The organism is Alcanivorax sp. (assembly GCF_019431375.1).
In the GTDB taxonomy this organism is placed as follows: Bacteria; Pseudomonadota; Gammaproteobacteria; order Pseudomonadales; family Alcanivoracaceae; genus Alcanivorax; species Alcanivorax jadensis_A.
In genome coordinates this window covers 1208189-1662411 of the sequence record NZ_CP080267.1, presented here as the reverse complement: position 1 = coordinate 1662411, position 454223 = coordinate 1208189, and the positions used below count along the sequence as shown (strand labels likewise).

Sequence of the window (454223 nt, the reverse complement as noted above, 5' to 3'; positions counted from 1 at the left end):
CTGGGCTGCAGGTACTGGCCGATGGTCAGCATGTCCACATCGTGGGCGCGCAGGTCCTGGATGGTGCTGATGACCTGCTCGTAGGTCTCGCCCAGGCCCACCATGATGCCGCTCTTGGTGCTCACGTCCGGGCGGCGAGCCTTGTAACGCTGCAGCAGATCAAGCGAATGCTGGTAGCGGGCGCCGGGGCGAATGTGTTTGTAGAGCTCCGGGACGGTTTCGATATTGTGGTTAAACACGTCCGGTGCGGTCTCCACCAGGATATCCACGGCGGTGTCCAGGCAGGGGCGGAAATCCGGGGTGAGAATCTCGATCTTTGTCTGCGGGGTGCGAGCACGGACCTGGCGGATGCACTCGGCAAAGTGCTCGGCGCCACCGTCGGCCAGGTCATCCCTGTCCACGGAGGTAATCACCACATACTTGAGCCCCAGGTTGTCCACGGATTCTGCCAGATGCAGAGGCTCTTCCGGGTCGAGCGAGTTGGGTCGGCCGAAGCCCACATCACAGAAGGCGCAACGGCGGGTACAGATGTCGCCCATGATCATGAAAGTGGCGGTGCCACCGCCGAAACATTCCGGCAGGTTGGGGCAGGCCGCTTCCTCGCAGACGGTGTGCAACTTCTGCTCGCGCAGCATCGACTTGATGCGCTGAATTTCGCCGTTGGCGGGGACCCGCACGCGGATCCAGTCCGGTTTTCGCTGGTAACCGGTCTCTTCATTGACCATGGGAATGGTGCGTACCTTGTCCGCGCCACGCAGCTTGTCGCCGATCTGAACCTTGCGCTTGGCCTGTGCCTGCTCGCTCATGGGGTGTCCGTTACTGTCAGGGTGCCGGGCTGTGGTGGGCCGGCGGAAATTCGGAAGTGTCATTGTACCAGTCGGGCAAGGGGGCTGTCCGTGGCGTCAGGCCCAGACGTTTGGCTAATAACGTCACCAGCTGCTGCTCCATGGTCTGGCGATCCAGCACCACGCCCTGTTCGCTGAGGGTGGTCATGGGCTGGCCCACATGGCCGCAGGGGTTGATGCGCTGCCAGGGCGACAGGTCCATGTCCCGGTTGATGGCCAGCCCGTGGTAACTGGCCCCCCGGCGGATGCGCAGGCCCAGGGAGGCGATCTTGGCGCCATTTACATAGACACCAGGGGCGTCGTCCCGGTTCGCGGCGTCGATGCCATGGCTGGCCAGAAAATCGATGATGCCCTGTTCGATGGCGGTCACCAGGCCACGGCTACCGAGCCCCAGGCGTTTGATGTCCAGCATCAGGTAGATCACGGTCTGCCCGGGCCCGTGGTAGGTCACCTGTCCGCCCCGGTCGCTATTGACCACCGGGATATCCCCGGCATTGAGCACGTGCTCGGGCTTGCCGGCCTGGCCCAGGGTGAACACCGGTGGGTGTTCCAGCACCCAGAACTCGTCGGCCGTGTCGGCGGTGCGGCCATCGGTAAGCGTGCGCATGGCCTGCCAGCAGGGGGTGTAATCCACCCGGGGGAAATAGCGAATCAAGGCGTCGTTCATGGGGGGAGTATAAAGGCAGCTACAAGCTACAAGCTACAAGCTACAAGCTACAAGCTACAAGCTACAAGCTACAAGCTACAAGCTACAAGCTACAAGCTACAAGCTACAAGCTACAAGCTACAAGCTACAAGCTACAAGCTACAAGCTACAAGCTACAAGCTACAAGCTACAAGCTACAAGCTACAAGCTACAAGCTACAAGCTACAAGCTACACTGGTTGGATAGGCAAAGGTTGGAAAGTTCCCGGGACTTACTCATTTCGACGAAGCCGCGTAGGAGCTTGCCTGCAAGCGAACCGTGTTTGCGCGGAAATCGCCCGCAGGGCGATCAGTAATCTCAGAGCTCGACAGGTTTCAGACAGAATGGCGGACTTTGATCTTTGCCGCCTCGCTACGCTCGGTTCGCCTGCAAGCAGGCTCCTACAAAAAAACGCGGGCAGGGCGCTATGTGATTAGCATGGCCCAGACCGCGTTGCAGCTTGAAGCTTGTCGCTTGCAGCTGAAATAAAAAAAGCCCGGCAAAGCCGGGCTTAAGGCAGACCCCTTACGGGGTAACAACGATCGAACCAGAATAACTAGCCTAGATCAGGCGATTCCCTGTCCTCTGGTTTACCAGATGCAGATTCAGTTCCTGAACGCTGATGCCGAACTCGATACCGTCCTGGTCTTCTTCGAGGAGTTTGATGGTTTCAAAGGCATCAAAATGAACGGGGGTGCCATGCACGCTTTGCTGGATATGCGGGCTGCGCGGCATGGTCGGAATAATGTCCGCAGAATTGGGCATGGTGGCGGTATGAACAACCTGAGAGGTGTGAGTCGGTAGATCAACAGCGACCAGAATAAGCAAGCAACTGCACAAGCACAGTAAGGTCAGCATTCTCATTTTTGTGATCCCGTTACGTTCTTCTTATAAGAGTGACGATACGGGCACGCAGGTGCCAAACCAATGGTGGCTTGGTGAGGCTTGCGTGTCGGGCTGTGACCGAGGGTTAAATTGTGTAATGGCGAGGGTCTGAAGGCCACAGCTGTTGTCACAAGGAGCCACTAGCCAGCGGGCTCCTCTCGTGGCACTTCATCCTTCAGCGTCGGTAATTGTCAGAGCGACATCTTCACGTGGGGGCACTCATTGAGAGCCTTGTAGATCGCTTCCACCTGCTCACGGTTTCGCATGGTTACCTGGGCGGTGAAGGAGACAAAGTTGCCTTTGCTGCTGGGCTTGCGCGCCAGATGTTTGTCGGCGTCAAAATCCTCAAGATGGATCTCGAGAATCTCGATCAAGACGGTTTCCAGCGGCGAGTCCGCCAGGCCCATGACCTTGAGCTGCATGTCGTGGGGAAATTCCCAGAGGTGTTCCTGAATCGCCATTGGTTACTCCTGCTGCAGGCCGCACAGGCGGCGTTTGAAATCCACATAGTGGCGGGCCACTGTTTTCCACATGGGGCCAGGCTTGCCATCGCCAACCGCTGCCTCGTTCAGTTGCGTGATCGGTACCACTTCCCGGGTTGAGCTGGTGATCCAGACCTCATCTGCTTGACGCAGTTCTGCCTCGGTGATTTCCCTTTCCGCGAAGGGCAGGCCATGTTGTCCACATAATTCTACTATCAGGTCGCGGGTGATACCGCCCAAAATGGCATGATTTTTTGGTGGGGTAACGATCACACCGTCGCTCACGATAAAGACATTGCTGGCGGAGCCTTCGGTGACGAAACCATCGCGCAGCAGAATGGCTTCCATGGCGCCGTCCGACACGGCCTGTTGGCGCAGTAGGCTGTTGGGCAACAGCGAGATGGATTTGATGTCGCAGCGGGCCCAGCGGGTGTCATCCCGGGTGATGGCCTTGCTGCCGCTGGCGGTGTCCGGGCTGTCGGCGGCGGGCACGGCAATGGGACTGGTCATCATGAAAACGGTGGGGGCAACCGGTGGCTCGGGAAAGGCATGATCCCGTTTGGTCGCGGCGCCACGAGTGATCTGTAGATAAACCGACAGGTTGCCGCCGCCATTGCGCTCAATCAGCTCTTCACACAGACCCTGCCATTGCTGACGGTTGTGGGGATTGCGGATTTCAACTTCCCGCAAGGAGCGTTCCAGGCGTTCCAGGTGTTCGTCAAAACGAAACAGCACGCTGTTGTAGGCCGGGACCACTTCGTAAATGCCGTCCGCGAACAGAAACCCCCGATCCATAGGGGAGATCCGTGCCTCTTCCAGGGCCATGAAAGCGCCATTGAGATAGACCTGGGACATGTCGTTTCCTTTGACGAGCCTGACGCCTGACGCCACCGGCGGGGCGTCAAACGTCTAGCGGCAGGAGCTTAAAACAACCCCTTGAAGAACAGCAGAACATGATGCCAGAGCTTGGTAAAGAGGCCGGCTTCTTCGATGTTCTCCAGGGCAACCAGCGGCTTCTCCATCAGCACTTCATTGTTCTGGCGTACTGTCACGGTGCCGTATTGCTGACCTTGCCCGATCGGGGCTTTCAGTTGCGGATTTACCGTGATTTCCGCTTTCAGGCTTTCATGGCTGTCGCGGGGAATGGTCAGTACCAGGTCTTCGGCCAGACCCAGGCGCAGTTGTTTGCTCTCGCCCATCCAGACATCCACGGTGTCGAGGATGTCACCGGCACTGTAGGCCTTATAGGTTTCAAAGAAGCGGAAACCGTAGGTGAGCAGTTTCTGGGATTCCCGTGCGCGGGCGGACTCGGAATCGGTGCCCATGACCACGGTAATCAGCCGCATGCCGTCTTTCTTGGCGGAAGACACCAGGCAATAACCGGCTTCCTCGGTATGGCCGGTTTTCAGGCCGTCCACGCTGGGGTCACGCCACAGCAGCAAGTTACGGTTCTGCTGGGTGATGCCGTTGTAGGTATATTCCTTTTCCGCGTAGATGTCGTAGTGCTCGGGAAAGTCGCGAGTAATGGCGCGGGCCAGAAGCGCCATGTCACGGGCAGTGGTGTAATGGTTTTCAGCAGGCCAGCCGGTGGAATTAACGAAGTGGCTGTCATTCATGCCCAGACGGCGGGCATGCTGATTCATCAGGTCGGCAAAGGCATCTTCGGAGCCGGCGATGAATTCCGCCATGGCCACACTGGCATCGTTGCCGGACTGGATAATAATGCCGCGCAGCAGCTCGCCCACGGACACCCGGGTGCCTTCGCGGACAAACATCCGGGAGCCACCCATTTTCCAGGCCTGTACGCTGATCGGCGCCATATCCTGTTCGGAAATATTGCCTTTCTGCAATTCTGCCTCGGCGATATAGGCGGTCATCATCTTGGTGAGACTGGCCGGAGGCAAGCGCTGGTCGGCGTTATGTTCGACGATGATATTGCCACTGGCCGCATCCATCAGCAGATAGCCGCGAGCGTCAATCTGTGGGGGGCGGGGCACACTGCTAGCCTGGGCCTGCAGTGCAATCAGGGAGCCAATAGTGGCAAACACGATAAAGAGGATGGAGCGGAACGACTGGGGGTGCATGAGTTTCCTGCCTGTTGTGTCCTTGTCTGCCTGAAAATTCAGGAATCAGTGCGTCGAGGGGCGGCCCAAGTGTCTTTGACAGAGAAAGGGCAAAAAATTCCCTGACATCACCGGATGGCTGCATTCTAGAGGAGCGCAACCGGGCTGTTAACCGGAGGAACGGCTTAGATTGCCCTGACTTTATCAGGGCGTCACGGGTACAGGGCGGTCGAAACCGGCATCGGCCATGGTTTGGCGGACCTGTTGGCGCTGCTCATCATCGGCGTAGGGGCCGATCCAGACCCGGTGCAGATTGCCGGAGGAGCGAATTTCACTGCCCAGACCCAGTCGTTCAAGCAGGGTCTGCTGCATGCGCTCGGCAGCGGTTCGGTCCTGAAAGGCGCCGGCCTGCAAGAATAATCGTGTGTTGGTGGCGACGTTTGGTGGCGGGCTGTCCACGGCGGCGCGAACGGCGGTGGGCACCTTGCTGACAGGCACATTGGGTGCCGGGGTGGCACTGATGGCTTCTACTCTGACCCTGCCAGTACCGGCCTGCTCAATGCCAAGACGGACTGCTGCCGCCCAGGACAGATCAATAATGCGGTCTTCATGGAAGGGGCCCCGGTCATTGACGCGGACCACCAGGCTTTTGCCGTTATCCAGGTTGGTGACCCTGGCGTAGGTGGGCAGAGGCAGGCTGCGATGGGCAGCGGTAAAGCGGTACATATCGAAGGATTCACCGCTGGAGGTGCGGTGGCCGTGAAACTTCTGACCGTACCAGGAGGCAAGGCCTTCGGCGCGATACCCCTCGGCACTGGGCAGCACCCGATAGGATTTCCCCCAGACACTGTAGGTATCCGGGTTGCCGTAGCGGCTGCGAGGCTCGTCTTTGGGCACGGGTTCAGGCAGTTGCGATATATCGCGGCGTTCTTTGGGTGGGGTGTCCTGGTCCATGCTGTAACGGTCGGAACCCGGTGCGCCATTATGCGATGGCGTGCCGGATGGGCCCGGTGCCGTGGCGCAGGCACCGAGAAAGACGGTTGCCAGTGTTGTCACGGCTAGCCGTTTCATTCCTCGCTCTCCAGGGCTGCAGCAATGTCTCGTGACAGTTGTAGCACGGCCATGGCATACAGGCGACTGTGATTATAGCGGGTGATTACGTAGAAGTTGTCGGTGGCGAGCCAGAACTCGGTACCGTGGATACCCTCCAGGTCCAGCAGAGCAGTGCGCGTGTCCCCCGGCAGGTCAAAACAGTATTCGCTGGTAATGCCGTCGCCGTTGCAGCTTATTGCCGTGGCGCCTGCTTTGCTGGCCTGATCCAGGGTAAAGGACGGTTTATAGCCTTTTTGGGCCAGTGGCTGATAGCCGTTGCCTTCCACGCGGGCGCGCGCGGCTACCGGCAGATTTGGCTGCCAGCGATGTTCATGGAAATAGTTGGCCACGGAGCCGATGGCATCCACCGGGTTGTTGACCAGGTCAGTCACGCCGTCGTTGTCGAAGTCCACCGCATAGGCTTGATAGCTGGTGGGGATGAACTGTCCATAACCCATGGCGCCGGCATAGGAGCCGGTAATGGTGTTGGCGTCGATATGGGCCTCTTGTTCCAGCTCGAAGAGGGCCTTCAGCTGCTTGCGGAAGAAGCTGGCCCGGGGCGGATAATCAAAACCCAGGGTGGCCAGGGCGTCCACCACCCGGTAGGTGCCCATGTGCTGACCATAGCGGGTTTCCACCCCGATGATGGCGAGAATGATTTCCCGGGGGACACCGTAGGTCTGTTCGGCCCGGGCCAGGGTGTCGGCATGCTCACGGGCAAATTCTACCGCTTTCTGTACCCGGCTCTCTTGCAGAAAGATTTTCTGATAGGTGGCCCAGGTGTGGGTTTTTTCTGCCGGGCGGGCAATGGATTCCAGAATTTTGGGCTGACATTCGGCACTGCCCAGCACCTGGCGAATACGCGCTTCATCGCCGCCTTCGGCCACCAGCTCGCGGATCATGGCCTTGGCCTGGTCGCGTTGCAGATAATCATTGTTTTCCGGGCAGGTGTGTTCCGCCAGGACCGGCAGGGATGTGACTGTCAGTGCTGCGGCCAGAATGGCTTGGTAGGAACGACGCAAAGGGGGATCTCCTGTTCTCATTATTCCCATAGACCGTGTCGGAGCGATTTGGTGCCCGGCTGGATGAAAAAGGCGAGAAGCGAGTTAGGAGTTGAAAGGAGCGAAGAGCACAACACCGTCTTTTTCAGGGTTTTCGCTCCTCATAACACGCTCCTTGCTGCTAGTAACTCATCAACCGCCGATGGGTATGAATCGACATCAGCATGCCAAAACTGGCCAGCAAAGTGACGATGGACGTGCCGCCGTAACTGATAAGGGGTAACGGTACACCCACCACTGGCAAGAGTCCGGACACCATTCCGATGTTTACAAAGATATAAATAAAAAATGTCATCGTCAGGCTGGAGGCGAGCAGGCGAGAAAACGTTTCCTGTGCCTGCCAACTAATGAAAAAACCTCGCCCTACAATGACAAGGTAGATCATCAGAAGAACACTGACCCCCAGCAGGCCGAATTCTTCACTCAGCACCGCCAGGATGAAATCCGTGGAGGATTCCGGCAGGAAGTCCAGGCGCGACTGGGTGCCATCCAGCCAGCCCTTGCCATCCACGCCGCCGGAACCAATGGCGGTTTTCGACTGGATAATGTTCCAGCCGGTTCCCCGTGGGTCCGCTTCCGGGTTAAGGAAAGTGTCTACCCGGTTGCGCTGGTAGTCGTGCATGACGAAGAAATACATCAGCGGTGCGGCGGTCACCACCAGAATCACCGCCACAGCAATCAACCGCCAGGACAACCCGGCCATGAACAGTACCACCAGCCCGCTGGCAGCAATCAGGATGGCGGTGCCCAGGTCTGGCTGCATGCCAATCAGGGCTGCGGGAATCCCCAGCAGCGCCAGGGCAACCAGTACATCCATCAATTTGGGAGGCAGGGTACGTTCACTGAAATACCAGGCCACCATGGCCGGTACCGCCAGTTTCATGGCTTCGGCGGGCTGGAAGCGGCCGATGCCTGGAATACTGAGCCAGCGCTGGGCGCCCTTGGCTTCCGTGCCGGCGATCAATACCAGAACCAGCAGGGCCAGACCGCCGGTATAGAGGAAGGGGGCCCAGAATCGGTAGCTACGCGGCGGGATCTGGGCCAGCAGGAACAGGGCGGTGAGCCCGGCGCCAAAACGGACACACTGGCGGACTATTGTCTCCATGTTTTCGCCGCCGGCGCTGTAGAGAACGGCCAAGCCGCCCAGCATCAGTACTGCCAGCCCCGCCAGCAGGGGGGCGTCCAGATGTAGCCGCATGGCCAGCCCTGGAGACAGGGTGGCCCCGGTCTGGCCGGGCATCTGGCGGAGGTATTCACGCTGGCTCATGGGTTCACCTCGGCAGGAGGGGCGGGGTTTTCTTCAAAAACCGGCGGGACGTCCAGTTCCCCGTTTTCGTTCAGCAGCCAGGCATCCATGACCTGACGTGCCACCGGCCCGGCGGTGGAGCCGCCATGCCTGCCATTTTCCACCAGCACGCCCACGGCGATGGCGGGTTGCTCCGCGGGGGCGAACGATACCATCAGGGCATGATCCAGCATTCGCTCTGCCAGTTCATCCTCGTTGTAGGTCTCATCCTGCCCGACCGAGAACACCTGGGCGGTGCCGGATTTGGCAGCAATGGCATATTGGGCATCCACGGCCATCACTCTGGCGGTGCCTCTTGGACCGGTGACTGCCACCATGGCGTCGGTCATCTTTTCCCAGTTGCTCTCGTCGTTGAGAGTGATTTCGGTGCGTTCTACCGGCTGTTTATGCCCGGCCAGAGTAGGAACCACCTTCTTGCCGTGGCTGGCAGTGATGGCGGTGGCGGTGGCGAGTTGCAGTGGTGTTGCCAGCACAAACCCCTGGCCGATACTGGCGTTGATGGTATCACCATGGAACCAGGGACGATTGCGGTAGGCTCGCTTCCACTCCTTGGAGGGCATGATGCCGCTGGATTCGTTATACAGGTCGATGCCTGTAGGGGCCCCCAGGGAAAACTGCGTCATGTATTCGTGCATGCGGGAAATGCCCAGCTTGAAACCCATGTCGTAGAAATAGGTGTCGCAGGATTGCACCACTGCTTTGTGCAGATCCACCCGGCCATGGCCCCAGCGTTTCCAGTCCCGGTAGCGGTGTGGGTCGTTTTCCAACTGGTAATAGCCGGGGTCCGAGATAGTGCGCTGCCAGTTGGTAACGCCAGCATCCAGCCCTGCGATGCCCAGCATGGGTTTGATGGTGGAGCCCGGTGGGTAGCGGCCCTGCAGGGCTCGATTGAAAAGCGGGTTGTCGGGGTCGCTTTGGTAGGCGGAATAATCCTTATAGGAAATGCCGGTAACGAACAGGTTGGGGTCGAACCCGGGCCGGCTGACAAAAGCCAGTACGCTGCCATCGCGGGGATCGATGGCGACTACCGCGCCACGCCGCTCGCCCAGCGCTTCGTAGGCGGCTTTCTGCACTCGCATGGACAGGCGCAGGCGCAGGTCTTCGCCGGGCACCGGCGGCTGTTCTTCGAGTATCCGCAGAATGCGACCGCGGGCATTGGTTTCCACCTGGCGATAACCGACCTGCCCGTGGAGCTGGTCTTCGTAGAAGCGTTCAATACCTGAGCGACCGTAGAAGTGAGTCCCGGCGTAGTCACGCTGCTCGTCCAGGGTCATGGCTTCCAGGTCCTGGGCGTTGATGCGGTTCACGTAGCCCAATACGTGGGAGAACAGAATGCCATGGGGGTAGTGGCGAATGGGGTCGGCGGAGATACGGATGCCGGGCAGGCGATGCTGGTTGACGGCTAGTCTGGCGATTTCCTCTTCGCTGAGTCGACCACGCAGTGGCACCGGTTCCCAGGGGCGGCGGGCGGTCAGGCGGCGCTTCTGAAAGCGCTCCAGATCACCCGTGTCCAGCTCGATCAATTTTCCCAGTTCGCCAATGAGCTGGTCCAGATCACCCGCCTGTTCAATGATCAGTTCCAGTGAAAAGTCGGGGCGGTTTTCGGCCAGAATGACGCCGTCCCGGTCGGTGATCAGCCCCCGTGGGGGGGAAACGGCGAGGGTCTGTACCCGGTTATTGTCACTCAGGGTGGTATAGCGACTATGCTGAATAACCTGCAGCCAGACCATCCGGCTGATCAGGATCAGGGTCAGCAGCAACACCAGTAACACAGCCACGACCAGGCGCACACTAAAGATGCGCTGTTCATGGTGGTGGTCTTTCAGTGTTAATGGTCGGCGCATGATGGCGTCTGCGTCAGGGGGCGAAGGTCAGCGATGATAGGGGTGCCCGGTGAGCAGCGTCCAGCCCCGGTATAGCTGTTCGGCCAGTAAAACCCGTACCAGCGGATGGGGCAGGGTCAGGGTCGACAGGCTCCAGCGCTCGTGGGCGCTGGCGGATAATGTCGGGCAGAGTCCATCCGGCCCCCCTACCAAAAGCACCAGATCCTGGCCCAAATCTTTCAGCTCGCCCAGTTTACGGCTGAGCGCGGGAGTGTCCAGCGCTCGCCCGTTAACCTCCAGTGCCACGATTTTGGCGCCAGGGTACTTTTCCAGGCGTTTGCGGATGGCGTCAGCTTCGCTGCGAACCTGGCTAGCGGTGTCACCCTTGCTCCGTTTGGGCAGGGGGATTTCTTCCAATTCCAGGCGCATGTCCGGGGGCATGCGCTTCTGGTATTCGGCGAAACCCTCGGTGACCCAGGCGGGCATGCGGGTGCCCACCGCCAGCAGGAAAAGACGCATTATTCTTTGTTTTCGCGGTCCGGGTGATGCTGGGGATTACGCCACAGACGTTCCAGATCGTAGAACTCACGGGTGGCGGGTAGCATCAGGTGTACGATCACATCGCCCAGATCCACCAGGATCCACTCGCCGGTGTCCTGGCCTTCACTGCCCAGGGGATCGTGGCCAGCTTTCTTGGCCGCTTCCACCACGTTGTCGGCCAGGGCCTTCACATGGCGGTTGGAGGTGCCGCTGGCGATGACCATGTTATCGGCCACACTGGTGAGTTCACGCACGTCCAGCTGGGTAATGTTCTGGGCTTTGACTTCTTCCAGTGCGTCAATAACCAGTTGCAATAGCGGGGTGTCAGCGCTCATGAGGCCTCGTGTCTGATTCGGGGGAAGAGGATTTGGCCACATTATACAGATGGTGGCGATGAATATGGGCAACAACTGCCGGGTCCAGGGCTGGGCAGTCACCTTTTTCCGCCAGCGCCTGACGAATGGCGGTGGCGGACACCCCCAGAAACGGCCGCTGCAGCATCAGTCTCAGGCCGGCGGGCTGTCGGGCGATGCTGCCGGCATCCGATTCCGGGAAGGTGCTGAGTACCACATCCGCGGCCAGCGGGCTTTCCGGGCGAGGGACCACCGCCAGATGACACAGGGCCGCATAGTCCTGCCAGCGATGCCAGTGATGCAGGTTGGCAAAGCTGTCGGCGCCGATCATGAAGACCAGCGGGCGATGACCGATCTGTTCACGGTAGTGTTGCAGGGTCAGCAGGCTGTAGCTGGGGCCGGATTGTTTCAGTTCCCAGTCATCCGGAATCAGGCAGGGGTGGTCGGCACAGGCCAGTTCCAGCATGGCCAGGCGCTGTGCGCCATCGGCCAGGGGCTGAGGGCGGTGCGGTGGCACCGCGTTGGGGAGCAGATGCACAGGGGCATCGCCGAGCACCCGTGACACCGACCGGGCCGCACTGATGTGGGCCTGGTGAACAGGGTCAAAGGTGCCGCCGAACAGCACCAGCGGTGTGTTGTTGCGAGCAGTGCCCACTACTGGCGAATGTGGCCGTCGCCCAGCACCACCCACTTCTGGCTGGTCAGGCCTTCCAGTCCCACCGGCCCACGGGCGTGGATCTTGTCCGTGGAGATACCGATTTCCGCACCCAGCCCGTATTCGAAACCGTCGGCGAAACGGGTGGAGGCATTCACCATCACCGAGCTGGAATCCACCTCGGTGAGGAACTGCCGCGCCCGGGTGTAGTTTTCGGTGACGATGGCCTCGGTGTGGCCGGAGCTGTAACGGTTGATATGGGCAATTGCCTCATCCAGATCCTTGACCAGCTTTACCGCCAGAATCGGCGCCAGGTATTCCTCGCTCCAGTCGCTCTCGGTGGCTTCCTGGATACCCTCGACAATGCTGCGAACTTGCTCACAACCGCGCAGCTCAACACCGGCGTCACGGTATTTGGCCGCCAGTTCGGGCAAAACCTGCTGGGCAATGGCGTTGGCCACCAGCAGGGTCTCGGTGGTGTTGCAAGTGCCGTAACGCTGGGTCTTGGCGTTGTAAGCCACCTTGATGGCCTTGGCGATATCCGCCTGGTCATCGATGTAGGTGTGGCAGTTGCCATCCAGATGCTTGATCACCGGTACCCGCGCCTCATTGCTGATGCGCTCGATCAGGCCCTTGCCGCCTCGCGGTACGATCACGTCCACATACTCGGGGTGGGTGATCAGCTCGCCCACGGCGGCACGGTCGGTGGTTTCCACCACCTGCACAGCGGTGTCCGGCAGGCCGGCTTCGCGCAGGCCTACACGGATGCATTCGGCGATGGCCTGGTTGGCGTTGATGGCTTCGGAGCCGCCGCGCAGGATGGCCGCATTGCCGGATTTCAGGCACAGGGCCGCCGCATCAATGGTCACGTTGGGGCGGGACTCGTAAATAATGCCGATGACACCCAGCGGTACCCGCATCTTGCCCACCTGAATGCCCGACGGGCGATAGGCCAGGTCGGTGATCACACCCACCGGATCAGCCAGACCAATGATCTGTTCCAGGCCTTCCACCATGGCATCGAAACGGGCCGGGGTAAGTTCCAGGCGGTCGAGCAGGGCGGCATCCAGGCCGTTACTGCGACCGTTGTCCAGATCCTGCTGGTTGGCTTGCAGTACCGCATTGCGGTGGCTGCGCAGGGCGCTGGCGATGGCGGCCAGGGCCTTGTCCTTGTCACCGGAGCTGGCCCGGGCCATGGCGCGGGAGGCCGCACGGGCCTGCTCGCCAAGACGTTGCATGTATTGCTGGATATCCATAGTTCTCAAAACTGAAAGTGGTTAAAGAGCCTGCTTGCGGTCTACACACCGCTGCGCCGGAGGCCATTTTTCCGTCAGGTTGTGGCGCCGGAGATGCAGTGTAGCCCTTCTACATCAATCACCGGCAACGCAGGCTGGCGGAAAAATGCTCCCGGCCCTTCGGGTTGCGCTGCAAATCACGCCAGGCGGTGTTGCGGCCCTTGAACTTGGCCCACCGCGCCCTGCGGTCCGCGCCTTGCCTGGCGCCATTTTCAGCGGCAACGCAGTGGCGTGTAGACCACAAGCAGGCTCTGAAAGGGGGATTATAACGACAACCGGTCCTTTACGCTTGCACACAAATGGTGAAGAATTGAAAACCTTTGCTACACAAGTGTCCTAAATTATTGATTTTGTGGTACGAATGTACCGTTTGTGTGGCGCAAAACGGACTGCCTCATCCTGCCGGGTAAGGGGTAGCCGATACAACAAGAAAAAACTTGAACGGAGCCAGACACTTATGGCCATTCGCTATCAGGAATATACCCGCTCCGCTATAAAAGCCGCCCCGTTTCAGCTCTGGGTAGGTCAGTGGCGTATTGATTACCTGGCGTTCTCGCATCCGGACAATGCCCACAAACCGCCGTTGCTGGTGGTGGGGGGGGCCTTCCAGAATTTTACCTCCTACAAATATTGTGTCGAACGCATCTACCAGGATTTTCCGGTGGTGTTGGTGGACCTGCCGTCCCTGGGCAACAACACCCAGATCGCGCCGGACCTGAGCATGGAGGATCTGGCAGATCTGCTGTACGAATTCACCTGCCAGTCCGGCCTGGAAGAAGTGCACCTGATGGGACTGTCGCTGGGCTCCGCCGTGGCCAGCACCTTCGCCTACAAGTATCCCCAGGCCACCGACAAGCTGATTGTGGCCGGCATCGTCACCCGGCCGCGCAAAAGCTGGCGCATGCTGGTGGAAGAATCCGTGCGGGTACTTGAGCAAGGCCGCATGGATGAGTTCAGTCAGGCGGTGGTGCTCTATCTGGTCAACTACGACAAGATGAAGGAAACCGGCATCACCCCCACTGCCCGCAAGCTGTTTTACCGGCAGATGAAGCGGCTTTCCGATAACGAGCGCGAGCGCTACAAGATCAATGGCCGCCGGCTGTTGTCCGTGGAGGGGCTGCTGGGGTACCCGGAATGCGATACCCTGGTCACTACTGGTGAGTTCGATAGCTTCACCCTGCCCTGGGAAAACGCCTCGTTTGCCGAAAAATGCCCCAATGCCCAGTTCACCCTGATCAAGGGCGCGGATCACCTGCCGCAGCTGGAAAAACGGGAAGTGTCCCTGGACCTGTTCTCCACCTTCCTGCGAGGCGAGTCACTGGAAACCGTGGAGGGCATCCGTCGTTTCGGCAAGGGTGAGTACCACCGTATGGAGCGCCGTCGTGCCGAGCGCCTGGTGCCATGCAACAATCACGGCCACGTTACCAGCGAATCCCGGGTGGGCGACCGCTTTCGTTTCAACAAGCCGGTGCAGGTGGTGGACATCAACTTCTTCGGTTGCCTGATCAAACTCAGCGAGCCCGGTTTCTCCATCGCCGACCACGCCCGTGATTGCACCCTCTACATGGAAAGCCCGGAACTGAAACTGGAGCTGCTGGTATTCGATTACGATGATGCCGGTTATCTGCGCTGCCTGTTCAAGCACGGCAACATCCAGGCGGCGGAGCGTTTCACCGAGCTGCTGAAAAACAGCGAGTATTTCCTGCGCCAGGATAACGAGGGGAATGTGCATCGGATTTATGGATAAGCGGGAAGCAGTTAACAGTTAACAGTTAATAGTGAACAGTTAACTGCGAAAAGAGAGAAACAAAACGAAAGAGGCCGCACCCATGATTTGGGCGCGGCCTCTTTGCTGTCGGCCATGAGAAAACAACTCGCGAGCTGTTAACTGTTCACTATTAACTATTCACTGCCCCTTACCGTTCCTTCCATGATCCTCACCATTGGATTACCCCGCGTCTTCGGTATCGGCAATTTGCCGTAGTAGTCCGCCGGGTTATGGATTGCGAGGCTTTGAAAGCCAAGACGATGAAAGTGATCCACGGCTTCCATATCGGAGTGGAAATGGAAACCCACCTGGCTTCGGGACACAGTGCCCAGCATACCGCCCAGTACCTTCAGGGTGCGGTAGAAGGGCATGCCCTTGTAGAGCGGGTAGTTATCGGTGAGGTAGGTGCCTTGGGGGAATGCTTTCAGGGCGCTGGCCAGTTTGCGCCAGAAGTCGGAAATCACTGTCAGCGGGAAGTAGTTCACCAGCCCTTCGGTAATCACCACCACCGGTTTGCTCTGGTCCAGTTGGCCCAGCACATGATCCAGGCTGAGTTCGCCGTCTTCGGCGAAGATGTTGATAGGCTGGACCCGGTGGCGTTCGCTGATTACGCCGTGTTCTTCCAGTAGTTGCTGTTTGCGCCGTGCCATGTCCGGCAGGTCGGTTTCGATATAGGTGAGCTGCGGATATTGCTGGCAGAAACGGTGTCCCCGGGGCGACAGGCCGCAGGCGATTTCCACTACCTGGGTCACGCCGTCGTCGATCAGTTGATGCAGTCGATGGTCGATCAGGTGGTGGCGCTGCAGCAGGAAGGTGCGGATATTGCCGCCGACCACGTGTCGGCCCACGTACTCGAAGGGGGCCAGGGCGCCGTACAGAAAGGCTCCGCCCCTGGTTCGGAAGAAGGGTGCGGAGATGCCGTCGCGGGTCCATACATGGCCGGTGTAGAGGGCGGTAAAGCTGATCGATGAAGTATCCCGGGGTTCACTCATTATTGTTCTGGCTGGTTGTGGCAGAGGCCTGACAGGCTAGCAGAATTCCGCCATTGAGTGATGGCAATTTGTGCCAAATTGCCGGTGGTGTCAGGGTTCAAAGCACCATGGGCGATGCTACTGTATCGCGCTTCTCCCTGCCGCAGAGGGTTTCTACCAACGTCAGAGCGAATTCCAGAGCGGTGCCCGGGCCGCGGCTGGTCAGGCACTGGCCATCGTGGACCACCCTTTCTTCCATTCTACTTTTATCCGGCAGGGCGTCAGTGAAGGCCGGGTGGCCGGTTGCCGCGACGCCATCGAGCAGGCCGTGTGGGGCCAGAGCCACCGCGGGGGCGGCGCAGATGGCGCCGTAAAGACGGCCGCTGTCTCGCTGGCCGTGAAGTTTATCGATCAACTTTTCGCTGTCGGCCAGGGCCTTGGCGCCGGGCATGCCACCGGGTAACACGATCAGATCGAAGTCCTGTGCCATCACATCGTCAATCAAGGCGTCGGCCCGGATACGGGTACCACGGGCGGCCACAATGTCAGGCGTGCCGGTAACGCTGGCCACGGTGACTTCCACGCCCGCACGACGCAGCACGTCGATCAGGGTGACGGTTTCGATGTCTTCGCTGCCATCAGCGATGGGGATCAGGGCGGTTGGCATAACAGCTCCAGATATAGCTACAAGCTACAAGCTACAAGCTACAAGCTACAAGCTACAAGCTACAAGCTACAAGCTACAAGCTACAAGCTACAAGCTACAAGCTACAAGCTACAAGCTACGCTGGTGGGATAAGGAAAGACTGGAAAGTTCCTCGTAGTCCGCAATTTCTACGGAGCCGCTGTGGGAACGGAGCGTAGCAGAGTAACGCACGTCGTTCCGTGCGGCCCGAAGGGTGAGCGGAGCGAATAACCCATGCTTGTCCCCCAGGGGATCTACGACATGCGAACCGCGCTTGCGCGGAAATCGACCGGAGAGCGATCAGAAATCTCAGAGCTCGACAGCTTCCAGAAAGAACGGCGGATAGACTTTGGCCTCTCTTGCTTCGCTACGCTCGGTTCGCCATACAAGCATAGCTCCTACAGGAAGGCTCACTGGCCAAGGCTCGGATCGCGCCGCGAGCGACGCTCCTACGCCGACTTTCGGGGCACGGTGCTATTGGTTGGCACTACTTCCCTGTCTTGTGTTGCCGTTTTTTTTCCGCTATTCACTGCTTTTCATCGTTCCATGCTACGCGGTAGCGGATGCCCTGCAAGGCGCAAGGCTAACGAGGTGATGTACTGCCAGGGGTCGCCTTTGGCCATGCCCTTCACGCACTGGTCGGCGCGGATGGCGCTGGCCTGGGCAGCTTTCAGGTGTTGCGGGTTCAAGCGCTGTGCCTGGGCTTGCATGGTGCGTACCCGCTGGGGGGGCAGACGGGGTGGTGGGCCGCCGCTGAGCATGCCGTCGAGGATGCGGATGTCGCGGCTCAGGGCCCATAGCAACACTGGCGGCTCCACACCCTCGGCGCGCAGGGTCTGAATGATATGCAGCACACGCTGGGCATTGCCCTGGGCGGTGGCTTCGGTGAGATCGAAGGGCGAGTAGCGGCTGGAGTCGCCCACGGCCTGTTGCACGTCTTCCGGGCCTACCTGGCCGTCTTCCACCAGCAGGGTGAGCTTGTCCACTTCCTGGGCGGCGGCCAGCAGGTTACCTTCGCTGCGTTCGATCAGCAGGGCCAGGGCATCTTCTGTTGCGCTGAGTCCACGACTGGCCAGGCGGTCCTGCAGCCAGTTGCGCAGGCCGGCGCCTTCCACCGGCCAGACTTCGATGACCGCCCCCACTTCGTCCAGGGTTTTCACCCAGGCGCTGTTCCAGTCCTTGCGGCGGTCCAGTTTTGAACAGCGGATCAGCAGCAGGGTGTCATCGCCGGGGTTGGCCAGTATGTCGCGCAAGATCTGGCTGCCGGCCTTGTCCGGGCGCTTGTCGTTGAGCACCAGTTCGAGAATCCGGCGGCCGCCGAACAGACTCATGCTCTGGGATTCATTGAGCAGGGCATTCCAGTCGATGCCGGTGTCGGAGGAGAAGCGGTGACGTTCGTCAAAGCCCTGATCGCGGGCGGCGCGGCGCAGGTCGTCAAGCAGCTCGCCCTGTTGCAGCGGCTCATCGCCGGCCACCAGATAGGCGGGCAACAGGCGATCCGCAAGGTGTTTGCCAAGCTGCTCCGGGCGCAGACGCATCAGTAGGTCTCCCAGCCCTCGGAGGCTGCGGCGATCTGGTTGATCAGCCGGTAGGCCATGTCCAGAAACAGGTCGTCACGGACCAGTTGCTCCTCGTCGGAGGAGGCGGTGGCGTTTTCCGGGTACCAGGGCAGGTTGCGCAAGGTCATCATGCGCGATGGCGTGGTCAGCAGGGCGCCGGTTTTGCGGTCCTTGATGTGCCAGCGCAGGGTGTAGCGCAGTTCGATTTCCGCCTGGCGACCCTGGGCGTCCACGGCGGAAGTGCGCCGCATCCAGTCTTCATCATCGATGACCAGAATGTAGGGTGCCTCGTTGTGGACCAGTACGCCCTGGTCTTCCAGCTCGTCTTCCAGGGTGTAGCGCAGTTCCGTGGAGCCGCCGGTTACCGTCAGGGTTTCCATGGACGGTGTGCTGGTGGTGCCGCGCAGTTGCCAGCCGCAGGCACTGAGGACAAGCCCCAGAACCAGCAGCAGGGTCAGACGGGATGTGGCGCGCAAGCTGGATGTCATAACCGCCTCTCAGTTGGCAACGATGTTGACCAGTTTACCCGGTACCACGATTACCTTGCGGATGGTTTTACCGTCGGTGAACTTCTGCACATTGGGCTCGGCCTTGGCCAGGCTTTCCACGGTGTCCTTGTCGGCGTTGGCCGGCACCTCGAGTTTGGCGCGCACCTTGCCGTTTACCTGTACCACCAGCTCGATGCTGTCTTTTACCAGGGCGCTTTCGTCCACGGCTGGCCAGGCGGCGTTGAGTACTGCTTCATCGTGACCCAGGGCCTGCCACAGGGCATGACTGGCGTGCGGTGTGATGGGCGCCAACACCAGTACGGCGGCTTCCAGGGCTTCGTGCTTCACGGCCGCGTCGCCATCAAACTTGCTGACGTCATTGATCAGTTCCATCACCGCGGCGATGGCGGTGTTGAAGGTGTGACGGCGGCCGAAGTCGTCGCTGACCTTCTGGATGGTTTCGTGGGTCTTGCGGCGCAGGGCCTTGCCGGAATCATTCAGGGAGGCTACGTCCAGACGGCCGGGCAAGCCACCTTCAACGTGTTCGGCCACCAGGCGCCACAGGCGCTTGAGGAAACGGAAGGCGCCTTCCACACCGGAGTCGTTCCACTCCAGGGACTGCTCCGGCGGTGCCGCAAACATCATGAACAGGCGCACGGTATCGGCACCGTATTCCTCGATCATTTCCTGCGGGTCCACGGTATTGCCCTTGGACTTGGACATCTTGGCGCCGTCTTTGAGCACCATGCCCTGACAGAGCAGTTGCTTGAAGGGCTCGTCGGATTCCACCAGGCCGGTGTCGCGCAGCAGTTTGTGGAAGAAGCGCGAGTAGAGCAGGTGCAGGATGGCGTGTTCAATGCCGCCCACGTATTGATCCACGGGCAACCAGTAGTTGGCGGCCGCCGGGTCCAGCATGGCCTGGTCGTTCTGCGGGCAGCAGTAACGGGCGTAGTACCAGCTCGATTCCATGAAGGTGTCGAAGGTGTCGGTTTCGCGCAGGGCGGGTTGACCATTGAAAGTGGTTTTGGCCCACTCCGGGTCGGCCTTGATAGGGCTTTTCACGCCGTCCATCTCTACCTCGGTGGGCAGCACCACCGGCAGTTGATCTTCCGGGGTCGGGTGCAGCTCGCCATCCTCGGTTTCCACCATGGGAATGGGGGCACCCCAGTAACGCTGACGAGACACGCCCCAGTCGCGCAGGCGGTAATTGACCTTCTTCTCGCCCAGGTTGCGCTCACTGAGCCAGGCAGCGATAGCGTCGAAAGCCTCGGCGGAGGTCTTGCCGGTGAATTCCCCGGAGTTCACCAGTTTGCCTTTTTCGGTGAAGGCTTCGTTGTCCAGATCGATGGTTTCGCCATTGGCAGGCTCGATCACCTGGTTGATGGGCAGACCGTATTTCCTGGCAAATTCGTAATCGCGCTGGTCATGTGCGGGCACCGCCATGACCGCACCGGTGCCGTAGCTCATCAGCACAAAGTTGGCGACCCAGACCGGGACTGGCTCGCCGCTGATCGGGTGGGTGGCGGTGAGGCCGGTGTAGATGCCTTTCTTTTCCATGGTGGCCATATCGGCTTCGGCCACCTTGTTGTGCAAGCACTCTTCCACAAAGTCCGCCACTTCGTGGTTGGCGGCCGCGGCTTTCTTCGCCAGAGGATGGGCGGCCGCCACGGCCACGTAGCTCACGCCCATGAGAGTGTCCGGGCGGGTGGTGTAGACGCGCAGCGGCGCTTCGCCCTGAATGGCGAATTCCATTTCCACGCCTTCCGAGCGGCCGATCCAGTTGCGCTGCATGGTCTTGACCTGTTCCGGCCAGCCATCCAGTTGGTCCAGATCTTTCAGCAATTCATCGGCGTAGTCGGTGATCTTGATGAACCACTGGGGGATCTCTTTCTGTTCCACCAGGGCGCCGGAGCGCCAGCCGCGGCCATCAATCACCTGCTCGTTGGCCAGTACGGTCTGATCAATCGGGTCCCAGTTCACTGTGGACATCTTGCGGTACACCAGACCTTTCTCGTAAAGCTTGGTGAAGAACCATTGTTCCCAGCGATAGTATTCCGGGGTACAGGTTGCCAGCTCACGGTCCCAGTCGTAGCCGAAGCCCAGGCGCTGCAGTTGCCCGCGCATGTAGTCGATGTTCTCGAAGGTCCACTTGGCCGGCGCCACCTTGTTTTTGATGGCAGCGTTCTCGGCGGGCAGGCCGAAGGCGTCCCAGCCCATGGGCTGTAGCACGTTCTTGCCCAGCATGCGCTGGTAGCGACTGATCACATCGCCGATGCTGTAATTGCGCACATGGCCCATGTGCAGTCGCCCGGACGGGTAGGGGAACATGCTCAGGCAATAGAATTTTTCCTTGCCGGCCTCTTCGGTGACCTTGAAGCTTTGGTTATCCTCCCAATACTGCTGGGCTTGGGCTTCGACTTGATCGGGGCGATACTGTGCGTCCATCGGCTCTCTACTGATCAAAAAAACTTACGGGAACATCGCGGTTGCGAAGGGGACATAGGATACATGAGCTCAGCCCGGATTTCTCACTGGTCTGCACCCGTAAAGTGTTGGCTGAATAATCACCGCAAGCGGGAGTGCCGATGGCGTTGACCTACCTGGTGCTGCTGGTGCTGGTAGGGGGAACCCTGCCGGCAGTGGTCCGCAGCCTGTTGCCGCCCCTGCCGCGACGCAATACCGGTATTACTCCCCAGGCGGTGGTGGTGCTGGGTGCCGGGCGGAGACAGCGTGATGGTCAGTTTTCCCTGACCACCCGTGGCCTGCGGCGGTTGCAGCTGGCGGCGGAACTGGCCCATGAGCATGGTTTGCCGTTGGTGGTCAGTGGTGGCATCAGCGGAACGCCCCATGGCGACAACGAACCCAGCGAAGCCCAATTGATGGCCGAGCTGGTGCGCCGCCGCTGGCCGACCATGGTGGTGCTGGAGGAAGGGGAAAGCCGTAATACCTGGGAAAATGCGGTGTACAGCGGCGAGCTGCTGGGTCAGCGCGGCATCGACGAGATTATTCTGGTCAGTGATCGGGCCCATCTGCCCCGGGCCCTGCTGTGTTTTCAGAGCCAGGGGGTGCTGGCCCAGGCGGCCTGGCGCAAGCGGCTGCCAAAGCAGGAATGGGTGCCCTCCGCCGGGGCGTTATCCATGGTGCCGGAGATCTGGTACGAGTGGCTGGCGCTGGTGTGGTATCACTTGCGGTATCTCTAAAGGCGCCGGCCCCCGGACGGACACTCCTTGTGGCAAACGATGCTCGCATCGACGCCCACAAAACATAGACCGTCGGACGTTTTATGTCAGGCGTCTGATTCTTCCTCCTGCAAACTTTCCGGCGCCAGAATTTCCATGGCCTGGTAATGGCTCAGATACACCCTGCCGGTGAGCACCTTCTGAAAGTCGGTCTTTATCAGCACGTCCATCACCGGCCCCTTCACATTGGACAGGTTCAGGGTCACACCGGCGTCTCTCAATCGTTCGTTCAGGCTTTCCAGACTTTCCACGGCGCTGGCATCCAGGTGGTTGATGCCGGAACAGTGCAGCACCACATGCTGGATTTGCGGATGGGCCTGGGCCTCGTCGTAGATGCGGTCTTCCAGGGTGCGGGCATTGCCGAAATAGAGCGATTCGTCCACCCGGATGGACAGCACCGACTCGGTGAGCTGAACGCTATGACGGTCCATGTTGCGAAAATGATGGGTGCCGGGAATCCGGCCCAGTTCGGCCACGTGGGGCTGACTGGTGCGCCACAGGAACAGGGCCACGGATAGCACCACCCCCAGCAATAACCCACTCTGTACATTGATCAGCAGCACTCCGGCGAGAGTGGCCGCCATGGCCAGGGCATCCGGGCGGCTGAATGCCCACAGGTGTTTCAGTTCCGCCAGATTGATCAGTGGCAGGATGCCGACCACGATGATGGCGGCCAGGGATGCCAGTGGCAGGAATTGGAACCAGCCGGTGAAAAACAGCGCCACCAGCGCGATGCCGATACCGGTCAGCAGGCCGGCCATGGGCGTGCGCGCCCCGGCTTCGTAATTCACTGTGGTGCGAGAAAAGCTGCCGGTCACGGCGAACGCGCCGGACAGGCCGCTGCCGATGTTGGCCAGCCCCAGCCCCATCAGTTCCCGGTTGGCATCCACCCGCTCGCGACGTTTGGCGGCCAGGGCCTGGGCCAGGGAAATGGATTCCACAAAACCGATCAATGCCAGTAGCGCTGCCGGGGTAATCAGGTTTTGCCAGTGTTCGCGGCCAAGCCCGGGCAGGGTGAAATGGGGCAGCCCTGCGGGGATCGCCCCGACCACGGCAAGGCCACGACTATCCAGCGACAGGGATACGGTGAGCAGGGTAGTGACTAGCACAGCCAGAATCGGCCCGCACTTGCTGATAAAGGCCACCAGCCAGCCGGGCAGTCGGGTGCCCTTGAGGGGTGCGGCCAGATATTTCGGGATCAGCAGGCAGACAATGGCGATCAGGCTGATGCCCAGTGTCAGCCAGTGAGTCTGCGGCAGGTGTTGTCCCAGTGTCTGCGCCAGGCTCAACAGCTCCTCCCCGGAGGCATCGATGCGCAACAGGTGCTTGAGCTGGCTGGCAGCGATGAGAATGGCGCAGCCGCTGATGAAACCGGTAATCACAGGGTGGCTGAGCAGGTTGGTGAGCCAGCCCAGCCGCAATATGGCCATGGCCACCAGAAACAGCCCGGACAGCAGCCCCATGCCGATGGCCGCCTGGATAAACAGTTGCGGGTCGCCCTGGGCCAGGGTGCCGGCGGCGGAGGCGGTAATCAGGGATGTGAGGGCGGCGGGGCCTACGGACAGGGTGCGGCTGGTACCGAACAGGGCGTAGAGAACCAGTGGCAGGATGCTGGCATAAAGGCCGGTTTGCGGCGGCATGCCGGCGAGCATGGCGTAGGCCAGCCCCTGGGGGACCAGCAAGATGGTGACAATGATGGCGGCCAGCATATCGCCGGCCGCCTGCTCGCGGTTGTAGGTGGCGAGCCAGTCACTGGCCGGCAGCCAGCGGAACCGGCGGCCGGCATCTGCCACGGCTACTGGCCCCGACGCTGGTCAAGCCGGCCGGCAAGCTGGCTCAGGTCATAGCCGGCCTGTTCAGCGGTGGCCAGGATACTGGCGTTGTCCTGTTCGTCGGCCTGGGTCAGGGCCCACAGGGTGGTACAGCGGGTGCCGGTGCGGCAGAAGGCCAGCACCGGTTGCTCTGCCAGGGAAACGATGGCGTCAAAACCGTCGATGTCCACATCGGTGATGTTATTGCCGACTACCGGTTGGTGGGCATACTCGAGACCGGCGGCCTCAGCGGCGGCGGCCAGCTCGGCGCTGGAGGGCTGGTCTTCGCTTTCGCCATCGGGGCGGTTGTTGATGACGGTCTTGAACCCGGCTTTGGCCAGTTCGGCCATGTCTTCAGGGAGCAGTTGCGGGGCCACTGACAGACTTTCGGTAAGGCGATTGATGGTAGCCATGAAAACTCCTTGCGAATGAACGCTCAGCTTAACCTTGTCAGACAGGGCTGCAAGGGGGAGCGGGATTTTCCTCGATGCTTTCCGGGGCCAGAGTGCGTATGGCCTGATACTGGGTGAGAAAGATCTGGCCAGTCAGTGATGCTGGCAGGGTGGTGTTCTGCAGCTGGTCCATGACCGGCCCCTTGATTTCGGAAAGATGCAGCTTGATGCCGGCATCATCCAGACGCTGGTTCAGGCTCAACAAACTGTCCACGGCACTGGCATCCAGGTGATTGATGGCGGTGCCCATCAGCACCACGTGTTCTGTTTGCGGACGCAGCAGGGCAGCATCGTAGATCCGGTCTTCCAGGCCCCGGGCATTGGCAAAATACAGGGATTCATCGATGCGCATGCTCAGTACCCGGGGAGAAACGCGCACCCGGTGTCGCTGCACGTTCCGGAAATGCTCGGTGCCGGGCAGCAGCCCCACTTCGGCCACATGGGGCTGATTGGTTCGCCACAGATACAGGGCCAGGGAGGTGATTACCCCGGCCAGCACCCCGGCTTCCACCCCCCATCCCAGTACCCCCACCATGGTGATGGCCATGGCAATGAAGTCCAGCCGGGAGAAATGCCAGGTGTGTTTGATGGCCGGCAGGTCTACCAGAGACAGCACTGCCACCACGATGGTGGCGGCCAGGGTGGCTTTGGGCAGATAGGTGAAGGCGCCGGTCAGGAACAGGGCGGTGAGGGCAATGCCGATGGCGGTGAATACACCAGCCATGGGCGTGCGGGCCCCGGCATCGAAGTTCACCACGGAGCGAGAGAAGCCCCCGGTCACCGGGAAGCCGCCGCTGAAGGCACTGGCCAGATTGGCGCCACCCAGCCCCATCAGTTCCTGATTGGCGTTGATCCGTTGGCGCCGTTTGGCTGCCAGGGTCTGGGCCACCGAAATGGATTCCACAAAGCCGATCAGGCTGATCAGCAGGGCAGGCAGCCATAGTGCCTGCCAGAGTCCGGCGTCAAAGATCGGGAGCGACAGCGATGGCAGGCCTTCGGGAATGTGGCCGACAATGGCCATGCCGCCGCTGTCCAGGTCCAGCATTGCCACGGCCAGGGTGGAGGCCAGTACGGCGATTACGGGCCCTGCCTTACTGACCAGATCGGACCAGAAGGCATTGAAGTGAAGTTTCTGCAGCAGGGGTTTGAGCGCCTTGCGCACCCAGAATAAAAACACCGTGACCAGCGTGCCGAGTATCACAGTGGGCCAGTGGGTGTCAGGAAAATGCTGTGCCAGGGACTGGCCAATCTCGATCAGGTTATGGCCCGAGAGAGGGATGCCCAGCAGGTGCTTGAGCTGGCTGGCAGCAATCAGCAGGCCGGAGGCAGTGATAAAGCCGCTGACCACCGGGTGTGATAGCAGGTTGGCAATCCAGCCCAGTCTCAGCAGCGCCATCACCAGCAGAATGATACCGGACAGAAAGGCCAGGATGATGGTGGCCGCCAGGTATTGCTGGCTGCCAGCCGAGGCCACCTGGCTGGCCGCAGCAACGGTCATCAGTGAGGCCACTGCCACCGGGCCCACCGCCAGAGTACGACTGGAGCCCAGCAGCGCATAGGCCACCAGTGGCAGAATACTGGCGTACAGGCCCACTTCGGGTGGCAGCCCAGCGAGCATGGCGTAGGCCAGGCTCTGGGGAATCAGCATGATGGTGACGATCACCGCTGCCACGCCATCCCGGGCAGCGGTGTCGCGGTTGTAGTGGGGCAGCCACTGGGCGGCGCCCAACCAGGCGGGCAGTTTCATCTTGCCATCCCTTGTTGTGTCACGGGTCAGAGTTTGCCTGGCCTGGCCAGCCATTCATGACCCTTGAGCATCAGTTCGAAGTAGATCTTTGGCATGGCATGCCGTTTCAGCCACCACATACTCTTGCGCGGTACTGTGGGGTCGAGCGGGAAGCTGGGTTGCAGTTTGCCCTGATAGCCAAATTCGGCCAGCACAACCTTGCCTTTTTCCACGGTCAGCGGGCAGGCGCCATAGCCTTCATAACGGGCGGTTGGCGCACGATTCTCCAATATTGCGCAGAGGTTCTCCGCCACAACCGGAGCCTGCTTGCGCACGGCGGCAGCAGTCTTGGCGTTGCTGGTGCCGCAGGCATCGCCCAGGCTGAAGATATTGGCAAAGCGAGGGTGTTGCAGGGTGGTTTCGTCCGCAGCAACCCAGCCCGCCTCGTTGGCCAGCTCGCTGTCACGCACAAACTGTGGGGCCCGTTGTGGCGGCACCACATGCAGCATGTCGAAGGGTTCAGTGTGGTCGGCGCTGATGCCATCGCCATTGGTGCGCCGGAAGGTGGCTTCCCGGGCCGGGCCATCCACGGCGATCAGGGTGCTGCTGAAATTCAGGTTGGCGTTATAGCGTTTCACATATTCCATCAGGGGCGGCACAAAATCCGCCACACCAAACAGTACGGCGCCGGCATTGTGGAACTGCACATCAATGTTGCCCAGGGTGCCGGTGCCTTCCCAGTGATGGCAGGACAGGTACATGGCCTTCTGCGGCGCGCCGGCACACTTGATGGGCATGGGCGGCTGGGTGAACAGGGCCCGGCCCCGCGTCAGGTTCTGCACACATTGCCAGGTGTAGGGGGCCAGCTCGAAGAGGTAGTTGCTGGTCACGCCGTTCTTACCAAGAGTCGCTTCCAGCCCCTCAATGGCGCCCAGATTCAGCTCCAGGCCCGGTGCCACCACCAGAAACTGGTAGTTCAGGAACTGGCCGTCTTCCAGGGCTACCCGGTTGTGTTCCGGCTGCATGTGGGTGACGCGGGTGCGTAACCACTTGGCACCGTTGGGAATCAATTTGCCGGTGGCTTTGCAGGTGTTGGCCGGGTTGAAACAACCGCCACCCACCAGGGTCCAGGCGGGCTGATAGAAATGCCTGTCGTTGGGTTCCACGATGGCCACGGACAAGTGCGGCTTGCGTTTGAGAATGCTGGCCGCTGCGGCAATGCCGGCGGCGCCACCGCCAATCACTACCACGTCCCACAGAGTCGGTGTCATGGGCATCGCCTCTTACAGTGCGTTCAGCGGGATTTTCAGGTAGCTCACGCCATTGTCTTCCTCGGGAGGAAGGTGGCCGGCGCGCATATTGATCTGTACCGAAGGCAGAATCAGCCGGGGCATGTCCAGGGTGGCGTCGCGGCGTTCGCGCATGCGGACAAACTCGTCCTCGGAAATGCCTTCGTGCACGTGGATATTGTCGCGGCGCTGGTCGCCCACGGTGGTTTCCCACTGGAACTCGCTGCGGCTGTCCGGCAGGTAGTCGTGGCAGAGGAACATGCGGGTGTCGTCTGGCAGGGCCAGCAGTTTCTGAACGGACTGGTAGAGGGTGCGGGCATCACCGCCGGGGAAGTCACAGCGGGCGGTGCCATAGTCCGGCATGAACAGGGTGTCGCCCACAAAGACGGCATCGCCGATCACATGGCTCATGCAGGCCGGGGTATGGCCGGGGGTGTGAATGGCCCGCGCTTCGAGGTTGCCGACCTGGTAGGTCTCGCCATCGGTAAACAGGTGGTCGAACTGGCGGCCGTCCCGGGCGAACTCGGTACCGGCGTTGAAGATCTTGCCGAAGGTGTCCTGCACGGTACGAATGTGTTCGCCAATGGCCAGCTTGCCGCCCACCTGTTGCTGAATCCAGGGTGCGGCGGAAAGGTGATCCGCATGCACATGGGTTTCCAGCAGCCAGTCCACGGTGAGGTTTTCCTGTTTGACGTACGCCACGATCTGGCTGGCGCTGTCGTGGCTGGTGCGCCCGGCGTTAGGGGCGTAGTCCAGCACCGAGTCCACAATGGCGCAGTGCCGGGTTTCCGGGTCCGTCACCACATAGCTGACGGTGTTGGTGTCGTTGTCGAAAAAGGCTTTAACGATTGGGCGAGACATGGGCGTTCCCTCCTGTCACTGGGCAGCATTCATGCACAGTTATAGAAGGGAATCAGGGCAAAGTCAAATTTGGAATAAGCTTATATTGTATTGTTATATGTCGAACTGCTGCTTCTTCCTTTTCAGCATGGCGGGCAGTAACAGCATTACCGAAAGCGCCAGCCAGGGCCAGACGCCAAGGGCCATGAACGGCGTGATACCGGTGCGTGGCTGATACTGGCTGTACAGCACATCGCGCTCGAATTGGGGTAGGGCGTCTACCACCTGGCCACGGTGGTCGATGACGGCGGTGACGCCATTGTTGGTGCCGCGCAGCAGCCAGCGGCCGGTTTCCAGGGCACGCAACCGGGCCATCTGGAAATGCTGGACCGGGCCGGCGGAGGTGCCGAACCAGGCGTCGTTGCTGATGGTCACCAGCACATCCGCATCATGGCTGCGGCTGGCCACCAGTTGCGGATAGAGAATCTCGTAGCAGATAAAGGGGGCCACGGTATGGCCCAGCACCGTCAGGTTTGGCTGACTCGGATCACCCGGTGTGAAGCCGGACATGGGCAGATCGAAGAAGGGGATCAGGCCGCGAATCAGTGACTGCATGGGTACGTATTCGCCAAAGGGCACCAGTTTCTGCTTGTGGTAGACCCGCTCGTGGCTGTCGTCACTGTCACGCAGGGGAATGGCGGCAATGCTGTTGTGGTAGGTGATACCGGCATCACTCACGGTGCGCCAGGGAATGCCGGTGATCAGGGCGCCGTCACGGTCTGCCAGTTGCTGACCTTCGTCCTCGATAAAATCGGTGATGGTCTGGTAGAACTCGGTCATGGCCGATTCCGGCCACAGCACCAGGGTGTCGGCGGGGATGTCCCGGGTCAGTTCGTGGTAGATGCGACGGGTCTCGCCGCGCATGGCAATCTGCCACTTCAGATCCTGGGGGATATTGCCCTGCACCAGCGCCACCTTTTGCTGCGGGCCGTTGGCATGGGTGAACGTCAGCAAGTGACCGGCAGCGGCGGTGATCAGCACCAGCACCGACAGGCCGGCGGCTACCCAGCGGAGTGTGCCGGGCTGGCGCAGCTGGATCAGGGTGGCGCTGAGCAACACCGTGGCAAGGGTCAGCAGCCAGACGCCGCCGATGGGGGCCAGGCTGGCCAGCGGCGTGTCAATCAATGCATAGCCGGCATACAGCCAGGGAAAACCAGTCAGGAACCAGCCACGCAGCCAGTCCAGCAGCAGCCAGATACCGGCAAACACCAGTGCCGAACGCCCCAGGCGCCAGCTCAGGGAAAACGTCAGCCCATAGAACAACGCCAGAAAGGCAGCGAAAATCGCCGTAAAGGGAATCGCCATCCACAACGGCATGAAGCCATAGTCGTGCATGGACACATGCACCCAGGACACGCCGAAACCGAACATGCCCAGGCCGTAGAGCCAGCCGCGCAGGAAGGCTTCCTTGCCGGAGCTGGCCTGTTGCTGGCACCAGAAGCCGGCGGCCACGCTGACGAACAGCAGTGGCCACAGGTCATAGGGAGCGAAGGCAAGGGGGAACAGCAGGCCGGCGATCAGGGCCAGCAGACGGTGGCGCATGGAATTCCTCGTTTCATGGTGGCGAGCAGGCCGTCCGGCTGATACGGCTAGAGTCGCTGCAAAAATACGAATAAAGTATCAATCATAACCAATAAACAACCCCGCTCTGTCAGTCGATGGATACGGGGTGCCGGTGGTGGGCAGCCATGGTTGCTGTGCCACCTTGTGAATGCTTGGGGGCATCATAGTGAATCGCTATTGCAAGTACCATCCGGGGACGGAGGCGCTATGGTATTGCAGTCATGATGGATTGCATCTGTGTCAGCAATGTGTGGAGGGTCGGGACGACAGCCTGACAGAAGCACGCTGTCTGCTCTGTAACCAGGAACTGGAAAGTAGTGAGCAGGGGCAGAGCGGGCCGCTGTGGCGGCAACTGGATCGTTACCTGCGTTACCCGTTTTCCCCGGTGTTGTTACCGGTATTGCTGCTGTGGGCGTTATTGGCGGCGCTGGTACCGCCCCTGCCGGTGATGGTCCCGGTGGCACTGCTGGGCGGGCTGCCGGCCTGGGGCTTTGCCCGGGCGGTGATGGCTCTGCGCAGTCATCCCGGTAAAGCCCGCAAAATCGCCGTGCCGGGCTGGGATTGCCTGTCTGATATAGCCGGCTGGAAGGCAGCGTTGCTGCAGGCAGTGCCGGCCCTGCTGGTGATGGTTCCCGCCGGCTTTGTGCTGGTGATGGTATCGGTGCCGGCGGGCTTGCTGATCGGGGCCCTGGGCCTGTTGCTGGTGCCGGCCTTCTGGCTGGCCATCCAGGTACAGGGGGCGGAGCCCGGTTCCTATGCGGCAGCACTGACCTATGTGTTGTCGGTGCCCCGGGATTATCTGATAGCCGCGTTGCTGGCGTCCCTGGGCTGGTTACTGGGAGTGGCGCTGGTGGCTGTGGCGGTGGATGTGATGCCTTTGCCGCTAGCCCAGGGGGTGGCCGGAGCCCTGGCGGCGCTCTGGTGGCTGGCATTAGCTTGCCTGTGCGGGGATATCCTGGCCCGTCATGGGCGTCTGTGGGGGCTGGATCAGGGCGGCAGGAAAGTGACCACACCGCTGGAAGAGCGGCGCCAGTGGCTGCAACTCTGTGCCGGGCGTTTCGACAAGGTGCTGTTGAGCACGGCCAAAACCCTGAAGAACAAGAAAGCCACGCTGCTGGACTGGCAACGTCATGACCGCCTGCTGGCCATCACCGGCAGGGACGATGAGCGTCGCACTGCTGCGCCGGCCTATATGGAAAAGCTGGTGGTGTCTGGAGCCTGGCCCGAGGCGTTGGCGTTGCTGGCCCACCAGCGAGAGGCAGAACCCGCCTGGTTGCCCGCATCACCCTCCCTGCGTCTGGCGCTGGCCCGCGGTATCCATGAACGGGAGCCCAAGGTGGCAGTGGGGCTGCTCAAGGATCTGCACGATCGGCACCCGGATTTCAGCGAGTTGGGCGAGGCGTATCTGTTACTGGCGAAGATTCTTGCCGAGCAATTCGGGCTGGCCGGCAAGGCGGAGCAGTATCTGCGTTTTGTGGAAAGCCAGTGTCGGGATGCGAAGCTGCGCAAGCAGGTGGCGGACTACCGGGCGGCGTGGGGGTAGGGCTACGAGCTACGAGCTACGAGCTACGAGCTACGAGCTACGAGCTACGAGCTACGAGCTACGAGCTACGAGCTACGAGCTACGAGCTACGAGCTACGAGCTACGAGCTACGAGCTACGAGCTACGAGCTACGAGCTACGAGCTACGAGCTACGAGCTACGAGCTACGAGCTACGAGCTACGAGCTACGAGCTACGAGCTACGAGCTACGCTCGATTGGATAGGAAAGGTCTGGAAAGTTCCCAGGGCCTCGTCATTTCTTACGAAGCAGCTGTAGGAACGGAGCGTAGCGGAGTAACGCACGTAGTTCCGTGCGGCCCGAAGGGTGAGCGAAGCGAATAATACCTCTTGAGGTGCGAACCGCGCTTGCGCGGAAATCGTCCGTAGGACGATCAGGAATCCCAAGGCTCGACAGGTTCCAGAAAGCATGGTGGTCAGGCCCAGATCTTTGTGGCCTCGCTACGCGCGGTTCGCGGCTCGAGCGCCGCTCCTACATCAATTCCCTAATCCTTTGGCAAGGCCAGAATCGCGCCGCCAGCGTCGCTTCTACGCGGGTTCGAAGTCAATAGGGGCCCAGCCCGCGTTGCAGCTTGTGGCTTGAGGCTTGCAGCTACACCTCAAGCGCCTTGGCCCGGTGTCCCAAACCTTCCCGATGTAACGCCTCGCGCAGGGCCTGCAACACGGGTTTGCGGGTGTCGTGGTGGTCCAGGCTGGCAGCCAGTGACTCTGCCTGGCTGAAGTCGCCTGCACGGGTCAGGGTGGCGACCAGTGGCCAGCCGATGTCGGCTGGTAACTCCGCCCCCTGTTGCTGGCGGAACTGTTGCCAGCAAACGGCAATCTGTTGCGGCTGTCCTTTCTCGGCGGCGGGGTGCGCAAACAGGCGGTGGGCGATGTGGACCCAGTCGTTGGGGTTCTGGCTCATACGGTGGGCGCTGAACAGACCGGTAAGGGCATCAAAGTGATCCGGTTGTTGCTCCAGCACTTGCTGGAAGGCGTCACAGGCGGCGTCAGCCTGCAGACGGCCCAGGGCATCCCAGCCTCGTTGCAGGGCCTGTTGGAGCTGTGGATCCGGGATGCTGGTGACGATGTCTTGAGACGGTTCCGCCGGGCCCATGATCTGCACCAGCAGAATGCCACCAGCAAGTGCCAGCACGCCGGCGGCCAGATTGGCCATGGCTGGCTGGCTTTGCCAGGCCAGTAATCCGAGTAGTGTCAGCGGGATCGCCGCCAGGGCCGGGGTGGGCAGGGGAATCCCTATCCACGCTTTGCCGGGTAACCAGACAGACAAGGTGGTGCGCCAGCCCTGCAGGCCGAGGAAGGCGCCGTACCAGACCATCAGCGCAGCGGTGGCGCCATGGAACGGCATTTGCCCTGGCCGCGCCAGCAGCAGGTAGCCGCCCCCGGCCAGCAGGCTGCCCAACAGCCAGAGTGTCAGTACCCGGCCATGGCTCAGCTGACGTTCCAGCTGCGGGGCCAGAGGTGCCAGCAGAAGCAGTGCGAGGACGGTCAGCCACAGGGAGCCACCGGTCAGGGGTGCGGTAAAGAAACGGGCCGGGCGCGGGTGACTGTCGGCCAGCCCCCAGCGGTACAGGTTACTGGTGGCAAGCTGTTGAGGCGCTTGTTGGCGCAGTGCTTTCCACTGTTCTATCTGGGCCGGGGACCAAAAGTCCCGGGCGCGCTGCTCGCTGTCCTTGACGAAGGCGGGGGATAGCAGCGCGGCGCTGTAGGCGTGGACATCGCCGCTGGCGAGTTGCTGCTCCAGCTGGCCAGCCCGTTGGCCGTGCCCGTTGAAGCGCAGCCAGGACAGGTAGTTATTCCATTCCAGGGTTTTCAGGCCGCTGTTGGCATACCAGCTCAATGCCGGTTGGGGCGCCTGTGCCGGATTGAGCAGGGCACCCACTAGCAGGGCAAGGGCAATCACTGCCATTACCCAGGGGGCCTTTAGCAGGGTTTCGATGGTGTCAGCTTTCGACCTCTGTGGCTGTGGCATCCTGGTTTTCCCCCGGCGGTGTGACCCGCAGCAATCTTATTGTTCTGCCGTCGGCGCTGAGCACGGTGAAGAGATAGCCATCCAGTTCCACACTTTCATCGCGGCCGGGCAAGCGGCCGAATTTCTGCATCACCAGTCCGCCGATGGTGTCGAATTCCTCGTCGCTGAACTGGCAGTGGAAGTGTTCGTTGAAATCGTCGATAGGCGTCAACGCCTTGACCGTGTACTCGTGGTCGTCCAGGTCCTTGATCAGGTAGTCCTCTTCTTCCACGTCGTGTTCGTCCTCGATTTCACCGACGATCTGTTCCAGTACATCTTCAATGGTCACCAGCCCGGCCACGCCGCCATATTCATTGACCACAATGGCCATGTGATTACGGCTGATACGGAATTCGCGCAGCAGTGAGTCCAGCCGTTTGGACTCGGGAACCACCATAGCAGAGCGGATATGATCCTTGATGGCGAAACGTTCCATGCGGGCCGGTTCGAGGATTAACGGTAGCAGATCCTTGGCCAGCAGGATGCCGATCACTTCATCCGGGTCGTCGCCGAGCACCGGGAAACGGGAGTGGGCGCAGTCGATGATGGTGGGCAGGAAATCCCGTGGGTCGGAGCTGGCCTTGATGCTGACCATCTGGGAGCGGGGAATCATGATCTCGCGCACCTGCATGTCCGCCACACAGACCGCGCCTTCGATAATCCCCAGGGTATCCCCGTCAATAATGTGGGAGTCGCGCATGGAGCGCATCAGGTCCAGCAGTTCGCTCCGGTCTCCGGGTGTGGAGGAGAAAAACTGGCCGACACGCTCCAACCAACTTCGGCTGGTACCATTATCCGAATAGTCGTCCGACATCAGGGGTGAAACTCCGTATTGTTCTCAAGGTGGTAAGGGTCGGCAAAACCCTGTTCATTCAGGGCGCGGATTTCCATGGCTTCCATGATCTGCGCGTCCTCGTCATCAATATGATCGTATCCCAGCAGATGCAGCACACCGTGGGTAACCATGTGGGCCCAGTGGGCCTCCAGGGTCTTGTTTTGTTCCATGGCCTCCCGGCGTACCACAGGGGCACAGAGGATAATGTCGCCGAGCAGGGGCTCCATGGCATCTTCGGGAAGGCCTTCTGGCATTTCAAAGGGGAAGGACAGCACATTGGTGGGCTTGTCCTTGTCGCGGTATTCCCGGTTGAGGGTGCGGATTTCGTCTTCGTCGACGATGCGCAGGGTGATGTCGCCCACCACGCCGCCGGCTGCCTGGACAGCATGGCGTACCCAGTCACATAGCCGGGATTCGTCGGGGGCGTCCGGGGCGTCGCTGGCCCACTGGATATCAACGCTGGGTGTCGGTATCCCGTTCATGGCGGTCGTAGGCCTCTACAATACGTTGTACCAGCGGGTGGCGAACCACGTCGCGGCTGTCGAATCGGGTCACGCCGATCCCTTTTACCCCGTCCAGCACTTCCAGGGTATTCACCAGGCCGGAGCGCTGGTGGCGGGGCAGATCCACCTGGGTCACGTCCCCGGTAATGACGGCGCGGGTCCCGAAACCGATGCGGGTGAGGAACATCTTCATCTGTTCCGGGGTGGTGTTCTGGGCTTCATCGAGAATCACGAAACTGTTGTTCAGAGTGCGCCCGCGCATGTAGGCCAGCGGGGCCACTTCGATCACCATCCGGTCCATCAGCTTGGCCACGGTTTCGAAGCCGAGCATTTCATAGAGGGCGTCATAGAGAGGGCGCAGATAAGGGTCGATTTTTTCCGCCAGGTCCCCGGGCAGAAATCCCAGTTTTTCACCGGCTTCCACCGCCGGGCGGACCAGCAGGATGCGCTGTATTTCGGCTTTTTCAAGTGCGTCCACCGCGCAGGCCACCGCCAGCCAGGTCTTGCCGGTGCCGGCAGGGCCGATGCCGAAATTGATATCGTATTTGCGTACCTGTTTTACGTACTCACGCTGGTGGGCACCGCGGGGCTTGATGCGTACCCGCTTGGTGCGTATCACCACCTCGTCACTGGGAAAGGCCACGGTGTTGCCAGTGTTTTTTCCAGCGGCATGATCGGCCACGTTGGACTGCTGCAGATGCAGGTGCACCATTTCAGGCGTCAGCTCGGTGCCATCACTGGTCTGCTCGTACAACTCGTTGAGAATTGCTCCGGCGGCTTCCACCGATGTGGCGGGCCCGGCCAGATGAAACTGGTTACCACGATTGTGGATATCCACATGTAGGCGCTGGGCAATCTGCTTGATGTGCTCGTCCAGGTGGCCGCAGAGACTGGCCAGGCGACGGGAATCGTTGGGTTCGAGGCTGATGTGCTGGGAAGCGAGTGGTGTGTCCAAGATGGAAAACGTGGCCCCTTGGGCTGTTGCAGAGAGTTTCAGAATACCCCGAAGCGTGTTGCCGGGGAAGAAAAATCACCTGCGCAGCCTAGCCCCGTAGGGTGGCGGGCCGCAAGCGTTGATATCAGGGTGTCGGACAACCGGTCTGCGTAGCCGGCCCTCTGATTCAGTACATTTAAAGCGATAATCATTACGCTTTGTTACATCCATCTCCGTGTGGGGGCGGTATCAGAAACAGGACCCGGTTGTCCTGACTGACCGGCACCAAGCCGGTATCGCTATCCAAGGAGAGATAACATGAATGTGAATGGCAAAGGTTTACTGTGGCTGTCGCCACTGGCCGTTGCGATAACGCTGGCAGCCTGTGGGGGAAATAACAGCGACCGTTCCCGCATCAATGTACCCGGAGTGGCTAAGGGCCCGTCATTGCTGGTGATGCACAATGGTGCTGCTAACGCCGGTCAAATAGACCGCCTGGATGCGCGCCTGGAAGTGCAAGGCACTTTCAACGCAGATGCCAATGAAGGCATTGCGCTGGATCTGTTGGGCAATCTCTACGCCGCCAACGACAGTAGCGGGGCGCCCAGCACCCTGCAGGTACTGCACCAACTGGCAGAGCGGACCGACGGCTCTGCTGCTGTCGATACGCTGGATCGCAGTGTGCCGGCTCTGGGCTCAATGACTCTGAAAGGGATCGCCATTGCCCATCAGGCTGGCCTTGTCATGGCCGCCAATATTGGTGGTAACAGTGTTGAGGTGTTTGGCACCGCAGCCGGAAGCAATGCCACGCCTCTTGCCAGTACCGCCCTGTCGGGAAATACCTGGGATCTTGCCTATGATGAAGCGGCGGATCGGCTTTTCCTGGCCATGACCAATGGCTCCGTGATCGTGGTGGATGACTACGTGGCTGGCGGCTTCATGGCGACCCCGGCTCGGGTGATTACGCCTGATACCGCGGGCGCCGTGTCCAACCTGCATGGTATCGCCTACCAGGCTGACTCGGACACCCTGGTGGTCAGTGATGTGGGTGATGCTGCCGTGGCGGATGATGGCCAACTGTATGTGATCGAGAATGCGTCTACTGCCAATGGCACGGTGACGCCTGCACGGACCCTGGCCGGCCCGTCGACCAAGCTGGGCAACCCGGTGGACCTGGTGCTGGAGGGCAACACGGTCTTCATCGCGGAGAAATCCAACGATGCGATTCTGGTTTACCGCAACGTGTTTTCCGGCGGCTCCGGGAATATTGCGCCGAACAAGGTGGTCGACAGCATCAAGCCGGAATCCCTGGCCATTATTCTTGAACCGGAACAGCAACCGGATCTGTCCGATATCGATAGCACTGGCACGACCTTCACCGGCGTTGCCGTCACCAGCAATCCGCCCACTGCCCCCGGCGACCCGGATGTGGTGGTACTGGACCTGGATCTGGGCGCCATGCAGCGCGGCTTTTTCACAACTCAGGACCGCGAAAGCCTGGCATTCAACCAGATGGGTGATGCCTACATTACCTACGATTCCGGCCTGGCTGTGATCAACCGTCTGGCCACAGATCGCGATGGCGAGACATTCTCGCTCAGCCGTGATCGGCTGATTGAAGGCGCCGGCACCGGCCTGATGGCACCGAAAGGTTTTGATGTGGTGGACTCGCTGGGCTGGGTGCTGGTCACCGATAATGGTAACCCGTCCGTGCGGGTCTTCGGCGCCCAGGCGGGCGGCGATGCAGCCCCCTTGTTTACCACCAGCCTGACCGTGGCGCCCTGGGATCTGGATTATGACCCGGATGCGGACCGCCTCTATGTGGCACTCACCGACGGCACGGTTGCTGTGTTTGAAAGTTACAGCACGGTACGCGGCAGCGCCGGACCTGACCGGGTGATTACCCCTGCCGAAGGTGGCGTGGCGTTTGCCGCCCCGACCAATCTGCACGGCATTGTGCACGTGGCAGAAACCGATCAGCTGATCCTGTCCGATGTGGGTAGCGGCGCTAATCCTACTGACGGCAAGCTGTATGTGTTGGATAACGGTTCAACCGCTGACGGCATCACCGATGTCACCGTGAAAATCGATAACGGCGACAACAATGCGGTGGGCAATACCCAGCTGGGTAATCCGGTGGATATTGCTTTCGATGGCGAGCATCTCTATGTGGCGGAGAAATCCCAGGGCATGGTGCTGCGCTTTGACAATATCCTTGATTCTGCCGGTGGTGACGTAACGCCGTCGCAGACCTGGATGCAGTCGTCGCCGGAATCGGTATCGCTGATTGCGGATTATCTTGGACGCGCTCCGCAATAGCCCGGACCGGGCCGCTGCAGCGGCCCGGATTCTCCGCGTCTTGACACATCCTTCTCGCGTTGTGGTGAATCATCTTCATCTCGCTGTTCGCTTGGGATGCAAGCTCATGGATGATTCGCGTGCTGATCTGGAAGAGGGCAACACCCTGCTGCGTGCCAGTGCACGGGGAGACCGGCAGGCCTTCCATCAGCTCTATCTCAACGAAGCACCTCGCATGCTGGCGTTGGCCCGTGGTTTTACCGGTGAGTTATCGCTGGCTGAGGATGCCTTGCAAGATACCTTCGTTCAGGTCTGGAACAACGCCCGACGCTTTCAGAGTGAGCGTGGCAGTGCCCGGACCTGGCTGTTCGCATTACTGCGATACCGATTGCTCGATCAACAGCAGCGTTCTCGTCGGGAGAGTGCTGAACCCTTGCCCGGCGATAACTGGCCGGAACCGGGGCCCTCACCGGAGCAGTGCGCGGTCAACGATGATCAGCGCCGCGCCATTGTCGGGTGTTTGCAGGATCTGCAGATGGAGCGTCGCCGGCCCATCCTGATGGCCTTTTATCTGGGGCTGACCTATGAGCAGATTGCCGAAACCCTGGCCGTTCCCCTGGGGACCATTAAAAGCCGGGTCCGCTCCGGGCTGAAAGGGCTGCAGGAGTGCCTGCGACTATGATTCCTGAGGATTCCGACGCGCAGCATCTGTTGATTGCCGAACACGTTCTCGGTCTGCATGGTCGTGAGCAGGCGGCAGAGATTGAGCGCTGGCTGGAGCAGGACGAAGACGCCACCCGGCTGGCCAGCCATTGGCGGGAGCACTGGCTGGGGGCGGTGGAGCTGCTGGATCCGGTGCCGCTTCCGCCGCGGTTATGGCGGCGAATTTCCCGGCGCATCGGCGCGGATGCCACCGGTTGGTGGGCTGGTTGGCAGGGGCTCTGGCAAAGCCTTTCGCTGTGGCGAATGGTCAGTGCTGCCCTGCTGGTGGCGCTGGTATTGCTGCTGGGGCCGTTACGTGTGCCGGCGCCGGTTTATACCGTAGTGTTGCAGGCGCCTGGCGAGGCCGCCAGTCCGGGCTGGCGGGTTACCGTTTCTGCCAAAGGTGACTTGCAGCTGACGCCGCTGGAAGATGGCGACTACCCGGCGGACCGCAGTGTCCAGTTCTGGACCCTGGCGGACCCGGCACTTGGGCCTCGTTCCCTGGGCCTGGTGCAACCCGGCGAGCCGCTGGTGGTGCCGGCCAACCGCGTGGGCGGAGTGGAAAGTGGTCAGTTGTTCGAGTTGACTCTGGAACCGCCCGGCGGCTCTCCCGGCGACCGGCCCACCGGGCCGATCCTGTTTATCGGTCGCGCCGTGGCGCTTTAACCACGTGCTTCAGCCCGGGTTGCGCGGATCACTGCCGAGCAGGGAGTTGCTGTAGGCCTGCTCGATGGTGATATCCACGAATTTACCGATCAGATCGGTGTCATCGCTGCGGAAGTTCACCACCCGGTTGTTCTCCGTGCGGCCCTTGAGCTGGCCCGGGTCTTTCTTGGAGAAACCGTCCACCAGAATTCGCTGGGTGCTACCCACCATCTTGCGGGAAATGTCCTGCACATTCTGGGTGATGCGTTGCTGCAGAATGGCCAGCCGCTGCTTCTTCACTTCCATGGGCACATCATCGGGCAGGTCTGCCGCCGGGGTGCCGGGGCGGGCGCTGTAGATGAAGCTGAAGGACATGTCGAAGCCAATATCGTGGATCAGGTTCATGGTGTCTTCGAAGTCCCGGTCGGTCTCCCCGGGGAAGCCGATGATGAAATCGGAGCTGAACGAGATGTCCGGGCGGATGCGCTTGAGCTTGCGCAACTTGCTCTTGTATTCCAGCACCATATGGTTGCGCTTCATCATGGCAAGAATACGGTCCGAGCCGGATTGCACCGGCAGATGCAGGTGATTGACCAGTTCCGGTACGTCTTCATAGACCTGGATCAGCGCATCGGAAAACTCCACCGGGTGGCTGGTGGTGTAGCGGATGCGGTCGATGCCGTCGATGTCGCGGATCAGCCGGATCAGGTCGGCCAGATCCAGGGTGTCGCCATCGGCGCCAACGCCCCGGTAGGCATTCACGTTCTGGCCCAGCAGGTTGACCTCGCGCACCCCCATTTCCGCCAGGTGCTCGATTTCCTTGAGCACCGGCTGCACCGGGCGGCTCACTTCCTCGCCGCGGGTGTAGGGCACCACGCAGAAGGTGCAGTATTTGGAGCAGCCTTCCATGATGGACACGAAGGCGCTGGGACCATCCACGCTAGGTTCCGGCAGGTTGTCGAACTTTTCCACTTCCGGAAAGGTCACATCGATGGCCAGTTTCCGGGTGGTGGCGGCCTGGGTAATCAGGCCGGGCAGGCGATGCAGGGTCTGCGGGCCGAACACCACGTCCACATAGGGGGCCCGGTCACGGATGGCGTCGCCTTCCTGACTGGCCACGCAGCCGCCTACCGCGATCACCATGTCCGGTTTGGCGTCCTTGAGCTTTTTCCAGCGACCCAGCTGGTGAAACACCTTTTCCTGGGCTTTTTCGCGGATCGAGCAGGTGTTGAGCAGTAATACGTCTGCTTCTTCCGGATTGTCGGTGGGCTCCAGGCCGTGGCTGGATTCGAGTAGGTCCACCATGCGGGAGGAATCGTACTCGTTCATCTGGCAGCCGTGGGTCTGAATGAAAAGCTTGCGTGCCAAGGGGCACCTCCATCATTGGGTCGTAGTAAGCCGCTTTGGCTTGCCTAACCCTCGAATAGCGTCAAAATGGGCGCGGATTATACCAACCGGAGAGATCATGCGAAAACTGCCGTACATCCTGCCTTTGCTGCTGACCCTTCTGGTGGTCGGCTGTGGCAAGCAGGAAAGTGACTTGCCTGTGAATACCAGGCTGGGGGGTGAGTTTACACTGACTGACCAGAACGGCGAGCCTTTCAGTCACTCACAGCTCAAAGGCAAGGTGTCGATCCTGTTTTTCGGCTACACCCATTGTCCGGATATCTGCCCGGCGGTTTTGGCCCGGGTGGCTCAGGTGTACCGGAAACTGGAAGAAGCAGGTGAAGCGGATCAGGTGCAACCGGTTTTTATCACCTTCGATCCGGAGCGTGACACGGCGGATCACCTGAAGAAATACCTGCCCTGGTTCAAGGCGGACATCATCGGCCTGACCGGCAGCCTGGAGGAAATCCGCCAGGTGGCAGAGCAGTACGGGGTGGTGTTCATCAAGGATCAGCAGGAACAGGATTACCTGTTCACCCACAGTGACTATATCTATCTGCTGGACGACCAGGGCCGGGTGCGCAAGCTGTATCCGGCGGACTTCACCATTGACGAGGTGGTAGCCGATGCCAAAACGCTCCTTTAAATCCCTGCTGGTGGTCGCTGTGCTGGCCTTTGCCATGCCCGCCCATGCGGAACTGACCTTTGCCGATCCCTGGCTGCGCGCGGTACCGCCGGTATCGCCGACCATGGCGGGTTATGTGACCCTGAACAATAGCGGCGATGAGGCAGTGACCATCACCGGCGTCAGCACCTCGGCCGCCGGCCATACCATGCTGCATGATGTGGAAAGCGCCGCTGACGGCAGCCGCAGGATGGTGCACCTGCATCATCTGGAAATCCCGGCCAGGGGCAGTGTCCCGCTGGCACCGGGGGGCAGGCACCTGATGCTGATGAAACTTGCTGAGGTTCCGGCTCCTGGCGAGACCGTGGAGATCTGCTTCCACCTGAAGGGCGGAGAAGATGCCTGTACAGGATTTCCGGTAAAACGGGCGTCCCAAACTGACGGTTGAACCCGGTTCCTTTTTGCGGATAATGCCATGCTTTATTCGTAGTCGTAGCGTAGCAATAACGACTATAAAAGCGTGGGGGATCTATGAAAAAGGCATTATCCGTAATGTTGGGCGCTTCCCTGAGTGCAAGCCCGGTGTGGGCCCAGACTCCGGAAAGTGATGTCCAGCAGACGCTGCGCGATTATGAGCAGCGCCTGGAGCAGCTGGAAAAACAGCAATTCACCAATACGCTGAACGATGCCGGTGACCGGATCCGCATCAACGGGTTTCTCTCCGCCGGCATGTCCCGGGCAGAGGTGGACACTACCTCTGGCTCTGCCAGCTATATCGATGGCGCCAGCGACAAGTGGAGCCACGATTCCCTGACCCGCGCCGGCGTACAGTTCAATGCCAAACTCAGCGACCGGGCGGAAGCCGTGGTGCAGCTGTTTGCTTCCGGTGATGACGAATTCAATGCGGAATTGCAGTGGGCCTATCTGGATTACCAGGTCAGTGACTCTGTCAGCGTCAAAGCCGGGCGCATCGTGGCGCCGTTCTACATGCACTCCCAGTACATCGATGTGGGCTACGCTTACCCGTGGGCCAGCCTGCCGGCGGAGGTATATCAGCTGGCGCCGGTGAAAACCATGGAAGCGATAGAAGCTTCCTGGCGTTTTACCACCGGGCCGGTTTCGCACCGTCTTTCCGGGTTCTGGGGTTCCAGTACCGTGGATGGGGGTGAGCGTGTGGCCAATGCCCAGTTTCAGGCGGATGATCTGAGCGGCCTGAATTTTACCAGCCACTGGCGCAACTGGACGGCGAGAGCCGCCTATAGTGCTGCGGATGTGTCTGTCAGCCAGGATGATCTGGCAGCAGCCGGGATACCGCCCATTTTGGGGCTGTCATTTGATGGGGTGTACACCTATTTTGCCGGCGTGGGCCTGCAATACGATGACGGCAACTGGTTCTTCTCCGCAGAAAAGGCGCGACTGGATTTCGGTAACTGGTACCCCAGCAGCGAAAGCGGTTATGTCACCCTCGGCAAGTATCTGGGCAAGTGGATGCCCATGGTGACCTGGGCAGAAGTGACTCCCCGTGATCTGGATAACAGCCTTCCTGCTGCCCTGAATAACAGTCTGGCGGAGCAACAAAAAAGCTGGACCGGCGGGCTGCGCTATTCCCTCAGCGACTCCATCGCGCTGAAAGGGGAAGTCAGCTATTACTACGATTTTTCCGACAGTGACGTGACCACCTCCGGCTTCTTTGTGACCGACGGTGGCGAGCTTGAGGATGATCATGCCACGGTGGTTCGTCTCAGTGCGGATCTGGTTTTTTAAGGGGGAATGACCATGAAAAAAATAATGTTCTCATTGCTCCTGATGCTGGCGTCCGCCGCCCAGGCAGAACCGGTAGTGGTGGTGTCCGCCAGCAGCAGTCTTGATGCACTCACCCAGGATGAAGTGCGACAGATCTTCAATGGGCAAACCCGTCGGGTCTCCGGTATCTCGGTGAAGCCGCTGGATTTGCCGTCTCGGGGCAGTGCCCGGGATGACTTTTACCAGCAGGTGCTGGGCAAGAGTGCCGAGCAGATGAAAAGCTACTGGGCGCGGATGATCTTTACCGGCCGTGGCATGCCACCCCGGGAGGTCTCCAGTGACCAGGAGATGATCATGCTGGTGGGCAGTAATCGAAACTTTGTCGGTTATCTGGATGCATCACGGGTGACCCCGGACCTGAAAGTGGTCTATCGACCCTGATTCTGTTGTTCACAAACCCCTTGCCCGCCTCCTCGGCGGGTTTTTTTTGAGCGTAAACTTCCGCGGTTTTGCAAAACGTAGGGTGCCACTGAGCCTGGGGCGAACTGCACCATCTTTCCTACCTGTGTTTGAGACTTCGCCTCTACTGGGTTTTGCCAACACCCCATAGACTGCGTCAATGCGCCATTTACTGATCATCTACTTGTTTCTTGTTCCTTTGGTCCTGCCGGCGGATTGCCGAAACCTGGCTCCGGCTCAAGGTGTGCCCGCCCCACAAGCGGATGAATGGACCCTGGCGACGCTGAATCTATGGCGGCTTCGCGATACCCGTAAAGACAGCCGTCTGGATGAGCCGCTTTCTTCTGCTGTGCTGAACAGGCGAATACAGGCGCTGGCAGATTTCATCGCCGGGCCTTTGCAGGCGCCCCATATGCTGGCGGTACAGGAAGTGGAGAATCGCGAGCTGCTGGAAAAGTTGACAGCCCGCCTGGCCCGTAAGGGCCACCACTACCGCGTGGTACTAAAAGAGGGCAATGATCCTTCCGGTATGGATGTGGGACTGCTCTATCGGCCGCCGGTGCGGATTGCGTCAGTGAGTCGTCTGTTTGCGGAGCAGGGCTTTCACGGTCACACACTGTTTTCCCGTCCACCCCTGCGCGTGACGCTGCAAGATCCCCGGCAATGGCAGTTGGTGATTGTGCACCTGCGTAGTGCGCGGGGTCTGCACAAGCCACAGGTCCATGAGAAACGACAGAGTCAGGCTGCTCTGCTGGCTAACTGGGTGGGCGAGCAGGACGGGCCGCTGGTAATGGCCGGGGACTTCAATACCACCTGGGATGCCGGCCGTTTTTCTGCCAGCTACGAACGTTTCGCTGAATCCGGGTTATTCAATCTGTGGCAGCGTCTGCCGGAGCCGGAACGCTACAGCTTTCGTCACCGCTGTCGACCACAGGCGCTGGACCATATCTGGGTGTCAGCGGATTTGAAAATGTCCGTCAGCAGAGTAGCGGCAAGCCGCGGCAATGCGGGCCGTTATGACAGCCTCTATGGCAGCCAGGGGGTGGCGCCGGTATCGGATCATGATGCGCTGGTAGTGTACTTTTCTGCAAAGAAATAACGACAGGTTGGCGTGTTGCGTGGAGCGAGGGGGATGTTGCGTGGAAGGTAAAAAGACGCCGCGGGGTTGCTTGCGTGTTTGCGAGGACCAGGGAGAGCCCCGCGGCGTTAAACAGTGGGCGGCGTAAGCCGCCCGTTTTCTTGGTGCTTAAAGCGCGAACTCGTAAGAAACGCTCATGACCAGATCGTCGTCGTAGGTATTGTCTTCTTCCTGATCCACGATCTTGGACAGGGTGAAGGTGAACTGATCGGTAACGGCGTAGCCCAGATCCACGTGAGTGTAGTCGCTGTCATCCGCTTCAAAGTCGTAGAAGCCTACGGTGGCGGAGTACTTGTCGTAGCCGTAACCCACAGCGAAGTAGTCGCTTTCGTAATCTTCGTCGCCGCCCTTACCTGAGTTGCCTACACCGATGAAGGCGTCAGCGCTCAGGCCGGCAAAGCCTACACCCAGGTGTACTTCCTGGAAGTCAGCGCCAGATGCAGGATTGTCACCTGCGGTGCCGCCAGCGGTGTAGTTATAGTCGATGTAGCTGATGTCGTAGCTCAGACCTTCGATCTCGCCACCAAAACCGGCGTACAGGTCGTACTCGGTGTCGTCAGTTTCAGAAGATGCCCAGGCACCAGCGTAGAGGCCGGAAGTGTGGGAGTAGTCAACGCTACCGTATACCGCAGCACCGTCGGTCAGCTGCTGACCACGCCACAAGTACTGGCTGGAAGCACCCAGGGTACCGCTGACTTCTGCTGCAGCGATGGCCGGAGCCAGGCTGGCAGCCACGATGGAAGCGGCCAAAACGGTTTTCTTCAGACCAAATACGTTTTTCATGTGCAACCCTCTTAACAAGTCTAATTTGTTCAAGTGTGCGTTGGTGACGCACCGCCTGTTCGGCTCACATGAGTTATAGCAGAGAATGTGCCAACTATTTTTTATCTTTTAAAAACAGAGGTTTGTATTTTTGGGCGAGGAATATTGAGGAATTGTTAAAGTGGAAGGCGAGGATGCGGTGCGCAAACTTGGTGCTGCGCACCGCATTGGTGCGTTAATTATGGGCACTGCCAGTCAACCAGCACGGCATCCACACTGGAACCGTCTGCATCCGTCAGGGACAAGCCGCATTGCCCTTTCTCGTGAACAAAGTGTGCCCGGTAGTCGCTACCGGCTTGTGGGTCGAATTGCAGCGCGACCTTGCAGCGATCCCGTGTGTTGTCGGCATTACGGCGGTTATAGGTGACGCCGATCCGGGTTGCCGGGGTAGCCGGGATGGCGGTGGTGACTTCCGGGCTTTTTTTCATGGTTTCCAGTAGATCATTCAGGGCGTCGCCACCGAAGGGCGTTTGTGAAATAGCGTATTCGGTGGACTTGAATCCTTTGCCGGGTACGCAAACCACCGGCTGGGCGGCGGTGTTGTTGCTGGTAAAGGTGACCTGGGCAGTCTCCTCGCCCTCTGGCGGCTGGTAGTTCAGGTGCTGGCAGCCGGCCAGCAAGGCAAGGGGGGCAAGAAACAGGGCTTTCATGGTGTGTCCTTATCGAAGCGTTTGGCAAAGTGTAAGTCAGCCGGGCGGCGGACCCAATGGGCTTTTCTGTTGCAAGGTCGGGGCCATGAATGGATGGCTGGCTCACAGATATATTGAAAAGCGCTTGCAGGCAAGCTCCTACAAAAGGTCAGCGGTTAGTCGGCGTCCCCAAACCAGTGGGCAATCGCCTGCCGGGTCAGTTCTGGTTTTTCCCGGGTAGTGGGTAGCCAGTTGCCGGCGTTGGCGGTCATGGCAGTGAGGAATTCGAACAGGGGAAGGTGCTGGCGCAGTACCCGATGATGGCGATGGCCGATCACCGGGTTGAAGTATCCGAAGAAATCCAACATCTGTCGGGGGTTCTTGCGCACCCACAGCCAGGAGCCCATTTCCAGGGTAAAGGGCAGGAAGGTGTGTTGCGGTGCCCGATCCTGGGCATCGTCGTAGAGGTAATCCCACAGGTCGCCGTGGGTGGTGTAGTTCACCGACTGCGGCTCGATCAGGTAGGGGTGATGGTGAGGGTAGGTGTCCTCGAAATGCTGCTTGATCCGGAATACCTCGCCGATATGGGGAATGGGGCGATGGCTGCGGGCGTAGCAGCACCAGATGCGGTCGCGTCGGCCAAAGCCGCTGTGGCAGTCCAGGCTTATGGAGAACGGCGCCGGCATCAGTTTTTCCCGCACTACACGAACCACTGCCTGGGCTTCCGGCTCCATGGGGGCGCCACTTTTGCCCCGATACCAGGGCAGATGTCGGCTGATGCGGTGGCCGCCCACCAGGAACGGCACTCGGCCCATGGCATCAATAGGAGCGTTACGCATCAGGTCCACCCCATTGGGGTTGCTGCGGGTACGCTTCCAGATACCGCCCGGGTTGATCATGGGCATGAATACCAGCCGCACCTGCTCCAGCCGCCGGTGGAGCTGATCGTCCCACTGCAAACGATGAATGAGACTGTGCAGCCAGGACATCAGCACCTGACTGCCGATTCGCTCCACGCCATGGACTCCGCCAAAAAAACCGATAACCGGCACGCCAGGAGAGGTGCTGCCCATTTCGATCACCCGCACCGGCAATGACAGCTCTCCCATGGGCACTTCATGGACCGTGGACACACGCAGGTGACGTTCACCATGACGAATCAGTGCATCCAGATGCAGAAGTTCGGGCAGATGGCGTTGCAGCAGGTAAAGCTTGTCTTCCATAGGCGGGGGCGGGGACAGGCAAAGAGGAGGTGACCCTAACGTACGGGTGTGACGGGGAGATGACGGATGGCCCAGCTACCAGGTAAAACCAATCTGTTCTTGACGACGCCGTGCCGGATTACACGCTCATTAGCTAGAAGCTAGAAGCTAGAAGCTAGAAGCTAGAAGCTTCACCAAACCGTGACCCCGCTGTCAGCGAACTGTCACGGCGGGTTCCTAGTGTGGCTCCAGGATAGTCCTGCAACGGATAAGAGCCTGTGGCTGTGCCCATGACAATGCCTCTTGATTCTGCTTGCTCACTGCGAACCGGGGATCTGCTGTTGTTTTCCGGCCGTGGTTTTACCAGTGAGGTGATCCGGGTCTTTACCCGCAGCCCCTGGAGTCATATCGGCATGGTGGTGCACCTGCCCGGCAATCCCGACCCTCTGGTTCTCGAATCCACCACCCTCAGTGAATCGTCAGATGTGACCCTGGGGTGTCCGGTGGCCGGTGTGGCGCTGGTGCCGCTGGTGGACAAGCTGCGAGATTACCCAGGCACTGTGGCGTTGCGTCGGCGGCATGGCCCGCCGTTGAGCGACCGGCAGCAGCAACTGCTGGCGCGAATGGTGAAACGCCTGCTCCATCGCCCCTACAAGAACTATGTGCTGTGCAATGCGCTGGACGTGCTCACCGGTTTTACCCGCAAGCCGGATCAGCGTGGCTGGTTCTGTTCAGAGCTGGTGGCTGAGTTGTATCGGCGGCTGGGTTGGCTGCCCCGCCAGACCCGTGCCAGCACCCTGGTGCCGGGGCACTTCGGTTCCCGCCATATGCGCCTGCAACACGGCAAGCTGGGCGCAGTGGAATTTCTCAAGAGCGGGCCGCAAGCAACAGCCATCCGTGCCCGGGTCAGTGTTACAGCCAGCGGCGAACTCGCTGTCGATAGGCCTGCCATTGCTCTCCGAACTGCTGGGCGTGAAACGTCTCTTCCGCGGCAATCACATGCTGCTGGATAACCCAGACAACCGGTACCAGCATGATCAGCATGCCTGGGCTGTGCTGGTTCAGTGCCATGGCCAGGTACAGGGCAGTAAAGCCCAGGTAGATGGGGTTGCGGCTCAGCCGGAACACGCCCTGGGTAAGCAGCTTGCTGGCCGGGCGATGGGGAACCAGGGTGGTGCGTGCCAGGCGTAACTGGATGGCCGCAGCCAGAACCAGGGCGGTGCCGATCACGGCCAGGGCCAGTATCACCCAGCGGTCGCCGGGAAACGCCGGGGCGGGCAGGGTAAGGGCCTGATCGATGCCATAGCCCATCAGCAGGCCACCAAGGTACAGGGCCGGTGGCGGCATCATCACTTGCGGGTGCTCAAGGGGCATGGCGATAACCTGTATTCAGACAATGGAGAAAACCAAATCAGTGCGAATTCTAAACCCTATGCCAACCGTCCGCCCGTCTGACGGAAAACTTTACGAGGTTTGCTATTGATCATTTTGAAAAAGCTGGGTTATGGTAATTCCATTCCCGCCATTGCGGGAGTGATCGCGATCAAAAGCTGTTACAGCTGCTGCAACTGAACCGCCAAAAGGCTTAAACCAACGGCGGCAGGCGCAGGCGTCACTCTCGCTTTCTCAGACTAAGAGCCAGATCTGACGTCTCAGCCAAATGCTGCCCACGATGCAACCGTCACAGGGGATACGCATGGAAGAGCGCGCGGCCAGACTTCACACCCTCTCCATCAACCACGCAAGCGCCAACCAGAACGATTCAACCCTCGAACAAGAACAGCAAAAAACCTACGTCATCGATACCAATGTGTTGATCCACGACCCGAATTCGTTACTCAATTTCGAGGAACATCGGGTGGTGATCCCCATGACGGTGCTGGAGGAACTGGACAAGCTGAAGAGCGGCAGCAAATCCCATACGGCGGCGGATTGTCGTGCGGCCATTCGCCAGATCGACCGGGTGCTGGGTAGCGCCACGCCGGCGCAGGTGGAAGCGGGTATCCCCATTCCCCGAGGGCCGGAGACGGTCACCCAGGGCACGCTGACGGTGTTGATGTCGACGTCCGGCGAGCTGAATGCCCCCTTGCCCAATGACCTGAACGACAATCGCATCATCAATGATGTGGTGGCCATGCAGTCCAGGCAGCCGGAGCGTCGTTTCATTCTGGTCACCAAGGATATCAACATGCGCCTCAAGGCGCGGGCCTGCGGCATCGAATCGGAGGATTATCACAACGATCAGCTGGTCACGGACATCAAGCAGCTGACCCGAGGCTATTTCGAAGTGCCCGGTTCCTTCTGGGATCAGGTGACCCAGGTGGAAACCGAGCAGGTGGGGGCTGATACCCTGCACCATCTGTCCCACGGCTTGCTGGTCAGCGAAATTCTGGGTGAAGAGGTTTATCCCAACCAGTACATCATCGATGACCAGGGCTTCGTCGGGCGGGTGCTGGATGTGGACAACGGCGTGGTGACCTTGCGTCACTACAAGGCCGACAGTCTGCTCGATCAGGAAGTCTGGGGGCTGCGCCCGAAGAACCTGCAGCAGGCCATGGCGCTGCAACTGTTAATGGACCCGGATGTGCATCTGGTGACGCTCACCGGCGCGGCCGGTTCCGGCAAGACCATCCTGGCACTGGCCGCCGCAATCGAAATGACGGTGGAACAGAAGCGCTACAACAAGATCATTGCCACCCGCTCCACACCGCCTCTGGCGGAAGAGCATGGCTTCCTGCCCGGCACCGAAGAGGAAAAAATGGACCCTTGGCTGGGGGCCATCAACGATAATATAGAGGCGTTGCACCTGAACGATGAAAACCCCTCCGGCAGTATTCAATACGTGAAGGAAAAGGCCAATATCCAGTTCAAGGCCATGAACTATATCCGCGGCCGTAGTTTTCAGAAATCCCTGATCCTGATCGATGAAAGCCAGAACCTGACCCCCCACCAGATGAAGGCGATCATCACCCGGGCCGGGGAAGGCTCCAAGGTGGTGTGCCTGGGCAACCTGGCCCAGATCGACACACCTTACCTGTCACCCACCAGCTCTGGTCTGACCTACATGACCGAACGCTTCAAACGGTTCGTTCATGGTGGTTCGGTGCAGTTGAACGGAGTGCCGAGATCGTTGCTGGCGGAATACGCGGAGTCGTTCCTCTAGTTAACAGTTAATAGTGAACAGTTAACAGCGAGAGCTCGCGTTAGATTTTTTCTTTTCTCCAACGAAAGAGGCCGCGTCCAGACTCTGGGCGCGGCCTCTCAGGTTTTAAACTCCACCAAAGCAGGGTCGCGTAGCTGTTAACTATTCACTGTTAACTGTTCACTATCTTTTTGCACGCTTCCGACTGATAAAAGTCATCCAGCACCCATTGAATAAACGGTTCCAGCACGCCCTGTTCAATGAGGACGGTAGCGCCGCGGGCCAGGGCGGGGGCGGTGATTTCACGAACTTGCTCTTCGCTGATCTTCATGCCGTCCAGCAGGGTTTGCAGGGGCATGTCGCTGAGGGATTGAACGGCGGCGTGGATACCCACGCTGACCAGTCGGCGGGTGTAATCCAGGCGGGCGGTTTCGTCGCCGATGGCACAGCTCTGGCTGACCACTTCATCAATGGTGCCGGCCGGCACCAGCTTCAAATAGTCGGCAGGTTTCAGGGGCGCCACGCGCTGGTAGCCGTCCCGGGCCAGTTGTTCGATGCGGTCATTGGTGAGTTGTTTATTGAGCCACTGTTCGCCGGTTTTCAGGGTGACGCGGATATTCTTTCTCAAATAATCGCGGATGGATTCTTCCATGCCGCCCATGGCCTTGCCCACCATGCTCTTGCGGCCCATTTTCATCACGCTGCTGACGCCGGGCAGTTTGGCCAGGGCGTTCTCTTCCAGCAGAAAATTCTTGATGCCGGTGTAGAGCATTTCGCTGACCATTTCGCTGACCAGCGGGTGGTTCATGGCGGCGTGGACGGCTTTCTCGCGCAGGGTCTGCAGCTTCAGTACCTGCTCCAGGATCGCCTCGAAATGGTCCTCGCTGAGCAGCTCGCCCACGGTGGCCGGATCCTTTTCGGCGGCTTCCCAGACCGCCTTGCTCACGTCGCTGACCACACCCTGCAGCCCTTGGGCGCTGAGCGCCTGTTGCAGCCATTGGTCCACGACGGTGGTCAGGGAATCACTGTCTACCAGTTTACCCAGGGGGACAACGCCCAGGCTGACGCTGGCCTGAGCCATCAGGGCCTGCCAGTGCTCCTCGTTTTGCAGTTGTGCACAAAGGTGTGCCTGGTGCGCATCGCGCAGGGCGGAGATCAGTTGAGCGGATGACATGGTAGTAAAGCCTCTTTTTATTGATTCAGAACAATACCCCTGGTCGCAATCGGCCTTTCAATAGTGCCGGTGCGGTGGCCATGTGAGGGTTTCTGGTCGCTGACTCTATCTTGCTGGAAGAAAGGGGTACTGTATGCAACTGCGAGGACAAGGAAAAGCGGCGCTGCTGCTAACCGGGATGTTGATGGCCGGGCCTGTCATGGCCCATAAAGCGGGGGACGTGATTGTGCGTCTGGGGGGACTCAAGGTTGAGCCGGATGCCAGCAGTGAGACCTTCAATCCGGCCCTGCCGGCAGTGGGGGGGCTTGGTGTGGACGTGGATGACGACACCCAAGTGGGCCTGACGCTGGCCTATATGGTGACCGACTCCATTGGTGTTGAGCTGGTGGGTGCGACTCCCTTTACCCACGACATCCTCCTGGAGACCGGGGGCGGTGATATTGCCATTGGGGAAACCAGCCACCTGCCGCCGACGCTGCTGGCGCAATACTATGCGCCACAAGTCGGGCCGATGCGGGCTTATGTTGGTGCGGGTTTGAACTACACGCTGTTTTTTGACGACAGCATTGATGATTCTGTGGTGAGCCCGCTATTGGCCGGTGCCGATGCCGATGTGAAGCTGAGTAACTCCATGGGCTTTGCCTGGGAGGTGGGGGCCGACTTTGCGCTCGACGAAAACTGGTTGTTCAACGTCAGCGTCTGGAACATCGATATTGATACCGAGGCACGGCTGTATGTGAATGATGCCCGCGTGGACAAGATCGATGTGGAAATCGATCCGTGGGTCTACATGGTGGGGTTGGGCTACCGGTTCTGAGGGTGAAACCGTCCGTTCTTTAGGAGTCTGCCTGAAGGGCAAAAGGCTCGGCTGCAGGCAGCTTCCAACAAAAAGCTGATGAAACCGGGCGAAGGAAAAACTCGTGACGATGGCCACGGCACAGTTATGCGGGTCATCGTCAGGAGGTCAGGCCATTTCTTCCAGCAGTTCCGGGAAGCGCTGGCGCAGGACTTCATAGCCACCGTCCAGGCTGACCACGTCACTGAATCCCTGTTCGTTCAACCAGTCGGCGGCGCCCTGGCTGCTGTTGCCGTGGTAGCAGTAGATCACCAGCGGCTTTTCCGGAGCGGTATTGGCCAGGAATGGTTCCACGTTGGCCTGGGTCAGGTGGACGGCACCGCGTAAATGGCCAGCAGCAAAGCTGGCCGGGTCGCGAATGTCCACGAACAGGGCATCGCCTTGCTCGAAACGGGTTTTGCCCTCATCCGGGCTGATGCGTTTTGCCATTGTCTGCGTCCTTTTCGGCGAGCAGGTCCGACGGCGGATACTCGCATTCCAGTTTCATGCCGATGGCATTTTCCAGTTCCGGCAGCAGGAAGGCATCATCTTCACAGGCGAAGCTGATGGACATGCCGCTGGCGCCGGCCCGGCCGGTACGGCCGATACGGTGCACGTAGTCTTCCGGGTCTTCCGGCAGGTTGTAGTTGACCACGTGGGACACGCCGTCGATATGGATGCCGCGGCCTGCCACGTCGGTGGCGATCAGCACCTGCAGATCACCGGCGCGAAACCGTTCCAGGGTCTTCATGCGCTGGGTCTGGGGCACGTCACCGGAGATCAGTGATACCTTCAGGCCTTTCTTGTGCAGGCGGTCACTGACCCGACGGGTAATATCCCGGCGGTTGGCGAACACGATCACCTTGTCCATGTTCATGCCGGTGATCAGGTTGTAGAGCAGGGTGAACTTGTCATCGGCATTGGTGATGTAGACCTTCTGCTCCACGGTGTCGGTGGTCACCTGGGTGGGCTCGATTTCCACCACTTCGGCGTCTTCGGTCCAGCGGCGGGCCAGGTTCATCACATCCTCGCTGAAAGTGGCGGAGAACAGCTGGGTCTGCCGGTATCGGGTTTTCGGGGTCATGCCGACGATACGTTTCACATCGGGGATAAAGCCCATATCCAGCATGCGATCCGCTTCATCCAGTACCAGGAATTCCACCCGGTCCAGCCACAGGTCGCGGCGCTTGGCGAAATCCAGCAGGCGACCGGGAGTGGCCACCAGAATGTCGATCAACTCGTTCTGCAGGCGTTCCTGCTGACGGTTGAAGTTCATGCCGCCAACCACGCTCATCACCTGCAGGTCGGTGTACTTGGCCAGCGCTCTGGCGTCCTTCTCGATCTGCATGGCCAGTTCCCGGGTGGGGGCCACGATCAGGGCACGGGGCTCGCCCGCGTAGCGTTTTACCTGGATCGGGTGGCGCAACAGGTCGTTGATCACGGTGATCAGGAAGGCGGCAGTCTTGCCGGTACCGGTCTGGGCCCGGCCAATGGCGTCGGCGCCGGCCAGGGTGTGCTCCAGGACTTCTGCCTGGATGGGGGTGCAGTACTGGAAGCCCTGGTCGGCGATGCCGCGCATCAGGTTCAGGTCCAGATCGAAATCGTGGAAGCGGGTTTCGCCGTCTTTTTCCGGCACCGGGAACTGATCCAGGGTCCAGGTGCTTGTGTTGTCTTTTTGCATGTATTCGCTCAGTCTGAATGCAAGAGTATGTGCCGATATTGGCACTGGCGGCACACAGCCGCGGGCGGTAATCAGTCCACCCGTTCCTGCTGAAAACGGGGTATTGTAGAAAAAATAGCCAGCGCTGTCAGAGGATGTTTGCTATGGGCTTGCTTCGCGGCGTTATTGTAGTGTTTTGGGTGGCGGTAGGGTTAGCCATTTTCCTGGATCTGCCATCCCCGTTTGATCGCTTGCTGTTGGGGGCCGGTCTGGTGGTGGCGGTATTGCATGCCCTGGAGTGTGTCGGCTTCATGGTGTGGATTCGTCGGCGCGGCCTGTTTCACTGGCGCGATGCCCTGATGATCATGATTTTCGGGGTGGCCTATCTCAAGCCGAGGATGCGCACTATTCGGCGCACTATATAGCCCGATAGCCCGGCTAAGCCCCAAACACCAGCAGCCGGTTGTTGGCGGGCATCTCATGGTCGGCCAGCAGGCGTCGTTGCTGGCGGGCAAACTGTTCCACTACCCACTCCTGATCGCGAATGCCGCGATTGTCGTCCACATCCTTTAACCACTGATCAAATTGACGGTTGGAGTCACTGGTGTACTGGCCGTCGTAGTTGAAGGGGCCATAGACCAGAAATTTGCCCCGATCAGTCAGGTGTCGACAGCCCTCCCGGATACAGATTTCCACCAATGACGCGGCCATGATGTGGAAGGTGTTGGCGGTAAACAGGTAATCGAAAGGGCCGGCGGGCCATTGAGCGGCCACATCCAGCTCTATCGGTGGCAGTGCCCGGCTGCCCGGATCACTCTGCCATTGCCTTATATGGGGCAGGTTGGCGGCCATATCGGAAGGCTGCCAGTGCAGATGGGGAAGGCGCCCCGATAACCAGGCCGCATGCTGGCCGGTGCCGGCGCCGATCTCCAGCAAGGTGCCCGGCACCTGGCAGTGCTGTTGCAGCACGGCCAGGATTGGCACCTTGTTATTTTCGGCGGCCTGGGAATAGGGACGTTCTTGCAAGGATGCTTACTTCTTGTTCATGTACTTCTGACCCATGGCAACCAGCTTCTGGTAGCTGGTGGGCAACAGGCGTTGCATGGTGTCCACGGCAACCGCATCAGAGCCAATCAGCACCCGGCGCTTGTTACCGCGCACGCCCTTGAGGATGGTGCTGGCGGCTTCTTCCGGAGTGGTGCGGAACAGTTTCTCGAAATCCTGGATGGCCTTTTCCTTGTCGCCACCGGTAATACGCTCAACACTTTTGTCCATGCGTGCGGCCTTGGCAATGTTGGTCTTGATGCCACCGGGGTGCACAGAGGTACAGGAAACCGGGCTGTTTTCCATTTCCAACTCGATGCGGAGGGACTCGGTGAAGCCGCGCACGGCAAACTTGGCCGCATTGTAGGCGGACTGGGTGGGGATGCCCACCAAACCGAAAATGGAAGAAATATTGATGATGTGACCTTCGCCGGCCTGCTTCAGGTAGGGCAGAAATGCCTTGGTGCCGTATACCACTCCCCAGAAGTTGATGTTCATCAGCCACTCGAAATCGTCGTAGTTCATGTCTTCAACGGTGGCGCCAAGGGCAACACCGGCATTGTTGAAGATCATGTTGGCATAACCGAAATGATTCACTACGTCATCGGCAAAATCATAAAACGCCTGACGATCGGCCACGTCCAGTTTGCGGGTCATCAGCCGGTCTTCACCGAGCCCCAGCAGATCGGCGGTTTCCTTCAGGCCGGCTTCATTGATGTCGGACAGAGCCAGCTTGGCGCCGGCGGACGCCAGTTCCTGGGCCAGGGCACGGCCAATGCCAGAACCGGCACCGGTGATAACGGCAACTTTGTCTTTAAAATTCTTCATGATGACTCCTGTATCCGCTAATTCAGTTGCAAGTTGAAAGTTCAAAGTTTCAAGGCGCGGGTCAGAGCTTTTCAGTTGGCACTGCTGGCGCCTGCGCTTTTCAACGTTGAACTTTCAACTTGCAACTCGATTTGGCGACCGAGTGTAGACACTTTGTCACTGCAGAATGGGCCAATCTTGTCGAACAAGGAAGTCCCTCCGTGACGGTGGCGCCGCCGGGTCGCGGCGCTGAGGATAACCGGCTCAGAGGCTGGGCTGGGGGCAGGCTTCGCCGAGGGGGGCGGCAATGGCTGCCTGGCTCTGGTGCATCAACTGTACCAGCTCCGCCTCGCTGGAGCCCACCGAGGCGATAGCGGGGTGCAGGGTGATCTGGGCATGCTGTCCTGGGCGCAGTCGGGCGGTCCCCGGTGGCAATATCTCGAAGGTACCGGTGAGAGTGACGGGGAGCACAGGCAGTTGCAGATCCTGAGCCATTTTGAAGGCCCCTTTCTTGAACGGCTTGAGCTGCCCGCTGCGGCTGCGGGTGCCCTCCGGGAAGAACAGCACGCTGGCACCGTTGGCCAGGCGGGTGCGGGCCTGGTTGAGGCTGGCAATGGCGGCCTGGGTGTCGGAGCGGTTGATGAAGATATGGCCGAGCTTTTCGCAGCAGATTCCGATCACCGGCATCTGCCGCAGTTCATGTTTCATGACCCAGCGGAAGTCCACCCCCAGATAACCATAGAGCACAAAAATGTCGAACTGGCTGAGGTGGTTGGCGACGATCACATAGCTCTGGCCGGGCTGCAGGTGTTCGCGGCCATGCACATCCACGCGCACGCCGCTGTAGAGCAGACACAGTCTGGCCCAGGGTACGGCTGTGAGGCGGGCGACCTGATCAGCAGGCAGGAAGGGAACCAGCAGCAGACAGACTGCTCCCAGCAGCAGGGTGGTGACCGCGACCAGCGGGACAAAGACAAGCCAGCTATAAAGGAAGAAAAACAACCGCATGGCGAGGAGCTCTCCGTACCTGTTCAGGTGTTTCCCTTATGGTAATGGAGAGCTGGCCGAAAATGACAGACTGATAATTACTTTGTTACGTTTTGATTTTTTGTGCTGTTTGCTACCGCCGCCGGACGACCGGGGCCATGCAGATCCAGATAATCATAGTAGTGATTCTGGTATTCCGGTTTGCTGACGATGCGGCGCAAGCGCTCCAGAGTGAAGTAGGGGGCATCACGCAGCAGGATGTTGGGGATCCAGGCGGGGATATAGCCGCCGGGGTCGAGAATCAGCTCGTAGGTCATTTCCACTTCCTGGTCGCCCAGGCGCCGGAAGCCCAGCTTGCCGGTCATCTCCGGGAAGCGGATATACTCATTATTGGGGGGCAGGGCATCAGGGCGGTTGATCAGATCCACCATCACCGATTCTTCGTCTTCAGTCAGAGTCTGGGTGACCTTGGCACGCAAAACGGCTTCCCGGTCCGCCAGTGGCCAGGGTAGCTGGGTGGTAAAGCGCAGGGAGCGATCCAGCGGACTGACCCGGTTGAATTCTTCCGCACTATCCACAAAGTGCAACCACTTCGGGTAGGAAGGATAATCATTGAGCAAGGCGACCAGAGAGTATTCGTCGACGAGCGTAAAACGGGTCACGCCGCGGAAGGTCTTCAACCGGGATTCATCCCGATGCTTCATGTACACCTGGATATCGTTACGATCGCTGACCAGTTTCCAGTCTTCGAGGTCGTTGCTGTCGGCAGCCCAGGTGAAAGAGGCAACAAAGAGCGCCAGAAAGAGAACAATGAGTCTGTTCATAGAAAAAGAGGGATCCTTGCATACCTGTTATTGGAATCGAGTGCGGCGGCATTATGCCATTATTGAGATACCGCTGAACATATTTTGACCGTTGCCGGATCTTTCTGCTGCCCGCTTCGGATGATCGGTTGTCATTGGGCACTTCGGTGGCAGGCAATTTTATGCGGTTTTGCTAGACTTGCCTGCCGCAGGTCGGTGGTCCCCGGTTACCGGCACAATAACAATAGTTTTCTGGCCAGCTAACTATGCTTAAACGTGCATTTCATCTATTTGTTGGGGCTGCATTGGTAGCGGGATATTTTGCCGCTTCCCCCCCCCACCTTTGGAAGCCCGGCCCATCCATGGTCGTGGAGCCACGGGGAAAGGCGCCGGATAACGTGCAATGGCGCAGTGCTTTTGTGTCGGATGGGGACACGCCGATGGTTCATGCCGCTTCCATGCTGGAGCTGCCGGACGGTACCCTGCGGGCCTTCTGGTTTGCCGGCAGCCGCGAAGGCGCGGCGGATGTGGCTATTCATTCCTCATTGTTCGATCCACAGTCCGGTAGTTGGTCCAATGAACAACCAGTCATTACCCGGCAACAGATAGCGGATGGTTGGGGGCGCCATGTTCGCAAGCTCGGCAACGTGGTTCCGGTGCTCGATGATGATGGCCGTATGCGCCTGTTCGTGGTGGCAGTCAGTTTTGGCGGCTGGGCGGGTAGCCGAGTGGTGGTGCTGGAGTCGTTTGATCAGGGTGAAAACTGGCGCTTTGACAAGGTGCTGGTCACTACTCCCTTTCTGAATATCAGTACCCTGGTAAAAACGGCCCCTATTCATTACAGCGATGGCACCATCGGTCTGCCGGTCTATCACGAAATGGTCGGCAAGTTCGGTGAAATATTGCGGCTGGACAAGGACAACCAGATTCTCGGCAAGGCGCGTATAGGTCATGGGCGCAAGGCGATCCAGCCACTGGTGCTGGTAGACAGTTCTTCTCATGCGGTGACCTTCTTGCGCAATGAGAACGAGCCCAACAATGGCTTTCTCTATCAGTCAGAAAGCCACGACGGGGGCTGGCAGTGGGATGAGCTTGAGTATTCTTCCCTCGAAAATCCCAGTGCAGCCTTGAGCGGTCTGGCCATGGGAGAAGGCCACTGGCTGGTAGCCGCCAACTGCAACCGTATCGAGCGCGATGATCTGTGTATCCGCGAAACCCGTGATGGCGGCAATAACTGGCAGGAGCGCTGGACCTTTCACGACCGGGAACGCTGGCGCGGTGAAGAAATGACTGAGCAGGAATTCAGCGCCCTGATCAATCCGGAGCTCAATAGTGATGTGCCGCCGGAAGATCCCGCCCGGCTGCTGGAGCGAGCCCGCCACAACAAATGCGATGGCCGCCTGGGCTGTGAGTTCCAGTACGACTATCCCTACATGGTTCGCGCTCGCAATGGTGACTTGCACATGGTGTACACCTGGAACAAAACCGCGATTCGCCACGTCTGGCTGAAAGCAGATGCGGGCAAGAAAGATACCAAGGAGCCGGGTAATGACGCTTGATATTATGGTCTGCGCTCTGGTGCTGGTGGCGGTACAACTGCGTATCAGCGCCTCGCTGCTATCCGTGCGCGGGCGGATCATCCTGTCCGTGGTGGTGTTCGTCTGGTCGGTGCTGCCGTTCCCCTGGGGGCTGGCGCCGTGGGTGATCAGCTACCTGGCCGGTTTCAGCATTACCTCGGGTCTGCTGGCGATGCTGGCCATCCAGCATCGCATTGCCGGCCATTACTGGCTGCCCCTGAAACAGCTGCGGGGTGCCTGCCTGATGCTGGTGCTGATGGCGCTGTGGTTCTACCCGATGAGCCTGGGCTCCAGTTATGCCGACCCCTATGCTCTGGGCTTTGGCAATTTCGGGTTCAGTACCGCACTGCTACTTTTGGGCATGCTGGCCTGGGTGCTGCGTGCCTACGCGACCTGCATGATTTTGGCGACCGCGCAGTTGGCGTTTGGTGCCGATCTGCTGGCCAGTGACAATCTGTGGGATTACCTGATCGATCCCTGGCTGGTGCTCTGGGCGGCCGGTTGGCTGATCCGTGATCGCTTGCTGCAGGCGCGAGCCATGCCTGCACCCGCGTCGTCAGCAGTGAACAATCAGTCTTCGGCACCTGCCGACAAGGCTGATGGCCTCTCCGCTGGCCAGTAACTGGCGGCCAGATAGCCCACCACAAACATCAGCAGATTGCCGATCAGGCCGGTGTAGTAGAGATCAAAGGGGGCGCTGAGCGCCTCCGGCAACATTCCCTTGTTGGTCAGGATCGTCCAGCCGGTGAACACCAGGGTGCAGGCAATCCCGCACCAGGCTGCTCTGGTGTCCCCCCGTTTGCTGAAAAAGCCCAGCAGGTACAGCCCCAGCATGCCGCCACCCAGCAGTGACACCAGAATCGTCGAGGTGTCCTGCAGGGTTTTGGTGTCCGCCTGATTCAGCCACAGGGCCCCGGCAATCATCAGACCGGTAACGACCACGGCGATGGCCCAGGCCACTTTCAGATAATGCCTATCGTTTTGACCTGGGTGAAAGTGGCGCCGGTACAGGTCCACCACGCTCACCGTGGTCACCGAGTTGATGCTGGAATCCAGCGAGCTCATGGCCGCCGCCAGGGCGGCGGCAATCACCAGCCCGGCCACGCCGGCGGGCAGGTAGTTAGTGATGAAATAGGGCATCAGGGTTTCTGCACGAGCTTCACCGCTGAGAATGGCGCCGGCCTGCACATCCGGGTAGACCTGAAAGAACACCCACAGGGCGGTGCCCAGGAACATGTAGAAAGCCCAGATCGGCAGGGCGGTGAACAGGTACACCCACAGACCCTTGCGGGCTTCGGCGGTGGATTGGGAGGCACAGTAGCGTTGCACGGTATTCTGGTTGCTGGAGTATTCAGTGAGCCAGTTGGTCAGACCGATCAGCAACATCATGGTGGCGGTTTTTTCGCTCAGCGACAGCGACCAGGAGGTCTCGCCGGGGGCGCCGTTTTCCCAGGGAGCCAGGGCAAATTTGCCTGCCTTGCCAGCCTGATCAAACACCTGTCCGAGCCCACCGGGCAGGGCATCCAGGATCACCCACAGGCACAGCAGTCCGCCGAGCAGCAGCACCACAGTCTGCAATACATCGGTCCAGATAACGGCATCGATACCGCCAATGACCGTGTACAGGCCTACAAAGAGGCCGCCCAGAATGATGGCGGTGGTGGGTGTCAGATCGGTGACTTGCTGAATCAGCAAAGACAACAGCCACAGGATCATGGCCAGACGCACTACCTGCGCCACCAGAAAGGCAACCGCGCCATAGACACGGATCGAAGGCCCGTAGCGTTGTTCCAGAAATTCGTAGGCGCTGGTCATGTTGCCGCGCCGGAAATAGGGCAGAAAGACGAAGGCTGCCACCAGCATGGCCGGCAACAGGGCCAGGTTGGGCAGGTAGCGAAGCCAGTCGGTCTTGAAGGCGTCGGCCGGGTAGGCCAGAAAGGTGATGGAGCTGATGGAGGTGCCTACCAGAGACAGCCCGATGACCCAGCCGCGAAAGCGGCGGCCACCCACAAAATATTCCTCGGTACTGGTGTTGCGTCGGGAAAAATAGATGCCGATGCCCAGCACTACACACAGATAGCCCGCCAGGACCACCCAGTCAGCCGTTGCCAATGTCATTATTGTTCTCTCGATACAGGCAACCGGCGACAGGCCACACGCCGGGTAGCGGGTGGCCTGTCGCGAGCAGCGTTATTGTTCGATATAAACGTTATCGGCCTGTTCACCACGGTCGGACATGCGGGTATCAAAACTGACCCGGGTGCCGGTGCGCAGGCTGCGACGGCCGCCATTCTGGACCGCTTTGAAATGCACAAACAGTTCCTCGCCGCTGTCGGTGAGGATAAAGCCAAAGCCCTTGTTGGGGTTGAACCATTTCACTTCGCCGCGTTGCTGGCCGTTACCGCCCAGAGGCAGTTTGGCCGGTATCAGTTTACCCAGTGGCAACAGCGGCAGCAGGTAGGCCAGTACCGGCAGCCACAGCCACCACTGATCGGCAAACACTACGCTGCCATGGCTGGCTACCAGGCCGGCAAGGTAGAAAAACACCGCCACATGCAGGGGCAGGCGCTGGCCGCCGCCAAGCAGGCAGACCAGATTTACCACTGCAGCCAGCAGCAGGCCCAGGCCGGTTTGCTGGCTGTGGATATTGGAAATTTTCACCACGGCGAGATTCTCGTGGAGGGTGACCAGTGCCATTTCCGGAGCAAACAGCAGCCAGGCGCCGGGAATGGCTAATAACAGGGCTGCAACCACATAAAAAACGGTCAGGGGTTTAGAGACATTCATGAAATTGACGTTACCTTGTTGAGCTATGAGTGATAAAAGTAGCTGATTCTGGCCGTAACGCCGCTGTTCCGCGGAGAATATGCGGTCACAATGGGTAGCGTCGGGCCTGAAACAGTCTCTGTAAACCGCCGGAAAACGAGGCGGTATTGCACGGTGTCACTGTTTGCGACGAGATCCCAGCCGTCGGCACAGGTTGTTGAACCGTACAATTCGCGCATTGTACCCAAGCCGGCGACGAAACTCATGCGGCATGCTCATTTGGAGTCACAGTGTCTGTTTATCCGTTCCTCAGTGATGCCTTTTTCGATGCCTTGCAGGGCTGTGGCGCCGTTACCCCTAAAACCGGCTGGCAGCCTTGCCACCTGGAAACCGCTGCCGGCTGGGTGCCGCTATACGCGCGCAGCCATTCCCGGGGCGAGTACGTGTTTGATTACAGCTGGGCTGAGGCCTATCACCGCCACGGCCTGGATTACTACCCGAAACTGGTTACCTCGATCCCCTTTACGCCGGTCACAGGACCGCGCTGGCGGGGCGAGATCTCCGCAGATTCACTCTGGGCTGGAGTGCAGGAAAGGCTGAGGGAGCAGCAGGCCAGTGGCTGGCACCTGCTGTTTCCCGACGCGGCCTGCCGGGAACAGTTGCAGGAGCTGCCGCTGGTATCCCGGCAGGCCTGCCATTTTCGCTGGGTAAACCGGGACTATCGGGATTTCGATGATTTTCTTGGCCAGTTCCAGTCCCGCAAGCGCAAGAACCTGCGCAAAGAGCGCCGCCGGGTCCAGGAGCAGGGACTGACCATCACCCGTCATCAGGGGGGGCAGATCAGCGCCAGCGATTGGGCCTTCTTCTACCAGTGCTATGCCAGCACCTACCTGAAGCGAGGCCAGTTGCCTTACCTGAACGAGGCCTTCTTCTCCGCCGTGGGCGAGCGGCTGGCGGATCAGCTGATGCTGGTGCTGGCCCGGGATGGAGATCGGCCGGTGGCTGCCGCATTATATTTTTTCGATGCGGATTGTCTCTACGGACGCTACTGGGGCTGCCTGGAGGAGCGGGACGGCCTGCATTTCGAGCTTTGCTATTACCAGGGCATCGAATTTGCCATCGAGCGGCAGCTGACGGCGTTTGACCCGGGCGTGCAAGGGGAGCACAAGATCCTGCGTGGCTTCGAGCCGGTGATTACCTGGTCCATGCACCACCTGCGCGAACCGGCTTTTCACAACGCCATTGCGGATTTTTGCCGGGAAGAAGCGGCACATGTGCAGCGTTATCGGGAAGAGGCCTGCAGCCTGCTGCCGTTCCGACGGGATGGATGATTAGCTACGAGCTACGAGCTACGAGCTACGAGCTACGAGCTACGAGCTACGAGCTACGAGCTACGAGCTACGAGCTACGAGCTACGAGCTACGAGCTACGAGCTACGAGCTACGAGCTACGAGCTACGAGCTACGAGCTACGAGCTACGAGCTACGAGCTACGAGCTACGAGCTACGAGCTACGAGCTACGAGCTACGAGCTACGCTGGTTGGATAGGGAAGGTCTGGAAAGTTCCTCGTGCTTCGTCATTTCGACGAAGCCGCTGTAGGAGCTATGCTTGTCCCCCAGGGGATCTGCGACATGCGAACCGCGCTTGCGCGGAAATCGACCGCAGGGCGATCAGGATTCTCAGCGCTCGACAGGTCTATCCAAATCTACCGCCCTGATGCCATCCCAAACCTATTCGCCATGCGAGCATGGCTCCAACGGGCTGGGTGGCATGGAAAGAATCACGCCGCCAGCGCCGCTCCTACGGCAAGCTGGATACCGTGCTGGTATTTCCGCCCTGCGCTTGCATCCTTGGCATCAGGCCGCGACTTGCTGCTCGCGCTGGTAGTACAACGCCATGGTGACCAGGTCGCAGAGATCGGCGTTAGGGTGGTCCGGGGATTTCGGACCCAGGTTGGCGGTGACATCTTCCAAGTCGCTGCTTTCCGGGTCGTTCAGGTCCGCCAGAAATTCCCAGGCGTGGCCATGGTGGTCCACCAGAGTGCCGGTATAAATCCCGTCGTCAAAACGGCAGACGCTGGAAAAGACCGTGCTGTTGATATTGAACCCCTGGGCTTTCACCCAAGCGGTGAGGGCTGGGTCCAGGCTGCCGTCTCTGAGTTGCGTGGTAGTGCTGGCGACGGCATCCCAGGCATTGCGGGTGCTGGCTTTGTTCGGTTCCATGGCATTTCCCTCGGCCTTGCTCTTGAATCGTCCCTGAAAATTCACTGCTTATCACACCGCCAGCGACCAGTGGCTGAATCCTGACGATGACTGCATTTTGCCTGCAATCTCAGGCAAGCACAGAGGTGATTTGCTGCAAGGAGCGTAGGAAATATCGTACAAATGAACGATATTCATTTTTTTGAAGTGCGCATTTATCGCCTTTGATTGTCCGCAAAAAGCGGCGGTAGCGGACACTCCATCAAGGCTGCCATGGCGCGCAGCATCTCGGCTTCGCTTACCTGTACCTTGCCATCAGTTAGTACCAAGTCCGCCAGCCCGTCGATTACCGGGCCTTTGAGCAGGGGGGAGAGGTCGGCAAGCCGGTCCAGCGCTTGCCCCAGCCGCTGACTGCTGCACTGGGACAGTGGCAACAAGGTACGGGCCTCGGGCAGCAGCCCATGACTGGCTTGCCGGAACAAAGCCCGGGCTTGCTCGTCGCGAGCGCCGCTGGCCCAGGTCATCACCGAGAATGCCAGTTGCAGCTCGCCGGCCACTGCGCGGAAGCGGTGGAAACGGGTATGGCGATTGCGCCTGGCGTGGTCGTCGAGCTGTTGTCGGGCCAGGGCCACCAGTGCCCACTCGAACAGGGTGGTGCGCTGGTCTGCCCGGGTCAGCAGGGCCAGTCGTTCCAGAATCCCCTTGCGCTGGGCGGAAGGTTGTCCCTTCAGGGTGGGTAGTGCCAGATCGATGACAGGCAGACGCAGGCGGCTGCCCAGGTCGGATAATTGTTGGCTTAGTGGCAGCAGGGCGTGCAGGTGCTCACTCATACCGGCGCTCTGCAGCAGACTTTGCGGGTCGCTGTCGGAGCTACTCAGGATCAGGGCGTACAGAGTCAGTTCTGCCTGGCGGGGATTGTGGAGCTGCTTGTGCAGATCTGCGGGAATGGCTTCCAGCAGCGAGCGGGCATAGCCCACATCCGCCTCACTGACTGTACCCACCCGGCTTGACGGTGTCGGGCTGGAGCCGGCCGAGTCACCGCTGCTGGCATCCCTGCCGCCACTGAACGCAGCCACACCTTCCGGTACGGAAGCCGTGGGAAGCACATCCGATTGACCGGCACTTCGCGCCCGTGTGCGGGCCCGGGCCACCCAGTCGTTGCCCAGGGCGCCGAGGCGCTCGTCCAGCGGCGGGTGGGTGGCGAGCAGGTTGCGGAAGCGAAAGCCCAGGGTTTCCCCGAAGCACATGTGGCTCATGTCTTCGGCATGCACGGAATCCAGATGGGAGCCATCGCCGTTACGGATCTTGATCAGGGCCCCGGCCAGTCCGGCCGGGTTACGGGTGAACTGCACCGCCGAGGCATCGGCCAGCAGTTCTCGCTGTCGGGAAATGGCTGCCTTGATCAGTCGTCCGAAGAACAACCCCAGATAACCCACCACTACCAGCGCCAGGCCGACCAGCACCAGGCTGTTACCCTTGCGATTGGAAGAGCTTCGCCGGGAGGAGCCGCGCAGCATGAATTCGCCGATCTTGCCCAATGCCAGAATACCCGCCAGCACGGCAATCAGGCGCAGGTTCAGGCGCATGTCGGCATTGAAGATATGGCTGAATTCGTGGGCAATGACGCCCTGCAGTTCGTCCCGGTCGAGTTTCTTCAGGGTGCCGTGGGTCACCACCAGCACGGTTTCGGACGGGCGAAAGCCGGCGACAAAGGCGTTAATGGCCTCTTCTTTGTCCAGCACATAAAGCTGTGGGGCGGGGATGCCGGAGGCAATGCTCATTTCCTCCACCACATTGATCAGCTTTTTTTCGTCGCTGTGGCGGGTGTCCGGGTCAATCGGGCGAGCGCCGAGCATGGCGGCCAGGCCTTTGCCGCCGCGGCGTAATTGCCAGGTCTTGAACAGGCAGCCGCACAGCATCACCAGCAGGGTGAACAGGCTGATCCCCAGCGTCATGGGGTGCGTGAGCCACTGGCTGGGCGGAAGCTGCACGTCCATCCAGGCAAATGCCAGCAGTAGTGCCAGATTCACACAGACCAGAATGGCAACAACGGCCAGAAAAAAATACAGGACCAGTAGCCCGGTCTTGCGGCGGGCCCGCTCCTGATGCTGAAAGAAATCCATGGTCGTCGACTTAGAAGGTGACTTTCACCGCCTGGCGGGCTTCCTCGGTTTCGATTTTCAGCAGCTGGGCTTCCTTGAAACTGCCGAACAGGCCGCCAATGAAATTCTGCGGAAACTGTTCGCGGTAGGTGTTGTAGTTCATCACCGCATCATTGAACGCCTGGCGGGCAAAGCCGATACGGTTTTCCGTGCTGCTCAGTTCTTCCATCAACTGGGCCATGGTGTCGTTCGCTTTCAGGTCAGGGTAGTTTTCGCTGAGAGCAAAGAAGTTGGCCAGAGAACCGGATAGCAGGGACTCTGCCTTGCCCAGGTTGCTTACCGCGCCACCATCGTCGGGATGTTCCGCTGCCGCTTTTTTAGCGCTCACCGCCTGGTTACGCGCCTCGATCACCTGGGTCAGGGTGTCCTTCTCGTGGCTCATGTAGGCCTTGGCGGTTTCCACCAGATTGGGGATCAGGTCATGGCGGCGCTGCAGCTGCACATCAATCTGCGCAAAGCCGTTCTTGAAACGGTTCTTCAGGGCAATCAGGCGGTTGTAGACGGCAATGATGTAGATGATAACGGCGACGATAACGCCGATAAAAATAAGAGTCCCCATGACGATAGCCTTCCCCATGCAATTTTATTGTGGCTATAAACTACTGCAAAACTCGTAGAGGGGAAAGAAGGGTCTACGAAGCCGCTGTAGGAACGGAGCGTAGCGGAGTTCCTACAGCGGGTGTTGTTGCGGGGCGGTTCAGTATTTGATGCCCCATTTGCGATACAGAAATCCCATGATCCAGGCCGGGCCGATCATCAGGTACTGGATGTCCTCGAAGAAGGAGGGTTTCTTGCCTTCCACCTTGTGTCCCCAGAACTGGCCGATCCAGGCGACTACAAACAGAACCAGGGATACCCAGAAAACGCTGGCACCACTAGCCGCTATCAATGACAGGACAAACAGGCAGGCCAGACTGAAAATCAGCATGCCCAGAGCAATGGGACGGGAAAGACGGGCGTAGTAGAGCGTGACGCCAATCAGGGTGAGGAAGGCCCAGAAGCCGGCAAAGAAGGGGGCGGGAATGGCCCACAGGAAACCCACGATGCTGAAGAAGATCACCGGTACACAGACAAAGTGTACTTTCTTGTTGGTGGGGTTCTGGTGGCTTTCACCGTAGGCGTCCAGCCACTCATCCATGCTGCGCGTTGTCATGATGTCCTCCCGGTTTATCGTTATACAGCCAGTATAACGCCAACAGGTGGGCGGGATGCGAGGGGCAATTGATAGTGGATAGTTGAGAATTGATAACGGCGCGGATGGGCTGCTCAGGAGCCTGAAAGCAAAGAGGCCGCGCCCAGACATTGAGCGCGGCCTCCTGCGTTGGAGAATCTCAAAATCTGGCTCGCGCCAGTTATCAATTATCCACTCTCAATTATCAATTTGTCTTTTTACGCCCCCAGCCAACCGGCCACGGTCTGCGGTGTCACCGGCAGGTAGTGGTCGACCAGCAGTGCGGTAAACAGCGCAAACAGATAGGTAATGGAATAGCCAAAGGTTTTCATCGGCAGCTTGGGGTCGGTGGAAAACCGCAGCCGTACCGCGTGATACAGAAACACCAGCCCCAGAATCAGGGCGCTGAGCAGGTAAATCAGGTCACTCATGCCAGTCAGGTAGGGTAGCAGGGTGCAGATAAACAACAGGATGGTGTAATACAGCACTGACTCCCGGGTGAACGGGATGCCGTGGGTCACTGGCAGCATGGGGATATCTGCCTTGGCATACTCATCACGACGGTGAATGGCCAGTGCCCAGAAGTGTGGCGGCGTCCAGACGAAGATGATCAGCACCAGCAGCCAGGCGTAGGGATGCACCTCGCCGGTGACAGCGACCCAGCCCAGCAACGGCGGGATAGCGCCAGCGATACCGCCAATCACGATGTTTTGCGGCGTGGCCCGTTTCAGATAGAGCGTATAAATGAAAGCGTAGCCGACAAAGCCGAACAGGGTCAGCCAGGCGGTGATCGGGTTGACCAGGAAATACAGCATGATCATGGAGGCCGCCGCCAGTAGTACGGCGAAGGCAATGGCGGCTTTGGGGCTCAGCTTGCCGGCCACCAGTGGGCGCTTCTCGGTGCGCTTCATGATCGCATCGATTTTCTGGTCCATGATCTGGTTGATGGCCGCGGACGACATCATCGCCAGGGACAGCCCCAGGAATGCGGGAATAAAGATGTGCATGGGCACCATGCCAGCGGGCTCGGTGGCCAGAAACATGCCGGCCACGGCGGTCACCATCAGCAGCATGACAACCCCGGGTTTGGTCAGGGCCAGGTAGTCGCGCCAGGTGGCGGTTTGGCTCATGGTCACGCTCCTTGCGCTTTGGGTAGTGTGGACGGCGACGGTTGGCGCAGACCACATTTCACATTGATGGCGCGGATAAACAGTACCAGGCTGGCCAGTAGCAGTACGGCCACAAAATTATGGGCCACGGCCACGTCGAGGGGCACGGCAAACATCACATTACTCAGGCCCAGAGCAATTTGCACCACCAGCAAACCGAAGATCACCAGGGCGAAATTGCGGAAGAATACGCTGCGTGCACGAATCAGAATCTTGGCCACCAGCGCCAGTACCAGCAGTGTCACCAGCAGGGCTCCGAAGCGATGCATCACATGGATAGTGGTGCGGGCGTCGTTATCCAGCACGCCATATTCGTAGTCTGGTTTGTCGTGCTCGTGGCCCCAGAAAATAAAAGCCTCGTCGAAATCCAGGCGATCCTGCCAGCCTTCTTCACACACCGGCAGTTCGGTGCAGGCCACCGCCGCATAGTTGCTGGCGGTCCACCCGCCCAGGGCGATCTGCAGGATCACCGCCACCAGGGTGATGGAGGCAATCGGCTTGAGCATGCGCACGTCGCAATCATTGAGAAAGCTGGGCCAGCGGTACAGGCGGGCGGTGAGCAGCACCAGCAAGGTAAAGGTGGTAAAGCCGCCCAGCAGATGCAGCATGACAATGGTGGGCTGGAGGCCCATGGTCACCGTCCATTTGCCAAGAATGCCCTGGAAAATCACCAGCGCTACCAGAAACAGGGGTAGCTTGAGGGGCTGTTTTTCCTGTTTGCGGTTGATAAAGGAGAGGGCAGCAATGATCAGAATGACCAGCCCCAGGGTGGAGGCAAAATAGCGATGGACCATTTCCGGTACGGTCTTGTGCGCTTCGCGCAGGCTGCCTGGCATGGTCTCATTCGTGGTGTTGACATGATCGATGGCCTTGCGAACGTCCAGGTGGCCATAGCAGCCGGGCCAGTCGGGGCAACCCAGGCCTGCGTCGGAAAGGCGGGTCCAGGCCCCCAGAATAATCACTACAGCCACCATGAAGACGGCCAGTAAAGCGAGTCGGCGCAGCCAGATTTGTGAAGGAGTAAGCGCTTGCATAGATAGCGTTCCGTTAACCGATCAGAGACCCTTTCAGGGTGCGTTTGAGATCGACGCGGATGTTTTCCGCCTCTTCCAGGGTGGCATCCATGTTCTCGTGCGTGGGATAACGCATGAAGATCTGGCCGTCCGGGCTGACCAGGAAAATATCGCCAATCGGTTCGCCGGTGGTGCTTTCATACACCGGCGCCAGGGCGTTATTCACGGTTTGCGGTTCGGCATAGATCGATACCATGCCTTTCACGTTGTTGTTCAGGAATTCGTTGAGGGCGTCGCCCGCCGGAGCGGTATGCAAGATTACCCTTCGCACCCGGTCTACGTCTGCGCCGAGCGTCTGGCGTACCTGGCGCATCTGGTAATACAGGCCGTTTTTGCAGCGGGTATTACACTCTCTGCCAGCCACATAAAGGAGGGTCCACAGGCCGGCCATGTCGTCACCAGTATAGCCGTCGCCGTTTTCATCGACGGCTTTCAGGGTGGCCATGTCGATATGGGGAATCAGCAGCTGGCCCTTGTTTTCCCGGGGCAGTTCCCAGGGATCGATCAGGAAGCGGCCCGCCAGAAAGAACAGGACAAAAGGAGCAACGATCGCCGCCAGGGTGGCAATATTTTTGGTCCGTGGAGACATTAGGTGTCCTCTCGGGTTCTGCGCCGGTTGCGCACGGCGGCGGCAACATATATCAGCAGGGCGGCCAATGCCAGTGCAAACCACTGCAACGCATAAGCCTTGTGTTTGTCCGGGCCCATCGGGGCGATGTCCTGCCAGGGGCGTGGCAAGGGAGGTTGGCCGCCCAGAGCCAGATCCGGGCGCACCCGGATTTCGAAGGGCGCCAATTCTACCCCAAGTCTTTCGCCAATGGCGTCAAAATCCACTTTCTGTACCCGCAATGGCCACTGATTGTCGGGCAATGGGGCGTTCTGAAGCACAAATGTCTCCCGGGAGGGGCGGTACACCGTCCCTTCCACGCTAATTATCCCGCTGATGGTGGGGATCTCCGGCAACTGTTCCCGACGAGCTCCACGAGGCATCCAGCCCCGATTGATCAGTACCCAATGACCTTCAAGGGTTTGCAGCGGTGTCAGCAGGTGGTAGCCGGCCACGCCGTTACGGATACGGTTATCCAGCAGCACATTGTGGCCGTTATCCAGGTGGCCTGAGAGTGCTGCCTGGCGGTGCAAGGGGGCAGGATCGGCCAGCAGGGCGGAGAGGTCCGCAGCGGGTTGTCGGGCCTTTTCTTCCTGCGTAGCCAGCCATAGCCGCTTTTCCTCTGCCCGTTCCAGCTGCCACCAGCTCAGCCGCAGGCAAATGGCGACTACCGCCAGGGTGGCCAGAAAGGCGATCCAGGACAGAACCGGGCGCCGGTCCTTGTTGTTTGACATGATCTTTGCTCTCGCGGTTGCAGCATCCCTGTTGTGGGCGGCAACCAGAATATTGCGTGCACTGGCCGGGGTGGCCATTACAATGGCGGCACATTGTACATAGTAAAGCCTGCTTGCCGCCAAGCGCGGGTCAAGACCAGGGGCACTTGAGACGGAGTAAGCGTATGTGGTGGGTGAAGCTGATTGTCATCGTGCTGTTGATTGCGGCCGTAGTTTCGCTGGGGCGGGCCTTGTTCTCCCTGGTCAAGGACGATGGCAAGTCCGGCAAGACCATGCGTGCCCTGGCCTGGCGGGTCGGCTTTTCGGCGGTGATTTTCCTGTTCATTCTGCTGAGCATGATGATGGGCTGGATTCAGCCCCATGATGTGAATCCCACCAAGCGTTACGGCCAGCCCATCGAACAGACCGCACCGGTCGAATAATCCCTTCTATAAATAGAGGGGGTTGCTTGTAAAAGTCAGGTAAAAGCGTGCTCCAGCCACGAACTTCTGCCGCTTGCCGGCCTCTGACCTGCTGAACATGAGGTGAAGGGTCAGCGAAGGGATGGCCAGGGAGCAGGATGCGCTTCACCTCTCCCCCCGAATTGTCTGGAGGCTGCGTTATGGAATGGATGACCCGAGTTATGGTGGTTCTTTTCGTGCGGCTGCTGGCCCGCGCCGAGCAGGTGGCGCTGAATACTGGCGAGCCGCTGCGGGATTCGTTGAAATCCCGGGTTTGAGCCCGACCGCCATTTTTTTATCCGGCGATGGAACCTTTCTCGCCATCGCTGGACAAATCAGTTAAGCAAGACACGTTTTCTCCTCTTGTAACATCAGGCAACCCTCAGGGCGTTCAGCGAGACTGGCGCCCTTCTTTTTTGCCTGTTGTTTGTGGAGAGCACAGAGCTACTTCTTTGGTGCCGGTCCGGGGGGCATGGGAAAGGCGGTAATGTTGCCGCCGCTGGATTCCATGATCTTGCCGACCCCTTCCTTTTCCACCTCGTCGATGCGGATGACCGCATGCAGGGGAATAAAGGAACGCATCACGTCGTTGAATTCCCGCTTCAGCTTTTCCTCCCCCGGGTCTACCACCAGGCTGGCCCTTTCCCCGAACAGAAACTCCTCGACCTCGACAAACCCGTACAAGTCGCTTTGGTATATCTGCGAGGCATAGATCTCGTACACATGCCCCTGATTGTGGAATATCACCCGGTAGATTTGACGTCGTTTTGACATGGATGTGATACAAGCTGTGTGTGGTAAAGGGGAGCGGAGTCTAGCACGATGAGGAGGGCTCGTATCTGCCTGAAAGGCTTGATAAACCCTACCTTTCGGCTGGACTTTGCGGATGCGAATGACTAGAGTTGGCGCCCATATATGCAGTGGGGCAATTTGCCGCACCTGTGGCAATCTGGTGAAATCGACGGTGCTGATTTCTAGCCATTTGATTTTATTGGATTTTGCCACCCGTACGATCCCTATTGGTGGCCGCCCCCTTGGTCGCTGAGGTCTGCGGGACAAGGCGTTGGCTGCGGCTCCACGGCATCATCCTGAAACTTCGCTTTCCAGGTGCCGGTGACGGCAAAGAACAAGCGTGCCCTACGAGGCCATGCTGGGGAAAACAGGGAGCAAACGCATGCAGTCAACTCTGTTCCACCGCGCGGCGGTTGGTCTGACGTCACTGATGATCAGTGGTATGACCTTCGCCAGCGACTGGACCGAACGTTCCGAACTCGACCTGCGACCAGGGGTGACCCAGGTTAGTCAGGATATTCAAGATCTTCACACCACCGTGCTCTGGATTGTGACCGTCATCGGTCTGCTGGTGTTCGGCTTGATCGTGTACTCCATGATCCGCCACCGCCGCGCCAAGAACCCCAATCCGGCCACCTTCCACGAAAATGTCTTCCTGGAAGTCCTCTGGACTGTGATCCCCTTCGTGATTCTGATCGCCATGGCGGTGCCCGCCACCCGCGTTCTGGTTCAGATCGATGACAGCGCCGAGTCCGAGCTGACGGTCAAGGTTACCGGCTACCGCTGGAAGTGGAGCTACGAGTACCTGACCTACGAAGATGACAACGACATCGGTGTCTCTTTCTTCTCCAACCTGGCCACGCCGCCGGAGCAGTACAACAACCCGGTTCTGGCCGGCGGTCTGTTCCCCTATGGCACCGCGAAAGAGCTGGTTGGCAAAGAAGCTCCCGAAAAAGACCACAATTACCAGCTGGAAGTGGATAACAAGCTGGTCATCCCGTCAGGTCAGAAAGTCCGCTTCCTGGTGACCTCTGATGACGTGATCCACTCTTTCTGGATCCCGGATTTCGGTGGCAAGAAAGACGCTATCCCTGGCTTCGTCAATGAAATGTGGGCGAAAGTGCCGGAAGGCAAGGAAGGCACCTACTACGGTCAGTGTGCTGAACTGTGCGGCAAGAACCATGCCTTCATGCCGATCGCGGTGGAAGTGGTTAGCCAGGACGAGTTCAAGACCTGGATCGCTGAAGAGAAAGAAAAAGCGGCTTCCGGCCCGGATCTGACGCCGTTCACCGGCCTGGATCAGGCCATGGACGAAGGCAAGCAGGTTTATGCCAGCGCCTGTGCACTGTGTCACGGTGCCAATGGCGAGGGCGGCATTGGTCTGCCGTTTGCAGGTACCGACTTCGCAACCAAGCCGGAGCACCTGAACGAACATATCGATGTGCTGGTTAATGGCCGTGCTGCCATGCCCGCATTCAAGGCTCAGTTGACCCCGCGCCAGATTGCGGCGGTGGTCACCTACGAGCGTAACGCTTTCGGCAACGACACCGGCGATCTGATCCAGCCCGCCGACGTTAACGACCACGAATAAGGGAGGGGATAGCAATGTCTACTGCAGCTGCAACCCATGATGATCACCACGATCATCACCACGCCCCGACCGGCCTGAAACGTTGGCTGTTCAGCACCAACCACAAAGATATCGGTACTCTGTACCTGTGGTTCAGCTTTGCCATGTTCCTCGCTGGCGGCTTCATGGCCATGGTGATCCGTGCCGAGCTGCTTGAGCCCGGCATGCAGTTTGTCGATCCGGAATTCTTCAACCAGATGACCACCGTGCACGGTCTGGTCATGGTGTTTGGTGCGGTGATGCCCGCCACGGTTGGCCTGGCCAACTGGATGATTCCGCTGATGATCGGCGCGCCGGATATGGCGCTGCCGCGGATGAATAACTGGTCCTTCTGGATCCTGCCCTTCGCCTTCGCGATCCTGATCGGTTCCGTGATCATGAGTGCGTTCGGCGATGGCAACCCCAGCGCGCCGAACTTCGGCTGGACCTTCTACGCACCGCTGTCCACCAAATATGGCCCGGATTCCACGGACCTGTTCATCCTGTCCGTTCACATGATGGGTATCTCTTCCATTATGGGTGCCATCAACGTGGTCGTTACCGTCTTCAACATGCGTGCCCCGGGCATGACCCTGATGAAGATGCCGCTGTTCGTCTGGACCTGGCTGATCACCGCCTTCCTGCTGATCGCGGTCATCCCGGTACTGGCCGGTGCGGTTACCATGATGCTCACTGACCGTCACTTCGGCACCAGCTTCTTTGATGCTGCCGGCGGCGGTGACCCGGTACTGTTCCAGCACGTGTTCTGGTTCTTCGGGCATCCCGAGGTGTACATCATGATCCTGCCGAGCTTCGGTATCGTGTCAGCGATCATCCCGGCCTTTGCCCGCAAGCCGCTGTTCGGTTACGCCTCCATGGTGTACGCCACCGCGTCCATTGCGTTGCTGTCCTTCGTGGTATGGGCTCACCACATGTTCACCGTGGGCATGCCGCTGGCCGGCACCCTGTTCTTCATGTACATGACCATGCTGATCTCCGTACCCACGGGTGTGAAGGTGTTCAACTGGGTGGCCACCATGTGGCGCGGCTCCATGAGCTTCGAGCTGCCGATGAAGTGGGCCATCGCCTTCGTGGTGCTGTTTACCTGTGGCGGTCTGTCCGGCCTGATGCTGGCGATCACTCCGGTGGACTTCCAGTACCATGACACCTACTTCGTTGTGGCTCACTTCCACTACGTGCTGGTGACCGGCGCCATCTTCTCCATCTTCGCTGCTGCCTACTACTGGCTGCCGAAGTGGTCCGGCGTGATGCCCAACAAGACCCTGGGTGAGCTGCACTTCTGGAACTCCCTGATTTCCGCCAACCTGCTGTTCTTCCCCATGCACTTCGTGGGTCTGGCCGGCATGCCGCGTCGTTACGCTGACTACGCGCTGCAGTTTGCGGACTACAACTTCTGGATTTCCATTGGTGGCTTCTGGTTCGGTCTGTCCCAGCTGTTGTTCCTGGCGGTGGCTGTGCTGTGCGCCATGAAGAAAGGCGAAAAAGCAGCGGCCAAGCCGTGGGATGGGGCCGAAGGTCTGGAATGGGAAGTGCCGTCTCCGGCGCCGTTCCACACCTACGACACCCCGCCGGTGGTCAAGTAAGTCCCGATAACGGACAGGAGCGGCACCATGAGCGAAAAACAGCTCAGCGTGGAAGAACGCAACAAGCGTACGCTGAAGAAGCTGTTGATCTGGGCAGTGGCCATGTTTGGCTTCGCCTTCCTCATGGTGCCGTTCTATAACGTTATCTGTGACATCACCGGTCTCAACGGCAAGACATCCAGTACGGCCGCCACCGAAGCTCCCGAACAAGTGGTGGCGGATCGTACCGTGACAGTGGAATTCATTACCCAGAAAGGCGACGGTATCAGCGGTGAATTCACCTCTGAGACCAAGCGGGTCAAGGTGCATCCGGGGGAGATTACCCTGGTACATTTTTACGCCACCAACCCGGGCTCAACGGACATGATTACCCAGAGCATCCCCTCCGTAACGCCGGGGGAAGCTGCGCGCTACCTGCACAAGACCCAGTGCTTCTGCTTCGACCAGCAGACCCTGGCCGCCGGAGAGCGCAAGGACATGCCGATGATTTTCTATCTGGACCCGGAAATTCCGCGTCACATAAACCAATTCACTCTGTCCTATACGATCTTCGATGTGACAGAGCGGGTCGCCGGTAAAAACAACAGCGTGGCTGTGAACTGATAACAGCCGGTTGTAGAGGAGATTTTCGAATGGCTACTGACAAGTATTACGTTCCCGAGAGCAGCCCCTGGCCGCTAACCGCGTCCATTGGCCTGTTCATGACCGCCATTGGCGGTGCCAAGTTCATCCAGCAGAGCACCATGGATACCATGGAGCCGAATTTCTTCGGCAAGCCGCTGTTCTTCATTGGCCTGACATGGTTGCTGCTGGTGATTGCCGCCTGGTGGCGCGATACCATCAAGGAATCCGTGGGCGGTCTGCACAGCAATCAGCTGGGCGGTTCCTACCGTCAGGGCATGCTGTGGTTCATTTTTTCCGAGGTGATGTTCTTTGCCGCCTTCTTCGGCGCCATGTTCTACACCCGCTGGTTGATTATCCCGTGGCTGTCCGGGGAAGGCTCCAACGCCATGACCCACGAGCTGCTGTGGCCGGGTTTCCAGGCCATGTGGCCGCTGACTGTCACCCCTGACGGCACCACCACCACGCCCATGGGCGCCTGGGGTCTGCCGGCCATCAACACCGCCATCCTGCTGGTCAGCTCCATCACCCTGACCATTGCTCACCATGCCCTGCTGGAAAACCAGCGCGGCAAGCTGATCATTTTCCAGGCCATCACCGTGGTGCTGGGTGCTATCTTCCTGGGCCTGCAGGGTCTGGAATATGTGCACGCCTACGACATGGGTCTGACCTTGGATGCGGGTATCTACGGCAGCCTGTTCTTCCTGCTCACCGGCTTCCACGGTGCCCACGTGACCATCGGTACCATCTTCCTGTTGATCACCCTGATCCGCGTGATCAAGGGTCACTTCAGCCCGGATAACTGCTTTGCCTGGGAAGCGGGTGCCTGGTACTGGCACTTCGTGGACGTGGTATGGCTGTTCCTGTTTGTGACCGTTTACTGGTTGTAAGCAGCCCGCAGCACGCTACACGCTGAAGGCAATAAAAAAGCCGTGCTCCGAAAGGGGCGCGGCTTTTTTTTGAGTTTCAAGTTGCAAGCTTCAAGCGACAAGGTGCGGTCGATGCAGCGCCAACATCAGAAGCCGTGCCCGCGTTTCCGGTCTCGGCGCTGGGCCCAAGCCTTGGAAAGGCACAGGCTTTCTTTCACGTTGCGACTTGAAACTTGTCTCTTGCAGCTCAACGAATCCCGAACACATCAATGATGGTCTGGGTGGCATCCATGATTCTCACCACCTCATTGTCGATGACCACATCGGTGACCCCATCAATACGGCGGATATCGTCGTACACCGGCAGGCGCTGTCCTTGGTAGTAGAGGTTGTCGGGTAGCGTGCGGCCAACCTGGAGTTTCTTCTGCCAGCCCGGAGGAAGCTGGCCGCCGCGGGCCACTTTCTTTTGCAGACCTGGCGGCAGGGACTGGTAATCCCTGTTGCTCAGATGGCGGCGCAGAGCGTCACGTTCACGGTCGCTATAGCGATAGTCGCGGTAATCCCGGTGGCGGTCATCACGGCGGTATTCCCGCTCGTGGTTTTCCTGTTGCTGCCCCGCCGGGCCTTTCCCCTTGCCGGCCCAGGCGGGTGGTTGCGCAAGGCTGGCGAGGGGCAAGCTCAGTGCGGTGCCCAGCAGTAACAGCTTGGGTAGTGTCGTTATTTTCATCACAATTCCTCACTTATACGACAGGCTTCTTTCTATCAGACAACAACATGCGGCTTTTTACTGTGACAGGCGTTGTTTGAAGCGTAAAACGTCGTAACACGGGGCGTCTGCGAGTTATGGCTGTAGTGAAAGGAGAGGTGCAAGAAAACGCACTTTTGGGGAGGGGGGGCGAACGGTAGGCGTATCGTTTTACTGCAGGATCGTCACCCCCGTAGTCGCCTTGCTCGCAAGGCGACTACGGGGGTGACGATCCTGCAGTGGTGAGGATCAGGCCTGAAGCACCTTGCTCAGCCATTGCCCAATATCCCGAATCTGCTCCAGGCAGACCATATGCTCCATGGGGTAGGTGAGGTACTCCGGTGCGTAACCCAGGCTGGTCAGGGTGTCTACTGCCCGGCGGCCGAGAACTTCCGGCACCATGGGATCCTGGCTGCCGTGGCAGACCAATACCGGCAGGGATGCATTGGCGGTAGAGGGGGTGACCGGCATGGCCATATAGGTAGACAGGGTCAGCAGCCCGGCCAGCTGTTGCGGGTATCGCAGCGCGGCCTGATAGGCCACGGCGCCACCCTGGGAGAAGCCGGCGATGACGATCCGGTGGGCGGGAATACCACGCTGAATCTCCCGTTCGATCAGGGCATCCACGGCATCCGCAGATGCCAGCACCCCGGCCTCGTCCACCTTGCGGTCGATATCCATGGCGAGAATGTCGTACCAGGCAGGCATCACCATGCCACCGTTGACGGTGACGGGAATCTCGGGTGCATGGGGGAACACAAAGCGCACATCCAGCCCGGCAGGCAATTGCAGCTCGGGTACGATGGGCTCGAAATCATGGCCGCTGGCGCCCAGGCCATGCAGCCAGATCACGGTAGCCGTGGCGTCACCTGCCGGCTCGATTTCCACACACTTCAACAGTTCGCTCATGCTTTGTCCTTGTCGTTTCCCTCGCCGGCAAGGCGAGAGGGGTCATGGGGGCAGGGCTGGACCTTTTGGCCCTTCGCCTTGCGAGCAAGGCTCCAACGGCCAGGTTTGTGATGGCGTCCTTTATGCACCGCCGGCCACAATCACGCGCACCGCTTCCAGCTGGCAGCGGGCTTCGCCGAGCACTTTTTCCAAGGCTTCAGTCTGGGCTTCCAGGGCCTGGATTTCCTCGTCGCGCACCGCCGGATTCTTGGCTTGTAGCGCCTTCAGTCGAGCGATTTCATGGCCCTGTTCCTGGCGCATTTTTTCCAGTGCCTGGTCGATGGTGCCACGGGCTTCTTCGGCGGCGCGGGCTTCATCAGCCTTGAGCAGTTTGTCCAGCAGCGGTTTCTGGCTCCCAACGATCTTGCGGCTCAGCGGCTTGTCCATCTTGTGGCATTGCTGGCTCAGGCCCTCGTGGCTGATCGCCTGGCTGATGTTCTTGCCGTTGGCATCCAACAGATGACGGATCACCGTGGTAGGCAGGAAGCGGTCCGCCTGCAGGTACTTGGGCGCCACTGCGTCGATGGTGTAGATGGCCTCGATCAGCATGGTGCCGGCATTGATCTTGGGGTTTTTCAGCAGGCTCACGGCGGCCTTGCCGCGGTGTTCGGTGAGCAGCATTTCCAGGCTGCCGGTGACCATGGGGTGTTCCCAGGTGAGGAACTGCATGTCATCCCGGGCCAGGGCGGTGGCCCGGTCGTCAGTCATGGTCACGCCTTCCTCCGGCAGACCCGGGAAGGCATCGCGCATGTGCGGGCCGGGCTTAAGGATCACCGCGGTATCGGAGTGGTCTTCCTGATCCACGCCGTAGCGATCGAACACCCGCTGCATGAAGGGCAGGGGGCTGTCCTTGTCGCTGTCGGCGAGGGCCTGTTTCAGCTGTTCTGCCCGCTCGCTGTCGAAGGAGCTCAGCTCCAGCAGCCGGTCACGACCGGTTTCCATCAGGGTATGCAGCTCATCGGCAATGGTACGGGTTTCCGCAACCAGGGCATCAATGGCGGTGTATTCCGGGTCGCCGCACAGCAGCGGTTCCAGGGCATCGCGGCTGCGCAGGTAGATGTCGTGGCCAGCCGGGTTGGTGTGCTCAAAGGCATTCATGCCTTCGTGGTACCAGCGGAACAGGACTTCCTGGGCGTGGGCCTCGAAGTAGGGCACATGGATCTGGATGTCCTCGGTCTGGCCGATACGGTCCAGGCGACCGATGCGCTGTTCCAGCAGGTCGGGGTTCAGCGGCAGGTCCAGCAGCACCAGATGATGGGCAAACTGGAAATTACGGCCTTCGGAGCCGATCTCCGAACAGATCAGTGCCTGGGCGCCATCCACATCATCGGCGAAGAAGGCGGCAGCCCGGTCCCGCTCGATCAGGTCCATATCCTCATGGAACATGGCCACGTTCATGCCCAGCTTGTAGTTACAGTGGGCATGCAGATCGGTGGCAGTATGGCGGTTGGCGCAGATCACCAGCACCTTTTCCTTGCGGTGCTGCTTGAAGAACTGTTCCAGCCAGTTCACCCGTGGGTCCAGGGTGCACCAGCGGTCATCGTGGAACAGGGTTTCCGGGTGCAGGTGGCCTTCCCGCTCTTCGTCGCTGTCGTAGTGGTACTCCTCCGGCAGTGGCAGCGGAATACCATGCACGTGGCGAGCCGGGAAGCCGGCAATATTGTGGCGGGTGTTACGGAACATAACCCGGCCTGGGCCGGAGCGGTCCAGCAGTTCGGCCAGGATGGCCTCGCGCTGGTCTTCGCTGATGGTCATGTCCGGCAGCAGGCGGGCAGCTTCGGCTTTCAGGTCCGCAGACCAATCGGTTTCGTCATGGAGCTTGCCGGCCAGGCTGGCGATTTCCTGGTAGTGAGACTGTTCCTCGCGGAAGGCGTCCAGGCTCGGGTAGCGATCCGGGTCCAGCAGGCGCAGGCGCGCATAGTGGCTTTCCAGGCCGAGCTGTTCTGGAGTAGCGGTGAGCAGCAGCAGGCCACGGGCCTGGCGGGCAATGGTCTCCACCCGCTGGTAGTCGTCGCTAGGAGCATCCGGCGCCCATTCCAGATGGTGGGCTTCATCTACCACCAGCAGATCCCAGTCGGCAGCCGCCAGCTGGTCGATATCGCACTCGGCGAGAAAATCGGTGCTGCAAAGGATCAGCTGTTCACTGAGGAAGGGGTTGTCCCAGGTTTGCTCTTGCGTATCGGCGGCTGCTTCGTCGTTTCCGCTTTCCGCGGACGCTTTTTCCTCTTCAATAATCTGCGCCAGCATGTCCTTGATGCTGGTTTGCGGCTGCAAGGCATTAAGCCGCTCCGCATCGAAAATGGAAAAGTGCAGGTTGAAACGGCGCACCATTTCCACAAACCACTGGTGCACCAGCGGCGAGGGCACCACCACCAGCACTCGCTTGGCGCGGCCACTGAGTAATTGCTGGTGGAGAATCAGGCCGGCTTCGATGGTCTTGCCCAGGCCCACTTCGTCGGCCAATAGAACACGGGGGGCAAAGCGATTGGCCACTTGGTCGGCGATGTAAAGCTGGTGGCCAATCAGGTCCATGCGCGGGCCACGCAGCCCCTTGATGGTGGACTGCTGTTGCTGGCAGTGAGCGTTCAGCGCATCCACGCGCAGTTCAAACCAGCGGTTGGAGGACAGCTGGTTGGACAGCAGCCGGTCCATGGCCGTGGTCAGGCGCAGTTTGTGGCCCAGATGGGTTTCCGGCACCGGCTGTATATCTTCCGGCTGGCCCAGCGGGTGGGCCATGTAGACCTTGAGGCCGTTGAGCTCGTTGACCTCGGTCACCACCAGCTCCAGCTCGTCGGCGGTGCGGATGGTGTCGCCGGTGCTGAAGATGACCCGCGACAGGGGCGCATTGTTGATGGCGTAGGTGCGTTCCTCTTCTACCGCCGGGTAGCCCACGGTGACCAGTCGGTAATCCAATTCCTTGATGATGCCGAGGCCCAGTTCGGTTTCGGATTCGCTCAGCCAGCGCTGGCCGGGGGTAAAATCAGTCATTATCACTGCCGGTTGATTCTCGGGGGGCGAATTATACGGGTTTGCGCCTGCCCCTTCGATGGGGTTATTGAATCTGCTTGCGAAACCAGCGGCGGGTGGCGTCATCGGCGGGGAAAAAGTGCTCGATACGTAGCTCTTCCATCACCACATCCAGGGCCGTGCCGAAGCTGGCGAGGGTGGAGAAACTGCGCAGGCGCTGGCCGGCCAGGGCGATCTCCAGGGCCAGCATGGGCTCGCTGTGGTCCCCCGGCGGCACCTTGTGGAGCAGGGAATCCACATCCGCCAGTTCACCCAGGCGTTCCAGCAGGCGGGCAAGGCCCGGATCCGGGCGAGCCTGATGGTCCCGATGGAGACGTCGCAACAGAAAGCTCGCCACTTCTTCCCAGTTGACCAGGAACGGCCGGTAACCCTGGGGGTGAAACACCAGCTCCACCACATTGGCAGTCTGCGGGAAGGGACCACGCTCCTGCATCATCATGGCCATCAGCTGTTGCTGGGCCTGATTGGCCATCAACACATTCCAGTGGGCATCCAGCACCACGGCAGGGAAAGGGTTGTGATTGACCAGCATGACCTCCAGCGCCTGGCGCACCGGAGCCATGGATTCGCTGTCCAGATCGGTTTCGCTGAAGGCCGGGGCATAACCGGCGGACAGCAGCAGCCGATTGGTGTCCCGGCAGCTCAACTCCAGCTCCATGGCCAGACGTTTGAGCATCTGCGAGCTGGCCTGACTACGGCCGGTTTCGATAAAACTCAGATGGCGGCTGGAGACGTCCGCACGCAGGGCCAGATCCAGCTGGCTCAGGCGCCGTGTCTTGCGGAGTTCAGCGAGTATCTGTCCGGTTTGCATGGGCTCTCCTGGAGCGGGGTTGTCCGAGTTTCGGGTAAGCATGAAAGAGGGTGGCAGGCTTCACCATTACCTTTGAGGTAATTGTTCCTCTTCCCTGATCAGCGGACTCTGACCTGAATCTATCCTAACCAACCCGGAGGTGCATCATGCCCTGGACGTCTCTCAAAACTGCCCTGCTGTTCAATGCCGTCTTTTCTGCTGTCTGTGGAGGGCTGCTGTTGCTGTTCCCCAGCGCGGTGGCAGCCCTGATGGGTGATTTCAACCCGCTGATCCTGATGGTGCTGGGCGCTGGCCTGATGCTGTTTGCCGTCGATGTGGCCTGGGTGGCCACCCGCAATCCAATCTCCCAGCTGTTGGCGAAAATGATTACCACGGCGGATGTCGCCTGGGTGCTGGCCACGCCGGTGGTCATGATCGTGGCGGCTCCCTGGCTGTCCGTCTGGGGGCAGGTGTTGCTGCTGGATGTGGCCTTGCTGGTGGCGTTCTGTGCGCTGTGCCAGTGGCGCGGGCTGCAACGTCAACAACTGGCCTGAGCCGTTGCCGGGGCCAGGCAAGGGCTCCGGCTTCTTTGCCAAGGAAGAGACATCTCTCGCCATGGGCTGTTGACGCGTGGAACGAAAAATTACGCTATCCTCGGTGGATCATTGCGACGATGTACTGTGGTCATGGGCGATATTCTGCCGTTCAAGAAACCGGAAAAGAAAACCCCGCGCAAAGGCATGTGCCAGCATGGCTTTCATAAATGGGTGGTGTGCAAGGACAAGCAGTTCGATGTGAAGCAGGGAAAGCTGGTGACGGTGTACCGCTGCGAACGCTGCGGCAAACAGAAAGTGAAGGCCCACTAGCTGCGTGTTGAGGAGCCCGTTTCACGCTGAACATGCAACGGGCTCTTCAACAGCCTGCAAGGACACTCCATGCTGAAAATGAAAACACAGTGCGAGACCTGCCAGCGGCCCTTGCCGGCCCGGGCAGAAGCGTACATCTGTTCCTACGAATGCACTTACTGCGTGGATTGCTGCACTGTCCATGGCAGCCGTTGCCCCAATTGCCAGGGGGAACTGGTGCGCCGTCCCCGTCGCCAGGAGGCCAGCAATGAAGGCGGCTGAATCCGTCTCCCTTTCCGCCGGTGCGGGTTATTCGCTTCCCCTGCAATGGTTTGCCGCCGAGTCTCCCTCGGCCACGGTGGTGATGATGGCGGCGCTGGGTATGGGGGCGCGGTTCTATCAGCCGCTGGCCGTGGCCTTGCAGGAGAAGGGCATCAATGTGGCTTTGCTGGAGCAGCGTGGCCATGGTGACAGCGCCTGGCGGGCATCACGCCGTTGTGACTGGGGTTTTCGCGAACCGCTGGTGGATGAAATTCCCGCCACACTGGAATGGCTGAAGACAATCGCGCCAACCCAGCCGGTTTACCTGATGGGGCATTCCCTGGGCGGGCATTACGCCGCCATGGCGGCGGGGTTGTATCCGACGCAGGTGGACGGGGTGATCCTGGCGGCTTGCGGCAGCCCCTGGGTAGGCGGCTTCAGCGGCAAAATCGCGCGACAGCTAAAATTGCTCTGCAAGCTGATTCCCCCGGCCTGTGCGTTGCTGGGCTATTACCCCGGCAAACAGCTGGGCTTCGGCGGTCGGGAAGCCCGTACCCTGATGACAGACTGGCTGGCCGTGGCCAAGACCAACCGTTATCAGGCCAGTGGCCTGAGCGAGGATCTGGATAGTGGCATCGCCGCCTACACCGGTCCGGTGTTGTGCCTGCGCATGCAGGATGATGCCTTCGCGCCCCGGGAATCGGTGCACGCGGTCAGTGACAAATTCATTCAGGCCGAGGTGGAACATCGCGTCTTCAATGCCCAGGTGCTGGGCGACCAGGCGGACCACTTCCGCTGGGCGCGCAAACCTGAAGCGGTTGTGCAGAGCATAGTGACCTGGCTGGATCATCTCTGAAAATAGTAATGCCAGGGCCTTGCGGGAGGGCCCCTCTCCCTGGAAGGGAGAGGGGGAGAGGCTCCAGGGCTGGCTTATCGCTCCAGCCTGGTTCCTGCCGAAGGCAGGATGACGTTCTGTCGGTTCAGTCCAGCACCATCATCGCCTGGCCCGCATTAATCTGCTGGCCTTCCTGGCGGGTGATGGCAATCACCTTGCCGCTTTGCGGGGCACAGATTTCGATTTCCATCTTCATGGATTCCAGCACCACCACCACATCGCCTTCCTTCACGTTATCGCCTTCGGCCACGTTCAGTTTCCAGATGCTGCCGGCTACCGGAGACTCCACCGGCGTGCCGGCAATGGGGTCGGCACTATTGTCCGCATCCAGATCCTGCTCGGACTGGAAGTTGATCTGGCCGCTGGCCACCCAGCGTTGCAGTTCTTCATCGAAGGCCAAGTTACGGGTGTCAGTGAAGGTGGTGATGTCCTGCTGGTTGTCATCCAGAAACTGCTGGTACTCCTTCTGGCTGAAGGTGGTCTCTTCGGTGCGGATCGGGTACTGGCCCTTGGGAAAATCCCGGCGAATCTGATTGAGCTCCTCGTGGCTCACTTCATAGAAACGAATCTGATCGAAGAAGCGCAGCAGCCAGGGCTGATCAAACGCCTCTGTTTGCCGGTAACGGTTCCACATCTGCAGGGTGCGGCCGACAAACTGGTAACCGCCGGGGCCTTCCATGCCATACACGCACAGGTAGGCACCGCCAATGCCCACGGAGTTTTCTGCGGTCCAGGTGCGGGCCGGGTTGTACTTGGTGGTCACCAGGCGATGGCGGGGGTCGTAAGGCGTCGCCACCGGTGCGCCCAGGTACACATCGCCCAGGCCCATCACCACATAGCGGGCAGTGAACAGAATCTTCTTAACCTCGTCGATGCTGTCGAGTCCGTTGATGCGGCGAATGAATTCCAGATTGGACGGACACCAGGGCGCATCCTTGCGCACCGACTGCATGTATTTTTCGATGGCCTGATGGCAGGCCTGGTCATCCCAGCTCAACGGGATATGCACGATGCGCGATGGCACTTCCAGATCGTCCTGCTGTTGCAGGGCGTGTTCCGCCTGGGCCAGTGTTTCCAGCAGCTCTGTGCGGGGCAGTTGCTGAGGATCGAAATGAATCTGCAAGGAGCGAATGCCCGGAGTCAGTTCGATGACGCCATCCAGCTGCTGTTCCTGCAGCCACAACATCAGCGCATGGGCCCGGAATCGCAGGCGCAAGTCCAGCACCAGCGGGCCGTATTCCACCAGCAGGTAACGGTCGCCGGCGGCCCGGTAAACGACTTCCATGCCGGCGTCGCTTTCGCTCAGGCGGTTGAGAATCGGGGTGGTAATCGGGGCCGGACTGACCTGTTGTTCCGGTGCGCTCAGGGCGGCCACACAAGCGTCCTGTTCTGCGGCAAGCGCATCCGCATCGGTCAGGCTGATGGCTGCAAAGCGCAGGGTGTCGCCGGCCTTCAGCTGACCCAGTTTCCAGCGGTCCGCCAGGATCACCGTGGCCGGGCAGACAAAGCCGCCCAGGGAGGGGCCGTCCGGGCCCAGAATCACCGGCATGTCGCCGGTGAAATCCACCGTACCCACGGCGTAGGCGTTGTCATGGATATTGGACGGGTGCATGCCGGCCTCGCCGCCGTCGCTGCGTGCCCAGCCGGGTTTGGGGCCGACCAGGCGCACGCCGGTACGGCTGGAGTTGTAGTGCACCTGCCAGTCCGTGCTGAAGAACATGGCCATGTCGTTGTCGGTAAAGAAATCCGGCGCACCGTGGGGGCCGTAGATCACTCGCAGGGTCCACTGGTTGTTCAGCGATGGTTTCAGATTCTCCGGCACCACAAGATCGCTGTTGGCGCCGTTGTCGGGGGAGAAATGCAGCACATCCCCGGTGCGCAGGGCGCGGCCACCATGGCCACCGAACTGACCCAGGGTAAAGGTGCTGCGCGATCCCAGATACGGCGTGCACTGAATGCCGCCGGCAATGGCCAGGTAGGCACGGGCCCCCTCGCCGACGACCTTGCCAAGCTTCAGGATCTGGCCCGGCTGTATGGCAATGGCGGTATAACCGGGAACCGGATTGCCATCCAGGGTCGCCTGCATGTCCGCGCCGGTGAGGGCGATGCGGGTGGCCTGATTGAATTTCAGGGTAGGGCCGTTGAGGGTGAACTCCAGCCCGGCGGCGTTCTCCTCATTACCCAGCAGGCGATTGCCCAGACGAAAACTCAGGGCATCAAAAGGGCCGGACGGCGGTACGCCCACCGGCCAGTAACCACTGCGCCCGGGGTAATCCTGCACGGTGGTCAGGGTGCCGCCGGCCAGTACATCCAGGGTGAACGGCTGGTAGCGAAAGTCATTGAGATAGCGGGTGGTCATCTGGCCGTCGGCAAATACCGGGTCGGCAAGAATACTGCGCAGATAATCGCGATTGCTTTCGATGCCTTCGATGCAGGTAGTTGCCAGTGTATTGTGCAGGGCGGCCAGCGCTGCGTCGCGGCTGGCTTGGTGAACAATCACCTTGGCCAGCATGGGGTCGAACAGAGGCGAGACGGTGAGCCCGGCTTCGATCCAGTGATCAATACGCAGGGCCTGGCCGTCGGCCTGGGGAAAGGTGACGGCGGTAAGCAGGCCGGCGCTGGGCTGGAAATCCTTGTTGGGATCTTCCGCGTACAGCCGTGCCTGAATGGCGTGGCCACAGACGGTCAGGTTGGCGGCCAGGCTGTCCAGCGGGGGTAACTCACCGGCGGCCAGTTTCAGCATCCACTCCACCAGGTCCACGCCGTAAACCTGTTCGGTAACGCCGTGCTCTACCTGCAGGCGGGTATTCACTTCCAGAAAATAAAAGGCGTTGCTGTCCTGGTCGAGAATGAATTCCACGGTGCCGGCGTTACGATAACTGACCGCTTCCATCAGTGCCTTGGCAGTGGCCTGCAGTTCGCTGCGAACCGTGTCGGGCAAGTTGGGTGCGGGGGTTTCTTCCAGCACTTTCTGGTGACGGCGCTGGGCGGAGCAATCGCGCTCGCCGAGGGTGACTGCGTGACCCTGTCCATCACCGAAAACCTGCACCTCGATATGGCGGGCGCGGGCGATATATTTTTCGATAAAAACGCCATCGTTGGAAAAATTATTGGCGCTTAATCGGCGCACCGTATCCCAGGCCTTGTCCAGGCTGGCGGCGTTTTCACAGATCTGCATGCCGATGCCGCCACCGCCGGCGGTGCTTTTCAGCATCACCGGATAGCCGATCTGTTCAGCGGCCTGTAGCGCCGTGTTTTTGTCCTTGAGCAGATCGGTGCCGGGCAGTAAGGGCACACCGGTGTTTTCCGCCAGAGCACGGGCAGTATGCTTCAGGCCGAAGGTGTCCATTTGTTGTGGCGTCGGGCCGATAAAGGCAATGCCACGGGCTTCGCAGCCCTGCACAAACTCCGGGTTTTCACTGAGAAACCCGTAGCCGGGATGCACCGCCTCGATGCCGTGCTGTTCCATCAGGGCAAACAGGGCATCCTGATTCAGATAGGTCTCGCGGGCACTGCCTTCACCCAGACAGTAGGCCTCGTCGGCCTGGGTCACATGGAGGGAATCCCGGTCCGCTTCCGCGTAGACGGCCACGGCGGTAACGCCGAGTTTTTTCAGGGTGGCAATAACACGGGTGGCAATGGCGCCGCGGTTGGCAATCAACACTTTGTTGAACATGGCGATGTCTCTTTGACGGCTGACGGGTCGTCCCGTCATGGCATTCTCTGGCCGCCGGGGTCGTCCCCGGGGAAGTGCGGATAAATCAGTGGTCCCAGATCAGCACTTCAATGGGTGTGGGGTTGTAACCGTTGCAGGGATTGTTGAGTTGCGGGCAATTGGAAATCAGCATCACTACATCCATGCAGGCGGTCAGCTCCACATATTTTCCCGGGGCGGAAATGCCATCCTCGAAGGTGAGGCCGCCGTCGGCGGTGACCGGCACATTCATGAAGAAGTTGATGTTGTGGGTGATGTCCCGTTTGCCCAGGTCAAACTCCGGGTGCTGGTTAACGGCCAGCATCCAGCTGTCCCGGCAGGCGTGCATGCAGCGCTTTTCCAGGTCGTAGCGCACGGTGTTGCTTTCCGTGGCGCAGGCGCCGCCCAGGGTGTCGTGGCGGCCACAGGTATCGGCCACGATCTCCAGCAGCGGGTTGATGCGGTTGGACATCAGCACGGTACCGGCGGTGAGATAGACGTTGCCCTGCTCGCGAATGGTGTCCATGGCGCTGTAGCGTTCCGCCGGGTCGGCGGCGCTGTAGAACAGGGTATCGGCGGCCTGATTACCTTGCAGATCCAGCAGGCGAATGGTCTGGCCCTTTTTTACCCTGTGGATGAAGTAATCCCCGGCGGCGACCACTTCACGGAAGCTGGCCTGTTCCGGTTGTCGGTGGCTTTCTTTGATCATGGTTCTTTCCTTCGCGCCTCAAGCGGCGCTCCTACAAAAAATAATTAAAGGCCCAGGTGGTACAGGCGATTGTTCTCGAAGGCGCGGGCGTTTTCCGGGCGGTAGTTCTTGCAATAGTCATCGCCGGTTACCGGATCGGCCTGGATCATCTCGATCTGCACCGGCCGCATCGGATAGTCTGCCGCCGGGTTCAGCGGATGCGGGCAGGTGTGCAGGATCACCAGGGTGTCCATCTCGAAGCGCAGGGTGACGCTGGCACCGGCGCGGGAGGCGCTGGCATCAAAGATCAGATTGCCGTCATCGTCGGTCATGACTTTGGAAAAAAGATTCAGGTTGGCGGCCAGGTCCCGTTCGCCCAGGCCGTACTTGGCCAGCTCGGTAAGAAAGCTGTGCTCGCCGCTCAGGGTCCACTGGTTGTGATGATCCTGATAGGTTCTGACCGGGTATTTTTTCTGCAGCTTTTTTTCGCTGAGCGTGCCGCAGACGGTGTCGTGCCAGCCGAAATCGTCGTCGACGATTGAGGCGAACACCCGGCCCATATCCGAGTACAGGCAGTTGCCCCGGGTCAGCTTGAAGGTGTGCTGACCTTTCAGGGTATCCGGGGCGTTGTAGCGTTCCAGCAGGTCTTCCGGGTTGTACATCAGCAGGGAAAGGTTGGCGCCACCTTCCACGTCGGTAAATCGCAGTTGCATGCCACGGCGCACCCGCATCGACCAGTGGGCGCTGCCGGGCAGGGTGGTGGTGTAAAGACTGTCGCTCATCAGGCGCTCCTTACAGGATGTCATGGAGAGCGCGGCTGGTATCACCCACGCTTCGATTAATGTTTGTCAGTGTGCCGCTTTCGCAGTCACCCACCGGCAGGTCGTAGGTCACCCGGGCGCCATAGGCACCGGGAGCCTGAGGGTCCAGACGGGGCTTGTCGAATACCCACAGCCGGGTGCCCAGATAGAAGCCTTCGGTAATGTCATGGGTGATCATGAACACGGTGAGTCGCTGTTCCTTCCACAGCGACAGCACCAGCTTGTGCATGTCGGCACGAATACCCGGGTCCAGGGCGCCGAAGGGTTCATCCAGCAGCAGGATGCGCGGTTTCTTGATCAACGCCTGGGCCAGGGCCAGCCGTTGTTGCATGCCGCCCGACAGCTCGTGGGGGTATTTATCCACGGCATGGCTTAGGCCCACGTTTTCCAGCATGGCCAGGGCGTCTTTTTGCAATTGCTTGCGGCGTTTGCCGAAGCTGATGCCCAGCCAGCGGCTGTGCTGCAGTTCGCCGCCCAGCATCACGTTTTCCAGGGCGGTCAGGTGGCTGAGTACCGAGTAACGCTGGAACACGATGCCGCGGCTGTCGTCCGGTTCGCCGGGCAGGGGCTTGCCATCCAGCAGTAGCTCGCCACGGCTGGCTTGCTCGGTGCCCAGCAGCAGTTTCAGGAAGGAGGTCTTGCCGCAGCCGGAGGCGCCGACAATGGTGACGAATTCGCCTTCTTCCACGGTGGCGTTGAGCCGTTCCAGCACCACCTGGTCGCCGTATTCCTTCCACAGGTTTTTCATTTCAATAATTGCCATCGTTATCTCTCCGTTAATGGCCCTGTTGATGGAACCAGGGGTAGCGCCATTGCGAATAACGGCGCAGCAGGAAGTCGATGGCGAAGGCCAGCAGGGTGATCCACACCACATAGGGCAGAATCACATCCATGGCCAGATAGCGCCGCACCAGGAAGATGCGATAGCCCAGCCCTTCGGTGGCGGCGATGGCCTCGGCGGCGATCAGGAACAGCCAGGCCGGACCCAGTGACAACCGCACGGTACCGATCAATCGCGGCATCAGTTGCGGCCATACCAGGCGGGTAATGATCTGCCAGGTATTGGCACCCAGGGTCTGCAGCTTGATGATCTGCTCGTCAGGAATTTCCAGCGCCCGTTGCTGCAGGTCACGAATCAGAAAGGGCGTAATGCCGATGATGATCAGCATCACCTTGGCCAGTTCTCCCAGGCCGAAAATAATGAACAGCACCGGCAGGATCGCCATGGGCGGTACCAGTGACAGGCCGGTCACCAGCGGTGACAGGGTCGAGCGGATATAGGGAATGGTGCCGTTGCCGATCCCCACCACCAGGGCAACCAGGGCGCTGATGACCACGCCGATGCCCAGCCGTTGCAGACTGGCCAGGGTGTCGTTGAGCAGCAGGTAGTCGCCACTGCGCTTGCTGGGTTCGAATGCCATACGCTGTATCGCATCCACAAAACTGCCCAGCTCTGGCAGCAATTTGTCGTTGGGGTTTTCCGTCAGGCGCGCATCGGAGGCCACCATATAGACAATCAGCAGCAGCACGAAAGGCAGCAGGCCCAGTGCCCAGGTACCGACACGTCCCGGTTGACGGTTGATCAGTTTTTTCATGGCAGTTCCCGGTGATGTCTGAAGCGTCAGACGTCCGGCATCAGACGTCTGACGTTGTTTGCCCTACAGCTTCCCTTCGGCTGCCATGGCCATGTAATCCGGGATAAAGCGCAGCTTCACGTTGCTGTCGCTGCCATAGATGCCCGCCGGGGTTTCGATACCCACAAAACCGGCGTCCGGGGCGCCTTCGCCCAGTAGCCCATGCTGGAAGGAAAATTCCGCCACTTTCTGCATGGTGTCTTTCAGCTCCGGGCTGTTGACGAAGGCCACGGCCTCGGCGGGCTGATAGAACATGCGGGTGGAATCCAGTTGCGCTTCATAGCCGGCCAGGTCGGTGCCGGAGGCGTTGGCCATGAAGGTGCGGGCGGCCTTGCCGGCCTCATCATCGGCGGACATGGTGGCCATGATCTCGTACCAGGCACCGGTCAGTGCCTTGCCGAAATCCGGGTTGGCTTCCAGGGTGTCGGTGTTGACCACCATCAGGTCGATGATTTCACCGGGGATTTGTGCGGAGTCGAATACCTTGTGGCTATCCGGCATGGCGGTGATTTCGCTGAGCAGCGGGTTCCAGGTGGCAACGGCAGTGACGCCCTTGGTGGTAAAGGCAGAGACCAGATCCGCATCTGAGGTATTCACCACGGTCAGGTCGCGCTCAGTCAGCCCCACGGTTTCCAGTGCCCGCGCCAGCAGGTAGTGGGAAACGGACAGTTCCACCAGGTTCACCTGCTGACCCTTGATGTCAGCCAGCTTGTCGGTGCCCTTGAGAACCACGCCGTCGTTACCGTTGGAGAAGTCACCCACGATCAGGGCGGTGGAATCCACCCCGCCAGCGGCGGGAATGGTCAGCGCATCCATGTTGGTCATGGCGCAGCCGTCGTATGCACCGGCGGTGTACTGGTTGATGGATTCCACGTAGTCGTTGATCTGTACCACGTCGATTTCGATGTCGTACTTGGCGGCCCACTTGTCGACGATTTTTTGTTGGGCACCGTAATCCCACGGCATCCAGCCCACATAAATGGACCAGCAGATGCTGAAGGAATCTTTGGCCAGTGCGGTGACCGGCATCAGGGATGTGAACAGGGCAAGTGCTGCAACGGCAGCGGTCTTTCGTACGGAAAGGGTCATCTCGGACCTCCTTGGCTACGGACGATGAGGAATCCAATGACAACGTGGTCATCGTGTCCTCCCGGGCTTTTGTCCCGCCGTGTAACCTTCAGCCGCATGTGCTGCGGAACGACTGCAAGAAGGTCGACTGCTCTCGGACCAGGCATCGGCTGCGCGCTGTCTGTCGGCGCAGGCGACCGGAACCCTAGCGGTCTATTGGTGCAAATTGTGTTGAGTGCTTAATGGCAACGTGGCCATTCGATTCCTCTCCCTGAGACAAAGCAAAGGGGATGCCAAGTGGCGATAGCAAGGAAAATCAGGAGGTTGGCGCGGAGGAAAAACGAATCGGGGAGAAAGGTGGGCAGTGACAGGGCATCGCGTTCTGCAATGCCCCCAACTGGTGCGGTTATTTGGCGTGGGGCTTATGCTCGATGAAATCCACCAGCGCCTTCCAGCTCACCTGGTCCGCATGGGCATCGTAGCCCACCGGCATGTCGAAGCGTTCCGCCACCGCATCCGCTTTCGGATTGGTGAAGCTGTGCTTGACGCCGGGGAAGCTGAGTAGCTGGAAGTCGGCGCCGGCCTCGGTCATTTCCTTCACGAAGCCGATGACTTGCTCGGCGGGAATCATCGGGTCGGCCTGGCCGGTGGCGGCGAGAATGCGCGCCTTGATGTCACCCTGCTTGGCGGGGGTGTCGGTGCCCAGGGTGCCATGGAAGCTGGCCACGCCGGCCAGGTCGGTGCCCATGCGTGCCTGGTTCAGTACCACGCCACCGCCGAAGCAGTAGCCGATGGCGAACAGACGGCCAGCTTCCACCTGTTGTTGTTTCAGCATCATCTTGCGGGCGGCTTCAAAGCGGGCGTTCATTTTTTCCGGCTCGGCCATGGCGGATTTCATGAAGGCTTCTGCATCCTTGGGGTGGGTGGCCACTTTGCCGGTGCCGTACATGTCCACGGCCAGGGCGGTATAACCGGCCCGGGCCAGCATGCGGGCCCGGTCGCGGGCGTAATCGTTCAGGCCCCACCATTCGTGGATCACGATCACACCGGGTCCGGGCTTTTTCTGCTTGTCATTCAGATACATGACGCCGGTGCCCAGGTCGTCGGGCAGGGTGACCTGGGTTTCAATGATGTCGCTGAACGCGGTCTGACTCATCATAAACAGGGATACCAGCAGCAGAAGCCGTTTCATTGCAGATCCTTCTTGGCAGTTTGAATTATTTGTCGTGCCACACCCAGCGCAGCGGTTCGCCGAAATCATCATAAATCAGCTTGCGGGTGGGGCGGTGGTTGAGACGTTGGCGGCGCGGTTTGTGCTTGCGCGCGTCGATGGTGGCGGCCACCTGGCTCAGGTCGGTGCGCTGGGGCTGGCGTGGGCCATTGAACAGCACAGTCTGGTGCCCTTTCCCGTGCACCGGGTCGGTACCACTGACGCCACGGGGGATCTCCTTGATCTCTCCGCCCTTGGACAGATAGCGCTCCATATCGCGCTCAAGCTGATGGCGTTGCTGTTCTTTGCTGCTGCGAACCTTCACGGGACTCACCGCCGGGTAATAATGGGTGACCGTTCACAATATCAGCCTCTGCCGGGAGCATCTACCTCCTCACAGCGGCTTACTGACCAAGCGCCTCACGGATGGCGGCTTCCAGCTCGCCGCCTCGCGGCTCCGCGGATGCCGGAAAATGGCGTACCCCGGAGCCGTCCGCGGGTATCAGGTACTTGTTGAAGTTCCAGCCCGGTGCCTGGCTGGCGGCGCTCAGGGCCCGGAATACCGGGTTGGCGTTGTCGCCTTTTACCGCACTGGTGGCGGCCATGGGGAAGGTAACACCGTAATTCACATAACAGACTTCCGCGGTGTCAGATTCGCTATCCAGCTCCTGGCGGAAATCATCCGATGGGAAGCCAATCACGATCAGGCCCTGCTCCCGGTAGGTCTGATAAAGCGCTTCCAGATCTTTGAACTGCGGGGTGTAGCCACACTGGCTGGCGGTGTTCACCACCAGCGTCAGCCTGTTGCGGGTCAGGGCACAGAGATCCAGGGTCTGCTGGGAATGCAGTTTCCTGACGGTGGTATCCAGGGCGTCGGCACAGCCATCTGCTGCCTGCACCGCGGGTGTCAGTAAAAAAGCTAACAATAGCCCCAGATAGCGCGCCATGATGATCTCTCCATGAAATTGTCTGCACAGGATTCACGAAAGCCGGTCAAGATGGCGCGAAGGGGGTCACATTATCGAGCAACCAGTGCCGGGGTATCGAAGTGCACCTGTTTCAGACCATGGCGCATGAAGGTGCGGATATTGGCGTGGTCGGTGCCCTCCGGGTTCCCCAGGACATCGTGGCGAAAGAAATGCCCGAAGCAGGCCAGAGTCTGCTCATCGGAGAGGTTGTTGAGTTTGGCGAAGGCAAAGATTTTGCAGGACCCTTCATTGGTGCCTGCTTCATTCACCACCAGATCATCACCGCTGCCATTGGTAAAGCGGGCAGGGGTGTAGTCATAGTGCTCGGCGATGACCTCTTGAACCTGCTCGAAGGCAACGGCATCGGGAACCAGTTTCAGAGCAAACAGCAGAGTTTGAAGGGAATTGCTCATGGGCAGTCCTGTTCCGGTCAGAGAAAGGCGCAAAGGGTAGCGGCATCATCGGGACAGGGGAAGGGGGGCATGGTTACCCGTTGGAGCTTTGTTCACAAAGCGAAGAGGTTCCCAAACCACTTTGGGAATTCGCCTTGCCAGCAAGGCTCCAACGGTGGGTGCTGCCCCGTTCTTCTTTCAGACAGGTGGTTACTGCAATGCGGGGTCTTTCGGCAGCACCATGCCGGTGCCTTGCAGCGGGTTACAGTTCTTCAGCACCACCTTGCCTTCCAGCATATTGCCCCGGGAGTATTCACGGAAAATGCATTCGTTGGTGTTCGGGTCGTAATTTTCAATCCACAGATTATCGCCCTTCCAGGTGGCGCTGATGTGGTACTGCTCTTCCGGTACCTTGATGTTCATGGTGCCGCCAAAGCGTTTCACAAAAATCTGTTCCAGCCAGAAGTAGTAGGCCAGGGTAGCCACCAACCAGATCACGGCGGCAATAATCAGCGCCGGCTTCCATTTTCCCAGACGCACGCCGATACCGAACAGGGCACCGATGACAAGTACGGCAACGAGAAACCAGTAAAGGTAGGTAATCATTTTTTCATCTCCTGGGAGCCTCTGGATAACACCTTGCGTACTCAGCGTGGCCTGAAGGGTGCAGCTGTTGTGTTTTGTCGCGACGGACAGGGTGGGCTCCTTTCCTAGCGACAAAGCGCAGCAGATGTGCCCTTCAGGCCTCGCCCTCCGGGGCTTCCAGGCTGGCTCACACTCGTTGTTGCACTTTCTCGACAGGCAACCAGCATGTCTTCAAAAGTGCGCCTAGATTGTGAGCCAGCCTGAAAGCCTGAGCATGCAAGGTGTTATTCAGAGGCTCCCTTGTCTTGATCGTCTCTGGCATCATAGCAACCTGTTCAAGGTCAGGTGTAAAACCATGCAAGAGTGGTGGGTGTATATGCTGCGCTGTGCGGACCGGACGCTTTACACCGGCATCAGCACCGAGCCGGCCCGACGCCTTTACGAGCACAACCACAGCCCCAAGGGGGCACGTTACACCCGTGCCCGCCGGCCGGTACAGCTGGTGTTGCTGGTGCCCGCCGGAGATCGGGCCTCGGCATCACGGCTGGAAGCTCGCCTCAAGCGGTTGACCCGTGGTGAAAAACAGCAGTTACTGGCGAACCTGCGCGACGATAAGCGCAAGGGACCGCTGTCATTCTGGATTGAAGGAGCAGAGAACCATGACACTTTGGCGTAGCCTTTTTCTGGTCATGCTGGCCGGCTGGCTCAGCGGCTGTGGCATCAACAATATTCCTACCTACGATGAGCAGGTCAAAGCGGCCTGGTCGCAGGTGGAAAATCAGTATCAGCGCCGGGCCGATCTGATCCCCAACCTGGTTAATACCGTGAAGGGCTATGCCAGTCACGAGAAGGAAGTGCTGGTGGACGTGACCCAGGCCCGTGCCAAGGTGGGCTCCATCCAGGTGGATGGCAACATGCTCGATAATCCGGAAAAGCTGAAACAGTTCGAGCAGGCCCAGCGCCAGCTCGGCTCTGCCCTGCAACGCTTGATGGTGGTGGCGGAACGCTACCCGGACTTGAAGGCCAACCAGAATTTCCTGGCGTTGCAGTCGCAGCTGGAAGGCACCGAGAACCGTATCAGCGTGGCACGCCGTGACTACATTGCCGCCGTGCAGCAGTACAATACCGAAATCCGTACTTTCCCCGGGCGGCTGTGGCACAGCTTCCTCTACAGCGACATGGAAATGCGTGAAACCTACGAAGCCACCGCGGAAGATGCGGATCAGGCGCCGGCCGTGAACTTTAACTGATGCGGTTATTCACGCTCCTTGTGCTGCTGTTGGCGTCGCCCTTGTGGGCGGCGCCGGAATTTCCCGAACTCACCGGCCGGGTGGTGGACAACGCCAACCTGATGACCGCCGCCCAGCGCCAGAGCCTTACCCAGGCACTGGCCTCGGCGGAACAGAACACCTCCAACCAGGTGGTCGTGGTAACCCTGCCGGATCTGCAAGGTTACGAGATCGCCGATTACGGTTACCAACTGGGCCGCCATTGGGGCATTGGCAGCAAGGAATCCGATAACGGTGTTCTGCTGATCGTGGCTCCCAAGGATCGCAAGGTCCGCATCGAAGTGGGTTATGGCCTGGAAGGGGTACTCACCGATGCGCTCTCCAGTGTCATCATCCAGCAGGAAATCCTGCCCGCCTTCCGCCAGGGCCAGTTCTATGGCGGTATCCAGGCCGGTGTCACCGCCATTCAGTCGGCCATCAAGGGCGAATATGAAGGCAAACGCCAGCCCCTCGACAAACCCAGTGGCCTCAAGGCCCTGCTGATCCTGATCGGCATGGTGGTAGTCACCTTCCTGCTGTCCTTCGGGGGCGGTGGCGGCCGGGGTGGCCGTCGTGGCGGCATGTTCCTGCCGGTGCCCATGGGCGGTTTTGGCGGCGGTGGTGGTTTCGGTGGCGGCGGCTTCGGCGGCGGCGGTGGTGGATTCGGAGGCGGCGGCGCCTCAGGAGGTTGGTAATGTTGCTGGATAAAAACGCACAGGAAACCCTTTCCCGGACCATCGGTGAACAGGAAAAACGCACCGACGCGGAGCTGGTCACAGTACTGGCCCGCCAGGCAGATGATTACCGCTACGTGACCTTGTTGTGGGCGGCACTACTCTCCCTGCTGGTGCCGGTAGCCCTGCTGTTCCTGCCGGTCTGGCTGACTCCCTTTGAAGCCCTGCTGCTGCAATGGGGCGTGCTGCTGGTTCTGGCGGTACTGTTCCGGCTCAAGCCGATGCAGTTCCGGGTAGTACCGCGTCGCCTGCAACGGATGCGCGCCGCCGGCCTGGCCCGGCAGGCGTTTCTGGAGCAGGGCCTGCACCGCACCCGTGGCGGCACCGGCCTGCTGATCTTCGTCAGCGAGGCGGAACATTACGTGGAAATCCTGGCGGACCAGGGCATTGCCCGCCATGTGGACGACAGCGAGTGGCAGACCATCGTGGATGCCTTCATCGCCCGGGTGAAAGCCGGCCGGGTGGCAGAAGGCTTCCAGGAATGCGTGGCCGCCTGCGGCGACAAGCTGGCTACTCACGTACCTGCCACGGAACAAAAAAATGAGCTACCCAATCACCTGATCATGCTCTGACCGACGAATGGTTAACCCCTTCATTTTCTTGATAAAAAGCCTGCCATGTGCAGGCTTTTTTACTGTGAAATCAGGCGCTTGACCGACTTCGCATTTTCTTGAATATGAGCAAACAGGGTTATTGCACCCGGTAACGGCTTCCGGTAACAAGGTAAAGCAAACGTAAAATGTACAAATAAAAAATACCGATACACCCCGAGAAAAGGGTGGACGGTCGTCACCTCAAAGCAGGGTCGCCATGGGCCTTGATGTAGCTGCTTTGACACAGCGAGGAGAGAGACGATGAGACTGTTTCGCGAAAAGAGCGCTGCTGCCATCCCCCCGGTGTTGATCACCGAATCCAACGACGTGGAGCGCCTCAAAGCCATCGCCCGCAACACCGCCGCCTTCGACCTGGGGGTCCAGGACGTGGAGTGGGAAAATGATCTTCCCGACGATCACGGCTGCATGCGCCTGAAACTCAGCGGCGACTATTACTTCGTGATCCGTCCCTGAGAGCATTGTCGATCTTGCGGCATACCCCGGTGTCTGCAACCGGAGAGCAGTAAACCTTCACCGGCGAATACCCTGCGCCTGCAGTGGCATTTGCCCTTCTGGCATTCCTCTTGGTCCGTGCTAAAGTCGAACCTGAATCATTTTTGATCGCAGGGAGCGACACATGAAAACCCTTTTGCTTGCCGGCGCAACTTTCGGCGCCATCGCTTTTTCTTCTTCTGTTTTTGCCTCTCACAGCGTCTATGGCGTCCTCAAAGGCGGCTGGACCGACCTGGATGACCGGGATATTCCCTCCGAAGTGGATACCACCGATTACACCTTCTCGTTGTTGGGCGGCATCAGCTTCCCCATCGCCCGCGATACCTTCTCCGTCGGCGTGGAAGGCGGTGCTGTTTGGCTGGGTGACTACGGCGATGACAACGAAGTCGACATCTCCGGCATCGAAGCCGTCGCCATCGGCAAGGCCCGCATCGCCACCGGCACCGACCTGTTCCTGCGCGCCGGTGCCCTGCGCTGGGACGCCGAATTCGATCACGGCAGCGACGAAGACGGCACCGACGGCTTCTGGGGTGCCGGCTTCACCTACGGCCTCGACAACCTGAAATTCCGCGGCAGCGTGGACCGCTATTCACTGGATGATGTGGATGTGGAGGCGTATACGCTGGGGCTGGAGTATCGGTTTAACTGAAAGCGGGAACGGCTTTCCTCCCTAAAATGAGAAAAGATGAGGCTGACGTTTTGTCAAGTTCCCTTTTAAATCTGGTACCTAATGAGGACTCGCTAATAGGAGTCATAGTCATGGCTTAAGTCTCGTTCACTAGCGCCAGTCCAGAGTGGCTCTAGCCTTGACTGACCCATCATCGTATTCAATGAGTACATTTCCAGACAGCGATTGAGAAGTAACTGGTAGGCAATTTTTGTCTTTTGGGGATGGTGCTGGGTGCGGCAACGCCAAGAATGAGGAGGGAAGGGCAATTGTGAGTACCAAGATGACAAGCTTGAGTCGCCAAACGGGCTTTGCATTCTTTCGGCAGAACTGATTTTCGGGGAATTCACTTGTCCCCGTAGGCTTTATCCGAGGTGTTGCTTGAATCAAGTGAGGTTTCATATCTGGATCTCTTTGGTTGCGTTTCATGCATCAGTAACCTCCCTAAGTCTCCTTGCCTTACTCATGTTGTAATTCTTGAGTAACTTATCTCTTATTTCTAAATGCTATTAAAATAAATCTATTAGATCAATAAGTAATTGATCTTTATTTGATCAGTCGTGATGTTGCCCTTTAGAGGTGGTCTCCTTGGCTGGGTTAAATCTCGGGTTCATTGACTGGATTGTCTGCTAGTAGCTCCAAGTCAGGCGATAGTAGAGCTATGAGTGATAATCATGGGGATATGCATGGAAAGCTGCGGACTTCCTTAACGATTGGCTTCATCGTTGGCGCTAGGGTATCGGCTGATAAGGTAAAGTCATGTTTGGGTCCATGGGGCGGAGTAAGGCTGGAGGAAAGTCATGCTATTACTCATATATGAGTAAATTTATGTATTTATGTTGATAGTTACTCATATATAAGTAATTATATGTCCATGGAAACCATTCCCCAGATAGGCCAGAACCTCCGCCTGGCGCGCCGCAAGTCATATCCCGATGACACCCTGGAGGACTTTGCCCTGCGCATTGGTGTGAGCAGGGCCACGCTGCAGCGGATGGAGAAGGGAGATCTCAGTGTGTCTCTGGGCAAATACTTCCAGGCGGCAACGTTGCTGGGCCTGGATGCGCCTTTCCATACCTTGCTGAAGCCAAAGCAGAGTCTGTTCGATGATTAGGCAGCGCTATGACCTGTACCTGAATACCCGGCAGACCGGCATCGTCCATGCCGCTGACGTGGTGCTGGTGGAGGAATCGGGTTTCCTGACCCGGGTGGGTTTCAGGTACCGGCCTGACTATCTGGGCGAGGCCTCGGCGTTCCCCATCGACCCGGTTCAGCTTCCCCTGCAAAGTCTCCCCGTTGAATTCGAATGCCACAGAGGGGCAAGCCCTGCCTTTCTGGACGACTACCTGCCGGATAACTGGGGCCGCAAGATTCTGGTGCAGCTGGCGCTTTTCAGAGACAAGGAAAAGCTCAATGCCTACAGCGTCATCGATACGCTGGCGATGCTGGGTAGCAGCCGCATTGGCGCCATATCACTGGTTAGACAGGGCGAGGCACCGCACTTTGATTCGGGCTACGCCATTGAGCAGCTGGGTGCTGCGGAGCAGGCGGCCCAGCAGATTGATCAGATAGATCTGGGTGGTGTCGATCTTGATGAAATGAGCCTGCTTTACCTGGCCAATGCGGGTACCGGCGTGGGCGGCGCCCGCCCGAAAGCCCTGTTGTTTGATGACGGGGGGCAGTACCTGGCCAAATTCAATCGCATCACCCATGACAGCTATAACAATGCCCGGGTAGAGCTTGCCTGCTTGAAGATGGCCCGTGCAGCGGGCATCCGGATGCATGACGGCAAGATCATTGAAGGGATCAACGGCCGTGAAGTGTTGTTGCTGGACCGTTTTGACATTGATGGCCCGGCGAGAAAGCACCTGATTACCGTCAATGGCCTTCTCAAGGAACCTGCCTCGCAGATGGACCTGGGCCAGGCGTTCCGTTACGACCATGTCAGCGACCTGATAAAGAAATATTCCTGCCAGGTGGAAGAGGACCTGATACAGCTGCTCAAGCTCATGCTCTTCAACCGGGCCATCAACAATACCGATGATCACGAGCGCAACTTCAGCCTGATGCACAGCGAGCAAGGCTATCACCTGGCGCCGGCCTATGATCTGGTGCCAAGCCTGACCACCAACATACACCACGCCGCCAGCTACCAGTATCAGGCCTACCCGCCTACGCCTACCGAGGCGCTGAGAGAGGGGCGAATTTTTAAATTACCTCGCAGCAAGGTGGAGAAGGCGGTGCGAGAGGTGATTGGTGCTGTTGAGCTGTGGAGAGAGTTCGCCACAGCTGTGGGGGTTGCTGATGAGGATATTGAGAAGGTATCTCGAGTGATCAAGGTCTAGGCTTGGGAAATAGGTAATTTATGGGAGTCCCTTGCCGTAGCTTTGGGACACTGGGTAAGACCTGACTCCAGATTCTTGGGAGTATCGGTTTAACTGATTGGCTGGCGACACACAGTTTTGTGGATGCGGGTTGCTTATTTGGGGGCGAGGTTAGATCTGACCCCAATTTTCCTTCCGATGATTGTCTGCAGTTGATGTTTATTAAGGTTGTCAATCGCTTACGTTCTTATGATTATGAAAATTGACTGGCTGGTTGCTTCATAGGCAAAATTAAGGTTTGGTTGTTTGGAATAATTAGTGGAGGTTCTGTGGGGGCTTACGTCGAGCATGTTTTTTCTGGGGGCTTTCTTCTTGACGAAGGAAGATTAAGGAAAATTTCAGATTTGATCGAAAATAGGAGTGGAGAAGGTTCCTTAATTTTTAAGGTTTACCGCGGGGATTCTTTTTCGTATGAAACTAATATTTCCGTATGAATTGATGACGTTGTTAACGAAGATAATGAAGATTGGCGCGCAATTAAAAGGCTGGACTTGAGGCTGGTTGAAAATCATGACTTGGATTTTGATTTGAGCTTTTCTGATCAAGGCGTCTCTATTTTTATTACCGGGCCAGTTAGGGTTGCTGTTTTTGGATCGTTTTCTCTGATGTTAAAGAATATATGAGCAGCGATGTTATTATTCGTGCACCTATGCGTGATAAAACGGCTATGAATATTTCTGTTTTTATGATGCTGCTGGTCATGGTTGTTATTATATATTCTACATATTCAGCATGAGATCGAGTCTATGCGCCGTTTCGCAGGGATTCGGCTCTTGTATCCTGATGAGATCCTGAACTTCCGGCACCTGCTGGAGCAGCACATCTTGGCAAGAAGCTGGCGGTTGGCACGACTGGCCTCAGGGTTCGGGAAGGCAGCATCGTTGTGCGACGATTATCGAAATGCCCAGCTCGACGAAGAACAAAGGTAAGGCTCGTGATCCGGAGATTTGCCATCATCGCACTTTGGCATGAAATATATTGGCGTCGAAAACAAAGCGATGACCTGACGGCATCAGACCAGCTTTTGCCAAAAACGTGTCTGGGGAGACGCGGGATGATGATCGCTTTATCGCTGAGCGTCCTGGTTCCACGATGTCGAAGGTATCATTAGCCAGCGTACGTGCTGGAACATCCCTTCCGAGGGATCAAAGGCATGTTCGGTTACGTTCGCTACCGGGGTCTGGCGAAAATACCAACCGGCTTGTTGAATTTCTTGCTGCCCTTTCCGTCAAATCAGGCGAAAAAATGAACTTCATGGCAGAAGCCTGTTGAATTTGATGGCAGAAGCCTGTCATTTTGGAGATAGAAAGAAAAAATATGAAGATAGAATTGCCTTGGTTAGCCGAATTTTTTGGGGGTGCGGTGTTGCCTTTGCTGTGAGTATATTCGCCGGTTTTTTTGTTTGGAATATGACCAAATAATAAAATTTGATATGTTGAGTTGCATCCATTGCCAACCATTTTCTGTTTCTTCGAGTGTCGTTGTCTTGAAGCTTTTTTCGCCAGTGATGACGCTCGTTACTTTTTTGCTCTAATATTGAAATAAATCAAAGAGAGGACTTGGGGGTATGGACTATAATCTTGCGGGCTCGATCCTTTGGCGAATATTTGGCAAGCTGCCAGGCTGGTTTATTGCTTGGTACTTCAATGATGAGAGGCTTGCCAATTTAATAAGAATTCAGCCTGTTCCTGTTTCTTCATCAACACGGGTGGGGTTGCATGAGCATCCTACGTGTGAAGTCTCGCTTCAGATAATCAATTTTTCTCCATTTAAAGTAACTCTAAAAGACATGGAGCTCTACTACGTCAACCATTGGGCCAGAGTCTTGCTACCCTTTAATCGCACCGTTGATCTCAAATCAGGTGATTTCACACAGATGCACATTTCGGGCGATATTCCGGAAGGTAAAGCTGATTCAATCGCTAGATCGGTAGACGATCATCGCTCTGAGCTGGTGTTAAATTGCGAGTTTAACTGCAAGGTTCGCCATTTTAGGAAAGGGCCAATCGTTATTCATGCGGTACCTACAGAGATATTTAACTACCAGAATAGACGTGACCACTTGCTGCGATTAGAAAAAGAGGCTGCAGAAGCCAAAGAAAAAGCGCAGGAAGAGTCTGCCCAGCAGAATCAAGCATAGGCTGGTCTATCTAAGGCGGTGGTCAACTTGTAGGCAACCACAAAAAAAGGGTTAGAGATCGCTCTCTAACCCTTTTTTCTTGTTTGGTAGCAAGGGGCGGACTTGAACCGCCGACCCCAGCATTATGAGTGCTGTGCTCTAACCAGCTGAGCTACCTTGCCATTTGAGGTCGCGAATTTTCCGCGAGGGAGGGGTGGGTGTCAAGCACTGGGTGCGTGGGTGGGCAATGTTTGATCAGTTGTTGGCAGGGAAGGGGGATATCTGCCATAGTTGCAACTCAAATGAAAATGATTCTTAATTGTGTGCTGTTAATACTTGACCAAATTGCTCAGGATTACTACGCTTCACGTCAAATACACGCAATAAGGGTGTGGATATGCGTTTGACAACAAAAGGTCGCTACGCGGTTACCGCGATGCTGGATCTGGCATTGCATGCGGCCACCGGACCCGTGTCGCTGGCGGATATCTCCGATCGCCAGGGCATATCCATCTCTTATCTGGAGCAGTTGTTCGCCAAGTTGCGCCGTAACGGCCTGGTGAACAGCGTGCGCGGGCCGGGCGGGGGCTATCAGCTCAGCCGGGCCAGCGAGGATATTGACGTTGCTGCTGTGATCGCGGCGGTGGACGAGTCCGTGGATGCCACCCGCTGTGGCGGCCATGGGGACTGCCAGGAGGGCGATACCTGCCTGACGCATCACCTGTGGTGTGATCTGTCAGATCAGATCCAGGCATTCCTCAGCGGCATTTCTCTGGGCGAGCTGGTGGCCCGCCAGGAAGTGAAGCAGGTGGCCCAGCGCCAGGATCGTCAACATCAGCGCCTGTCCGTCAGTAGCGTATAAACGTGAATTCGGGCCTCCGCGCTGAGGTCGCCGATTCAGGTTACAATTCACGCCTTTCTCTCTAAGCCAACGCCAATCGCCACAAGCCTGTAGCCATGAGCCAAGCCGTTTACCTCGACTACGCGGCAACCACCCCGGTAGACCCGGCGGTGGTTGATGTGATGGTCCGTCATCTCGGTCCCGAAGGGACGTTTGCCAACCCGGCCTCACGCAGCCATCTGTATGGCTGGTTGGCGGAAGAGGCGGTGGAATCCGCCCGCCGTCAGGTGGCGGATCTGCTGCAGGCGGACCCACGGGAGATTGTCTGGACCAGCGGTGCCACCGAGGCCAACAACCTGGTCATCAAAGGTGTGATTGAAGCCCGTGGCGGCGGCCACGTGATTACCAGCGCCACCGAGCATAAGGCGGTGCTGGATGCCTGTGGCTGGCTGGAAAAGCAGGGCCACCCGGTGACCTACCTGAAACCCGCCGCCGATGGCCGCATCGACCCGCAGAGCGTGGCCGAGGCGCTCCGTGAGGACACCGTGCTGGTGAGTGTGATGCACGCCAACAACGAGACCGGGGTGATCAACGATATCGCTGCTATCGGCGCCCTGTGTCGCGACAAGGGCGTGCTGTTCCATACCGATGCGGCCCAGAGTGTGGGCAAGCTGGATCTGAATGTGCAGGCCATGCCGGTGGATATGGTGTCCGTGTGTGCCCACAAGATTTACGGCCCCAAGGGGATCGGTGCCCTGTACGTGCGCCGTTCGCCGGATGTGAAGGTGGCAGCCCAGATCCATGGTGGCGGCCACGAGCGCGGCATGCGTTCCGGCACACTGCCCACTCACCAGATCGTCGGTATGGGCGAAGCCTTCGCTCTGGCGGCACGGGTGCGTGATGAAGAAGGGCCGCGCATTGCCGGGCTGCGCGATCGCCTGTGGCAGGGCATCAGTCAGCTGGAGGGGGTAAGTATCAACGGTGACGGTGCGCCGCGCCTGCCCGGGCATCTGAATGTGGCTTTCGCCGGGGTGGATGGCGAGATGTTGCTCACCGCCCTGAATCAGGCGGCAGTGTCTTCCGGTTCCGCCTGTACCTCTGCGTCCCTGGAGCCGTCCTATGTGCTCAAGGCCATGGGTGTGGCGGATGAGCTGGCCCATGGTTCCATTCGTTTCTCGGTGGGGCGCTTTACTTCGGAGTCGGATATCGATCGAGTGATCGAAAATGTGACCGAGGTCATCCAGCGACTGCGAAACGTCGCCAGTTGACCAAACCGGCGGCCTGTTTCATGGCCTGAGCGGTTTTCAGTGGGTTGAGAGCTCCCTGCTATGGTGGATACACACCTGAATGGGAGGGGGCTCCATGCACGGCGTTATTATTTCCAACCTGAAAAAATACGTGGAAGAAAAACTGGGCGAGGCTGCCTGGGACACTCTGCGCGACAAGGCCGGGCTGACCGGCAAGGCCTTTATTCCTATCAGCATGTACCCGGACAGTGATCTGGATGATCTTCTGGCGGCGGCGGTGGAGGTCACCGGTCAGAGCCGCGACGAGATTCTCAAGGATTTCGGTGCCTGGGTGATCCCGCCCCTGATGAAAATGTACCGCTCCTTTATCCCCGAGGACTGGGATGCGGTGACCTTCCTGAAAAACATCGACGACCGGATTCACGAGCGGGTGGTGCGCATGAAGGATGCCAGCGCCAGGCCGCCGCATATCAATGTGTCGGAAATTTCTCCGGGGCTGCTGGAGGTGGAGTATCAGTCGCACCGGGATATGAGTTACCTGGCGCTGGGCTGCGTCTATGGTGTAGCCGATTACTATGGCCAGAAAGCGGCGCTGATGGAGGAGAAGCGGGTGGTGGGCACCCACAGGACCTTCATCATGCGTATCTCCGCCGGTGAGCGGGCGCAGCGGGATGCGGTCTGAGCGGCATGCGCCGTTGCCTCATTATCCGTTGGAGCCTTGCTTGCTAGGCGAAGGCGGTCCTTTCTTTCATCGCCCTTAGGCTTTCCCGCCAGGGGGATAAATCGCGCAAAAACAGAAAAATGTGACCGGTTATGTCACCTGACTGTGAGCAGGTAAACATGCCTCGAGCCAGTGGTGGCGTGGGCTGGTTGGACGGTCGTGCATGCGGCACAGCTCTTGCTGGTATCAGGGTATAGCCGGCGCAGGAGCAGTGACATGCATGGCGTGATCGTGACCAATTTCAAGCGGTACCTGGATGAATTCATCGGCACTGACGCCTGGGGGGAGGTAGTCTCCACGGCCGGTTTGCAGGGCAAGACCTACCTGCCGGTGGCGCTGTATCCGGATGAGGAAATGGAGGCACTGCTGCGGGCGGCAGAGTCAGCCACCGGTCTGCGCCGGGATGATCTGCTGGCGGATTTCGGTGAGTGGGTGATTGGCCCGCTGATTGATATGTACCAGGCCATGATTCCCACGGGCTGGGACGCCATGACGTTCCTGATGAACATGCAACAGATCCACGAACGTATTCTGCGACTCAAGGACCCGGCGGCCACGGCGCCGAATATTGTGGTCCACAAGCGCGGCGACGACACCCTGGAAATCCACTATCACTCCCACCGCAATATGTCCGCCATGATTCAGGGCTCAGTGAAGGGGGTGGCTGCCTATTTCAATGAAACCGCCAGCCTGCTCGGTTCAGAAGCGGGAGAGGGCGGGGAGCAGCGGTTTGTGTTCCATATCCAGCCGAACAAGACGGAAGCCAGGGAGGCGGTATAAGGCGGACGTGGTGTTGTCCCGTCTTCTCGGACGACAAGTTCCAGAACCAGGCCAAAAGTGATTAACCACAGAGGGCACAGAGTTCACTGAGGATAAACCTCCTTTCCCTGTGCCCTCTATGGTGAAAATGCTTTTTGTGGAGCGGAGGCTAGGCGGTCAGTGCCTGGGCCTGTTGTTTGATCTTGCCGACCATGGCGCGCAGGCCGTTGCCGCGGGTAGGGCTAAGGTGGTTGAGCAGGTCGATGCGGTCGAAAAAGGCATCCATGTCGTAATCGTGGATAGCCTGTGGAGACTGGCGGTTCAGGGCGGACAGCACGATGGCGGCCAGGCCCTTGACGATCAGGGCATCGGAATCCACTGCCAGGTAGAGAGTATCCGCGTCGCTGTCGTAATCGGTTTCCAGCCATACCTGGCTCTGACAGCCGCGCACGAAACGGTCTTCGGTCTTCAGGTCATCGGGCAGGCCCGGCAGTTGCTTGCCCAGGTCGATGATATAGCGATAGCGCTCTTCCCAGTCATCCAGGAATTCCAGGTCTTCACTGATGTCCTCGGCAGTAATCTTTTCGCCAAGGGTGATGCTGCGGATATCGAACACGTCGCTTTCACTCCGAAATAGCTTCTAGCTGCTAACTACGAGCTAACCCGGTTTTCCTGGCAGCTAGAAGCTCGCAGCTAGCAGCTGCTTTAAAACATTCCCAGCTCGAGCTGAGCCTCTTCACTCATCATATCGCGGCTCCAGGGTGGATCGAAAACCAGTGCCACTTCCACCTTGTCTACGTTGGGAACCTTGCCCAGCCGGTCTTCCACGTCGCCCACCAGTACCGGGCCCATGCCGCAGTTGGGGGCGGTGAGGGTCATGCGGACCTGCACCACATTCTCGCCGTCACGCTGGATTACATCGCAACCGTAGACCAGCCCCAGCTCCTTGATGCTGACCGGAATTTCCGGGTCGAAGATGGTCTGCAGGGTGTTGTCCAGATCGTCCTGGCGCACGCTGCCATCCTCGTTGGCGGGGGCAAAGTCCAGCTTCAGGGGTTCCTGGCCGATGGCGTCCGCGTCGGTGCCGTCAATGCGCGCCATGTTGCCATTGATGGTCACCGTGTAGGTGCCGCCAAGAGCCTGGCGCAAATTCACGAAGCTGTTCTTGGGGATAGTGATGCGGGTGCCGTCCGGCACCTTGCGGGCCGGCACGTCACGCTGAACGACGACGGTTCTCTGTTCTTGCGCCAACTCAGACCTCGTCTACGGTAAAGCTCTCACCGCAACCGCATTCGCCGGTGGCGTTGGGGTTGCGGAACTTGAACAGACTGTTGACGCCCTCGGTGACGTAGTCGATGACCAGGCCGTTGAGCATGGGCAGCCACTTTTCCGGCACGTACAGGTTCACGCCGTCGATCTCGAACAGCTTGTCGCCGTCTTCGGGTTCTTCCACAAAGTCCAGGGTGTACATGAACCCGGAGCAGCCGGATTCGTCCAGATCCAGACGGATGCCGGCGGCATTGGCCCGCTGGATCTCCCGCAGGGCCTGTTGGTTGGCAGCCTCGGTCAGGTTGAGAGTGACCTGGCCGGGTTGGAATGTCTGAACTGTCATGAAATTACCTACCTTGCATTAGCGCATGGTTGATATTGCCGCAGGAGCGTCGCTTGAGACGCGAATCGTGCTTGGCACGGCCTGTCACAAGCAGGGTTCGCGTCTCAAGCGACGCTCCTGCGGTGAGGTGTGTGCCGGGCTCAGAGAAAGGTCTTCACCTTCTCTAGCGCCTCGAACAGGCGATCCACCTCATCAAGGGTATTATAAATCGAGAACGAGGCCCTGACTGTGCCCGGAATGCCCAGAGTGTCCATCAGCGGCATGGTGCAGTGATGGCCGGTACGCACCGCCACGCCCTGTTTATCCAGCAGCATGCCCACATCCGCCGGGTGAGCGCCTTCCAGCAGGAAGGACAGCACACTGACCTTACTGGCGGCGGTGCCGATGATTTTCAAGCCATCGAAAGCCTCTGCCTGTTTGGTGGCGTGGACCAAGAGAGAATCTTCATGGGCTTGCAGTGCCTCGCGGTCCTGCTGATTGAACCAGTCAATGGCAGCGGCCAGGCCGATAGCGCCGGCAATGTTGGGAGTGCCGGCTTCGAATTTGTAGGGCAACTGGTTCCAGGTGCTCTTTTCGAAGCTCACCGTTTCGATCATTTCGCCACCCGTCTGGTAGGGCGGCATGGCTTCCAGCAGTTCGCGGCGGCCGTAGAGCACGCCGATGCCGGTGGGGCCGAACAGCTTGTGGCCGGAGAAGGCATAGAAATCCACGTCCAGGGCCTGCACGTCCACGGGGAAGTGGGCCACAGCCTGGGCGCCGTCAATCAGGGTAATGGCACCCACTTCGCGGGCTTTGGCCACCATCTCCTGCACCGGGTTCAGGGTGCCCAGAGCATTGCTGGCATGGCCGATGGCGAAGATTTTGGTGCGCTCGGTGAGCAGCTGGTCGAAGGCGTCCTGATCCAGGCTGCAATCCTCGCGCAGCGGGATCACTTTCAAGGTGGCGCCAGTGGCCAGGCAGGCCTGCTGCCAGGGCACGATATTGGCGTGGTGCTCGCTGGTGCTGATCAGCACCTCGTCGCCAGGCTGCAGGCGCTCGCGGCCGATGCAGTGGGCGACGATGTTGATGGACTCGGTGGTGCCCTTGGTCCACAGGATTTCGTCGCGGCTGGCGTTCAGAAAGCGGGCCACGGTTTCGCGGGCGCCCTCGAACTGGCCGGTGGCCAGGTCGCTGAGATGATGAGCGCCGCGGTGCACATTGGAGTTCACCGTGCGGTAGTAGTGCTCCAGCACGTTCAGCACCGCGTCCGGTTTCTGGGTGGTGGCACCGTTATCCAGATACACCAGCGGCTTGCCGTTGACCTGTTGATCCAGGATCGGGAACTGCGCGCGAAGGGCTGCCACATCAAACGTCATTACGCGGCGTCTCCTGCCGGGCTGGCATGGGTCAGCTCCGCTTCCAGCCAGGGCTGTGCCCACTCGGTCACTGCTGCGTCGGGCAGTGCCATCAGCAATTCGTTAACGAAACCCAGGCTCAGCATGCGCTTGGCTTCGCTGGCCGGAATGCCGCGCGATTGCAGGTAGAACTGCTGGCCGGCGTCGAGCTGGCCGACGGTGGTGCCGTGGGCACATTTCACGTCGTCGTTGTAGATTTCCAGCTCCGGCTTGGTATTGATCTCGGCACCGGGGTTGAGCAACAGGTTCTTGTTGGACAGCTCCGCATTGGTGCCGCTGGCGCCGGGATGAATGTGGATGCGGCCATTGAAGACCGCCTTGCCACTTTCACCGGCCAGGCCTCTGAAGTTCTGATCGGACTGGCAGTTGGGCACGGCGTGTTCCACGCACAGCTGGTTGTCCACGTGGCTCTTGTCGCGGACCACGAAGATGCCTTTCATGTTCAGTTCGGCACCACTCTTGCTGACCAGGGCACGCACGTCGTTGCGGCGCAGACGGTTGCCGGTCATCAGCTGGTAGCTGTCCACTTTGCTGATGCCCTGCTGGTCAATGATCAGGGTGCCGATGTGCAGGGTATTGGCTTGTTCGCCCTGCAACCGATAGTGGGTCAGGGTGGCGTTGTCGGCAGCGATCAGCGCGGTGACCGCATTGGTCAGGGCCTGGCCTTCGGCGTGATAGTGCTCGATCACGGTGGCTTCGGCGCCCGCATTGAGCTTGACGATCACCCGGGGGTTGCAGTGGGCAGGCGCGTCGCTGGCGGACTGGATCTGCACGTGGATCGGCTGCTCGATACGGGTATTGGCGGCCACTTCCAGCACCACCGGTTGCCCGCATACCGCACCGTTATAGGTGGCAAAGGGGGTCTGCAGGCCGTTTACCTCAGGCGCGTCGTGATGCAGATTGACGCCGGTGGGCAGGGTACTGCCCTGCAGCTGGCCATTATTGATGGTGACCACAAACTCGCTCAGTGCCGGCAGGGGCTGGCTGATCTTGCCATTGGCAACCGCGTTCAGGTGGCCATCGGCCAGGGCCTGCAGCGAGGTGTACTTCCAGCGTTCGGTCTTGCGTTCCGGGAAGCTGGCAGCCTCCAGGTTGGTCAGCGCATCGCCGTCACTACCGTGGCGGCGGGCGTTGGCCAGGGCCTGGGTTTTCAGGTCAATGGCGAGGTCGCTTGCAGAGAGTGTCATGCGGACTCCTCTTCTCCTGTGAGCCAGCCGTAGCCTTTCTTCTCCAGCTCCAGGGCCAGTTCCTTGCCGCCGGACTTGATGATCTGGCCGTTGGACAGTACGTGCACAAAGTCCGGCACGATGTAGTCCAGCAGGCGCTGGTAGTGAGTCACCAGTACGATGCCGCGCTCCGGGCTGCGCAGGGAGTTAACCCCCTTGGCCACGGTTTGCAGGGCATCAATGTCGAGCCCGGAGTCGGTTTCGTCGAGCAGCGCCAGTTTCGGTTCCATCAGCAGCATCTGCATGATTTCATTGCGCTTTTTCTCACCGCCAGAGAAGCCTTCGTTAACGCCACGCTTGAGGAAGCTGGCATCCAGATTCACCTGTTTGCAGGCGGCACGGGCCTGACGCAGCAGAGTGACGGAATCCCACTCTTCCTTGCCTTGGGCGCTGCGTACGGATTCCAGCGCGGCCTTGAGAAATTCCATGTTGGAGACGCCGGGGATTTCCACCGGGTACTGGAAGGCCAGGAACAGGCCTGCCTGGGCGCGTTCTTCGGGCTCCAGGTCTGCCAGGCTCTTGCCTTCGAACAGGGCCTCACCACCGGTGATTTCGTAGTTGTCACGGCCGGCCAGGACGTTGGCCAGGGTGGATTTGCCGGAGCCATTGGGGCCCATGATGGCGTGCACCTCGCCCGGGTTCACGGTCAGGTTGAGGCCCTTGAGAATCGGTTTGTCCGCCACGGTGGCGTGCAGATCACGAATTTCCAGCATGTTTTGATGCGCCTTTCGGTTGGGCTGGGTACCAGCCCCGGTTAATCAGGGTGTTGTAGGAGCTATGCTTGCATGGCGAAGGGGTCGCGATGGTTCGCCATGCGAGCATGGCTCCTACAATGTCATTTTCAGGGAAGGGTCTTAGCCCACAGCCCCTTCCAGGCTCACTTCCAGCAACTTGCCTGCTTCCACGGCGAACTCCATGGGCAGCTCCTTGAACACCTCTTTACAGAAGCCGTTCACGATCATGGAGACAGCCTTCTCCGGGTCGATGCCGCGCTGGCGGCACAGGAACATCTGGTCGTCACTCACCTTGGAGGTGGTGGCCTCGTGCTCAATGGTGGCCGAGGGGTTTTTCGACTCGATGTACGGGAAGGTGTGCGCGCCGCAGGTGTCGCCCAGCAGCAGTGAGTCGCACTGGGTGAAGTTGCGGGCGTTTTCTGCCCGTGGGCTGATCCGTACCAGGCCTCGGTAGCTGTTGCTGCTGCGCCCGGCGGAGATGCCCTTGGAAATAATGGTGCTCTTGGTGTTCTTGCCCAGGTGGATCATCTTGGTGCCGGTGTCCGCCTGCTGCATGTGGCGGGTCAGGGCCACGGAGTAGAACTCACCGATGCTGTTGTCACCACGCAGGATCACGGACGGATACTTCCAGGTAATGGCGGAGCCGGTTTCCACCTGGGTCCAGCTGATCTTGCTGTTGTCGTGAGCCACGCCGCGCTTGGTAACGAAGTTGTAGATGCCACCTTTGCCGTTTTCGTCGCCCGGGTACCAGTTCTGCACCGTGGAGTACTTGATCTCGGCGCCGGGCAGGGCGACCAGCTCCACCACGGCCGCATGCAGCTGGTTCTCGTCCCGCTGGGGCGCGGTGCAGCCTTCCAGGTAGCTCACGTAGCTGCCTTCGTCGGCGATAATCAGGGTGCGCTCGAACTGGCCGGTGTTGGCCTCGTTGATACGGAAATAGGTGGACAGCTCCATGGGGCAACGCACGCCCTTGGGAATGTAGACGAAGGAGCCATCGGAAAACACCGCGCTGTTCAGGGCGGCATAGAAGTTATCGCCTTGGGGAACCACGGAACCCAGATACTTCTGGATCAGTTCCGGGTGGTTCTGGATCGCCTCGGAAATGGAGCAGAAGATCACCCCGGCTTCCCACAGCTTCTCTTTAAAGGTGGTAAACACGGAGGAGGAGTCGAACACCACATCCACGGCGACGCCGGCCAGCATTTCCTGCTCGTGCAGGGGAATGCCCAGTTTTTCATAGGTGGCGAGCAGCTCCGGGTCCACCTCATCCAGGCTCTTCGGGGCGTCATCCAGGCTCTTGGGCTTGGAGTAGTAGGACACCTTGTTAAAGTCGATGGGGTCGTGGTGCAGGTGGGCCCAGCCCGGGGAGGGCATTTCCTGCCACTTGCGGTAGCTGTCCAGGCGCCATTCGAGCATCCATTCCGGCTCTTCCTTCTTGGCGGACAGGAAACGGATGACTTCCTCGCTCAGCCCGGGGGGCAGGGTTTCGGTGTCCACCGTGGTGGTGAAACCGGCCTCGTAGTTGGAGCGAATCAGTTTGTCCAGTTCAGCTTGGCTCATAGGTCAGGGCCTGATGTTGAATACCAGAGTAATTTAGTCAGGTATTATACGCCATTCGTGGGCGCTGTCGACCATCGGCCGGGTAGGGGCGGGCTTTCGACCGGCTCCCGGTGGCGGCAGGGCGGCAGGCCCGTGGCGGGGGCGGCAACGGTATCATAATTCACCCTGCTTGCGTATAATCCGCCGGTTCCAAAGGGGTGGCAGTGGCCTTTGCGTCCGCAAGGTGCCGGATTGCCCCTTCTCTGCCTGGGGGAGCTTGTTTCGGGTTCCCGGGGACCATTTAACGTAAATTCTGGAGTGAACTGACTGATGGCTGTTGAGCGCACCCTCTCTATCATCAAGCCTGATGCCGTGGCCAAGAACGTAATTGGCGACATCGTATCCCGTTTCGAGAAGGCTGACCTGAAAGTGGTTGCCATGAAAATGGTACACCTGAGCGACGAACAGGCCGGTGGTTTCTACGCCGAGCACAAAGAACGTCCCTTCTTCAAGGATCTGGTGTCCTTCATGACCAGCGGTCCGGTGATCGTGCAGGTTCTGGAAGGCGAAGATGCCGTAACCAAGAACCGTGACCTGATGGGCGCTACCAACCCGAAGGATGCGGAAGCTGGAACCATTCGTGCCGATTTCGCTCAGACCATTGACGAGAACGCGGTACACGGCTCTGACTCCACCGAGTCCGCTGCCCGTGAAGTGGCTTACTTCTTCGCCGACGAAGAACTCTGCCCGCGCACCCGCTAATATAGCGAGTGGGCACCCCCAGCCACGGCCTCTGGCCGTGGCTGGCGTTTAAAGGAAACCCGGTTTCCTACTGGAGAATGCTATGACAACCCAACAGAAGGTCAATCTGCTCGGTCTTTCCCGTCCGCAAATGGAAGAATTCTTCCTGGAAATGGGCGAGAAGAAGTTCCGTGCCCAGCAGGTACTCAAGTGGATTCACCACCATCAGGCGGATTCCTTCGAGCAAATGACCGATGTGGGCAAGGCATTGCGCCAGAAACTGTCCGAGGTGGCGGAAATCCGTGGCCCGGATGTGGCTCATGAAAGCATCAGCCGTGACGGTACCCGCAAGTGGGTGTTCGAACTGAGCGGTGGTGGTTCTGTGGAAACCGTTTTTATCCCTGATGGTCGCCGCGGCACCCTGTGCGTGTCGTCCCAGGTGGGCTGTGCCGTGGATTGCAGCTTCTGCTCCACCGGCAAGCAGGGTTTCCAGCGCGACATGACCAGCGCCGAGATTATCGGCCAGGTATGGCAGGCCAGCCGTGCCTTTGGTCCCCGTCGCAATCTTGGCGAACACCCCATCACCAACGTGGTGATGATGGGCATGGGCGAACCCATGCTCAATTATGACAATGTGCTCACCGCCATGCGCATCATGAAAGATGACCTGGGTTACGGTATCGGCAAGAAGCGCATTACCCTGTCCACCTCCGGCCATATTCCGAGGATGGACCAGCTCAGCCAGGATCTGGATGTGTCGCTGGCAGTCAGCCTGCACGCACCCAATGACGAGCTGCGCAATGAATTGGTGCCGCTGAATCGCAAGTACCCGCTGAAAGAATTGATGGCGGCCTGCAAGCGTTACAGCGACAACATCACCCACCGTCACAACACCATTACCATGGAATATGTGATGCTGCGTGATGTGAATGACAAACCGGAACACGCCCGTCAGCTGGTCAAGCTGCTTAACGGCATCCCGGTGAAGGTCAACCTGATCCCGTTCAATCCTTTTCCCCATGCCGGTTATGAACGGTCACGGAAAAGCGATATTCTGGAATTTCATAAGTACCTGAATGACAATGGATTGCTGACGACCGTAAGGACAACGCGCGGTGATGATATTGATGCCGCCTGTGGTCAGCTGGTGGGGCAGGTGCAAGATCGGACCCGGCGCAGTGAGCGCTGGAAGCAATCCATTTTTCATCGCTCCGAACAAACCGATAACAACACAGCGCAAGCGCAATGAGACGTTTTTTTCGGGTTTTTCCGGGTCTGCTGATCGCGGGCCTGTTGGCCACCGGGTGTGTGACGGTGGAATCGGGGCAACGGGAAGTGAACGTGGATAATGCAGTGACCAGCCGTGTGGCTGCTGGTCTGCAGTATCTGCAGCAGGGCGACCCTTCCGAGGCCCGTCGTCATTTCTCACGGGCTTTGGCTCACAACGACGACAGCGCGGTGGCCCACAATGCCATGGCGCTGCTTTACAAGTATGAAAATGACCCGGAGCGGGAAGAATTTCATTACCGTAAGTCACTCAAGGCAGATAGTAACTACGCTCCGGCACTGAACAATTACGGCACCATGTTGTACAGCCGTGGTGATTATCAGGGCGCACTGGAAAAATTCAAACGTGCCGCCAATGATCCCTCCTATCAGGGCCGTGGCAGTGCTTGGGCCAATATGGGGCGTTGTTACCGTGAGCTGGGCGATGAAGAGGCGGCGAAGAAGGCTTTTATCAAAGCCATTCGCCTTGATAGCCGCGCGGTTACCCCGAACCTGGAACTGGCTGAGCTCTATTACAAGGAAGAGCGCATGCGCATGGGCTGGGATTACTACCAGCAATACCTGCAGCGTAGCGGCCGGCAAAGTGCCCGGTCATTGTGGCTCGGCATCCGTCTGGCCAACGATTTGGGCTACGAAGATCAGCAGTCCAGCTATGAGCTGGCACTGGAAAATATTTATCGCCGCTCAGCGGAATACCGCGAGTGGCAGAATTGGAAAGCCTCTCAGGAGAGCGGGAAATGAGCGATAACATGGTCGTGTTACCGGGTGAACGTTGTCGCAAAGCCCGTGAGGCACTGGGTTGGACCCCTGCCGAAGCGGCGAAGCGGATGCACCTTTCCCAGAGCTACCTGGTAGCTCTGGAAGCGGATGACTACGAGCGTCTGCCCGAAGCGACCTTCGTAAAGGGTTACCTGAAAAACTACGCCAAGCTGCTGGGCCTGCCGGCCGATGAAATTGCCAATACCTTCCAGCAGATGGTTAACGATGATGCCTTTGACAAGCCGCTGGATCTGCCCAAAATGGCGCCGCCACCGTCCGTGTGGCGCAAGCCGTTGCTGGCGGTGGTGGCACTGCTGGTTGTGGTGGCTTTGCTGATCTGGCTGTGGCCGGAAGAGAAGGCGCTGGCGCCGCTGTCGTCCGGCATGAATACGCCTGAAGAGTCGGCATCCGTGCAGGGTGATGAAGAGGTCGGAGAGGAAGCTGGCCCTTTTTCCGCTCAGCCGGAACAGCTGCCACAGCAGACCGGTGATGAACTGTCTTCCCAGCCGCTTGACGATGCGGCTAACGACACCCAGCCTGAAAAGAGTGAGCCAGCGTCAGACATCGACAGTGATGAAGGCGCAGAGAGCGTAGATAGCAGCGACGAGCCGGCACCGAACATGTTGGCCGAAAACGGTCTGGATCGCCTGCTGATGGCCTTTTCCGGCAACTGCTGGATCAGCGTCAAGGACGCCGCCGGACGCACCTTGCGTCAGGGGGAGCAGCCGGCAGGCACCTCTCTGCAGCTGGACGGCAAAGCGCCATTCAGCCTTACCCTGGGCGATGCGGGTGCCGTCGATGAACTGATCCTCAATGGTGAGGCTGTCACCTTGCCGACGAATTCCCCCGGTACAGTTGTGCGAGTCTCCATTCCCTGATTCGCGAGGGTAGAAACACCATGGAACCGGAAGTCAAAATCCAGCGCCGCAAGACCCGTCAAATCTTTGTCGGTAATGTCCCCGTGGGCGGCGATGCCCCCATCTCCGTACAAAGCATGACCAACACCGAAACCTGCGACGTGGACGCCACGGTTGGCCAGATCCGCCGCTTGCAGGATGCCGGTGTGGATATCGTGCGGGTATCGGTGCCCAGCATGGATGCCGCCGAAGCGTTCGGAAAAATTCGCCAGCAGGTGGACGTGCCACTGGTGGCGGATATTCACTACGATTACAAGATTGCCCTAGCCGTGGCAGAGCGGGGCGTGGATTGCCTGCGTATCAACCCGGGCAATATCGGCCGCGAAGACCGTATCAAGGCCGTGATCCAGTGCGCCAAGGACAAGGGCATTCCCATACGGATTGGTGTCAACGCCGGCTCCCTGGAAAAGGAATTGCAGCGTAAATACGGCGAGCCCACCTCCGATGCGCTGGTGGAATCCGCCATGCGCCATGCGGAGATTCTTGATCGCTACGATTTTCAGGACTTCAAGGTGAGCGTGAAGGCGTCCAACGTCTTCATGACCCTGCAGGCCTACCGCAAGCTGTCTGCCCAGCTGGAACAGCCCCTGCACCTGGGTGTCACCGAAGCGGGCACGTTCCGTTCCGGCACGGTGAAATCCGCCGTGGCGCTGGGTGCGCTGCTGATGGAAGGCATCGGCGATACCATCCGCATTTCCCTGGCCGCCGATCCGGTGGAGGAAGTGCGTGTGGGCTTCGATATCCTGAAAAGCCTGAACCTGCGCAAGAAAGGCGTGAACATCATCGCCTGTCCAAGCTGTTCCCGGCAGAACTTCGACGTGATCAAGACCGTCAACGAACTGGAAGCGCGCCTGGAAGATATCAATGAGTCCGTGGACCTGGCCGTCATCGGCTGTCTGGTAAACGGTCCCGGCGAAGCCCGGGAAGCGGATGTGGGACTCACCGGCGGCACGCCCAATAACCTGTCCTACGAGGACGGCAAGAAGAGCCACCACGTGACCGCGGACAATCTGGTCGACGAACTGGAGCGCATGGTACGGGCCAAGGTAAAGAAACAGCGCGACGACGAAGCCAAAGGCATTATTGCCAGAAGTGAATGACAGGTCGGACGTCGGAAGTCTGGCGTCAGACGCCTGAAACCCCGCAGGTTTCGCGTCCGACGTCCGGCATCAGACGTCCGACTTTTTTACCAAGGAATTTTCGTGAGCAAGAAGATTACCTCCATCCGCGGGATGAACGACATCCTGCCGGAACAGACCGGTCTCTGGCAGTGGCTGGAAGACAGGGTGCGCATCGTGCTGGCCAGCTACGGCTATCAGGAAATCCGCATGCCCGTGGTCGAGCAGACCGATCTGTTCAAGCGCAGCATCGGTGAAGTCACTGACATCGTCGAAAAAGAGATGTACACCTTCGAGGACCGCAACGGCGACAGCCTGACCCTGCGCCCGGAGGGCACTGCCAGCTGCGTGCGCGCCTGCGAACAGCACGGCCTGCTGTACAACCAGACCCAACGGCTCTGGTACACCGGCCCCATGTTCCGTCACGAACGCCCCCAGGCTGGCCGTTACCGTCAGTTTCACCAGATCGGCGTGGAAGTGTTCGGCATCACCGGTCCGGATATCGATGCGGAAGTGATCCTGCTCACCGCCCGTCTCTGGAAAGCCCTGGGCCTGGCCGACAAGGTCACCCTGGAGCTGAATTCCCTGGGCGACAGTGAAGATCGGGCCCGTTACCGCGATGCCCTGGTGGATTACCTGAAGGCGCATTTCGAACGTCTGGACGAGGACTCACAGAAACGCCTCGAGCGCAGCCCCCTGCGGGTGCTGGACAGCAAGGACCCAGGTACGCGAGAAGTGCTCAAGGAGGCGCCGCAGCTGGCGGATTACCTCAATGACGACGCCCGCGAGCACTTTGACGGCCTGAAAGCCTTGCTCGATGCCAACGGCATTGCTTATAAAGTGAACCCCTATCTGGTGCGTGGCCTGGACTACTACGGCAAGACCGTGTTCGAGTGGACCACCGAGGCGCTGGGTGCCCAGGGAACCGTCTGTGCCGGTGGTCGCTACGATGGTCTGGTGGAACAGCTGGGTGGCAAACCGACCCCCGGGGTGGGCTTTGCCATGGGCGTGGAAAGACTGATTCTGCTGATCGAGCAGGAAAAGCCGGAACTGTCAGCCACCGTGGACGTCTATGTGATGGCCATGGGTGATGTGCTGGCGCCGACCATGGCACTGGCAGAGCAGTTGCGTGATGTCTTGCCCGGTCGTGGTATCCAGCTCCATTGTGGCGGCGGCAGTTTCAAGAGCCAGATGAAAAAGGCGGACCGCAGCGGTGCCGCGGTGGCACTGATCATCGGTGAAGACGAACTGGCCAGCGGTGTGGTCACGGTGAAACCGTTACGCGGGCAGGCCGAACAGAAACAGGTCGCCCAGGGCGATGTCACCAACGCGCTGATATCATTTCTGGAATAAAAGGACAGCTACAAGTTTCAAGCTGCAAGGCGCGATCGCAGGTGGCAGCTAGTTGCAACCATGTTGCCCGCGATCTGAGTATGAGCGCGGCTGTGACGGAAAATGAATGGCACGGCATTGATCGCGTTGCAGCTTGAGGCTTGTAGCTTGCTATCCCCGGCGTTGATTTGTGCGCCGGAACAAACGAAATACACAAACGCCGGGAAGCACACTTCCGGGTTATAAAAGTCAGCCACCGTGGACGTCTATGTGATGGCCATGGGTGATGTGCTGGCGCCGACCATGGCACTGGCAGAGCAGTTGCGTGATGTCTTGCCCGGTCGTGGCATCCAGCTCCATTGTGGCGGCGGCAGTTTCAAGAGTCAGATGAAAAAGGCGGACCGCAGCGGCGCCGCGGTGGCCCTGATCATCGGTGAAGACGAACTGGCCAATAACAGCGTGACTGTAAAACCGCTACGCGGCCAGGGCGAACAGCAGCTGGTGGCACAGGCGCAGGTAGCCGAAACGATTAAACAGCTGGAAGCCACAAGCTGACAGCAGCAAGGAAAACCGGAAGCCTTCGTCATGCAAGCATGACGTCCCACAACCTCCATTAAGGTATGGGTGTGAGAACGGAGCGCCGCGCATTAACTGCCCGAAGGGGGAGCGCAGCGAATCTGCTATGTTCGCATAGCGAAAAGACATGTGAGCGCGGGCACGGCCCGGCAGGCAGCAGCAGCTTTGCTCGCGCCTTGCGGCTTGAAGCTTGCGGCTCGCAACTGAAATAACAAAGGAGAGCAGGGTGGTCGATTACATCCGCGACGAAGAAGAACAGGTTGAACGCATCAAGGCCTGGTGGCAGGAAAACGGAACTGCCGCAGTCATTACGGTGGTGCTGGCAGTGGCGGCGCTGATTGGCTGGCGTCAATGGCAGGGCCACCAGGGTGAGCAGGCGGCTGAGGCCTCGGCGGAATACCAGGTCATGGTGGAAGCCCTGTCCGCCAATCCCATGGATGCGGCGGTGGTCAACGACAAGGCCGATCTGCTGATTGAGGAGCACTCCGGCAGTGCCTACGCGGATTACGCTCGCCTGGACAGGTATTTGCCGGCGACGTATTCGGCAATGTGTATGCGGTCAGCCGCGACAAGGGCAAGCGGCAATGGCGGGTGAAAACCGAAGACCGTATTGCCGGTGGTTTTTATGCCGGCTATGGCATGGTGCTCTACGGTACCCGCGAGGGTATGGCCGTGGCCCTGTCCATGGAAACCGGCGATACCCTGTGGCGCACCCGGCTTTCCGGTGAAGCCCTGGCAATTCCCGCCAGTGACGGCAATGTCGCCGTCTTCCAGACCCAGGACGGCCATGTGACTGCCCTGGATGTGGAAAGCGGCGAACAGCTGTGGGACTACGAGACCCCGGTGCCAACTCTGACCCTGCGTGGTCTGGCACAGCCTACCCTGGCAAACGGCAAGGCCTACGCCGGTTTTGCCAATGCCAAGCTGGCGGCGCTGGATCTGGAAAATGGTGTCCCTGTCTGGGAGCAGCGTATTGCCGAGCCTACCGGTCGCTCTGAACTGGACCGTTTGGTGGATGTGGACAGCAACCTGATTGTGGAAGGTGGCGGTGTGTTCGCGGTGACCTTCCAGGGCAAGGCGGCAGTGGTGGACCAGGAAAACGGTCGCCCCTACTGGGAAAAGGAACTGTCCAGCGCCCAGATCATCAGTGCCAGCAACGGCAGCCTGTTCGTGGCTGACGACAAAGGTGTGGTGCGCGCCCTGGATATGCGCAGTGGTACCGTTCTGTGGAAGCAGGACAAGCTCTATGGTCGCCGTCTTACCGGTACCGCAGTACAGGGCAACCACGTGGTAACTGGCGACTTTGAAGGCTACTTGCACTGGCTGGATGTGGACGATGGCAGCATCGTTGCCCGCAAACGCCACGACCGGGATGGTTTTGCCGGTACCGCAGTGAGCTACGATGGTGTCCTCTATGTGCTCAGCTACGATGGCAAACTGGCCGCTTACCAGCTGAAAGAACGTTAATCTTTACGAAGGGAGCGGTCGAGTGGCCGCTCCTTGCGCGTCTTCCCCCTGTTTTCCTGATTTTCTTCTCTCCGCCTCTATCACCGAATTGCGTTACCATAGCGCCCAGACATCCTTGCAGAGACAACTATGAAACCGGTCATCGCCCTGGTGGGGCGGCCCAATGTGGGCAAATCCACCCTGTTTAACCGACTTACCCGTACCCGTGATGCCCTGGTAGCGGATTACCCGGGGCTGACCCGTGACCGCAAGTACGGTGACGGCAGGCTTGGGGACTACCTGTACACCGTCGTGGATACCGGCGGGATCGGGGAAAACGACGATGGCATCGACGCGCCGATGACAGAGCAATCGCTGACGGCGGTGGGTGAGGCGGACCTGGTATTGTTCATGGTGGATGGCCGCGCCGGTCTGACCGCTGCCGACGAGCAGATCGCCATGGAGCTACGCAAGCTGCCCAAGCCCACTTACCTGGTGGTGAACAAGACCGATGGCATCGACCCGGACACCGCCATGGCGGATTTCTATGCCCTGGGTCTCAATGAGGTGCTGCCGATCGCGGCTGCCCATGGCCGTGGTGTGCGCAGCATGATCGAAACCGTACTGGCGGCCTTTCCGGATCTGGAGCCCTATTACGATGAACAGGGCGAACCGGTGGATACCAGTGATGGCAGCATTCGTGTGGCCGTGCTGGGTCGCCCCAATGTAGGCAAATCCACCCTGATCAACCGCATGCTGGGGGAAGAGCGTGTGGTGGTCTTCGATCACGCCGGCACCACCCGGGATTCCATCGAGATCCCCTTCGAGCGCATGGACAAGGCTTATACCCTGATTGATACCGCCGGGGTACGTCGCCGTGGCAAGGTCGCGGAAATGGTGGAAAAATTCTCCGTGATCAAGGCGCTGCAGGCGGTGGACGCAGCCCAGGTGGTGGTGCTGGTGATCGATGCCCGTGAAGGCATCACCGATCAGGATCTGCACCTGCTGGGCTATGTGCTCGACAGTGGCCGCGCCCTGATGATCGCAGTGAACAAGTGGGATGGTCTGGATGCGGACCACAAGGAGCGGGTGCGCGTGGAACTGGGGCGCCGCCTGGAATTCGCCCCCTGGGTGAAGATCAAGTTCATTTCCGCGCTACATGGCACCGGCGTGGGCGACTTGTGGGGCATGATCGAAAAAGCCTGGGATTCTGCCTTTATCAAGGTGGGCACCAACGAGATGACGCGGATCATGGAAAGCATTACCGCCGGCCACCCGCCGCCGCGTAATGGCCGTTTCCGCGCCAAGCTTCGTTACGCCCACCTGGGCGGCAACAATCCGCCAACCATTATCTTGCATGGCAACCGTACTGAATCGTTGCCGATCAGCTACAAGCGCTTTCTGGAAAACCGTTTCCGGGAAGTATTGAAACTGGACGGTACGCCCATCCGGCTGGAATTCAAATCCGGTTCCAATCCCTTTGAAGGGCGCAAGAACGTACTCACGGATCGCCAGGTGCACAAGCGCAAGCGAATGATTAAACGCTTCAAGAAGTAACCCCGCTATACGGGGGAGGGGGTCACATCAAACGTCGGGGATCGTGGGGCAGACACTGGGGGCAAGGTTTGCTGGGGCTGGTCTGTGCCCAGGGCGTGCAGGCCATGGAGCCGATGATGCCGCTGGCCGATGAGCCGGCTATGGTGCTCACCCCCGCCCGGGTCAGCCAGCCGCAGTCTGAAGCCCCTGCCAGTGTCACCGTCATCGACCGTAACCTGATCGAAGCCAGCGGCGCCCGGGAGCTCTACGAGGTATTGCGACTGGTGCCGGGCATGTCCGCGGTCAAAGTGGACGGCAACGTGCCTACAGTGGCCTACCACGGTACCCAGGCCCGGGACTCGCGCCGCATGCTGGTGTTGCTCGATGGCCGCAGCCAGTACCAGCCCGGCCTGGCGCGGGTGAACTGGAATGACATGCCGGTGGATATCCGCGATGTGGAGCGCATCGAAGTCACCCGTGGCCCGGCCGCCGCCGCCTATGGCGCCAACGCCTTTACCGCCGTGATCAACATCATTACCCGCGACCCCCGCGATATCAGCAAGCACACCCTGGCGGTGCAGGGGGGTAATAACGCCATTCGCGACGGCTATGCCTCGGCGGCCGGGCGCACGGACGGCGGTGCCTGGCGGGCGTCCCTGTCCCGGCGTGCCGACAACGGCTACGACGAACCCTTTGAAGGACGCCGGCTGAATGACGCCAAACGCATCGAAACCCTCAATGGCGAATGGGTTCGCGAGCTTGATTTCCGCAATACCCTGATCATGCAGGCCGGCGGCAGCCAGAGCCGCCTGGAGCGGCAGCAGGAAGGCGGGGTGCAGGATATCGGCGCCTACCAGCAGGACCCGGTACAAAGCGGCCAGCGCGCCTTTGCCTCCTTGCAATGGCAGCACGCCTTCAATCAACATCACCAATTGCAAATCACCAGCTATGGCCAGTACACCCGGGATGTGACCGATTTTTCGGTCTGCTACCGGGATCCGCTGACGGGGGAGTTTGGCCCTGGCGGCGGGGTGCTGTTTTCCCGGGAACTGCGCGAGCTGTATCTGGAAAATGGCCGGGATGTGGACGCCACCTTTGCGGCGGCGCAAAGCGATCCGGATTTTGCCAATCGTTACGCCACCCTGCAGTCTGCCAATGCCCCTTTCTGTGCCGCCAGTGCGCTGGATATCGAGGAAGAACGGTATGACCTGGAAATCCAGGACACCCTGCAAATGGGTGACCGGGTGCGGCTGGTCAGTGGCCTCAACCTGCGCCATGACCGGGTCAGCTCCGACAGCTATCTGTCCGGCACCTATGACAATGTCAGCTATCGCGCCTTCGGTAATCTGGCGGTGGATCTGCTGCGCCCGGTGACCCTGAACCTGGGGGGGTACTGGGAGCGTGACAGCATCTCCGGCCAGCATTTCAGTCCTCGCCTGGGTCTCAACTGGCGGGCTGCACCGGGGCACAGTTTCCGCTATGTGTTCTCCAAAGCCCTGCGCACCCCGGATATCTACGAGGACCAGGCGCGCACCAATATCCGCGCCCGGGAGCTGTCGCCCCCCTTTTCCAGCAATACCGAAGCCCTGTTGGGTTGGTCGCCAGCCTATTTCTTTATCACCCAGGCCAGCCCCGGCACTCTCAAGCCGGAGCGTATCCGTTCCTGGGAGCTGGGCTACTACGGGCAGTTCTCCGGCCTGGAGCTGGATGTGCGCTATTTCCAGGAGGAGCTCACCGACCTGCTCAGCCATGCCCTCAACCCCTTCGAGTTCGAGCCTAATAACGAGGGTGAAGTGGATCATCAGGGCACCGAAGCCCAGCTGAGCTGGCGGCCGGGTGTGGACCATTTGCTGCGTCTCACCGGTGCGCACATCCATACCCGGGTCAACAAGAAGACCGAAGGGCGCCTGGCGGCCCGGGACAGCGCCAGCGCCCTGTGGGCCTGGCAACTGAGCCGCCATTGGGGCTGGTCCACTGCCTATTACCTGGCCAACGACTACAACGACAATGTCTTCGAGCGACTGGACCTGCAGGTGCGTTTTCGGCACCAGGTGGGCGACACGGAGCTGGAATGGAAGGGTGTGGTGCAGCATGCTCTGAACAAGGAGCCGGTGGTCTTCGAGGAAAACCGTTATCAGGAAGACCGTTTCTGGTTGGGGCTGGCGGTGAGGATATAGAGGAATGAAACGGCAAGGACGCCTCATCCTGTTGTTATGGCTGGCTTGGCTGGCGGCGCCCCTCTGTGCCCAGACCCCGCTACCGGTGTATGTGCTTGCCGATGACGGCCCCTTCCGTGACAGTTTTATTCAGGCGCTGGATGCCGCCACCATGCCACCCATTACCCGGGTGGCCGATCCGCAACAGGCAGAGCTGCTGATCGCCGTCGGTGATCAGGCGTTCCAGCGTGCCCGGAAGCTGGACAAGCCATTACTGGGTGTCTATGTGAGCCGCTCGGCGGTGGCCCTGGCCCAGCGAAAGCGTTGCCAGTGCCAGGGTATCTGGGCCGGGGTGGCATTGAATGATCAGCTGGCAATGCTGGAGACCATGATGCCCCTGGCGCGCCGGGTGGGGGTGATTGTCGGCCCGCAAAGTGCCTGGACCTCAGGCATGGTTCAGGATTATCAGGGGCGGTTGGGGCTGACCCTGCTGCCGGTGTCGTCGGTGGAGGAACTGGGGGATCGGTTGCGTGAGCGTCTGGCTGAGTTCGACGCCCTGCTATTGCCGGTGGATGGCCAGCTGTTTGGTCCGGGTACAGCCAAGCTGGTGCTGCTGACCAGTTACCGACTGCGTCGGCCGGTGTTCGGCCCGGACCAGGCCTATGTACAGGCTGGCAGTGTGGCCAGCCTGTACGCCAGCGGTGCGGACCTGGTGGCCGAGACCCTGGTGCATCTGCAATTCTTTCATAACAGCAAGCGTCTGCGTCGCTCCGGCTTTGTCCATACGCCGACGGTTGCTGTCAACGAACATGTGGCCAACAGCTTCGATATGGTGTTTCACGACATCTACTCCCTTCGTGATGCTCTGGAGGTCTCTCCATGAGAAAAGGGGCCATGAAAAAGGGGGCCGGCATCCGCAAGCAGCTGCAGCTTCTCGGGCTGGTGCCGGCCCTGATCATGCTGCTGTTGTTGCTGGTGGCGCTCACCTGGCAGCGCTTCGAGGATGCGGATCGGGATTTGCGAGAACTGGGCAGCTATCTGGCCCAGCAGATCGCCTCCTCGTCGGAATACGGGGTGCTGGCGGGCAACTATGGTGATCTGCGCCGCCAGGCGCGTCTGGCCATGCAGCAGGCGGATCTGCAGTACGTGGTGTTCCACGACAGTGACGGCCAGGTGCTCCTCTATGAAGGACGGGGCCTGCGACAGGATCATAGCGATGTGCTGGAGTTTCATTCCGGTATCTATCGCCAGCCGGTGTCCGACAGCGGTCCCTTGAAGGGGGAGACTACAGACAGTCAGCCTGAACGGATCGGTGAGGTGGTGCTGGGTATGTCCAGTTCCCGGCTACTGGCGCGGCAGAAGGAAATCCTGCTGGCCAGCCTGCTTCCTGCCCTGTTCGCGATTATCATCGGCCTGTGGATCGCCCACTACCTGGCCCGCCAGATCGCCTCCCCGCTGGGTTATCTGTCCGGTCTGCTGCGCACCCTGCGCAATGGTGACTACCGGGTGCGTGGCAGTAGCTATCTGCGTGGTGAACTGGCGGAGCTGCAGGATGATATCAATGAGTTGGCCAGCAGCCTGGAAGGCGCGCACCGGGAGCAGCAGAGCGCCATCGACAAGCTGCGCCTTGCCCATCGTCAGGCGCAGACTGCCAGCCAGGCCAAGAGTGATTTTCTGGCCATGATGAGCCACGAGTTGCGTACCCCCATGAATGGCGTGCTGGGCATGCTGCAATTACTGGAAGAAACCCCGCAGAGCGAAGAACAGCACGAGTACACCCTGGCCGCGCTGGAATCCACCGGGCACCTGCTGGACGTGATCAACGATATTCTGGATTTTTCCCGTATCGAAGCCGGCCGCATGGATCTGGACCCGGTATTCTTCGAGCTGTTGCCGCTGCTGGAAAACTGCGTGGCCACCTTCCGTTACCTGGCGGAAAGCAAGGGCCTGTATCTGCAGCTGGAAAACGTCGATGCGCTGGCCGGCAAAATGGTACGCAGCGACCCCACCCGGTTACGCCAGGTACTCAACAACCTGATTTCCAATGCGGTGAAATTCACCCAGGAAGGGGGCGTGACCCTGGCGATCACCACCGCCCAGGTCCGCGATGACTGGCTCGACCTGACCCTGTCAGTGAGCGATACCGGCATCGGTATTCCCCGGCACCGGCAAAGCGATCTGTTCAAGGCCTTCTCGCAGATCGATTCGTCCACCTCCCGGCGCTTCGGCGGTACTGGCCTTGGGCTGGCCATCGCTCGGCGGCTCAGCGAAATGCTGGGTGGCACTCTGACGGTGAGCAGTGACGAAGGCGGCGGTAGCACCTTTACCCTGTCACTGCGCCTGCTCTATCGCAGCCAGGCCCCGGCCCCGCTGGCGGTACCGGCGGATGAAGAAGACCGTGTCGGCGGTCTGCTGTTCGGCCTGGTGCTGCTGGTGGAGGATAACGAGGTGAACCTGTTGGTGGCACGGCGGCTTCTTGAGCACATGGGGGTAACCGTGGTGACCGCCACCAACGGGCGCGAAGCCCTGGAAAAAGTGCGTCAGCGGGATTTCGACTGCATCCTCATGGATGTACAGATGCCAGTGATGGATGGTCTGGAAGCTACCCGGGAATTGCGCCAGTGGGAACGTGAGCGGGGGCGGGCGCCGATTCCGGTGATAGCCCTCACCGCCAACGCCATGGACGAAGAGCGCGACCGCTGTATGGTGGCGGGCATGAACGCCCACCTGGCTAAACCCTTCCGGCGCCAGCAGCTTACTCGGGTGCTGAGTCCGTATCTGACGCCTGAACACGCTCAACACGGGCGCTGACTTCGCCGTCCGCCAGGCGGGTGGTGAGGGTATCGCCGGCCTGTATCTGGCTGACCGAACGCACGGCTTCCTCACCCTTGAACGTAATGCTGTAACCGCGCCCCAGGGTTTCCAGGGGGCTGGCGGTGTGCAGCCGCTTGCCCAGATTGCCCAGCTGTACCTGCTGTTGCTGGATAAGACGCAGCAAGGGTTGAGGCAGGCGTTTTTCCAGGGTCTGTAGCCGTTGCTGGCGGTCTGTCAGCAACCGTTGCGGGGACTGCCGGGCCAGCCGCTGCTGACTGGGGCGCAGCCGGCTCTGCAGTAAGGCCAGCCGTTGCTGCATGTGCCGCTGCAGACGCCCCTGCAATTCATCCAGCCGCTGGCTGCTCTGTTCCAGGGAATGGCGCGGCGAGCGCAGTCGCTGGCTCAGATGGCGCAGGCGCTCTTGGGGGGCGCGCAGCTGCTGGGCCATCACCCAGCGCAGACGTCGATGCAGGCCGCCGAGGCGTTGGGTGACCACCGACAGGTCCGGGCTTACCAGCTCGGCGGCGGCGGACGGGGTCGGTGCGCGCATATCTGCGGCAAAGTCGGTCAGGCCGGTGTCCACCTCGTGGCCCACGGCGGAGACAATGGGGATCGGACAGGCCGCTACTGCCCGGGTCAGGGCTTCGTCGTTGAAGGCCCACAGGTCCTCCAGGGAACCGCCGCCGCGACCGATGATCAGCACGTCACACTCGTCCCGGCGAATCGCCAGATCCAGTGCCTGACAAAGTTGCCCCGGAGCATCGTCACCCTGCACCGCCGCCGGGTAGATCACCACCGGAATGGACGGGCAGCGGCGTTTGAGTACCTGCAGGATGTCGCGGATGGCAGCACCGCTGGGGGAGGTGATCACGCCAATCTGGCCAGGCCAGGCGGGCAGGGCGCGTTTGTGTTCCTGGGCGAACAGGCCTTCCGCCTGCAGCTGGGCCTTGAGCGCCTCGAACTGGGCCTTGAGCGCCCCCTGGCCCGCCGGCTCCATGTGTTCCACCACGATCTGGAAATTGCCGCGGGGCACGTAGAGGGTGACCTTGGCGCGCACCAGCACCTGCTGGCCATTTTGGGGATTAAAATCCAGCAGCCGGTTGCGATTTCGAAACATGGCCCCATTAATCTGGGCACGCGAGTCTTTCAGGCTGAAGTACCAGTGGCCGGAAGCCGGGCGGGAAAAGTTGGACAGCTCGCCCTGCAGCCAGATCAGCGGGAAGGAGCCTTCCAGCAGACCCTGGGCTTCCAGGTTCAATCGGCTGATGGACAGCGGTTCGGCGCGGGATGAAAAGGTCATCGCGGGAGGGTAGCGATTTTCCTCCGACCTTGCCAGCGCTCTGATTGTGTACCACGGTGGGTTTGACGTATAATTGCCCGCTTAATTTCCGGGGGTGGCCCAGGGAGTCTCTGGATAGCCCCTTGCGTACTCAGTCTTTCAGGCTGGCTCACAATCTAGGCGCACTTTTGAAGGCAGGCTGGTTGCCTGTCGAGAAAGTGCAACAACGAGTGTGGGCCAGCCTGGAAGACCCGAAGGGCGAGGCCTGAAACGCACATCTGCTGCGCTTTGGCTCTTGAAAAGGGAACCACCCTTCCCGTCGAGCCAAAGCACAACAGCTGCACGCTTCAGGCCACGCTGAGCACGCAAGGGGCTATTCAGAGACTCCCACTGCCGCCTTAACCGGCGGCACCCGGTCCTCCTCCTTAACTCCGGGTGCGCCCGACAGAACCCCAATCAGCGGTTCTGACCGGGAACCCTCTCACTTCCTACGGTGCAATATGCTCAGAATCGTGCAAGAAGCATTGACGTTCGACGACGTTCTGCTTGTACCCGCCCATTCCAATGTGCTGCCAAAGGATGTGTCCCTGAAATCGAAACTGACCCGGGACATCGCCCTCAATATTCCGCTGGTGTCCGCAGCCATGGATACGGTCACCGAGCACCGCCTGGCCATTACCATGGCCCAGGAAGGGGGCATCGGTATTCTCCATAAAAGCATGGAAATTGCCGATCAGGCCCGTAACGTGCGGATGGTAAAGAAATACGAATCCGGCGTCGTGAAAGATCCGATCACCGTCAGCCCGGACACCACCGTTGCCGAGCTAATGCGTATCACCGAAGCCAACAAGATCTCCGGTGTGCCGGTGGTGGAAGGCAATCTGGTGGTGGGCATCGTGACCAGCCGCGACACCCGCTTCATCACCAATTACGACCAGTGCGTGAAGGACATCATGACCGGCAAGGACCGGCTGGTGACCGTGCAGGAAGGCGCCGGCGCCGATGAAGTCCAGGCCCTGCTGCACAAGCATCGCATCGAAAAAGTGGTGGTGGTGAACGCCAGCGGTGAGCTGCGCGGCATGATCACCGTGAAAGATATCGAGAAAGCGGCCAAGTACCCCAACGCCTGCAAGGATTCTCAGGGTCGTCTGCGGGTCGGCGCTGCCGTTGGCACCGGTGCCGGCACCGACGAGCGCGTGGCCGCGCTGGTAGAAGCCGGTGTGGACGTGATCGTGGTAGACACCGCCCACGGCCATTCCCAGGGCGTGATCGACCGGGTGGCCTGGGTGAAGAAACACTTCCCGGAAGTGCAGGTGATCGGTGGCAACATCGCCACTGCCGCCGCCGCCAAGGACCTGGTTGCTGCCGGTGCGGATGCCGTGAAAGTGGGTATCGGCCCGGGCTCCATCTGCACCACCCGCATCGTGGCGGGCATCGGCGTACCGCAGATTACTGCCATCTCCGATGTGGCCGAAGCGCTGAAGGGCACCGATGTACCGTTGATTGCTGACGGTGGTATCCGTTTCTCCGGTGATATTTCCAAGGCGGTTGCCGCCGGTGCCAGTGCCATCATGATTGGTTCCCTGCTGGCCGGCACCGAAGAAGCGCCGGGTGATGTGGAGCTGTTCCAGGGCAGCTACTACAAGGCCTACCGTGGCATGGGCTCCATGGGTGCCATGTCCGGCTCCACCGGTTCCTCCGACCGCTACTTCCAGGATGCCGCCGCCGGCATCGAGAAGCTGGTACCGGAAGGTATCGAAGGCCGGGTACCCTACAAGGGCCCCATGAGCGCCATCGTTCACCAGCTGATGGGCGGCCTGCGTGCCTCCATGGGCTACACCGGCTGTGCCACTATCGAAGAGATGCGCACCAAGCCGGAATTCGTGAAAGTCACCAACGCGGGCATGAAAGAATCCCACGTGCACGATGTGACGATCACCAAAGAGGCGCCGAACTACCCGGTGGGGTAATTCGGGGCCTGTCGTGACTTTAAAGGGGTCGGGCGTCTGAAGTCGGACGTCTGATGCCAGAACCGGTCGGAGACATCTCCGGCCGTTTTGCTTTTAAAGCGTCCGACGTCAGACATCCGACGTCAGACCCGTAACCAACAAGGTCCGGCGCCAGCCGTCGGCAACCACCGCGGGATAGAACCCCATGCAAGACATCCATGCCCAGCGCATCCTGATTCTGGACTTCGGTTCCCAATACACCCAGCTGATCGCCCGCCGGGTGCGGGAAATCGGCGTGTACTGCGAGATCCGTGCCTTCGACATGACCGCCGAGGAGATCCGTGAGTTTGCGCCCAAGGGCATCATCCTGTCCGGTGGCCCCGAATCCGTGACCGCGGCGGAAACGCCCCGTGCCCCCGATGCGGTGTTCGAGGCGGGCATTCCGGTGCTGGGTATCTGCTACGGCATGCAGACCATGGCCGAGCAGCTGGGTGGCAAGGTGATTGCCGGTGAAAAGCACGAATTTGGCTACGCCCGGGTGGAAAAGGCAGAAAAAGAACCGCCTGCTGGACGGCATCGTCGACCACGAAGAGCAGGGCAAGGAATACCTGGATGTGTGGATGAGCCACGGTGACCGTGTCGGTGAAATGCCGGCCGGTTTTGTGACCACCGCCACCACCGGCAGCTGCCCCATTGCCGGCATGGCCAACGACGAAAAGCGCTTCTATGGCATCCAGTTCCACCCGGAAGTGACCCACACCCTGCAGGGTGGTCGTCTGCTGGAGCGGTTCGTACGCGAACTGTGCGACTGTGAAGCCCTGTGGACCCCGAGCAACATCATCAACGATGCCATCGACACCATCCGCGAGCAGGTCGGCACCGACGAGGTGATCCTGGGCCTGTCCGGCGGGGTGGATTCCTCCGTGGTGGCGGCGCTGCTGCACAAGGCTATCGGCGACCAGCTCACCTGTGTGTTCGTGGACAATGGCCTGCTGCGTCACCAGGAAGGTGACCAGGTCATGGAAATGTTTGCCGACAACATGGGCGTGAAAGTGATCCGCGTGGACGCGGAAGACAACTTCCTGGGCAAGCTGGCCGGCGAAGCGGACCCGGAGAAGAAGCGCAAGATCATCGGCAACACCTTCATCGACATCTTCGATGAACAGGCCAGCAAGCTGAAGAATGCCAACTGGCTGGCCCAGGGCACCATCTACCCGGACGTGATCGAATCCGCCGCCAGCAAGACCGGTGGCGCCCATGTGATCAAGAGCCACCACAACGTGGGCGGCCTGCCGGAAGACATGAAGCTCAAGCTGGTCGAGCCCCTGCGCGAACTGTTCAAGGACGAAGTGCGCAAGATCGGCCTGGAGCTGGGTCTGCCCTATGACATGGTCTACCGCCACCCCTTCCCGGGGCCGGGCCTGGGCGTGCGCATCCTTGGCGAAGTGAAGAAAGAATACGCTGACACTCTGCGTCTGGCGGACCATATCTTCATCGAAGAGCTGCGCGCCGCTGGCCTCTACCACAAGACCAGCCAGGCGTTTGCCGTGTTCCTGCCGGTCAAGTCCGTGGGCGTGGTAGGCGATGCTCGCCGCTATGAATACGTGGTGGCCCTGCGTGCCGTGGAAACCATCGACTTCATGACCGCCCGCTGGGCGCACCTGCCCTATGATTTCCTGGAGCTGGTCTCCAGCCGCATCATCAACGAGATCCCGGGCATCAGCCGGGTGACCTACGACATCTCGTCCAAACCCCCGGCCACCATCGAGTGGGAATAAGCGATGCAGAATAAAAAAAGGCGGCCAAATGGCCGCCTTTTTTTATATCTCTGCCGTGGTGCAAGTTGGCTGAAACCATCTCGAGCAAGGTACAAGCTTTGACGACAGTGGGGGGGGCTGGAAGGCCCCCCGCATTTCCATCAGCGAGACAGGTGAACTGTCGCGGGCTGCGATAGTGCGCCGATAAGGTCCTTCACTTGATAGACGAAGGTATCGGTTTTGATGCTGGGGTGGTTCGGAAGGTATTTAACGCTCCCATCACTGAATACCTGAACTGAACCACTCTGCGGGGAGGATATAATCTCCAGTGAGTTTGTATCCAGATTGCCGTCCGGATCATAGTCATTGTTCAGAGGGTTGAAGGTGACACCATGTTTATGGCTGAACTGGATGAGGTCATCATTGGCCACCGGTGCTGAATTGTTCTGTTCAACACTAACCTGAATGCTGTCCTGATCCTTGAAGCCCAGGTCATCAGTCACGACCAACGTCACGGTAGCTTCAATAGTTTCCCCCCCTGCCACATCAGGAGTCACAAGCTGTGCCTGCGGCTGGTTTGCATTGATCAGGGTCATGCCCGGGTGATCGACACTCCATTGGTAGGTAACAATCCTGCCATCATCCGTGGAGTTTCCGCCTTCCAGGCTGAGGGTCTGGTTGGGAGCGGCAAGGATATATCCGTACCTGCCTCAGCAGAGGGAACACTGGGGTGCCGGGCATTGATGGACAGACGGCCGGTGAGGGGAGGGTTGGTTTCGCTTTCACAATACTGGGTGAAATCAGCCATGAAGCGTTCCACACTCTCCGCTTGCTGGACAATGTCGAGCACGGTAAAGGAGCCGCTGAGCGTGTTGCAGCCACGCCCGTCACCGCCGATGTCGAGCCCTGCCACAATGGTGTCCTGAAATGGAAAACGTTCTGCCGGGTCATAGTGCCCATTTGTAAGCGGTGCATCATAGGGGGCGGCAAAGTCTGCCCGCCAGAAGCTGCCGGTATCAATATTGGCACTGACGCCATTATCGTAATTGATGCTGGCCGTAATGGCATTGAAGGCATCGTCAAAATACCAATCCTTGCCCTGACCAATGTAGTCGCCGGCCTCACTGTGAAGTTCCAGGAATGTCAGTGGTGCGCTCTTGCTGACAAGAGGGAGTGTTACCTCTTTTTCATCCGTGAGCCCCTGGCCATCAACCACGGTCAGGAGCAGGGTAATTTCGGTGCCTGACAGGGGGAGCTCCGGTACCGTGAAGGTGGGTGTCATTGAGGACGGGTTGTTCAATGTAATAGGCGTGCCGGAGGTCTGTTCCCACTGCCCTGAGATGATCGAGCTATTGCTTGAGAAGGACTTGTTGCCGTTCAGAGTAACCTCCTCTCCCTCCAGTAGGTGGCGCAATGGGCTGTCGATCACAGCAACAGGATACGGGAGCGGGGCGGCCAAACCGCTGTTCATTCGGATACTACCGGTTAGCGGTGCGCTGTTGTTGCCGCAGTATTGAACAAAGTCCAGGGCGACAACCGGCGTCGCTGCATTCAGATCCAGTTCGTGAATAAAGAAGTCTCCCTTGATGGTATTGCATCCTCTTCCATCCATGGATACGGAAATGCCGGGACGCTTGGGGCTGTTGAATGGGTCGCGTTGTGCGTTGAGGTAATGCTGGGCGAGCATTGCTTCGCCGTCGGGGGGGACAAAACTCAGCCGCACATAGTGATCGGGAGAGTCATAATCGAGGTTCAGTTCCCCGTTGCTCGTTGTCAGACTGATATCGCCAGTGCTCTCCGTGAAGGTGTAAGTATTGCCGCCGCCAATGTAGTCGCCAGATTCGCTATCCAGAAAAATCGTGTTTGCAGCATTGGCAAACAATGGTGAGCAAAGCAGAGGTAATATCCCAAGATAGTGTTTTTCATGATGATCCCGCAGAGTTGTTATAGTCAGATAGGTCGCTTGACCTCTACGACAGTGTAAAGACTCCGTCAGCCTTTCTGTTGAGAGTGATTTCTTAACTCTTTGTAAGCTTTTTCTTAGTAGGGCAAAGGTGTGAAACGGTGGCGGGTGAATTGCGTGCCGAGAAAGTTATGGCACTGATCAGAGCGGGTTAAGTAGAGGGCTGCACAGCCTGGCGATGAGGACACCCTAGAGAATCCTGGACACGCACGCCCCTCCAGGAGAGAAGCCCGCAAGCACCGTTTGTGCGTGTCGCCTGATTAGTCCTGCGTGTGGTGGAAATTATCGGCTTGATGGTCGTTTCTTTATGGTCTTCCAGGCCCGTTGCCGGCATCGGGAAGCCTAAGAGCAAATCCGCATCAGGTGCGTAATCAGATCCACCTGTCTGCTGAAGTTGTTCTTCTGCAGCAGTGATTTGATGTTGGTGCGAATGGTGCTGATGGCCAATTCCATTTGCTCGGCAGTTTCGGCGGTGTTGGCCCCCTTGAGCAGGCACAGGCAGACGCGGGCCTCGGCTTCGGTGGCGCTGATGACCTTGCGAATTTCGGCAATGCTGGGGGTGCGGAAGACGTTGGGGTCGAAAATTTCCACCAGGACATTGCTGTTGTTGCTTTGCCGGTTGTGTACCGGGGTGATCGAGATCCGCAGGGGCAGGGCATCAGTTTGCAGGTAAAGGGTGTCGCTGTCGTCCAGGGCGCCGGTCTTGCCGGTAATGAACAGCATCAGCTGGGTGTAGAAATCCTTGCCGAACTGTTGATCCCTGAACGCGATTTCCCGGCTGTCCGGATTGATGGTGAATACCTTGTAGCGTTTGCCGATCTCCACAAAGGCCGGGCTGGCACTGACCAGGAGCGAAACCGGCGAGAAGACGGCAACCGGCTGTTTCAATACGGCGATGCTGCTTTGCAGGTCCTTGAAGCTCTGCTCCGAGCGATGCAGTCGCTCGTACAAATCGAGGGCAATTTCGGCGTGTTTCTTCAGTCGCGAGAGCAGCGCCATTTCCTGCTTGCTGAACACCCGGCTGTCTTTGTGGCGATTGAATACCAGCACCACGTGCTGCTGGTATTTGTTGGTGAACGCGATGGTGGCGCTGTCGATAATGCCGGCGGCGCGTATCCAGGTGCGGGAGAAGGTGGACATATCTGCGAGAAAATCGTTCTCCGGGTCACCATCAGCGTAGCTGAACAGGGCGTTGGGGCCCGTTTCCAGTGCCCGGGCGATGGCCTTGTCCTTGAACACCAGGCCGGTCTTGAGCATCAGGGGCACGACACCGGGCGGATAGCCCACGGCCCAGCCATACAGCCCTTTCAGGTGGGGCTCTTTCTGTATCACGGCCAGGCAACAGCTGACCAGGTTAAAGGTGTCGCGGATGTTGCGCAGAAAGAGGTCGAAGCCGTCCTTGTGTTCAACACAGCTGTAAAGGCTGGTGACCAGACTATCCAGGATATCTGCCTGGGTGTCGTCCGGTTCGAGCTGGTCGGCACTGGATTGGCCGTTTTCTGCCCGCGCCAGATGGGTCAGTTGGCTTCGATCGGCTGCTGACATTCCCTTGTACCTTCCCCCGGGCAGAGCGTATTGCCCATGAAATTGTTAACTGGTTCAAATATAGCGAATAGGGGGAGGCCGATCCAATGACCCCTGGAGCGGGTGGCGTGGTGCTGGCGGCCCATTTTGGGGCGGGTGGCGCGGCAAGGAGCGTCCATGGGAAATGCCGCGCCACAGGGCGTTCGGCAGGATTCACTGCTTGAAAAGTGTCCAGATTTGCTTAAAATACGCTCCCTTGCCGGAATTCAGGCCCTGTTTGTACAGTTGCCTGGAGTGAGAGCAGTCTCTCAGCCGGCCAGAATTCATTCCGTTTCAGTCAGTTGCGCGCACGCCGGCCGCTGGGGTCGGGGTTGTTGTGCCCGTTGTGGTGGCATACAATGCGCGCCTATTTACTGAGGCGGTGAGGCATCCTGCCTCGTTTTCGATAACAGATTGGAGGTTCACGACATTAAGCGTGGAGGCAAAGGCCGCGAGCAGCGCGCCAATATAAATCAGCAAATCCAGGCAACCGACGTTCGGTTGATTGATGTAGACGGTGAGCAGGTCGGTATCGTGACCCTGCAGGAAGCGCTGGAGAAGGCCACCGCAAAACAGCTGGATCTGGTGGAAATCTCCCCTGGTGCGGAACCGCCGGTTTGTCGAATCATGGATTACGGCAAGCATCTGTTCGAAGCCAAACAGAAGGCCAAGGAAGGGCGCAAGAAACAGCGTCAGACCCAGGTCAAGGAAATCAAATTCCGTCCCGGCACCGACATTGGTGACTATGAGGTGAAACTGCGTAACCTCATTCGTTTCCTCGAGGCCGGCGACAAAGCGAAAATCACCGTCCGTTTCCGCGGCCGGGAGATGGCTCACCAGGAACTGGGCCGGGAGCTTCTCGCACGTATCGAGAAGGACCTGGAAGAGTACGGTTCTGTTGAGCAACGTCCGAACATGGAAGGGCGCCAGATGATCATGGTGCTCAGCCCGGGCAAAAGAAGAAGCAGTCCTGATCGACTGTTTAATTAATTCACCAACTTGAGAAGGTACCATGCCTAAAATCAAGACAAATCGTGGGGCTGCCAAGCGTTTCAAAAAAACCGCCTCCGGTTTCAAGCGCAAGCAGGCATTCAAAAACCACATCCTGACCAAGAAGTCTTCCAAGACTATCCGTCAGCTGCGTCCGAAAACCGAGGTACATGATTCTGATGTAGCTCTGGTTAAACGCATGATGCCCTACGCATAACTGATACGGTTTTTGGAGACTGAAAAATGGCACGAGTAAAGCGTGGTGTGCAGGCCCGTCGCCGGCACAAGAAAATTCTCAAGCAGGCTAAAGGCTACTACGGTGCCCGCAGCCGTGTATTCCGTGTAGCGGTACAGGCCGTTACCAAAGCCGGTCAGTACGCTTACCGCGACCGTAAGGTTCGCAAGCGTCAGTTCCGTCGTCTGTGGATCGTCCGTATCAACGCCGCTGCGCGTCTGAACGGCCTGTCCTACAGCCGCATGATCGATGGTCTGAAGAAAGCATCCATCGAAGTAGACCGTAAAGTACTGGCGGACATCGCTGTCCGCGATCAGGCAACCTTTAGCGCTTTGGCCGAAAAAGCCAAAGCGAGTCTCACCGCCTGATTACTGTTCTGTCTCTGACAGAGCAGCATACTCAACGGGGGAAGAGCTCGCGCTCTTCCCCCGTTTTTGTTTGAAAAACGAGTAGCTACGAGCTGTGAGCTACTAGCTGCTACGCGGCATGGGATCGCAGCCAGACGAGAAAGCTTTCCCCGCGACCAAGTGTTTATGGCGCGGGTTCGAAGCTTTTCGATTGGCACGAATCGGGAACCGCGTAGCAGCTAGCAGCTAGAAGCTCGCAGCTGATTAAAGACTGCGGAGTCTTCAATGGAAAATCTCAACGCCCTGGTTGACGCTGCCCTGGCAGACGTGGAGCAGGCTGGCGATATCCGGGCCCTGGACGATGTCCGGGTGAAGTACCTGGGCAAGAAAGGTGAGATCAGCGCCCTGATGAAGGGCCTTGGCAAGCTGAGCGCGGAAGAGCGCCCCAAGGCCGGTGCGGTGATCAACGAAGGCAAACAGAAAGTGCAGGATGCCATCGCCACCCGCAAGCATGCCATGGAAGAAGCAGCCCTGGCCGAGCAGCTGGCCAGCGAAACCGTGGACGTGACCCTGCCGGGCCGCGGCGAACTGCCCGGTAACCTGCACCCGGTCACCCGCATGCGTCGCCGCATTGAGGATTTCTTCCTGCGTCTGGGGTTTGATATTTCCGAAGGCCCGGAAGTGGAAGACGACTTCCACAACTTCGAAGCCCTGAATATTCCGTCCCACCACCCGGCACGGGCCATGCACGACACCTTCTATTTCGGTGACGGCCGCCTGCTGCGTACCCACACCTCGCCGGTGCAGGTACGGGTGATGGAGCAGGGCAAGCCGCCGTTCCGCATCATTGCGCCGGGCCGTGTGTATCGTTGCGACTCCGACCTGACCCATACCCCCATGTTCCACCAGGTAGAAGGTCTGCTGGTGGACAAGGATGTGACCTTTGCCGACCTGCGCGGCACCGTGGCGGAATTCCTCAAGTTCGTATTCGAAGTGGAAGATCTGCCGGTGCGTTTCCGCCCCAGCTACTTCCCGTTCACCGAGCCCAGCGCCGAAGTGGATGTGGGCTGCGTCAGCTGTGGCGGCGAAGGCTGCCGGGTGTGTTCCCATACCGGCTGGCTGGAAGTCATGGGCTGCGGCATGGTGCACCCGAAGGTGCTGGAGCACGGCGGCGTGGACGCCAGTGAATACAGTGGTTTTGCCTTCGGCATGGGCGTCGAGCGTCTCACCATGCTGCGCTACGGCGTCAACGACCTGCGGATGTTCTTCGAAAACGACACCCGCTTCCTGTCCCAGTTCGGTTAAGGCGTTTCTGTACCAATACGCCGCCGTTGGAGCCTTGTTCACAAGGCGACTTTCCCCGGCGGCCACACAGAAACTCCCATGATTTAAAGGAATTCGACAATGCGTTTTAACGAAGCCTGGTTGCGGGAATGGGTCAACCCCGCCATCGATACCGACACCCTGGTGAAGCAACTGACCATGGCCGGCCTGGAAGTGGACGCGGTGGAACCGGCTGCCCCGGCCTTCACCGGTGTGGTGGTGGGGCAGGTGGAAAGCTGCGAACCGCACCCGGATGCGGACAAGCTCAGCGTCTGTCAGGTCACCAACGGCAAAGACACCGTGCAGGTAGTCTGCGGCGCATCCAACGTGCGCACTGGCCTGAAAATTCCCTTTGCCCAGGTGGGCGCGGTATTGCCCGGCGACTTCAAGATCAAAAAAGCCAAACTGCGCGGCCAGGAATCCAACGGCATGCTCTGCGGCGCCTCCGAGCTGGGCCTGGAAGATCTCATCGATGGCCTGATGGAGCTGCCGGAAGACGCCCCGGTGGGCACCGACTTCCGCGACTACCTGCAGCTTAACGATGCGGTCATCGAAGTGGACCTGACCCCCAACCGCGCCGACTGCCTGAGCGTGCGCGGCATCGCCCGGGAAGTGGGGGTGATGAACCAGAGCCCGCTGGCCAACATGAACATCGGCAAGGTGGCCCCGGCCATCGATGACACCCTTTCCGTGACCCTGGCGGACAGCGAAGGCTGCCCCCGCTACCTGGGCCGTGTCATCAAGGGCGTCAACGTGAACGCCGCCAGCCCCCTGTGGCTGATCGAGCGCCTGCGTCGCGCCGGCCTGCGCACCATCGACCCCATCGTCGACGTGACCAACTACGTGTTGCTGGAGCTGGGCCAGCCCCTGCATGCCTTCGATCTCGCCAAACTCAACGGCGGCATCACCGTGCGCAAGGCGAAAGCCGACGAAAAACTGCTGACCCTGGACGACCAGGAGCTGACCCTGCGCGGCGACACCCTGGTGATCGCCGACGATAGCGAGGCTCTGGCCCTGGCCGGTGTCATGGGCGGCAAGCCGTCCTCCGTCACCCCCGACACCCAGGACATCTTCCTGGAATGCGCCTTCTTCGCGCCCCTGGCCATCGCCGGCAAGGCCCGCTCCTACGGCCTGCACACGGATTCCTCCCACCGCTTCGAGCGGGGCGTGGACCCGCAGCTGCAGAACGACGCCATCGAACGGGCCACCGCCCTGATCCTGGAGATCGCCGGCGGCCAGCCGGGCCCGGTCAGCGAAGCGGTAGACGAAGGCAAGCTGCCACGCCAGGCGGAAATCGCCCTGCGCGCCGACCGCATCGAAGGCCTGCTGGGCATGGGCCTGCCCGCCGAACAGGTGGAGGACATCCTCAGCCGCCTGGGCATGGAAGTGTCCACCCAGGAAAGCGGCAAGGAATGGATGGTGCTGGCCCCCAGCTGGCGCTTCGACATGGCCATCGAAGCGGACCTGATCGAAGAACTGGCGCGCATCTATGGCTATGAAAAGCTGCCCAGCCGGGTGCCTGCCGGTTCCCCTTCTGGCGAGCCGGTGGCCGAGCAAACCGTCAACCAGCGCCGCCTGGGCGACGCCCTGATCGATCGTGGCTACCTGGAAGCGATCACTTACACCTTCGTGGAGCCGGGCCTGCTCAAGCAGGTGGAGCCACGGGTGGAGCCGCTGCCGCTGCTCAACCCCATCTCCACGGATCTGGGCGTCATGCGCACCACCTTGCTGGCAGGCCTGTTCAGCACCGCCCGCCACAACCTGAACCGCCAGGCCGACCGCCTGCGCCTGTTCGAAACCGGCCTGCGCTTCGTACCGACCGAGCAGGGTCTGGAGCAGACCCCCATGATCGCCGGCCTGCTTTACGGCAGCGCCCAGCCGCAGAATTGGGAAGGCAAGCGCCCGGTGGACTTCTTCGACCTGAAAGGCGATGTGGAAGCCCTGCTGACCCTGTCCGACGCCGAGGCATTCCGCTTCGAGCCCGGCGAGCATCCGGCCCTGCACCCGGGCCAGACCGCCGCCCTCAAGCGTGATGGCGAAGTAGTCGGCTACCTGGGCCGTATCCATCCGCGCCTGGCCGCCGATCTGGACCTGCCGGCCCAGCTTTACGCCTTCGAACTGGCCCTGGCCCCACTGCTGGACGGTGTCTTGCCGAAATTTGCCGGCGTCTCCGACCAGCCACGCATGCGCCGCGACCTGGCCTTCGTGGTGGAAGACAGCGTGCCAGCCGGTGAATTGGTCGAGGCGGTCCGCAATGCCTGTGACGAACGTCTCACCGGGGTTCGGATTTTTGATATATATCAAGGTGATAGCATCGGCAAAAATCGCAAAAGCCTTGCTTTGGGCTTGACCTTCCAGGACCGTTCACGCACTCTTAAGGATCAAGAGGTAAACGACCTGGTGGATGCCGTAGTATCCCAGTTAAAACAACAGTTTAACGCCGCCTTAAGGGACTGATTAAGGAAGGGTTAGGGAGCTATTGATGGGAGCGCTGACCAAAGCGGACATGGCCGAGCGTTTGTTCGAAGAGCTTGGCCTGAACAAACGTGAAGCGAAAGAAATGGTGGAGATGTTCTTCGAAGAAATCCGCCATTCGCTGGAAAACAACGTGCCCGTCAAGCTCTCCGGCTTCGGCAATTTCGATCTCAGGGACAAGAGTGAACGGCCAGGACGCAACCCGAAAACCGGTGAGGAAATTCCCATCACCGCCCGCCGGGTTGTCACCTTCCGTCCAGGACAAAAATTAAAACAACGGGTTGAGGACTATGCTGGAACCAAGTCATAACGACGAATTGCCGGCGATTCCAGGGAAGCGTTATTTCACCATCGGTGAAGTCAGCGACCTGTGTGACGTAAAGCCGCACGTACTGCGCTACTGGGAGCAGGAATTCCCCCAGCTCAAGCCGGTCAAGCGCCGTGGCAACCGTCGCTATTATCAGCGCCAGGACGTGCTGATGATCCGCCAGATCCGCAGCCTGCTCTACGATCAGGGCTTCACCATCGGCGGTGCCCGCCAGCAGCTCACCGGCGGCGCCAACGCCGAACAGGCCACCCAGTACCACCAGCTCATCAAACAGATGATCGTGGAGATGGAAGAGGTTCTCGACGTCCTCAAAGCCTCCTGATCCGGCACCAACCGTTCCCCGCCATCCCCGATGGCGAAAAAGCCCCGGCAGCCCAGCTCCCGGGGCTTTTTCATGCTCGCGAGTCGCCGTTGGAGCCCATGCTCGCATGGCGAAGAGCCAACAGCCTTCCGCCAGCCCTACAGCAAACACCCATCCACCCGAACGAATCCCCCATCCCCATAGGCGCGGATACGAGGTCTCTGTCGGCACGGCATAAGCCCGCGTTGTAGCTTGCAGCTTGAAGCTTGTATCCCCCATCGCTCAAACCCTGACCAAACAGCACCTTACCTGTTCCATCCCCCCACCAAATCCGCTATGATTGCCGCCGCTTTGGTAGCTCTGCCTGCCAAGCACATCTCGGGGCGTAGCGCAGCCTGGTAGCGCACTTGCATGGGGTGCAAGGGGTCGGAGGTTCGAATCCTCCCGTCCCGACCAAATTACAATCCCACGGGCTCCCAACCCGTCCCAAAGGCCCTGTTCTGCAGGGCCTTTTTCGTTATAGTGTGTTTCATGCGGTTTCACTTCATCCCGCCGCATACCCCCAAAACGGGGGGTATTTATGGGGGTACCAGTTAACTCCCCCGGATTGATACCCCCAATCAGGGAGACGACGCGCTAATGCCTCTCACTGCGACCGCAGTCCGCCAAGCCTTACCCAAGGCTAAAGCCTACAAGCTGTCAGACAGCCACGGCTTGTTCCTGCTCGTGAATCCCAAGGGTGCCAAGTACTGGCGCTATAAGTATCGCTATGGCGGCAAAGAGAAGACGCTGGCGCTTGGTGTATTCCCTGAGGTGTCGCTGAAGGATGCCCGGGTGGCTCATCAAGAGGCGAGGGCCAAGCTGGACAAAGGGCTGGACCCTGGCCAAGAGCGCCGGATCGAAAAGCTCACTCGTAACCTGGCTGCAGCTGATAGTTTTGAGGCTGTGGCGTTGGAGTGGTTCGACAAGGTCATGCCGGACAAGTCCGAGAGCTACCGGGTCCGGACCCGCCGGATCCTTGAGAAAGACCTTTTCCCTGTACTTGGCCAGAGGCCGGTTGGGGCAATCAAGCCGCCGGAGATGCTGGCGGCCCTGCGCCGAATCGAGGCTCGTGGCGCCAACGACATTGCCCATCGTGCCAAACAAACAGCCGGTCAGGTTTTCCGCTATGCAGTGGCTACAGGCAGAGCAGAACGTGACCCCAGTGCAGACCTGAAAGGCGCCCTGGCCTCTCGCAATAAGAAGCACCATGCGGCGATTACCGACCCCGCGGCAGTTGGCAAGCTAATGGTCGCCATCGATGGTTTTGCCGGCACTCCCATCGTCAAAACTGCTCTTCAGCTATCGGCCTTGCTGTTCCAGCGCCCAGGTGAGATCCGGGCCATGGAGTGGGCCGAAATCAATTGGGAGCAGGCCCGCTGGGAGATCCCTGCCGAGAAAATGAAGATGAGGACTCCCCATGTTGTACCTTTGTGCCGGCAAGCCCTGGAGCTGCTGGAAGAACTTCATCTGCTGACTGGCCGGGGGCGGTATGTTTTCCCCAGTGCCCGGGGCGCAAGCAGATGCATTTCCGAAAACACTGTCCGCATTGCTCTCCGCACAATGGGATATGACAAAGAGACGATGACTGCCCACGGCTTCCGGGCAATGGCCAGAACCATCCTGGATGAAGTGCTGGGTTGCCGGGTGGACTGGATCGAGCATCAGTTGGCGCATGCCGTCAAGGATGCGAACGGCCGAGCCTACAACCGAACCGCTCACCTCGAGGGCCGGGCCAAGATGATGCAGCAGTGGGCGGATTATCTGGACCAGCTGAGAGCCCAGTCAGGGGCGTATAACATCGTGAACATTAGGAAGGCTTAAGAGTTCGACGGAAACCGAGTTTCGCCAGTCTAGGGTAGCTCCCGAAAGGCCGGAAACCCCACCGGCTTGGCTGGTGAATCAAATGGGGGTCATACGGGGTATGACTAGGTATGAACATCGATGATTTTCTTGAGCTCCCTTACTTTGGTGTCATGCATCTTCCGATTCGTGAATCCGCAGTTCTTGTTGCTGTTCAAATGTACTTCGATGGAGAGATAGAGAGCGAAGAGTCTGACAGGCTAGTTGTAGTGGTCAACTAATCCCGGACAGTGATTTAGGTTTTTCTTCTGCCACCGCAGGGGCGATTCCGCCGTTGTAGCTGTGTGGCCTGTGGTGATTGTAGTAACCCATCAGATAGTCACCGATATCTTTCTTTGCTTCAGGCAAGTTGCGGTAGCCCATTGTCGGCACCCATTCTGACTTCAGGCTACGGAACAGCCTTTCCATTGGCGCATTATCCCAGCAGTTGCCCCGCCGGCTCATGCTTTGCTGCATCCGATAGCGCCACAACCGCTGCCGGAACATGCGACTGGCATATTGGCTGCCCTGATCCGAGTGGAACATGACTTTCTCAGGCTGACCTCGTTGCTCCCAGGCATGATCCAGGGCCTTCACCACCAGATCTGCATCCGGGTGGCTGGAGATGGCCCAGCCCACAACTCGCCGGGCGTAGAGATCCAGCACGACAGCCAGGTAACTCCAGCCTTTCCCCGTCCAGATATAGGTGATATCTCCACACCACACCTGATTCGGGGCTGCCACCGTAAACTCTCGATCCAGATGGTTCGGTATATCGGGCCGCTCTACTGTCGCCTGCTTGTAAGCATGAGGCCCGGGCTGCTTGCAGACCAGCCCGAGTTCACGCATAAGACTGCGTACCTTGAAACGGCCAATTTCCTCCCCCTGCTCATTGAGGAGCCCTTGTATCGTACGGCTTCCCGCCGAGCTGCGACTCTGATTGAATAAGCAGTTCACTTTGGCTTTCAAGGCTACCCTCTCCGCATCAATACGACGGCACCGCTTACGGTGTTCGTAGTAACAGGAACGATGCACATTAAACGCTGAACAGACCAATTCCACAGGCTCTTGCTCACTTAATTGGTCAATCAGCGCGTACGATTCCAGTCGTCCGACATCAAGAGAGCAGTAGCCTTTTTTAGAATGTTCTTCTCCCGTTCCAGGCGCTCACACCGAGCCTCAAGCTCCTGTATCCGGCGCTGTTCCGGGGTAAGAGCCTTGCCTTTGGGGGTAACACCTTGGCGTTCAGCCTCAAGCTGCTTGACCCAGCGCCGCAGCGCGCTCTCAACTACACCAAGCGATGTGCTGGCTTGGGGAACAGTGTAGCCTTGATCCAACACCAAGCTGGCGGCTTCCTGCTTGAACTCAGGAGTAAAGGAACGTCGTTTTCTGGTCATCTGACACCTCGATTAAGGTGGTAACTTTACCACCTACGTTGGTGTCCGGATTCATTAGACCACTACAAGTTGAGCAAGCTGAATCGAAAGGGAAAGATCCGTTTGAGGGCTATTGGTATTCCCAAGAGTGGCTGCTTGCCCTGCATAAGGAGATTCAGCCTATCGTCCAATCACTCAAAATCTTCATAGACAAAGGGCTGATAAAAGCATCCAAAGAGGTGCGCTGCATGGAAGGCGAGCTGATTGCGCAAGATACGTGGCTCGATTTCGAGGAACTCGAAAAGTGGGCAGAATTGACCAATACAACGCTGCAAGGCGATCTCACTGCGGATTATTACCTGGACAATCAAACGAACGCAGCTATAAACATTGAGTATCTGATAAGAGGGGAGATTCTGAAGGGGAGAGCTCCAGCTGAATACAGCAAGGACTGGTCAGAGATGGACCGGGAGGAGCTGCAGGAGTCGTGTGAAAAGCTATCAGTAGAAGTGGTTCGGTTACTGGAGAGCGCTGCTAAGCATGGCCCAGGACGAAGGGAGAGGGACGGTGAGGTAGGAACAAGAAGGAAAAATAATTATTTAAAGGTGATCTATGCATTGCTTGAGTTACTTTCAGAAAACAATCTCATAACTCTTGATAAGCCCTATAAAGCGGGCGGGCAGATTGAGGCGAAGTTGCGAGAACTCGAAGTCTCAAAGTACCCAAAAGAGCAGGCTATTAGATCTGTAATCATCGAGGCAATGAAGATGGGGGATCTTAATTAAGGTTCTTCGATCCTAACTACTACGCGAATTTGCCACTTCCGGAAGAACCGTCAATATAGTTAGAAGCGTTTCATACAAAGCGAGATGAATCGCCACCAGTTCTCTAGACACTTCCCTGCCGTTCTTGGTGACGCTTTTCATACTCTACCGGTGACAGCTTTTCATTAGAACCATGGCGTCGACGGTTGTTATAGAACATCTCGATATAATCAAAAATATCTGCCCGGGCCGCGTCCCGACTGCTGTAAATCTTTCGCTTTATTCTCTCCCGCTTCAACAGCTGGAAGAAGCTCTCAGCAACAGCATTGTCGTGGCAGTTACCGCGCCGACTCATACTCCCCTCCAGCTCATGCGCCTTCAGAAACGAGTCCCAGTCGTGGCTGGTGTATTGGCTTCCTTGGTCGGAGTGAACAACCACCTTGCCCTCAGGCTTGCGACGCCAGACCGCCATCAGCAGCGCATCCAGCGCCAGTTCCTTGGTTATCCTGGATTGCATTGACCAACCGATCACCCGTCTTGAGAACAGATCTAGAACAACCGCCAGATACAGCCAGCCTTCATGTGTGCGGATATAGGTAATATCCGTTACCCAGCTCTCGTTCGGGGCTTGCGGATTGAACTGGCGCTGAAGGATATTCGGTGTCACCTTGTGCAGCTCCCCAGCCCTATGGCGTGGTTTACGATACCCCACCTGCGCTCGTATTCCTGCGTGGCGCATCAGGCGGTGGACTCGATTGGGCCCGCATCGCTCGCCATTCTCGCGCAGATCGGTATGACACTTCCGGTAGCCATACACGGCCCCGGATTCCAGCCAGAACTGCTTGATCAGCCCGGACAGGCGCTCGTCCTCGATTGCACGAGCTGAACGAGGCTGTCTCTGCCAGGCGTAAAAGCCACTGGGGTGAACGTCCAACAGAGAACACAGTGAGCGGATTGGCCACCGCTCGCTGTGCTCCTGAATGAGGCGTACCTCAATCGGACTGACTGGCGAAGTACGCCGCGGCTTTTTTTAGGATGTCTCGCTCTTCGGTAACGCGCTTGAGCTCTTTCTGGAGCCGGCGAATCTCGGCTTGGTCATCTGCATTGGCCTGATGCTGCTCGGAATCCGGGCCAAACTTCCTGATCCAGGCGTACAGGCTATGGGTGGTGACGCCGAGTCGGTCAGCCACTTGGGCCACACTGTGACCACGATCCGTCACCTGGCGAACCGCCTCAATCTTGAATTCTTCGGGATAGCGTTTGCTACTCATAGATACCTCTCTGATTGCCATTTTGGATGGCTGAAAGGTGTCTAGCAAACTGGTGGCGATTCAGTTCTACCGCTTGGAAGCTATCATTGAGTACCTGAGCGAGGATGACGGGGTCTGAGGCAGTGGCACCATCGCTTGTTGAGTGTTCGGTGGTATAGTGATTCCCAAGGAGGGAGCCATGGATTGGATTACTTCATCATTTCTTCAGGGTTATGTGTGGCTTGCATCTGCCCCTGTATTTATTCAAGTCGCGGTTGGTGTGTTTGCTGCCTTTGCCGTCAGAGCCGTGATTCGAGTCAGTCTTTACTCATCAAAGGCCAATGAAATGCGCCATAACGCCCATCTCGCAGGAGCTATGGCCAACGGCGTAGATGCCATATTCTTTGAGCTGCAGAGGATCAAAGAGATAATGGAACAGCAGGACTCACTCGCCGATGATGTGGCGGCAATACGCGACGACATTTCCCGAATAGATAGCGACATCTCCAGCATCGAATCTGTAGTTAATCCCAGCAGAAACTCTGATTTTTTCGACCCAATGGGCTGATGCGGACACAATCAACGACTGCGTCCCGTGTCCGGCATCCTCTGTAACTCCGGGGGCGCACTCAGGCCTTTGCTTGTCTGGGTTTCTATATTTCGCTCCGCACTAGCTGAGTAATCTGCACCCTCCGACCGCGATCCGCTGAATACCAGTTTGGACTAGTCCATACCTTTGGTTGATGCGGTTGTCTCGGCATTTAATTGATAGAAGAAACCCCTGGAAGACCGCAGACACCCGCTGAAGAACACAGAACTTCTCTGGTGACCCCCAACCACCCTGGGGCGATAGTGAATCCAAGAACATTCACCGGAGACAGCCCTCGTGAGCTACCTCACCAAGTCCGAGAAACGCTTCGTTAACCAGCTGGCGCACGCCCATGCCCAGATCTACGAAATCCATGCCCGCAGCAACATGAAAGCCCGCCTGTTGGAGCTGAAAGCCCAGGGTTTGGTTGGTGAATCGGCACTTGAAGAACTGCAGAAGATGGCTCCTCGAATGCGGTCCCCGGTCACCGAGTTTTCGGAGCAGTAACGCACACGCATGCGTGGGCCCTGAAGATTTTCTGACAGTCATTACGCGCGTAGAGGCAATCAGCAGGAGAGACAGCATGATTGAAGTACAGCACCCCACCTTGGGCACCCTCGAATTCCCTGATGGAACCAGCCAGGAAACGATGAAGAAGGCCATCCGGAAAGCCGAGCAGAAACAGCCGCGTACGTCTGGCCTGTCCACGGCCGGCCCTGTCGCCCAAAAAGAGGAGCAGACCATGGATGTGGAACTGCCTAATGGGCGAATGATTCAGGGCGTCCAGGTGGGGACGCCCAAGGAAGCCATCAAGCAGAAAGCCATCGCGGCCGGCATCGCCACAGAGCAGGACTTCGGTGGGCAGAGCGGTGGTTCTGGACTGCCCACTGCAAGGCCAGCCTATCCAGACGCTGACGGCGCTGATGCCGGTCAGGGCCAGCTGCAGAGGTTGAAGCAAGCGGAAAACGCATTGGTGAAGGCTGATGCCGCTGGGGATGTCGAAGGCGCCCGGACGTTGGCTGCTGAGGTACGGCGCCTCCGTGCAGAGCTGCAAACCACTGGTGATGGTCTCCCGCTGGCTGACAGCCAGCAGCAGGCTGTAGAGCGGATCCAGGCAAGCCCGGATAAAGGCGGGTTCGTGAGCTTCGTCACCGGCAATGACCGCACTGTCCCGGGTATCCCGGAAATTGATGCAGACCAGGTATTTGGTGGCCCCTTCTTGGGCGACCATCGTGGCGAGAATTTCCGCACCTCGACGGGAACGCTTCTGACCTTTGATGATGAGGCCAAAAAGAACATTTGGGATGAGCAGCTTGCCTCCGCTGGTGTGGAGCATCGGTGGGAGCAGGATCCATTTGGTAATGCGGTCTTGGTCTACAGAGACCCGGAAGGGCAGGAACGCATGGGTTACCTGAACAAGCCGGGGGCCAGCTTAAGTGATGCGGCTACCACAGCCGCTCAGGTTGGCAGCTATTTGGGAGCTGGCAGGCTAGCAAGGGGGGTGCCATGGGTTGGCCAGAAAATCGCTCAGGCCGGTGGTGTGGGGCGCTCTCTGATGGCGGGCAGTGGGGCTGCAGCTCAGTCCACCCTTTCTGATATGGGGGCGAACACAGTAGGCGCGGACATTTCAGGCCGGGACATGGCAAGGAATGCGGCATTTGCTGGCGGTGCAGGCGCCGTGCTCCAGCCTGTAGGTGAGTTGGCAGGGGCAGGATTACAGCGCGGAGCTCATGCGGTGGGGGAGCTTTTCAAAAGGATCTCGGGGAACGGTCCTGAGGCTGTTCTTGCTACGAAAGATCTGGTGATGCAAAACGCCGGTGAATACAGGTCTATGCTTGAGAATGCGGCTCCAGAGTTCTGGACCACTGTTCATCAGCAGGCCAAGGCGGCCAAGTCTCCGGAGGAAGCTTTTCAGGTAGCCATCGGGGAGGCTTTCCGGGAGCAGATCCCTGGATTCTCGCCACTTCGACCGCACGTGACCGGGCAGCCATCTGACTTTGCAGAGCTGGATAAAGTGAGCCGAGGTGGATATGGCGGGCAGCCACAGGACGAACTGCGGGTTATCCAGAAGGATAACGAAGCGGCGCTGGCCGACCGGGCCCGGACCATCAGGGAGGAGGTCACCGGCCAAGGGCTGGATAGCGTGGGAGATGCAGGCTATCAGGTTCGAGCAGACCTAAAGGATGCTTACGACCAGTCAAAAGGTGTTGTTGATGAGGCTTATAGCCGAGCTGCAGGGTATGCCGGTACGTTCCGGGCGGAAGGGATGGAGAGCCTACCGGGGCGACTGACTCAGGCCTTGGAAACCTCCAGTCACAAGCTCCCCGGGCGAGACCTAATGCGGGAGAACTATCCGGCGACTGCGGAGATGCTGGGAGCAGTGGAAACCCTCCGAGGCGGTGATGTCCCCATCCAGCAGTATGAGCAAATGCGCCGGTACCTGCAGGGCCAATGGCGGGGCGCCAAGAGTAGTGACCGGGCGGCAGCGGCCACCATCCTGCGGGAATTTGATACCTGGGCTGACGACATGCTGGACCAAGCCATGTATGCCGGTGATGAGGCAGCTATGGAGTCCCTCAAGGGGGCCCGGGCGGCCAACCGTCAGCACATGGCGAAGTTTGGTATCAACGATACCTACAAGGATGGGCGACAAATTAAGGACCGGGCTGGCAAGGTCATCAGTGACATCATCCATGAGGATCTGTCTCCGGTGGCTGTTATCAATCATCTGGCAGGTTCAACGAAGCTGGGGAACAAAAAGGATGCGCTGGCGGTGCTTGGTCGACTCAACAAGGCGGTAGGCCGAGACTCGCAAGCCTGGGCAGCATTGCAGGAGGCCGGACTTTTGCGATTGTTCTATGACGATGCCGGGCGGTTGCGAAATACCGGTCAGGTTCTCAAGGGCTGGGACCAAATGTATCAGGGCGATGGCAGGGTTTGGGCAATGAGGCTTTACGGATCTTCAAGCATGAACCAGCTGGATCAGCTGATGAAACTCATGCGTCGCACCCAGAGAGATAGTAGGGACTATGTGCCATCAGGGCCTGCCATTGACCGGCTGACCGATACCATCACCCGGATGGCTGGGCGTCTCGGGATCACTGCAAAGCTGCCCATTGTGGGCGGTTTCGTTGCGGATGTTGTCGATGGACTCCGGAGGTCGGGTGCTGACCGCCGGTTGGCGACTGAGGGACAGGAGGCGATTCATCCGCCGGCGTTGCGCTACATGCCGGAGGTCAATTTCTCCAGAGCAGTAGGGGCGGGTGTTGCTGGCTCAGGGGCGGCAGGAGCCAGGTCGGCTACCAACTGAGTGGGAGCCAGATAAGGTGACCCAGAGCGACCACAAGAAAGATCCCGCCAATCACCGGCAGGAAGATGTAACCCACGATGGCCACTGGCCAAGACAACAGATTGGCCCACCACTTCACTATCTTGTGCTCATGAGTGCCCGGCTCGGCCTTCGACAGGACGAGCTGGGCTAGTATCCAGGCAATGAAAATCAGCACCATCAGCATGGTGAGAAAGCCTGCAAGCCAGAGGTAGGGGGAGATTTCGGTCATCTGCACTGCCGATTTTGGGAACCGGAAAGGCTATGGGGCGTCGTCTATTTTCTTGTGAGTCCCAACGATTCTGAGTATGGCTATTTCGTCAACCACTTCAAAGCTTAGTTTATGGCTGTGATTTGGAGTGATGTGAACGGTGTAAATGTTTGGGTTTTTGTAGCCATTCAGTTTTTCAAAATTCCACTTTTTGGGAATCGGGTCAAGAAGGAGGCCCTTAAGGGCCTCCCCAACCTTCTCCTGGATATTCTTTGGAAGTTTTTTGAAGCTGCGCTCGAACGATTTTCTTGAAGGGTCAATCTTGGAAATCTTAATCATTCATTAACTTCCCCAGTGCTGCATCAATCTCAGCCGGGGAAGAAATCAGGTTTTCTTCTTTTACAACGTGCTGTTCAGCATCAGCGTTGTGCTCAAGGAGGGCCCAACGCAGGTCTTCGATGGTGTTCGTGACGTGTATACAGGCTTCAATTACTTCATCATAAGCTTCGATTACGCCGTCATGGTCAAGGAGATTGCTGTCTTCATCTGCGCAGCGGCGTTTACGTTTAAGAGTCCTAAGCAATTTTTTATTGTTGTCGAGGTACTTCTCGAGGTTCTCAGAAGTTTCATCGACACTCTCAATGATGAAATCAGATTCAATTGTATTGATTTCATCAAGGAATAAGGTTGCTTCTCTCGCATCGTTGAGCATGCGAGATTTCATTATGCTGAGGGTCTCGATAGTTTTATCGATAGCCTTCAGGAAGTGCAATGAACGTGCACGTGTGTGCTCGCCCACCAAGTACTGGCCAAAGCAAAGTACGCTACTTGCTGTTTCTGACATGTGCTCCCCTCTCCCCAGCACCCCGGTATACCTTATGTGGTGATTGGTACACCGCCAAGCTGCTATTGCGCGCAGTATAACACCAACATAGTTATTGCAAACTGACCGTAGAGACAGTCCAGGATGCCGTTTGGAAGAAGCTGTATCGTGCAATGGATAAGTGTAAGAGGTTGAAAATTAAGGGGGTTTATCTGATTTGGCTGACTTGGGGCTGTCTGTTGATGGTGTCATTTTGGGCCATAGTTTCCAGCTCTTACATTTAAAGACAAAGAATTTGAAGGAAACTGTCAATGTGGCGCTGACTGTAGAATGTGATTGGTCGAAGGCAGCGAATCTGCACCAAGAAATCGAATTGGGTGCAGAATTCAAGTGGTTTTACTAACTATGGACTGGATATGAAAATAGTGACTTTTATTGCGGGGCTGCTGCTGTCAGGCATTTTGAGCGCGTCTCCAGTTGCTCAGTGCTTCAGCCCAAAAGGTTACACCTACTACCCTGAAATTGGTCATATCGGACAGGATAGTGCAGGGTGGAAAGAGGACCAGATTTCGCAGGGTAAGGTCACCCTTGTTAAAGACGCGGACGGGAAGTTCGATATTCTCTTCATCGATGCGTCAGAGACAATAACGTCATCTAGGGCAGATGGCGGCACCGTCGCCATGGTAAGCCGCGGGAAGGGCTCTGCTTCCTTTGTCGTTCTTTACCCTGGAAAGACGGTCGAGACCTATACATTCGTGGAAACCACATCTGGGGCGCTTGATTTCATGATGACGACCAGTAGGTCTGGGGATAATGTTGTCTTCACCAAAGCAACAGTGATGGTGGGAAATTGCAGCTATATCAATTTTGAAGAACTATAAAACTACTGAAGAGAAGAAAGATGAACAAAGGCTATATAATTATTGCGGCCTTAACCGCTGCTTCGTGCTCTAGCGGCCCGGAGAAGGTGGTTCTAGATAATGGTGCGCATTTTTATGACGTTGAGACTCCGGCCCAATTGTTATCGATTAAGCCGAATTTTGGTTGTGCAGCTGAGTCAGATATAAAGTTTGATGGAGCCGGATTCGCTATCTGCAGTACGAGAAAAGGGGTCAATGTAGAGTTGGATTGCCCGGCCGGCACTGCCTGCAGTCACACCTCATACGGTTTTGAAGGCGGCAGGCTTTCTTATGTTACTCACACCATTAATGAGGCCGACTGGGTGGGGCTGTCTTCAGTGAGCGCAGAAGCATTTGGGGATCCAAAGACGAAGGAGCAAAAATTTAAGGCCGGGGAGTTCACCGCTGCTGTTGTTATATCTGAGCAAGAGTGGAAGCTTGATGGCTTCGCCTATTCCCTAACAGTAATAACGAACCATGATAATCAGGGGTGGGTAGAGAGCGAGAGTTATATTTCAAGTATTAGTTGGTAGCGGGTGACTATGAGTCGGGCGCTCTTAGAGGAACTCGAGGCCCTCTGAGTCTTTCTGTTCCACTGGATCGACAATGCCGCAGTACTCTTTGACGGACACCGCACAGATCCTTCCCCCGGAGCCCATCCGGTAACTGATGCCGTGCCTGTCCAGCCACCGCTTGAGCGGGGCCCGGGTATTGAAGCCGGTGTCTTCAAGCAGCTCTTCCTCGGTGATTATCTCGGGGTTCACTTTGCTTTTCCCTCTGTCTCGAGAAAGTCGAGATTGGGCTTTGGCCTCGCTTCCTCCTTTTCTAGTGCTGCCCAGTTCATGGTCGGCTGTTCATTCGGCTCCGCGGTGTCGATAGAGATGCCTGCCCGCTGGAAATACAGCAATCGAGGTACAGACAGGCCCCCACCTGCTTTGTACTTTGCCTGGATCTGGTAGGCCTCCATGAGCCACCTAGCCTGCGCTGATGTCCTGCTGTAACCAGTGATTTCCTCCAGCTTTTCTTGAGTGAGGGTGATGGGGGCTCTCATGGTGGATTCCTTTTCTGGACCTTAACAATTCTTAACCAGCGACAGCCTACCACCGGAAGGTTTCGAGACAGCTACGTGCAGGTATCCGCGCGCGAGGGCTGCGGCCTTGACGTTTTGCGACCAATACGCGCGTGAGGCAGGTAGGGAAAAGTAGGGGTGAAGATTTTTCCACAGTCACTACGCGCGTAGAGGGTGCGAACCAGGCTGCGAACTTCGCTCCCGGGGGTGTTGAAGAATGTTGAAGCCTGGAGCGAGTCTGCTTGCATGTTGACAAATGTTGACATCGGGAGCACCGGAACCTGAAAAAACCTGAAATCTTGATCCGTATCTTGGTTAATGTATACGTCTTGTCTACTGGTCAAAACTTGACATCGCCGGAAGGTTTTTCCGGGGTCACTACGCGCGAGGAGTTCGCCAGCGTTTGAAAAGGTATCAAGATTAATCAAAGCGGCCTGGCTGCCGAACACTAAGGTTAGCTGGCGCCTTGCTGATAAATGCTGAAATGCCGACCGGCTGATCCAATCGGATGCAGTGAGGCACTGTACGATGCATCGTACAAACTGGTCCTGCAGGGGTGGGCCGGCCAAATTGCCCTCCGAGCGGCCCTTGAGATGATTGGGCCAGCCGAGATGAGGCGCCGCCAGATGGATGGAATCGCTCCGATGAGCGGTCCAGCTGGAGCAAATTGGGGGTATTTATGGGGGTATATTGGTTATTGGTATTGAGGATAATCAATGTATTTCAACTGTTTACCTGTGGAATGTGAGTCCTCCCGTCCCAATCGAGATACAGAAGAGCCCGGCTGGCAACAGCCGGGCTTTTTTGTGCCTGAAATAAACGCTAGGTCTAACTGTAAGAGCGTCGCTCGCGGCGCGATCTCATTCCTCCTCAACCATTCCTGTCATGCGCAAATCCCGACAATCTAAGGAAGGTCTGAATAACTCGCTTTTTTCGCCTTTACGATGATCAACAGGCTTCTGCCATCAAATTCAGGCCACAATTCACTCTTGAGTGTTCATTTTTTCGCCTGATTGCCGCACTTTAGCGGCAATCAGGCGCACTGCCCCTAGGGCAGCAGCACCCGTTTCACCCTCAACAGGTTGTGCAGCCCCGCCAGGAGATAGAGCCGGTTGGTATTTTTCGCCAGACCCCGGTAGCGAACCTTGCTGTAACCGAACATGCCTTTGATCACTCGGAAGGGATGTTCCACTTTGGCACGTACGCTGGCTTTGATGGTTTCGCATTCCAGCGCAACCTTCGACATCGTGGAGCGCTTACCAGGACGCTCAGCGATAAACCAATCCACTTTACGGTTCTTGTGCTCTTCGCGTTTCTCGATACCGCAATAACCCGCGTCTCCCCAGACACGTTTCTCTTTGCCATGCAAAAGCTGGTCTGATGCCGTCAGGTCATGCTCATTCGCGGCGGTAGTGGCAAGGCTATGAATCAGACCCACCGTGCATCATCGACGCCAATATGGCACTTCATGCCAAAGTGCCATTGATTGCCTTTCTTGGTCTGGTGCATCTCCGGATCACGAGCCTTACCTTTGTTCTTCGTCGAGCTGGGCGCTTCGATAATCGTCGCATCAACGATGCTGCCTTCCCGAACCATCAGGCCATGTCGTGCCAACTGACGGTTGATCTTCTTGAACAGCTTCTTGCCAAGAGTGTGCTGCTCCAGCAGGTGCCGGAAGTTCAGGATCGTTGTCTCATCAGGAACCCGAGAGAGCCGAATCCCTGCGAAACGGCGCATAGACTCGATCTCATACAAGGCATCTTCCATCGCCGGATCACTCAGGTTGTAGATGATCTGCATGACATGAATGCGCAGCATGCTGGAGAGCGGATACGGCGGCCGGCCAGTGCTACCGGAGGCGTAATAGACCGCAATCGTGGACTCCAGCGCCTTCCAGGGTAGCAACTGATCCAACTTCTCAAGGAACACTTCCCGCCGGGTCTTGCGCTTCTTGTGTTCATATTCGGCTTCGGCAAAAGTCAGCTGGCTCATGGCATTCCCGGAAAGTGGCTGATAGAAAGCCCTGATTATGGCAAAGTCGGGGAGTTTTTCAGAGGTTCCCTAAGTCAGCCAGATACGAAAAAACGGGTAAGAGAATCTGGTAGCGTTTATGTCTTGTGATATGGTTCTCACATAAGAATGAACAGCTTTCAGGTAGGGAATACCTGGGCAAAGAAGAAGGGGAGCTTGATGCCGGATTGTCCATTTTGTTCCATGCCAGACGCGTTGGAAGATGGCACAGAAATGAATAACGAATTGGCCTATGTCCGAGAGGACAAATTTCCCGTTTCGCCAGGTCATTTGCTGGTCATTCCGAAAAGACATAGCAACGATTGGTTCAGCCTGACGGATCAGGAGCAGGCCGCCATTACCCATCTGATCAATCAGGCCAAAACCTACCTGGATGAGCGCTATGCACCGGCGGGATACAACATCGGTATGAACTGCGGCGAAGCCGCAGGCCAGACCGTCCCGCATATGCACTGCCATCTGATTCCTCGCTATGACGGCGATGTGGATGACCCTAGAGGAGGTGTGCGGTGGGTCAAAGCGGACAGGGCGGATTACTGGAGGCAGCCATGAGTCCTCAACAGTATCTGGATCAACTCAGCAGCCTGCGCATGGACCGCACCAAAGATCGGCCCCGGCCCCACAAGGTATGCCTGCTGCTGGCAGTGCTGGATCTGATTCGGGCAGGAGCCCTGAAAGGCAACCGCATTCACTTTGATGATGCCCTGCGGCAGGCATTCACCAAACGCTTCGCTCAGCTCAAACAGGATAATGACCGCGACAACCCGGAGTTTCCGTACTTCTATCTGCAATCATCCGGCTTCTGGCATCACAAGCCAGCCCTCGGTAAGGAAGACGAGTACCAGCGGCGGTTAAAAGACCATAAGGCCCCAGGCCCACGGGCAACCTCGCAGCTGATTGACTATGCCTACCTGGATACGCCGCTATTTCGCATGTTCTGTGATCCTGGCCTGCAGCCGCAAATCGAAGCGGCGTTGTTTGCCAACCTACAGAATCGTCGCAAGCACTTTTCCCATTGGGCCGATTCAATAGGTAAAAGTGAACGGACGATCAAGAGCTACGCCGGGGCACTCAACAATACCCTGCCGAAGTTGCTGCAAGGCGAGGGCGAGCTGATCGAATCATTCTTTGATGTCGGGTCGGTGGAGCTATACCAGCGGCTCAGCAAGCGCATCCAAAGCCAGCCCGCTTTTCAGGTGAAAGATGATACTGGTCACGGGATGTACAGTGCGGCCCTGCGCCTGTACGGCCAGTTTCTGAAAGACGTGACGGATTATGAGTTAACCAACGATCTGGCCGATTTGGATAACGATGCCACCCTGTCAGAAACCGAACGCAGTACGCTGCGCACCACTCGTCTCGGTCACGGCAAGTTCAGGGAAGGTCTAGTAGGCTACTGGCGCGGCTGCGCCGTCACCCAATACCCGGATGTGCGCTTGCTGATTGCTTCCCATATCAAGCCATGGAAAGAGGCAGATAACAGAGAGCGGTTAGATCCATTTAATGGTTTGTTGCTGGTGCCTAATCTGGATAAAGTTTTCGACAGGCAGTTCATTAGTTTTGATGAGAGTGGTCGGATTTTGATCTCCAGCCACCTCGAGAATCCTGCAAGGCTGGGAATCCACAAGAATATGATCATAAAGCTGGATGACAGCCATCAGCAATACTTGGCTCATCACAGAGAATGCTATCGGGAAAAAATGGCTGGTAGAGGCTGATTGCATGCTTGCCTGGCCAGTCGAAAGAGATTGAGGAATAGATATGCAAGACGTAATTGCAAAGCTACGCCAATTTCGAGACGAAAGGGATTGGAAGCAATTTCATAACCCAAAAGATTTGTCTTTGGCTCTGAGTATTGAGGCTTCAGAGTTACTGGAAGTTTTTCTCTGGAAATCATCCGAAGATGCGGATGTTGGGAAAGTAAAGGAAGAGCTGGCAGATGTGTTGGCCTATGCCTTTCTGCTGGCAGATAGCTATGGCCTGGACATCAGCGAGATCGTGCTGGAAAAAATCAGGAAGAATGAGCTGAAATACCCTGTCGACAAGGCGAAAGGTACAGCCAAAAAGTATACAGATCTATGAGTCACGACCCCCTTGTCGATATAAAACGCTACCCTTTCAGCGGAAAATCTTTGGATGATCTGCGTAGCAATGCATTTGCTGTGGGTGGGTGGCCTCTGGTTTATGTTCTTAGTGATGAGAAAAAATTGCATGCTTACATTGGAGAGACAACGGATGCGCTATCCAGAATGGGCACGCATCTAAAGCATGATGAGAAAAAACTGCTTACGGCTGTCCATTTAATAACCAGTGAATACTTCAATAAATCAGCGACACTGGATGTTGAGTCGTTGCTGATAAAGTACATGGCTGCAGATGGGAAATACTCCCTTCTCAATGGTAATCTGGGGTTGTCCGATCATAACTATTATCAGAGAGATGATCTTTACGAGCGGGTTTTCCGGGACGTCTGGGATGCACTGATCTCTTGTGGCGTGGCGTCGAAAACGCTGAACCATATAGATAACTCCGATGTGTTCAAGTATTCACCTTATAAATCTCTCTCCTTTGATCAGCGCCAGGGTTTGCTTACCATTCTGTATGAGTTGATTAACCCTGAAGTCAGGAATGTTGTTATTGAGGGCGGAGCGGGAACAGGGAAGTCGGTTCTGGCAATATTCCTGTTTAAATTACTGAGCAAGGGCGACGGACAGATTGATCTTCGCGACTTTGCTGATGATGAAGCTGAGATACAGTCTCTTGTCGATGACTTTAAGAAGAATAATCCCGATCCCAGTATGGCTCTTGTTGTTCCGATGACATCTTTCAGGACGACCTTGAAGAAGGCTTTCAAACATGTCTCTGGTTTAAGTCCCAAGATGGTGATTAGTCCTGCTGAACTTACCAAACAGTATTACGATATTGTTCTGGTCGATGAATCGCATCGATTGAGGAAAAGAAAGAATCTGGGTGCATATTTTGGCACTTTTGATAAAAGCTGTGAGGCACTGGGTATGGATAAGCATACCTGCAGTGAGGTGGACTGGGTTTGTCGGCAGTCTGATAAGGCGGTTTTTTTCTACGATAAGGGGCAGTCTATCAAGCCGTCAGACGCTGATTTTTCTGTCTTTGATAGCCTCAAAGCTGATAAGGGGTCGGTAACCCACAAGCTGCTTTCCCAATTCAGGGTCAAAGCAGGTCAGCCTTATGTTGAATTCATTGATGCCTTGCTTAACTGCCGCCTTGATAGTGGTGAGCGATTTTCCGATAAGAATTACGAATTCGAACTCTTTGATTCTTTAGGTGACATGGTCGATGTGATCAAGGAGAAGGAGATTCAGATAGGGCTTTCTAGGCTCGTCGCAGGTTATTCATGGCCATGGGCTTCAAAGAAAGACAATGAAGCATTTGATATTGAAATTGATGGTTTAAGCCTTCGCTGGAATAGCACCAACACTGATTGGATTAACAGAAAAGATTCATACATGGAGGTTGGTTGTATCCATACCACACAAGGTTATGACCTGAACTACGCAGGCATAATCTTTGGTAAAGAGATTCGATACGACAAGGTGAATGAATCAATTGTTATTGATAAAGCCAATTATTTTGATCGTACTGGCGGTCAAGGAATCAAGGACCCAGAAGAGCTGAAACAATATATTATCAATATCTATAGAACGATGATGCTTAGAGGGATAAGGGGCACATTTGTTTATGCATGTGATCCCGATCTTCAGGAGTATTTAAAGCGATTTATTCCCATGCATTCCGGGAAGGTTGTCGCTCAGGATGGTAATGTCGAATCGCTTGTTCCCTATGAAAATGCTGTGCCATTAGTTGATCTTCAGGCTGCTGCTGGTGGATTCAGTGACCTACAGAATGTCCAACATGAAAGTTTGGTGCCTGTGCCGGATGGAGTGATCCTGAAAGAGGGGATGTTCGCCTGCCGAGTCATGGGGGAATCCATGAACCGTGTTATTCCGAATGGAGCCCTCTGCTTGTTTCGGCAAGACCAGGGCGGATCGCGTAATGGTAAGACTGTACTGGTTGAGTGTATTGATAGCGTTGATGCAGAGACTGGATCAAGGTACACCATCAAGGTATACGAAAGCTTCAAGCTAGAAGATGAGAAAGGTTGGAGGCACTCACGGATTGAATTAAGCCCCAACTCTGACGATGAAGACTTTAATTCAATTATATTAAATGATGATGAGGCCTTGAGTTACAGAGTTGTAGGAGAGTTCGTTTGCGTTATTGGATGAGAGAGATAAGAAGCCAGCGTTATTTATAAAAGTTCCTGATTAATAAAGGAGTCAGCTCTCAGGTGACTGAAATGTAGTATGGTGGTCTATTTTTCCTATAATTTCAGTATGTTAACTGGTCAAAGGTGCTTAATGTCTTCTCCCTCACTGGAAGCAAAAAAAGCCTATTTTGCCAAGGTTCGGCGGGCCAACTACGCGGCCAGCTTGCGCCTGGAAGGCTTCACCGTGAAGGACGGTGATGTGAGATTCACGTCGCGCAAAGCAGCAGTCCTTGCCCACAGCCGTCCGGTTAAAGCGAAAGCCTGAAATGGATAAATACGGGGTCGTCCAGAATGGATATTGTTACCCCGAGAGTGATGCCCTGAAAACCGCCTGAACATCGAAGACGACGAAGCATTGTCTGATGTCGAGCGGGCAATTACTTCCGTTGCACTGGTGTGTGATTGCTCGGGGCTAGCAATTATCTTCGACAAGTGTATTGGTGACCCAGTCTCTTACTGATTTCCCTGATGCCCCTTCGCCTTATACGCCGCCTTCCTGGCCTTCTTCTTCGCTTCCTTCTCCTCTTCTTTCAGTCTGCGAATCTCCGCCACCTTCACATGCTCCTTCTCCGCCATGGCCGGGGTTTCCAGGGTGAGCTGGCCGAGTCTGCCGCCGCGGTATTCGCTGATCAGCAGGGTGGCGGCGCGGTCGAAGTCCACGTGGCCGCCGCTGCCCAGGCAGCCCCGTTGTTTGCCGATGGTTTCCAGGAAGGGCACGCCTTCTTCGGGCAGGTCATCGAGTTTGAAGCGTTCTTTCATCTGTTGCGGGTAGGCCTGCATGAAGTATTCGGCGGCGAACAGGGCTACGTCGTCTTCCTGCATGGCGGTGGCCTTGATGGCGCCGGAGAGAGCCAGGCGGTAGCCGCTGTTACGGTTCTCGATTTTCGGCCAGAGGATGCCGGGGGAATCAATGAGGATCAGGCCGCCGCCCAGTTCGATGCGCTGCTGGCGCTGGGTCACCGCCGGTTCGTTGCCGGCCCTGGCCACCTGGCGGCCGGCCAGGGTGTTGATAAAGGTGGATTTGCCCACGTTGGGGATACCGGTGATCAGGGCGGTGATGGTGGTGGCCCGGTCACGTTTTTTGTTGACCATCTGCTGGCAGGTTTCTGCCAGTTTGCGGATGGATTCCGGTTTGTGGGTGGTGATGGCCAGGGCGCGGACGGTGGGGTCTTTTTGCAGGTGGTCCAGCCATTGCTGGGTGATGGCCGGGTCGGCCAGGTCGCTTTTGCTGAGCAGTTTCAGGCAGGGCTTGTCGGCACGGAAATTCTCGATCACTGGGTTGGCGCTGCTGTAGGGCAGGCGGGCGTCGACGATTTCGATGATCAGATCCACCTTGGGCAGGATCTCGCGGATCTCGCGGGTGGCCTTGTTCATGTGGCCGGGGAACCAGTTGATGCTCATAAGCGGGTGTTGCCTGTCTGCATGGAATATCGGCGCATTATAGCTGAGTTGGTTCGTGGGAGCTTGAGGAGGGAGTGGCGCTTTGACGCTTTGCGCCAGGGGCGTGATACGAATCGTCATTAGTGTCTCATTTTGTCTCCCGTACACTGGGTCCACTGAGTCTGATAACAGCGGAGTACGGTATGGATCTGCGGGTGCCGGAGCAGGAAAAGGCGTTTCGGGATGAGGTGCGCACCTTTCTGGAGGAGAGCCTGACCCCGGACATTCGGGAGGCGGGCAGGATGGTGACCTCAGTGTTTGCGCCGGTGAAGGAAGCCATGGCCTGGCAGCGCATTCTCAACGACAAGGGCTGGGCGGCGCCGCACTGGCCGAAGGAATTCGGCGGCACTGGCTGGAGCGTGACCCAGCGGGCCATCTTCGCGGAGGAGCTGGTCCGAGCCGAGACGCCGCCGCTGGTGCCCATGGGCCTGCACATGTGCGGCCCCTGTCTGATCGGCTGCGGCACCGAGGAGCAGCAGAAGGAGTACCTGCCGAAGATTCTCAGCGGCGAGCACTTCTGGTGCCAGGGCTATTCCGAGCCGGGCGCCGGTTCCGATCTGGCCTCCCTGAAGACCTTTGCCGAGAAGGATGGCGACGACTACATCCTCAACGGCACCAAGATCTGGACCACCTACGCCCATTACGCCAACAAGATGTTCGCGCTGGTGCGCACCAATCGCGATGGCAAACCCCAGCAGGGCATTACCTTCCTGCTGCTGGACATGGACCTGCCGGGCATCACCATCGAGCCCATTGTCGGCTTGGATGAAGTGCCGGAGCAGTGCCAGGTGTTCTTCGACAATGTGCGGGTGCCGCAGAAGAACCGGGTGGGCGAAGAAAACGATGGCTGGACCGTGGCCAAGTACCTGCTCACCTTCGAACGTGGTGGCCAGGAATATGCCCCGGGCCTGAACGTGATGCTGGAAAAGATTCGCCTGATGGCCGAGAAGCAGCAGACCGCCTTTGGCCCGCTGAACCAGGACCCGGTGTGGCAGTACAAGTTTGCGGCGCTGGAAGCGGATGTGCTGGCGCTGGAATTCACCGAGATGCGCATCAAGTCCGCCCTGTCTGCTGGCAAGGACCCGGGTGCCCTGTCGTCCATGACCATGATCCTCGGCACCGAATTGCTGCAGAAAGTCACCGAGCTGCGCATTGAAACCCTGGGTAGCCAGAGCGTGATCTGGCAGCCCCAGGCCCTGGTGCCCGGTGAGGAACAGCCGGTGATCGGGCCGGAGTATGCACTCACTGCCATGCCCCATTATCTGAACTCGCGGGCCTGTTCCATCTATGGCGGCTCCAACGAGGTGCAGCGCGGAATGATCGCCAAGGCGGTGTTGGGGTTGTAAACGGTAGGGGTGAGACCCCGCCCGGGAATGGAGAACAACGATGCATTTTCAGTTGAGTGAAGAACAGCAAATGCTGGCGGATAGCGCCAAGCGGTTTGTGCGCGACAACAGTGATGTGGAAAAACATCGCCAAAATAAAAAGCTGATGCCACTGGATACGGCCACCTGGCAGCAGTTTGCGGATCTGGGCTGGCTGGCGGTGCCGTTCGAGGAAGCGCACGGCGGCCTGGGCATGGGCCCGCTGGAAACCATGGTGCTGCTGGAAGCCCTGGGCGAGGGCCTGATCATGGCACCTTACATTGCCACCGTGGTGCTGGGCGGCGGTTTTCTGCGGCACGCCAGCGCGGCCCAGCAGGCGGAAACCATTCCGGCCTTGCTGGAAGGCAAGCTGCAGGTAGCCTTTGCCGCGGAAGAGTACGAGCGGGTGTTCACCCTGGAAAACACCGCCATGGCCGCCGACGTGACAGGCAGTGAGGTGATACTGAATGGCACCAAGAGCTGCGTGATGAACGGCGACCAGGCGGACCTGCTGGTAGTGCTGGCACGCACTGGCGGCCAGCCCGGTGATCAGGATGGCCTCAGCCTGTTTCTGGTGGATGCCAATGCGCCAGGCGTGGAGCGGGTGGCCCACCGCACCGTGGACGGTCGCCAGGGCGCGGAGATCCGCTTCAATCAGGTGAAAGTATCCGAGGCGGCCCGCATCGGTGAACTGAACGGCGGCTATGCCATCGCCCGGGATGTGCTTCATGAAGGCCTGCTGGCCCTGTCGGCGGAATCCGTGGGCAGCCTGTCCGTGCTGCTCAACGAGACCGTGGAATACAGCAAGACCCGCAAGCAGTTCGGTATGCCCATCGGCAAGTTCCAGGTGCTGCAGTTCCGCATGGCGGACATGTTCATCGCCATGGAGCAGACCCGCTCGCTATTGCTGGCCGCCACTCTGAAAACCGTGGAAGGCCATGATGACGCGGCCAAGGCCGTCCATGCCATGAAGGCCCAGCTGGGCCGGGCCGGACGCAAGATCGCCCAGGAAGCGATCCAGATTCACGGCGGCATGGGCATGACCGACGAGCTGGGCGTGGGCCACTATGTGAAACGGGTGACCGGCGTGGATGGCCTGTTCGGCAATGCAGACGTGCACTTGATGGCAATCGCCCGGTCGGCGTAAGTGGATTTTGACCACAGAGGTCACAGAGGTCACAGAGAACACTGAGAAAAGCGGTTTCTTCTGCCGCCAGCTCTAGCCGTGTTGTAGGAGCTTGCCTGCAAGCGAACCGGGCAAACCGCTATTCGCAGACCGGCGCCCCCAGCAAAGACAAGCCTGTTCATCCTCAGTGAACTCTGTGCCCTCTGTGGTAAGAAAAGGATTTTGCACACACCCTTTACGGAGCAACCGAGGCCGAGGAATTTGCCGACCACGGTGGCCATGCGGTATAAGCCATGGAAACTACCGGGACACACTGGGAGTCTGAATGTCACGCAAAACGGCCGCGTCGAAAACCCTGCTGAAAAACCTGCAGGTGCCGGAAGGGGACAAGACTTATGAAAAGGTGCTCGATGCCGGCCTGGCGTTGTTCGTGGAATTCGGCCTGCGCCGCACCACCATGGAAGACGTGGCCACCCGCGCCGGTATTGGCCGGGCCACGGCCTATCGCCGCTTTGCGGACAAGGACCAGCTGATCCAGGTGGTGATCCTGCGTGAGTGCCAGCGGGAGCTGGCCAGGATCGAGGAAGAACTGGCGCAGATCGATAACGGCGTGGAACGGGTGCTGGAATCCTTTGTGCTGGCGACCACCCGGGCTCACCACCACCCGCTGCTGCAGCGGTTGCTCACCTCCGAGCCGGAAACCATCCTGCCCATTCTCACCCAGCGTCTGTGGCAGATGATGGGCTTCTTCCGGATGTATATGGCCGGCATGCTGGACCAGGAGCAGGACAAGGGCGCCATTCGCAAGCAGTCCTCCGAGGCCCTGGCCGAGCTGATGCTGCGCCTGACCCAGTCCATGGTGCTGTCCCCGGACGGGCTGATGAACCCGGCCAACGAGGCCGGGGTGCGCCAGTGGGCCAATGCCTACCTGCGCCCGCTGCTGACTCCCTGAGATTTTTTCTGGCCGCGACCCGACGGCAATGCGTCGACCGGCGCGTTGCTTGCCCGGTGACAGACGAGGTGACGCCGGGATACTTGAGGGGTAAGTGGTTGCCAGCGCCCGGCCAAGCCACCACTATCGAACCATTGTTGCTGCGCCGGTTCTAACCGTTATGGTGCGATTTTTCCCGCCTGTTTTTCGAGGCCTTGGTGTTGCGTTGCTACTGTTGCTGGTTGTGGCACTGGTGGCGGCGGGCTGGCTGTATAGCCAGGGGCTGCGTGTGGGCAAGCCGGGCTGGGACGACGGCCTGACCCTGGCCCATTGGCGCTGGCAGCCGGACGATTGTGCGCCGCTGGCCGGTGACGATCTGGTGCTGCGCGATCTGTTCCCTCTCACCGTCCACACGCGCACGGTCACTGTCACCGCCTGTGATAGTGGGGCGGACGATGACGGTTTTGTGATGCCGGAATCGTTGCCGTGGACGCCCCCTTTTGTGCTTTCCGTTGAGACGCTGCAGCTACCCGAGACCGGTGGGGTGGTGCCGCCGACGTTGCAGGTAAACGCCAGGCAACAACAACAACACTGGTCCCTTCAGGTGGAGAGCCCACAAAGCCTGCTGCAGGCGGAGTATGCCCGCGATGACGGGCTGTGGTCGTTGCAAGGCAACGGCGCACTGAATGAGTGGCTGGCGGATTGGCAGGGCTCCTGGCAGCTCGATGGCGAGGGCGTGTGGCAGGGACAAGCTGCGGGCTCCCTGAATGCCACCCTGCAGGACGCGGGTCTGCAATCTCAGCCGCAAAAAGCCGATCTGGCGATGACGGCCCGTTTTACCGGTGAGGAGTGGCAGGCGGACATGAGTCTGACCGAGCCGTTGGCGCTCGATGGGCAGTGGCAGCTGGCAATCCCGGAACCGTTATCGTTGCAAGGGCAGGGCATTGCCCCGTCGCAAGTTCGGGGACAGTTGCAACTGCAAGGACCGCCAGGGCAGGTCCATGTTTCCGCCAGCAGTGATGACAGCACCGTAGAGCAGGGGGCCGGACGGGTGGTGCTTGAGGGGCCTGAGCTGGATGGTCAGCTGGAGTTTAAGTGGCAGGATCGAATGCTGACCCTGGCGCCGGCAACCCTGGCGTTACCGGAACAGCTCTCTGCGCAATGGAAAGTGCCTCTGCAGGTACCCATGACGCTGGACGGCGCCACAGATCTGCCGTTGCTGGTTGGCTATGAAGACCTGCGCCTGAAGGTCAACCCGAGCCGGATCCAGTGGCAGGGCAAACACTGGCAGTGGCAGGGCGCGCTGGCACTGCAGGGCCAATGGCAAGGCTACCGGCTGGATGGCCACTGGCAGGGCCAGGCCGCCAGCGATGGGCTGCAGGGAAAACCGATTAGCCTCAACGCCCGTCACGGTGACGATCATCTGGCCTTTCGGTTGCCCCTGAAAACTCTGCAACGGGCTCCCTACGGCGGCAAGGCCACGGTGAAAGGTCAGTATGCCGGCTACCCGCTCGATGGCAGCCTGTCGTTCCGGCAGGCGGAGAGCGGCTGGCAGGGCACGCTGTCTGCCACGTCCTCCATTCCTGACTATGACCGGGGCGGCGATGTCTCCCTGCAGGTGCCATGGCGCCTGCAAGACAGTGCCGTGGTGCTGGCGGATGGCAGCCAACTGTCCGTCAGCGAAGGGCTGATAGACCAGGTGCTGCTGCGCCCGATCACGGTGACCGCCAGAGGCCCGGTTACGGTGAATAGCGCCGGTGCCCATGGCCACGTGCATGTGCGCAGTGGCGGCTTGCTGGCGGCGCGCTGGCGGTTGCCGGTGGTGGCAGGCAGCGCCCGCCTGACCGGCAAAACCGCCACGGCACGACTGACCATTGCCGATTGGCAAAGCGAGCTGACGGCGCAAGCCTCCCTGGCAGGGGAAGTGCCCCTTGGCAGTTTTCACATCGATAGCCCGTTGATCCCGGCTATGGGCCAGGGCCTGGCGATGACGCCACAGGCGGGCACGCTCACCGGTAAGGGTAGCTGGCAATGGCGTGACACGCTGTCTGCCGAGGGCACAATTCGCCTGGCCGATGCGGAGGCGGACTGGGGCAGCGTCACGGCCCGGGGGATTCAGGGAGCCCTGGAAGGGCACTATCGTGATGGCACGGTGTCTCTCAAGAGTGTTGGTCCCGTGACCGCGGACACCCTGGATATCGGTACCCCGATTACCGACCTGTCCCTGCAGATTGAGAGCGATCTCCGCCAATGGCAGTTCACTGATATCCGCGCGGCGTTACTGGGTGGTTTCCTGCGTTCGCCGGCGCTGGACTGGCCGTCACCCCGGCCCCAGCCGGTGGTGATCACCCGCATTGATCTGGAGCAGGTGGCAGCCTTGCAGAACCCGCCGGCGGTCTTTCTGGATGGGCGGGTTGGTGGCTATGTGCCCCTGCAACTGGGCACGGATTTTTTGGTGGTGGAAGGAGCGCGGCTGGCCAATGAGGAAACCCTGTCCCTGCGCATCCCGCCATCATCCAGTGTGCAATCCATGGCCAGCGCCAATCAGGCCGTGAAACTGGCACTGGAAAGCCTCAGCGTGCTGACCATTCCGGATTTCCAGGCCCGCATGAACATGGACCGGGAAGGCTGGCTGGAAGCGGCGGTGACCATCAAGGGTGTGAATCCGCAGAGAAATAATCTGCCGGTGGTGTTTAACTACACCCATCGGGAAAACATGCTGGTGCTGATGCGCAGCCTGCGTATTGGCGATGACATCACCGAGAAACTGCGCACGGAGAGAGCACAATGAAAACACTCGCGCCGGGTTTGTTGCTGGTGGCGGTAACCTTGTCCGCCTGCACGCCGACGGTGGCCTTGAAAGCCCCGGAGGAGCCTATCACCATCAATCTGAACGTGAAGATCGACCATGAAATCCGCCTCAAGGTGGAAAAGGATATCGATCAGTTGTTCAGTGAAGACAGCGACCTGTTCTAGGAGTAGGGACAATGAAGATTGTAAAAACCATGATTGCCACCCTGACCCTGCTGTTGAGCATGGCGGCGTTCGCACTGGATCTGGATGCAGCGAAAAGCCAGGGCATGGTGGGTGAACAACCGGACGGTTATCTGGGCGTGGTCAAGGCCACACCGGCAGCGGTAGAGCTGGTGGCGGATATCAACCAGAAACGCCGCGCGGCCTACGAACGTATTGCCAAAGAAAACGGCATTACCCTGGATCAGGTGGCGCGACTGGCCGGCCAGAAAGCCATCGATAAAACCGATGCCGGGGACTATGTCAGAACCCCGGACGGCCAGTGGGTAACCAAGTAGTGATGTGGTCCACGTAGGGTGGATTACGCCGGCGGCTAATACACCCTGCGGAAGATGGCGGGCACAGGCTTCGTTGTCCTGAGTTAATGAATAATAATAATTTTATAAAAATAAATTTCTATAAGAGGAGCATTGGAGCTCTCGTTCCAAGTGATAGTTATTACTTATTGTTATGTAAACCCTTGGTCTGAGAGTGGTTAAATTTCGGTAAATTTGTGCGTGTCAGTACTGCTTCATGGCTGCTTGTTCTTCGCCCTGGTGGTTAAATCCCCGCCATAACTGGGTAACAGGAAAGGATCTCTGCCATGAAAACTATTTTGCGCGTTACTGCGGCTATTCCGCTGTTTATTTCCCCCCTTGTCTTGGCCGGAGAAAATGTTCCGGATCGTTATGGCTATATCGGTGGCCATGCCAGCTATTACACCTTTTATGATAATGATGTGATCGGTAACGGGACCGACGGTCTGGATGACGTGCCGTTCTACGGTGGTCAACTGGGCTGGCGTTTTCATCCCAACTGGTCTGTCCAGGGTTGGTATGACGAAGTGGAAGGCGATGCGGAAAGCAAATACGATTCCGGCCGTCGCCTGGACATGACCAACTATTTCGTCAGTGGCCGTTATCACTTCAACGATACCGGTATTCTCGGGTTTGAACCCTACGCGGGTATCAACGTGGGCGAGCAGTACATCGAGAGCCTCAATAATCCCAACAGCGACAAGAATGATGAGCTGATGACCGGTGTCGAGCTGGGTGTTCAGCGCGCATTCTTCAAGCATGTGATTCTGGATCTGGGTACCCGTCAGGCGTACAGCACTGATCGCGAGTACTGGGAAGGTCAGGTCTATGCGGGTATCAATCTGGCATTCGGTATCAGCAATGACAGCGATGACAGCGCTGAAGACGAAGTGGTGGAGTCCGCACCGGCGCAAGTCGTTACCGGTGACAGCGATGGCGATGGTGTCAACGACGACCGGGATCGTTGCCCGAACACCGCCTCCGGCGCGGTAGTGGATGCGGATGGCTGCCAGGTCTATGAAACCCTGGAGCAGCGTCAGACTTCAGTGATCTACTTCGGCTTCGACCGCGATACCATTCAGGGTCAATTCTCTGATGAGATCCGTGGTGTGGCAGAGCGCCTGAACGGTGGTGAGCAAGGCCATATTCGTGTGGAAGGCCATGCGGATAGCACCGGCCCGGCAGACTATAACCAGGGCCTGTCCGAGCGTCGTGCGCAGTCCGTGAAGGACCGTTTGATGAAGGACTACAAGGTCAGCGGTGATCGCATCAGCACCGAAGGTTTCGGCGAGAGCCGCCCGGTGGCGGACAATAGCACCCGCGAGGGCCGCGCCAAGAACCGTCGTGCGGAAATCATTGTGGAAACCGAAGAGAAGAAAGCGCAGTTCAAGTAACGGCGTGATTCGAGCGACAAAAAACGGGATGCTTCGGCATCCCGTTTTTTTTGGGGGGCATTGGTGAAGGCTACTGCCAACTTTTCTTCCAAACGCTCTGTTCGTAGGAGCTATGCTCGCATGGCGAACCGCGAAGCGGGGGGCTGATAACATCAGGCGTCGCTAATGCCTTTGGCGAAATCGGGAGACTATGCACCGTTTTTTTCCTCGCCTGGGCTCGGTTCGCATGTCGTAGATCCCCTGGGGGGAGCATGGCTCCTACATTAGCCGCTCTGCCAACCCCGACGCGCGCCAGGTCCGTTTCTTGACGGCGCTGTCCAGCACTGCCGGTTTGCCGAATTCCAGCAGAGTGAAACGGTCCCGGGCGCGGGTGACGGCGGTGTAGATCAGTTCCCGGGTAAGTAGCGGGTGGGGGGCGTCCGGTAGCACCAGCAGGGTGTGTCTGAATTCCGAGCCCTGGGATTTATGCACAGTCATGGCATAGACGGTTTCTACCCCGTCCAGGCGACTGGGCAGTACCCACTTGATGCGACCGTCTGGTAACTGGAACGCCACTCGCAGCAGTAACTCCGGTTTATCATTTCTCTCTTCCAGCAGGGGCAGCGTCAGTCCCACATCCCCGTTCATCAAGCCCAGCTGATAGTCGTTGCGGGTCATCATCACCGGCCGGCCCGGGTACCATTCCCGTTCCGGGGCCAGGTCCTGCTGTTGCAGGTGGCGGGTGATGCGCAGGTTCAGCTGTTCCACCCCAAACGGTCCGCTGCGCAAACCGCTGAGCAGTTGCTGGTGGGTGAGTTGCTTGAGCAGGCCGGCGGCCCAGCCATCGAAGTCCTGCCGTTGCGCTGGTGGTGTTGCCACCGTCTGAAAGAGCGCACGCAAACCCTGGTGGTCGCCGCTGCCGTTCAGCAGCAGGGTTTCCAGTTGCTGGCCGTCGCTGCGCAGGGGGTGGCGATGCAGGCTGTCGCCATATTGTTGAAAGGCCTTGCGTACTTGCGGCAGGTTTTCTTCGTTGACGGCCCGCGCCAGTTCGCCGATGCCGGGGCTGTCCTTGGAGCGCCAGTTGGTGCGCAGCATGGCGGTCTGCTGGGCCAGGGCGTTGCCGGGGGTCTGTTCGGTTTCCCGGTAGTCGCTGATGTCGGCGCCGCAGGTGTCCCTGACGAAATCGATGGTACCTTGTTGATAACGCCCCTGGTGGGCATGGCGACACAAGTCACCCATCACCGCGCCAGCTTCCACGCTGGCCAGCTGGTCCTTGTCGCCCAGCAGGATCAGCCGGGTGTGGGGGCTCAGGGCCTCAAGCAGGCTGGCCATCATGTCCATGTCGATCATGCTGGCTTCGTCCACCACCACCAGATCCGCGTGCAGCGGATTGTCAGCATGGTGGCGGAAGTGACGACTGTCCGGGCGAGTACCGAGCAGTCGGTGCAGGGTGGTCACGTCCGTGGGGATGGCGTCGCGTACTGCAGATTCCACGTCCAGTTGTTGCACCTGCTCGCCGATGGATTCGGTGAGCCGTGCCGCCGCCTTGCCGGTGGGGGCAGCGAGGCGAATACGCAGGCGCTGGTTGTCTGCCATGGCCAGGCTTTGCAGCAGCCCCAGCAGGCGCACCACGGTGGTGGTTTTACCGGTACCGGGGCCGCCGGTGATGATGCCGATGCCGCTGCGGCTGGCCAGGGCGCAAGCCACCTGTTGCCAATCGGTTTGGTCGCCGGCACTCGGGAATAATCGGGCCAGGGCGTCGCGCAGACGCTCGGCGGGCAACGGGCTGACCGTGGCCAGTCGCTGGTCGATGGCCTCGGCCACAGCCACTTCCCGGGCCCAGTTACGGCGCAGGTAAAGGCGGCTGCCATCCAGCACCAGCGGCGTGCTGCCGTTCTGGCTCACCAGCGGACTCTGTTGCAGATCATGCAGCCAGTCGTCCGGCTTGCCGGGCAGCAGAGTGACCAGTTCCGGTGGCGGGCTGGTGCCCCACAGCTGAGTGGCCAGTTCCCGGTTTTTCAGATCCAGACATAGATGGCCGCTGGCTTGTTGATTGCTGGTGAAAGCAGCGAGCAGCAGCACTTCGTAGCTTGCCTGCGGGCATTGCTGGTTGAGGAAACGGGCAATGGCCACATCCAGATCGCGCAGCAAATTGTTATCACGCAGCAGAATCAGTGCGTCTTCCCAGGTGAGGGCGGAGAACAGGTCAGTTTGCATGGGGAGCCCTCCGGGAAGAGCAGCTACGAGCTACTAGCTGCGAGCTGCTAGATGAAAACCTGAGGAAACAGGGGCCATACAACAAAGCGTGTTGCAGTGATTCAGCAATGTTGTTTCGCGAGCACGAGCTACTCCCTAAAGATTGCCTATCTCGCGTCTCGTAGCTAGTCTCTCGCAGCTCGTAGCTCATATCTTTCCCCCAAACATCTCATCCAGCGCTTCAATCAACCCCGTCTCCGGCCGATCAAACACCGTGCCTGCCGCCGGCCCCTGCAAACCACGTAAAAATACATACACGGCGCCGCCCAGGTGCTGGTCAGGATCGTAATCCTGCAGGCGGCTTTTCAGCAGGCGGTGCAGGGCCAGCAGGTAGAGCACGTATTGCACTTCGTAGCGCTTTTCCAGCACCGCGTCGGTCATGGCGTCCAGGGTGTAGGCGCTGTCATCCACGCCCAGCCAGTTGGATTTGTAGTCGAGCACGTAGTACTTGCCGTCGTGTTCGAACACCAGATCGATAAAGCCCTTGAGCATGCCGTTGAGGATATCCGCTTCCAGTCGCGGGCGCGGGTGTGTGGGGTGGATGTGCTGGCGGATCAGGGTGTCCATCTCGGCCACTTTCACCTGGTGGGCGGGGAACACAAATTCCAGTTCCGGCACATAGGTATGCAGGGCATTCAGGGCGATGTCGCTGTTCGCCACCGGTAGCGGTGTAGTGACCGCCTGCTTCCACCAGTGGCGGATCACCGCGAAATGATCCTGCCAGCCGCGCGCCTGCAGTTTTTCTTCCACGCTGGTTTCAAACTCGATGGGGTCAGCCAGGGTCTGTTCGAAGCGCTGGTTGGCCGCCTGTTCGAGTACATCGTGAAGCAGGGTGCCCGGTGCGGCACCACGGGGGAAGGCGTGGATGGTATCCGCTAACGGTTCCGCATCATCGACGAGGGTGTCGTCCTGCTGCTCGGCCAGTTGATCGCCGCGCGGGTCGGCCGGGGCCAGGGTTTCCTGTACCTGTTTGAGGGCACTGTAACTGGCAATCCACCAGGGTTGCCGTTGTCGTGCCGCAGGAATCAGCGGCGTGCGCAAGGTCCGCGTTTCCGCTTTGGGTTGATAGCATTCCGGGTTGCTGTCCGGCGCGTTGATAATGGTGACCGCATCATGGGCTACCGGTGCCAGCGCGGTACGCAGGCCGTCGTTGGCCACGCCGTTACCGAACAGCAAACGGCCGATGGCGCTTTTCTCCAGTTGATTCTGTTTGCCACGGCCCTTGATGTAGGGCGCGATCCCCAGAGTGCAGGTGTGGCAGGCACGCGTCAGGGCCACGTAGAGCAGGCGCATGTCTTCGGCGAGTCGTTCGTGGTCCGCCTTGTTTTCCACCGTGTCGTCCGGTTCCAGCGACACATTGAGATGATCGTTTTCATGGTAGCGCAGCGGCGGCTTGTTCTTGTCCGCCGGGCGGAAGCTGCAGATAAAGGGCAGATACACCAGCGGGTATTCCAGGCCCTTGGATTTGTGGATGGTGATCACTTTGACCCGGTCGTCGTCGCTTTCCAGTCGCAGGATGCTTTCCTTGCTACTGCTACGGCCTTCCTCAACGGTGTCTTCGAGATAACGAATCAGTGATTGCTCGCCATCCAGCTGGGTGGCGGCCTGCTGCAACAGTTCTGCCAGATGCAGCAGGTTGGTCAGGGCCCGTTCGCCGTCCAGGCTCTGGCTTAGCCGGGCGGGCACATGAAAATCCATCAGCAGGCTGCGCAGCATGGGCAGCACGCCCTGGCTCTGCCATTGCTGGCGATAGCCGTGAAACTGCTCCACGGTTTCTTCCCAGCGCACTTCATCCTGATTGAGGGCATCCAGTTCCGCGTAGGCCAGATCCAGCACTGCGCAGGCCAGGGCGCTGCGTACCCGGGTGTCAGATTCCGGGGTGGCGCAGGCGTGCAGGATCAGCAGCAAGTCATGGGCTTCCGGCTGGGCAAATACAGAATCCTGATCGGACAGATAAACGCTGCGTACCTGCCGCTCCATCAGTGCATCGCGGATGGCTTTGGCTTCAGTGCGATCGCGTACCAGGATGGCAATGTCGTTGGGATGCAGGGGCCGGAAGCTGTCGCCTTTCTGGAAGCCGGTGACACCTTTTACGGCACCGTTAAGCAGATGGGCAATTTCACTGGCACAGCGTGCGGCCTGCTCATCGCGGTACTGGCCGGCGCTGACCGGTTTTTCCCGCTCGTCCACCCACAGGGTAATGCCGGATTTTTCGTTGTTGTCGACCAGCAGAACGTCCTTGCGGCCGTTGGCTTGTACCGCTTCAAAGGGAATGGCGTTGTCCATCATGAACACATCACCAAAGGTATTCTGGCTGTAGCTGAACAGATGGTTCACCGCGCTGACCATGGCGTCGGCGCTGCGGAAGTTTTTATCCAGAGTGTAGTGGTTGCCTGCGGTGGCCCGGCGGGCTTTCAGATAGGTAAAGACGTCGGCACCGCGGAACGCATAGATGGCCTGCTTGGGGTCGCCGATCATGAACCAGCCAGTGCCTTCCTGCCCTTCATAAAGCGCGGAAAAAATGCCGTATTGGGTCGGGTCGGTATCCTGGAATTCGTCGATCAATGCCACCGGGAACTGGTCGCGGATAACCTGGGCCAGGCGTTCGCCGTTGCTGCCTTTCAAGGCATCGTGCAGGCGGCTGAGCATGTCGTCGAAGCCCATGGTGGCAGTCTGGCGACGGACCTGATCCACGCGCCGGTCGATCCAGGCGGCGGCATGGGCGAGCAGGTCGGTGCGGGGCAGTTGCGTGTTCGCCCGGCCTTCCATGACCGCATCCAGTTGCTGGCAGAAGGCAAAGTCCGGGCGGTGCTCCTGGCCGGCCTTGGTGAGTTTCATGCCCGCATGGGAAAACTTCGCCAGGGTGTCGTAGGCCTTGTCGTTGAGCCGTTCGCCGTTGGCGTAGCGCTGCAGGGTCTGCAACATGCCGGGCAGGCTGGTGGTGCGGTAGCTGTTGCCGTTGAGCCACTTGTTGTCGCGGGCAGCGCGCACCCATTCGAGAAAGTCCGGCAGTTCGGCGGCCAGTTGCTGGCGGGCTTGTTGATCCTTGTCCGCCTGCGGGCCAGTTTGCGTGAGCCAGTGTGTGATGCTTTGCGGTAGCTCCTCCGGGTCGGCTTCTTTCAAAACGAGCAGGGGGCGGCAGGCCTCCAGCAGGGCGTCCGGGTTGCCCAGGTTGTCGCTTTGCAGGGCATTGGCGGCGCTCACCGGGAATTCGGCAATCACCGAACGCCAGTAATCCCGCGCCGCCATTTGTTGTTCGTCGCTGGCGTCTTCCTGCAATTCCAGGCTGAACAGGCTACCGGAATCGAAGGCGTGCTGTTTGAGCATGCGGTTACAAAAGCCGTGGATGGTGTAGATGGCGGCTTCGTCCATCCACTGGGCGGCGGCATCCAGGCGCTGGGCACAGCGGGCGCGGTCGTCCGAGTCGCTATAGTCGTTGAGCAATTCGGCCAGCACCGGGTCGTCGGCTTCTGCAGCGGCATCGGCAAAGATGCGCGCGGCATCGGCCAGGCGATCGCGGATCCGTTCGCGCAGTTCTTCCGTGGCCGCTTCGGTGAAGGTCACCACCAGAATTTCCGGCGGCAACAGCGGGCGCGAAAAAGCATTCTCTTCGCCGTGGCCAAGTACCAGACGCAGGTAGAGAGCGGCCAGGGTAAACGTCTTGCCGGTGCCAGCACTGGCCTCGATCAGCCGGGTGCCGTGCAGTGGGAAGGTAATCGGGAGCGGACGTTCAGTGCTCATACGTCGTCTCCTGGCTCTTGCCACTGTGCATGTTGATAGAGCGGGGCATAGAGTTGCTCGGTCCAATAGGCAAAGGCGCTGTGGTCACCATGGCGGACAGCCAACATAGTGTCGAAGTCGGCCCAGGCCCGGGCAATGGCCGGTTCCTTGTCCTGTTCGCCGGTGTGCATGAATCCGGATTCGAACACCTTGCGTGCCTCGTTGTCGCCGTTGTCTTTTTCTTCCCCTTTCAACCAGGCAAAGGCGGTGGCGCAGGCGATGGGCAGCGGTTCGCACAGGGCCTGCTGCCAGGCATGGCCCAGTTGGTCCAGGCAGAACTGGGCGTCGCTGCGGTTCAGGTGGGGCAGGGTGACGCGGCCATCCTGGCCCTGGATATGGGTGGTCAGCGGATGCCCGGCGGCGCAGGCGGCCAGGTGCAGGGTCCAGTCCCGGGTGAGTTTGTCGAAGCGTTCCTTGAGCTTGCCGGTGTGCAGCACTAGCCGCTGGGCATTGGCGGCGGAGCCACGCAGGTCGGTAAGCCAGTCTTCGATCTGCAGCGGGCCGGCATTCAGGCGGATTTCCTGTTGGGGTTGCGGTGCGCCGCTCTCGGCCAGCAGGGCAAAGTAGTGTTCCAGTGGCTGCGACAGGGGCATCAGCAGGCTGTCGCGGCTGCCTTCGTCAAAGGGCGCCAGGGGCAGGTCGCCGCTGCCGGCCAGGCGATCCAGGGTGTGCGCCATGGCGTCGCCGGCATGCTCCGGGCCGGCGCGCAGTGCTTCGTTGAGCAACTGGTCCTGTAGCTGGAAACGTTGCAGGCCATCGAAGGCGAAGGGTTCGCTGTCGTCCAGGACCTGGCGTTGCTGTTTCAGGCGGGCCTTCAGCCGTTGCTCGAAAAAATGTGCCACCGGTTGCTTGAGAAAGCGACCCAGGGCGGCGCAAGTAATCGGTTCGTCGGTATCCAGTGGCGGCAGGGGCTGGGCGTTGCTGACAGCGGGAGCCTGGCCATCGTGGAGGGCGCGCCATTCGTTGGCGTAAGTGTGTAGCGAATCGCTGTCGTTGGCCGCCCCCTGGTCGGTGTGGAAGAAGTAGCGGGCGCTGAACGGTTGCAGCGGATGGGCCACGGTGAGGGCATCCACCGGTTCGCCCTGGTCGGTATGCCAGCGCTGGTTGATATGGTCGCGCAGTTGCGCCACCAGCACCGAGGGCGGGCGTTCGCTGTTGTCGCGTACGTTGCGGCCGGTCCAGCTGATGTAGAGGCTGTCGCGGGCGCTGAGCAGGGCTTCCAGAAACAGGTAGCGGTCGTCGTCCCGGCGGGAACGATCCCCCGGGCGATAGTTACCCCATTGCCGCATCAGATCGAAATCCATGGGCTGCTGCTGGCGCGGGTAGTCGCCGTCCTTCATGCCCAGCAGGCAGACATGGCGGAAGGGAATGGCGCGCATGGGCATCAGGGTGCAGAAGTTGATGCGCCCGGCCATGAACCGTTGCGACAGGCTTTCCGCATTCAGGGCATCGAGCAGGGGGCGGCGGGCCACGGTGAGTGGCAGGGGGCTGTCGAAGTCGGCTTCGGCGCAGGCGGCCAGCCAGTCATTGAGGGCGTCGCGCAGGCCCGCATCCAGGGTCTGGTCGGTTTCGTCCACCGGGGCGAACAGGTCGTCCAGCAGTTGAGTAAAGCGCTGTTGCCACTCCCGGGCGCTGGCGTCCTGACGGGACTGTTGCCAGTGGTGTTCGAGGGTATCGAGCAGGCGCGACAGGCGCCCGGCCAGCTCCGCGCCCAGGCCGGCCACTTCGTCCAGGGGTTCGATGCCCATCCAGGCCGGGCCGTCGCCGAGCAGGTAGCCGGCCAGCATCCGTTTCAGGCCGAAGGCCCAGCTGTTCTGTTCGAAGCCGGGCACCTCCAGGGTGGTGCGCTGCTGGCTGTTCAGGCCCCAGCGAATGCGGGCCTGGTCGATCCAGCGGGCCAGTTGCGACAGGTCGCTTTCGTCGATGCCGAAGCGTTCGCGCACGGCCGGCACATCCAGCAGATCGAGTATGTCGGTGGCGGTGAAGCGCCACTGGGGCAGGTGCAGCAGGGATTCCACCGCCTGGGCCAGAGGGGATGCGGCCCCGGCACTGCGGTCGCTGAGGGTGTAGGGCAGATAGCGGGGATCGTCCCGGTCCAGTCGGCCGAACACCGCATCAATGTGCGGCGCATAGGCTTCGATGTCCGGCACCATCACAATCACGTCGCGGGGCTGCAGGCTCGGGTCGTTGCTGAAACGGTCCAGCAGTTCATCCTGGAGAATTTCCACTTCCCGTTGGGCGCTGTGGCCGATGCGGAAATGTAGAGAACTGTCAATTTCCAGGGGCGGACGCTGGTCCGGTGCCGGCAGGGGTTCCAGATCGAGAATGTCCTGCTGCAGGTGTTGCAACAGGGTTTGCGGGTCGCAATTTTCAAACAGATCGATCTGGTTCTGGAAGGCGCTGCGATAACTGTCCGGATCGTCGTGATCGTAGAGCAGGCCGATAAAGTCCCGGCCCTGTTTGCCCCAGGCGGCCAGCAGCGGGTTAACGCGGTTTTCCGGCAGGGCGGTCAGGTGGCGTTTACGGTTGTCCAGCTGGCGTCGCAGCAGTTGTTTGTCTTCGACGATATCTGCCCAGTAATGCTGGCAGGGGTTCTGTACCAGCATCAGGATCTGGCAGTGCTGGCTGAGCGCGGCCAACGCTTCCAGAGCCTGCTGGGGCAGGGCGCTGATGCCGAAGATGATCAAGCGGCGGGGCAGGCCCGGCGGTGGCATGCCCTGTTCCTGGTGTTGAGTCAGTGCGGCCATGAAATCCCGGTGGATGGCGCTGCGGCTGAGGCCCTGCTTGCTGTCATTCATGTCTGCCAGCAGAGCGCGCCACAGATGTGCCTGCCATAACTGGCTGGTGGGGAAATCATCAAAGGCGTCGCGATCCTGGGCCTTGCGCAGACGGTCGTTGCCGCTTTCCCAGTCCGCCAGCCAGTCTGCCCGATACACCTGATAGGCATCGAACAGATCCGCCAGTCGCTCGGCCAGCTGATGGCGTTTGCGGCCATCCACATCGTCGGCGAGAAAGTGCCGCAATGGGCCGAAGTGGTCGTTATTCAGCAAGGTAGGCAGCAGACGGTAGAGCCGCCATAGCAAGCGGGATTTATCGAAGGGGGAGGTGCGCGGCACCTGGCTTTCGCCGAGTACGGTGCGATAGGCGCTCCACAAAAAACGGGCGGGCATCTGGAACTGGAAGCCGGCGCTGATGCCCAGGGCATCCGCCAATTGCAATTTCAGCCACTGGGCCATGCCGTTGGATTGCACCAGGAAGGTTTCCGTTTCCAGCGGTGATAGCGGCTCACGCTGCAGCCAATCGGCCACCAGCTCGGTGAGGGTTTCCAGACGGTTGCCGTGCAGCACCATCAGCCCGTTTTGCATGGACATTCCTTGGGGATAATTGCCAAGGAGTAAGCCTAAGGGAGTCGGGCAGATGGAGGAAGGGTTAAGACGTCAGACGTCGCTTCTTACATCACACTCAACCACCATTGCGGCCGTTGCGACACCTTCTCCGGCGCCGGGTTCTGATGCACGGTGCGTGCGCCGTTTTCATCGCTGTTGTTGTCACTGAACAGCACCTGAACAAGCAGGGGTAACAACAGCAACACAAGTAGCCATTTTCTGGACATGCGGTCTCTCCCTGTGGTGATACCGACAGAGTAGGTAGACAGCGCAAGGCATTACAGATATAAAAAAACAATATTGAAGCGGTACAGATGGTAAGGATTGTAATCTGTACTGCTTGTTGTGCTAAAAACTGTACCGGACTCCCTCCCATGACCTTGTATCAAAGCCTGGCGGATCGCCTGCAGACCCTGATTCGTGATCAGGTTTACCCGGTAGGTAGCCGTCTTCCCGGCGTGCGGGTGCTGGCGGAGCAGCAGCAGGTGAGCGTATCCACGGCGGTGAATGCCTGTCGGGAGCTGGAGCAACGTGGTGTGCTGGAAGCCCGTCCGCGATCCGGGTATTACGTGCGCCAGCCGCCGGTGGTGCGCGAGGCTCCCCGGGTGACGACGGCAAGCCGGCGACCGCGCCGGATTACCGGTCAGGAGCGGGTGCTGCAGGTACTGCAGAATGTGAATAACCCTTCGGTAGTGAACCTGGGGGCGGCGGTGCCAGCGCCAGAATATATGCCAGTGGCAACCATGGAGAGGATGTTTCACAGCGTGCTGCGTGAGGAGCGACGTCGCTGTGTGGGTTATGCCTTTCCGCCTGGCGCCCCGGAATTGTGTACCCAGATTGCCCGAAGGCTGGCGGGATTGCAGTGCGAGGTCAGCCCGGAAGATGTGCTGGTTACCAATAGCTGCCAGGAATCCGTGGCCATTGCGCTCAAGCTGACAACCCAACCCGGTGACACCGTGGCGATTGAGTCGCCCACCTATTATGGCCTGTTGCAGGTGATCGATTCGCTGGGACTGAAGGCATTGGAAATCCCTACGGATCCGGTGGATGGCATTTCCCTGGAAGCCCTCACCCTGGCGCTGGACCGCTGGAAAGTCTCGGCCTGTGTGGTGGTGTCGAATTTTTCCAATCCGCTCGGGGTGCGGCTATCCGACGCACGCAAACAGGCACTGCTGACACTGTTGTCAAAGCACAAAGTGCCGCTAGTGGAAGATGACATCTACGGGGATCTGCCGCTAAGTGGACCCCGCCCCCGGCCAGTGAAAAGCTGGGATCGCCAGGGGCTGGTGTATTACTGCTCGTCCTCTTCGAAAACCCTCTCAGCGGGTTTGCGAGTAGGGTGGCTGGTGACGCCGGAGCACCATCGTGAAAAGGCCCAGTATCTGCAATTCATCAATACGGTATCGGTAGCCACGCCATCGCAGCTGGTATTGGCCCGTTATCTGGAACGTGGTCATTACGACCGGTTCCTGCGCCAGCTGTGTGGTGAGCACGCCCGGGGTGTGGCAAGAATGACCGAGCGGGTAACACAGCTTTTTCCACAACAGACCCGGGTAAGTCGGCCTGCGGGTGGGTTTGTGTTGTGGGTGGAGTTGCCGGGGGAGGTGGATACCACCGAACTGATGGAAAAAGCACTGGAAGCCGGGGTGAGTTTTGCTCCCGGCTCGCTGTTTTCCGCCTCCGGAAAGTTCGCCAACTGTCTGCGGCTGAATTGCGCTGTGAAGTGGGACAATCGGGTGGAGCAGGCGCTGGTGACCTTGTCGCGGTTGTTGTAGCGGCCGAATGGAAGGTTACTTTTAGCTACGAGCTACGAGCTACGAGCTACGAGCTACGAGCTACGAGAAGCTAAAACCGATTTTGCATTTCGCTTTTTTCAACTCGCAACTCGCAACTCGCAACCAAGGTTTTTATGCCCTCGGCGATGTCGCTTGGGCTTGGGTTACATCATCACCGAGCCGAGCACTTCGCGCTTGTCGTCCTGCACTTTGATGACCTGATCGCCTTGCTTGATCAGGGTGTAGCTTTCCTGAGCGGCGACCACGTTGATGGAGCCGTCTGCGTGGTAGGTCAGTTCGGCTTCATTGCCCAGCCCGTCGGTCACGGTCTCCGTTGTGCCGGCGACCTTGGCGCCTTGCTTGCTGATCGGGTTGGTGCCGGTCCAGAACTCGATGGAGTTGAAAATGATGATGTCGCCGAGCAGCGACAGGCCGTAAACCGGTACCCACCAGAACACAAAAGAGATGCCCTGGTTGACGAATTTGTTGTTGGTGGCGGTGGCATTCCAGTCCTGGACGGTATCGAACAGGGCGTTCTGACCAAGACAACCGGTCAGCAGAGCGGCAGCAGATGCACTGGCGAGAATTTTCTTCATCGGACTCTCCTTGGGTTGGGTGCGTTCATTATTGCCGTCATTCAGCGCTAAGGGGAAGCAGTGAATAGTTAACAATGAACAGTTAACAGTTTGCGACACTGACCTTCCTGTTTTGCAACGCAAGAGGCCGCGCTCGATGTCCGGGCGCGGCCTCTTACGTTTACAACAGCACGACACTTCAACCGCGTCGCTGTTAACTGTTCATTGTTAACTATTCACTGATCGTTACTCGCTTTCCATTTCTGCCAGCTCGTCCTCGAAGAAGAATTTCTCTTCGCCGAAGGCGGGTTCCAGATGGTTGAGCCAGGTGGCCTCTTCGTTGTACTTGGCGAAGAAGGGGCGCTGTACCCAGTCATGGTTACGACCCTGGATGAAGCGCAGGGCGAACACTTTCTCGCCGTTGATTTCGGTCACGCCCTGGATTTCCACCTTGCCCGGGTGGCTGGACATACTCGGGCCACGGGCGGTACGGGCGATACCGGATACCTGCTTCATGGCATCACGGTAGATCTGCCAGGCCTTGGCCAGCGGCACTTCAAAGTAACGACGGGCACCGGTGTCCCGCTCCACAAACATGTAGTAGGGGATGATGCCCAGCTCTACCTGGGTCTGCCAGAGGCGAGCCCAGTCGTCGGCATTGTCGTTGATGTGTGCCAGCAGTGGGCCCTGGGCGCGGATCACGGCGCCGGTGGCGCGTACCCGGCGTACGGCTTCCCGGGCGATGTCCGTTTCCAGTTCCTGCCAGTGGTTGTAGTGAGCCATCAGTGCCAAGTGCTTGCCGCTGGCCTGCACTTCCCGGAACAGGTCCAGCAGGTCCTGGGCATCGTCGTCTGACACCACACGCTGTGGCCAGAAGGTCAGCGCCTTGGAACCGATGCGGATAGTGCGGATCTGGTCCAGTTCCAGCAGCGGTTCGATGTGGGCGCGCAGGTTCTTGGTCTTCATTACCAGCGGGTCGCCGCCGGTGATCAGCACATCGGTGATTTCCGGGTGCGCCTGGATATACTTCTTGAGCTGGCCGGCTTCCTTGGTGGCGATTTTCAGATCGTTGTCACCAATGAACTGGGCCCAGCGGAAGCAGAAGGTGCAGTAGCTGTGACACACCTGCCCCTGGCTGGGGAAGAACAGCACGGTCTCGTTGTACTTGTGCTGGACGCCATCGATCTTCTCGCCGTCCACTTCCGGCATGTTGTGTTCCATCTGCCCAGCGGGATGCGGGTTCAGGGCGTCACGGACTTCGGCGATGGCGGCCTTGATCTCGGCCTTGTCGCCGCCGCGCATGGCTTCGGCCACCTTGTCGAAGTGTTCCGGAGCCAGCATGCCTTTCTGCGGGAAGGTGAGCTGGTAGATGGGATCGTTGGGCACCTTGTCCCAGTCGATCAGTTCGTCGATAACGTATTCGTTGACCCGGAATGGCAGCACATTGGCAACGACTTCCATGGCAAAGCGGGTCTCGTCGTCCAGGCGTTTGAGTGGCTCGATCTTGTCGAGCTGGCGCGCGGTGAATACCTTGAAACGGCGCGGCTCTTCAAACTGCTCAAACTGCGGTTCCGTGCTCTGATGCAGCGGAATGACGGCATTGGTTTCGGGCATGGTATCGCTCCTCATCATGCGCCGGCATGACGATGGAATCGCCAACACCGGTACACTGGTTGCCTACACCAGCAGGATTTGTATTCGGTACTACAGATGGCCAGCGGCAGCTGGCGCTGAGTTGGGCTATGCCCACTAACGTGCGCCGATCGTGTTCGACGCTGAGGACCCGGGACCCACGTCTCCCAGCCTTGTCGGGGAGGACGTGCAGCGCTTGGCGGCTGCGGCTGTCCCAAAAGAGGGCGTATTTTAGTGACTTGGCCCGCAAAGCGCAAAACCGCTGATCTGACTGGTTTTTTTGCCGGAAACGGGGCGTTGGGGGATATGCTATGTTGACTCAATATTGCCAGCCTGGGGGCATGTGGGCCCGGAAGGCTGGGGGTGGGCACGGAGCTGAAAACCTTTGGATCTGACATTCTGGAAAAGCCGTTTCGATCAGGGGCTGGCGGTGCTGGAGCCGTTCTGGCCCTATCTGGCTGCTGCCATCAGCCTTTTCCTGGCGATTTACGTCACCGCCCATGTGGCACAGAACAAGCGCGATGCCCGGGCCGCCGCTGCCTGGACCGGCCTGGTGTGGCTGGTGCCGGTGGTGGGGGCGGTGTTGTATTTCATGTTGGGGGTGAACCGCATCCGGCGTCGCGCCCGACAGCTTACCGGTGGGCTGATCGATAGTGATGATGGCTGGCGGGTGGCCGCTGAGGCGGTGCCCACGGTGCCGCATCTACAGGTGCTCAGCCGGCTGGTGGGACGTCTTACCCATTTGCCGCTCACCGACGGTAACGAGCTGGCACTGCTGGACGCGCCGCAGGCCTATCAGGCCATGCTGGACGCCATTAACGGTGCCAGTGAGAGCATCTACCTGGTGACCTATATTTTCGGCAATGATGCTGCCGGTAAACCGCTGGTGGATGCCCTGGCCGCGGCGGTCAAACGGGGCGTCAAGGTGAGGGTGCTGATTGATGGCATGGGCGCTCATTATTCCCTGCCGTCAGTGGTCTGGCGTCTGCGCCGTAGCGGGGTGCCGGTGCAGCGCTTTCTGTACTCCCTGGCACCCTGGCGCATGCCCTATATCAACCTGCGCAACCACCGCAAGATCATGATCGTGGATCGCTCCCTGGGCTTTACCGGGGGTATGAATATCCGCGCCGGCTATCTACACAAACCGGCTCGCACCACGGATCTGCATGCCCGGCTTGAGGGCCCGGTGGTTGGTCAGCTGTTGCGAAGCTTCGCCGCCGACTGGGTCTTTACCTGCGGAGAAGTGCTGGAGACCAGCTATCGTGGCCCTGCCCAGGTGGGCGATGTTCAGGCGCGGGGTATCAGCGCCGGCCCGGATGCGGATTTTGATAAACGCCGGCTTACCCTGCTGGCGGCCATCGGTAGTGCCGAGCACCGTATCCGCATTGTCACCCCCTATTTCGTGCCGGACCTGACCCTGATGGCGTCCCTGCAGATGGCCATTTTGAAGGGGGTGCAGGTGCAGATCGTGATTCCCCGCAAGAGCAACCTGCGCATGGTGAACTGGGCGAGTCTGCATGCCCTGCGCTGGCTGGTGGGTGAGGGCGCCGAGCTCTATCTGTCGCCGCCGCCATTTGATCACAGCAAGGTGATGACGGTGGATCAGCACTGGCTGATGCTCGGTTCCGGTAACTGGGATGCCCGCAGCCTGCGCCTGAATTTCGAATTTGATCTGGAGTGTTACAGCGCGACCCTCACGACCCGGGTGGATAAAATGCTGGATCGCCATATCCTGCTGTCTACCCGCATGGAGTCGGATCATTTCCGCGACATGGCGCCCTGGCGCCGTTTGCGTAATGCCCTGGCGCATCTGATGGAGCCCTATCTTTGATCTGAACCGGTGACGTCATTTGCCACCATGACGTACCAGTCAGCGGGGATTCGAGCGCATCGACTGTGCGGCAGGTCGCATTTTCAGGCTGTCTCTGTCACATTTTTTTCCGTCAGTCAGGTCTGGCGCTGTCAGGCAGGTTATAAAGTGATCACTCGCCGTGCTGTCTCAGGTGCGGCGTTGGGGATGCGTCAGGAAAACAGAATGATAATAAAACGGTTTTTACTCGGCCTGATCCTGCTGGGCGGATCAGCCATGTCCGTGGCCGACTCGTCAAAATGGGTACTGGTCACCGACCGGGATGATATCCAGGTCTATCGCCAGGATGATGACAGCTCACGCTTGAAAACCTTCCGTGGCGTGGGCGTGGTACCGGTGACGGACTTCAATGCCATTGGTGCCCTGATGGACGATTACGACGCGGTCGCCTCTTTCATGCACATGGTCTCTGAAATTCGTGACCTGCACCGGGCCTCTCCCTATCAGCGTGACGTCTATGTCACTACGCGTTTGCCATGGCCGGTGAAAGATCGGGATGCGCCTTTGCGTGTGACTTTCTACCAGGAGCCGGGCAGCTACGATCTGGTGATGCCGTTTTCCCTGAATCCGCCGGTATTTCCCGAGCAGCCTGACTATGTGCGCATGCCACAGATGGAAGGCTATTACCGGTTCGAGCCCTTGTCGCCGGGGGAGGTGAAGGTAACCATTGAAGTGATACTGGACCCGGGCGGTGCGGTGCCGGCCTGGCTGGCCAATATCATACTGCGGGATATCCCGTATTTTTCACTGCGGCGGTTGCGCCGGGTGGTGAACCAGCCCCGTTTCCAGGGGATTTCCCACGGCTACTACCAGACTCCGGAGAGCTGGCAGAAGCCGCAGAAACAGGAAGTGGCTAACGCTGCTTCAAAGGAGACCCCGGCCCCATCAGTGCCCAGATAATCAGGCCGATCAGCGGAACCACCAATACCAGCACTACCCACAGCACCTTGTGCAAGGTTTCGGCGCTGGACTGGATGATCATTACGATGGCGTAGATCGCCACGGCCAGTTGCAATAGTCCCAGGAGTTTCATCAGCAAGATCCTTCTTGTACCCGAATGGAATCTTCAATCTAGAGTAGCCAATCCATCGGGTAAATCACTGATATGTAAAAGAAGGTTGATGGTACCGTCAGGGAGCGGCGGCTGTGCCGGGGCATCTTGCCGGTGAGGGGATGGAAAAAGGGCAAGTTGGCGCCCCGAACAGGAGTCGAACCTGTGACCTAGCGCTTAGGAGGCGCTTGCTCTATCCAACTGAGCTACCGGGGCTTTGAAGAGGGACAATTGTAAGGACTTTTAGTCGCGACGCCAGTTTCCATCATGCAAGTGGCTAATCTTCAGGCGATTCAGGTGGCGAGATTTTTGTGGGAAATTCAGTTTGCTGAATGAATGGGGCTGCCAGTTTCCTGCCACTGCCTGAGGAGAACCACCGCTTTAAGCTCCCTTCTTCATTCCGCAGGCTGAATTTCCCACAAAAACCATGCTGCTTCTGTCTTTATTCCTTTGGCTACAGCGTTGAAGCAAAAAATAGTCCTGATACTTGCTTAACGACCACAGGCCGCCACCGTCTAGCTAGTAGCTTGCAACTTTCACGTAACCTTTGCGACAAGCCTGCATCCAATTGCTAGCATTGAAGAAATTGAAACAGGTGATGTATGCAGGATACCCACGATTTACTGGTGCGCAGCAGCACCGACTTCCCGTCTTTGCGGCGCCATGCCACATCCATATTGCAGGTGAACCTGGGTTATCTGTGCAATCTCAGTTGTGTTCACTGTCATGTGAATGCGGGTCCCACACGCACCGAATTGATGGACCGGGAAACTGTGGACATGGTGCTGGAGGTGATTCGGCTACGTGATATCCGGGTGCTGGATCTCACCGGCGGTGCGCCGGAGATGAACCCCCATTTCCGTTATCTGGTTGAGCAGGCCCGGGCCATGGATGTGGAAGTGATCGATCGCTGCAATCTCACCATTCTGCTGGAGCCGGGTTACGAAGATTTGCCGCAGTTTCTGGCGGATAACCGGGTGCATGTGGTGGCATCACTGCCCTGTTACCTGGAAGAAAATGTGAACGCGCAGCGCGGCAAGGGTGTGTATCAGGGCAGTATCGAGGCCATTCGCCGGCTTAATGCCCAGGGCTATGGCAGTGACGGGCTGTTGCTGGATCTGGTCTACAACCCCACCGGCCCGTCCCTGCCGCCACCCCAGGCGGTGCTGGAGGCAGACTACAAGCGTGAGCTGGATGAACGCTTCGGGCTGCGTTTCAACAGTCTGCTGACCATCACCAATATGCCTATCAGCCGCTTCGGCGCCGTGCTGCTGGCCCACAACCAGTTCAACGATTATATGCAGTTGCTGCGCGATAACTTCAACCGCGACACCCTGCCGGCAGTGATGTGCCGGGCCACGGTGAGCGTGGATTACCAGGGTTACCTGTACGACTGCGACTTCAATCAGATGCTGGATATGCCCCTGGGACACCACGAAGGTCACCCGCATCTGTCCGGGCTGCTGGATCACGATCTGGAAGGCGAGCCGATCTATGTGGCGGACCATTGTTTCGGCTGTACCGCTGGTGCTGGCAGCAGCTGCAGTGGTGCCCTGGGATGAGCGATGTCAGGGTCAGTGTGATCGTGCCGGTGCGTAATGAAGCCGGCAATCTGGCCGATACCCTGGCCATGCTCCGCCTTGCCCTGCGCGACGGTGATGAACTGGTGGTGGTTGATGGTGGCAGTACTGATAGCAGTGTGGACATTGCCCGTGAGCTGGCGGACCAGTTGATTCTCTGTGCTCCGGGTCGGGCCAGGCAGATGAACGCCGGTGCCCGCCAGGCCAATGGTCACTGGCTGTGGTTTGTCCATGCGGATACCCAGCTGGACTGTACACACCGTCAGCAACTGTCGCGTTTGCCGGCCGATGCCCGATGGGGGCGTTTTGATGTGCGTTTGAGTGGCCGGCGTCTCCTCTACCGGGTGATCAGCGCCATGATCAATTTGCGTTCGCGGGTTTCCGCTATTGCCACCGGTGATCAGGGCATCTTTGTTCGCCGTGATATCTTTTACGCACTGGGCGGCTACCCCGAGCAGCCACTGATGGAAGATATCGCCCTGAGCCGGTTGTTGAAGAAGACGCAGGGACGCCCCCGTTGCCTGCGTCCGGCACTGATCACCAGCAGCCGGCGTTGGGAAACCGGGGGTGCCTGGCCCACCATCTGGCTGATGTGGTCGCTGCGCTACCGTTATTGGCGAGGTGCTCCGGCTGAGGAATTGTACCGGGACTATTATGGCGAGCACTGACAGCCCGTTGCAGCCGTTGCTGATTGTCTTTGCCCGGGCATTGCAGGCTGGCAAGGTAAAGACCCGATTGATTCCCCACTTTGGTGAAGAGGGTGCCCTGCGTCTCTACCGTTTCCTGCTGACCCGCACCATTGCCGCTGCCTGTCGCTTTCCGGGGCGAGTGGAACTCTGGCTGGATCAGCCGGACAGGGAGCTGCAGAGCCTGGCAGAGCGCAATGGCTGGTCCTGCCACCGGCAACAGGGTGAAGACCTGGGGGAAAAAATGGCGCTCGCCCTGCATGCGGGCCTGTCGCAGGCGGACCGGGTCTTGTTGGTTGGCAGTGACTGTGCGGTACTGGACCAGGATTACTTTGAGCAGGCGTTGCGGGCGCTCAACTCTGCGCCGGTGGTATTCGGCCCCAGCGAAGATGGGGGTTATGTGCTGGTGGGCAGCTCCCGGCAAAGCTTGTGGTGCCGCCGGCGCTTTCAGGGTGTCCGTTTTGGCGGTGAGCATGCCCTGGCGGATAGCGCCGCCTGTTTTCTCGGGGAACGGGTGGCCCGGTTACCGGCCCTGTGGGACGTGGATACCCGTGATGACGTGTTACGCGCCCAGAGCTGTGGTTTATTGCCCGTGATACAGGGAGCCCTTGAATGACAGCGTGCACGTTTCAGAATCGCTCTGACACGCAAGGTATTATTGAGGTTTTCTACTAAATTTTTCTGGATTTTCGAGGCATTCCACATAAGATTTCATGATTAATCGTTAGGGTTACCTCCCGTAAAGGAAGACGGAGCCGGTATGCAAGATTCAGCGATTCTCGACCACGAGGTCGTTTCAGAGCTACAGGATGTGATGGGCCAGGATTTCCAGATGCTGGTCGATTCCTTTCATCGTGACGGAGCGCAACGTCTAGCGGCTCTGCAGTCCGCTTACGCATCCGGTGACCAGGAAAGCCTGCGCCGCCAGGCCCACAGCTTCAAGGGCAGTAGCGGCAACCTGGGGGCCGTGCGCGTGTTCGATTTGTGCATGCAGTTGGAAAGTCTGGCCCGGGAAGGGGAGCTGGGGCAGGTTCCTGACTTGCTGACACGGCTCGGCGATGCCTTCGACCAGGCCTGTGAGGCCCTGCGCCAGATCTGATCTGTCCCCGCTTTTTCCGAATTTCAGGCAAAAAAAACCCTCTTCCGAATATGGGGGTGGAAGAGGGGGGTTGTGAGCGCTATTGCTAGCGCCTTGGGGGGATACTGGTTGAAGTTTTTCGGGCCTGATTTCCCGTCACTTCATGGAGACAATGCTAACCGTAAGCGCCTGTTGGTGCTGTAAAAACGGGTGAGAAAATGTAAAAACATGGGCGCGTTTTGACGTCCCCATGTTGCGCTTGCCTGGCGGTTGTTCCTGAATCGGCGTCAGCGTGGAGCTGGCTTGTAAGAGATCTCTTACACGGCTGTAGGAAAAAGCAGTCTCTTTCTGTTGATTTTGGCTACTTTTAAGCTGGGGTTTATAGATAAGCTTTTGATTCAAATGGCTTTTATTTTTGGCGGGTGGTTTTCAGGCAGAGTTTTAATATTTATTTTACCCAAACGGCCGAAAGCCGTTGATATAGTGGATTCGTGTTCAGGGATATGGGCACAGGGATAAGCAAGGACAGCACACAAGGAAGTTGCGGTGAGCGCAAAAGGGTCAGGATGACTCGACGCAAAAAAGGGCGGCAGGATGCCGCCCTTTTTCTTTGTCTGCGAAAAGGTAATGCCTGGCTGGCAGGCTTACCGGGTCCGCCGGGAAGGCCTTAGCCTTCCCACTCACGAACCAGCTTCTCGCGCTTGTTGGGCACACCGTCCCACTCTTCCGCGTCGTCCGGTGCATCTTTCATTTCGGTAATGTTCGGCCACTTCTCGGCCAGTTCCGCATTGATTTCCAGGAATTCCTGCTCACCTTCCGGCAACTCATCCTCGGAGAAAATGGCGTTAACCGGGCACTCCGGCTCACACAATGCACAGTCGATGCACTCGTCCGGGTGGATAACCAGGAAATTGGGGCCTTCGTAGAAACAGTCTACCGGGCATACTTCTACACAATCGGTGTGCTTGCAGTTAATGCAGTTCTCACCTACTACGAACGTCATAGCCTGTCCTCGCCAGGTGTCTTGATCTTTGTACAGCGCCAGCCTGCAGATTATAGCAGTGTAGGGCCTGTCTCGCTTGGGGTGGCGCTAGTCTAGCGACATGACCAAGGGCAGGCAAACAAAGCCTTGATATAAGGTAATAACTCACAGTGGCCGGAGAAGACAAGATCGTTATCTGCACGGCACCGTTGGCGCTTTGCTTGCAAAGCGAAGGTGTCGGGAGACGCTAAAATCAGTGCTTTCGCCTTGCGAGCAAGGCTCCAACGGTGGGGCGTGGGGGCCGTGGGAGCCAGCCAGTTGGCCATGATTCCCGGATTCGGGCTTCTAACTGGCCGGCGTTCCCACAGCAGGGCTGATTAAACCAGCCCCTTCAGCTTGTAGAGCGCCTCCAGGGCCTGCTTCGGGGTCAGGTCGTCCGGGTCCAGCTCGGCCAGTGCCTGCTCCGCCGCACTGGGCTCGGCAAACAGGCTGGCCTGGGCCGGTGCGGGGGACGGTGTGGCTGCCGGGGCCGGTGCCTCTGCGGCTGCCAGCGGCTTGCCCGCCTCCAGCTCGCGGAGTTTCTCCCCGGCCTGATGGATCACGCTCTGGGGCACCCCGGCCAGCTGCGCCACCTGTAGCCCGTAACTGCGGCTGGCCGGTCCTTCCTGCACCCGGTGCAGGAAGACGATGCGATTGTCGTGCTCGCTGGCGGTCAGGTGGGCGTTGTAGATGCCAGGCAGTTGCTGCGGCAGCTGGGTCAGCTCGAAGTAGTGGGTGGCGAACAGGGTAAAGGCTTTCAGGTTGCGGGCCAGATGTTCCGCCGCCGCCCAGGCCAGGCTCAGGCCGTCGAAGGTGCTGGTGCCGCGGCCGATCTCGTCCATCAACACCAGGCTGTGGGCGGTGGCGTTGTTGAGAATGTTGGCGGTTTCCGACATTTCCACCATAAAGGTGGAGCGGCCACCGGCCAGATCATCGGAGGAGCCGATGCGGGTAAAGATCCGGTCCAGGCTGCCGATGCGGGCGCTGGCCGCGGGCACGCAGCTACCCAGGTGAGCCAGCAGGGCGATCAGCGCGGTCTGGCGCATATAGGTGGACTTACCACCCATGTTCGGGCCGGTGATGATCACCATACGGCGGGCGTCGTCCAGGTGCAGGCTGTTGGGCACGAAGGCATCGTCCAGCACCTGCTCCACCACCGGGTGGCGGCCATCGACGATCTCGATGATGGCTTCTTCGTCCACTAGTTGCGGGCGCACCCAGTTCAGCGCCTCGGCGCGCTCGGCCAGGGCGGCCAGCACATCCAGCTCGGCCACGGCAGCGGCGCAGCGCTGCAGCGGGTGCAGGTCGGCAGCCACCTTTTCCAGCAGCTCTTCGTAGAGCCGTTTCTCCAGCGTCAGTGCCTTGCTGGAGGCAGACAGGGCCTTGTCCTCGAATTCCTTCAGCTCCGGCGTAATGAAACGCTCGGCATTCTTGAGGGTCTGGCGGCGCTGGTAATCCACCGGCGCATCGTCCGCTTCCCGGCGAGACAGTTCGATGTAGTAGCCGTGGACCTTGTTGTACTTCACCCGCAGGGTAGAAAACCCGGTACGCTCGCGTTCGCGGGTTTCGATATCCACCAGTACCTGGCCGGCGTTCTCGCTGATGGAACGCAGCTCATCCAGTTCGTCGCTGTAACCGGGGGCAATCACCCCGCCATCGCGAATCAGCATGGGCGGATTCTCGATGACGGCCTGGCCGAGAAGTGCTACCTGTTCCGGAAACTGGCCGATGCGTTCGATCAGTTCATAAAAGGCATCGGCGGCGGGCAGAGTGCCGATCAGGGCCGGCATGGCCTTCAGGCTGGCATGCAGCCGGGTGAGATCCCGGGGGCGGGCCGAGCGCAGGGCCACCCGGCCGAGAATCCGTTCCATGTCGCCGATGTCGTTGAGCACATCGCGGGTCGACTCGAAACACCAGCTTTGGCGCAACGCTTCGATCTGGTCCTGGCGCTGGGTCAGTGTGGTGCGGTTGCGCAGGGGCTGGTGCACCCAGCGCTTGAGCTGGCGGGCGCCCATGGCGGTCTTGGTGCTGTCCAGCACCCAGGCCAGAGTGTGCTGCTCCTGGCCATCCAGGGTTTCGGTCAATTCAAGGTTGCGACGGGTAGCGGCATCCATGGCCACGGTGTCATCGAAGCTTTCCACCACCAGCCCCGTCACATGGGGCAATTCACCGCGCTGGGTTTCCTTGGCATAACCGAGCAGGGCGCCCGCGGCGGCCACGGCCACCGGAGTCGGTTCGCCAAAGCCGGCCAGATCCTGTACCTGAAACTGCTGGCACAATTGGCGGCGGGCGGATTCCTCGTCGAACTCCCAGTCAGGACGCCGGCGGCTGCCCGCCTTGTCCGCCCAGCGTCCGGGCAACGCCTTGTCTTCACTGTAAAGGAGTTCAGCGGGCGACCAGCGCTCCAGCAGCGCCTGCAGTTGTTCGCTGCCTTCCACCTGGGTCACCACAAAACGGCCGGCGGCCACATCCAGGCTGGCGCAGCCATACTGGTTCTTGTCTTCATAAACAGCGCACAGCAGATTGTCACGACGTTCTTCCAGCAGCGCTTCGTCGCTGACCGTGCCGGGCGTCACAATGCGCACCACCTTGCGTTCCACCGGCCCCTTGGCCAGCGCCGGGTCGCCAATCTGTTCGGCAATGGCCACGGACTCACCCAGCTTCACCAGCCGCGCCAGATAGTTCTCAGCGGCATGGTAGGGAATTCCTGCCATGGGAATCGGCTTGCCGGCACTCTGTCCGCGCTGGGTCAGGGTAATGTCCAGCAGCCGTGCGGCCTTCTGGGCATCACCGAAAAACAGCTCGTAGAAATCCCCCATGCGGTAGAACACCAGCTGATCCGGGTGTTCGGCCTTGATCGCCAGGTATTGCTGCATCATTGGCGTATGTTGGCTCAGGTCCGCGCTCACGCTTCCTCCGGGGGTATCTATGACTCAGATGAAAGAGGGCATGATATAGGGAACGGGACAAGGAATCATGGGTTGAATGGCTGCTCGACATTAGCCATGCCAAGCGGTCAGAAGGCGGAAAAAAATGGTGTATCGCCGTCGCATTCCAGGATGGAACCTGTGCCAGCGCCTCGCAATGCGAGACGCTGGTAGATGGATCAGTGAGCGACAATGCCCTGATTGGTGCCCGTGGTCAGGCTGATGGAGCGCCCGTCACTCAGCCAGAGTGTGGCGGGACCATCGGAGGTGAGTTCGTATTCGAATTGCCCGGACAGGCAGGTGGCAGTCACATCCAGCGTGCCCTGGTGAAGATTCTCCAATGATCCGGTCAGAACGGGGTTGGCGGGTAGGGATTCGGTTGGGCTCAGCCCTCGATGGCTGCCTACCCAGGGCAGCACTTCGGTGCCGCCTTCCAGCACGACTTTCTCCACGTCAAACTGCTGTATGCCGCAGGCATGGCTAGTGAGATCCACTTGCACGGCTTCCTGGCTTCTCCCGGCTAGGTCCATGAGCCAGTAGGCGCGATCATGCCGAATGCCATATTCCGGGTAGAAGTTCGCGGGTTCAAAGCGGTAACGCACGGTGGCCGGGTTACCCTGCAGGGAACGATCAGTAATGTACCGGGCTTCCTTGCTCCACTGATCGATCAGGATATATGTCAGGTGTTCGGCGACGGGGTGGAGGTAGAACTGATAGGGCATCTCGCCTTTCAAGAGCTGCTCTTCCAGCCCCAGCGCGGTGGTGACATGCACGATTTCATCGGCGCCGCCATACACATGGGCGAAGGGGATGTGCTGCAGATTTCCCACGTAATCATAGACATTATCCACAGCGCCGATGGTTGACGCTTCCTGTGCTTCGTGGATCGGGGTCAACGCCAGTGTCAGTTGGTCCTCGAGACTGACAATATCGCCGACGATGGGAATGTCGTTGACCAGGCTGTCGAGGAGACTGCCAACCACGGGAATCGCGCCGTCGTTGATCAGTTCATGGGTCAACGGCAGGTTTAGCACGCTGCCGGTAAAACCGACCCAGTTGACGCCGGCAGCGTAATCCTGGGGATAGAGCGATGCCAGTCGCATGGCTCCATAGCCGCCCATGGAATAGCCACTGATCACTCGCTTGGTGGTATCAATGGGATAATGACGTTCCACGTCTTTCTGTACGTCGCGCACATCTCTTTCCGAAATATCAGAAAAGAAGCCGCGCGGGCCTCGGCCAAGCGGGGCAGCCAGGATGCGATTCTGATCTTCGGCAAAGGCGGTCTGGAAGTTTGGCTGATTGATCTGACTCGCATGATTAGCCTCACAACCATGCAGGACCATCTGCAGGCCGTAGGGTCCCTCTCCCTCCGGCACATAGAAACCGTAGGGTTGATAACGCCCCAGATAGTGGAAGTACTGCTCACAGGGAATATTGGTATCTCCGTGACGGCCGGGAATGCCGTGCATGGATACGCCTTCACCGGGGGGAAGCGTGTACTCGGAGGTATAGACCCGTTGCTGGAAACCTTTGACGTCAGCCGGGGGTTGATTGACGCGATTCTCCAAGTCGGCCCGTTCCACGGTGTGGCCAAATTCGGAAATATCGCCATTCGCCAGGACCCTGGCCTGGATGTCTTCCCAGAAGTTCCCGCCATCCGGGAGGATCTGTTCTGGTAGCGCACCGGCACGGGCCAATTCGTGGGGGCCGCGGAAGGCCACATTCATGACCGTGCCGTTGGCCTGGGCAACCACCGCCTGAAGTCGCCAGGTGGGGCTGTCAGGCACAGGAATGCTGCCCGACAGGGTGTTGTTGACCGGATCACCCTGTTCGAAACGATAGAGCGTATCCCAGCCATCACTGCGAATACCCAGGTTGTCCCAGTCGCCGCCGCCGGTGGCGCGGTCGTTATCCGTATCCATGGCCAGTAGCGCGATGGCATCGTCGCTGCCATAAAGGGTATTGAGCTCGAAGGTAACGTTGAGTGCATCGCCATCCAGCTTGAGCGTCAATTTGGCCAGGTCCGCCGTATTTTCCAGTCCGCTTGGGTAACGTTGGTCGCCTGCTGTAGGGGAGAGCAGCCCGGGTGTGGTCGCTTGAGGGTTACCGAACCCGCCTGCGCGGCTCAGCAGGTTGACCAGATCAATGCCGTTGCTGGGAGAAATGCCGATCAAGCCGGTATCGGCACCGTAATCATCGTAGATATAGTCACGGTAAATCAGGGCACCGTCGCAGAGTTCCACGGTGCCTGCCACCCAGCTGTCCCGCTCACAGGACAGCGGTGCCACGGGCTGTGTGGGGCTTGGTATTTCACTGGCTGGTGGAGTATCCGGCGTGTTGCTCGCCGTGGGGGCAGGCGGTGAGCTGCTGCCACCACCGCCACAACCTGCTGTCAGCAAAAACGCTGTGAGGAGTGTGAATCCTTTCGGGTAACTCATGATTATTATCCTTTTTGCTTGAATGTCGGTTAGACCCTGAGGCTCCTTAACTCACGCTCCGTCCCTCATTGAATTTGTATAGGATCCAGGAGGTAAAGCGGGGAGGGAGAATGCGAAAAAATGTAACCATGCGGTTAATGCCAGGCAGGGCCTGTCGTTTTTTCTTTTCAATAGCATGAATGGCACAGAGGGCGACCCTGTCAGCGTCCATGGCAAAGGCATCAATACGATCGCTGATAGAGCCCTTGGTCTGGTTTTCCGTCGTGAGCCCCATGGTGTTGTAAATTTTCGTGCGGGTAATGCCCGGGCAAAGTGCGCCTACATGGATGTTGTGTGGAGCGAGCTCGTGGGCGAGGGCGTGGGTAAAGGCCAGGACATACTGTTTGCTGGCGGTATAGGCGGCCAGTTGTGGAACGGGAACAAAGGCACCAATGGAGGCCACGTTGAGAATATGTCCCGGTTGCTGACGGGCGATCAGTGAGCGGGAAAACACGCTGCACAGTTCGGTGAGTGCCTGGATATTGAGATCCAATACATTGCGCACTTTGCGGGTATCCAGATCCTTGTGATTACCCAAGAGGCCGGATCCGGCATTATTTACCAGAATGTCGGGGAAGAATGACCTTTCTTGCAGCGTCTGCATCAAGCCTTCCACCGCGCCGTCGGCGGTTAAATCAACGGCAATGCCGGTCAGTTTGCCCGGACCGGTTGGCAAGTCCTGTTCCAGTTCGCTAATTTCCTGTGGCAACAGGGTCGCCACGATGACATGGGCACCACGCTCGACCATGAGCCGGGTGATTTCCTTACCGATGCCGCTGCCACCTCCAGTGATCAATGCAGTGTGATTGTTCCAATCCATAAATTGTCCTAATGAGTTGACGTCAGCGGGGTTGCGACAGGGTGCTTTCCCGGTAGCGGCTGGGCGTTTGTCCTGTCTGTTTCTTGAACCAGCGAATGAATGACTGGCTTTCGGTGTAGCCCAGTGCTAGGGCGATGTCTTCGATGGTTCGATTGCTTTCTGACAGCGCATCAATCGCCTGGGTAAGAAGAACCTGGTCGTGCAAGGTGCGGTAGTTGATGTGTTCTCTGGCCAGTTGCCGGTGCAGATGGCGGCTGCTGATACCGAGCGCTTGCGCCAGGTTCTGCTTGGAAGCGCGTTTCGACAGGAGCAACGACTTCATCGTCTGATAGGCGACGTAGTAAAAACCCTTATCGACCTGTGCGGCTTCCAGTGACTGGGCATGCCGCTCCAGGGAATGCATCAGATCGGGGTCGGCGCTGCTGAAGGGGTGCGTCAAGGCTCTGGGGTCGAGAGCCAGGGCATTCTGGTTCTGGTTATAGCGAACCCGGCAGCCGAAATATGATTCGATTTCTTCTCTCGCTCCCTGTGTGGATGGGGCATCATGTTCGAATTGAACCTCAAGCAGCCATGGGTAGTCGGTGGGTTTGAGCAATGCCTTGGTGCTATGCAGTACAGCGAGCATGAATTCCGTGGCATGTCGCTGGAAGGTGGGATTCAGGGTGTTGGCGGACCAGCACCACAGGCTGCGCCCCGGCTCTTGCAGAAGTCGGGTTTTTCCCAGACCGCTAATGAGATGCTCGTAACGAATACAGACAAGTATGAAATTCTGAAGATTCTGGCAGGCCTGGCGAATGTAGCCGACCACGCCAAACCCCTCCGGTTTGACTCTCTGGCCAAGATGGAAACCGAACAGTTCATCACCGGTTTCATCCAGGCAATGTCCGAGCAGTTTTTCCAGCACCAGGGCGGGCACGTCTTTTTGCTCTTCCAGCAAGGTGTCGGCCCGGTACCCCTCTCGTAGCAGCAGGCTGTCCAGATCCAGCCCCATGGCTGGCAGGTTCAGGGACAAATGCCTGAGAAGAGCGACGTTGACAGGCAGCAGCGAGTAAATGGGAGGGGCATCAGTCATGGGGAAAGAATGGGGCAGTGCCCCCTTGTCATTGTTGTTAGCACCGTGCGACAGCGACACGGTTGTCCAAAATATAGTCAGTCTCCATCAGGATAGCAGGGGCCAAAGTGGCCCCCGAATAAACATTTCAGGCCCTGCGGGCCAACAGAAACAAAAATGAAACGTTTCTAGTGACTATTTTTGCGCATTACCACCACGGTTTCCTGAATGGCCACCAGAACCAGGATCAGGGTGGTGGCCACTGCGACCGCCACAGGCGGTACATGGAAAGCGGCAACACAAAGAATGGCGAGAAGCCCCAGCCCAATGTAATGGGAAAGCGGGTGGCCGTTGAACACCAGCCATTTGAACAGGATGTTGGCAATCAGATAGAGCGCCGTACCGCCAATCATGGCGACCATGGTGCCGATGCTGGTGTGCCCATGGGGGTGAGCGAGAACGAACTCGTCCGCGACGGCAACCAGGATAATGGCGATGATCAGGAGCAGGTGCACATAGGTGTAAATGACACGACCCAGATGCCCACTGTTATCACTGTGGGAAATGACATCGCTGGCACGTTCAGCGCTGAGGCTGAAATATAACCACCACATGGCCACGGTGGTCACAAAGGCACTGACAAAAGCGGTAATGGTGGCGCTGTCCCACTGAGTCCCGGCAAAGGTATTACCCGTCACCAGCAGGGATTCGCCCAGCGCAATGATCAACAGCAGCCCGCAGCGCTCTGCCATGTGCGCACCGGAAATGTCCCATTCCTTGCTGTCTGAGCGCCCCAGGCCCGGGACGGCGAAAGACACGGAGGCGGACAGGTATTCAATGGCGATGGCCAGCCCCCACAGAAGGGTGCGAAGGGTGTCATCCTGGAAGGCGCCAATGAGCCAGAATACGCCGGATACGGCGAACCAGACCGTCATGCGGATAAAGCCGCGGTGCAGGTCCGGGCGGTGCTTGCGACTGCACATGCAGATAAAGACCGTCCGGCCAATCTGCATGGTCACGTAACACACGGCAAAGAGTAGACCATGCTTGCCAAAGGCCTCGGGTATCGAGATGGAAAGCCCCATGCCCAGTAGCATCAGCGCGAACAGCATGAGACGAACCGGCACCGTTTCCGGATCAAGCCAGTTGGTCACCCAGGTGGTAAATACCCAGACCCACCAGACCGCCAAAATGACCAGCATGCCCTGGAGTACCCCGTAAGGGGTGAAATGGGCAATCAGCAAATGGGCACTTTGTGTAATGGCATAAACAAAGACCAGATCAAAAAACAGCTCGGAAAAAGAGACCTTGTGCTCTGCATGACTGCCTTTGGGTCTGAAAAGCCCGAGGCGCGCGGTTTCCATGTCCACTCCTGTGGCTATCGGGGGGGAAAGAAAAAGGCCCCGCGAAGCGGGGCCGGCGGGCTTACTTCCCTTCGGTGAGGGTGAAGTAGCTGGTCATCAGATTACGGTAATCCGGAATGTGGTTGGAGAACAGGGTTCCCAGCCCTTCGATGTCATTGCGCCAGTCACGGTGCAGCTCACAGGCGGTGCCGAACCAGGTCATCAGCTGGGCGCCGGCTTCGGTCATGCGTGTCCAGGCCGCATCACGGGTCATGGGATTAAAGGTGCCGGATGCATCGGTCACGATGAAGACTTCAAAATCTTCTTCCAGTGCGGACAGGGCAGGGAAGGCCACGCAGACCTCGGTCACTACACCAGCGATGATCAGCTGCTTCTTGCCGGTGGCTTTGACAGCGTTGACGAAGTCTTCGTTGTCCCAGGCATTGATCTGGCCCGGACGTGCGATGTACGGCGCATCGGGGAAGATTTCTTTCAGTTCGGGGACCAGCGGGCCATTGGGGCCATCTTCGAAGCTGGTGGTCAGAATAGTAGGCAGGTTGAAGTACTTGGCCAGATCGGCCAGTGCCAGCACATTGTTCTTGAACTTGTCCGGGTCAATGTCCCGAACCAGTGACAGAAGGCCGGCCTGGTGGTCGACCAGAAGAACGGCAGCGTCGTCTTTGCGAAGGCGATTGTATTGCTTGCCCATGGTGAGTCTCCTTGGTGAAAGAGGGCTTTCATGCCCCGGTTAATGTCGCCAATTCATATGGCGGGAAATCATTTACGATCTATTTTTCCGAAGGTGCCGCTATTGAAATCGCGGACAGCGTCGCGAATTTCCTGTTGTGTATTCATCACAAAGGGTCCGTAGCCGACGATGGGCTCTGCAATGGGCTCGCCACTGAGGATGATGAGTATGCGGGCCGGCCCGTTGGCCTCCAGACAAAGGTGCTGTCCCTTGGGAGAGCAGGGCCATCTGGGCATCACGCATTACGGTGTTGCGATTGATTTCAACGGTCCCTTTGAGCACCACAACCGCGCTATGCCAGCCTTCCGGTACTTCCAGTTCGGCGATGCCGTTGCTGTTCAGTGCCAGGTCCCAGACATGCATGGGAGTAAAGGTGTTGGCGGGTCCGGTTTGTGACTGATAATCCCCGGCTATCACCCGGAGCGTGCCGGCCTTGTTGGGCAGCTGGACAGCAGGGATGCTTTGATCCGTGATGGCCTGATAGCGTGGCGGCGTCATCTTGTCTTGTCCCGCGCGGGCAGATTGACCCATAACTGAACCATTTCCAGTTCTCCGCCAGACTCGGTAAAAGCGTGAGAGTGGAATTCTTCATGGAGGATGCCGGCACCAGCGGTCATCCACTGGACATCGCCCGGGCCTATGATGCCGCCTTCGCCGGTGGAATCCTGGTGGGCAACCTCGCCCTTGTAGACGATGGTCACCGTCTCGAAGCCCCGATGCGGGTGCTGGCCGACGCCCCGGGGTTTGCTGGCTGGCGGGAAATGGGCCGGACCGGCATAGTCGAGCAGCAGGAACGGGCTCAGCTGTTTTCCATGGCTGTCGTAGGAAAACAGCGAGCGAACCGGGAAACCGTCGCCCACCCAGTGGGGGTTGGGCGCGGAGTAGATGCCAAGAATCTGTTTCATGATTTAGCAAGTATCATCAGGATTTTCTAGATGGTATTGCTGGGACATTGGGCTGTGTAGTAGGCAAAAAAGTCTTATAGTGTTCCATCAGTGAGACAATAGCGTTCGAATATGCAAAACCTTAATGACCTCTACTACTTCGCCCAGTCGGTCACCCATGGTGGTTTCGCCCCGGCCAGTCGCGCCATTGGTGTGCCCAAATCCAAACTCAGTCGTCGAGTAGCGGCGCTGGAAGAACGGCTCGGGGTGCGATTGATCAACCGATCGACCCGGCGCTTTTCCATTACCGAGATTGGCGAAACCTTCTACGAGCATTGCAAGGCCATGCTGGTGGAAGCGGAAGCGGCACAGGAAGCGATTGACAGTGTGCAGTCCGAGCCGCGCGGGGTCATTCGGATGACCTGCCCGATCACATTGCTGCACGTGCATATCGGCGCCTTTCTGGCAGATTTCATGGCTCGCTATCCAAAGATCACCATCTCTCTGGAAGCCACCAACCGTCGGGTTGATGTTCTTAATGAAGGGATAGATGTGGCGGTACGGGTTCGTCCGCCACCGCTGGAGGTAAAGGATCTGGAGTTGAAAGTGCTTTCTGATCGCGGACTGGCTCTGGTAGCCAGTCCTGCCCTGATCGAAAAGCATGGCACCCCGGCAGCCCCGGCAGATTTGCATGATTGGCCCAGTCTCAGTCTGACCACCACACAGACGGAGCATCGCTGGGTGCTGAATGGACCGGACGACAGCAAGGCAATTATTCACCATCAACCCAAACTGGTGACAGACGACATGATTGCCCTGAGACGGGTAGCCATGGCCGGTGTCGGGGCTGTGCAGCTACCGGTTCTGACGGTGCAGGAGCAGCTAGAGAGTGGAGAGCTGGTTCATCTGCTGCCGGATTGGCAACCTCATCGGGATATTATTCATGTGGTTTACCCTTGCCGCAGGGGCATGCTCCCGGCAGTGCGTACCCTGATAGATGAACTGGAAAATTACTACATCTCCTTTGACGAGGAATGAACGCCTCGTTATTCGACACTTTCCGTGCAGGTGTCTTTTCTTGTTGTGCCGAGCATTGGGGCAAGAAAACGGCCTGCCGATCTGGAGTCATGGCATGACCCGCATCGCAGTCTTCGCCGACGTTCAGAACATCTATTACACCACCCGCCAGGCCTATGGCCGCCAATTCAATTACCGCGGTCTCTGGAAACAGCTTTCTGAGCAAGGTGAAATTGTTCATGCCATTGCCTATGCCACCCATCGTGGTGATGACGGACAGACCAAATTCCAGGATGCCCTCAAGCACATTGGTTTCACCGTAAAGCTCAAGCCCTATATCCAGCGCAGCGATGGTTCCAGCAAGGGCGACTGGGATGTGGGCATTGCCGTGGATGTGATGACTCTGGCGCCGCAGGTGGACACCGTGGTGTTGCTATCCGGTGATGGTGATTTTGATGTGCTGCTGGAGCGCATCAACGTTGCCCCCGGTGTGCGAACAGAGGTTTACGGGGTGGAATCGCTGACGGCGCGTTCCCTGATCGACAGCGCCTCGGCGTATCACCCGATCGGCGACGACCTTCTGTTGTAGGGAGGCATCTTGCTGGCGCGTGTATTCTGTTGAGATGAGGGGCGGCGAGCCGGGCTGAATGGTACTGATCTTCAGCGGTGGCAGGTACCGTTGAAGCTTCGCTTTGCGAGCAAAGCTCCAACGGCGCTTCTGAGAATTTGCCTGTCATTACCGGTGGTGCCGCGTTATGCCTTGTTTTAGCGTGCGGCGTCCAGGGCCTGGCTGATGTCTGCCAGGATATCGTCAATGTGCTCGATACCGATGGACAGGCGCACCATTTCGCGGCTGACGCCGGCGTTGGCCAGTTCCTTGTCATCCAGCTGACGATGGGTCGTGGAGGCCGGGTGACAGGCCAGCGAACGGGCATCGCCGATGTTCACCAGTCGCAGGATCAGTTGCAGCGCATCAATGAATTTGGCGCCGGCTTCCTGCCCGCCCTCAATGCCGAAGCTGAGAATCCCGGACGCGCGACCATTCATGTATTTTTGCGCCAGTTCATTGTCCGGGCTTTCCGGCAGACCTGCGTAGTTCACCCAGTTGACCTGGGGGTGGTCGCGCAGGAACTCGGCAACTTTCTGGGCGTTTTCGCAGTGGCGATCCATGCGCAGCGGCAGGGTTTCGATACCCTGCAGAATCAGGAAGGTATTGAACGGGCTCAGGGCCGCGCCGGTGTTGCGTAATGGTGCCACCCGGGCACGGCCGATGAAGGCCGCTTCACCGAGGGCTTCGGTGTAGACCACACCGTGGTAGGACGGATCGGGTTCGTTCAGTACCCGAAAACGCTCTTTGTGTTTGGTCCAGGGGAATTTCCCGGAATCCACAATCACCCCTGCAACGGAGTTGCCGTGCCCGCCCATATATTTGGTCAACGAGTGGACCACGATATCCGCACCGTGCTCGATGGGCCGCCACAGGTAGGGCGTGGCCACGGTATTGTCGACGATAAGTGGTACGCCGGCCTGATGGGCCACTTCGGCCAGGCGTTCAATGTCGACAATATTGCCGGCGGGGTTGCCCACAGATTCGCAAAAGACGGCCTTGGTGTTGTCATCAATGGATGCGGCAAGCGCATCGAAATCATCATGGCTGACAAAGCGTGCTTCAATGCCGCGGCGCGGCAGGCTGTGCGCAAAGAAGTTGTAGGTGCCACCGTAGAGTTTGCTGGTGGTGACGATGTTGTCGCCGACTTCGGTAATGGTTTCCAGCGCATACTCGATGGCGGCCATGCCGGAGGCCACCGCCAGGGCGCCGACGCCCCCTTCCATGGCTGCGACCCGTTCTTCCAGCACCGCATTGGTGGGGTTCATGATGCGGGTATAAATATTCCCGGGCACCTTCAGGTCAAACAGATCCGCACCGTGCTGGGTGTTGTCGAAGGCATAGGACGTGGTCTGGTAGATCGGCGTCACCACCGCCTTGGTGGTGGGGTCCACCTGAAAGCCGGCACGCACGGCAAGGGTTTCCATCTTCATGAGCAGTCCTTGTGTTGTTGTATGAGTGAGTCAGTGTCAGAGCGTATCAAACTGTGGTCTGGTTATCCGGCGTTATGTCCGGCTTACTGACAGCAGCTGTAACCGCAAAAAATGTCCCTGGTGAGGCCAACGTATCTCGTCACCCACCTTCAGGCCCAGCAGGGCCGCTCCGGCTGGGGTAAGAATGGAAATGGCGTCGCTGACGATCTGTGTCTCGTGGGGCAGGGTCAGTACCCGTTCGTGTTCCTTGCCGCTGGCTTCATTGCGAAACCGCAAGCGGCTGCCCAGGGTTACCACGTCTTCCGGCATGGCATCAGCCTCAACAAACTGGGCGCGGGCCAGTTCATTGTAGAGATAATCGATCTGATCCGAGTCGCCCTTGAAGTTATCCAGCACGGCAAAAAGGCGATCACGGTCGGCGGTGCTGACGGTGATCGGGGGTAGCGTATTCATGGTGTTCTCCTGACGGTGTTAATGGTGTGTTTGCCGGGGGCGCCGAACCCCCGGTTTCCGTCGGGTGTTCGGCGTCAGGAGAGAAAGGCAGGGGTGCTCGCAACCAGGGCGAAAGCGCTGGCAGTGCGGGACGGGGTCGGGCCGTCGGAGGCATCAATTACTGTGCGAACCGGGTTCATGGTGCGAGATTAGCAGAGCCGGATATTTTGTCCAGTGTTCTCCAGGCCCCGGGATGGTTGGCGTCGAATAAGTAAACGGCTGTGCCTTGGCCAATAACCAAAAGCAACGAATCTCATAATGCTGTTTTGTCTTGAATATGGATGATTTGGCTATTGGCAGATTTCTCCCGCAGGATGAACCTTGCCTGTGGCACATAACAATAAGGAGATCGGGATGGCGCGAAAATTATCCATTATGGATTCCGGCTGGCTGATGATGGAAACCCGCGAGACGCCCATGCATGTGGGGGGGCTGGCCCTGTTCGCGGTGCCGGAGGATGCCCCTAGCGACTACATGGAAAGCGTCTATCGCTACATGGTTGAGGTGGATGGGGTGTGCCGGCCCTTCAGTCAGAAGATCCAGTCCCGCCTGCCGGGTCGGCTGGATGCGACCTGGGTGGACGACAAGAATTTTGATATCGATTACCACGTGCGCCATTCGGCGCTGCCGCGTCCGGGGCGGGTGCGGGAGTTGCTGGCGCTGGTGTCGCGCCTGCATGCCCAACGTCTGGATCCGAGTCGGCCCCTGTGGGAGAGCTATCTGATCGAAGGGTTGGAAGGCAACCGCTTCGCCCTTTACACCAAGATGCACCATTCTATGGTGGATGGCATGGCCGGTATGCATCTGATGCAGTCGCGCTTTGCCTCCAGTGCCGATGAGCGTCTGCCGGCACCCTGGTCCGGGGAGTGGGACAGCCGTAAAAAGCCGCGTAAGAAAAACGTGGCCGTGGCCGCCAAGGCGGGTGTGCTGGATGGCATGGGCAGTGTGCGCCGGGGTGCCGGGCAACTGGTGGATCTGCTGCGTTTGCCCAAAGAAAGCAACGTGAAAACCATCTACCGGGCTCCGAAGACAGTCCTGAATCGTCGCGTCACTGGCGCCCGCCGATTTGCCGCCCAGTCCTGGTCGCTGCCGCGTATCAAGGCTGCCGCAAAAAAGCACAACGGCACCGTCAACGACATTTTTCTGGCCATGTGTGGTGGCGCCATGCGTCGTTACCTGGAATCGCTGGATGCCTTGCCCGCGGAGCCGCTGGTGGCTCAGGTGCCGGTGTCACTGCGTAGCGCTGACCAGGCCGAAGGCGGCGGCAATGCCATCACCACAGTGCAGGTGAGCCTGGCCACCCACATTGCCAGCCCGCTGGGGCGGCTGGTTGCCATTCAGGAATCCATGCAGGCGGTGAAAACCCGTCTGGGTGAAATGCAGAAGGCGGATATCGACGTCTATACGGTGATGACCAATATGCCTCTCTCGCTGGGGCAGGTGACGGGCCTGTCGGGCAGGGTCAGCCCCATGTTCAATCTGGTGATCTCCAATGTGCCGGGGCCGAAGGAAACCCTGTATTTCAACGGCGCGGAGTTGCTGGCCTCTTACCCGGTGTCCCTTGTGCTGCACGGTTACGCGCTGAATATCACCGTGGTGAGCTACAAGGACAGCCTGGAATTCGGGGTCATCGGTTGTCGCGATACCCTGCCGCACATCCAGCGTTTCCTGGATTATTTCGAGGCCTCGCTGGCAGAGCTGGAATAACGCGCCTTGGGCGGTGCGGGCGGGCAGTGGTATCTTGCGGGTTCGCTGGCAGGATATTCCCGGAGACACCGTGCATCACGACGACATTGCCCAGGCCGCGCGGCAACTGGCAGAGCAGCTGATACAGCAGTCCATCATGGTGGTCACCGCTGAGTCTTGCACCGGTGGTGGCATTGCCCAGACGCTGACAGCCATTGCCGGTTCTTCCCGCTGGTTCGAGCGGGGCTTTGTAACGTACTCCAATGAGGCCAAGCAGGACATGCTCGGGGTGCAGGCCGCGACGCTGGAGCGCACCGGTGCAGTCAGTGAAGACACGGCGCTGGAGATGGCGCTCGGTGCGCTTCGTCATTCCCGTGGGCAGGTAAGCATGGCGGTGACCGGCATCGCCGGCCCGGATGGTGGCACCCCGGACAAGCCGGTGGGTACGGTCTGGATTGGCTGGGGGCAGCCGAATGGGCATGCCGACGCGCAATGTTTCCATTTTCCGGGTGACCGGAATGCCGTCCGTCAGCAGACTATCCTGGAAGCCATTCGGGGCTTGAATGCGCGCCTGAAGTCGCCACAATCGTTTTCATCCACCGGGCATTGAACGCCTGGTACATCTTGCACGCCTTCCTTGCCAGGCATCGCCGATGCTTCCTGCAAGGGGCCAGGCATGGAAAATCAACGGTTTACCGCACTGATGACGTTGATACCGCATTAGCCTGCAAGCAGCCCCGGCTGGCGGGGTTGCAATGAGCCGCAATAGCTGTTCATAATACTGTCCATATTGTCAGTGCTGACTAAAAGGTCAGATCCGACAAGGCACAATACGGTCGCCGTCAATGAATGACGCACCAGTTAACGGAGAGGGGTCACATGAGCGATAAAGGTAAGGCGCTGTCTGCGGCGCTGTCACAGATCGAGCGTCAATTCGGCAAGGGTTCCGTCATGCGCATGGGCGATCGCAAGCGCGAGCGCATGCCGTCCATTTCCACCGGCTCTCTGGGACTGGACATCGCTCTGGGGATTGGCGGTCTGCCGAAAGGGCGTATCGTGGAAATCTACGGGCCGGAATCCTCCGGTAAAACCACCCTGACTCTCAGTGTGATTGCCCAGGCGCAGAAAAAAGGCGCCACCTGTGCCTTTGTGGATGCAGAGCACGCGCTGGACCCGGATTACGCGGAAAAACTGGGCGTCAATGTGGATGACCTGATCGTGTCCCAGCCGGACACCGGCGAGCAGGCGCTGGAAATCACCGACATGCTGGTACGTTCCGGCGCCGTGGATGTGGTGATCGTGGATTCCGTGGCGGCCCTGGTGCCCAAGGCGGAAATCGAAGGTGAAATGGGCGATGCCCATGTGGGTCTGCAGGCTCGTCTGATGAGTCAGGCCCTGCGCAAGATCACCGGTAACGTGAAAAATGCCAATACTCTGGTGGTGTTCATCAACCAGATCCGTATGAAGATCGGTGTGATGTTCGGTAACCCGGAAACTACCACCGGCGGTAATGCCCTCAAGTTCTACTCCTCCGTGCGCCTGGATATTCGTCGCATCGGGGCAGTGAAACAGGGGGATGAAGTCACCGGTAACGAAACCCGGGTCAAGGTGGTGAAGAACAAGGTATCACCGCCGTTCCGTCAGGCCGAGTTCCAGATTCTTTACGGCCAGGGGATCAACCAGCTGGGCGAAGTCCTGGACCTGGGTGTGCAGCAGGGGCTGGTGGATAAATCCGGTGCCTGGTATGCCTACAAGGGCGACAAGATCGGCCAGGGCAAACAGAACGCCTGTGATTTCCTGCGGGAGAACCCGGCCATCGCCGAGGAAATCGAGCAGGAAATCCGTGCCCGCCTGCTGCCTGATCCCAGTGAGGCTCCGGCTGCCAAGGAAGAGGAAGCTGAAGTCGGTAATGAGTGAACCGCTCACTGAATCCGAACTGCGCCAGCGGGCTGTCAGCCTGCTGGCGCGTCGGGATCATGCCCGCCGCGAGCTGGAAACCAAGCTGCGCAGCAAGGTGGGTGAGCATCCGGCGCTTAACACCGTGATGGCCTGGTGTGAAGAACATGGCTTTATCGATGACCGGCGCTTTGCCGGTTTTTTTGTGCGCTCCCGGATTGAGCGAGGGCAGGGTGCATTGCGAATCCGCCAGGAGCTGCAACTCAAGGGCGTGGACAATGAACTGATTGCCCAGGCTCTGGAGGAGGCAGAGGTGGACTGGTTCGCCCTGGCCCGGGACGTGCGGGCCCGGCGCTTTCGTCAGTACCCGGGCAAGGATCAGAAAGAAAAGGCCCGCCAGCTCCGGTTCCTGCAACAGCGGGGTTTCGATGCTGAGCAGAGCTTTGCTGCACTGGATGGCTCACCGGACGACGAGTTGTAGTTCGTTCCCTCGCACTCCCATCATTACTTTTCATACCTTTACCCCGTTGGAGCTTTGCTCGCAAAGCGAAGATTTCAGCAGGCACTTGGATTCATTCGCCCCTTCGCCTTGCGAGCAAAGCTCCAACGGGGCCGGGTTGTGGTCCAAGGAGCTGGCCACACGATCATTTGTCTCTTGGTTTGAATCCTGTTCAAGGCGTATCCTTCGCTTTTCGGCTTGTGTGAGACCTCCCATGGAATACCTGTCTGATCCCTGGCTGGCGGCGGCCATGCTGGGTGCCGGTGTATTGGCCGGCTTTATCAACACCCTGGCCGGTGGTGGAGGTCTGCTGATCCTGCCGCTGCTGATGCTCAGCGGCATGAGTGCGGCGCTGGCCAATGGCACCATGCGGGTGGGGGTGCTGATTCAGAGCGTGGAGGCAGTGCGCCAGTTCAACAAGCGCGGCACCATGCCGTTCAAGCCGCTGCCGGCAATACTGGTGCCCTGTTTGCTGGGTACGTTGGTGGGTACCCTGGCAGCCTCCTATTTGCCGGAATCCATCCTCAAACCCGTATTGCTGACCACCCTGGTGGTGGTGGCCCTGATCATGGTGTTCAAACCCAATCAGTTGTCGCCGGCAGCGGATGAAGTGCCACTGCAACCCAACGACTCCGTGGCCGGCTGGCTGGGGCTGTTCTTCTGTGGTGCCTATGGTGGCTTTGTGCAGGCGGGGGTGGGCTTTGTACTGATCGCCGTGCTGGTGGGCCAGCTTCGCTATGACATGCTGCGCGGCAACGCCCTGAAACTGGCCATTACCGGCAGCTTCACCGTGCTGGCCCTGGGCATTTTCGTGGCCCGGGATCAGGTAGCCTGGCTACCCGGCCTGCTGGTAGCCGCCGGCACGCTGCTGGGCGTACGCCTGGGCGTGGGCTTCGCCCACCGGGTCTCGCCGAGAGTGCTCAAGCGCATTCTGCTGGTGATGGTGCTGGCGGTATGTCTGGCGGCGGCGATCAAGGGCTAGAGACGAGCTACGAGCTGCTAGCTTCTAGCTGTTAGATTAAAGAAGAAGCTCCTTTTGGTTTGGGTTTTTCTCGCAGCTAGAAGCTAGTAGCTCGCAGCTTACTGAACCATCGCAACCGGGCCTTGGGGGCGGTATACTCGGCGCTCTCTGACAGCCAGCCGATAATGTTTCTCCTATGAAGAGTGCTGAACTACGCCAGGCCTTCCTGGACTACTTTGCCAGCCAGGGACACACCAAGGTGCCGTCCTCCTCGCTGGTGCCCCACAATGATCCCACCCTGCTGTTTACCAACGCGGGGATGAACCAGTTCAAGGATGTGTTTCTGGGCCGTGAGTCCCGGGATTACACCCGTGCTACCAGTTCCCAGCGCTGCGTGCGTGCCGGGGGCAAGCACAACGACCTGGAGAACGTGGGTTACACGGCGCGGCATCACACCTTCTTCGAGATGCTGGGCAACTTCAGCTTCGGCGACTACTTCAAGCGCGAAGCCATCAAGTTTGCCTGGGAATTCCTTACCGGCACCCTGGGGCTGCCGGAAGAGCGCCTGTGGGTCACCGTGCATGTCTCCGATGACGAAGCGGCGGATATCTGGCTGAAGGAAATGGGCGTCAGCGCCGAGCGTTTCTCCCGTCTGGACGAAGACAACTTCTGGCAGATGGGCGATACCGGGCCCTGTGGCCCCTGTTCGGAAATCTTCTATGACCACGGGGCAGACGTGCCTGGTGGCCCGCCGGGTTCCGAGAATGACGATCTGGATCGTTACATCGAGATCTGGAACCTGGTGTTCATGCAGTACGACCGTCAGCAGGACGGCGAGTTGAAGCCACTGCCCAAGCCCAGCGTGGATACCGGCATGGGCCTGGAGCGCATTGCGGCGGTCCTGCAGGGCGTGCATTCCAACTACGAGATCGACCTGTTCCAGGCCCTGCTGCAGGCGGCGGCAAAAGCCACCGGTTGTCAGGACCTGGAAGAGAAATCCCTGCGGGTGATTGCCGACCACATCCGTTCGGCCAGCTTCCTGATCTGCGACGGGGTGATCCCGTCCAACGAAGGTCGTGGCTATGTGCTGCGCCGCATCATTCGCCGGGCTCTGCGTCATGGCCACAAGCTGGGCCAGGACAAGCCGTTCTTCTCCACCCTGGTGGGCGCGCTGGCGGAACAGATGGGCGATGCCTATCCGGAGCTGGTCCGCGAACAGGCCCGTATCGAGAAGGCGCTGCTGGCAGAAGAAGAGCAGTTTGGCCGCACCCTGGCCGCTGGCATGAAGGTGCTGGAAGCGGCCATTACCGAGCTGGACGGCAAGGAACTGCCCGGCGAGGTGCTGTTCACTCTCTATGACACCCATGGTTTCCCGCCGGATCTCACCGCCGATGTGGCCCGCGAGCGGGAGCTGACGGTGGACATGGCCGGTTTTGAAAAAGCCATGGAAGCCCAGCGTGAGCGTGCCCGTGGTGCCGGTAGTTTTGCCAATGATTACAGCGACCGTCTCAATATCGAGGCGGTGACCGATTTCTCCGGTTACGAAAAACTGGCGGACGACGACAAGATCGTCGGCCTGTTCAAGGACGGCGAAGCGGTGGACGCCCTCCAGGCCGGTGAAGAAGGCATGGTGGTACTGGCCAGCACGCCATTCTATGCGGAATCCGGTGGCCAGGTGGGCGACAGTGGTTTCCTGGTGCAGGGCGACAACCGTTTCGCGGTGTCCGATACCAAGAAGCGCCAGGCGGCCCATGTGCACCTGGGCAAGGTGGAAAGCGGCAACCTGAAGGTGGGCGATACCGTGTCCGCCTACGTGGATGTGGAGCGTCGTCGCGCCATCATGCGAAATCACTCCGCCACCCACCTGATGCACGCAGCCCTGCGCGACGTGCTCGGTGAGCATGTGCAGCAGAAGGGCTCGCTGGTGGCCGCGGACTATCTGCGCTTTGACTTCTCCCATGGTGAAGCGGTGAGCGAAGCCCAGCGCGAACAGATTGAGATTTTGGTGAACCGCCAGATTCTGGCCAACACCCCGGTGACCACCGAATTGATGGATATCGAAGCCGCCCGGGAAGCCGGCGCCATGGCCCTGTTCGGCGAAAAGTACGATGATCAGGTGCGCGTGTTGAGCATGGGCAGTGACGGTTTCTCCAAGGAGCTGTGCGGTGGCACCCACGTGAGCCGCACCGGCGATATCGGGTTGTTCCGTATTACCCTGGAAGCCTCCGCTGCGGCCGGTGTGCGGCGCATCGAAGCGGTCACCGGTGAGCATGCCCTGGCCGTGATGCGTCAGCAGGAGCGGGCGCTCAGCGAGATTGCCGCGACGGTGAAAAGTACCCCGGACAACGCCGCCGAGCGGGTGCGCAGCCAGGCGCAGAAAGTGCGCGAGCTGGAAAAGGAAATCGAACGCCTCAAGCAAAAGCTGGCCAGCGGTGCCGGCAGCGACCTCACCGATGAGGTGCAGGAAATTGCCGGCGTGAAAGTGCTGGCGACCCAGCTGGACGGTGCCGATGGCAAGACCCTGCGGGTCACCATGGACAAGCTGAAAGACAAGCTGGGCTCGGCGATTATCCTGCTGTCCGCCGTGGATGGCGATAAAGTGGCTCTGGTGGCGGGTGTCACCAAGGACCTCACCGGCCGCTTCAAGGCCGGTGATCTGCTCAAGCATGTGGCCGAGCAGGTGGACGGTCGCGGCGGTGGCCGCCCGGACATGGCCCAGGGCGGGGGTAACAACCCTGCAGCCCTGCCGGCGGCCCTGGAAAGCGTGAAAAACTGGGTGTCCGAACAGGGGGCGTAAGCTGCGGTCAAGACCACGGCTCAGCCCTCAACATGAAATCCCGGCGCGTTTCTGCTAAGGTTACGCGCTCTTTTTTGCAGATAAAGCGACTTTATGGCCCTTATAGTGCAGAAATACGGCGGTACCTCAGTGGGTACGGTCGAACGCATTCAAGCCGTCGCCGAGAAGGTGGCAGGCTTTCATAAACGGGGCGACCAGGTGGTCGTGGTGGTGTCCGCCATGAGCGGCGAAACCAACCGCCTGATCGAGCTGGCCAAAGGTGTCAGTGATAACCCTTCACCCCGCGAGATGGATGTGCTGGTGTCCACCGGCGAGCAGGTCACCATTGCCCTGTTGTCCATGGCGTTGCAGAAGCAGGGCATCAATGCCCGCTCCTACACCGGCAGCCAGATTCCCCTGCGCACCGACAGTGTCCATTCCAAGGCCCGTATCGAAGAGATCGACGACAAGAAAGTGCGCGCCGATCTGAATGGCGGCAGCGTTGTGGTGGTGGCCGGGTTCCAGGGTGTGGATGCCGACGGCAACATTACCACTCTCGGCCGTGGCGGCTCCGACACCACCGCCGTGGCGCTGGCCGCCGCATTGCAGGCCGACGAGTGCCAGATCTATACCGACGTGGACGGCGTCTACACCACCGACCCCCGTGTGGTGGATAACGCCCGTCGCCTGGACAGCATTACCTTCGAGGAAATGCTGGAAATGGCCAGTCAGGGCTCCAAGGTCCTGCAGATCCGCTCTGTGGAATTCGCCGGCAAATACAATGTGCCGCTGCGTGTCTTGTCCAGCTTCCAGGATGGTCCTGGAACTCTCATTACCGTCGACGACGAGGTTGATATGGAAAAGCCGGTAATCTCCGGAATTGCCTTTACCCGTGATGAAGCCAAAATCATCGTGCGTGGCGCCCCGGATACCCCGGGCATTGCCTACAAGATCCTCGGCCCGGTGAGTGCAGAGAACATCGAAGTGGACATGATCGTGCAGAATGTGGGCAAGGACGGCGCCGCCGACTTTACCTTCACCGTGCACCGCAACGATTTCGCCCGTGCCCAGGAAGCCCTGCGCAAGGCCTCCGACGAGCTGGGCAACCCGGAAATCATTGGCGATGACAAGATCGCCAAGGTGTCCCTGGTGGGTGTGGGCATGCGTTCCCACGCAGGTGTAGCATCCAAGATGTTTGAAACCCTGGCCAACGAAGGGGTCAACATCGAGATGATTTCCACCTCCGAAATCAAGGTGTCCGTGGTGATTGCCGAGAAATACCTGGAGCTGGCGGTACGTGCTCTGCACTCCGCCTTTGAGCTGGATCAGCCTTCAAGCTGATCCACATACTATCAGGTATGTGCAGGGCGACGACCGGTTGGTCGAGCGCCCTTCACGGCGAGACTTACGAAACCGCTTCAGGCATACTACCGCCCCCCGTGCCAGGGGTGGGTAAATGGTCCCGCACCAAGGAGTCGTCAAGGACGGCAACCCGAGAGCCTCAGGTACGGCATGCGCTCACGGAAATTGAAGGACCCCAGGAGGGATCATTATGTTAATTCTTACGCGTCGAGTTGGTGAGACCCTGATGGTAGGTGATGAAGTCACCGTGACTGTTCTGGGTGTAAAAGGTAACCAGGTTCGCATCGGTGTGAATGCGCCGAAAGAGGTTGCTGTGCATCGGGAAGAAATCTACCAGCGGATTCAGCACGAAAAATCACCAGACGGTGAGTCTGCCTGATTTTTGGGCTGTATTTTCTCCGCAAAATCGTTATGATGCGCGGCGAGTTTGGAAACAGGCCAGCAAGAGCCCGAATTCCAGACTGACAGTTTGACCGCATTCCGGAGAGGTGGGTGAGTGGCTGAAACCAGTTCCCTGCTAAGGAACCATACGGGTTACCGTATCGCGGGTTCGAATCCCGCCCTCTCCGCCATATATTCGAAACGCCCCGCACTGCGGGGCGTTTTTCGTTGGAGCCTTGCTCGCAAGGCGAAGCCTCTCCGGTTTCCTCACTCGTGACGCCTCACTGATTAAGGCTCCTACGCAAAAAGCACGCTAACGAGATCCGCTCATACCCACTGGCAAACATTTTCAACCCGCCCGACCCGGCAGTTGCGCTACACTATCCCCCCGAAAAAATTCCGACAAGGTGACGCCATGACTGACACCCTGACCATCGCCCGCCCCGACGACTGGCATCTTCATTTCCGCGACGGCGATCTGCTTGCCGAGACGGTGCCCGCCACGGCGAACGTGTTTGGCCGTGCCATTGTCATGCCCAACCTGACGCCACCGGTGAATACCGTGGCCCAGGCGGACGAGTACCGGCAGCGGATTCTGGCCCAGGTGCCGGCGGGCGTTGCCTTCGAGCCGTTGATGGTGTTGTACCTGACCGATACCACGCCGGTGGAAGAGGTGGAGCGAGCCGCCAAGAGTGACTTCGTGCATGCCTTCAAGCTGTATCCGGCTGGCGCCACCACCAATTCCGACAGCGGCGTTACCGATCCGGGCAAGATTACCCATCTCTACGCGGCCATGGAAAAGCACGATGTGCCGCTGCTGGTCCACGGTGAAGTCACCGATGCGGACATTGATATCTTCGACCGCGAAAAAGTCTTTATTGACCGTTACCTCAATGATATCCGTCGCCAGTTTCCCGGCCTGCGCATTGTCTTCGAGCATGTGACCACGTCAGAAGGCGTTCACTTTGTGCGCGAGGCCAGCGAGCTGACCGCGGCTACCGTGACGCCGCAACACCTGCTGATGAACCGCAACGATCTGCTGGTGGGTGGTGTGCGGCCACACAACTATTGCCTGCCCATTCTCAAGCGACGTCAGCATCAGCAAAGCATCCAGCAGGCGGTGCTGGAAGGCCATGGCCGCTTCTTCCTTGGCACCGATTCCGCCCCGCATCCACGCAACAAGAAAGAAGCGGCCTGTGGCTGTGCTGGCTGCTATTCCGCCCGGGCGGCGCTGCCGTTGTATGCCAGCTTTCTGGAGCAGCACAACGCCCTGGACAAGCTGGAAGGTTTTGCCAGCCACTTCGGCGCGGATTTCTACCGGTTGCCCCGCCATACCGACACCGTGACCCTGGTGCGCAAACCCTGGTCTGTGCCTGAGGTGATTGATGCGGCGGGGGAGGCCATGGTGCCGTTCTACGCCGGCCAGCAACTGCCCTGGTCCCTGGGCTGATTGATGGAACGCTTGCCGGTTGTTGTCCTGAGCGGATTTCTGGGCAGCGGCAAGACCACGATGCTCAACCGCTGGCTCAGCGAGCGTCAGGACCTGGCGGTGATCATCAATGAGCTGGGCGATATTGGTATCGACCAGCACCTCACCGGCCCCGGGCGGGTGCCGGTGACTCTGCTGTCCGGTGGTTGCCTCTGCTGTGTGATACAGGGCTCCCTGTCGAGCACTCTGCGCAACCTTTTCATGGCCCGCAAAAATGGTGAGCTACCAGCGTTTTCTACGCTGCTGCTGGAAACCACCGGCGCTGCCGATCCGTTCGGTGTCACCGCTCCGCTGGAGCAGGATCCCTGGCTGAAGAAACGCTTCTTCTGCCAATCAGTGCTGACCGTGGTGGATGCTGTGGCTGGCGTCCGTAGCCTGGAACGTCACCCGGAGTGGCTGGAACAGATCCACGCCGCCGATGCCCTGTTGTTGTCGAAAACGGAGCAATGCCAGCCGCAAGACCTGGCGGCCTTGAAGGTGCAACTGGCAGCGCTTAACCCCACCGCGCGCATCTACCCGGAACCGGCCCCGGTGGACCTGCTGGCACAGTCCTTTCCCCGTCGTTGCCGGGTCACCGGCAGTTTTGCGCCGGCCCCATCGAGTAGCTCGCTGCTGTCGCCACAGCGACCGGTTCCCCCTCCATCCCGTCATCAGCTTTACAGTGCCTCCCTGCGCTGGGATGGCCTGCTGTCCTGGCCCCTGTGGCAGGCTGCCCTCAAACAACTTGCCGAGCAATGCGGTGATGCCCTGATCCGGGTAAAAGGCCTGCTGCGCGTGGAAGGGCTCGATGGCCCCTTGCTAGTGCAATGGGTGGAAGGACAGGAGCCGGAGTTGGCCCCCCTCAACCAATGGCCCGACCAGGATAGTCAAACCCGCCTGGTGCTGATCGTCCGTCATCCCCAGGCTGACTTTGCGCAACAACAACTGGCACACTGGGAAACCTTGCTGACACAGCTCGCTCCTGAATAGGATCCGACATGGGCTATGTTTATCTTGCCGTGGCCATCCTTGCCGAAGTGGTGGCGACCAGCGCATTGAATGCCTCCCAGGGTTTCTCCCGGTTGTGGCCCTCCGTGGTCACCGTGGTGGGCTACAGCATCGCTTTCTATGCGCTATCGTTGACCTTGCGCACCATTCCCATGGGCATAGCCTATGCGGTGTGGGCCGGTGTCGGTATTGTATTGATTGCGCTGGTAGGTGCGCTGTTTTTCCGTCAGCAGCCAGACCTGCCTGCGATGGTGGGCATGGCGTTCATTGTGGTCGGCGTGGTGCTGGTGACGTTCGTGTCACAGACCAGCGGACACTGAACCAACGAGACAAGGAGTTCCCGTGACAGAGCGGATGCAGAGTGCCGAACAGGCCGTGGATTATGTGATCAAGCAGACCGGTGGCGAAATCCGCCTGGCCATGCCACTGGGGCTGGGCAAGCCAAACCGTTTTGTGAATGCCCTCTATGCACGGGTGGAAAGGGATCCCTCCCTGACTCTTGATATCTATACCGCCTTGTCACTGGGTAAGCCCGGTGCCGGCAGTGATCTGGAAAAGCGTTTTCTCAATCCCTTCGCCGACCGCCTGTTCGGCGATTATGAAGAGCTGGCCTATCTGAAACCCCAGAAGCGTAGCGCTTTGCCGGACAATATCCGCGTGTTCGAATTCTTTGTGCAGCCGGGTAGCATGTTGGGCAGTGACAGTGCCCAGCAGCATTACATCAGCAGCAACTACACTCATGTGGCCCGGGATCTCAACGCCCGCAATATCAATGTGGTGGCGCAGATGTTGGCGCACCGGGAAGAGGACGGCAGCGATCGCTACAGCTTCTCCTGTAACCCTGAGGTAACCCTGGATCTGATGCCCCTGCTCAAGGCGCGTCGGGATGCCGGCGAAACCATTGTCTCGGTGGGGCAGGTGCATCGGGATCTGCCCTTTATGGAAAACGATGCCCGAGTGGACGACTGGCTGGCGGACATGGATATCCTGCTGGATGACGCCCAGGGTCACACCCGCCTGTTCAGCACCCCCAACATGCCGGTGAATATCCAGGATCACTTTGTCGGCCTGCACGCCAGCACTCTGGTGAAGGATGGCGGTACCCTGCAGATCGGGATCGGTGCCCTGGGCGATGCGCTGGTGCATCATTTGCGCTTGCGCGAGCTGGATAACGACCTTTACCAATCCCTGCTCAAGGCCTGGTCCTTGCCGAAAAGTCATCAGCAACTGGTGGAAAAGGAAGGCGGCACAAGCGCCTTCCGCGAAGGTCTGTACGGCTGCAGCGAGATGATGACCCATGGCCTTCTGACGCTGATTGATGATGGTATTATTCGCCGCCCGGTGTATGACTGGGCGCCCTTGCAACAGCTGGAAATGCACAACCCTGCCAAGCCCGGTCTGGCCCTGCTGGATGCCCTGCGCGAGCAGGATGCCATTCGGCGCCGTCTCAATCACGACCACTTGCGTCAGCTGAAGCGCTTCGGGATTTTCCGTAGTGACGTGGAAAAACACGGCGATGAGCTGGTGTTGCCCAACAATATCCGCGTGGTCAACGATCTGGACGACCGCGCCACAAGAGAAGCTCTCAAGGCGGTGTTCGGTGATGAACTGGCTGGTGGCGTGGTCATGCATGGTGGCTTTTTCCTGGGTCCCCAGGCGTTTTATGAGCGCCTTCGCGAGCTGGATGCACCGAGCCGGGCGGCCATCAACATGACCCACATCAGCTTCATCAATCATCTCTACGGTGATGAAACCCTCAAGCGTCTGCAGCGCCAGGATGCCCGTTTTGTGAATACCGCTTTCACCGTGACCTTGTTGGGGGCTGCCGTTGCCGACCAGGTAGAAGATGGCCGGGTGCTCAGTGGGGTGGGCGGGCAGTACAACTTTGTCAGCCAGGCCCATGAACTGGAAGGGGCCCGTTCCATCCTGATGGTCCGCGCCTGGCGCGAGCGCGGTGGCGAGGCCATGAGCAATGTGGTGTTCCGCTATGGTCATAACACCATTCCCCGCCATCTGCGCGATGTGGTGGTGACGGAATACGGGGTGGCCGATCTGCGCGGCAAGACCGATGAGGAGGTGGTGATGGCCATGCTCAATGTGGCCGACAGTCGTTTCCAGATCGAACTGATGGAGGAGGCCCAGGCCGCCGGCAAACTCCGCAAGGATTACCGGATCCCCGAACCCTACCGCCGTAATAATCCTGAGCATCTTCACGAGATCGCTGAGCGCCATGGTGACAAGGCGTTCCCTACCTTCCCGCTGGGCTGTGACTTCAACGAGGTGGAGCAGCGGTTGCTCAAGGCGCTGACCTGGCTAAAGGAAAAAGTCAGCCAGAAGGAATACCTGAAGTTGGGACGCAAGGCGCTGTTTGAGGAGGGCAGCGAAAGCGATTTCGCTGCGGAGCTGGAGCGGATGGCGTTGAGAGATCCGCATGGTATTCGAGCGCATCTCTATCAGCGACTGCTGCTGACGGCGCTGGAGGCTACCCGCTGAGAGACGGCGCCAGCCCCACGACATAATCCGCCATGAGTCGCGAGGACACGGTGGGGTGGCACCGGGTCCTCGCAGCTCAGGTCTTTAGGCGCTTTGTTTTTCCTGCTCCCGATCCGTTTTCCTGGATCGGGGCTTGGCTGTCTTGCCAGAGCTGACGGACAGGGCCCGCCAGAAGGGGATGCGTCGGGTTACAGCCACCATTTCGTCCACGCTGTCACTGATGCCGGACAAGCGGTCCACAGTGTCCCGCAGCCCCACCAGCTCATCCACATGCTCGGACATCTTGAATACCACCATGTAGAATTCAAGCAGGGCGCGTAGAACGGATGCCAGCACCAGAAAAGTCAGTGGTGCCGCGAAAAAGAAATAGAACAATCCGCGCCAGGTAGACGCCATGAATGCCTCTACGCAGACGTAGATCAGGCCGCAGGCAATGGCAACCAGAGCAATGCCATAAACCCCGGGCAGGACCTGGATGATCATGTATTTGTCGAACTTGAAGTTGAACAGTTCGCGCCAATATTGCACTACCCAGAAGAAGGCTCGGCGCATGCGAGTGCCGAATTTTTCGGGAATTTTTTCCGGCGTTTTCTGTTCGTTGTTATCTACCATTTTGCGTACTGCTCCTCGACAAAACCGTATTGCCCGTCGATGGCGAGAGAGCGTCCGTCCCTGAGTCGGAGCTCGCCATCGAAGCGACCAAAAAGCTGGTTGAAATTGCTGGCAAACAGGCCCAGATTCATCCGTTCGCGATGATTGCCATTGGGGGTGAAACGAAGCATGACCTGCCCGCACTGACTGCGCAGGGTCCAGGGTTGCATCAGATCATCCCGGTTGTATTCAAAGATCACCCCGTCGGTGGGGATCATCTGGTCATCCACCCACAGGCAGTTTTCTGAAAATGTGGTTTCGTTGACGCCGCAGGACAGATTCAATCCCACCCGTGTGTTGCCGACCAGGGCGGAAAGGCACGCCCAGTTCCAGAATGTCTCGCGGCGCATATAACCCGCGGAAAAATCGTGATGGCCACAGGCGTTCAGCCCGGCCAGATCCTGCTGGCTGCTGTCCTGTTGCAGGGTACCGGTGACGGTACGGCCGGCGACCTTGTTGGCGTAGACCCAGCCATTGACGCCAGTGCGGGTACACAACGACATGGGCTGATAATCCGGGCCCTCGTCCATGCGGACATCCAGTGTCAGGTCCTTCAGGTTCACCGTCAGGGTCTTGCTCAGGGAGCCACCCTGATCCTGATAGCCCATCCGGATATCCACGCCACGGCGCTGAAAGCGGCTTTCACCCTGCCGTGGTGAGGTGGACATGGTCAGCTCGCGGCCCAGCGGCGAGCGCCAAGTATATTCCCGTAAGCGCCCAGTGCGAGGTTCAAAGATGTAAAAAAACGCCATTCCCAGGTAGGCGGTGTGCGCCAGGGCACAGCCGGCCAGCAGTTCCTGGCTGATAACACCGAAATACTGGAACTGCTTGTAGTGAAAATGCCGGGCATAGCGCGGCGCTGGCTGCCCCATGGGAGTGCGATAGTCCGCCTGGCGACCGTTGATGGTTGCGACGGTTTCGGGAAACACGCCAAGGGCGACCTGGCCCTGGTTGTCTACCAGCGCCGAGGGTTGAGACTGAAAGTTCATGTGTTTGGCCAGCTGACAGGAACAATGAAACCCGGGGTATCACGGTGGCACTGGGTCACCATGAGGGGGCGTTGACGGCTTTCAACATAGTCAATCAGGGTGGGCGTCGCAATCAAAGTGGTACTTTTGTCCGACATGAACGGGCAGGGCCAGTAGGGCCGCTCAACAATTGACCATTCGCCGTCGTCCAGCGTGTTGCTGGGCAGCCACCAGCCCCGTTCGTGGCCGGGGTGGGGCTGCACGCCAGTGGCCGGGGTATGCTGCCGGTAGAACAGCCGCCCGCGGCTCAGCAGGGCGCTGCCATCCGGTTGCCAGCCCTGCTCGGCAAGTTGCGCGCGCACTTCCGGCATGGTGGAGCGCGGCAGTTGCTGATCGAACAGATGGCGGGCCTTGCGGTCCAGAGTGTCGTGACTGTTGGGGCCGAACCAGGCCTGGGCGGTGCCCAGGTAAAACTTCAGCGCCAGCTCCCAGTGCCAGAGCCTTCCTTCCAAGTGATCAAGCACCAGTAAATCCAGCTCGCCCAGGGTGCGACCCTGGTGGCGAAACGGCAGATTGCTGGCGACCCGCTCCAGATTATTGCTGGCATCCACCAGGGCCGAGACCCATTGCTCGAACATCAGCCCCAGGCGTCGTGCTGGCGTATGAGCCTGCAGACGCACTGCGGCGCGTTCCGGTAAGTCCGGGTCGAGTTGGTATTCGCGTTTTAGCAGCTCACCGGCATCCCGGCAGGGAGAGGGGCATGGCAAAAGGGGCGGGGCCTCCACCAGCCAGCGCAGCAGGCCAGCCGGTGTGGGTGAGGCCGTTGTGGTCATGCTGAAGTGGATAGAATCTCGCGTTTGTTTAATGCGGATTTTACCTCGTCAGCCCAGTGCAGCCAGGCCTGCTGATCCAGGATGCCCCGGCGCAGGGTCAGATAGGTAAACAGATCCTTGTCGCGGCCCTGTTCGTCCAGTTTCCTGGCCAAGGCCTCGAAGGTGTCCAGGCGTTCACGGCGCAGGTCCGCCTGGTCGTCCAGCTCGCGCAGGATCGACGACGAATCCGACAGGGCACCACCTGCAATTTTCACCATAAAGGCGTCGCGGATGCGCGGTGGGGCGGCAGGTTTACGAAGCCATCGAATCAACTCGTCGCGGCCTTCTTCCGTGATGCGGTACAGTTTCTTGTCCGGCTTGCCATCCTGGGGGATATGGCGAAATTTCACCATATTCTGGTCATTGAGTTTTCCCAGCTCCAGGTAAATCTGCTGATGGGTGGCGTTCCATACCAGCCCGATGCTGTTAGCAAATTCGCGAGCGAGGTCGTAACCGCTGGCTTCCTGATCTTGAAGCAGGACAAGTATGGCATGGCGCAAAGACACGGCTCACTCCTCGTTTTATTATGTGACGTAATACTATTTTGATAGTAGAGAGCTGTGTTATTGCTGCGCAATCCGTTGAATAAGTAGTTTTGTAAAAACTTGGTGAACTTACACCACAGTCCAAGTGCAATGTAAGTAATTGTTATCAAAAGGGATGCAGTCTGTAGGCCAAGGAGGCCAGAAAGGAAAAGATTGTTTCTGTCAGTCTTGTACGAGCGGGCCAAAGGGGATGACCCGAAAGCCTGGTCAGAATTGACAGGATTTCGGGTCGGACTGGTCAGGCGGAACGGCGAGGAAGCGGCACCAGCTGGCTTGCCTGAAACTCCGCGGACGCCTTGAGCTGTTCCGCGTTCAGTTTGGGCACCAGATTGTTGATCAGGCTGCGCGATGCCTTGCGAGTGGTTTCCACGCCCATGCTGGCCAGCTTGCGCAGTACCGGGCCGAATTGCAGCAGGGCCATTGGGCGCTCGAAGTACCATTCGATGGCCTGATCGGTCAGTGCCAGCAGGTAGCGCACCAGCTCTTTGCGGGCCTTTTCCGGGTTGTCCTCGCACAGGTCCGGCAGACTTTTTCCCAGAGCGGCCATTTCCTCATCCACGGGGAAGGCCACGTACCAGAAATCCCCACCGGGAGCCGGCTGGCGGACCTGGTCCATGTAGTAGGCGGCATCGCGGTTTTGCTGTAGATCCAGTTTTTTGGCGCTGCGGCTGACCACCATGAGGGTGGCCTTGTTGATGGTCTGGGTGGTCATTCGTACCACCTTCATCAGCCCGGGGGACAACTGGGCCGCCTCGGCAGCCCGGGTAATCAAGGCAGTGAGCGCCTCGTCGATGAAGATGCCCATGATCGCTTCGATTTCTTGCGGCTCTGGCCGGGTGGCGCCGCCCTGCATGCGACGGATAAACCCGTCGGTTTTCTGGTGCAGGGTATCGCTGGATCGGAAAGCAACGTGAGGTATTGTCATTATTCGGGTCCTGAGGCGACTGATGATGGGATCATACCCAGCCTGGCGGCGGGCTCAAATGACCTAAACGGGTGCCGAACTGACTATTCATGAAGGCACAGACTCAGGTATTTCTTTTTTGGTTCCAATGGAAGATGATTCGCGCCCGGCACGATTTCTGTGACCGGCAGCCAGGAGAAATCATGTTAGGCGTCGTCAATGCGGATGCGGAGCGGGTAAAACAGTGGCTCCAGCAAGCGAATATTCGACATTACATCTGTGAGCACTGCCATGGGTTGCACCTGTCCGAGTTGCAGGAGCGCGAAGGGGTGGTGGATGCCCGCGTGTTCGTGGAGGAAGATGGCATTCTATTGACCACCGAGCTGGAATTGCGCCCGTCGGCCCTGTTTGCCGTGCAGGCGGAGCTGACCCGGCTGAATATGGCGTATCCTTCCATCAAGCTGTTTCTGGATGTGAGCGACGACTCTCTGCCCCGGCTGGTGGCCTGCGATTTGCTGCTGAGCCGTCACGGTGTGTCTTTCGAGCAGTTTATCCACTTCGTCCAGGCCACCGTGGATGCCACGGTGCAATTGCTGGATGAAGGCCAGGAATTTCACTGGTTGATCTGGCCGGATGAGATGGACAGTGGTGCTGGAGAAGCGCTCCACTAACGATTCGGTTCGGGAGGCACTGCGGTGCAAGACAATGCGGATTCACTGGGCGGCGTTGGTGGCGACCGACTTGACGGCCTCATAGATGGGCTGGTCCAGCATGGCTATGCCATTGCCCCTGGCTATTTCCCCCTGTCACTGGTGCGAGCCCTTCGCGAGGAAGCGCAACTGCGTGACCGGCAGGGGGAGTTTCAGCTGGCCGGTATTGGTCGGCGCCAGGTGCACCAGAAAGACACCCGCGTCCGAAGTGACAGAACCTGCTGGTTAAGGGGACAGACCCTGGCCCAGTGTCAGTTGTTGGAGGGGCTGGAAAGCCTGCGGGTGGCGGTGAACCGGTCCCTGTTCATGGGGCTGTTCGAGCTGGAATCCCACTTTGCCATTTACGGGCCCGGTGACTACTACCAGCGCCATCTGGATGCCTTCAATGGCAACAACGGGCGCCTGTTGTCCGTGGTGCTGTACCTTAATGAAGGCTGGCAGAGTCAGTGGGGCGGCCGCCTGCGGCTGTGGCCGGAGCCCGATGCCCAGGGAGTGGCCACGGAAGTGGAGCCCCGCGCCGGGACCCTGGTGGCTTTCCTCAGCGAGAAAATTCCCCACGAAGTCTTGGCAGCCACCCGGGAACGCTACAGTATTGCCGGATGGTTTCGTTGCAACAACACCACTGCCGACTGGCTCGATCCGCCACGCTGATTATTGCCCTGCTGCTGGGGCAGAGTGGCGCGTGGGCGGCAGTCTGTGCCAACCCCGGTCGCGATGGCCAGGGCGGCAGCGACGCCGTCATCAACAGCTATTTTACCGGCCCGGCCACCCAGACCCTGTCTCCGGGCACACGTACCTTTTCCCTGACTCGTCAGCGCGGCACCGCGCCGCTGCGTGCTGGCGATCTGGCCCTGTTGCTGCAAGTGCAGGGGGCCTCCATGAATACCGCCAACCATGCCGACTATGGCCAGCTTCAGGGTCACGGCCTGGTCGCCGAGTGGGTGCGTATTGATCGGGTAGAAGGGGAGCAGGTGTGGGCTCAGGGCGGCGGATCCGGTGGCGGGTTGTTACATGGCTATGTGAATGCACCGGCCAGTCGTGAGCAGGGACGCCGTCGCTGGCAACTGGTGCGGGTCCCTCAGTACGAACATTTCTCCCTGCAGCAGGATAGCCGGGCACTGCCCTGGGACGGCTACACCGGCGGGGTACTGGCGGTGGATGTGCGACGCAAGGTCGCCCTGAACGGGCACCGGCTGTCGGTGGCGGGTGCCGGTTTCCGCGGTGGCCCGGCATTGTCGCTGCAGGGGGCGCTGGGTCGGCCGGCGGACTGGCGTTACCCGGCGCCGTCGGTTCAGGACCGGCAGGCGGGGTATGGCCACCATGCCAGCAAGGGAGAAGGTGTTGCCGGTACCCCGGTCCTGTTGCTGGAAGCCGGCAACGGGTATCCCGATGGTGATATGGGCCGCGGCGCGCCCGCTAATGCGGGAGGTGGTGGTAATGGCCTTGATTTGTCCCACCTGCGGTTGGGCAACGGCGGTGGTGGCGGCAATGGCTCCGTTGGTGGTCATGGTATGCCGGTGGAAGGCGGTGGCCTGGGCGGTCATGTTGCCCCTCGCGCCCTGGTGCTGGGCGGTGGCGGTGGCGCCGCCGCCCGACGCAAGAATGACGGCGGCCAGGGCGGCGCTGGCGGCGGGCTGCTGCTGATCCGGGCTGCTGGCCTGCAGGGGCATGGGGGGCTGGATCTGCGCGGCGCAGCGGGCAGTGCTGCGGGGGATGTGGGCGGTGGCGGTGGTGGCGGCGGTACCCTGTGGCTGGACCTGCCGGCTACCGATTCGCTGGCGATTACCCCTGATCATGCCGGTGGCGCCGGCGCCAAAGGCGGCGGCCAGGGGGGCGATGGTCAGCTGCTGGCGCGAGGCGAGCGCCAGTGGCCAGGGTTTCAGCCACTGTCGGTGGCGGGTGCAGAGGCAGGGTTTCGTTGCCGTCCCGCCGGCCACTGGATTACCGGTGTGCTGTTCGAGGATAACGGTGCGGGCGGCGGGCAGGCGTTTAATCAGCGTCGTGATGGTGAAGAAGCCTCCTTGCCAGGCTTGATGCTGACCTTGAAGGACCCGGTCAGCGGCTGGAAAAAAACGACCACATCCGATGCATCCGGGGCTTTCCAGTTCCGGTTGTCGGAGGCACAAAGTCGTGGCCAGACATTGGAGTTGTCATTGTCGCTGCCGGAAGGGCAGCAGTTGCCGGAGTTGCCGTCACTTAACGGTGAGCGGGGTCAGCGGCACGGTCACCAGGTTCGCTGGCCGCTGCAGGCCACTGCTGATCGTCATTCCGGGCCGTTACCGTTGGGCCTGATTGCGGAACCGGGCTGGCAGGCGCCCGACGACACGGTGCTGGCACCGGGTGGCACCGCAGTGCTGGCCTTTGAATACCGGGCGCCGGTGACCGGGCAGGTACAGTTCCACAGTGATCACCCGGCGGTGCGTGGTCTGTTGATGGACCGGGCTTGTTCAGGAGACAGCGAGCAATGGCAAAGCGGTCAGAACGCCGGCTGGACGGTAATGGCTGGCGAGCGTCTGTGCGTGCGGGTGCCGGTACGTTTTGGCGGGCAGGCAACCCGCATCCCGGTGACGGCCACCACCTTGCCGCACAATGCGCCAACGGGTTTTATCATTGCGCCCCAGCAGACCTCGGTAAAAATTCTTCCCGGGTCTTGAAAGTTTTTCCAGCATCCCCATTTATTTCACTGTGACAACCCGGCCGGTTGGATCGCTGCTGACATCTTCTGTGGCAGCGGTTCCGTGTCACGCACAATTCAGTAAACCTTTTTTCAGTGGATGCCGCAGAGTGGGTCTGCTGAAGAGTTTGGAGATATGTGTGATGAATACCGGATTTTCCCTTGCCCCCCTGTTTCGCCATTCAGTGGGCTTTGATCGCTTTGATGAACTCATGGATGCCGCCTTGCGTGCGGATCAGTCCAATGGTTATCCACCTTACGACATCATCCGCGAAAGTGATGGTCGCTACCGTATCGTGATGGCTGTGGCCGGTTTCGGCCGCGATGATCTGGAGATCACGGTGCAGGAAAACGAGCTGCGCATTCGTGGCAGTCTGCCGCCGCAGAATGATGGTGAGCGGACCTGGTTGCATCAGGGCATCGCCCGGCGTGCCTTCGAGCGCACCTTCAAGCTGGCTGACCACGTGGAAGTGGATGGCGCCGGTCTTAACGATGGCCTGCTTACGGTGACCCTGAACCGTGTGGTTCCCGAAGAAAAGAAACCCCGGGTAATCCCCGTGGACGGCGAACAATCACCAACAAATCGTAATTAAATCGCTGCACTTTGTGACGCGTTTTCTGTGACATAGTAAAGGGGTCGGTAAGGCCCCTTTTTGTTAAATAGGGGGCGGTGCCTGCGGCATCGGCCCGATATAACCAAAGGGTCTTATCCGGATACTGATCATGCTCACCGGATCAGTGCAGAGTCGTTGTTATCCTGGCCAGGAGGGCCGGAACTCTGCAGTAACCAACCCATTGTCAGCCACAGGGAGCGGCACGCAATGAAACGTCTGTATTACTTCGCCAAATCACTGACCTCTGTTCAGGGGATAACCTCAGATCTGCGCCAGGCAGGCATCGGTGAAAACCGCTTGCATGTGATGGGCAATGACAGCTCAGCCATGGCCCAGGCCCATGTGCACACCACCACCCCCTGGGAAGAAACTGACATCATGCATTCTGGTTTTGTCGGTGCCCTGGCGGGCATGGCTGTGGGCCTGGTGGTCGGCTTTCTACTGGCCGGTGCAGACCCCTGGGGCATGCAGCTGGACACTGGTGCCATCATCGGCGCGACGCTGTTCGGTACCTGTTTCGGCGCTTGGGTAGGTGGCCTGCGCGGGGTTTCCTCCCGCAGCCACCACCTGACGCCCTATCTGGACCGGGTGGAGCAGGGCGACTACCTGATGATGGTCGATGCCGATGATGAGGTGCAGGCCAGCAAGGTGGAAAAGGTCATGCAGGGGCATCGTCACGAAGCGGAAGAAGCCGGTCGCGAGGAGCATTTCAGTCCGTTTGATTGAGACCTTTGTTGGAGCCTTGCGAGCAAGGCTCCAACGGGGCTGATAATGCTGGCGCCTGACGTCAGGCATCCATCCAATACGCCGCCACATCCAGCATGCGGTGGCTGAATCCCCATTCGTTGTCGTACCAGGCCAGCAGTTTCAGCTGCTGGCCCAGTAATCGACTGTGGTTGGTATCTACCACGCAGGAGTAGGGCAGGTGGTTGAAGTCGCTGGACACCAGCGGCAGGTGATTCACAGCCAGTACTCCCAGCAGATCGCCATGGGCAGCATTGCTCAGTGCCTCATGGACCTGCTCGAGGGATTCCACCTGCTCAAGGGTGACGGTGAGATCCACCAGTGACACATTCAGCGTGGGCACCCGCACCGCCAGGCCATCCAGTCGCCCCTGTAGATGGGGCAGTACCAGTCCCACGGCTTTCGCGGCACCGGTGCTGGTGGGGATCATGTTCACCGCTGCCGCCCGGGCGCGCAGTAAATCCCCGTGGGCCTTGTCCACCAGATTCTGGTCGTTGGTATAGCTGTGGATGGTGGTCATCAGGCCCTGGCGCACCGTAAAGGCCTGATCGAGCACGGCCACCATGGGCGCCAAACAGTTGGTGGTGCAGGAGGCGTTGGAGACAATTCGTTGTTCGCGGCTCAGTACCGAATGGTTGACGCCATAGACCACGGTGGCATCGGCGTCGTCCACCGGATAACTGGCGAGTACCCGCGGGGCGCCAGCGTCAAGGTGGGCGCTGAGGGCGTCGTGGCTTTTGTACTTGCCGGCGCATTCGATCACCAGATCCGGTTTCAGGGATTTCCAGGGCAGGTCTTCCAGCCGGCTTTCGGCGAAACAGGGAATCCGGTGGCCGTTGATTTCCAGATGGGAGCCATCGTAATGCACGGAGTGGGGCCAGCGGCCATGGGTACTGTCGAACGCCAGTAAATGGGCAAGTACGTCGAAGTCTGCCAGATCATTAATGGCGACCAGTTCGAAACGGTCACCGGCGGGGTGTTCACTGATTGCCCGGACAATACAGCGGCCGATGCGGCCAAAGCCGTTGATGGCAATGCGAATTTTCTTGCTGTTTGGCATGGCACACTCTCCGTCCACCATAGAATTTCAGTGTAGACCCGAGGTGTCATCACGGCCAGCCTGATCAAGCTTTAAGCAGATGGAAAGGGCGTATCTTGCATTAGCCGGTCGCTTTGGCCACAATGCGCCCTCGCTCTGCAGGCCCTGCCGGCAGGCGCGTAATGGTCGACCCGTCGGTCCCCCCGCAACGACAGACTGTGAACTCCGCCAGGCCCGGAAGGGAGCAACGGTAGCAGTGGACTCGTGTGCCGGGGTGTGGCTGGCGGGAAGACCTCCAATCTTCCTCCCGCCGATACCCGGCATGCTTTTACCAAACACGCCTTCTGCACTGTCTTCCCCGCGGGAACTTCGTTAGCATTAAGCCCTTCATGAGACACCCCTTTTCCGCTGAATACCGGTGTCGATCCCTGTTGGTTGGAGTGCTATGAGTTATCAGGTCCTTGCCCGGAAATACCGCCCCCGCACCTTCGATGAGCTGGTGGGGCAGGAGCACGTCTCGCGGGCCCTGATGCATGCGCTGGATCAGGATCGCCTGCACCATGCCTATCTGTTCACCGGCACCCGCGGGGTGGGCAAGACCACCATCGCCCGCATCCTGTCCCGCTGTCTGAACTGCGAGCAGGGCGTCAGTGCTCGTCCCTGTGGCGTCTGCCCCACCTGTGTGGAAATCGGTGAAGGCCGCTTCGTGGACCTGATCGAAGTGGATGCGGCCAGTCGTACCAAGGTGGAAGATACCCGTGAACTGCTCGACAACGTGCAGTACGCGCCGACCCGAGGCCGCTACAAGGTCTATCTCATCGATGAGGTGCACATGCTGTCGGCGCATTCCTTCAATGCGCTGCTCAAGACCCTGGAAGAACCGCCGCCCCATGTGAAGTTCCTGCTCGCCACCACCGATCCGCAGAAACTGCCGGTGACGGTGCTGTCGCGCTGTCTGCAGTTCAGCCTCAAGGCGCTGCCGGCGGAGCAGATTGCCGGCCATCTGCAGGCCCTGCTGGACAAGGAAATGATCCGCTACGAGGCACCCGCTTTGCTGGCCCTGGGCAAGGCTGCCCAGGGCTCCATGCGCGATGCCCTCAGCCTGACCGACCAGGCTATTGCCTTCGGCAGCGAGCAGCTCAGCAGCGAGGCGGTGAACGCCATGCTGGGCACCGTGGATCGCAACCATGTACTGACCCTGCTGGTGGCGCTGGCGGAGCAGGAGCCGGGCGGCGTGCTGCAGGCGCTGGCCTCCGTCAGCGAGCACTGCCCCGGGGAACTGGCGCTGCTGGACGAGCTGATTAGCCAGCTGCACCAGTTGGCGGTCTGCCAGGCGGTACCGGGCAGCCATGACGAGACCATTACCCAGCTGGCGGCGGCGCTGAGCGCCGAGCAGGTACAGCTCTATTACGACGTGGCCGTGCGCGGCCGTCGGGATCTGCAGGATGCCCCGGACAGCCGTGCGGCGCTGGAAATGTTGCTGCTGCGCATGGTGCTCTTCACGCCCAAAGGGGTGTTGCCGAGTCGGGGGGAACACGCCGGCGCAAAAAAGCCTGAAGCGGCGACGCCGTCGGCACAAGCCGGCGGCAAACCGGATTTGCGAGCCCTGCTGGACCGGCCCGCTGCTGCCCCCGCGCCGCCAACGCCGCCCACTTCCCAGCCCGCTGCCAGTCCGGTTGTGGAGTCGGTGCCTCAAGGTGGCGCCACCTCCGCCGCCCTGGCTCAGGTGGAACGTCCAGGCCGCGAGGAGCCCAGTGAGCAGACGGCGCCTGAGCCCGTTCCATCGGAGCCCGAGCCGCCCCAGCCGGAACCGGAGCCCACACCGGAGCCGGTGCCGGAATCGGTTGCTGCGCAACCGACGCAGGACGCCGCAGAAGAGCCGCCGCTGGCGCCGCTGTCGGAACCGACCAGCGAATCCGAGGTGGCCACCTGGTGGGCGGCCCTGTTGCTGCGTCTGGATCTGGACGGCACGGTGCGCAATATTGCCCGCAACGCGGTGCTGGTGAGCCGGGAAGAAACGGTCTGGACCTTGCGTATCAGCACCGGGCACGAGGTGCTGGTTAACCGGGAACGGCTGGACGAGTTGAGCGGTGCGCTGGAAAATTATTTCCAGCGGCGCATCCAGATCCAGGTGGAGTACGAACGCAAGGCTGGCGATACCCCGGAAGCCATGGCCGAAGCCCGGCGCCAGGAGCTGCTGGTCGATGCCACCCGGACCCTGCATGACGATCCGGTAGTACAGCAGCTGGTCAGCACCTTTGATGGCCGGCTGGACGAAGACAGTGTAGTGCCGAAAGAAACGGTGGAATAACTCCCGGTCAGACCGGGTGGAGACAATGATGGATTTCGATATCAACTCTCTCATGCAACAGGCCCAGGCCATGCAGGAGAAGAAGAAAAAGATGCAGGACGAGGCCGCCAACGCGGAAGTGACCGGTGAATCCGGTGCCGGCCTGGTCAAGGTGACCATGAATGGCCGCCACGACGTCAAAGCCGTGGACATTGATGCCTCCCTGATGAGTGAGGACAAGGAGTTGCTGGAAGACCTGCTGGCGGCTGCCGTCAACGACGCTGTGCGTCGGGTGGAAAAACAGCAACAGGACAACATGCAGAACATGGCCGGCGGTTTTCCCTTTCCGCCGGGCTTCAAGCCATAAGGGGCGCTGTCTGTGAAGCATGCGCCGCTGGTTGATCAGTTGATCCACGCCTTTACCTGTCTGCCGGGTGTGGGGCCACGTTCCGCACAGCGCATGGCCTATGCCCTGCTGGACCGTGGTCGGGAAGAGGGCCGTCGGCTCGGCGATGCCCTGCATGCGGCCATGGATGGGGTGCAACACTGCCAGCGCTGCCGTAATTACGCGGAAGAGGCGCTCTGCCCGGTGTGCAGCGATGCCCGCCGGGATTCCACCCTGGTCTGTATCGTTGCCACGCCGGCGGATGTGCTGGCCTTCGAGCAGTCCGGCGAATACCGCGGTCAGTACTTCGTGCTGATGGGTGAATTGTCGCCGCTGGATGGTATCGGCCCCCGGGAACTGGGGCTGGATGTGCTTGAGCAGCGCTTGAAGCAAGGCGAAATCAACGAGTTGATTCTGGCTACCGGCACCACCGTGGAAGGGGAAGCCACCGCCCATTATGTGCTGGATCTGGCCCAGGAGGCCGGCGTTACCGTCAGCCGCATCGCCCAGGGGGTACCCATGGGCGGCGATCTGGAATTCGTCGACGGTGCCACTCTGGCCCAGGCTCTGCGCGGTCGCCGTCCTTTTGCGTGAAACAGGCGCCTTATCCCTGCGGGCAGCGATGCTCGCATCGCGAATAAGCCCGCCCGCCTAACCTCTTTGCGATGCAAGCATCGCTTCCCACAGAAAGCGTCAGATACCACCCTGGCCTCCTGCTGCCTCCCTCTGCTATGTTAGCGACCAAGCAAGCGCTAGGTTAGCTAATAAAAAGGAGGCCCTGTGAGCGCGTTGGATTATTTCAATGAAACCCACCAGATGGTGCGCGAGACCGTTCGCAAATTTGTGGAAAGGGAAATCCTGCCCCATGTGGATGACTGGGAAGAAGCCGGTGAATTCCCCCGCGAGCTGTACAACAAGGCCGCCGACGCCGGCATCCTGAGCATCAATGCCCCGGAAGAATTCGGTGGCACCGGCGAAGATGTGTTCATGAAGATTGCCGCCTGCGAGGAGCTGGTGCGATGTTCGTCCGGCGGCCTTTGCGCCAGCCTGGGCTCTCTGGATATTGGTCTGCCGCCGATCTGGAAGTGGGGCAGCGATGGCATGAAGCAGAAGGTGGTGCCGGAGGTGATTGGCGGGCAGAAGATCTCCGCCCTGGCCATTACCGAGCCCAATGGTGGCTCTGACGTAGCTAATCTGCGCACCCGTGCTGTGCGTGATGGTGACCATTACGTGGTGAACGGCGCCAAGACCTTTATCACTAGCGGCGTGCGTGCGGACTATTACACCGTGGCGGTGCGCACTGGTGACAAGGGCTACGGTGGTATCAGTCTGTTATTGGTTGAGAAGGGTACTCCGGGCTTCTCCGTGGGCCGCAAGCTGAAGAAGATGGGCTGGTGGGCATCCGACACCGCCGAGCTGTTCTTCGAGGATTGCCGGGTGCCGGCGGAAAACCTGATCGGCCCGGAGAACGGCGGCTTCTACTGCATCATGAGCAATTTCCAGATGGAGCGCCTGATACTGGCGGTGACGGCCAACAGCACCGCCCAGCTGGCGCTGGATGAGGCCATGCGCTACGTGAAAGAGCGCGAAGCCTTTGGTCGTCCCCTGGCCGGCTTCCAGGTTACCCGCCACAAGCTGGCGGAAATGGCCACTGATGTGAAAGCCAGCACCGAGTTCACCTATCGGGTGGCTGCCAAGATTGCTGCTGGCGAAAACTGTGTGCTGGATGTGTCCATGGCCAAGAACGTGGCCACCCGTTGTGCCGACCGGGTTACCTATGACGCGGTGCAATTATTCGGTGGCAGTGGCTACATGCGCGGCACCGTGGTCGAACGTCTGTACCGTGACAACCGCATCCTCTCCATCGGCGGCGGCACCCATGAGATCATGAATGAGGTGATTGCCAAGCAGTTGGGGCTTTGATGAGTTACAAGTTGAAAGTTCCAAGTTGCAACGCGCCTGCCTGTTTCAGGAACTGAAATGCAAGAGGCCGCGGCCAATAGTTTGGGCGCGGCCTCTTTGCGTTAACAACGAGACGGACTATCTCGCGTTGTAACTTTCAACTTGAAACTTTCAACTGCTTTCCTAGGTGCACTCCGCCCGTGCCGGGTCCATCTTGCAGCGTACCTTGCGCAGCAGACCGAGCATGTCCGGATCATAATAGCCCTCGTTGCGCAGTTGGTCGCGGGCTTGCTGCATCATCACTTCGTATTCTCTCTTGTCCGCCTCTGGGATCTGTACCCACCATTTCTGGTCGACTTTCTGGGCTTCCTTGTCCAGCTGCTCGGTGATGCGGTCGAGGTTGTTATAGAAATACTCGCGGGATTTCTGTGCCATGTCGGCGGGGAAGCGGTCTTTCTTGGCGATCAGCTGAATGGTCAGTTGGGCCAGCGGATAGTCGATGATGCCACCATCCGGGCTAAGCCCCTTGTAGAGTTCCAGAGCATCGTAGGCCACCAGCGGGGCGGCGATCACATCGACAACACCATTGTTGAATTTGGTGGAGAAATTGGTGATGTCGGACCCAACCGGGGTTGCTCCTACCTGGGAGACAAGGATGGCCTGGGTTTCGTCGTACTCCAGTACCGCCACACGCTTGCCGGCCGCCTTGGCCAGGGAGTTGATCTCCCGGTCATTGACGAAGATATAGGCAGCACCGGCCGGGGCCACACCCATGACCTGGTAGGACCCCTGGGACAGTTTGTCGGCGGTTTGCGGATGCGCCAGCACTTTCAGTACCACTTCCATATGCTCCATGGAGGGAATGGCGCCAATGGAATCGATGGTGCCGGCATACTTGTTGAAATTACGGCCACGGATACCGGTGATCAGAGCAGCATCACAGACGCCGGCCTTGAGATCCTCGGCAGCAATGGCTTCGTTGGTATGGGGAATCAGCTCCACTTCCAGCCCCCAACCCACCGCGGCTGCCTGCCAGTCTTTCATGGCACTCATTACCGGCCCAACGTTGCCGACGATATCAAAGACACAGATTTTGCGTTTGATGGGTTCGGCCTGGGCGGCCAGCGAAGCGGTGAGGGCAAAGGCCGTAGCGACGGCGATAATCAACTTCTTCATGGATCTATCCTGCTTGTTATTGCTGGTATGGAAGTGTGCAGCATGGTGACCTTGATACTAGTGGCAATGACGGGGAAATGGAAAAACCCAAGCGCCTGTCCCAGGAGCGATTAGGTCAATTTCAATCAGTTACGGTCAGGGCGACTGGCACGACGGACTTCCCCCGGGGTACGTCTCGTCCAGCTGCGATAGGCCTTGCTGAAGCTGGCCTGGTCGCTGTATCCAAGCTGATCAGCAATTTTTTCCAGAGGCATGTCCGTTTCCGTCAAATAGCGGCTGGCGAACGTTTCACGGATGTCGTTGCGAATGCCGCTGAAGGAAAAGCCGGCCAGACCCAGGTGCCGCCTTACCGAGCGTGGGCTCATCCCCAGTTTCTGAGCAACCCGTTCCAGAGTGCCGTCACGGCCAGGCGTGTTCATGATTTCGGTCCGCACTTTCATGACCACATTGAGGCTGTCATCACCCTGAATCTGCTCCCGTGATCGGGCGGCGGCCAGGTAGGTGGCCACGCTGGTATCGTCATCCCTTGCCTGGCGACCGGATAGGGGCATCAAAACCCGGTTGTGAGGCCTGTTGAATTTTACCTCTACGCCCTCGGCCAGATGTTGCCAGGCCATGCTGTTTCCGGGGCAGGCAAAATCAAATTCGAACGTGAACTTACGGCATACCAGTGATGCCAGGGTATGGATGCTACCCATATAGATATTCGCCACCATGGGTTTGAGTTTTTTCAGGTCCCAGTTGTCGTGAAGGCGAATGGAGATCAATTCACCGGTACAGTGAATTTCCATATCCATCAGTGGCAGGGAAACACGCAGATACTGCACCACCATATTTACCAGCTTGCGGTAATCCCGTTGTCGAAGAAGAGCAAAACCGAAAATACCATGCCCTTGCAGATCCAGCTCCTGCCCGAAGCGGAACGAGGCAGTAGGGTCGTTAAGAAGCCGGTTACCGTTATGGAGAAGATGCTGGGTTTGTCGCATGGAAAGATAAGCGTCGGGATTTTCGAGCATGTTGCTATCAATCCCGGAACCATCGAGCACCATCGTTCCACTTATTCCCTGTTTTTGTACAAACCGCAAAAAACGGCGGGCATAACGGACTGAGATAAGAGGAACGTCGAGTGCCATTCCATCGTTTTTCATTTTTATTATGCCTGATGAAGTTGTTGTTAGGCTTGTGACGGCGCTCTCATTAGGCGTTGTATTTCGTAGGTATTAAACACCTCTTGCCCTTTTTAACAAAAAAATGGCCGCTTTAACTATTAAGTCGGTCACCTTCCATGGACATGATGAGCCCCGCTTTTTTGTGCATAAAAATAATCATGGAGCAGAAAAATGCAAAGGGAAAAAACTGAAACCCTTAAAGCTCGTTACCTACCCCTTTCCAAAGTATCAGTTCCTATAATGCGAAGAATGTATGAGATTTACTCGGGGTACTACGAAAATGTAAGTCTCGATGTCTTCTGTCATGACATGGTGGAAAAAAGTGGCGTGATTCTGGTGGAGGAAAAGCCGACCAAGCGCGTGGTTGGTTTCTCTACCCTGAAAACCCTGGATATGAATGTGGATGGCCGCCGGGTAAAAGGGGTTTTTAGCGGCGATACAATCATGGAAGAAAAATACTGGGGTAGCCGTGCCCTGCAGGTGACTTTTTTCCTGCGCATGATCCGTGAGAAGTTGCGCCATCCTTTTCGTCCCCTCTTCTGGTTGCTGATATCAAAAGGCTATAAAACCTATTTATTGATGGCGAATAACTTCCACACTTACTACCCACATCCGGAGGGAAAGAACGCTGAGCTTGAAACCCTGGTCGATTCCTATTGCGAGCGTTTATTTTCCGACTACTACTGTGTGGAAAATAAATTGCTGGATTTTGGCGATGGTTATACTCACCTGAAGTCCAATGTGGCAAACATTACTGCAGAAATGCGTCAGAAAAACGAAAAGATTCAGTTTTTCGAAACACGCAACCCTACCTGGAATCGGGGTACCGAATTGCCCTGTATCGGGGAAATCAATTTCTCCCTGCTGCTGAGTTATCCGTTCTCCCTGTGGCGCAAACAACGCAGAAAAACAAAAACACAAATTGCAGCAGTGGCCTGCGAATAAAAACCGGGGTGACCATGTTCGGACATCGTTTGCTCAAAATGGCCGCCTGGCCGGGTGAGCGGCGCTTTGCCGCCGGGCGGGCACGGCTGGAAAGTGTGCAAAGACAAAAACAGGCGTTGTTGCTGCGCAAGGTGGCAGCTTGTGAAGCCGGTCAACGTCAGGGAATAGCGGCGGATTGGCAATGGGAGACCTTTGCCAAGCAGGTACCGGTGAGTGATTACGATCACTGGCGCGATCCGGTCAATCGCGCCCGCGAGATGGGCGGCAATGCCCTGATTCAGTCTCCGGTGGTTCGCTACCAGCCCACCAGTGGGTCGACTTCTGCGATCAAATGGATTCCCTATACCCGCCAGTTCCTGTCGGAACTGGACAGCGCGATCAGTCCCTGGATTGTGGACCTGTATCGTCAGTTCCCGCGGCTCAGACAGGGCCGCCATTACTGGTCCATGTCCTGGGTGCCCACCTCACTGCGCGACAACATGCGCGATGACATCAATGACGATATTCAGCTCATGTCCATGGGCAAGCGGCTGCTGGCCGGTGCCACCCAGGCGGTGCCCCAGGATGTGTCACTGGCACGGACTTCCGAGGATTCGCTGTTTGCCACGCTGGCCTATCTGATCAGTGATTCCTCCCTGTCCATGATGTCCATCTGGAGTCCCACCTTCGGGTTGGGTCTGCTCAAGTCCATGGCCCTGTGGCGCGAGGAACTGGCAGAGGTGCTGGCGAGCGGTTCCTGGGGCAAGCGCATGCAGGGAAGTCGTACCCAGTGTTGCCCTCGCTCACCTCGCGCAGCGGCATTGTTGCGTCAGTGGGATGGGCGCCTGAGTGCGGATTTCTTTATGACGTTGTGGCCGTCACTGGCGTTGGTCAGTGCCTGGGAGACCGCCGCATCCGGTCCCTGGGCCAGGCAGCTGCATGCCCTGTTGCCGCAGGCGGCGTTCCAGGGCAAGGGGCTGTGGGCTACCGAAGGTGTTGTCACTATTCCCTATCAGGGGCAGCATGCGCTGGCCTATCGCAGCCATGTCTATGAATTCCAGGATCCGTCCGATGGCGCCATCTATGCGCCCTGGGAGCTGGAGCAAGGGCAGGAAGTGATGCCGTTGCTCAGTACCGGTAGTGGCCTGTTGCGCTATCGGCTGAAAGATCTGGTGCGGGTGGATGGCTTGCCGGGCGGCATTCCTGCGCTGACCTTCCTTGGCCGTGCCGGTACCACGGACCTGGTGGGTGAAAAGCTCACTGCGGCTGCGCTGGATGCGGCCATGGCGGAGATCACCTTGCCGGTAAAAACCCTGCCGGTGTGTACCGTGGCGGTGGAGGATGCCGGTGAGGGTATCCCCGGTTATCTGCTGCTGCTGGAAGGGGAGAGCCTTGAAAGTGCAAAAGTGGCCAACGCTCTCGACGCGGCCCTGCAGCAACACTTTCATTACCAGTTGGCCCGCAATCTGGAACAACTGGCACCGCTGCGCTGTGTGATTCACCCGGACATGCGTGAGCGTTATCTGCAGCAGTGTCGCGAGCGCGGCATGATCGAGGGCAACATCAAGATGGAGTCCCTGCAGTACTGGCCCGGTGAGCTGCCAACGTGGCTTCGCCACTCGCAGGTATCGGCCCGCTTGGCCCGGGAGGTGGTGCTATGAGCTACCGCATCCGCCAGGCCCGGGAAGAGGACAATGGCGCCATCCTGTCGCTGTTGCAGGGCACGCCACAGCCGGGGGCGGTCACCCTCAATTTTGAACGTAACCCGGACTACTTTCGTGGCGCCCGGGTGACCTGCGAAGAACCAGATGTCTGGGTGGCGGAACCCAGCGAGGGAGAAGGCCCGATCGGTGCGGTCTACAACGTGGGCTGGCGCCATGTGTGGGTAAACGGCCAGGCGCAGCCGGTGCGTTACGCCCACGATCTGCGCATCGCCCCGCAATGTCGCAACGGCATGATTCTGCACCGGCTGTTTCGTCAGCTGCGCAAGCAATTGGCGGAAGGCGAGTGGATGCAGACCACGGTGTTGCGCGACAACATGGCCTCCCTGTCCACCGTGGCCAGTGGCCGCGCCGGGCTGCCCACCTATTACCCATCGGGTAGCATCGAAACCAGCATGCTCTATACCAGGGCCCGTCGCCGGCGATTGCCCGATGATGTGGTCATTCGCCAGACCGGCGAGGCGGACCTGGATGCCATTTCCCAACTGCTGCGCTACCAGGGCTCGCAGAAACAGTTTTTCCCCTACTGGGATGTGTCCCGTGTGCGCGGCGATGCCTACTGCTACGGGCTCAGCCCACGTAACTTTATCGGTCTGTGGATTGGTGGCGTCCTCAAGGGCCTGGTGGGTTTCTGGGATCAGCAGGGCATCAAGCAGACCCGTGTGCTGGGCTATGCTCGCGGCATGGGCGTCATGCGCCATCTTTACAACACCCACAGTATGTTGCGCGGTGGCATGAAGTTGCCTGCTCCTGGTGGCGTGTTGTCCTACCTGACCCTGCACAGCGTGGTGGTGGAGGACAATCGACCGGAGTTACTGCGACTGTTGCTTGACGATGCCATCAGCCGTTTCCATGGCCACTATGATGCGCTGGTATGTGGCTTTTTTACTCAGGATCCGCTGGCCCAGGTGCCTGCGCGTTACCGCCGTCGCCTGTTGTTGAGCGATCACTTTCTGGTGAGTTACGACGGCGATCCCCGTGACCAGCTCGATGGACGCCTGCCCTATGTGGAGGTAGCCCGGCTGTGAGTGCCAGCGCAACAGATTACATCGGCATGTGGTACCGGGCTCGCGCCCGGCTCGGTATTGATGACCGCATCGAATTTATTTTCATCAATCCGGGTACCGGCAAGCGCGATACCGTGGCGTTACGTCATCGTGACCATGATGGCGTGGGGGGGATCGCCGAATCCCTCAAGCGCATGGGGGTGCGTCAGCCTGGCATGCCCCTCAGTCGTCAGACCCGCGCGCCGTCTTTCTGGCGTCGCTGGCAGGCCCGGCCGGAGCAGCGCTTGCCGCAACCACCCCGGTGGCGTGTGTTCGACACGCCTCCCCATGAGCAACCGGATGAGCCTCTGGTGCAATGGCTGACGCCGCAGCAGACCCGTGCCCTGCGCCAACGGGCCGAGGCAATGCAGGTGTCGCTCAACAGCCTGTTGCTGCTGGCTCTGCACCGGGCGGTGGTGGAGACCCTGATGACGGGGTCCGGCCCGGTGAGCTGGTGTTTCCCGGTGAACATGCGCGGGGTGGTGCCCATGGGGCGGCCGGACATGAACCTGTCCAGCGCCTTTTATCTGACGGTGGATCGGGATGACACGCCTGAACAGCTGGATCACACCATCCGCCGCTACCTGAAAGCCAATATTCACTGGCGTTACTGGCACTTGGCCCGCATTGGCCGGGTAATCGGTCAGCGGGGAGTGGATTGGCTGTGTGGCCGCCTGCTCAACGGCCCGCAGCACGCGGGCTCTTTTTCCAACCTGGGAACGTGGCAAATCGACTTTGTCTCCGCTGGTCTGGCTCCGGATACGGTGTTCGTCTGCTGTGGCCCGGGCAGCCCCAATCACCCGGTGGCCAACGGCATGATGATCGTCAACGGCAGCCTGAACCTGGCGCTAAAGCTTCATCCGTCCCTGGGTGCGTCGCAGGCGGTGGCTCAGCAATGTCTGCAACGCTGGGTGGATGGGCTGGTGGGAGTGGCGGCATGAAGCGGTTCCTCAGCCTGCGCGCGCTGGTGGCCCTGCTGGCGACCCTGGCCATGGGGTTGGCGGTGGTTGCCCTGTATCTGGTGCCGCCGGCAACCCCTGCGTTGAAAAGCGAAGAATCCATCCTCGCCCTGGATACCTGGCAGGTGGAGTGGAAGGACGTGGTGATCCCGGTACACAGCCAGGGTCTGGTGCGTGCCCGTCATGAATTGCCCCTGAGCCTGGAAGTCTCCGGCCGGGTTCAGGAAGTGTCGCCGCTGCTGGCGGATGGGGGCCGGGTGACCGCCGGCGAGGTACTACTGAAGCTGGATCCGGAACCCTTTGCCCTGGAAGTCACCGCGCAGCAGAACGCGGTCCACGCTGCCCGCCTGCATCTGGAAGAAACCCGGGCGCGGGCGCGGGTGTCCGGGTCTTCCGGACGATCTTCCGCGTTGGGTCGTTTCGAGCCGCAACTGGATGAGGCCAACAGCCGGCTGGCCTCCGCCCGTGCCGGGCTGCGACAGGCCCAGCGAAACCTGGAACAGACCACACTGGTCGCGCCCATCAGTGGCCGTCTGAAGGCGGTGCAGGTGATGGCCGGCCAGCAGATTCAGGCCGGCAGTGTACTGGCTCGCTTGTATCAGGAAGACCAGGTGGAAGTGCGGCTGCCGGTTCGCGATGAATGGCTGGCGCTACTGGGCATCATGCCCGGCGATGAACAGACCCTGCGGCAGGTCAGCGTTACCCTGCGCGGACGCTTCGCCGGCCGTGATGGTGAATGGCAGGGCAAGGTGGTGCGCCGTGAGGGCGGCCTGAACAAGAACCGCATGATGCACCTGATCGTTCAGGTCACCAATGCCGAAGACGGTCTGCCCCTGGAACCCGGGGTGTTGGTACAGGCGGAACTACGGGGTGCACCCACCCGCAACGTGGCGGTGCTGCCCCGAGCAGCCCAGGCCGGTGAAAAGACGGTCTGGGTACTGGATAAGGACAAGCGCCTGCGCCGTCAGTCCGTGGCGGTACTGCACCACGATGACGACTACCTGTACCTGCACGATGGCGTGACCGCGTCTTCACGGGTGGTGCTGGCCGGTGATCTGCAATTACTGGAAGGCATGCGTATCGATCCCCGTGCCCCCGCCGGTGGCCTGGCCGACCGTTCTGCCACTGAGACGACGCTGTGAATCGCAGTATTGCCTGGTTTGCCCGTAATGGTGCAGTGGCCAACCTGCTGATGATGACCCTGCTGCTGGCGGGGTTGATGGCCATCCCCCACACCCGCCAGGAAACCCTGCCCAACGTGCCGCTGGATCGCATCGGCATCTACGTGGCCTGGCCCCAGGCCACCCCGGAAAGCGTGGAAGCCATGGTCTGCACGCCGGTGGAAACCGCCATCGACGAAGTGGAAGGGGGCACCGAGCTGATCAGCGAAGCCCGTGAGGGGCTGTGTTCGGTGCAACTGGATGTGCTCAAGGGCCATGATACCCGCGCGGTGCTGGAGCAGATCCGTACCCGCCTGGAAGGGCTGGACACCTTGCCCGGCGATGCCGAGCGCCCGCGGGTGCAGGAGCTTATCGTGCGCAACCGGGTGGTGCGGCTGCTGCTCAGCGGCAGCCTCTCCCGCCAGGATATCTATCAGCTTGCTCACCAGGTGCGCCGGCAGCTGCTCAATCATGAGGCGGTATCCAGCGTGGATATCGAAAACCTGCCGGAACGGGAAATGGCGCTGACCGTGGCGCGGGATGATCTGTACCGCTACCAGCTCACCCTGGAAGGCATGGCCGCCGCCGCCCGCGAAAGCGTGGAGCGTGTCGCCGGGGGGCTGTTGCGCAGCGACCGGGGTGACTGGCTGTTACAGACCGGCCAGCAACCGGGGGATGCCGGCGCCTATGAGCAGTTGGTGATCCGCCAGTCGGAGCAGGGCGATCTGCTGCGGCTGGGGGATGTGGCGCATATCGAGGATGGCTTTTCCCGGGACAGTCAGGCCGCCTGGCTGGACGGCCAGCCGGCGGTGGCTCTGGATGTCTACCGGGTGGGCGACCAGAACGTGCTGGACGTGGCCGGGGCGGTGAGCAGCTATCTGCAGGAAGCGGAGCTGCCCCGCGGTGTGGCCCTGCGGGTGTGGAGCGATGATGCCGCCCAGTTCCGTGATCGCTCACACCTGCTGTGGCGCAATGCCCTGCAGGGGTTGGTGCTGCTGACCCTGATGCTGGGGGTGTTTCTCACCCTGCGCCTGGCCGGCTGGGTGGCACTGGGGATTCCGGTGTGCATGCTGGGCGCCTGTGCCTTGCTACCGGTGCTGGGGGAATCCTTCAATACCATTTCCCTGTTCGCCTTTATTCTGGTGCTGGGCATCGTGGTGGACGATGCGGTGATCGTCGGTGAAAGCATCGACCATCAGCGTCGCCAGGGCGGCATGAGCGGCCAGGAGGCGGCCATCGCCGGCGCCCAGCGGGTATCGCGGCCGATCCTGTTTGCGGTGCTCACCACCCTGTTTGCCTTTGCGCCGCTGCTGTTCCTGCCTGGTCCGGAAGGGGCGCTGATGCGGGTGATTCCCATCGTCTCCATGGCCATTCTGGCGCTGTCGCTGGTGGAGTCCCTGTGGATTCTGCCCTCTCATCTCAGCTATGACCGACCGGCCCGGGGCATCTGGCGCAAGTCCGAGCAACTCTCCACCCGTATCAACGCCGGGCTGGACCGCTGGCTGGAGCACCGCGCCCGGCCACTGCTGCGCCGGGCGCTGCGCTGGCGCTATGTGCTGGTGGTGGTGTTTGTGGGGCTGTTTATTTTCTGCTGCGCCCTGGTCAACAGCGGCTGGCTGACCATGGTGCTGTTCTCCCGGGTGGAGGGTGACCGGGTGATGGCGGAAGTGGTGTTCCCCCAGGGCACTGGCGAGGCGCGGCTGTTGCGCGAAGTGCAGGCCCTGGAAGGCTCCGCCCGCAAGCTGTCTGCGCAGTTGCAGAAGCTGGAAAGTGATGATCAGCCGGTCACCGTGAATGCGGTGTTTGCCGAGCAGGGAGTACGCCAGAAAACCTCCAATGCCCGCGACCCCGGCGCCCGTTTCCGAGTGCGGGTGACTCTCGCCATTGGCGGCGATACCAGTGCCTTGCCACCCCGGGAGCTGGCCAGCCTGTGGCGCGACCAGCACGGGCCGATTGCCGATGCCCTGTCAGTAAAATTCCACGCCAGCTTGATGCAGGTCAAACCGGATATTCACGTCAACCTGTTCCACCCGGATCTGGCCACCCTGCAACGATTGAGCGAACAGACGGCGCTGGCCCTGGCGCGTATGGAAGGGGTTCACGAGGTGGCCAACAACCTGCATGCGCGGCGCACCATTGTGGATATCGGCCTGCGCGAGGAGGGCAAGCTGGCGGGCCTGCGGGCGGAGCAACTGGGCCTGCAGATCCGTAATGCCTTCCATGGCATCGAGCTGGATCGCTGGTTCGAACAGGATCAGGAGGTGCCGGTGATGCTGCGCCTGGCCAGCGGCGACAGCCGCCGTATCAGCGACCTGGAACGGTTGCCGGTGCAGCTGCCGGATGGGGAAATCACCGTGCTGGCGGCGGTGGCAGATCTGGATCGCCGCCAGGTACCGGCCATGATCAGTCATTACGATGGTCGGCGCAGTGCCACCGTCAGCGCTTTCGTGGATGAACATGTGACCTCACCGGCCCAGGTGATGACGGCGTTGCGCGAACAGGTGCTGGCGCCCATGCAGACGGCGGATGAACAGGCCGGCTGGACGGTGGCCGGCAAGCAGGCGGCGATTCAGGATTTCCTCGATCATCTGTCGATCAGCTACCTGATTGCCCTGGCGGCGATTTTCTTCCTGCTCACTGTGCTGTTTGGCGGTTACGGCCAGCCGCTGCTGGTAATGGCGGCGATTCCTTTCGGCATGGTGGGTGCCTTCATGGGCCACTTCCTGCTGGGCTACAGCCTGACGTTATGGTCCCTGGTAGGGGTGATAGCGGTGAGTGGGGTGGTGGTCAACGACAACCTGGTGCTGATCGATGCGGTCAACAGCTTCCGGGCCCACGGCATGCGCCTGCGCGACGCGGTAATCGAAGGGGTCAGCGGCCGCTTGCGACCGGTGATGCTGACTTCCATCACCACCTTCGCCGGGGTGGCGCCGTTGATGCTCGAAACCAGTGTTCAGGCCCGCTTCCTGATTCCCATGGCGGTGTCCCTGGCCTTTGGCGTGTTGTTCGCCACCCTGGTCAGCCTGCTGCTGGTGCCCTGTCTGCTGGTGGTTAGCCATGATGCCCGCACCCTGATCCAGCGCGGCCTGGCCCGCTGGCGGGCGCCGGAGGCTGCGGAGGACGACAGCGTGGACATGGCCTACGAGCGGGGCCGCATCACCGCCTGGTGGGTTGCCCACAATCCCTATCAGGATGCCGTCCTCCGCTCCGCCTGGGAGGCGGGTCGGCAGGATCATGGAGCTGCCAGCGACGCGACAGAACACCCGTAGGAGCCAGCAGGCTGGGTTAATTCGCTACGCTCACCCGCACGGAACTGCATGCGTTACTCCGCTACGCTCCGTTCCTACGAGATGGTTGTCCACAAAAAAGCCCGAGCCGGTTTCCCGGATCGGGCTTTTGCGTCAAGCCTCTGGCGTCAGGTGTCCAGCGTCCCTTACGCCTTGCCCTGATTGGCAACGGCCTCGGCGGCCTTGGCCACTTCCTCGGCGTCGCCCAGGTAGTAGTTCTTGATGGGCTTCAGGTTGTCATCCAGCTCGTAGACCATTGGCACGCCGGTGGGGATGTTGAGCTTGACGATTTCCTCGTCGGAAATGTCGCCCAGATACTTCACCAGTGCCCGCAGGCTGTTGCCGTGGGCGCAGATCAGTACCTGCTTGCCGGCTTCGATCTGCGGTTTGATCTCGCTTTCGAAGTAGGGCACGAAGCGATCCACGGTGTCCTTGAGGCTTTCGGACAGGGGGATCTCGTTGTCGCTGAGGCCCTGGTAGACCCGGAAGTTGCCGGCGTAGCGCTCATCATCGCGCTCCATCTTCGGCGGCGGGGTGTCGTAGCTGCGGCGCCAGATATGCACCTGATCGTCGCCGTACTTGGCGGCGGTTTCCGCCTTGTTCAGCCCCTGGAGGGCGCCGTAGTGGCGTTCGTTCAGGCGGTAGTCGCGGATCACCGGAATCCACATCTGATCCATGTTGTCGAGAATGGACCACAGAGTGCGGATGGCGCGCTTGAGCACGGAGGTGTATGCCACATCGAACTCAAAGCCTGCTTCTTTCAGCAATTCGCCGGCCTTGCGGGCTTCCTCGCGGCCCTGATCAGTGAGATCCACGTCTTTCCAGCCGGTGAAACGGTTTTCCTTGTTCCAAACGCTTTGGCCATGGCGGACCAGTACCAGTTTCGTGCTCATGGGTTATTCCTGTGCGGTTTTCAGTGCGGCGCAAAGCGTAGCAGAAAAGCGCCGGGAAATTGAGCGTGGGCCTGCATATTTCGCTCTTGTCCGATGCCGGTGATGCAATTTTTCACACTGCCAGGTGGCGGTTATCCGGTTGAACAGCGGATAAATCCCACATCGACGGCGTACGTTGCTGAAATATGCCGCCCGGAGCCCGTATAATCGTCGCCAATTCAGACTCAGGCGACTTCATGGCTTATCTCTGGTGCGACAACAGCGACGACATCTCCACCTGGCAGTCCGGGCTGGCGGCGGCAACGCCCCTGTACCTGGACACCGAATTCATGCGCGAGCGCACCTTCTGGCCGCAACTGGCCCTGGTGCAGGTTCACGATGGTGAGCAGATCCGGCTGATCGATACCACCAAGGCGAGCGGCCCGGATCTGGCGCCCCTGTTTCAGCAGCACACCCTGGTGATGCATGCCTGCTCCGAGGATCTGGAGGCCATCGCGGCGTTTAGCGGTGACTACCCGGCGGCCATCGAAGATACCCAGATCGCCGCTGCTCTCACCGGCGAGGACATGCAGTTGGGCTACCAGAAGGTGGTGCAGATGCTGCTCGGAGTCGAACTGCCCAAGGGCGCCACCCGCACCAATTGGCTCAAGCGGCCACTCAGCCAGGAGCAGTTGCTCTACGCCGAGGATGATGTGAAATACCTGCCCGAGGTGACCGACATCCTCCGGGGCCGGTTGGTAAACCTGGGCCGTGAAAGCTGGTGGCGGGAAGAATGCGAGCGGCTGCTGGCCCAGGCCCAGGCGGTAACCGCGCCGGAAAAGGCCTGGCGCAATGTGAAAGGCGCCGGTCTGCTTCAGGGTCAGGCGCTGGCGGTGCTGGCGGTGCTGACCCCCTGGCGGGATCGCATGGCCCGGGAACGGGACCTGCCCAAGGGCTTTGTGCTCAAGGACGCCCAGCTACTGGATCTGGCCCGCTCCACCCGCAGCGACCGGGGCCTGTTTTCGGACCTGGGCCTGCATCCCAAGGTAGTGCGTCGCGATGGTGATACCATTCTGGAATTGCTGGCAGAGGGCCGACGCGGCACGCCGCCGGAGCCTTTGCCCGGCCCGCCGGATCCTCGCCAGAAAAAACTGGCCAAGGTGTTGCGTAACCGGGTCGGCGAGATTGCCGAGTCCATGAACATGAAACCGGATGTGCTGATGCGTCGTCGCTGGCTGGAGTCCCTGATCCGCCACCCGGATCAGGTGCCCGAGCCACTTACCGGCTGGCGCCATGACATCGTTACCAAGCCCTTACTGGAGTTGCTTTGATGTTGAAGGGCAAGCTGTTCTGCTCGATCTATAAAAGTCGCCGCAAGGCTGGCATGTACCTGTATGTGGATAGGCAGAAGGGAACCGGGAATCTGCCCGAGGTGCTGTTGAAGCAGTTTGGCAAACCGGTGCATGTGAGCGACATGATTCTCAGCCCGGACCGGCCTCTGGCCCGGGCCGAGGTCGCCAAAGTCATGGACGACATCCGCATCAAGGGGTTTTACCTGCAAATGCCGCCGCCACCGGATGAAGACATGTTCATGGCCGATGGCCATCCTGACAAACCGGCAGGGCCGGATGCCTGAGAAGGGTCTGCGTGAACGGTTCTGGGAACTGCCTCTGGGGGAGTTGTCGAAACCGGAGTGGGAAGCCCTGTGTGACGGCTGTGGCCGTTGCTGTCTGGTGAAGTTGCAGGATGAGGACAGTGGCGAGCTGGCCTTCACCAATCTGGCCTGTCGTTATCTGGATAGCCAAAAATGCCAGTGCCGGGTGTACGATAACCGCTTTCGCAAGGTGCCGGATTGCATTCAGGTCACCGAGGCGGTGGCGCGAAATACTGCCTGGTTGCCGTCCAGCTGCGCCTATCGGCTTCGAGCCCACGGCCAGCCACTGCCCGACTGGCACCCGCTGATCAGTGGCGATGCGGGCACGGTCAGGCAGGCAGGAATCAGCGTGGCCGGGCGCGTTGTCTCCGAGCAGCTTGTACATGAAGACGATTGGGAAGAGCATATTATTCACTGGATAGAGTAGGGCGAGCCTGGCGAAATTAGGTGTCGCTCCTGGCCCGCAAAAGGCGGGTTACTCTATCAGCATTGAGTTGGGAGTCATTGTGACAACGGAAGCGTATATGTGGGGCTGGTTGGCGTATTTGTTGGGCTGTGTGGCTGTGCTTTTTGTCTGGTGGTGGCTGACCCGGCCGCTGGCCGTTTGGGGCAAGGTGCCTTTGCGTATCCTGCTGACAGCACTGTTGCTGACCCCGTGGTCGGTGTCGCCACAGCACGACGAGTGGGCGCCGGCCTGGGTGGTGACGCTGTTTGACGGGCTTGCCCAGGACGATGTGAGCTTGTGGCGTGCGGGTGGCCCGTTGCTGGCCATGCTGGTGGTGGCGCTGATCGTGGCTGCGCTGGAGCTGTGGCGTCAGCGCCGCAAGCAGATCGGCGTGGCTGACCCACAATGAGCGAGTGCATTTTCTGCCAGATCCGCGAGGGAAAACTGCCAGCCAGTGTGGTCTATGAGGATGAGCAGGCCATGGTCATCCTGGACCTTTTTCCGATCCGCGAAGCCCATTGTCTGGTGATTCCCAAAGAGCATGCTCCCTTGCTGGAGCAGCTGGACGGTAGCCTGACCAATCATCTGATGGATCTGGCCCGCCGCACGATCATGGCCCAGAAACGGGCCGGGCTGGCGGTAAAGGCGCACAACATTGTGGTTAACGATGGCCGCGCAGCCAATCAGCACGTGCCCCATGTGCACGTGCATGTGATCCCCCGCCGGGGTGGCGATACCCTGGTCACGGCCTTCACCTGGGCCACCCGCCTGCTCAACGTCTTCGGCCTGGCCCGCCGCCGCAAACGGCTGGATCGCCTGGCTGGCCTGCTGGCGGAGCATTTTCCGGAAGCAGCTAAATAGTTAACAGTTAACAGTGAATAGTTAACAGCGTCGCGAGTTGGCGATGTTTTGATCTGGAAGGCAAGAGGCCGCGCCCAGCCTTTGGGCACGGCCTGTCTTTTTGGAAAAGAACAACAAAAGACTTGATAGTGTTACCTCAGATCGCAGTCTGAGACTGTTCACTGTTCACTGTTCACTGTTCACTGTTCACTGTTTGCGCCAGGCGCGTAACCGTAACGGCCAGCGTACCGTGCGCAGTTCGTTCCCCCAGGCCTGTCTCAAGCTTGGTGCGAAGGCAGCCAGCGGGTATTTCCCGGCTCGGGCGGCCTGGACCAGGGCGGACCAGGTGTCCAGATAGCCGAGCATGTCGCTAGCCGTCCAGTCGCGGGTGATGGTGTCGCCAGGGTAGGGGAGTACCGGCCAGGGCAGACTGGCATCCGGATAGCCGGCCACCACCTGGGCCCGCTCAGCGGGCCACCAGGGGGCCAGCGGACCGTCGTGAAAGTCCCGGATCATGCCTTCCAGCCCCTCCACCTCACAGACCCCGTAACTGATCAGGGCCAGCACGCCACCGGGGCGCAGGGCGCGCGAAGCTTCGGCCTGAAAGGCGGCTTGATCAAACCAGTGGTAGGCCTGGGCGACGGTAATCAGGTCCAGGCTGGCGTCTGCCAGCGGTAGTCGATGCGCCTGGCTGACCAGATAGTGGCTCTGCGAGGCGGGGGCGGCCAGTAACTGTTCATGGCTGATGTCTGCCCCCACTACCTGCCGGAACCAGGGCTCCAGGCCCCGGCTGGCCTGACCGCTGCCACAACCCAGATCCAGCGCACAGTCATTGCCGGCGCTCTGGTCGGCCAGCCACTGGAACAGGGAGGTGGGGTAGGTGGGGCGAAACTGCTGGTACTGACTGCCGCGCTGGAACAGCGATTCAGTCACTGAAGAAGCCGTCGTCATCGAAGTGGGCGGCCCACAGGCGACCGTCTGCCCGTTCCAGATCCAGTGCAATGCCCGCCAGGAGCTGGCCCTCCGGAGCGGCACACCAGGCGACGGTGCCGTAAAGGTGGTAGGTGCCATGCTCTTCCAGCAATGCCACCCAAAGCTCCACATCCGTATTCGGCTTGATGGGTGCTGGCAGTTCGATACTGATGCCGGCCAGGGAAATGTCGTGGGTGGTCAGGTACAGACGGTCGGCCGGGTCCAGCGAACCGGACTGGCTGGGCAGCAAGGTCAGCGCCAGGTTTTCTTCGCGCGAGATGCGGGGGAAACGACGATTGTCCATTGCTGTTGCCATAGGATTTATCCGTAAATCATTCTGTCCACCGCATAGGCTGCAATCGCCATGGTAGCGACTACGCCTGCCAGGAACAGAAGAAACAGCAGAGCGGGTTTGACCGTTTTCGGCAAGGGTTCGGTTTCCCGTGGAGTCCGGGTCTCCTGCGTTTTGTTCATCAGCCATCTCCCTGATTTATCCGGATACTTTACAGTATCAGTTATTCGCCGACGATAGGAAACTGGTATCGGGCCAGTACCTTATTTCTTTCCTGGAGCGTTTCAGGGGGCGAAGCACTCCTTGGGGGAGCAATAGCAGGAAAAACGAAGGAGCCTACGGGCTCCTTCGTTGCTGGGCTTCGAGATCGGCGCGGGGTTAGCCGGCAAACTCGATTTTCTGGAACATGTACTCGTGCACGGAATCGGACATCAGCGGTACATAGGAAACCAGCAGCAGCGCTGTGAGCATGACCGCGATGGGCAACAGGTATTTTTCATAGCGCCGGTAGAACGAGCCGTTTTTGACCTTGGCGCTTTCCACCTCATCATCGCCGACCACCTGGCGTGTCAGCAAATGGTTCAGTGCCACAGGGGGTGACAGGTAGCCCAGCTCAAAGGCCACCAAACTGATCATCCAGAAATGTAGTGGCGCGATCCCGTTATCGAATGCCACCTGGGCAATGGTGGCGTTGACCAGGATAACGGCCCCAAAGGGGTCCATGATCATGCCGATGATCACCATGGTGACCACCAGCAGGGTCATGGCCAGCCAGACGTTGGCGAAGGTTTCCGGCAGGGCTTCCATCACCCCGGAGCGTTCCAGCAAGCCGCCCATGCTCACTGTCAGTGCCATCAGCATGAGCAGGGCGCCAATGTGACCGGTGGTCTCATTGGTGGAGAAGCGCAGCGAGCTTTCCAGGGTGGTGCCAACGCCTTCCTCGTCGGCGGGCAGATCGGATGTCACCCCGGTGGGTTTGATCAGGTAGTGAATAAACAGGCTGGCCGCCAGTATCAGATTTCGCCAGAACAGGCCGGTAATGGTATCGGAAAGCTTGTTCTCGGAGGTGCCGGTGGGCACATTGCCGGCTTCCAGCGCCTTGGCCAGTGTCCAGGTGTCATAGCTTGAATGGATGAGAAGCACCACCAATGCAAGGGCGCACAAGTGCAGGAAATAGCGGCTGAATTTCTCGTAGATCAACACTGCCAACATCAACATTGGCAGGATGATCGGCGCATAATTTTCGTTCAGCTCGGTGCCGAGAATGTCTCTGAAAATAACAATCACGGTGCCAATCACAATCACATAGGGCAGCAACGGGAAAAGCCGTTTCAGACTGGCGGGAACCGCTTCCGAGAAGGGCGCAATGCGTGCCGGCTCAGTACGGGCGAACTGGCTGTAGATGAAGAACAGGATCAGGGTAAGGCCGAAGACTTTAACGCCGGAGGTAAACAGTTCATCGGTGGTGACCGCATTGTTCAGTGCCGCAATAATGACCACCAACAGGCAGGGGCGCAGTACCACCCCCATGGAGCCGGACATGGCGGCGCCGGCCAGGGCCAGCTGCTTGCGGGCACCGGCACGGACCAGCTCATGGTAGACGGTGGCACCAGCGGCAATAATGAAAATCCCGGATGCACCCGTATAGGCCGTGGGGATGGCGGTGACGGCCAGAACAACAAAGCACATCAGTTCCGGCGACATGCGCCAGGGGCGCAGCACATCGAAGACCAGATGTACCATTCTCGTCTGCCGCAGCATCATCCCAACCCAGATATAGAGTCCCAGGCTGAGGAACATGGTGGAGAACTCCATCATCATGCCCAGATAGACGCTGGTGCCATGCAGGTATCCCTGCGACATGAACTGGATACTGGCGCTGAGGCACATGTAGGAGTACAGCGGAATGGTCAGCAGGGCCTTGCCCCAGCCGCCGCCTTGTTCCAGATCTTTCGGGGGCTTGATCAGCTGCCAGAGCGAGGCCAGCGTCAGCAGGGCAAAACCGGCGATCCAGAATTGATGCAGGTAGAAATGGTTCACCTGAACGCCATCGGCCATCGCCTTGATTTCTTCACTGCGATAGACCCAGGCAGAAACCAGTAGCAGAACATTGGCCGTGAGTTGCCCCAGGGTTGAAACCAGGTGGTCCTTGCGGGTTCGTGCCGGGCGCAGGGCAATATGATGGCGGGTAAGGGTTGCGGTCGCCGCGCAGATGATGACCAGCAAGCACAGTAGCAGGCGTTTGTAATCGCCCAGGGTGCTGACAACTTGCGCTACACCGCCTTCGAGAGTGCGAAAGGCAATCACGCCGGGGGTCACTTTTTCCTGGACCATCTTGTAGGTCGCCCATTTCTCCCGGCAGATGTTCTGGGACGCTTCGAGAGACTTGCGCAGCGCGTCTTCGTCAACTTCGGTGCCAAACATCCCGGCCAGCGGATCATCGGCCATCCGTTGTTTCTTTCTGGCAATGGCGCTTTCCAGTTCACTGTCCAGATTCGCATCCGGGTTACAGGAGGGCTCACCGAGTATCCCCGCCCCGCGTAGCTGGAAGTAGTTCTCCCAGGTGTTTTCACCAATTTTCAGCAGCTGGGAGTGGATGACTTCTCCTGAGGCCAGAAAAATGGTCATTAACAGCAGAATGAGGGCAGGCAGGGAGGAAAACCATTCGCGGGCGGTACGCTGTCTGAGACGCAAGCTGGCCATCATGGTGTTTGTCCTTGTTGTTTTTTGATCAATCGCGCGTCCGGGAATATAGCAAAGCCCAGCAGGGACAGGAAGTTGAAGGGGGAAAGCGGGAAAGACAGGCAAAAAAAAGGAGCCCGAGGCTCCTTTTTTTTGAGATCAGAGATCAGCGCAGGGTTTAGCCACCGACCTCGATCTTCTGGAACATGTACTCGTGAACTGTATCGGACAGCAACGGTACGTAAGACACAAGCAGCAGGGCAGTCAGCATTACCGCGATGGGAAGCAGGAACTTCTCATAGCGACGGAAGAAGCTGCCTTCCTTGAGCTTGGCGGATTCCACTTCTGCCTCACCCACCACTTGACGTGTTAACAAGTGATTTAGTGCCACTGGTGGTGACAGGTAACCCAATTCGAAGGCCACCAGGGTGATCATCCAGAAGTGCAACGGTGCAATACCGTTGTCGAACGCGACCTGGGCAATGGTGGCGTTCACCAGAATCACCGCCCCGTAGGGGTCCATGATCATGCCGATGATCACCATGGTGACTACCAGCAGGGTCATGGCCAGCCAGACGTTGGCGAAGGTTTCCGGCAGGTTCTCCATGACACCAGAGCGCTCGATGATACCGCCGACACTCACGGACAGGGCCATCAGCATCAGCAGGGCACCAATGTGGCCGGTGGTTTCATTGGTGGCAAAGCGCAGGGAGTTTTCCAGTCGGTCACCAACCCCGGGTTCTTCCCGATAATCCGGGTCTTCTGTGGGTTGCTTCAGCACATAGTAGAGCACGACTGCCGCGCCAAGCAGCAGGTTGCGCCACAGCAGCCCCCAGAACAGGGCTTCCAGATCCTCGGCAGAAGTGCCGGTGGGGATATTGCCAGCCTCCAAAGCCGCATTGATACCGGTCAGGTTGTACAGGGAGTACACCAGCAGCGGAACCAGCACGATGGTGAACAGATGCAGGGCCTTATTGCTCAGTTTCTCGTAGCTGAGAATGGCAAGCAGCATCACCGGCAGAATGATCGGCGCATAGTTCTCGTTGAGCTGTGTGTCCAGGACATCGCGGAAGAATACGACCACGGTGCCCATGATGATCACGTAGGGCACTAATGGAACCAGACGCTTGATGCTGGCTGGTACGGCTTCCGAGAACGGTGCGATGCGAGCCGCTTCGGTACGGGCAAACTGACTGTAGATAAAGAACAGCAGCAGCGACAGACCGAAGATCTTCAGGCCGGAGGTGAACAGTTCATCAGTGGTTACCGAGTTGTTCAGCGCAGCGATGATCACTACCAGCAGGCAGGGACGCAGTACCACACCCATGGAACCGGACATGGCGGTGGCGGCCAGGGCCAGTTGCTTGCGGGCACCGGCACGGATCAGTTCGTTGTAGATGGTGGCACCGGCGGCAATAACGAAGATACCGGAAGCGCCGGTGTAGGCGGTGGGGATCGCGGTAACCGCGAGCACCACGAAACACATCAGTTCCGGGGACATCTTCCACGGACGCAGCACGTCAAACACCAGATGGGCCATCTTGGTCTGGCGCAGCATCATACCAATCCAGATATACAGGGCCAGGCTCAGGAACAGGGTGGACAGTTCCATCATCATGCCCAGATATACACTGATACCGTGGTAGTAACCCTGGCTGACGAACTGGATGCCAGCGGTGATACACATGAAGCTGTACAGCGGAATGGTCAGCAGGGCCTTGCCCCAGCTGCCGCCTTCTTCCAGGTCCTTGGGCGGCTTGATCAGCTGCCAGAGTGCCGCCAGGGACAGCAGGGCAAAACCGGCGATCCAGAACTGGTGAAGGTAAAAGTGGTTGACCTGAACCCCGTCGGCCATGGCGCTGACTTCCTCGCCACGGTAGATCCAGGCGGACAGTAGCAGCATCACATTAGCGGAAAGCTGGCCAAGGCTGGATACGAAATGGTCCTTGCGGGTTTGCGCCGGGCGCAGGGCAATATGGTGGCGGGTCAGGGTGGCTGTGGCGGCACAGATAATGACCAGGATACACAGCAGCAGTCGCTTGTAGTGGCCCAGAGAGGTCACTACCTTGGCCACGCCGCCTTCCAGGGTCCGGAAAGCAATCACGCCGGGGGTGACCTTTTCCTGCACCATGGTGTAGGTGGCCCACTTCTCACGGCAGATTTGCTGGGAAGCTTCCAGTGACTGACGCAAAGCGTCTTCGTTTACCTCGGTGCCGAACATGCCGGCCAGAGGATCGTCAGCCATCTGCTGTTTCTTTCTGATGATGGCCGCTTCAAGTTGGTCATCAAGGTTGGCGTCCGGATTACAGGTCGGCTCCTGAAGGATGCCGGCACCCCGTAACTTGAAGTAGCCTTCCCAGGTGTTTTCGCCGATTTTCAGCAGCTGGGAGTGAAGAACTTCCCCTGATGCGAGAAACACCGTCAGCAACAGGAGAATCAGGGTTGGTAGCGATGCCAACCATTCACCGACGGAACGGTTCGCCACTTTCATAGAAGAAGGTTTGTCCATTGTGCACCCGGTTATTGTTATACCGCCTTAGGGAGCGGGAAAGAGGCAACCCTTGGGCCCTCAAGCCTTGTTCGCCGCATTCCAGGGCAGTGTAAACACCTTGACTACCCGGCAGAGAAGAGCCGGGTGACAGAAAATAGGTCGCTGGAGAAAAGCGGGGCCACCCGGGCCCCACTTTGATCGGTACTGCGCTTACTCGACCGGATTGACGCATTCGGCGCGGGAAGGCTCTTCCTTGCAGCGCACCTTGCGCAGCAGGGACATCATATCCTTGCTGTAAACGCCATCATTGGTCAGGGCGATGCGGGCTTCGCGCATCATTTCGTCATAGCGCAGCTTGTCGGCCTCGGGGATACGAATCCACCACTTCTTGTCGACTTCGTTGTTGGCGTTCTCGATCACCGTCATGGCGCGGTCAAACTGGCCAAGCATGTACTTACGAGAGCTGTCAGCATAGCCATCCGGGAAGCGGTCTTTCTTGAGAATGACCTGGGCAGTCAGCTGGCCCAGTACATAATCGATCATGCCGCCATCCGGCTGCATGCCCTTGTACAGTTCCAGGGCAGAGTAGGCAGCAATCGGCGCAAAGCAGATGTCCACGGAACCGTTATTGAAGCGGCCGGAGAAGTTGGTGATGTCGGACATTACCGGAGACATGCCAACCCGGGACGCCATGCTGGCCTGGGCGCTGTCATATTCCAGTACGGCGATGGATTTGCCGGACAGCTCACCCACGGTGTCGATGGTGCGATCTTTCACGAACAGGTAGGCGGCACCCATGGGGGCAACGCCGCCCACTTCGTAGGGGCCGGAAACCAGCTTCTCGTTGATGGAGGGGTTGCCACTGGCCAGCACGGTGATCACGGTGCGCATGGCATCGTAGGAGGGGATGGCACCGATGGAGTCCAGGCTGCCGGTGTAGTTGTTGAACTGGCGGCCACGGATACCGGTGAGTACCGCAGCATCGCACTGGCCGGCTTTCAGATCTTCGGAGGCGATTTTTTCATCGGTGTAGGGTTTCAGCTCCAGATCCACACCCCAACCGAGGGCGGCGGTCTTGTAGTCCTTCATGATGTTATAGATATCACCGTTGGCACCGATGATATCAAATACGCACATGGACCGTTTTTCGGCGGCCTGGGCGGGGCTAAGTGTCAATGCAAGTGCAGCAGTGGCTGCTGTGGTAAACGCCTTCAAATAGCGCATGGCTTGTCTCCTGGTTACTTCTTAATCTAATTCAAAGCGGCCCCAAGGGGCCGCAAACAGGCTTACAGCAAATCGTCAATATTGACCGCCGGTCCGGATTTGGCGGCGTCATCCCAGAAAGTCCCAAGCCCACCAATAGGGGTGCGCTTACCGGTATTTTCTGTCCATTCCCGGTCGGAAATGCCAGTGATGATGAAGCCGGCAATGGCATCCATCATGGCGTATTCCGGATCCAGATTCTGGTCGTTGGCGGCAAAGTCACGAATGGCTTTGCGCATACGTTCGTCGTCGCCCTTGCTGAAGGCGCTCATGGCATACAGGGCGCTGCCCAGGCGGACGCCACCATCAAAGCCGGCCTTGGCAGAGGCTTCCAGCTCTTTCCACGGTTCGGCATTGGCCGGAGCCAGCATGGGCAACAGGTTCCAGACGGCAGCACGGGTACCACGCGGTACGCCCCACCACTTGTCGTTATCCAGGCACTTCATGTTGCGCTCTACCTTGGCGGCGAGATCGCGGGGTACGCCCACGGCGCCGTCGGAGGCACCGTCATTGAGCAGGGCCTGGACACCGGAGATGTTGCCGACCATCCACACCAGCTCGTCGAAATCGGTTTTCAGCTTAGGGCATTCGCCCTCTTTCTGTTCACCGAAGGCGGTCTTCATGTTCTTGTAGGCGGTGTACTGGCGATCAGCCGCAATGGCAGACCAGCGTTTCTGTTCGATGCGTGCGTCCTGGGCTTCATTCACGTTGCCATCCTTGACGCCACGCATGTAGCGCAGCTCGGCGTCAATGGCGATCTGTTCTGCACAGGTGGCAGCGGTGGTGAAGACCATGGCGCCCAGCTTCTCTGGATGTGAGCCGACGCGCTCGAAGGCCATCAGCAGCGGGGTTTGAGCCTCGCCGGTGACACAGGCCATGCGCACATCGTCAAAGGTGAGCATGTAGGGAAGCATCTCGGAGCGGCCGAAGCTGATCAGCACGTCCCCGGTTGTCTTGTAGATGACGCCACAGCCTTGCAGAGCCAGGATGGCGCCCCCTACCAGGGCCAGACGGGAATGTCCTAGCATTTTTGTCAAGGTCAGAGAACCCATTCTATAGCTCCTTGTTATTGTTCTCGGATTAGCGCGATCAAAGGTACGAAAGTCTGTCTATTGGCACAAGCGGCAATTACAAAAAAGCCTGCAAGCAATTACAAACAATAAATTTGCTTTATGATGGAATACGTTACGTTGTGCTGCGCATCCACCGGGAAAGTAAGACTTTATTATGACTGATTACACTGACATCAAAGACATGAAAGCCTGGCTGGCTGGCGAGAGAAGCGGTGTTTCTCTCGCCATGAATACTGCCCGTGGTGGCCTGCGCATCCTGGAAACGCTCGGGGTAGTGGGGCGGCAGGGGCTCAACTGGATGCTCGGCGATCGCCCGCCAGTACCGGCTTTGCTGCGTACCACCTTCGAATCCCTGGGTACTACCTACATCAAGCTGGGGCAGTTTATTGCCAGCTCCCCATCAATCTTCCCGGAAGAGTACGTGGTGGAATTCCAGCGTTGCCTGGATCGCACCCCGGCACTGCCGTTTCACTATATCCGTGAAACCATCGAAAAAGAGCTGGGCGGATCGCTGGAGTCGCTATATCAGTCGGTTGACCCCAAGCCATTGGCCAGTGCGTCCATTGCGCAGGTTCATGCGGCAAAGCTCAAAAACGGACAGGATGTGGTTATCAAAGTTCAGCGGCCCGGTGTACGTAATGTGCTGCTGACGGATTTCAATTTTCTCTACTTTGCTGCCCGGGTGACCGAGCGGTTGGCACCGGGGCTGTCCCGTTCTGCCATTTCCGGTGTCATTGAGGAGTTACAGGCCGGCATGTTGGAAGAATGTGACTTCATCAAGGAAGCCCACAATCTGCAGGCGTTCAATGCTTTCCTGCGTGATACCGGCAATACCTCGGCGGTGGCACCGGATCCGGTCATGTCCCACACCACCGGCAAGGTGCTGACCATGGAGCGCTTCTTCGGGGTTCCCCTGACCGACATGAATGTGCTCAGACAATATACTGATGATCCGGCGGAAACCCTGATCTCAGCCCTGAATACCTGGTTTTCCAGCCTGATGTTGTGTGATTTCTTCCATGCGGATGTCCATGCTGGCAATTTGATGTTGCTGGAGGATGGTCGAGTCGGCTTTATCGATTTCGGTATTGTCGGTCGCATTCGCCGCGAGGCCTGGGATGGCATGGCCAAATTCTTTGATGCCATCGGCCGGGGTGATGTCCGGCAGATGGCGGAAGCCATGGCGATCATCGGCATGACCCGCGAAGAAGTGGATGTGGAAGCGCTGGCGCGGGATATCGAAAGCCTGCAAGGGGCGCTGGGTCAGGTTGACCCGTCTGCCCTGGTGCAGGCCGACCGCAACGACAAGGAAGTCAACCGCCTGCTCATGGACCTGGTGAAAATCGGCGAAGGCCACGGCATCCGTTTCCCCCGCGAATTTGCCCTGTTGCTCAAACAGTTCCTTTACTTCGACCGTTATGTACAGGTGCTGGCGCCGGAAATGGACATGTTCAGCGATAACCGCGTGGACATGTTCGGGGCCATTGATGATATGCCGGGCGGATTTTTGCACTAGAAGGTAGCTACGAGCTACGAGCTACGAGCTACGAGCTACGAGCTACGAGCTACGAGCTACGAGCTACGAGCTACGAGCTCACGAGCAAAGCCAAAAAGTTCCTCAAGTTCCGGGATGTCTACAGAAGCAGCCGCTGTGGGAGCCCATGCTTGTCCCCCAGGGGATCTACGACATGCGAACCGCGCTTGCGCGGAAATCGCCCGGACGAGCTACGAGCTACGAGCTACGAGCTACGAGCTACGAGCTACGAGCTACGAGCTACGAGCTACGAGCTACGAGCTACGAGCTACGAGCTACGAGCTACGAGCTACGAGCTACGAGCTACGAGCTACGAGCTACGAGCTACGAGCTACGAGCTACGAGCTACGAGCTACGAGCTACGAGCTACGAGCTACGAGCTACGAGCTACGAGCTACGAGCTACGAGCTACGAGCTACGCTTTTGGATTGGGCAGGCCAAAAAGTTCCCAAAACATTGGTATTTCTGCGAAGCTGCTGTGGGAGCGGTCGTTCGACCGCGAACGGCGCTTGCGCGGAAATCGCCCGGAGGGCGATCAGGAATCTCAGGATTCTACAAGTTCCAGAAAGAACGGCGGATAAATTTTGGCCTTTGTCCTCTAGCTACCTCGATTCGCCTGCAAGCAGCCTCCCACAAAAAACGCGGGCAGGGAGTTATGTGGTTGGCACGACCCTGCCCGCGTTGTAGCTTGAGGCTTGTAGCTTGAAGCTGTTTTTTATTCCACCGGATCCGCACATTCTCCTTTCGACGGATTGAGCTTGCAGCGGATCTTGCGTTGCAGGGTCAGCATATCGGCATCGTAATAGTCTTTCTCACGCAGGGTAAGGCGTGCTTCCTGCATCATTGTTTCGTATTCCCGTTTGTCAGAATCCGGAATCTCGATCCACCAGTGATCCGGTACCTTGGCGGCTTCCTGGTCCAGTCGTTCCTTGATCAGGTGATAGCTGTTGAAGAATTCTTCGCGAACCAGCTGCGCCACTTCGTTGGGAAACTTGTCCTTGCGACCGATCAGCTGCATGGTGATTTGCGCCAGCGGGTAGTTGATGATGCCGCCGTCCGGCGACATGCCCTTGTACAGTTCCAGTACTTCATAGGCCACCAGGGGGGCTGCCAGCACATCCACTACGCCGTTGTTGAACTTGTTGGGGGCAGAAACGATGTCCGAGGCCACCGGGGTGGCGCCGATCTGTGACACCATTTCCGCCTGAGTGGGATCATAGTCCAGCACTGCGACCCGTTTGCCCGCTGCATTGGCCAGGGTGTTGATGGTTCTGTCGTTGACGAAAACATAGGCGCCACCGGCAGAGGCCAGGCCGAGAATTACATATTCACCACTGACCATCTTGTCGGCGGATTTCGGATTGGCCATGACCTGCAGCAAGATCTTCATATGCTCGTCACTGGGAACGCCGCCGATGGAATCGATGGTGCCGGTGTACTTGTTGAACAGGCGTCCGCGCAAGCCGCTGATCAGGGCCGCATCGCAGATGCCGGCTTTCAGGTCTTCCACCACCACGCTTTCGCTGGTGTAGGCTTGAATATCCAGATCCACGCCGTATTCCAGCAGCCGGGTGCGCTGGTCTTCGGCGGCCTTGTAGATGGGGCCGGCACGACCGGCGATATCCCAGATACAGATCCGCCGTTTCAGTGGTTCGCCCATGCTGAAGCCGGCCACTTTCTGCATCGCTTCGATGCGGTCGTCGAGGCTGCGGCTCTGGTCGTAGGCAATGGCGCGCAGCTTTTCAGCCAGCTCGGGGGTAAGCGATACGCCAGGAGCAAACTTTTCCAGCTCAGCCTGTTGCGCAGGTGACAGGTTCAGTGAGTTATCTGCGTGGGCGGTGAGTGCGCCGATCAGCAGGGGAAGAATGAGCAGATGGCGGAAAAATTTCACGCGGGCCTCCATGGGCATATTATTGTTTGAATGCGAAGTGGCAACTTCAGATTGAATGCCCATTGTGACAGTCGTGACCGGCGAGTCGCTGGCTGGCCAGCCGGGGTGGCTGGCCGCGGTGCCAACTGTGGATGATGGTGGTGGGAGTGTTATTCCGTTTCCTGGCTGCACTCTGGTCGCTGGGCGTCCAGCTTGCAGCGAATACGCTTCATGATCTTCAGCATGGTGGCATCGTAGTAGCCGGTTTCGCGCAATTTCAGCCGTGCTGCGCGCATCATGCTGTCGTATTGCAGCTTTTCATTGCCATCCACTTCAATCCACCAATGCTTGGGAATCTGCCCGGCTTCCTTTTCCAGCGCTGTCTGGATAGAGGAAAAGCTGTCGGCTGCCACTTCCCGGATTACTGCGGCAAACGCCGGGGGGAAACGGTCAGTGTGACCAATCAGCTGGGCGGTGAGTTGCACGATCGGGTAATTAACAATGCCCCCATCCGGTGACATGCCCTTGTAGAGTTCCAGTACCTGATAGGCCACCAGTGGTGCGGGAAGCACATCCACGCTGCCGTTGTTGAACTGATTGGGTGCAGTGGCGAGGGTCGTGGCTACTGGAGTCGCACCGATCTGGGCAACCATCTTTGACTGGCCCGGATCAAAATCGAGTACGGCGATCTTTTTGCCGGCGACCCGTTCCAGGGAGTTCAGCTTGTTGTCGTTGACAAACAAGTAGGCTGCGCCGGCCGGGGTGACAGCAAGGGTCTGGTATTTGTTGCTGACCATGTTTTTGCTGAGCTGGGGCAATGCGATGGACTTCATCAGCATGTCCATGTGTTCCAGTGACGGCAAAGCGCCGATAGCGTCGATGGTGCCGCTAAAACGGTTGAACTGCCGGGCGCGAAAACCACTCATCAGCGCGGCGTCACATTGGCCATTTTTCAATGATGCGACCATGGCGCCTTCGTTGGTAAAGGCTTCCAGGCTGATATCAATTTTATAGCGCAGCAAATCCAGACGCAGGTTGGTGGCGCCGTTGAAAATCGGGCCGGAGCGGCCGGACAGATCCCACAAGCAGATGTGCCGCTTGAGCATGTCGTCCGGGCCCAAGCCCATTTCCTTGCGGGCTTCGGCAAGATGTTGTTGCTGCTTGGCTGTCAGTGTGAGTGCCTGGCTGGTGCTTGCCAGTGACAGCAGAGCGGGGCCCAAAAGGCCCATAATAAGGGTGCGATAAATCCCCATGACGTTTCCTTTGCCATTCGTTGCCATGCTTATAGCATGCAGAAGGGGGGTGAAGTTTTACCGCCTGTATGACAATTGTACGCGGCGCCAACATGGCGCCGTGTCATAGGTTATTCAGTGATGCTGCACTCGGATCGTGCCGGGTCGAATTTGCAGCGAATTTTGCGCTGCAGGCTGAGCATGTCGGCGCTGTAATATTTCTGGGCGCGCAATGCATCGCGGGCATCCTGCATCATCACTTCGTATTCCCGCTTGTCCTTGTCCGGAATTGCAATCATCCAGCGCTCGGGGACCCGGCGGGTTTCCTGTTCTATGCGTTTGATGACTTCGGGGTAGGCCTCGAAGGAGGCTTCGCGGATCAGTTGTGCCACTTCGTTGGGAAACTTGTCCAGGCGTCCAATTAACTGCATGGAGAGCTGGGTCAGGGGGTAGTCCACCACGCCGCCATCCGGGCTCATGCCTTTATAGAGTTCCAGCAGTTCATAAGCGACCAAGGGGGCGGGCAGAATATCAATCTGGCCGTTGTTGAACTTGTTGGGAGCGCTGACGATATCGGTGGTCACCGGCGTAGCGCCAATGGCCGCCACCATCTCCGCCTGGGTCTCATCATAGTCGAGAACCGCAACGCGCTTGCCGGCTGCCTTGGCCAGGGAGCTGATGCTCTTGTCGTTAACGAAAATGTGCGCGGCGCCGGCCGGGTAGATGCCCATCACCACATAATCGCCCTGCACCATATGGCCGGCCTGTCTCGGGTGAGCGAGCACCTGCAGCAGGGTGTGCATATGCTTTTGTGTCGGCACGGCGCCGATGGCGTCCACACTGCCGCTGTAGAGGTTGAACTGGCGGGCACGCAGGCCGCTCATCAGGGCGGCATCGCAGCGGCCAGCCTTGAACTCGTCCACCATCACGCTTTCGTTGGTATAGGGCACCATCTCCAGGTTGATGCCGTACTCCAGAGCCAGCGCCCGCTGCTCCATGGCAGCATTGAATACCAGGCCGTTGCGTCCGCCGATATCCCAGATGCAGATGGTGCGTTTCAGGGTGCTGCCGGGAGGCATCTGGTCCAACCCGACCATCTGGCTGATAGCCTTGAGGCGATTGCGTACCGGCATTTCCCGGGTATAGAAAACATCCTCCAGTTGTTCGAGAGTGGCGTCGTTAAGCGTCACCCCGGGGAGCAGGGTCTGGAGCTGTTTCTTCTGGGCTTCAGTCAGGTTGGCAGCGCTCAGTGATGAGCACAGCAGGCTGACGAGAAAGAAAAGGGTGATTGGGGTGCGCATGGTGGTCTCCCTGATGCCGCATTCTTGTTATGAGCGGTACATTTAGCACGCTCTTGCAGGATAAGGGAGAGCTTTGGCGCAGGGGGTGGCCGCGTTACGGCAATCCCCGGCGAAACGGTCAATGGGAACAAGGAAGCGTATTGTCGGGTAGGGTGCTGGCGTTTGACGTAGGAGCGTCGCTGGCGGCGCGATGAAAAACAGGAGCAAGCTTCAAGTGACAAGTTGCAAGGCGCGGTCAAGGTCTCACCAATTTCCGGAGCCGTACCCGCGATTCAGGCTCCTGCGCGGAGCTCATGCCTTGAATAGCTATTGGGCTTTTTTCGCGTTGCACCTTGTCACTTGAAACTTGTAACTGACCTCTATCGCGCCGCCAGCGACGTTATTCGCTGCGCTCACCCTTCGGGCCGACCTTTGGTCGTTGCTCCGCTGCGCTACGCTTCTACGGAGCCGGGTGTTATTTCGGCTGCGCGTCGATGGACTCGCCGTTCACGTCTCGGCTGTCCGGGCCGAGCAGGAACAGGTAGGGGGCCATGATTTCGTCCGGGGTTTTCAGCGTCTGCGGGTCTTCGCCCGGGTAGGCCTGGGCGCGCATGTCGGTGCGCGTGCCACCGGGGTTGAGGGTGTTAACGCGGATGTTGCTGGTGTTCTCCAGCTCTTCAGCCAGTACCTGTGCCAGATTTTCGGTGGCGGCCTTGGAGACGGCATAGGCACCCCAGAAGGCGCGGCCCTTGCGGCCAACACTGGAGGAGGTGAACAGCAGGCGCGCATCCTCGCTGGCGCGCAGCAGGGGCAGCATGGCCTGGGTCAGGTAAAAGGCGCTGTTAACGTTCACCTGCATCACTGAATCCCAGGTGCCGACACCGTAGCGCTCCAGCGGGGTAATGTCGCCAAGCACGGAGGCATTATGCAGGATGCCGTCCAGACGCCCGAATTCCTTGTCGAACAGGCCGGCCAGTTCCAGGAAGTCCTCCGGGCGGGCCACCGCCAGGTTCACTGGCGCCAGGGCCGGCTCCGGGCCACCGGCGGCCTTGATCTCGTCGTAGACCTTTTCCAGCTTTTCCGGGGTGCGACCCAGCAGGATGACCGTGGCGCCGTGACGGGCCAGGGTCAGGGCGGCGCAGCGACCGATGCCGGCGCCGGCGCCGGTGACCAGAATGATGCGGTCCTTGAAAGCATCAGTGGGGCATTGGTAAGCCAATGCTTTTGCATTCACGGATGATAATTCGCTCATGCATGACTCCTTGTGTTCATCGTATGCAGCAGGGGTAACAGATCGCTGCCTTGTTCCAGATAATAATCGGCCTGCCAGCCGTGGGGGTCATCATCCGCATCGATATAGCCAAAGGCCGCCACCGCGGTGGCCATGCCGGCATTCTGGCCGGCCTGAATATCACGCAGGTGATCGCCCACGTAGAGGCAGTGGGTCGGGTTCACCCGGTCCTGCCGGGCAGCCATCAGCAGGCCTTCCGGGTCCGGCTTGCGCTGTTTGACATGGTCCGGGCAGATCACCGCACCCACGCGCTGGTCCAGGTTGAGTCCGGCCAGTACCGGCCCGGTGAAACGTGACGGCTTGTTGGTCACGATGCCCCAGGGCAGGCCGTTGGCATCCAGCCAGTCCAGGGTTTCCGCCATGCCGGCGAACAGGCAGGTATCCACGGCCAGATGCTGCTCATAGGCGTTCAACAGCTCGTCCAGCAGGGGCGGAAATTCCGCATCCTCCGGCCCCACCCCAAAGCCCAGCTCGGTGAGGGCGCGGGCGCCATTGGACACATTGGCGCGCACCGCAGAATAGCTGACCTCTGGGCGGCCATGCTGTTTCAGCAGGGTATTGAGCACCGTATAAAAGTCCGGTGCGGTATCAATCAAGGTGCCGTCCAGGTCGAAATAAACGGCTTCAAGCTTGTTCATGAAAATTCCTGTTGGGGGTGCAAGTTTCAAGTTGCAAGTTTCAACGCGAGAAGTGCAGTGCCAAGTGCTTAGATTGTCGCCGCGTTTATGGCTGGCGGCGCGGCTCAGTCGCTATTCGTTTGGCAGCAGTTTTTTGTGCGCGTTGTAACTTTTAACTTGCAACTTTCCTTTAACCGCGTGCATCAGGTAGTTCACCGACACATCCCGGTTCAGCTTGTACACCTGGGTCAGCGGGTTATAGACCATGCCGGTGGTGTCTTGTACTTCCAGGCCCGCGTCCCTGGCCCAGCCGGCCAGCTCCGAAGGCTTGATCAGCTTGGCGTATTCGTGGGTGCCGCGGGGCAGCAGGCGCAGCACATACTCGGCGCCGACGATGGCAAACAGAAACGCCTTGGGGTTGCGGTTGATGGTGCTGAAGAAAATCTGCCCACCGGGCTTTACCAGGGTGGCACAGGCGCGGATCACAGATGATGGATCTGGTACGTGTTCCAGCATTTCCAGGCAGGTAACCACGTCGTATTGGGCGGGCCGCTCCTCGGCGATCTGCTCCGCCGGAATCTGCCGGTATTCCACGGGTACCCCGGCCTGTTCGGCATGGATGCGTGCCACTGCCAGGGGCGCTTCACCCATGTCGATGCCGGTGACCTCGGCGCCGCGCCGGGCCATGCCCTCGGACAGCAGGCCGCCACCGCAGCCGATGTCGATGACTTTCTTGCCGGGCAGGCTGACGCGCTCGTCGATGTAATTGAGACGCAGCGGGTTGATGTCGTGCAGCGGGCGGAACTCGGAATTGGGGTCCCACCACTGCTCCGCCAGGGCGTTGAATTTGGCGATTTCGCCGGCGTCTACATTCTGTTGGGTAGAGGGGGGAATCTGTGGTTGCTGTTCAGTCACGGTCGGCTCCGGCGATTTTTTCCTGCCACTGCTGGGCATTCTTGAGGATCACGGCTTCATTCAGGGTGGTGAGCTTGCGGTTGTCCATCAGGCAGCGCCCACCCACCCAGGTGTGGGTCACCTGGTCGCGGCTGGCGGCGTAGATCAGTTGCGCCACCGGATCATAGACCGGCTGGGTTTCCAGTCGGTTCAGATCCACCGCCACCATATCCGCCTGTTTGCCAATTTCCAGTGAACCGAGCTGGTCGTCCCGGCCCAGGGCGCGGGCCCCGTTCAGGGTCGCCATCTGCAGTATCTCGCTGGCCGGCAGGGCATCTGCCTGGAGACTCACGCCCTTGCCAAGAAAGGCGGCGGTGCGGGCCTCGCCGATCATGTCCAGATCGTTGTTGCTGGCGGCGCCATCGGTGCCCAGGGCCACGTTAACGCCGGCCTTGCGCAGTTTTTCCACCGGCGCAAAGCCGCTGGCCAGCTTCAGGTTGGATTCCGGGCAGTGCACCACCTGGGTACCGGTTTCTGCCACCAGGGCGATTTCGTCTTCGGTGAGCTGGGTCATGTGCACCGCCAGCAGGCGGGGGGAGAGCAGGCCCAGGTTCTTCAGGCGAGTGAGCGGGCGATCACCGGTGTTGCCCACTGCCATCTGGATCTCGCCGGCGGTTTCGTGCACGTGCATCATCATCGGCACGTCCAGTTCCTCGGCCAGGGTCAGCACCTTCTGCAGGGGGCCGTCGGACACCGTATAGGGCGCGTGGGGGCCGAAGCCGATCTGGATGCGCGGATCGTGGCGCCACTCGTCCATGGCATCGGTGGCCAAGCGCAGGTAGTCCTCCGGGCCGGCGCCCATGGGGGTGGGGAAATCCAGGATCGGGCAGAACAGGCTGGCGCGCAGGCCCGCTTCCACGGTGGCGCGAGCGGCACTGGCCGGGAAAAAATACTGATCGGCAAAGCAGGTGGTGCCGGAGCGGATCATCTCCGCCGCCGCCAGCCGGGTGCCGTCGAACACAAACTGCTCGCTGACGAACTGGCCTTCCGCCGGCCAGATATGCTTTTCCAGCCAGGTCATCAGTGGCAGGTCATCGGCGATGCCGCGCAGCAGGTTCATGGCCGCGTGGGTATGGGCATTGATCAGGCCGGGGACCAGCAGGTGGCTGTCCAGCCGGGTGACCGTGTCGGCCTGCCATTTCTCATTGGCCAGGGCGCTGGGCAGCAGGTCGACAATCTGGCCGTCACGGACGACCAGGGCATGGTTTTCCAGTACCTCGGCACTGGGCGCGTTGTCCTGCGCGACCGGGGCAATCCAGCGGGCGTGGACGATCAGGTCAGCCTGATTGTCGCTCATGCACAACTCCTTGAAGAGGGTGGGGCAATTTTCGCCGCAGTATAGCGTGTCAGAGGCGCTCTTGCCCTTGTTTGGCCGCCTCTGCATCAATGGCGTCTGACTATGGCGCCGAAGCCGTCCGGGTGTGCTATCATCCGGGGCTTTTCCGGGCCTCGTGCGCCGGAACCGGACATGTCGGCCCCGCGTATCGGGGCGGTATAAGAACAGACTGCACTGGGTGCCACGGGCACGCTGTGAAATCGGCCCTGATCAGGGCCGGCTTGGGAAAGCCGCAGGGGCTTTCCCGATACTTGTGGAAAGTAAGGATCGCTATGACGGATCTCGCCAGAGAAGTTACCCCGGTCAACATCGAAGACGAACTGAAGCAGTCGTACCTGGATTACGCCATGAGCGTGATCGTGGGGCGGGCGCTGCCGGATGTGCGCGACGGCCTCAAGCCGGTGCACCGCCGGGTGCTGTTTGCCATGCACGAGCTGAACAACGACTGGAACAAGGCCTACAAAAAATCCGCCCGTGTGGTCGGTGACGTCATCGGTAAATATCACCCCCATGGTGACTCTGCCGTGTACGACACCATCGTGCGGATGGCGCAGCCTTTTTCCCTGCGCTACATGCTGGTGGATGGTCAGGGTAACTTCGGTTCCATCGACGGGGATTCCGCCGCTGCCATGCGTTACACCGAAGTGCGCATGGCCAAGATCGCCCACGAGCTGTTGGCCGATCTGGACAAGGAAACCGTGGATTTCGTCGACAACTACGACGGCACGGAAAAGATTCCCGATGTGATGCCCACCCGGGTGCCCAACCTGCTGGTGAATGGCTCCTCCGGTATTGCCGTGGGCATGGCCACCAATATTCCGCCCCATAACCTGGGCGAAGTGGTGGACGGCTGTCTGGCGTTGATCGACGACGACAGCCTGACTCCGGATGACCTGATGGAATACATCAAGGGCCCGGATTTCCCCACTGCCGGCATCATCAATGGCCGCGCCGGGATCGTGCAGGCCTACCGCACCGGCCGTGGTCGTGTGTACATGCGTGCCCGCGCCGAGATCGAACAGACTGACAAGAGTGGCAAGGAAGCCATCATCGTTCACGAGATCCCCTATCAGGTGAACAAGGCACGGCTGATCGAGAAGATCGCCGAGCTGGTGAAAGACAAGAAGATCGAAGGCATCACCGAGCTGCGTGACGAGTCCGATAAAGAAGGCATGCGCATCGTTATCGAGCTGCGCCGGGGCGAAAACGCGGAAGTGGTGCTCAACAACCTCTATCAGCAGACCCAGATGGAGACCGTGTTCGGCATCAACACCGTGGCCCTGGTGGACGGTCAGCCGAAGACGCTCAACCTGCGCGAGTTGCTGGATGCCTTTATCCGTCACCGCCGCGAAGTGGTGACCCGCCGTACCGTCTTTGAACTGCGCAAGGCCCGTGAAAAGGCCCACCTGCTGGAAGGCCTGGCGGTGGCGCTGAGCAATATCGACCCGGTGATCGAACTGATCAAGGGGTCCCCCAGTGGGGCAGAAGCCAAAGAGAAGCTGCTGGGCAAGGGCTGGACGCCCGGCGACGTGATGCAAATGCTGGAGCGTGCCGGTGGCGAAAACGCGGCCCGCCCGGATGGCCTGGACGAGCAGTACGGCCTGCGTGACGGCCTGTATTACCTGAGCCCGGAACAGGCCCAGGCCATTCTGGACCTGCGCCTGCAGAAACTGACCGGCCTTGAGCGGGAAAAGCTGATCAATGATTACCAGGAGCTGCTGGAACAGATCGCTGAATTGATGCTGATCCTGGCCGATCCGCAGCGCCTGATGCAGGTGATTCGTGACGAACTGAAGGCGATCCGCGAGGAATACGCCGATGAGCGCCGTTCCGAAATCGTCACTTCCCGTCTCGACCTGAGCATGGAAGACCTGATCGCTGAAGAAACCGTGGTGGTGACCCTGTCAAACGGTGGCTACGCCAAGATGCAGCCCATCGACACCTACCGGGCGCAGAAGCGGGGCGGTCGCGGCAAGTCCGCCGGCCAGCTCAAGGATGAAGATTATGTGGAGCACCTGCTGGTAGCAGGGACCCACGACACCCTGTTGCTGTTCACCGACGCCGGCAAGGTGTTCTGGCTGCGTACCTTCGAGCTGCCCCAGGGTGGCCGGGCGTCCCGTGGCAAGCCCATCGTCAATCTGCTGCCGGCACTGGGTAATGACGAACGCATTACCGCCATCCTGCGTCTTGATGCAGAAATGGTACGCCAGCAGAAAGCCGCCGGCGTGGAAGCAGAAGTGGACGAAGATGATGTGGTTGATGCGGACGAGGTAATTGAAGACGCGGTTGAAGACGGCGATGAGGCTGAAGTGGTGGCCGACGCCATTCCCGGTCCCTTTATCTTCATGGCCACCTCCAGCGGTATCGTCAAGCGTACCGCTCTGGCCAACTTCGCCCGTCCGCGCAGTTCCGGCCTGATTGCGGTGAAACTGCAGGAAGGCGAGCACCTGGTGAATGTGGCTATTACCCACGGCGACGAAGATGTGATGCTGGTGGCCCGCAACGGCAAGGCCGTGCGTTTCCATCAGTCCAAGGTGCGCGTCATGAGCCGTCTGGCTCGCGGTGTGCGTGGCATCAAACTGGCCGACGGGGTGGACGTGATTTCCCTGATCGTGCCGGAACAAGATGGCCAGATCCTCACCGCTTCCGAAAACGGCTACGGCAAGCGCACCCCGCTGACCGATTACCCGACCAAGGGCCGTGGTGGCCAGGGCGTGATCGCCATGGTGGTCAACGAGCGTAACGGTGAGCTGGTCGGTGCCACCCAGGTGTTTGGTGAAGAGGACATCATGCTGATTTCCAACCAGGGCACCCTGGTGCGTACTGGCGTTAATCAGGTCAGCGTCTCCAGCCGTAATACCCAGGGCGTTCGTCTGATTCGTCTGGGTGATGGTGAGAAGCTGTGCGGCCTGGCCACCATTCCCGAGCTGGAAGGTGACGAGGACGACATTGAAGAGGGCGAGGTGCTGGAAGGGGAGGCCTCTGCTGAATCCCCCGAGGCCGACGCCTCTGACGACGCCGAGGAATAAAAGGCTGCTGTAGGAGCGGCGCTTGAGCCGCGAATCGTACTTGGCACGGCTTGTCGCGAGTACCTTCGCGGCTCAAGCGCCGTTCCTACGGCCCGTTCGAAAGACAATGTAAGCAACAACCCGAGCCCGGTGTTACCGGGCTTCTTTGATTCACCGGTTTGCTACTTTCAATCTAGTCACGGAGAAAATGCATGTCCCGCGCCTATAACTTCTGCGCAGGTCCAGCGGCGTTGCCGACGGACGTTCTGGAGCAGGCCCGTCAGGAAATGCTGGATTACCAGGGCATGGGCCTGTCCATCATGGAAATGAGCCATCGGGACAAGGTGTTCGTGGAGATTGCGGAAAAGGCTGAGCAAGACCTGCGCGACCTGATGGGGATCAGCGACGATTATGCCGTGCTGTTTCTGCAGGGGGGCGCGTCCACCCAGTTCGCCATGATTCCCATGAATCTGCTGGGCGAGGGCGAAACGGCCGATTACATCAACACCGGGCAGTGGTCGAAGAAGGCCATCAAGGAAGCGGGCCGCTACGGCAATATCAACGTGGCAGCCAGCAGTGAAGACACCAACTTCACCACCGTGCCCCCCCGGGATAGCTGGCAACTGTCCGCCAATCCGGCCTATGTGCATTACTGCCCCAATGAAACCATCGGTGGCCTGGAATACAGCTTTATTCCGGACGTGGGGGACAGCTCGCTGGTGGCGGACATGAGCTCCACTATCCTGTCCCGGCCCATCGATGTGAACCGCTTCGGGCTGATCTATGCCGGTGCCCAGAAAAACATCGGCCCCGCCGGTCTGACCCTGGTGATTATTCGCAAGGACCTGCTCGGCAAGGCCGGCGCCCATGTGCCTGCCATGCTCAATTACCAGACCCATGCGGACAATGGCAGCATGTACAACACACCGCCCACCTTTTCCTGGTACCTGGCCGGCCTGGTGTTCCAGTGGCTGAAAAAGCAGGGCGGGGTGAGGAACATGGCAGAAACCAACCAGCGCAAGGCCGAAAAGCTGTATGGTTTTATTGATAACAGTGGCTTCTACAGCAACCCGGTGGAGAAAATCAGCCGTAGCTGGATGAACGTGCCCTTCGTGCTGGCCGATGCCAACCTGGACAAGCAGTTCCTCAGCGAAGCCGACCAGGCGGGCCTGTTGAACCTGAAGGGCCATCGCAGCGTGGGCGGCATGCGTGCCAGCATCTACAATGCGGTACCGGAAGCAGCAGTGGATACGCTGATCGCCTTTATGGCGGACTTCGAAAAACGCAACGGCTGAGCGGGGACCGCCATGACCGAATCTCTCGAAAATTTGCGTAACCAGATCGACGAGCTGGACCAGCGGCTGCAGGACCTGCTCAACGAGCGCGCCACCCTGGCCCACAAGGTGGCTGAGGTGAAGACCGCCACCGACCCCAACCCGGTGTTTTATCGTCCGGAACGGGAAGCCCAGGTATTACGCCGGGTGAAAGAGCGCAACCAAGGGCCGCTGGACGGCGAAACCATGGCGCGCTTTTTCCGCGAGATCATGAGTGCCTGCCTGGCCCTGGAACAGCGCATGAAGGTGGCTTTTCTGGGGCCGGAAGGCACCTTTACCCAGCAGGCCGCCCTCAAGCATTTCGGCCATGCGGTGGAAAGCGTGCCGCTGGGCGCCATTGATGAAGTGTTCCGGGAAGTGGAAGCCGGTGCCGCCCACTATGGCGTGGTACCGGTGGAAAACTCCACCGAAGGGGTGGTCAATCACACCCTGGATACCTTCATGACCTCCAGCCTGAAAATCTGTGGCGAGGTGGAGCTGCGTATCCACCATCACCTGCTGGCCGGCGAGCACACCCGCCGTGACAAGGTCACCCGGGTCTACTCCCACCAGCAGACCCTGGCCCAGTGCCGCCAGTGGCTGGATGCCCATATGCCCGGGGTCGAGCGCATTGCGGTGAGCTCCAATGGCGAAGCCGCCCGTCGTCTGAAGGACGAGTGGAATGCCTTGGCCATTGCCGGGGAAATGGCGGAAGAGCTGTATGGCCTGGAAGCGGTGCAACGCAATATCGAAGACCGCCCGGACAACACCACCCGCTTCATCATCATTGGCCGGCAGGACACGCCGCCGTCCGGCAACGACAAGACCAGCCTGATGATCAGCGGCAAGAACCGCCCGGGCCTGCTCTATGAAGTGCTGGCGCCGTTCCGCGATGAAGGCATCAACCTGACCCGCCTTGAATCCCGGCCCTCGCGGACGTCCAATTGGAGTTATGTGTTCTTCGTGGACTGCGAAGGCCATAAGGAAGACGGCAGGTTGCAGCCGGTGCTGGACAAGCTGGAAGCGGCCGGCAACACCATCAAGCTGTTGGGTTCGTACCCGAAAGCGGTGTTATAGAGAATTGGGTCTGACGTCGGAGGTCTGACGTCGGACGCCTTTGCGCTGTGGTGGTCTACAAGAACAGTGGATGCCGGATCACCTGACAGCCTGTCAGAAGAAGTTTTTTGCGTCAGACGTCCGACTTCAGACGTCCGACCCCGACCAGGTAACCTCGGTAGTCAAGGTTGGCAGCCAAGGTGCAAAGGGAGCACAGACACCATGACTTGCGACTACATCGAACTCGCCAACAGTGGCGTTCAGCAGCTCAAGCCCTACGAGCCGGGCAAGCCCATCGGGGAGCTGGAGCGGGAGCTGGGTCTCACCGATATCGTCAAACTGGCCAGCAATGAGAACCCGCTGGGGCCCAGCCACAAGGCCCTGCATGCGCTCAAGCATCTGCATGAGCTGCACCTGTACCCGGATGGCGCCGGTTTTTCCCTGAAGGCGGCACTGGCGGAGAAGCTGGGCGTGCAAACCAATCAGCTGACCCTGGGTAACGGTTCCAATGATGTGCTGGACCTGATCGCCCGGGCCTACCTGCAGCCCGGCGATGAAGCCATCTTCTCCGAGTACGCCTTTGCGGTGTATCCGCTGGTGACTCTGGCCTGCAATGCCAAGCCGGTGGCGGTGCCGTCCAATCTCTATGGCCACGATCTGGCGGCCATGGCGGAGGCGGTCACCGAGCGTACCCGGGTGATTTTCGTGGCCAACCCGAATAACCCCACTGGCACCTGGTTCAATGCCCATGCCCTGGATGAGTTCCTGTCGCGGATTCCGGAGCGGGTGATCGTCGTGCTGGACGAGGCCTACTTCGAATACGTAGAAGAAAGCCACTACCCGAATGGTATCGATCGTCTGCAAAAATACCCGAACCTGGTGGTAACGCGCACCTTCTCCAAGATTCATGGTCTGGCCGGCCTGCGTATCGGCTATGGCGTCTGTAACCCGCAAATTGCCGATGTGCTAAACCGGGTGCGCCAGCCATTCAACGTGAATACCCCGGCCATGGTGGCCGCCGAGGCGGCCCTGTCCGACGACGATCACATCGAGAATTCCCGCGGCGAAAACACCAGTGGTCTGGTGCAGATCGCTGAAGGCCTGCAAAAGCTGCATCTGGAGCAGATTCCCTCGGTGGCTAACTTCATCGCCTTCGACTGCGGTCGCGCGGCCCAGCCGGTCTATGAAGGTTTGCTGCGCGAAGGGGTGATCGTGCGGCCTCTGGGTGGCTACGGTATGCCGAACTTCCTGCGTGTGACCGTGGGCACCAGCCGTGAGAACGAGCGCTTCTTGCAAGCTCTCAAGAAGGTGCTGGCGGATGGGTAATGCCAAACCCTTGGAAATACCCGCTGTAGGAGCACCGCTTGAGGTGCGAACCTGCTTGCGACATGCCGTGCCAGATTCGGTTCGCACCTCAAGCGGTGCTCCTACAGTGCGAACCGGGAGCGTTTGCCATGTCTGAACCCCTCTTTAACCGCATTGCCGTTATCGGCCTTGGCCTGATCGGCGGTTCCTTTGCCGCTGCCGCCCGCAAAAACGGGCTTGCGGCTTCCATCGTGGCCGGCTCCCGCTCGGCGAGGACGCTGGAGCAGGGGATTGCCCTGGGCGTAGTCGATGAAGGTAGCCAGGATCTGGCGGAGGCAGTCAACGGCGCCGATCTGGTGTTTGTCTCTACCCCGGTGTCTGCCATGGGCACGGTGCTGGCGGCGCTAAAGCCGGGTCTGTCCCGCACGGCAATCATTACTGACGGCGGCAGCGTCAAAGGCAATGTGATCACCGCGGCCCGTGCCTCCCTGGACGAGCATTACCCCCGTTTCGTGCCCGGCCATCCCATTGCCGGCAAGGAAAAGAGCGGCGTCAGCGCCGCCGATGCGGACCTGTACCGGGATCACCGGGTCATCCTGACACCCACCGAGGCCACTGACCCGGCCGCGACCGCCCGGGTGCGGGCGATCTGGACCGCCATGGGCGCGGAAGTGCTGCAGATGGCGCCGGATTACCATGATCAGGTACTGGCGGAGACCAGCCATCTGCCCCATCTGCTGGCCTTTTCGCTGGTGGATACCCTGGCCCGGCAGGGCGACTCCACGGAGATCTTCCGCTATGCTGCCGGCGGTTTTCGCGACTTCACCCGTATCGCCAGCTCCGATCCGGTGATGTGGCACGACATTTTCCGCGAGAACAAGGCCGCGCTGCTGCAGTCCCTGGACCTGTTCAGCGACGGTATCGCGCGCTTCCGCCAGGCGGTGAGTGACGAGGATTCCGATGCCCTGATGGGCATCATGACCCGCGCCAATACGGCCCGGGCCCATTTTATGGCCATGAACGAGCGCACCTCCTATACCCGCGCCCACCATTCAGGTGACGACACAACCATGACAGACAGCACCAACCTCCACAGCAAGAGTGCCAACCCCACCTTTGTGGTGACCCCGGGTGGTCGACTCACTGGCCGGGTCCGGGTACCCGGCGACAAATCTATGTCCCACCGTTCCATCATGCTCGGCTCCCTGGCCGAAGGCGTGACTCAGGTAGAAGGCTTCCTGGAAGGCGAGGACGCCCTGGCAACGCTGCAGGCATTCCGCGATATGGGTGTGGTCATCGAAGGCCCCCACAACGGCCAGGTGACCATCCACGGTGTCGGCCTGCATGGCCTCAAGGCGCCGGGCAAACCGCTCTATATGGGCAACTCCGGCACCTCCATGCGCCTGCTTACCGGGCTGCTGGCTGGCCAGGCCTTCGATGTGGAGCTCACCGGCGATGCCTCCCTGTCCAAGCGTCCCATGGAGCGAGTGGCCAAGCCCCTGCGCGACATGGGTGCACAGATCACCACCGGTAACGAAGGGCGCCCGCCGGTGCGTATCCGTGGTGGTCAGCCCCTCAAGGGCATTCATTACGACCTGCCCATGGCTTCCGCCCAGGTGAAATCCGCGGTGCTGCTGGGAGGCCTGTACGCTGAAGGTGAAACCTCGGTCACCGAGCCGGCGCCCACCCGTGACCATACCGAGCGGATGCTGGGCGGCTTTGGCTATGACGTTCGCCGTGACGGGGCCACCAGTGCGCTGACCGGCGGCGGCAACCTCACCGCCTGCAAGCTGGAAGTGCCGGCGGATATTTCCTCGGCAGCCTTCTTCCTGGTGGGTGCCTCCATTGCCGAAGGCAGTGACGTGACGCTGCCCCACGTGGGTATCAACCCCACCCGTACCGGGGTTATCGACATTCTCAAGCTGATGGGCGCAGATATCCGTCTGGAAAACCAGCGCGATGCCGGTGGCGAGCCGGTGGCCGACATTGTGGTCAAATCCGCGTCGCTGAAGGGGATCGAGATTCCCGAGGAGCTGGTGCCCCTGGCCATCGACGAGTTTCCCGCCATCTTCATTGCCGCAGCCTGTGCCGAAGGGGATACCATCCTGCGCGGTGCGGAAGAGCTGCGGGTGAAGGAATCCGACCGTATCCAGGTGATGGCCGATGGCCTGGCCGCGTTGGGTGTGGATCACCAGGTATTCGAAGACGGCATCCGCATCAGCGGTGGCCCGTTCGGCGGCGGCGAGATCCAGTCCCACGGTGATCACCGTATTGCCATGAGCTTTGCCATGGCGTCCCTGCGCGCCTCTGGCCCGATTACGATCAATGACTGCGCCAATGTGGCCACCAGCTTCCCGGGCTTTGCCCAGCTGGCGGCTCACGCGGGCCTGAACCTGGAGGTGAAATGACTGCTCCGTCCACCGCTGTATTAACCATCGACGGACCGGTTTCCTCCGGGAAAGGTACCGTGGCCCGGCTGGTAGCGAACCGCCTGGGCTGGCATCTGCTGGATTCCGGCGCCCTCTACCGGGTGCTGGGTTATCACGCGAGAAATCAAGGGGTTGCCCTGGATGATGAGGCTGCCCTGGTGGCCATGGCACAGTCCCTGCCGGTCCGTTTTGTGGAGCAGCAGGGCGATACGGCGGTGATTCTGGATGGCGAGGATGTGTCCAACATCATCCGTCAGGAAAGCGTCGGCGAGCTGGCCAGCCAGGTGGCCGTGCTGCAGCCGGTGCGTGATGCGCTGCTGGCCCGTCAGCGGGCCTTCGCCGAGGCTCCCGGCCTGGTGGCCGATGGCCGGGATATGGGCACCGTGGTGTTTACCTCTGCCCCCCTCAAGATTTACCTGACCGCCAGCGCTGAAGAGCGCGCCAGACGGCGCTTTGAGCAGTTGAAGGAAAAGGGCTTTGGTGCTACCCTCGCGACCCTCGTTGAGGACATCCGCACCCGGGATGACCGTGACATGAACCGTGAGGTGGCACCATTGTGCCCGGCAGACGATGCCGTGGTGATTGATTCCACCACCCTGTCGGTTGATGACGTGGTTGACCGGATTCTTGATGAGGCTGCCGCTCGCCAACTGGCGTAACGCAGCACACACGCCATCGAACTCCTTCGGCAATCCGTGTCGAGGGGGGATTCTGATTTTGTGTAAAAGCGGTTGATCTGCTTGACCCTGAAAAAGTAAGCCAGCTGGGGAAGAGTGGATCGCTTTCGTTGACTAACCCATGTCTGCTGGTTGGCATGTGACTTAAATACAGAGTGAATTTCATGACCGAATCTTTTGCTGATCTCTTTGAAGAAAGCCTCAAGGACCTGGACGTTGCCCGTGGTTCTATCATCAAGGGTACTGTTGTATCCATCGATAGCGACTGGGTAACCGTTAACGCAGGCCTGAAATCCGAAGGCATTATTGCCCGTGACGAATTCATCAACGAGGCAGGCGAACTGGAAATCGCCGAAGGCGATGAAGTAGATGTAGCCGTAGATGCCATCGACGATGGCATGGGCTTCACCCGCCTGTCCCGTGAAAAAGCCAAGCGCGCCGAAGTGTGGGGCGAGCTGGAAAAAGCTTTCGACGAAGACGAGATCGTAAAAGGTATGATTTCCGGCAAGGTGAAGGGTGGCTTCACTGTCGATATCGGCCCGATCCGTGCGTTCCTGCCGGGCTCCCTGGTCGACATCCGTCCGGTGCGCGACGTTGCTCACCTGGAAGGCAAAGAGCTGGACTTCAAGGTCATCAAGCTGGATCCCAAGCGCAACAACGTTGTGGTTTCCCGTCGTGCCGTGATGGAAGCCGAGCACAGCGCCGAGCGTGAGCAGCTGCTGGAAACTCTCCAGGAAGGCATGGAAGTCAAGGGTATCGTGAAGAACCTGACCGACTACGGTGCGTTCGTGGACCTGGGCGGCATCGACGGCCTGCTGCACATCACCGACATGGCCTGGAAGCGTATCAAGCATCCGAGCGAAATCGTGGAAGTGGGCCAGGAAATCGACGTCAAGGTACTCAAGTTCGACCGCGAGAAGATGCGTGTTTCCCTGGGTCTGAAGCAGCTGGGCGAAGATCCGTGGCACGATATCGTGGGCAAGTACCCGGAAGGCACCCGCGTCAAGGCGAAGGTGACCAACCTGACCGATTACGGCTGCTTCGCCGAAATCGAAGAGGGTGTAGAGGGTCTGGTTCACGTATCCGAGATGGATTGGACCAACAAGAACATCCACCCGTCCAAGGTTGTAGAGATCGGCGACGAAGTGGAAGTGATGATCCTGGACATCGATCAGGACCGTCGTCGTATTTCTCTGGGTATCAAACAGTGTCAGTCCAACCCGTGGGATGCCTTCGAAGAGAAATACCAGAAAGGCGAGCGCATTTCCGGCAAGATCAAGTCCATCACTGACTTCGGTATCTTCATCGGTCTGGAAGGCGGCATCGACGGTCTGGTGCACCTGTCCGACATTTCCTGGGAAGAGCAGGGCGAAGATGCCGTGCGTAACTTCAACAAGGGTGATGAGCTAGAAACCGTGGTTCTGTCCATCGACGCAGAGCGCGAAAGAATTTCCTTGGGTATCAAGCAGTTGACAGACGATCCGTTTGCTCAGTATGTTGCTGCTAATGACAAGGGCGCAATCGTCAAGGGCGTGATCAAAGCGGTAGACGCGAAAGCAGCCACCGTTGAGCTTGCCGAGAACGTGGAAGGCACCCTGCGTGCCAGCGAAATCAGCCGCGACCGCGTTAACGATGCGACCGAAGTGCTTAACGTCGGTGACGAAGTGGAAGCGAAAATCACCAACGTTGATCGCAAGAACCGTGTTCTGAGCTTGTCCATCAAGGCGAAGGACCAGGCCGACGAGCGTGAAGCCATTGACGGGCTGTCTGAACAGCAGGACGCCAATGCGCCGAAGACCATCGGTGACCTGATCAAGAAGCAGATGGAAAGCAGCAACGAGTCATAATACGGCTCCTCCCGGGGACCGGCATCGTGCCGGTCCCACTGGGCTGGGAGCCCAGGGAGCAAGCTGTAATGGCGTTAACCAAGTCGGAATTGATTGAGCGGATTGCCGATCGGCAAAACCAGTTGTCGCCCAAGGATGTGGAGCTGGCAGTCAAAACGCTTATCGAGCAGATGGCCGATTCTCTGGCCGGCGGAGGTCGTATCGAAATACGCGGCTTCGGCAGTTTTTCCCTCCATTTTCGTGCGCCCCGCGTGGGACGCAATCCCAAGACCGGTGCCAGCGTCGAGCTGCACGGCAAATATGTTCCCCACTTCAAACCCGGTAAAGAGCTGCGCGAGCGCGTTAACGATTCACTGCATGAAGAAAGTGGTGAAGGTGTTGATAATGGCTCCAGCGGCAATCAGGCTGCTATTAGCTAAACCGCCTTTGTTGTTACCGCCCGGCACAGGCCTGGCCAGTAAAGAGGGAACCCTGCGATGCGAAACCTGTACCGGATTCTGGTAATTCTGGCCGTGGTGGCCGTTTTTCTTTTTGCCTTCCTGTTTGTTACCAGTAATCGTGATCTGGTGACGCTGGATATGCTGTTTTATCAATGGCAATGGGATGTCTCCCTGGGTGTGCTGGTGATCGGCGTACTGGCCATTGGTCTGTTTCTGGGGCTGCTGGCGGGCATCGGCCTGCGCGGCCTGAAGAGCCTGTTTTCATGAGTGAATCGTTCTGGCTGCTGCCGTTCTTTTTTGTTGCCATTGCCGCCGGGTTTTTTCTCGGTCGGCGAGAGAGTAAGCGCCGACAGCGTCGGCGTATGGCCTCCCTGTCCAAGGACTATGTGGCCGGCATCAATTTCTTTCTCAATGAAGAGCCGGACAAGGGCATCGAAGCCTTGCTCAAGAGTCTGGATGTGAGCGAAGAGGGGCTGGATACCCACCTGGCCCTGGGCAAGCTGTTCCGCAAGCGGGGTGAATTCGACCGCGCCGCCCAGCTGCATACCCACTTGCTGGAGCACGGCGACTATGGTCGTCCGGTACAGGAAGAAATCCAGCTGGAGCTGGCCCAGGATTATCTGGCCAGCGGCATTTTCGATCTGGCCGAGCAGGTACTGCTGGAAATGCTGGATCAGGATTGCCAGGCCAAGGATGAAGTCTGCCAGCAGCTGATGGGCCTGTACGAGCAGGAGCGTGACTGGGTCAATGCCATCAGTATGGGCGAACGGCTGATCAAGAGCCGCCCGGCGCTGGGGCCTGTGCTGGCCCAATACTGCTGTGAGCAGGCGGAAAACCTGCGCCGTGATGGCGACATCAATCCGGCCCGTCGCATGCTGCGTCGGGCCCTGTCCTTCGATGACCAGTGCGTGCGTGCCAGCTTTGCGGAAGGCGAGCTGGAAATGGGCGAGCAGAACTGGGATGCCGCCATCCAGGCGCTACAGCGCATTTGGGTGCAGGACAGCGACTTCTTCGATGAAGTGCTCGACAAGCTACGCACCTGCTACCAGCAGCAGGAGAAAGACGAGGAATTCATTCAGATGCTGGCGGACTACAGTGCCGAGAAACCCAGCACCAGCCGCATCCTGCTGCTCGCCGAAACGCTCAAGGAGCGCTATGGCGACAAGGAAGCCGCAGACTTCATTGCTGAATACATGAAAGCCAATCCCTCCGTGCGCGGCCTCAACCGGATCATCGACATGAGCCTGGCCGGCAGCGCCGAAGGAGAAGCCCGCGAGCACCTGGGCGTGCTCAAGCAACTGTCGGAGCAACTGCTCAACGACAAGAGCCTCTACAAATGCCGCCGCTGCGGTTTCGAAACCCCCCTGATGCAATGGCGCTGCCCAAGCTGCAAGCGCTGGGGCTCGATCAAGCCGGTGGTCAAGGAAGTCTGAGCCGCCCCCCGTAGGAGCGTCGCTTGCGGCGCGATCAAATCAGTTGCGAGTAACGAGAAGCGAGTTTCGAAAGGCAAAACACAGGATTGCTTGTGAAGGTTTTCGCTCCTCGAAACTCGAGCCTCGAGACTGTGTCTATCGCGCCGCCAGCGACGCTCCTACGGAGAGGGTTGCTGGTTGAACCGTCTTCTCGCAACTCATACCATAGCGCCACCAATTCCCGAGGACGCTCCCATGCCTATTCCCAGCCCTGTTATTGTCGCCCTGGATTACCCCGATGCCGCCCAGGCGCTGGCCATGGCGGATCAACTGGACCCGGGCAAGGTGCGTGTCAAAGTCGGCAAGGAAATCTTCACCCGCAGTGGCCCGGCCATTGTCGAAGGGCTGCACAGCAAGGGTTTCGAGGTCTTTCTGGACCTGAAATTCCACGACATTCCCAACACCGTGGCCGGTGCCGTGGCGGCGGCGGCGGATCTGGGGGTGTGGATGGTCAATGTGCACGCCAGTGGTGGCCAGCGCATGATGGAGGCCGCTGCCAATGCCATCGCCAATCATGCCAATCGGCCCCACCTGATTGCGGTGACCGTGTTGACCAGCATGGAAGCCGCAGATCTGGAGCAGGTGGGGGTGATGGATGAGCCCAACGTGCAGGTGCAGCGCCTGGCTGAGCTGGCCAAACGCTCCGGCATGGATGGAGTCGTATGCTCCGCCCAGGAGGCGACCATGCTCAAGGAAGCCTGTGGCCGCCAATTCGAGCTGATTACTCCGGGCATCCGCCCGGCAGGCGCCGACGCCGGTGACCAGCGCCGCGTGCTGACACCGGTGCAGGCCCGGGATGCGGGCGTGGACTATATGGTGATTGGCCGCCCGATTACCCAGGCCGCCGAGCCTACAGCGGTAGTGGACGAGATATTACAAAGTCTTGCCTGAGCCACTTACGCAACCCGTAACATTCGGCTGATAACGTCCGCTCACCTGGCTTTCTATGGTGTGGTCTCCAACTGATAAAAATATGGAGATCAATATGAAAGCATTGAAAGCGGTTGTGATGTCCTTGCTGCTGGCGCTGAGCCTGCCGGCCCTGGCGGTGGAAGTGGAAGCGGTCAAGGACGCAGCCGAAACTCAAACGGAAAACCGCATCAACCTGAATACGGCGGATGTTACCCAGCTGCAGGAACTCAAGGGTGTCGGCCCGAAAACGGCAGAAGCCATCGTGCAGTGGCGTGACAGTCAGGGGCCTTTTACCAGCGTAGATCAACTGCTCGCCATAAAGGGGATTGGTGAAAAGACCCTGGCAAAAATGCGTGACAGTCTGGTGGTGCAGTAAGGCTTCACCGGTGCCGTTGGAGCTTTGCTCGCAAAGCGAAGCGCTCTGAAAAACCTTCGCCTTGTGAACAAGGCTCCAACCGGTTTTAACGCACCATAAAAAAAGGCTTCCGAATGGAAGCCTTTTTGCGTTATGGCTTTTGTTGCTCTTGTCACTCTTCCGAATGATTTTCCTCGTTATCCGCCTGGCTCAGGTCATCGGCCCGGTCTGGCTCCGGTGCGGGTTCGTGGGCCGGGGTGTCGCCCTGCTGCTGGCGCTTTTCCTCTTTTTCCTGGGTGGCTTTCTCCGCCTTGGCTTCCACTTCTTCCGTGGTTTTTTCTTCGCCGATACGGAAGGCCGCAAAGCCGGCATGGACCACCTGGTTCACTGCCATCCCCAGAACACGGCCGTTATAGGGCGCAATGATGGCGCTGCCGGTATTGCTGATCGGGTCGGTGACGGTACCCAGCACCTGGCCTTTTTTCACCTTCTGATTCAGTTCCACCTCGGCAAGCAGGATGCCGCCCTGGGTGGCACGAATCCATTCGGACTCATAGAACACCGGCTGCGGGGCGCTCCAGAAACGGCTGGCCTTACGCATGCCCAGATTTTCCAGCAGGGTATCGATGGCCTGAACCCCATTGCTCACCGCTTCGGTTTCCAACCGGTTGGGGCCACCGGCCTCCATGGTCACCGCCACAATATTCTTTTTCACCGCCGCGTCGCGCAGCATGCCGGTGACGCCGGGGCTGTGCAGCACGGTCATGCCGCCGAAGTGCTTGGCAAAGGCCACCACGTCCGGGTTGTCCAGGTCGGCCCGTAGCTGGGGCAGGTTGACCCGTTTCTGGGAACCGGTGTGCAGGTCCACCAGATAATCGCAGTGGCGAACAATGTTGCTGAACAGGGAGTGGGCCACGCGACTGGCGGCGCTGCCTTTCTTGTTGCCCGGGAAGTAGCGGTTCAGATCCCGGCGGTCGCTTAGATACCGAGAGCCACTGCGAAAGCCATCCAGATTGACGATGGGCACACCGATCACGGTGCCGGCCAGTTGGTCCGGTTCCAGCTCGTACATAAGCCGGCGCACCATCTCGATGCCGTTCAGTTCATCACCATGAATGGCGGCAGTGAGGCACAGCCGGGGGCCAGCCTTGTCGCCATGGGCCACCAGCACCGGTACCGGGGTGGCAATGGAGGCAAAGGATTGATCCGGGGTCCAGTGCAGGGTGGCAAAGCTGCCCGGCGCTACCTGCTGACCCAGCAGGGACAAGGGCAGCGGAGCGGGGTCGGCCGTCGGCTGGCCCTGGGCGTCCGCCATGGTGCTGTCGGCCTTGTTGGTATCCGAGCTGCTGGTGGCCAGGCCATCGCTTTCCTGTTGGCGCTCCACCGCTCGCTCTTCGTCTTCCACTTCATTGGCCCAGCCCGGCGTTGCCGCCAGACTGAACAGGATAAGGATTGCCTTGATAGCCAGCGAAGACCACGTTTTATACACAAAAGCTCCTTGATTCAGCCAAGCTGATCCAGCTCGTCCCAGCGAGCGAAGGTGGTTTCCAGTTCCGCCTGCAGCTCGGTTTGTTGCTGTTGGGCGGCACTGATCTCTGCCGGGTCGCCCTTGAAAAAGGCCGGGTCCGACATGCGCGCCTGTACCGCTTCCAGTGCCGCTTCCAGCTGCTCGATTCGTTCCGGCAATTGTTCCAGCTCACGCTGATCCTTGTATGACAACTTCTTGCGTTTCGGGGCTGTCGGGGCCGGTTCGAGCACTGGCTTGGCGGATTTGACGGTTTTCCCCTTCACAGGTTCCGGACGCTGACGCAACCAGTCCTGATAGCCACCCACATAGCTGTTGAGCTCGCCGTTTTCAAACACCAGGGTGGAGGTCACCACATTGTCGATAAACTCCCGGTCATGGCTCACCAGCAGCAGGGTGCCCTGGTAATTCATCAGCTGTTCTTCCAACAGCTCCAGGGTTTCCGCATCCAGGTCGTTGGTGGGCTCATCCAGTACCAGCAGGTTGAAAGGGTTGGTGAACAGCTTGGCCAGCAGCAGCCGGTTACGCTCGCCCCCGGACAGGGACTTCACCGGCTGGCGCACCCGGCTCGGGTCGAACAGGAAATCCTGCAGGTAGCCGATCACGTGCTTGTTCTGGCCATTGATGGTGACCACATCGGAGCCTTCGGCCACGTTGTCGATCACGCTCTTTTCCTCGTTGAGGGTATCTCGCAGTTGATCGAAGTAGGCCACCTGTAGCTGGGTGCCCAGCTTCACGGTGCCGCTGTCCGGCGCCAGTCGGCCCAGCAGCAGGCGGATCAACGTGGATTTGCCGCAGCCATTGGGGCCAAGGATACCCACCCGATCGCCACGCAAGAGGTTCACGGAAAAGTCCCGCACGATGGTCTTGCCGTCTACGCTGTAATTCAGATTCTCGGCTTCCACTACCACCTTGCCGGAATTGTCGCCGCTCTGGATGGTCAGGCTGGCGGTGCCGGTGCGGTTGCGGCGCTGAGCGAATTCATCGCGCATGGCCTTGAGGGCACGCACCCGGCCTTCGTTACGGGTACGGCGCGCCTTGATACCCTGGCGGATCCACTTTTCTTCCTGGCTGAGTTTCTTGTCGAACTCGGCGTTGGCCCGTTCTTCCGCTTCCAGCGCCGCCTGTTTGCCGCTCAGGTACTTCTCATAGCTGCCCGGCCAGCTGGTCAGCTTGCCCCGGTCCAGCTCAATGATGCGGGTGGCCAGGGAGCGGATAAAGGCCCGGTCGTGGGAAATGAATACCAGGGTAGCGCCGTAGCTCTTCAGGAACTCTTCCAGCCACTGGATGGAATCCATGTCCAGGTGGTTGGTGGGCTCGTCCAGCAGCAGGATATCCGGTTCCTGCACCAGCGCCCGGGCCAGCAGCACCCGCCGCTTCATGCCCCCGGACAGGCCGGCAAAGGGCTGGTCGCCATCCAGCTTCAGCTTGGACAGCACCGTGTCCACCCGCTGGGACAACTGCCAGGCGCCACAGGCCTCGATTTCGCTGCTCAGCTGCTCGAAACGGGCCAGAATCTTGTCGTCACCATCGCCAAGATGATGGACCAGCTCCGCATGCTCACTGAGCAGGGCGCCATGCTCGCCGAGACCCTCGGCCACCATGAAATGGACGCTGTGATCCTGGTCGTCCGGCACTTCCTGCTCCAGGCGAGCCACAGTCAGCCCCTGGGTCTTCTCGATCTGGCCGTCATCCGCATGGATCTCTTCGGCAATCACCTTCATCAGGGTGGACTTGCCGGCGCCATTACGACCAATCAAACAAAGCCGCTCCCCCGGGTCGATAGACAGGGTGACGTGATCCAGCAGCGGCTGCTGCCCATAACTGAGCTGAATGTCGCGGAGGGTAATCAGAGGCATACTTTATGGATAACCAAATATGTGAATAATGTGGTGGAGCAGCGACTAGCTACGAGCTTCCAGCTGCTAACGCGATCCGGCTTTCGGGTGAACAGAATAACGGCGTGCCCGCGACCACTTTGCAATAATCGCGTGCACGGAGTCAGTCCTATGCCGCCTGGCTGATGCGCGTTGTAGCTAGAAGCTCGTAGCTAGTCGCTATGTTTCTTGAACGCGCAGTGTAGCAGCTTGTTACGGGCGTGTAGTGGTGTCTGAAGGGATCATCGGGCAGCCTTGGCTCAGAAGGAGAACAACAAATGACAGACTTTTTGCGGGAACGCTACGAAGAGGTGGATCTGACCCCGGGGCAGGGCAAGATCACCGCCACCCTCTCTATCGGGCTGGGGATCCTGGCGCTGATGGGCAGCTTCTGTTTCCTCTACCCGGAGTTGCTGACCACTCCGGAATTCCGGGCCTTCTACAATGCTGACGTGCTACGCGTGGCGTTGTTTATCGGCATTGGCATCGGCTTCATCTGTGGTTTCTTCAGTGTGCTGCGACACCAGGAAAGGCGTTACGGCATCATCGGCATGGTGCTGGCCTGCATGGCCGCGCTGATCGGCTCCGGCCGGCTGGACGTGCCGCCGGTGGAAGGCCGCAGCCTCTATGCCGGGCTGGACTACTTCATCCTTACCCTGCTGGTGCTGGCGCTGGTGTTTATTCCGCTGGAGCGGGCTTTCCCCAAGGACCCGGACCAGAAAACCCTGCGCGGTGGCTGGGTCACGGATATCAAGTATTTCCTGTTCAGCCACGTGGGCCTGCAACTGATCAGCTTCTTCACCATCATCCCCATTCAGGTGCTGCTGCATGACAAGGTGGATATCGGCTTCCAGCAGGCCATCGCCAGCCAGCCCCTGTGGCTGCAGTTCATTGAAATTCTCATCGTCATTGACCTGGGCAGCTACTGGATTCACCGGGCCTTCCACGAGGTGCCGTGGCTGTGGAAATTCCACGCTGTGCATCATTCCACCACCCAGATGGACTGGCTGGCCTCCTCGCGCCTGCATGTGGTGGAAATCATTGCCAACCGCTTTATCGGCTACCTGCCCATCTTCATCCTGGGTTTTTCGCCATCGGCGGTGTATGCCTATCTGGTGTTCGTGTCATTCCATGCCATCTTTATCCACGCCAATGTGCGCTTCCGGTTTCCGGGCATCCGCTGGCTCATCGCCACCCCGGAATTCCATCACTGGCATCACTCGTCAGAAGACCAGGCCGTGGACAAAAATTACGCTGCCTTTCTGCCCATCTACGATAAACTGTTCGGCACCCTGATCATGCCCGACCGGCTGGCTGCCGAGTACGGCACCCGGGCCAGCACCCAGGTGCCTGAGGGCGTGGTCGACCAGTTCCTGTTCCCGTTCCGTCGGGATCACCGCCAGGAATAAAAACTGTATCGTTGGAGCCATGCTTGCATGGCGAGTTGGCCCAAGCGAAATTCGCCATGCAAGCATAGCTCCAACAACCATTCTGCTGACAACGCCAACCGGAACGCTATAAATGGATGACCTGATCGACCTGCTGCGCGAACGCCACCAGGGCTCTCTGGTAGCCCTGGAACTGCCGGACGAAGACCGGCTGGTGGAAATCGAGGAACAACTGCTGATTTCCCTGCCGGGAGAGTACAAGGAATTCCTGCTCACCACCGGCGACATCCTTTGCGGCAGCCTGGAACCGGCCACCGTTATGGACGACTACGCCCACAACTTCCTGCCCGAGTTGGCTGCCCAGGCCTGGGACCAGGGTATGCCCCGTTCCCTGATCCCGGTCTGCCAGGCTGAAGAGGGCCTCTACGCCATCGCCCAGGATGGCCAGATCGTCTTCTGGGTACCGGGGGAGGGCGTCAACGAGGACGAGGAATGGAGTTCTATCTGGCAATGGGCGCGTGAGGTTTGGCTGGAAAGCTGATTAAGAGCAGTTAATAGTTAACAGTGAATAGTTAATAGCTAAACCCTACGTCCAACCGACCTGACGAAGCCGCTGTAGGAGCTATGCTTGCATGGCGATCTGAGCCTTGGCGAAGAAACGGCGCGGGCCCTCGCGCCCAATCCAGCAAGTTGAATGCTCCGGCTTCGGAGGCTTTACGCCTCGAGAGAACCTCCTACATCCCCGCCAAATCCAGCTCATTATTAATCAACACCACACACTGCGACGCAAACAGCATGGTCGGCCCCAGGCTGATCTTCTCCGTGCCGAGCCGCTTCAGGCTATTGAAACTCTTCTTCGGCATGGGGATGTGATCGGTGAGCAGAAAGCAGGGCTTTTCTGCGAATGACAGCTCCCGAATGCTCTGGCCCTTGGGGTCCATCATGTAAAGCTGATGCCCGTCCTCTGCCAGTTCCTTCACCAGTTTCTCGAAGCTGAGTGTGCGCACGGAAATGCCGCTTTCCACGGACTTCATCTGCTCCTTGCCCATACCGGCAGAGGCATCCAGCGCCCGTACCACCTTGGCCAGCAACGCCTGCTCATGAAAGCCACCAATGTCGCGCATCTCCGCCGCCACAAAGGTAATGGTGCGAGAAAAGTCCTGGGTACTCTCCAGCACCAGATGCACGACCACATCGTCCCGATGTGACTGCGCCACAAAGATCGCATTCATCAGGGTGTGGGCGAGGATCTCGCTATGGGCATCACCGCCCACATTGGCCAGCAGGGTCTGGCTATTGGTGGAGGCAGCACGGGCACGGAGGACAAAGGTACGCATTATCTGGGGCTCTGGAGAATGTGGGGGGATTGTACATCAGACGTTGATTGGGCGTGGAGACAGGGATGATGCACGGGAAGGCACGCCCGTTTTCAACGGAACGTTCCTTTGAACTCCGTGTAAGACATTGGCTATTTCACTCTAACTGATTGATATGAGAGTATTTTGATAGATTGAATCGCCACCAGTTTGCTAGACACCTTTCAGCCATCCAAAATGGCAATCAGAGAGGTATCTATGAGTAGCAAACGCTATCCCGAAGAATTCAAGATTGAGGCGGTTCGCCAGGTGACGGATCGTGGTCACAGTGTGGCCCAAGTGGCTGACCGACTCGGCGTCACCACCCATAGCCTGTACGCCTGGATCAGGAAGTTTGGCCCGGATTCCGAGCAGCATCAGGCCAATGCAGATGACCAAGCCGAGATTCGCCGGCTCCAGAAAGAGCTCAAGCGCGTTACCGAAGAGCGAGACATCCTAAAAAAAGCCGCGGCGTACTTCGCCAGTCAGTCCGATTGAGGTACGCCTTCATTCAGGAGCACAGCGAGCGGTGGCCAATCCGCTCACTGTGTTCTCTGTTGGACGTTCACCCCAGTGGCTTTTACGCCTGGCAGAGACAGCCTCGTTCAGCTCGTGCAATCGAGGACGAGCGCCTGTCCGGGCTGATCAAGCAGTTCTGGCTGGAATCCGGGGCCGTGTATGGCTACCGGAAGGTTCATACCGATCTGCGCGAGTATGGCGAGCGATGCGGGCCCAATCGAGTCCACCGCCTGATGCGCCACGCAGGAATACGAGCGCAGGTGGGGTATCGTAAACCACGCCATAGGGCTGGGGAGCTGCACAAGGTGACACCGAATATCCTTCAGCGCCAGTTCAATCCGCAAGCCCCGAACGAGAGCTGGGTAACGGATATTACCTATATCCGCACACATGAAGGCTGGCTGTATCTGGCGGTTGTTCTAGATCTGTTCTCAAGACGGGTGATCGGTTGGTCAATGCAATCCAGGATAACCAAGGAACTGGCGCTGGATGCGCTGCTGATGGCGGTCTGGCGTCGCAAGCCTGAGGGCAAGGTGGTTGTTCACTCCGACCAAGGAAGCCAATACACCAGCCACGACTGGGACTCGTTTCTGAAGGCGCATGAGCTGGAGGGGAGTATGAGTCGGCGCGGTAACTGCCACGACAATGCTGTTGCTGAGAGCTTCTTCCAGCTGTTGAAGCGGGAGAGAATAAAGCGAAAGATTTACAGCAGTCGGGACGCGGCCCGGGCAGATATTTTTGATTATATCGAGATGTTCTATAACAACCGTCGACGCCATGGTTCTAATGAAAAGCTGTCACCGGTAGAGTATGAAAAGCGTCACCAAGAACGGCAGGGAAGTGTCTAGAGAACTGGTGGCGATTCAGATTGAGCGGGGTGGGTGGCTCGGAGTTATACGGAACCGAGTTATACGGAACGTTCTAATTAATACGTTGTTATGACTACTGAATGGCTTGTTGCATCTTGGGTTGCAGGAATAATTTTTTTGTCTGTGGCTGCCCTGTGGGCCAATGATAGGTTGCGCAGGCTGCCTAGGTTTGAGAATTGGATTGTTCCTCCCGTGCTAGTGTTGGGCTGTGTTGTCTCTTACCTTGTAGGATTGGTGGCAATAATTAGCCTAGAGGGAACGATTAAAGAGGTGCTCTTGTATCCTTTGGTTGCTCCTGGAGTTTTGCTTTGGCTCTGTGCTGTCATGGTAATGCCTTTGTGGCTAGATATTTTGGCTGGTGTTTTCCGTGCTATCGATGAAGCGGCTAAAAGGTTTTTCAAAAAGTCATAACAAGAAGCTCCAGCCGATCGCTGACGCGCCGGCTGAGCATGGCGTTAAGCATAAATAAAGGAGAAGAAAAATGGATTTTATTGCGTTGGGTCTGGCAGCTTTGGGAACTTTTATTGTTTTAGCCGGCTTCTACAGGGCTAGCAAGGTGACAAAGAAGTTGTGGAAAAGCCTCATCCAGGTGTTTTCACTACTGCTGGGCTTTATTGCCCTTGCAGTATTTCCTGTATCTGTTGAGACAGCATCAAGTGCAGGGGCTTACTGGTTCATAATCCTTATTGGCTGTTCTGTAGCATCAAAGGTTTTTTTCAAAAAGAAAGAAGGTGTTAGCGAAATAGCTTAACAAGGGCCTGCATGATACGAGGTCTTGCATCGTGCATCGAGGTGCACGATACAAGCCCCGAAGGGTGCATGCTTAGCAAGTCTTTCATTTCACATTAGAGGCTAATGAATATAGTTCTATAGTGAGGCTCGCCAAGGTTATGGTTTCAGGTTTATTAGGTCTCGGACAGGCGTCAAATCAAGGAAGAAAACATGGTTAACCCCACTCTTGTCGGCAAGCGCTTTTCTTTTGAGGCGGTGTTGGAGAACTGGGCCGAAGGCATGAATTACTGCGCGGTTCCTGTCCCTTCGGATATTACGGAGGCTCTGGGCACCAAAGGCCCAGTGTTAGTCGAGGCCTGCGTCAATGATTCAGCACCATTTCAGGTTAGCCTTTTCCCTGTGGGTGGTGGGCAGCACTACATTCGTATCAAGGCCAGTGTGCGTAAGCTCACGAATACCCGAGAAGGTGACAAGGTCCGATTGGATTTTGTGGTAGTTGATCCCGGAGACGTTGAGATTCCTGAAGACTTGTTGGAGATGCTGGAGACGGAGGGTTTGGTGGACGCCTTTATGGATATTCCTCCAGGAAAGCGAAATTTCATCATTCGGCGTATCAAGGAAGTGGTAAAACCTGCCACTCGCGGAAAAAGGGTCAGTGAAGGCCTGTCTGCGGCTTATGAAAGGCAGTCAAAAATGCTAGATCAGGGCAGCAAAGATTGATGCCTGTGATCGTGAGGTCAATAAAATACTGGGTTATTAGGTCATCTCTTGTGAAGCGGGTTCCCGGATTGACAATCCAGTGACCTTCAAGAATGATCAAACCATGAATTCAAATCTTAAGCAAAGCGCGCAGCGAATTATCATCATCCCATAGGGGGGTGGTGCGGTTTGGCGTGTCTTTGCTTTCAAACCCACCCATGAGGTGGGTTTGTTGTTTCTGCCTCTTGGGAATGGTTATTTCAGGAGGACGGATGAAGAAGGTCGCGGTTTTTGGCAAGCCTGGCAGTGGGAAATCCACATTGAGTAAAGCGCTAGCGTCTGCATCGGGTTTGCCTCTGTACGCATTGGATTCACTGGTGTACCAACCTAATGGTGAACGGGTAGCCCGTGCGATATTTGACGAATCGCACGCCAGGATACTGGCTTCGGAGCACTGGATCATCGAGGGTTTCGGCCCGCTGGCGGCATTTCATCAACGATTGGAGGCCGCCGATACATTGGTTTATGTGGATTTGCCCTATCTGGCCAGCTACTGGTTTGTGACCAAGCGTTTGCTGAAGGGGCTGTTCGTAAAACCCGAAGGCTGGCCGGAGGGGAGTTCGGTTCTCAAAGGGACGCTGGAGAGTTACAAGGTGCTGAGGCTCTCTCCGGCTTTTTGGAATGAGGCTTTTCTTTCCCGCCTGAAGACACTTTCAACCGGTAAAACTCTCCATGTGATCACCTCGGTGGCTGAACTGGATCAATTTGTTCGTGAGCATTTCCGTTAGGCAATGGGGAGCAATTGCGTCCAAATTCGCAGTAAAACAACAACAGTGTGATGTGGCCGATAACCATAGACTGTTTGGGGAGATCCCCGATGTACCCGTTGACATCACAGAGGGATGAGTCTGGTGAGCTTTGGACCGGTATTGTGTAGCTTTCAGCGCCATCTGGGCAGTGGCCATTTCCTCGGGTAACACTGCGCTTGCCGATCTTTTGCTGATCAATGGTGCCGTGCAGCTGGTCTTGTTTGGCCTGGTTGCATGGCTGCCTTTCATGAAAACCGGGCGTATGTCATTTGTGGATATTGCCTGGCCATTCGGCGTCGCGTTGACTGGCGTGCAAATTGCCCTGCTGGGCGATGGTGAACCCTTCCGCAGATTCTGTGTGGCAGGCGTGTATCTGCTGATTGGTCTGAGAATGGGCTTGGGGGCGCTAACGATGGCCCGGGCGACGGGTGTGATCTTTCAAACGGAGTTCCCCCGTTATGAATACCGCCGGATGTTGCTTGAAGACGGCGGCAAGAAACATGTTCGTTTTCATATGCAGGCAGAGATACTGGCACAAGGCCTCGCTAACGTTTCCGTGCTGGCTATTCCAGGCTTCCTGTTGTCGGTGAATGGGGAGGGCACAATCCATCTGCTGGAAGGGGTCGGTATTGGTATCTGGCTGCTGGCTTATTTGCTTGAGTCTACGGCCGATGTACAGAAGCTGCGCTTTATCGCCAACAACAGGGGCGGTGTGTGTAACGTGGGGCTCTGGAAGTACAGCCGCCACCCCAATTACTTTTCAGAATGGCTTGTGTGGACGGGGATTGTGATCGCGGCGATTCCCTCATGGTGGTTATTGCTGCACGCTGAAGCCCTGTTCACCTGGATCGTACTTGGTGTCGGTGGGGCTGCAGCTTCACTGATGATGTATATCACCCTGGTGTATCTCACTGGCGCCGTTCCTGCCGAATATTATTCGGTGAGGAAAAGACCTGACTATCAGCAGTACCAGAAAACCACCAACCGGTTTTTCCCCTGGTTCCCCAGAAAATAACCGCCTGACCGGGGTGCGCGGATAACGGATTCAGGCCTTGCTGCGAGCATGAGCGGCGAGGCCGCTGGCCTGTCTTACGCATCCTGACAGATCACCGGCTTGCTTGCCTTCGGCCACAGGCTGATCACCATCCCGATCAGAATCACCAGCGCTGAGAGCCAGGCCGTTAGCGGGTAAGACTCCCTCATCCACACGCTGGCAATCAGCAAACTGGTACCCGCGGCGACATAGCCGGTCTGGCTGAGTAGTACCGGGCCACCGAACCTTTGCAGCCGGAATATCAGTGGCGCAATGAGGCCTGCCAGGGCCAGATGCCCTGCGGCCAGTTGCGGGTTATCTACGGCGCTTTTCCAGATAGCCTCGTTGCCGAAAATGAGGGCTGCACTAGCGTAGAGGATCACGGCCAGGGTATGGCTCCAGAATGCCAGCAGTTCCGGAGACGCCTGGCCGGGCCAGTCCAGTGTGCGGTAGAGGTTGCCAGCGGCGAGGGCAAGCGGGATCAGGGCGGCAAGAGCAAGCCAGAGTGCTTCTGCAGGTGCACCGAGGCTGCCTCGGGTGAGGCTGATGCCGGCAGCGCCCCCAAGACCGAGCAGCAGGCCCAGGGTTTTCTGCCTTCCCAACGTGCCCATGCCCGCAAGTCGGGTCAGTGTGAGGGTGAGGACAGGGGACAGGGCAAACATGATGCCGCTGTAACCAGCACCCACCTGTGGCACGACCAGAAACACCAGCAGGCTGGGGCTGGCAAACGTGATGGGGCCGGTAATCAGAGCGTAGCGCCATTGCCGGCCCCGGGGTAACTCAAGACCGCCTGTCAGCATCAGCAGTGTCAGCAGGGTAAGGCTGGCGCCGAGCGAGTTGAGTATTACCCAGGTCATGGCGGGCATCTGGGCGATGCCTGCCAGTTTGGCCAGCGGGAAGGTAAAACCCAGCAGCATGCCTGAGGCCAGCAGCAGAAAGCGGGTATCTCGGGTGATGATCATCAGTAGCGTCCACGGTTGATCAATTGATCCAGGGGCAAGCGGTCGCTGGGTATCTCTCTGCGCAGGGTGTCTGGCAAGGAGGTCGGATCTCCAAGAGCGCCCACGGCAATGCCGATTTCCACATGCAGATGCTTTGGCACGGCCAGCTCGTTACGGACGGCGCTGTGGTGGATGCCTCCCATGGCATGGGCCTGGTAACCCAGCTGGTGAGCTTGCAGGGCCAGATGGCTCCAGGCCGCACCCGCATCAAAACGGTGGGTCGGGCTGTTGGAATCGCTGAGCAGGAAGATCAGGGCACCGGCATCCTGTGCCCAGCTGGCGTTGAATGGATCCAGCAACGCCACGAAGGTGGCCCAGTGGGCATCGCCACGAAGGGCATAGAGAAAGCGCCAGGGCTGCTTGTTATACGCAGAGGGGGCCCAGCGTGCCGCTTCGAACAGGGTTAGCAGGTCTTCCTCGGGCAGGGCGACGCCGTCAAAGGCGCGGGGGGACCAGCGAGCCAGGAACAGCGGATCGACGGGTAGGGTGCTGTGGCGAGTGAGCAGGGCGTTCATGAGGGTTCTCCTTGATCAGCGGATGGGTAAGGCGGTGGGTCGCAAGGGGGCGGCATCTGCACCGCGAAATTTCAGCGGGCTGCCGATAAAGGCAAATTCGTAGACCTGGTCGCGTGCCAGCTCTTCCAGGTAAGCCAATTCGATAATGGGGGTACCCTGTTCGGCGAGCAGATAGGTGTGCACGGGCACATAGTCGCTTTCCAGTTCGGAGGGGAAGGCTTCCAGGCTGAGGTTGTCCGCGCCGATCACCATGGCTCCGGCGGTTTCCACCAGATAGCGGGCAGCGTGATAGCCCAGCCCCGGCGGGTTGTGCATGTAGCGGCCAGCATTGTCGTAATTCTGCATGCGGCCGGTGCGCAGCAGCACCACATCCCCTTCTTCCAGGGATACTTTCTGTTTGCCCAGCGCGGTCTCGATGTCCCGACGGGTGACCCGGTAGCCATCGGGCAGCTTATCCATGCCCTTGGCGGCGGGAATATCAATGAGCACCCCGCGGGCGATGATGGGCGGGAAATTTTCCACCCCCGCCACACGCCAGCCCCGGTCACCCAAATGCGCTCTGGCGGAAAAGCCGTTCCAGATCCTGCCATCTAGGCCAAAGTGGTTGAGGGCATCAATATGAGTGCCGGTGTGGGTGTACATGGAGACGGCTGAGCCGGTGTAACTGACATGGTGGTTCATGGTCTCGCCCTGATTCAGCGGGTCGTCGATGACGGTGCCGTGGGGCGTGTGGGTCATCCAGATGCGGTAATGGGGATCCCCGGCGGCCTGCCAGCTGGGCATGCCGATGAAGAACTCCACCGACAGGTCATAGCTTTTGCCGCCGTGGATGCGCGACAGGATCTGAGCTCGAGATTGGTCCGTCATCAGGTTAAGGCGACCGATTTCGTCATCGGGCCCCCAGGGGCTGGTGCCGGGCTGGCGTTGCTCGGCCGTAGCCGGCAGGGCGGTGGCAACAAGGAGCAGGGCGCACAGGGTGCGGGTGAGGTCGTGGCGGGTTTGGTGCATGGTCTCAGGCCTGTGTTGTGGGCAGTGATGACAGGCTATTCGAAGTGAGATTGTTGATAATCATGCCTTTCGGAATATGATTGTTTCCTTAAATGGACTAATCGGGCGTCGGCCTGATCATCGGGAGAACGGGCATGCTGGAAGAGATCCGCAATTTTGTGGCGGTGGTGCAGGCGGGCAGCTTCACCCGGGCCGCGGAAGAGCTGGAGGCATCCCGTTCGGTGATCAGCAAGCGGCTCAGTCAGCTGGAGGATCAACTGGGGGTCCGGTTACTGAATCGCACCACCCGGCGGCTGAGTCTCACCGAGGCCGGCGAGCAGTTTTATCAGGCGTGCAGCAGCAGCCTGGGCAGCATCGAAGCGGCGGTGGATGAGGTGCGCTCACTGAATCGTGAGCCCCGTGGGCGGCTGTATGTGAATCTGCCCATGTCATTCGGCATTCTTCACGTGGCTCCGTTGATCCCCCGGTTCATGGCCGCGTTTCCGCTGGTGCAGGTGGAGCTCAATTTTGATGACCGCAAGGTGGATATGATCGACCCGGGGTTCGATGTGTCTATCCGTGTCGGCGAGCTGGATGATTCCTCACTGGCCGCTCGTTGGCTTGGGCACTTTCAGCATTTGATCGTGGCGTCACCAGCGTACCTGAAGGCGAATGGCTCGCCTGTTGTGCCGCAGGATCTGACTCAGCATCGTATTGCCAGTTTTCGTCTGCAGAACTCTGCGCTGGAATGGTCGTTCACCGACCCCCATGGAAATTCGGAGGTGGTGACGCTGGCCGGGGATATCGTGGCCAACAACAGCCTGGCCGTTAAGGAAATTGTGCTGGGCGGTGGGGGAATCGCACGTATGCCGAGCTTCTATGTGGAGAAGGAAGTGGAGACAGGGAGCCTGACCAGACTTTTCCCTGCATTGGCGACGACCGCTGGTTCAATGTATGCCGTCTTCCCCAAGCGGGAATATATGCCGGCCAAGACTCGGGCGTTTATTGATTTTCTGGTGGAGGCGCTGGCTCCGTCATTCGAGTCACACTGATCGGCCATGCCAACCATGGCATTCCCCACGCACAGCGAGATCGGGTTCCAAGAGGTAATGGGGTCAGGTCTTGTGCCGCGCTCTCTGATTGTAAAATTCAAAACCTGATCCTCAATAATGTTCTGAGTCGCACTACAAGTTGATTGCATGAAAGAAGTTGAAAGGATTATCAGAGTTGATCATGCAGGCGAAAGAGGCGCCATAGGGATCTATAGCGCCCAATTGCTTGTCGCTCGGGTTCTGTACAAAGATTTAGTGAAGGTGCTCGAAGAAATGCTAAGCCATGAGCGCGAGCATTACGCTACTTTCAATCGGATCCTTAAATCACGAGGCATCCGCCACTGCTACGGACTGACTGTATGGGCATTAGGGGGTTGGGGGCTAGGAATAATTACAGCCCTTTTAGGCCGTAATGCTATCTGGGTCTGTACAAACTCAATAGAAACATCGGTGCTGCATCATTTGCATTGGCAATTGTCGTTCTTGGAGCTTCATGATGCTGAAATACATGCTGCTGTTTTGAGCATCAAACAAGACGAAGAAGAGCACCAAGAGATGGGGGAGACAAATGGTAGGGATTCTATTATCTACAAGCCAATTTTCTGGCTTGTTCAGTGGTCAACGAAGTTCGCTATTTGGCTTTCGGCCAAGCTTTAAGTTATGTAACAAGGCGCTGCTGCCGACAAGCGACAGAGCGCAGCGTTGGGTGGCAATTGAAGAGTGCCAATGAATAAAATCACTCCCAGAAAGTTGCTTAACAGCAAGTGGACTTCGGTCAAGCCAGTAAAGAAAGAAAAACATTTTCTGGTGACTGAGGTCGAATTTGATGAAGAGGGTGAGGTTATTCACTGCTTGATAGAGGCGGTGATATCAAACCGTTCAAGCGCGATTGATTGGAAAGAACTGAGAGATGCATCGAACTGGCAGCAGGGCTGGAAGTAGTTATTCCGGTCAAGCGGCGTCAGGGGTGACGGCCTGGGGCGGAAATACCTGGCCGGGTATTTCCGCCCTACGGACTTAGCGGGGGTCGTTAGTTTCGTTGTGCTCGCCGTCGTTGGCTTTTGGTGCCTGACCCTTACCGTCTTGCTGTACTGATTTTTCCTTCTTCTCCCCCTCAATACACAGCTTGTCGCCGTCGCCATTACGGATATGAATATCCAGCTGGCTGAAGGCGATTTCGATGTCGTGTTCCTTGCACAGGGCATCGATGTGGCGGTTGAGTTCGTCGGTGGCGGCCAGGCGGTCGCCGATGTCATTCACGTGGACGCGCAGTTCGTGGTCCAGGGTGCTGGCGCCGAAGGTAAGGAAGAACACCACCGGTTCCGGATCGCGTAGCACCCGTTTGTTTTCCCGGGCGGCCTGCATGAGGATGTCGCGGCATTTCTGCAGGTCTGAGCCATAGGCGAAGCCCACCTTGATGATGATGCGCGTGACGGTGTCGGACAGGGACCAGTTGATCAGCCGTTCGGTGACGAACACCTTGTTGGGCACCAGGATCTCCTTGCGGTCGAAGTCGATCAGGGTGGTGGCCCGGATGCGGATGCGGCTGACGGTGCCGTCCAGATTGTTGATGGTGATCACGTCGCCGATACGAATGGGACGTTCGAACAGCAGGATGATCCCGGAGATGAAGTTGGCAAAGATTTCCTGCAGACCAAAGCCCAGGCCCACGCCCAGGGCTGCCACCAGCCACTGCATCTTGTCCCAGCTCAAGCCCAGGGCACCGAACGTGATGATGATGCCGCCGCCAACGATCACGTAGGAGAGCAGGGTGGTGGTGGCGTAGCTGGTGCCCTGGCGCAGGTCCATCCGTGACAGCACCAGCACTTCCAGCAGGCCGGGCAGGTTGCTGGCCAACAGGAAGGTGACCGCACCAATGATCAGGGCGGTCATTACATCGCCCAGGCTGATGGGCGAGGTGCTACCGGCCTGGCCGGCGGCATCGGCGGTTTCCCAGAGCACGATGTTTTCGGTGTAGGAGAAGGCATGGAAGACATCGGCCCACACCCAGTAAACCAGCACCGCGATGCCGGCAATCAGTGCCAGGCGGATCAGTCGCAGGGATTGCTGGTTGACCTGTTTCAGGTCCAGCTGCGGTTCTTCGACTTCCACCGCTTCCGAGGCGGCTGAGGAAGTGTCCGAGCCTTTCTGGTCGGCTTCCCGCTGGGCTACCGCACGGCGGTAGGCCAGTCGCTGGGCAGCCACGGCCAGCCCCCGCACGGCGACGGCATCCAGCAGAATCCACAGGACCACCAGGTAGAGGCTGTAGATCATGTGCCCGGCCAGTCGAACCGAGGTGTAGTAATAGCCGATGCCGATCAGCACCGTCAGGATCAGGGGAGCGGCGGCGCAGAGTCCGGTGGACAGGCCCTTCATGGTACGGCTGTAATGCCGGCCCGGGTAACTCTGTGCCACTGAGGGCAAGCTGATCATCACCACGATCAGGCTGGCGACCATGATGACCAGCCCCAGGCGGTCGTTGCTGAGCTGGGCGGGCCACTGGTCGCCAAAGGCGATGATGAAGGTCATGGGAATAATGGCCAGGCCGGTGAGGGCCAGGCGGCGACGCATATGCTGATTATGCTCGTTGTCCCAGCGGAAATGGCGCTGGGCGATACCACCGTTTTTCAGTAGCCGGTAGAGCATTTCAAACACCAGCCAGAGCAACGCGAGCTGGGCGAGGGCGGCCCCCAGCACGGTTGTAATGGTACTGGGCTGGCGCCAGAGGCCGGCGGCAATAATCGCCAACGCGATAGGCGCGGGCGAGGATATCAGCACGGTATAGAGCAGGCTTAATGGCGTATGCAGCTGGCTGTCGCGGCGCAGGAAACCCACATCCTGGTTCATGGTGTCGATACGTTTTTTCAGTCGCGGTCGCAGCAGTATCAGGATAACCGCGGGGATCAGGGCCAGAACCAGCCAGCCCCATTTTCCGGTCACCAGCTCACGGCTGCCTTGCCAGAGATCTTTCCAGGGTATGTCCTGCAGTTGCTGGGTAATGTGCCGGGGCAGTTTGCCCAGCCATTCCAGGCTTACCGACTGGGTGCTCGGCATCCAGAAAGTCTGTTCAGAAATGATGTTGTGCAGGCTGCGGGACACCTTGTTTAACTGTTCCTGATTCAACTGGGTGCGGGTGAGGATGGCCAGTTGGCGGCCCAGCTCCTGGTTGAGCTGGTCGTACAGTTCCCGCCGTTCCCGGTGCAGGATCGTAAAGGCACGTTCCATATCCGCAGTGAGTTCGCCTTTGAGTTTTTCCTGTTCCGGCAGTGGCGAACTATCCAGAGACTGGATCTTCTGTTCCAGCTCGAACTGTTCCAGACGGGCATCGGAGATGTTTTTTTGCAGGTCCATGTCTGACCGAGTCTGGGGCAGGCGCTTCTGTTGCTGGTAGAGCACCCGTGACAGCAGCAGGCTGCCGTCCAGCAGGCGGATCTGGTCGTTAACGGTGCTGGACAGGGCGCGTGCCTTGTCGAGTTGGGTTTTGGTGTCGATGGCCTCACGCAGCAGGCCGTTCACTGCCTGGCTGGTGCTGGCAAGCTGCTCGCGCAGGGCCTGGTTCTCGGCCATGGCAGCCTTGATACGCTTATTGTCCAGTACGCTCTCCGGTAGCGACGACTCCGGCGCATCGGCCATATCCTGCAGCTGATTGATCCGGCGTTGCTGGATTAGGGGTTGTACAGCGTCGAGTTGGGCTTCCAGTACGGCTTGCTCGGTGCGGAGCAACTGTTGTTCAAGGCGGGCGACGTCCTGTGTTTTGTCGACCACGGCCAGTTCCTGGTTGTAGCGCTCGATGCGGGTTTCCAGGGCGCGTAGCTCTATGTTGAGCCCTTGTTCCTGTTTCTCGCTGAGCGGTTCGCCATTTTCGTCGGTGCCTTCATTGAGCCGCGAGCGGATAGTGTCCATGCGCTCCATGGCCTTGCTGATCACGTTCTGGGCCTGTTCTGGCAGCGTCTGGGCGCGGGTCAGCTCGCCGTTGACCTGGGCCAGACGGCTCTGATTCTTTTCCAGGGCATCCAGCCGACTGGTGAGCTTTTCGATCAGGGCCTGCAGCGACAGGTCCTTGTATTGGTCAGCCCAGTCGTTGTCCTGTTGCTGGCGTGCCTCGGCCAGTTCTGCGCTCAGGCGGGCGCGTTGGGTGGAGGCCTGGCGGGCGAAGGTTTCCAGCTCCTTGATGGTTTGCTGATTGCTGTCCACTTCGCGGCGCAATTCCAGCGTGCGCTCCAGAAGTTTCTTGTCAGTATTGCTGCCGTTATTACTGTTTTCCGTGCTTTCGCTGATCTGCTTTTCCAGATCGCCGACGCCGGGCAGGGAAAAACCACCGATCTGGGCCAGGCTGAGGGCAGGCAGGAAAATGAGCAGAACAAGGGCCAGACGTCGATCCATAACCTGAAGGCTCCAATGGCTGTGACGGGCAATCAAAGTGTTTTGAATATAGTTTGCCGGGTGACCTGAACCCGGGCTCAGGACACCGGGTAAAGACGGTGTTTTTATTCCGGGCTCGGGGCAAGCTTATCAAGGCGTTGCAGGCGGCGCAGCAGTTGTCTCACCAGGCCTAGTTCCCGTTCCCCGGCCAGCGGAAGCAGTTCCTCCACCCACTGGTGCAGGTTCTCCTCCTGTCTCACCTCCAGCGCTGCCAGCAAACCACGCATGGCATCGCGGGTATGTTGGTAGGTGGAGGTGTCTGGGTTGCTGCTGACGGTTGAGGGTGGTGATTGCTTGCGCAATTCCCAGGCATAGACCATCACTGCCTGGGCCAGGTTCAGTGACGGCTGTGGCTGGGCCAGGGGAATGCTGCTGGCCAGATCACAGAGGGCCACTTCATCACCGGTGAGTCCGCTGGCTTCGCGACCGAACACGATGGCCACCCGGTTGATGCTGTCGCCCTTGGCGGCAATCAGTGCGGCGCACTGGTCCGCGTCCACATAGCGGTCTTTTTGCAGGCGCCGTCGGGCGGTGCAGGCAATGCTCAGGTCCACATCCGTCAGAGCCGCGCCCAGGTCGTCGAAGGTGCGGGCCTGTTCCAGTACCTCGTTACTGTGATGGGCCACCCACTGGGCCGCGGTCATGTCACCGGGGCGCACCAGGCGTAACTGATTGAATCCCATGGTCTTGATGGCGCGGGCGGCGGCGCCGATGTTTTCGCCCCGGGCGGGCTCCACCAGTACAAACACGATGTCCATCGTTCAGTCATTTATCCACGGCAGTCTGGAGGTCGCCATTGTAAACCCAAGCAAAGGCTCTGGCAGAAAATGTCCATTTTTTGTCCGGCTGCGTCCTTGGTCAGCCAAGCAAGGGTGTTTATTGTTTAACCAATAAACACAATAAACTTCATAAGATTGGGAGGGGACCCATGAACAAGCTAGCTCTCTGCGGCCTGCTGGCTGCCGCTGTTACCACAATGCCTGCTCAGGCGTTTCAGCAGATCACCCACAAGCGCATTGCCATTGATGCGGTGGAATACATGAAAAACCATCCGGGCACCACCGAGTACAATCGCCTCAAGGCCTGGGTCAACGCGGCCGGCTACACCATGGAGCAGTTCGCCGAGGTGATCGGGCAGGGTGCCTATGACGTGGATGATTTTCAGGACACCTATCTGTGTGGTGCGGTCTCCGGTGATTGCGTCTACGCGCCGGTATTCAACGCCGGTTCTTCATTGGTGAACTACACCTCCTACTGGCACTTCCAGAATCACACCCGCAGTTCCGATGTGCACGGTAATGATCTGGGCGGTTACAACTACGATCTGCTCACGGTCTGGGGCGATATCGACAACATGGCCGCGTCCTGGTTGTACGGCGATTATCTGGATGATGGCCCCGGTGGCATGACCGGCTGGTGGTGGTCGGATGATCCGCAGTACAACACCTACGGTATTACCGAAGCCAACTATCGTCAGGGCAGCACTTCCAGCAAGTCCATGTATGACGATTTCGAGGAAATGCCGTTCCAGCCCATCGATAACCTGGGTCAGTACTGGTACAGCCAGTTCCTCAGCCAGCCCACCGCCCAGACTCTGGGTTTTGTGCTGCACACCACCGACCTGCTGCAGCCCCACCATGTGTGGACCACCTCGGCCCTGAACCACAGCGGCTGGGAATCCTGGGTGGCGGATTACTACGACAGTGAAAATCTGAACGACACCGCTCTGGTGAATCAGGCCCTGCAGAACTTCACCCCGCTGTCGCCCAGCGGTAATGACATTCGCCCGCTGCTCACCGAGGGTGGCGCCCTGGCCTATGGTAATGGTGGCATCGTTCTGTCCAGCACCGAGCACGCGGACCGGGTGCAGGTGGGGCAGACGGTAATCCCCAACGCCATCGCCATGGTGGTGCATCTGCTCAACCACGCCGCGCACCAGGTTAACCCCTGATACCGGTAACCGGCTCATAACCGGGCCGGTTTTCTCCGTAGCCCGCGTAGGGTGGATTAGGCCGAAGGCCGTGATCCACCATCACAGGATCCGACGTCCTGGGTGGTGGCTTTGGTGGATTACGCCTTCGGCTAATCCACCCTACGGTAATGAACGCGCAATAAGAAAAATTGGAGGAAAACTTCCATGGCAATGCACCGATGGATGTTGGCCATTGTGTTGGCAGTCGCCGCCGTGGGCGGCTATGCCGGTTGGCAGCAGTGGGGGCCGTTGCCGGACAGCGTGGCCGCCCGTGTGGATGGCGATGCCATTCCCGCCGCAACCCTGGACGTGTTCGTGGCCGCCGCTCGCCGCAGCGAGCCGGACATCAGCCGGGAAAGCGTGCTCAAGGGGTTGGTGGAAAACCGTCTGCTGGCGGCGGTGGCCGATGCGCAACATGATCACCACGGGCACCCGGAACGGGTGGGCTACGACAGTGCCACCCGCCACGAGCAGCAACGTTTCAAGTTGATTCGCACTGCCTATGCGGATGCCCTGCGCGAAGCGGTTAACGATAACGGGATGGGCAACAGCTTGGACAGCCTGACCGCGCCGCTGGCCCTGTCCCGCGAGGCGCTGGCGCCCATGCTGACTCTGGAGCAGGCGCTGTACAGCACCATGGCCGAAGCCCAGCAACAGGCGGCTCGTGAGTATGTGCTGGCCCGCTATCGTTTTGCCGATGATCAGCCGGAACAGACGTTGACCCTGTGGGACTTGTACCGGCGGCAGAACATCCAGTTGAAGGTACAGATGCATAACCTCAACCTGGATTTTATTCGCGAAGCGGTGAAGCAGCAGCTGACCATGGCCTACGTGTTTTACTGGTTTGAGCAACAGGCCGGCTTGTCCCGCACGGCCATTGCCGCCATGGATCGCAGCATTGATGACGCCCTGCAGCGGGAAACACTGATGCATGACATGGGGCTGATGCAGGATATCCACGACGACAACCCGCAGCTACGTGAACTGGCGGCCCAGGTGACCGATGCGCAGATTGCTGACTACTACGCGGCGCACCAGGCGCTGTTCACGCGGGTCGAGCGGGTGCGCGCGCGACATCTGCGCGTGAACAGTCAGCAGCAGGCGGATCGGGTCCATGAACTGATCCACGATGGCCTGTCATTTGATCAGGCAGTAGCGGATTACTCCGTAGCACTGGACCGGGATCAAGGCGGTGAGCTGGGCTGGATTGATCGGCAATCCCGGCAGGATCACTGGACCCGGGCGCTGGCGTTTGTGCAGCCAGAGGGCGTGGTGTCGCCGCCGTTCCGCAGCCCCGATGCGGATGGCGAGCCCTACTGGGAGCTTTTTCTGGTAGAGGAAAAAGTGACCGCTTACCAGAGCCTGGATAGCGAATCGGTCCGCTACCGTGCAGGTCGGGCGGTGGCTCAGGAACGGTTGCAGCAACGCTTCCAGAGTCTGCTGGCGGAGGTCACCGAGCAGGCTTCGCTGCGAATCAATCGGGAGATCCTGTGATGAGGGCGCTGCTGGCGGCCCTGTTGCTGGGGGCTGTGGTACTGGTGATGGCCCGGTGGCTGCCGGATGCAGCACAGACCCCTTTGCCTGTCCTGGCAGAAAACAACGAGCCTGTCGCAGAGACTCCTGCTTTACAGAAGCAGGAACAAGCCGCCGCGCCGTTACCCATGATCGACACGGTGGCGGAAACAGAGCGGCAGCCTGTTGTCTCCCGATCAGACGATGCTGCGTCCATTTCCACACCTTCGCTGCAAGCAGTGGCGGCCCTGCGCGAGAGCATGCGCCACGGAGATCCGCGTACGCCGCCGCTGGCACCGAGCACGGATCTGCGCCAGCCTCCCAGCACCGCTGAGCTGGCCGACCCGGCCCTGTATCAACAGTACGAGAGACGTCAGCAGCAGCAGGTGTATGCGTCGTTTGCCAAAGCCGCCGATCAGCGTATCCCGGAGCTGGAAGCATTGATTGCCAAAGGCCGCGCCGAGGGCATCAGCGAAGCGCAACTGGCGGAAGGGGAAGCCAAGCTGGCGAAGCTGCGTGAGCAGCGCGATCAGTTAGCGGCGCAACAATCGTCCGCCGACGGGGCATCTGCAGAGGAAGAACAGGACTGACCGGTAAGCTCCGCCACGCTGTCGCGGATGGCCTTGTCCTGGGGCGCCAGGGCATGAGCGCGGCAGATGCTGTCGCGGGCGCTGTCGTCATCCCCCAGGGCCTGTTCGGCGTAGGCGCGGTTGTTCCAGGCGGCGGCAAAGTCCGGCGCCTTGCGGGTGGCGCTGCGGAAGGCGCCCAGGGCTTTCTGCTGCTGGCCCTGGCTCCACAGGCTGTTGCCGTGGCCGAACAGCAGTTTGCCGCTGTCCGGGAAGGCCGCTACTGCCGCTGGCCAGAATGCTTGCGCATTGGGCAGGGCGGAAATAGCCCGGAATAGCTTGTCCGGTTCGGCACTGGCAGGCAGTTGGCCGGGCTCCACCAGGGTAAAGCCCCATTGATCCGCCCGCGCCCAGGTGCGGATAAAGCGATTCCAGTGGGTGGTTTTCATGGCATCGGTGCCGCTGTGCAGCACCATGGTGTTGCCCTGGTCCCGGTAACCGGTGACCACGGCAAAGTGCCACTGGGGCCAGCGGCGCAGTGCCAGGTTCTGTAGCACCAGTACCGGTCGGCCCGCCTGCAGTTCACTGAACAGCGCTTCGCTGTTTTCCACCGGGTAAGCCATCAGGCCGCGGCTACGGGCGGCGGCGCGTAATTCGATACCCAGGCTGCCCTCCCGTTCCGGCAGCCACACTTCATCCACCAGGCTGTCGGCACTGACCGGCTTGCCGGCCCATTGCAGCATCATGGCCAAAGCGGCGGGGCCGCACTGGTATTTTTCCTGGGGCACGAAGGGCACCACCAGTTGCTGCTCGGTGTCCACCATGGCGCTTTGCGGCGGTGGAAAGCTCTGACAACCGGTGAGGAATAGCAGAAGCAGCAAAATGGCGGAGATACCCGTTGGGTATTTCCGCCCTGCATTATGAAGGGGTGGGCGGAAAGGTTGACCCTCTCCGCCGTGGTGGGCTGACACGAATCAGTTGACCGGGTCGATGGCCGGGAAGACGTTGGTGGCACCCAGCAGGTCGAGGATAAGCAGAATCAGGATAATGGCCAGGATCACACCCAGCACACCCTGACCGGCAGGCAGTTCTTCCGCTTGCTGGGCCAGCTGTTGCAGCTCCTGGTCAGTGAGGCGGTCGAGTCGCTGGCTTACCTGGTCCTTGCTGACGCCGTAATCACTCAGTGCCGCGGCGGCCACTTTATGATCCATCAGTTCCATCACCTGCGCCTTCGTGGCGGCGCGATCCTGTTGCTGGATAACCGTGTCGTTGCCAATCATGGCTGCCTGGGTGGCGGGCACGATCAGAACCTGCATGAACAGCAATAGTGCTGCGCTCAGGATACCGGTAATACGCTTGCTCATGATCATTCTCCATTTAGCCAGGTTGCGGCGGCAGGTCATTGCAGGGGACGTCTTCTTGGACGGCGATTGCCCGTGCTCTGGAAAATTCGCCGTCCAAGAAAGTGCGCCCTGCAGCAACTTGCCATTTGCTAGTCACACTACCAGTGTGGCCCTATTGGAGAAGAATAGATGCCGAATTATCGGTATTTTTTACAAGGACTTTACCGATTTCTATCACCTTTACGCCGGCTTCACGTAAACGCTCCTGTGCCTGTTCAACAGCGGCGTCGGGAATGCTGAAAAGCAGGCCGCCGGCGGTTTGCGGGTCACACAGGGCGGTTAGCAGGGATTCCGCAATATGCTGCGTATCGCAATGCATCAGCACCTGACGGTTGGCGTCGTTGAGGGTGCTGGTCACGCCATTTTCAATCAGCGACAGGGTGCCGGGCAGCAGGGGGATGGTGTCGGTATCAATGGCCATGGTTACGCCACTTTGCTGGCAGATTTCATGCAAATGACCGAGCAGGCCGAAGCCGGTGATATCGGTGCAGGCATGCACCGGTATATCCTGCATGGCGTGTTGGGCGATGCGATTGCTGATCAGCAGATGCTCCAGGGTGGTATCCAGCCAGGGGCCGTGCAGTTTGCCTTTCTGCATCATGGCGGCCAGCTGCACGCCGGTGCCCAGCGGCTTGGTGAGCAACAGGTGGTCGCCGGCCCGGGCGCCGCCCTTGTGCCAGAGTTGCTGCGGGTCAGCCTGACCATTGAAGGTAAAGCCGGCGGCCATTTGCGGACCTTCGATGGTGTGGCCGCCCACCAGGGTGCAGCCGGCGGCGTTCAGTTCTTTCAACGCGCCGGCCATCAACCGGTGCAGATCCCGGCCCTGCAGTTTCGGGTGATGCCAGGGCAGTGTCACATTGGCCAGAGCGGAGTGGGGCGTGGCGTTCATGGCGTACAGGTCGCTGAGGCTATGCAGTGCCGCCACCCGACCGAACAAAAAGGGTTCGTCGATAAAGGCCGGGAAAAAATCCAGACTTTGCACCAGCCGTTTGTTGTCGGCCCAGTGGATGATGGCCGCGTCATCGGCGGCATCCACACCAGCCTCGATACCTTCACGGATGTGTGGCTGTAAATCCTGCAAGGCCTCGTTCAGCGCCCCGCTGCCCACCTTGGCACCGCAACCGGCGCAATGCAGCGCATCCGTGTCCACCGGCGGCGCTGACATGGTGGGTAGCTGACTATCGAACTTGTCCATAAAGGCCCGGTCGATCCGGTCTTTCCAGCGCCACACCCAATGCCCGGCAGCGGACAGAATGCCACCTCGGCTGGCCACCGCCTGTTTGCCGCCGGCAGAGAGTATCGAGAAAATGTTTTTGCGGGCGATAGGTTTGCAGGGGCTGGCCGGTGATGGCGGCGCTTAAATTGTCGGCCAGCACCCTGGCCTGGCGCACTGCATAGACGCCGGCCTTGGGCAGGCTGTCAGGAAAAGCGGCACAGTCGCCGGCGGCAAACACGCGGTTGTCGCTGCGGCTTTGCAGGGTGGTTTGTACGCGCACAAAGCCTTTTTCATCACAGTCCAGATCGCTGTCAGCGATTACCCGGGTGCCACGCACGCCGGTGCACCAGAGCACCCGCGTGGCATCCAGTGGGACGTCGTTGGCGTAGAGCGCGTCGTTGCGTTTTTCCACTCGCGTGTGTTCGTGCAACTGGATGCCGTAGTCATCCAGATAGCGTTGCATACGGCGGCGTACCGGTTCCGGGTAGCCGGGCAGAAGTATGCCGCCGCTGATCAGTGACAAGGCCCCGTGGCGACCCGTTTGCCGCTGATGCTCGGCGATGGCCAGCGCCATTTCCGTGCCGCCGGCACCGGCGCCTACTACGGCCAAAGGGCTGTCGTCATCGCGCCATTGCTGCCAGCGCTGGTGAAAACTGGCTACTGGTTTCACCGGTACGATGTCCGGGTGCCCGCCGCCCACTGGTTGCAGGTCCGGGGTGGCGCCTACATCCAGGCTCAGCCAGTCGTATTCCAGGGTGCTGCCATCGTCCAGAGTCAGGCGCCGTTCGGCGCTGCAGATCTGTGTCACCGCGGCGCAGATAAAGCGGGTGCCGGTGGCGATACACAGCCGGTACAGATCCACATGGGTATCGGTGAGGGTGTAGTGGCCGGCAATCAGGCCGGGCAACATGCCTGAATAGGCACTGAGGACATCCGGCGATACCAGGGTGATACGCACGCCGGGTACCGGTTTCATGGCCAGCATGCGCAGGGCCAGCGCATGGCTGTGGCCGCCGCCCACCAGTACCAGATCGTGATTGGCCGAGGGAGTCATCACAGCAGGATATCGCCTTTCAGGAAGCAGCGGGCCTGGCCACTCAGGGTGACCCGGTCACCCTTGAGGGTGCAGTGCAGCTCGCCACCTCGGGCGGAAAGCTGGCGGGCGTGCAAAGACGGTTTGCCCAGCCGCTCGGCCCAGTAGGGCACCAGGGTGCAATGGGCGGAGCCGGTCACCGGATCTTCCGGCACACCCTTGGCCGGGGCAAAAAAACGGCTGACAAAATCGCAGTCGTCACCGGGGGCAGTGATCATGATCGCAAAGGTATCCAGCTTGCCGATGGCGGTGAAATCCGGCTGGAAGTTGCGTACCTGCTCGGCGCTGTCCAGCACCACCAGCGTGTCACGGGCCTGCAGCACGTCCTTGAGAGGAATGCCCAGTGCCTGTTCGAAGGGTTCCCGGTTGCTGAGCGGCTGTGCCGGGCGGGCAGGGAAATCCAGACTCAGGGTCTGGCCGCTACGGTCCACATAAAGCGCGCCGGAGGCCGTATTGAAACGAATCCGCTCACCGGGAAAGCCCAACGCGTTGAACACCACCCAGGCAGCGGCCAGGGTGGCGTGGCCGCACAGATCCACTTCCACACTGGGGGTAAACCAGCGCAGGGCATAGCCGGTCTCGTCGGGCACTAGAAAGGCGGTCTCCGACAGGTTGTTCTCCATGGCAATGTTCTGCAGCAAGGCATCGTCCGGCCAGCGCTCCAGCGGCACCACCGCTGCCGGGTTACCGGCAAACAGGGAGGAGGTGAAGGCATCGACTTGATAGAGTTTCATGGTTTGCCTTGGCTGTGACGTTGACTATAACTGCGAGTGTATTGTGGAGGGCAAGCCGTCCAAAGCCCGGTTATTAACCGCTAGCATTCAATAGTTGAGCTACGGCATAACCAACAGCAAAAAAGATAATAAGTTTCAAAAGAAGCCCCGAGCGTGACGGAGACGTGTTTTCCTTTCTTTGTGGATATTTGGGCTTTTCCCATGCCCTGTTGTTTCTCCAAGCATCATCACCTTCATAGAATTTGGTGAGGATGTCGGTCATGTCATCGAAAGTCGGATCACTAGGCGTGACTGATTCGGTATTTGATTCATAGAACACAACGGAAAAGCCATCTTCAGTCGACCCGGAGCCCTCTATGGCCATTCCATCTTTTTCAATTTTTATAGCAGATAACTGTTGCCAGCTCATGCCAGAGAGAATCTCTCGTAAATCGTCAACGCTGTCGCATGAAACCGGCTGGTGTTCTTCGCTGAGCAGATTTCCTGTTTTGGTTACAAGCATCGCTAGTCCTTTCGCTAGTTATGAATAAGGCGGCACCGTTGTAGACGCTTCTTACAAGTCTGATTTGCTCTTTCTTATAAACCTAAGCCCGGCTTCAACCGCAGCCGCCTGCGCAATCCCCGCGACAACGCATCCACCGCCAGATTGAGCATGACCGTGGCCAGGATCAATAGCAGGGTCCGGTCGAAGCGGAATTCCGCCACGCTGGAATCGATATAGAAACCCAGGGTATGGATGCCAAGGATACCCAGCACAGCGGTTTCGCGCATGATCACTTCCCAGCGGTAGAGCAGAAAGGCCAGCAGATTGGGGCTGACGCGGGGCAGCACTTCCCAGGCGTAGCGGTTGAGGCCGGTGGGGGCGTCCGCGCGCAGTTTCAGACTTTCGCTGAACCGGCCGGTCAGGTGGGCGACGATGGCGCCGGTGTGCAGGGCCAGCGCCAGGATGCCGGGCAGCATGGAGGGCCCGAGCAGAATCAGGAAGAAGAAGGCGAGAAAGAATTCAGGGGTGGTACGCATGACCACCAACAAGCCATGGCCGGCGGTACGGCTCGCCCGGTTGCCGAACAGGGGCGAGATCAGCGGGAACAGTAGTAGCGAAAGCACGCCGGTCAGCAGCAGGGCGCCGAGGCCCAGCACCAGGGTCTGCCACAGCCCCGGCCACAGTTGTTGCTGCCAGAGCATGGCGAACCAGTGCCACAGTTCCATGAGCCCGCCGCCCTGGCGGAGCGGTACTGGCACCAGATCCACGGTGACGAAGCGCACCAGGGTATCGAGCCGGCCGGTGAACAGCGGCGGTGCCCAGGCGATAGCGGCCAACAGGTACACGGGGATCAGGGCCGGACGCAGCCACCAGCGCAGGGTAAAGATGATGGCAAAGAACAGGTATAACAGGGCGGCGCCCTGGTCGTAGCTGCCTTCACGAAAGGCGGTTTCCAGGTGGAAGCCCAGGGTGGGCAGGCCGATAAAGCCGAGGATGGCGGAGGCGCGAATGGCGCACTCCAGCCGATAGCCGCCGTAGGCCTTGAAGGCCTGCCAGACCAGCGGCAGGCGGGCGTAGAAGAACACGCTCAGGCGCTGGCGGCTGACGGGCAGTGCATTGGCAGGGCCTGGGTCGGCTTCTTCCAGAAATTCACCGAAGACCTTGGCGAAGATGCCCGCGTAGGGAATGGCGATGGCCAGCACCCCGGTGACCGTGCTCAACCCGGCCACCTGCAACAGCAGCAGCCCCCAGAACAGTTCGTGGACGGCGCGGATGCTGGCCGCAACACCCCGCACCCAACGGCGATGCCAGGCCATGGCCATGAGAAAGCCGAACAGGGCGGCCAGGGCGGTGCCCTGCCAGGCGAAGGCCAGGGTGTTGGCCAGTGCCCGCCAGAGGTTATCGGTGGAGAAGAAATCCGGGGCGAGAAAACCCTGGCCCATGCGCAGCAGTTCACTGCCCGGGGAGGAACGGGTGATCTCCAGGTCGGCAAACGCCAGGGCGATCAGCCCGGCCACGGCAAGCCAGAAGCTGGCCCGGCGCCAGCGGGCGGCGGTGGTGTTGACGGGCTGCCGGGCGCCGAGGCTCATAGGTAGAGCGTGTCCAGATCACCCAGGCTCAAGGTGCTGGCGGGGGCGTCGAGCAGAATGCGGCCTTCGCCCAGACCGATGATGCGGTCACAGCATTGCAGCGCCAGCTCACGATCATGCAAGGCGACCACGGCGGTTTGGTGTCGGGCCAGCGCCCGCTGCAGCAGATCAAGCCCTTGATGCTCATCCAGACTGGAGACTGGTTCGTCGGCCAGCAGCACGGGGCGCTGCGTATAGAGCGCCCGCCCCAGGGCAACCCGTTGCGCCTGACCGCCGGATAGCTGGTCCACGCTGGTGAACAGCTTGTCCTGCAGCCCCAGCTCCCGGGCCAGTTGGCCCACGCTGGCTTTTTCCCTGGCGCTGGGCCAGATCAGGTTGCGCAGGTTGGTGAGGGTGCGTTGGCGGGGCAGGGCGCCCATGTAGAGGTTGTGGAAGACGCTGAGCATGGGCACCAGGTCACCGGCCTGGGGGCACCAGGCACAACGGGCTTCCTGCTGCTGGCGCAGGGCGGCCAGCAGGGTGGATTTGCCGGCACCGGAAGGGCCCAGCAGCGCCACGTTCTCGCCGTCGGCAATGGTCAGCGACAGGGACGCAAACACGACCTGGCCGGGATGGCCAAGCCGTGCGTTTTCAAGATGGAATGTCAAAATCCGATCCTGTTACTGGGCGTCCAGCAGGCCGATGGCTTCGGCGGTTTCCTCGATGGGCGCAAAGTCGTCATTGCTGGCGGGAATGAATTTTTCCCGTGGGAACGCGTTCAGCAGTACCGGGTCATCAATGGCCAGCAGGGCCTCGGTGACGCGCTGGGTGAAGCCGTCGCCGAACTTGTCATTCAGGTCGCCACGCACGGTCCAGTGATAGTCCGGATAGCCGGGGGTTTCCCAGATGACCTGGACCTTGTCGGTGTCGATCTTGCCTTCTTCCAGTTCGCGCTCCCACACCTTGTAGTTCACCGCGCCGGTGGCATAGGCGCCGCTTTGTACCAGGGCGATGGTGGCGCTGTGGTCGCCGGAGAAGCCGACTTTCTCGAACAGTTGGTCCGGGGACTGGTTGAAGGTATCGCGCAGGTAGAACTCCGGCATCAGGCGCCCGGAAGTGCTGCCCTTGGAACCAAAGGTAAAGGACGTTTGCTCCACAAAGGCCTCGGTGAGTGTCTCTGACGGGCTCAGGCCGGTGCTGGTGTTGGCGATGAAGTAGGATTTGAAGTCAGGATCTTCCAGGCCCTGGGCGATGGCCTGGGAGCCAGGTACCAGGCGACGGGCCTGGACACCGGACAAACCACCGAACCAGGCCATCTGCACTTCGTTATTGCGGAAGGCAGTGACGGCGGCGGCATAGGATTTCACCGGGACATATTTCACCGGTACGCCCAGTTGCTCCTCCAGATAGAGGGCAACCACGCCGAAGCGTTTTTCCAGTTGGGATTCATCCTGATCGGGGATGGCGGTGAAAACGAAGGTCCCGGTGTGGGGTTCGTTACAGGCAGACAGCAGCACTGCTGCCAGCAGAGCGGCAAGAAAGGGGAAGCGCATTGTTGACTCCGTTCAATAGGGAGGCTTACCGGGCAAAGTGAAATTTCCGTCGCGGGCCCGGCCAGACACGACAGGGTGATTATAGAACGCTTAGCCGGGGATGCCAGCCAGCAACCCAAATATCCGTTGGAGCCTCGCTCGCAAGGCGAAGGGCGTTATTCCGGCGCCATGCCAGCGGGGTGCCCTTCGCTTTGCGAGCAAAGCTCCAACGGAATTTCGTAGCCAAACCGGGGAGATAATTCCTCTCCGCCTTTCGTTGGAGCCTTGCTTGCAAGGCGAATGCCCGCCAATAGGTTCTGCGGACTATTCGCCTTGCGAGCAAGGCTCCAACTGTCGCTTCAGGCTTCAGGTGTCAGTCGGTCTTCCAGGAACGCCATGACCTCGTCGCGGCTACCCTCAAAGACGATGTCTCCTTCCCGGTGGGAGAGCATGTAGTCGTACATGGGGTCGTAGTAGTCGCGTAGCAGAGTGCGGATCCAGTCTTCGTGGAGCCCGGTGTCGCCGCTGATGGCCTGTACGGCCAGGGCTTCGGACAGTAGCTGGCGCAGCTGCTGATGGCGAAGCCCGCCCAGGCGGCGGCGGATGCGGTCCATGGCGGCGAGCAGTTCCTCGCCGAGATAATGGAGAGCCTGCTGCTCGCCGAAGTGCTGACGGTATTCTTCCAACGGGCCCACCACATAATCCTCCAGGGTGACCTGCACCCGGGATTCCAGCGTCTCGTTGATGATGATGCGCGGGCAGCTCTTGATCTTGTCCTGCAGGGAAAAAGGCAGGTGGCAGCGACCGATCAACTTGCTTTCGTCTTCCAGCAATACCCAGCTCGGGTTTTGCGCCCGCTGCTTGAGCATGGCGATGGCCAGGGCATTGTCGAAACCAATCTGGGTAGGCTGACCACCGGGGCGACGGCCGAACGAGGAGCCACGATGATGCGCCAGGCCTTCCAGATCCACGGCGTTGGTCTGGGTTTCGATGACCCGGGTTTTGGCGCAGCCGGTACGGCCACAGAGAATTTCGAAGGGCAGCGTGGCGATGCAGGCCTCAAGCTCGTCGAGCAGGAAACGGCGCATGGCCTTGTAGCCGCCGGCGACGAGCGGCGCATCGACGCCGGCTTCGCGCAACCAGGCTTGGGTGGTCTGGCTGCGTAACCCGCCACGAAAACAATACAGATAACCGTTGGGGTTGGCCTGCCACCATTGCTGCCAGGCCTGCATGCGCCGCTCCCGCTCCTCGCCGCTGACCAGCTGGTTACCCAGATCAATGGCCGCCTGCTGGCCATGCTGCTTGTAGCAGATGCCGATCTGGTGGCGCTCGTCGTCGTTGATCAGGGCGATATTGGCAGCACCGGGAAAGGCGCCCTTGGCGAATTCCACGGGGGCACGCACGTCCAGCAGGGGCGTGTCGTTCAGGAACAGGGACAGGAAATCGTCGGTATCGTCGCGCATGGGGGGCGAGTTTAGAACAGCTACAAGCTACAAGCTACAAGCTACAAGCTACGCTGGTTGGATAGGGAAAGGCTGGAAAATTCCCCGGACCTCGTCATTTCTACGAAGCTGCTGTAGGAGCTATGCTTGCATGGCGAACCGCGCTTGCGCGGGAATCGACCAGGGGGCGATCAGGAATTGCAAAGCTCGACAGGTCTCTCCAGAAACAATGGTGCCTTGACGTTGGTCTCTGCTGCCTCGGTTCGCCATGCAAGCATGGGCTCCTACATGTCATTGTTAGCCTGCATGCTGCCGCCCACAAAAAACGCGGGCAGGGCGCTATGCAATTAGCACGGCCATGCCCGCGTTGCAGCTTGCGGCTTGAAGCGTGTAGCTATTTTACTCCGCCGGACGGATCTGGCCGGCCAGGTGCGGCTTGATGCCGTCCTTGGCCAGCAGGCGGAAGTCGCTGCCGCCGTCTACCGCCTTGTTCTCGAACTTCACGGTGGCGGGGATGAACATGGGCAGCTTGAACTGCACATCCACGGTGAACGCTTCTTCCGGCAGCTGGTTCTGCAGCTCGGCCAGGCAGCGGGCCTTGGACCACATGCCATGGGCGATCTGGCGTTTGAAACCGAACAGCTTGGCAGACAGCGGGTACAGATGGATCGGGTTGCGGTCGCCGGAGACTGCGCCGTAGCGACGGCCGGTGTCGCCGGGGACTTTCCATTCCACGGTGTCGGTGGCCGGCTGGGGCTTGGGTGCATCCTTCTTCTTGCTGCTGCTACCGCCGCCGCTACGGAAGAAGTTTACCGATTCGCTTTCCCATACCCGCTCACCGCCGGTGCTGATGCTGGTGAAGATGGAGAACTCGTAGCCCTTGTCTACCTTGGTCAGGTTGCCCAGGAAGCATTTCACGTTCAGCTGCTCGCGCTCGCTGATGGGGCGGTACTGGGTGATGCTGTTGCGCACGTGCACCAGACCCATGGCCGGGAACGGGAAGCCGTCGCTAAGGATCAGGGCCATATGCAGCGGGAAGGCGTGCATGTGCGGGTAGGTCACCGGCAGTTTGCCGTCGGCGGCAAAGCCACACACTTTGCGGTAGGCCGCCAGGTGTTTTTCGTCCAGAGCCACATCATTCAGGCGCAGGCCGATTTCCGGCAGGGTGGGGTTGCTGCCCGGCTTTACGGTGGCGCGCATTACCGCCTTGGCGAAGTTGATCACCATGGGGGGCGCGTTGCGCAGTTCGCGGAATTTTACCTCACTCATTACTCGATCCTTTCCCGTTGGTCGTGTTGTGGTCTCAGACCCATGATCTTTATGTCCCTGCGTTATTGCTGTCAGAGACGTAAAGATCATGAAACTGTGGGGAGTATAGAGCAGGGTAAGCGGCGCGCTATTGGCCGCGCAGACAAGGTGTATAGGGACTGAAGCACACCAAAATAAAACTGTGACGGAGGTTTGCCGGCGAGCAGTAAGGGGGTGGAGCCGGGATCATTGATCCGGTTTGGACTTCCACATGCCGACGCCGAAATAGATCAATCGCAACTGTTTTTCCGCAGTGCCGAGTACCTGGTTCTGGCCGAACTCGTCGTCTTCTTCCAGTTCCAGCATTTCCTGTGTCAGGGCGGTGACATTGTTGACCACCAGCCCGGCCATCATCTGCAGGTCTTCTGCATTCACATGGTTAAGGAACGGGAAGCGGGCCATGTCCATGGCCAGTTCGTTGGTGAACATGCGGATTTCCCGGCGGATGGCGTTGCGCATGGTGGGGGTGCCGCCGGCCAGCTCCTTGGAGACAAACAGAAAGTGTGCCCGGTTATTGCGGACATAGTTGAAGTACACCTCCAGGGACCCGCGCAACATGCGCTCATTGGGCAGTTCTTCCTGGCGGACCTGGCGCATCATATGGCGCAAGGTACGGAAGGATTCATCCAGCAGCGTCAGGCCCAGGGCGCTCATGTCCGGGAAATGCCGGTAGAAGGCAGTGGGCACCACGCCGGCACGCTTGGTGACTTCGCGCAGGCTCAGGCTGGAGAAGGGGGCCTTCTTGACGACCAGATCCAGCGCCGCTGCCATCAGTGCTTCACGGGTCTGGCCCCGTTTCGGCTTGCGGGTTCTGCTGGTGCTTTCCTTGGTCATTCCGGTCGCCTCTGCATGGGGGTTCAGGTCGTTAGCCAGGCCTGGCCGGCAGTCTCGTTCCCCCGTTTCCGGTTGCTCGGGCAGGAAAATGCCGGGGTGCTGGCGGGCGTTATGCGCCAACAGACCCTGAAAATACGCTGTAAATTCTCCTCGTTGTGAGCCCGTGATGCAACTGGTACGAAAAAAACATGTGTAACTGCATGATAATGCAAGCATTTACAAAATTAAGTGTACAGGTGTTGACTCAAATGGTGAGTCTATGAATAATGCGTACAACTGTTCACTTACAGGGATGAACCCAATGAACGCAATGACACAGACCTCCAGCCGTTTTCAGCAAGGCCTGACCCGCCTGCTGCAGTCCCGCGTGGCGGATATTCTTTCCTATCCCCATGGCGTTGACCGTTATCTGGAAGTGTTCAATCCGCTGTGGTCCGTTAATGAGGTGCGCGCCAAGGTGGAAGCCGTGCGCTACCTGACCGAAGACAGCGTGACCTTGACCCTGCGCCCCAATCACAACTGGGAAGGCTTTACTCCCGGTCAGTTCGTGCAGCTTTCCGTCACCATCAACGGCAAGCGCCAGACCCGCTGCTATTCTCCGGCCAACTCCCTGCACCGTGCCGACGGTTGCATCGAGTTGACCGCCAAAGTGCACGCCAACGGCTTTGTTTCCCGCCATCTGCGTGAACAGCTGAGTGTTGGCGATGTGGTGCTGCTGTCCCAGGCGGATGGCGAATTCGCGCTGCCGGAACAGCGCCCGGAGCAGGTGCTGCTGATCAGTGGCGGCAGCGGTATCACCCCGGTGATGTCCATGCTGCGCACCCTGTGTGACGAAGGCTTCAGCGGCCCGATCACCTTCCTGCATTACGCCAACAGCGCCGCCGACATGATCTACGCCAGCGAGCTGGACGAGATTGCGCGGGCTCATGACAACGTGACTCTGGTGCGCTGCTTCAATGATGAGGGTGAACAGGGTGAACTGTCTGGCCTGTTTTCCCGTGAACATTTGTACATTGCTGCGCCGGAATTTGCACAGGCAACCACTTTTCTGTGTGGCCCGCCGCCGATGATGGCTGCGGTGGAAAAAGTCTGGGAAGAGGACGGTCTGGCAGAGCGCCTGCACAAGGAGCAGTTCACCCTGGCCGCACCGCAGATCGAAAGCGACAGTGCCGAAGGCGAAGTGCGTTTCGTGCAGAGCGAGAAAATGGCCATCAATAATGGTGCCACCTTGCTGGAGCAGGCGGAGTCCGCCGGGCTGACCCCGGAATCCGGTTGCCGCATGGGTATCTGTCACGCCTGTACCTGTCGCAAGACGGCCGGTGAAGTGCGCGATATCCGCACCGGTGAGATCACCAGTGGCGAAGAAGACATTCAAATTTGCGTCAGCGTGCCGGTGGGCACGGTGACACTCGACATCTAAACGGATTCACCCAAACCGAAGCGTCCTGAGACGAACCTTCAAACCGGGTTTAAGGAGAAAGCACATGAGTATTTTCAGTAACTTGAGCGCCGAACAATTCGAGACCATTGGCCAGGAACTGGATGCCATCCGTAATCGTGAAATGGCTGACCTGGGCGAAGAAGATGCTAACTACATCCGCACCCTGATCAAGCGTCAGCGTCGCCTGGAAGTTGCCGGTCGTGGCCTGCTGATGGCGGGTTTCCTGCCGCCGGCATGGCTGGCCGGTGTGGCCTGTCTGTCCGCCTCCAAGATCCTGGACAACATGGAAATCGGTCATAACGTGATGCACGGCCAGTACGACTGGATGGGTGACCCTGCCATTAACTCCAAGGTTTTTGACTGGGACAACACCTGCACCAACACGGCCTGGAAGCAGACCCACAATTTCGAGCACCACACGTTCACCAACGTGCTCGACAAGGACCATGACATTGGTTACGGCATCCTGCGCATGTCGGAAGACCAGGAGTGGGAGCCCCGCTTCCTGTTCAACCCGATCCTGGCAGGCATCCTGGCCACCTTCTTCCAGCACTTTGTGGCGGTACAAAGCCTCAAGCTGGAGGACTACCTGATCTACAAGACCAAGACCAAGGAAGAGGTAAAGGCCGAGTTCAAGCCGACCTGGAAGAAGATGCGTAAGCAGCTGGTCAAGGACTACCTGCTGTTCCCGGCCCTGGCGGGTCCGTTCGCTCCCTTCGTGTTCGCCGGTAACATGGCGGCCAATGTGGCGCGCAACCTGTGGTCTTCCCAGGTGATCTACAACGGTCACTTCCCGGAAGAGGTGGAGCAGTTCCCGGAATCCGTGATCGAGAACGAGACCCGCGGCCAGTGGTATGTGCGCCAGCTGCTGGGCTCGGCCAACTTCGAAGGCGGTCGTCTGATGCATGTGATGAGCGGCAACCTGAGCTTCCAGATCGAGCATCACCTGTTCCCCGATCTGCCGGCTCACCGTTACGCCCGGATTGCTCCCGAAGTCCGTGCCATCTGTGAAAAGCATGGCCTGCCGTATAACACCGGCTCCTTCGTGAAGCAGTCCCTGAGCGTCTGGAAGCGGATTTTCAAACTGTCTCTGCCCAGCAAAACCGAAGGCGGCAGCAAGAATGGCCCGCTCAATGGTTTGCGCGCCAAAGTGGTATCCCTGACACGTGAACCTGAGTCAGAGACCCGCAAGGCTGCCTGATTGCCCGAAGGTGGTCTGATCTCCTGGTTCGGGCCGGTCCTGCGCTGGTTCCGGCCCTGCCATCCTTATGCTACTCTCAGTCGATCTGAGAGTAGCTTTTTTTATTTGGGGACAAGGCAGAACGCATGGCAGAAATGACAGATTCCGGTGTGCTGTTGCGAATGGCCTACAAGGCCATGATTAACGCCGGTATTGATGCCGATGCCGTGTTGGCAGAAGTCGGTCTCGACAAATCCATCCTTCAGGTACCGGACCTGCGTACGCCCCATGACGCCCAGGAATGGTTCTGGCAGGCCCTGGAGAAAGTGTCCGGTGATGAACACATCGGCCTGCATCTGGGTGAGCATATTCCAGTCTACAAAGGCCAGGTGCTCGAATACCTGTTCCTTTCCAGCCCCACCTTTGGCGAAGGCCTCAAGCGAGCTCTGGATTACCAGCGTCTGCTGTCCGACGCCGCCCAGGGGGAGTTGTTTGAAGAAGGCGACCGTGTCTTCCTCAAACAGATGATCTGGAGCAAACGCCTCAGCCATCTCAACGAATGCATGATGATGGGCGTGATCAAATTTTTCCGCTTTGTTACCGACGGCGCCTTCGAGCCGCTGGAAGTGCACTTTGGCCATACCCGCCATGCAGACAAACAGGAATACGAGCGCCTGTTCGATTGCCCGGTGAAATTCGACATGCCGAGCATTGGCATGTACTTCGATGCCCGGGTCATGAATTTGCCGTCTGCCCATCATGAGCCGGAACTGCTGCACCTGCACGAACAGCTCGCCAGTGAGCAGGTGGCCCGCCTGGAAAAGCAGGACCTGGTGGCCCAGGTCAATCGGTTGATCGGTGAGCTGCTGGAATCCGGCCATGCCAACCTGGAAGAAGTGGCCGAGCGCCTGGGTATAAAGGCCCGTCAGTTACGGACTCGCCTTGCGGATGCTGGCACCAACTTCAACCAGCTGGTCGCTGATTATCGTTGCCGCCTGGCCAAACGTCTTCTTGCCGGTACCGAGGAATCCATCGATGAAATCGTTTATCTTACCGGCTTCTCGGAACCGTCCACGTTTTACCGGGCTTTCAAACGCTGGGTCGGCATGACTCCGATTGAGTACCGCAAGTTGAAGGCGGAAGAAGACGCGGCGGAGAACAGTTGAGCGTTGCGAGTTGAAAGGTGAAAGTAAAAGAAAGGCGCCAGTGGCGCCTTTTTGCGATTTATCGTAGAAATATTTTCACGCGTCACCATGCAGTGGCGCCGTTATTCTTCGCCTCACCGGCTTGTGGGGTATCCATCAAAACGTGTAATCGGTGTTAACCAGTGAAAGAGTCTCTGCGCAAGGTTTTCTCCCCCATTCTCACCCCTTTCGAGTCTGGTGATGACAGCTATGCCTATCGCCCCTCGCATCGAAAAATTCTGATTGTGGTCGGTACCTTGTTTCTGGTGCTTGCCACCGGGGCCCTGGCGGCAACGCTGGTGGCTGAGCTGTATGGCGGGCTGATTCCCGTCGCTGTTTTCCTGGCGGTAGGTCTGGTGTGTGAAGTGGTGGGCCTGTTGGGCAGTGACAAGGCGGTGGCCCGGATGTGGAAGAGCAAGTAATCCGGTTCTGGCAGACTTTGCCAAGCCTTTGAAGCTTTGTTCGCAAGGCGAAAAGAGGCCAGTCAAAAAGCGATCCCCGAAAAGTTCGCCTTGCGCGCAAGGCGCCAACGGTCAAGTAGGCGGACTCTCTATTCAGAGCAGCATGGCGGCTAGCCAGCCTGCGGCGATCAGCGGCAGGTTGTAATGCACAAAGGTGGGAATCACCGTATCGCGGATATGGTCGTGTTGCCCATCCGCATTGAGGCCGGCGGTGGGCCCTAGCGTCGAGTCCGAGGCCGGTGAGCCGGCGTCACCCAGTGCGGCCGCACTGCCAACCAGGGCGGCGGTTGCCAGCGGGGAGAAGCCCAACGCCAGGCAGAGCGGCACATACAGGGTGGTGATGATGGGAATGGTGGAGAACGACGAGCCAATCCCCAGTGTCACAAACAGGCCGAGCAGCAATAGCAGCGCCGCCGCTAACGGTGGGCTTTGCAGGCCACTGGTCACACTTTCCACCAGTAACGGTACCTGTCCGCTGGCGCTGACCACGGCGGCATAGCCGTTGGCAGCAATCATGATAAAGCCGATCAGGGACATCATTTTTACGCCCTGGGTAAAGGCATCCTGGGATTCCCGCCAGGGCACTACACCCCCCGCTGTAAACACCAGAAACCCGACCAATGCTCCGAGAATAATGGAGTCGCTGTAAAGCTGTAGTGCGAGGGCAGCGGCCAGGGCGATGGCGGCGACAATGACGTTGCGGGGGGAAAGCGAGGCGTGTTGTTCTTCGCCCGGCAGTTCAACCGGCCGGTAGTCGCGGGGCTTGCGATAGCGGATGAACGCCAGGATCAAGCCCACCACCATGCCCGCAGCGGGCAGCAGCATGGCCAGTGGCAGCTCCCCTTTGGGAATCTCCAGGCCCGCTTTTGCCAGGCTGGGGCCGAGCTGGGTATGCAGAAAAATACTGCCGAAGCCCACCGGCAATACCATGTAGGGGGTGATCAACCCGAAGGTGAGAACACAGGCGGCCAGTCGCCGGTCCAGTCGTAACTGGTGCATCACTTCCAGCAACGGTGGCACCAGGATCGGGATAAAGGCGATATGAATGGGTACCAGGTTCTGGCTCATGATGGCGGCGGCCAGCAGCACCGTGAGCAGCAGAGTTCGAATCAGGCGCAGCTGGTCCGGGGCCGGGGTGCGGCCCAGCCGGGCGATAATCCGTGCGGCTAGCCATTCGGTGATGCCGGAGCGGGCGATGGCCACCGCAAAGGCGCCGAGCAGGGCATAGCTCAGGGCAATATTGGCGCCGCCACCCAGACCATCGCCAAAGGCAGACAGGGTACTTTCCAGATCCAGGCCGCTACCCATTCCCGCCACCAGCGCCGCGCACAGCAGCGCAAGCACCACATTCATCCGCGCAATGCTCAGGCCCATGAGCAGAATCACGGACCAGACGATCGGGTTGAGTAACGGGCTCATGGCGCCTCCGCCGGGCGGGCTGGGTCGGTTGAAAGGCGCGGAGTTTAGCAGGGGTGGGGGAGGGCGTGCGAACCGGCAGAACCGTCGATGCACCGGGTTAAACATGTCACCTCAGGCGCCAGGCGATTTCCCCGACGTCGTGGTTAGCGTTCGTCGGTGCGGTGGGCTTCCCCGTCGATGGTCACATTGCCATCGTTGTCCCGGCGAGGTGGCTGCTGGAACGGGTTGGGGCCCTGTCGGGTGTAGCTGGTGTAAGTGAAGCCGCCGCCTTGCATGGTGGTGAAACCCTGCAGGGTGCCTTTTTCGACGACTTTGCGGGCCATGGCGCGGCGGGAGCCTGGCAGTAGCAGGGCGAAGCCCACCGCATCGGTGATGAAGCCCGGGGTGATCAGCAGGGCGCCGCCGAGCAGCAGCATGATGCCTTCCACCATTTCCTGGCCGGGCATGTCGCCCTGTTGCATGCGCTGGTTCAGGCGCACCCAGGTCTCCAGCCCCTGGCGGCGAAACAGGTAGCTGCCCAGCAGGGCGGTGACCACGGTGGCGACGATGGTGACCGGCCAGCCGATCATGCCGGCTACCTTGGCCAGTACCAGCACTTCCAGCAGGGCGAAAGCGAAGATGAAGAAGAAAATGCGACCGAAACCCATGGGGCGTCCTGTTTTGGCGTATATGCCTACTAAGATGGTGATAGTGAGACAGGGATTCAAGGGGCAGGTTCAGTGGCCACGGAATCGGTCAGTTGCTGGCGCAGCCAGCGATGGGCGGGATCCCTGTCCAGGGCGGCGGGCCAGACCATGTAAACGGGTACCGGCGGCACGGCGACCGGGAAGGGCAAGACCTGCAGTTGCAGGGCGTCGGCATAGTGGTGGGCCAGGCGCTGCGGCACGGTGGCTATCATGTCCGACCGGGCGCTGACGGCGAGCATGCTGGCAAACTGGGTAACCTTGGCGCCGGCACGTCGTTGCCAGCCGGGGGCATTGAGAATCAGGTCCAGCGGCAGGCGCCGGTTACGCTCCGGCAGCACCACATGTTCGGCTTTCAGAAAGCGGGATTTGCTGCAACGACCCTGTATCTGCGGATGTCCCCGGCGTGCCACTACCACCAGATTCTCCTCCAACAGCACCTTGCGGTGCAGTCGGCTGTCTTCAGGGACGAACGAATCCACGGCCAGGTCGGCATGGGCCTTGTGCAGGGCGTCGGCCATGCCATCGCCGGCAGGAGCAATCTCCAGCATCACATCCGGCGCCTGGTGGCGTATTCGCTGCAGCAACGGTGGCAGCAGCACCATCTCGAAGTAATCCAGGCTGAGCAGGCGGAACTGGCGCCGGCTGCTGGCCGGATCAAAGCGGTTGCCCGGATCCAGCGAGTCCCGCAGGGATGCCAGTTGTGGGGCAAGTCGCTGATGTAGCTCGCGCGCCCTGGGGGTGGGCACCATGCCCTGGCGGGTGCGCACGAAGAGATCGTCGTCCAGGGTGTGGCGAAGGCGCTGCAGTGCCGCACTGATGGCGGGTTGGCTCATCCCCAGCTGGTCTGCGGCCCGGGACAGCTGCCCGGCTTCCATGATGGCATCGAAGACCGGCAGCAGGTTCAGGTCGATACTGCGTAAATTCAGTTTCATGGATATTACTTATATCAAATATCAACTGGGAAAAGGAATACGCGCTGTCTATTTTCTGGGGTGTGCGCAACAACACGCTCAAACCGGAGAATAACAATGGACCAGCAACTTACCGCCGTGGTGACGGCATTTATTATTCTGACAGCGATCTGGGAAGTGGTAGCCGGCCGCACCCGAGACGGCAAGAAGACCCGGCAGGACTGGAAAATCGCCTTCCTTGCCACCCTGATGATGGTGGTAGTGCAGCGCCCGCTGGTGTTATTGCTGCTGACCCTGGGGTTATCAGGCCTGTTCCCCGGCAGTGCTGGCTCGCTGGCCTGGCTGGAAGAGCAGTATTTCCTGCCGACGCTGATCGCTTTCTTCTGCATTGAAGAGTTCATTCATGGCTCGTTTCACCTGTTCGCCCATAGCCGCCGGCCGAATAACCGCTTGCTGCAATGGGTGCAGGCGTTCTACAAGATGAGCCATCGCCCCCACCATCTGGCAGGTGGCCAGGACAACAAGGGGCAGCTGTCAGTGACCCAGACCTTTGTGAATGGCTGGGCCTGGTGGCTGATCATGCCGAATTACACCTTCCAGCTGGTGTGTCTGTATCTGGGCCTGGTGGAGGTGTTCCTGGTGGGCACGGCCATCAAGGGTATCTGGGCGGCCCAGACCCATGTGAACTGGAACTGGGATCTCTATTTCCATAATCACAAGTGGGCCTGGGTGCGCAAAACCATGTGGGCGCTGGCCCATGTGCTGACCTTCCCGACCCAGCATCATCATCACCATTCCCGTGGCCCCAATTCCGCCAAGAACGTGACTTCCACGCTGGCGATTTACGACTGGCTGATCTTCGGCACCCTGGCCATCGAGAAGGAAAAACCCCAGACCTACGGCTGGCGCCAGAAAGATGACGAGGCCAGCAGCGTGCTCAAGCGTTATTTCTTCTGGGACGTGCGCCAGTACATGCCCGGAGGGGCCGCGAAAGCGAAAAAGAAGAGTGAAGACAAATTGGCGAAAGCGGCCTGAGCGCCTCCGCGCTGATGTTGTAGCGTCTCGTTGCGGGAGAGCACGGGATCTTTCAGGCCCTGCCGGGTAATAGCCCGGCGGGGCTTTCTTATTCAGTTGCGAGTGACGAGCAGCGAGTTGCTAAAAGATAAAACCGGAGACCGGATACGCCAGGATGTCTACGACGATCTTGTTGGTGGTGGGCCTTTGCTACTGCATATCTGTGAAACCGCTGTAGGAGCTCCTCTTGAGGGGCGAACCGAGCGAAGCGAGGCGGCAGACACATCCGTTCCCGCACTCTTTTCTAAAAGCTGTCGAGCCTTGAAGCGCCTGATCATCCTTCGGATGATTTCCGCGTTCACACACGGTTCGCCCCTCAAGAGGAGCTCCTACAGCGGCTATCGTTGATAGATTGGGAGTACAACCCACAAACAAAAAAGCCGCACCTTGCGGCGCGGCTCTTTTGTGGATCCTGTGGCGAAAACCTCAAACCGTGTTGTAGCTTGAGGCTTGCAGCTGGTGGCTGTTACGCACCCAGCAGCATCTGACCACAGACACGTACCACGTTGCCGGTCAGACCCTGAGAGGCCGGGCTGGCAAAGAAGGCGATGGTTTCAGCCACGTCTACCGGCTGGCCGCCCTGGTTCATGGCGTTCATGCGACGACCCGCTTCACGGATGGTGAAGGGGATGGCGGCGGTCATCTGGGTTTCGATGAAGCCCGGGGCCACGGCATTGATGGTGATGCCTTTCTCGGCGTACTCGTCCTTGTAGGCGTCGACCATGCCGATCACGGCGGCCTTGGAGGCGCCGTAGTTGGTCTGACCCAGGTTGCCAGCGATACCGGCGATGGAGCTGATGGAAATGATGCGGCCACCTTTGCCCATGCCGCCGTCGGCCAGCAGTTTCTCGTTGATGCGCAGCTGGCTGGCGATGTTGATGTTCAGCACCATGTCCCAGAATTTCTCCGGCATGTTGCCCAGCATCTTGTCGCGGGTAACGCCGGCATTGTGCACGACCACGTCGTAGCCGCCGATTTCCTTCGCCTTGGCGGCGATGGTGGCCGGGGCCTCGTCAGCGGTGATGTCCAGTTCCAGGGTATCGCCACCGATCTGCTCGGCCACCTGGTTCAGGTCGTCAGCCATGGGCGGGATATCCAGCACGGTCACGGTAGCGCCGTCACGGGCCAGGACTTCGGCGATCGCCGCACCGATACCGCGGGAGCCACCGGTGACCAGGGCTTTCTTGCCGGCCAGCGGCTTGTCCCAGTCAAACTTGGCAGCCTTGAAGCCAGCTTCGGTGGCGCGAACTACCTGGCCGGATACGTAGGCGGATTTCGGCGACAGGAAGAAGTGCAGGGGAGAGGCCAGCTGCGCTTCTGCGCCTTCGTCCACGTACACCAGCTGGGCGGTGGCGCCTTTCTTGATTTCCTTGCCCACGGAGCGGGTGAAACCTTCCAGGGCACGCTGGGCCACACGGGCGGCGCCAGTCTGTTTTTCCGGGGTGCGGCCGATGACCACAACGCGGGCACATTTTTCCAGCTTGCGGATTACCGGGTGGAAGAATTCCCACAGGGCTTTCAGCTCATCCGGGTTCTGAATGCCGGTGGCGTCGAAGACCAGGCCCTTGAACTTGGCATCGTCTTCGCGGCTGGCGGTGTAGTTGTCCGCGCTCACGCCCAGCTTGCCGGCTTTCTTCTGCAGCTCGGTGGCGTTGCCGGTGTTGGCCAGCACCGCGACCTGGGCTTCCGGGGCCCCTTTCAGGGTCGCCAGGACGGTATCGATACCGGTGGAACCGTTGGCGGCACCCACCAGCACGCGGCCCTTGATGAAGGAAGCCTGGCCCGGCTGCCAGCGCTCGAGAATGACCGGAATAGGGAGGTTGATTGCGCCAAACAGCGCCTTGCCCATAGAGGAATTGGCAATCGCCTGATAGGTATCGCTCATGATCCTGTCCTTTGCCATCAGAAGATGAATGTGTCTGGTTACATTAGTGCAACCAGAGCGGGTTTAAAGAGGTGCTGCGGAATGAAGTGCCAAAATCAGACTTCTTTCGTAGGGCATGAGGATCAGCCCTGTCGCACACTGGCGCGTATTGAATCACTGCAATGTGGCGGGTGTATTGACCGGCGCCGGTAGTCAAACAGGCGTTTGAGCCAATGAGGCCGTGCCGGTTGCGGGTAGACTGCGCCCATTCGAGTGAATACTGTAGCGTTTTCACGCTGTCGTTGCTCACCGCCATCTTTAGAGGACATGACTATGCTGGCAGGTAAAGCCGTACGTAAGGTTGCCATTATCGGCGGTAACCGTATCCCGTTCGCCCGTTCCAACTCCGCTTATATTGATACCAGCAACCAGGACATGCTGACTGCTGCCATCGACGGTCTGGTGGATCGTTTCAAGCTGCACGGCGAGAAAATCGACGAAGTGGCTGCCGGTGCAGTGATGAAGCACGCCCGTGACTTCAACCTGGTGCGTGAATCCGTACTGGGTTCCAAGCTGGCCCCGGAAACCCCGGCCTATGACCTGCAGCAAGCCTGCGGCACCGGCCTGGAAGCGGCCATCCTGGTAGCCAACAAGATTGCGCTGGGTCAGATCGATTGCGCCATCGCAGGTGGTGTGGACACCACCTCTGATGCGCCCCTGGGCGTCAACGAAGAAGCCCGCAAGGTATTCATGGCCCTGAACCGTGCCAAGACCAACGGCGAGCGCGCCAAGCTGGGCCTGAAGCTGCTCAACCCGAAATCCCTGATGCCCGACATCCCCAAGAACGGCGAGCCGCGCACCGGCCTGTCCATGGGTGAGCACCAGGCGATCACCGCCAAAGAGTGGGGCATTGCCCGCGAAGACCAGGATGAGCTGGCGTGGAAATCCCACCAGAACCTGGCCAAGTCCTATGAAGATGGCTGGCAGGATGACCTGATCACCCCGTTCAAGGGTCTGGAGCGCGATAACAACATGCGCGGCGATTCCACCCTGGAAAAACTGGCTACCCTGAAGCCTTGCTTCGGCGGCCCGGACGGCACCATGACCCCGGCCAACTCCACCCCGCTGACCGACGGTGCCTCCACGGTACTGCTGGCCACCGAAGAGTGGGCCAAAGAGCGTGGCCTGCCGGTACTTGCCTACCTGACCATCGGTGAAGCTGCTGCCGTGGACTTTATCGGCAAGAAAGAAGGCCTGCTGATGGCTCCGGCCTACGCCGTGCCGAGCATGTTGGACAAGCTGGACCTGACCCTGCAGGACTTCGATTTCTACGAAATCCACGAAGCCTTTGCGTCCCAGGTACTGTCTACCCTGAAAGCCTGGGAAGACGAGACCTTCTGCAAGGAAAAACTGGGTCGCAAGAAAGCACTGGGCAGCATCGACCGTAGCAAGCTGAACGTGAAAGGCTCCTCTCTGGCAGCCGGTCACCCGTTCGCTGCCACCGGTGGCCGTATCATCGCCAATGCCGCCAAACTGCTGAACGAAAAAGGCTCCGGCCGCGCACTGATTTCCGTGTGTGCCGCTGGCGGTCAGGGCGTGGTGGCGATTCTCGAGAAGTAATCGCTGGCATGGCTCAAAAAAACCGGCCTTCGGGCCGGTTTTTTTATGCCTGTAGAATGCGGGAGAGGGGCAGTCCGGTCTTCTTGATATGGGGGCTGTTGCATTGCGTACTTGAAACGGTGCCCTGAAGCGGGCGTTTCGCTGGTTGGACTAAGGTCGTGACAGGGCCGCCATGATCAAGGCGATGGACTGCTCGCTGACCACTTCCATGTCCTCCCGGTTGACGTAGACGCCGTCAATCAACAATCGGCAAATGCCATGGATTGTTGCCCAACTGGCCTGGGCTACACGCAGCGGGTCGGTATCTGAGGGAAGTCTTCCTTTCAGTTGGCTGCCCAGTTTCTCGGCATAATTGCGGAAGCTGCGGTAGGCCACCGCCTTCAGTTCCTCGGTGGGTTCCCCGCTTTTCCAGATGGTGCGCCCGAACATCAGCTCATACTGTTCCGGGTGTTCGGTGGCAAAGCGAAGGTACTCGCGGACAAAGTGCTGAATCCGTTCTTTCGAACCTTCCCCCTGCAATTGCCGGCCGATCATTTCGTCCAGTTGACTGAACGCCTGGGTCGCCAGGGCGCAGAGCAGGGCATTCTTGTCACGGAAGTGATGGTAGGGAGCGGTGCGCGAGACCCCGGCCCGTTCTGCCAGTTTGCGCAGGGACAGGCCATCAATGCCTTCCTCGTCCAGCAGCCGGTTGGCTTCCCGGAGCAGGGTGGAATGCAGGTCGCCGTGGTGGTAACGGGCGGGTCGTGACATGGTAAATCCAGTGGCAAGTTGAAAGTGGCAAGTTACAACGCGCTGAAAGCAAGGCAGCAGACGAGCCGCCGGTGACGCGAACAAAGTTGGTTTGGTCGCGGGTAGGGTGGTGCAGATTACTGCCACACAGATGCCGCGTTGACACTTTCAACTTGTAACTTGCCAGGGTAGTTTCAGCAATAATCTTGACAGTGTCAAAATAAGCCATTAACTTGACGCCGTCCAGATAATTAACGCGTAGCCATCTTTGGTGACGATACGGAGCCTACACCATGACAGCCGACCGCTATTCCAACCTGCTTTCCCCTTTGGATCTGGGCCATACCCAGCTCAAGAACCGGGTCATCATGGGGTCCATGCATACCGGGCTGGAAGACCGTTTCTGGCAGTTTCCCAAGCTGGCAGCCTATTTTGCCGAGCGCGCCCGTGGCGGTGTTGGCCTCATTGTTACCGGCGGCTTCAACCCCAACAAGAAGGGCTGGTTCTATCCGTTTTCCGGGCTGTTCAACAGCCGTTTCGACGTGATGAACCACCGCAAGGTCACCGATGCGGTGCACCGGGAAGGGGGCAAGATTGCCCTGCAGGTGCTCCATGCCGGCCGCTATAGCTATCACCCGTTCTCCCGGTCTGCCTCGGCTATCAAGAGCCCGATCAACCCGTTCAAGCCCAAGGCCATGTCCACCAAAGAGGTGGAGCAGACGGTGAAGGATTTTGCCCACACCGCCTACCTGGCCAAGAAGGCCGGTTACGACGGCGTGGAAATCATGGGTTCCGAAGGCTACCTGATTAACCAGTTCACCGCGCCGCGCACCAACAAGCGCAAGGACAAGTACGGCGGCAATGCGGAAAACCGTCGTCGCTTCCCGGTGGAAATCGTCCGCGAAACTCGCAAGCGTTGTGGTGACGATTTCATCATCATGTTCCGTATGTCGGTGATTGATCTGGTGCCGGAAGGCTCCACTCGTGAAGAAGTGCTTGATCTGGCCAGGGAGCTGGAAGCAGCCGGTGCCAGCCTGCTGAACTCCGGTATCGGTTGGCACGAGGCTCGGGTACCTACCATCGTGACTTCTGTGCCCCGGGCCGCCTTCGCCGAAGCCACCCGTCAGGTAAAAGAGGTGGTATCCATTCCGGTGGTGGCCTCCAACCGCATCAACGACCCGGACGTGGCAGAAGAGATTCTCAAGAGCGGTCAGGCAGATGCGGTGTCCATGGCTCGCCAGTTGCTGGCGGACCCGGAATTCGTGAAGAAGGCCGAGCAGGGCAAGGCGGATGAGATCAACACCTGCATCGCCTGTAACCAGGCCTGTCTGGATCACACCTTCCAGCTCAAGCGGGCGTCCTGTCTGGTCAATCCCCGTGCCTGTCACGAAACCGAACTGTTGTACCTGCGCACTGCCAAGCCGAAGAAGGTGGCGGTGGTCGGCGCTGGCCCGGCGGGCCTGTCCTGTGCCACGGTGGCAGCAGAACGGGGTCATGATGTCACCCTGTTTGATCAGGCCGGCGAGATCGGTGGCCAGTTCAATATGGCCAAGGTGATCCCGGGCAAGGAAGAGTTCCACAACACCATCCGCTATTTCGGCAAGCGTATCGAAAACACCGGCGTGACCCTGAAGCTCAACACCCGGGTGGAAGTGGCGGACCTGCAGGCACAGGGCTTTGACGAAATCGTTATCGCCACCGGTGTGTTGCCGCGTACGCCGGGTATCCCCGGCATTGACCATCCCAAGGTGCTGTCCTACGTGGATGTACTGCGTGGCAAGGCCCAGGTGGGTGAAAAAGTGGCGGTAATCGGTGCCGGTGGTATCGGTTTCGATGTGTCCGAGTTCCTGGCCGAGCATCCCCGTGATGGCGAGCAGCCTTTACCGGAATGGATGAAGGAGTGGGGCGTGGACATGGATAGCGATGCCCGAGGTGGCCTGGTGGAGCCGGAGGTGGAAAAACCCGCCCGGCAGATCACCCTGCTGCAGCGCAAGCCGACGCCGCTGGGCAAGGATCTGGGCAAGACTTCCGGCTGGGTACATCGCGCCACTCTGAAATCCCGCAACGTGGACATGTTGAAAGGTTGCAGCTACGAGAAAATCGATGACGCTGGCCTGCATATCAAGATCGGTGAGGAAAGCCGGGTCCTGGATGTGGACCACGTGGTGATCTGTGCCGGTCAGGAATCCCTGCGCGAGCTGTATCAGGAAGAGGCGAAAAACTTCCACCTGATCGGCGGCGCCGACCTGGCCGCAGAGCTAGACGCCAAGCGTGCCATTCGTCAGGGCGCTGAGGTGGCCGCCGCCCTTTAAGGAATGCCGCTCCTACAAAAAAAGCCCTTGCCGGGGGAAACCCGGCAAGGGCTTTTTCATTTTTCGCTATTAACTGTTCACTGTTAACTATTCATTGCCTTTCAACTGTTTGCCCGCAACAGCCGGGTCTTGAAGCTGCCAATCCCCATCTCGGTGATCACCTTGAATAACGACAGCAGTACACTCTCATCCGGTTTCGGGTCCTGCCCCTTGCCCATGCGATGCAGCTGACGGGAAAACCAGGAGACTTCCATCATGGCCATTTCGTCGATCATCTTAATGCCTGTCTTGCGCGGTGTAACCCGGCTGATGACGCCTTCCTGCCCGCCAAGAATGCGATTGGCCAGGTCCGGTTCCACCGCCAGGGGGCGGGCAATACCGACCAGGTCGGTGGCGCCGCTTTCCACGGCTTGTGCCATGGCCTGGGCCGAGCGGAAGCCGCCGGTGACCATCAGTGGTGTGGATACCCGCTGGCGAATGGCCTGGGCGTAATCGAGGAAATAAGCTTCTCGTTTAACGGTGCTTTCGCGCACGCCCCTGGCGCCGGCCATGGCCGGGTTTTCGTAGTTGCCGCCGGAAATCTCCAGCAGATCCAGACCTTCATTGGCCAAGGTTTCCGCTACGGTCATGGATTCTTCTTCGGTGAAACCGCCACGCTGGAAGTCCGCAGAGTTGAGCTTGATGCTGACCGGATAATCCGGGCCAACGGCATCACGGATGGCGCGATAGATCTCCAGCGGAAAACGCATGCGGTTTTCCAGGGAACCACCCCATTTGTCAGTGCGGCGGTTGTGGTGGCCGGACAGGAACTGGCTGACCAGATAGCCGTGGGCACCATGGATCTGTACGCCGGTAAAGCCGGCTTTTTTCGCCAGGGCCGAGCTGGTAGCAAAGCGGCGGATGATGTCGAAAATCTCGTCCTCAGTGAGCGCTCGGGGCGTCTTGAAGGCGCTCTTGAGCTCCTTGCCGAAGGGCACGGCAGAGGGGGCCAGGGTGTCACCGCTGGCGAGCATGCGGGGGATCTGTTTGCCCGGATGATTGAGTTGTACCCAGATATCATTGCCCTGGCTCTTGCCAGCATCGGCCCAGCGTTTCAGCAGGGCCATGTCACGTTCATCTTCCAGTACCACGTTACGGGGCTCGCCGGTGTGGTTGCGGTCAATCATGATGTTGCCGGTAATCAGCAGACCGGTGCCGCCCTGGGCCCAGCGGCCATAGAGCCGCTCCAGCGCCGGGGTGACATGATTATCAATGGTGCCCAGCGCTTCGCTCATGGCAGATTTGGCGAAGCGGTTCTTCAGCGATATTCCGCAGGGCAGAGCCAGTGATTGCCCGAGAGTGTCTGCGTGGCTCACGATTGTCCTCCAGTGACCTGTGCAGGTCCGCATCTGTATAGTTTGATGATGGTCAAACTATAAGTTAGTTTTATACCCGTCAAACTATTTTGTGGGGAGGTGCCGGTTTTGGCACGGAAAGACATATCGGAGAGTTCGGCGGATCAGTTGGCAGCGGCCTTTCGTGCCCTGTCCAACCCTAACCGCTTGCGTATCTATCAAGTGATCCTGGAACACTGCCGTGCCCATGGCCATGCGGATCTGGCGAAAGTCCCGGCGGGCTGTGCCTTCGGGGATTTCATGCAGCGTCTCAATATTGGTGCCCCCACAGTATCCCATCATGTCCGTGAACTGGCCGAGGCCGGGCTTATCCGGGTTGAGCGGGAAGGGCGTCGACGTTATTGCCATGCCCAGCCGCAAATGCAGGCCACCCTGGCGCATTTTTTCGAACTATAGGGAGAGAGCAGAATGACAGCAGACCAATGGGCGTTGTGGGGTTGCGGTATTTACTTTCTGACGGGGCTGCTGACCGGGGTGTGGAAGTACTGGCAAGTGGCCAACAGTGAAAAGGGCAGGGCACATTACTACGTGGATGTGGCGCACCGGGCCAGCCTGATGTACGCGTTTGCCTGCCTGGTACTGGAGCGGTTTGCGTTGCTCAGTGTCTGGGACGACTGGATCAATACTCTGGCGGTGCTGGCAAACGTGGTGTTTTTTGGCCTGGCCATTGGCAGCTATATTCTCCACGGCTTTCTGCAGGACACCCGTAACCAGTTGCAGCGGCCCCACCGTCTCGGTGGTGGCAGTGTGCCGGCGCTGGCCATGTCCACCTTCATGGTGTCGCTGATCGTGGCCGAGGTGGGTGGTTTCGCGGTGCTGTTTGCCGGGTTTGTGATGCGTTGACGCCGCGCCCGTGATGGGCGTGGCGTCTGCCGGGTTCAGGCCAGGCGGTTTTTCTCGGTGATCTGGCCGTTGAGAGTCCAGAAGTCGTAGAGAATACCGAGCCCGAACAGCCCGGCTGTGAGAAGGTAGATGATGCCGGTGATCACCTTGCCCATGTAAAAGCGGTGAATACCGAAAATGCCCAGGAAGGTAAGCAGAATCCAGCCGATGTTGTAATCGATGCTGCCGGGTTCGTAGCGTTCGTCAGCTGCATCGTCCATGCCTGGAATCAGGAACAGATCGATGATCCAGCCGATAAACAGCAATCCCAGGGTAAAGAACCAGATGGTGCCGGTGATCTGGCGGCCATAGTAAAAACGGTGGGCGCCCATGAAACCGAAAATCCAAAGCAGATAGCCGATCACCTTGCTGTGCGTGTCTGGGTTTTGCATTGTTATTATCCTCGTTAAAGATCGACTTTCAGAGCCGCACTGGCGGCATTGGCCTTGTCCCGCGCTTGCTGTATGGATTCGCCTCTGGCCAGGGCGACACCCAGGCGGCGGCTGCCTTTCACTTCCGGTTTGCCGAACAGGCGCACTTCCGTTTCCGGTTGGGCCAGCGCCTTGTCCAGGCCACTGTAACGCATTTCGCTGGATTCACCTTGCACCAGCAGTACCGAGGAAGCGCTGGGTCCGCGTTGTTGGATATCCGGAATCGGCAGACCCATAATAGCACGGGCATGAAGCGCGAATTCCGACAGGTTTTGCGACAGCAAGGTGACCAGTCCGGTGTCATGGGGGCGGGGAGAGACCTCGCTGAAGTAGACCTGATCCCCCTTGATAAACAGCTCTACACCAAAAATGCCCATGCCGCCCAGGGCTTCGGTGATGGCACCGGCAACCTCTTTAGAGGCCTGCAGGGCTTTTTCGCTCATGGGCTGTGGCTGCCAGGATTCCTGATAATCGCCGTTTTCCTGGCGGTGGCCGATGGGGGCGCAGTAAGTGGTGGCATAGCTGGTGCCATCCCGGTGGCGCACGGTCAGCAGGGTGATTTCATAATCGAAATCCACGAAGCCTTCCACGATCACCCGGCCCTGGCCGGCGCGGCCACCGGACTGGGCGTAGTCCCAGGCGGTCTGGATATCCGTTTCGGTTTTCACCGTGCTCTGGCCCTTGCCGGAGGAGCTCATTACTGGCTTCACCACACAGGGCAGGCCGATCTCGGCAACGGCCTGCTGATATTCCTCCAGGGTTTCCGCAAAGCGGTAAGGGGAGGTGGGCAGGGATAGTTCTTCCGCTGCCAACCGGCGAATGCCTTCGCGGTTCATGGTCAGCTGTGCTGCCCGGGCGGTGGGCACTACGGTAAAGCCCTCGCTTTCCAGCTGAACCAGCTCGTCGGTGGCGATGGCTTCGATCTCCGGCACGATCAGTGCCGGCTTTTCCTGTTCCACCAGTTGGCGCAGGGCGGCACCATCAAGCATGTTGATGACGTGGCTGCGCTGGGCCACCTGCATGGCAGGTGCGTGATCATAGCGGTCCACGGCGATCACTTCGCAGCCATAACGGATCAGTTCGATGGCCACTTCCCGGCCCAGTTCGCCGCTGCCCAACAGCATGACGCGGGTGGCGGTGTCGGTAAAAGGTGTGCCGATGGATGTCATAACAGCTCTCAATTCGGTTGATGGCATGATTGTAACGAAATGGGGTGCTGGTGCTAGGGCTTGCTGGGACATACCATTGCCGCGCAACCAACAGGATAAAACCATGAACGACGAAATCTGGATGCAGCGGGCGCTGGAGCTGGCCCGGCAGGGGGCCGAGGTGGGCGAAGTGCCAGTGGGGGCGGTGCTGGTTCGTGATGACCAGGTGCTCGGTGAGGGCTTCAATCAACCCATTACCGCCCATGATCCCACCGCCCATGCCGAGGTGGTGGCGTTACGTGCCGCTGCGGATGCCGAGCAGAATTACCGGTTACCGGGCAGCACCCTGTACGTGACGCTGGAGCCCTGCACCATGTGTTTTGGTGCCCTGGTCCATGCCCGTGTGGCGCGATTGGTGTACGCGGCCAGTGAGCCCCGTGCCGGCGTCTGCGTCAGCCAGCTGCAGTTACCGCAGGTGGATTTCTATAACCACAAGTTGCTGGTGGAAGGTGGGCTGATGGAGGCGGAGAGTGCGGCCATGCTGAAGGCGTTTTTCGCGGCTCGCCGCAAGGGGTGAGGTGTGGGTAGGGTGCACTGAGCCTAAGGCGAACTGCACCATTCAAACGCCGGGGTGTGCAAGTTCGCTTAGGCTCAGTGCACCCTACGGTTTCGGACAGGTTTGAGAGTTTCGTGAGCATAAAAAAAGGGCCGGCAAATGCCGGCCCTTTTTTTCGTTCAGGAAACGCTCTTATTCGTACTGAGCTTCCTGGGTAGTGGCCTTCATGATGGCTTCTACGCGACGGTTTTCCGCGCGGCCTTCACTGGTGCCGTTGTCGGCGATCGGCTTCTCTTCGCCGTAGCCAACGGTGCTGATGCGGTCAGTGCTGATGTTGAACTCTTCCACCAGAACTTTCTTCACAGCGTCAGCACGCTTCTGGGACAGAGACTTGTTGTAGCTCGCTGCGCCAGTGCTGTCGGTGTGACCTTCCAGTATCAGATCGGCGGAAGGATACTTGCGCATCTCTTCAGCCAGACGCTCCAGCTCAGGGTAGGAAGTCTGACGGACCTCAGCCTTGTCCAGGCCGAATTCAACGTACAGGGTTTCCTTCACGTCTTTTTCCAGGTACTTCTGGCAGCCCTTGTCGTCTACCAGTGCGCCTGCCGGGGTATCCGGGCATTCGTCGGCACTGTTGACTACGCCGTCACCGTCGTCGTCCAGTTCACAGCCGGTGGCATCAACCTGGGCGCCAGCCGGGGTGTTGGCACACTGATCGCGATCATCAGGTACGCCGTCACCGTCGCTGTCGGTTACCACGTTCTCAACCACCGGAGCCGGCTCTTCTTTCTTCTCGGACGCACCGATCAGGAAGTTCAGGCCAGCATAGACTTCTGCGTCCCAGCGCTCGGTGCGGAAGCTGTAGTAGGGACGAGCGCCCACGTCCAGCAGGAAGTGCGGGTGCAGCATGGTCTGGAAACCGGTTTCCAGGGTACCGATGGTTTCCTTGAAGTCGTCGGAGCTGTCGCTGGTCGGCTCGGTACGGAACTCACCAGCACCGATACCAACGTAGGGTTCGAATGCGGAGTTGCCGGCAAAGTGCTTGCGCAGGCTACCGTGAGCAATGTTGATGTCCGCGTCGCCAAGCAGGTCGGTGTTGGAGTTGTTACGCTCCCACCAGCCCTGGAAGGACCAATCGCGGTTGAAACGGTAACCCATCTGGGCACCGGGAAGGGTAACTTCATTTTCAGAAGTGTTTTGGTCGTAGTGATCACCGATGTCGATCCAGTTCTCACTGATGTGACCACCGAAGTAGAAATAACGCTCGGGGATTTCGTCAGCAGTGACCGCAGTGGTCGCAGTGACGGATGCGCAAGCAATACTCGCCGCCAAAAAATGTTTAGCGTTCATAAGCTCCTTCCTTGTTTTGTCCAAATAGGCAGTACAAACACGAGGTCAGTGTTGGGCAGCCTGTCTCCCATGTAAATCCTCACATGACAGATTAATAAAAAAATTTACAAATATGGAAATTGTTTGGTAGCGGGAGGTCTTTTTTTTGTAATTATCTAGTGTAAAAGCATTACGTTATATTTTTTTAGTACGATTTAAGGGTTGTTTCTCTGTACGTCCGTACGGTCACGTCCTTCATTACGATTTTGATAAAGCGCATAGTCCGCTTCGTTAAGGAGGGGATTAATACTGCGGCCACTGTTTTCTGTACTGGCCACACCGATTTTTGCGCTGATTCTGACATTCTCCGGTTGCGATTCTCCTGGCTGCTGGCTTGTCAGCCTGATTCCGGCGGTGAGGGCACGCAGACCTTCGCCCATGCGGGCGGCATCATCGTAATTGGTGTGCGGGAGTACCAGCAGGAACTGGGCACCGTCGAAGCGCCCGAACAGGTCGCTTTCGCGAATTTTTTCACGAATGCATTCGGCAAAAAGACGCAGCGCCTTTTCACCGGTGTGACGTCCGTACTCATCCAGCAACTGGGTGAAGTCGTTAATCTCCAACAGCAGAATGGAAACGGTGTAGTTGTGGCGTTGGCTTAGCGCCAGCTCTCTTTCCAGCATGCTGATAAGGTGAGGGCGGTTGAACAGGCCGGTGAGGTGGTCTTCCCGGGCAAGTTGTTGCAGCTGGTGGTTCAGCCGGTCCATCGACATCAAGCGGCTGCTCATTAGATAAAGAGGGGGAGGCAACAACAGTAGCGGCAGTAAGGTGGCTAATACCAGGGCGGAAAGCCAGTCTCTTTCGCCAGCCACGAGGATGGCGATGCTGGTGAGCACCAGGGAAAGAAACACGGCACTGAAGGTAATCAGCAAGGTGCCTTTCAAGGCGGTGGTACGGTCGTGCCGGCTGGTCTGCCGGGCAGCAGAGGCCACCACATGGAACAGCTTGGACATGCTGTGATATCCCCAAACAAGATATTGATTTTTATGTAATCAGTATCCCGATTGCCTCGCCCAGGCGCAATAGCGGAGACGTAGTCAGGGGTTGCCCAGCAGGGCTTGCTTGAGGTTGTTTGAGTAGGGCTTTTCACCGAACCAGATTCGCAGGTAGGCCCTGGCGAACCGGTCTCCCTGTTCGGTGGTGAGCGGCTCATCATTGAGCATCAGCAACAGCTCTTCATCCTGATAGATCATGGCATAGGTATCACCATCGTCGATATCCCGGTAGTGGCTGTTGAAACGCTCAAACCGGGGCTTCAGCTGCTCAAAATCACGATCGTTGAGGTTTTTCTCAAGAAAATTCAGGGCCGCCTTGGCGAAGGCGTCGCCGGGGACCTCCCGGTTATAGCTGAACTCCAGCCTCATGGGGGCTGCCAGCAGGTTTTCCACATTGCAGTCCAGGCGAAGCAGGCGGGCTTCGCCCACAGTGATAAAGCGCAGTGCCTTTACATCGCTGCGGTGACATAACTGCCAGTCGCTTGCCTGGGCACTATTTCCCAGCAGGCCGGCCAGTAAAAGCAGAATGGGGAGGGTCAGTGATCGCGTAGCCATCGAGTCATTGGTCCTAGTAGTGGCAAATGCTGGTCCAGGCCCTGGCTGCTGTCCCAGAAATCCTGGTGAAAGAAAACCTGGCCATTTTGGTTGAAGCGCAGCTGGCTTATGCCGATGGTGCGCGACAGGCGTTCTCTGCCCAGCAGGGAGAAGTGTGCCTCCATGACCCAGACCAGATAGATCTGGTTGTCGTCGCGGATAACGTTCACCGGTTGCAGCGACATGTGGCTCAACCGATCGGCGGTAGCCAGCAGATGCTTCTGCAGGGTATTCCTGTCGCGAAGGGTGACCAGGGTATCGTTGAAGTACAGGTCGTTGGCATAGATCTGGTCCATGCTGCTGGCAATGCGGTCCTGATCCAGGGGGCTGTAGAAATCGATAAAGCGGGACAGGGTGGCGTCATCGGGAAGCACGGCGCTCCCGGCAGCATTATCGAGGCGTTCAAGATAGTTGTCGGTGTAGCCATAGGGGCCAAGCGGCGAAGAGCTGCAGCCCATCAGCAACATCGGCACCAACAATACACCTGTCAGCATTAATGATTTCATGAGACAACTTTGAGCGCGGTCAGGTGATTCGCCTGTGAAGGAATTTCACAGGCCATTGACGAGTGGCGGTGCACTGTTCGCTAATGAAACGATTACCAGCCCCTTTGATTATCAATTTTTTCGGCTTCCAGCTGTTGTGGGCGGCGGCGGTTCTTGGTGGTGCCCGTGACCTGTCCTGGCCATCCTGGGTTGTTTTAGGAGTGATGCTGGCCGGGCAGTGGTGGTTTGACCCTCGCTGGATCAAAAATACCACCATGCTGCTATGGGGCCTGGTGCTCTGTCTGTTGCTCGAACCGATCTGGCTTGGCAGTGGATTACTGGCTTACACCGGCTGGGATCACCCTTGGTTGGCACCGGGGTGGATTTGGGCATTGTGGCTGGGGTTTGCCGTGAGCTTTCACTACAGCTTGCGCTGGTTATGTGGCAGACCCTGGCTGGGGGCCGCGTTTGGCGCTGTAGGTGGTATGTTTTCCGTGACCATGGGCATCAGACTGGGAGCGGCAAGCGCGCCGCTTGAGTGGCTGCCCATCGCGATAACCTACGGTCTGGTCTGGGCGGTGGCGGTGCCGCTGCTTGCCTATGGAGCGCAACGTACCGGGGAAAGGGAACATCATCATGCCTGAGAGTCATTATCTGCTACTTATCGCCCTGCTGATCGTGGCGACGCTGCTGTGGTTGCAGCAGTTGCAGACCCGCAACGCGGGCTGGGTAGATGTGTTCTGGTCCTGGTCGGTGGGCGTAGTCGGGCTGATTTTCCTGGTGATGGGCAGTGGTGCTGCTCTGCCTCGCTGGGTGGCCGGGGGGTTGCTACTGCTCTGGTCCGTGCGTCTGGGCAGCCATATTTTTCGGCGGGTGGCCAGTGAGTCCCATGAAGATGGTCGCTATGCGGCCATGCGAGAAGCCCTGCAGGAAAAGACCCAGCCGGTATTCCTGGTGTTTTACTGGGGCCAGGCACTGCTGGCCTGGGGCTTTGCCCTTACGTTTTGGGTGATCGGCAGTCAGCAGCACAGTTATAGCCTCACCGTACTGGCAGGGGCCTGTTTGGGCGTTCTGGCGATTGCCGGAGAGAGCCTGGCCGACCGGCAGTTGGCGCAGTTCAAGCAGCGGCCTGACAGCACCGGGCGCACCTGCCGAGAAGGGTTGTGGCGCTATTCACGTCATCCCAATTATTTCTTCGAATGGCTGCACTGGTGCAGCTACCCGCTGATTGCCATTGGCGCCAGTCAGGGGGCCTGGCTGTGGTGTCTGCCGCTGGCCATGTTTGTGTTCCTCTGGTTCGTCACGGGCATTCCCTATACGGAAAAGCAGGCATTGAAATCCCGTGGCGACGATTATCGCGACTATCAACGCACCACCAGTGCGTTCTTTCCCTGGAGACCCAAAGCATGATGATTCAAATGGCGGAGTCCGGCCTGTTGCCGGATGCCTTGGTACGTTTCGGTATCCGGCGTTTGTTGGGAAAGCGGCTTGAACAGGAGCGACAGAAGCAGCGTCGTGATGACCTGGAAAGCACGCTGAAGCAGGGCCCGGTGGCGGTGGGTCAGGATGAAGCCAACGAACAGCACTACGAGGTGGATTCCCGTTTTTATGAACAGGTGCTCGGCCCGTACCTCAAATATTCCAGCGCTTACTGGCCCAAGGGCGTTAACGACCTGGCAGAGGCCGAGCGCACCATGCTGGCAATGACCTGCGAGCGGGCGGAACTGGACAACGGCCAGGATATTCTGGAAATGGGTTGCGGCTGGGGATCACTGACCCTGTGGATGGCGGAGCATTATCCCGGAAGCCGTATTACCGCCATTTCCAACTCGGCATCCCAGAAGGCCTTTATCATGGGGCGGGCAGCGGAAAAGGGGCTGACCAATGTGCGGGTGATTACTGCCGATGCGTCCCTGTATCACCCGGACCAGCCGTTCGATCGTGTGGTGTCGGTGGAAATGTTCGAGCACATGCGCAACCACACCGCCCTGATGGCGCGTATCCACGACTGGCTCAAGCCGGGTGGCAAGCTGTTTATCCATGTGTTCTGCCATCGCAACCTGACCTATCTGTTTGAAGATGAAGGCAGCAGCGACTGGATGGCCCGGTATTTCTTCACGGGCGGCATGATGCCCTCCTACGACTGGCTGCCTCATTGTGCAGGCAAGCTGGAGGAAGAGCAGCGCTGGGCCGTGAACGGCACCCACTATGCACGGACTCTGGAAGCATGGCTGGATCTGGCTGACCAGAAGCAGTCCCGGCTGATCCCGTTGCTGGATGAGGTATATGGCAACGGGCAAGGAAAGGTCTGGTTGCAGCGCTGGCGCATGTTTTTCATGGCCTGTGCGGAGTTGTTTGATTATCGTGGCGGGGAAGAGTGGTTTGTGGCCCATTATCTGTTTTGCCGTCCGGCGGATACCGCTGGCTGACATTGTTGAGCATCCTGCATGAAGAAAACCGGCGTCCAGCATCGTATTACCCGTGTCTATCTGTTGCAGCTGTTGCTTATCAGTCTGGCTACGGTGCTGGGGGTGTGGGCCACGGCCAACATTATCGAGCAGGTACTGGTCAAGCAGGCGTTGATCAAGGAAGCCGAGCACTACTGGAGCCTGCTGGATGAGAACCCAACGCAACCACGTCCCAATACCCGCCATCTTTTGGGGCTGTTGACTAGTGAGGATGTGAAAGATGATATCCCGCAGGTGCTGCAGTCCTTGCCAGATGGTTACCAGCGGGTGGACCTGGCCGGCGAGCGCCCGATTGTCTATATCGAACGGCAAGAGGATGCCCGGCTCTACCTGATTTTCGATGAAAAGCGGGTATCGGTGCTGGCATTCCTGTTCGGTATTCTGCCGCTGACGGGCGTGCTGCTGGTGATCTATATCACCTCCTTTCTGGGCTGGAAAAAATCCCGCGACCTGTTGTCGCCACTGGTACAGCTTGCCGACCGTTTACGGCACACCCCGGTGGAAGATCCCAGCATTGCGCGGCCGGACCTCAGTGGCATTGATGCGGATACGGACAGCGAAGTGGCGGTGCTGGTGGCCGCCCTGGATGCCTATGCGGACAGGCTGGTGAGCTTCGTGGAGCGCGAGCGGCAGTTCACCCGTGATGCCAGTCATGAGCTGCGCACGCCGCTGGCGGTGTTCCGTGCCAACCTGGAATTGCTGGTTAGTCAGATCGGGGATCGGCCATTGATTCGCCGCATGGAAGATACCGTGGAAGACATGGAGGCGACACTGGAAACGTTGCTGATGCTGGCTCGTACGGAACAGCGCCAGCCGGACAGCGAGGATGTGATCGTCAACGATCTGGCGGTGAATCTGATGGAACGCCTCAGCCCGCTGGCCGACCGCAAGCAGATTCGCTTGCAGGTGCGCCAGACTGCCTTGTTAACAGTCCATAGTCCGGAAGTGGCGTTGACCATTGTGCTCACCAACCTGGTGCGCAATGCCATCAACTACAGCGGCTCCGGCGACGTCACCATCCTGGTGGCGGAAAACACCGTGCACGTGGTGGATTATGGCGCGGGGATGGATGCGGATGAGTTGGCGCGGATTCTAAAACCTTTCGAGCGCGGGCAAAGTCAGGAGGCCGGCCACGGCCTGGGGCTGGCTATCGTACAACGCCTGTGTGAGCGCTATCACTGGCATCTGATGGTAACCAGCGCCCCCGGCCGTGGTACGGAAGTGGCGATCCGTTTTTCCTAGCCGCTGATCAGCTTTTCCCGATCGATACGTACCAGCAATTGTTTGGCATTAAGTGCGTCACGAATACGATCTGCCACGCGGGAGGATTTTTCCTCGTTGGTGTCGGCAAGAAGAATGCCGAAGCGGTTGTTTCCCAGGTGGGCAATGCTGTCCTGCTCACGCAGCAGCGCGGCCAGGGAATCGGCAAGTGTCAGGCTGCTACCGTCTTCCGGTGCCTGTAAATACAGCACTGACGCTTCCAGACCAAAATCCCGACAGTTGCTGGCTTCCTGCCGGCAAATATCCTTCCAGCCTTCCTTGCCTGGCAATCCGGTGTCGTCACATCGGTCCGGGTGCTCCACAAAAGTGGTCAGTCGTTTTTCCCTGGCTTCTCGCACCGCGTTGTTGAGCAGAAAACTGATCAGGGCGGCGTCGTGGGTAAGGGCAGGCAGGGCTGCTTCCAGGCTGGCAGGCTGGGCCTGGGGATCGAATGCGCAAAGGGTGCCGAACAGGCGATTCTCACCGTCCACCAGGGGGAAGCCGATGTAGGCAGCAACATCCAGGGACTCATCGACTGGACCCAGTGGAAAATCCGGATGAGCGCTCACATCGGAGACAATGCAAGGCTTGCCCAGCTCAACCATCCGCACGCAGTAGCTGTTCCGATGGCGCAGTCGATCCCCCCGCTGCAAGCCATAATGACCGTCTCTCACGCGCAACAGCACCAGGTCTTCTCCGCTTAGGCGAGTAATCATCCATGTGGTCATGCCGAACCGTTTTTGCAGTTCGGCCAGATGCGCATCAAGCAGCGATTGGCAGTTGGTATAGGCTGGCAGAGTGATCACGTCGGCAGACATAAGGGGCTAGGCATATTGTTATTTTTGCACATTGTCAGGCTCTTGAGGCACAGAGTGCAAGCCCTGTCGTAGACAGGGCGCTTTCCAGAGACCAACTATCCGGCTGTGGGGCGATCTTCCTGAATGCTGAAGCCGACACCGGGCAGAGTATTGAGCAAGGCATTATCAAAGGGCTTGTCCACCGCCTTGCGCAGATTATACAAGTGGCTGCGCAGGGCATCGGAATCCGGCACCAGATCCCCCCAGAGTTCATGCTCCAGCTGTTCACGGCTGACCACCTTGGGGGACTCACGCATCAGGATGCGCAGGATCCGGAAGGCGGTGGGAGACAGTTTCAATAACTGGCCGTCGCGACGGACTTCCTGCCGGGCCGGGTCCAGTTCCAGATCTGCCACCTGCAAGGTGTTGGCGGTGACTTCCTTGCGTTGGCGGCGAACCAGAGCGGAGACCCGGGCTGCCAGTTCCGGCAGCGCAAAGGGTTTGACGATATAGTCGTCGCCACCCCGGTCGAAACCTTCCAGCTTGTCTTCCAGCTGATCGCGGGCTGTCATGAAGATTACCGGCAGATCCAGGGACAGATCCTTACGCAGGTATTGGCAGAAGCTGTAGCCGTCTTCGCCGGGCAGCATCACATCCAGCAGCATCAGGTCGTAATGATGCTCCTGGACCAGTTCCCGGGCCAGGCTGGTGTTGCCGGCATAGTCCACCGTGGCACCTTCCTGTTCCAGAAATTCCACCACAGTCTGGGCCAGTTGGCGATGGTCTTCCACGAGTAAGATGGACAGGTTTTCCACGGGCTTTCTCCTTTGTAGTTATGGCCATCATCAGGCCCGAGTCGTCAAGATGCCGTCAAGGTTCTTCACGTTGGTCGCCAGGGGCGTCCTTTCAGTCTGTAAGGGCTCCGGTACGGGCAAAGCGTTGCCGGTAATGGCTGGGCGACAGGCCGGTATGGCGTTTGAACAGACGGGAGAAACTGCTCACGTCCTGATAGCCCACCTGCTCGGACAGTTTGGCCAGGTTATTAGTGCCACGTTCCAGCATCTTGCGGGCTGCCTCGATGCGAACCCGCTGCAGGTATTGCAGCGGTGGTTCGCCCAGAGTGGTGGTGAAACGGCGCTGCAGCTGGCGCGGGCTCAGATGTACCATTTCTGCCAGCTGGCCCAGGCTGGTACTTTCCTTGTAGTGCTCATGGATCCAGGCCTGGATGGTCTGTACCTGGTCATCCTGGTGGTAGCTGTGGGCGGGCAGGCCGGCGTAGATACTTTGCAGGTCATTGCGCACATCAATGACAAAGGCTCGCGCCAACTCCCGGGCAAGGTCGGCGCCACAATAGCGCTCCACCAACAGGATGGTCAGATCCCGCCAGGCGGTACCTCCGCCGGCGCAAAAAATATTGCCATCGCGGGTGATTAGTTCGCGTTCGTTGAGTTTGACCTGGGGATAGTGATGGCGGAACTGCTGGCTGAAGCCCCAGTGGGTGGTCGCGGTCTTGCCGTCCAGCAGGCCGGCTTCGGCAAGCAGGAAGGCACCGGTACAGTTGCTGGCCAGATCTGCACCGCCCTGATACAGGAAACGTAGCCAGGGCAATACCTCCTGCTCCTGGGCCAGTACCGTTTCCAGCTTGCCGCCGATGGTCGGCACGATCACCAGGTCAGCCTGATCCAGTTGCTCCAGGGAGCAGTCCACCGCCATGCGGATGCCGTTGGTGCAGCGCACCGGGTTACCGCCCCGGGAAACCACTTTCACCTCGAATTGCCGGTTCAGTGGCTGGTCGTGGATGCGGTTCCAGGTCACCCCGGTCAGGTTGAACAAATCCACCACCCCGGTGAGGGCGGAGGCAAAAACGCCATCGAAGGCTAATACGGCTACTCGATACATCGTGTCGTATTCCACCATGAATTAGTCATAGGCGACAATGCCAGATCAGCAAGGGGGATGGCAAGCTGTTCCACCTGAATTAACCGGAGCCAAACCGTGAGTGATGTGATTCTCGATCGTCGTGATCTCAGTTTTCAGCTGTTCGAGGTGCTGGACACCGACACCCTGTTTCAGCGTCCCCGTTTCCAAGAACACAGCCGTGAGACGATCGAAGCAGCACTGGATACCGCGGAGAAGCTGGCCCGGGAAAAATTCGCCAACCACAACAGCCTGGCCGATAAGGAAGAGCCTGCTTTTGTAGACGGCAAGGTAGTGATGCGCCCGGAAGTGAAAGACGCATTTGATGCTTATATCAATGCGGGCTTCCTGTCTTCGCGGGCCAGCTTTGAAGAAGGCGGCATGCAGCTGCCAGAGATTGCGGCGGCGGCCTGCAAGGGCATGTTCACCTGCGTGAACCCCAGCTCTACCGGCTATGCGTTTCTGACGTCAGCGGCGGCCAATGTGATCCGCAATTTTGCCAGTGATACCCTGAAATCACAGTTTCTGGAGCCGATGATGGCGGGGCGCTTTACCGGCACCATGGCGCTGACCGAGCCCCATGCCGGCTCATCCCTGGCCGATATCCGCACCCGTGCGGTGCCCCAGGAGGACGGCAGCTATCGTCTCAAGGGCAACAAAATCTTTATTTCCGGCGGTGATAACGAACTGGCGGAAAATATTGTCCACCTGGTGCTGGCCAAGATTCCCGGTGGCCCGGAAGGGGTGAAGGGTATTTCCCTGTTTGTGGTACCCAAATATCGTCTCGATGCCTACGGCAATTCCGGTGAACGCAACGACGTAATACTTGCCGGCCTCATCCATAAGCTCGGCTACCGTGGCACCACCAGCACCGCGCTGACCTTTGGCGATAATGATGACTGCCACGGTTATCTGGTGGGCGAGCCCCATCAGGGCCTGCGTTACATGTTCCAGATGATGAATGAAGCCCGGGTAGGGGTGGGCTTTGGTGCCGCCGTGCTGGGCTACCGGGGCTATCGTTTTGCGCTGGATTACGCCCGCGATCGCTTGCAGGGCCGGCACCCGGACGACGCGGATTTCAGCAAACCGCAGGTCCCCATCATTGAACACGCGGATGTGAAGCGTCTGCTGCTGACCCAAAAGGCCTACGCGGAAGCGGCCATCGCCATGAGTTTCTATGGCTACCGTCTGGTGGATGACATCGAGACTGGTGATGAGGCAGCGGCGAAGGATGCCCATCTGCTGCTGGATCTTCTCACGCCGGTACTGAAAAGCTGGCCCTCGGAGTTCGGTGTCAAAGCTAACGACATGGCTATCCAGGTGTTTGGTGGTGCTGGTTATACCCGCGAATACCCGGTGGAACAGGTGTGGCGTGACAACCGACTCAATCCCATTCACGAAGGCACCACCGGTGTGCAGGGCATGGACCTGTTGGGCCGCAAGGTGTGGATGGCCAATGGCAAGGGGCTGCAACTGCTGGCCCAGCGAATCCTGGCCGATGTGGATCGCACTACCGATGAGCGTTGTCAGCCGTTTGCCGAGGCCCTGAAAGCCATGCTGCCCCGCGTGGAAGCGGCCACCGCCGCCGTCGGTAGGCTAATGGCAGAGCAGGGGCCGCGCATGGCCCTGTCCAATGCCAATGCCTACCTGCAACTGATGGGGCATATCGTGGCTGCCTGGATGTGGTTGCGACAGGCCAATGCGGCTGCCGCTTTGAGTGCGCCAGAAGACGCGGATTTTGCACAAGGAAAATTGCAGGCGGCTCAGTTCTTTTTCCACTGGGAACTGCCCCGCGTGGAACTGGATGCGCAACGGCTGATCGATGCCGACGACACCTTTATCAATATGGAAAGCCGCTGGTTCTGATTGCTGAACATTGTGTGCCTATCGTCATCAGGCTCGGGACCTGCCTCGGCAGGAGTAGCTGTGACGGTATTTTCAAGCCTCCTCCCCGGAGGCTTTTTTTTGGATTGCAAACACCGGCCGATTTCCAAAATGTAGGGTGCACTGAGCCTAAGCGAACTGCACCATCAAACGCCGGATTGGTGAAGTTCGCTTAGGCTCAGTGCACCCTACGAATAAAGGAAGGTTTTCGTGGACTCGAAGCGATGCAAGGCGGCCTTGCAAAAACAAATACCCCAAATAAAAAGAGCCCGGCAATGCCGAGCTCTTTTCCGCTGTTAACTATTAATTGTTAACTATTCACTGCCTTTCTCACTCTTCCCACTTGCGCAGTACCAGGCTGGCATTGGTGCCACCAAAACCAAAGCTGTTGCTCAGCACGGTGGCTGGGCCGCTATCCTTGCCCTGCACCAGAATCGGCAGTCCTTCCGCCTTTTCATCCAGAGTTTCGATATTGGCGCTCAGGGCGGTGAAGTCATGCTGCATCATCAGCAGGCTGTAGATGGCTTCGTGAACCCCGGCGGCGCCCAGGCTGTGACCAGACAGGCTCTTGGTGGAGCCGATGTCCGGGCAATTGTCGCCGAACACTTCACGAATGGCTTTCAGCTCGGCCACATCGCCCACCGGGGTGCTGGTGCCGTGGGCATTGATGTAATCCACCTGGCCATCCATGGTGGCCAGAGCCTGGCGCATGCAGCGGGCGGCGCCTTCGCCGTTGGGGGCGACCATGTCATGGCCGTCGCTGGTGGCGCCGTAGCCGATCACTTCCGCGTAAATTTTTGCGCCGCGTGCCTTGGCATGCTCCAGTTCTTCGACCACCACCATGCCGCCACCGCCGGCGATGACAAAGCCGTCGCGGCTGGCATCGTAAGCCCGGGAAGCAGTTTCCGGCGTGTCGTTGTACTTGCTGGAGAGGGCGCCCATGCCGTCGAACAAACAGCTCAGAGTCCAGTGCTCCTCTTCACCGCCACCGGCAAAAACCACATCTTGCTTGCCCAGTTGAATCTGCTCTACCGCGTTGCCGATACAGTGGGCACTGGTAGCACAGGCCGAAGCAATGGAGTAGTTGATGCCCTTGATCTTGAAAGGCGTGGCGAGGCAAGCAGAAACGGTAGAGGCCATCACCCGTGGCACCATATAGGGGCCAACACGTTTTACGCCGCGATTGCGGGCGATGTCAGCCGCTTCCACCTGATTGAAGGAGGAGTGGCCACCGGAGCCGGCAACCAGGCCGGTACGCTCGTTGCTGACCTGATCTTCCTCCAGCCCCGCATCGTTGATCGCCTGTTGCATGGCGATATAGGCATAGGCAGCAGCATCCCCCATGAAACGGCGGGGTTTGCGGTCAATGAAGTCGTCCAGCGCGATGTCCGGCGTGCCGGCGACATGGCTACGCATGCCCAGCTCTTTATACTCTTCCTTGAAGCGAATGCCGGAACGGCCTTCACGCAGGGACCGGGTGACGCTGTCGGCATCGTTGCCCAGGCAGGAGACAATGCCCATTCCTGTGATGACTACGCGGCGCATGATTGACTCCTAAAATCCGTCGGTGGAAGTGAACAGGCCCACGCGCAGGTCTTCGGCAAGGTAGATGTCCTTGCCGTCCACACTGACGGTGGCATCGGCAATGCCGAGAATCAGCTTGCGGGAAATCACCCGTTTCACATCCAGTCTATAGGTTACCTTCTTGGCGGTGGGCAGAATTTGCCCGGAGAACTTCACACTCCCCACGCCCAGGGCGCGGCCGCGGCCCGGATGGCCCAGCCAACCCAGTAAAAAGCCCAGCAACTGCCAGGTGGCATCCAGGCCCAGGCAGCCGGGCATTACCGGGTCACTCTCGAAGTGGCATTCGAAAAACCACAGGTCCGGGCGAATATCCAGCTCAGCGATGATTTCGCCTTTACCGTACTTGCCGCCCTGATCACTGATATGGGTGATACGATCCATCATCAGCATGTTTGGCAGAGGCAGGCGGGCATTGCCGGGCCCGAAAAGCTCGCCGTGGGCGCAGGCAAGCAGGTCCTCGCGATCGTAGGAGGATTTCTGTTCTGTTGTAGAGCTCAAAGTCTTACTCCGTGAAGGCCCGATGGCACATTCCGAGTATATGGATGATTTATGACGTTTTATCTTCACCGTTATGACGATCTTACGGTGTCATGATCGAACGCATACTAGCAAAGCCAAGTGAAAGCATACGAATAGCAAGCGTCTCAAAATATGTCGAAAGGATGGCTTTACCGAAAATGACCGATGAACGGACAATAAAGACGCTGGTCTATGCTTCCTGAGGATCAATTGCGGCTCGGGAGCCGCTGAAATTGCCTTGAGTTGTTCAGTGGCTCCCTCCACGCCACGGACTTGCAATTGCCGGACCATGTACCGATGCTATGCGCGCCGGACCGCGCGTAACGGCGGTTTGACAGGCATCGGACAGTAAAAAGCGGATTGAGGAGCTCTTGTGGCGGCAGAAATCGGGCATCTATCCCTGTGGTTGGCACTGGCTGCAGCCCTGTGTTTATCGATATTCCCGTTAATCGGGGTGCATCGTAACATCCTCGCTCTGCAATGGTATGCCCGGCCGCTGGCCTGGGTGCAGTGGTTGGCACTGACTCTCTCCATGGTCAGCCTGGGCTATAGCTTCTACATAAACGACTTCTCCGTGGCCTATGTGGCCAATCACAGCAATTCCGCGTTGCCGCTGGCCTATCGGCTGTCTGCCATATGGGGTGGCCATGAAGGCTCGCTGCTGCTGTGGGGCTGGATGTTGGCGGGCTGGGCGGCCATTGTCGGGGTGCTCAGTCGCAGCGTTCCCTTGCACATGGTGGCCCGGGTGTTGTCAGTCATGGGCATGATTTCGGTGGGCTTTCTGCTGTTCATGCTGCTTACCTCCAATCCCTTTGATCGCGTTCTGCCCTGGTTCCCCCTGGACGGTGCAGACCTTAACCCGTTGCTGCAGGACCCGGGGCTGATCATTCACCCGCCCATGCTTTATATGGGCTATGTGGGATTCTCCGTGGCCTTTGCCTTTGCTGTGGCCGGGCTACTGGCCGGCAACATGGATCCGGCCTGGGCACGCTGGGCCCGACCCTGGACCACGGTGGCCTGGAGCTTTCTCACCGTGGGCATCGCCCTGGGCTCCTGGTGGGCCTATTACGAACTGGGCTGGGGCGGTTGGTGGTTCTGGGACCCGGTAGAAAATGCCTCACTGCTACCGTGGCTGGCGGGCACTGCACTGATTCATTCCCTGGCGGTCACGGAAAAACGCAACATGTTCCGGGCCTGGACCGTGCTGCTTGCCATCATCGCGTTCTCCCTGAGTCTGCTGGGAACCTTCCTGGTTCGCTCCGGAGTGCTGACCTCGGTGCATGCGTTTGCCAATGATCCGGAGCGGGGCACCTTTATTCTGGTTTTCCTGAGTGTAGTGGCGGGTGGCGCGCTGACCCTGTTTGCCTTTCGGTCCTCCGCCCTGACCAATAACAAGGGCTTCAAACCGGTGTCTCGGGAAGCCTTTCTGCTGGGCAACAACCTGATTCTGCTCACTGCCACCTTTGTGGTGCTGGTAGGCACTATCGCCCCGTTGTTCTTCGAAGCCATGGATCTGAAGATCTCCATTCGCAGCCCTTACTTCAATGGTTTCTTCGTGCCGCTGACCCTGGTGTTGATCCTGTTGATGGTGCCGGGGGTGTTCAGTAACTGGAAGCGCCAGGATGGCAACGGCCTGCTGAAAAGGATGGCTCTGCTGGCTCCGGCGGCGATCATCGCCGGCTGGTTTGGCGCACAGCTTCCCGAGCCCTCACCCTGGCAGGGTGTGCTGGCCATCATGCTGGCCCTGTTCCTGGTGTTTGCCCATATGGATGACGTGGTGCGCCGGGCCAGAGCCTATGGTCAGGGGGTCTTTACCGGCCTGGGCAAGCTGGGGCGTGGTTACTGGGGCATGGTCATGGCTCACTGTGGCCTGGCGGTGTTGGTGGCCGGTATTACCCTGGTGAGCTTCCATGAAGTGGAAAGGGATATTCGCATGGGGCCGGGCGATCAGGCTGCAATCGGTGATTATGAGTTTACCTTCGACAGCATGGATCGTTACGACGGCCCCAACTTTGATGCCACCCGGGGCCACTTCCACGTCACCCATAAAGGCGAACCGGAAGCTATCATGCATCCGGAAAAACGCACCTATCACGCCAGTGGCCAGATAATGACAGAAGCGGCCATCGATGCGGGTTTCTGGCGTGACCTGTATGTGGCCATGGGTGAGCCACTGGATGATGGTCATGCCTGGGCAGTGCGTATCTATTTCAAACCCGGGATTCGCTGGATCTGGCTGGGAGCGCTGATCATGGCGCTGGGCGGCGTCGTGGCCCTGTCCGACAAGCGCTACCGCCGCCAGCGATTTGCTAGCAGCGAAGAAGGAGTCTCCCATGAAAGCTAATTCTCCCTGGGTATTCCTGCCGCTGGTCGGCTTTGTGTTGCTGGCGGTGCTGTTGGCCAGTGGCCTGGGTCGTGACCCGCAGGAGCTGCCATCGGCACTGGTGGGCAAACCGGTGCCGACCTTCAGCCTGCCGTCGTTGATGACCGACGAGACCCTGACGCAAGATTCCCTGAAAGGACGCTGGCAGTTGCTCAATGTCTGGGCCACCTGGTGCCCAACCTGTTATGTGGAGCATCCCTTCCTGCTGGAACTGGCCGCCCGGGGTGTTGCCATTGCCGGGTTGAATTACAAGGATGACAGCGATCCGGCCCGCCAGTATCTGGCAGAGCACGGCAACCCCTTCACCCATGTGATTGTGGATGCAGATGGTCAGTTGGGTCTGGATCTGGGCGTTTACGGCGCACCGGAAACCTTCCTGATCAATCCTGACGGCGAGATTGTGCTGCGCCACGCCGGCGACCTGAATGCGCGCGTGTGGCAGGAGAAATTTGTGCCCTTGCTTGACCAGCGCCAGCAGGGGGGCGAAGCATGAGGAAGATCCTGCGTATCGCTTTTCTGCTTTGCGTATCGCTGTTGGCCATGGCCGCCACCGATATTTATCAGTTTGATACCCCCGAGCAGGAACAGCGTTTCCGGATATTGCTGGATGAATTGCGTTGCCCAAAATGTCAAAACCAGAGCCTTGCCGATTCCGATGCGGGCATTGCCCAGGACATGCGCGCCCGGGTCGAGACCATGATCAAGGAAGGCAAAAGCAATGATGAGATCGTGGACTACTTTGTTGCCCGTTACGGCGATTTTGTCAGCTACCGTCCCCCGGTAACGCCTACCACCTCCATTCTCTGGCTGGCGCCCTTGTTGTTGTTGGGCAGTGGCGCCGTGGTCATCGTGCTGCTGCTGCGCCGCGCCAGTGCCAGGGTGGATGACAGTGATGCCAGTGATGACAGTGACATCAATCAGGGGGGGACCGGTAAATGATGTGGATAGTGATTGCGGTGGTCCTGCTGGTAGCCCTTGGCGCCCTGATATGGCTGCTGTGGCAACGCGAAGCTCGCAAGGCGGGCAAGGTAATGCGCGGTGCCATTGGTATCCCGCTGGTCGTGGTGCTGTTGGCTGCTGCCGGTTATGGCCTGGTCGGCTACAACGAACACACCGGTGATTGGCTCGCCGACCAACAGGAATACCGGTCAGTGGCCCGTGCCATTATTGCCGGCCAGTCACCGGAGCGTGCCGCATCGGATGTGCCTGTCGGTGCCCTGGTGCGTGTCCTGCAGGCGGAGCTGGTAAAGGATCCGTCGGCCATGGGCTGGTACGCACTGGGTTCCCTGTACGATCAGCTCGGTGCGCCGGAGCAGAGTGAAGAGGCCGCCCGCAAGGCTGTGGCCATGAGCCCGCAGGAGCCGGCCATGCATCTGTTACTGGCCAGGGCTCTGATCCAGAAAGCCGGTGGCAAATTGACTGACCCGGCCCTGGCAGAATTGCGTTGGGTACTGGACCGGGAGCCCGCCCACGATGGTGCCTGGATGATGCTGGCCATGTCCGCGGATCGGGCCGGGCGCTATAGCCTGGCCGAGCAGGGCTGGGAAGCCCTGTTATCTCGGCACAGTGAGGGTGAAACCGGTGACCTGCTGCGTCGGGGCCTGGAAAATGCCCGCCAGCAAAAGGCGCGCCAGGAAAAGTTTGCGGATATCCAGGCAATCGTTAAGGCGGATGATCTGCCCGCCGGAGGCACGGTCTTTGTTTATCTCCGCGAAGCCGGCAGTAGTGGCCAGCCTCTCGCTGCCCGTCGCCAGGTGGTGCCCCATTTCCCCGCCACCGTGTCGTTGTCATCCCGGGACTGGCTGCAACGCTACCCCGATGATACTGCGGAGCTGGTTATCGGCGCCCGTTACACCCCGGCACCCGGCGGGGCAGTGGACCAGGCTGCCATCATGGCCCCGGTAAAGCCGCTGAAACTGCCCCAGGATGGCCCGGCTGCGCTGGTCCTTGAGCGCCCCTGATCCAACTCTCTTCCAAGGGTGCTACCAAGGTAGCACCCTCCTATCACTTGTGAAGAACGGGGCCTCAGGGTAAAGTTGCACCCCTTCGGAGGCCCCTGAGTGGGTCAAACGGAAGGTTCTGCAACAATTTCGCGTCGTCAAAGTGCCCAGCTCTGCGTTAAAAAGCCCGAACCAGTTTTCTGGTGCTGTGCTTTATCGCCTTGGCTGGAGCTCTGGCCGGGCCTGCTTGTGACAGAACGTTTCTTTTGACGATCAGTGCCTTTTCGACCACAGAACGATGGAGAATCCTATGCGTGTCATCCTGCTTGGTGCTCCCGGTGCGGGCAAGGGCACCCAGGCGCAGTTCATCAAGGAACAGTTCAATATTCCTCAGATTTCCACTGGTGACATGCTGCGCGCTGCTGTTAAAGCAGGCACTCCCCTGGGTTTGGAAGCCAAGAAAGTGATGGATGCCGGCGGTCTGGTATCCGATGACATCATTCTGGGCCTGGTCAAAGAGCGTATCAGCCAAGACGATTGCGCCAACGGTTTTCTGTTCGACGGGTTCCCCCGCACCATTCCCCAGGCGCAGGCGCTGGTGGAGCAGGGCGTGGATATCGACTTCGTGGTTGAAATCGATGTGGATGATGAAGAGATCATTGAGCGTCTGAGCGGTCGCCGCGTTCATCCTTCCTCCGGTCGGGTTTACCACGTCAAATACAACCCGCCGAAAGAAGACGGTAAAGACGATGAAACCGGTGAAGAGCTGGTTCAGCGTGATGACGACAAGGAAGAGACTGTCCGCAAACGTCTTGAAGTGTATCAGTCCCAGACCCGCCCGCTGGTAGATTTCTATCAGGACTTGGCCAAGAAAGACGATGCCAAGGCTCCACGCTATGTGCGCGTGGCTGGTGTTGGCTCCGTGGATGATATCCGCAATCGCGTGTTGGACGCCCTGAAAGGCTGAGCCGCCACACCTGGCGATTGACGACAAAAGGGAAGCCTGAGGGCTTCCCTTTTTTGTGGGCGACTGTCCCTGGCGTGATGGCAGGAGGCGGGTAAGCACCCCTGCTGCTTGGCCGTGCCCGCATCCCCGTGTGTAATGGCTATCATCTCCACCAGGATCCAGGACTGTTCATACGGGTGAGCCGGGCTTTCAGGCTGTATGGGCCGATTGCTCTCTCCTGAGGCTTTTTCTGTTAATAAAATTTGCATATCGCCTTCCATGCCAAGAAGCCGCCATCTGCCGGCCGCGGAGCTAAGTTGGTGATTCGCTGCAAGCGATCATGCTTCCTGTTGCGCCTTTCACTCCCTTCTTTGACTGCCTTCTTAACCGGGGGCAATCATGCCTGACGAGATAGTTCAACGGATAGGCGGGCAGTCTCGCAGACTGTGGCGTTGACCCTCAGGAAGCGACCCGGAAGTTTCCATGGGGTTGCCTGAGTGAAAAGCAGGGAGCGGTTATCAGTGTGCACCGTAAGCGTTCATGCCGGGCTTGCTGTTAGTCGGCTGCGCCTTTCAGGCCTGTTTTTTTGAAAAAGTCCCGGGAATGTAACTTTTCTACACAGAACTCGGGCGGCGGTGTTGTTGCAGGGCGCTATGGGTAAGCGGTTGTTGCGGGAACGCGCTCAATATCTTTTTCTTTATTACCCTTGTCGGTGCAGTTGCCGCACTGTTGTTAGCTGCCTTCCTGACTTATACCTCTGCTGCTTTTGCCTGTGCCAGAGCCGTCTCGATTTAATTTAATAAAACTGCTGTATCAGCTGGAAAAATATTCCTGTGCGGTTTTCATGATCGTTTGCCAGGCCATCAGAGGGCCTGCTGAAAATGTTTTTGAAGAAACAGAAAAGGAATCATAAAAGCGGCACGGGGAAATAGGGAAAGCAGCAAATGAAAAAAACAAAAACGAATTGGTCAAATAATGTACCAACTGATTTTTTTTTATGCTATTTTTCGAATTGTCGCAGTACTGATGACAACGCCATAGCTTAGGAGATCAATCATGGCTCGAGCAAAAAAAGCCGCCGCGAAAAAAACTGCGGCGCGCAAGCCCGCAGCAAAGAAGGCAGCCGCTGCTAAAGCACCGGCTCTGCCGAAGTCCGTCACTAACGCCGAATCCAAGGTAAAGCTGCAGCAAAAAGCCGTGGACCAGGCACAGAAAAAAGCCGAGCAGACTCAGGCCAAACTGGACAAGCACCGCGCCAAGATCGATACCGAGAATGGCAAGTTGTCCAAGATGCGTGCTGATGTTGCCGCCAAACGCGATAAAGCGAAGGCCTCTTCCACCGCCGCTGCCAAGCGTGCAGTGGATACGGCACGTGGTCGCATGAATACTGTTCGTTTGAAGCTGCAGGATCTGCGTGGTGAAGCCAAGCTGATTCGTGCGGAAATCCAGGCGGCCAAAAAAGTGGTCACCCGCGAGGTGAAAAAACTGCGCACCGCCGAACGCAACCTGAAGACCAAGCTGCGTGAACACGAGCGCAAGCTGGCGAAAAAAGCCAAGGCCGAGCAGAAAAAAGCCGAGCAGAAGGCCAAGGCCGCTGCCAAGAAAGCAGCCGCCAAAGCCAAGCGTGCAGTAAAGAAAAAAACCACCACTCGTAAAAAAGCGGCCACTCGCAAAGCGCCAGCCAAGAAAGCGGCGACCAAGGCTCCTGGCAAGAAAGCCGCAGCCAAGCGTAAGCCAGCCACCAAAAAAGCCGCTACTCGCAAGAGCCCGGCCAAGAAAAAAGCGGCAGCCAAGCGTCCAGCCGCCAAAAAGTCGTCCTGATCTCACGATCCGGACTCACTTGAAAAAGCCCCGCAATCGCGGGGCTTTTTTATGGTCGGAAATGCAAATCCCGCGGCTTTACAAAATGTAGGGTGCACTGAGCCTAGGGCGAACTGCACCATCAAACGCCGGATCGGTGCAGTTCGCCCTAGGCTCAGTGCACCCTACGGAATTCGGCGACGGTCAGGCGGAAGCCCTGTGGCTCCTCGCTCTGAGTCACCGCAAGTCTCCTTGATTCCTGTCCCAGGCAAAACAGATCTGAGCGACTGGCTGCTCCTCTGCACCATGCCCGTGGGAGTAGGGTAAGAGGGGAGGGCTAAGCAAAAAATGACTGGTGGCTGGCTTGACCATGACGACATGCCGGCAGGCCAATGATCCTTTCTTGAAAGCAGTTGATAATGATTCGCGTTAGGGTTAGCATGCCCACTAGAGATTGAGGGATGGCATCTTATGTACGTATGCATTTGTAAGGGCATTACTGACAACCATATACGGGAAGCGGTCGGCAACGGCTGCGACAGCCTGCGTGATCTTCGTCGGGAACTTGGGGTTGGAAGTCAGTGTGGTAAATGTGCCCGTCATGCCCGCCAAGTGATGCGTGAAGCCCGTAGCGCAGACGAGGCACCCTCCTTCTCGCACCCTTCTTCTGACGGTGTGGTGGTCTACTGGCCGCAAACCGCATAACTAATCGTTCTCATTTACATAAGCGCTTGTATTGCAAGCGCTTTTTTGCATTCCTGCCTTGTCTCTGTCATCCGCTTGCTGAACAATGGGGATTAACCCACGTTTAGACACAAGTTCATCGGACGGAGACACCCCCATGAAAGGCGACGCCAAGGCGATTGAGTACCTGAACCGGGCACTCGGCAACGAGCTCGTGGCCATCAACCAGTACTTTCTGCATGCCAAAATGTACAAGGACTGGGGCCTCCAGGCGCTCTACGAAAAGGAATACCACGAGTCCATCGACGAGATGAAGCACGCGGACTGGCTGGTAGAGCGCATCCTCTTTCTGGAAGGCATCCCCAACCTGCAGGACCTGGGCAAGCTGATGATTGGTGAAAACACCAAAGAGATGCTGGAGTGTGACCTGAAACTGGAAAAGATGGCGGTGCCGGATCTGCGCGAAGGTATTGCCTACTGCGAATCCATTCAGGATTACATCAGCCGGAACCTGCTCAAGGACATCCTGGAATCCGAAGAAGAGCACATCGATTGGCTGGAAACCCAGCTCAGTCTGATCAAGCTGGTGGGTATCGAAAATTACCTGCAAAAACAAATGGAAACCGCAGAAGACTGATTGCTGAAGTTTTAAGCGACAGGCGCTTGACTCCCGGCAGGGCTTTCGGAATAATGCGCAGCCTCTCGGGGCGATACAGCAACGAGACATGCACCGGTAGCTCAGTTGGATAGAGCAACTGGCTACGAACCAGTAGGTCGGGGGTTCGAATCCTCCCCGGTGCGCCATATCCCTAAAAGGGCCCGCTAATGAGCGGGCCCTTTTTCGTTTCAGCCTGGGCAAAGACAACCTGCGACTTCCGTCTTCAGCCGGTGTCCGCCACCGACTTGTCTGCATCCATTGATCAAATCGATCACCCCCTCATACACAGGTCTCATTGCAGGTTGTCGACAATCCCTCTACATTCCCAGAAACCGACGAGAAAGACTCGGAAATCTCCCGAATAACCCTGGGAGCCTCCGGGGACACCCGCTGACTCGGCAGGCCGTCCCGCTCTCGTTTGCGGCAATGCAAACCGCCACCGGAACCGTAAAGGAGTGTTCCATGAACACACTGATGGCCCAGGGCCTGGAGCTCATGCTGATCGGCATGGGTGTGGTCTTTTCCTTTCTGATTATTCTCGTGGCCGTGACATCGCTGATGTCCGTGCTGGTGAAACGCTTCGGGCAGGCGCCCGCAGTCATCCCTGCGCCGGCGACCCCGGCACCCGCTGGCGACCTGCCGTCTCCTGCGGTGATCAAGGCCATTGAAAAGGCGGTGCGTCAGCACCGGCAGTCCCAGCAATAACCGGAATTTCTCCATGAGTGATCACAAGCCCCTGGGCATCACCGATGTGGTGCTCCGCGACGCCCATCAGTCCCTGTTTGCCACGCGCATGCGTCTGGACGACATGCTGCCCATTGCCGCGGAGCTGGACGACATCGGTTTCTGGTCCCTGGAATCCTGGGGCGGCGCCACCTTCGATGCCTGCATCCGTTATCTGGGCGAAGACCCCTGGGAGCGTATCCGCGAGCTGAAAAAGGCCATGCCCAACACGCCCCAGCAGATGTTGCTGCGCGGGCAGAACCTGCTGGGCTACCGGCACTACGCCGACGATGTAGTCGATACCTTTGTGGAGCGCGCCGCCGAAAACGGCGTGGATGTGTTCCGGGTGTTCGATGCCATGAACGACATGCGCAACATCGAGCGCGCCATCGCCGCCGTGATCAAGCAGGGCAAACACGCCCAGGGCACCATCGCCTACACCGTCAGCCCGGTGCATACCCTGGATATGTGGGTAGAGCAGGGCAAGGTGATTGAACAGATGGGCGCCCACTCGGTGGCCATCAAGGACATGGCCGGCCTGCTGCGCCCCAATGTGGCTTTTGAGCTGGTCAGCCGTCTCAAGCAGACGCTCTCCATTCCGGTGCACATGCAGTGCCACGCCACCACCGGGCTGTCCACGGCGACCGCACTGAAAGCCGCCGAGGCCGGCATCGATAATGTGGATACTGCCATCTCGTCCATGTCCATGACCTACGGCCACAGCCCCACCGAATCCGTGGTTGCCATGCTGGAAGGCACCGACCGGGACACCGGCCTGGATCTGAAAAAACTCACTCGCATCGCCGGCTACTTCCGTGAAGTGCGCAAGAAGTACGCGAAATTCGAAGGCAGCCTGCGCGGTGTGGATGCGCGCATCCTGGTCGCCCAGGTACCCGGTGGCATGCTCACCAACATGGAAAGCCAGCTGAAAGAGCAGGGCGCCACCGACCGCTTCGACGAGGTACTGCAGGAAATTCCCGTGGTGCGAGAAGACCTGGGTTTTATTCCCCTGGTGACGCCCACCTCCCAGATCGTTGGCACCCAGGCGGTGCTCAATGTGCTGTCCGGCGAACGCTACAAGGCGCTCAGCAAGGAAACCCGAGGCGTACTGCGCGGTGAATACGGCGCCGCCCCCGCTGCCTTCAACAGTGAATTGCATGCCCGTGCCCTGGACGGCGACGAGCCCATCACCTGCCGCCCGGCAGACCTGATCGACAACGAAATGGACAGCCTGATCCGTGAAGTGGAAAACCTGGCCGGCCAAAAAAACCTGACGCTGGCGGATGGCGAGCGCCGCATCGATGACGTGCTGACTTACGCGCTTTTCCCGCAGATCGGCCTGCGTTTCCTGGAGCATCGTGGCGACCCCTCCGCGTTCGAGCCGGTGCCCGACGGCAACGCGGCGCCTGTGGCCGGCAACAGCGACGGTGTTTATACCGTGGAAGTGGAGGGTCGGGAGTACACCGTCAAAGTCAGTGACGGTGGCGACGTGACGGGCATCAAGGCCCTGGGCGAAAGTGCAGGGGCTGGCCAGCCCAATCCGCCGGTGGTGCACAATCCGTCCCAGAGCACGCCGATCCCGGCGCCCCTGGCCGGCAACATCTTCAAGGTGCTGGTGAAACCCGGCGACCGGGTTACCGAAGGCCAGAAAATCATGGTGCTGGAAGCCATGAAAATGGAAACCGATGTATCCAGCCCGGAAGCGGGCATCGTCACCGAGATGGCGGTGAAAGAGGGCGACGCCGTCACCGTCGGCCAGACCCTGCTCAGCCTGGAGCCGGCCCATGGATAAGCTGGAAACGCTCTGGCACAGCACCGGCCTGTTTCATCTGTCCGGTGGCCAGCTGATCATGCTGCTGGTCTGCCTTGGCCTGCTGTGGCTGGCCATCAACAAGAAATTCGAGCCGCTGCTGCTGTTACCCATCGGTTTCGGTGGCCTGCTGGCCAACATCCCCGTGGCCGGGCTGGCGGAATCCGCCATCAGCCAGGCCATGCACTTCGGCAGCCAGGATCTGCTCGCCAGCATGGCCCAGGTATTGGGGATGGATGCGGAAGCAGGGCGAGAGGCGCTCTATAAAGCCGCTGAAGCCGCCGGGCCGGCAGTGCAGGATCAGCTCCACCACCTGGCGCAAAAGGCCAACTACGGCGACGGCATCCTCTACCTGATCTACTCCGTGGGCCTGATGACCGGCATCTTCCCGCTGCTGATCTTCATGGGCGTGGGCGCCATGACCGACTTCGGCCCGCTGCTGGCCAACCCGCGCACCCTGTTGCTGGGGGCGGCTGCCCAGTTCGGGATCTTTGCGGCCCTGCTGGGCGCCCTGGCGCTGAACTACCTTGGCATGGACTTCTCCCTGGCGGATGCGGCGGCCATCGGCATCATCGGCGGTGCAGACGGCCCCACGTCCATCTATGTCACCACCAAGCTGGCCCCGGAGCTGCTCGGCGCCATTGCCGTGGCAGCCTATTCCTACATGGCCCTGGTGCCGATCATTCAGCCCCCCATCATTCGCGCCCTCACCACCGCGAAAGAGCGCACCATCAAGATGGAGCAGCTGCGCCCGGTGAGCCAGACGGAAAAGATTCTGTTCCCGATTCTGCTGCTGGTGCTGGTGGCGCTGGTATTACCCGATGCGGCGCCGCTGCTGGGCATGTTCTGCCTGGGTAACCTGATGAAGGAATCCGGCGTGGTCAGCCGTCTGGTGGACACCACCAGCAATGCGCTGATCAATATCGTCACCATCATGCTGGGCCTGGCGGTGGGCGCAAAACTCAGCGCCGAACAATTCCTGGTCATGGAAACCCTGGGCATCTTGGTGCTGGGCCTGGTGGCCTTCATGATCGGCACCGCCACCGGCGTGCTCATGGCCAAGCTGCTCAACCGCCTCAGCCACCATCCGGTGAACCCCATCATCGGCGCCGCCGGCGTCTCCGCCGTCCCCATGGCCGCCCGCGTGGCCAACAAGGTAGGCCTGGAAGCCAACCCCCACAACTTCCTGCTCATGCACGCCATGGGCCCCAACGTGGCCGGCGTCATCGGCTCCGCCGTCGCCGCCGGCGTCCTCCTCAACTTCGCCGGCTAACCCGCGCGGCCCCAGGCCGCGCCACTCCAACCTCTCAACACCAACCTGTAGGAGCGGCGCTTGAGCCGCGAACCGCGCGTAGCGCGGAAATCGCCCGCAGGGCGATCAGGCCTATCCGCCCACGAAACCCGCAAACGATACCAATAGCCGGTATCGCCCCTCCCAAAACAAATCCCTCCAGTTCTTACACCCATCGGGAACCCCAGCGCCTATAGTACGTCGAACAGCCAAACCCCGACGGAGCCACACCCTTGCCACCCGCCCTGCAAACCCTGACCGACAAGCTCTACCAGATCCGCCACCTGTGGGCGGTGATCAGCTTTGCGCTGGGCCTCTCCAGTTACTTCCTGGTGGAACGCCAGCCCTGGCTGGCCGCGGTACTCACCGGCTTTCTGATCCTCAGCTGGTTGCTGCTGATTACCGAGAGCCTGTGGCAACGGCGCCTGGCCGGCACCGCCATGGAGGGCATGTCCCAGGGGCTGCTCAAACTCATGCTGCAGGCGGTCCACCAGGAGGCCTTCTTCTTCAGCCTGCCGTTCGTGCTGCTGCAATGGTCCGGCGGCGCGGAATATATTTTCTTCACCACCCTGGTGATCAGCGCCGCTCTGGTCAGCATCATCGACCCGCTGTACTTCTGGCTGGCCCGGCACCGGGCCCTGTACTTCGGCTTTCACGCCTGGGCGTTATTCGTGGCCTTGCTGGTGCTGCTGCCGCTGATCTTCCACTGGAGCACCGATGCCGCGCTCACCTGGGCCGGCTGGCTCACCGCCCTGTTTGCGCTGCCGAGCTTCTGGCGCGTGGGCGGGCCACGAAAATGGTTTCGCTGGCTGGGTCTGCTAGCTGTGTCCTGCGTAATCGCCTTCGCCCCGCGCTGGTTGGCACCGCTAGTGCCGCCACTCACTCTGTCCCTGGAAGAGCGGGCCATGGCACTGTCCTTCAACCGCGAACAACGCCAGCCCCTGGTCACCGGGCACTCCTTCTCCAGCGATGAAGTTACCGCCGGCCTCTATGCCTACACCGCCATCAAGGCGCCATTGGGGCTGGGGCAGGAGATTTATCATTACTGGTTCCAGAACGGCGAGCAGGTCGACCGGATTCCTCTCAAGCTCTACGGCGGCCGCGAATCAGGCTTTCGCACCTGGTCCCACAAACGCCATATCCCGGTGCCCTCACAAGGCCGCTGGCGAGTGGAAGTGCGTACCGCAGACAACCAGATCATCGGCGTCATGCGCTTCACCATCACACCCTGAGCCCCGCGGCTCCCCAGCCGCCCCTTACCCCCAAGCCCTTCAACGCCTCACCCTCGTTGGAGCCTTGCTCGCAAGGCGAAGGGGCTGAAGTCACTGCCGTGCCTTTGCGCCCCTCTGCACCTTCGCAAGCCAGGGCCCGTGGTTTTCCATCTCACCTACCCGAATCTTTCCAGCAACGACCGAAACCGTTACCCCAAGCGATGCCATGCTCAATAGGATGAGCGGCAGTTTTGTAGGATATGGCTTACAGAAAATGCTAAACGGTTGATATAGAGTGGTTTTCGGAAAGGGGGATATCGGGGTAAGTCAGGAAATAGGCCGTTTCTTCGAGATTTGTCAGACCAGAAGGGTTCTTGTTTTTACTGTAAGAGCCTGACGGCCTTGCGAGTTTCTGTGTTTCCCCCCCCAAAAAAATTCATAAGATAATTATGTCGAAGAATTATACGTCGAATCGTACTACTGAATACGCTGTTATGCATAAGGGGAAAATTTTGAGTTCGTTTGGAGATTGGGAATTTCTGCTGGATGGTGACGTTAATGAACTAAGGAAGCTAGCCTCAGAAAAGGGCACCTTCTACTTCAATATCTATGGTGGCGTTGACGATTGGTTAGATTGTCCAAATGATGACTTTAGAATGACCACGCTCTATTGCGAGGGCGAAGATGACCCCAGAGTCATTTGGAAAATAGGACACGAGCTAGTTAGCTTGTTCAACGGCGCATCGGTCCTCTGAATCGCCACCAGTTTGCTAGACACCTTTCAGCCATCCAAAATGGCAATCAGAGAGGTATCTATGAGTAGCAAACGCTATCCCGAAGAATTCAAGATTGAGGCGGTTCGCCAGGTGACGGATCGTGGTCACAGTGTGGCCCAAGTGGCTGACCGACTCGGCGTCACCACCCATAGCCTGTACGCCTGGATCAGGAAGTTTGGCCCGGATTCCGAGCAGCATCAGGCCAATGCAGATGACCAAGCCGAGATTCGCCGGCTCCAGAAAGAGCTCAAGCGCGTTACCGAAGAGCGAGACATCCTAAAAAAAGCCGCGGCGTACTTCGCCAGTCAGTCCGATTGAGGTACGCCTTCATTCAGGAGCACAGCGAGCGGTGGCCAATCCGCTCACTGTGTTCTCTGTTGGACGTTCACCCCAGTGGCTTTTACGCCTGGCAGAGACAGCCTCGTTCAGCTCGTGCAATCGAGGACGAGCGCCTGTCCGGGCTGATCAAGCAGTTCTGGCTGGAATCCGGGGCCGTGTATGGCTACCGGAAGGTTCATACCGATCTGCGCGAGTATGGCGAGCGATGCGGGCCCAATCGAGTCCACCGCCTGATGCGCCACGCAGGAATACGAGCGCAGGTGGGGTATCGTAAACCACGCCATAGGGCTGGGGAGCTGCACAAGGTGACACCGAATATCCTTCAGCGCCAGTTCAATCCGCAAGCCCCGAACGAGAGCTGGGTAACGGATATTACCTATATCCGCACACATGAAGGCTGGCTGTATCTGGCGGTTGTTCTAGATCTGTTCTCAAGACGGGTGATCGGTTGGTCAATGCAATCCAGGATAACCAAGGAACTGGCGCTGGATGCGCTGCTGATGGCGGTCTGGCGTCGCAAGCCTGAGGGCAAGGTGGTTGTTCACTCCGACCAAGGAAGCCAATACACCAGCCACGACTGGGACTCGTTTCTGAAGGCGCATGAGCTGGAGGGGAGTATGAGTCGGCGCGGTAACTGCCACGACAATGCTGTTGCTGAGAGCTTCTTCCAGCTGTTGAAGCGGGAGAGAATAAAGCGAAAGATTTACAGCAGTCGGGACGCGGCCCGGGCAGATATTTTTGATTATATCGAGATGTTCTATAACAACCGTCGACGCCATGGTTCTAATGAAAAGCTGTCACCGGTAGAGTATGAAAAGCGTCACCAAGAACGGCAGGGAAGTGTCTAGAGAACTGGTGGCGATTCATGAAACGGTCACGAATCAAAGGAAGGCATTCACTAATACATCAAACAATTTTTCTTTGTCTGGGTTTGATTCGCGGCATGGTTTCAAGGAATTAACGAAACAAAACAACACTGAAGCTATGTCACTTGATGAAGGGCATGATTTTGTTACCAAGATGGCAAAAACTTACATCAAGAAGGCCCATCTCAGTGCGCCATATGCATAAAAAATCGTTGCGTTGGACATTTGACCCGGTGCCTTTTTCCTGTTGCAAAAACAGGTATCGCCTCAAATTTTGGGGATCTCAAGCGTTATACTTTACCACGGGGATTAAGTAGAAATGTCCGCCTACAGCAATGAGTACGAAGACTTTTTGTTTTATAGGATTGATGATTCAGATTTGCTGACAGGCTTTGTTGTCGGTCACTTAGTGATTGAGCACCTTCTTGAAGAGATAGTTATGAGTTACGACAGCAAGCTCAAAGAACATTTCCTGTCGTTAACCCATAGTAGAAAAATCACCCTTATAAAATCCTTGGGTTTGGTGCCAGATGATGTGGCGACCTGCCTTCAAAGTATTAATAAGATGAGAAACAAATTTGCGCATCAGCTAGGTTATTCTCCAAATAAAGGTGAGTTGTTGAACCTAATATCTAAGTGCAAAGCCAGCTTTGAGGACATGACGGATGGCCTTGATCAGCTTCATGGAGCTCTAACAGATTCGGACAGCCTGCTTGAAGCACAAGAGAAACACGGAGTGGGTCTGGCTGATCTCTTTACTCAAGTGGTTTACGATCTGGAGGGATACGCTCATAAAGATTTGTAGCCATAAAACGTATGACAATTCGCTCAAATTCGTTCCGGCCATAAAAGGCTTGGCCTCCACCGGGCTCGCTGAAGCTTACCGTTTAGCGGGGCGTTATCTCCCCTTAGTCTGAGCACAAGGAGTTTAAATGAAAATATATGAAGTCCCAAGCGATCGTAGGTATTGGGTGGTTAGAGCTGAGGGTGGTCTTTACTATGATCATTTCACAAAAAATGGATTAATGGCCTTAGGGCATTTAAAGAGCCTGGGCATAGAATTAAAAGACTCTGATAAATTTATTCCTGATGAAGGCTGGTTGAAAGATTCCATAGCAAAGAAATCGGAAGTAAGGGGTTCAAGCAAAAGGCAGGAGTCTGTTGGTTTTAATCAAGTCAAAAATTTTATCTATGACATAAAGGATGGGGATTGGGTTATAACTGTTGGTTATGATTCATTAAGAGTTGGCATAGTGCAAGGCGACGCCTACATAAAGAAAGAAAGTGTAGTTGTTTACTACGATATTGAGAAAGATAAAAAAGTTGAAATGGAGGCCAATTTAAGGAGATGTGTGAATTGGGGGCCAAGAATATCAAGATCGGCAATGCCATTTGGTCTTTTGTCTAGCTTGAGGGCCAACCAAACTGTTTTCAATTTGGATAAACATTGGGAAGCTATTTACCACTCTTTGTATCCTGCCTTCAGTAAAGAAAATGACTTGTATTTGTCGCTGAAAATACGACAAGAGAATGAAATTAGTAACTATAGCGTGGTTCAAATACTTTCATTTTTGAATGAGATTGAAGTTATCGCAAAAGAGCTCGATGACCGGCTAGAAGAAAGAGAATTTGATGAGATTTTCAGTCAATACGTTTCGAGTGGTTTGCTAACTCTAACAACAAAAGCACAGTTCAACTCTCCTGGCGACATATGGAACAAATTAGATTTTTCAGGGCTTAAGAAAACTAAAATGGCATATGTTCTGGTCGCATATGCCATGCTTTTTGGTAATGAGCATGCAGGAATGGACGGAATAATTGATTTAGAGTCACGTCAAAAACTCTGGGAAATCGTAGCAAAACGCCTTGACCAAAAAGATATGAAGCACGTCGTCGCTAGCCTAGAGCTAAGCAAACCTAAATATGATACAAGTGTTCTGGAAGCTAAAGACAAAAATGAGATCACAAAAAGCTCAAGCGGTCGCTAACGCCCGCTAAGCTTGTCGTTAAGGCAAAGCGTCATCGGCAGCCGGTTGTCCAAATGCGACTGATAAAACCCGCTCTCGTCTACTTCATCCTGATCTTTGCCATAGGCTTCGCCCTGGCCATGATCCGCATTCCCTTCCTGGTGCCCCGGCTGGGTGAGCGCTGGGCTGAGTTGGTTGAATTGCCTTTTATGGTGCTGGCCAGTTTTCTGGTGGCCCGCTGGCTGGTGCGGCGATTTGGGTTGGTGACGGTGATGCAGTGTATTGGCACTGGCCTGCCGGCCCTGTTGATGATGCTGAGCGCCGAGTTGGCGGTGACACTGTTTCAAGGGCAGGATCCGGGGATCCGGGGTCAGGTCTTGCATCGTGCGTTTGATCGCAACATTCAAGACCTGACCCCAATGTTGTATGACCCCAATGTTGTAGCCGGTACTCCAAATGCGACAGATCAAACCCGCTCTCATCTACTTCATCTTGATCTTTGCCACAGGCTTCGCCCTGGCCATGATCCGCATTCCCTTGCTGGTGCCGCGACTTGGGGAGCGCTGGGCTGAGCTGATTGAATTGCCTTTTATGGTGCTGGCCAGTTTTCTGGTGGCCCGCTGGCTGGTGCGGCGATTTGGGCTGGTGACGGTGATGCAGTGTATTGGCACTGGCTTGCCGGCCCTGTTGATGATGCTGAGCGCCGAACTGGCGGTGACACTGTTTCAAGGGCAGGACCTGGGCGACTACTTGGCGGGACGTGACCCGGTATCCGGTATTGCCTATCTCGTCTCCCTGCTGCTGTTTGCGGCCATGCCGTTGCTGGTACGCAAGCATGCCGTGAACCGGCCCTAAAACCGCACCTTCCCCAACGGCACCAACAACACCGCCGCCCCGATCAACGCCGCAGCCGCCCCCAGTAACCCGGGCGCAAAACTCCCGCTGCTTTCCAGCAATCGTGCCGTCACCACCGGCCCCAGTATCTGCCCGACCCCATAGCAGGCCGTTAACGCGCCCAGGGCGGCGCTGGCGGCGTGGGGGGCCAGTTGGCGGCCGCAGTACATGCTCAGGGCGACCACGGCGGTAAAGGTGCCGCCCACCAGCAGGCCGCTGATGACCAGCCCGGTGAGGCCGGGTAGCCAGGCGGGGGCGCTGACGCCCAGGGCCTGTACCACAAGTGCGGTCATAAGTGCGTTGCGTTCGCTGGTGTGGCTGGCGAGTTTGCCCCATAGCAGGTTGGCGGGCACGGCGGCCAGGCCCACGGCCAGCCAAGTATAGAAGGCGGCGCTGTCCAGGCCCGGCAATTGCGCTTTGGCGATCACCGGCAGGTAGGTGGTGCTGGTGATGTAGCCGAAGCCGGCCAGGGTGTAGCTGGCGATCAGAAAGCCCAGGGCCGAGCGGTTTACCGGCGCCCGTTCGTGCTGGCTGTGTTTGGCGTGGGGCAGGGCGGGGATACGGCGCAGCAGTGGCAGCAGGACCAGGGCCAGGGCGCCGCAGGCCAGCCACATGGTGGCGTAGCTGCCGTGCAGGGTTTCAATAAAAGCAACGGTGAGGGCAGCGATGCTGATGCCCAGGCCGATGCCGGCATAGTGAATATTGCCCAGCCGGGCACGCAGATGATTGGGCATGGCACCGAGCACCAAGGCAGAGCCGTTGACCATGATGATGGCGCTGGCCACACCGGCCAGGAAACGGTTGATGGCCCAGGGTGTGAAGGTGGTGCTCAGGCCCATGAGGATGCTGGTGACCACGCTTACCCACAGTGCCAGCCAGAACGCCGTGCGTGCCCGGTGGGCGGGTACCGCCATGGCGAGCATGGCGCCGGCAAGGTAGCCCCCATAGTTGATCGCTGCCAGGTAGCCGCCGCTGATGGCGGTGAGGGTGGTTTCGGCGATCATGTCGGGCAGGGCCGGGGTGAACAGGAAGCGGCCAATGCCCAGGGCAATCACCAGACTAAAGGCGCCGGCCAGGGCAGTGAGCAGGTGATCTCTTTCGGTGGTCATCAACACGGTTCCGTTTTGTCCGCTACCAGGGCTGGTGCCATTCGCCTGAAGGCAGGTTCCTACAGTGTCTTTAACGGTTGTGGGTGTGTGCCACTACCGTAATGCAGCGCGCAGCCTAACAGGCTGTGGCGTTTTCGGCTTTATCATTCGAATGATGTTCATCATTCACCGCAGTGATAAATGCGGCTTTGGTCGCAAAGGCTCCCAAGCAGTGCGTGGTTTTTTCACCAGGGCGGGGCAAAACCCGGGGTTTGAGGTACGAAAGTGATGTTGCACCAAAAGCGTGATGCATTTTGGTGAGGCGAGGCTGACTCACAACAGTGCCGGCTGATCGAAAACCGGGCGCCGAAGCCGGCCCGGCTTGCACCTGGTATCGATAACGTCATGAAAAATCAGCCTTTTCAAAACTGGCACAGCATTTGCCTTAAGACACGGTAAGCGCAACCACTGCGTTGTGCGCGAGATAACCATCTGTGTGGTCAACGGCGACCGCACTCCGATGCGAGCAAAGGCGCTCAAAGATTCCTGCCAATGGTGGCGGGACGCTTTGAGCGCTTTTTTTATGCCCGAAAAAAAACGGGCAGAAGAGGGAAGGATGATGAAAGGTTTCAAGAAAACAGTTTGTGGTGTGCTGGCCGCGATGACACTGGGCCTGTCGGCAACGTCTGTAGCGGAGGATGCTGTGGGCTGGCCGGAAAAGGCTGACCTCAAGTTCGGTTTTATCAAGCTGACGGACATGGCGCCGCTGGCCATCGCCTATGAGAAAGGCTACTTCGAGGAAGAGGGTCTGTTCGTGACCCTGGAAGCCCAGGCCAACTGGAAGGTGCTGCTGGACCGGGTGATAGATGGTCAGCTGGATGGTGCTCACATGCTGGCCGGCCAGCCGCTGGGGGCAACCATCGGTTATGGCACCGAGGCCCATATCATTACCGCCTTCAGCATGGATCTGAACGGCAACGGCATCACCGTTTCCAATTCTGTCTGGGAAGAAATGAAAAAGCATATTCCCAGCAAGGATGGCAAACCGGTGCATCCGATCAAGGCCGACACCCTTAAGCCGGTGGTGGAGCAATACAAGGCCGCCGGCAAGTCTTTCAAGATGGGCATGGTGTTTCCGGTGTCCACCCATAACTACGAATTGCGTTACTGGCTGGCTGCCGGTGGTTTGAACCCGGGCTATTACGCCCCGCACAAGGGCGATACCAGCGGCCAGTTGCAGGCGGATGTGTTGCTGTCGGTGACACCGCCACCACAAATGCCCGCCACCCTGGAAGCCGGCACCATTCATGGCTACTGCGTGGGTGAGCCCTGGAACCAGCAGGCCGTGTTCAAGGGCATCGGTGTGCCGGTGATTACCGATTACGAAATCTGGAAAAACAATCCGGAAAAAGTGTTCGGGGTCAGCAAAGGTTGGGCGGAGGAATATCCCAACACCCACATCCGTGTGGTCAAGGCGATGATCCGCGCCGCCAAGTGGCTGGACGAGAACAACAACGCCAACCGCCCGGAAGCGGTGAAGATCCTGTCCCGCCCCAACTATGTGGGCGCCGACTATGACGTGATCGCCAACTCCATGACCGGCACCTTCGAGTATGAGAAGGGCGACAAGCGGGGGATTCCGGATTTCAACGTGTTCTTCCGCCACAACGCCACCTATCCCTACTACTCCGATGCCATCTGGTACCTGACGCAAATGCGTCGCTGGGGGCAGATCAGCGAGAGCAAGCCGGACAGCTGGTACATGGATATCGCGAAAAAAGTGTATCGCCCGGACATCTACACCCAGGCGGCCAAGTCACTGATTGCCGAAGGCAAGATGAGCGCCGATGAATTCCCGGATTTCGCCAGCGAAGATGGCTTCAAGCCGCCGCAGAGCGAGTTCATCGACAACGTCACCTATGACGGCCGCAAGCCCAACGAGTACCTGAGCAAGTTCCCCATCGGCCTGAAAGACGGTGACACCCTGTAACCGGGGACCCGAGAGGAAGGAGACAATCATGGTGACCCTGACATTCCCGACCTGGATGGAACCCTACCGCGCACTGGCCACGGGCAAGGTATCCCGTGAGCAGTGGCAAGCGCTGATGCGCCAGCTGTTGTGGCCGGTGCTGGGGATAGGCCTGTTCCTGCTCCTGTGGCAGTTCGCGGCCCAGCGTATTGATACCTCGCTGGGTCAGTTCCCCGGCCCGGCCCAGGTCTGGGAGCAGGCGGGCAATCTGGTCAGTGAACACCAGCAGTCCCGTGAGCGGGAAGTGGCGTTTTATGAGCGGCAGGAGAAGTACATCACCGCCCGGCTGGAACAGCAGCCGGACTGGGAGCCGGTCACCCGTGACTATACCGGTGCGCCCACCTTCTTTGATCAGATCGGTACCAGCCTGATCACGGTGATGAGTGGGTTTCTGCTGGCGTCGATGATCGCCATTCCGCTGGGCATCGTCATCGGCCTGAGCAGCACCGTGCATGCAGCGGTGAACCCGCTGGTGCAGTTGTTCAAGCCGGTGTCGCCGCTGGCCTGGTTGCCGCTGGTCACCATGGTGGTGAGTGCGGTGTATGTGAGCGACGACCCCATGGTGTCGAAATCCTTTCTCACTTCCATGTTCACAGTAACCCTATGCTGCCTGTGGCCCACGTTGATGAATACGGCGGTGGGGGTCACCTCGGTCAGCCAGGATCTGACCAATGTCTCCCGTGTGCTGCGGCTTAATGCCCTCAGCCATGTCCGCAAGATCGTGCTGCCTTCTGCATTGCCGATGATGTTCACCGGTTTGCGCTTGAGCCTGGGGATTGCCTGGATGGTACTGATCGCCGCAGAGATGCTGGCGCAAAACCCGGGCCTGGGGAAATTCGTCTGGGATGAATTCCAGAACGGCAGTTCCCAATCCCTGGGCCGGATCATGGTGGCGGTGATCGTCATCGGCCTGATCGGTTTCCTGCTGGATCGCCTGATGCTGATGCTGCAGCGCGCGCTGGTGTGGGACAAATCTTCCGTGCAGCGCTAAAGGATAGGAGAAACGACATGAAAGCCTTACTGGAACTCTCCAACGTCGGCATGAAGTTCGACACGCCGAAAGGCACGTTCGAAGCGTTGAAAGATGTGAATCTTAAAATTGATGCCGGTGAATTCGTCTCGCTGATCGGCCACTCCGGCTGCGGGAAATCCACGGTGCTCAATATCGTTGCCGGCCTGCTGCAGGCTACCGATGGCGGGGTGATTCTGGACAAGCAGGAAGTCACCGAACCCGGCCCGGAGCGGGCGGTGGTATTCCAGAACCATTCGCTGCTGCCGTGGCTGACGTCGTTCGAAAATGTGGAGTTGGCGGTCAAGCAGGTGTTCAAGAAAACCAAGTCGAAAGCCGAGATTCGTGACTGGGTGGAACATAACCTGGAGCTGGTGCACATGGCCCATGCCATGCACAAGAAGCCGGATGAAATCTCCGGTGGCATGAAGCAGCGCGTGGGCATTGCCCGGGCCCTGGCCATGCAGCCCCAGGTGTTGCTGATGGATGAACCCTTCGGGGCGCTGGATGCCCTGACCCGGGCCCACCTGCAGGATTCCCTGATGGAGATCCATGCTCAGCTGGGTACCACGGTGATCATGATTACCCATGATGTGGATGAGGCGGTGTTGCTGTCCGACCGTATTGTGATGATGACCAATGGGCCCTCCGCCACCATCGGCGAGATTCTGGACGTCAATGTGCCGCGTCCAAGGGACCGCCTGGCCCTGGCTGACGATCCCACCTTCGTCCGTTGTCGTCAGCAGGTGCTGCAATTCCTGTACGAGAAACAGCGCAAGGTGGAACCGCTGCCCAAGCGTACTGACGCTGCCACTGGCGCCGTGCGCAAACGGGCCTGATACCCGTTTATGACTGATTTTATTCGCCTGCTTTTTTCGCACACGGAAAAGCGGGCAGGGGGAAGGTGTGCCTGATGACAGCACATCACTGTTTTTTATTTTGGGAAATTACTTCGAGGAAACGACCATGAAACATTCTGCCATTGCCGCCGGCGTCATCCTGTCCACGCTCGGCTTTTCGGGGACGGCTCACGCCGAAGACGATGCGTTTATCACCGCGTTGAAAGCTGGCAAACCGCTGCTGAATCTGCGCTTGCGCCATGAAGAAGTGGATAGCGACGGTGCTGCAGAGGATGCCCAGGCACTCACCCTGCGCACCCGTCTGGGTTACCAGAGCGGCACGTTGCACGGTTTTGATGTGTTGGGGGAGTTTGAAGACACACGCATTGTCGGCAAGGTCGACAACTTTGCGCCGCACATGACCGGCTACCCGGTGATCGCCGATCCGGAAGTCACCGAGCTGAACCGTGCCGCAGTGCGTTATACCGGTAGCAATGCGCTCGACGGCCTGGTGGCCACCTATGGCCGTCAACGCATTATCTACGACAACGCCCGCTTCGTCGGCAACGTGGGCTGGCGTCAGGATGAGCAGACCTTTGATGGCGCCAAGGTGGATTACGGCACCGGTGATTTTTCTTTCTCCACGGCCTATCTCACCCAGGTAAACGGCATTACGCCCAAGTTCGATGCCAATGTGTCCAATACCCTGTTCAACGCCAGCTGGGCTGGTGCGCCGGGGGGATCCCTCACCGCCTACGGTTACCTGCTGGAAACCGATAACGTGCCCGATTCCGATAACGACACCTACGGTTTGCGCTATGCCGGTGCCTTCGATCTGGATGCCGTAAAGCTGCTTCTCACCCTGGAAGGCGCCCGCCAAGAGGTGGAAGCCGGCGATACCGACTACGTCTTCGCCGAAGTGGGCGCAGAAATGGCCGGGGTCACCGTGAAAGTGGCACAGGAAGTGCTGGGCTCTGATGACGGCCTGGTGGCCTTCCAGACCCCGCTGGCCACCAAGCATGCCTTCAACGGTTGGGCGGATCAGTTCCTGGTAACCCCGGCGGATGGCCTGAAAGACAGCTTTGTCAGCGTCGGCACCAAACTGGCCGGATTCAAGCTGGCGGCGGTGTATCACGACTTCCAGGCCGAAGAGGGCAGTAGTGACTACGGCACGGAAACCAACCTGCTGGTGGCTCGCCCCATCGGCAAGCACTACGTGGTGGGCCTGAAATACGCCGACTACAGCGCCGATGATTTCGGCTCGGATACACAAAAACTGTGGGCCTGGGCAGAACTGAAGCTCTGATCCTGACTTCAGCAACCTTCATCAAAACCGTTACGGAGGTGAAAGGTGGAAGCACGGCAGTTTTTCCCTGACAGCGAGATTCCGCAAAGCGAAACCGAGCGGCCATTGATCATTGTTGGCAATGGCCCGGCGGGCATGCAGTGTCTGGTGGAGCTGCGCCGTCGTGGCGTTACCACGCCGGTCAAGCTGTTCGGCCAGGAAGACTGGGCGCCCTATGATCGCGTCAAGCTATCCACCTTTTTGTCCGGTTCCACCGGTTTTGATGATCTGACTAACCTGCCCGCCGAACTGGATGCGAACGTGGAGCATCTGGTGGGGCGGGCCATTATTGCAATCAACCCGGCGCGACGCTGGGTTGAGGACAGCCTTGGGCAACGCCATCCCTACGGTCGTTTGGTACTGGCGCTGGGGAGTGAAGCCCATATTCCCGGTATTCCCGGCGCCGAACTTTCCGGTGTGCTGCGTTTTCGCGATATGGATGATGCCCAGGCACTGATGGCACGCCGGCTGCGTAGCACTCATACCGTGGTGATCGGAGGTGGCCTGTTGGGCATTGAGGCCGCCCATAGCCTGTGCCGTTTTGGTACCAAAGTTACCCTGATACAACACGCCGACCGCTTGATGAACCGGCAACTGGATTCAGAAGCCGCCGACATGGTGGCCGACAACCTCGCCAGCGCGGGAGTGGATGTACGCCTGCTTGCCCGGGTGAAACGTGTGGAAGGTGTGGAGCGGGTGGAAGGGGTGCGCCTGGCAGACGATCAGTTGCTGCCCTGTGACACCGTGGTGTTTGCCACCGGCATTGCTCCGCGCACGGCGCTGGCCCAACGGGCGGGCATCACCGTGGCCAGTGGTATTCGCGTCAATGCGGGTATGCAGACATCCAACCCCTATATCTATGCGGTAGGAGAGTGCGCCCAGTTTCAGGACCGGGTGTGCGGGCTGGTTATGCCAGCCCTGCAACAGGCTCGGGTGGCAGCGGCCAATCTGGCCGGGGAAGCGGTCAGCTACATGCCGGTGGCGGACAGCACCTGGCTCAAGGTGCTGTCGCTGGAAGTCTTCAGTGCCGGCCTGTTCAGTGATGAAGAGCGTGGCCTGGTGCATCGCACTCTGGTTTATCGCGACCGTGAAAAGGGCATCTATCGCGCGCTGATGGTGCGTACCGGGCGGGTGGTCGGCACGGTATCGGTGGGGCCCTGGCCGGAACGTCAACAGGTGCTCAATCGCATCCGCGATGGCAAGCGCCTGTGGCCCTGGCAGGTCGGCCGCTTTGTACTGACGGGAAATCCGGGTGACAGCAACGACCAATCCGTGGGGCAGTGGCCGACTGCGACGGTGGTGTGCCAATGCCGTGGCCTGACCCGGGGGCAGTTACAGGAATATCTGGATCGCGGCGTCACCGCGGTGACGGATCTGAAGCAGGCGAGTGGAGCTGCCACTGTCTGTGGCGGTTGCGAGCCGCTTCTGGACAGCCTTTGTGGCGGGCAGGGCGCTGCCAAACGGAGTGTGCCCGGCGGTCGAAGCCTGGCCATTATTGCCGCCCTGTCTGCTGTTTTCCTGGGGGTCGCGTTATGGCTTCCGCCACCGATGCCGGCCACCTCGGTATTGGAAATGGGGTTCTTCGAGCTGGTTTCCCGCAACCCTCTATGGCGACAGTGGAGTGGCTATGCGGTGCTGATCGCTTCACTGCTTTTACTGCTGATGTCATTGAAAAAGCGCTTTCCTGGTTTGCCGATGGGGGGATTCAGCGGGTGGCGTATTGCCCATGCCGCGCTCGGGGCGATGGCGCTGGCGCTGCTTTACGGGCACACCGGTTTTTCCCTGGGGGACAACCTGAATCGCTGGCTGATGCTGAGCTTTCTGGGCGTGGGAATAGTGGGGATGACGGCAGCCCTGTTGACCCGGTTGCAGGGCTCGGTTCCGGCCATGGGGCGGCTGCGTCAGGGCAGTACCTGGTTGCATATTCTGGTGTGCTGGCCGCTACCTGCGCTGCTGGTGTTTCACATCCTGTCTGCGTACTACTTCTAGGGGAATGCCTGTGGGGAAGCCGGGGATCAAGACACTGTGGTGGGGGCTATGGCTGTTGGGGTCGCTGGCACTGGCGGCCTGGCTGGGCATGTCATTACTGGATAACGATGCTTCCAAGAGTGCCTTTCTTCCCGGTGCCATGACCCATGGCCATCACCAGATTGAGCTGCAATGCAGTGCTTGCCATGACGAAGGTTTCAATAGCCAGGAGGTGCTGCAAAACGCGTGTGTGAATTGTCATGGTGAGCAGCTTGCTGATGCCAGGGACTCACACCCGAAATCCAAATTCACTGACCCGCGCAACGCTAACCGGTTGGCCAATGTGGACGCCCGCTACTGCGTGTCCTGTCATGTGGAGCACCGGCCGGAGCTGGATGTGGGCATGGGAGTGACGTTGCCCATGGATATGTGTGTGCACTGTCATCAGGACATTGGCGAAGAGCGCCCCAGCCACCAAGGCATGGCATTCGATACCTGTGCCAGCGCTGGCTGCCATAACTTCCATGACAACCTGGCGCTCTATGAAGATTTCCTGCTCGCCCATGCCGATGAGCCCTGGCTCAGTGAGCGCCCCCGCCTGACTCCCCGCAACCTGGCCAGCCGGATGAGCGACGCAGATCTGGTTGCCCTGATACAAGGTTCCGGGACGCCGCCCGCAGACAAAACCGTGCCGGAGCACTGGGATGGCAACGCCCATGCGGAAGCCGGGGTGGCTTGTACCGCCTGCCATGGTGATGCCGATCAATGGGTCGACAAGCCAGCGCCGCTGCAGTGCGCCCAGTGTCATGAGCAGGAAAACGAGGGGTTCCTCCAGGGCCGGCACGGCATGCGACTGGCCATGGAGTTATCACCCATGACGCCATCGCAATCGGTGCTGAACATGCATGTGGAAGCCAGCCACCGGGAGCTAACGTGTATCAGTTGCCATGGTGCCCATGATTTCGACACCCAAAAAGCTGCCGTGGATAGCTGCCTGGGCTGCCACAACGATGAACACAGCAACGAATACCTTCGCTCCAGCCACCACCGATTATGGCAAGCGGAAAAACGCGGCGAGCTGCCCCCTGGTAGTGGCGTGACCTGCGCCACCTGCCATATGCCCCGGGAAACCCATGGCGATGATGTGCTGGTGCAACACAACCAGAGCCTGACCCTGCGTCCGGTAGAAAAAATGATTCGCCCAGTGTGCATGCAATGCCACGGGCTGGAATTCGCCATTGATGCGCTGGCTGATCCGCATCTGGTGGAAAAGAACTTTCAGGGCAAACCCGAACACCATGTGCCATCGGTGGATATGGCTGTGGAGCGGGACAAGGCCCGGGAAGGAAAGCGAGGACCGTACTGATACTGATGTTTCATTCAGAGGTTCCTGAACCTGAGGAGGTAACACCCATGCAATATTCAAGAACGTTGTTCGCTACAGCCTTGGCCACACTACTGTTAAGTGCCTGCGGAGGCGGCCAGGAAAGCAAACCTGCCGTCGGTATCGATCCACAGGTCTACACCGATTCCCTGTTCGCAGTGATGAACGCGGACCGCACCAATTACACCAAGATGATCATCGGGCGATTGGGCCCGGCGGGTGCTGACAGTATCAAACCCCATGAGTACTGGGAAGACCTGGAAAACGGCGCACCGCTGCCGGCGCAGATGTTCCGTTACGGGGCGGAAGCGGTGGCCGAGGTATCCAGTGATTTCTCCTATTCCTTGCAGTCACTGTGGCCCATCAATTCACAAAATGCGCCCAAAACAGAACTGGAAAAAGAAGGCTTGCAGTACATCGTCGATAACCCGGGCAAGAACTTTTACGGCACCGAGGCGCTTGGCGACACGACCTACTACACGGCGGTATACCCGGATGTGGCGGTGGCCGCCCCGTGCGCGGCTTGTCACAACAACCACAAGGACTCTCCCAAAACGGATTTCGAGCTGGGCGTGATGGGTGGCGTGGTGATTCGCGTACCCATGTAACCGTCAACACCCTGCTTGCACGCTGTGCGTGCAAGCACTTACCCAATAGCGGGAGAAAGACCATGACACCGGAACATATTGCGCGGGTGCAGGCCAGCTGGCAGCAAGTGGAAGGCATTGCCGATCAGGCGGCCGCCCTGTTTTATCAGCGCCTGTTTACCCAGGCCCCGGAACTGGAACCACTCTTCAAGGGCAACATGGAAGAGCAGGGCAAGAAACTGATGAGCATGATTGGTGTGGCGGTAAAGGGGCTCGACAGGCTCGATACCATTGTGCCCGCCGTCCAGAAGCTGGGTGAACGCCATGGATTACGGCGTTAAACCGGAAGATTACGACGCCGTGGCGCAGGCCTTGCTCTGGACATTGGCGCAGGGCCTGGGCGACGCCTTCGATGCCGACACAGAATCGGCCTGGACAGAGGCCTATACCTTGCTGGCCAGCACCATGATTGATGCCGCGAACTACTGAGCCGCGAGGCGCCGTTTTGGCGCCGCAGAGTGCACCGCTATGGTGCGCTTTGCGGGGGGCTTTATGGTGAAAAAGGAATAGCAAACAAAAACAGTGGGTTAATAAACGAATGACTGGCACAACCGTTGCAAACCAATCCAGTAACACTCAATCCCCGGATGCTACCGACACTATGGCCCTGAAAATCATGCTGGTGGATGACCAGCCACCGCGCGCCGCCATTCTGGAGCGTGCCCTGATCGACGAAGGGCACGAGATCCTGTGTCGTCTGGCCAGTGCTGCCGGGCTGGCGGAGAAGGTGCATTCCAGTAACCCGGATGTGGTGATCGTGGACATGGACGCGCCGGACCGGGACACCCTGGAAAGCATGGCCCTGGTGCAGCGGGATATGCCGCGCCCCATGGTCATGTTCTGCAACCAGGACGACGAGGATCTGATCGTGGCGGCCCTGCGTGCCGGCGTCAGTGCCTATGTGGCCGGGGAAACCGATCTGGCCCGGGTGCGTGGCGTGATGCGCGTGGCCACCGCCCGTTTCCGGGAATACCAGGCTCTGCGCGAAGAGCTGGAACAGACCCGCGAAGCGCTGGCAGAACGCAAGATCATCGAGCGGGCCAAGGGCCTGCTGATGCAACGCCGCCGCCTCAACGAGCAGGATGCCTACAGCACCCTGCGGCGCCAGGCCATGAATACCGGCCAGCCATTAATACAGGTGGCCAGGTCAGTGCTGGATTATGCCGAGATGCTGAAGGCGCAGGGGTGATGGATTGGGCCGGCTTTCCCTGTGGAAGCGATGGTTCCATCGCGAATGCTTTTTCCCTTGAGCTGGCTGAGAGTTGCGGTCGCATCAGCGCTCCCACAAAACAGGAGCAAGCATGAGAAGAGTCTGTCCACTGAAGAAGGCAAGAAGCCTGGTTTCCGAACCGGCAAAAACATTCCGCCGGGCGCAGCCTGCGATGAATGAGAAGGTTTTCAAACGTCAGGCGTCAGAGCTCAGACGCCAGGCCCTTGCGGAGCAAACCCCATGAAAATCCGTATCGGCTATATGCCGTTGACCGACAGCCTGCCGTTGGTGGTGGCCCAGGAAGCGGGTTACTTCGCCGCCGAAGGCCTGGATGTGGAGCTGCAACCGGAGTGGAGCTGGGCCAGTCTGCGTGATCGTTTGCTGGTGGGGCAGCTGGATGCGGCCCCCATGCTGGCGCCTATGCTGATGGCCACATCGCTGGGGTTGGGCTGCATCAAGAAACCCCTGGCGACGGCGTTCTCCATGGGACTGAACGGCAACGGCATAACCGTCTCTCCCATGTTGTTTCAGGGGCTGTGTGCTCTATCCGAAGGACCAACGCCCAACGACATGGCCAGCGCCATGAACAAGCTGGTGGCGGCTCGTGCCAGCAGTGGTGAGGCGCCGCTGGTACTGGCGGTGGTGTTTCCGTTTTCTTGTCATGCCTACCAATTGCGTCACTGGCTGAGCGTCGCCGGGCTGGACCCGGATCATGATGTGAAGCTGGTGGTGCTGCCGCCGTCGCAGATGGTGGATCACCTGCGCATGGGGCATATCGATGGTTTCTGTGTGGGCGAGCCCTGGAACAGCCTGGCGGCGCTCACCGGCGCCGGGCACTGCATTCTTTCCGGTTACCAGATCTGGGAAAACGCCCCGGAAAAAGTGCTGGCGGTGTCCCGTGACTGGGTGGCCCGCAATCCCGGGCCTCATCGCGCCATGCTGCGGGCGCTCTATAAGGCCGCTCGCCACGCGGACGAGCATCTGCTGGACAGCCTGTCGCTACTGGCGCACCCGGCCTGGCTGGATGTACCGGCGGAAATCATTCGCGCACCGTTCAGCCAGCGCCTGCCCGGTGGCCTGACCGGACAACCGTTTCCGGCCCATCACTTTCATGTATTTGCCGGTTTCCACGCCAATTTCCCCTGGCGCTCCGATGCCCGTTTCCTGCTGGAAGAAATGCAGCGCTGGCGTCAATGCTCGCTGGAAGAAACCCAGACCTTCGCGGCCCAGTGCTACCGCACCGACCTGTTCCGCGACGCCCTGGCGGACCTTACCAGCCTGCCACTGATGGACAGCAAACCGGACGAGCGTCACGCAGGCCACTGGCAATTACCCGGCGAACCCAAACCGGTGGAGCTGGGGCCGGATCGGTTGTTGAAAGTGATAGAGGCGGAAGCGGGGGGCCGAGTTGATCCTTGCCCCCTGCCTTTCCGTAGCAGCGTCGCTGGCGGCGCGATAACCCAAACCTGAACAGACGGATTTACCACAGAGGACACAGAGATCTCTGAGGAGATGATGGATTTTTCTCAGTGTACTCTGCGCCTGTGTGGTGAAAATTTTTCGATCCGGGTTTGGGTTATCGCGCCGCGAGCGACGCTCCTACGAAGTCCGGCGGTTAACTCGCCTCGCGCAGCTGCTTGGCGGCATCCACCATGTTGGCCAGGGCAACGCGGGTTTCTTCCCATTTGCGGGTTTTCAGGCCGCAGTCCGGGTTTACCCACAGCCGTTCCTTGGGCAGTCGCTCGGCGGCTTTTTCCATCAGTTGCACCATCCAGCTCACGTCCGGTTCATTGGGGGAGTGGATGTCGTACACGCCCGGGCCAATGTCGTTGGGGTACTGGAAATCCCGGAAGGCATCCAGCAGTTCCATGTTGGAGCGGGACGTTTCGATGGTGATCACGTCCGCATCCAGAGCGGCGATGGCCTCAATGATGTCGTTGAACTCCGAGTAGCACATATGGGTGTGGATCTGGGTATCGTCGGCCACACCCACGGTGGCCAGGCGGAAACAGTCCACGGCCCAGTCCAGGTACTGGCCCCAGTCGGTCTTGCGCAATGGCAGGCCTTCGCGCAGGGCGGGTTCGTCGATCTGGATCACCTTGATGCCGGCGGCTTCCAGGTCTTGCACTTCATCGCGCAGGGCCAGGGCGATCTGGCGACAGGTATCGGCACGGGGTTGATCATCGCGCACGAAGGACCACTGCAGGATGGTCACCGGACCGGTGAGCATGCCTTTGACGGGCTTGTCGGTGAGTGACTGAGCGTATTGCGCCCAGGCCACAGTCATGGCCTCGGGACGCTGCACGTCGCCGAAGATCACGGGGGGTTTCACACAGCGCGAGCCATAGCTCTGCACCCAGCCGAAGCGGGTGAAGACAAAACCATCCAGCAGTTCACCGAAGTATTCCACCATGTCGTTGCGCTCGGCTTCGCCGTGCACCAGCACATCCAGTTCCACCTCTTCCTGATAACGAATGCAGCGGGCGATTTCCTGCTTCATCTGTTCGGTATAGGAGGCGTCGTCCAGGCGACCGGTTTTCCAGTCGCGGCGGGCGGTGCGGATTTCCCGGGTCTGCGGGAAGGAGCCGATGGTGGTGGTGGGGAAGGCCGGTAATTGCAGCGCCTGCTGTTGTTTGGCAATGCGCTCGGCAAAGGGGCTGTGGCGGTCGCGGGATACCTGGCCGGCGGCGGCCAGCCGTTTGGCGACTACCGGGTTATGGATGCGGTTGGACAGGCTGCGGGCCTGCAGGGCTTCGCGCTGACGCTGCAAGCCGGCATTGACGCTGCTGTCGCCATCGAGCGCGCCGCCTAGCAGGGCCAGTTCCTGCAGCTTCTGCTTGGCGAAGCTCAGCCAGCTTTTCAGTTCGCTATCCAGCTTGTCTTCCTGATCCAGATCCACCGGGCTGTGCAGCAGGGAGCAGGAGGGCGCCAGCCACAGGCGATCGCCCAGTTCGTTACGCAGGGAGATCAGCGCATCCAGGGCGGCATCCAGATCGGTGCGCCAGATATTGCGGCCGTTGATGTAACCCAGAGACAGCACCTTGTCGCCCAGCCGCGGCACTACCTGACCGAGATCATCGTTGCCGCGTACCCGGTCCAGATGCAGGCCATCCACGGGCAGTTCCAGGGCGGTGAAGAGATTGCTTTCCAGACCACCGAAGTAGGTGGCCAGTAGCAGCTTGCAGTTGCTGGCGGCGGCGAGCTGGTCGTACACGCGCAGGTAGCTGCGCTGCCAGCTGTCGGGCAGGTCCAGTACCAGGATCGGTTCATCGATCTGTACCCATTCCACGCCCTGATCCGCGAAGCGTTGCAGGATCTGGCGGTACACAGGAATCAGGCTGTCCAGCAGGGCCAACTTGGTGCTGTCGTCGGCACCGTCAAAGCTGTCGCCCTTGCTCAGGTACAGATAGGTGAGCGGGCCTGGGATTACCGGCTTCGGGGTATGTCCCTGGGCTTTGGCTTCTTCCACCTGCTCGAACAGGCTTTCCCGGGCAATGCGGAAGGTCTGATCCGCCGCCAGTTCCGGCACGATGTAGTGGTAGTTGGTATCGAACCACTTGGTCATTTCACAGGCCGCTGCCGGCGTGCCAGTCGGGGCACGGCCACGGGCCATGCGGAACAGGGTGTCCAGGCTGACCGGTTCGTCGTTGCTCTGCTGGAAGCGGTTGGGCACCACGCCCAACAGGCAGGAAAATTCCAGAATCTGGTCGTACCAGGCGAAATCGCCCACCGGCACCAGATCCAGGCCGGCATCGGCCTGCAGCGTCCAGTGCCGTTCACGCAGGCTCTTGCCCACATGCTCCAGCTCGCTCTGTTGCAGATCGCCGGCCCAGTAGGCTTCCTGTGCCTGTTTCAGTTCCCGGCGTGCGCCGATACGGGGAAATCCCAGGTTGTGCAGGGTGGTCATGATGGTTCCTTTTCTTTAACCGTAAGAGGAAGCGTCCAGGCTTTGCGATTTGGAAAGCGTCAGACGTCAGGCGTCGGACGTCCGACGCCACAAGCGTGATGAGGCTATTGTGTGCGCCATGCCACTTGAGGCAAAATCAAATAACTAATTTTATCTATGAGGTTTTCTCATGTTGGAGGTTCGGCACCTGACCACCTTGCTGGCCATTGAAGAGGCGGGTTCGTTGATGGAAGCGGCGGAGCGGTTGCACGTGACACAGTCCGCCCTGTCTCACCAGCTCAAGGATCTGGAGGGACGGCTGGGCGTGGAATTGCTGGTGCGCCGGACCCGGCCGGTGCGTTTCACCACCGCCGGATTGCGGGTGCTGACCCTGGCGCGGGACGTGTTGCCGCGGGTGCAGCAGACCGAGCGGGAGGTGAAGCGGCTTGCCGCCGGGCAGACCGGGCGACTGCATATCGCCATCGAATGCCATTCCTGTTTCCAGTGGCTGATGCCGGCCCTGGATGCGTTCCGCGAACACTGGCCGGAGGTGGAGATGGATCTGTCCGCCGCCTTCAGCTTTGCGCCCTTGCCGGCGCTGGTGCGCGGTGATCTGGATATGGTGATCACCTCCGACCCGGTGGAAAACGAGGCGGTGAAATACCTGCCCCTGTTCCGCTACGAACTGGTGCTGGCGGTGTCGCGGCAGTCGCCCCTGGCGGCAAGCAAGTGGATTGAGCCGGAAGACATTGCCGACCAGACCCTGATTACCTATCCGGTGGAGCGGGAACGGCTGGACGTGTTCACCGCCTTTCTCAACCCGGCCAACGCGGAACCCGCCGCCATCCGCACCGCCGAGCTCACCCCCATGACCGCACAACTGGTGGCCGCAGGCCGGGGCGTGGCGGCGCTACCCAACTGGGCACTCACCGAATACACCGAGCACGACCTGCTGAAAACCGTGCGGCTGGGCGAGAAGGGGGTCTGGCGAACCCTGTATGCGGCCGTGCGAGTGGAAGACGACCAAACCCCGTATATGCAGGAATTCTGGGAAACAGCCAAGGAATTGTGTTTCAAGACCTTGAGTGGGGTGAGGGCGGTGAAAGGCAGTTAATCGTAGGAGCTATGCTTGCATGGCGAACAAGGCGTAAGGGAAGTTCGCCATGCGAGCATAGCTCCTACAACTGTTTCTAAAGGCCGGGTTGGTTAATAGTGAACAGTGAATAGTTAATAGCGAAAACATAAAACCAGAAGATGCTGGTTGGCTTGCTGTAGGAACGTAGCGTAGCGCAGTAACAACCGAAGGGTGAGCGAAGCGAATAACGTCGCTGGCGGCGCGATTTTCCTCAGGTTTGCGTGCTGTGGCTTGGGGATGGCAGCGTCATCCATTGAGTCACAGACAAAACCAGCGTGGCGGCCAGCAGTAGTAGTGACATGGGCTGCAGAAACTCTGGATGGCCGGTCAGGAAAAAGCCGCTGTGAATCGTTACCGTCAGTAGTCCCAGGCCGGCCAGAAACTGGTGGCACAGGCGTTGATGGGGGCTGCGGGTGGCCACTTGCAGGAATGCCAGTAATACCAGGGCGATGATGGGTAGATTCAATATCAGGTTGAGTTGGTTACCGCCAGGCAGATGGAAAAGATTCCATTCGTGCCAGTAGGCGGCATCAATCTGGTGGGTGAACAGGACGGTGCTGTTGAGCAGGAAAAGGGTCTGGGGTCGGGTTTCATGGCATGTCTCCGCTATTGCTGCCATGAAACCCGTTTTGCCGAGGTAACGCCATTACCTGTCAGGTAAGCGGTTATTCCCCGTCGCGAAACTGTATCTGCAAGCCGGCCAGGAAATTGCGCAGGATCTGGTCTTTGCACTCCCGGTAATGCTTGTGGCCGGGTTTGCGGAAGAAGGCGCTGAGCTCGTGTTTACTCAAACGGAAGTTGGCCAGTTCCAGAATGGCCAGCACGTCCTCGGCCTGCAGGTTCAGGGCGATTTTCAGTTTCATGAAAATCATGTTGTTGGTCAGGCGGGATTCCGGCTCCGGTTGCGGGCCGGGCTTTTTGCCGCGCAGGGCATTGATCAGACCATTGAGGAAAATCGCCAGGGTGCGGTCGTTGCACTTCTGGAAGGCCGGATCGTCATCCTTTTTCAGCCAGTCGCTGATCTGTTCCCGGGTCACGGTTTCGCCGGCTTCGGCGAACACGCCGATCATGCGGGTATCGTCAAAGTCGAAGATATAGCGAGCGCGGCGCAGAACGTCATTATTGAGCATGGAAAACCTGTAGTGAGCGACAAGAGAGGGCGTGGTCGCCATGTTACAGGGAACCGGTAACCGGGACACGCCCCTATTGTGTCGCTTCAGAGGGGCCTGGCTTACGGGGTGAAGATTTTCAGCCCGATGATGCCGGCCAGAATCAGCCCCAGGCACAACAGGCGAGGGGCGTTGACGGCATCCTGGAAAAGAAGGATGCCCAGCAACACGGTGCCGATGGTGCCCATGCCGGTCCACACCGCGTAGGTGGTGCCCACGGGCAGGGTCTGCATGGCTTTGGCCAATAGCCAGAAGCTGGCGGCCATGCCGATGACGGTTAACAGGGAAGGAAGCGGGCGGGTGAAGCCGTGGCTGGCTTTCAATCCTAACGCCCAGCCGGATTCGAGAATGCCGGCGAGAATAACCAGTGCCCATGCCATGAGAAACTCCTGCATGGGGTCGTCCCCGAGTGGGTGCGGTGCCGTGGTCGAGGTCGTCCTCGGGCACGCCAGCTATTGTAGCAAGCCGGTGGGGGCGGGCAAGAAGGTTTCAGATCGCTGTCAGGTGGCGGACACTCTGGCGATCCATTTTTTGGTGGGGGCCTGGAACAGGTGCTGGCTGTCCGGCTGACATTTCTTCAGCAAGCGCTTTTCCCGCCCGTGAATGGCGTCTAGCGTATGGGTCAGGTCCTTCTTTTTCTCGATGGCGTGGCTGTGTGCCAGCACATGCTCGCGGAGCATGTGAAGGTCGTGGAGTTTGCCCAGTTTCTTGCCCAGGCGCTCCAGGTCCGCCTCGTGGCAGGGGGTGTGAATGTTCTGATCCGCCAAGGCCTGTTGTTGATAGAGCAGGTATTTCACCCATTTGCGCAGGTCATGCCAGGGTTGTGGGTCGTTGCCGACCTGGGCCTTGATGGTGCGATTGCGGCACTGCTTGTAGGTGCGTGCCAGGCCGGTCACCAGCAACTCATGGTCGCTGATGCTCAGGGCCAGTGACTGCCAGCGCTGCTGGTCCAGGGCGAAGGCGGTGATGGCTTCCTGGTGGTGGGCGGTTTCCGATGGCGGGTCCGGGTCGCTGAACAGGGTAGTGGTCACCCGGCTCAGGGAGTGGCGTTGGGGTTTGTCGGCCTTGCTGGCCAGTTGCTGCAGCGTGGCGGCCATGACGTGGTTGTCCCGGGTGCCCGCCAGCAGCCGGGCGGCACTGCGGATGCTGTGATCAAAGGCGCGATGATCGTCGCGGCTTAGCCAGGGCCGTAGCAGTTGCCACTGGGCTCGCAGCCGTTTCACCGCCACTCGACAGTTGTGCACAGCATTGGCGGGCAAAGGCTGGTGCTGCAGATCCATCAGCGCCTGTTCATTAATGTGGATGGCCTGCTGGCATAGCCGTTTCAGCAGCACGCTCTCTTCCATGGTTCCCTCCGTCCTCCTCCTGAGTCTGTCGGGACATTATGACCACGTCGTGATGACTACAGTCTATATCGTGTCGGCGCGGCGATTGTCTTCCACCCAATAAAGCTGTTTGTGCCCCAGGGCTTCATAATGCTTACGGGCTTGCTCTGCCGCCTGACGGTTCGGGTAGTCAGCGACTCTGGCCTTGATGCCGTTATCGTCCTGGCGCCAGAGGGTAAAGCGGTGCTCAGTCATCGGCCCACTGGCTGAAGGGAGTGCTGCTCAAAGCACTGTTGTAATAGCGGGCATCGCCGGTGACTTCCTGGCCAAGCCAGTCAGGTTTATCGAAGGGGGTGTCTTCGCTGGGCAGTTCGATTTCAGCAACGATCAGGCCATCGTTGTCGCCGTGGAATACATCAATTTCCCAGCACAGCTCGCCCTGGGGCAGGCGGTAGCGGGTCTTGTCGATGACGCCGGCGTTGCACAGTTCATCGAGCATTTGCCGGGCATCTTCCTCTGGTACCGGGTATTCGAATTCACTACGGGTGGCGCCCACGGTTTTACCCTTGATGGTGAGCCAGCCCTGATGGCCGGCGATACGCACCCGGACGGTGGCGTTCTTGTCGTGGCTCAGATAGCCCTGAGTCAGCCGCTCGCCGACCAGTGAATCCACGATGCTTGCGTCCTGGATCAAAAACTTGCGTTCAATTTCCTGTGCCATGGATACCGTCCAGCCCCAGTTGATCGAAGGTGATGGCAAAGCCCAGCGTTTCATAGCCGTCGAGAATGTCGGCGGGCAGGTAGAACGCCGGGTCGTCCATCACGAAGTAGTGTGACACGCCGATGCCGAAACGGTAGTCCGGTTCCAGGGCTTGCAGTTGCGGAGCCAGGCGCTTGAGTTTGTAGAGCAGTTTCTCGAAATGGTCCCGGTGGCTGGCGGTGTGGTCCAGCTGGCTGGACAGGATCCAGCGGTTTTCCCGGCGGCGGGCGTCGGGGAAAACCTCGCTGAAGCTTTCCCCTTCTTGCCAATAGTCGTCGGCACTTTGTCCCAGCAGCAGGTCCAGTTGGCGGGGATCATGGTCAAAGCCGAAAACCGCAAAATAGACGTGGTGTTCCATGGATCATTGTTCCGGTTGCAGGTCACGGTTGCGTTGCAGTTCGTCCACCGGAAAGCCCTTGTTCTCGGCCAGCTGCACCAAAGCTTGATATTGATCATCCGGCAGCTCCGGGGTGCGTGCCAGAATCCACAGGTATTTGCGGCTCGGTTCACCGATCACCACGGTCTGGTAGTCCTGGTCCAGGGCAATGATCCAGTAATTGCCCTCAGTGATGGTGGGCAGCAGCCGGGAGATCCAGCTGTCGAAACGCACCTTGAGCTTGGCGTTGTCGGAGCCGGGGACCACCCGGGCGGTGCCTTGCGCCTCGCTGGGTTCCTTGCCCTCTCGTTGGCAACGGTTGACTACGCGTACGGTGCCGTCCTCATTGAGGGAGTAGCTGGCAGTGGAGTTGTAGCAGCCGCGCTGGAACCATTGGGGCAGCCGGGCGATCTCGTACCAGGTGCCGCTGTAGCGTTCCAGATCCACCTGGTTGACGGTGGCCAGGGGCTTGTCTGCGCCGCAGGCGCTGAGCAGACCGGCGAGCAGCAGGGCAAAAAATCCCGGTATCAGGCGCATGGAGACTTCCTCTTATTGGGTAGAGTGACAGGCTAGCCTGAATCAAGCCTGACATGAATGGGCATGCTATACTGCCGCGCTGTTTCATGGAGGCAATTTTGTCCGATTCATCCACCAGACTGGAGCTTGTGCAACTGGGCTGCGAGCGTGACGATCGCATGCTGTTCAGTGGCCTGAGCCTGACCGCCCGCGCCGGGGAAATCTGGCAGATTACCGGTGCCAACGGCGCCGGCAAAACCACCCTGTTGCGGATTCTGGTGGGGCTGCATGGTTTCTTTGAGGGCGAGCGCCGTTGGTGGCAGCCCCAATGGCAGCAGGACCTGCTGTATCTGGGGCATCAGCCCGGTGTCCGCGAAGAGCTCAATCCGCTGGAAAACCTGCGCTACGCCTGCGCCCTCAATCATCAGGCCGGCGACCCCATGGCGGCCCTGGCGGCGGTAGGGTTGCGGGGCTTTGAGGATGTGCCGGCGGCGCATCTGTCCGCCGGGCAGAAACGGCGGGTTGCCCTGGCACGGTTGTGGCTGGAGCGCAAAGCGGTGTGGGTGCTGGACGAGCCCTACACCGCCATCGACCAGGACGGGGTAGCGCAACTGGATGCGCAGATGCAGCAGGCCGCCGAGGCCGGCTCCCTGGTGATTTATACCTCCCACCACCGGGTCGGCGAGGGTGTGCAGCGTCTGCATCTGGAAAATGGCCGTGCCGAGGTGCTGTCATGAATGCCTTCTGTGCGGCGCTGGGACGGGAATTGCTGGTGCTGTGGCGTAGCCCGGCGGAGATCATCAATCCGCTGTTTTTCTTCGTCATGGTGATCAGCCTGTTTCCGCTGGCAATCTCTCCGAAACCGGAATTGCTGGCTACCGTGGCACCGGGAGTGCTCTGGGTGGCGGCCCTGTTGGCGGTGATGCTGTCCCTGGACGGCCTGTTTCGCCGGGACCAGGAAAGCGGTGTGCTGGACATGCTGCTCACTGCCCCGGTGATGCCGGTGGTGCCGGTGCTGGCAAAATTGCTGGCCCACTGGTTGCTGACCGGTCTGCCGCTGGTGCTGATTTCGCCGCTGCTGGGACACATGCTGCAATTGCCGGATGAGGCCCTGGGGACGGTGATGCTGAGTCTGCTGCTGGGCACCCCGGCGCTGACCATTGTCGGCGCCATTGGCGCGGCCCTCACGGTGGGACTCAACCGGGGTGGTATCCTGCTCGCCGTGCTGGTGCTGCCGCTGTATATCCCGGTGCTGATTTTTGGCGCCGGGGCGGTGAGTGCGGCGGCCGGCGGCGCCAATGTGGATGGGATTCTGGCGATTCTGGGTGCCTTGCTGGCATTAACGATCAGTCTGGGACCGCTGGCGGTAAGCGCCGGTCTCAAAATCAGTTCGGGTAACTGAGGGTGCCTCCACTAATAGGTTGCTGCCTCTGGCTTTCAGGCTGGTTCGCAATCTAGGCGCACTTTTGAAGGCATGCTGGTTGCCTGTCGAGAAAGTGCAACAACGAGTGCGGGCCAGCCTGAAAGCCCCGAAGGGCGAGGCCTGAAGTGCACATCTGCTGCGCTTTGTCGCTAGGAAAGGGAGCCCACCCTGACCGTCGCGACAAAACACAACAGCTGTGCCCTTCAGGCCACGCAGAGACAGTAACCTATTAATGGAGTCACCCTTAATGGTTTGGCAAACGTTGAAGCGGTGGTACCACATGCTGGGGTCACCGCGCTATTTCTACAACTTCAGCTCCCGGGTGCTGCCCTGGCTGGTGCCCATTGCCTTGCTGACGCTGGTTACCGGCCTGGTCTGGGGGCTGGCCTTCGCTCCTAGCGATTATCAGCAGGGCAACAGCTACCGGATCATCTTTATCCATGTGCCGGCCTCCAGTGGTGCACTGATGGGCTATATGGCCCTGGGTGTGTCCGGCCTGGTGGCGGTGGTCTGGCGCATGAAGATGGCGGAAGTGATGCTCAAGGCCATTGCCCCCTTCGGTGCGGCGCTGGCGGCGATTTCCCTGGTGACCGGTGCCCTGTGGGGCAAACCCACCTGGGGTACCTACTGGCAGTGGGATGCGCGCATGACGTCCATGCTGATTCTGCTGTTCATGTATGTGGGGGTCATTGCCCTGCAGGCGGTGATCCGTGATCCTCGCCAGGCCGCTCGTGCCGCTGGCCTGCTGGCCATGGTGGGGGTGATCAATGTGGTGATCGTGAAGTATTCCGTGGAATGGGTGCAGACCCTGCATCAGGGTTCGACCCTGAAGATGTTCGGTGAATCCACCATCGACCCGGCCATGAAGTATCCGCTGCTGTTGAGCATGCTGGGGCTGTGGCTGTTGTATGCGGTGAATGTGTTGCTGCGCGCGCGTACCGAAGTCATGTGGCGTGAACGGCGCAGCAAGTGGGTGAACAAACTGGTGAAGGAGGGCAATCGCTGATGGCTTTCGACAGCTTTGCCGATTTCCTGGCCATGGGAAAACACGGGTTTTATGTCTGGAGCGCCTATGGAGTCAGCGCGCTTCTGATTGTCGCCAACATGACGTTGGCGATACGCGGGCAGGGACAGGTGCGTCAACGTCTGGCACGGCAACAGCGCCGTGACACTCTGGGAGATTCTGAACAATGAACGCGGTACGCAAGCAGCGACTGATTCTGGTGGTTTCGATTCTGGTGGGCCTGGCTATTGCCTGTGGACTGATGTTTTACGCCCTGCGCCAGAACATCAACCTGTTCTTTACTCCCCAGCAGGTGATGGCTGGTGAGGCACCGCTGAATACCCAGATGCGCGTGGGTGGCCTGGTGGAAGAGGGCAGTGTGGTGCGCGACCAGGAAACCCTGGACGTGCAGTTCGTGCTCACCGACGGTAAGGGCAGCTTTACCGTGCACTACCAGGGCATCCTGCCGGACCTGTTCCGCGAAGGGCAGGGCATCGTGGCCAACGGCACCCTGATCAGCACCAACCGTTTTGAAGCCGAAGAAGTGCTGGCCAAGCACGATGAAACCTACATGCCGCCGGAAGTGCAGGACGCGCTGGAAAAGGCGGGTCATCCGGGGGCGAAGACAGTTAACAGTGAATAGTGAATAGTTAACAGCTCGCGAGCGAGCTTTGGTCTTGCTTTGAAAGATGAGAGGCCGCGTCCATGGCATGGACGCGGCCTCTTTGCTTGCAGCTGAACAAGGTGCTGGCACGTGCCGCTGTTAACTGTTCACTATTCACTGTTCACTGAATAAAACCGCTTGCTACCCCTCCCTCTCTGGCCCTACATTCGCGGGTATCGGTGCCATGTCCGGCGCCTCGCAATTTAGGGCTTTTCATGAGTCAGGTAATTATTCTGGTCGATGACCCGGCAGACTGGGCCGCCTACTATCCCGCCCGCCATCTGCTCTCTGCCCGGGAGTACCTGCAGGCACAGCAACCGGTCTGTACTGACAAGAAAGTGCAGGTGATCAACCTGTGCCGCAGCTATAAATACCTGAGCCCGGGCTATTACTGCTCCCTGCTGGCGGAGGCCCGTGGGCAACGGGTGCTGCCGTCCGTGCGCACGGTGAATGACCTGAGCCGCAAGGCGCTCTACGGCCTGCATTTCGGCCAGTTCGAGGCGGCGCTGGACAAGGCCATGAAGCGCAAGGGCAGTGGCAGCGATCACTTCTCGCTGATGCTGTACTTCGGCCACACCACCCAGGAAGGCCTGGCAGACCTGGGGCGGCAGATTTTCGATCAGTTGCCTTGCCCGCTGCTGAAGGTGGAATTCCGTCGCCGTGAGCAGTGGACCATTGAAGCGCTGAAGCCGCTGGCCCTGAAGCAGCTGAAAGGCGCGGAAGAAGATGCCTTTGCCCAGTCTCTGGAGCAGTTCAATGCCCGTGTCTGGCGCAATCCGCGCCGTCGCCGCAGCGATCGCTACGAGCTGGCCATGTTGGTCAATGAGGAAGAGGCGCTGCCGCCCAGTGACAAGGCAGCGCTGAAACGGTTTATCCGTGCCGGTCGCCAGCTGGGTATTCGCGTGGACCAGATTGGTCGCGATGCCTACACCCGTCTGGGGGAGTACGATGGCCTGTTTATCCGCGAGACCACGGCGCTGGATCACCATACCTATCAGTTCGCCCGCAAGGCGGAGCAGGAGGGCATGGTGGTGATGGATGACCCGGGCTCGATCCTGCGCTGCACCAACAAGATCTATCTGGCGGAGCTGATGCAGGCCAATGGAGTGCCGGTGCCGCCCACGGCCTTTGTGTTCAGCGATGACGACGAGCAGATCGATCGGCTGATCGAGGAACTCAAACTGCCCATGGTGCTGAAGATTCCCGACGGCAGCTTTTCCCGTGGTATCAGCAAGGTGAAGACCCGTGAAGAGCTGGCCGCCAGCCTGCGTGATTATCTGAAGCAGTCGTCGGTGGTGCTGGCCCAGGCCTTCATGTACACGGATTACGACTGGCGCATCGGCGTGCTCAACAACCGGCCCCTGTTTGCCTGTCAGTACTTCATGAGCAAGGGGCACTGGCAGATCTATCACCACCAGAGCGGCGGCAAGACCGAATCCGGCAACAGCCGTACCCTGCCGGTACAGGAAGTGCCGCCCAAGGTGCTGAAAGCCGCGCTCAAGGCCGCAAAGCTGATGGGCAATGGTCTGTATGGTGTAGACCTGAAACAGTCCGGCGATCAGGTGGTCGTGATCGAGGTGAACGACAACCCGAACATTGATGCCGGGGTGGAAGACGCCTGGCTGGGCGAGGACCTTTATCGGCAGGTGATGCTGGAGTTCCTGCGTCGCATGGAAGCCAAGCGCATCGGCCTGCCGGTGTGATATCACCCTTTTCGTAGGAGCGTCGCTGGCGGCGCGATTCCCCCCACCGGTGCCAACCTCTCCCCGTTGGAGCCATGCTCGCATGGCGAATAGGGTTGAGGTAGCACCGGAGGAGAGCCTGGCTACGTTTCCCAACAAGAAAGCGTTCTATTAAACGCCTTGTCTCATTTTCCGTAACACCCCGCCGTTGCCTTTCGCGACCTTGTCAGGTCTGATCGAAGAAAAGCACAAGGGACTCTGCATGCAACTTCTCGGGTTATTGCGTCGCGAGCTGCGCAGCGAATGCCGCCAGTGGGTGGATGACGGCGATATCAGTGAAGACCAGGGCAACCGGATTCTGGCTCGCTACGGCACCCGTCTGGACGACGATTCGGACAGCTCACTGGCCTACAAGGTACTGGTTACCGTGGCCTTGTTATTTGTCGGCATGGCCATCCTGCTGCTGGTGTCAGCCAACTGGGAGACGATTCCCCGGGCGGTGCGGATGCTGGGACTGATTGCCACCACTGTGGCGCTGAACGGGGTGGGCATCTATCAATACCTGCAACGGCGAGAGGGTATCGGCTGGCTGTTTCTCGGCGGCATCAGCTATGGCGCCTCGATCATGCTGATCGCGCAGATCTACCACCTGGGCGAACATTTTCCGGATGGCCTGTTTTACTGGGCACTGGGCGTAGCGCCCATGGCCTGGCTGGTGCGCAGCCGGGTGATCGCCTTGCTGATGCTGGCGGTGGCCATGCTCTGGCTGTTTGCTGAAGGGCAGTTTTCGCCGCCCTGGGCCATGGCCTTGTTTATGGCGGTGGGTCTGACCGTGGCGGTGCAGGCCCGGTCCGCCGGCCTGATGCTGGTGCTGGCGGCGGTGGGGGTGAGCTGGCTGAACCTGTTGCTGGGCTGGGCCTATGGCTACCCGCGCGGGCCGGACTTCGAGGCCGGGCACCTGACCCTGAATCTGGGCTTGCTGGCGCTGCTCTATGCGCTGGTGTGCTGGCTGGGCAGTCGGAGCGGGCTGCACTGGCAGCGGGCGGGCAGTCTGATCGGCCTGTGGACCCTGCGCGGCTATCTGCTGTTGCTGCTGCCATTCACCTTCAGTGAATTCGCCGAAGGCTACCTGCACGAACAGGCGGGACTGACGGACCCGGGATTGTGGCTGGGGCTGCTGGCCGCCTTGCTGGCATCATCACTGTTGGTGTTCCGGCGCCTGGGGCAGACCGGCGGGCGCTTGCTGGTGATGCTGCTGCCGTTCGCCATGCTGGGCATTCATGGCCTGCTGGGCCGGGACGATGCCATGCTGTTTGCGGTGGCAGTGAACCTGCTGGCGTTGCTTTCGGCCATTGTGCTGATTCAGGAGGGCTTGCGGCGAGGCCTTAGCCAGTTCTTCTATAGCGGCATTGCTCTTGTACTGGCGCTGGCGGTGATGCGCTATCTGGATCTGTTTGGCGATTATCTGGGCGCGGCGGCCATGTTCCTGGTGGCAGCGGCAGTGCTCTACGGGGCGGCGCGCTACTGGCGTCGTCAGCAGCGTCTTGCGGCGCAGGACACCGGGGAGGCACAGGCATGAAGCAGCGCACTCTGGGGCTGGCCTTGCTGGCCGCGCTTACCTTGCAGGTGGCGATTCTCGCCGGGGTATTCGTCAATGGTTTCTACCCGTTATGGCTGGGTAAGGAAATTCGCCTGGAAACCCGCCCGGTGGACCCGCGGGATCTGTTCCGCGGCAACTATGCCCGCCTGGGCTACGACTTCAGCACACTGCCCACCGCCGGTTTCCGCCCCGGCGATGTGGTCTACCTGCCCCTGCAACAGGACGGGGATGTGTGGCGCGGACAGACCCCGGCCCACCAGCCCCCGGAGCAGGGCATCTACCTGCGCGGCCGAGTCACCGGCTCACCCTGGGGCGGTGCCAGCCGGGTAACCTACGGCATTGAGGCGCTGTTTGCGCCGAAGGAAAAGGCGCTGCGGTTGGAACGAGAGCTACGCGATGGCGCTGTGGCGGTGGTGAAGGTGGCGCCGAATGGGCGGGCGGCGTTGGTAAAGGTGGAGACAAAGGCAGTTAACAGTTAACAGTGAATAGTGAACAGTTAACAGCGCGCGTGGTTGGGTGGGTGTGATCTGGAATGTAAGAGGCCGCGTCCATGGTATGGGCGCGGCCTCATTGATTGTTAATGGCGACAGGCTTGAGCGCGTCGCTATTAACTGTTCACTGTTAACTATTCACTGCCTCACTCACCCCATCACCTTCTGAATAAACCCGGACTCCTTCTCGATGGTCTTGGCAAAGGGCTCCAGGGCGTGCATGCGCTCGGTGTGGGCGGCCAGGTTGGGGTATTTGGCCGGGTCGACGATTTCTCCGCCGTGTTTGAAGTTGACCAGCTGGCTGGCCAGGCCGATGTCGGCCACGGTCATGCTGTCGCCGACCAGGAATTCCCGGCCTTCCAGTTCCTTGTCCAGGTAGGCGAACAGGGGCGGGATGGTGTTTGCCAGGGCGTGCTGCACCTTCTCCTCGTCGCATTCTTTGCCAATCAGGCGCATGACCACCCGGTTGCGGAATACTGCAAAGGTGCAGCGCATGGCCAGGTCATAGTCCACGTAACGCTGGAACCAGATGACCCGCCCCAGTTCCAGGGGGTCGGTGGGGTAGAGGGCCGGTTCCGGGTAGACCTTTTCCAGGTAGGCGCAGATGGCGGCGGAATCCGCCAGGTACTGGCCATCCACTTCCAGGGCCGGAATGCGTTTCATGGGGCTGATTTTTTCATAGCCTTCCGGCGGGTTGTTGGGGTCGATATGTACGGCTTCGTAGTCCACACCTTTCAGTGCCAGGACCACGCGGGTCTTGCGAACGAAGGGCGACAGGGCGGCTCCGTACAGTTTGATGGTCATGCTTCTCTCCCGGTAAATGGTTGTTTTTTCAACGTTGTGGCGAAATTTTCGCCGCTATAGCGCGCCAATATCAGAGCAGCACAGGTTTTTCGGGTCAATGACGGACCGGGACAAAATTTTTCCTTGACGCTGGCCGATCAGATACCTATTCTACGCGCCGCTTTGACGTGCCACGTCAAGCCCGGGTCCCCTTCGTCTAGTGGCCCAGGACACCGCCCTTTCACGGCGGTAACAGGGGTTCGACTCCCCTAGGGGACGCCACTAATTCGCTGGTAGTTAGCTGGCAAAAAGTTAAGCGGGAATAGCTCAGTTGGTAGAGCACGACCTTGCCAAGGTCGGGGTCGCGAGTTCGAATCTCGTTTCCCGCTCCAAATCAGAAGGGACCCTTTCGGGTCCCTTCGTCGTTTCTGGCCCGTTTATTTGCTTTCACCCTGACCGTTCGTACACTAGGGTCTGACCGGAAGCGAAGAGACTATGGCCCGCCTACACCCACGATTGCTGGAAGCCCTCAACCTGTTGCCGCAGGACAAACCTGTTCACCTGCTGACCCGCCATTCCGTGCGTGAGCTGGCCAAGAACGGCTTTGCCGATTATCGGCTGCCGCTGACCCCGGAAGGGATCGAGATGGCCCGTGAGTGGGGTACGCAACTGGCGCGGCCGGTGGAGGCGTTTTATTCCAGCCCGGTGGGGCGTTGCGTGAATACCGCCATCGCCATGGCGGAAGGCGCCCGCAAGGCGGGGCTGATTGATGAGATTCCCGATATCACCACGGATACCACCCTGGTGGAGCCGGGGTGTTATGTGGAGGACCTGAATCAGGTGGGGCCTACCTTCCTGAAAATGGGTGCCTTCCGGTTTCTCAATCGGCACCTTCAGGAGCCGTTCGAGGGCATGTTGTCCCCGGCAGAAGGACGCAGCAAACTGGCGGCTTACCTTAAAGCCCGCGAGCCTGCCAGCGGCCACCTCAATGTTCATGTGACCCATGACACCATTCTCGCGGTGTTGGTGGCCGAGCTGCATGGCCGTCGACGTATCAGCGAAGAAGACTGGCCCTGGATGATGGAAGGGCTGTGGGTGTGGTTCAGCGGCGGGCAGATGCACTGGGTCTGGCGCGGTGAGCATGGCCATCGGATTCTGGATCACTGATCCCTTTCTTCATACTCCATTCAACCATTTTGGCGAGGTAATCCTTGTCTGCTCTGACGATTCGTAATCTGACCAAGACCTATGCCAATGGCGTGCAGGCGCTTAAGGGCATTGATTTGCAGGTGGAGGAGGGTGACTTCTTTGCCCTGCTTGGCCCCAACGGGGCGGGCAAGTCCACCACCATCGGTGTGATCAGTTCCCTGGTCAACAAGACCGGCGGGGAGGTGAGCATATTCGGTTATTCCCTGGATACCGAGCGTGCCCTGGCCAAGAAGAAAATCGGCGTGGTGCCCCAGGAATTCAATTTCAACCAGTTTGAAAAGGTGTTCGACATTGTCGTCACCCAGGCCGGCTTTTATGGCATCCCGGCGCCCCTGGCTCGTGAGCGGGCGGAGAAATACCTGCGCCAGTTGGGCCTGTGGGAAAAGCGTGACAAGCAGTCGCGTACCTTGTCCGGTGGCATGAAACGCCGGCTGATGATTGCCCGGGCGCTGGTCCATGAGCCGGAGCTGCTGATTCTGGATGAGCCCACCGCCGGGGTGGATATCGAGCTGCGCCGTTCCATGTGGGATTTCCTTACCCGCATCAACGGCGAGGGCAAGACCATCATCCTCACCACCCACTATCTGGAAGAAGCGGAATCCCTGTGTCGCCATATTGCCATCATTGATCACGGCATCATTGTGGAAAATACCGACATGAAATCCCTGCTGGAAAAACTGCAGGTGGAAACCTTCATTCTGGATCTGGCGCGGCCTGTTACCGAGGAGCCGGTGCTGGAAGGATTCGAGGTGCGGCTGAAAGATTCCCGCACGCTGGAGGTGGCAGTGCCGAAATCGCAAAGCCTCAATACCTTGTTCGTGGCGCTGGCGGAGCAGCACTTTGAAGTGATGAGTATGCGTAACAAGGCCAACCGGCTGGAGGAATTGTTTGTGCGACTGGTAGAGCAGAATCTGCCCGGGGAGCAGGCATCATGAGTGCACGCGAACAGTGGGTGGCTTTTCTCACCATCGTTACCAAGGAAATCCGTCGTTTTACCCGCATCTGGCCGCAGACATTGCTGCCACCAGCGATCACCATGACCCTGTACTTCGTGATCTTCGGTAATCTCATCGGGAGTCGCATCGGAGAGATGGGCGGGTTCAACTACATGCAGTACATTGTGCCGGGGCTGATCATGATGAGCGTGATACAGAACAGCTACGGCAATGTGGTCAGCTCGTTCTTTTCCACCAAGTTCCAGCACTCCATTGAAGAGATGCTGGTGTCGCCCATGCCGGCCCACGTGATCCTCAATGGCTTCATCGTTGGTGGGATGGTCCGCGGGATGCTGGTGGGGCTGATCGTCAGCCTGCTCAGTCTGTTCTTCACCCATCTGTCCATGCAACACCTGCTGATTACCATCACCGTGGTGATACTGACGGCGGCCCTGTTTGCCCTGGGTGGCTTCATCAACGCCATCTTTGCCAACAAGTTCGATGATATTTCCATCGTGCCCACCTTCATTCTGACACCGCTGACTTACCTGGGCGGGGTGTTCTATTCCATCGATCTGTTGCCGGAATTCTGGCGGACGGTGAGCCTCGCCAATCCCATCGTTTATATGGTCAACGCCTTCCGTTACGGCGTGCTGGGTGTCAGTGATGTGAATGTCTACGCTTCGCTGGGGGCGATCCTGGCATTTGTGGTGGCGTTCTATCTGTTGGCACTGTGGCTGTTGCAACGGGGTACGGGTATTCGCCACTAAACAATCGGATTATGATGGGAATATAATCCATGGACGGGTGTACCAAGAGGTAATCATGAGCTATTTGAAGGAAACGCCACTGGGGCGATCCACCGATTATGTGGATGAGTACACGCCCTCGCTGCTGTGCCCGGTGCCGCGCTGGGATGCCAGGGAATCCCTGGAGCTGGAAGAGCTGGGCGATGAAGATACCAGTCTGCCATTCCATGGCACCGATATCTGGAATGCCTACGAGCTGTCTTGGCTCAATGAAAAAGGCAAGCCGGTAGTGGCTCTGTGCGAGCTGCGTATTCCTTGCAACACTCCCAATATCGTGGAATCCAAATCTCTCAAGCTGTATCTGAATTCCTTTGCCAATACCCGTTTTGAAAGTCGCCATCAGGTAAGGGAAGCGATTGAGAAAGATGTGGCCCAGACCGTCGGTGGCAATATGGAAGTGCTGCTGTATTCCCTGGAGGAATCCGCGGGTTTTCCAGTGTGGGAAGACCGGGGCCAGTGTGTGGACAACATCGATATCGGTTTCGAGCACTATGAATACCGCCCGGACTTGCTGTTGTGTGATCAAGGCGCCGAACAGACCGGCCAGCTCTATTCCCACCTGCTGCGCAGCCATTGCCCGGTAACCAACCAGCCGGACTGGGCCACGGTGGTGGTGCGTTACACGGGTCGCGCCATCAGCCCGGCCAGTTTTCTCCGTTACGTGGTGTCCCTGCGTAATCATCAGGGTTTCCATGAGCAGATCATTGAGCAGATGTTCGTGGACCTGATGCGCCAGTGCTCACCCCGGCACCTGACGGTGTACGGGCGCTTCACCCGCCGCGGCGGCATCGACATCAACCCGTTCCGCTCCAACAGCGAGCAGCCGTTACCGAATCGACGCACCATCCGTCAGTAACATCATCAAGCCAATATCGTTATCAAGGAGCGAACAATGTCCGATCTGGAACAGACCCAGGGTGAACCCAAACAGGAAGAGCGCAGCCTGGGCCTTGCCTGCCACCTCCTGGCACTGGCAGGTCTGGTGGTGCCATTCGGCAATATACTGGGCCCACTGATCATGTGGCTGGTAAAGAAAGATGAAAGTGCCTTTGTCGATGATCAGGGCAAGGAAGCGCTAAACTTCAACATCACCATTTCCATTGCCGGTTTCGTGGCCTTCCTGCTCATCTTCGTGGTTATCGGAGGCCTGCTGCTGCCGATCATCGGGATCTTCTGGCTGGTCATGACCATCATCGCGGCGGTGAAGGCCAATGGTGGGGAGCGGTATCGTTATCCGTTGACCCTTCGGTTGATTAAATAATAGCTTCTAGCTTCTAGCCTTCAGGGCTACTGCCACAAGCTACAAGCTACAAGAACACAAAAAAACCGCGCCCGAAGGGTGCGGTTTTTGCGGTTTAAGGTAGAATTTCAGCGCCGGCGATTGGCATTTCATGCAATGTCTTTGGAAGATGCCTTGATGAGATCGAGTCTTTCTCTCGGGTTCCTTGATGAGACAACGATCCTGAACTTCCGGCACCTGAGGAAGATCAACCGTCAGTTGGCAGCTTGCATGCTGTTATTTACCAAAGGTCGTGTTGCAGCTTCGGCTTTGGCAGCCAAATCGATCGATGCACATCAGCCTTTCCTTTAAGACCACCCCAACGGCCAGCCAAATCCGCTCCATCAGCAATATCAGGGCCAACACATGCCGGTGTCTGGCTGGTAGCGCGGGCGAAGCCCAGGTCGAAGGTTGGCTGGAATGCGAAACCATCAAGCAGCCAGCACGTGCAAAGCGGCGATCAAAGGCATGTTCGGTTACAGCAAGGTTCGATGCCAACCCCGGAGGGTGAAACGGGTGCTGGCCCTGGCGCCTGATTGCCGCTAGCGGCAATCATGCCCAAGCCCCTGTTGACCAGCACGAAAAAAGCGAGTTATTCAATACGGCATCTAGCTGGGTGATGAACAAGCTACAAGCTACAAAAAAACCGCGCCCGAAGGGTGCGGTTTTTTTTGGTTTAAGAGAATTTCAGCGCGAAGCACGGCGATTGGAATTTGGCAATGTCTTTACCTCGTGTTGCAGCTTGAGGCTTGGAGCTTGCAGCTGCCTTTAAGGCCCCAACGGCCAGCCAAATCCGATCCACACTCCCAGCAATATTGACCACCCCAACAACAACGTCAGGCTATAGGGCAGCATCAGGGCGATCAGGGTGCCGATGCCGGTGTCTGGCTGGTAGCGGCGGGCGAAGCCCAGTACCAGCACGAAATACGGCATCAGCGGGGTGATGATGTTGGTGCTGGAGTCGCCCACCCGGTAGGCGGCCTGGGTGGCTTCCGGGGAAATGCCCAGCAGCATCAACATGGGCACGAAGATGGGGGCCAGGATGGACCATTTGGCGGAGGCGCTGCCGATCAACAGGTTGATCAGGGTGGTGAGCAGCAGGAACAGCAGTAACAGCACCACGTCGGGCAGTGTCAGGCTGCCCAGCCAGGCAGCGCCCTTGATGGCCAACAGCAGGCCCAGCTGGCTGTAGTTGAACCAGGCCACGAACTGGGCGGCGAAGAACATCAGCACCAGGTAACCGGCCATGGAGGCCATGGTGGTTTCCATGGCGGTGATGATCTCCCCGGCATTGCGAAACTGGCCGCTGACCCGCCCGTAGACCGCGCCACAGACCCCGGCGATCAGCGCCACGATTACCACCAGCCCATGAATAAATGGCGAACCCAACACGCCGCCGGTCTCCTGGTGACGTAAGGGGGCGCCTTCCGGAATCACCAGCAAGGCGATAGCCGCCAGCATTAACAGCAGTGTGACCAGCGTCCATGTCATGGCGCGGGCATGGCCGATCGGCACCTCGGGGGGGCTGGTCTGATCAGCCGGCCGGTTGGCCAGTCTGGGTTCGGTGATGCGTTGAGTCACCAGGGTCACCAGCGCGGTGACCAGAAAGGTAGAGACAATAATGAACCAGTAGTTGCCAGTGGCATCTACCGTGCGTGACGGGTCCACAATCCGGGCTGCTTCCGTGGACAGACCGGCCAAAGTGGCATCCACCGGGCCTACCAGCAGGTTGGCACTGAAGCCGCCGGAGACCGCAGCAAAGGCGGTGGTAATGCCGGCGATGGGGGAACGACCGGCCAGTTGAAACACCAGCCCGGCCAGCGGGATCAGCACCACATAGCCGGCATCCACGGTAAGACTGGAAAGGACGCCGGCAAAGGCCACCGTGATCACCAGGGTGCGCCCGGACGCCCGGCGTACCAGGCTGGCCAGGCTCACCGACAGCAGCCCGGACTGCTCCGCCACACCCAGGCCGAGCATGGCGACCAACACGATGCCCAGCGGTGCAAACCCGGTGAAGTTGCCCACCAGTGACGTGAAAAGATAACGGATACCATCGCCATCCATCAGGGACCGCGCTGTCACTGTCTCCTCGCTGAGCGGGTGCTGAGTGGAAAGCTCAAGCGCTCCCAGCACCGCAGTAAGGGGGAGTAACAATAGGCACAGCCAGACAAATAGCAGGGTGGGATGGGGCAGTTTGTTGCCCAGCGTTTCCAGTCGGCCCAGCCAGCCGGTGGTGTTGGTCATGATCTGCCCCCTTATTGCAATCGGATTACTTTAGCGAGGAGGAGGCAGCAGGAACAAGGGTGTTCGAGAGGGGAGTGTTTTGTAGGAGCTATGTTTGCATGGCGAACTTTCTCAACCCATTCGCCATGCAAGCATAGCTCCTACGGAGTGAGGAAGGGGGCTCGTCCTTAACGGTTTCGCGCGGAAAATATCGGCATAGTGTTGTGAGGGTTCGAATTCCCGGTAGCACGCCCACAAAAAAAGCCCCGCATTGCGGGGCTTTCTTGAATTTGGCGGTGGGGGAGGGATTCGAACCCTCGATACGTTTCCGTATACACACTTTCCAGGCGTGCTCCTTCGGCCACTCGGACACCCCACCTTAAACTGATTGTGCTCAAGAGCCTTCAGGGCAACTCTTGAGGGCGCGTAGAGTACCGGAGGGTGGGGCTTGAGGCAAGCGCTCGGCGGTTGGTTGGTCAGGGTTTGAGCATTTGTTAGGTAGAGACTCAGGTTCGTGCCAGGTACAGGCCCTGATAAAGGCAGACTACCTTGCCGTCGGCGCCGCTGCCCTGGGCGTGCACCCGCAGGGTAGCCTTGCCGCGGCGGCTCAGGCGTTGGGCAAAGCGTTCCCGTTCTTCCTCATTGATGGAAACGGCAATCTGCAGATCGCCTTCCAGGGGCAATTTGTATTCCAGAGACGTTTCCACGGCCACCACGTCGGCCGGGTGGCCGGTCTGCTGGGCGAGCAGGGTAGTCAGGCCCCAGCCGGCCAGGGTGAGCAAGGCGGACTGGCTGCCGGCGAAGAAGGTGCCCTTGTCGTTGTGGTTGGGCCCCAGGGGTGCGGTGACGACCAGCCGAAGACCGTCGAAATCGGCGAAGGTAAAGTCCAGATGCCGGGTCAGAGGGATGGCGTCGCGGACCCGTTCTGCCAGCGCATCCAGATCCATCATGGCAGGGTACGGATGAAGTCGGCGGGAGACTCGTCCGGCAGGTTCTTCAGATTGCCTACCGGGGTGCCCAGATACAGATAGGCGACCACCTGATCCTTGGGGGCAAAGCCCAGCATGCGTTTGGCCAGATCGGAGTTGGCCAGGGCTCCAGTGCGCCACATGGCGCCCAGGTTCAGTTCATAGGCGGCCACCATCATGTTCTGTACGGCGGCGCCAACGGCCAGCACCTGTTCCCACACCGGAATCTTGTGGTTCTCGGTGACTTCCGCCACTGCCACGATAATGGTGGGCGCGCGCAGGGCCTTGTTGCGAGCGATTTCCCGGCTGCGTGTGTCGGCCTCTGGCTGATCCTCCAGTAGCTGGGCTTCCATGATGTCACCGAGCCGTTCCCGTTGCTCGCCTTCCAGCACAATAAAGCGCCAGGGGCGCAGCAGGCCGTGGTCCGGTGCACGGATGGCGGCGCGCAGCAACAGGTCGAGCTGCTCGTCGCTGGGGCCGGGCTGGTCCAGGCGTGGGCTGGAAACACGGGTGGTCAGGGCGGTAATGGTGTCCATTCAGGGCTCCTTGTACTGGGGCGCCATGGTAGCCCGATTTGAGAATAACTCCCAGTCACCGCTATCTGTTTGCCTTTGATCATGCCAGTCTTTTTTCTTAGAACCGAAACGGATAAGCTTCTCGCAAATCACGTGAATCGGTTCACATGCCAAGTTCAATCAAAAAGAAAGCCCGCCGACCGCTGATCGGTCCCATGGAGCGGGCACGGCGTCAGGCCAATTACATCCGCTTACTGGCTTTTCTGGTGGCTGCCATGATTCTCATGGCCGGCCTGAAGCTGGAATTGTACCCACAGCTTTATATGCTCGGCGTAGCGGGTCTGTTGGCCTATCCGCTGATTGCTCAGGGAGTGCTGTACCTTACGGAAAAACAGGACCGTCCGCTGAAGCAGGTACACCAATTGCTGATGCAGATCGATGCGATGATCATCGGCTTGGTCTGCGCCCTGTTGCATTTCGCTCTGGTGCCATCGCTGGTGCTGCTGATCATTGTCCACGCTAATGCGGTGAGCAGCGGCGGCCTGAAACCCTGGTTGTTGAACTTGCTGATGACAGCCATCGGCGCGCTGCTGATGGGCTGGATTCTTGGGTTTCCCGCCTTGCCGGCGGAGCAGTCACCGGTGTTGCTGACTGTCATTTCCCTGCTGGGTCTGGGCATCTATGTGGGTGCATCTTCCGCCTTTGCCCATCTGCAGGCCCGCTACCTGAAACAGGCTCAGGATGCCGTGCGTCGCCAGCAGAAGCAGGCAGTGGACATGTCCCGCAAGCTGGCCAAGTATCTGCCGCCGCAGGTGTGGGGGTCGCTCTTTTCCGGTAAGCGTGATGCCAAGCTGGAAACCCGCCGCAAGCGCCTGACCGTTTTCTTCTCCGACATCAAGGGTTTCAGCGCCATTTCCGAAGAGCTGCCGCTGGAAACCCTGACCAGCATGCTCAATACCTATCTCAGCGAGATGACCCGCATTGCCCTGCGCCATGGCGGCACTATCGACAAGTTTATCGGTGATGCAGTAATGGTGTTTTTCGGTGACCCGAAAAGTGCCGGCGCCCAGGAAGATGCCTTCCGTTGTGTAATGATGGCCATCGAAATGCAGGAGCAGATGAAATTGCTGCGCCAGCGCTGGAAGCGCGAAGGCATTGACCACAAGATGGAGATCCGCATCGGCATCAACACCGGCTATGTGACGGTGGGCAACTTCGGCACCGATTCCCGCATGGACTACACCATCCTCGGCACCGACGTGAATCTGGCCAGTCGCCTGGAATCCGCCTGTCGTCCTGGTGGCGTGTTGATCTCTGAAGCCACCCAGGATCTGGTGAAAGACCGTATTCAGTGTCGCAACATCGGCGATATTCAGGTCAAAGGCTTCAATCGCCCGATCCCGGTGTTTGAAGCCATGGGCGCGAAGAAGGATGCCGGTGCCCGCAACCGTTACGTGTCTGCCGAGACCCAGGGTTTCGGCATCCATCTTGATGTGCAGCGCATCCGCAATTTCGACAAGAACTCCATCCTCAAGACCCTGGCCCGATCCGCCACGGATCTGAAACAGGAAAAGACCGTGGACGTGGACTTCGAAGCGGAGGGCTTCAGCCTGCACGTAAAAAGTGCCGAACTGAAAAAACGCGAACGGGAAAAGATCATCGACATGATGGGCCGTGCCGCGAAAAAAGTGCAGACCGAAGTCCGGGTTTGAGGGGGTAGCTACGAGCTACGAGCTACGAGCTACGAGCTACGAGCTACGAGCTACGAGCTACGAGCTACGAGCTACGAGCTACGAGCTACGAGCTACGAGCTACGAGCTACGAGCTACGAGCTACGAGCTACGAGCTACGAGCTACGAGCTACGAGCTACGAGCTACGCTCGATTGGAAAGGGAAGGTTTGGAAAGTTCCCGGGGTTTCGTTATTTCTACGAAGCCACTCCTACAGCGGCCTTGTAGAAGAGTGTAGGAGTAATGTCGTGGGCAGGGCGTTCTCATTTCGCACGGCCCCACCCGCGATACAACTCCAAGCTAGCAGCTAGTAGCTCACAGCTGCCTTTCACATCGGCAACACTTCCACCGTACCCAGATACTGCAGCCGGCGCTGGTCGGCTTTATGGTTGCTGACCTTGTCGTCGCTGCTGGCCGCTTCCAGGTAGTAGCGACCGGCTTGCGGCCAGGTGATGGACAGGAGACCTTTGTCGTCGCTGGTCACGGTCCAGCTGTCCTGGCTGTCGCGGTAGCGGGTGCCGCCGGGCACCAGTTCCATTTCCACGCCGGATGCCGGCTTGCCGTCCACCAGCAATCGCCATTGTGCGGTCTCACCGGCGTACAGGTCGTTGGGGTGGGTAAGCATTTCCAGTTCCATGCCCTTGCCGGTGGGGGCGATGGTGGTCGGGGCGCCCAGGGTGACCACGGTTTCCAGGCGGTTGTGGACTTCGCTCAAGGTTACGTCGCTGGCATTTTGGGGTAGCTCGGCGAGCAGTTTGTCCGCATCCATGCCGCGGGCGCGTTTACGTTCACCGTCCACCTGGTACATCAGAAAATAACCTGGCCTGGCCACCGCGATACGGTAGCTGCCGGGCTTGTTCAGGTTCACATCGAAGATGCTGCGACGGTGCCCTTCGAGTCGATTTTCCACAGTGGCAGCCTGGCCATCGGGATCGGTCACTTTCAGGTAGTCCAGTGGGTAGGCGCGCTCCACGCCGAAGATTTCGTTGGAAATGCTGGCATCCACGGTGACCCACTGGGGTTCGGAGACGCTGGTATGGCTGGGCAGCAGCCAGAGTTTGTGAGCCTGGGCCGGCAGGGCCACTGCCAGCAGTGACAACAGGCCGATGCGTTTTAGCGTGATGTTCATGGCGTTTCTCCTTTTCGTGTTTGTTGTGTTCAGGGCGTGATGGTCAGCGTGACGGCGCCCAGCTCACTGCTACCGTTGATCTGCTGTTGCTGGTTGTTCTGTGACGGCCACTGGAATGGCAGGCGTACTACTTCCCGACCGCCCACTTCCCGGGAGGCTTCCACCACCAGGTGGTAGTCACCCTCGGGCAGCTTCTGCAGGCTTTGCAGTTCGCTGAAATCCACAGAGTGTTTGCCGGGGCTGCGGGTGGCGCCGGTGAGGCCGTCGTAGGGCTTTTGCTGGCCACGGCCGGTGCGCCGCCACCACTGGCGGATATCCTTGAGCCACTTTTCCTGGTCGTCGTACCACAGGCCCAGGGGCACGATGGTGCTGCGGTCGGGGCTTTCCACCCAGAAGGCCACGTAGGGGGCGTGGTATTCCGCCACCCGTAGCCGGGGGACTTCCACCTCTACCTGGAAGGTGTCGGCGCTGGCGTAGCTGGCCAGCAGGGAAAACAGTGCGACGGGAAATAAACGCATAGAGCTGTCCTTTTTAATGCATGAAAACCACGATCAGCAGCCACGGCAGTACCAGCCCGGACAGGGTGACCGGCCAGGTGGCCGGGCGGCGTTTGGCGTGGAGCATCATCAGCCCCAGGCCAGTGAGGGCGAACAGCAGGCTGGCCACGGCAAAGATGTCGATAAACCAGGACCAGGCCGCTCCGGTGTGCCGTCCCTTGTGCAGGTCATTGAAAAACGCGATCCAGCCCCGGTCGGTTTGCTCGGCCAGCACGCTGCCATCATTGAGATCAATGGCCAGCCAGGCATCGCCGCCGGGGCGGGGCAGGGCCAGATAGACTTCCCCGGCAGACCATTCGGCGTTCTTGTCACCGGTACGGATCTGCATCTCCTGATCCAGCCAATCGCGGACTGGCATGGGCAGGGGCCCTTCTTGCCTGAGGGTGAGCTGTTGCCGCAGTGGTGCGGGCAATGAGGCCTCCTGTTCCTGTACCGTCGGGTCTGCACGAATGGCGCTGGCATGGTTCAGGGTGATCCCGGTGAGGCTGAACAACAGCAGGCTGATCAGGCACAGGGCCGAGGTGATCCAGTGCCATTGATGGAGCTGTTTCAGCCAGAAGGCTTTGCGTTTCTTGTTCACAGCGGGGGAGGGCTCGGCAAATTTCGATGCCAGAGATGGTAATGAGAATGGTTCTTTTTAAATAGGCGCGGGGACTGTAAAGAATGTAAGACGGAATACTTTTTGAATTTGGTTCAAATAATGCTGGATTCAGCGAATGGTAATTCTTATCATTCGCGAATGAATGCCGTTGCCCAAATCCCCTACCGCCTGCTGATCATCGAAGACGATGCGCTACTCGGCGCTCATCTCCGTGATTTTCTGACGGAGCGCCGTTATCAGACCACCCTCTGTGCGGATGGCGCCCAGGGATTGGCGGCGGCGGCTTCCGGAAACTTTGATCTGGTATTGCTGGATATCCTGTTACCCGGCCTGAATGGCCTGGAGGTGCTGGGCCAGCTTCGCCACAGGAGCCTGGTGCCGGTGATTGTGGTTTCTGCCCTCGGTGACGAGCAGTCCAGAATTCAGGGTCTGATCGGCGGGGCCGACGACTACCTGCCCAAGCCGTTCAGCATGGCGGAACTGGCTGTGCGTGTAGAGGCGGTGCTGAGGCGGGTCAGCATGGAGCGGCACCGGGCGACGCTGTCGGATTCCGTGGGCGGGCTGGTTCTGGAACAGGCGGCTCAGACCGCGAGTTACCGCCAGCGGGATCTGGGGCTGACCACCACGGAATTTCGCCTGTTGCAGGTGTTGCTGGAGCACCGTGACCAGGTGCTGAGCAAGCCTTTCCTTTATCAAACGGTGCTGTATCGGGGTTGTGGTCGTCATGACCGCAGCCTGGACCTGCATGTGAGTCACCTGCGACGCAAGCTGCGTGATGCGGGGGTGCCGGAATCGACGGTGCGTACCGTCTGGGGCCAGGGCTATACCCTGATTACCGAGCACCTGTGATGCTGGGTCGGCATTCGCTGCTGTGGCGGCTGGCATTGCTGCTGATGGTGACGGCGGTGTGCACCGTGACGCTCAGCGACTGGCTCAACCGTACCCTGAGCGGTCGTGCTTTGTTGCTCAGCGACGAGGCGAAAACCGTCATGCTTGGTTATGCCGCCGACGCGGAGCAGGCCTGGCAGCAGAATGGTGAAGCAGGGGTGGCGGACTGGATTGCTGCCATGGGCGACCGTGAACCCGGTGACATCATGGTGGTCAGCCCGGATGACCAGTCTCTCAGTGGTACTCCCCTGACACAATCGGAGCGGGCCGGCCTGCGCTTTCAGAGAGGCCTGGAATGGCGCATGAGCTTCCGTTATCGCTCCATGCCCTATCTCGGCGTGCCTTTTCCCGAGAGGCCGCAGCAGGGCAGCCTGGTGATGCAGCTGCCGCCCCGTTATATGCCCGGCCAAGACTGGCCAATATGGAAATCCCTGTTGATGGTGGGGTTGCCGGCGCTGGTGGCGCTGGCACTCGGCCTGCTGCTGTTCTGGCGCGTGCGCGTGCCCCTGCGGGAACTTCAACACCAGGTGCAGCAATTCAAGGATGATCCTGACGTCAGGGTCCAGCCCTCGCTGAGCAACCGTGGTGACGAATTCGGCGATGTGGCTCGCAGTTTCAATCACATGGCCGAACAGGTGTCGGCCATGCTCGCCACCCAGCGCCAGCTTCTCAACGATATGTCCCACGAGTTACGCACTCCGCTCAGCCGTCTGGCGGTGGCATTGGAGAGTGATCTGGATGAGCCGGGGTTGCGACAACGGGTGGCCCGTGAGCTGGTCCAGATGCGCACCCTGGTCAACGATGCTCTGACCCTGGGATGGCAGGACACCGAGTCCGGAGAGGGTGCGCAGGAGTCGATCTCGCTGTTGGCCCTCTGGGATGTGGTGAGCGACAACGCCGTTTTTGAAAGTGGCTGGGAGCGGTCCCGTTTCCCCTGTGATCTTCCCGCGGATGCGCAGGTGCATGGCAATCTGAATGTACTGGCCCAAGTGCTGGAAAACCTGGTGCGCAATGCGGTGCGCTATTCCCCGCCGAAGGGACGGATTTCCCTGTCAGGAGTCCGGGAAGGTGGCTGGTGGCATCTGTGGATCACTGACCAGGGGCCGGGTGTGCCTGCGGATCGGCTGGAGGATATCTTCGCACCGTTCGTGCGACTGGACAGTGCACGTGCCGCCGACAGCGGTTTCGGGTTGGGGTTGAGCATTGCCCGCCGTTCCGTGCAGCGCCTTGGCGGCGAGCTGTGGGCAGAAAATGTTTGCCCCGGACTGCGGGTCCATCTGCGCCTGCAGGCGGCTGTATAGTTTGTAAATCTGCTTTATATGCAAATAAGAATCAATACCATCCTGTCTCGTGAGGCATGTTCATACATGTCTTGGTGCGGCCCTATGGCCGCGCTCCGGGGGATCAGTGTCTGCCTGCCAGGCAGGGGAAGTCTGTGTCTCCGGCCATGTTGTCGATGTCATCGAGGAGATAAGGAAGATGGGAATGCGTTTGGGGAACTTGGGCTTGGTGCTTGTGGCGACCAGCAGTATTGCCTGGGCTGAACAGGAAAGCCACGAACTGGGGCAGATTTCAGTGACTGCCGGGGGCTATGCCCAGCAAGTGGAGGATGCGCCGGCTTCCATCAGTGTGATCAACCGGGAGCAGATCGAGCAGCGCTATTACAAGGATGCCACCGATGCCTTGCGGGATATCCCCGGGGTCATCGTGACCGGTGGCGGCTCCGGTGATCGCGGCACCGATATCGTCATGCGTGGCATGCCCTCGTCCTACACCCTGATCCTGGTGGACGGCAAGCGTGTTTCCACCCGCGAAACCCGCCCCAACGGCAGCGCCGGTTTCGAGCAGGACTGGCTGCCGCCGCTGCAAAGCATCGAGCGGATCGAAGTGGTGCGCGGCCCCATGTCCACCCTGTACGGGTCCGATGCCATTGGCGGGGTGATCAACGTCATTACCCGCAAGGTGGCGGATGAATGGGGTGGCTCAGTTCAGCTGGATACCATCATCCAGGATGATTCCCGCTCCGGGGACATCAAACAGGGTAATTTCAGTCTTAGTGGTCCCCTCAAGGAAGGGCTGGTGGGGTTGCAACTCTACGGTCGTTTTCAGGATCGGGAAGAGGACCTGTTTGAAAACGGGTTTGAAGAAAAAAACCTGAAGAACCTGACTGCCAAGGTGTCGGTAACACCCAGCAAGGATCACGACTTTGTTCTGGAGGCTAGCCAGGTGGACCAGCGCCGCCGTTCTCTGATTGGTTACAGCGCCCAGGCTACCGGTTGCCGCGGCGGCTGTACCGATTCCGACAATCGCAGTACTCGTGAGGCTTTCTCGTTGAGCCATACCGGGCGCTGGGCGGTGGGTACCTCCGACACCTATGTGCAACGGGAAAAAGCGGAAAACGAGAGCCGCGAAATGGTGATCACCAATACTACTGCCAAATCGTCACTGGTGATGCCGCTGGGTGATCATAGGGTGACCCTCGGCGCGGACTTTATGGAAGAGGCTCTTTCCGACAAGACTTCCAACCAGATTTCCGATCTTACCCGAACCGACGCGTCCAAATATGCGCTGTTTGCGGAAGACGAGTGGATGCTTACCAATACCTTTTCGCTGACCGCCGGGGCGCGGATAGATGACGATGACAACTTCGGCAGCCACTTCAGCCCGCGTCTTTACGGTGTCTGGGGCTTCAGTCCTCGCTGGACCCTGAAAGGCGGTGTGTCCACAGGCTTCCGCTCTCCCTCATTGCGGGAAATCACCCCGGATTGGGGGCAGGTGAGTCGGGGTGGCAATATTTATGGCAATCCGGATCTGGAGCCGGAAACCTCCCTCAACAAGGAGCTGGGGTTGTACTTCAACGCGGGTCGGGATCTGATGGCCAACATCACCGTTTTCCATAACGATTTTGAAGACAAGATTACCCGCATTGCTTGTCCTGTCGATATCTGTGCCGATGGCCCCAACCAATTCGGTTCTGATCCCACCTACCGGGTCAACGTGGACGAAGCGGTAACCCAGGGAGTGGAGGCGGCCCTGTCGACCACCCTGTACCGGGTGCTGACATTGAACCTGAGCTATACCTACACGGATTCCGAGCAGAAATCCGGGGAATACAAGGGCGAGCCGTTGAATCAGCTGCCTGAACACTTGGCCAGCCTGCAGGCCAACTGGCAAGCCACGGATACCGTCTCTCCCTGGCTAACGGTGCGCTACCGGGGCGAGGAAAGCCAACCGACTACCGGACCATCCAGCAGTGCCATCATCGCGCCGTCCAATACCCTGGTGGATACGGGGGTAGGCTTCCGGTTGTCGCCGCAGGCGAAGTTGAACACCGGTATCTACAACCTGGCCGACAAGGAAATTTTCGAGGATGAATACGGCTATGTGGAAGATGGTCGGCGTTATTGGTTAGGGGTAACGGTTAACTTCTAACAGTTTGTGGAAGAAAAAACGCCGGCAGATGCCGGCGTTTTTAAACCTAGGATTAAAGTTTTTCCTGAAGCGTGGCGCGGAAATCCGCATCATACTGCGCCAGGCGGACGATCTGGTTGTATTTTTCCAGCTCAAGACCGTTCTCTTTCACGGCTTCTACCATTTTCTGCTGGGCTTCCTGCTGCACCTTCATGGCCTTCTTGGGCTCATCCTTGCTGGCTTGCAGTTTCCGGGAGTATGTCTGCTGAATGCCTGCCATGTCTTTCTGCGTGGCAATAAACGCATCGAGTTCTGCGTCGGAGAATTCGGAAGCATCCGCTAGATTTTGTGGCGTCGGCGTGGTTTGGGTTTGTGGCTCTTTCTGTTGGGGAGAGCCGGTTTTCCCGGGCTGCTGTGCGGTAGCGGTGGCGGTCAGGGTGCTGGCAAATAGCAGTGCGGCAATGGCGTTCATTGGCTTTTTCATGGAATTAGTCTCCTTCGCGAATTCATTCCCCCTGCATGAGCTCCAGAGGGCAGTGTTTGTGCCATGGCGTAACGGGTCGTCGCGAATGGCACATGGCAGGTCGGACATGGCTGAGGGAGGCCGTTCCGCAGATTTTGTTAAGTTATGTAAATGTGGGCCCTGGTAGATGCTCCCTTGTGTCACCAGAAAAGACAGTCAAACCAAGTCGTGCGCGTAACCCTTTCATTTTGCCGCTGTGACAGTTTCAATGGGTAAGCGGGGTATCCCGCGGTGGGACTGATAAGAAAAACCAAGGAGAGCTGAATGTTGAAACAATCCGGATTTTTTCGTGGAACGCTTGCCGTGAGTTTGCTGTTGGCTGGCACAGCGGCACAGGCGGAGTTCTACACCGGTGTCCAGGTCAATATGCTGAACATTGATCGTGGCTCGGTCAGCAATGTGACCCTTACCGGTCTGACAGTACGGGGGGGGATTGTATTGCATGAACTGGTCAGTGCCGAGGTGCATGCCGGCAAGGCATTCGACGATGATTCCTACCGGGGTGTGGAAGTGGAGAACGACTTTCACTACGGCGTGTATGCCCGGTTGACGCCGCCCCTCGCCGGCCCGGTTCGCCCGTATCTGATCGGTGGCTACAGCTATGTGGAAAATGACTTCAACGGCGAAACCCTGCGTGATGATGGGGCCTCCTACGGCGGCGGTTTCGATCTGGGCATGGAAGAGCACATCAGCATGAGCCTGGAGTATCTGCGCCTGGTAGATAATGATTTTGGTACTCAGGAACTGATCGGTCTGGGCTTGAACTACCGCTTCTGACCATCAGCATCACTGTCACCAGGGAGTGGATAGGCAAGCCTCTCCCGGTGGCATGCTGGTTCGTGGCATATATGCATTAATGTTATAAAAGTATCACCATATATTCCTTTATCTTCTTCGCTGAAACCCTATCATGGCACTCGCAATTCCTGTTTTGAGGTGCTGTAGATCATGGGTAGTGCACAGCTTATTACACGTTTCGGAGACAACACCGCCGGCCTGTCCAAAGAGGCCCTGGCGGAGCTGAATCGTGTCTATGGTCCGTTGAGTTTTGAAGAGCGTATCGCCCGTGTGTTCGAGGACTTCCCCCCCGAGCGCATCATGGTGACCTCTTCCTTTGCGGCGACCTCTGCCTATTTTCTGCACATCATTTCCAGTATCCGTCCTGAGCAGCCGGTGCATTTCATCGATACCGGTTACCACTTTGAGGAAACCCTCAAGTACAAGGACTACCTGGTGGAGCGATTTGGCCTGACCGTCATCGACGTGACGCCGGACCCGGATCATCACCAGGTGTCCCTGGAAAATCGCATGTGGGAATCTGACCCGGACCTGTGCTGCCAGGTGAACAAGGTCAATCCGCTGGACGAGGCCAAGGAAAACTACGACCTGTGGATTTCCAGCCTGATGGGCTGGCAGACTGAGCACCGTGCCGGCCTGCAGGTGTTCGAAGAGCGTGGCGGGATGATCAAATTCAACCCCATGATTGATGTGACCAAGGAACAGCGCGATAGCTATATCGAGAAGCACGATCTGCCGTTTCACCCGCTGGTAGCGGAAGGCTACAACTCTATTGGTTGCAGCCACTGTACCTTCAAGGGCGAAGGTCGCGAAGGTCGCTGGAAAGGCCAGCAGAAGACCGAGTGTGGTCTTCACCTCTAAGGTTATTCATTCCAGAACCACTGAAACCGGGCGCTCTATGCGCCCGGTTTTGTTTTGGGGCAGCCTTGAGTGCCAGGCAGAACGTTCCTGGTTGTGGGAGGCGATGTTCACATCGCGAAAGTCCATGGCACGGGTAACCCATGACCAGCAATTCATCACCCAAGAGGTTTTCCCCGTCGGCGTTGTTGTCTAGGCTAGGCGTTCGCGGATTACCCCGGTCCATTGAATGAAGCGCCTCCTGTCCCGTCGACGGTTTGCCATCCTGTTGTTGCTCTTGTTGATTGGCATGGCCGTGCTGCAGTGGTGGCCGTTGCCGACGCGGCTGCACGACACGCCCTATGCCACCCTGATGCTGGACCGCAACGGTCGCCTGCTCGATGCCCGGATTGCTGAAGATCAACAGTGGCGCTTTATGCCGGTGGCGCAGCTGCCCGGGAAATACGAGCAGGCATTGTTGCTGTTCGAGGACAAGCGCTTTTACCGACACCCGGGCATTGATCCGTTGGCTATCGCGCGGGCCCTGCGGCTCAACCTGGAGGCGGGCAGGGTAGTCAGCGGTGGCTCCACCCTGACCATGCAACTGGCCCGGCTGCTGCGCGACGACCCACCGCGAACCCTGATTGAAAAAGCCCGCGAGGCGTTACTGGCGTTACAGCTGGAGTGGCACTACAGCAAGCCGGAACTTCTCGTCGAGTACGCCAGCCGGGCCCCGTTTGGTGGCAACATTGTTGGTTTACGTGCGGCCGCCTGGCGTTATTTCGGCCGTGAGCCGGGAGCCTTGAGCTGGGCCGAAGCGGCCCTGCTGGCGGTGCTGCCTAATTCTCCTTCGCTGATCCATCCAGGGCGTAATCGCGAACGCTTGCTGGCCAAGCGCGATGCCCTGCTGCAACAACTGCACCGCCAGGGTGCCATGACAGAGGCGGATCTGCGGCTGGCGCTGATGGAGCCTTTACCTGCTGCGCCCAGGCCCCTGCCGGGTCTGGCCCCTCACTTGCTCAACACGTTGTCGAAGGCTTCCTCGCGGCGACTACTGACCACAACACTGGATGCGGATATCCAGCAGCGGGTCCATGAACTGGCCCGGCAGCATGGCCAGAGGTTGGTCCGCGATGGAGTGCATAACGTGGCAGTGGCGGTCATTGATCATCAGCAACGTGAGACCCGCGCCTATGTGGGCAATGTCTCCCACGGTGACCCTGTGGAATATGGTGCTGCCGTGGATATCGCCAGCGCCCCTCGCTCCACCGGCAGCGTGCTCAAGCCGTTGCTGTACGGCTTGATGCTGGATGACGGGCGCTTGCTGCCCGGCACCCTGGTGGCGGATCTGCCCACCAACTACGGCGGCTTCAGTCCGGAGAATTTTGATCACGGTTATCGCGGCGCAGTGCCAGCCCACCAGGCCTTGAGCCAGTCGCTGAACATTCCCGCCGTTCGCATGTTGAAAGATTACGGGCTGGGTCGCTTTCATAGCGAGCTACAGCGACTGGGCATGACCACCCTGTTTCGCAGCGCAGAGGATTACGGGCTCACCCTGATCCTTGGCGGGGCAGAAGGGCGGCTGGATGAACTCACAGCCATTTACGCGCAGATGATGGCCAGAGTCAGAGGGCTACCAGCAGGCCCGGTGCGAACACTGGCAGAGGAGCAGACAGGGACGCCACCGGGAATGGCAATCAGCCCCGGCGCCGCCTGGCTCACCCAGCAGGCCTTGCGGGAAGTGGCGAGGCCAGGCACGGCACAACAGTGGCGGCTGTTCACCTCCAGCCAGCCCATTGCCTGGAAAACCGGCACCAGCTACGGCTTGCGCGATGCCTGGGCCATTGGCAGCAATGGCCAGTATACGGTGGGTGTCTGGGCCGGTAATGGCAATGGTGAGCCCGCCCCGTCCCTCGGTGGTACGACAACCGCTGCCCCACTGATGCTGGATGTGTTCAGCCTGCTGGGTACAGCGCCCTGGCCACAGCCGCCCCTGGATGAACTGAAAACCGTGCAGGTCTGTGCCGACGATGGCTATCTGGCAGGGGGCCGCTGCGAGACGGTGGATCAGTTGGCTCCGAGACAGAGCCATTTCCAGACGGTTACGCCACACCATATCCGTGTGCACCTGGATGCCAACGGCCAGCGGGTGCACAGCCAGTGCGAGTCAGTGAGCCAGATGCAGCATCGGGACTGGTTTGTGCTGCCACCGGCACAGGACTGGTTCTATCGCCGCCATCATCCCCGTTATCGGCCCTTGCCCGCGTGGCGTGCTGATTGTGTTGCCGGCGCTCGTGCCATGCAAAGCGAGCCGCCCATGGCGCTGATCTACCCCCATGCCGGCACTGCTATCTACATCCCTGTAGAGTTGAATGGTCGCTTGGGCCGGGCGGTGTTCCGTGCCGTTCACCAACGTAGCAAGGCAGAACTGTTCTGGCACCTGAACGACGATTTTCTGGGCAAAACCCGATACTTCCACGAGCAGGCCATTGTCGCCGAACCCGGCTGGCATACGCTGACGCTGGTGGATGATCAGGGGTTTCGGTTGCGTCATCGCTTCAAGGTGCTAGGGAAATAGAGTCTGATGTTTTTGAAAATATAAAATCAGTATTGCAAGTCGAAGGATGGATAGAGGCTGATAATTAAAGAGTTTTTCCTAACTTCATGTAAGCAATATCTGACAATCTTTGTAAGCGAAATTTCTCCCTTTTGTAAATACCAAGCAGCTGCTCGTGAGAGATCTCACATTAATGCAGGTACCGACGTTTCAAAAGATGGTTTTTTGTTTAAATAACAACCAAAAGAGAGGAATTTCATCACATTTTCGAGAAATGTCGGGCTTTTGACACGACCCTTCATTACCGAAAAAATCGCCCCCGGATTGTGATCACCGGCTGGTTTTGCCGAGCAAAACTTTGGGGGCGGCATGGATAGCAGCACAAAAAAGAAAACCCGGAAAGCATTGTCATCGCGGTCGATCAGCGCACTGGTTTCCGGCGTGTCTCGCCTGGTGGATGGGCAGAAGCAGTTTGCGGATGAAATGGGGCTGCCTTATGCGCGCATCTTCCAAGATGGTTTTGAAGCGTTCAAGGACGCCCCGGTCGAAGACGTGATCTTTTCCTGGCTGAATGCCGGTAGCGGTGGCCATGAAAATATCGAGCAACTTTTTGTGGATCTGCTCGGCCACCAGATGGCGCTGGTAGAAGCCTTGGCAGAAATCCGCACCCAGCCTCCAACTCAGCCGACATCACTGCAAAACCTGTTTGGGCTATTCCGGTCCGACAGCAATCATCACACACAAGCATCGCATCGCAGCTACATGGAGGTGACCGCACCTGCGTTTGTTGCTGCGTATGCCCGTGCCCGGGAGCAGGGACGCTTCGACAGGCCGTTAATGGATAGTCGTTCAAGCTAAATTCACTTTGGTAGGTCTCATTATGCGTTTATTCGTTGTAATAGCGTGCGCTTTTCTTTTGTCCGCCTGCGGCACCCCAGCACTGAAATTCGGCGTGTCTTCCACCGCAGACATCAACAAGAACGAGTATGGCGAACCCCTGGCCGTGGTGGTCAGGGTCTACCAGCTCAAGGACAAGCGCAGTTTCGAAAATGCCAGCTTTGATGAGCTGTGGAAGGAAGATTACAAGGCATTGGGTAACGACCTGGTGATGAAAGAGGAAGTCACCATGGACCCGGCCTATCAACGCCACCTGGAACTTCCACGTCATGATCAGGCCGAGTATCTGGCGGTCATGGCGGTCTACCGCGAACCGGAAAACATGAGCTGGCGGGACATCGACGAGATGCCGGGTAATTTCTTCACCCGCCGCTTTGACAAGAAAGTGCGTATCACCCTCGAGAAGAACCGCATCCTTCTTGACTGAATGATCTTGATTTGACGAGTAGTGCCATGAGTCAGCGACAGCAGAAAATTGTTTGGGCAGAGGGCCTGTTCCTTGGCCAGCAGCATTTCCAGCAATGGGACCGGGTATTTCAGCGGGAGCTGCAACAGCGTAGTCAGCTCACCGCTCCCCATTGCTGGGGACTGGTATCGCTGAACCTGCTGGAAGAGGCGCTGGAAATGGGTCAGTGCCGCCTCGAATCTATTACGGCCATTCTGCCCAACGGTCAATGGGTTGTGCATGACAGCCAGCGCGATGGCGGGCCGCTGTTGTGTGACCTGACCGCAGGAGGCGATCGGGTGGATGTGTGGCTGGCGCTGCCGGATAACGATCGGGTAGCCGGCATTAACGGCTACCGGGAGCAGGGCAGGCTCTGTGCCTGGCGGGCGGATTATCAGGAAGTAGCGGATGAACACGATCCTTCCCGTACCCGGGAAATCATTGTCGGCAAGCCCAACCTGTCCCTGCTGCGGGGCGACGAAAGCCGCGAGCATTATTCTGCTTTTCGGCTGGCCAGTTTTGAGCAACAAGGTGATGGCCGTTATGCCCAGGTGGAAAGCTATATTCCCCCGGTGGTCACGTTGCAGGCCAGCGAGCAGTTGCAGGCCTGGATGGCACGCATTCGCGATCTGCTATCTGCCCGGGTTCGTCAGTTGTCGCAGCAGCGCAACAGCTATGGCGATATCGCTGATATGGGCAGCCGGGAAATGGGCCAGTTTCTGCGCCTGCTGCAACTGCGACCAGCTCTAGCCACGATGGACCATCTGATCCAGCAGGAAAGCAGCCAGCCGGAAACCCTTTACCGGGAGATGCTGCGCTTGATCACCGGACTGAGGGATTTTCAGGCGGATATGCCGGAGCTGGATGTGCCGCTGTACCAGCACGGAGATCTGGGATCAGTATTCGCCACCATGGAAACCCTGTTGCGTGAATCCCTGGCACAAAGTGCCAAAACCGCCAGTACCGCACTGTCTCTCAATCAGGAAAGCCCGGCCCTGTTACTGGCGGAGGGGGTTCCCTGGAGTAACCTGGACAAACAACACCTGTATCTCGGCGTTTACCACGAATCGGAAGACCCGAACTGGGTCACCGACTTTTCCCGTCAGGCCAAATCCGGCAGCCGTGAAGATCTGGAGCTGATTCTGGCATCTGCATTACCCGGTATCAGGCTGGCCCATACCCAGCGCCCGCCCAACAAATTGCCGGTAAAAAGTGGCTTCGAATATTTCCGTTTCGAACCCAGCGGTGAATTCTGGCCCCGGGCCATGGAAGCGGAAAGCCTGGCGGTGTTCCTGCCCGGTCAGTTCCAGGGCAGCCGTTTTGAACTGTTGTGCGTGGAGGATTGATGATGAGCGACTCACTGGTGGCAACTACCAATCCTTTGCTGGAATGCACTGCGCACCTGTTCACTCTGGTGATGCCACTCCGGGCGGGCGGCAGCGACGCGCCGGATGATCTTTACGAACAGGTACTGAATGGGTTTGACCAGTTCGAACGGCTGGCGTTTGAACGGCAGATTCCCACCGCCGATGTGCAGAACGCCAAGTTTGCCATTGCCGCTTTCATTGATGAAGCGGTCATGGCCTCGTCCTGGCCACACCGTATGGAATGGATGTCCCAGCCCCTGCAGCTGAAGCTGTTTGGTGAGCATCTGGGGGGCGAAGCGTTCTTCATCAAGTTGGGAGAGCTGCGCCAGCGTGGCGAGCAGAACCTGCATCTTCTCGAACTGTATTACGTCTGCCTGCAACTGGGGTTTGAAGGCGTCTACAAGTTACGTGGGCTGGAACAGTTGATGGCGTTGCAGGTTGATCTGCGCAGCCAGATTGATGGCCACCGTGGTGTTCCCGATCCGCGTCTGGCTCCCAACGGTGCCGCCCGTGAGCATGTGCTGGCCCGGGTAGGGCGCCAGATTCCCTACTGGGTCATCGCAGCGGTGACCGTGGCCATCGTCTTCTTCAGTTATACCGGCTATACGGCCGTCAGCATGAAAAGCGCCAGTGATGCCGCCGCGGACATTGCCCTGTTTCGCGAAAAACTGTTGACCTCGCCTTCCTACTCCTCGCTGTCAGAAGGGGACCTGAAATAATGTCGCTGGGCTCATTTTCTCAAATACTGAAAAAACTCGTTCTGTCACGCTTTGGCAGTTCCGCTATCGGTCTGCTGGCGGTAGTTGCCCTGATCTGGTTTGCCGGCCCGCGTCTGGGGCTGACGGGTACCCATCGTTATCTGGCCGTGGCCGCCGTTGTCGGGGTTTTTGCCCTGATCATGGGGATTCGTTTCCTGCTGGCACGTCGACACGGCTCACGGTTGCAGAAAGAAATCGGTGGCAACGAGGGCAGCGATGATGTGGATGCCCTCAAGGAAAAAATGACCGATGCCATCTCTTCATTGAAGGCGTCGCAGCTGGGGGCCGGTTACCGGGGCAGTGCCGCACTCTATGCCTTACCCTGGTACATGGTTATCGGCCCGTCGGCAGCGGGGAAAAGCACCTTGCTGCGCAATTCCGGCCTGCATTTTCCCTATGCCGATGCAGATGATCTGCACTTTCGTGGGGTCGGTGGCACACGTAATTGTGACTGGTGGTTCTCCGATCAGGCGGTGCTGCTGGATACCGCCGGGCGTTACACCACGGAAGAGGATGACCGCCAGGAATGGTTTTCTTTTCTGGATATGTTGCGCAAGGAGCGCAAACAAACGCCTATTAACGGTGTCATGGTGGCCATCAGTGTGGCGGACCTGCTCACCGCTGACAGCGAAGCCATGGAACGGCATATCAAGATCATCCGTGAGCGCATCAATGAACTTATGGAGCGTCTTGGGCTGTTGTTCCCGGTGTTCATCGTCTTCACCAAGACGGATCTGATTCCCGGTTTCGAGGAGTTTTTCGAAGACCTGAGTGACAGCGAAAGGGAACAGATCTGGGGCGCTTATCTGTTGGAAGAGGGCGCTGAGTCCAGCCCCGCCGAGCAGTTCGAAAACCATGCCCGGGAGTTGTATCAGAAGCTCTGCGACCTGCGCCTGCGCAAGCTGTCGATGCAGAGAAACCTGGAGCGCAAAGCAGCCCTGTACGGCTTTCCTGACCAGTTTCAGGTGGCCGCAGAAAAACTGTCGGAATTCATCAACCTGTTGTTCCGGGACAATCCTTATCAGGAAATGCCCCGTTTTGCCGGCGCCTATTTCACCAGTGGCACCCAGGAAGGCACACCGCTGACCCGACTGGTGGGCAACATTCGCCAGGCCTTCGGTCTGCCCAGCCAGGAACGCCCGGCACGCAGTACGCCGCCAAAACCCTTTTTCATCCATCGCTTTTTCACTGAGGTGGTCATCCCGTTGCAAGGCGCGGCGCAGGGCAACCGCCGGAGTCTGATATGGCAACGTGGCCTGAAAACTCTCTCCATGGGGGTTGCCCTGTCGATGGTGGTGGGCACGCTGCTGTTGCTGGGGGCTTCCTACGGGACCAACAAGATGCTGCTCGACAAGGGAGTGGCCTTGTCCCAGAAGGTAACCCTGGCCCTGCAGGATGACCGCTACGACAGCCTGGAACGGTTTCAGGTGCTAGATGCGCTTTACCAGCATTACCAGCAGCTCAAGGCCTATGAAGAGAACAAACCCTGGCGTTTTCGCTTCGGGGTCTATACCGGAGATCGCCAGCTGCCGGAGTTGCAAGACTTGCTGATGACGTCCATGGACGTGCTGTACCGGGATACCGCTATCCAGTCACTGGAGTATGCACTGGAAAATCATGCCAGAGCCTGGGAGTCCTCGGACCGTCAGGGCCAGGAAGCGATTCGCGAAGATTACTACGCGGCTCTGAAAAGTTATCTGATGCTGTCACGGGCGCCGCAGCGCATGCAAGCGGATCAGGCTGTCCCGGTGCTGAATCGTTTGTGGCTGGACCGTAAGGGCCTGCAGAACGAAGCGGTGTTCAAGGAAGCGGATAGCGATAGCTCTCATTCCCTGTACGGCATTGCCCATTTTTATCTGACTGAACGGGCAGAGCGGGATCAGCGGTGGAAAGCCCGTCAGGAACTGATTGATCAGGGGCGAACTCATCTGAAAACCCCGCCCAATGCCCAGCAAATGTATGCCCAGGTGATTTCCAAAGGCAGCACCGAGCTAAAACCCTATGGCATCGAGGACATGCTTGACCGCAATGCCCGCAAGGTAATCGGTGCGGCCACCAGGGTCGAAGGGGTGTACACCCGTCACGGCTGGGAAGACTTTGTGATGCCGCAGATTGATGCCCGCATTGAATCTGCCACTCGCGGTGACTGGGTGCTTACCGGGCAATACGGTCTGCGCGAAGGCGAAGATGCGGATGGCCAGTTGATTGATGAAGCCCTGGCGACGGAGCTGCGTGCGCAGATCCGGGATCTGTACTTCAGCGACTATGCCAAGGCCTGGCTGAGTTTCCTTTCTGATGTGCGTATCAAACGCTTCACCTCCCTGGGTGACGGGGTGAAAAAGCTTGATCGACTGTCCCGGGGGGATGGCCCCATCGGCCAGCTGATGAACGAGACCAGCAAGAACCTGGCGCTATATGAAGCCGCGCCGGATCTGGTGGATGGCGCTGTTCAGGCGGCGGCGCTGGAACAACGCAGCACGATCAAGGCACTGGATGAACGCACCACCGAACTGCGCCGGTTCACCAAAGCGGCGGAAGAACGCTCTGTCAGTGAACTGATCCATCAGTACTTGCTGATTCTGTCTGCTCTGAAAACCGACATGGAGCGGCTGTCACTCTCCGTGGATGTGGGGCGTGAAGCAGAAGTCTATGCGGGCAGCATTCTCGGACGGGGTGGCTCGGAGACCGAACTCTACAAGAGCTGGGTCACCATCAGCAGTCTGCTCAGCGGTGCAGACGTTACCACCCGTGAAGCGCTGCGCCCGCTGTTTGAAGGTGCGATGCGGGAAAGCTGGCGGAATGTGTTGGTGGAGGCCCGTGGTGGTATTGCTGATCAGTGGCAAACCGAAGTGGCCAGTGTGTTCGACAGCCGTCTGCGCAAGAAATTTCCCTTCGCCGAAAAAGGCCGCGATGCCACCCTGGATGACATGGCCGATTTCTTCCAGCCGGGCAATGGTCGGCTGTGGCGGTTTGTCGACGATAGCCTGAGTCCCTTCCTGGAACAGACCCGCCGGGGTGGCTGGACAGAGCGGCAATGGCTGAACCAGGGGCTGGGTCTGTCCAAACAGTTCATGGGTAGCCTGGCGTCGGCCCAGGTGATTACCGAGAGTCTGTTTGGCCGGGGTGGGCGCCGTCCGGAAATGAGCTTCTATCTGTATCCGCTGCCGGCCCGCGGTGTCAGTGAAATCATGTTGGAAAGCAATGGCCAGTCCTACCGTTACCGCAATGGCCCCCAGGAGTGGCGCCGGTTTACCTGGCCGGGTGACCAGAACACTCTGGGTGCCCGGGTAGCGGGGGTGTCCCGTCGTGGGCAGGTTCGTGACGAGGTGAAGGTCAGTGGCCCCTGGGCACTGTTCCGCCTGCTGAATCAGGCTGCCATTTCCCGGGAAAGCAGCTCCGAGTTCGTGTTGCAGTGGGAGCTTAATGGCGGACTCAGCGATCCACTGGTGGTGCGCTACCGGTTGCGTGCTGATCGCCAGGCCAATGTGTTCAGTCAACGGGTGCTGAGCAGTTTCAATCTGCCCCATGACATGTTGCGACCCCTGGTGCCGTCCGCTGGCAGTGTGCTGGAGGCAGGCTGATGCTGGGATTTCTTAAACAGCCCAAGCCGGTTGCCGCCAGTATGGCGGTGGCGGGCAAGCCGAAAATCGCCGCCTTTGGCAAACTCCCCATTCGTGCGGATTTCATCAAGCTCAATGTGGTTGAGCGAGAAATTCGCGAACTGGACGGTTGGGTGCAGGAAGGCTATGCACTGATCTCCCGACGCCTGAATGGCGCCCAGGGGGAGCAGGCGTTTCCTGATGCCGGCATCCACCATCTGGTGTTCTCGGCCACGGAAGAGCGGCGTCCAGTGCTTGCCACCATTGGCCCTGGCAGTGACCAGAGCGGGCGCTGGTATCCCTTTCTTATCAGCACCGTTACCCAGATTCCCTATCTGAAAGAAACCCAAGCGGCTGTGCCGGTGGTATATCAACGGTTTTACCAGCAGTCCGCCTCTGTAATCGGGCAGCGCTGGAAGACTGAACCACTGGATATTCTGCTGGGCTGCCTGGAAACCATTGCCGGTGAATGCCATCAGGATGAGCGCTCCCAGGCGGTCAAGCAGGAGCTGGGGTTGCTGCGTGCCACCTCGGTGGACTGTATTCACGAGCTGGCCGCTGCCTACGGTGATACCGCGCTTTTTTATCAGGGTGTGTGTGATTTGCTGGCCAATGTCATGCGCCGTGGACCGGCAAGGACCGGTTGGGGGATTCGTCTGCCATTACCAGGCGGAGAACACGGGCAGGTGTGTCTGGTGTTCTGGCTGCGGCTGATTGACAGCCTGCTGGGTGGCAACTGGTCAGCCAATTATTTCTGGCGCTGGGGGGAGGAAGGAGCGCAGGGGCAGTTGATCCTGTTTTTCCGCCGTGTCCCGCCCAGTTTTCTGCCTTACCTGTTTGATCCGACTCTGCGCGACGGCAATGTGCAGACCCTGTCCGACATGCTCAAGGGAACGGTGACACCGTCCCAGCGAGCCAGAGACCTGGCGGCATTGGAGCAGGGCAGCTTGCTGGATCTGCTCAGCCGCTTTGTCAGTGGAGGTCGGTTATGAGCAAGACGCAGAGCGAACTGCTGGCAATTCTGTCGCAGTGGGAAAACCGGGAAGCCGGTGAAGACCCCCGTTACAGCGATGGCTTTGCCCAGCTGCGCGGTGAAGTGGAAAAACTCAGCGGCAACGACTTCGAGCGTATCCGTGATCTCTCCCATACGGTGCTGCGCGAGCAGGCCCTGGATCTGCGGGTGCTGGCGTATACGTCACTGGCCTACGCCTACCTGTATGGGGTCAAAGGTCTCGCCGATGCGCTGGCGGCTTGGTGCTGGGCGATCGAGTATGCCTGGGAAAACTGTCATCCCGCTCGCCCCAATGCTCGCCTGGGTGCTTTTGAATGGCTGAGGAATGAGCGCTTCCCGGTTTATCTCAGCAAGCATGTTTGCAATCAGGATGAGCTGGAACAGCTGGAAACCCAGCTGACACGTTTTCACACCTTGCTGGATGACAAGATTGATGACGGTCCCCGTCTGAAAGCGATTACTGACTGGTTGGCCGAGCAGAAGAAAAAACAGCCGGCAGTTACCGAGTCGGCCGCTCCAGAAGAGGACAACGCTGATCAGCCACAAGCTGAGTCAACACCGCAGACATCCACACGGCAGCAATCCGCTGCCGGGCCGGCGGCACCGGTGGGCAATATCGACAGCGATAAGGCAGAGCAGAAGGCCCTGCGCGAATTGCTGGCCTGGTATCGCCACGAAAAACGCTATGAACCCATGGTGCGCCTGTCTCGCTCCATGCGCTGGTCTGCGTTGACGGTGCCTCCCGCGGACAAGGGAAAAACCCGTATTGCACCGCCGCGTGCGGCTTCCCTGAATGCAGTGTCTTCGGCATTGGATAGACAGCAATGGGATGAAGCCCTGTTGGCTGCCGAGCGAACTTTCCTGGAACCGGGCGGGCAGTTCTGTCTGGCATTGCAGCACGCTGCCTTCCAGGCCGCTCAGGGGTTGGGGCTGGGCAACCTGGCGGATCTGATCAGCCGAGAATGCCGGGCCCTGCTCACTGCCCGGCGCGATCTGATCAAGTTGCAGTTCAGTGATGGCACTCCCTTTCTGGATGGCACCGCCGCCAACTGGGTGGAATCGCTGATGACCGATGACAGCGACAATACCAGGAGCGATGACAGCCTGTGGGGCCAGGTGGGGGTGGAAGCCGCCGCCGCCAGCCAGCAGGACGGCCTGGTGGCCGGGCTCAAGATAATCGACCAGACACCGACCCGGGGGCGAAAAGCCCGTTCCGAGCAGGATCTGCTCAAGGCCGAGCTGTGTCTGGTGAACCAGCGCCATGATCTGGCGCTGCCGTTGCTGGAGGCCGTTGCGGAACGTCTGGACGACCACGGCATACCCGCCTGGGAGCCCACGTTTGCACTGCGGGTCTGGCGCCTGCTGCAGCAAGCGCTGCGCGCCCAGGATAACAACGAGCAGGCGCAGATGCGGCTGGAGCAGATCGGCCAGCACATCAGCCGTACCGATATCACCGCCGCCGCAGCCATGCTGTAACGGCATTCATGTTCATGGATCGACAAGTCAACGAGGGGAATCATGTCTAAAAGCTTTCAGAATGAAGTGCCGCGGGCACGGGTCAATATCACCCTGGATCTGGAAACCGGTGGAGCCAAGAAGAAACTCGAACTGCCGCTGAAACTCCTGGTCATGGGGGATTACAGCAATGGTCAGGCGGAAGGGCGGCTGGCTGAACGCGAGCGGGTACGTATTGATCGCAACAACATCGATGATGTGCTCAAGGACATGGCTCCCCGGGTGAAATACACGGTGGAGAACCAGCTCCGTGAAGATGGTTCTGAAATCGAAGTGGATCTGGCGTTCGACAGCTTCAAGTCCTTCAAACCTGAAGCGGTGGCCCAGAGCATCCCGCAGCTCAATGACATGCTGGCCATGCGCAGCCTGCTCAAGGATCTGAAATCCAACCTGCTGGATAACAGCAAGTTCCGCCGCGAGCTGGAGCGCATCGTCAAAAATCAGCCTGAGCTGGAATCCCTGATGGGCCAGCTGGAATCCCTGGTGCCACTGGATGGCGAAAGCAGCGGCGAATAAGCGCAGTGCAGCAAGGAGAGATTGCATGAGTACACAACAGACGCAACAGGCCACCACCGAGGTGGAAAGCCAGGAAGAAGGCAGCATCTACGAGCGCCTTTGCAGCATGGTGGACATCAACCCGGTGGGGCAGCCACTGACCCTGCAGACCTTTCACCACAGCGAGAACCTGGCAGAAGTGCCGCTGGAGCAGCGGCTGACGGCGGCGCTACAGGTCTTTCTCGACCTGGCCAGTCGCAGCGACAAATTCGATCGTATCGACAAAACCCTGCTGGACCAGTACATCGCCCGCATCGACAGCGCCATCAGCACGCAACTGGATGCGGTCATGCACCACCCGGAATTCCAGAAAGTGGAATCCGCCTGGACCTCCCTGAAGTTCCTGGTGGACCGGGCCGATCCCAAGGCCAACATCCGCGTGGAGTTGCTGGATGCCAGCAAGGAAGACCTGGCCGAGGATTTCGAGGATGTGCCAGATGTGACCCAGTCCGGGCTGTTCAATCATCTTTACATCCAGGAATACGACACCCCGGGCGGTGAACCCATGTCCGCGGTGATTTCCAACTTCGAGTTCGATTGTTCTGCGCCGGATATTTCCCTGCTCACGGAAATTTCCCGGGTGGCTGCCGCGTCTCATTGCCCTTTCCTGGGCAGTGCCGGCAGCAAGTTCTTCGGCAAGGATGCCATCGAGGAAGTGCCGAAGATTCAGGATATCGGCAGCTATCTGGAAAAAGCTGAGTACACCCGCTGGCGCAGTTTCCGTGAAAGCGAAGACTCCCGCTATGTGGGCCTGGTAATGCCGCGCTTCCTGCTGCGTCTTCCCTATGGGGAAAGCAATCCGGTGCGCCAGTTCAACTACCAGGAAAGCGTAGCCGGCGAAGACCACGAGAAATACCTGTGGGGCAATGCCACCTTCGCCTTCGCATCCAACATGGCGCGCAGCTTCAAACAGTACGGCTGGACGGTAAACATCCGGGGCCCGGAAGCGGGCGGCAAGCTGGAAAACCTGCCGCTGCATCATTACGACGTTGGCCGTGGTACCCAGGCCAAGATTCCTACGGAAATCCTGATTTCGGAAACCAAGGAACTGGAATTCGCCGAGGAAGGGTTTATTCCGCTGAGCTTCTACAAGAACAGCGACTACGCCTGCTTCTTTTCAGCCAATTCCACCCAGAGACCGGCGGAATATACGACAAAAGAAGCCACCGCTAACTCACGCATTAATTCGCGTTTGCCTTACATCTTCCTGGTATCGCGTCTGGCACATTACCTCAAGGTTCTGCAGCGCGAAAACATTGGTGCCAGCAAAAGCCGCCAGGAACTGGAAAACGAACTCAACGACTGGCTCCAGGGCCTGGTTACCAAGATGAACAATCCGGATCCGGAACTGGTGGCCAATTACCCGCTGCAGGATGGCTATGTGAAAGTGCAGAGCATTCCCGAAAACCCGGGCTACTACCGGGTGGACATGGCCGTCATGCCGCATTTCCAGATCGAAGGGGTGGATGTGCGCCTGTCACTGGTGTCCCAGCTACCGGCTGGCAAAGACGGCTGATCACTTTGGCAGGCGGGGGCCAGAAACTCCCTGCCTGCATGGAACACATCCTTGAGCCGTGAGTAACAACAAGGTTGTTGCCCTGGGGGGAGGGTGTGCGGGGCTGGCATCAGCCGGCCTTTGATAAAACTGAAACTGAACAGGAGGTTTTCTTATGGCGATTCCCGCCTATATGTGGATCAAGGACGATCAGGGGAGCGAGATTGAAGGGTCTGTTTCCATTGCAGATCGGGAAGGGAGCATCGAGGTGCTGCATTTCGATCATGAGCTGCGTATCCCCACCGATGGTGATACCGGTTCCCTGACCGGCACCCGCAAGCATGAACCCTTTGTCTTCACCAAGGGTTTCGACAGTGCGTCACCGTATCTGTACAAGGCTTGCAGCAACGGTCAGACCCTGAAGGAACTGGTGCTGCGCTGGTTCCGCATCGACGATACCGGCACCGAGAAGGAATATTTCCGTCACACCCTCAAGGACGTGAAAATCACTTCCGTGAAGCCGGTGATGCACAACGTGAAGGACATCGACAAGGAAAGCTATCCGCATCTGGAAGAGGTGTCCGCACGCTATGCTGCGATCACCTGGACCTATGTGGACGGCAACATCGAGTTCTCCGACTCCTGGACCGAAGGCCGCTAAGAGCCCGGGGGCGGATTTTGTTCGCCCCCACCCAATCCATTTTGTCGCATCACGAGGGATTATGTCCGCTGCCCTGTTCGAGATCATTCATGGCCGGTTTGCCGATGGCACACCGGTGGCGTCGCTGGAAGGCCGCGAGGCGCGCCTGCGTAGCATTCACGATCATCTACAGCGATTGCTCAATGCACGCTATGACGTGCTGGAGCATCTGCCCGAACATGGCCTGCCGGATCTGCCGTCTCTCTATGATGCCTTGCCCTATTCAATCGACACCCTCGCTCGCCTGGTGCGCGAGACCATCGTTCGCTTTGAACCGCGCTTGCAACATATCCAGGTAACGGCGCGACGGGAGAGCTCCACGGACTGTGTAGTGCAGTTGGAAGTGACCGGTGTGGTACCGGAAGGCGGCGTGGCCCGTTTCCGTACCTATTTCCAGAGCGACGGGGGTGCCGATATCAAGGCGGGAGCAGCCAATGCGCGAGTATTTTGAATCCGAAATGCGGTTGCTGCATGAGGCCGCCGCCGATTTTGCCAAAGCCCATCCCGAGCAGGCCAGGATGCTGAACCTGGCTGAAGTCCGTGACCGCGACCCTTATGTGGAGCGTTTGCTGGAAGGAATGGCATTTATCGCAGCACAGATCCGCACCCGTATTGATGACAGCGAAACCGCTATCAGTGAGCAACTGCTGGAGCAGCTGTGCCCCGGCCAGTTACGCGGCTATGCCAGCCGCACGGTGATGAACTTTACCCCGGATGCCAATGCCCAGGGAGGCAAGAGCCTGCCAGCTGGCAGCATTATCCGCTCCGCTCCGGTGGGGGAGGGCAGGCAGCAATGTCACTTTTCCACGCTGGCTGACTTACAGATCCTGCCATTGCAGGTCAGCGGCGTTCAGACCCGCGAAACCGGTAATGGCAGCACTGAACTGACCCTAACACTGGCCCATGCTGGCGCCGGTAATCTGGCGGATCTGGATCTGTCTACTCTGGACATTTACCTGCACTGCGACCCGGCGCTGGCGCTGGCGTTGTGTCATGGCCTTAGCCGGCCGAACGGAAAGCTGGGCTTTTCGGTGGATGGCTCATCCTGTGGTGAACTGGACGCCGCTGATGTCAGCATGCCGTATCTGGAGGAGTTGTCCCATACCGGTCACCACCGCGGGCTGCCCGGTTTTTCCCTGCTACAGGATTATTTTGCCTGGCGGGAACGGTTTTTCTTTATTCGTATTGCCGGCCTGTCGCAGCTGACCTTCCCGGACAAGGGGCGTGAATGTCAGTTGCAAGTGGAACTACCTTTGCAGCTGCCGGCGGAGCATCAGCTCAAGCGCGAGCATTTTCAGCTTAACTGTGTGCCGGCCATCAACCTCTACGAGCTGGACGCGGACCCTCTCGATGTGGATCAGAAACGGGCGGAATACCGTTTCCTGCCGGACCAGAAATACCCGGATACGGTGGTTCTGCATGAGATTCTGTCGCTGACCGGTCGCGATCATCGCAGTGCCCGGCTTACCGACTACCAGCCGTTCTACCGTGCCCATGATTTCAGCCAGGGCGAATACTGTTATCGATTAACACGCCGCGATCTTGGGCTGGCCACGCCGCAACCGTTTATCAGCCTGTCCGGCCCCGGCCTGATTCCGGCGCAGACGCTGTCTGCTCGTGTCAGAGTCAGTGACGGCTATTTGCCACGCCGTTATCTGGCGGAAAACCAGATTACCCGGCCCGGCGAGGGCGTGCCGTCGTCCCTGTCGATCCGCAACCTCAATCGCCCCTGCAGTTACCTGCCGTGCCCGGACAGCAGCGCCTATCGCTGGCAATTACAGGCACTGATGCAGCTTTCCGCAGTGGGGCTGGCCAACCGCAACAGCCTGCAATCACTGATGGGCTTGCTGGACTGGACGGACCGGCAGGAAAACCAGCGTCGCCGCCAGGCCCTGCAGGAGGTGAGTGTCACGCCGGTGACTCGGATGCTCAAGGGAATGCTCTACCGGGGTGCGGTGGTAACGGTGCAGCTCAGCCAGGGTGACTTTTTATCGCTGGACGATATCTACCTGTTCGGCTGCGTACTGCACCGTCTACTCAGCCAGCTTGCGCCGATAAACGAGAGCGTGGAATTGCGCGTTATCGCCCAACCCAGTCAGAAGGAGTTTGTATGGGAACCTCAGGTGGGTTGCGCGGCGCCGATGTAATGCAGGGGCTGTTACGAACGCCCCAGCAGTTTGATTTTTCCCAGGCCATGGAGTTGCTGGAAGCCAGTGACCCGGAAGGGGCGGTGTTTGGTCAGGGGCTGGAAAAGCGGGTGCGCCTGTTGCCGGATGACAATCTGGTTTTTCCAGCCTCGGATATTCGTGGCTGCCAGCAACAGTCAGCACAGTTGACCTTGTTGATGGGCTTTTTCGGTTTGTATGGCGTTGATGCACCGGTGCCCCATTATCTGCTCGACAGGACCACCGCCGAGGATGACGATGCCGCACGCATGCGCGATTTCCTCAATATTTTCAATCCGCGCTTCTATGCCCTGTTGTACCGGGCCATGCAGATTTCACGACCGGCGGCGGGGCGCTTACCCGCCGCCTTCCGTGGCAGTGCGGATGCGCTGTCTGGCCGGCTTGGCGGAGACAATGGCCAACAGGTTGAGGCTGACAGGGACAGACGCTATTTCCCGGTAACGAAAATCCGCAGCGCCGGTGGCTTGCAAACCCTGCTACGGGATCGTCTGCCCGGCATCGGCGTGGACGTGCAGGATCGGCAGCCCGCCTGGCAAGCCCTCGGCGAAGGCTGTGTGCTGGGCCGCAATGACTGCGCCCTGGGGGATAACGCCATCCTCGGTGGCCAGGCCTATATGGCCAACGGCAATGTGGCCGTCCGCCTGGGCCCGGTGGATTCCCGGGCCGCACAACAATTACTGCCCGGCCACAGCCAGGGCGACAACCTGAGACAACAACTGGATGACTACCTGCAAGGGCAGGTGGGGGCCGAGCTGCAAATCCGCGTGTGTCCCTCGCGGCGGCGCAGCGTGGGGCTGGGTACCGATGAACAGCGTCTGGGCTGGTCTGCCTGGCTGGGTGAACGCCTGCAACAGGAATATGTCATCCGCGTGGCACCGGAAACCGCGCGCAGTAACGGGAACTAATCCATGGAGGGGAACATGCAAGGTCAAACCATCCGCCGGCTGGTGGAAAAACTCAACGATACCTGTGCCCGCGCATTGGAACAGGCGGCGGTGTTCGCTGCCGCGCGCAGCGATTACGAAGTGCGCATTGAGCATGTGCTGATCAAATTACTGGAAAGTGATCTGCGCAATGACCTGCAACTGGCATTGGCCCACAGCGGCATCAGCGCCGATCAGGTGTTCGAATCGCAGATGCAGGCTCTGTCACGGCTGCGCACTTCCAATCCGGAAAAACCGGTGTTCTCCGCCCGTCTGGTGCAATGGCTGGAACAGGCCTGGCTGGCTTCCAGCCTGTATTACCAGGGCGACACCATTCGCAGCATCAGCCTGCTGGATGCCTTACTGGAACTGCTGCCGCGCCTGGGCGACAACGCTTTTGCCTTGTTGGAGTCCATGTCACTGACGCAATTGCGCGAACACTTTGCGACCTGGACGGCGGCTTCCGTAGAGCAGCCGCGCAGTGCCACGGATGTTACCGACGAACCGGGCAGTGCCGGCGCCGCATCCCGCCCGGCAGGCGAAGAAGCGTTGAGCCAGTTCTGTCAGGATTTTACCGCCGAGGCCCGTGAAGGGCGTCTTGATCCGGTGGTTGGTCGGGGTGACGAAATCCGCATGGCGATCGATATCCTCTGTCGCCGCCGCAAGAACAACCCTATCCTGGTGGGTGAACCCGGGGTGGGTAAAACTGCGGTGGTGGAAGGTCTGGCCCAGCAAATCATTAACGGTGAAGTGCCCGAGGCACTAAAAGACGTGCGCTTGCTGGGGCTGGATCTGGGCCAGTTGCAGGCCGGGGCCAGCGTCAAAGGGGAATTCGAGCGTCGCCTGAAACAGGTGATCAGCGAAATCCAGCATTCACCCACTCCGGTCATTCTCTTTATCGATGAGGCCCATACCCTCATCGGTGCCGGCGGCGACGCTGGCCAGAACGATGCCGCCAACCTGCTCAAGCCGGCCCTGGCCCGGGGCGGCATGCGCACCATCGCCGCTACCACCTGGGCGGAGTACAAGCGCTACTTCGAACGGGATGCGGCCCTGGATCGCCGCTTCCAGCGGGTTCCCGTTGATGAGCCCGATGGCGAGCGGGCGCTGCTGATGCTCAGTGGCCTGAAGGACAAGTTTGCCGATCACCATGGCGTACACCTGACCGACGAAGCCTTGTCTGCCGCTGTCACCTTGTCCCAGCGCTATATCACCGGTCGCCAGTTGCCGGACAAGGCCATTGATGTGCTCGATACCGCAGCTGCCCGGGTGCGACTCAGTCAGGCCAGCCAGCCCAGGGGTCTGTCACAGGGCGCAGAACGTCTGCGTTATCTGGAGCAACGGCTGACCGCCCTGCAGCAGGATCAGGCTCAAGGGCTGCCTGCCGATGAACGTCTGCGCCAACAATTGACGGCAGAGCAGGATCAGGTAGCCGCCGAAATGGAAACCACCGAACAGCGCTGGCAGCAGGAACAGGCCACCGTGGCCGCCCTGGATGGTAGTCGCGAAAAGCGCGAGGCGCTGCATGCGGTGCAGGCCGGTGAGCCCATGATCCACCCGGAAGTGAATGCAGCCACGGTAGCGTCGGTCATCGCGGACTGGACCGGGGTGCCGCTCGGGCGCATGCAGCGTGATGAAGTGTCGGTGCTGCGTGATCTGGAGCAGCGCCTGTCGCAGCGGGTGGTGGGTCAGGATGGCGGCTTGAGCATGCTGGCGCGAACCCTGCGCGCCGCCAAGGCGGGGCTGCGAAAAAACGAAGGGCCCCTGGGTGTCTTCCTGCTTGCCGGCCCCAGCGGTGTGGGCAAAACCGAAACGGCCCGCGCCCTGGCCGATGAACTGTTCGGCGGTGAGCGATTCCTGGTCAGTATCAACATGAGCGAATACCAGGAAGCCCATACCGTGTCCCAGCTCAAGGGCAGCCCGCCGGGGTATGTGGGGTTCGGCGAAGGTGGCGTGCTTACCGAAGCAGTGCGCCAGCGCCCGTACTCGGTGGTCCTGCTGGATGAAGTGGAAAAAGCCCACCCGGATGTGATGAACCTGTTCTATCAGGTATTCGATCGCGGCGTATTGCGCGATGGGGAAGGGCGGGAAATCGATTTCCGTAACACCGTTATTCTGATGACCTCCAACCTGGGCAGCGACACCCTGCAACAGCTGGCGTTGCCACCGGAAGAAGAACCGGCGCAGGCACAGGACGATCAAGCCGATAACAACGATAACGACGGTGAAGAGGAGAACCCCTGGCAGGCACCAACCGATGCACAGCTGATCAGCGCCATCGAGCCGGATCTGCGCCGCCATTTCGCCGCCGCCTTGCTCGCCCGCATGCAGGCGATTCCTTTCCGACCTCTGGATCAGGACATGCTCAATGCGGTGGTGGCCATGCGTCTGGATGCGGTAGCCCAGCGGTTGATGCAGGCCCACGGCATTACCTTCCGGGTGGACCAGAAAGTCATGGAACAACTGTCGCGACAATGCCAGGTGGCCGAGAGCGGTGCCCGCCAGGTGGAATCCGTCATCGAGCAGCAACTGATGCCGGGCCTGGCCCAGCAATTGCTGGGCTACATGGCCGACGACGACATGCCCGACATTCTGACCCTGGAACTGGATGAACAAGGGCAGATCACGGCCGTCTTCGCGGACCAGCCGGTGCCGGAATCCCTGAGCGCCTGACGATAACCACAACACAACAAGGACAGTTCCATGGGTATCGACAAGTATCTGGACCGAGCCAAAGACCTGATCGGTGACACAGGGATTCCCTCATCGGGCAAGTCGGCACTGTCCGGCTCGAGTCTGCCTTCCGTTGATGGTGGCGGTTTGCTCAATGGCAATATGTTGTCCGGGTTGGCTAACGGGGACGTTTCCCTGGACAGCCTGAAAGCCTCTGTCATGCAGCAGCTGGAGCAGGCCGCCGGCGGTGCCATGCAGCAATTGATGGACGCCCCCAAGTGTCGTTTTTTTATTGATGTGGCAGGCATGGGCGACGAGGCCCTGGCCGTGGAATGTTTCGCCTCGCAGGATCTGGCGCTGTCGTCCCTGGGACGCATGCAGGTGGATGTGCTGGCGCGCATCGAGCCTTCGCTAGGCTCCCTGCCCGGGGAATCTGCCACCCTGAGAGTGGAAGGAAACGGCGGTCAACAACAGCACTTTGCCTTCATGGTGGAAGCGGTGGAGGAGCTTGGCGCCAGCCCGGAAGGCGCTCGCCTGCGACTGCATCTGGTGTCGCCGCTGTTTCCGCTGGCCCTGAATCGTCACAACCGGGTCTTTCTCAACAAGACCGTGCAGGAAATTATCGAACAGGTGCTGGAAGAAGCAAGCTTCAACGCCGATGACATCACCATCGAGTTCAGCCAGCCCCAACCTGCGCGAGCCATGACCGTGCAATATGAAGAAAGCGACCTGGATTTTCTGGAACGGCTGCTGGCCCGTGACGGCGCCTTTTACGCCGTAGTCCATGGCGACAGCGGCCCACACTTTCACTTTCATGATGACAGCGTGGCCCTGCAGGAAAACCTGGGCAGCGCCATGCTGGAGTTTCATGTAGAAAGTGGCCAGGCAGCCGGCAGTGAGCGCGTGTTTCAGGTTACCCGCACCCATTCACTGGCGCAGCGGTACGTTCAATGTTTATGACCATAATCCGGACACTCCGGATAACCCGCCCCAGGGCTATGCCGAAGGCTTGGGCGGTCGGGGCGACCAGTGCTATTGGGGCGTTAATGCCGTGGACGCGGAGCAGGGCAATGCCATGGCCCGCGTTCGCTGCGAAGTAGAAGACGTACAGCGGCAGACGGTGATCGCGCGGGCCGACACAGGCCAGTTCGTACCCGGCATGAAGCTGATCCTTGCAGGCCACCCCAGCCACGACGGCGAATGGCTGGTGGCTGCGGTGAGTATTCAAGGTGACCAGCGTGTGGGCCATGCCTTCGGCCAGAACAGTGACCGTCCCGGCCTGCAAAGCGAACTGACCCTGGTGCCGGTATCCATCCCCTGGCGCAGCACAGCGTCCTGGCAGCGGGCACCGGTTCACGGCAGCTTTGCTGCCGTGGTGGAAGGGGATGGCAGCGATTATGCCTACCTGGACGATCAGGGCCGTTACCGTATCCGTCTTCCCTTTGATCTCAGTGATTCACCGCAGGGGGAAGCCAGCCCGCCGATACGCCTGATGCAACCCTACGGTGGCCCGGACAGTGGTATGCACCTGCCCCTGCATGGCGGTACCGAAGTGTTGCTCAGTTGCGTCAACGGCGATATCGACCGCCCCATTATCCTCGGCGCTCTCAGTAACCCGGCCACGCCGGGGCCGGTCACCGCGTCCAACCCCAGTCAGCATATCCTGCGCACCCGCGGTGGTAACGAATTGCTGATGGAAGACCGGGCTGGCGAAGAACGCATCGAACTGTTCACCCATGAACGAAAAAACCGTTTGAGACTGGATGCCCGGCAAGACGCCCATCAGGTAACCCTGGAAAGCGTGGAAGGGGATATGGCACTGCGTGCCGGTGGCAACATGACCACCGAAGTGGGCGGCTCGCAGAATACCCAGGTTGGCGAAGATCAGACAGTGACCGTGGCCCGCCATCTCAAGTTGATGACTCAGGAAGGCGAGGTGGAGCTACAAGCCGGCTCGGACCTGCTGTTCAAGGCCGGCGACAATCTTCGCATGGCAACGGACAAGGGCGACATGACCCTGCATGCTGGCAAGGATCTGATTGCGAAAGCCGAAGCCAACTTCTCCATGGACGTGGTGTCCGGTGACGCAACAGTGGTGGTGGATAACGGCAAGCTGGGCATGGATGTACAGGGTGCCATCACGATTCGTGGTTCAGGCAGTGCACCCATTCGCCTCAGCCAGGGCGGCGGCACCATTGAAATCACTCCCGGGGGGGATCTGATTATTGACGGCCCCAATGTGGAAATCTCCGGTGGCTCCATCAAGGTGGATGGCCAGATGGTAGGCAGTAACTAAAACCTTCACCCGGAACAAAAGCAGGGTGGGGTAGCCGTAGGCGTAACCCTCCACCCCAGGATCGACGTAATACGCATAACCAAGCAATCAGGGAAGGCTGCGATGGGTTGGCTGGATAATATCGAAGGCAAACTGGACGACGCTCTGGATGACGTCAAAGAAGAAATTGGTGAACGGCTGGAGCAGGCTGGTGCGTCATTGTTTGGCAACGGTAATGAAGGCCTCGGCGGGGGTGAAATTGCCCTCACCGTTGATGGGCTGCCATTGGAGCCCTATGCCCTGACTGCGGATTCTTCTCTCAATCAGATCAGCGAGTACCGGTTTTACTGTGCGGTTGCCGTGGGCGTGGAAGCGGGCAGCTTTCTGGACAAGCCGGCGCAGTGGAGCTGCACCAGTGCGGATGGCCTGAGCCGGGATTATGCCGGCAAGGTGACTCGTATTGATCAGGGGCGGGTCCTGCCTGATGGGCAGGAGGAGTGGGTGCTCACCGTAGCCTCAGGCCTTGCGGCGCTGCGACAGCAATCCCGTTATCGCATCGTTCATCGCCGCACCGTCATCGAACTGGCGGAAGAGTTACTGCAGGAATATGGCCTTACGGTGGACAACCGCACCCATGAACACTATCCGCCCATGGACTGGACGGCGCAGGTAGGAGAAACCGACCTGCAGTTCTTGCAGCGCCTTCTGGCCCGGGATGGCATCTGGTTCTATTCCACCTTGGCAGAGCAGGGCGAGGTCATCGTCCTGGCCGACGATCAGCACGGTGCCAGCCGCGCAGACCGGGGTGAGCTTGCGGTTACCGCAGAAACCGGCGGGAGTCGCAGTGTGGCTGGCCATGCCACGGTTGCATTGCGCCGGTCGCGTCGCTATTACCGCTGGCAGCCCGACCGCAGCCGGGTTCATCAGCAAGTGTGTCCATCGGAAGCCGCTGCTCTGACACGGGAAAGTCAGTCATCGGCAGGCAAGGTGGCAACCCAGCAAACCTTTTTCCTGTCTGGCAGCGGTGATGCCCATGCCGCTCTGACGCAAGCACGCCTTGAGCAGGAAAGGCAGCAATGTCGGTCCCATACCATTCTTGTGTCGGGGGCGGTGGGGGACTTGCAGGCTGGTCAGTGGCTTCCCGTTGAAGGGCATGGCCCTTGCCTGATTACTCGTGCTGCGCTTACGTTTTCCTCCCCCAGAAACCACCTGGGTAACAGCCCCAATGGATTTAGCTGGGAGGCTGAGCTACTACCGTTAGCGCAGCCCTTTCGCCCGGCGTTGCCTGCTCAAATCTCGCTACCCCTGGTTTTCCCGGCACGGGTCGAAGCTGGCGGCCCCTATAGTCATGTGGATGGCATGGCCAGCCGTAAAGCCCGCATTGATTTTGACGATGGCGACCAGCCTCTTACCGAATCCAGCCCACCCCTACGCCAGCTACAGCCCCACGGCAGCTTGCCCGGCAAAGACGGGCAAGCCACTGGTTGGGACTGGCCGCTGAGAAACGGTGCTGAAGTGCTGTTGACCTGCCTGAACAACGACCCGGACAAGCCGTTGATACTGGGCTATGCACCCGCAGCATCCCAACCGGGCCCGGTGAGTAACCGAAACGCGCCGGAAAATCGTATCCTTACCCCGGCCGGTCATTTGTTGAATCTCAATGACAGAAAAGAGGCGCAAGCAATTACCCTGAACACCCCGGATGGGCAATGTCTCCTTGATCTGGACGCCAACAGCGAAAGCCCGCTGGTGACTCTCGCCTGTGAGCAAGGGGCATTAGTGATGCGCGCAGGCCAACATCAGAATATTGACGTCGGAAAAAACAGCCAGATCCGCATCGGTAGCGACAGCACAACGCAAGTCCTGAACCGCTCTGTGAATCACACGGACTCCGGTGTGATTCACCACCAGTCCCAGACCAATACCCATCTAACCGCCACCGACAATGCGGTGCTGGAATCCGGCAAAAACCTGGAACTGTACAGTGCTGCCAACAACCAGCTTCGAGTACAGGGAAGCGCAACCATTACTGCCAGGAAAGGCTTGGCCAGCAAGGTCGGCGGCAACCTGCACCTGCAAGCGACCGACGCCATCGACATCCGTGGCGATGGCAGCGGAGATCTCACCCTGCATCAGGGGGGTGGCGGTATCACCATTAAAGCGAATGGCACGGTGCGCCTGTTCGGCAATACGGTGACGCTGAAGGGGCAAAGTGGCGTTACCTTCAATGGCGACAAGGAATACGGGGTGCCCAAGGGGGTCAAGGCGGATAAGCCGGTGCCGATGCCTGCCAGTGCGATCACCCCCGTGGCAGAGATGGACCTGGACCCGGAATGGCAAGGCGAGTCTTCCTCTGCACAGTTGCGCTCAGTGAGATGGCAAGAGCAGACCGTTCAGTTGGGCGATGAAACCACAGCGATAGTGCGCGTCCGAGGTTTGAATCCCGATGAGACATTATCGCTCACCCTGGTTGAGCGATATGGCGACAATGAGCGAGATATAGAAAGCTGGCAGCAAACGATAGAAAAGACAGCCGGCGATATCCGCGTGCTGTGGCCAGTCAGCTTGCCAGGTGGTGTGATTCAAGTGACCGGTGATGAGGAAGATTCGGCACTGTTGACCCGGGATTATCTGCTCAGGGTCCGCTATCAAGGGCAGGTACTCGATACCGAGCTGCCCCTGAATATAATGGATAGTCTGAGGTTTACTCCGCTCTCTGAAGCGGGAGGGCCTCTACCGGAGGGTACCCCGGGAAGCCTGGAGGACAGCAACGGCGATATTCATTATAGCCAGGTGACGAATGGGCTTTTGACTTTTCCCGGGGTGCCTTTAGGGCAAGCTCGTTTGAGCCTGGATCATTATGAACATCTGAGCCAGCCCGAATACCAGGCTGCTACAGAGCAACAGGAGGGTGCTGAAAGTTGTTCCCTGCGAGCCTGCTCCAGAGCAGAACTCTGTCCCGTTGATGACGATGAAGCCACAGAACTGACCTGCAAGTTGGCTCCGATTGAGGATCTGGTGATCATTCCGGCCAGTGAAGAAGTCCTGTTGCTGACCGGCGCTGAGGTGCAACGCCTGGAGCGACTGGAAGAGAAATACAACGCGCCGGTGATTGCCCTTCAGGAGGCTATTCAAGCCGGTGACGATCAAGCAGTGGATAATGCCAAAAAAGAGCTGGAAGCATTATTGGCGCAACCCGCCAGTAATAACGGCGGTAGCAGTGAAGGCGACAATGGCAACCCTCCACAGTATGCAAAAGGAGGGAGCGCCTCACACACCATGATGGAAGTGGTCCGCCCCCGAAAACTGGGAGGAAGCCAGTTTTCCTTCATTCCCAGTGATGCCCTTGCTTACCACCGCCTTGAAGGTGACCGCCGTTATACCGTGCAAGGCATTCGAGACTCGCTGGACTATGGCACCAATGACATGCCTGCTGATGAACAGGCAGAGCAGAGGAAAAGCAAACTGCAGGAAGCCTTTGGCAATGTATCGGCCAAGATTAAAGGTGAAGTGGAGCTGATCGACAAACGTGAGGGACAAATTCAATCCCGGCAATTGCTGAAGGCATTAGGGCCAACAGCCACCTTGGCCGAGATTCTCCCGGATAGTTGGTTTGACGCGGTGGATGGCTGGGTAGAAAAGGTCAATGAAAAGGCACAGTTCGCCATAGGCTGGAAGGAGAGCCGTAGGAATAAGGCGCTGGCATTGCTGGGTCAGGATGAGATTGATCAGAGTGGTCTGGGGCAAGCGCAGGATTATCTGCAACAGGTGTGGCCAGAAGAGCAGGATAAGCCGCAATGGCTTGATGAGTTTATTACCCTGGAATCACTGTCCCAAGAACAACGAGGCCAGTGGCACACTACGATCAGTAACGAACCTTTGCCCCCCGAACGTTTCTCTGTGGATGGGGGCGCGTCTTTTATGCGCTATGTGGGTGGTGCTACAGCATCATTTGAGCTTGACGCAATGAAAGGGATGGTCAGCGCTGAGGCGAAAGCAGAGCTGGACCTTTCACTGGCCCAGGGGCGTGTGCGTGGTCAGTTCCTGCTACCCGATGACACCGGCTGGCAGGCCAGCTTCACGGTTCGACGTCGAAGCACTCAGGTCAGACTGGCGCAGGCGAGGTCGTTGGTGCAAACGGCCTCGATTGATCAAGGCAGCTTTCCCTCACCACGGGTTATCAGCCTTTTAAACCAACGACTCAAAAAGCTGAAAGTCGATAGTCAGTTGACCCGAACGGAAATGCGGGTCGATGCTATTGGCCGTAATGCCAGTGGCGATTACTGCCCCTATCGTACTCGTGCCATCCAGGGTTTTCTGTTGGGGGATGTCAACGGTTGGTTGTCGTTGTTCCGCGAGGGTGTCTGGGGCAATGCAGAGCAGCAGAAAATGATCAATGCTTTGGGGCCACTACGCATCACCAGTGACCAATTGGCGGGTCAGATACTATCAATGATGAGTGGCGATCTGTTGGACGGTTTGACTGGCGAGAATGCATCAAGCCCCTTGCCGCCCGGCGATGAAAAGGAACTGCGTGTACTGATTGTTCAGTATTTTCAGGAATACAGAGATCTGTCTCTGATCGGTGCCATGAGTTTTTACTCCAGCGAGGTTCGCAGCAACTTCCACCAATGCCAGCCACCGAATAGCCAATCATACTGTGAGCAGATGCGACGCCCAACGGGCAATGGTGACATACTACTCAATCCGTTTCGCGTGACAGAAGTCAAAAATGTCCTGCAGGACGAAGAGGCCAGGCTGGGTGCCTTCCGGTTCGACGTGACCACCAGCTTGACAGGCTTTGCCGGTGCCAATCTGCTGGCGTCCGGCAAGATCTACATCAACCCCAAGCAAGGGAGCCTGGAAGCCATTGGCCTGCGCTCGGACGCCCCCTGGCCAGACGAGAAAAGCCAGCGTAGCGGCATGATCAACACGGAGGCTCTACCGGCACCCGCTGATAATGTGAAAGTGGCCAAGAGTACCCGCTCGCCATTTGACACCGAACTGGATGACCAGCAAGGGGCTAACGTAAAGCTGGAAGCGTTCGTGGGGGTAAAAGCCACTCTGGGCATCAAGGGGGGGCTGATGTGGCAGCAACCTCGTGCCAGCCAGTTTAAGCCGTTGGGCAGCGTGGGCTATACCGCCACCGGCATGGCCGGCATCGGCGCAGGGCTGGATTTTCAGGTCGGGTTTGATATGGAAACGGGTCGTTTTGTAATCCACTGCAAGGCCGAGCTGGCCTTCAAGGTGGGGGTTGGCGGAGGCTTTTCCTTCACTGTGGACGCGGTGCATGTGAAGGACTTTCTGGTACTGCTCTATAACGAGTTGAGCGATGCGGAATTTAATATAATCGACTTGTTTGTAAAAGAAGGTGATCTGAATACTGCATTTGATGCCTTCTGTTCCTTCCAGTACGAACTATTCAAACGTGGTGGAGTGATCGGCGTGGCCGCCGGTGCTACTGCTACCGGTGGTTTACTGGCGGTTAGCGCGGTGCAGGGAATATTTAATCTGCGGCGTGAGTTGCTATTGAGATGGGAGGAATGGGACGACGATAGCGAAACAGCTCACCGGCTGGCAGAAACCTTACTGGATGAGGCCGAGGCACAGGAACTACTGGGTTACGCCTTCCCGGAAACCAAGGGGCGGCTCCTCAATACGCTGATTTCGGCAGGCACTACCCACCGGGATATCAACCTGCTCTCCGGGGGGCTGGATGAACGCCGGGAGGAAGCTGTGGTAGTAGTGTTAGAGAGCATTCAGCACGCGCGGGAGTACCAGGAAGTGATGGAGCATATGGGGGTCAACATTCCCGTCAACGATGGCCCTGCTGAGAAGCTGGTTCGGGCTCTAGACAATGAATTGCGGTTGTTGACCTTCCTGGATGGTGAAGAGCGAACTCGCTTCCAGAGCATCTCGGAACGTTTTACGGGCAGATGAGCTTTGCTGGGCAAGCCCCCCGATGGGGGCTTGCCAGCTATTGACTCTCTACTTTAGTCGCAACGGAGGTATTAATGGCATAGGGCTGGTTGACCACACAGCGAACGCCGCCTTGCTTATCGTCAGGCTCGGTAGCCCGGGCACGTCGAAATAGCACGTTGTAACGTTGTGTTCCCCCAACGCTTCCCCCTCTAAGTAACTTTTTGGTGCCTGAGGCAGGCCCTTGAGGGTTTACCCCGGGAGATTTCTCATAATAGTTTTTGTCATGCCAGTCCAGCACCCACTCCGCCACATTGCCGGTCATATCGTACATTCCCAATGGGTTGGGTGGATAAGTGCCAGAGGGTTCCGGGTGCCAAGGCGTGTTAGGGCCGCCCCGATAATTTCGTCCCCAATCCTGTGTGCCATCATCCGTGGCATAGAAGGCCCGACTGGTTCCCCGGCTGGTGGCGGCATACTCCCATTGGGCTTCAGTCGGTAGCTCAAAGGGCAGACCTGTCAGCTCGCCCAGCCAGTGGCAATAGTTCTGGGCGTCATACCAGGTAAGTCCCCAGGCAGGATTTTCGGGCTGCCTGGATGGTTTGCCAAAAGATCTTTGACTGGGTTTTCGGGCTCCTGTGGCTTCGGCAAAGGTATCAAACTCCCAATAAGACACTTCGTAAGCTTGAATCGAATAGCTATCAAGGGTCACCTCGACAGTTTTGGTGACTTGCGGGTGCCCCATGGTAAAGGTGCCGCCTTCCACGAAGACCAGAGATTCCAGTGTATGATCAATCACCTTTTGCTCAGCCTCGCTGATCTGCGCACTATTGCCGCAGGCGGCAAGCAGGGAAAGGGAAAAGAGTGCGAGGCAGGGGGTAAGTGAAAAAGGGTATTTCATGTGCATGTGGATACGTTCCTTGTGTTTGAAATAGGCGTCCATTGCCGCTGTCAACCCTAGCAAAATGCGCCCGTGATGTCTGTGTTCCGGGGTAAGATATTGACAAGAATAATGTGAATGTGACGCAGGCAATGCTGCAGTGCGGCACTTCGCTTATGGGAAGCAGAATTGACACAGAATTGAGGACACGCATGACTTGGAGAATCTCTCAAGGAGGCAGAATTGAGGACACGCATGACTTGGAGAATCTCTTACACTGAGCGTAGCAAATTGCTGATTTTGTACTAATTATTTGGTCAGTATTGTCGAATCATGGATATGCAAGGAGGCAACCCATGACCCGTGCTCGCTATACCCAGGTATCCCTGGACTCTACCCCTTACTACCACTGTATCTGTCGCTGCGTACGACGGGCCTTTCTTTGCGGGAAGGATCGCTACTCCGGCCAGAACTATGAGCATCGTCGCCAGTGGGTGGTAGATCGTCTGGCCGCCTTGGCGGAGGTCTTTGCTATCGATCTCTGTGCTTATGCCGTGATGTCCAATCACTACCATCTGGTTCTCCGCATCAATCAAAAAAAGGCGCTGGCCTGGACAGATCAAGAGGTTGCGGAGCGCTGGATGCTGCTGTTCAGTGGTCCTCTTATCGTGAAGCGTTGGATCAAAGGACAGACTGAGGAGGGGGAATCCCTCAAGGCTCTGGACATCATTGGTCAATGGCGTGAGCGGCTTCATGACCTGGGCTGGTTCATGAAATGCTTGAATGAGTATCTCGCCAGGCGAGCCAACGAGGAAGATTGCTGCAAAGGTCGCTTTTGGGAAAGTCGCTACAAGTGTCAGGCGCTCCTGGATGAAAAAGCGTTGCTGCAATGCATGGCGTATGTGGACCTTAATCCTGTACGGGCCGATATGGCGAGAACACCAGAAGATTCGGATTACACCTCAGTCCAGCAACGTGCCAGAAAGCTGGCAGGAGATCAGTGCGCTAAACAACCGGATCTTCTTCCTATGGTAGGCGCAGAAACCGTCGACGCTGACGATGATGACACGCTTTGTCGGTTCCGGTTAATGGACTATCTGGAGCTTGTGGAGGGTACGGGCAGGGCGGTACGAGAAAATAAACGAGGGTCAATACCCGAGCAAGAGATGAAAATATTGGATCGCTTGGGGATAGACGAGAAAGCCTGGCTTTCTCATATGAGACCAAGAAAACAACGCCAGCCTGTTGCAGTAGGGGCCTTGGCCAGGCTCCGTGAGTATGCCCAGGAAACTGGCAGGAAATGGGTAGCCGGGCAAAGCTTGGCGGGGTGGTAAGTCATGTTCTTCTTGGTTGAGTTTATGCGTGTCCCCTATATCTCGTTGATGAAGATGGCCGTTTTATGCTGCGTGCCAAAGCGGGTATTGTTTGTGGTATTGGCGCCAAGGGGGAGCTGAGTTACACGGTCCAGGTAGATCATATTGCCACCTTCGTGGCCTTCTCTTACCACTCCCTGCGGGATGCTGACTACAGCACTGGCATGATCATGGAGGAGGCCGCCGAAGAGGCGATGATGGCGCTGATGTATTATGTTCTGTGGAGAGGGGAAAATACGGTAGCGGAGATAAAAGAAACCTATCAGATAATGACCACGGTTCTTCTTAACTGGAGAAATGAAGCTTCCGGGATTTTGCCCAAAGCCCGAGATATTCTGGATACGCTCAATGATTCCCCCTGGTTCCGTTATTCCCCACCGGGCCTGCTGATCCGCCTGATGGAAAGCTTTATGAGTCTGGGCGATGAAGCCCGCTTCAAGGGTGACGTCAACATGCAGAAGAAAGTAGATAAAGGCTTGGCCGCTATTGGGCATCACAGCCAAGGTGAAAATGAGTGGCAGACCATCGTTCGCGGTGTCGCTGCCCGCACCAACAGCACCCCCGAAGGGGTGGAAACCCGGCTGGCGCAGCTCCGGCTCCCGCGTACCAACCAAATGCTGGCCCGGCGCCGGCAAATGCTGCCGGCCATTGCCCTGGCCGACCAACCCTTACGCACACAGGAGATAGCATGAAGTGCTCATTGATGGCCGTGCTGACGGCGTTACCGCTTGGCGCGTGCGCTGATGCCGGTCAACTCAAGACTGAAGTGACAATCAATGAAACGCTCCCGGAAGAGGTGCAAACGGTATTGCGTCGTTCCGTCGAAAATCTGGTTTTTGTGGAGGGGGGGGGCTTTCAGATGGGTGATGTTGGTGCCTACATTACGAATAAAAGTTTCAATGAGGGGCCATTAGGCTCTTATGAATTTGTTGATAAAAACCACCCCGATGCCATGTGGATGCCTTGGGTATTTCAGGCTGCAGGAGAAAAACGCACTGCAGAACCCGTCCACAAAGTCACCCTTTCCAGCTATTCCATGGGGAAGTATGAAGTGACGTTTGAAGAGTTTGATGTTTATACCCAATTTACAGAGAAGCCGCTGCTGGTCGAACGTAAGTTGGGAAAAAGAAGCCGAAAACCTGCAAAACCGGTTCGCTATATGACATGGCAGCAAGCCCGCGATTATTGCTTTTGGCTGGGAGAAAACACGGGCCTTAATATTGACCTCCCCACAGAAGCTCAGTGGGAATATGCGGCGCGCAGCCGGGGCAACAAGGTGGCGTATGGCACGGATACCGGCATGCCGAAAAAGGGAACCAATATCGGGTCTGGTCTCGGTGTGGAAAAAGTTGGATCTTATCCGCCGAATCCACTCGGCTTGTATGACATGAGTGCTAACGTCAAAGAGTGGGTTCTGGACTGGTTCGACCCGGATTATTACGCCAATTCTCCCGAAGTGGACCCACAGGGGCCGGAAAGCGGCACTGAGAAATCAGTACGAGGTGGCAAGGTGGTTTTGCAGCGCTACCACGAACCACCAAAAGCCGCCCCCAGAATCACCGAGGAATTTGGCTATGAAGGGCATCCCTATGTCGGCTTCCGCTGCGTGGTTAATGAAGACAAGCCTATTATCCTGAAATAATTGTCTGTGAAGGAAACATAATAGCGCTTCGAGTCACGTTAGCTTTTCCCGCCACAGAGGAATGCACTGAAACCTATGCCCAACGGGGCGGCCAGGGGCGCCTTGTCTTCGACCACAGAGAACAAACTCATGGCGAGGTCAGTCCTCCCCTGCGCGACAGTGCCCGCATCCTGCGCACCTGTCTGAACGAAGGGCCGGATCAAGCCCTTATCCTGGGCTAAGCTCCTGCCGTGAAGTCCGCTTCAAGGGTGACGTCAACATGCGGAAGAAAGCAGACAAAGGACACGCACCGAATAAACACAAACGCACCGAATAACGAATAAAGGACACGCACGACTTGGAGAATCTCTTACACTGAGCGGAGCAAATTGCTGATTTTGTACTGATTATTTGGTCAGTATTGTCGAGTCATGGATATGCAAGGAGGCAACCCATGACCCGTGCTCGTTATACCCAGGTATCCCTGGACTCTACCCCCTACTACCACTGTATCTGTCGCTGCGTACGACGGGCCTTTCTTTGCGGGAAGGACCACTACTCCGGCCAGGATTATGAGCATCGCCGCCAGTGGGTGGTGGATCGTCTGGCCGCCTTGGCGGAGGTCTTTGCTATCGATCTCTGTGCTTATGCCGTGATGTCCAATCACTACCATCTGGTTCTTCGCATCAATCAACAAAAGGCGCTGGCCTGGACAGATCAAGAGGTTGCGGAGCGCTGGATGCAGCTGTTCAGTGGTCCTCTTATCGTGAAGCGTTGGATCAACGGACAGACTGAGGAGGGGGAATCCCTCAAGGCGCTGGACATCATTGGTCAATGGCGTGAGCGGCTTCATGACCTGGGCTGGTTCATGAAATGCCTGAATGAGTATCTCGCTAGGCGAGCCAACGAGGAAGATTGCTGCAAAGGTCGCTTTTGGGAAAGTCGCTACAAGTGTCAGGCCCTTCTGGATGAAAAGGCTCTGCTGCAATGCATGGCGTATGTGGATCTTAATCCTGTACGGGCGGATATGGCGAGAACACCAGAAGATTCGGATTACACCTCAGTCCAGCAACGTGCCAAAAAGCTGGCAGGAGGTCAGTGCGCTAAACAACCGGCCCTTCTTCCGATGGTAGACGCAGAAACCGTCGACGCTGACGATGATGACACGCTTTGTCGGTTCCGGTTAATGGACTATCTGGAGCTTGTGGAGGGTACGGGCAGGGCGGTACGAGACAATAAACGAGGGTCAATACCCGAGCAAGCGATGAAAATACTGGATCGCTTGGGGATAGAAGAGAAAGCCTGGCTTTTTCATATGAGACCAAGAAAAAAACGCCAGCCTGTTGCAGTAGGGGCCTTGGCCAGGCTCCGTGAGTATGCCCAGGAAACTGGCAGGAAATGGGTAGCCGGGCAAAGCTTGGCGGGGTGGTAAGTCATGTCCTTCTTGGTTGAGTTTATGCGTGTCCCCTATATCCGCTCGGACGCCCCCTGGCCAGACGAAAAAAGCCAGCGTAGCGGCATGATCAACACTGAGGCGCTACCGGCACCCGCTGATAATGTGAAAGTGGCCAAGAGTACCCGCTCGCCATTTGACACCGAGCTGGATGACCAGCAAGGGGCTAACGTAAAGCTAGAAGCGTTCGTGGGGGTAAAAGCCACTCTGGGTATCAAGGGCGGACTAATGTGGCAGCAACCCCAGGCCAGTCAGTTCAAGGCGTTGGGCAGTGTGGGCTATACCGCCACCGGCATGGCCGGCATCGGCGCAGGGCTGGATTTTCAGGTCGGGTTTGATGTACGGACAGGGCGATTTGTAATCCACTGTAAGGCTGAGCTGGCTTTTAAGGTTGGGGTCGGTGGAGGTTTTTCCTTCACGGTGGATGCAATGCATGTGAAAGACTTTCTGGAGCTTCTCTATAACGAACTGCGCGACTCTGAATTCAATGTTATTGACCTGTTCGATGACGAAGACGGTCGCAATCGTGCATTCGATGCCTTCTGCTCGTTCCAGTACGAATTGTTCAAGCGCGGTGGAGTAGTCGGTGTAGCCGCTGGAGCTGCTGCTACTGGTGGTTTGCTGGCTGTTAGTGCGGTCCAGGGAATATTTAATCTGGGGCGTGAATTGCTCTTGAGATGGGAGGAATGGGACGACGACAGCGAGGCGGCTCACCGACTGGCAGAAACATTACTGGATGAAGCTGAAGCACTGGAACTGCTGGGCTATGCCTTCCCGGAAACCAAGGGGCGGCTCCTCAATACACTGATTTCGACAGGCACTACCCACCGGGATATCAATCTGCTTTCCGGTGGGCTGGATGAACGTCGTGAAGAAGCGGTGATTGTGGTCCTTGAGAGTATTCAGCATGCCCGCGAATACCAGGAAGTGATGGAGCATATGGGGGTCAACATTCCCATCAACGATGGCCCTGCTGAGAAAATGGTTCGGGCTCTGGACAATGAATTGCGGTTGTTGACCTTTCTGGATGGGGAGGAACGAAATCGCTTCTTGAATATCTCAAATCGCTTTGCAGGTGAATGATGCTTCTTTTGCAAAAATACCTGGCACCCTTGAACAGCGTGCCAGGTGGGGATTTACTAGTTGCTGTTCTTTTTCTCCTTTTTTACAGAAGAAAAAGCAATGACCTTGGGTTGATTGACAACACAACGAACGCCGAATTGTTTATCATCAGGTTTACGGCCAGGGGAGCGGCGGTATAAGATATTGTAACGTTGTGTGCCAACAACGCTGCCTCCGCGGAATATTTTTGTTGTTCCAGTCTCAGGTCCTTGAGGGTTTATCCCCGGAGACGTTTCATAATAGTTTTTGTCGTGCCAATCCAGCACCCATTCCGCCACATTGCCGGTCATATCGTACATTCCCAATGGGTTGGGTGGATAAGTACCGGAGGGTTCCGGGTGCCAAGGGGATTCACTCCCGGGATAGTTGCGACCGTAATCCAGTGTGCCATCATCGGTGGCATAGAAGGCCCGGCTGGTTCCCCGGCTAGTGGCCGCATACTCCCATTGGGCTTCGGTGGGTAGCTCAAAGGGCAGGTCTGTCAACTCACCCAACCAGTGGCAATAGTTCTGGGCGTCATACCAGGTAAGTCCCCAGGCCGGATTTTCGGGCTGCCTGGATGGTTTGCCAAAAGATCTTTGACTGGGTTTTCGGGCTCCTGTGGCTTCGGCAAAGGTATCAAACTCCCAATAAGACACTTCGTAAGCTTGAATCGAATAGCTATCAAGGGTCACCTCGACAGTTTTGGTGACTTGCGGGTGCCCCATGGTAAAGGTGCCGCCTTCCACGAAGACCAGAGATTCCAGTGTATGATCAATCACCTTTTGCTCAGCCTCGCTGATCTGCGCACTATTGCCGCAGGCGGCAAGCAGGGAAAGGGAAAAGAGTGCGAGGCAGGGGGTAAGTGAAAAAGGGTATTTCATGTGCATGTGGATACGTTCCTTGTGTTTGAAATAGGCGTCCATTGCCGCTGTCAACCCTAGCAAAATGCGCCCGTGATGTCTGTGTTCCGGGGTAAGATATTGACAAGAATAATGTGAATGTGACGCAGGCAATGCTGCAGTGCGGCACTTCGCTTATGGGAAGCAGAATTGACACAGAATTGAGGACACGCATGACTTGGAGAATCTCTCAAGGAGGCAGAATTGAGGACACGCATGACTTGGAGAATCTCTTACACTGAGCGTAGCAAATTGCTGATTTTGTACTAATTATTTGGTCAGTATTGTCGAATCATGGATATGCAAGGAGGCAACCCATGACCCGTGCTCGCTATACCCAGGTATCCCTGGACTCTACCCCTTACTACCACTGTATCTGTCGCTGCGTACGACGGGCCTTTCTTTGCGGGAAGGATCGCTACTCCGGCCAGAACTATGAGCATCGTCGCCAGTGGGTGGTAGATCGTCTGGCCGCCTTGGCGGAGGTCTTTGCTATCGATCTCTGTGCTTATGCCGTGATGTCCAATCACTACCATCTGGTTCTCCGCATCAATCAAAAAAAGGCGCTGGCCTGGACAGATCAAGAGGTTGCGGAGCGCTGGATGCTGCTGTTCAGTGGTCCTCTTATCGTGAAGCGTTGGATCAAAGGACAGACTGAGGAGGGGGAATCCCTCAAGGCTCTGGACATCATTGGTCAATGGCGTGAGCGGCTTCATGACCTGGGCTGGTTCATGAAATGCTTGAATGAGTATCTCGCCAGGCGAGCCAACGAGGAAGATTGCTGCAAAGGTCGCTTTTGGGAAAGTCGCTACAAGTGTCAGGCGCTCCTGGATGAAAAAGCGTTGCTGCAATGCATGGCGTATGTGGACCTTAATCCTGTACGGGCCGATATGGCGAGAACACCAGAAGATTCGGATTACACCTCAGTCCAGCAACGTGCCAGAAAGCTGGCAGGAGATCAGTGCGCTAAACAACCGGATCTTCTTCCTATGGTAGGCGCAGAAACCGTCGACGCTGACGATGATGACACGCTTTGTCGGTTCCGGTTAATGGACTATCTGGAGCTTGTGGAGGGTACGGGCAGGGCGGTACGAGAAAATAAACGAGGGTCAATACCCGAGCAAGAGATGAAAATATTGGATCGCTTGGGGATAGACGAGAAAGCCTGGCTTTCTCATATGAGACCAAGAAAACAACGCCAGCCTGTTGCAGTAGGGGCCTTGGCCAGGCTCCGTGAGTATGCCCAGGAAACTGGCAGGAAATGGGTAGCCGGGCAAAGCTTGGCGGGGTGGTAAGTCATGTTCTTCTTGGTTGAGTTTATGCGTGTCCCCTATATCTCGTTGATGAAGATGGCCGTTTTATGCTGCGTGCCAAAGCGGGTATTGTTTGTGGTATTGGCGCCAAGGGGGAGCTGAGTTACACGGTCCAGGTAGATCATATTGCCACCTTCGTGGCCTTCTCTTACCACTCCCTGCGGGATGCTGACTACAGCACTGGCATGATCATGGAGGAGGCCGCCGAAGAGGCGATGATGGCGCTGATGTATTATGTTCTGTGGAGAGGGGAAAATACGGTAGCGGAGATAAAAGAAACCTATCAGATAATGACCACGGTTCTTCTTAACTGGAGAAATGAAGCTTCCGGGATTTTGCCCAAAGCCCGAGATATTCTGGATACGCTCAATGATTCCCCCTGGTTCCGTTATTCCCCACCGGGCCTGCTGATCCGCCTGATGGAAAGCTTTATGAGTCTGGGCGATGAAGCCCGCTTCAAGGGTGACGTCAACATGCAGAAGAAAGTAGATAAAGGCTTGGCCGCTATTGGGCATCACAGCCAAGGTGAAAATGAGTGGCAGACCATCGTTCGCGGTGTCGCTGCCCGCACCAACAGCACCCCGAAGGGTGGAAACCCCTGCTGGCGCAGCTCCGGCTCCCGCGTACCAACCAAATGCTGGCCCGGCGCCGGCAAATGCTGCCGGCCATTGCCCTGGCCGACCA

Annotated in this window: 421 protein-coding genes, 8 tRNA genes, 1 other RNA gene, 3 pseudogenes and 1 riboswitch (2 of these 434 running past the window's edge); of the genes and pseudogenes, 244 read left to right on the top strand and 189 right to left on the bottom strand. The window is 58.9% G+C overall.

From position 1 onward, the window contains the following. From lipA to KZ772_RS07600, 14 genes are all read right to left on the bottom strand, one after another. Positions 1-806, bottom strand: partial view of a lipoyl synthase gene (gene lipA, locus KZ772_RS07665; protein WP_290539207.1) — the 5' portion only. The gene continues 175 nt to the left of window position 1, outside the view; only the first 806 of its 981 coding nucleotides appear in the window; its start codon is at positions 804-806; its stop codon lies off the left edge, out of view. A 16-nt stretch (positions 807-822) separates the two neighbouring features. Beyond that, entirely contained in the window at positions 823-1512 is a 690-nt protein-coding gene (lipB, locus tag KZ772_RS07660) for a lipoyl(octanoyl) transferase LipB (protein ID WP_290539206.1), read from the bottom strand. Positions 1513-2091: 579 nt separating this feature from the next. Beyond that, complete coding sequence (locus KZ772_RS07655) at positions 2092-2394, bottom strand: hypothetical protein (protein ID WP_290539205.1); 303 nt, start codon at positions 2392-2394, stop codon at positions 2092-2094. A gap of 212 nt (positions 2395-2606) precedes the next feature. Continuing rightward, on the bottom strand, positions 2607-2876 hold the full coding sequence (locus tag KZ772_RS07650) for a DUF493 domain-containing protein (RefSeq protein WP_290509828.1): 270 nt from the start codon (positions 2874-2876) through the stop codon (positions 2607-2609). A 3-nt stretch (positions 2877-2879) separates the two neighbouring features. After that, entirely contained in the window at positions 2880-3752 is an 873-nt protein-coding gene (gene dat / locus KZ772_RS07645) for a D-amino-acid transaminase (RefSeq protein ID WP_290539204.1), read from the bottom strand. A 68-nt stretch (positions 3753-3820) separates the two neighbouring features. Next, a complete protein-coding gene (locus tag KZ772_RS07640; protein WP_290539203.1) occupies positions 3821-4981 on the bottom strand; it encodes a D-alanyl-D-alanine carboxypeptidase family protein in 1161 nt (386 codons plus the stop codon). A gap of 183 nt (positions 4982-5164) precedes the next feature. After that, complete coding sequence (locus KZ772_RS07635) at positions 5165-6031, bottom strand: septal ring lytic transglycosylase RlpA family protein (RefSeq protein ID WP_290539202.1); 867 nt, start codon at positions 6029-6031, stop codon at positions 5165-5167. Continuing rightward, a complete protein-coding gene (mltB, locus tag KZ772_RS07630; RefSeq protein ID WP_290539201.1) occupies positions 6028-7074 on the bottom strand; it encodes a lytic murein transglycosylase B in 1047 nt (348 codons plus the stop codon). Before mltB ends, KZ772_RS07635 begins: the two co-directional genes overlap by 4 nt. 160 nt (positions 7075-7234) lie before the next feature. Next, entirely contained in the window at positions 7235-8380 is a 1146-nt protein-coding gene (rodA, locus tag KZ772_RS07625; RefSeq protein ID WP_290539200.1) for a rod shape-determining protein RodA, read from the bottom strand. After that, positions 8377-10263 (bottom strand): penicillin-binding protein 2, encoded by a 1887-nt coding sequence (gene mrdA / locus KZ772_RS07620; RefSeq protein WP_290539199.1) that lies wholly within the window; start codon positions 10261-10263, stop codon positions 8377-8379. Before mrdA ends, rodA begins: the two co-directional genes overlap by 4 nt. Before the next feature lie 27 nt (positions 10264-10290). After that, positions 10291-10761: a 23S rRNA (pseudouridine(1915)-N(3))-methyltransferase RlmH gene (rlmH, locus tag KZ772_RS07615; RefSeq protein ID WP_290539198.1), complete on the bottom strand. Its 471-nt coding sequence runs from the start codon at positions 10759-10761 to the stop codon at positions 10291-10293. Next, positions 10761-11117 carry a ribosome silencing factor gene (gene rsfS, locus KZ772_RS07610; protein ID WP_290539197.1) on the bottom strand — a complete coding sequence of 119 codons (357 nt, stop codon included), beginning with the start codon at positions 11115-11117 and terminating at the stop codon, positions 10761-10763. The genes rlmH and rsfS overlap by 1 nt, the downstream gene beginning before the upstream one ends. Next, positions 11107-11790 (bottom strand): nicotinate-nucleotide adenylyltransferase, encoded by a 684-nt coding sequence (gene nadD, locus KZ772_RS07605; protein WP_290539196.1) that lies wholly within the window; start codon positions 11788-11790, stop codon positions 11107-11109. The genes rsfS and nadD overlap by 11 nt, the downstream gene beginning before the upstream one ends. Continuing rightward, entirely contained in the window at positions 11790-13046 is a 1257-nt protein-coding gene (locus KZ772_RS07600; RefSeq protein WP_290539195.1) for a glutamate-5-semialdehyde dehydrogenase, read from the bottom strand. Before KZ772_RS07600 ends, nadD begins: the two co-directional genes overlap by 1 nt. 496 nt (positions 13047-13542) lie before the next feature. On the opposite strand from KZ772_RS07600, the gene KZ772_RS07595 reads away from it, so the two are divergent. Next, entirely contained in the window at positions 13543-14832 is a 1290-nt protein-coding gene (locus tag KZ772_RS07595; RefSeq protein WP_290539194.1) for an alpha/beta hydrolase, read from the top strand. 155 nt (positions 14833-14987) lie between these two features. Here KZ772_RS07595 and KZ772_RS07590 read toward each other — a convergent pair whose 3' ends face one another. From KZ772_RS07590 to leuS, 5 genes are all read right to left on the bottom strand, one after another. After that, positions 14988-15845, bottom strand: coding sequence for a class I SAM-dependent methyltransferase (locus KZ772_RS07590; RefSeq protein WP_290539193.1), 858 nt, complete (start codon positions 15843-15845; stop codon positions 14988-14990). Positions 15846-15942: 97 nt separating this feature from the next. Continuing rightward, positions 15943-16491 carry a DJ-1 family glyoxalase III gene (locus tag KZ772_RS07585; protein ID WP_290539192.1) on the bottom strand — a complete coding sequence of 183 codons (549 nt, stop codon included), beginning with the start codon at positions 16489-16491 and terminating at the stop codon, positions 15943-15945. A gap of 554 nt (positions 16492-17045) precedes the next feature. Continuing rightward, positions 17046-18047, bottom strand: a complete 1002-nt coding sequence (holA, locus tag KZ772_RS07580) for a DNA polymerase III subunit delta (protein WP_290539191.1) — start codon at positions 18045-18047, stop codon at positions 17046-17048. Beyond that, complete coding sequence (gene lptE / locus KZ772_RS07575) at positions 18047-18556, bottom strand: LPS assembly lipoprotein LptE (RefSeq protein WP_290539190.1); 510 nt, start codon at positions 18554-18556, stop codon at positions 18047-18049. Before lptE ends, holA begins: the two co-directional genes overlap by 1 nt. Before the next feature lie 9 nt (positions 18557-18565). Next, positions 18566-21001, bottom strand: a complete 2436-nt coding sequence (gene leuS / locus KZ772_RS07570; RefSeq protein ID WP_290539189.1) for a leucine--tRNA ligase — start codon at positions 20999-21001, stop codon at positions 18566-18568. A gap of 140 nt (positions 21002-21141) precedes the next feature. On the opposite strand from leuS, the gene KZ772_RS07565 reads away from it, so the two are divergent. Continuing rightward, entirely contained in the window at positions 21142-21756 is a 615-nt protein-coding gene (locus KZ772_RS07565; RefSeq protein ID WP_290539188.1) for a YdcF family protein, read from the top strand. An 86-nt stretch (positions 21757-21842) separates the two neighbouring features. Here KZ772_RS07565 and sulP (KZ772_RS07560) read toward each other — a convergent pair whose 3' ends face one another. The 6 genes from sulP (KZ772_RS07560) to lnt all read right to left on the bottom strand — a co-directional run bounded on the left by sulP (KZ772_RS07560) (position 21843) and on the right by lnt (position 29515). Next, positions 21843-23588, bottom strand: a complete 1746-nt coding sequence (gene sulP, locus KZ772_RS07560) for a sulfate permease (RefSeq protein WP_290539187.1) — start codon at positions 23586-23588, stop codon at positions 21843-21845. A gap of 2 nt (positions 23589-23590) precedes the next feature. Next, positions 23591-24019: a TIGR01244 family sulfur transferase gene (locus tag KZ772_RS07555; RefSeq protein WP_290539186.1), complete on the bottom strand. Its 429-nt coding sequence runs from the start codon at positions 24017-24019 to the stop codon at positions 23591-23593. Positions 24020-24056: 37 nt separating this feature from the next. Beyond that, a complete protein-coding gene (gene sulP, locus KZ772_RS07550) occupies positions 24057-25805 on the bottom strand; it encodes a sulfate permease (RefSeq protein WP_290539185.1) in 1749 nt (582 codons plus the stop codon). A 26-nt stretch (positions 25806-25831) separates the two neighbouring features. Next, positions 25832-27055, bottom strand: coding sequence for an FAD/NAD(P)-binding oxidoreductase (locus KZ772_RS07545; protein WP_290539184.1), 1224 nt, complete (start codon positions 27053-27055; stop codon positions 25832-25834). A 12-nt stretch (positions 27056-27067) separates the two neighbouring features. Continuing rightward, positions 27068-27934 (bottom strand): MBL fold metallo-hydrolase, encoded by an 867-nt coding sequence (locus KZ772_RS07540; RefSeq protein ID WP_290539183.1) that lies wholly within the window; start codon positions 27932-27934, stop codon positions 27068-27070. Between the two features lie 93 nt (positions 27935-28027). Next, on the bottom strand, positions 28028-29515 hold the full coding sequence (lnt, locus tag KZ772_RS07535) for an apolipoprotein N-acyltransferase (protein ID WP_290539182.1): 1488 nt from the start codon (positions 29513-29515) through the stop codon (positions 28028-28030). Between the two features lie 187 nt (positions 29516-29702). On the opposite strand from lnt, the gene KZ772_RS07530 reads away from it, so the two are divergent. Beyond that, positions 29703-31079: a B-box zinc finger protein gene (locus tag KZ772_RS07530; protein WP_290539181.1), complete on the top strand. Its 1377-nt coding sequence runs from the start codon at positions 29703-29705 to the stop codon at positions 31077-31079. A gap of 609 nt (positions 31080-31688) precedes the next feature. On the opposite strand, the gene KZ772_RS07525 is transcribed toward KZ772_RS07530, so the two are convergent. The 4 genes from KZ772_RS07525 to KZ772_RS07510 are packed head-to-tail and all read right to left on the bottom strand — an operon-like array spanning position 31689 to position 35400. Then, entirely contained in the window at positions 31689-33068 is a 1380-nt protein-coding gene (locus tag KZ772_RS07525; RefSeq protein ID WP_290539180.1) for a rhomboid family intramembrane serine protease, read from the bottom strand. Next, the gene (locus tag KZ772_RS07520; RefSeq protein ID WP_290539179.1) at positions 33040-33921 is read right to left on the bottom strand and encodes a transporter associated domain-containing protein; all 882 of its coding nucleotides are present in this window, start codon (positions 33919-33921) and stop codon (positions 33040-33042) included. The genes KZ772_RS07525 and KZ772_RS07520 overlap by 29 nt, the downstream gene beginning before the upstream one ends. After that, positions 33921-34424 carry an rRNA maturation RNase YbeY gene (ybeY, locus tag KZ772_RS07515; protein WP_290539178.1) on the bottom strand — a complete coding sequence of 168 codons (504 nt, stop codon included), beginning with the start codon at positions 34422-34424 and terminating at the stop codon, positions 33921-33923. The genes KZ772_RS07520 and ybeY overlap by 1 nt, the downstream gene beginning before the upstream one ends. After that, positions 34396-35400 (bottom strand): PhoH family protein, encoded by a 1005-nt coding sequence (locus tag KZ772_RS07510; protein ID WP_290539177.1) that lies wholly within the window; start codon positions 35398-35400, stop codon positions 34396-34398. The genes ybeY and KZ772_RS07510 overlap by 29 nt, the downstream gene beginning before the upstream one ends. 297 nt (positions 35401-35697) lie before the next feature. Here KZ772_RS07510 and KZ772_RS07505 point away from each other — a divergent pair, with 297 nt between their 5' ends. From KZ772_RS07505 to KZ772_RS07495, 3 genes are all read left to right on the top strand, one after another. Beyond that, positions 35698-37698: a hypothetical protein gene (locus KZ772_RS07505; protein ID WP_290539176.1), complete on the top strand. Its 2001-nt coding sequence runs from the start codon at positions 35698-35700 to the stop codon at positions 37696-37698. A 106-nt stretch (positions 37699-37804) separates the two neighbouring features. After that, positions 37805-38359 carry a sigma-70 family RNA polymerase sigma factor gene (locus KZ772_RS07500; protein WP_290539175.1) on the top strand — a complete coding sequence of 185 codons (555 nt, stop codon included), beginning with the start codon at positions 37805-37807 and terminating at the stop codon, positions 38357-38359. Continuing rightward, positions 38356-39045, top strand: a complete 690-nt coding sequence (locus KZ772_RS07495; RefSeq protein WP_290539174.1) for an anti-sigma factor — start codon at positions 38356-38358, stop codon at positions 39043-39045. Before KZ772_RS07500 ends, KZ772_RS07495 begins: the two co-directional genes overlap by 4 nt. Positions 39046-39054: 9 nt before the next feature. Here KZ772_RS07495 and miaB read toward each other — a convergent pair whose 3' ends face one another. Further along, positions 39055-40392, bottom strand: coding sequence for a tRNA (N6-isopentenyl adenosine(37)-C2)-methylthiotransferase MiaB (gene miaB, locus KZ772_RS07490; protein ID WP_290539173.1), 1338 nt, complete (start codon positions 40390-40392; stop codon positions 39055-39057). A 97-nt stretch (positions 40393-40489) separates the two neighbouring features. Here miaB and KZ772_RS07485 point away from each other — a divergent pair, with 97 nt between their 5' ends. The 5 genes from KZ772_RS07485 (at position 40490) to KZ772_RS07465 (ending at position 44336) form a co-directional block, all read left to right on the top strand. Further along, the gene (locus KZ772_RS07485; RefSeq protein ID WP_290539172.1) at positions 40490-41056 is read left to right on the top strand and encodes an SCO family protein; all 567 of its coding nucleotides are present in this window, start codon (positions 40490-40492) and stop codon (positions 41054-41056) included. After that, positions 41037-41483 carry a copper chaperone PCu(A)C gene (locus KZ772_RS07480; RefSeq protein ID WP_290539171.1) on the top strand — a complete coding sequence of 149 codons (447 nt, stop codon included), beginning with the start codon at positions 41037-41039 and terminating at the stop codon, positions 41481-41483. Before KZ772_RS07485 ends, KZ772_RS07480 begins: the two co-directional genes overlap by 20 nt. Positions 41484-41566: 83 nt before the next feature. After that, complete coding sequence (locus KZ772_RS07475; protein WP_290539170.1) at positions 41567-42799, top strand: hypothetical protein; 1233 nt, start codon at positions 41567-41569, stop codon at positions 42797-42799. Between the two features lie 24 nt (positions 42800-42823). Next, positions 42824-43219: a hypothetical protein gene (locus tag KZ772_RS07470; protein ID WP_290539169.1), complete on the top strand. Its 396-nt coding sequence runs from the start codon at positions 42824-42826 to the stop codon at positions 43217-43219. A gap of 178 nt (positions 43220-43397) precedes the next feature. Continuing rightward, entirely contained in the window at positions 43398-44336 is a 939-nt protein-coding gene (locus KZ772_RS07465; RefSeq protein ID WP_290539168.1) for an endonuclease/exonuclease/phosphatase family protein, read from the top strand. Positions 44337-44483: 147 nt separating this feature from the next. Here the strand turns inward: KZ772_RS07465 and KZ772_RS07460 are convergent, their stop codons facing one another. From KZ772_RS07460 to KZ772_RS07450, 3 genes are all read right to left on the bottom strand, one after another. Continuing rightward, positions 44484-45158 (bottom strand): TorF family putative porin, encoded by a 675-nt coding sequence (locus KZ772_RS07460; protein ID WP_272963317.1) that lies wholly within the window; start codon positions 45156-45158, stop codon positions 44484-44486. 218 nt (positions 45159-45376) lie between these two features. Continuing rightward, entirely contained in the window at positions 45377-45847 is a 471-nt protein-coding gene (locus tag KZ772_RS07455) for a hypothetical protein (RefSeq protein ID WP_290539167.1), read from the bottom strand. A 155-nt stretch (positions 45848-46002) separates the two neighbouring features. Further along, positions 46003-47049: a M14 family zinc carboxypeptidase gene (locus KZ772_RS07450; RefSeq protein WP_290539166.1), complete on the bottom strand. Its 1047-nt coding sequence runs from the start codon at positions 47047-47049 to the stop codon at positions 46003-46005. Positions 47050-47318: 269 nt separating this feature from the next. Between KZ772_RS07450 and KZ772_RS07445 the strand changes: the two genes are divergently transcribed. Next, a complete protein-coding gene (locus KZ772_RS07445) occupies positions 47319-48041 on the top strand; it encodes a YiiX/YebB-like N1pC/P60 family cysteine hydrolase (RefSeq protein WP_290539165.1) in 723 nt (240 codons plus the stop codon). On the opposite strand, the gene KZ772_RS07440 is transcribed toward KZ772_RS07445, so the two are convergent. Next, positions 47941-48402, bottom strand: a complete 462-nt coding sequence (locus KZ772_RS07440; protein WP_290539164.1) for an isoprenylcysteine carboxylmethyltransferase family protein — start codon at positions 48400-48402, stop codon at positions 47941-47943. The genes KZ772_RS07445 and KZ772_RS07440 overlap by 101 nt on opposite strands. A 322-nt stretch (positions 48403-48724) precedes the next feature. On the opposite strand from KZ772_RS07440, the gene KZ772_RS07435 reads away from it, so the two are divergent. Then, positions 48725-50191 carry a PhoH family protein gene (locus KZ772_RS07435; protein WP_290539163.1) on the top strand — a complete coding sequence of 489 codons (1467 nt, stop codon included), beginning with the start codon at positions 48725-48727 and terminating at the stop codon, positions 50189-50191. A gap of 151 nt (positions 50192-50342) precedes the next feature. Here the strand turns inward: KZ772_RS07435 and KZ772_RS07430 are convergent, their stop codons facing one another. After that, on the bottom strand, positions 50343-51344 hold the full coding sequence (locus tag KZ772_RS07430) for a hypothetical protein (protein WP_290539162.1): 1002 nt from the start codon (positions 51342-51344) through the stop codon (positions 50343-50345). Positions 51345-51477: 133 nt separating this feature from the next. On the opposite strand from KZ772_RS07430, the gene KZ772_RS07425 reads away from it, so the two are divergent. Next, the gene (locus tag KZ772_RS07425; protein ID WP_290539161.1) at positions 51478-52161 is read left to right on the top strand and encodes an OmpW family outer membrane protein; all 684 of its coding nucleotides are present in this window, start codon (positions 51478-51480) and stop codon (positions 52159-52161) included. A gap of 147 nt (positions 52162-52308) precedes the next feature. Here KZ772_RS07425 and glpE read toward each other — a convergent pair whose 3' ends face one another. Both glpE and rhlB read right to left on the bottom strand, forming a co-directional pair. Continuing rightward, complete coding sequence (gene glpE, locus KZ772_RS07420) at positions 52309-52629, bottom strand: thiosulfate sulfurtransferase GlpE (RefSeq protein WP_290539160.1); 321 nt, start codon at positions 52627-52629, stop codon at positions 52309-52311. Beyond that, the gene (gene rhlB, locus KZ772_RS07415; protein ID WP_290539159.1) at positions 52604-53860 is read right to left on the bottom strand and encodes an ATP-dependent RNA helicase RhlB; all 1257 of its coding nucleotides are present in this window, start codon (positions 53858-53860) and stop codon (positions 52604-52606) included. The genes glpE and rhlB overlap by 26 nt, the downstream gene beginning before the upstream one ends. 143 nt (positions 53861-54003) lie before the next feature. Between rhlB and KZ772_RS07410 the strand changes: the two genes are divergently transcribed. After that, complete coding sequence (locus KZ772_RS07410) at positions 54004-54264, top strand: DUF1145 domain-containing protein (RefSeq protein WP_290539158.1); 261 nt, start codon at positions 54004-54006, stop codon at positions 54262-54264. Between the two features lie 13 nt (positions 54265-54277). On the opposite strand, the gene KZ772_RS07405 is transcribed toward KZ772_RS07410, so the two are convergent. From KZ772_RS07405 to KZ772_RS07390, 4 genes are all read right to left on the bottom strand, one after another. Beyond that, positions 54278-54865 carry a DUF938 domain-containing protein gene (locus tag KZ772_RS07405; protein WP_290539157.1) on the bottom strand — a complete coding sequence of 196 codons (588 nt, stop codon included), beginning with the start codon at positions 54863-54865 and terminating at the stop codon, positions 54278-54280. A 6-nt stretch (positions 54866-54871) separates the two neighbouring features. Continuing rightward, positions 54872-55711, bottom strand: coding sequence for an SDR family NAD(P)-dependent oxidoreductase (locus KZ772_RS07400; RefSeq protein ID WP_290539156.1), 840 nt, complete (start codon positions 55709-55711; stop codon positions 54872-54874). A 243-nt stretch (positions 55712-55954) separates the two neighbouring features. Beyond that, entirely contained in the window at positions 55955-56698 is a 744-nt protein-coding gene (locus tag KZ772_RS07395; protein WP_290539155.1) for a lysophospholipid acyltransferase family protein, read from the bottom strand. A 77-nt stretch (positions 56699-56775) separates the two neighbouring features. Further along, positions 56776-57501: an START domain-containing protein gene (locus KZ772_RS07390; RefSeq protein ID WP_290539154.1), complete on the bottom strand. Its 726-nt coding sequence runs from the start codon at positions 57499-57501 to the stop codon at positions 56776-56778. 341 nt (positions 57502-57842) lie between these two features. On the opposite strand from KZ772_RS07390, the gene KZ772_RS07385 reads away from it, so the two are divergent. Continuing rightward, positions 57843-59039: a sialidase family protein gene (locus KZ772_RS07385; RefSeq protein WP_290539153.1), complete on the top strand. Its 1197-nt coding sequence runs from the start codon at positions 57843-57845 to the stop codon at positions 59037-59039. After that, positions 59029-59679: a hypothetical protein gene (locus KZ772_RS07380; RefSeq protein ID WP_290539152.1), complete on the top strand. Its 651-nt coding sequence runs from the start codon at positions 59029-59031 to the stop codon at positions 59677-59679. Before KZ772_RS07385 ends, KZ772_RS07380 begins: the two co-directional genes overlap by 11 nt. Here the strand turns inward: KZ772_RS07380 and KZ772_RS07375 are convergent. Both KZ772_RS07375 and KZ772_RS07370 read right to left on the bottom strand, forming a co-directional pair. Continuing rightward, entirely contained in the window at positions 59628-61175 is a 1548-nt protein-coding gene (locus KZ772_RS07375) for a sodium:solute symporter (protein WP_290539151.1), read from the bottom strand. The genes KZ772_RS07380 and KZ772_RS07375 overlap by 52 nt on opposite strands. Before the next feature lie 72 nt (positions 61176-61247). Continuing rightward, entirely contained in the window at positions 61248-61844 is a 597-nt protein-coding gene (locus KZ772_RS07370) for a cold shock domain-containing protein (protein WP_290539150.1), read from the bottom strand. 269 nt (positions 61845-62113) lie between these two features. Here KZ772_RS07370 and KZ772_RS07365 point away from each other — a divergent pair, with 269 nt between their 5' ends. Then, positions 62114-63154: a GNAT family N-acetyltransferase gene (locus KZ772_RS07365; protein WP_290539149.1), complete on the top strand. Its 1041-nt coding sequence runs from the start codon at positions 62114-62116 to the stop codon at positions 63152-63154. A gap of 526 nt (positions 63155-63680) precedes the next feature. On the opposite strand, the gene KZ772_RS07360 is transcribed toward KZ772_RS07365, so the two are convergent. The 8 genes from KZ772_RS07360 to KZ772_RS07325 form a co-directional block, all read right to left on the bottom strand. Continuing rightward, positions 63681-64046 carry a hypothetical protein gene (locus tag KZ772_RS07360; protein ID WP_290539148.1) on the bottom strand — a complete coding sequence of 122 codons (366 nt, stop codon included), beginning with the start codon at positions 64044-64046 and terminating at the stop codon, positions 63681-63683. Between the two features lie 194 nt (positions 64047-64240). Further along, positions 64241-66148: a M48 family metallopeptidase gene (locus tag KZ772_RS07355; RefSeq protein ID WP_290539147.1), complete on the bottom strand. Its 1908-nt coding sequence runs from the start codon at positions 66146-66148 to the stop codon at positions 64241-64243. A gap of 10 nt (positions 66149-66158) precedes the next feature. Continuing rightward, a complete protein-coding gene (locus tag KZ772_RS07350) occupies positions 66159-66746 on the bottom strand; it encodes a LemA family protein (RefSeq protein WP_290539146.1) in 588 nt (195 codons plus the stop codon). 138 nt (positions 66747-66884) lie between these two features. After that, entirely contained in the window at positions 66885-67340 is a 456-nt protein-coding gene (locus tag KZ772_RS07345; protein ID WP_290539145.1) for an Mpo1-like protein, read from the bottom strand. 236 nt (positions 67341-67576) lie between these two features. Next, a complete protein-coding gene (gene cyoE / locus KZ772_RS07340; protein ID WP_290539144.1) occupies positions 67577-68488 on the bottom strand; it encodes a heme o synthase in 912 nt (303 codons plus the stop codon). A gap of 2 nt (positions 68489-68490) precedes the next feature. Then, entirely contained in the window at positions 68491-69561 is a 1071-nt protein-coding gene (locus tag KZ772_RS07335; protein WP_290539143.1) for a COX15/CtaA family protein, read from the bottom strand. Positions 69562-69574: 13 nt separating this feature from the next. Further along, the gene (locus KZ772_RS07330; RefSeq protein ID WP_290539142.1) at positions 69575-70189 is read right to left on the bottom strand and encodes a hypothetical protein; all 615 of its coding nucleotides are present in this window, start codon (positions 70187-70189) and stop codon (positions 69575-69577) included. Then, positions 70189-70941, bottom strand: a complete 753-nt coding sequence (locus tag KZ772_RS07325) for an SURF1 family protein (protein WP_290539141.1) — start codon at positions 70939-70941, stop codon at positions 70189-70191. The genes KZ772_RS07330 and KZ772_RS07325 overlap by 1 nt, the downstream gene beginning before the upstream one ends. Before the next feature lie 164 nt (positions 70942-71105). Between KZ772_RS07325 and KZ772_RS07320 the strand changes: the two genes are divergently transcribed. Next, positions 71106-71363 carry a twin transmembrane helix small protein gene (locus KZ772_RS07320; protein WP_290539140.1) on the top strand — a complete coding sequence of 86 codons (258 nt, stop codon included), beginning with the start codon at positions 71106-71108 and terminating at the stop codon, positions 71361-71363. 462 nt (positions 71364-71825) lie between these two features. On the opposite strand, the gene KZ772_RS07315 is transcribed toward KZ772_RS07320, so the two are convergent. Then, positions 71826-72155: a DUF1820 family protein gene (locus KZ772_RS07315; protein ID WP_290539139.1), complete on the bottom strand. Its 330-nt coding sequence runs from the start codon at positions 72153-72155 to the stop codon at positions 71826-71828. 400 nt (positions 72156-72555) lie between these two features. On the opposite strand from KZ772_RS07315, the gene coxB reads away from it, so the two are divergent. From coxB to KZ772_RS07295, 4 genes are read left to right on the top strand one after another with little or no spacing between them, the layout of a single operon-like run. Next, a complete protein-coding gene (coxB, locus tag KZ772_RS07310; RefSeq protein WP_290539138.1) occupies positions 72556-73764 on the top strand; it encodes a cytochrome c oxidase subunit II in 1209 nt (402 codons plus the stop codon). A 14-nt stretch (positions 73765-73778) separates the two neighbouring features. Then, the gene (gene ctaD, locus KZ772_RS07305) at positions 73779-75386 is read left to right on the top strand and encodes a cytochrome c oxidase subunit I (RefSeq protein ID WP_290539137.1); all 1608 of its coding nucleotides are present in this window, start codon (positions 73779-73781) and stop codon (positions 75384-75386) included. Between the two features lie 27 nt (positions 75387-75413). Continuing rightward, a complete protein-coding gene (locus KZ772_RS07300) occupies positions 75414-75989 on the top strand; it encodes a cytochrome c oxidase assembly protein (protein WP_290539136.1) in 576 nt (191 codons plus the stop codon). Positions 75990-76018: 29 nt separating this feature from the next. Continuing rightward, positions 76019-76897 carry a cytochrome c oxidase subunit 3 gene (locus tag KZ772_RS07295; RefSeq protein WP_290539135.1) on the top strand — a complete coding sequence of 293 codons (879 nt, stop codon included), beginning with the start codon at positions 76019-76021 and terminating at the stop codon, positions 76895-76897. 226 nt (positions 76898-77123) lie between these two features. Here the strand turns inward: KZ772_RS07295 and KZ772_RS07290 are convergent, their stop codons facing one another. From KZ772_RS07290 to KZ772_RS07275, 4 genes are all read right to left on the bottom strand, one after another. Continuing rightward, positions 77124-77603: a hypothetical protein gene (locus KZ772_RS07290; protein WP_290539134.1), complete on the bottom strand. Its 480-nt coding sequence runs from the start codon at positions 77601-77603 to the stop codon at positions 77124-77126. Between the two features lie 267 nt (positions 77604-77870). Continuing rightward, the gene (locus KZ772_RS07285) at positions 77871-78530 is read right to left on the bottom strand and encodes a dienelactone hydrolase family protein (RefSeq protein WP_290539133.1); all 660 of its coding nucleotides are present in this window, start codon (positions 78528-78530) and stop codon (positions 77871-77873) included. A gap of 120 nt (positions 78531-78650) precedes the next feature. Further along, positions 78651-81557, bottom strand: coding sequence for an RNA polymerase-associated protein RapA (rapA, locus tag KZ772_RS07280; protein WP_290539132.1), 2907 nt, complete (start codon positions 81555-81557; stop codon positions 78651-78653). Between the two features lie 64 nt (positions 81558-81621). Further along, a complete protein-coding gene (locus KZ772_RS07275; RefSeq protein WP_290539131.1) occupies positions 81622-82407 on the bottom strand; it encodes a helix-turn-helix transcriptional regulator in 786 nt (261 codons plus the stop codon). A 146-nt stretch (positions 82408-82553) separates the two neighbouring features. Between KZ772_RS07275 and KZ772_RS07270 the strand changes: the two genes are divergently transcribed. The 4 genes from KZ772_RS07270 (at position 82554) to KZ772_RS07255 (ending at position 84348) form a co-directional block, all read left to right on the top strand. Then, positions 82554-82940: a hypothetical protein gene (locus KZ772_RS07270; RefSeq protein ID WP_290539130.1), complete on the top strand. Its 387-nt coding sequence runs from the start codon at positions 82554-82556 to the stop codon at positions 82938-82940. Positions 82941-83072: 132 nt separating this feature from the next. Next, the gene (locus KZ772_RS07265; RefSeq protein ID WP_063508469.1) at positions 83073-83252 is read left to right on the top strand and encodes a hypothetical protein; all 180 of its coding nucleotides are present in this window, start codon (positions 83073-83075) and stop codon (positions 83250-83252) included. 69 nt (positions 83253-83321) lie between these two features. Beyond that, entirely contained in the window at positions 83322-83513 is a 192-nt protein-coding gene (locus KZ772_RS07260; protein ID WP_290510023.1) for a DUF1272 domain-containing protein, read from the top strand. Next, positions 83500-84348 carry an alpha/beta fold hydrolase gene (locus KZ772_RS07255; RefSeq protein WP_290539129.1) on the top strand — a complete coding sequence of 283 codons (849 nt, stop codon included), beginning with the start codon at positions 83500-83502 and terminating at the stop codon, positions 84346-84348. The genes KZ772_RS07260 and KZ772_RS07255 overlap by 14 nt, the downstream gene beginning before the upstream one ends. Before the next feature lie 124 nt (positions 84349-84472). Here KZ772_RS07255 and uca read toward each other — a convergent pair whose 3' ends face one another. The 11 genes from uca to KZ772_RS07200 form a co-directional block, all read right to left on the bottom strand. Beyond that, entirely contained in the window at positions 84473-88063 is a 3591-nt protein-coding gene (uca, locus tag KZ772_RS07250) for an urea carboxylase (protein WP_290539457.1), read from the bottom strand. A gap of 85 nt (positions 88064-88148) precedes the next feature. Further along, positions 88149-88790: an urea amidolyase associated protein UAAP2 gene (locus tag KZ772_RS07245; protein WP_290539128.1), complete on the bottom strand. Its 642-nt coding sequence runs from the start codon at positions 88788-88790 to the stop codon at positions 88149-88151. A gap of 44 nt (positions 88791-88834) precedes the next feature. Beyond that, a complete protein-coding gene (locus tag KZ772_RS07240) occupies positions 88835-89551 on the bottom strand; it encodes an urea amidolyase associated protein UAAP1 (RefSeq protein WP_290539127.1) in 717 nt (238 codons plus the stop codon). Positions 89552-89561: 10 nt separating this feature from the next. Further along, positions 89562-90353, bottom strand: a complete 792-nt coding sequence (locus KZ772_RS07235) for an ABC transporter ATP-binding protein (RefSeq protein WP_290539126.1) — start codon at positions 90351-90353, stop codon at positions 89562-89564. A 13-nt stretch (positions 90354-90366) separates the two neighbouring features. Then, on the bottom strand, positions 90367-91185 hold the full coding sequence (locus KZ772_RS07230) for an ABC transporter permease subunit (protein WP_290539125.1): 819 nt from the start codon (positions 91183-91185) through the stop codon (positions 90367-90369). A 63-nt stretch (positions 91186-91248) separates the two neighbouring features. After that, positions 91249-92313, bottom strand: coding sequence for a putative urea ABC transporter substrate-binding protein (locus tag KZ772_RS07225; RefSeq protein ID WP_290539124.1), 1065 nt, complete (start codon positions 92311-92313; stop codon positions 91249-91251). A 56-nt stretch (positions 92314-92369) separates the two neighbouring features. Beyond that, positions 92370-92512: riboswitch (guanidine-I (ykkC/yxkD leader) on the bottom strand. 186 nt (positions 92513-92698) lie between these two features. After that, positions 92699-93484, bottom strand: a complete 786-nt coding sequence (locus tag KZ772_RS07220) for a dienelactone hydrolase family protein (RefSeq protein WP_290539123.1) — start codon at positions 93482-93484, stop codon at positions 92699-92701. Between the two features lie 25 nt (positions 93485-93509). After that, positions 93510-93827 (bottom strand): hypothetical protein, encoded by a 318-nt coding sequence (locus KZ772_RS07215; protein WP_290539122.1) that lies wholly within the window; start codon positions 93825-93827, stop codon positions 93510-93512. Positions 93828-93906: 79 nt separating this feature from the next. Continuing rightward, a complete protein-coding gene (locus KZ772_RS07210) occupies positions 93907-94449 on the bottom strand; it encodes a glutathione peroxidase (protein ID WP_290539121.1) in 543 nt (180 codons plus the stop codon). A 71-nt stretch (positions 94450-94520) separates the two neighbouring features. Beyond that, positions 94521-94883: a HopJ type III effector protein gene (locus tag KZ772_RS07205; protein ID WP_290539120.1), complete on the bottom strand. Its 363-nt coding sequence runs from the start codon at positions 94881-94883 to the stop codon at positions 94521-94523. A gap of 189 nt (positions 94884-95072) precedes the next feature. Next, on the bottom strand, positions 95073-95468 hold the full coding sequence (locus KZ772_RS07200; RefSeq protein WP_290539119.1) for a hypothetical protein: 396 nt from the start codon (positions 95466-95468) through the stop codon (positions 95073-95075). Positions 95469-95802: 334 nt separating this feature from the next. Between KZ772_RS07200 and KZ772_RS07195 the strand changes: the two genes are divergently transcribed. From KZ772_RS07195 to KZ772_RS07155, 9 genes and pseudogenes are all read left to right on the top strand, one after another. Then, positions 95803-96123: a GIY-YIG nuclease family protein gene (locus KZ772_RS07195; RefSeq protein ID WP_290539118.1), complete on the top strand. Its 321-nt coding sequence runs from the start codon at positions 95803-95805 to the stop codon at positions 96121-96123. Then, complete coding sequence (locus KZ772_RS07190) at positions 96107-96697, top strand: LemA family protein (RefSeq protein WP_290539117.1); 591 nt, start codon at positions 96107-96109, stop codon at positions 96695-96697. The genes KZ772_RS07195 and KZ772_RS07190 overlap by 17 nt, the downstream gene beginning before the upstream one ends. Then, positions 96697-97410 (top strand): TPM domain-containing protein, encoded by a 714-nt coding sequence (locus tag KZ772_RS07185; RefSeq protein WP_290539116.1) that lies wholly within the window; start codon positions 96697-96699, stop codon positions 97408-97410. Before KZ772_RS07190 ends, KZ772_RS07185 begins: the two co-directional genes overlap by 1 nt. Continuing rightward, positions 97410-98021 (top strand): TPM domain-containing protein, encoded by a 612-nt coding sequence (locus KZ772_RS07180; RefSeq protein ID WP_290539115.1) that lies wholly within the window; start codon positions 97410-97412, stop codon positions 98019-98021. Before KZ772_RS07185 ends, KZ772_RS07180 begins: the two co-directional genes overlap by 1 nt. A gap of 282 nt (positions 98022-98303) precedes the next feature. After that, on the top strand, positions 98304-98516 hold the full coding sequence (locus tag KZ772_RS07175; protein ID WP_035249117.1) for a hypothetical protein: 213 nt from the start codon (positions 98304-98306) through the stop codon (positions 98514-98516). Positions 98517-98679: 163 nt separating this feature from the next. Further along, positions 98680-99204, top strand: coding sequence for a hypothetical protein (locus KZ772_RS07170; RefSeq protein WP_290539114.1), 525 nt, complete (start codon positions 98680-98682; stop codon positions 99202-99204). An 886-nt stretch (positions 99205-100090) separates the two neighbouring features. Then, positions 100091-100336 carry a helix-turn-helix transcriptional regulator gene (locus KZ772_RS07165; RefSeq protein WP_290539113.1) on the top strand — a complete coding sequence of 82 codons (246 nt, stop codon included), beginning with the start codon at positions 100091-100093 and terminating at the stop codon, positions 100334-100336. Further along, positions 100329-101567 (top strand): type II toxin-antitoxin system HipA family toxin, encoded by a 1239-nt coding sequence (locus KZ772_RS07160; protein ID WP_290539112.1) that lies wholly within the window; start codon positions 100329-100331, stop codon positions 101565-101567. The genes KZ772_RS07165 and KZ772_RS07160 overlap by 8 nt, the downstream gene beginning before the upstream one ends. A gap of 770 nt (positions 101568-102337) precedes the next feature. Continuing rightward, positions 102338-102604 (top strand): annotated as a pseudogene (locus KZ772_RS07155) (IS5/IS1182 family transposase); the annotation flags it as partial. A 147-nt stretch (positions 102605-102751) separates the two neighbouring features. On the opposite strand, the gene KZ772_RS07150 reads toward KZ772_RS07155, so the two are convergent. Beyond that, a complete protein-coding gene (locus KZ772_RS07150) occupies positions 102752-103066 on the bottom strand; it encodes a hypothetical protein (protein ID WP_290539111.1) in 315 nt (104 codons plus the stop codon). Positions 103067-103173: 107 nt separating this feature from the next. Here KZ772_RS07150 and KZ772_RS07145 point away from each other — a divergent pair, with 107 nt between their 5' ends. Continuing rightward, the gene (locus KZ772_RS07145; protein WP_290539110.1) at positions 103174-103746 is read left to right on the top strand and encodes a hypothetical protein; all 573 of its coding nucleotides are present in this window, start codon (positions 103174-103176) and stop codon (positions 103744-103746) included. A gap of 84 nt (positions 103747-103830) precedes the next feature. Here KZ772_RS07145 and KZ772_RS07140 read toward each other — a convergent pair. Then, positions 103831-103907 (bottom strand) — tRNA-Met (locus KZ772_RS07140). Between the two features lie 215 nt (positions 103908-104122). Here KZ772_RS07140 and iscR point away from each other — a divergent pair. The 4 genes from iscR (at position 104123) to KZ772_RS07120 (ending at position 107314) form a co-directional block, all read left to right on the top strand. Beyond that, the gene (gene iscR, locus KZ772_RS07135; protein WP_290539109.1) at positions 104123-104587 is read left to right on the top strand and encodes a Fe-S cluster assembly transcriptional regulator IscR; all 465 of its coding nucleotides are present in this window, start codon (positions 104123-104125) and stop codon (positions 104585-104587) included. 95 nt (positions 104588-104682) lie between these two features. Beyond that, the gene (locus KZ772_RS07130; RefSeq protein ID WP_290539108.1) at positions 104683-105834 is read left to right on the top strand and encodes an IscS subfamily cysteine desulfurase; all 1152 of its coding nucleotides are present in this window, start codon (positions 104683-104685) and stop codon (positions 105832-105834) included. A gap of 94 nt (positions 105835-105928) precedes the next feature. Further along, the gene (locus KZ772_RS07125) at positions 105929-106495 is read left to right on the top strand and encodes a heme NO-binding domain-containing protein (protein ID WP_290539107.1); all 567 of its coding nucleotides are present in this window, start codon (positions 105929-105931) and stop codon (positions 106493-106495) included. Between the two features lie 255 nt (positions 106496-106750). Beyond that, positions 106751-107314 (top strand): heme NO-binding domain-containing protein, encoded by a 564-nt coding sequence (locus tag KZ772_RS07120; protein ID WP_290539106.1) that lies wholly within the window; start codon positions 106751-106753, stop codon positions 107312-107314. Positions 107315-107462: 148 nt separating this feature from the next. On the opposite strand, the gene KZ772_RS07115 is transcribed toward KZ772_RS07120, so the two are convergent. The 7 genes from KZ772_RS07115 to sufB all read right to left on the bottom strand — a co-directional run bounded on the left by KZ772_RS07115 (position 107463) and on the right by sufB (position 113819). Beyond that, complete coding sequence (locus tag KZ772_RS07115) at positions 107463-107909, bottom strand: SufE family protein (RefSeq protein WP_290539105.1); 447 nt, start codon at positions 107907-107909, stop codon at positions 107463-107465. An 89-nt stretch (positions 107910-107998) separates the two neighbouring features. Then, positions 107999-108544, bottom strand: coding sequence for a putative Fe-S cluster assembly protein SufT (gene sufT, locus KZ772_RS07110; protein ID WP_290539104.1), 546 nt, complete (start codon positions 108542-108544; stop codon positions 107999-108001). A gap of 1 nt (position 108545) precedes the next feature. Further along, positions 108546-108905, bottom strand: a complete 360-nt coding sequence (locus tag KZ772_RS07105; protein ID WP_290539103.1) for an iron-sulfur cluster assembly accessory protein — start codon at positions 108903-108905, stop codon at positions 108546-108548. 140 nt (positions 108906-109045) lie between these two features. Further along, on the bottom strand, positions 109046-110260 hold the full coding sequence (locus KZ772_RS07100; RefSeq protein WP_290539102.1) for a SufS family cysteine desulfurase: 1215 nt from the start codon (positions 110258-110260) through the stop codon (positions 109046-109048). After that, on the bottom strand, positions 110260-111486 hold the full coding sequence (sufD, locus tag KZ772_RS07095) for a Fe-S cluster assembly protein SufD (RefSeq protein WP_290539101.1): 1227 nt from the start codon (positions 111484-111486) through the stop codon (positions 110260-110262). Before sufD ends, KZ772_RS07100 begins: the two co-directional genes overlap by 1 nt. Then, positions 111483-112238, bottom strand: a complete 756-nt coding sequence (sufC, locus tag KZ772_RS07090; RefSeq protein WP_063508919.1) for a Fe-S cluster assembly ATPase SufC — start codon at positions 112236-112238, stop codon at positions 111483-111485. Before sufC ends, sufD begins: the two co-directional genes overlap by 4 nt. A 141-nt stretch (positions 112239-112379) precedes the next feature. After that, positions 112380-113819, bottom strand: coding sequence for a Fe-S cluster assembly protein SufB (gene sufB, locus KZ772_RS07085; protein WP_290539100.1), 1440 nt, complete (start codon positions 113817-113819; stop codon positions 112380-112382). Between the two features lie 309 nt (positions 113820-114128). On the opposite strand from sufB, the gene ndk reads away from it, so the two are divergent. The 13 genes from ndk to KZ772_RS07020 all read left to right on the top strand — a co-directional run bounded on the left by ndk (position 114129) and on the right by KZ772_RS07020 (position 128477). Beyond that, the gene (gene ndk / locus KZ772_RS07080) at positions 114129-114560 is read left to right on the top strand and encodes a nucleoside-diphosphate kinase (RefSeq protein ID WP_062817390.1); all 432 of its coding nucleotides are present in this window, start codon (positions 114129-114131) and stop codon (positions 114558-114560) included. An 82-nt stretch (positions 114561-114642) separates the two neighbouring features. After that, a complete protein-coding gene (rlmN, locus tag KZ772_RS07075) occupies positions 114643-115788 on the top strand; it encodes a 23S rRNA (adenine(2503)-C(2))-methyltransferase RlmN (protein ID WP_290539099.1) in 1146 nt (381 codons plus the stop codon). Beyond that, a complete protein-coding gene (gene pilW / locus KZ772_RS07070; protein ID WP_290539098.1) occupies positions 115785-116567 on the top strand; it encodes a type IV pilus biogenesis/stability protein PilW in 783 nt (260 codons plus the stop codon). Before rlmN ends, pilW begins: the two co-directional genes overlap by 4 nt. After that, entirely contained in the window at positions 116564-117463 is a 900-nt protein-coding gene (locus KZ772_RS07065) for a RodZ domain-containing protein (protein WP_290539097.1), read from the top strand. The genes pilW and KZ772_RS07065 overlap by 4 nt, the downstream gene beginning before the upstream one ends. Before the next feature lie 20 nt (positions 117464-117483). Then, entirely contained in the window at positions 117484-118602 is a 1119-nt protein-coding gene (gene ispG, locus KZ772_RS07060) for a flavodoxin-dependent (E)-4-hydroxy-3-methylbut-2-enyl-diphosphate synthase (protein ID WP_290510111.1), read from the top strand. Between the two features lie 102 nt (positions 118603-118704). Continuing rightward, the gene (hisS, locus tag KZ772_RS07055; protein WP_290539096.1) at positions 118705-119973 is read left to right on the top strand and encodes a histidine--tRNA ligase; all 1269 of its coding nucleotides are present in this window, start codon (positions 118705-118707) and stop codon (positions 119971-119973) included. Positions 119974-120210: 237 nt separating this feature from the next. Beyond that, the gene (locus KZ772_RS07050; protein WP_290539095.1) at positions 120211-120507 is read left to right on the top strand and encodes a His/Gly/Thr/Pro-type tRNA ligase C-terminal domain-containing protein; all 297 of its coding nucleotides are present in this window, start codon (positions 120211-120213) and stop codon (positions 120505-120507) included. 247 nt (positions 120508-120754) lie between these two features. After that, entirely contained in the window at positions 120755-121123 is a 369-nt protein-coding gene (locus KZ772_RS07045; RefSeq protein ID WP_290539094.1) for a tetratricopeptide repeat protein, read from the top strand. Continuing rightward, entirely contained in the window at positions 121078-121995 is a 918-nt protein-coding gene (gene bamB / locus KZ772_RS07040) for an outer membrane protein assembly factor BamB (protein WP_290539093.1), read from the top strand. The genes KZ772_RS07045 and bamB overlap by 46 nt, the downstream gene beginning before the upstream one ends. Positions 121996-122124: 129 nt before the next feature. Continuing rightward, positions 122125-123531, top strand: coding sequence for a ribosome biogenesis GTPase Der (gene der, locus KZ772_RS07035; protein ID WP_290539092.1), 1407 nt, complete (start codon positions 122125-122127; stop codon positions 123529-123531). A gap of 68 nt (positions 123532-123599) precedes the next feature. Beyond that, positions 123600-125687, top strand: a complete 2088-nt coding sequence (locus tag KZ772_RS07030; RefSeq protein WP_290539091.1) for a TonB-dependent receptor — start codon at positions 123600-123602, stop codon at positions 125685-125687. Positions 125688-125691: 4 nt separating this feature from the next. After that, positions 125692-126549, top strand: coding sequence for a hypothetical protein (locus KZ772_RS07025; protein WP_290539090.1), 858 nt, complete (start codon positions 125692-125694; stop codon positions 126547-126549). Beyond that, the gene (locus tag KZ772_RS07020; protein WP_290539089.1) at positions 126546-128477 is read left to right on the top strand and encodes an ATP-binding protein; all 1932 of its coding nucleotides are present in this window, start codon (positions 126546-126548) and stop codon (positions 128475-128477) included. Before KZ772_RS07025 ends, KZ772_RS07020 begins: the two co-directional genes overlap by 4 nt. Here the strand turns inward: KZ772_RS07020 and xseA are convergent. After that, positions 128422-129780: an exodeoxyribonuclease VII large subunit gene (xseA, locus tag KZ772_RS07015; protein ID WP_290539088.1), complete on the bottom strand. Its 1359-nt coding sequence runs from the start codon at positions 129778-129780 to the stop codon at positions 128422-128424. The genes KZ772_RS07020 and xseA overlap by 56 nt on opposite strands. 479 nt (positions 129781-130259) lie before the next feature. Here xseA and guaB point away from each other — a divergent pair, with 479 nt between their 5' ends. Both guaB and guaA read left to right on the top strand, forming a co-directional pair. Continuing rightward, positions 130260-131729, top strand: a complete 1470-nt coding sequence (gene guaB / locus KZ772_RS07010; RefSeq protein WP_290539087.1) for an IMP dehydrogenase — start codon at positions 130260-130262, stop codon at positions 131727-131729. Between the two features lie 184 nt (positions 131730-131913). Next, positions 131914-133486, top strand: a pseudogene (guaA, locus tag KZ772_RS07005) (glutamine-hydrolyzing GMP synthase). Between the two features lie 140 nt (positions 133487-133626). On the opposite strand, the gene KZ772_RS07000 reads toward guaA, so the two are convergent. The 3 genes from KZ772_RS07000 to KZ772_RS06990 all read right to left on the bottom strand — a co-directional run bounded on the left by KZ772_RS07000 (position 133627) and on the right by KZ772_RS06990 (position 136973). Then, complete coding sequence (locus tag KZ772_RS07000; RefSeq protein ID WP_290539086.1) at positions 133627-134061, bottom strand: Ig-like domain-containing protein; 435 nt, start codon at positions 134059-134061, stop codon at positions 133627-133629. After that, positions 134058-135347 (bottom strand): hypothetical protein, encoded by a 1290-nt coding sequence (locus KZ772_RS06995; RefSeq protein ID WP_290539085.1) that lies wholly within the window; start codon positions 135345-135347, stop codon positions 134058-134060. Before KZ772_RS06995 ends, KZ772_RS07000 begins: the two co-directional genes overlap by 4 nt. 423 nt (positions 135348-135770) lie before the next feature. Further along, positions 135771-136973 (bottom strand): hypothetical protein, encoded by a 1203-nt coding sequence (locus tag KZ772_RS06990; protein WP_290539084.1) that lies wholly within the window; start codon positions 136971-136973, stop codon positions 135771-135773. A gap of 432 nt (positions 136974-137405) precedes the next feature. Here KZ772_RS06990 and infC point away from each other — a divergent pair, with 432 nt between their 5' ends. From infC to KZ772_RS06945, 9 genes are all read left to right on the top strand, one after another. Continuing rightward, the gene (gene infC / locus KZ772_RS06985; RefSeq protein ID WP_290539083.1) at positions 137406-137981 is read left to right on the top strand and encodes a translation initiation factor IF-3; all 576 of its coding nucleotides are present in this window, start codon (positions 137406-137408) and stop codon (positions 137979-137981) included. Between the two features lie 22 nt (positions 137982-138003). Next, complete coding sequence (rpmI, locus tag KZ772_RS06980; protein ID WP_062817370.1) at positions 138004-138198, top strand: 50S ribosomal protein L35; 195 nt, start codon at positions 138004-138006, stop codon at positions 138196-138198. 26 nt (positions 138199-138224) lie between these two features. Next, positions 138225-138584 (top strand): 50S ribosomal protein L20, encoded by a 360-nt coding sequence (rplT, locus tag KZ772_RS06975; RefSeq protein ID WP_062817369.1) that lies wholly within the window; start codon positions 138225-138227, stop codon positions 138582-138584. 264 nt (positions 138585-138848) lie between these two features. After that, positions 138849-139868 carry a phenylalanine--tRNA ligase subunit alpha gene (pheS, locus tag KZ772_RS06970; protein WP_290539082.1) on the top strand — a complete coding sequence of 340 codons (1020 nt, stop codon included), beginning with the start codon at positions 138849-138851 and terminating at the stop codon, positions 139866-139868. A 99-nt stretch (positions 139869-139967) separates the two neighbouring features. Then, entirely contained in the window at positions 139968-142343 is a 2376-nt protein-coding gene (pheT, locus tag KZ772_RS06965; RefSeq protein WP_290539081.1) for a phenylalanine--tRNA ligase subunit beta, read from the top strand. A gap of 25 nt (positions 142344-142368) precedes the next feature. After that, positions 142369-142671, top strand: coding sequence for an integration host factor subunit alpha (ihfA, locus tag KZ772_RS06960; RefSeq protein WP_035249053.1), 303 nt, complete (start codon positions 142369-142371; stop codon positions 142669-142671). After that, positions 142652-143011, top strand: coding sequence for a MerR family transcriptional regulator (locus KZ772_RS06955; RefSeq protein ID WP_035249051.1), 360 nt, complete (start codon positions 142652-142654; stop codon positions 143009-143011). Before ihfA ends, KZ772_RS06955 begins: the two co-directional genes overlap by 20 nt. A 358-nt stretch (positions 143012-143369) precedes the next feature. Beyond that, a tRNA-Pro gene (locus KZ772_RS06950) sits at positions 143370-143446 on the top strand. Positions 143447-143629: 183 nt separating this feature from the next. Beyond that, positions 143630-144853, top strand: coding sequence for an integrase arm-type DNA-binding domain-containing protein (locus tag KZ772_RS06945; RefSeq protein ID WP_290539080.1), 1224 nt, complete (start codon positions 143630-143632; stop codon positions 144851-144853). A 252-nt stretch (positions 144854-145105) separates the two neighbouring features. Here KZ772_RS06945 and KZ772_RS06940 read toward each other — a convergent pair. Continuing rightward, positions 145106-146268 (bottom strand): IS3 family transposase gene (locus KZ772_RS06940; protein ID WP_290537989.1). Its coding sequence is split into 2 segments (ribosomal slippage): positions 145106-146013 and positions 146013-146268, totalling 1164 coding nucleotides; the frame shifts between segments, so codons are not numbered across the junction. 41 nt (positions 146269-146309) lie between these two features. Here KZ772_RS06940 and KZ772_RS06935 point away from each other — a divergent pair. Then, positions 146310-147032 carry a hypothetical protein gene (locus KZ772_RS06935; RefSeq protein ID WP_290539079.1) on the top strand — a complete coding sequence of 241 codons (723 nt, stop codon included), beginning with the start codon at positions 146310-146312 and terminating at the stop codon, positions 147030-147032. A 103-nt stretch (positions 147033-147135) separates the two neighbouring features. On the opposite strand, the pseudogene KZ772_RS06930 reads toward KZ772_RS06935, so the two are convergent. After that, positions 147136-148282: pseudogene (locus KZ772_RS06930) on the bottom strand (IS3 family transposase). Between the two features lie 178 nt (positions 148283-148460). Here KZ772_RS06930 and KZ772_RS06925 point away from each other — a divergent pair. The 3 genes from KZ772_RS06925 to KZ772_RS06915 all read left to right on the top strand — a co-directional run bounded on the left by KZ772_RS06925 (position 148461) and on the right by KZ772_RS06915 (position 152160). Next, positions 148461-148829 (top strand): hypothetical protein, encoded by a 369-nt coding sequence (locus KZ772_RS06925; protein WP_290539078.1) that lies wholly within the window; start codon positions 148461-148463, stop codon positions 148827-148829. A gap of 318 nt (positions 148830-149147) precedes the next feature. Then, positions 149148-149357 carry a hypothetical protein gene (locus KZ772_RS06920; RefSeq protein WP_290539077.1) on the top strand — a complete coding sequence of 70 codons (210 nt, stop codon included), beginning with the start codon at positions 149148-149150 and terminating at the stop codon, positions 149355-149357. A 76-nt stretch (positions 149358-149433) separates the two neighbouring features. Continuing rightward, positions 149434-152160, top strand: coding sequence for a hypothetical protein (locus tag KZ772_RS06915; protein WP_290539076.1), 2727 nt, complete (start codon positions 149434-149436; stop codon positions 152158-152160). Here the strand turns inward: KZ772_RS06915 and KZ772_RS06910 are convergent. From KZ772_RS06910 to KZ772_RS06900, 3 genes are read right to left on the bottom strand one after another with little or no spacing between them, the layout of a single operon-like run. Then, on the bottom strand, positions 152150-152410 hold the full coding sequence (locus tag KZ772_RS06910) for a hypothetical protein (protein WP_290539075.1): 261 nt from the start codon (positions 152408-152410) through the stop codon (positions 152150-152152). The genes KZ772_RS06915 and KZ772_RS06910 overlap by 11 nt on opposite strands. A gap of 30 nt (positions 152411-152440) precedes the next feature. After that, complete coding sequence (locus KZ772_RS06905; protein ID WP_290539074.1) at positions 152441-152728, bottom strand: hypothetical protein; 288 nt, start codon at positions 152726-152728, stop codon at positions 152441-152443. After that, positions 152721-153233 (bottom strand): hypothetical protein, encoded by a 513-nt coding sequence (locus KZ772_RS06900; protein ID WP_290539073.1) that lies wholly within the window; start codon positions 153231-153233, stop codon positions 152721-152723. Before KZ772_RS06900 ends, KZ772_RS06905 begins: the two co-directional genes overlap by 8 nt. A 395-nt stretch (positions 153234-153628) precedes the next feature. Between KZ772_RS06900 and KZ772_RS06895 the strand changes: the two genes are divergently transcribed. Further along, complete coding sequence (locus KZ772_RS06895; protein ID WP_290539072.1) at positions 153629-154093, top strand: hypothetical protein; 465 nt, start codon at positions 153629-153631, stop codon at positions 154091-154093. A 20-nt stretch (positions 154094-154113) separates the two neighbouring features. Then, positions 154114-154644 (top strand): hypothetical protein, encoded by a 531-nt coding sequence (locus KZ772_RS06890; RefSeq protein WP_290539071.1) that lies wholly within the window; start codon positions 154114-154116, stop codon positions 154642-154644. Positions 154645-154668: 24 nt separating this feature from the next. On the opposite strand, the gene KZ772_RS06885 is transcribed toward KZ772_RS06890, so the two are convergent. The 3 genes from KZ772_RS06885 to KZ772_RS06875 all read right to left on the bottom strand — a co-directional run bounded on the left by KZ772_RS06885 (position 154669) and on the right by KZ772_RS06875 (position 157172). Next, a complete protein-coding gene (locus tag KZ772_RS06885) occupies positions 154669-154875 on the bottom strand; it encodes a DUF4224 domain-containing protein (RefSeq protein WP_290539070.1) in 207 nt (68 codons plus the stop codon). Then, complete coding sequence (locus KZ772_RS06880; protein WP_290539069.1) at positions 154872-155162, bottom strand: DUF4224 domain-containing protein; 291 nt, start codon at positions 155160-155162, stop codon at positions 154872-154874. The genes KZ772_RS06885 and KZ772_RS06880 overlap by 4 nt, the downstream gene beginning before the upstream one ends. A gap of 1066 nt (positions 155163-156228) precedes the next feature. Next, positions 156229-157172 (bottom strand): IS5 family transposase gene (locus KZ772_RS06875; RefSeq protein WP_290539068.1). Its coding sequence is split into 2 segments (ribosomal slippage): positions 156229-156624 and positions 156627-157172, totalling 942 coding nucleotides; the frame shifts between segments, so codons are not numbered across the junction. Positions 157173-157319: 147 nt separating this feature from the next. Here KZ772_RS06875 and KZ772_RS06870 point away from each other — a divergent pair. The 5 genes from KZ772_RS06870 to KZ772_RS06850 all read left to right on the top strand — a co-directional run bounded on the left by KZ772_RS06870 (position 157320) and on the right by KZ772_RS06850 (position 161782). After that, the gene (locus KZ772_RS06870) at positions 157320-157763 is read left to right on the top strand and encodes an HIT family protein (RefSeq protein ID WP_290539067.1); all 444 of its coding nucleotides are present in this window, start codon (positions 157320-157322) and stop codon (positions 157761-157763) included. Next, entirely contained in the window at positions 157760-158929 is a 1170-nt protein-coding gene (locus tag KZ772_RS06865) for an HNH endonuclease (RefSeq protein ID WP_290539066.1), read from the top strand. Before KZ772_RS06870 ends, KZ772_RS06865 begins: the two co-directional genes overlap by 4 nt. Positions 158930-158972: 43 nt before the next feature. Then, complete coding sequence (locus KZ772_RS06860) at positions 158973-159293, top strand: nucleotide pyrophosphohydrolase (protein ID WP_290539065.1); 321 nt, start codon at positions 158973-158975, stop codon at positions 159291-159293. Between the two features lie 50 nt (positions 159294-159343). Beyond that, complete coding sequence (locus KZ772_RS06855; protein WP_290539064.1) at positions 159344-161476, top strand: DNA/RNA helicase domain-containing protein; 2133 nt, start codon at positions 159344-159346, stop codon at positions 161474-161476. Positions 161477-161554: 78 nt separating this feature from the next. Then, positions 161555-161782 (top strand): YhfG family protein, encoded by a 228-nt coding sequence (locus KZ772_RS06850; RefSeq protein WP_290539063.1) that lies wholly within the window; start codon positions 161555-161557, stop codon positions 161780-161782. Between the two features lie 188 nt (positions 161783-161970). On the opposite strand, the gene ylqF is transcribed toward KZ772_RS06850, so the two are convergent. Then, positions 161971-162918: a ribosome biogenesis GTPase YlqF gene (gene ylqF / locus KZ772_RS06845; RefSeq protein ID WP_290539062.1), complete on the bottom strand. Its 948-nt coding sequence runs from the start codon at positions 162916-162918 to the stop codon at positions 161971-161973. Positions 162919-163100: 182 nt separating this feature from the next. On the opposite strand from ylqF, the gene KZ772_RS06840 reads away from it, so the two are divergent. The 7 genes from KZ772_RS06840 (at position 163101) to KZ772_RS06810 (ending at position 171101) form a co-directional block, all read left to right on the top strand. After that, complete coding sequence (locus KZ772_RS06840; RefSeq protein ID WP_290539061.1) at positions 163101-164303, top strand: acyl-CoA dehydrogenase family protein; 1203 nt, start codon at positions 163101-163103, stop codon at positions 164301-164303. A 40-nt stretch (positions 164304-164343) separates the two neighbouring features. Continuing rightward, complete coding sequence (locus KZ772_RS06835) at positions 164344-165468, top strand: acyl-CoA dehydrogenase family protein (protein WP_290539060.1); 1125 nt, start codon at positions 164344-164346, stop codon at positions 165466-165468. 304 nt (positions 165469-165772) lie between these two features. After that, on the top strand, positions 165773-166399 hold the full coding sequence (locus KZ772_RS06830; RefSeq protein WP_290539059.1) for a TetR/AcrR family transcriptional regulator: 627 nt from the start codon (positions 165773-165775) through the stop codon (positions 166397-166399). Positions 166400-166604: 205 nt separating this feature from the next. Beyond that, positions 166605-169169 (top strand): YdbH domain-containing protein, encoded by a 2565-nt coding sequence (locus KZ772_RS06825; protein WP_290539058.1) that lies wholly within the window; start codon positions 166605-166607, stop codon positions 169167-169169. Beyond that, positions 169166-169354 carry a YnbE family lipoprotein gene (locus KZ772_RS06820; RefSeq protein WP_290539057.1) on the top strand — a complete coding sequence of 63 codons (189 nt, stop codon included), beginning with the start codon at positions 169166-169168 and terminating at the stop codon, positions 169352-169354. The genes KZ772_RS06825 and KZ772_RS06820 overlap by 4 nt, the downstream gene beginning before the upstream one ends. Before the next feature lie 11 nt (positions 169355-169365). Beyond that, positions 169366-169689: a YdbL family protein gene (locus KZ772_RS06815; protein ID WP_290539056.1), complete on the top strand. Its 324-nt coding sequence runs from the start codon at positions 169366-169368 to the stop codon at positions 169687-169689. A gap of 305 nt (positions 169690-169994) precedes the next feature. Further along, entirely contained in the window at positions 169995-171101 is a 1107-nt protein-coding gene (locus KZ772_RS06810) for an OmpA family protein (protein WP_290539055.1), read from the top strand. Positions 171102-171359: 258 nt separating this feature from the next. Here KZ772_RS06810 and recD read toward each other — a convergent pair whose 3' ends face one another. The 4 genes from recD to KZ772_RS06790 form a co-directional block, all read right to left on the bottom strand. Next, positions 171360-173297: an exodeoxyribonuclease V subunit alpha gene (recD, locus tag KZ772_RS06805; protein WP_290539054.1), complete on the bottom strand. Its 1938-nt coding sequence runs from the start codon at positions 173295-173297 to the stop codon at positions 171360-171362. A gap of 186 nt (positions 173298-173483) precedes the next feature. Further along, positions 173484-177077: an exodeoxyribonuclease V subunit beta gene (gene recB / locus KZ772_RS06800; RefSeq protein ID WP_290539053.1), complete on the bottom strand. Its 3594-nt coding sequence runs from the start codon at positions 177075-177077 to the stop codon at positions 173484-173486. Beyond that, complete coding sequence (recC, locus tag KZ772_RS06795; protein ID WP_290539052.1) at positions 177074-180481, bottom strand: exodeoxyribonuclease V subunit gamma; 3408 nt, start codon at positions 180479-180481, stop codon at positions 177074-177076. The genes recB and recC overlap by 4 nt, the downstream gene beginning before the upstream one ends. Before the next feature lie 86 nt (positions 180482-180567). Further along, a complete protein-coding gene (locus KZ772_RS06790; protein WP_290539051.1) occupies positions 180568-180729 on the bottom strand; it encodes a hypothetical protein in 162 nt (53 codons plus the stop codon). Positions 180730-180876: 147 nt separating this feature from the next. On the opposite strand from KZ772_RS06790, the gene KZ772_RS06785 reads away from it, so the two are divergent. Then, positions 180877-182277, top strand: a complete 1401-nt coding sequence (locus KZ772_RS06785) for a PLP-dependent aminotransferase family protein (RefSeq protein ID WP_290539050.1) — start codon at positions 180877-180879, stop codon at positions 182275-182277. 164 nt (positions 182278-182441) lie between these two features. Here the strand turns inward: KZ772_RS06785 and KZ772_RS06780 are convergent, their stop codons facing one another. Further along, a complete protein-coding gene (locus KZ772_RS06780; protein ID WP_290539049.1) occupies positions 182442-182873 on the bottom strand; it encodes a DUF3332 family protein in 432 nt (143 codons plus the stop codon). A 225-nt stretch (positions 182874-183098) separates the two neighbouring features. Next, entirely contained in the window at positions 183099-184466 is a 1368-nt protein-coding gene (locus KZ772_RS06775; protein ID WP_290539048.1) for a lysine 2,3-aminomutase, read from the bottom strand. A gap of 403 nt (positions 184467-184869) precedes the next feature. Here KZ772_RS06775 and KZ772_RS06770 point away from each other — a divergent pair, with 403 nt between their 5' ends. Both KZ772_RS06770 and KZ772_RS06765 read left to right on the top strand, forming a co-directional pair. Further along, on the top strand, positions 184870-186315 hold the full coding sequence (locus tag KZ772_RS06770; protein WP_290539047.1) for a phospholipase D-like domain-containing protein: 1446 nt from the start codon (positions 184870-184872) through the stop codon (positions 186313-186315). 204 nt (positions 186316-186519) lie between these two features. Further along, positions 186520-187254, top strand: a complete 735-nt coding sequence (locus KZ772_RS06765; protein WP_290539046.1) for an START domain-containing protein — start codon at positions 186520-186522, stop codon at positions 187252-187254. On the opposite strand, the gene KZ772_RS06760 is transcribed toward KZ772_RS06765, so the two are convergent. Next, entirely contained in the window at positions 187208-187387 is a 180-nt protein-coding gene (locus KZ772_RS06760; RefSeq protein ID WP_290509440.1) for a PLDc N-terminal domain-containing protein, read from the bottom strand. The two genes, KZ772_RS06765 and KZ772_RS06760, sit on opposite strands and share 47 nt — an antisense overlap. A 157-nt stretch (positions 187388-187544) precedes the next feature. Then, positions 187545-187621 (bottom strand) — tRNA-Arg (locus KZ772_RS06755). Positions 187622-188007: 386 nt separating this feature from the next. Here KZ772_RS06755 and arsS point away from each other — a divergent pair. From arsS to KZ772_RS06735, 4 genes are all read left to right on the top strand, one after another. Then, entirely contained in the window at positions 188008-188967 is a 960-nt protein-coding gene (arsS, locus tag KZ772_RS06750; RefSeq protein WP_290539045.1) for an arsenosugar biosynthesis radical SAM (seleno)protein ArsS, read from the top strand. Beyond that, positions 188964-189653, top strand: a complete 690-nt coding sequence (locus KZ772_RS06745; RefSeq protein WP_290539044.1) for a TIGR04283 family arsenosugar biosynthesis glycosyltransferase — start codon at positions 188964-188966, stop codon at positions 189651-189653. The genes arsS and KZ772_RS06745 overlap by 4 nt, the downstream gene beginning before the upstream one ends. After that, positions 189640-190287 (top strand): TIGR04282 family arsenosugar biosynthesis glycosyltransferase, encoded by a 648-nt coding sequence (locus tag KZ772_RS06740; protein ID WP_290539043.1) that lies wholly within the window; start codon positions 189640-189642, stop codon positions 190285-190287. The genes KZ772_RS06745 and KZ772_RS06740 overlap by 14 nt, the downstream gene beginning before the upstream one ends. 144 nt (positions 190288-190431) lie before the next feature. Then, entirely contained in the window at positions 190432-190770 is a 339-nt protein-coding gene (locus KZ772_RS06735) for an Hpt domain-containing protein (protein WP_290539042.1), read from the top strand. Between the two features lie 646 nt (positions 190771-191416). Here KZ772_RS06735 and fdxA read toward each other — a convergent pair. The 9 genes from fdxA to KZ772_RS06690 all read right to left on the bottom strand — a co-directional run bounded on the left by fdxA (position 191417) and on the right by KZ772_RS06690 (position 202044). Next, a complete protein-coding gene (fdxA, locus tag KZ772_RS06730) occupies positions 191417-191752 on the bottom strand; it encodes a ferredoxin FdxA (protein WP_062817514.1) in 336 nt (111 codons plus the stop codon). Between the two features lie 356 nt (positions 191753-192108). Beyond that, positions 192109-194649: a DNA mismatch repair protein MutS gene (gene mutS / locus KZ772_RS06725; RefSeq protein ID WP_290539456.1), complete on the bottom strand. Its 2541-nt coding sequence runs from the start codon at positions 194647-194649 to the stop codon at positions 192109-192111. A gap of 227 nt (positions 194650-194876) precedes the next feature. Then, entirely contained in the window at positions 194877-197138 is a 2262-nt protein-coding gene (locus KZ772_RS06720; protein ID WP_290539041.1) for an alpha/beta hydrolase-fold protein, read from the bottom strand. A gap of 46 nt (positions 197139-197184) precedes the next feature. Then, positions 197185-197997, bottom strand: coding sequence for an SDR family NAD(P)-dependent oxidoreductase (locus tag KZ772_RS06715; protein WP_290539040.1), 813 nt, complete (start codon positions 197995-197997; stop codon positions 197185-197187). Between the two features lie 22 nt (positions 197998-198019). Beyond that, positions 198020-199129, bottom strand: a complete 1110-nt coding sequence (locus tag KZ772_RS06710) for an AraC family transcriptional regulator (RefSeq protein ID WP_290539039.1) — start codon at positions 199127-199129, stop codon at positions 198020-198022. 107 nt (positions 199130-199236) lie between these two features. After that, positions 199237-200412, bottom strand: a complete 1176-nt coding sequence (locus KZ772_RS06705; RefSeq protein ID WP_290539038.1) for a low temperature requirement protein A — start codon at positions 200410-200412, stop codon at positions 199237-199239. Between the two features lie 61 nt (positions 200413-200473). After that, positions 200474-201100 carry an isochorismate family cysteine hydrolase YcaC gene (gene ycaC / locus KZ772_RS06700; protein WP_290539037.1) on the bottom strand — a complete coding sequence of 209 codons (627 nt, stop codon included), beginning with the start codon at positions 201098-201100 and terminating at the stop codon, positions 200474-200476. A 68-nt stretch (positions 201101-201168) separates the two neighbouring features. After that, complete coding sequence (locus KZ772_RS06695) at positions 201169-201375, bottom strand: pirin-like C-terminal cupin domain-containing protein (RefSeq protein WP_290539036.1); 207 nt, start codon at positions 201373-201375, stop codon at positions 201169-201171. Positions 201376-201633: 258 nt separating this feature from the next. After that, on the bottom strand, positions 201634-202044 hold the full coding sequence (locus tag KZ772_RS06690) for a pirin family protein (RefSeq protein WP_290539035.1): 411 nt from the start codon (positions 202042-202044) through the stop codon (positions 201634-201636). A 111-nt stretch (positions 202045-202155) separates the two neighbouring features. Here KZ772_RS06690 and KZ772_RS06685 point away from each other — a divergent pair, with 111 nt between their 5' ends. Both KZ772_RS06685 and KZ772_RS06680 read left to right on the top strand, forming a co-directional pair. Beyond that, complete coding sequence (locus KZ772_RS06685; protein WP_290539034.1) at positions 202156-203061, top strand: LysR family transcriptional regulator; 906 nt, start codon at positions 202156-202158, stop codon at positions 203059-203061. A 94-nt stretch (positions 203062-203155) separates the two neighbouring features. Further along, positions 203156-203629, top strand: coding sequence for an NYN domain-containing protein (locus KZ772_RS06680; RefSeq protein WP_290539033.1), 474 nt, complete (start codon positions 203156-203158; stop codon positions 203627-203629). 176 nt (positions 203630-203805) lie between these two features. Here the strand turns inward: KZ772_RS06680 and KZ772_RS06675 are convergent, their stop codons facing one another. Together KZ772_RS06675 and rnk are read right to left on the bottom strand one after the other, a co-directional pair. Then, positions 203806-205080, bottom strand: coding sequence for a bifunctional O-acetylhomoserine aminocarboxypropyltransferase/cysteine synthase (locus tag KZ772_RS06675; RefSeq protein WP_290539032.1), 1275 nt, complete (start codon positions 205078-205080; stop codon positions 203806-203808). A gap of 72 nt (positions 205081-205152) precedes the next feature. Beyond that, entirely contained in the window at positions 205153-205533 is a 381-nt protein-coding gene (gene rnk / locus KZ772_RS06670; protein WP_290539031.1) for a nucleoside diphosphate kinase regulator, read from the bottom strand. A 393-nt stretch (positions 205534-205926) separates the two neighbouring features. Here rnk and KZ772_RS06665 point away from each other — a divergent pair, with 393 nt between their 5' ends. The 13 genes from KZ772_RS06665 to KZ772_RS06605 all read left to right on the top strand — a co-directional run bounded on the left by KZ772_RS06665 (position 205927) and on the right by KZ772_RS06605 (position 220102). Continuing rightward, positions 205927-207279 (top strand): wax ester/triacylglycerol synthase family O-acyltransferase, encoded by a 1353-nt coding sequence (locus KZ772_RS06665; RefSeq protein ID WP_290539030.1) that lies wholly within the window; start codon positions 205927-205929, stop codon positions 207277-207279. A 70-nt stretch (positions 207280-207349) separates the two neighbouring features. Further along, positions 207350-207868, top strand: a complete 519-nt coding sequence (locus KZ772_RS06660) for a CinA family protein (RefSeq protein ID WP_303760342.1) — start codon at positions 207350-207352, stop codon at positions 207866-207868. A gap of 269 nt (positions 207869-208137) precedes the next feature. Beyond that, positions 208138-209175 (top strand): recombinase RecA, encoded by a 1038-nt coding sequence (recA, locus tag KZ772_RS06655; protein WP_290539028.1) that lies wholly within the window; start codon positions 208138-208140, stop codon positions 209173-209175. Next, positions 209168-209635, top strand: coding sequence for a regulatory protein RecX (locus tag KZ772_RS06650; protein ID WP_290539027.1), 468 nt, complete (start codon positions 209168-209170; stop codon positions 209633-209635). The genes recA and KZ772_RS06650 overlap by 8 nt, the downstream gene beginning before the upstream one ends. A gap of 232 nt (positions 209636-209867) precedes the next feature. Beyond that, a complete protein-coding gene (locus tag KZ772_RS06645; protein WP_290539026.1) occupies positions 209868-210635 on the top strand; it encodes a sulfite exporter TauE/SafE family protein in 768 nt (255 codons plus the stop codon). Between the two features lie 175 nt (positions 210636-210810). Then, a complete protein-coding gene (alaS, locus tag KZ772_RS06640; RefSeq protein WP_290539025.1) occupies positions 210811-213411 on the top strand; it encodes an alanine--tRNA ligase in 2601 nt (866 codons plus the stop codon). A gap of 93 nt (positions 213412-213504) precedes the next feature. Further along, positions 213505-214731 (top strand): aspartate kinase, encoded by a 1227-nt coding sequence (locus tag KZ772_RS06635; protein ID WP_290539024.1) that lies wholly within the window; start codon positions 213505-213507, stop codon positions 214729-214731. A gap of 211 nt (positions 214732-214942) precedes the next feature. Then, positions 214943-215131: a carbon storage regulator CsrA gene (gene csrA / locus KZ772_RS06630; protein WP_062817490.1), complete on the top strand. Its 189-nt coding sequence runs from the start codon at positions 214943-214945 to the stop codon at positions 215129-215131. 103 nt (positions 215132-215234) lie between these two features. After that, positions 215235-215324, top strand: a tRNA-Ser gene (locus tag KZ772_RS06625). A gap of 224 nt (positions 215325-215548) precedes the next feature. Continuing rightward, a complete protein-coding gene (pyrC, locus tag KZ772_RS06620; protein ID WP_290539023.1) occupies positions 215549-216583 on the top strand; it encodes a dihydroorotase in 1035 nt (344 codons plus the stop codon). A 3-nt stretch (positions 216584-216586) separates the two neighbouring features. After that, positions 216587-217591 (top strand): GTP-binding protein, encoded by a 1005-nt coding sequence (locus KZ772_RS06615; protein WP_290539022.1) that lies wholly within the window; start codon positions 216587-216589, stop codon positions 217589-217591. An 8-nt stretch (positions 217592-217599) separates the two neighbouring features. Further along, positions 217600-217929: a multidrug efflux SMR transporter gene (locus KZ772_RS06610; RefSeq protein ID WP_290539021.1), complete on the top strand. Its 330-nt coding sequence runs from the start codon at positions 217600-217602 to the stop codon at positions 217927-217929. A 22-nt stretch (positions 217930-217951) separates the two neighbouring features. Beyond that, on the top strand, positions 217952-220102 hold the full coding sequence (locus tag KZ772_RS06605) for an acetyl-CoA hydrolase/transferase C-terminal domain-containing protein (protein WP_290539020.1): 2151 nt from the start codon (positions 217952-217954) through the stop codon (positions 220100-220102). 84 nt (positions 220103-220186) lie between these two features. Here the strand turns inward: KZ772_RS06605 and KZ772_RS06600 are convergent, their stop codons facing one another. From KZ772_RS06600 to KZ772_RS06580, 5 genes are all read right to left on the bottom strand, one after another. Then, on the bottom strand, positions 220187-220714 hold the full coding sequence (locus KZ772_RS06600; RefSeq protein WP_290539019.1) for a DUF4282 domain-containing protein: 528 nt from the start codon (positions 220712-220714) through the stop codon (positions 220187-220189). Continuing rightward, positions 220708-221742 carry a DUF2804 domain-containing protein gene (locus KZ772_RS06595; protein ID WP_290539018.1) on the bottom strand — a complete coding sequence of 345 codons (1035 nt, stop codon included), beginning with the start codon at positions 221740-221742 and terminating at the stop codon, positions 220708-220710. Before KZ772_RS06595 ends, KZ772_RS06600 begins: the two co-directional genes overlap by 7 nt. Next, positions 221739-222554: a DUF1853 family protein gene (locus tag KZ772_RS06590; protein ID WP_290539017.1), complete on the bottom strand. Its 816-nt coding sequence runs from the start codon at positions 222552-222554 to the stop codon at positions 221739-221741. The genes KZ772_RS06595 and KZ772_RS06590 overlap by 4 nt, the downstream gene beginning before the upstream one ends. After that, positions 222551-223099 (bottom strand): PadR family transcriptional regulator, encoded by a 549-nt coding sequence (locus tag KZ772_RS06585; protein WP_290539016.1) that lies wholly within the window; start codon positions 223097-223099, stop codon positions 222551-222553. The genes KZ772_RS06590 and KZ772_RS06585 overlap by 4 nt, the downstream gene beginning before the upstream one ends. A 277-nt stretch (positions 223100-223376) precedes the next feature. Beyond that, positions 223377-224063: a hypothetical protein gene (locus KZ772_RS06580; protein WP_290539015.1), complete on the bottom strand. Its 687-nt coding sequence runs from the start codon at positions 224061-224063 to the stop codon at positions 223377-223379. Positions 224064-224245: 182 nt separating this feature from the next. Between KZ772_RS06580 and KZ772_RS06575 the strand changes: the two genes are divergently transcribed. The 5 genes from KZ772_RS06575 (at position 224246) to KZ772_RS06555 (ending at position 228766) form a co-directional block, all read left to right on the top strand. Next, entirely contained in the window at positions 224246-224713 is a 468-nt protein-coding gene (locus KZ772_RS06575) for a YbjN domain-containing protein (protein ID WP_290510354.1), read from the top strand. Positions 224714-224737: 24 nt separating this feature from the next. Further along, a complete protein-coding gene (locus KZ772_RS06570; protein WP_290539014.1) occupies positions 224738-225403 on the top strand; it encodes a 2OG-Fe(II) oxygenase in 666 nt (221 codons plus the stop codon). Next, positions 225352-227406 (top strand): hypothetical protein, encoded by a 2055-nt coding sequence (locus KZ772_RS06565; RefSeq protein WP_290539013.1) that lies wholly within the window; start codon positions 225352-225354, stop codon positions 227404-227406. The genes KZ772_RS06570 and KZ772_RS06565 overlap by 52 nt, the downstream gene beginning before the upstream one ends. A 163-nt stretch (positions 227407-227569) precedes the next feature. Beyond that, positions 227570-228019 carry an Hsp20 family protein gene (locus KZ772_RS06560; protein ID WP_290539012.1) on the top strand — a complete coding sequence of 150 codons (450 nt, stop codon included), beginning with the start codon at positions 227570-227572 and terminating at the stop codon, positions 228017-228019. 228 nt (positions 228020-228247) lie between these two features. Beyond that, positions 228248-228766 (top strand): hypothetical protein, encoded by a 519-nt coding sequence (locus KZ772_RS06555; protein WP_290539011.1) that lies wholly within the window; start codon positions 228248-228250, stop codon positions 228764-228766. A gap of 61 nt (positions 228767-228827) precedes the next feature. Here the strand turns inward: KZ772_RS06555 and gap are convergent, their stop codons facing one another. After that, positions 228828-229844: a type I glyceraldehyde-3-phosphate dehydrogenase gene (gap, locus tag KZ772_RS06550; protein WP_290539010.1), complete on the bottom strand. Its 1017-nt coding sequence runs from the start codon at positions 229842-229844 to the stop codon at positions 228828-228830. Between the two features lie 171 nt (positions 229845-230015). Here gap and ffs point away from each other — a divergent pair. The 5 genes from ffs (at position 230016) to KZ772_RS06525 (ending at position 234421) form a co-directional block, all read left to right on the top strand. Further along, positions 230016-230112, top strand: an RNA gene (gene ffs / locus KZ772_RS06545) — signal recognition particle sRNA small type. Positions 230113-230268: 156 nt separating this feature from the next. Further along, complete coding sequence (gene dnaX / locus KZ772_RS06540) at positions 230269-232134, top strand: DNA polymerase III subunit gamma/tau (protein WP_290539009.1); 1866 nt, start codon at positions 230269-230271, stop codon at positions 232132-232134. A gap of 28 nt (positions 232135-232162) precedes the next feature. After that, complete coding sequence (locus KZ772_RS06535; RefSeq protein ID WP_290539523.1) at positions 232163-232480, top strand: YbaB/EbfC family nucleoid-associated protein; 318 nt, start codon at positions 232163-232165, stop codon at positions 232478-232480. A 12-nt stretch (positions 232481-232492) separates the two neighbouring features. Further along, positions 232493-233092, top strand: coding sequence for a recombination mediator RecR (recR, locus tag KZ772_RS06530; protein WP_290539008.1), 600 nt, complete (start codon positions 232493-232495; stop codon positions 233090-233092). Between the two features lie 186 nt (positions 233093-233278). Then, entirely contained in the window at positions 233279-234421 is a 1143-nt protein-coding gene (locus tag KZ772_RS06525) for an acyl-CoA dehydrogenase family protein (protein ID WP_290539007.1), read from the top strand. Between the two features lie 162 nt (positions 234422-234583). Here KZ772_RS06525 and KZ772_RS06520 read toward each other — a convergent pair whose 3' ends face one another. After that, positions 234584-235576 (bottom strand): putative solute-binding protein, encoded by a 993-nt coding sequence (locus KZ772_RS06520; protein WP_290539006.1) that lies wholly within the window; start codon positions 235574-235576, stop codon positions 234584-234586. 125 nt (positions 235577-235701) lie between these two features. Further along, positions 235702-236709 carry an AraC family transcriptional regulator gene (locus KZ772_RS06515; protein WP_290539522.1) on the bottom strand — a complete coding sequence of 336 codons (1008 nt, stop codon included), beginning with the start codon at positions 236707-236709 and terminating at the stop codon, positions 235702-235704. 207 nt (positions 236710-236916) lie between these two features. Between KZ772_RS06515 and KZ772_RS06510 the strand changes: the two genes are divergently transcribed. The 6 genes from KZ772_RS06510 to KZ772_RS06485 are packed head-to-tail and all read left to right on the top strand — an operon-like array spanning position 236917 to position 245824. Then, a complete protein-coding gene (locus KZ772_RS06510; protein ID WP_290539005.1) occupies positions 236917-237690 on the top strand; it encodes a hypothetical protein in 774 nt (257 codons plus the stop codon). A gap of 14 nt (positions 237691-237704) precedes the next feature. After that, positions 237705-239330, top strand: coding sequence for a GH3 auxin-responsive promoter family protein (locus tag KZ772_RS06505; protein WP_290539004.1), 1626 nt, complete (start codon positions 237705-237707; stop codon positions 239328-239330). Continuing rightward, positions 239327-240418 (top strand): hypothetical protein, encoded by a 1092-nt coding sequence (locus KZ772_RS06500; protein WP_290539003.1) that lies wholly within the window; start codon positions 239327-239329, stop codon positions 240416-240418. Before KZ772_RS06505 ends, KZ772_RS06500 begins: the two co-directional genes overlap by 4 nt. Further along, entirely contained in the window at positions 240415-241377 is a 963-nt protein-coding gene (locus KZ772_RS06495; RefSeq protein ID WP_290539002.1) for a hypothetical protein, read from the top strand. The genes KZ772_RS06500 and KZ772_RS06495 overlap by 4 nt, the downstream gene beginning before the upstream one ends. Further along, positions 241374-242537: an efflux RND transporter periplasmic adaptor subunit gene (locus tag KZ772_RS06490; protein WP_290539001.1), complete on the top strand. Its 1164-nt coding sequence runs from the start codon at positions 241374-241376 to the stop codon at positions 242535-242537. The genes KZ772_RS06495 and KZ772_RS06490 overlap by 4 nt, the downstream gene beginning before the upstream one ends. Further along, positions 242534-245824 carry an efflux RND transporter permease subunit gene (locus KZ772_RS06485; RefSeq protein WP_290539000.1) on the top strand — a complete coding sequence of 1097 codons (3291 nt, stop codon included), beginning with the start codon at positions 242534-242536 and terminating at the stop codon, positions 245822-245824. The genes KZ772_RS06490 and KZ772_RS06485 overlap by 4 nt, the downstream gene beginning before the upstream one ends. 164 nt (positions 245825-245988) lie before the next feature. On the opposite strand, the gene gpmA is transcribed toward KZ772_RS06485, so the two are convergent. Continuing rightward, entirely contained in the window at positions 245989-246735 is a 747-nt protein-coding gene (gene gpmA / locus KZ772_RS06480) for a 2,3-diphosphoglycerate-dependent phosphoglycerate mutase (RefSeq protein WP_290538999.1), read from the bottom strand. A gap of 236 nt (positions 246736-246971) precedes the next feature. On the opposite strand from gpmA, the gene rnd reads away from it, so the two are divergent. From rnd to KZ772_RS06455, 5 genes are all read left to right on the top strand, one after another. Further along, a complete protein-coding gene (gene rnd / locus KZ772_RS06475) occupies positions 246972-248045 on the top strand; it encodes a ribonuclease D (RefSeq protein ID WP_290538998.1) in 1074 nt (357 codons plus the stop codon). Next, positions 248045-248350 (top strand): YcgL domain-containing protein, encoded by a 306-nt coding sequence (locus KZ772_RS06470; RefSeq protein ID WP_290538997.1) that lies wholly within the window; start codon positions 248045-248047, stop codon positions 248348-248350. The genes rnd and KZ772_RS06470 overlap by 1 nt, the downstream gene beginning before the upstream one ends. Then, entirely contained in the window at positions 248343-248795 is a 453-nt protein-coding gene (locus KZ772_RS06465) for a YcgN family cysteine cluster protein (protein WP_290538996.1), read from the top strand. The genes KZ772_RS06470 and KZ772_RS06465 overlap by 8 nt, the downstream gene beginning before the upstream one ends. Before the next feature lie 79 nt (positions 248796-248874). Then, positions 248875-249222, top strand: coding sequence for a hypothetical protein (locus KZ772_RS06460; RefSeq protein WP_290538995.1), 348 nt, complete (start codon positions 248875-248877; stop codon positions 249220-249222). Next, entirely contained in the window at positions 249219-249674 is a 456-nt protein-coding gene (locus tag KZ772_RS06455) for an HIT family protein (protein WP_290538994.1), read from the top strand. The genes KZ772_RS06460 and KZ772_RS06455 overlap by 4 nt, the downstream gene beginning before the upstream one ends. A gap of 186 nt (positions 249675-249860) precedes the next feature. Here the strand turns inward: KZ772_RS06455 and KZ772_RS06450 are convergent, their stop codons facing one another. The 7 genes from KZ772_RS06450 to KZ772_RS06420 all read right to left on the bottom strand — a co-directional run bounded on the left by KZ772_RS06450 (position 249861) and on the right by KZ772_RS06420 (position 258405). Continuing rightward, positions 249861-250586: a class I SAM-dependent methyltransferase gene (locus KZ772_RS06450; protein WP_290538993.1), complete on the bottom strand. Its 726-nt coding sequence runs from the start codon at positions 250584-250586 to the stop codon at positions 249861-249863. Then, on the bottom strand, positions 250579-250941 hold the full coding sequence (locus KZ772_RS06445; RefSeq protein ID WP_290538992.1) for a PilZ domain-containing protein: 363 nt from the start codon (positions 250939-250941) through the stop codon (positions 250579-250581). Before KZ772_RS06445 ends, KZ772_RS06450 begins: the two co-directional genes overlap by 8 nt. Positions 250942-250946: 5 nt before the next feature. Further along, on the bottom strand, positions 250947-251099 hold the full coding sequence (locus tag KZ772_RS06440) for a hypothetical protein (RefSeq protein WP_272962188.1): 153 nt from the start codon (positions 251097-251099) through the stop codon (positions 250947-250949). 196 nt (positions 251100-251295) lie between these two features. Then, positions 251296-253623 carry a TRAP transporter large permease subunit gene (locus tag KZ772_RS06435; protein ID WP_290538991.1) on the bottom strand — a complete coding sequence of 776 codons (2328 nt, stop codon included), beginning with the start codon at positions 253621-253623 and terminating at the stop codon, positions 251296-251298. Positions 253624-253777: 154 nt separating this feature from the next. Beyond that, positions 253778-256108: a TRAP transporter large permease subunit gene (locus KZ772_RS06430; RefSeq protein WP_290538990.1), complete on the bottom strand. Its 2331-nt coding sequence runs from the start codon at positions 256106-256108 to the stop codon at positions 253778-253780. Positions 256109-256300: 192 nt separating this feature from the next. Further along, positions 256301-257314 (bottom strand): putative solute-binding protein, encoded by a 1014-nt coding sequence (locus KZ772_RS06425; protein WP_290538989.1) that lies wholly within the window; start codon positions 257312-257314, stop codon positions 256301-256303. Positions 257315-257376: 62 nt separating this feature from the next. Then, the gene (locus KZ772_RS06420) at positions 257377-258405 is read right to left on the bottom strand and encodes a hypothetical protein (RefSeq protein WP_290538988.1); all 1029 of its coding nucleotides are present in this window, start codon (positions 258403-258405) and stop codon (positions 257377-257379) included. A gap of 202 nt (positions 258406-258607) precedes the next feature. On the opposite strand from KZ772_RS06420, the gene KZ772_RS06415 reads away from it, so the two are divergent. Beyond that, a complete protein-coding gene (locus KZ772_RS06415; RefSeq protein ID WP_365871180.1) occupies positions 258608-259942 on the top strand; it encodes an AarF/UbiB family protein in 1335 nt (444 codons plus the stop codon). A 733-nt stretch (positions 259943-260675) separates the two neighbouring features. Here the strand turns inward: KZ772_RS06415 and KZ772_RS06410 are convergent. The 7 genes from KZ772_RS06410 to KZ772_RS06380 all read right to left on the bottom strand — a co-directional run bounded on the left by KZ772_RS06410 (position 260676) and on the right by KZ772_RS06380 (position 268501). Next, a complete protein-coding gene (locus KZ772_RS06410) occupies positions 260676-261851 on the bottom strand; it encodes a putative solute-binding protein (RefSeq protein WP_365870935.1) in 1176 nt (391 codons plus the stop codon). A 149-nt stretch (positions 261852-262000) separates the two neighbouring features. Then, positions 262001-263083: a putative solute-binding protein gene (locus KZ772_RS06405; protein WP_290538986.1), complete on the bottom strand. Its 1083-nt coding sequence runs from the start codon at positions 263081-263083 to the stop codon at positions 262001-262003. Positions 263084-263193: 110 nt separating this feature from the next. Then, positions 263194-264363: a putative solute-binding protein gene (locus KZ772_RS06400; protein ID WP_290538985.1), complete on the bottom strand. Its 1170-nt coding sequence runs from the start codon at positions 264361-264363 to the stop codon at positions 263194-263196. A 454-nt stretch (positions 264364-264817) separates the two neighbouring features. Then, positions 264818-265594 (bottom strand): YciK family oxidoreductase, encoded by a 777-nt coding sequence (locus tag KZ772_RS06395; RefSeq protein ID WP_290538984.1) that lies wholly within the window; start codon positions 265592-265594, stop codon positions 264818-264820. Beyond that, positions 265591-266271, bottom strand: a complete 681-nt coding sequence (locus KZ772_RS06390; protein ID WP_290538983.1) for an HAD-IA family hydrolase — start codon at positions 266269-266271, stop codon at positions 265591-265593. Before KZ772_RS06390 ends, KZ772_RS06395 begins: the two co-directional genes overlap by 4 nt. 111 nt (positions 266272-266382) lie before the next feature. After that, positions 266383-267204, bottom strand: coding sequence for a bifunctional 2-polyprenyl-6-hydroxyphenol methylase/3-demethylubiquinol 3-O-methyltransferase UbiG (ubiG, locus tag KZ772_RS06385; protein WP_290538982.1), 822 nt, complete (start codon positions 267202-267204; stop codon positions 266383-266385). Beyond that, positions 267158-268501 (bottom strand): TRZ/ATZ family hydrolase, encoded by a 1344-nt coding sequence (locus KZ772_RS06380; RefSeq protein WP_290538981.1) that lies wholly within the window; start codon positions 268499-268501, stop codon positions 267158-267160. Before KZ772_RS06380 ends, ubiG begins: the two co-directional genes overlap by 47 nt. 311 nt (positions 268502-268812) lie before the next feature. Here KZ772_RS06380 and gyrA point away from each other — a divergent pair, with 311 nt between their 5' ends. The 12 genes from gyrA (at position 268813) to KZ772_RS06320 (ending at position 283375) form a co-directional block, all read left to right on the top strand. Next, positions 268813-271569 carry a DNA gyrase subunit A gene (gene gyrA / locus KZ772_RS06375; RefSeq protein WP_290538980.1) on the top strand — a complete coding sequence of 919 codons (2757 nt, stop codon included), beginning with the start codon at positions 268813-268815 and terminating at the stop codon, positions 271567-271569. Between the two features lie 191 nt (positions 271570-271760). After that, positions 271761-272843 carry a 3-phosphoserine/phosphohydroxythreonine transaminase gene (gene serC / locus KZ772_RS06370; protein ID WP_290538979.1) on the top strand — a complete coding sequence of 361 codons (1083 nt, stop codon included), beginning with the start codon at positions 271761-271763 and terminating at the stop codon, positions 272841-272843. Positions 272844-272855: 12 nt separating this feature from the next. Beyond that, complete coding sequence (pheA, locus tag KZ772_RS06365) at positions 272856-273938, top strand: prephenate dehydratase (protein ID WP_290538978.1); 1083 nt, start codon at positions 272856-272858, stop codon at positions 273936-273938. 201 nt (positions 273939-274139) lie between these two features. Beyond that, complete coding sequence (hisC, locus tag KZ772_RS06360; RefSeq protein ID WP_290538977.1) at positions 274140-275243, top strand: histidinol-phosphate transaminase; 1104 nt, start codon at positions 274140-274142, stop codon at positions 275241-275243. 128 nt (positions 275244-275371) lie between these two features. After that, positions 275372-277630: a bifunctional prephenate dehydrogenase/3-phosphoshikimate 1-carboxyvinyltransferase gene (locus KZ772_RS06355; RefSeq protein WP_290538976.1), complete on the top strand. Its 2259-nt coding sequence runs from the start codon at positions 275372-275374 to the stop codon at positions 277628-277630. Further along, positions 277627-278310 (top strand): (d)CMP kinase, encoded by a 684-nt coding sequence (gene cmk / locus KZ772_RS06350; RefSeq protein WP_290538975.1) that lies wholly within the window; start codon positions 277627-277629, stop codon positions 278308-278310. The genes KZ772_RS06355 and cmk overlap by 4 nt, the downstream gene beginning before the upstream one ends. A gap of 182 nt (positions 278311-278492) precedes the next feature. After that, positions 278493-280175, top strand: coding sequence for a 30S ribosomal protein S1 (gene rpsA, locus KZ772_RS06345; RefSeq protein WP_290538974.1), 1683 nt, complete (start codon positions 278493-278495; stop codon positions 280173-280175). A 68-nt stretch (positions 280176-280243) separates the two neighbouring features. Beyond that, entirely contained in the window at positions 280244-280594 is a 351-nt protein-coding gene (gene ihfB / locus KZ772_RS06340) for an integration host factor subunit beta (protein ID WP_290538973.1), read from the top strand. Positions 280595-280651: 57 nt separating this feature from the next. Continuing rightward, positions 280652-280882, top strand: coding sequence for a DUF1049 domain-containing protein (locus KZ772_RS06335; RefSeq protein WP_290538972.1), 231 nt, complete (start codon positions 280652-280654; stop codon positions 280880-280882). Next, the gene (gene lapB, locus KZ772_RS06330) at positions 280879-282048 is read left to right on the top strand and encodes a lipopolysaccharide assembly protein LapB (RefSeq protein WP_290538971.1); all 1170 of its coding nucleotides are present in this window, start codon (positions 280879-280881) and stop codon (positions 282046-282048) included. Before KZ772_RS06335 ends, lapB begins: the two co-directional genes overlap by 4 nt. A 234-nt stretch (positions 282049-282282) precedes the next feature. Continuing rightward, positions 282283-282978 carry an orotidine-5'-phosphate decarboxylase gene (gene pyrF, locus KZ772_RS06325; RefSeq protein ID WP_290538970.1) on the top strand — a complete coding sequence of 232 codons (696 nt, stop codon included), beginning with the start codon at positions 282283-282285 and terminating at the stop codon, positions 282976-282978. Positions 282979-283072: 94 nt separating this feature from the next. Continuing rightward, the gene (locus KZ772_RS06320; protein WP_290538969.1) at positions 283073-283375 is read left to right on the top strand and encodes a helix-hairpin-helix domain-containing protein; all 303 of its coding nucleotides are present in this window, start codon (positions 283073-283075) and stop codon (positions 283373-283375) included. Positions 283376-283526: 151 nt separating this feature from the next. Here KZ772_RS06320 and KZ772_RS06315 read toward each other — a convergent pair whose 3' ends face one another. Together KZ772_RS06315 and KZ772_RS06310 are read right to left on the bottom strand one after the other, a co-directional pair. Beyond that, complete coding sequence (locus KZ772_RS06315; protein WP_290538968.1) at positions 283527-284843, bottom strand: succinylglutamate desuccinylase/aspartoacylase family protein; 1317 nt, start codon at positions 284841-284843, stop codon at positions 283527-283529. 14 nt (positions 284844-284857) lie between these two features. Next, the gene (locus KZ772_RS06310) at positions 284858-286738 is read right to left on the bottom strand and encodes an ATP-binding cassette domain-containing protein (protein ID WP_290538967.1); all 1881 of its coding nucleotides are present in this window, start codon (positions 286736-286738) and stop codon (positions 284858-284860) included. Between the two features lie 296 nt (positions 286739-287034). Here KZ772_RS06310 and KZ772_RS06305 point away from each other — a divergent pair, with 296 nt between their 5' ends. Together KZ772_RS06305 and KZ772_RS06300 are read left to right on the top strand one after the other, a co-directional pair. After that, on the top strand, positions 287035-288165 hold the full coding sequence (locus KZ772_RS06305; RefSeq protein ID WP_290538966.1) for a sterol desaturase family protein: 1131 nt from the start codon (positions 287035-287037) through the stop codon (positions 288163-288165). 112 nt (positions 288166-288277) lie between these two features. Next, positions 288278-288685 (top strand): SMI1/KNR4 family protein, encoded by a 408-nt coding sequence (locus KZ772_RS06300; RefSeq protein ID WP_290538965.1) that lies wholly within the window; start codon positions 288278-288280, stop codon positions 288683-288685. 193 nt (positions 288686-288878) lie between these two features. Here the strand turns inward: KZ772_RS06300 and trmY are convergent, their stop codons facing one another. Beyond that, the gene (gene trmY, locus KZ772_RS06295) at positions 288879-289481 is read right to left on the bottom strand and encodes a tRNA (pseudouridine(54)-N(1))-methyltransferase TrmY (RefSeq protein WP_290538964.1); all 603 of its coding nucleotides are present in this window, start codon (positions 289479-289481) and stop codon (positions 288879-288881) included. Between the two features lie 237 nt (positions 289482-289718). On the opposite strand from trmY, the gene KZ772_RS06290 reads away from it, so the two are divergent. From KZ772_RS06290 to KZ772_RS06270, 5 genes are all read left to right on the top strand, one after another. Further along, positions 289719-290866, top strand: a protein-coding gene (locus KZ772_RS06290) for an IS3 family transposase (protein WP_290536301.1) whose coding sequence is annotated in 2 segments (ribosomal slippage) — positions 289719-289956 and positions 289956-290866 — 1149 coding nt in all. Because the reading frame shifts where the segments join, the coding sequence is not laid out codon by codon here. A gap of 502 nt (positions 290867-291368) precedes the next feature. Beyond that, entirely contained in the window at positions 291369-291638 is a 270-nt protein-coding gene (locus tag KZ772_RS06285) for a hypothetical protein (RefSeq protein WP_290538963.1), read from the top strand. Positions 291639-291829: 191 nt separating this feature from the next. Next, positions 291830-292339: a YdeI/OmpD-associated family protein gene (locus KZ772_RS06280; protein ID WP_290538962.1), complete on the top strand. Its 510-nt coding sequence runs from the start codon at positions 291830-291832 to the stop codon at positions 292337-292339. A gap of 251 nt (positions 292340-292590) precedes the next feature. Next, complete coding sequence (locus KZ772_RS06275) at positions 292591-293106, top strand: adenylate kinase (RefSeq protein WP_290538961.1); 516 nt, start codon at positions 292591-292593, stop codon at positions 293104-293106. 169 nt (positions 293107-293275) lie between these two features. Continuing rightward, positions 293276-294142, top strand: coding sequence for a DUF1295 domain-containing protein (locus KZ772_RS06270; protein WP_290538960.1), 867 nt, complete (start codon positions 293276-293278; stop codon positions 294140-294142). Between the two features lie 74 nt (positions 294143-294216). Here KZ772_RS06270 and KZ772_RS06265 read toward each other — a convergent pair whose 3' ends face one another. Genes KZ772_RS06265 through KZ772_RS06255 form a run of 3 tightly spaced genes read right to left on the bottom strand, consistent with a single transcriptional unit; the run spans position 294217 to position 296684 of the window. Beyond that, complete coding sequence (locus KZ772_RS06265) at positions 294217-295122, bottom strand: DMT family transporter (RefSeq protein ID WP_290538959.1); 906 nt, start codon at positions 295120-295122, stop codon at positions 294217-294219. Then, positions 295122-295676 (bottom strand): nitroreductase family protein, encoded by a 555-nt coding sequence (locus KZ772_RS06260; RefSeq protein WP_290538958.1) that lies wholly within the window; start codon positions 295674-295676, stop codon positions 295122-295124. Before KZ772_RS06260 ends, KZ772_RS06265 begins: the two co-directional genes overlap by 1 nt. Positions 295677-295691: 15 nt before the next feature. Then, complete coding sequence (locus tag KZ772_RS06255) at positions 295692-296684, bottom strand: cyclase family protein (protein ID WP_290538957.1); 993 nt, start codon at positions 296682-296684, stop codon at positions 295692-295694. A 134-nt stretch (positions 296685-296818) separates the two neighbouring features. Here KZ772_RS06255 and KZ772_RS06250 point away from each other — a divergent pair, with 134 nt between their 5' ends. The 3 genes from KZ772_RS06250 to KZ772_RS06240 all read left to right on the top strand — a co-directional run bounded on the left by KZ772_RS06250 (position 296819) and on the right by KZ772_RS06240 (position 298657). Further along, entirely contained in the window at positions 296819-297715 is an 897-nt protein-coding gene (locus KZ772_RS06250; protein WP_290538956.1) for a LysR family transcriptional regulator, read from the top strand. Positions 297716-297862: 147 nt separating this feature from the next. Then, on the top strand, positions 297863-298372 hold the full coding sequence (locus tag KZ772_RS06245) for a demethoxyubiquinone hydroxylase family protein (RefSeq protein WP_290538955.1): 510 nt from the start codon (positions 297863-297865) through the stop codon (positions 298370-298372). A gap of 69 nt (positions 298373-298441) precedes the next feature. Beyond that, positions 298442-298657, top strand: coding sequence for a TIGR02450 family Trp-rich protein (locus KZ772_RS06240; RefSeq protein WP_290538954.1), 216 nt, complete (start codon positions 298442-298444; stop codon positions 298655-298657). Positions 298658-298732: 75 nt separating this feature from the next. Here the strand turns inward: KZ772_RS06240 and mscK are convergent, their stop codons facing one another. Together mscK and KZ772_RS06230 are read right to left on the bottom strand one after the other, a co-directional pair. Beyond that, positions 298733-302098: a mechanosensitive channel MscK gene (mscK, locus tag KZ772_RS06235; RefSeq protein ID WP_290538953.1), complete on the bottom strand. Its 3366-nt coding sequence runs from the start codon at positions 302096-302098 to the stop codon at positions 298733-298735. 104 nt (positions 302099-302202) lie between these two features. After that, positions 302203-302895, bottom strand: a complete 693-nt coding sequence (locus KZ772_RS06230) for a tRNA/rRNA methyltransferase (RefSeq protein ID WP_290538952.1) — start codon at positions 302893-302895, stop codon at positions 302203-302205. Positions 302896-303065: 170 nt separating this feature from the next. Here KZ772_RS06230 and KZ772_RS06225 point away from each other — a divergent pair, with 170 nt between their 5' ends. The 3 genes from KZ772_RS06225 to KZ772_RS06215 all read left to right on the top strand — a co-directional run bounded on the left by KZ772_RS06225 (position 303066) and on the right by KZ772_RS06215 (position 306211). Continuing rightward, positions 303066-304088, top strand: a complete 1023-nt coding sequence (locus KZ772_RS06225) for a phospholipase (protein ID WP_290538951.1) — start codon at positions 303066-303068, stop codon at positions 304086-304088. A gap of 186 nt (positions 304089-304274) precedes the next feature. Further along, positions 304275-305603, top strand: coding sequence for a peptidylprolyl isomerase (locus tag KZ772_RS06220; protein WP_290538950.1), 1329 nt, complete (start codon positions 304275-304277; stop codon positions 305601-305603). Then, positions 305603-306211, top strand: a complete 609-nt coding sequence (locus tag KZ772_RS06215; RefSeq protein WP_290538949.1) for a hypothetical protein — start codon at positions 305603-305605, stop codon at positions 306209-306211. Before KZ772_RS06220 ends, KZ772_RS06215 begins: the two co-directional genes overlap by 1 nt. On the opposite strand, the gene KZ772_RS06210 is transcribed toward KZ772_RS06215, so the two are convergent. From KZ772_RS06210 to KZ772_RS06155, 12 genes are all read right to left on the bottom strand, one after another. Continuing rightward, complete coding sequence (locus KZ772_RS06210) at positions 306151-307068, bottom strand: PA2778 family cysteine peptidase (RefSeq protein WP_290538948.1); 918 nt, start codon at positions 307066-307068, stop codon at positions 306151-306153. The two genes, KZ772_RS06215 and KZ772_RS06210, sit on opposite strands and share 61 nt — an antisense overlap. Before the next feature lie 93 nt (positions 307069-307161). Beyond that, the gene (locus KZ772_RS06205) at positions 307162-307551 is read right to left on the bottom strand and encodes a PA2779 family protein (protein WP_290538947.1); all 390 of its coding nucleotides are present in this window, start codon (positions 307549-307551) and stop codon (positions 307162-307164) included. 151 nt (positions 307552-307702) lie between these two features. Beyond that, on the bottom strand, positions 307703-308863 hold the full coding sequence (gene selD / locus KZ772_RS06200; RefSeq protein WP_290538946.1) for a selenide, water dikinase SelD: 1161 nt from the start codon (positions 308861-308863) through the stop codon (positions 307703-307705). After that, positions 308769-309860, bottom strand: coding sequence for an FAD-dependent oxidoreductase (locus KZ772_RS06195; RefSeq protein ID WP_290539520.1), 1092 nt, complete (start codon positions 309858-309860; stop codon positions 308769-308771). Before KZ772_RS06195 ends, selD begins: the two co-directional genes overlap by 95 nt. Continuing rightward, positions 309860-310633: a PhzF family phenazine biosynthesis protein gene (locus KZ772_RS06190; protein ID WP_290538945.1), complete on the bottom strand. Its 774-nt coding sequence runs from the start codon at positions 310631-310633 to the stop codon at positions 309860-309862. The genes KZ772_RS06195 and KZ772_RS06190 overlap by 1 nt, the downstream gene beginning before the upstream one ends. A 73-nt stretch (positions 310634-310706) precedes the next feature. Next, positions 310707-311135 (bottom strand): hypothetical protein, encoded by a 429-nt coding sequence (locus KZ772_RS06185; RefSeq protein ID WP_290538944.1) that lies wholly within the window; start codon positions 311133-311135, stop codon positions 310707-310709. Between the two features lie 74 nt (positions 311136-311209). Further along, positions 311210-312706, bottom strand: coding sequence for an ABC transporter permease (locus KZ772_RS06180; RefSeq protein WP_290538943.1), 1497 nt, complete (start codon positions 312704-312706; stop codon positions 311210-311212). Then, the gene (locus KZ772_RS06175; RefSeq protein WP_290538942.1) at positions 312703-313353 is read right to left on the bottom strand and encodes an ATP-binding cassette domain-containing protein; all 651 of its coding nucleotides are present in this window, start codon (positions 313351-313353) and stop codon (positions 312703-312705) included. Before KZ772_RS06175 ends, KZ772_RS06180 begins: the two co-directional genes overlap by 4 nt. Before the next feature lie 12 nt (positions 313354-313365). Continuing rightward, positions 313366-314238 carry a putative selenate ABC transporter substrate-binding protein gene (locus KZ772_RS06170; RefSeq protein ID WP_290538941.1) on the bottom strand — a complete coding sequence of 291 codons (873 nt, stop codon included), beginning with the start codon at positions 314236-314238 and terminating at the stop codon, positions 313366-313368. Between the two features lie 338 nt (positions 314239-314576). Next, entirely contained in the window at positions 314577-315680 is a 1104-nt protein-coding gene (gene mnmH / locus KZ772_RS06165) for a tRNA 2-selenouridine(34) synthase MnmH (protein WP_290538940.1), read from the bottom strand. A gap of 378 nt (positions 315681-316058) precedes the next feature. Further along, positions 316059-316928 carry a MaoC/PaaZ C-terminal domain-containing protein gene (locus KZ772_RS06160; RefSeq protein ID WP_290538939.1) on the bottom strand — a complete coding sequence of 290 codons (870 nt, stop codon included), beginning with the start codon at positions 316926-316928 and terminating at the stop codon, positions 316059-316061. Between the two features lie 225 nt (positions 316929-317153). Next, positions 317154-317801 carry a TetR family transcriptional regulator gene (locus KZ772_RS06155; RefSeq protein ID WP_290511021.1) on the bottom strand — a complete coding sequence of 216 codons (648 nt, stop codon included), beginning with the start codon at positions 317799-317801 and terminating at the stop codon, positions 317154-317156. 301 nt (positions 317802-318102) lie between these two features. On the opposite strand from KZ772_RS06155, the gene KZ772_RS06150 reads away from it, so the two are divergent. From KZ772_RS06150 to KZ772_RS06135, 4 genes are all read left to right on the top strand, one after another. Next, on the top strand, positions 318103-319221 hold the full coding sequence (locus tag KZ772_RS06150) for a ferredoxin reductase (protein ID WP_290538938.1): 1119 nt from the start codon (positions 318103-318105) through the stop codon (positions 319219-319221). 64 nt (positions 319222-319285) lie between these two features. After that, positions 319286-320443, top strand: coding sequence for an acyl-CoA desaturase (locus KZ772_RS06145; protein WP_290538937.1), 1158 nt, complete (start codon positions 319286-319288; stop codon positions 320441-320443). 125 nt (positions 320444-320568) lie between these two features. Next, positions 320569-321588: an AraC family transcriptional regulator gene (locus KZ772_RS06140; RefSeq protein WP_290511018.1), complete on the top strand. Its 1020-nt coding sequence runs from the start codon at positions 320569-320571 to the stop codon at positions 321586-321588. 161 nt (positions 321589-321749) lie between these two features. Beyond that, positions 321750-322028 (top strand): hypothetical protein, encoded by a 279-nt coding sequence (locus KZ772_RS06135; RefSeq protein WP_290538936.1) that lies wholly within the window; start codon positions 321750-321752, stop codon positions 322026-322028. A 132-nt stretch (positions 322029-322160) separates the two neighbouring features. Here the strand turns inward: KZ772_RS06135 and KZ772_RS06130 are convergent, their stop codons facing one another. The 3 genes from KZ772_RS06130 to KZ772_RS06120 form a co-directional block, all read right to left on the bottom strand. Further along, positions 322161-323486, bottom strand: coding sequence for a Na+/H+ antiporter NhaC family protein (locus tag KZ772_RS06130; RefSeq protein ID WP_290538935.1), 1326 nt, complete (start codon positions 323484-323486; stop codon positions 322161-322163). 143 nt (positions 323487-323629) lie between these two features. Beyond that, entirely contained in the window at positions 323630-324133 is a 504-nt protein-coding gene (locus KZ772_RS06125) for an FxsA family protein (protein ID WP_290538934.1), read from the bottom strand. Positions 324134-324189: 56 nt separating this feature from the next. After that, on the bottom strand, positions 324190-325104 hold the full coding sequence (locus KZ772_RS06120) for a LysR substrate-binding domain-containing protein (RefSeq protein ID WP_290538933.1): 915 nt from the start codon (positions 325102-325104) through the stop codon (positions 324190-324192). Between the two features lie 96 nt (positions 325105-325200). Between KZ772_RS06120 and KZ772_RS06115 the strand changes: the two genes are divergently transcribed. Continuing rightward, positions 325201-326118, top strand: coding sequence for a sterol desaturase family protein (locus tag KZ772_RS06115; protein WP_290538932.1), 918 nt, complete (start codon positions 325201-325203; stop codon positions 326116-326118). A 505-nt stretch (positions 326119-326623) separates the two neighbouring features. On the opposite strand, the gene KZ772_RS06110 is transcribed toward KZ772_RS06115, so the two are convergent. Next, positions 326624-328042 carry a 3-oxoacyl-ACP reductase gene (locus KZ772_RS06110; RefSeq protein WP_290538931.1) on the bottom strand — a complete coding sequence of 473 codons (1419 nt, stop codon included), beginning with the start codon at positions 328040-328042 and terminating at the stop codon, positions 326624-326626. Positions 328043-328354: 312 nt separating this feature from the next. On the opposite strand from KZ772_RS06110, the gene KZ772_RS06105 reads away from it, so the two are divergent. Then, a complete protein-coding gene (locus KZ772_RS06105; RefSeq protein WP_290538930.1) occupies positions 328355-329641 on the top strand; it encodes an acetyl-CoA C-acetyltransferase in 1287 nt (428 codons plus the stop codon). Positions 329642-329791: 150 nt separating this feature from the next. On the opposite strand, the gene KZ772_RS06100 is transcribed toward KZ772_RS06105, so the two are convergent. Further along, positions 329792-330391, bottom strand: coding sequence for a TetR/AcrR family transcriptional regulator (locus tag KZ772_RS06100; protein WP_290538929.1), 600 nt, complete (start codon positions 330389-330391; stop codon positions 329792-329794). A 272-nt stretch (positions 330392-330663) separates the two neighbouring features. Here KZ772_RS06100 and KZ772_RS06095 point away from each other — a divergent pair, with 272 nt between their 5' ends. Continuing rightward, positions 330664-332682, top strand: coding sequence for an NADPH-dependent 2,4-dienoyl-CoA reductase (locus KZ772_RS06095; protein ID WP_290538928.1), 2019 nt, complete (start codon positions 330664-330666; stop codon positions 332680-332682). 101 nt (positions 332683-332783) lie between these two features. On the opposite strand, the gene KZ772_RS06090 is transcribed toward KZ772_RS06095, so the two are convergent. Next, positions 332784-334037 (bottom strand): NADH:flavin oxidoreductase/NADH oxidase family protein, encoded by a 1254-nt coding sequence (locus tag KZ772_RS06090; RefSeq protein ID WP_290538927.1) that lies wholly within the window; start codon positions 334035-334037, stop codon positions 332784-332786. Positions 334038-334136: 99 nt separating this feature from the next. Between KZ772_RS06090 and KZ772_RS06085 the strand changes: the two genes are divergently transcribed. Further along, the gene (locus KZ772_RS06085; protein ID WP_290538926.1) at positions 334137-334472 is read left to right on the top strand and encodes a metalloregulator ArsR/SmtB family transcription factor; all 336 of its coding nucleotides are present in this window, start codon (positions 334137-334139) and stop codon (positions 334470-334472) included. A gap of 12 nt (positions 334473-334484) precedes the next feature. After that, on the top strand, positions 334485-334919 hold the full coding sequence (locus tag KZ772_RS06080; protein WP_290538925.1) for a hypothetical protein: 435 nt from the start codon (positions 334485-334487) through the stop codon (positions 334917-334919). Between the two features lie 35 nt (positions 334920-334954). Here the strand turns inward: KZ772_RS06080 and KZ772_RS06075 are convergent, their stop codons facing one another. Then, positions 334955-335350, bottom strand: a complete 396-nt coding sequence (locus KZ772_RS06075) for a TM2 domain-containing protein (RefSeq protein WP_290538924.1) — start codon at positions 335348-335350, stop codon at positions 334955-334957. Between the two features lie 14 nt (positions 335351-335364). Continuing rightward, on the bottom strand, positions 335365-336558 hold the full coding sequence (gene purT / locus KZ772_RS06070) for a formate-dependent phosphoribosylglycinamide formyltransferase (RefSeq protein ID WP_290538923.1): 1194 nt from the start codon (positions 336556-336558) through the stop codon (positions 335365-335367). A gap of 103 nt (positions 336559-336661) precedes the next feature. On the opposite strand from purT, the gene tadA reads away from it, so the two are divergent. Further along, a complete protein-coding gene (gene tadA, locus KZ772_RS06065) occupies positions 336662-337114 on the top strand; it encodes a tRNA adenosine(34) deaminase TadA (protein WP_290538922.1) in 453 nt (150 codons plus the stop codon). Between the two features lie 171 nt (positions 337115-337285). On the opposite strand, the gene KZ772_RS06060 is transcribed toward tadA, so the two are convergent. From KZ772_RS06060 to KZ772_RS06045, 4 genes are all read right to left on the bottom strand, one after another. Then, positions 337286-338443, bottom strand: coding sequence for an OmpA family protein (locus KZ772_RS06060; protein ID WP_290538921.1), 1158 nt, complete (start codon positions 338441-338443; stop codon positions 337286-337288). Between the two features lie 194 nt (positions 338444-338637). Continuing rightward, complete coding sequence (locus KZ772_RS06055) at positions 338638-339435, bottom strand: GGDEF domain-containing protein (RefSeq protein WP_290538920.1); 798 nt, start codon at positions 339433-339435, stop codon at positions 338638-338640. Positions 339436-339519: 84 nt separating this feature from the next. Further along, the gene (locus KZ772_RS06050; RefSeq protein WP_290538919.1) at positions 339520-340032 is read right to left on the bottom strand and encodes a chalcone isomerase family protein; all 513 of its coding nucleotides are present in this window, start codon (positions 340030-340032) and stop codon (positions 339520-339522) included. Then, complete coding sequence (locus KZ772_RS06045) at positions 340014-340565, bottom strand: nuclear transport factor 2 family protein (RefSeq protein WP_290538918.1); 552 nt, start codon at positions 340563-340565, stop codon at positions 340014-340016. Before KZ772_RS06045 ends, KZ772_RS06050 begins: the two co-directional genes overlap by 19 nt. 116 nt (positions 340566-340681) lie before the next feature. Between KZ772_RS06045 and KZ772_RS06040 the strand changes: the two genes are divergently transcribed. Genes KZ772_RS06040 through KZ772_RS06025 form a run of 4 tightly spaced genes read left to right on the top strand, consistent with a single transcriptional unit; the run spans position 340682 to position 344266 of the window. Next, positions 340682-341200: a DUF2878 domain-containing protein gene (locus KZ772_RS06040; RefSeq protein ID WP_290538917.1), complete on the top strand. Its 519-nt coding sequence runs from the start codon at positions 340682-340684 to the stop codon at positions 341198-341200. Beyond that, on the top strand, positions 341193-341966 hold the full coding sequence (locus KZ772_RS06035) for a DUF1295 domain-containing protein (protein ID WP_290538916.1): 774 nt from the start codon (positions 341193-341195) through the stop codon (positions 341964-341966). The genes KZ772_RS06040 and KZ772_RS06035 overlap by 8 nt, the downstream gene beginning before the upstream one ends. Then, positions 341963-342985 carry a cyclopropane-fatty-acyl-phospholipid synthase family protein gene (locus KZ772_RS06030; RefSeq protein ID WP_290538915.1) on the top strand — a complete coding sequence of 341 codons (1023 nt, stop codon included), beginning with the start codon at positions 341963-341965 and terminating at the stop codon, positions 342983-342985. Before KZ772_RS06035 ends, KZ772_RS06030 begins: the two co-directional genes overlap by 4 nt. Before the next feature lie 18 nt (positions 342986-343003). Continuing rightward, entirely contained in the window at positions 343004-344266 is a 1263-nt protein-coding gene (locus KZ772_RS06025) for a HAMP domain-containing sensor histidine kinase (RefSeq protein ID WP_290538914.1), read from the top strand. Here the strand turns inward: KZ772_RS06025 and KZ772_RS06020 are convergent. From KZ772_RS06020 to KZ772_RS06010, 3 genes are all read right to left on the bottom strand, one after another. Then, positions 344263-345102 (bottom strand): GAF domain-containing protein, encoded by an 840-nt coding sequence (locus KZ772_RS06020; protein WP_290538913.1) that lies wholly within the window; start codon positions 345100-345102, stop codon positions 344263-344265. The two genes, KZ772_RS06025 and KZ772_RS06020, sit on opposite strands and share 4 nt — an antisense overlap. A gap of 95 nt (positions 345103-345197) precedes the next feature. Then, complete coding sequence (locus KZ772_RS06015) at positions 345198-345887, bottom strand: response regulator transcription factor (RefSeq protein WP_290539519.1); 690 nt, start codon at positions 345885-345887, stop codon at positions 345198-345200. A gap of 100 nt (positions 345888-345987) precedes the next feature. After that, positions 345988-346998 (bottom strand): helix-turn-helix domain-containing protein, encoded by a 1011-nt coding sequence (locus tag KZ772_RS06010; protein ID WP_290538912.1) that lies wholly within the window; start codon positions 346996-346998, stop codon positions 345988-345990. Between the two features lie 78 nt (positions 346999-347076). Here KZ772_RS06010 and KZ772_RS06005 point away from each other — a divergent pair, with 78 nt between their 5' ends. After that, a complete protein-coding gene (locus KZ772_RS06005) occupies positions 347077-348864 on the top strand; it encodes an acyl-CoA dehydrogenase (protein ID WP_290538911.1) in 1788 nt (595 codons plus the stop codon). Positions 348865-349212: 348 nt separating this feature from the next. Here KZ772_RS06005 and fabB read toward each other — a convergent pair whose 3' ends face one another. Both fabB and fabA read right to left on the bottom strand, forming a co-directional pair. Beyond that, entirely contained in the window at positions 349213-350427 is a 1215-nt protein-coding gene (fabB, locus tag KZ772_RS06000; protein ID WP_290538910.1) for a beta-ketoacyl-ACP synthase I, read from the bottom strand. A gap of 9 nt (positions 350428-350436) precedes the next feature. Then, a complete protein-coding gene (gene fabA / locus KZ772_RS05995; protein ID WP_290538909.1) occupies positions 350437-350964 on the bottom strand; it encodes a 3-hydroxyacyl-[acyl-carrier-protein] dehydratase FabA in 528 nt (175 codons plus the stop codon). 394 nt (positions 350965-351358) lie between these two features. On the opposite strand from fabA, the gene KZ772_RS05990 reads away from it, so the two are divergent. The 19 genes from KZ772_RS05990 to KZ772_RS05900 all read left to right on the top strand — a co-directional run bounded on the left by KZ772_RS05990 (position 351359) and on the right by KZ772_RS05900 (position 369234). Continuing rightward, positions 351359-353329 (top strand): heme lyase CcmF/NrfE family subunit, encoded by a 1971-nt coding sequence (locus KZ772_RS05990; protein WP_290538908.1) that lies wholly within the window; start codon positions 351359-351361, stop codon positions 353327-353329. Further along, positions 353319-353861, top strand: coding sequence for a DsbE family thiol:disulfide interchange protein (locus tag KZ772_RS05985; RefSeq protein WP_290538907.1), 543 nt, complete (start codon positions 353319-353321; stop codon positions 353859-353861). The genes KZ772_RS05990 and KZ772_RS05985 overlap by 11 nt, the downstream gene beginning before the upstream one ends. Continuing rightward, positions 353858-354307 (top strand): cytochrome c-type biogenesis protein, encoded by a 450-nt coding sequence (locus KZ772_RS05980; protein WP_290538906.1) that lies wholly within the window; start codon positions 353858-353860, stop codon positions 354305-354307. Before KZ772_RS05985 ends, KZ772_RS05980 begins: the two co-directional genes overlap by 4 nt. Beyond that, complete coding sequence (locus tag KZ772_RS05975) at positions 354304-355329, top strand: tetratricopeptide repeat protein (RefSeq protein WP_290538905.1); 1026 nt, start codon at positions 354304-354306, stop codon at positions 355327-355329. The genes KZ772_RS05980 and KZ772_RS05975 overlap by 4 nt, the downstream gene beginning before the upstream one ends. 289 nt (positions 355330-355618) lie before the next feature. After that, positions 355619-356275: an adenylate kinase gene (gene adk, locus KZ772_RS05970; RefSeq protein ID WP_290538904.1), complete on the top strand. Its 657-nt coding sequence runs from the start codon at positions 355619-355621 to the stop codon at positions 356273-356275. Positions 356276-357310: 1035 nt separating this feature from the next. Next, positions 357311-358075, top strand: a complete 765-nt coding sequence (locus KZ772_RS05965; RefSeq protein WP_290538903.1) for a hypothetical protein — start codon at positions 357311-357313, stop codon at positions 358073-358075. 450 nt (positions 358076-358525) lie between these two features. Further along, the gene (locus KZ772_RS05960) at positions 358526-358759 is read left to right on the top strand and encodes a bacterioferritin-associated ferredoxin (RefSeq protein ID WP_082844720.1); all 234 of its coding nucleotides are present in this window, start codon (positions 358526-358528) and stop codon (positions 358757-358759) included. Positions 358760-358895: 136 nt separating this feature from the next. Further along, a complete protein-coding gene (gene bfr / locus KZ772_RS05955; protein ID WP_063509138.1) occupies positions 358896-359375 on the top strand; it encodes a bacterioferritin in 480 nt (159 codons plus the stop codon). 90 nt (positions 359376-359465) lie between these two features. Then, positions 359466-359542: transfer RNA gene (locus KZ772_RS05950), tRNA-Arg, on the top strand. A gap of 316 nt (positions 359543-359858) precedes the next feature. After that, positions 359859-360101 carry an OadG family transporter subunit gene (locus KZ772_RS05945; RefSeq protein ID WP_290538902.1) on the top strand — a complete coding sequence of 81 codons (243 nt, stop codon included), beginning with the start codon at positions 359859-359861 and terminating at the stop codon, positions 360099-360101. A 13-nt stretch (positions 360102-360114) separates the two neighbouring features. Continuing rightward, complete coding sequence (gene oadA, locus KZ772_RS05940) at positions 360115-361911, top strand: sodium-extruding oxaloacetate decarboxylase subunit alpha (protein WP_290538901.1); 1797 nt, start codon at positions 360115-360117, stop codon at positions 361909-361911. Beyond that, positions 361904-363202: a sodium ion-translocating decarboxylase subunit beta gene (locus KZ772_RS05935; protein WP_290538900.1), complete on the top strand. Its 1299-nt coding sequence runs from the start codon at positions 361904-361906 to the stop codon at positions 363200-363202. The genes oadA and KZ772_RS05935 overlap by 8 nt, the downstream gene beginning before the upstream one ends. A 251-nt stretch (positions 363203-363453) precedes the next feature. Beyond that, on the top strand, positions 363454-364452 hold the full coding sequence (locus KZ772_RS05930; RefSeq protein WP_290538899.1) for a DUF5924 family protein: 999 nt from the start codon (positions 363454-363456) through the stop codon (positions 364450-364452). Between the two features lie 794 nt (positions 364453-365246). Next, a protein-coding gene (locus tag KZ772_RS05925; protein ID WP_290536301.1) for an IS3 family transposase occupies positions 365247-366394 on the top strand; the annotation gives its coding sequence in 2 pieces (ribosomal slippage) (positions 365247-365484 and positions 365484-366394; 1149 coding nt in all). Continuing rightward, positions 366357-366617, top strand: coding sequence for a hypothetical protein (locus KZ772_RS05920; protein WP_290539528.1), 261 nt, complete (start codon positions 366357-366359; stop codon positions 366615-366617). Before KZ772_RS05925 ends, KZ772_RS05920 begins: the two co-directional genes overlap by 38 nt. A gap of 114 nt (positions 366618-366731) precedes the next feature. After that, complete coding sequence (locus tag KZ772_RS05915) at positions 366732-367217, top strand: hypothetical protein (protein ID WP_290538898.1); 486 nt, start codon at positions 366732-366734, stop codon at positions 367215-367217. A 127-nt stretch (positions 367218-367344) separates the two neighbouring features. Beyond that, positions 367345-368400 carry a hypothetical protein gene (locus KZ772_RS05910; RefSeq protein ID WP_290538897.1) on the top strand — a complete coding sequence of 352 codons (1056 nt, stop codon included), beginning with the start codon at positions 367345-367347 and terminating at the stop codon, positions 368398-368400. Positions 368401-368453: 53 nt separating this feature from the next. Then, positions 368454-368951: a hypothetical protein gene (locus KZ772_RS05905; protein ID WP_290538896.1), complete on the top strand. Its 498-nt coding sequence runs from the start codon at positions 368454-368456 to the stop codon at positions 368949-368951. After that, a complete protein-coding gene (locus KZ772_RS05900) occupies positions 368902-369234 on the top strand; it encodes a hypothetical protein (protein ID WP_290538895.1) in 333 nt (110 codons plus the stop codon). The genes KZ772_RS05905 and KZ772_RS05900 overlap by 50 nt, the downstream gene beginning before the upstream one ends. Here KZ772_RS05900 and KZ772_RS05895 read toward each other — a convergent pair. Continuing rightward, the gene (locus KZ772_RS05895; protein WP_290538894.1) at positions 369231-370382 is read right to left on the bottom strand and encodes a YbfB/YjiJ family MFS transporter; all 1152 of its coding nucleotides are present in this window, start codon (positions 370380-370382) and stop codon (positions 369231-369233) included. The genes KZ772_RS05900 and KZ772_RS05895 overlap by 4 nt on opposite strands. Positions 370383-370977: 595 nt before the next feature. Between KZ772_RS05895 and KZ772_RS05890 the strand changes: the two genes are divergently transcribed. The 11 genes from KZ772_RS05890 (at position 370978) to KZ772_RS05840 (ending at position 382262) form a co-directional block, all read left to right on the top strand. Next, positions 370978-372351, top strand: coding sequence for a CmpA/NrtA family ABC transporter substrate-binding protein (locus tag KZ772_RS05890; protein WP_290538893.1), 1374 nt, complete (start codon positions 370978-370980; stop codon positions 372349-372351). A gap of 28 nt (positions 372352-372379) precedes the next feature. Next, positions 372380-373381, top strand: a complete 1002-nt coding sequence (locus KZ772_RS05885) for an ABC transporter permease (RefSeq protein WP_290538892.1) — start codon at positions 372380-372382, stop codon at positions 373379-373381. A 17-nt stretch (positions 373382-373398) separates the two neighbouring features. Further along, positions 373399-374238, top strand: a complete 840-nt coding sequence (locus tag KZ772_RS05880) for an ABC transporter ATP-binding protein (RefSeq protein ID WP_063508974.1) — start codon at positions 373399-373401, stop codon at positions 374236-374238. 127 nt (positions 374239-374365) lie between these two features. Next, a complete protein-coding gene (locus tag KZ772_RS05875; protein ID WP_290538891.1) occupies positions 374366-375544 on the top strand; it encodes an alginate export family protein in 1179 nt (392 codons plus the stop codon). Between the two features lie 45 nt (positions 375545-375589). After that, positions 375590-377572 (top strand): FAD-dependent oxidoreductase, encoded by a 1983-nt coding sequence (locus tag KZ772_RS05870; RefSeq protein WP_063525937.1) that lies wholly within the window; start codon positions 375590-375592, stop codon positions 377570-377572. 10 nt (positions 377573-377582) lie between these two features. Continuing rightward, a complete protein-coding gene (locus KZ772_RS05865) occupies positions 377583-378917 on the top strand; it encodes a cytochrome c3 family protein (protein WP_235000031.1) in 1335 nt (444 codons plus the stop codon). 47 nt (positions 378918-378964) lie between these two features. Continuing rightward, the gene (locus KZ772_RS05860; RefSeq protein ID WP_290538890.1) at positions 378965-379543 is read left to right on the top strand and encodes a DUF3365 domain-containing protein; all 579 of its coding nucleotides are present in this window, start codon (positions 378965-378967) and stop codon (positions 379541-379543) included. A 62-nt stretch (positions 379544-379605) separates the two neighbouring features. Further along, the gene (locus KZ772_RS05855; RefSeq protein ID WP_290538889.1) at positions 379606-379863 is read left to right on the top strand and encodes a globin domain-containing protein; all 258 of its coding nucleotides are present in this window, start codon (positions 379606-379608) and stop codon (positions 379861-379863) included. After that, positions 379847-380011 carry a globin domain-containing protein gene (locus tag KZ772_RS05850; protein WP_290538888.1) on the top strand — a complete coding sequence of 55 codons (165 nt, stop codon included), beginning with the start codon at positions 379847-379849 and terminating at the stop codon, positions 380009-380011. The genes KZ772_RS05855 and KZ772_RS05850 overlap by 17 nt, the downstream gene beginning before the upstream one ends. A 172-nt stretch (positions 380012-380183) precedes the next feature. Then, complete coding sequence (locus KZ772_RS05845; RefSeq protein WP_290538887.1) at positions 380184-380771, top strand: ANTAR domain-containing protein; 588 nt, start codon at positions 380184-380186, stop codon at positions 380769-380771. Positions 380772-381032: 261 nt separating this feature from the next. Continuing rightward, entirely contained in the window at positions 381033-382262 is a 1230-nt protein-coding gene (locus tag KZ772_RS05840; RefSeq protein ID WP_290538886.1) for a CmpA/NrtA family ABC transporter substrate-binding protein, read from the top strand. Positions 382263-382407: 145 nt separating this feature from the next. On the opposite strand, the gene metE is transcribed toward KZ772_RS05840, so the two are convergent. Continuing rightward, complete coding sequence (gene metE, locus KZ772_RS05835; protein ID WP_290538885.1) at positions 382408-384699, bottom strand: 5-methyltetrahydropteroyltriglutamate--homocysteine S-methyltransferase; 2292 nt, start codon at positions 384697-384699, stop codon at positions 382408-382410. Between the two features lie 169 nt (positions 384700-384868). Between metE and KZ772_RS05830 the strand changes: the two genes are divergently transcribed. Next, positions 384869-385792 (top strand): LysR family transcriptional regulator, encoded by a 924-nt coding sequence (locus KZ772_RS05830; protein ID WP_290538884.1) that lies wholly within the window; start codon positions 384869-384871, stop codon positions 385790-385792. 232 nt (positions 385793-386024) lie between these two features. Here KZ772_RS05830 and KZ772_RS05825 read toward each other — a convergent pair whose 3' ends face one another. From KZ772_RS05825 to KZ772_RS05790, 8 genes are all read right to left on the bottom strand, one after another. Beyond that, positions 386025-386432: a DUF6713 family protein gene (locus KZ772_RS05825; RefSeq protein ID WP_290538883.1), complete on the bottom strand. Its 408-nt coding sequence runs from the start codon at positions 386430-386432 to the stop codon at positions 386025-386027. Between the two features lie 46 nt (positions 386433-386478). Continuing rightward, entirely contained in the window at positions 386479-386943 is a 465-nt protein-coding gene (locus KZ772_RS05820; RefSeq protein WP_290538882.1) for a DUF1456 family protein, read from the bottom strand. 101 nt (positions 386944-387044) lie between these two features. Then, positions 387045-387362 (bottom strand): multidrug efflux SMR transporter, encoded by a 318-nt coding sequence (locus KZ772_RS05815; RefSeq protein ID WP_290538881.1) that lies wholly within the window; start codon positions 387360-387362, stop codon positions 387045-387047. A gap of 120 nt (positions 387363-387482) precedes the next feature. Next, positions 387483-388328, bottom strand: a complete 846-nt coding sequence (locus KZ772_RS05810) for a CHAD domain-containing protein (protein WP_290538880.1) — start codon at positions 388326-388328, stop codon at positions 387483-387485. Between the two features lie 63 nt (positions 388329-388391). Then, positions 388392-388562 carry a hypothetical protein gene (locus tag KZ772_RS05805; RefSeq protein WP_290538879.1) on the bottom strand — a complete coding sequence of 57 codons (171 nt, stop codon included), beginning with the start codon at positions 388560-388562 and terminating at the stop codon, positions 388392-388394. Further along, on the bottom strand, positions 388555-389028 hold the full coding sequence (locus KZ772_RS05800) for a CYTH domain-containing protein (protein ID WP_290538878.1): 474 nt from the start codon (positions 389026-389028) through the stop codon (positions 388555-388557). Before KZ772_RS05800 ends, KZ772_RS05805 begins: the two co-directional genes overlap by 8 nt. Beyond that, complete coding sequence (locus KZ772_RS05795; RefSeq protein ID WP_290538877.1) at positions 389012-389425, bottom strand: DUF4279 domain-containing protein; 414 nt, start codon at positions 389423-389425, stop codon at positions 389012-389014. The genes KZ772_RS05800 and KZ772_RS05795 overlap by 17 nt, the downstream gene beginning before the upstream one ends. Positions 389426-389428: 3 nt before the next feature. Next, positions 389429-389980, bottom strand: coding sequence for a lipocalin family protein (locus KZ772_RS05790; protein WP_290538876.1), 552 nt, complete (start codon positions 389978-389980; stop codon positions 389429-389431). Between the two features lie 98 nt (positions 389981-390078). On the opposite strand from KZ772_RS05790, the gene ccmA reads away from it, so the two are divergent. The 8 genes from ccmA (at position 390079) to KZ772_RS05750 (ending at position 396810) form a co-directional block, all read left to right on the top strand. Further along, positions 390079-390696 carry a cytochrome c biogenesis heme-transporting ATPase CcmA gene (gene ccmA, locus KZ772_RS05785; RefSeq protein ID WP_290538875.1) on the top strand — a complete coding sequence of 206 codons (618 nt, stop codon included), beginning with the start codon at positions 390079-390081 and terminating at the stop codon, positions 390694-390696. Continuing rightward, entirely contained in the window at positions 390693-391361 is a 669-nt protein-coding gene (gene ccmB, locus KZ772_RS05780; protein WP_290538874.1) for a heme exporter protein CcmB, read from the top strand. Before ccmA ends, ccmB begins: the two co-directional genes overlap by 4 nt. A 268-nt stretch (positions 391362-391629) precedes the next feature. Beyond that, a complete protein-coding gene (gene ccmC / locus KZ772_RS05775) occupies positions 391630-392388 on the top strand; it encodes a heme ABC transporter permease CcmC (RefSeq protein WP_290538873.1) in 759 nt (252 codons plus the stop codon). Next, positions 392388-392576, top strand: a complete 189-nt coding sequence (gene ccmD, locus KZ772_RS05770) for a heme exporter protein CcmD (protein ID WP_290538872.1) — start codon at positions 392388-392390, stop codon at positions 392574-392576. Before ccmC ends, ccmD begins: the two co-directional genes overlap by 1 nt. Then, positions 392573-393028 (top strand): cytochrome c maturation protein CcmE, encoded by a 456-nt coding sequence (gene ccmE, locus KZ772_RS05765; protein ID WP_290538871.1) that lies wholly within the window; start codon positions 392573-392575, stop codon positions 393026-393028. Before ccmD ends, ccmE begins: the two co-directional genes overlap by 4 nt. Before the next feature lie 236 nt (positions 393029-393264). Further along, complete coding sequence (locus KZ772_RS05760; RefSeq protein WP_290538870.1) at positions 393265-394752, top strand: RimK family protein; 1488 nt, start codon at positions 393265-393267, stop codon at positions 394750-394752. Positions 394753-394993: 241 nt separating this feature from the next. After that, positions 394994-396310: a DUF2157 domain-containing protein gene (locus KZ772_RS05755; RefSeq protein ID WP_290538869.1), complete on the top strand. Its 1317-nt coding sequence runs from the start codon at positions 394994-394996 to the stop codon at positions 396308-396310. Beyond that, a complete protein-coding gene (locus tag KZ772_RS05750; RefSeq protein WP_290538868.1) occupies positions 396307-396810 on the top strand; it encodes a GDYXXLXY domain-containing protein in 504 nt (167 codons plus the stop codon). The genes KZ772_RS05755 and KZ772_RS05750 overlap by 4 nt, the downstream gene beginning before the upstream one ends. A 162-nt stretch (positions 396811-396972) precedes the next feature. Here the strand turns inward: KZ772_RS05750 and KZ772_RS05745 are convergent, their stop codons facing one another. Next, complete coding sequence (locus tag KZ772_RS05745) at positions 396973-397626, bottom strand: glutathione S-transferase family protein (protein WP_290538867.1); 654 nt, start codon at positions 397624-397626, stop codon at positions 396973-396975. Positions 397627-397811: 185 nt separating this feature from the next. On the opposite strand from KZ772_RS05745, the gene KZ772_RS05740 reads away from it, so the two are divergent. The 7 genes from KZ772_RS05740 (at position 397812) to KZ772_RS05710 (ending at position 401819) form a co-directional block, all read left to right on the top strand. Next, positions 397812-397887 (top strand) — tRNA-Glu (locus tag KZ772_RS05740). Between the two features lie 34 nt (positions 397888-397921). After that, a tRNA-Gly gene (locus KZ772_RS05735) sits at positions 397922-397997 on the top strand. A gap of 103 nt (positions 397998-398100) precedes the next feature. Further along, positions 398101-398772 (top strand): histidine phosphatase family protein, encoded by a 672-nt coding sequence (locus KZ772_RS05730; protein ID WP_290538866.1) that lies wholly within the window; start codon positions 398101-398103, stop codon positions 398770-398772. Positions 398773-398816: 44 nt separating this feature from the next. Further along, positions 398817-399749, top strand: coding sequence for an ABC transporter ATP-binding protein (locus tag KZ772_RS05725; protein ID WP_290538865.1), 933 nt, complete (start codon positions 398817-398819; stop codon positions 399747-399749). Further along, entirely contained in the window at positions 399746-400519 is a 774-nt protein-coding gene (locus KZ772_RS05720; protein ID WP_290538864.1) for an ABC transporter permease, read from the top strand. Before KZ772_RS05725 ends, KZ772_RS05720 begins: the two co-directional genes overlap by 4 nt. Before the next feature lie 55 nt (positions 400520-400574). Then, complete coding sequence (queF, locus tag KZ772_RS05715; protein ID WP_290538863.1) at positions 400575-401414, top strand: NADPH-dependent 7-cyano-7-deazaguanine reductase QueF; 840 nt, start codon at positions 400575-400577, stop codon at positions 401412-401414. 36 nt (positions 401415-401450) lie between these two features. Further along, positions 401451-401819, top strand: a complete 369-nt coding sequence (locus tag KZ772_RS05710; RefSeq protein ID WP_290538862.1) for a DUF4870 domain-containing protein — start codon at positions 401451-401453, stop codon at positions 401817-401819. A 786-nt stretch (positions 401820-402605) separates the two neighbouring features. Here KZ772_RS05710 and KZ772_RS05705 read toward each other — a convergent pair. The 4 genes from KZ772_RS05705 to KZ772_RS05690 all read right to left on the bottom strand — a co-directional run bounded on the left by KZ772_RS05705 (position 402606) and on the right by KZ772_RS05690 (position 405567). Then, positions 402606-404084 carry an AbgT family transporter gene (locus KZ772_RS05705; RefSeq protein ID WP_290538861.1) on the bottom strand — a complete coding sequence of 493 codons (1479 nt, stop codon included), beginning with the start codon at positions 404082-404084 and terminating at the stop codon, positions 402606-402608. Positions 404085-404354: 270 nt separating this feature from the next. After that, positions 404355-404442 (bottom strand) — tRNA-Ser (locus tag KZ772_RS05700). Between the two features lie 127 nt (positions 404443-404569). Continuing rightward, the gene (locus tag KZ772_RS05695) at positions 404570-405013 is read right to left on the bottom strand and encodes a YiiD C-terminal domain-containing protein (protein ID WP_290538860.1); all 444 of its coding nucleotides are present in this window, start codon (positions 405011-405013) and stop codon (positions 404570-404572) included. Continuing rightward, the gene (locus tag KZ772_RS05690; RefSeq protein ID WP_290538859.1) at positions 405010-405567 is read right to left on the bottom strand and encodes a nitroreductase; all 558 of its coding nucleotides are present in this window, start codon (positions 405565-405567) and stop codon (positions 405010-405012) included. Before KZ772_RS05690 ends, KZ772_RS05695 begins: the two co-directional genes overlap by 4 nt. 146 nt (positions 405568-405713) lie before the next feature. Here KZ772_RS05690 and KZ772_RS05685 point away from each other — a divergent pair, with 146 nt between their 5' ends. Then, a complete protein-coding gene (locus tag KZ772_RS05685; RefSeq protein WP_290538858.1) occupies positions 405714-407258 on the top strand; it encodes an adenylate/guanylate cyclase domain-containing protein in 1545 nt (514 codons plus the stop codon). 346 nt (positions 407259-407604) lie between these two features. On the opposite strand, the gene KZ772_RS05680 is transcribed toward KZ772_RS05685, so the two are convergent. From KZ772_RS05680 to KZ772_RS05670, 3 genes are read right to left on the bottom strand one after another with little or no spacing between them, the layout of a single operon-like run. Continuing rightward, positions 407605-408405, bottom strand: a complete 801-nt coding sequence (locus KZ772_RS05680; protein ID WP_290538857.1) for a DUF4198 domain-containing protein — start codon at positions 408403-408405, stop codon at positions 407605-407607. Between the two features lie 29 nt (positions 408406-408434). Continuing rightward, the gene (locus KZ772_RS05675; protein ID WP_290538856.1) at positions 408435-408923 is read right to left on the bottom strand and encodes a DUF2271 domain-containing protein; all 489 of its coding nucleotides are present in this window, start codon (positions 408921-408923) and stop codon (positions 408435-408437) included. Positions 408924-408936: 13 nt separating this feature from the next. Beyond that, positions 408937-409542: a PepSY-associated TM helix domain-containing protein gene (locus KZ772_RS05670; protein ID WP_290538855.1), complete on the bottom strand. Its 606-nt coding sequence runs from the start codon at positions 409540-409542 to the stop codon at positions 408937-408939. A 159-nt stretch (positions 409543-409701) separates the two neighbouring features. On the opposite strand from KZ772_RS05670, the gene KZ772_RS05665 reads away from it, so the two are divergent. The 3 genes from KZ772_RS05665 to KZ772_RS05655 all read left to right on the top strand — a co-directional run bounded on the left by KZ772_RS05665 (position 409702) and on the right by KZ772_RS05655 (position 413883). Continuing rightward, a complete protein-coding gene (locus KZ772_RS05665; protein ID WP_290538854.1) occupies positions 409702-410412 on the top strand; it encodes a response regulator transcription factor in 711 nt (236 codons plus the stop codon). Then, a complete protein-coding gene (locus KZ772_RS05660) occupies positions 410412-411752 on the top strand; it encodes a sensor histidine kinase (RefSeq protein ID WP_290538853.1) in 1341 nt (446 codons plus the stop codon). The genes KZ772_RS05665 and KZ772_RS05660 overlap by 1 nt, the downstream gene beginning before the upstream one ends. Before the next feature lie 184 nt (positions 411753-411936). Next, positions 411937-413883: a ligand-gated channel protein gene (locus KZ772_RS05655; RefSeq protein WP_290538852.1), complete on the top strand. Its 1947-nt coding sequence runs from the start codon at positions 411937-411939 to the stop codon at positions 413881-413883. A 52-nt stretch (positions 413884-413935) separates the two neighbouring features. On the opposite strand, the gene KZ772_RS05650 is transcribed toward KZ772_RS05655, so the two are convergent. After that, positions 413936-414346, bottom strand: a complete 411-nt coding sequence (locus tag KZ772_RS05650; RefSeq protein WP_290538851.1) for a DUF4168 domain-containing protein — start codon at positions 414344-414346, stop codon at positions 413936-413938. A gap of 303 nt (positions 414347-414649) precedes the next feature. On the opposite strand from KZ772_RS05650, the gene KZ772_RS05645 reads away from it, so the two are divergent. From KZ772_RS05645 to KZ772_RS05550, 20 genes are all read left to right on the top strand, one after another. After that, complete coding sequence (locus KZ772_RS05645; protein ID WP_290538850.1) at positions 414650-415162, top strand: porin family protein; 513 nt, start codon at positions 414650-414652, stop codon at positions 415160-415162. A gap of 171 nt (positions 415163-415333) precedes the next feature. Continuing rightward, positions 415334-416044: a phosphoadenylyl-sulfate reductase gene (locus tag KZ772_RS05640; RefSeq protein WP_290538849.1), complete on the top strand. Its 711-nt coding sequence runs from the start codon at positions 415334-415336 to the stop codon at positions 416042-416044. A gap of 226 nt (positions 416045-416270) precedes the next feature. Continuing rightward, a complete protein-coding gene (pbpC, locus tag KZ772_RS05635; RefSeq protein ID WP_290538848.1) occupies positions 416271-418598 on the top strand; it encodes a penicillin-binding protein 1C in 2328 nt (775 codons plus the stop codon). Positions 418599-418946: 348 nt separating this feature from the next. Beyond that, complete coding sequence (locus KZ772_RS05630; RefSeq protein ID WP_290538847.1) at positions 418947-419435, top strand: hypothetical protein; 489 nt, start codon at positions 418947-418949, stop codon at positions 419433-419435. A gap of 22 nt (positions 419436-419457) precedes the next feature. Next, positions 419458-419901, top strand: a complete 444-nt coding sequence (tssJ, locus tag KZ772_RS05625; protein WP_290510950.1) for a type VI secretion system lipoprotein TssJ — start codon at positions 419458-419460, stop codon at positions 419899-419901. 26 nt (positions 419902-419927) lie between these two features. Further along, positions 419928-421265, top strand: coding sequence for a type VI secretion system baseplate subunit TssK (gene tssK / locus KZ772_RS05620; protein ID WP_290538846.1), 1338 nt, complete (start codon positions 419928-419930; stop codon positions 421263-421265). Then, positions 421265-422005: a type IVB secretion system protein IcmH/DotU gene (gene icmH / locus KZ772_RS05615; protein WP_290538845.1), complete on the top strand. Its 741-nt coding sequence runs from the start codon at positions 421265-421267 to the stop codon at positions 422003-422005. The genes tssK and icmH overlap by 1 nt, the downstream gene beginning before the upstream one ends. Continuing rightward, positions 422005-425625, top strand: a complete 3621-nt coding sequence (tssM, locus tag KZ772_RS05610) for a type VI secretion system membrane subunit TssM (protein WP_290538844.1) — start codon at positions 422005-422007, stop codon at positions 425623-425625. Before icmH ends, tssM begins: the two co-directional genes overlap by 1 nt. Then, positions 425625-426635 carry a type VI secretion system-associated protein TagF gene (gene tagF, locus KZ772_RS05605; RefSeq protein WP_290538843.1) on the top strand — a complete coding sequence of 337 codons (1011 nt, stop codon included), beginning with the start codon at positions 425625-425627 and terminating at the stop codon, positions 426633-426635. The genes tssM and tagF overlap by 1 nt, the downstream gene beginning before the upstream one ends. Further along, positions 426632-428131 carry a TssA family type VI secretion system protein gene (locus tag KZ772_RS05600; protein ID WP_290538842.1) on the top strand — a complete coding sequence of 500 codons (1500 nt, stop codon included), beginning with the start codon at positions 426632-426634 and terminating at the stop codon, positions 428129-428131. Before tagF ends, KZ772_RS05600 begins: the two co-directional genes overlap by 4 nt. A gap of 42 nt (positions 428132-428173) precedes the next feature. Further along, on the top strand, positions 428174-428686 hold the full coding sequence (gene tssB, locus KZ772_RS05595; RefSeq protein ID WP_290538841.1) for a type VI secretion system contractile sheath small subunit: 513 nt from the start codon (positions 428174-428176) through the stop codon (positions 428684-428686). Positions 428687-428711: 25 nt separating this feature from the next. Further along, positions 428712-430241, top strand: coding sequence for a type VI secretion system contractile sheath large subunit (gene tssC / locus KZ772_RS05590; RefSeq protein WP_290538840.1), 1530 nt, complete (start codon positions 428712-428714; stop codon positions 430239-430241). A 154-nt stretch (positions 430242-430395) separates the two neighbouring features. After that, on the top strand, positions 430396-430881 hold the full coding sequence (locus KZ772_RS05585) for an Hcp family type VI secretion system effector (RefSeq protein ID WP_290510958.1): 486 nt from the start codon (positions 430396-430398) through the stop codon (positions 430879-430881). A gap of 61 nt (positions 430882-430942) precedes the next feature. Further along, the gene (gene tssE, locus KZ772_RS05580) at positions 430943-431371 is read left to right on the top strand and encodes a type VI secretion system baseplate subunit TssE (protein ID WP_290510959.1); all 429 of its coding nucleotides are present in this window, start codon (positions 430943-430945) and stop codon (positions 431369-431371) included. Further along, on the top strand, positions 431355-433067 hold the full coding sequence (gene tssF / locus KZ772_RS05575; RefSeq protein WP_290538839.1) for a type VI secretion system baseplate subunit TssF: 1713 nt from the start codon (positions 431355-431357) through the stop codon (positions 433065-433067). Before tssE ends, tssF begins: the two co-directional genes overlap by 17 nt. Further along, positions 433031-434011, top strand: a complete 981-nt coding sequence (gene tssG, locus KZ772_RS05570; protein ID WP_290538838.1) for a type VI secretion system baseplate subunit TssG — start codon at positions 433031-433033, stop codon at positions 434009-434011. Before tssF ends, tssG begins: the two co-directional genes overlap by 37 nt. Before the next feature lie 15 nt (positions 434012-434026). Beyond that, positions 434027-436702, top strand: coding sequence for a type VI secretion system ATPase TssH (gene tssH, locus KZ772_RS05565; RefSeq protein WP_290538837.1), 2676 nt, complete (start codon positions 434027-434029; stop codon positions 436700-436702). A 30-nt stretch (positions 436703-436732) separates the two neighbouring features. Then, positions 436733-437662, top strand: coding sequence for a phage late control D family protein (locus KZ772_RS05560; protein WP_290538836.1), 930 nt, complete (start codon positions 436733-436735; stop codon positions 437660-437662). Continuing rightward, positions 437598-438998 (top strand): phage baseplate assembly protein V, encoded by a 1401-nt coding sequence (locus tag KZ772_RS05555; RefSeq protein WP_290538835.1) that lies wholly within the window; start codon positions 437598-437600, stop codon positions 438996-438998. Before KZ772_RS05560 ends, KZ772_RS05555 begins: the two co-directional genes overlap by 65 nt. Before the next feature lie 102 nt (positions 438999-439100). Continuing rightward, a complete protein-coding gene (locus tag KZ772_RS05550; RefSeq protein WP_290538834.1) occupies positions 439101-444917 on the top strand; it encodes a contractile injection system protein, VgrG/Pvc8 family in 5817 nt (1938 codons plus the stop codon). A 37-nt stretch (positions 444918-444954) separates the two neighbouring features. Here KZ772_RS05550 and KZ772_RS05545 read toward each other — a convergent pair whose 3' ends face one another. After that, the gene (locus tag KZ772_RS05545; protein WP_290538833.1) at positions 444955-445839 is read right to left on the bottom strand and encodes an SUMF1/EgtB/PvdO family nonheme iron enzyme; all 885 of its coding nucleotides are present in this window, start codon (positions 445837-445839) and stop codon (positions 444955-444957) included. A 293-nt stretch (positions 445840-446132) separates the two neighbouring features. Here KZ772_RS05545 and KZ772_RS05540 point away from each other — a divergent pair, with 293 nt between their 5' ends. The 5 genes from KZ772_RS05540 to KZ772_RS05520 all read left to right on the top strand — a co-directional run bounded on the left by KZ772_RS05540 (position 446133) and on the right by KZ772_RS05520 (position 451306). After that, entirely contained in the window at positions 446133-447110 is a 978-nt protein-coding gene (locus tag KZ772_RS05540) for a transposase (RefSeq protein WP_290538829.1), read from the top strand. A gap of 65 nt (positions 447111-447175) precedes the next feature. Then, a complete protein-coding gene (locus KZ772_RS05535; RefSeq protein ID WP_290538832.1) occupies positions 447176-447841 on the top strand; it encodes a hypothetical protein in 666 nt (221 codons plus the stop codon). After that, on the top strand, positions 447838-448791 hold the full coding sequence (locus tag KZ772_RS05530) for an SUMF1/EgtB/PvdO family nonheme iron enzyme (protein ID WP_290538827.1): 954 nt from the start codon (positions 447838-447840) through the stop codon (positions 448789-448791). The genes KZ772_RS05535 and KZ772_RS05530 overlap by 4 nt, the downstream gene beginning before the upstream one ends. Before the next feature lie 433 nt (positions 448792-449224). After that, the gene (locus KZ772_RS05525) at positions 449225-450202 is read left to right on the top strand and encodes a transposase (RefSeq protein WP_290538817.1); all 978 of its coding nucleotides are present in this window, start codon (positions 449225-449227) and stop codon (positions 450200-450202) included. Between the two features lie 3 nt (positions 450203-450205). After that, positions 450206-451306, top strand: a complete 1101-nt coding sequence (locus KZ772_RS05520; RefSeq protein ID WP_290538831.1) for a hypothetical protein — start codon at positions 450206-450208, stop codon at positions 451304-451306. A gap of 56 nt (positions 451307-451362) precedes the next feature. Here KZ772_RS05520 and KZ772_RS05515 read toward each other — a convergent pair whose 3' ends face one another. Continuing rightward, entirely contained in the window at positions 451363-452250 is an 888-nt protein-coding gene (locus KZ772_RS05515; protein WP_290538830.1) for an SUMF1/EgtB/PvdO family nonheme iron enzyme, read from the bottom strand. Between the two features lie 293 nt (positions 452251-452543). Here KZ772_RS05515 and KZ772_RS05510 point away from each other — a divergent pair, with 293 nt between their 5' ends. Further along, complete coding sequence (locus KZ772_RS05510; protein ID WP_290538829.1) at positions 452544-453521, top strand: transposase; 978 nt, start codon at positions 452544-452546, stop codon at positions 453519-453521. 65 nt (positions 453522-453586) lie between these two features. Next, positions 453587-454223, top strand: partial view of a hypothetical protein gene (locus tag KZ772_RS05505; RefSeq protein WP_290538828.1) — the 5' portion only. The gene runs 23 nt beyond the window's last position; 637 of the gene's 660 nt are visible here — the first part of the coding sequence; it begins with the start codon at positions 453587-453589; the stop codon falls past the right edge of the window.

Excerpts from the sequence above, each read along its gene's own strand:
- lipB (WP_290539206.1), bottom strand. The coding sequence starts at position 1,512 with ATGAACGACGCCTTGATTCGCTATTTCCCCCGGGTGGATTACACCCCC.
- KZ772_RS07655 (WP_290539205.1), bottom strand. The coding sequence starts at position 2,394 with ATGAGAATGCTGACCTTACTGTGCTTGTGCAGTTGCTTGCTTATTCTG.
- KZ772_RS07650 (WP_290509828.1), bottom strand. The coding sequence starts at position 2,876 with ATGGCGATTCAGGAACACCTCTGGGAATTTCCCCACGACATGCAGCTC.
- dat (WP_290539204.1), bottom strand. The coding sequence starts at position 3,752 with ATGTCCCAGGTCTATCTCAATGGCGCTTTCATGGCCCTGGAAGAGGCA.
- KZ772_RS07640 (WP_290539203.1), bottom strand. The coding sequence starts at position 4,981 with ATGCACCCCCAGTCGTTCCGCTCCATCCTCTTTATCGTGTTTGCCACT.
- KZ772_RS07635 (WP_290539202.1), bottom strand. The coding sequence starts at position 6,031 with ATGAAACGGCTAGCCGTGACAACACTGGCAACCGTCTTTCTCGGTGCC.
- rodA (WP_290539200.1), bottom strand. The coding sequence starts at position 8,380 with ATGAGCCAGCGTGAATACCTCCGCCAGATGCCCGGCCAGACCGGGGCC.
- mrdA (WP_290539199.1), bottom strand. The coding sequence starts at position 10,263 with ATGCGCCGACCATTAACACTGAAAGACCACCACCATGAACAGCGCATC.
- rlmH (WP_290539198.1), bottom strand. The coding sequence starts at position 10,761 with ATGCGTCTTTTCCTGCTGGCGGTGGGCACCCGCATGCCCGCCTGGGTC.
- rsfS (WP_290539197.1), bottom strand. The coding sequence starts at position 11,117 with ATGAGCGCTGACACCCCGCTATTGCAACTGGTTATTGACGCACTGGAA.
- KZ772_RS07600 (WP_290539195.1), bottom strand. The coding sequence starts at position 13,046 with ATGGATATCCAGCAATACATGCAACGTCTTGGCGAGCAGGCCCGTGCG.
- KZ772_RS07595 (WP_290539194.1), top strand. The coding sequence starts at position 13,543 with ATGGCCATTCGCTATCAGGAATATACCCGCTCCGCTATAAAAGCCGCC.
- KZ772_RS07590 (WP_290539193.1), bottom strand. The coding sequence starts at position 15,845 with ATGAGTGAACCCCGGGATACTTCATCGATCAGCTTTACCGCCCTCTAC.
- KZ772_RS07585 (WP_290539192.1), bottom strand. The coding sequence starts at position 16,491 with ATGCCAACCGCCCTGATCCCCATCGCTGATGGCAGCGAAGACATCGAA.
- holA (WP_290539191.1), bottom strand. The coding sequence starts at position 18,047 with ATGCGTCTGCGCCCGGAGCAGCTTGGCAAACACCTTGCGGATCGCCTG.
- lptE (WP_290539190.1), bottom strand. The coding sequence starts at position 18,556 with ATGACATCCAGCTTGCGCGCCACATCCCGTCTGACCCTGCTGCTGGTT.
- leuS (WP_290539189.1), bottom strand. The coding sequence starts at position 21,001 with ATGGACGCACAGTATCGCCCCGATCAAGTCGAAGCCCAAGCCCAGCAG.
- KZ772_RS07565 (WP_290539188.1), top strand. The coding sequence starts at position 21,142 with ATGGCGTTGACCTACCTGGTGCTGCTGGTGCTGGTAGGGGGAACCCTG.
- KZ772_RS07555 (WP_290539186.1), bottom strand. The coding sequence starts at position 24,019 with ATGGCTACCATCAATCGCCTTACCGAAAGTCTGTCAGTGGCCCCGCAA.
- sulP (WP_290539185.1), bottom strand. The coding sequence starts at position 25,805 with ATGAAACTGCCCGCCTGGTTGGGCGCCGCCCAGTGGCTGCCCCACTAC.
- KZ772_RS07545 (WP_290539184.1), bottom strand. The coding sequence starts at position 27,055 with ATGACACCGACTCTGTGGGACGTGGTAGTGATTGGCGGTGGCGCCGCC.
- KZ772_RS07540 (WP_290539183.1), bottom strand. The coding sequence starts at position 27,934 with ATGTCTCGCCCAATCGTTAAAGCCTTTTTCGACAACGACACCAACACC.
- lnt (WP_290539182.1), bottom strand. The coding sequence starts at position 29,515 with ATGCGCCACCGTCTGCTGGCCCTGATCGCCGGCCTGCTGTTCCCCCTT.
- KZ772_RS07525 (WP_290539180.1), bottom strand. The coding sequence starts at position 33,068 with ATGCCACAGCCACAGAGGTCGAAAGCTGACACCATCGAAACCCTGCTA.
- KZ772_RS07520 (WP_290539179.1), bottom strand. The coding sequence starts at position 33,921 with ATGTCGGACGACTATTCGGATAATGGTACCAGCCGAAGTTGGTTGGAG.
- ybeY (WP_290539178.1), bottom strand. The coding sequence starts at position 34,424 with ATGAACGGGATACCGACACCCAGCGTTGATATCCAGTGGGCCAGCGAC.
- KZ772_RS07505 (WP_290539176.1), top strand. The coding sequence starts at position 35,698 with ATGAATGTGAATGGCAAAGGTTTACTGTGGCTGTCGCCACTGGCCGTT.
- KZ772_RS07500 (WP_290539175.1), top strand. The coding sequence starts at position 37,805 with ATGGATGATTCGCGTGCTGATCTGGAAGAGGGCAACACCCTGCTGCGT.
- KZ772_RS07495 (WP_290539174.1), top strand. The coding sequence starts at position 38,356 with ATGATTCCTGAGGATTCCGACGCGCAGCATCTGTTGATTGCCGAACAC.
- KZ772_RS07485 (WP_290539172.1), top strand. The coding sequence starts at position 40,490 with ATGCGAAAACTGCCGTACATCCTGCCTTTGCTGCTGACCCTTCTGGTG.
- KZ772_RS07480 (WP_290539171.1), top strand. The coding sequence starts at position 41,037 with ATGCCAAAACGCTCCTTTAAATCCCTGCTGGTGGTCGCTGTGCTGGCC.
- KZ772_RS07475 (WP_290539170.1), top strand. The coding sequence starts at position 41,567 with ATGAAAAAGGCATTATCCGTAATGTTGGGCGCTTCCCTGAGTGCAAGC.
- KZ772_RS07470 (WP_290539169.1), top strand. The coding sequence starts at position 42,824 with ATGTTCTCATTGCTCCTGATGCTGGCGTCCGCCGCCCAGGCAGAACCG.
- KZ772_RS07465 (WP_290539168.1), top strand. The coding sequence starts at position 43,398 with ATGCGCCATTTACTGATCATCTACTTGTTTCTTGTTCCTTTGGTCCTG.
- KZ772_RS07460 (WP_272963317.1), bottom strand. The coding sequence starts at position 45,158 with ATGAAAAACGTATTTGGTCTGAAGAAAACCGTTTTGGCCGCTTCCATC.
- KZ772_RS07455 (WP_290539167.1), bottom strand. The coding sequence starts at position 45,847 with ATGAAAGCCCTGTTTCTTGCCCCCCTTGCCTTGCTGGCCGGCTGCCAG.
- KZ772_RS07450 (WP_290539166.1), bottom strand. The coding sequence starts at position 47,049 with ATGGAAGACAAGCTTTACCTGCTGCAACGCCATCTGCCCGAACTTCTG.
- KZ772_RS07445 (WP_290539165.1), top strand. The coding sequence starts at position 47,319 with ATGACAATGCCTCTTGATTCTGCTTGCTCACTGCGAACCGGGGATCTG.
- KZ772_RS07440 (WP_290539164.1), bottom strand. The coding sequence starts at position 48,402 with ATGCCCCTTGAGCACCCGCAAGTGATGATGCCGCCACCGGCCCTGTAC.
- KZ772_RS07435 (WP_290539163.1), top strand. The coding sequence starts at position 48,725 with ATGGAAGAGCGCGCGGCCAGACTTCACACCCTCTCCATCAACCACGCA.
- KZ772_RS07430 (WP_290539162.1), bottom strand. The coding sequence starts at position 51,344 with ATGTCATCCGCTCAACTGATCTCCGCCCTGCGCGATGCGCACCAGGCA.
- KZ772_RS07425 (WP_290539161.1), top strand. The coding sequence starts at position 51,478 with ATGCAACTGCGAGGACAAGGAAAAGCGGCGCTGCTGCTAACCGGGATG.
- glpE (WP_290539160.1), bottom strand. The coding sequence starts at position 52,629 with ATGGCAAAACGCATCAGCCCGGATGAGGGCAAAACCCGTTTCGAGCAA.
- rhlB (WP_290539159.1), bottom strand. The coding sequence starts at position 53,860 with ATGCAAAAAGACAACACAAGCACCTGGACCCTGGATCAGTTCCCGGTG.
- KZ772_RS07410 (WP_290539158.1), top strand. The coding sequence starts at position 54,004 with ATGGGCTTGCTTCGCGGCGTTATTGTAGTGTTTTGGGTGGCGGTAGGG.
- KZ772_RS07400 (WP_290539156.1), bottom strand. The coding sequence starts at position 55,711 with ATGAAGAATTTTAAAGACAAAGTTGCCGTTATCACCGGTGCCGGTTCT.
- KZ772_RS07395 (WP_290539155.1), bottom strand. The coding sequence starts at position 56,698 with ATGCGGTTGTTTTTCTTCCTTTATAGCTGGCTTGTCTTTGTCCCGCTG.
- KZ772_RS07390 (WP_290539154.1), bottom strand. The coding sequence starts at position 57,501 with ATGAACAGACTCATTGTTCTCTTTCTGGCGCTCTTTGTTGCCTCTTTC.
- KZ772_RS07385 (WP_290539153.1), top strand. The coding sequence starts at position 57,843 with ATGGTCGTGGAGCCACGGGGAAAGGCGCCGGATAACGTGCAATGGCGC.
- KZ772_RS07380 (WP_290539152.1), top strand. The coding sequence starts at position 59,029 with ATGACGCTTGATATTATGGTCTGCGCTCTGGTGCTGGTGGCGGTACAA.
- KZ772_RS07375 (WP_290539151.1), bottom strand. The coding sequence starts at position 61,175 with ATGACATTGGCAACGGCTGACTGGGTGGTCCTGGCGGGCTATCTGTGT.
- KZ772_RS07370 (WP_290539150.1), bottom strand. The coding sequence starts at position 61,844 with ATGAATGTCTCTAAACCCCTGACCGTTTTTTATGTGGTTGCAGCCCTG.
- KZ772_RS07360 (WP_290539148.1), bottom strand. The coding sequence starts at position 64,046 with ATGGAACCGAACAAAGCCAGCACCCGCAATGCCTGGGATGCCGTCGCC.
- KZ772_RS07355 (WP_290539147.1), bottom strand. The coding sequence starts at position 66,148 with ATGGATTTCTTTCAGCATCAGGAGCGGGCCCGCCGCAAGACCGGGCTA.
- KZ772_RS07350 (WP_290539146.1), bottom strand. The coding sequence starts at position 66,746 with ATGGGGACTCTTATTTTTATCGGCGTTATCGTCGCCGTTATCATCTAC.
- KZ772_RS07345 (WP_290539145.1), bottom strand. The coding sequence starts at position 67,340 with ATGACAACGCGCAGCATGGATGAGTGGCTGGACGCCTACGGTGAAAGC.
- cyoE (WP_290539144.1), bottom strand. The coding sequence starts at position 68,488 with ATGAGCCAAACCGCCACCTGGCGCGACTACCTGGCCCTGACCAAACCC.
- KZ772_RS07335 (WP_290539143.1), bottom strand. The coding sequence starts at position 69,561 with ATGCAAGCGCTTACTCCTTCACAAATCTGGCTGCGCCGACTCGCTTTA.
- KZ772_RS07330 (WP_290539142.1), bottom strand. The coding sequence starts at position 70,189 with ATGTCTCCACGGACCAAAAATATTGCCACCCTGGCGGCGATCGTTGCT.
- KZ772_RS07325 (WP_290539141.1), bottom strand. The coding sequence starts at position 70,941 with ATGTCAAACAACAAGGACCGGCGCCCGGTTCTGTCCTGGATCGCCTTT.
- KZ772_RS07320 (WP_290539140.1), top strand. The coding sequence starts at position 71,106 with ATGTGGTGGGTGAAGCTGATTGTCATCGTGCTGTTGATTGCGGCCGTA.
- KZ772_RS07315 (WP_290539139.1), bottom strand. The coding sequence starts at position 72,155 with ATGTCAAAACGACGTCAAATCTACCGGGTGATATTCCACAATCAGGGG.
- coxB (WP_290539138.1), top strand. The coding sequence starts at position 72,556 with ATGCAGTCAACTCTGTTCCACCGCGCGGCGGTTGGTCTGACGTCACTG.
- ctaD (WP_290539137.1), top strand. The coding sequence starts at position 73,779 with ATGTCTACTGCAGCTGCAACCCATGATGATCACCACGATCATCACCAC.
- KZ772_RS07300 (WP_290539136.1), top strand. The coding sequence starts at position 75,414 with ATGAGCGAAAAACAGCTCAGCGTGGAAGAACGCAACAAGCGTACGCTG.
- KZ772_RS07295 (WP_290539135.1), top strand. The coding sequence starts at position 76,019 with ATGGCTACTGACAAGTATTACGTTCCCGAGAGCAGCCCCTGGCCGCTA.
- KZ772_RS07290 (WP_290539134.1), bottom strand. The coding sequence starts at position 77,603 with ATGAAAATAACGACACTACCCAAGCTGTTACTGCTGGGCACCGCACTG.
- KZ772_RS07285 (WP_290539133.1), bottom strand. The coding sequence starts at position 78,530 with ATGAGCGAACTGTTGAAGTGTGTGGAAATCGAGCCGGCAGGTGACGCC.
- rapA (WP_290539132.1), bottom strand. The coding sequence starts at position 81,557 with ATGACTGATTTTACCCCCGGCCAGCGCTGGCTGAGCGAATCCGAAACC.
- KZ772_RS07275 (WP_290539131.1), bottom strand. The coding sequence starts at position 82,407 with ATGCAAACCGGACAGATACTCGCTGAACTCCGCAAGACACGGCGCCTG.
- KZ772_RS07270 (WP_290539130.1), top strand. The coding sequence starts at position 82,554 with ATGCCCTGGACGTCTCTCAAAACTGCCCTGCTGTTCAATGCCGTCTTT.
- KZ772_RS07265 (WP_063508469.1), top strand. The coding sequence starts at position 83,073 with ATGGGCGATATTCTGCCGTTCAAGAAACCGGAAAAGAAAACCCCGCGC.
- KZ772_RS07260 (WP_290510023.1), top strand. The coding sequence starts at position 83,322 with ATGCTGAAAATGAAAACACAGTGCGAGACCTGCCAGCGGCCCTTGCCG.
- KZ772_RS07255 (WP_290539129.1), top strand. The coding sequence starts at position 83,500 with ATGAAGGCGGCTGAATCCGTCTCCCTTTCCGCCGGTGCGGGTTATTCG.
- uca (WP_290539457.1), bottom strand. The coding sequence starts at position 88,063 with ATGTTCAACAAAGTGTTGATTGCCAACCGCGGCGCCATTGCCACCCGT.
- KZ772_RS07245 (WP_290539128.1), bottom strand. The coding sequence starts at position 88,790 with ATGATCAAAGAAAGCCACCGACAACCGGAACAGGCCAGCTTCCGTGAA.
- KZ772_RS07240 (WP_290539127.1), bottom strand. The coding sequence starts at position 89,551 with ATGAGCGACAGTCTTTACACCACCACCCTGCCCGGCAGCGCCCACTGG.
- KZ772_RS07235 (WP_290539126.1), bottom strand. The coding sequence starts at position 90,353 with ATGGCAATTATTGAAATGAAAAACCTGTGGAAGGAATACGGCGACCAG.
- KZ772_RS07230 (WP_290539125.1), bottom strand. The coding sequence starts at position 91,185 with ATGAAAAAACTGATCAACCGTCAACCGGGACGTGTCGGTACCTGGGCA.
- KZ772_RS07225 (WP_290539124.1), bottom strand. The coding sequence starts at position 92,313 with ATGACCCTTTCCGTACGAAAGACCGCTGCCGTTGCAGCACTTGCCCTG.
- KZ772_RS07220 (WP_290539123.1), bottom strand. The coding sequence starts at position 93,484 with ATGAAACGGCTTCTGCTGCTGGTATCCCTGTTTATGATGAGTCAGACC.
- KZ772_RS07210 (WP_290539121.1), bottom strand. The coding sequence starts at position 94,449 with ATGGCGCGCTATCTGGGGCTATTGTTAGCTTTTTTACTGACACCCGCG.
- KZ772_RS07205 (WP_290539120.1), bottom strand. The coding sequence starts at position 94,883 with ATGAGCAATTCCCTTCAAACTCTGCTGTTTGCTCTGAAACTGGTTCCC.
- KZ772_RS07200 (WP_290539119.1), bottom strand. The coding sequence starts at position 95,468 with ATGATTACCTACCTTTACTGGTTTCTCGTTGCCGTACTTGTCATCGGT.
- KZ772_RS07195 (WP_290539118.1), top strand. The coding sequence starts at position 95,803 with ATGCAAGAGTGGTGGGTGTATATGCTGCGCTGTGCGGACCGGACGCTT.
- KZ772_RS07190 (WP_290539117.1), top strand. The coding sequence starts at position 96,107 with ATGACACTTTGGCGTAGCCTTTTTCTGGTCATGCTGGCCGGCTGGCTC.
- KZ772_RS07185 (WP_290539116.1), top strand. The coding sequence starts at position 96,697 with ATGCGGTTATTCACGCTCCTTGTGCTGCTGTTGGCGTCGCCCTTGTGG.
- KZ772_RS07180 (WP_290539115.1), top strand. The coding sequence starts at position 97,410 with ATGTTGCTGGATAAAAACGCACAGGAAACCCTTTCCCGGACCATCGGT.
- KZ772_RS07175 (WP_035249117.1), top strand. The coding sequence starts at position 98,304 with ATGAGACTGTTTCGCGAAAAGAGCGCTGCTGCCATCCCCCCGGTGTTG.
- KZ772_RS07170 (WP_290539114.1), top strand. The coding sequence starts at position 98,680 with ATGAAAACCCTTTTGCTTGCCGGCGCAACTTTCGGCGCCATCGCTTTT.
- KZ772_RS07165 (WP_290539113.1), top strand. The coding sequence starts at position 100,091 with ATGTCCATGGAAACCATTCCCCAGATAGGCCAGAACCTCCGCCTGGCG.
- KZ772_RS07160 (WP_290539112.1), top strand. The coding sequence starts at position 100,329 with ATGATTAGGCAGCGCTATGACCTGTACCTGAATACCCGGCAGACCGGC.
- KZ772_RS07150 (WP_290539111.1), bottom strand. The coding sequence starts at position 103,066 with ATGGTTGGCAATGGATGCAACTCAACATATCAAATTTTATTATTTGGT.
- KZ772_RS07145 (WP_290539110.1), top strand. The coding sequence starts at position 103,174 with ATGGACTATAATCTTGCGGGCTCGATCCTTTGGCGAATATTTGGCAAG.
- iscR (WP_290539109.1), top strand. The coding sequence starts at position 104,123 with ATGCGTTTGACAACAAAAGGTCGCTACGCGGTTACCGCGATGCTGGAT.
- KZ772_RS07130 (WP_290539108.1), top strand. The coding sequence starts at position 104,683 with ATGAGCCAAGCCGTTTACCTCGACTACGCGGCAACCACCCCGGTAGAC.
- KZ772_RS07125 (WP_290539107.1), top strand. The coding sequence starts at position 105,929 with ATGCACGGCGTTATTATTTCCAACCTGAAAAAATACGTGGAAGAAAAA.
- KZ772_RS07120 (WP_290539106.1), top strand. The coding sequence starts at position 106,751 with ATGCATGGCGTGATCGTGACCAATTTCAAGCGGTACCTGGATGAATTC.
- KZ772_RS07105 (WP_290539103.1), bottom strand. The coding sequence starts at position 108,905 with ATGACAGTTCAGACATTCCAACCCGGCCAGGTCACTCTCAACCTGACC.
- KZ772_RS07100 (WP_290539102.1), bottom strand. The coding sequence starts at position 110,260 with ATGACGTTTGATGTGGCAGCCCTTCGCGCGCAGTTCCCGATCCTGGAT.
- sufD (WP_290539101.1), bottom strand. The coding sequence starts at position 111,486 with ATGACACTCTCTGCAAGCGACCTCGCCATTGACCTGAAAACCCAGGCC.
- sufC (WP_063508919.1), bottom strand. The coding sequence starts at position 112,238 with ATGCTGGAAATTCGTGATCTGCACGCCACCGTGGCGGACAAACCGATT.
- sufB (WP_290539100.1), bottom strand. The coding sequence starts at position 113,819 with ATGAGCCAAGCTGAACTGGACAAACTGATTCGCTCCAACTACGAGGCC.
- ndk (WP_062817390.1), top strand. The coding sequence starts at position 114,129 with ATGGCTGTTGAGCGCACCCTCTCTATCATCAAGCCTGATGCCGTGGCC.
- rlmN (WP_290539099.1), top strand. The coding sequence starts at position 114,643 with ATGACAACCCAACAGAAGGTCAATCTGCTCGGTCTTTCCCGTCCGCAA.
- pilW (WP_290539098.1), top strand. The coding sequence starts at position 115,785 with ATGAGACGTTTTTTTCGGGTTTTTCCGGGTCTGCTGATCGCGGGCCTG.
- KZ772_RS07065 (WP_290539097.1), top strand. The coding sequence starts at position 116,564 with ATGAGCGATAACATGGTCGTGTTACCGGGTGAACGTTGTCGCAAAGCC.
- ispG (WP_290510111.1), top strand. The coding sequence starts at position 117,484 with ATGGAACCGGAAGTCAAAATCCAGCGCCGCAAGACCCGTCAAATCTTT.
- der (WP_290539092.1), top strand. The coding sequence starts at position 122,125 with ATGAAACCGGTCATCGCCCTGGTGGGGCGGCCCAATGTGGGCAAATCC.
- KZ772_RS07025 (WP_290539090.1), top strand. The coding sequence starts at position 125,692 with ATGAAACGGCAAGGACGCCTCATCCTGTTGTTATGGCTGGCTTGGCTG.
- KZ772_RS07020 (WP_290539089.1), top strand. The coding sequence starts at position 126,546 with ATGAGAAAAGGGGCCATGAAAAAGGGGGCCGGCATCCGCAAGCAGCTG.
- xseA (WP_290539088.1), bottom strand. The coding sequence starts at position 129,780 with ATGACCTTTTCATCCCGCGCCGAACCGCTGTCCATCAGCCGATTGAAC.
- guaB (WP_290539087.1), top strand. The coding sequence starts at position 130,260 with ATGCTCAGAATCGTGCAAGAAGCATTGACGTTCGACGACGTTCTGCTT.
- KZ772_RS07000 (WP_290539086.1), bottom strand. The coding sequence starts at position 134,061 with ATGACCCTGATCAATGCAAACCAGCCGCAGGCACAGCTTGTGACTCCT.
- KZ772_RS06990 (WP_290539084.1), bottom strand. The coding sequence starts at position 136,973 with ATGTCAGCAGCCGATCGAAGCCAACTGACCCATCTGGCGCGGGCAGAA.
- rpmI (WP_062817370.1), top strand. The coding sequence starts at position 138,004 with ATGCCTAAAATCAAGACAAATCGTGGGGCTGCCAAGCGTTTCAAAAAA.
- rplT (WP_062817369.1), top strand. The coding sequence starts at position 138,225 with ATGGCACGAGTAAAGCGTGGTGTGCAGGCCCGTCGCCGGCACAAGAAA.
- pheS (WP_290539082.1), top strand. The coding sequence starts at position 138,849 with ATGGAAAATCTCAACGCCCTGGTTGACGCTGCCCTGGCAGACGTGGAG.
- pheT (WP_290539081.1), top strand. The coding sequence starts at position 139,968 with ATGCGTTTTAACGAAGCCTGGTTGCGGGAATGGGTCAACCCCGCCATC.
- ihfA (WP_035249053.1), top strand. The coding sequence starts at position 142,369 with ATGGGAGCGCTGACCAAAGCGGACATGGCCGAGCGTTTGTTCGAAGAG.
- KZ772_RS06955 (WP_035249051.1), top strand. The coding sequence starts at position 142,652 with ATGCTGGAACCAAGTCATAACGACGAATTGCCGGCGATTCCAGGGAAG.
- KZ772_RS06945 (WP_290539080.1), top strand. The coding sequence starts at position 143,630 with ATGCCTCTCACTGCGACCGCAGTCCGCCAAGCCTTACCCAAGGCTAAA.
- KZ772_RS06925 (WP_290539078.1), top strand. The coding sequence starts at position 148,461 with ATGGATTGGATTACTTCATCATTTCTTCAGGGTTATGTGTGGCTTGCA.
- KZ772_RS06915 (WP_290539076.1), top strand. The coding sequence starts at position 149,434 with ATGATTGAAGTACAGCACCCCACCTTGGGCACCCTCGAATTCCCTGAT.
- KZ772_RS06910 (WP_290539075.1), bottom strand. The coding sequence starts at position 152,410 with ATGACCGAAATCTCCCCCTACCTCTGGCTTGCAGGCTTTCTCACCATG.
- KZ772_RS06905 (WP_290539074.1), bottom strand. The coding sequence starts at position 152,728 with ATGATTAAGATTTCCAAGATTGACCCTTCAAGAAAATCGTTCGAGCGC.
- KZ772_RS06900 (WP_290539073.1), bottom strand. The coding sequence starts at position 153,233 with ATGTCAGAAACAGCAAGTAGCGTACTTTGCTTTGGCCAGTACTTGGTG.
- KZ772_RS06895 (WP_290539072.1), top strand. The coding sequence starts at position 153,629 with ATGAAAATAGTGACTTTTATTGCGGGGCTGCTGCTGTCAGGCATTTTG.
- KZ772_RS06890 (WP_290539071.1), top strand. The coding sequence starts at position 154,114 with ATGAACAAAGGCTATATAATTATTGCGGCCTTAACCGCTGCTTCGTGC.
- KZ772_RS06880 (WP_290539069.1), bottom strand. The coding sequence starts at position 155,162 with ATGAGAGCCCCCATCACCCTCACTCAAGAAAAGCTGGAGGAAATCACT.
- KZ772_RS06870 (WP_290539067.1), top strand. The coding sequence starts at position 157,320 with ATGAACAGCTTTCAGGTAGGGAATACCTGGGCAAAGAAGAAGGGGAGC.
- KZ772_RS06865 (WP_290539066.1), top strand. The coding sequence starts at position 157,760 with ATGAGTCCTCAACAGTATCTGGATCAACTCAGCAGCCTGCGCATGGAC.
- KZ772_RS06860 (WP_290539065.1), top strand. The coding sequence starts at position 158,973 with ATGCAAGACGTAATTGCAAAGCTACGCCAATTTCGAGACGAAAGGGAT.
- KZ772_RS06850 (WP_290539063.1), top strand. The coding sequence starts at position 161,555 with ATGGTGGTCTATTTTTCCTATAATTTCAGTATGTTAACTGGTCAAAGG.
- ylqF (WP_290539062.1), bottom strand. The coding sequence starts at position 162,918 with ATGAGCATCAACTGGTTCCCCGGCCACATGAACAAGGCCACCCGCGAG.
- KZ772_RS06840 (WP_290539061.1), top strand. The coding sequence starts at position 163,101 with ATGGATCTGCGGGTGCCGGAGCAGGAAAAGGCGTTTCGGGATGAGGTG.
- KZ772_RS06835 (WP_290539060.1), top strand. The coding sequence starts at position 164,344 with ATGCATTTTCAGTTGAGTGAAGAACAGCAAATGCTGGCGGATAGCGCC.
- KZ772_RS06830 (WP_290539059.1), top strand. The coding sequence starts at position 165,773 with ATGTCACGCAAAACGGCCGCGTCGAAAACCCTGCTGAAAAACCTGCAG.
- KZ772_RS06820 (WP_290539057.1), top strand. The coding sequence starts at position 169,166 with ATGAAAACACTCGCGCCGGGTTTGTTGCTGGTGGCGGTAACCTTGTCC.
- KZ772_RS06815 (WP_290539056.1), top strand. The coding sequence starts at position 169,366 with ATGAAGATTGTAAAAACCATGATTGCCACCCTGACCCTGCTGTTGAGC.
- KZ772_RS06810 (WP_290539055.1), top strand. The coding sequence starts at position 169,995 with ATGAAAACTATTTTGCGCGTTACTGCGGCTATTCCGCTGTTTATTTCC.
- recD (WP_290539054.1), bottom strand. The coding sequence starts at position 173,297 with ATGCAAACTGACCTGTTCTCCGCCCTCACCTGGGAAGACGCACTGATT.
- recB (WP_290539053.1), bottom strand. The coding sequence starts at position 177,077 with ATGAGCACTGAACGTCCGCTCCCGATTACCTTCCCACTGCACGGCACC.
- recC (WP_290539052.1), bottom strand. The coding sequence starts at position 180,481 with ATGCAAAACGGGCTGATGGTGCTGCACGGCAACCGTCTGGAAACCCTC.
- KZ772_RS06790 (WP_290539051.1), bottom strand. The coding sequence starts at position 180,729 with ATGTCCAGAAAATGGCTACTTGTGTTGCTGTTGTTACCCCTGCTTGTT.
- KZ772_RS06785 (WP_290539050.1), top strand. The coding sequence starts at position 180,877 with ATGACCTTGTATCAAAGCCTGGCGGATCGCCTGCAGACCCTGATTCGT.
- KZ772_RS06780 (WP_290539049.1), bottom strand. The coding sequence starts at position 182,873 with ATGAAGAAAATTCTCGCCAGTGCATCTGCTGCCGCTCTGCTGACCGGT.
- KZ772_RS06775 (WP_290539048.1), bottom strand. The coding sequence starts at position 184,466 with ATGCCCGAAACCAATGCCGTCATTCCGCTGCATCAGAGCACGGAACCG.
- KZ772_RS06765 (WP_290539046.1), top strand. The coding sequence starts at position 186,520 with ATGATAATAAAACGGTTTTTACTCGGCCTGATCCTGCTGGGCGGATCA.
- KZ772_RS06760 (WP_290509440.1), bottom strand. The coding sequence starts at position 187,387 with ATGAAACTCCTGGGACTATTGCAACTGGCCGTGGCGATCTACGCCATC.
- arsS (WP_290539045.1), top strand. The coding sequence starts at position 188,008 with ATGCAGGATACCCACGATTTACTGGTGCGCAGCAGCACCGACTTCCCG.
- KZ772_RS06745 (WP_290539044.1), top strand. The coding sequence starts at position 188,964 with ATGAGCGATGTCAGGGTCAGTGTGATCGTGCCGGTGCGTAATGAAGCC.
- KZ772_RS06740 (WP_290539043.1), top strand. The coding sequence starts at position 189,640 with ATGGCGAGCACTGACAGCCCGTTGCAGCCGTTGCTGATTGTCTTTGCC.
- KZ772_RS06735 (WP_290539042.1), top strand. The coding sequence starts at position 190,432 with ATGCAAGATTCAGCGATTCTCGACCACGAGGTCGTTTCAGAGCTACAG.
- fdxA (WP_062817514.1), bottom strand. The coding sequence starts at position 191,752 with ATGACGTTCGTAGTAGGTGAGAACTGCATTAACTGCAAGCACACCGAT.
- mutS (WP_290539456.1), bottom strand. The coding sequence starts at position 194,649 with ATGATGCAGCAATACCTGGCGATCAAGGCCGAACACCCGGATCAGCTG.
- KZ772_RS06720 (WP_290539041.1), bottom strand. The coding sequence starts at position 197,138 with ATGAGTTACCCGAAAGGATTCACACTCCTCACAGCGTTTTTGCTGACA.
- KZ772_RS06715 (WP_290539040.1), bottom strand. The coding sequence starts at position 197,997 with ATGGATTGGAACAATCACACTGCATTGATCACTGGAGGTGGCAGCGGC.
- KZ772_RS06705 (WP_290539038.1), bottom strand. The coding sequence starts at position 200,412 with ATGGAAACCGCGCGCCTCGGGCTTTTCAGACCCAAAGGCAGTCATGCA.
- ycaC (WP_290539037.1), bottom strand. The coding sequence starts at position 201,100 with ATGGGCAAGCAATACAATCGCCTTCGCAAAGACGACGCTGCCGTTCTT.
- KZ772_RS06695 (WP_290539036.1), bottom strand. The coding sequence starts at position 201,375 with ATGCCCAGATGGCCCTGCTCTCCCAAGGGACAGCACCTTTGTCTGGAG.
- KZ772_RS06690 (WP_290539035.1), bottom strand. The coding sequence starts at position 202,044 with ATGAAACAGATTCTTGGCATCTACTCCGCGCCCAACCCCCACTGGGTG.
- KZ772_RS06685 (WP_290539034.1), top strand. The coding sequence starts at position 202,156 with ATGCAAAACCTTAATGACCTCTACTACTTCGCCCAGTCGGTCACCCAT.
- KZ772_RS06680 (WP_290539033.1), top strand. The coding sequence starts at position 203,156 with ATGACCCGCATCGCAGTCTTCGCCGACGTTCAGAACATCTATTACACC.
- KZ772_RS06675 (WP_290539032.1), bottom strand. The coding sequence starts at position 205,080 with ATGAAGATGGAAACCCTTGCCGTGCGTGCCGGCTTTCAGGTGGACCCC.
- rnk (WP_290539031.1), bottom strand. The coding sequence starts at position 205,533 with ATGAATACGCTACCCCCGATCACCGTCAGCACCGCCGACCGTGATCGC.
- KZ772_RS06665 (WP_290539030.1), top strand. The coding sequence starts at position 205,927 with ATGGCGCGAAAATTATCCATTATGGATTCCGGCTGGCTGATGATGGAA.
- recA (WP_290539028.1), top strand. The coding sequence starts at position 208,138 with ATGAGCGATAAAGGTAAGGCGCTGTCTGCGGCGCTGTCACAGATCGAG.
- KZ772_RS06650 (WP_290539027.1), top strand. The coding sequence starts at position 209,168 with ATGAGTGAACCGCTCACTGAATCCGAACTGCGCCAGCGGGCTGTCAGC.
- KZ772_RS06645 (WP_290539026.1), top strand. The coding sequence starts at position 209,868 with ATGGAATACCTGTCTGATCCCTGGCTGGCGGCGGCCATGCTGGGTGCC.
- alaS (WP_290539025.1), top strand. The coding sequence starts at position 210,811 with ATGAAGAGTGCTGAACTACGCCAGGCCTTCCTGGACTACTTTGCCAGC.
- KZ772_RS06635 (WP_290539024.1), top strand. The coding sequence starts at position 213,505 with ATGGCCCTTATAGTGCAGAAATACGGCGGTACCTCAGTGGGTACGGTC.
- csrA (WP_062817490.1), top strand. The coding sequence starts at position 214,943 with ATGTTAATTCTTACGCGTCGAGTTGGTGAGACCCTGATGGTAGGTGAT.
- pyrC (WP_290539023.1), top strand. The coding sequence starts at position 215,549 with ATGACTGACACCCTGACCATCGCCCGCCCCGACGACTGGCATCTTCAT.
- KZ772_RS06615 (WP_290539022.1), top strand. The coding sequence starts at position 216,587 with ATGGAACGCTTGCCGGTTGTTGTCCTGAGCGGATTTCTGGGCAGCGGC.
- KZ772_RS06610 (WP_290539021.1), top strand. The coding sequence starts at position 217,600 with ATGGGCTATGTTTATCTTGCCGTGGCCATCCTTGCCGAAGTGGTGGCG.
- KZ772_RS06600 (WP_290539019.1), bottom strand. The coding sequence starts at position 220,714 with ATGGTAGATAACAACGAACAGAAAACGCCGGAAAAAATTCCCGAAAAA.
- KZ772_RS06595 (WP_290539018.1), bottom strand. The coding sequence starts at position 221,742 with ATGAACTTTCAGTCTCAACCCTCGGCGCTGGTAGACAACCAGGGCCAG.
- KZ772_RS06590 (WP_290539017.1), bottom strand. The coding sequence starts at position 222,554 with ATGACCACAACGGCCTCACCCACACCGGCTGGCCTGCTGCGCTGGCTG.
- KZ772_RS06580 (WP_290539015.1), bottom strand. The coding sequence starts at position 224,063 with ATGACAATACCTCACGTTGCTTTCCGATCCAGCGATACCCTGCACCAG.
- KZ772_RS06575 (WP_290510354.1), top strand. The coding sequence starts at position 224,246 with ATGTTAGGCGTCGTCAATGCGGATGCGGAGCGGGTAAAACAGTGGCTC.
- KZ772_RS06565 (WP_290539013.1), top strand. The coding sequence starts at position 225,352 with ATGGTTTCGTTGCAACAACACCACTGCCGACTGGCTCGATCCGCCACG.
- KZ772_RS06560 (WP_290539012.1), top strand. The coding sequence starts at position 227,570 with ATGAATACCGGATTTTCCCTTGCCCCCCTGTTTCGCCATTCAGTGGGC.
- KZ772_RS06555 (WP_290539011.1), top strand. The coding sequence starts at position 228,248 with ATGAAACGTCTGTATTACTTCGCCAAATCACTGACCTCTGTTCAGGGG.
- gap (WP_290539010.1), bottom strand. The coding sequence starts at position 229,844 with ATGCCAAACAGCAAGAAAATTCGCATTGCCATCAACGGCTTTGGCCGC.
- dnaX (WP_290539009.1), top strand. The coding sequence starts at position 230,269 with ATGAGTTATCAGGTCCTTGCCCGGAAATACCGCCCCCGCACCTTCGAT.
- KZ772_RS06535 (WP_290539523.1), top strand. The coding sequence starts at position 232,163 with ATGGATTTCGATATCAACTCTCTCATGCAACAGGCCCAGGCCATGCAG.
- KZ772_RS06520 (WP_290539006.1), bottom strand. The coding sequence starts at position 235,576 with ATGAAGAAGTTGATTATCGCCGTCGCTACGGCCTTTGCCCTCACCGCT.
- KZ772_RS06515 (WP_290539522.1), bottom strand. The coding sequence starts at position 236,709 with ATGGCACTCGACGTTCCTCTTATCTCAGTCCGTTATGCCCGCCGTTTT.
- KZ772_RS06510 (WP_290539005.1), top strand. The coding sequence starts at position 236,917 with ATGCAAAGGGAAAAAACTGAAACCCTTAAAGCTCGTTACCTACCCCTT.
- KZ772_RS06505 (WP_290539004.1), top strand. The coding sequence starts at position 237,705 with ATGTTCGGACATCGTTTGCTCAAAATGGCCGCCTGGCCGGGTGAGCGG.
- KZ772_RS06500 (WP_290539003.1), top strand. The coding sequence starts at position 239,327 with ATGAGCTACCGCATCCGCCAGGCCCGGGAAGAGGACAATGGCGCCATC.
- KZ772_RS06490 (WP_290539001.1), top strand. The coding sequence starts at position 241,374 with ATGAAGCGGTTCCTCAGCCTGCGCGCGCTGGTGGCCCTGCTGGCGACC.
- gpmA (WP_290538999.1), bottom strand. The coding sequence starts at position 246,735 with ATGAGCACGAAACTGGTACTGGTCCGCCATGGCCAAAGCGTTTGGAAC.
- rnd (WP_290538998.1), top strand. The coding sequence starts at position 246,972 with ATGGCTTATCTCTGGTGCGACAACAGCGACGACATCTCCACCTGGCAG.
- KZ772_RS06470 (WP_290538997.1), top strand. The coding sequence starts at position 248,045 with ATGTTGAAGGGCAAGCTGTTCTGCTCGATCTATAAAAGTCGCCGCAAG.
- KZ772_RS06465 (WP_290538996.1), top strand. The coding sequence starts at position 248,343 with ATGCCTGAGAAGGGTCTGCGTGAACGGTTCTGGGAACTGCCTCTGGGG.
- KZ772_RS06455 (WP_290538994.1), top strand. The coding sequence starts at position 249,219 with ATGAGCGAGTGCATTTTCTGCCAGATCCGCGAGGGAAAACTGCCAGCC.
- KZ772_RS06445 (WP_290538992.1), bottom strand. The coding sequence starts at position 250,941 with ATGGCAACAGCAATGGACAATCGTCGTTTCCCCCGCATCTCGCGCGAA.
- KZ772_RS06440 (WP_272962188.1), bottom strand. The coding sequence starts at position 251,099 with ATGAACAAAACGCAGGAGACCCGGACTCCACGGGAAACCGAACCCTTG.
- KZ772_RS06435 (WP_290538991.1), bottom strand. The coding sequence starts at position 253,623 with ATGATGGCCAGCTTGCGTCTCAGACAGCGTACCGCCCGCGAATGGTTT.
- KZ772_RS06430 (WP_290538990.1), bottom strand. The coding sequence starts at position 256,108 with ATGGACAAACCTTCTTCTATGAAAGTGGCGAACCGTTCCGTCGGTGAA.
- KZ772_RS06425 (WP_290538989.1), bottom strand. The coding sequence starts at position 257,314 with ATGCGCTATTTGAAGGCGTTTACCACAGCAGCCACTGCTGCACTTGCA.
- KZ772_RS06420 (WP_290538988.1), bottom strand. The coding sequence starts at position 258,405 with ATGGGTTCTCTGACCTTGACAAAAATGCTAGGACATTCCCGTCTGGCC.
- KZ772_RS06415 (WP_365871180.1), top strand. The coding sequence starts at position 258,608 with ATGAAAGCCTGGCTGGCTGGCGAGAGAAGCGGTGTTTCTCTCGCCATG.
- KZ772_RS06405 (WP_290538986.1), bottom strand. The coding sequence starts at position 263,083 with ATGGGGATTTATCGCACCCTTATTATGGGCCTTTTGGGCCCCGCTCTG.
- KZ772_RS06400 (WP_290538985.1), bottom strand. The coding sequence starts at position 264,363 with ATGCGCACCCCAATCACCCTTTTCTTTCTCGTCAGCCTGCTGTGCTCA.
- KZ772_RS06395 (WP_290538984.1), bottom strand. The coding sequence starts at position 265,594 with ATGAGCGAATTATCATCCGTGAATGCAAAAGCATTGGCTTACCAATGC.
- KZ772_RS06390 (WP_290538983.1), bottom strand. The coding sequence starts at position 266,271 with ATGAACAAGCTTGAAGCCGTTTATTTCGACCTGGACGGCACCTTGATT.
- ubiG (WP_290538982.1), bottom strand. The coding sequence starts at position 267,204 with ATGCCCAGCAGTGGCAGGAAAAAATCGCCGGAGCCGACCGTGACTGAA.
- KZ772_RS06380 (WP_290538981.1), bottom strand. The coding sequence starts at position 268,501 with ATGAGCGACAATCAGGCTGACCTGATCGTCCACGCCCGCTGGATTGCC.
- gyrA (WP_290538980.1), top strand. The coding sequence starts at position 268,813 with ATGACGGATCTCGCCAGAGAAGTTACCCCGGTCAACATCGAAGACGAA.
- serC (WP_290538979.1), top strand. The coding sequence starts at position 271,761 with ATGTCCCGCGCCTATAACTTCTGCGCAGGTCCAGCGGCGTTGCCGACG.
- pheA (WP_290538978.1), top strand. The coding sequence starts at position 272,856 with ATGACCGAATCTCTCGAAAATTTGCGTAACCAGATCGACGAGCTGGAC.
- hisC (WP_290538977.1), top strand. The coding sequence starts at position 274,140 with ATGACTTGCGACTACATCGAACTCGCCAACAGTGGCGTTCAGCAGCTC.
- KZ772_RS06355 (WP_290538976.1), top strand. The coding sequence starts at position 275,372 with ATGTCTGAACCCCTCTTTAACCGCATTGCCGTTATCGGCCTTGGCCTG.
- cmk (WP_290538975.1), top strand. The coding sequence starts at position 277,627 with ATGACTGCTCCGTCCACCGCTGTATTAACCATCGACGGACCGGTTTCC.
- rpsA (WP_290538974.1), top strand. The coding sequence starts at position 278,493 with ATGACCGAATCTTTTGCTGATCTCTTTGAAGAAAGCCTCAAGGACCTG.
- ihfB (WP_290538973.1), top strand. The coding sequence starts at position 280,244 with ATGGCGTTAACCAAGTCGGAATTGATTGAGCGGATTGCCGATCGGCAA.
- KZ772_RS06335 (WP_290538972.1), top strand. The coding sequence starts at position 280,652 with ATGCGAAACCTGTACCGGATTCTGGTAATTCTGGCCGTGGTGGCCGTT.
- lapB (WP_290538971.1), top strand. The coding sequence starts at position 280,879 with ATGAGTGAATCGTTCTGGCTGCTGCCGTTCTTTTTTGTTGCCATTGCC.
- pyrF (WP_290538970.1), top strand. The coding sequence starts at position 282,283 with ATGCCTATTCCCAGCCCTGTTATTGTCGCCCTGGATTACCCCGATGCC.
- KZ772_RS06320 (WP_290538969.1), top strand. The coding sequence starts at position 283,073 with ATGAAAGCATTGAAAGCGGTTGTGATGTCCTTGCTGCTGGCGCTGAGC.
- KZ772_RS06310 (WP_290538967.1), bottom strand. The coding sequence starts at position 286,738 with ATGCCTCTGATTACCCTCCGCGACATTCAGCTCAGTTATGGGCAGCAG.
- KZ772_RS06305 (WP_290538966.1), top strand. The coding sequence starts at position 287,035 with ATGACAGACTTTTTGCGGGAACGCTACGAAGAGGTGGATCTGACCCCG.
- KZ772_RS06300 (WP_290538965.1), top strand. The coding sequence starts at position 288,278 with ATGGATGACCTGATCGACCTGCTGCGCGAACGCCACCAGGGCTCTCTG.
- trmY (WP_290538964.1), bottom strand. The coding sequence starts at position 289,481 with ATGCGTACCTTTGTCCTCCGTGCCCGTGCTGCCTCCACCAATAGCCAG.
- KZ772_RS06285 (WP_290538963.1), top strand. The coding sequence starts at position 291,369 with ATGGATTTTATTGCGTTGGGTCTGGCAGCTTTGGGAACTTTTATTGTT.
- KZ772_RS06280 (WP_290538962.1), top strand. The coding sequence starts at position 291,830 with ATGGTTAACCCCACTCTTGTCGGCAAGCGCTTTTCTTTTGAGGCGGTG.
- KZ772_RS06275 (WP_290538961.1), top strand. The coding sequence starts at position 292,591 with ATGAAGAAGGTCGCGGTTTTTGGCAAGCCTGGCAGTGGGAAATCCACA.
- KZ772_RS06265 (WP_290538959.1), bottom strand. The coding sequence starts at position 295,122 with ATGATCATCACCCGAGATACCCGCTTTCTGCTGCTGGCCTCAGGCATG.
- KZ772_RS06260 (WP_290538958.1), bottom strand. The coding sequence starts at position 295,676 with ATGAACGCCCTGCTCACTCGCCACAGCACCCTACCCGTCGATCCGCTG.
- KZ772_RS06255 (WP_290538957.1), bottom strand. The coding sequence starts at position 296,684 with ATGCACCAAACCCGCCACGACCTCACCCGCACCCTGTGCGCCCTGCTC.
- KZ772_RS06250 (WP_290538956.1), top strand. The coding sequence starts at position 296,819 with ATGCTGGAAGAGATCCGCAATTTTGTGGCGGTGGTGCAGGCGGGCAGC.
- KZ772_RS06245 (WP_290538955.1), top strand. The coding sequence starts at position 297,863 with ATGAAAGAAGTTGAAAGGATTATCAGAGTTGATCATGCAGGCGAAAGA.
- KZ772_RS06240 (WP_290538954.1), top strand. The coding sequence starts at position 298,442 with ATGAATAAAATCACTCCCAGAAAGTTGCTTAACAGCAAGTGGACTTCG.
- mscK (WP_290538953.1), bottom strand. The coding sequence starts at position 302,098 with ATGGATCGACGTCTGGCCCTTGTTCTGCTCATTTTCCTGCCTGCCCTC.
- KZ772_RS06230 (WP_290538952.1), bottom strand. The coding sequence starts at position 302,895 with ATGGACATCGTGTTTGTACTGGTGGAGCCCGCCCGGGGCGAAAACATC.
- KZ772_RS06225 (WP_290538951.1), top strand. The coding sequence starts at position 303,066 with ATGAACAAGCTAGCTCTCTGCGGCCTGCTGGCTGCCGCTGTTACCACA.
- KZ772_RS06220 (WP_290538950.1), top strand. The coding sequence starts at position 304,275 with ATGGCAATGCACCGATGGATGTTGGCCATTGTGTTGGCAGTCGCCGCC.
- KZ772_RS06215 (WP_290538949.1), top strand. The coding sequence starts at position 305,603 with ATGAGGGCGCTGCTGGCGGCCCTGTTGCTGGGGGCTGTGGTACTGGTG.
- KZ772_RS06205 (WP_290538947.1), bottom strand. The coding sequence starts at position 307,551 with ATGAGCAAGCGTATTACCGGTATCCTGAGCGCAGCACTATTGCTGTTC.
- KZ772_RS06195 (WP_290539520.1), bottom strand. The coding sequence starts at position 309,860 with ATGACTCCCTCGGCCAATCACGATCTGGTACTGGTGGGCGGCGGCCAC.
- KZ772_RS06190 (WP_290538945.1), bottom strand. The coding sequence starts at position 310,633 with ATGAAACTCTATCAAGTCGATGCCTTCACCTCCTCCCTGTTTGCCGGT.
- KZ772_RS06185 (WP_290538944.1), bottom strand. The coding sequence starts at position 311,135 with ATGCTTGTAACCAAAACAGGAAATCTGCTCAGCGAAGAACACCAGCCG.
- KZ772_RS06180 (WP_290538943.1), bottom strand. The coding sequence starts at position 312,706 with ATGAGCCTCGGCGCCCGGCAGCCCGTCAACACCACCGCCGCCCGCTGG.
- KZ772_RS06170 (WP_290538941.1), bottom strand. The coding sequence starts at position 314,238 with ATGCGCTTCCCCTTTCTTGCCGCTCTGCTGGCAGCAGTGCTGCTGTCT.
- mnmH (WP_290538940.1), bottom strand. The coding sequence starts at position 315,680 with ATGCGCGACGATACCGACGATTTCCTGTCCCTGTTCCTGAACGACACG.
- KZ772_RS06160 (WP_290538939.1), bottom strand. The coding sequence starts at position 316,928 with ATGAGTGAGGTAAAATTCCGCGAACTGCGCAACGCGCCCCCCATGGTG.
- KZ772_RS06155 (WP_290511021.1), bottom strand. The coding sequence starts at position 317,801 with ATGACCAAGGAAAGCACCAGCAGAACCCGCAAGCCGAAACGGGGCCAG.
- KZ772_RS06150 (WP_290538938.1), top strand. The coding sequence starts at position 318,103 with ATGAACGCAATGACACAGACCTCCAGCCGTTTTCAGCAAGGCCTGACC.
- KZ772_RS06145 (WP_290538937.1), top strand. The coding sequence starts at position 319,286 with ATGAGTATTTTCAGTAACTTGAGCGCCGAACAATTCGAGACCATTGGC.
- KZ772_RS06140 (WP_290511018.1), top strand. The coding sequence starts at position 320,569 with ATGGCAGAAATGACAGATTCCGGTGTGCTGTTGCGAATGGCCTACAAG.
- KZ772_RS06130 (WP_290538935.1), bottom strand. The coding sequence starts at position 323,486 with ATGAGCCCGTTACTCAACCCGATCGTCTGGTCCGTGATTCTGCTCATG.
- KZ772_RS06125 (WP_290538934.1), bottom strand. The coding sequence starts at position 324,133 with ATGGGTTTCGGTCGCATTTTCTTCTTCATCTTCGCTTTCGCCCTGCTG.
- KZ772_RS06120 (WP_290538933.1), bottom strand. The coding sequence starts at position 325,104 with ATGAAACTGAATTTACGCAGTATCGACCTGAACCTGCTGCCGGTCTTC.
- KZ772_RS06115 (WP_290538932.1), top strand. The coding sequence starts at position 325,201 with ATGGACCAGCAACTTACCGCCGTGGTGACGGCATTTATTATTCTGACA.
- KZ772_RS06110 (WP_290538931.1), bottom strand. The coding sequence starts at position 328,042 with ATGAGCGATACCTATCAGGCGATTGCCAATTCCTCTATGGGCAAGGCG.
- KZ772_RS06105 (WP_290538930.1), top strand. The coding sequence starts at position 328,355 with ATGCTGGCAGGTAAAGCCGTACGTAAGGTTGCCATTATCGGCGGTAAC.
- KZ772_RS06100 (WP_290538929.1), bottom strand. The coding sequence starts at position 330,391 with ATGTCACGACCCGCCCGTTACCACCACGGCGACCTGCATTCCACCCTG.
- KZ772_RS06095 (WP_290538928.1), top strand. The coding sequence starts at position 330,664 with ATGACAGCCGACCGCTATTCCAACCTGCTTTCCCCTTTGGATCTGGGC.
- KZ772_RS06080 (WP_290538925.1), top strand. The coding sequence starts at position 334,485 with ATGACAGCAGACCAATGGGCGTTGTGGGGTTGCGGTATTTACTTTCTG.
- KZ772_RS06075 (WP_290538924.1), bottom strand. The coding sequence starts at position 335,350 with ATGCAAAACCCAGACACGCACAGCAAGGTGATCGGCTATCTGCTTTGG.
- purT (WP_290538923.1), bottom strand. The coding sequence starts at position 336,558 with ATGACATCCATCGGCACACCTTTTACCGACACCGCCACCCGCGTCATG.
- tadA (WP_290538922.1), top strand. The coding sequence starts at position 336,662 with ATGAACGACGAAATCTGGATGCAGCGGGCGCTGGAGCTGGCCCGGCAG.
- KZ772_RS06060 (WP_290538921.1), bottom strand. The coding sequence starts at position 338,443 with ATGAACGCTAAACATTTTTTGGCGGCGAGTATTGCTTGCGCATCCGTC.
- KZ772_RS06055 (WP_290538920.1), bottom strand. The coding sequence starts at position 339,435 with ATGTCCAAGCTGTTCCATGTGGTGGCCTCTGCTGCCCGGCAGACCAGC.
- KZ772_RS06050 (WP_290538919.1), bottom strand. The coding sequence starts at position 340,032 with ATGGCTACGCGATCACTGACCCTCCCCATTCTGCTTTTACTGGCCGGC.
- KZ772_RS06045 (WP_290538918.1), bottom strand. The coding sequence starts at position 340,565 with ATGCTGACAGGTGTATTGTTGGTGCCGATGTTGCTGATGGGCTGCAGC.
- KZ772_RS06035 (WP_290538916.1), top strand. The coding sequence starts at position 341,193 with ATGCCTGAGAGTCATTATCTGCTACTTATCGCCCTGCTGATCGTGGCG.
- KZ772_RS06030 (WP_290538915.1), top strand. The coding sequence starts at position 341,963 with ATGATGATTCAAATGGCGGAGTCCGGCCTGTTGCCGGATGCCTTGGTA.
- KZ772_RS06025 (WP_290538914.1), top strand. The coding sequence starts at position 343,004 with ATGAAGAAAACCGGCGTCCAGCATCGTATTACCCGTGTCTATCTGTTG.
- KZ772_RS06020 (WP_290538913.1), bottom strand. The coding sequence starts at position 345,102 with ATGTCTGCCGACGTGATCACTCTGCCAGCCTATACCAACTGCCAATCG.
- KZ772_RS06010 (WP_290538912.1), bottom strand. The coding sequence starts at position 346,998 with ATGGTGGAATACGACACGATGTATCGAGTAGCCGTATTAGCCTTCGAT.
- fabB (WP_290538910.1), bottom strand. The coding sequence starts at position 350,427 with ATGCGCCGCGTAGTCATCACAGGAATGGGCATTGTCTCCTGCCTGGGC.
- KZ772_RS05985 (WP_290538907.1), top strand. The coding sequence starts at position 353,319 with ATGAAAGCTAATTCTCCCTGGGTATTCCTGCCGCTGGTCGGCTTTGTG.
- KZ772_RS05980 (WP_290538906.1), top strand. The coding sequence starts at position 353,858 with ATGAGGAAGATCCTGCGTATCGCTTTTCTGCTTTGCGTATCGCTGTTG.
- KZ772_RS05975 (WP_290538905.1), top strand. The coding sequence starts at position 354,304 with ATGATGTGGATAGTGATTGCGGTGGTCCTGCTGGTAGCCCTTGGCGCC.
- adk (WP_290538904.1), top strand. The coding sequence starts at position 355,619 with ATGCGTGTCATCCTGCTTGGTGCTCCCGGTGCGGGCAAGGGCACCCAG.
- KZ772_RS05965 (WP_290538903.1), top strand. The coding sequence starts at position 357,311 with ATGGCTCGAGCAAAAAAAGCCGCCGCGAAAAAAACTGCGGCGCGCAAG.
- KZ772_RS05960 (WP_082844720.1), top strand. The coding sequence starts at position 358,526 with ATGTACGTATGCATTTGTAAGGGCATTACTGACAACCATATACGGGAA.
- bfr (WP_063509138.1), top strand. The coding sequence starts at position 358,896 with ATGAAAGGCGACGCCAAGGCGATTGAGTACCTGAACCGGGCACTCGGC.
- KZ772_RS05945 (WP_290538902.1), top strand. The coding sequence starts at position 359,859 with ATGAACACACTGATGGCCCAGGGCCTGGAGCTCATGCTGATCGGCATG.
- oadA (WP_290538901.1), top strand. The coding sequence starts at position 360,115 with ATGAGTGATCACAAGCCCCTGGGCATCACCGATGTGGTGCTCCGCGAC.
- KZ772_RS05935 (WP_290538900.1), top strand. The coding sequence starts at position 361,904 with ATGGATAAGCTGGAAACGCTCTGGCACAGCACCGGCCTGTTTCATCTG.
- KZ772_RS05920 (WP_290539528.1), top strand. The coding sequence starts at position 366,357 with ATGAAAAGCGTCACCAAGAACGGCAGGGAAGTGTCTAGAGAACTGGTG.
- KZ772_RS05915 (WP_290538898.1), top strand. The coding sequence starts at position 366,732 with ATGTCCGCCTACAGCAATGAGTACGAAGACTTTTTGTTTTATAGGATT.
- KZ772_RS05910 (WP_290538897.1), top strand. The coding sequence starts at position 367,345 with ATGAAAATATATGAAGTCCCAAGCGATCGTAGGTATTGGGTGGTTAGA.
- KZ772_RS05905 (WP_290538896.1), top strand. The coding sequence starts at position 368,454 with ATGCGACTGATAAAACCCGCTCTCGTCTACTTCATCCTGATCTTTGCC.
- KZ772_RS05900 (WP_290538895.1), top strand. The coding sequence starts at position 368,902 with ATGATCCGCATTCCCTTGCTGGTGCCGCGACTTGGGGAGCGCTGGGCT.
- KZ772_RS05895 (WP_290538894.1), bottom strand. The coding sequence starts at position 370,382 with ATGACCACCGAAAGAGATCACCTGCTCACTGCCCTGGCCGGCGCCTTT.
- KZ772_RS05890 (WP_290538893.1), top strand. The coding sequence starts at position 370,978 with ATGATGAAAGGTTTCAAGAAAACAGTTTGTGGTGTGCTGGCCGCGATG.
- KZ772_RS05885 (WP_290538892.1), top strand. The coding sequence starts at position 372,380 with ATGGTGACCCTGACATTCCCGACCTGGATGGAACCCTACCGCGCACTG.
- KZ772_RS05880 (WP_063508974.1), top strand. The coding sequence starts at position 373,399 with ATGAAAGCCTTACTGGAACTCTCCAACGTCGGCATGAAGTTCGACACG.
- KZ772_RS05875 (WP_290538891.1), top strand. The coding sequence starts at position 374,366 with ATGAAACATTCTGCCATTGCCGCCGGCGTCATCCTGTCCACGCTCGGC.
- KZ772_RS05860 (WP_290538890.1), top strand. The coding sequence starts at position 378,965 with ATGCAATATTCAAGAACGTTGTTCGCTACAGCCTTGGCCACACTACTG.
- KZ772_RS05855 (WP_290538889.1), top strand. The coding sequence starts at position 379,606 with ATGACACCGGAACATATTGCGCGGGTGCAGGCCAGCTGGCAGCAAGTG.
- KZ772_RS05850 (WP_290538888.1), top strand. The coding sequence starts at position 379,847 with ATGGATTACGGCGTTAAACCGGAAGATTACGACGCCGTGGCGCAGGCC.
- KZ772_RS05845 (WP_290538887.1), top strand. The coding sequence starts at position 380,184 with ATGGCCCTGAAAATCATGCTGGTGGATGACCAGCCACCGCGCGCCGCC.
- KZ772_RS05840 (WP_290538886.1), top strand. The coding sequence starts at position 381,033 with ATGAAAATCCGTATCGGCTATATGCCGTTGACCGACAGCCTGCCGTTG.
- metE (WP_290538885.1), bottom strand. The coding sequence starts at position 384,699 with ATGACCACCCTGCACAACCTGGGATTTCCCCGTATCGGCGCACGCCGG.
- KZ772_RS05830 (WP_290538884.1), top strand. The coding sequence starts at position 384,869 with ATGTTGGAGGTTCGGCACCTGACCACCTTGCTGGCCATTGAAGAGGCG.
- KZ772_RS05825 (WP_290538883.1), bottom strand. The coding sequence starts at position 386,432 with ATGGCAGCAATAGCGGAGACATGCCATGAAACCCGACCCCAGACCCTT.
- KZ772_RS05820 (WP_290538882.1), bottom strand. The coding sequence starts at position 386,943 with ATGCTCAATAATGACGTTCTGCGCCGCGCTCGCTATATCTTCGACTTT.
- KZ772_RS05815 (WP_290538881.1), bottom strand. The coding sequence starts at position 387,362 with ATGGCATGGGCACTGGTTATTCTCGCCGGCATTCTCGAATCCGGCTGG.
- KZ772_RS05810 (WP_290538880.1), bottom strand. The coding sequence starts at position 388,328 with ATGGAAGAGAGCGTGCTGCTGAAACGGCTATGCCAGCAGGCCATCCAC.
- KZ772_RS05805 (WP_290538879.1), bottom strand. The coding sequence starts at position 388,562 with ATGACTGAGCACCGCTTTACCCTCTGGCGCCAGGACGATAACGGCATC.
- KZ772_RS05800 (WP_290538878.1), bottom strand. The coding sequence starts at position 389,028 with ATGGCACAGGAAATTGAACGCAAGTTTTTGATCCAGGACGCAAGCATC.
- KZ772_RS05795 (WP_290538877.1), bottom strand. The coding sequence starts at position 389,425 with ATGGAACACCACGTCTATTTTGCGGTTTTCGGCTTTGACCATGATCCC.
- KZ772_RS05790 (WP_290538876.1), bottom strand. The coding sequence starts at position 389,980 with ATGCGCCTGATACCGGGATTTTTTGCCCTGCTGCTCGCCGGTCTGCTC.
- ccmB (WP_290538874.1), top strand. The coding sequence starts at position 390,693 with ATGAATGCCTTCTGTGCGGCGCTGGGACGGGAATTGCTGGTGCTGTGG.
- ccmC (WP_290538873.1), top strand. The coding sequence starts at position 391,630 with ATGGTTTGGCAAACGTTGAAGCGGTGGTACCACATGCTGGGGTCACCG.
- ccmD (WP_290538872.1), top strand. The coding sequence starts at position 392,388 with ATGGCTTTCGACAGCTTTGCCGATTTCCTGGCCATGGGAAAACACGGG.
- ccmE (WP_290538871.1), top strand. The coding sequence starts at position 392,573 with ATGAACGCGGTACGCAAGCAGCGACTGATTCTGGTGGTTTCGATTCTG.
- KZ772_RS05760 (WP_290538870.1), top strand. The coding sequence starts at position 393,265 with ATGAGTCAGGTAATTATTCTGGTCGATGACCCGGCAGACTGGGCCGCC.
- KZ772_RS05755 (WP_290538869.1), top strand. The coding sequence starts at position 394,994 with ATGCAACTTCTCGGGTTATTGCGTCGCGAGCTGCGCAGCGAATGCCGC.
- KZ772_RS05750 (WP_290538868.1), top strand. The coding sequence starts at position 396,307 with ATGAAGCAGCGCACTCTGGGGCTGGCCTTGCTGGCCGCGCTTACCTTG.
- KZ772_RS05745 (WP_290538867.1), bottom strand. The coding sequence starts at position 397,626 with ATGACCATCAAACTGTACGGAGCCGCCCTGTCGCCCTTCGTTCGCAAG.
- KZ772_RS05730 (WP_290538866.1), top strand. The coding sequence starts at position 398,101 with ATGGCCCGCCTACACCCACGATTGCTGGAAGCCCTCAACCTGTTGCCG.
- KZ772_RS05720 (WP_290538864.1), top strand. The coding sequence starts at position 399,746 with ATGAGTGCACGCGAACAGTGGGTGGCTTTTCTCACCATCGTTACCAAG.
- queF (WP_290538863.1), top strand. The coding sequence starts at position 400,575 with ATGAGCTATTTGAAGGAAACGCCACTGGGGCGATCCACCGATTATGTG.
- KZ772_RS05710 (WP_290538862.1), top strand. The coding sequence starts at position 401,451 with ATGTCCGATCTGGAACAGACCCAGGGTGAACCCAAACAGGAAGAGCGC.
- KZ772_RS05705 (WP_290538861.1), bottom strand. The coding sequence starts at position 404,084 with ATGACCAACACCACCGGCTGGCTGGGCCGACTGGAAACGCTGGGCAAC.
- KZ772_RS05695 (WP_290538860.1), bottom strand. The coding sequence starts at position 405,013 with ATGATGGATCTGGATGCGCTGGCAGAACGGGTCCGCGACGCCATCCCT.
- KZ772_RS05690 (WP_290538859.1), bottom strand. The coding sequence starts at position 405,567 with ATGGACACCATTACCGCCCTGACCACCCGTGTTTCCAGCCCACGCCTG.
- KZ772_RS05685 (WP_290538858.1), top strand. The coding sequence starts at position 405,714 with ATGCCAAGTTCAATCAAAAAGAAAGCCCGCCGACCGCTGATCGGTCCC.
- KZ772_RS05680 (WP_290538857.1), bottom strand. The coding sequence starts at position 408,405 with ATGAACATCACGCTAAAACGCATCGGCCTGTTGTCACTGCTGGCAGTG.
- KZ772_RS05675 (WP_290538856.1), bottom strand. The coding sequence starts at position 408,923 with ATGCGTTTATTTCCCGTCGCACTGTTTTCCCTGCTGGCCAGCTACGCC.
- KZ772_RS05665 (WP_290538854.1), top strand. The coding sequence starts at position 409,702 with ATGAATGCCGTTGCCCAAATCCCCTACCGCCTGCTGATCATCGAAGAC.
- KZ772_RS05660 (WP_290538853.1), top strand. The coding sequence starts at position 410,412 with ATGCTGGGTCGGCATTCGCTGCTGTGGCGGCTGGCATTGCTGCTGATG.
- KZ772_RS05655 (WP_290538852.1), top strand. The coding sequence starts at position 411,937 with ATGCGTTTGGGGAACTTGGGCTTGGTGCTTGTGGCGACCAGCAGTATT.
- KZ772_RS05650 (WP_290538851.1), bottom strand. The coding sequence starts at position 414,346 with ATGAAAAAGCCAATGAACGCCATTGCCGCACTGCTATTTGCCAGCACC.
- KZ772_RS05645 (WP_290538850.1), top strand. The coding sequence starts at position 414,650 with ATGTTGAAACAATCCGGATTTTTTCGTGGAACGCTTGCCGTGAGTTTG.
- KZ772_RS05640 (WP_290538849.1), top strand. The coding sequence starts at position 415,334 with ATGGGTAGTGCACAGCTTATTACACGTTTCGGAGACAACACCGCCGGC.
- pbpC (WP_290538848.1), top strand. The coding sequence starts at position 416,271 with ATGAAGCGCCTCCTGTCCCGTCGACGGTTTGCCATCCTGTTGTTGCTC.
- KZ772_RS05630 (WP_290538847.1), top strand. The coding sequence starts at position 418,947 with ATGGATAGCAGCACAAAAAAGAAAACCCGGAAAGCATTGTCATCGCGG.
- tssJ (WP_290510950.1), top strand. The coding sequence starts at position 419,458 with ATGCGTTTATTCGTTGTAATAGCGTGCGCTTTTCTTTTGTCCGCCTGC.
- tssK (WP_290538846.1), top strand. The coding sequence starts at position 419,928 with ATGAGTCAGCGACAGCAGAAAATTGTTTGGGCAGAGGGCCTGTTCCTT.
- icmH (WP_290538845.1), top strand. The coding sequence starts at position 421,265 with ATGATGAGCGACTCACTGGTGGCAACTACCAATCCTTTGCTGGAATGC.
- tssM (WP_290538844.1), top strand. The coding sequence starts at position 422,005 with ATGTCGCTGGGCTCATTTTCTCAAATACTGAAAAAACTCGTTCTGTCA.
- tagF (WP_290538843.1), top strand. The coding sequence starts at position 425,625 with ATGCTGGGATTTCTTAAACAGCCCAAGCCGGTTGCCGCCAGTATGGCG.
- KZ772_RS05600 (WP_290538842.1), top strand. The coding sequence starts at position 426,632 with ATGAGCAAGACGCAGAGCGAACTGCTGGCAATTCTGTCGCAGTGGGAA.
- tssB (WP_290538841.1), top strand. The coding sequence starts at position 428,174 with ATGTCTAAAAGCTTTCAGAATGAAGTGCCGCGGGCACGGGTCAATATC.
- tssC (WP_290538840.1), top strand. The coding sequence starts at position 428,712 with ATGAGTACACAACAGACGCAACAGGCCACCACCGAGGTGGAAAGCCAG.
- KZ772_RS05585 (WP_290510958.1), top strand. The coding sequence starts at position 430,396 with ATGGCGATTCCCGCCTATATGTGGATCAAGGACGATCAGGGGAGCGAG.
- tssE (WP_290510959.1), top strand. The coding sequence starts at position 430,943 with ATGTCCGCTGCCCTGTTCGAGATCATTCATGGCCGGTTTGCCGATGGC.
- tssF (WP_290538839.1), top strand. The coding sequence starts at position 431,355 with ATGCGCGAGTATTTTGAATCCGAAATGCGGTTGCTGCATGAGGCCGCC.
- tssG (WP_290538838.1), top strand. The coding sequence starts at position 433,031 with ATGGGAACCTCAGGTGGGTTGCGCGGCGCCGATGTAATGCAGGGGCTG.
- tssH (WP_290538837.1), top strand. The coding sequence starts at position 434,027 with ATGCAAGGTCAAACCATCCGCCGGCTGGTGGAAAAACTCAACGATACC.
- KZ772_RS05560 (WP_290538836.1), top strand. The coding sequence starts at position 436,733 with ATGGGTATCGACAAGTATCTGGACCGAGCCAAAGACCTGATCGGTGAC.
- KZ772_RS05550 (WP_290538834.1), top strand. The coding sequence starts at position 439,101 with ATGGGTTGGCTGGATAATATCGAAGGCAAACTGGACGACGCTCTGGAT.
- KZ772_RS05545 (WP_290538833.1), bottom strand. The coding sequence starts at position 445,839 with ATGGACGCCTATTTCAAACACAAGGAACGTATCCACATGCACATGAAA.
- KZ772_RS05540 (WP_290538829.1), top strand. The coding sequence starts at position 446,133 with ATGACCCGTGCTCGCTATACCCAGGTATCCCTGGACTCTACCCCTTAC.
- KZ772_RS05535 (WP_290538832.1), top strand. The coding sequence starts at position 447,176 with ATGCTGCGTGCCAAAGCGGGTATTGTTTGTGGTATTGGCGCCAAGGGG.
- KZ772_RS05530 (WP_290538827.1), top strand. The coding sequence starts at position 447,838 with ATGAAGTGCTCATTGATGGCCGTGCTGACGGCGTTACCGCTTGGCGCG.
- KZ772_RS05525 (WP_290538817.1), top strand. The coding sequence starts at position 449,225 with ATGACCCGTGCTCGTTATACCCAGGTATCCCTGGACTCTACCCCCTAC.
- KZ772_RS05520 (WP_290538831.1), top strand. The coding sequence starts at position 450,206 with ATGTCCTTCTTGGTTGAGTTTATGCGTGTCCCCTATATCCGCTCGGAC.
- KZ772_RS05515 (WP_290538830.1), bottom strand. The coding sequence starts at position 452,250 with ATGGACGCCTATTTCAAACACAAGGAACGTATCCACATGCACATGAAA.
- KZ772_RS05510 (WP_290538829.1), top strand. The coding sequence starts at position 452,544 with ATGACCCGTGCTCGCTATACCCAGGTATCCCTGGACTCTACCCCTTAC.